The following is a 370,749-nucleotide window of genomic DNA, read 5'->3' on the forward strand; positions in this document are numbered from 1 at the left end:
TTCACCACCGCCGCCGGGCTCACGAGCGACGTGGGTGACTACGATGTCGCCGCCACCGGTCTGACCTCTGGCAACTACGAGATCGCCTACGAGGCCGGCACGCTCACCATCGACCCGGCGCTTCTCACCGTCACCACCGACGACGCCTCCCGCACCTACGGCGCCGCGAACCCCGAGTTCACCGCGAGCTATTCGGGCTTCGTGCTCGGCCAGGACGCGGGTGATCTCGACGGCACGCTGGGCTTCACCACCGCCGCCGGGCTCACGAGCGACGTCGGGAATTACGATGTCGCCGCCACCGGTCTGACCTCTGGCAATTACGAGATCGCCTACGAGGCGGGCACGCTCACCATCGACCCGGCGCAGCTGACCGTCACCACGGATGACGCCTCGCGGACCTATGGCGCCGCGAACCCCGAGTTCACCGCCAGCTACAGCGGCTTCGTCCTCGGCCAGGACGCGTCCGATCTCGATGGCACCCTCGGTTTCACCACCGCCGCCGGGATCGCAAGCGACGTCGGGAACTACGATGTCGCGGCCACCGGCCTCACTTCCGGCAACTACGAGATCGCCTATGAGGCCGGCACGCTGACCATCGACCCGGCGCAGCTGACCGTGACGGCCGACGACGCCACCCGCACCTATGGTGCCGCGAACCCGGACTTCACCGCGAGCTATTCGGGCTTCGTGCTCGGCCAGGACGCGTCTGATCTCGACGGCACGCTGGGCTTCACCACCGCCGCCGGTCTGACCAGCGATGTCGGGAATTACGATGTCGCCGCCACCGGCCTCACCTCGGGCAATTACGAGATCGCCTATGAAGCCGGCACGCTGACCATCGATCCGGCCCAGCTGACCGTGACGGCCGATGACGCGACCCGCACCTATGGCGCGGCAAACCCGGACTTCACCGTCAGCTACAGCGGCTTCGTACTCGGCCAGGACGAGAGCGATCTCGACGGCACGCTCGGCTTCACCACCGCCGCCGGGATCGCCAGCGACGTGGGCGACTACGATGTCGCCGCCACCGGTCTGACCTCTGGCAATTACGAGATCGCCTATGAGGCGGGCACGCTCACCATCGACCCGGCGCAGCTGACCGTCACCGCCGACGACACCACGCGAACCGTCGGCTCATCCAGCCCCGGGTTCACGGCAACCCTGGAAGGCTTCGTTCTCGACCAGGATGAAAGCGTCCTCGACGGCAGCCTCGTATTCCTGACCAACGCGAGCCTCACGAGCCCCACGGGAACCTACACGATCACGCCGGGCGGGCTGAGCTCCACGAACTACACCCTGACCTTCACGCCGGGCACGCTCTCGATCGTCCCGGGCACCCCGAACGGGGGCGGAGGAACCGGCGGCAACATCGAGGGCGACGCGCTCCTCGCAACCGCCGGCACACGGGAAGAGTTCGAGCGCGGCCTGCCGCCCTTCACGCCGGGCGACGCGACCTACCGCACCACGGAGTTCGACGCGCCACCAGCCATCGCGGCGCCGTTCGAGCTGACCTATTCCCTGGGCGAGTTCGTGCAGCTGACCCCCGCGGGCGGCGCACCCGCCGCACCCGCCGCAGCGACGGCGGCGACCCAGGGCTTCACGCCCGCCACGGGCCGTCTGGTCGCCGAGGCCGAAGGCTTCGTCCCGGCCGCGGGCGGGGCGGAGGCACAGAACGGCTTCGTGGCCGCCGCCGGCACGGCCGCGGAGGCCGATTGCGCGGGCTTCATCAATCGCGGTCCCACCTCCCAGACGGGATGCGGGCGAGAGAACACAACGGAATCCTATTGGGCGACAACCGGGCGGGGCGAATGACTTTCAGCCGACTACTCACTGCGGCCTGCTGTGCAGGACTGACCTTGCTGCCCCAAGGGGCGGCGGCGCAATCGGCAGCCGATCTCCTGCCACGGGGCACGGACCTGCAGACCGACCCTTCGCGCGAGGTCACGCCTCCCCGGGAACCGTCCCTGCCCGAGTCGGTGATCCCCGGCCTCACCGGCGCGGACGGCCCGCTCGTGCTCGAGGGCATCCGCCTCACCGGCGCGGAAATGCTTTCCGCCGAGGAGCTGCAACCGATCTGGGCGGAACTGATCGGGGAGCCGGTGGGTCTGGCCGAGCTCGAGGCGGTCGCCGAGGAGATCGGGGCGGCCTACCGCGCGGAAGGCTACATCCTCTCGCAGGCGGTTCTCCCGGCACAATCCGTGGCCGATGGCATCGTCGAGATCGTCGTGGTCGAGGGCTTCGTCGACCGGGTGGAGATCGCCGCCGAGAAGCCCCGGGTGCAGGAGACAACCGACCGGCTGTTCCGGCCCGTGCCGGAGGACCGCCCGCTGCGCCTGGAAACGCTCGAGCGCTCGGTGCTCCTTGCGCGCGACACCTATGGCGCGGATGTGGAGACCGTGCTCGAGCCCTCGCCCGAAACCTTCGGGGCGGCGGATCTCGGCGTCGCAGTGACCCCGGAACCGACTTCCTGGTTCGCGACCGTGGACAACCGCGGCTCGCGGCTCTACGGCGCCTGGACGCTGGGGGGCGGGAGCCGGAGCTACGACCTCCTCGGCCTCAGCGAGCGGATCGACACTCTCGTGGCCGCCGCGCCCGCCGATGGCTCGCTGCTCTTCGGCTCTGCAACCATCGACATTCCCGTTCCGCAGCTCTCCGGCACCTGGTTCGACGGCGGGCGCTTCGAACTGGCCGGCGACATCTCCCGCGCGGACCCCGACCTGCAGGAAAGCGGCTCCCCGGAAGAGCTTTCGCTCCTGCAGGACGAAACGGAAGTGCGGGCCAGCCTGATCGTGCCCTTCATCCGCACCCGCTCCCAGAACCTCTTCGGCCGGGCCGGGCTCGTCTGGCGCGAAAGCGAAAGCCTGACCGACTTTTCGGGCGACGAGACCACGTCCGAAGACCGCCTCATCATTTTCGATGCGCGGCTGACATGGGATCTCGCCGACCGCTACGGCGGCGTCAATCTCGTGGAAGCGAACCTGCGAAAGGGGCTTGATATCGCAGGCGCCAGCGTCGGTGCGGAAGGGCCCTCCGCGGGCGTGCCGGACTTCCTGCTCGGCGCCCTCACGCTCTCCCGCCTCCAGCGGATCGGGCAGAGCGACTGGTCCGTCTACGGTGAGGTGATGGGGCAGATGGCGGCCGACGTCCTGCCCAGCAGCGAGCGCTTCTCCCTGGGCGACAGCACCATCGGGCGCGGGTTCGCGCCGGGCAACACGTCGGGGGATTCGGGCTTTGGCGCACGGATCGAGGTCCGACACAGCGTGGCGCCCCAGTATCTCGGTACGGCGGTGGATCGCGTCGAGATCTATGGCTACGGCGACTATGGCCGGGCCTATGACCGCAGTGCGGATCGCGATGGCGACAAGGGCGAGACCCTGGCGTCCGCAGGGATCGGCGCGCGCATCGACGTGCGGCCCTGGCTCACGATCACGCCCGAGATCTCACAACAACTCGAAGGCATCCCGACGGACACCACCGATCCCGATCACGAAACCCGCTTCTACATCGGTGCAGTCGCGCGGTTCTGACCGCCGCTGCACCTCGGGCGCCGTGTCATTCACGTCATTCCACGCGCGTCCACGTGCCGCCACTGCGGCAGATCCCGAGCTTGCAGCCATAGACCGAAAGCGTGTCGCCCGAAAGCTCGAGCCGCGAGACGAAGGTCTGATCGGCCCCCGGGGCGTAGATCTTGCCCTCGTAGGTGCCGCCACCCGAGGCCGTGGTCTCGGTGATGATCTGACGACCGATATTCTTCGACGCGAAGGACTGGCCGCTCGGTTTGAAGGTCTCCACCAGCGTGCCACAGATCTTCGATCCGCAAGGCTCGATGTTGATCAGCCCGGAATCGCCGTTCTCATACTGGTTGGTGCGCCAGAGGCCCACGATTGGGTCTGACGCGAATGCCGGGGCGGCAAAGGCGATGGCCACCGCCGCGGCAAATGCGTGTCGCAGAATCATTTCAACTCCTTCATGCCCTCATCGGCAAGATCTAGATCCCGGAGAGGGCAATCAAGCGGGGGCATGGGGGGCTATCACCCGATTGTGTTCAGGACATCCGCCAATGTTTCTCCAATGCGATCAATATGCGCCTTCTCGATGATCAGAGGCGGTGAAAGCGCAATGATGTCGCCCGTGGTCCGGATCAGCACGCCCGCCTCGTAGGCCTTGAGGAAGGCCTCGAACGCCCGTTTCGTCGGCGCGCCGGGGATCGGCTCCAGTTCGACCGCCCCGATCAGGCCAAGATTGCGAATGTCGATCACATGGCGCGCGCCCTTCAGCCCGTGCAGCATGTCCGCCCAGTAGTCCGCAAGGCCGTCTGCGCGTGCGAAGAGATCCTCCTCGCGGTAGGTGTCGAGGGTCGCGAGCCCCGCGGCCGCGGCGAGCGGATTGCCGGAATAGGTGTAGCCGTGGAAAAGTTCGATCGCCTCTTCGGGGCCGGTCATGAAGGCATCGTGGATCTCGCCCGTGCACAGCACCGCGCCCATGGGGATCACGCCGTTGGTAAGGCCCTTCGCGCAGGTGATCATGTCGGGCTGCACGCCGAAATACTCCGATCCGAAGGCCGCGCCCAGCCGCCCGAACCCGGTGATGACCTCATCGAAGATTAGGAGAATGCCGTGCTTGCGTGTGATCTCGCGCAGCCGCTCGAGATAGCCTTTGGGCGGCAGCAGCACGCCGGTGGAGCCCGCCATCGGCTCCACGATCACGGCCGCGATCGTCTCGGCACCATGCAGGGTCACGATCCGCTCGAGTTCGTCGGCCAGTTCCGCGCCATGTTCCGGCTGGCCGCGCGACCAGGCATTCTTCTCGGGCAGATGCGTGTGGGGCAGGTGATCGACGCCCGCGAGCAGGCTGCCGAAGAAGCGGCGGTTGTTGACGATCCCGCCCACGGAAATGCCGCCGAAATTGACGCCGTGGTAGCCGCGCTCGCGCCCGATCAGCCGGGTCCGCGAACCCTGTCCGATGGCGCGCTGGTAGGCGAGCGCGATCTTGAGCGCCGTCTCCACCGATTCCGAGCCCGAGTTGGTATAGAACACGTGGCGCATCCCCTCGGGCGCGATCCCGATCAGCCGGTTGGCCAGTTCGAACGCCTTCGGATGGCCCATCTGGAAGGCCGGGGCATAGTCGAGTTCGGCCACCTGGGCCTGGATCGCCTCGACGATCCTCGGTCGCTTGTGACCGGCGTTGCAGCACCAGAGCCCCGCGGTTCCGTCCAGAACCTCGCGGCCATCGGCGGTTGTGTAATGCATGCCTTCGGCCGCCACGAACATGCGCGGCGCCTTCTTGAATTGCCGGTTCGCCGTAAAGGGCATCCAGAAGGAGTGAAGGTCATTGGGCTGGGGCATGTTCATGATCGGCTCTCCGACAGGCGCGCTCGCTCCGCAAAGCGGGATCGTCAACCACGACCCGAAACCGCCTCCCCGGTCAAGCCCGTATTGGGTATTGGCCGATGCGGGGAAGCGGCCCATTCCGCCATCGGTGCTGTGAGCCAATGGCACGGAACAAGCCGAAGGCGCCGTGCCTGCGACGGCCCGCCCGGACGGGCTGGCGCATCGTCGATGCAGGCGCGACGTGTAGAGCTAGGCAGTGGCGTCGCCATAAACTGCGCCGAACAATCGTCGCGGCGCCACCCCCTGGTCCGCCGCCGGCCCGGCCCCGAAAACGGCGGCGAAAGCCCGCTTCCTGCCGCATCCCCGATGAGCCCAAACCCGGAAAATCGTCTGCATGGAATATGCATGAAATATGCATGAAAGCTGCATGCCCTCCGAAGCCCGTTTCAGCCCCGTTCCGGTTGCTTCCCGTAGTCCGCGAAAAGCGCCAGCACCCTGTCCATCTCCGCGTCCGGCAGGATCACCGGTGGGCCGAATCCCTCCGCCACCGAGAGCTGTCGGGCCAGCGTTTCAACCTCCCCCGCGAGCCAGAGCGCCTTCTCGAGCGACGGCCCAAAAGCGATCTGCCCATGGTTCGCCAGCAGGCAGGCTATCCGCCCGTCGAGTGCCGCGACCATCGCTTCGCTCAGTTCCGCGGTGCCGAACGTCGCATAGTCGGCGCAACGAATATCTGGGCCACCGGCAACTGCGACCATGTAATGAAAGGCCGGAATCCCGCGCCGAAGGCAGGAAAGCCCGGTCGCATAGGTCGAGTGGACATGCACCACTGCACCCGCCTCTTCACGCGTGCCATAGATGTCGAGATGCATCCGCCATTCCGAGGAGGGCTTGATCCCGCCTTCCCAGGTTCCGTCATTGCGGACGAAAACGATCTCCTCGGGCGAGAGCCGCTCATAGGGAATGCCCGAGGGCGTGATCAGCATGCCACCCTCGGCGCGGCTCGAGACATTGCCCGAGGTGCCCTGGTTGAGCCCTTCGGCGTTCATCCTCAGGCATGTGTCGATGATCGCCTGTCTCGGGTCCGGCATGGTCTTGCCGCGCATCCGGTTCAGGCCGCCGCCGCCGCGCGCTCGGGGAAAAGCGCTGCAATCGCGCCATGTTCGGCCGGCACGATCCCCTTCTCGGTAATGAGCCCCGACACCAGCCGTGCGGGCGTGACATCAAAGGCGTAGTTCGCGGCCGGCGTCGCCTCGGGGCTGATGCGCACCTTCGTCACCCGCCCCTCCGGGTCCTTGCCGTGCACCCAGCTTACCTCGTCGCTCGAGCGCTCCTCGATCGGGATCTCCGCGCCACTCTCAAGCCGGAAATCGATCGTGGGGGAGGGGAGCGCGACGTAAAACGGCACGTTGTTGTCCTGCGCCGCGAGCGCCTTGAGATAGGTGCCGATCTTGTTGCAGACATCGCCATTGGCCGTGGTGCGGTCCGTGCCGGTGATGACAAGATCGACCAGGCCCTGCTGCATCAGGTGCCCGCCGGTATTGTCCGTGATGAGGTGATGCGGCACGCCGTGATTGGCCAGCTCCCAGGATGTCAGAGCCGCGCCCTGGTTACGCGGCCGTGTCTCGTCCACCCAGACATGCACCGCGATCCCCGCGTCATGGGCCTGGTAGATCGGCGAGGTCGCCGTGCCCCAGTCCACGGTGGCGAGCCAGCCGGCGTTGCAATGGGTGAGGATATTGACCGGTCCCGGCCTGCGCGCCGCGATCTCGCGGATCAGGTCCAGCCCATGCATCCCGATCATCCGGTTGATCTCGGCATCCTCGTCACAGATCTCGGCCGCGCGGACCCAGGCCGCGGCCTCGCGCTCGGCCTCGGGCAGGGGGCGCAGCGTCGCCATCATCTGGTCCAGCGCCCAGCGGAGGTTGATCGCAGTGGGCCGGGTCGCATGAAGCCTGTCGTAAAGAGCGGCAAGCCGCGCATCCGAGGCGTTCTCATGGATGCCGAGAGCCAGGCCATATGCCGCCGTCGCCCCGATCAGTGGCGCGCCCCGCACCAGCATGTCCGATATTGCGTGCGCGGCTGCCTCGGGCGTGGTCAGCGAGACAGTCTCGAATGCGTGCGGCAACCGGGTCTGGTCGATGATGCCGACGCGACCGGGCCGGTCAGCAGACGCCGCCTCCTCGACCCAGATCGTGCGGGTTGGTGTGCCGTTGACCTTCATATCATCCTCCCAGTCGCTTAAGCAGGGAGGCAACTGCGCACACCCCCGCCGACCCGCCCGCTTGCCGGGACAGATCGTTTCCGCAATCTGCTAGCGCGACCGAACCGCTCAGGCCAGTTCCTTCGCCGGGATGAACGGCCAGAAGACGCCCCCCGACCACAGCCCGAACTGCGAGGTGCCGTCGATCTCTTCCTCGCAGCAGATCTCCACCAGGCGGTAGAAGCTCTTGCGGTCGATCAGCGCTTCGAGCCCGGAGCGAATCATCACGTAGGGTGAAGGCTCGCCGGTTTCCGCGTCGCGTACTACCCGGATCGGATGGTCGCGGCCCGCCACGGCCTCCTCGTCTACATTGGTAAGGAAGGTGATCTCCTGATCGCGTCCCTCGCCGTGCACCTGGAAATCCACCGCCACAAATGGGGCATCCTCGACCCGGATTCCGACCTTCTCCACCGGTGTCACCAGGAAATACTTGCCGTCTTCCTTCTTCAGGACCGAGGAAAAAAGCTTCACCAGCGGCATCCGGCCGATGGGCGTCCCGAGATAGAACCACGTCCCGTCGCGGGCGATCCGCATGTCGAGATCGCCGCAGAACGGCGGATTCCAGAGGTGAACGGGCGCGGGGCCCCGCCCTTTCGCGGCCTTCTGAATATGCGTCGCGATACTGTCGGCTGTTGAAACTGTACCAACTCCGACGTTGGTATCCGTTTCGTGATCGCCTTTGTGCATTGTGGTCACGCCTCTCCGGGGTATGCTCCGATTGATCGGAAACAGTGTGTAAGAGCTGCCGGGCCCGTCAAGGCCTGCGGCGACGAAAGGAAGTCGGGCATGGCGGACACGGACGATCTGATGCACGAGATCGAGGCGACGGGCGCGCGACTGATGCAGGCGCGGGAGATGATCGCGCGGCGGATCGTCGGCCAGCAGGCCGTCGTCGAACAGACGCTCATCGCCATCCTCTGCGGAGGCCACGGGCTGCTCGTCGGCGCGCCGGGGCTGGCCAAGACCCGGCTGGTCGAGACGCTGGGCACGGTGCTCGGCCTCTCGGCGCACCGCATCCAGTTCACCCCCGACCTGATGCCCGCCGACATCCTCGGCGCGGAGGTGCTTGAAACCGGCGCGGACGGGACTCGCGCGTTCCGGTTCATCGATGGGCCGATCTTCTGCCAGCTGCTTATGGGCGACGAGATCAACCGCGCCAGCCCGCGCACCCAGTCCGCGCTCCTTCAGGCCATGCAGGAACACGAGGTCTCCGTGGCCGGCCAGCGACGCACCCTCCCGGCGCCCTTCCATGTTCTCGCGACTCAGAACCCGATCGAACAGGAAGGCACGTATCCGCTACCCGAGGCCCAGCTCGACCGGTTCCTCCTGCAGATCGACGTGGAATATCCCGAACGCGACGACGAGCGCGAAATCATCCTTTCCACCACCGGCGCGACCGATGTTCAGGTCGAGCCGATCTTCGACCCCGACAGCCTGATTGCGGCGCAACAGCTTGTCCGCCGTCTGCCGGTCGGTGAAAGCGTGGTCGAGAAGATCCTCGACCTCGTGCGCGCTGCCCGTCCGGGCGAACCCGATGCCCATCCGGCAGTGACCCAGGCGGTCAGCTGGGGGCCGGGACCGCGCGCGGCCCAGGCCCTGATGCTCGCGATCCGGGCCCGCGCCCTGATCCAGGGCCGCCTCGTGCCGGATCTTGATGATGTCGCGGCCCTCGCGCGCCCGGTCCTGATCCACCGGATGGCCCTCGGATTTGCCGCCCGCGCGGAGGGGCAGACGCTCGACGGCATGATCGCCCGGCTCGTCACCGATATCATGCAGGTGGAGGCGGCTGCGTGAGCACATCGCCCCGTCTGCGGGGGCGCAACAAGCCCCAGGGTCCGGTCGGGCTCAGGCGCGATGCCGAGAAGATCGGCGGCGCGCTGCCGCCCCTGCTGGCCGAGGCCGAAATCCTCGCCGGTACGGTCGCGCAGGGGGCACACGGGCGCAGGCGGGCCGGCCATGGCGAAAGCTTCTGGCAATACCGGCAGGCCGTGCCGGGCGACGCGCGCTCCATGGTGGACTGGCGTCGCTCGGGGCGGTCGGATCTTCAGTATATCCGCGAAATGGAGTGGGAGAGCTCCCAGACCGTCAGCATCTGGGTCGATGATGCGCTGTCCATGGATTACCGCGCCGAAGGCAGCGAACGTTCCAAGCGTGAACGTGCCTCGCTCCTCGCGCTGGCGGTCTCGGTCCTGCTGATGAAAGGCGGCGAGCGGGTCTCGCTCATGGGGACGAACGCTGCCCTGCCACGCACGGGCCGGGCGCAGCTCAATCGCATGGCGATGGAACTTGGCGGAGAGCCGCGCGAAGATCGGGGCGACTATGGCGACCCGCCGCAGGACACCATGCCGCGCGGCGGGCGGGCCGCGTTCTTCTCCGACTTTCTCGGGGACCTCAACACGCTCACGCCGGTTCTCTCCCATGCTGCGGACCAGGGCGTGAAGGGCTGTTTCGTTCAGGTGCTCGACGAAAGCGAGGAGGTCTTTCCCTTCGACGGCAGGGTGATCTTCGAAAGCATGGGTGGCGACACCGAGTTCGAGGCGCAGCGGGCCCGCAGCCTGCGGGAGGCCTACAAGGCGAAACTGAAGAGCCACCGGGCAAGGCTCGACGAGATCGCGCATCATCTCGGATGGCGCGTTTTGCATCACAGGACAAGCGAAAGCCCAAGAAAGGCCCTGCTCTGGCTCTATATGGCAATCGGAGATCGGGCTTGATGCTCGACTTCTGCGAATTTTTGCGCAAGGATTCATCTCCAATATGAGTATTGGTTCCCTCGCGTTTCTGTCCCCCTGGCTGCTGGCCGCGATTCTGCTGCTGCCCGCGCTCTGGTTCCTGCTCCGCGCAGTGCCGCCCTCGGCCCTCCGGCGCGTGTTCCCGGGTGTTCGCCTCCTGCTCGAACTGGACGAGACGGAGCGCACGCCCGCCCGCACCCCCTGGTGGCTGCTTGCGCTCCGGATGCTCGCGATTGCCGCAGTCATCATCGCCTTCGCCGAACCGGTGCTCAATCCGCGCGGCGAAAGAGGTGAGGGGCCGCTCCTGGTGCTCCTCGATGGCGGATGGGGCGATGCACCGGACTGGTCCGATCGGATCGGCCGGGCAGCAGGCCTTCTGACCGAGGCCGAGAGGGATGCCCGCCCGGTGGCGGTTCTCCTGCTGGCCGATGGCCCGCCCCAGGGTGCTTTGCCGCTTCGGGCCGCGGCCCAGGGAGCGGACCGGCTGCCTGGTCTCGCTCCGCGCGCCTGGTCTCCCGACCTTACGGACTGGCCCGCCTGGATCAATGCGCTGGACGAGGATTTCGAAACGGTTTGGCTCACCGACGGGGTCGGTCAGGAGGGGGAACGCGCGGTCGCGGAGGCCCTCCTGGATCATGGCCCGGTAACTGTTGTGGTGCCCGAGGGCCGGGTTCGGGCGCTTTCGCCGCCCTGGCTCGAGCAGGGAACCCTCCATGTCGGTGCGCTGCGGATCGTTAGCGAGGCCGAGGAGCCGGTTTCCGTCTCGGCCTTCGGCCCCGATCCCAACGGTGTCGAGCGGCTTCTGGGCAAGGGCGAGGGGCTGTTCGCCGCCGGAGAGGGGCAGGCCGATGTCGAGATCGAGATGCAGTCGGAGCTGCGCAACCGGGTGGAGCGCATTCAACTGGATGCAGGGCGGTCCGCTGCCGGTGTCGTGCTCGCGGGCGATTCCGTTCGCCGCCGCGAGGTGGGCCTCATGTCCGGGCAGGCCGGAAGCGAGGCGCAAGACCTCATCGACCCGCTCAATTACCTGCGCAAGGCGCTCGAACCCTTTGCAGAGACCATCGAGGCGCCGCTTCCGCAGATGCTGCAGAGCACACCTGATCTTCTGATCCTGGCGGATGTCGGCAGCCTGGCCGAAACCGAGCGTGCGGATCTGATCGCCTGGGTCGAGGACGGCGGAATGCTCGTCCGCTTTGCCGGACCCCGTCTCGCGCGTTCCGGCGCGGGCCAGCTCGAGGCCGATCCGCTCCTGCCCGTGCGGCTTCGCGCCGGCGGTCGTTCTTTGGGTGGTGCGATGTCCTGGGGCGCGCCGCGCCGGCTCAGGCCCTTCGCCGACGACAGCCCGTTTGCCGGGCTCGCCCTGCCTGCGGATGTCGAGATCTCGGCCCAGGTCATGGCCCAGCCGGACCCGGACCTGCCGCAGCGCGTGATCGCAAGCCTCGAGGATGGCACCCCGCTTGTCACCTCCGCTCCTCTCGGGGATGGCCAGGTGGTCCTCTTCCACGTGACGGCCAGCGCGGACTGGTCGAACCTGCCGCTCTCGGGGCTTTTCGTCCAGATGCTGGAACGGCTCGCACAGAGCGCGGGCGGTGTCGGGGAAACCGGGTCCGAGGATCTGGCGGGATCCGTCTGGACGCCCGTCAGGGTGCTTGATGGCTTCGGGGACCTCCAGACGCCGGACCTGCTCGCCGGGGTGCCGGGCGAACGGCTGGCGCAGGGCGAGCCGTCGCGCGACGTGCCGCCGGGCTTCTATTCCAGCGGCACGCGGCGCACCACGCTGAACGTGATGGGCCCCGATGTGCGCCTGTCCCCCATGTCGCCGATGCCCCAATCCGTCACTGTCGAAGGAATGGAGCGCGAACAGGAAGTGTTCTTTGGCCCCTGGCTTCTCGGACTTGCCCTCATGCTTCTCACCATCGACCTGCTCGTTACCCTCTGGATCTCCGGGCGGCTGTCGCACCTCGGGCGGCATCCCTCCCATGTCGCGGGGGTGCTTGGGGTGATCGTGCTGTCCGGTGTGGCGGCGATGATGCCCGCTCCGGTGGCCGCACAGGAGACCACCGACGAGGCTGCGGCCCTCTATGCCGCGAACGAGACGGTGCTGGCCTACGTGATCACGGGCAATGCGCGCATCGACCGCACGAGCGAGGCTGGGCTCAAGGGCCTCGGTCAGGAGCTCTTCGACCGGACGGCCGTGGTGCCCGCCGATCCCGTGGGCGTGGACCTGGAAACCGATGACCTCTCGCTACTGCCGCTGCTCTACTGGCCGGTGACGGAGGCGCAGACCCCGCCTTCGGACGAAGCCTACGGCAGGCTCAACGAATATCTCCGCCACGGCGGCATGATCCTCTTCGACACGCTCGACAGCGACCTGGCCCCGAATTTCAGCGGGGCGACGCCGAACAACCGGGCCCTGCAGCGCATCGCGCTCAAGCTCGACGTGCCCCCGCTGATGGAGGTGCCGAGCGACCATGTGCTGACCCGGACTTTCTACCTGCTGCAGGATTTTCCGGGCCGGTTCCACAGCGCTCCGGTCTGGGTCGAGGCCGCCCCCGAAACACAGGCAGTCGAGGGGCTTCCCTTCCGCAACCTAAATGATGGCGTGACCCCGGTGGTGATCGGCGGAAACGACTGGGCATCGGCCTGGGCGATCCAGGACAACGGCGCGCCGATGTATCCCGTCGGGCGCGGGCTCAGTGGCGAGCGCCAGCGGGAGATGGCCTTTCGGTTCGGAGTGAACCTCGTGATGCACGTGATGACCGGAAACTACAAGTCGGACCAGGTGCATGTGCCGGCCCTTCTCGACAGGCTGGGACAATAGCAATGCGCAGTTTCGTCTTCGATCCGCTGTTGCCCGGCCCGGTCCTCATCACGCTTGGCGTGATCGTCGCCGTCTTCATCGCGCTCGCCGTCTGGCGCGGTCTGGCGGGCTGGTGGCTGCGCGCACTGGCGGCCGCCGTCATCCTCTTCGCGCTCCTCGGTCCCTCGATCCGCGAGGAGGATCGTGCTCCTGTCTCCAACATCGCTCTGGTGGTCTATGATGCCAGCGCCAGCAACAGGATCCAGCAGCGCCCCGACCAGCTTGCGCAGATGGAGGCGAATCTCGAAGCCGAGCTCGGAGCCCTGGGCGAGAACCTCGAGGTGCGCGAAACCCGCGTCGCGGATGGGGGTGATGACGGCACCCGGCTGATCGCCGCGCTGAGCGAGATGGCCGCGGAACTGCCCCAGGAACGCATCGCGGGCGCAATCCTCGTCACGGATGGGCGCGTGCACGACGCGGATGCCATCGACGGGTTTCCCGCCCCGGTCCATGTCCTGCTCACCGGAAGCGCCCAAGATTGGGACAGGCGGATCGTCATGGAGACCGCGCCGGCCTTCTCGATCGTCGATGAGCCGGTCAGCCTCTCGCTTCGGGTCGAGGATCTCGGCGCGGCCCCACCGCAGGGGGCCAGCGCGCCTCTGCTCATCTCGCTCGATGGGGAGCCGCCGCTGCGCTTCGACGTTCCGATCGGGCAAACCGTCTCGCTTCCGGTCACGCTGACCCGCGGCGGCATCAACGTGTTGCAGATCTCGACGCCCGAGGCCGAGGGCGAACTCACGGCGCGCAACAACGAGGCGGTCGTGTCGATCAACGGCGTGCGCGACCGACTGCGGGTGCTGCTGATTTCCGGCGAGCCCTATCCCGGCGAGCGCACCTGGCGGAACCTGCTCAAGTCCGACAGCTCGGTCGACCTCGTGCATTTCACCATTCTCCGCCCGCCGGAGAAACAGGACTTCGTCCCGGTCTTCGAACTGTCCCTGATCGCCTTCCCGACCCAGGAACTCTTCATGGAGAAGGTGGACGAGTTCGATCTCATCATTTTCGACCGATACCGGCGGCGCGGCATCCTGCCAGCGGGCTATTTCGCCAACATCGCCCGCTATGTCCGGGACGGCGGCGCGCTCCTGCTTGCGACGGGCACGGATTTCGCCGGTGCCGAAAGCCTCTCGCGCTCGCCCCTGCGCGAGGTTCTCCCTGTGGAACCGACGGCGCAGGTGATCGAGCGCGGGTACCACCCGATGATCTCCGAGCTCGGCTCGCGCCACCCGGTCACCGCCGGTCTCGAAGCCCACGGGCCGCGGGACCCGGAGGCGGATGGAACACCCGGCTGGGGACGCTGGTTCCGCCTGATCGAGACCACCGCCCAACAGGGCCAGGTGGTGATGACCGGCCCCGAAGAGGCGCCGCTTCTGGTCCTCGACCGACAGGGGGAGGGCCGCATCGCGGTGCTGGCCTCCGACCATGCCTGGCTCTGGAGCCGGGGCTTCGAGGGCGGTGGGCCGCAGATGGAACTGTTGCGCCGGCTGGCACACTGGCTCATGAAGGAACCCGAACTGGAGGAGGAAGTGCTCCGCGGCCGGGGCGACGAGGGCGATCTCGTCATCACGCGGCGCACGATAGAACCCGAGGTGCCGCCCGTAACGGCCACCAGCCCGGGCGGGGAGGCCCAGGAGGTCGAACTCACCGAGGTATCCCCGGGGCTGTGGGAAGCCCGGATCGAAGCCGGTGAAAATGGTGTCTGGCAACTCGAAAACGGGGAGCGCGCGGCCGTTGCCGTGATCGGGCCGTCCCAGCCCAAGGAGTTCGCCAATCCGGTTTCCACGGGGGCGGAGCTGCAACCGCTTGCGAATGCGACCGGCGGCGGCATTCTCCGGGCGGAAGACGGCGAAGTGGATCTGCGCCTGGTGCGCGAGAACCGCATCGCCGAAGGGCGGGGCTGGCTCGGACTGGTGGACCGGGAGGCCTACCAGCTTCGCGACGTAACCCAGGTCGCGATTGCCCCGGGCTGGCTCATGCTCCTGATCGCGTCCTCCCTGCTTGTCATGGCCTGGCGTCTGGAAGGGCGGTAGGGGAGGGGCCCGATCTGCGCCGGGCCATACTCCTCCCCGGGGCCATGTGTTGCGCCTCATCATTGGTGCTGGAAGGCAATAGCACAGACCTAGCCGTCGGCGCGGTGCCTGCAACGGCCCGCCGGGACGCGTCGTCTATGCCGTGGCATACCACCGGTTCAGGCTATGGCGTCACCATGAACCGTGTCGAACAGGCGGTTTCGCGCGGCTCTCCGGTTCGCCGCCGGCCGCGCCGCGAAAACGCCAGCGGCCTGCCCGATTGCAGTCATATAGGGGGCTCGCACCAATACCGCCTTGGCCTCCGAACTGGCCTGCGAGGGCGAACTTGAACTCCCACAGCATCGACGGCCGGGCGGATACCGCTCCACAAAAGAAAAGACCCGCCACAAGGGACGGGTCCATTCGATGTTCAGTTCGTTGGTCGATATCAGTGCAGCTTCGCACCAACCTCGGAAATCGAGGCATCGATCGTCTTCTTGATATCGGCGGCCTTCATGGACCCGCTGATCACATCCGCGGCGGCTGCCACGGCTACGGCGACGGCCCGATCCTTGACCTGCTTCAGGGCTGCCTGTTCGGCGGCCTCAATCTGCTCGGTCGCGGTTGCGAGACGGCGCTCGACAGATGCCTGAAGGTCTTCCTTGGCCTTTGCGGCGGCCTGTTCGGCTTCCTTCCGCGCGGCAGTGACGATCTCTTCCGCCTGAACGGTCACTTCGCGCTGGCGGCGCTCGTAACTTGCCAGGAGAGTCTGAGCTTCCTCGCGAAGCGCGCGGGCTTCATCGAGTTCGGCCTTGATCGTCGTTGCACGTGCATCGAGCTTGGAGCCGATCAGCTTCGGAGCACCAGCATAGATCACCACGCCGACGAAGATCAGGAAACCGATGGTGACGACGATATCCGTGTTGTTCAGAAAATCCATCGCCTTACCCCTTCAGCCGGTTCGAAACCGCTGCATCGATCGCCGAAGCGTCCGCTGCAACCGGACCGATGGCGGCCACGATTTCGGCTGCCGTCTGGCGTGCGACTTCCTCGACACTCACCGCCGCCTGATCACGGATCTCCGCAATGCGCTTCTCGGATTCCGCAGCGCGAGCCGCGATCTCCGCATCGGCCTTCGCCATGAGCGCGTCGACTTCCTTGCCGACCTCGGCCTTCTTCTCGGCCGCGATCTTCTGGGCATCGTCGCGGGCCTTGGCCAGGGCCGCATTGTAGGCGGCTTCGGCTTCTTCCGCGCGGCGCTTGTAGAGCTGTGCGGTTTCTAGATCGCCCGAGATCGCATCGCTGCGCTCGGCAAGAACGCTGGTGATCCGCGGGATCGCAACCTTGCTCAGGATCATGTAGAGCAGGACGATCGAGACGATCAGCCAGAAGATCAGGTTGGGGAAGTATTCCGGATTGAGCTGAGGCATGCCAACTTCAGCCTGGTGAAGCACTTCGGCTCCAAGGCTTTCAGCGCCATGGCCCCCAGCCGCAGCTTCGGTCTCATTCGCCATGTATCACTCCATCCGTGAGCCCATGCGGGCAAGCCCGCACGGGTCAGAAAACCCGGGTCCGCCTTAGACGGCGAACATCAGGAGGAGCGCAACGAGGAACGAGAAGATGCCGAGCGCTTCAGCGAATGCGATGCCGATGAAGAGCGTCGCGGTCTGTTCGCCAGCGGCCGACGGGTTGCGGAGTGCACCGGCGAGGAAGTTGCCAGCCACGTGGCCGATACCGATGCCGGCGCCGCCCATGCCCGTGCAAGCGAGGCCCGCGCCGATGAACTGACCCATTTCAGCGATATTGCCTTCCATCTTGTAGCTCCTTTGGATTGGAATGGCGAAAACTTGAGTAACGCGGCTGGTCCGGACCTCAGTGGCCCGGATGCAGCGCATCGTTGAGATAGACGCAGGTGAGGATCGCGAACACGTAGGCCTGGATGAAGGCCACCAGAAGTTCGAGACCGTAGATTGCCGCGATCGCAGCGAAGGGCAGGATCGCCCCCACGCCGAGCGCGCCTGCAAAGCCCGCGAACACTTTCAGAACCGCGTGACCAGCCATCATGTTGCCGCCAAGACGGATGGAGTGGCTGACCGGGCGCACGAAGTAGGAAATGACCTCGATCACCGCGAGGACGATCCGCAGCGCCAGGGTGGGTGCGGAGGAAACCCAGAAGAGCTTCAGGAAATGCGCGCCATGCTTCATGAAGCCGATCGCCGTGACCGTCACGAAGACCGCGATCGCGAGAACCGCCGTCACGGCGATATGCGAGGTGGGCGCGAAGCTCGTCGGGATGAGCGCGAGCACGTTGGCGAAGAGGATGAAGAGGAAGAGCGTCAGGATATAGGGGAAGTATTTAGCCCCTTCCTTGCCGGCCACGTCCTCGACCATCTTGCGCACGAAACCGAAAAGCACTTCCGCTGTCGACTGACCGCGGGAAGGGACCAGCGCGCGGCCCCGGGTCGCGGTCACCATCAGCAGCGTGATTGCGCCGACCGAAAGCAACATCCAGAGCGTCGCATTGGTCGGCGTGTACCAGTGAACGGCACCATCGCCGAACAGCGGCTCGACCATGAACTGATCCATCGGGTGGATGTTAAAGGGGCTATCGCCGTGTCCTGCGTCGCCTGCCATGTGTCCTCTCTCAGCCCTCTCTCAGCCCTCTTTCGGCCCTTGCGGGTCGGTCCCGTCCCCCGGTTCCGGAGGATTTTCCATGTCGCGTGCGTCGCCACCCAGCCGGGCCGCTTCGCCGCGTTTTCTCCGGACTTCCTCGGCCGTTCGAACCATCGTCCGAACCCCGGCCGCGAAGCCCAGTATGGCGAACAGCATGAGGAACACCGGGAGCGTTCCGAACAGGCTGTCCAGCCCGTAACCGATTGCCAGTCCCAGCAGCATTCCCGCGACGAGTTCGGTCACCATGCGCCAGGCGAGCGATCCCTGCGTGAACTTGTCCTGCGCACCTTTCTTCGGCTTCGGTGCGGAGGATGCCTTGGCTGCGCTGATCCGGTCTTCGAGTGCCTGCATGCGTCGGGAAAAGTCGTCCTTCTCCATCGCGCGTGCCCCCGAAATCCGTTTGGTGCCCCCAAGCCCCAGTTCTGACGTTTCGAGGTGGTCTTAATGCAATCGTGAAAGGTCTGTCAAGAAAACGCGACCGTGTATGAATCCGATTATGTGTCTGACAAATATAGATAAAACATAATTCTGCGATTCCCCGGCACATTCATTTCGCATTGCGGCAGTCTTTCGCGACCATGATTCACACGATCAACCAAATGGTTGATTTTGCTGGACCCCATACTCAACCGAGCGGTTGACTCTTGCTCGACCCATGGCAAAGGCTTTCGGGATGGACAGTCTCACCGAGCCCGATCTGGATCTGATCTTCGCCGCGCTGGCCGACCCGACGCGCCGCGCGATCCTGCGGGAGCTTCTGGACGGCGAGCAAATGGTCAGCGCCATTGCCGAGCCGCTGCCCATGTCGCTTGCAGCCGTCTCGAAGCACCTTCAGATCCTCGCCCGCGCCGGGCTGGTGAGCCAGAGACGTGACGGGCGGGTGCGCAGCTGCCGGTTGGAGCCGGACGGGTTGGCCGCGGCCTTCCTCTGGATGCAGGGCTTCGGCGCCTTCGCCATGGACGACTACGATGCGCTCGAGCGGATGATCGAGAACGTCTTGAGCGAGAAATACGACGCGGAGTCCCCAGGGTTGTCAGACTCCGGGGTTTCGTCGGAGGGCGAGCATTCCTAGATATAAGGTATTCAGCCGCCTCATTCTGGGGGCTGCGGCAAGCGGCGAGCAACGCCGCGCAAGAATATTGTTCGGGAGATTGGAAATGCTCGAGTTCAAGGTCAGTGGAATGAGATCGGATGCCTGCAAGCAGCGCGTTGCGCGGGCCGTTCAGATATCCGACCCGACAGCGCAGGTGGCGGTCGACCTTTCGACCGGGCGCATGACAATCAAGACAGATGCCGAGCCCGAACTCGTCCGGAACGCGATCGAGATGGAAGGCTACCTCGTGGAGTCGGGCGCCCGAAGCGGCTGATCACGGGCGGATCACCCCGAAATCGTGTATCCCGACGGTTTGCTGCGGTCCGGGGAGCGCGTCAATTCGTCCCGGAACCGCTCGATATCCGCCTTCCGGCAAAGCTCCGTGCCCGGCGTGATGACCGCGGCCGTCCCGGCGGCCGTTCCAAGCGTGAACGCATCGCTCGGCGACTGGCCCTGTGAGAGGGCATAGAGCATTCCACCCAGAAAGCTGTCCCCGGCGCCGACCGCGCTCGTCACCTCCACCTCCGGCGGGCGAAGCCAGATCGCCTCGCCATTCCCGGCCAACATCGCGCCATCACTGCCCATCGTCACGGCGGCAAGCTCGATGTTTCCCTGGTTCGTCAGTTCGATTGCGGCGGCTTCGATCTCGACGGCGGTGTGAAGCGGCTTTCCGAGGAGCTTGCGCAACTCGCCAAGCGACGGTTTTGCGAGGTGAATGCCGCCATGGGCCACGGTGGCCTCGAAGATCTCGCCCGACGTATCGAGAACGAACTTCGCGCCCCGCTCGCGCGCCAGATCGGAAACCTCGCAATAGCAGGTGACGGGAAGGCCCTTCGGGCAGGAACCGCTCGCAACGAGGTAGTCGAAGTCCATTTCCCGGATCTCGGAAAGACACCGGGTCCATTCATCCGGGGTCACGGTCGGACCTTCGGGCGTGAACCGATACTCCAGATGCGTCGCGGTCTCGATCACGGCCTGGCTCATGCGAGTCATGGCTGAAATCGGGATTTCCTTCGTCTCGAAGGTCATCTCCGCCAGCAGGTCGTCGAGGAGCCGCCCGATGGCGCCGCCGCTGAGATAGACGGCCGTGGTCCCGCCGCCGAGTTCGGAAACCACGCGCGAGACGTTGATGCCGCCCCCGCCGGGATCATACCGCTGGTTATGAGTACGGATCTTGTGGGTCGGGTGGACGGTTTCGGTCTCGCATGATCCATCCACGCAAGGGTTGAGCGTGAGCGTGACAATCTGCTTCATCGGTCTCGTGATCCCTTTCGTGAGGCAGTCTTTGTGCTCAGGTTAGGGCGAGCAGTGCGCGGTGGCAAACGCTCTCGCACCTATATGAGCAGAAGGATTCACCGGTGGGTCACCTGCGCCGTGGTCGCCGCGCGAGGAGCGATTTTGCCGGCAACCGGCAGCGAGAAGCGACATTTCATGCGCCGGTCGCGTCGTTATCCACATCCATGATGTCTAATTTGTGATCAATGCTGTGCGATTTGTGTTCATACCGGCCCTTCCGTCAGTTTCTGCACAATGCTTGTGCGCCTGTTTCCTTGACCCGCGAGGGGGTGCTTTGCAGCTTCACGCGACTGCGCTGAAGGGGGCGGCGATCCGGAATGTTCGTCACGGACCCACCTGCGCGACCCGGTTTGCAGACAAGAGGGATGGGACGAATCCATGCAATACAAACTCAAGAATCTTTGGGCAGCGACGGCTCTGGCCGGCTGCCTCGCTTCTGCTCCGGCGTATGCGCAGGACGACACGATCAAGGTCGGCATCCTGCACTCGCTATCCGGCACGATGGCCATTTCCGAGACGACGCTGAAAGACGTCATGCTGATGCTCATCGAGGAGCAGAACGCCAAGGGCGGTGTCCTCGGCAAGCAGCTCGAGCCGGTGGTCGTGGACCCCGCCTCCGACTGGCCGCGTTTCGCCGAACTGTCGCGTGAGCTGATCGCGGGCCAGGGCGTCGATGTGGTGTTCGGCTGCTGGACCTCGGTGAGCCGCAAGTCGGTTCTGCCGGTTTTCGAGGAACTGAACTCGATCCTGTTCTACCCGGTCCAGTATGAGGGCCAGGAAAGCCAGCGCAACGTGTTCTACACCGGCGCCGCCCCGAACCAGCAGGCCATCCCAGCGGTAGATTACCTGTCCGATGTTGAAGGCGTCGAGCGCTGGGTGCTCGCAGGCACCGACTATGTCTATCCGCGCACGACAAACCTGATCCTCGAGCAGTACCTCAAGGATGCCGGCGTCGCCGAAGAAGACATCATGATCAACTACACGCCGTTCGGTCATTCCGACTGGCAGACGATCGTTTCCGAGATCAAGGAATTCGGCTCACAGGGCAAGAAGACCGCCGTGGTCTCCACGATCAACGGCGATGCCAACGTGCCGTTCTACAAGGAACTCGGCAACCAGGGCATCACCGCGACCGACATTCCGGTCGTTGCCTTCTCCGTGGGTGAGGAAGAGCTTGCCGGTCTCGACACCGCGCCGCTCGAAGGCCACCTGGCCGCGTGGAATTACTTCATGTCGGTCGATACGGAAGAGAACGACGCGTTCGTCGAGAAGTGGCTCGAGTTCACCGGTGACGAGAACGAGGTCACCAACGACCCAATGGAAGCCCACTACATCGGCTTCAACATGTGGGTGAAGGCGGTCGAGGAAGCTGGCACCACCGACCCCGACACGGTCATCGACACCCTGCCGGGCACCGAAGCGCCGAACCTCACGGGCGGCATGTCGGTCATGCTTCCCAACCATCACATCACCAAGCCGGTGCTGATCGGTGAGATCCTCGATGACGGCCAGTTCGAGGTCGTGGAAGAAACCGACGATCTCATTCCGGGCGATGCTTGGTCCGACTTCCTGCCCGAAAGCGCGACCCTCGTCGCCGATTGGGTCGAGCTCGACTGCGGCAACTTCAATACCGAAACCGAGACCTGCGGCGGTTCCGCCGAGTAAGCCATTGGCTCTTCCGCGCGGGCAGGGACGTCCGCGCGGCTTCTGATTATCCTGCGGGGGCACATGCGTTTTCTAGTAACTCTATTTGTCTGGTTGGTGGTCAGCGTCACCACGCCAGCTTTTTCCCAAACGCTGGAGGACCTGCTGCCGCAGCTTCCCGAAGGGGATTACGACGACCGCGCGGAGGTGATCCGCGCGATTGCCGTTACAGGCGATGAGCGCGCGCTTGCCGTTTTGCGTGCCCTGGGCGACCGCGACCTGCATGTGCGCGAGAGCGACGGCGCGATTCTTATCGTCACGGGTTCGCGCTCCAACCAGGTGGGAACCGATCCGCTTACCGGCGCGGATCTCGGCCCTGTCGAACGGCGCACAACGGATGCCATTCGCATCAACAACTCGCTTCGGCGGGTGATCGCCGCGGCCATCGGCACGCTCAACCTCACCAACCCGAACCCCGCACGACGGCTGAGCGCGGCCAATGCCGCTTTTGATGCCCCCGACCCGGATCAGATCGAGGCACTTGAGACCGCGCTCGAGGTCGAGGAGGACAGCGAGATCCGCCGCGCGCTGGAACAGGCCCGCGCCCGCACGCTGCTTGAAACCGACGCCCCCACGGACATCAAGGTCGAGGCGATCGACATGGTGGCCTCCAAGGGCGGGAATGCGGCCCTCGCGGCGCTGGGTGCCTATCGCAACTCCGACGATCCCGCGATTGCCGAAGCCGCGGAAGAGGCCATCGCCGGCATCGAACGCAAGCGCGCCATGTGGGCGCAGGCCCAGAACATCTGGTTCGGCCTCTCGCTCGGCTCGGTGCTGCTGCTTGCCGCCGTCGGGCTCGCCATCACCTTTGGAGTGATGGGGGTCATCAACATGGCCCATGGCGAGCTGATCATGCTCGGCGCCTACACCACCTTCATGGTGCAGGAGGTGATCCGAACCTCCGCCCCCTGGCTCTTCGATTACTCGCTCCTGATCGCCACACCCGCAGCCTTCCTCGTGGCCGGTGCCGTGGGCGTGGGCATCGAGCGCGGCATCGTGCGCCACCTCTATGGCCGCCCACTGGAGACGCTGCTTGCCACCTGGGGTGTGAGCCTGATCCTCCAGCAGTCGGTCCGCACGATCTTCGGCCCCACCAACCAGGAGGTCGGCAACCCCTCCTGGATGTCGGGCGCCTTCCAGTTCGGCGAGATGACCGTAACCTGGAACCGTTTCTACATCATCATCTTCGCCATCGTGGTCTTCGTGGCCCTGCTCACGCTCCTGCGCCGCACGGCACTTGGCCTCCAGATGCGCGCGGTGACGCAGAACCGCGCCATGGCCTCGGAGATGGGCATCCCCACGGGCCGGGTGGACGCGCTGACCTTCGGGCTCGGCGCGGGCATCGCCGGGCTCGCCGGCGTGGCGCTTTCCCAGATCGACAACGTCTCGCCCAATCTCGGCCAGACCTACATCATCGACAGCTTCCTCGTCGTGGTGTTCGGCGGCGCGGGCAACCTCTGGGGCACCTTTGCCGCGGCCTTCTCGCTCGGGATCGCCAACAAGTTCCTCGAACCCTACGCCGGCGCGGTCCTGGGCAAGATCCTGATCCTCGTCTTCATCATCCTGTTCATCCAGAAGCGACCCCGCGGGCTCTTCCCGCAGCGTGGCCGCGCCGTGGAGGGCTGAGACATGCAAGAACCCCTCATCTCTCCGCGCATCGGCATCTTTCTCGCCGTCCTCTTCGCGGCGATCGTGCTCGTGCCCATCGGCAACCTGATGGTGCAGCCCGGCGGTCTTGGCTACGTGCCGAGCCATATCGTGGCACTGCTCGGCAAATACCTCTGCTACGCGCTGCTTGCGGTCGCCCTCGACCTCGTATGGGGCTATTGCGGCATCCTCTCGCTCGGCCATGCCGCCTTCTTCGGGCTCGGCGGCTACGCCATGGGCATGCACCTGATGCGCGAGATCGGCGACCGCGGCGTTTACGCCAACCCGATCCTGCCCGACTTCATGGTGTTTCTCGGCTACGAGGAGCTGCCCTGGTTCTGGCACGGCTTCGACATGTTCTGGTTCGCCGCCCTCATGGTGTTCCTGGTTCCGGGCGCGCTCGCCTTCATCTTCGGCTGGTTCGCCTTCCGCTCCCGCGTCACGGGCGTCTACCTCTCGATCATCACCCAGGCGATGACCTATGCACTCCTGCTCGCCTTCTTCCGCAACGAGATGGGCTTCGGCGGCAACAACGGGCTCACGGACTTCCGCGACGTGCTGGGCTTCTCGCTCTCGGCGGACACCACACGGGTCGGTCTCTACGTGCTCTCGGGGCTGGCGCTCGGCTTCGGCGTGCTCCTTGGCCGCAAGATCACCATCTCGAAATACGGCAAGATCCTGATCGCCATCCGCGATGCCGAGAGCCGCACGCGGTTCATGGGCTACCGGGTCGAGCACTACAAGCTCTTCATCTTCGTGGTCTCCGCCATGCTCGCGGGCCTCGCCGGTGCGCTCTACGTGCCGCAGGTGGGCATCATCAATCCCGGCGAGTTCAGCCCGGCGAAATCCATCGGCATCGTGATCTGGGTGGCACTCGGCGGACGCGGCACGCTGGTCGGCGCGGCCATGGGCGCGCTGATCGTGGCTGCCGCCGAGAGCTGGCTCACGGCGACGATCCCCGATGCCTGGCTCTTCGTTCTGGGCGCCACCTTCGTTCTGGTCACCATCTACCTGCCGCAAGGCGTGCTGGGCCTCATCGAAGGCGCCTTCCGCAAGCGGGAAAAGGCCGAGCCTGTCGGCAAGGAGGCTGAGGCATGACAACGTCAACCAAGCCGGGGGACCGCGGCCCCCACGCAACGCAGCTCTATCTCAACGGCGTCAATCGCAGCTTCGACGGCTACAAGGCCATCAACGACCTCTCGATCTATATCGAAAAGGGCGAATTGCGGGCCGTGGTCGGACCCAATGGCGCGGGCAAGACGACGATGCTCGACATCATCACCGGCAAGACACGGCCCGACTCGGGCGAGGTGGTCTGGGACAATGCGGTGGACCTCACCCGGCTCGACGAGGCCGGCAGCGCCCGGCTCGGCATCGGGCGCAAGTTCCAGAAACCCACGGTTTTCGAGACGCTGACCGTCTACGACAACTTCCTGCTGGCGCTGGCGGGCGACCGCGGTGTTCCCGCCGCGCTCCTCTACAAGAAGGACAAGTCGGACGCCGACCGCATCGACGAACTGATGGAAACGGTGCGCATGACCGATCACCGCTTCCGCCTTGCGGGCTCGCTCAGCCACGGCCAGAAGCAGTGGCTCGAGATCGGCATGCTGCTCGCGCAGGACCCGGCCCTTCTCCTGGTGGACGAGCCGGCTGCCGGCATGACGGATGCGGAGACGATGCGCACGGCGGAGCTTCTGCGCACGCTTGCGGGCAAGCATTCGATCCTCGTCATCGAGCACGACATGGAGTTTGTCCGCGCGCTCGATTGCAAGGTCACGGTCCTGCACCGGGGTCACGTTCTGGCGGAGGGCTCGCTCGATCACGTGTCGGCGAACCCGGAAGTCATCGAAGTCTATCTGGGGCGCTGAGATGCTGTCGGTTGAAAACATGAACCTGCACTATGGTGCGGCACAGGCCCTCAAAGGCGTCTCGGTCATGGCCGAACCCGGAAAGGTCACATGCGTTCTCGGGCGCAATGGCGTGGGCAAGACATCTCTGATGCGGGCGGTGTCCGGGCGCTGCCCGATCTCGGGCGGCAAGATCATGTTCGATGGCAAGGACATCAGCAGGATGCGCTCCGATCACCGCGCGCGGGCCGGTGTCGCCACCGTGCCGCAGGGCCGCGAGATCTTTCCGCTCCTCACGGTGAAGGAGAATCTCGAAACCGGGTTCTCGCTCCTGCCGCGCGGCGAGAAGAAGGTGCCCGAGATCGTGTTCGAGCTTTTCCCCGTGCTTAAGGAAATGCTTGGCCGCCGGGGCGGGGACCTTTCCGGTGGGCAGCAGCAGCAGCTTGCCATCGGACGCGCGCTGGTTACGCGACCGAAACTCCTCCTGATGGACGAGCCGACCGAGGGCATTCAGCCCAACGTCATCCAGGACATCGGCCGGGCGATTTCCTTTCTGCGCAAGCAGGGCACCATGGCGATTGTTCTGGTGGAGCAGTATTTCGAATTCGCCACCGAACTCGCGGACCACTATGCCGTCATGGATCGCGGCGCCATCGTGCTCTCGGGCCGGAAGGGCGAAGTGGACGAGGCCGAGGTCCAGCGCTGGATGACGGTCTAGGCTCGGCCGGGCCGGCGGCGGACTGGGGGTTGGCGCAACAACGGCTGTTCGACGCGGTTTATGGTGAAGTTTCTGCGTAGATCTGCCGGGTGCCCCTGCATCGACGATGCGCCAGCCCGTCCGGTCGGGCCGTCTAGGCTCGGCGCCTTCGGCTTGTCCCGTGCCATTGCATCCAGCACCGATGACGCGTCTCGGGAATTGGCAGGAATGTCCCCACTGTCGGCTACTGCCTAAGTGAACGTCCGCAAAAGAAAAGCGCGCGATGGTCCAATCGTCGCGCGCCTTCAAGATCTCCCGCGAGGGCTGGCGGTTTCAGGGCCATTGCCGAGGTGCGCAACAGGGCGCGTTTACTTGGGATAGACCCTGGAGCGTGTGTGGGTCGGAATGGCCGTGTCGGTTTCTCCGCCGATGCGTTCACCTGTCAGGCGATCGAATTCGCCAGTGGCCTGGCCCACGACGCCGCCCGCGGGCGTTTGCGGTTCATCGGCATGCAACCCCTCTGGCGTTCCTATCCTTTGTCCCGTGAGGCGGTCGAACTCACCCGTGGCACTGCCCGCGCCACCAAACTGACCGACCGTATCGTAGACGGGCTTTGCGCCTTGTGGCTCGGCGTCGATATCGATCGCCTCATGGTCGAGAATGCCGATGATGCTGGTTTCCGTTCCCGTTGCGATGTCCGCGACCAGCAGCAGTGTGCAACCGCGCTCGATGCCCGCGGCGTATCGACTACGGTCCTCTTCGGGCAGGGGAAGATCGGCAATATCCGCCTCCCGTGCCTCGCTTCGCAAGGTGATCGCGGTGGCCGGAATTCCGACGGATTCGAGCCGGGCAGCGGTTCGCTCCGCGGCGTATTCGTCGCGGTAAAGCGCCGCGATGGTCGATGTTCTGGACGTTGTGACAGTCTGCACTTCGAAGCTCCAATGGTGTGACATTGAATGCGGCGCTATCAGCGGTGCCTCGATGGCATCCGAAGGCGCCTGCATTCGGATGAGCGTTAAAGTCGCGAACGGCTGGGGAGGTTCCATGCCTGCGGACCTCGCTCAATCACTCTGGCGTGTGATGTCTCCTCGAGAAAATCGCGGAGCGTTGGAGGGGCGTCTGTGTGTTAATCTCCGGGCAACGGGTGCGGAAATTATCTGCATGGAATATGCATGAAATATGCATAAAAGCTGCATGGCAAATCGGGGGCAGGGCATGGCGCGTCTGGCAGTCGTGACAGGGGGCAATACCGGCATCGGGCGCGACCTGGTCAAGGCATTCGCCGCGGATGGCTACGAGGTCGCATTCACCTATGTCGCCGATCCCGACGCCGCCCATTCCCTCGAACACGAGGTCACCGCCACCGGCTTCCCCTGCGATGCCGGCGATGAGGAAGCGGTTCCAGCGCTCTATGAGACGCTGCGTGAGCGTTTCGGGTGCGCCCCGGATGTGCTTGTAAACAATGCAGGAATCCAGACATGGGCGCCGCTTCTCGAGCTTTCGGTCGAGCGTTGGGATGCGGTGATGCGCACAAATCTGCGCGGCTGTTTTCTCAACACGCAGGCCGCAGCGCGCGAGATGATCGCCGATGGCAAGGGCGGCGCCATCATCAATATCGGCTCGGGCTGCAACAAGGTGGCCTTTCCGAATCTTGTCGACTACACCGCTTCCAAAGGCGGGATCGAGCAGTTCACAAAGATTTCCGCGGTTGAACTCGGGTCCCATGGAATAAGGGTCAATTGCGTGGCCCCCGGCGCAATCCTGAACGCCCGCACCGCCGAAGAATCGCCCGATTATGCGGCGCGCTGGTCGCGGATCACGCCGCTCGCGCGCGTTGGCACCGGAGAGGATATTGCAGGGCCGGTACTGTTTCTCGCCGGTCCGGCGGCCTCCTTCGTCACCGGTCAGACACTTTGGGTGGACGGTGGGTTGTTCACCCGCGCGCCTTGGGCAGACGAGGTCTAGAAAGACACTTCTTTTCAAATGGATCCGTGCGCAGCCTCCGGATGCTCCGACATGAAGTGGTGCAGCGTCTCGTAAAGCTCACGCGCCCGTTTCAGGTCATTGGCGTGCAATGCGCCGCGAATCTCGTCACAGATCATCCGTTGCACGGCCTGCGGCCCCTTGTGCTGATGCATGAGATAATCTGCCATTGCAGCCGCGGCGACCATACATCCGAGATATTCATGCTTCTCGATAAGCTCGACCTCGTCGGGACTCAGATCCGTCATGTCCACGATTTCCTCCGGTGTTATCATGATTCAGCCTCCCCATTGCTGAATTAGTATCCTCCCAAAACCTGAGTCGTGCCATGACTGGCATCAAGGAATTAACTCTTTGGTAACCTCACGTTTGACGCAAGCGGGCCTCCGAGTGCATTTTCAAAGCGGGGAATGGATGGGGTTTGGTGATGATTTCCGGGATTCGGATGGCTTTCTTGATGTCTGCGCTGTTTTTTGTCGCGGCATGCTCTGGTGGCGATCGCGTGATCAAGCCGGACCAAAGCGGCGGGAGCAAGGCGGACGGTGTCGTCTCGATGTCATCGACGGTTTCGCTGTTCCACCCTTTCGAACCGGACTGGAACGTGGCGCATGAGGGCGCTGCAACACGCTGCCGGTCCTGGGGCTACAAATCGCAGCCAACCTTCACCGGCACACGCGAATTCTGTCAGGCCTGGGACAAGCACGGGCGCTGCATGGAAACGCAACTCACCCGCTACTATGAGTGTCACGGCTGAAAGTCGCTCTACGGGAGCGCGACATAGCTTGCGCCAATCTCGCGTAGCAACTTTCGACGCATGGCATCTGCATAGTCTTCGTAGCCATCGGCAACTTCGACAAAGGCTCCCGGGCCGAAAATGACTTCCTCGCGGTAGTATGGCACCGGCGGGGGGAGATCACCGGCAATCACCAGCGCGTTCACGGTGATTCCCGTCATATCCATCGCCCTGTAGGCGCTTGCCGGGGGGAATCCGTCATTGTTCACGCCATCGCCGGCAATATCGATCACCTGACGAACACAGGTTGCTGGCGTATCTTGCAGTCTTAGCCGGGCATGAGTGAGGGCATAGCCCAACGCCGTCGGAAATTCCGCGACGGTTCTTTCCCTGGTCCGGATACGGTTTGCTGCCGCGTCTATTAATTGACGGCTGTCGATGAATTGCCACTCAAGCCAGTCATACTGCTGGCGCGTTCCACTCCATTCGAAGGCCGTCAGCCAGATGCCATTCTGCGCCTGGATTGCACTCTTGACGCTCTCATCCGTGAGCGCCCGTGCCAGTCCTTCCCGCTGAAGTTCATATTCCCGAGCATCCACAGACGCGGAAACATCAAGGGCGAGTACAAGTGAAAGAGCACATGCCTCCACGAGCGAAGGGCCCGCAAGGCAGCAGGGTACCAGAAATGGAAGGAATCCGCAGGCAATCTTTCGAACATACCTCATGCGAAACGAGTTTGACGCCTTGCCTCGCGTCAGGTCAATCACGGGCTGGAGCAGCGTCCTCCACGAAAAGCTTTGCCTTCGATCGTCCGCCCCAATCATCGCGCTCCAGCCGGCCCGCAAAATGGATCGGTCGATCTCTGAGCCCGTTCAGGGTTTCGCCGAAATCCGACTCGAATGCGCCGAAGGAAATAGCTTCGAGCCTTCCACCCAAGGAGTCGCTCAAGGTCAGTGAGAGATGGCTCTCACCGACCGGACGGAACCGGGAGATGCGCGCATCCGCAATCGCAACCCTCGGCGCCGGTGCCGACATTCCGAATGGTCCGGCCTGAGCGATGGCCTCGGCCGCATCCAGTGTCGCGCCCCCAACCCCAAGGACCCCCGAGATCTCCATCTCGTCCTGAACCTCGGGCGCCGCGCCGGCTTCGGCAATCAGCTCCTCAAGCCTAGACATGGCCGGCCCAAGTTGCGCTTGGGTGAGGCTGAGCCCGACCGCAGCTTTATGACCGCCGCCCTTTTCGATGAGCCCCTCGTCGCGCAGGCGCGCAATGCACGCTCCCATGTCCAGGCCTCCCGCGGAGCGCCCAGAGCCCTTTCCGGCCTCTCCGTCAAAGCCGATCACAATGGCTGGTCGGCCAAACGCTTCCTTGAGGCGCGACGCAACGATCCCCACGACCCCGGGGTGCCACCCCTCGCTGGCGGCCCAGATGAGGGGGCCGGGTTCGCCGCGCGCCTCAACCTGATCGAGCGCCTGGTTCGCAACGGCAGCTTCGAGCGAGCGGCGCTCGGTGTTAAGCCGGTCGAGACGCTCCGCGAGTGCTGCCGCTTCATGATGATCGGCGGTCGACAGCAGCCGCGCCCCGATATCGGGTGCTCCGATCCGCCCTCCCGCATTCACCCGAGGCCCAAAGACAAAGCCGAGCGTATGGCAGGTGGGGGCCGTCTTCAGCTTCGCAACAGATGCAAGCGCCGCGATCCCGGGTCGGCCGTGCTCGGACATGACCGCAAGGCCCTGTCGGACAAAGGCCCGGTTCAGCCCTTTCAGCGGCGCTACGTCGGCAACTGTTGCGAGGGCTACAAGATCGAGGAGCCCGAGAAGGTTCGGACCATTCTGACTCTCGGCGCGCATCAGTCGATTGACACCAACGAGCATGAGAAAGACGACCGCCGCAGCGCAGATATGCCCGAGACCACTGTCATCGTCATGACGGTTCGGGTTCACCACCGCGATGCAATCCGGCATGGTTTCGCCTGCCAGATGGTGATCCAGTACGATTACGTCACATTGAGCCGCAGCAATTGGATCGTGGCTCAGTGTCCCGCAGTCCACACAAACGATCAGGTCGTGCTCGCAGCCAAGACGTTCCATGGCGGGCGTGTTCGGACCGTAGCCCTCCTTGAGGCGGTCAGGAATATAGAGCGTCGGGCGGATCCCGAGATGCCTTAGCCAGCAGACCAGAAGGGCGGCCGACGCACCACCATCCACATCGTAGTCGGCGAAGATCGCGATCCGTTCGCGCTTCTTCACCGCCTCGTGGAAGCGTGAGGCGGCCTTGTCCATGTCCCGCAGGCTGGACGGGTCCGGCAACAAATCCCGAAGGGTTGGAGCCAGAAACCCAGTGGCCTCGCCAGGGGCGATCCCGCGACGTGCAAGGATGGTGGCAAGTATTTCCGGGATGCCGCAAGTTTGCGCAAGTGCGAGGGCATGACGTTCTTCATCCGTCGTGGCTCCAAGCCAGCGTCGACGCATGAGAGAATTTTCAACATTGAGACACAGCGGGCGTTCGGTCATGCAGAGGTCTTTGCCCGGAAAGCTGCCCGCTTTCCAGTGCAGATCCGCGCACGAGCGCGCAACATCTCCGCAAGGTGTTCAGATCCCCAGAAGTGGCTGAATGAGGCGGGGCAACATGCCCGTGAAACGTAGGGGCGAGTCAGTCGCAGCGAGGCAGATGCACGGGTCCCCCGGACCCGCCTGCGGTTTGTGGTCGCAGCCGTCGTCGTCTTCGACCTCAACGTCGCCCACCTGGTAGCAATTGCGACCATCGTGGAAACTGCCCTGCAGAACCAGCGTCATTTCCAGTCCGGAATGTCCATGTTCGGGCACAGCCATTCCGGGCGGGATATAGAGAAGACGCAAGGATCCCTCCGGGGACTTGTCCAGAACCTGCTGACGTATGCCACCCCCGAGCGGTCGCCAACGCGGCGCGTTTCCACCCAGTGCCGCCATAACCGGGCCGGGATATATCCCATCGGGGCGACTGCGTGATGGCGACTCGGGCATCGGTTCGAAATCATCGAGTTGGCTCAGCACACGCTCCCTAAGGCCCTGGCTGACTGTCGCCGGTTCAAGCCGGTCGACCACCGCTCCACCAAGAACCTCGAGAGCCTCCATGTAGGCTCGGCATTCGTCGCACAGTGAAACATGTGCTGCGACCACGACCGAGAACGGGTGCGGCAGCGTGCCGCAGACATAGGCTTGGAGCAGATGCTCCGGAATATGATGCGATGCGACCTTCATTCCCTATCGCAAGTCCTTCAGTTCATGCCGCAGCCGTTCGAGCCCGAGCCGGATGCGTGATTTGATCGTTCCAAGAGGCAAGCCCGTTTCCGTGGATATCTCCCGATGTGTCAGCTCGCCCAGATAGGCCTTCTCTATTATGGCCGATTGCTCCGGCGCGAGATTGCCGAGCGCTTCGCGGAGCCGCCGGGCCTCCTGATCCAGCGCCAGAATCATGCCTGCATCCGACTGGGCTTCCGGTTCGTTGGCGATTTCGTCTGGAACCGGTCGTCCCTCGCGGCGCGCCAAGTCGATCCGCCTGTTCCGGGCGATCCGGTAGATCCATGCCGAAGCCTCCGCGCGGTGCGGATCGAACTGCGATGCCTTTCGCCAGACCGAAAGCATGACATCCTGCAGGACGTCTTCCGCGGCACCACTGTTGAGACCGGTCTTCATAAGCATCGCCTTCAGTCGCGGCGAGAAGTGGTCGAACAGTTTTGCGAAAGCTGTTCGATCCCGTTCGTCGCGCACGGCGAGTAGCCAGATTGTCGCATCCGATAGCTGATCGGGGCGTGACGTTTCACAGTCCATACTCCTTAATTGCATGCCCTGCTCGGGCATGGCTACAGCCATTTAAGCCTACTCGTGACCATCTGGGTTTCTGCCAGACCATGTTTCGTTTCGGTGACTCTACGGTTGCCCCTTCGAATTGGATCAATCGACGTACATGTAATGTGAAACGATTGATGCCGCGGCCAGACAGGGTGAGGCCCAGCCAATCCGGAGATTCCGGGTGATGTGCTTCTCGAAATAAAGCTGGAACGGATCAGGCGTCGGAGAAGAAGCCCGGACCGGCGCGTTCCCGCAAGATGGCGGCTGCTTCCGCGCCCATAGCAGCACCGTCTTCGACGCTTCCTGCGATGGAATGAGAGAGGCATTCGGATCCGCTCGGCCGGAGAATTTCGCCCCGAAGCGTCAGCCTGTCACCATCAAGTATTGCAAGCCCGCCGATTGGTGTCTGGCATGACCCGTCGAGTCCCGCGAGAAATGACCGCTCCGCCGCGAGGCGCCTGCCGGTCGGGCCGTCGTGGATCGGTGCGAGGAGATCTGACACGCGATCATCGTCGAGCCTTTGCTCGATACCGATTGCACCCTGCGCCACAGCGGGGAGCATGTCGTCCTCGGAAATTGGCGTGGTGGCGATTTCGGTCATTCCGAGTCGCCTGAGCCCCGCCATGGCCAGGAAAGTGGCTTGAGCCACGCCTTCCCGGAGCTTTCGCAGCCGGGTCTGGACGTTTCCCCGAAACTCCACGACCTCCAGATCGGGCCTGCGGAACTTGAGCTGTGCCTTGCGCCGCAGGCTCGACGTCCCGACCACGGCACCTTCCGGCAGATCGGCAAGCGTCAGGCCGTCGAGACTAATAAAGGCGTCGCGAGGGTCTTCGCGGGGGAGATAGCAGGAAAGACCCAACCCATTGGGCTGCTCCACCGGCATATCTTTCATGGAATGAACGGCAATGTCGATTGCGCCCGAAAGAAGGGCTTCCTCGATTTCCTTGGTGAAGAGACCCTTGCCACCGATTTCCGACAGGGGCCGGTTCTGCACCCGATCGCCGGTCGTCTTGATGGCCACGATCTCAAAGGATTCCTCAGGCAAGCCGTGCTCCGCCATGAGACGGTCCCGGGTTTCATACGCTTGTGCGAGAGCAAGCGGGCTGCCGCGGGTTCCGATCAGAAGGGGGCGCTCGGGCATAGGAAGGTCGGGGGTCATCTCGGGCGGGTTTCGCTTTTCATTCCGGCACGCATGGGTAAGGTCGCGCGACTTCATGCGCAAGGCGGAAAGCTACGATGGCCGGACCAGAGAAAAAACTGTTGAGAGCACTCCGCGGAGAAAGCTTCCCCGTACCGCCCGTGTGGATGATGCGTCAGGCCGGACGTTATCTGCCCGAGTATCGCGCGACGCGGGAAAAGGCGGGCAGCTTTCTCGACCTCTGCTACAATCCAGACCTTGCGACCGAAGTGACCTTACAACCGATCCGGCGATACGGTTTCGACGCGGCGATCCTCTTCGCGGATATCCTGCTGGTGCCGCAGGCGCTGGGTGCGGATCTTACCTTTGTTCAAGGCGAAGGTCCCCGGTTGTCGACCGTCACTTCGGCTCGGGACCTTGAGCAACTCAGACCTGCGGACGAGATCCACGAGACTCTTTCACCCATTTACGAGACGGTTGCACAATTGCGGGGCGAATTGCCGCCGGACACCCCACTGATCGGATTTGCGGGCGCGCCGTGGACCGTGGCGACCTACATGATTGCCGGTAGGGGAACACCGGATCAGGCTCCCGCGCGGCGCCTTCTCTATTCCGATACTCAGACTTTCGATGCTCTAATCGACCGGATTGCCGAAGCGACGACCCTTTATCTTCTCGAACAGATCAAGGCTGGTGCGGAGGTTATCAAGATCTTCGACAGTTGGGCCGGCGCGCTTCCCGGCCCGTGGTTCCGGCGCTACGCGATCGAACCCGTTGCTCGTATCATCGGCGATCTCCGCAAGGCCTATCCGGACGTTCCGATCATTGGCTTTCCGCGCGGGGCGGGGGCAGGCTACCTCGCTTTCGCCGAGGAAGCGGGTGCGCAGGCGATTGCGCTCGATACGTCGGTCGATCCCGACTGGGCGGCGAAAGCCCTGCAGACGCAGATGTGTGTTCAGGGCAATCTCGATCCCCTTCTTCTGGTTGAAGGGGGAGAACCACTTCGTAAGGAAACGGCGCGTATCAAGCGCGGTTTTGCGGGCGGACCGCATATTTTCAACCTCGGCCACGGCATCACGCCCCAAGCGGATCCCTCTCATGTTGATCAGATGCTCGAGGTCATCCGCAACGATGCTTGACCTTGCTCCAAGAGAAGCAGTCAGCCTAGGTGTGCCAGTAGTTGAATAGAGCCAAACCGATCGGTCCGAAGTATTGCGCGACCGTCGGCTTGAAAATTGATCCAGAATTTACCGTTGTTGATTTCAGTCGGGTTGTCGCGAGGCGATTAACGCTGAAATCCATGGATTTACATTGCTTTCTTCGCAGAAATGACTGTGACATTTATCATATGTCGCACCCGTGCGTTTGTGGGAACTTGCGGGTGAACCGGCATGGGTCGTCGCCATCGGGGCGCGAGGGCCGGAAGGGGTTTTGAAATGTTTGGAATGCACGATCCGGACCTTGAGGCAACACGCGAAACAGGCGCCAGCCGGACAGTTTCTGCGGAAGACGCAGTGCTGCAGCTAGCCATTGCCTACAAGGGCTCGCGCGCGCTTCATGTTGCAACCCGGCTCGGAATTCCCGATCTGCTCGTCGGCGAGCCCAAATCCGCCGAGGATCTTGCTCCGCTGGTCAAGACGCCGGTTGAAACGCTCCAGCGCCTGCTTCGCGCACTTGCGGCGTATGATGTCGTCAACGAAACATCGGATGGTCGGTTCACCATCGGGCGGCTGGGGGCCTGTGTCCGGTCCGGCGGTTCGAATGCCGTTCGCGACCTGGTGCTGATGTTCGGTCACGACGATTACTGGCAGACGTGGGGAGAACTCGGCAATTGCGTATCCACGGGCGATCACGCTGCGAAGCTGCTTTTCGGTGTCGACAATCCCTTTGCTCGCTACTCTGCGGATCCCGAAGTCGGCCCGGTTTTCAATCGCGGCATGGTCGCAATGTCGGCCTATATTTCGCCAGCGGTGATAGAGGCTTATGATTTTTCCAAGGTTTCATGCGTCGTGGATGTTGCCGGGGGGCGCGGGCGCCTGATCGCGGACGTTCTGGATGCGGTGCCGCACCTCGAAGGGAAACTGCTCGATCTTCCTGCAACGCGAGGCGGGGCTGAGGAACTTCTGACTGCGACGGGTGTCCGGGAGCGGTGTGAGATCATTTCGGGAGACATGTTCGCGGATATTCCCGAGGGCGGTGATCTCTACATGATGAAGACGGTGCTGCATGATTGGGATGACGAGAAATCCATTGCCATCCTTTCGAAATGCCGCGAGGCCATGTCCGCTCGCCCTAATGCCAGGCTGCTGATTGTCGAGCAGATCCTGCCAGAGCGGGTTACACCGGGATTTGATGCGCAAATGCATGTACTTGCGGATCTCAACATGATGGTGCGGACAGGTGGTTTCGAGCGCACCGAAGCGGCCTTTTCCGAGCTTCTGGAGAAAGCCGGGATGGAACTGGTGCAGGTCATTCCCACCCGATCCTTCTTCAGCCTGCTTGAAGCTCGCCCCGTTTGAGGGGCACGAGGATCTGCCTGGCGGGACACTAAAAGGCTGGTCCGTATAGCCCCGTTCGCTCGCCCGTAAGGTGGCCTTGGTGCCCTTCGGTAACCCGCGAAACGGGACTGAATCCGCGTATGGATTCGATATGGAAACGGTATGGTAAACGTATGGCTCCGCGGGAGGAAACTTGCGCATCGAGGGCCTGTCGGGTGACCCTAACGGGATCAGACCTGACGCGAAAATCACGCCCGAGCGGCTGGTGCCGGGGCATGTGACGCATCGCGTCCTGTAAATTTCGCGCAATGGGGTCGCAAGAATGGATCGTCCGTTAACTCGGAATTGGGGAAGTTCGTCGTGGCCCCAGGGCTGATACGCTTGAGGCAAGGCTTGGCTTGAACCGGGCGCCTTCGGTTCGAGGCAGGATGCCGGATGTGTGCGGCAGGCCAGTGCCGCATCGGGCGGAAGTCATATCAGATGCCGATTGTGCCAAAGACCCCTTCAGTCGGACATACCATCCGGAAAGGATCTGATCGTACCGACAATCGGAAGCGAGATTTTGGGCTCAAACTCTTTCAGCTCGAACGCTCTCGCTCCTGACCCGCAGGCGTATGGGCGGTTTCCGGTTGTGAACCCGCCAAACGGCGTTCAGGCGGGGACGGAACCGCCACGCACGAGCCGGGTCACGCGGACCGCTACGGCTTCGCAGTAGGCGCGCTCGGATCGTGTGAGGTTCGGCATCCTCGCGGCTTCCCAGGCCTTGCCATCCGCAAGTTTGCCAAATTTGGAAATCAGCGCCTCAGCGGTCTTGGCGACCGCGCTCTGGTACTGCTCCGGCTCATCAAAGATTGGTTTCATGGCTCGTCTCCTATCGAAACACCGGGAATCCTGCCTGTGCCCGGATAACAAAACAATAATACCTTGCAATGTAAGTTAACAAAGTTACCCAAAGGTGGCGGTTCTGCCAATTTATGGCAAACCGCCTCGCGCCACGCGCGAAAAATACGCCTTTAGTGGTAGAGCCTATTCCGCCGGCGTGCGGAGCATGGAAACGACCTTGACGGCCACGGCCTCGCAATAAGCCTTTTCCGCTTCGGTCATGGAGGGATGGCGCGCCGCTTTCCAGGCTTCGTTTCCGGCCTCTTTTCCAAACCTCGAGATGAACGATTCGGCTGTCTTCGTTACTGCCGCATCAAAGTGTTCGGGATCTTCGTAAATCGGTTTCACGGCCTGTCTCCATGTGGTCGCAATTCAGATAGTGTGTAGCGAAGAGAAACGGAAGGTTAACACGGACGCGCCGGTCTGCTGCTTTACCTCATGAGCGCAATCTGGCGCTTATTTGCCACATCATCGCAATAGGGCGCTTTGGGGCGGCCTGCCTCGGGAGCGCGGCGTTCGTTGCATGGCGCGGCGAAACATATTTTTGAAGCTGACTGGAAAATACCCCGGTCCCGTGACGGCGGAATGACGCTGCTGTCACGCAGGTTCTGGTTAATGGGTTCTGTCAGCACATGGGGTGCGCGCATCGGCGGTACTGGCGAGAGGGGAAGAGCATGACGAGTATGGTGAAGACGATTGCATTTGCGTTGCTGCTCATCGCGGCGTCCGGGCTGGTTGCGGAAGCGTGCGACGAGAAAGCGGAGAAGGCCGACCGTGAGGAGCCGGAAGCCCGGCATATTCCCGTCAAGTCGGCGGGTGGCAGTTCCGCAGTGCGACTGGGTGTGGCCGAGGGAGAAAGCGGGGCGATTCGCCCGCGAGCCCGCGATCATTGTGAAGACGTGGAAGAGCGAGGTGTTTGCGTTCGCGACGGGATCTGAAACCGGCCCGTCCCGGGGTGGGGACGGGGCATGGCCCGTGCGAGACGAGTGACTGGTGTGGTTGTGACGAATGTGAGGGGTGAGGCGGAGGCCGTCCGAATGGGCGGCCTCCGTTTGTTTCCGAATGGTGCATCCGGTGTTGGGCGGTTGAGCCTTGTCCTTTGCCGCGGTGGCGTGGGGGCCCAGCCAGTTTGCCGTCCGAGCCGCCCTTGCTCTAGACCAGCCCCTCCGTTTCGATATGGATGGGTTCTCCGCAATGCTTGCAATGTATCGCATCGGCATCGTGCAGTTTGAGCCCGCAAGTGCTGCATTCCTCGATGACCTTGAGCGGACGGAACAGCACCTGGGCGAGACGCAGGAAAAGCGTGACGCCGATGATCATGACCGCGACCGAAAGCAACCGGCCCGCTGTGCCTGTGAGGATCACGTCACCATAGCCAGTGGTCGTGAGGGTCGTGACGGTGAAGTAGAGCGCGTCGGCGTAGTTCCCGATGTCGGGATTCACGTCATGCTGTAGCGCATAAATCAGCCCGGTCATCACGAAGAGGAAGACGGCGAGATTGATCGTCGCGCGGGTGACGATCTCATGCATGCGGAAGAACGGGAAATCCTTCCGCAGCCGTGCGGCCAACTGATAGGTGCGCAGGAGCCGCAATGTCCGCAGCACCCGCAGGAAACCCAGCGCCTCGCCGGTCACGGGGGCCAGGAATGAAACCATCGAGACGACATCCGCGATGCTCGCCGGCTGGAGGAAGAAGCGGACCTTGCGATAGGAGATCAGCCACCGTGCGGTAATGTCGGTGAAGATCACGAGTCCGAAAATCAGATCAATCGTCTCGACGATGTGATTTGGCCGGACGAAGGACGTGGCGACGACGAAAACGATCGTGATCAGGTCAAAGGCAATCAGCCCATACCGGAACTTGTGCGCTCTGGGCGTCGCGCCGTCGTAGAGCTCGCGCAGGAGATCCAGCCGCTTTCGCGGCCGGTCCCTCTGTTCTGTGGTGTCAGCGTTTGTCGAAGCGCACCTTTACGTAGGACCCCGGTGCGGGCTCGACCACGCCGAGCTTCTTGCCCGGCTCGCGGGCCGCGATCTCGCGCCCTGAACGTTCCTTGAGCCAATTGTCCCAGTCCGGCCACCAGCTTCCCGGTGTTTCCTCGGCGCCCTCGATCCAGCTGTCGAGCGACTCCTGGGACATGTCGGGGTTGGTCCAGAACTGGTATTTGTTCTTGTCGGGCGGGTTGACGACACCCGCAATATGGCCGGATCCGGCGAGCACGAAACGCACATCGGCCTTGGTCATCTCCTTGGCGCCCCGGTAAACGGAATGGGCCGGCGCGATGTGGTCCTCCTTTGTGGCCACATGGTAGACGGGCACCTTGATGTCGGAAAGCTTCACGTTCTCTCCGGCCACGACCAGTTCATCCTTCGCGAATGCGTTCTTGATGTAGAACTGGTCGAGATAGAAGCCATGCACCCTGGCCGGCATGGCGGTGGAGTCCGCATTCCAGAACAGCAGGTCGAAGGGGAAGGGTTCCTTGCCCAGCATGTAGTTGTTGACCATGTAGCCCCAGATGAGGTCGTTCGCCCTGAGCATGTTGAAGGCTTCGGCCATCTTGTTGGCGGGCATGTAGCCCTGGTCCATCTCCTCGTCGATCACGTTGAGTGTCTGGTCGTCGACCAGAATCTGCAACTCGCCCGCGTCCTCGAAATCGAGCTGGGCGGTGAAGAAGGTGGCCGAGGCCACGCGGCGATCGTTCTTCTTGCCCATATAGGCCAGAAGGTTGCCGGCGAGCGTGCCGCCGATGCAGTAGGAGGCCACGTGGATCGAGCGCTGGCCGGTTTCCTCGCGCACCTTGTCGATGGCGGCCGAGGCGCCATCGAACATGTAGTTTTCCCAGGTCTTGTCCCTGTGGCGTGCATCCGGGTTGACCCAGGAGATCATGAAGACCGTGTGGCCCTGCTCGACGAGCCATTTGACAAGGCTCTTTTTCGGGTTGAGGTCGAGCACGTAGTATTTGTTGATCCAGGGCGGGATGATCAGCAGCGGCTTGGCGTGGACCTTCTCGGTCGTGGGCGAATACTGGATCAGCTGCAGGATGTCGTTCTGCCAGATGACAGCGCCTTCCGAGACGGCGGTGTTCTTGCCGACCTCGAAGGCGTCCATATCGGTCTGGCGGATCAGCAGCTTGCCCTTGCCGCGTTCGAGGTCCTCCAGCATCATCTTGAGACCGCGGACGAGGTTGTCGCCCTTCTCGTTGAGCGTGGTCTCCAGCACTTCGGGGTTGAGCGCGAAGAAGTTCGCCGGATTCATCGCCTCGACGAACTGCCGGGTATAGAAGGCGGCCTTCTTGCGTTCCTTCGGGGGCAGGTCGCCGACGGAGTTCACCGTGTCCTGGATCCAGCCCGAGGCCAGCAGGTAGGATTGCTTGAGGTAGTCGAAGACCGCGTTCTCGCTCCACTCCTTGTGGGCGAAGCGCTTGTCGGCCTTCATCATGTGCGGCAGTTCGATATGGTCGGGCACGTCCTTCGCGCCGAGGAATCGGAGCATGGAGTGTTGCCAGAGCGCCGATTGTTCGGCCCAGAACTGGATCGTCTTGTCGGCCACATCCTTCGGGTTGTCCCACATCGTCCGGTATAGCTCGGCGAATGTCGGGAAGGTGTTGAGCGGATCAGCGTGTTTCGGGGTCCCCTTCTGGATCTGGGCGGCCATGAAGGTCTGCCAGATCTGGCTCGAGATATCGAAGACCTCGGCCAGGTTGTGCGCGACATGCTGGCCTTGCTCCGCGAGCGTGTCGAGTTCCTGGTTGTCACTCATGCTGCGTTTCCCCCTCCTAATTTTCTCGCGCCGAAAAACGAGCTCCCGCACAGATCATACAGTTGCGCGGGTTGATTGCCACGATCAATGCGCGGCCTGTCAGCCCGTTTTCGCGGCTGGGTTGCGACCAACCTGGATATTCAGCACGAGCAGTGCAACCGTGGTACATGCCCCAATGGCGTTGACGGTCAAGGAAAACGGCCAGATGCAGGCGAGCCCGGCGGCCAGGGCAAGCGCGCGCAGCAGCCAGCCCATGGGTGTCTCCATGCAGCCTTGGAGGGCCGCGGCAATCGCATAAGTCCCTATGACGGCAAAGGCAAAGACCTGAAGCGCCGCCATCCAGTCTCCGCTCAGAAGTGGCGTGTAGGCAAAAAGCACGGGTGCGATGTAGAGGCCCTTGGCAAGTTTCCAACTCGCTATGCCGGTTGCCATCGGCTTCGATTCCGCAATCGCTGCGGCGGTGAAGGCGGCAAGGCAGACCGGCGGCGTGACGTTCGAATCCTGGCTCAGATAGAAGACGATGAAATGCGCGGAGAGAAGTGCTGCGAGCGCGGCCTCCGGGCTCACCGCCAGTTCGCGCAGCGGTGCCGCGATCTCCAGTGGCAGGCTCGTCACAAGGGCAATGGCTTCCGAGCGCGGCATGGGGGCGACGAGGCTTGCGGCGGCTTCCGGATTGGCCAACATGATGATGGGCTGTGCCGCCTGGGGCAGGGTGCCGCTGGCGATCGCGTCGATGACCGCGAGATCGCTGATCATGCCGGCGAGGGCAGGCGCGGAAAGCGTTGCAAGCACGATATAGGCGGCGGTCACGGGCAGACCCATGCCGAGGACGAGCGAGGCGATCGCGACAAGAACGATGGCTATCAGGAGGCTTCCGCCGGCCCAGTTCGCGATCATGAGGCTGAAGGTGTTGCCGATGCCCGCGGTCGCGATCACGTTGACCACCAACCCGACGGAGCAGAGCAGGATCGCAGAGGTCACCATGTTGCGCGCCCCAAGCTCGAGCGCCTTCAGGACACCCTTGGGGCCCATCGGCCGCTTTGTCAGCCAGCTGGAAACGATGACGGCGATCACCCCGAATACGGCGGCATAGGTAGGGGTGAAGCCGCTGACCAGAAGCCAGATCAGCAGTCCGACGGGAAAGATGAAGCTTGCGCCGCCATCTCGGAGCGCCATTCGCAGCGTGCGGCCTTCGGTCGGGATGGGTTTGAGATCAAGTCTCTTGGCTTCAATCCGCACGAAAAAGGCCACGGAGAGGAAGTAGAGCAGGGCAGGAAGAGCGGCCACCACCACGATATGCTCGTAGGAGATCTGGGTGAAGCTCGCCATCACGAACGCGCCCGCGCCCATGATCGGTGGCATGAGCTGTCCGCCGGTGGAGGAGGCCGCTTCGACGCCGGCCGCGAATTTCGGCTGGTATCCGGCGCGTTTCATCAGCGGGATCGTGATGACGCCCGTGGAGGCGGTGTTGGCGATGGCGGAGCCGGAGATGGTTCCCGTCAGGCCGGAAGCGATCACGGCGATGAGGCCCGGCCCGCCCGTCAGCTTGCCCGCGACGACACGTGCCAGGTCGATCACGAAATCGCCTGCACCGGACTGGATCAGGAAGGCACCGAAAATGATGAAGAGAAACACATAGGTGGAGGAAATGCGGGCAATCGAGCCGAAGAGCGCATCGTCACCATAGACCGAGCGAAAGAAGAGTGTTTCCCAGGAGAGTCCCGCGAAGTGAAACACGCCGCCGACCCATTGGCCCCAGAGCACGACGTAACTCAGCGACAGGAAGATCAGGATCGGAATGACGATGCCAGCGGCACGGCGCGACAGTTCCATCGCCCCCAGAAGCACGACGGCGCAGGCGGTCCAGTCCAGCGGTGAGAGGCGCACGCCGCGTTCGTAGATCGCATCCTCGGCGAGCGCGAGATGAATCGCAGCCGCGGCCACCGCGATGCCGATGAAACCATCGATGATCAATGGCCAGTTGCCCCGCGCCCGTCGGCCAAAGCCGGGGTAGAGCAGAGCACAGAGCAGGGCAAAACCCGCGAAATGCGCCGCGTTGCGCTCCAGTTCGGATACTTCCGGGAAGATCGCGAGAAAGAGGTGCGCAATGGAAAGGAGTATGGCCAGGCCGGAAACGGCCAGCCCAAGCCAATGCGGCAAGGGGCGGGTGAGGGAACTCCCCGCCTCGTTGATTGCGTCATCTACGGATTTGCCCACGCGCGCGCTTCCCGACAGGTTACGACCGGGCAAAAATCAGGGCTTCAGCCTGTCGGGAATCTCGACACCAGCTTCTTCATAGTAGCGCACCGCACCGGGATGCAGCGGAAGTGGAAGCCCCGCAATCGACTTCTCGAGTGCCATCGCCTTCGTGGCCGGGTGGATCGCCTGCAGGAAGGGCAAGTTCTCGTAGATTGTCTTGGTGATGAGGTAGACGTTTTCCTCGGATACGTCATCGCGCACAGCCAGGAAATTCGGCTGGGCAATGGTATCAATGTCCTCTTCCTGGCCGGGATAGGTTCCGGCCGGAATGACGAAGCGGGTCCAGAGATCCTTGCCGCCATCCGCCTTAGACATTTCCTCGTCGGTGATCTCGAGGATCGAGACACTGTCGCCCGCGCTTGCCATGAGTTGGCTGATGGCGCCAGCGGGAACGCCTGCGGGAATGCTGAGCCCTTCGATCTGCCCGTTCTGCAGCGCTTCGGCCGTCGGGCCGTAGCCGCCCTCGAACAGGTCGAAATCATTGAATGCATCGAGGTCGAACCCGGAGAGGATGGTCGCGTTCGATCCCATCGTGCCGGAACTGCGTGCGCCAAGGCCCACGGCCTCACCCTTGAGGCTCGCGAAATCGCTCAGCGTGCCGTTCTCGACGTGATCGTTGGAGACGACGAAATGCTCGACATTCTGCCACAGCATGCTGACGGAGCGGAGATTTTCCTGCGGGCCGTCGGCTTCGAGCGGTCCGGTGCCGCTGGCGGCATAGAATCCATACAGGCCCTGGAGAATGGCGAATTGCGCCTCGTTCTCACGCAGGAGGCGGATGTTCTCGCCGGAGCCGGCAGAGTTGATCGCCGACATTCCGATGCTTTCGCTGGGTTCGAGCTTGACCTTGATGAGGGTCGAGAGCGCGACGCCCACCGGGTAGTAGGTGCCGCCCGTGGTCGCGGTGGCAAGGATGTAGCTGGCCTCTTCGGCCTCTGCAGGCGTGGAAATGGCAGTCGATGCCGCAATTGCCGCGGCTGCGGCGACGGAAAACAGGTGCTTCATGTAACTCCCCCCAGGGACGGCTTCGGAGAACCGTGTTTGTTTGAACGGCATTAGTTCAAAGCAGATGGCGCAAGTCAACGGCGCTCAACTTCAGGGGGGTATGAGTTTTGCGGGGGTAGCGTTGGTCGCTGATTTCCGGACAGCGTCCGTACTCTCATCGAGGTGGTCCGTCACTGACGGGCGGGCTTTCTACCCGCCTGTCAGTGTGCTCTTGTGTGGCCTTCTCCTGTCCGCGTATCGCGCGCGGATGCTGGCGCACGCATGGCTCAGGAGCCGTAGACGGCGGCGCGAGCGATCGAGCGTGCTTCGGAGACGTTGATGCCGAGATCGTTGGCTTCAGCCGGCGAGAGGCTGCGAAGTTCGCGGACGGTGCGGTTGTAGTGTGCGCGCTTGTTCAGGAAGCGGCGGAAGGAGCTGAGAGACGTCATGTGTCTTTCCTCGAGTTGGGTTTTCTGTCACCGGAAGTTCGTTTCCGATGACCCCTATATCGGGCTTGGATGCCGGATGAACAATTGCCGGTTTCTCAAGGTCGTCATGCACGTGCTGCAATGCAAAAGGTGCGGCTCGGACACATGGGAGGAAGGCTCAGCTGAATTCAAGATGCTGATATAAATTGGAAATGCACGCAACGTGACATTACGGTAACGATTGCGTGCATGATTGCTTCAATTTGAGGGGAGCTCCGGAATTGCGCCCGGTGAGCGCCGATCTTGCGCCAGGCGCATGCCTTCCGGCCGGGCGAATGTCGACGCCTGCCGAGCAACGCTGGTTCGACAACAGGGACTTCGGGCCTGTGCCCAGACCGGCAAGCGCCGGCCCTATCCGAAGACGCTCTTGAAGTTGCGCATCAGCGCGACGTCCAGATCTTCCATAGTCACGGGCAGGCCGAGGTCGACGAGGCTCGTCACCCCGTAGCCCTGGATTCCGCAGGGCACGATGCCACCGAAATGGCCGAGATCCGGCTCGACGTTGATCGCGATACCGTGGAAGCTGACCCAGCGGCGGATCTTGACCCCGATCGCGGCGATCTTGTCCTCGGCCGGGCTGCCATCGGGGAGGGGGGGCTTGTCGGGGCGCGTGACCCAGACCCCGACACGGCCTTCCCGCCGCTCCCCGGTGACGTTGAATTCCGCGAGGGTGCGGATGATCCATTCCTCAAGCCGGTTGACGTAGGCACGCACGTCCCGGCCCCGGCGGTTGAGGTCCAGCATGGCATAGGCCACCCGCTGACCCGGTCCGTGATAGGTGAATTCGCCGCCCCGCCGGGCCTCGTAGACCGGGAACCGGTCGGGCCAGAGCAGGTCCGCCTGATTCGCGGAGGTTCCCGCCGTGTAGAGAGGCGGATGTTCCAGCAACCAGACGAGTTCGGGTTCCCTGCCTTCGATTATTGCGGCGACACGGGCTTCCATCTCCGAAATGGCCTCCGGATAAGGAATAAGACTCTGACTTGTGCGCCAATCGATGTATCCTGCAGCTTCAGGGGTGCCGATCTCAGGGGCAGTAGACGGATAGTTCATCAATTAGTCTTCCCGAAACTGACGCGATGGCGGGTTTCTGGTAGGTCGTAACAGAGACATGGCCCGCGCGCTCCTTGAAGGAGAGGATTTAGATGATGATCGCCAGAAACTCTACAGCATTTGTTCTGTCTACCGCTCTTGCATTGGCCACGATCCCTGGAGGCGCCCAGGCTGATGGCGGCAGCGCCTTTGTCGGCGGCCTCATCGGAAGCGCCCTTGGCACTGCCATCGTCAACAACCAGCAGCAGCGTCAGCAACGGACGGTGGTGCGCCGCGCCGCGCCGGCTCCGACGGTGAACACCTACCAGCGACAGCAGAATCGCGAGGTGCAGACGGCCCTCAACCATTTCAACTTCCCTGCCGGGGTGGCGGATGGGGTCATGGGCCGCAACTCGCGAACGGCGGTCTCCATGTATCAGAACTACATGTCGCTGAATGGTGCGCCCTACTATGTCTCTTACGGAACGCCAGGTGTTCTGGCCGAGCATGACCGCGTGCTTCTGGTGTCCTGCTATCAGCGCGCTGTCTCCGGGGGGTATGCGGTGGTTCAGGCGACGGCCGCCGAGGGCAAGGGCCATCAGGGCTACCTCATACACTGTCTGAAGGAACGCAACGGGATTGTGGACGCGCTGGGCAATCCGCTCGGTGTGCCTCAGCAGCACGCGGCGGTTCAGGCGCCGCAGGCGCAGGCGCTTCCGGTGACCCCGGCGGCCCCTGCGCCCGAGATCGAGGTCCGGGAGGTGCCGAAGGCGGCCGAGACGATCGAGGCCTCCGTTGCCGCGCCGGAGGTGGGCCCGGCGGGCCTTCCAAGCTTTCTCAGCGGGCCCTCGACCAATTCGATGTCGAGCTTCTGCAACCGTGTAAGCATGTCCACCGGCTCGAACGGCGGATACATGACCGCAGCTTCGATGTCCGACCCGAAACAGGCGCTTGGCGAGCAGTTCTGCCTCGCGCGCAGTTATGCTGTCGAGCAGGGCGACAGCCTTGCCGGTGCGGTTCAGGGCTTCTCGATGGCTGAGATCCGCGAGCAGTGCGAGGCCTTTGCTCCGTCCATGTTCGAATACCAGGCCCGGCTTGTCACGCAATCGCCAGCCGAAGCCGGTGCGGCATTGCAGAATTTCGTGGTGTCGACCGGCGCGCCGCCGGCACAGCTTTCCGCCAATTCGCGGATCTGCCTCGGCATCGGGTACAACACCGACAATCCCGAACTCGCGCTCGCTGCGGCCATGGTGCTGGTCGGGCTGGGCGAGGAAGCCTATTCGGAACTGCTGGGCCATCACCTGATGAACGGCTTCGCAACTCCGAAACGCCCGGATCGCGCGAAGGAATGGTATGAGATCTCCATTGAGGCCCTAGATTCGGGCGCCAGCCCGCTCGTCGTCTCCGCAGGAAATGCGCGGACGGAACTGCTGCGGATCGCCGTGGCCGGGGGGACAGGGGCGACGCCCCAGCCCGTGATAAAGGACGCATCGGTGCCATCGGGTGAGGCAGGCTCGTTTCTCATGCCGATGCCCACCCAGGGCAGCTCGAACTGAGTTCGAACGGGGTCGGAAAATAAATCGTCGGTTCAGCGATTTTATGGCCTTGTGGACCTCGGGGGGCTTTGCTAGAAGCCGCGCCAGTGCGGCTGTGGCGGAACTGGTAGACGCGCAGCGTTGAGGTCGCTGTGGGGTAACTCCCGTGGAAGTTCGAGTCTTCTCAGCCGCACCAAATCCCCTCGGGACCTCAAAATCCGAATATTGGTGCATTCGCGGCCTTGGGCCGCGAACCTGCCCATTCCGAGGTGTGATTGGCTGAGGTGATCTGCCAGAGCGAGTGACGCTCGCTAAATTCGACCAGTAAACTCGATGCGACCCGGGCTGTGAGGAGCCGGGCGGCTCGTGTGGATCGGAGTGGCTGTGCCCCAGCCGAATCGGTCGGGGCGTTGTCGGATCGCTTGCGCCAGTCAGACGTCATCCCAATGGGCAAGGCCGGGGATCCGGATTTCGCCGATCCGGTGGAAGACTGTCCTGGCGCCGAGCGTTGCGACCGCCAGCACAGCGATGGGCAGGAAGGCGAAAAAGCAGCCGATTACAAAGAGAGCGCAGAGGATGGTGTTCCGAGGCAGAATGTGTTCCTCGTCTGCGCCATAACGATCTTCGAAGGCGATGCGCTCGATATCGCTCGCATTGACGTAGACAGGCTGGCGGGAAAATTCGTCGAAATCGCGGCTTCCAGTATGCATCATGTCAAATTCCTCCGTTGTGCGGACGATCGGCGTTCCCGCCCGCTATGGGTTCTCCATGGGGCCATTTGCATCGTGACATCAGCGTAACGTATTGCCTGCCGAGATCCGTCGCATCTGACCCTTGAGGTCTTGTGTCCTTTCTGACCCAAGAGCCGATTCTGCGATGTGCGATAGATCACAAGGATCGCGCTCCACCCAAGAAAATTGGACTTTCCAGCCAGGTTAATCGTTACGCGCTCAAGTTGCCAAACATACCAAGTAAATATTGCAATAGAACCACAATATATCCGGAACACACCAATTTGCAATTGGCGAGTTTGGTCGAAATCGAAATTGCTTTGATGTTGTCGGGCGGTTCGAGTGGATCGCACAAGAACAGGGGTGAGTCTCAGCCCTGCTCGGCTTGGGCTGTCTCCTGAGCGCCGAGGCTGCTCAATTTGACAGTTTCGGCCACCGCTGCGCGGTCCTGCTCCGGCCAGTGCTGGCAATTCAGCACGGAGCCGCGCTGTCGCACCTCGCGGATCTGGTCGAGTGACACATCGGCATAGACCCAGCCGGGATCTCCCAGCTTTCCCGCCGCGATGACACCGGTGTCCGGAAAGGGGCCATCGGGCGGTCCATAGATCCCCGCCGCGCCCACATTCACATCCGCCGCGGCCAGCCATTTCGCATTGCCGATCGTTGGTGCCTGGACCACGACGCATTGGCTCTCCAGCGCGCGCGCCATTGCTCCGATGCGGACGCGCCAGTAGCCTTGCGCGGTATCGGTGCAACTTGGGACAAGCAGGATCTCCACACCGGCTTCGACCATGCGGCGCGCGAGCAGCGGGAACTCCACATCATAGCAGATCAGGATTCCGATCCTGCCGAGCGCGGTATCGAATACCTTCAGCGTGTCGCCCGGTCCGATATGCCAGTCCTCCCGCTCGAAGCGGGTCATGATGAGCTTGTCCTGAAAATCGCTTGAGCCATCCGGGGCGAAGAGCCTTGCCCGGTTTGTCGGGAGGCCATCTCTGTGCTTGACCGGCGAAGAGGCGGCGCAGATATGGACCTCGAATTCTCGCGCGAGGGAGGCGTGAAGTGCATCCACATCGCCGAGCCGCGCCGCGACCGCTTCGATCGAAAGCGCGAGATCGCCAGCATACTTTTCTTCCGCGAGGCTCGCGAGTTCCATCGCGCCGTATTCCGGGAAAACGAGCAGTTCCGCGCCCTTGTCCCGTGCGGTGCGGACCCAGACGCGCAGCTTGCCGACATAATCGTTCCAGCGGTTGTGCCAATCGACCGGATAGGCGGCGGCGGCGATCTTCATGATGACCTCTCCTTCAGGCTCCTGATCCAGAATTGCAGCGGTTTCCGGGTCTCATTGGTATTGCCAATGTCCTTCCAGCTGAAATGGGCGATCGCTCCGGGAAGTTTCGCATAGCCCCGCTTCGTCCAGAAACCGTCATGGGGCGAGTAGATCGCGGGCCGGGCGGGGTGATCCTCCGGGCGGATCACGGCGCAGAATGCGGACCACTCCCGCCCAAGTGCGCGGGCGTGGGCTTCACGATGGTCGAAGAACTTTGCGCCGATACCGCGGCCACGATATTCGGGCAGCAGGACCGACTCCGCGCAGTAGAAGATCCGGGAAATATCGAGGTTCTGATCCGCAAAGGCGTGCGCGAAATCATCGGCATGATCTTCCATCGGGGTTCCGGTAGAGGCGCCGACGAGCGTGTCCCCGTCCCAGGCCCCGACAATGACGGCCCGGGCGCTTTCCCGGTAGGTCGCGAGATACTCCCGCTCGTAGTCCATGTCGCCGTCATAAAGATAGGGAAACTCGGCGAACACCCGGATACGGAGCTCGGCCACGGCATCGAGCCAGAATTCGATCTCTGCACGGCTCATGGGCGCGACACGCAGGTTCACGGCTTTCCTCCCCTTCGGGCAGGAGCGTTGATCCTCCCGTCCCGGCGGCGAATGTCGGACGATCCGCGCCGGTACGCAAGCCCAGTAATGTCGGAGAAGCTGCGAGGCCCGGCCGGGAGGAGATGGCCGGGCCTCGCCCCGCGCTAGGGGTGCGTCGCCTCGAGCGCGAAGAAGGTGACCTGGTCGAAGTCGCGCTCCGGCCAGGTCGTCGTGTTGTTCTGGGAGTAGGCACCGGCCTTGAAATACATGAAGTCCTTCTCGTGCGAGAAGCCGCTCTCGCTCATGTCGTAGGGCTCGGCCGCGATCACGGTTCCATCATCGCGGGTGATGGTCACATGAAGCATCGGGTGCAGAGTGCCGTCGCGTTCCTCGGACGTGACCTTGATCTCGTAGGAAAAGACCTCGTCGAGCGCGATACCGTCTTCCGGGTTTTCGGCGTAGTCCATCCGGTCGCCGATCACGTCGATGTAGATGTCGTCCTCACCGACCGGCTCATGCGCGTAGTAGATCGAGCCGTATTTGTTCGTCGGCAGCTTGCGGTAGTAGAGCCGGATCGGCTCGTCATCCTTGGCGTGGATCTGGCCGATGATCACCCGGCCGACCTTGCCCGCCTCACCCATCCGCGTCACCTGGTTCACCGCGAGAGTGGCGCGCAACGTGCCATCGACACCGCCTGCCAGCTCCTGCGCTGATTCCGGGGCGGAGGAGAACACCCAATTGTTCTTGTTGGGTGTGCCATCGTCGATGCGGGTGGAGATGCTCTCGTCCCCGCCACGCATCATTTCGCGCAACTCGCTGCGAATGTAGCTCGAGTTCGGCGTCGTCGCGCCGCCGGGGACCGCGCGGAACACCATGCCGCCGGTGACCGGATCGGTGTAGAAGAACTCGGGGTCGGACCAGCCCTGGAGCTGGTTCTCCTCGATCTCGTCGACCTTGCCATTGCCGTCGCGGTCCACCGGCAGCGTGATCTTCCAGCGGGTGAGGTCGAAATTCTCGCTTGGCGGCAGGTCGGTGCGCAGGCCGTAGGTGCTGATCTTGTCCTCGAGCGCGACCTCGGAGCCGTCGCCGGTCGAGGCGATCTCGCCACTGCCGCAACCGAAAGCCTGGACTTCGAGAAGGCTGTTCCATTCGCTGGCCTCATTGCCGAGGCCCACAAGGCGCAGATAGCGGGCTTCGACCGGATCGACGGCGAACTGTTCGATTGCCGTAGTCTCGCCGCCGGTCTGGCTCTCTTCAAGGATCTCAGTGAAGGTATTGCCATCGGTCGAGCTCTCGAGCCTGAAGCCGCTGCGACGCTCGTTGCCCTTGTAGTAGGCCACGCCGATGCCCGTGAGCGTTTGCGGTGCGCCCATATCGAGCAACAGCGCCTTGTCGCTTCCTTCGCTGGACCAACGCGATTCCGGGTTGAAGCTGCCGTCGATGGCACGCTCCGGTCCGTATTCGGCGTCGAAATCGCCATCATCGCTCGCTGCGAGCAGTCCGAGCTGCGAGATCTTGTCGCAGTCTTGCGCAAGCGCGCCTGAACAGATTGTGGAAAGTGCGGCCGCGCAAACGCCAGCCTTTGCCATGGCCCTTAATGAGGACGGCATCGTTTTCTCCCTGGTTTAGTCGATTTTCCGATTCTTCGGATTACTAGTATTCCAGAGATTGTAGCTAGGATACCACGCAGATCAAGCCTCTTGCGCGCATAAGTCGCAAGCAGGTGATAGCGATGCTCGTATTGGTGTGGAAAGCCCGATGCCAGGACGAGGCCCGTTGGCCTACTTTTCCTTTGCGGCTTCGCGCAGCGCCTCGAGTTCGAGCCACTCTTCCTCGGCTTCGGCCAAGGCGCTCTGACGTTGCGTGAGAGCCGCCGTGGCCTTTTCGAACTTGATGGGCTCGCGCGCATATAGCTCCGGATCCGCCAGAAGCCCCTCGAGCTTGCCGATTTCAGCCGTAAGCCGGTCCATCACCTCGGGCAGTTCCTCAAGCCGGTGGGCCTGGGTGAAACTGAGACCACCCTGTTTCTGTGCCGGCGGCTTCGGTTTGGGCGCAGAAGGCGCGGATTTCTTTGGTGCGGATGGACGGGACGGCGCCTCGCGCTCCCCGCGCTGGGCGATGTAGTCCGTCCAGCCGCCCGCATAGAGCGTTGCGCGACTGTCGCCCTCCATCGCGATCGTCATGGTGGCGATCCGGTCGATAAAGTCGCGATCGTGGCTCACGAGCAGCACAGTGCCCTCATAGTCGGCGATCAATTCTTCCAGCAGATCCAGCGTCTCGACATCGAGATCGTTTGTCGGCTCGTCGAGCACAAGCAGGTTCGTTTCACGCGCCATCAGCCGGGCAAGCAGGAGGCGGGCCTTCTCGCCGCCCGACAGTGCAGAAACCGGGCCACGGGCCTGGGTCTCGTCGAACAGGAAATCCTTGAGATAGCCCACTACATGGCGCGGCCGCCCTCGCACCATAACCTGGTCGGACCGACCCGAGACGCCGATCTCGCTGTCACCGTTGAGCGTGTCCCAAAGGCTGGCCTCCGGATCGAGCGCGGCGCGGTTCTGGTCAAATACGGCCATTTCGAGATTGGTCCCGAGGCGGACGCTCCCCTCATCGGGCGTGATCTCGCCCGTCAGCATCTTGAGTAGCGTGGTCTTGCCCGCGCCATTCGGACCTACGAGGGCCAGCCGGTCGCCGCGCTGCACCTTGATCGAGAAATCCTTGACGATCCGGCGCTCGCCGAAACTCTTTGCAATGCCTTTCGCCTCGACCACCAGCTTTCCGGATGTCGGGCCCCCATCGAATTCCATCTTCGCGGTGCCACTGCGCTGGATCTGCGAGTGGCGCTCCTCACGCAGGGCGGCGAGGCGGCGCACGCGGCCCTGGTTGCGCTTGCGCCGGGCTGAAATGCCCTCGACAGCCCAGCGGGCCTCAGCCTTGATCAGCCGGTTGAGCTTGTGGCGGGCAATATCCTCTTCCTCGAAGGTCTTGTCGCGCCATTCCTCGAACGCCGCGAAGCCGCGCTCCAACCGGCGGACCTCGCCACGATCCACCCAGAGGATGCGATTGGTCAGGTTGCGCAGGAAAGCACGGTCATGGCTGACGCAGACGAAAGCGGCGCGGCTTTCGCGCAGGTGGGCTTCGAGCCAGGCAATCGCTTCGATGTCGAGATGGTTTGTCGGCTCGTCGAGCAGCATCAGGTCCGGCGCTTCGGCAAGGATCCGAGCCAGCGCCGCACGGCGTCGTTCGCCCCCGGATGCGCGCGCGGGATCGAGCGTCGGGTCGAGTTTCAGTCCTTCGAGCGCGATCTCGGCGCGCCACTGCTCGGCGGCATCGAGTGTTGCGCCGGCGAAGTCCCCTAGGGTCTTGAAACCGCCGAAGTCCGGGTCCTGGGCCATGTAGCCCACGGCACGACCCGGTTGCAGGAACCTCTCGCCGCTGTCAGGCTGAGCGAGGCCCGCCATCATCTTCATCAAGGTGGATTTGCCCGAGCCGTTGCGCCCGACAAGCGCGATACGGTCCTGGGGGTGGACAACGAGCGAGGCACCCTCGAGAAGCGGGTTGCCTCCGAAGGTCAGGCTCACGTCGGACAGTGTCAGGAAAGGGGGCTCCGCCATGTCGCGCGGGGTAATGCTCGCACGCTGCGGCGTCAACCATGAGCAGAAATCGATTGTTGTTTCCCTCGCGAAGAAGATCGCAATATGACTATCGAGAACACGGTTTCAGTTTTTGGTTGAAAACAAGTCTTTGTAGAGCCGCCGCGACGGGGAGGTTGAATGTTTCAAACCCTTGAGAATCATCGGACGAAGGAGGCCAACCGGTCTTTGAAGCGATGGCTTATCCTGATTGCCTTCCTTCTCGTCCTCGGGTTTGGCGCTTTCTGGACGATGTTCCTGGACCTGCGACGTGAAGAATCGCTGCTGTTTACCGAGAATGCCGCGCTCTACGAGGACATGATCGCGTTCGAGCGAACCACGGGCTATGGCGGTTTCATCCACAATTTCAAGAACGCTGTTCTGCGCCCGGACGAGCCGGTCTACCTCGCGTCCGCGCAGGATCATCTGACCGAGGCCCTGGTGGTCCTTGATCGGATCGAAGGCAGGATGGCCGCGGCCGGAGCCGAGATCGACCTCGGACCGGTCCGCTCGGCGCTCGAGCAATACAGGGAGATGGTCGCGGTTCTCGAACGGACCGCGCCTCTCAGCCTCCCGGCGCGGGAACTCGACGACCTGGTGCGTACGCCCGACGATCTGGCGGTTGTGGCGCTTGTCTCGCTCGTGGCGCAGGCGCGGGAGGACATCACTGTGCGCATCGCGGCCGTCGAGCTTCGGCTGTTCCGGCTGAGTATCGTGACCGCGGCGTTCAACGCTCTGCTGCTTGGGGCTGGAATCGCCACATTCATGGTTCTGCGCCGCAGGGAGCAGGCCAGTCTGGACTCGGTCGAACTCGTCAACGCACGGCTCCAGATGGTGCTTGAGACCTCGACAAACGGCGTCGTGGCGGTGGACGTGCGTGAGCAGGTCGTCCTTGCGAATGACGTGGCGCGCCAAATGCTCGGGTTGCCGGCGGGCATTCCCCCGTTTCCGTGGAAGAGCGATGGGGTGTTTCTCAATGCGGAGGATCTCAATCCGCTCGACGACAAGGCGCATCCGGTTCTGCGGGCGCTGGCGGGCGAGGCGTTTCGCGGCGAGATCGTGGCGATCAAGGTGCCGCTTCAGGCCGGCACACGCTACCTGAGGGTTTCGGCGCGCCATGTGGAGCCAGGATCGCAGGCGCTCTACCCGGATGTCGAGATCCGGCTGGTGCTGATCTTCGAGGACGTGACCGAGCAGGAGGTCAACCGCCAGAAGTTCGAACGCGCAGGGCGGCTCGACGCGCTGGGGCAGCTCACGGGCGGTATTGCTCACGATTTCAATAACATACTCGCCTCGATCATGTATGCGATCGAGCTTTCGCTCTCCGACCCGCTGCCGGACAAGGCGCGCGATTGGCTGACGCGCGCGCGACGCTCCGTCGGGCGCGGCTCGGACTTGGCACGGCGGCTTCTGGCGTTTGCACGTCAACAACCGGGCATCGCGCAATCAAGGCCGGTTCGCGAGGTTCTGTCCGAGATCGAAAGCCTCGCGCGGCCGGCCATAGAGGCGACCATAGAGATCGAGATCGAATGCCCGGAAGAGGAGCTCATGATCTTCTGCGATCCGGGTCAACTTGAAAATTCCCTTCTAAACCTGATACTTAACAGCCGGGATGCGATCCGACAGTCCGGGATGGGGAACCGGATCAAGGTCGCCGCGCGTGCCATCGACAGGCCGCTGATCGCGGACCCGGGGATCACGCCGGGACCGGATGGGGCGATCGAGCCGAGCACGACGCCGATGCGGACCCAGTTCCAGAAGAGCCAGCGCTTCATCGAGATCTCGGTCACGGACAACGGTCCGGGCATGTCGAGCGAAGTGAAGCGCCGGGCCATCGATCCGTTCTTCACCACCAAGGGACAGAACATGGGGTCGGGCCTGGGGCTCTCCATCGTCTACGGCTTCGTGCAGCAGTCGGGCGGAGAAATGCGTGTCTATTCAGAGCCCAAGCTCGGGACGACCGTGCGGATGCTCATTCCGCGGGGTGCGGATCTCGGTGCGGCGGGGGAGGTGCAGACGCGGCTTCCGACACCCCTGGGGCAGGCCGAGAGATTGCTGCTGGTGGAGGACGACGAAGGGCTTCTGCGGATGCTGGAGGACGTGGTCACATCCCTGGGTTATCGTTACATATCAGCGAGTTCCGGGGCGGAGGCGCTTCGGGTCATCGATGACGGGGCGGAGTTCGATCTGCTGCTCACCGACATCGTGATGCCGGGAAGCCTCGATGGCTACGAGCTGGCCCGCGAACTGCGTGATCGCCAGCCGGACGTGCCTGTCGTCTACATGTCGGGGTATGCTGGCCTCGAGGGCAATAATGTAGGGTCCGTGGCGGGGCCGTGGATCCAGAAACCCTGCACCGCGGGGGATCTGGCGCGGGTTCTGCGCTCGTCGCTCAACAGCAGCTGATTCGGGCCCGGAACCTGCCGAAATCCGCGTATGGAATCGGTATGGAAACCGTATGGCTTCGATATGGCTGAAAGTATGGCTCGGGGGTGCGCGGCCCTTCGACCCGGCGAAAGGCAAACCGGACATCATGGGGCATCCGACCTGGCCGTTGCGCGGACGGGCGGCGGAGCGGGCCATGCCCGAGATGGCGCCTTGCAACGGCCCGGAGGGCGATGCCGGAACGGTGCGTGACCCGCCCTTGTCTCCCGCATGGTCAGAGCATAGAAGCCAATGAACGGTTTCCGCGGAGGAATGGCCCCTCGATGCTCAATATTTTCCGATCCAAACGCTCCAGCGTCTTCGTCTGGATCATCGTGGGGCTGCTGATCATCGGTCTGGCCGGGTTCGGGATCGGCACGAGTGGCGGCCTGTCGAGCCAGGACGTCGCGCGGGTCGGGGAAGAGCGGGTTCCGGCAGAGGAATACGCCCAGGCGCTTGACCAGGATATGCGGAACCTGACGGCGCAGACCGGCCAGAGCTTCACCATGGAGCAGGCGCGGGCCTTCGGGATCGACCGGGTGACGCTTCTGCGGCTGGTGAACAATGCAGCCCTCGACGGCGAGGCCAAGCGGCTCGGCATCTCGGTCGGAGACGCGGCCATACGCGAGCAGCTTCAGCAGATCAGCGCCTTTCGGACCGCGGACGGTTTCAGCCGGGAGGCCTATCTCAACGCGCTGAACCGGATCGGAACCAACACCGCGGATTTCGAGACCTCGATCCGGGAGGACGTGGCACGCTCGATCTTCCTCAACAGCGTGATCTCGAGCGCCGCGATGCCCGGAGCGGCCGCGGATGCCCTGACGGCCTATGTGGGCGAGGAGCGCAGCTTCGACTGGGTGATGCTGAGCGAGGTCGATCTCATCGAGCCGCTGGCCGAGGCCGATGAGGCCGAGCTCGAAGCCTTCCACGAAGAAAACCAGGACCGCTACATGAAGCCCGAAACCCAGCGGGTGTCCTATGCCATCGCGTCGCCCGAGGCGCTGGCGCAGGCGCTGGAGTTGCCGGAGGACGAGCTGCGCGCGGTCTACGAGGCCGAGCGCTCCCGCTTCGAGGTGCCCGAGCGGCGGCTTCTGGAGCGGATCGGGTTCGGCACCGAGGCCGAAGCCGAGGACGCCATGGCGCGCATCGAGGCGGGCGAGGCGACCTTCGACGATATCGCCGGGCAGCGCGGGCTCGTGGCGGCCGATATGGACATGGGCCTCGTGCCCGCGGACCGGCTGCTGGCGGAGGCGCGCGAGATCGTCTTCGGCATCACGGAACCGGGGGTGGTCGGACCTGCGCCTTCGCCGCTGGGGCCCTCGCTCTACCGGGTGAACGCGATCTTCGAAGCGCAGGTGACGCCCTTCGAGGAGGCCCGCGAGGACATCCGGCAGGAGCGTGCGCTTGACGAGGCGGAGATCAGCATCCGCGACGATCTGCCGCATATCGAGGATCTGATCGCGGGTGGGGCGACGCTCGAGGAGATCGCCGATGAAACGATCATGGAACTCGGCGAAACAGAGGTGAGCAGCGAAAGCACCGGACCCATCGCCACCGACCCGAATTTCCGCGAGGCGCTCGCCGATGCGCGGGAAGCCGAGGAGACCGATCTGGTGGAACTCGAGGACGGGTCCTTCGTGACGCTGCGTCTTGAGGGCACCGACCCTGCCTCGCCGCTGTCGCTCGACGAGGTGCGCACGCGTGTCGCGGACGATCTCCGGGCGGAGCGGCTGCGCGCGGCGCTCGGTGCCGAAGCGGAGGCCCTGGTGGCGGAACTGGAAGCCGGAACGCCGCTGGCCGAGGTTGCGGAGGGACGGGAACTCGACGTGTTCACGGCCGGACCGATGGCCCGCTCGGACGAGGTGCCGGCAGGCGCACCGGCGGGGCTCGTGGAGGCGGTCTTCGAGGCGGAAGAGGGCGGTGTCGCCTCGTCCGAGGGCGATGGAACCGTGGCGGTCGCGCATGTGACGGAGATCCTGCCTTATGACGGCGGGGAGGGCGAACTTCTGGCCTTCCGCGACGAGGTGGCCGCACAGCTCGACGCTCAGGTTCAGGAGGACCTGCGCATGGCGCTGGTCGGGGCGATCCGCGACGATGTGGGTGTGCGGCTGAACCAGGAGGTGATCGACGCGACCCTCGAGCAGTTCCAGTGAGCATGGTGCCAAGGGTTTCGTGATGAAGCTGTTTCCCGAGTTTGCCGATTTCGAGGCCGGATACGATGCCGGGCGCAACCAGGTGGTCTGGGCCCGGCTGATCGCCGATCTGGACACGCCGGTTTCGCTGATGCTCAAGCTCACCGAGGCGCGGGCCAACAGCTTCCTTCTGGAATCGGTCACCGGCGGCGAAGTGCGCGGGCGCTATTCGATCATGGGCATGAAGCCGGACCTGATCTGGCAGTGCAATGGCGAGACCGCGCGGATCAACCGGCAGGCGCGTTTCGACGACCGCGCCTGGGTCGAGGAGGAGGGGCATCCGCTCGACAGCCTGCGCGCGCTGATCGCGGAATCCCGCATCGATCTGCCCGATGATCTGCCCCCGATGGCCGCGGGGCTGTTCGGTTATCTCGGCTACGACATGATCCGGCTGGTGGAGCATCTGCCGGACGTGAACCCGGACCCGCTGGGGCTGGCGGACGCGGTGATGATGCGCCCCTCGGTGGTGCTGATCGTCGATGGCGTGAAGGGCGAGGTGACGGTGATCTCGCCGGCCTGGGCGAATTCGGGTCTCACGGCGCGGGCGGCCTATGCGCAGGCGGCGGAACGGGTGATGGATGCGGTGCGCGAGCTTGACCGCACACCGCTGGCCGCAGCCGGTGCGCCGGAGACGGCGGGGCTTGGCGAGCGGGTTTCGAACACGAGTTTCGAGCGCTATCGCGAGATCGTCGAGACGGCGAAGGAGTATATCGTCGCGGGCGATATCTTCCAGGTGGTGCCCTCCCAGCGCTGGGCGGCGCCATTCAACCTGCCGCCCTTCTCGCTCTATCGGGCGCTGCGCCGGACCAACCCGTCGCCCTACATGTTCTACTTCAATTTCGGCGGCTTCCAGGTGATCGGGGCGAGCCCGGAGATCCTGGTGCAGGTGCAGGGCCCGCGCGTGACGATCCGCCCCATTGCGGGAACGCGGCCGCGCGGTGCGACGCCGGAGGAGGATCTGGCGCTCGAGAAGGATCTGCTGGGCGATGCGAAGGAATGCGCCGAGCATCTGATGCTGCTCGACCTGGGGCGCAACGATGTGGGGCGTGTGGCCAAGATCGGCACGGTGGACCCGAACGAGAAGTTCGTCATCGAGCGCTACAGCCACGTGATGCACATCGTCTCGAACGTGAACGGGGAACTGGCCGAGGGCGAGGATGCGCTTTCGGCGCTGCTCGCGGGTCTGCCGGCGGGAACGGTCTCGGGCGCGCCGAAGGTGCGCGCAATGGAGATCATCGACGAGCTCGAGAGCGAGAAGCGCGGCGTCTATGGCGGCGGTGTGGGCTATTTCTCCGCGAGCGGCGACATGGATATCTGCATCGCGCTCCGCACGGCGGTGGTGAAGGACGGCACGCTCTATGTGCAGGCGGGCGGCGGTGTGGTCTACGACAGCACGCCGGAGGCCGAGTATCAGGAGACGGTCAACAAGTCCAAGGCGCTCTTTCAGGCCGCCGAGGAGGCCATCCAGTTCGTCGGGCCCCGCGGGGGCGGAAACTAGGCCGGGGTCGCGCGGCACTGCATCTTAGGGAAACTGATTATGGCCAGCCTCGACATTCTCGTGCCGCATTACCGCGATCCGGAAGGGTTGCGGATCTCGCTGGCCTCGATCGACGAGCAGACCTGGACCGGCGACATGCGCGTCGTGATCGTGGATGACGGCTCGGAGCCCGAATATTTCCGGGAGGTCGAGGCGCAGGCGGAGGCGTTTCCGCATGAGGTGACGGTCGAGCGCAACCCGATCAACCGGGGCCGGCCCTACACCCGCAACCGGCTTCTGGATGCGGTCGACAGCCCGTTCGTGTCCTGGCTCGATGCGGGCGATGTCTGGTATCCCGACAAGCTCCGGAAGCAGTTCGAGCACATCAACCGGATGCGCTACAACGGGGTCGATGTGGATCGCCTTTGGGTCACCTGCCACTACGACTGGCAGTGGGAGGGGCGGCGCGCACGGCTGGTCGAGCAGCAGACCGATGGCGGACGGCAGTTGCGCGAGCTGATGCTGGGCCAGAAGCTCAGGGCCTATCTCTGGACGCTGCTCGGCACGCGGGAGGCCTTCCGCATTGCCGGGCGGTTCGACGAGCGGCTGCCGCGCTTGCAGGATCTCGACTATTTCATCCGCTTCGTCCTGGCGGGTGGCGAGATGGTCGTGCCGCGGCGCGCCGGGGCGCTGTGCCGCTACCACAAGTCCGACGTGGGGCGGAATGCGGGCGAGATCCGGGCCTGCAATGCGCTCATCTTCCGCAAATACTGGCCGCATCTGCAGAATTACGGCCCCTCATTCCTCAAGACGATCCGTTTCAATGCGGACATGCTCTCGGCGCGCTTCTCGCGCAACAACGGCGCGCCGCTCGGCAATCTCTACTATATCGGGCGGGCGACCATGGTTCATCCGAAGCGGGCAATCGGCGCGGCGCGGTTCCATCTGCGCAAAAGCGAGTAGTTTTCGACGCGACGCCGGTAGCGCAAGCGTGTTGTCATCGGCGTCTTCGTTAAGAACGCAGGGCTTGAATTCCGAGCCGTTTTCGGTCAGAGCCACAAATTCTTCGTTCATTTCTTTTGGGTTTCTTGATCTGGGTTCAGGAAACTCTCGCATATCTCGGTGCGTATAAGTCGTGGAACGGTTGTCCGGCGGGGCATGGAGGGTTTGTGTCGAATGAGTAGGGTAGTCCAGTGCCAGCGCGCGTGCACCCGCAGGATCGCGCGATCCGCAATGAGGGAGGTGTGCTGATGGCGCACGGTACCCAATCCGCATCCGGGCCCGACGCGGCTGCGACGGTCCCCCGTCCGCGTGATCCGAGGCTCGACTTCTTCCGCGGACTGGCGATGTATATCATCCTGATCTCGCATGTTCCCTCGAACAAGTGGGCGGGCTGGATACCGGGACGCTTCGGCTTTTCGGACGCGACGGAGATCTTCGTTTTCTGTTCGGGCATGGCCTCGGCCATTGCCTTCGGCGCCACCTTCCGCCGGGCGGGCTGGTTCATGGGCACGGCACGCACGCTCTTCCGCATCTGGCAGGTCTACTGGGCGCATATCGGGCTGTTCTTCTTCATCGCCATGTCGATGGCGCTGTTCGACTCGATCGGCGAACACGAGATTTCCTACATCAAGCGTCTCAACCTCACGAGATTCTTCGACGATACGGCGCAGCAGCTCGTGGGGATGTTCACCCTGACCTATGTGCCGAACTATTTCGACATCCTGCCGATGTATCTGGTGATCCTCGCCATGATGCCGTTCGTCATGATCCTGGCGCGGTTCGATGTGCGGCTGGTCTTCGCGGTGAGCATCGGGCTCTGGCTGGTGGCGAATTTCGGGTATCTGAAGCTTCCGGCGGAGCCCTGGTCGGACCGGGAGTGGTTCTTCAACCCGTTTGGGTGGCAGCTGATCTTCTTCACCGGCTTTGCCTTCATGAGCGGCTGGCTGCCGCGACCACCTGTGAGCAAGCTGCTGATCGGCATCGCCATCGCCTATCTCGTGCTCACGACCCCCTTTTCCTCGGCGAAGGTGGTGAACTGGCTTTCGCTGGTTTCGCCCGCTGCCGCCGAGTGGAGCAAGGAGGTCTATCCCGGCATGTATCCCTTCCGGGCCAAGACGACGTTCGGCATCCTGCGGTTCCTGCATTTTCTGGCGCTGGCCTATGTGGTCTGGGTGGCCGCAGGCGAGGGCGGAAAGCGGCTCGTGGCCGCCCGCGAGGGGGTGCTGGGCCGGATCTGGATGCGGCTTCTGCGGATCATCACCACCGTGGGCCAGCAATCCCTGGCGGTCTTCATCTTTTCGATGCTGCTTGCCCAGTACATGGGCGCGGCGCTCGACGTGCTGGGGCGGTATTCGCCGATGATCGCGCTGGTGAACATCGTGGGCATCCTGCTGCTCACCGGCGAGGCCTATCTCGTGGCTTGGGTGAAGGGGCATCCCTGGCGCCAGAAGCGGGTGGTGCATGCTCATGCCCATGAACCGCCGCGCGAGGCGGCGCAACCGGCCACCATCTGAGCTCCGAAGACCTGTCATCTGCAGCCGCCCGTGCACCGCGAGTGCGCGGGCGGTTCGGCTTTTTCCGGGCGGATTCTCGTTGCGAGCCTGCCAGGGCTCGGCTAGTGGGTGTTACGTTATAACATTATGTGCGCTTGGCAGGTTGCCGGTGCGCGAAGGCTGAAGAGGGGCAGAGAATGCAGGTATCCTGGACGAGATGCGCGGGTGCGGTGGCGCTGGGGGCAATGGTATGCCTTGGCGGACTGGTGCAGGCGCAGGAGACCAAGGCCGAATCCGCGCATGCTCATGCGCATGGCCATGGGCATGACCACGAGCATGACCACACTGCTGCGGATGGGGAAACCCGCGATCCCGCAGCGATCTATCGTGGCGAGTTCGAGGACGACTGGATCGAGCCGCGCGAGCTGAGCGACTGGGAAGGCGACTGGCAGTCGGTCTATCCCCTGCTGGTAGACGGAACGCTCGATCCGGTGATGGCCCACAAGGCCGCGCATGGCGAGAAGACGGCCGCAGAATATCGCGCCTACTATGAGACCGGCTACGAGACGGATGTGGACCGGATCGAGATTACGGGCGATGTGGTCCGCTTCTATGCCGACGACGGGTTCGTGGAGGGGCATTATGCCTCGGACGGCTACGAGATCCTGACCTACGAATCGGGCAATCGCGGCGTGCGCTACATCTTCGCCAAGGCCGAGGGGGATGCGGACGCACCGGCCTTCATCCAGTTCAGCGACCACATCATCGCGCCGCAGAAGGCCGGTCATTATCACCTCTACTGGGGCGATGATCGGGCGGCGCTCCTCGAGGAAGTGACGAACTGGCCGACCTATTACCCGGCCTCGTTTGATGGTGAGCAGATCGTGGAAGAGATGACGGCCCACTGAGGCAAGAGACCCCCTCATGCGGTATCGGGACATGCCCGGTACTGCGCCCTGCTGGAGGGGGTGGTTTGGGAGAAATTCTGGCAATTTTGGCAACAGTTTCAGTAGTTAACCATTAACTCCATGCAATATTGCCTTTAGAGCAAAATCTAATCAAATTCGCGCCCAATAGTTCAAGCTGGGGTGCTTACAATGAGTGACAATGTAGATCTTTCCCGCCGTGGTTTTCTTCGCAAGGCCGGTGTTTTTGCAGCCGCTATTCCGGTTGCCGCCGCAGTGACGATGATCCCGGAAGAAGCCGAGGCCGGAAGCTGCAAGAAGCGCGGGAAGCCCGGAAAGGGCCTGGGTCGGAAGAAGAACCTGCTGCCGAAGAAATCGCGCCGGTCCTCGAAGTCGAAGAACTCCTTCTGGAGCTTCCTTCGCCGATAAGACCACCGAAGGGGGCAATATCTTCGCCAGTCTTGCACCCTTGATCGTGGAGTGAGCGACTGACAGCAGGCGAGCCGGCGGCGTCCTTCAGGCCGCCGGATCGCTTTCCAGCGCCGCAACCATCATAGCCAGGTCAGACCCGGTCCATCAGCCGCCCTCCCGGCTGGACCGGGTCTCTTCGTGTGTAAAGCGCGGATCAAGACGAGGGGGCAAGGGTTTCTGCCGCCCCCCTACATTCGCACGACCCGATGCGAGGAGCCGGCGCGCTCCCGGTTCCACACTACCGCGCCCCTGATCGGGTGCGATCAGGGCAGGGGCGGGCGTATCGGTTCAAGCGGAGCCGCGGGGCCCGGTCTTCAGTCGCGCTTGATCGCCTCGAACTCGAGGATGATATCGACATCGTCGCCGACGAAGACCGGCAGGGCATAGGTGCTTCCGAAGTCGCTGCGCTTGATCATGGTGCTTGCGGAAATACCCACCGTTTCCTTCTCGTGGCAGCAGGGGTAGTCCGCGACCTGATTGAGCGTCACTGAAAGCTCGACGGGCTGGGTGACCCCCCGAATCGTCAGCTCCCCGGCAAGGGTACCGGATGTCTCCGAAAGCGCGGTCGCATCGGTTGCGGTGAAGGTGATGTCGGGATTGGCCTCGGCATCGAGGAAATCGGCGGAGCGCACGTGTTCGTCCCGAGCCGCCTGGCCGGTATCGACGCTTGCCGCGCCGATGCGGGCGGAGACATTGCTCACCTCGCGGGTTTCCGGGTCGAAGGTAAACTCCCCCTCGATGTCCGAGAACCGCCCCAGGACCTTGGCATAGCCCGCGTGCATCACCGTGAAGGCCGCGACCGCATGCTCGGGGTCGAGATCATAGGTGGCCGGTTCGGCGGCCAGCGCGGTCGGCAGGGCCAGCGCCGCCACGAGGCCGGCTGTCTGGATCGGGTGAAGAAATCGGGTTTCAAGCATGGGGCTCTCCGCGTCAGGCCGGATCTGGTGCCGTGATTGGAACGGGTCCGAAGGCCGGGGGATGGCGGTCTTCGGGGATGTCAAAGAGGCCGATGGCGCTGGACCAGCGGCCACCCGCCGGATGCGTCGACATGACCGCCACCGGAATTGCAAGCACGAAGGATAGCAGGATGGGGGCGCCGAACGCCAGCGCCCAGGGTGCCACGTATGCCAGCCAGCCCGCGAGTACGAGGCCGGTGAGGGTCTGGGGCCAGAGCGCGCGGGCCGCTTCGCTCCAGAGCAGGCGCTCGCGGCTGCGCTGCTGCGCGTCCCAGCCGATCCGGCGCCCCAGAAGCAGGCCGACGACGAAGAGGGTGAGGGCGAAGGCGACGACCGGGGCGATCAGGATGCCGAAGAGGATCTCGGCGATGCCGCCCAGGATCACCCGGTCGCGGCCGCCATAGCGCGCCGATCGACGGTCTGAGGCGAGGATCTGGGCCAGTCCCATGAGTTTGGGAGCGAGGTTCATCGCCATCAGGACCGCGAAGAAGGTGAGGCCGGCCTGCACCGTCACGCCCTCGAACTGTCCGGGCTGACCGGCGAGAGCCGCGCTCATCAGCACGAACACCATCCAGGCGGGTGCGCTCACATACATCAGGATCGCAAGGAGGAGCTGGATGCGGGTGGCGGGCGGGAGACCGGGGAGGCCGAGCAGGCGGAGATACTGCATGTTGCCGTTGCACCAGCGCAGCTCGCGGCGGATGAAATCGACGATGCTCGGCGGGTTGATCTCGTGGCTGTCGCTTTCCTCAGGAATGACGCGGACCTCGAAGCCCGCGCGGCGCATGAGGGCGGCCTCGACCTGGTCGTGGCTGAGGATATGGCCCGAGAGCGGCCCGTTGCCCGGCAGTTCCGGCAGCATGCAGTGTTCCCGGAAAGGCTCCATGCGGATCAGCACGTTGTGGCCCCAGTTCGGGCCGCAATCGGCCTGCCACCAGGCGGACCCGAGGGTGAAGGAGCGCATGCCGTGGCGCATGCCGAACTGGAAGGCGCGGGTAAAGAACGTCTCCGAGGGCAGGCCGGTGACGAGGCTCTGGAGCATGCCGATCCGGGGCGAGGCCTGCATCACGCGGACCATGCGCAGGATGATCTTCGGACCCATGACGCTGTCGGCATCGAGGGGGAGGAAGAAATCATAGCGGCCGCGGCAGCGGTGGACGAACTCGGCGATGTTGCCCGACTTGAAGCCGGTGTTGTCGGTGCGTCGGCGGTAGAAGATCCGGGCGCTGGTGGTTTCGGCCTGCCATGTGGCCACGAGGGCTTCCTCGGCGGCAGCAACGGCGGGATCGCTCGTATCGCTCAGCACGTGGAAGTCGAAGAGGGCGGCGTGAGGCGTGTGGGCGAGGCCGCGCTGGACGGCCCGGAACCGGGCGATGGACTCCTCGGGGTTCTCGTTGCGCAGCGGCATCACGATCGCGGTGTGCTTGACGATGGGCTCGCGAAAACTCACGCGCAGAAGGGCGGGCGTGACATGGCCCGGCGCATCTCGACCGTGTCGGAGATCGAGGATGAGCCCGATGATCGCGTTCCAGAAGCCGATGGAGAGCCAGGGCAGCGTCAGGGTGAAGGCGGCAAGCATGGCCCATTCGACGGCGATGATGCCGCCATGGGAGAGCATCCAGACCATGCCGGAGAGCAGGGTCGCCATCGTCGCGGCGTTCAGCGCAAGAAAAACCAGCCGGCGGCGGGTAATCGTGGCGGCAATCTTGTCGGTGTCCGGCACATCGCCCAAGCTGGCCTGTTCGCGTTCTGTCGGCGCGAGCCCTGTACTGGCCATGAAAACACCTCCCCGTATTGCAATCCCGGGGGCATCATTTGGTGTTATTGTTTCCCAGGTCCAATGAAATTCTTGGCATAACGCTGCGAACGGCCACAAATAATGGATACTTCATGCGCCCGGACCGGCCTGATCGGCCCGACCGGGCAGGGCCTGCGGTCAGGGGAGGTGGGCGCCCGCGATCATCTTTGCCGAAATCTCGTCATAGGCATTGAGCCAGGCCCTGCGGATCTCGGGGGTGAAATCCGGACCGAGCGTTTCTGCGAGCGTGATGTCGAGCGCCTTGCGCATGGGGGCGAAATGCGCCGCCTTCACGCCCAGGGACGAATGCGCCTCCGCGAGTTCGGTGGCTTCGGCCTGGGACGCGTCCGGGTCGCTGAGCATGTCGAAGATCGCGTTCAGGGTGGAGAAGAACTTCATTCCCTGACCCGCGAGATCCTCGCGGAACATGGGGCGCAGTTCGGGTGCGATCTTGAAGAGGTTCTCGTAGAAGTTCAGCGAAGCGGGTTTCAGGTGATTCCGGATCGCGGGAAGGCTCTCCTGAACGATGCGAATGTCGTCTTGGGTCAGAGGCATTGTCGGTCTCCCTCGGTTCACGAGGTTTCAGCAATCATGTTTGACGCATCGCGGCCTTGATCTGGGGCAAGCGCCGCTGCCTGCTGGGAAATTTTCAGGCGGGAACAGACCGGCTCGGCCGCTCCTCGATCGGCAGGTGGACGATCGCAGAGAACGCACCGACACCGACGCCGATCCACCACACGAGCGTGTAGGTTCCGGTGATGTCGTAGAGCGCGCCGCCGAGCCACACGCCGGCGAAGGCGCCGATCTGGTGGCTCAGGAAGACGATGCCGTAGAGCGTTCCCATGTAGCGCAGCCCGTAGATCTGCGCGATCAGGCCGCTTGTGAGCGGGACGGTCGCAAGCCAGAGCGCGCCCATCACCAGCGAGAACAGCATGACACTGGCAGGGGTCATGGGGGCGAGAATGAAGGCCGCGCTCACCACGGTGCGCGCGAGATAGATCTGCGCGAGGAGGTATTTCTTGCGGTAGATGTTGCCCAGAAGGCCTGCGACGATGGTGCCGCCGATATTGGCGATGCCGATCAGCGCGATGGCCAGGGCGCCGAGGGCGGAGGTGGTGCGGATGCCGAGGCCCGCCAGCAAGCCGCCCGGATCGATCGGCCCGCAGACCTCGGTGATGAAGGCGGGAAAATGCGCCGTCACGAAACCGAGCTGATAGCCGCAGGAGAAAAAGCCCAGGAAGATGAGCAGGAAGCTCGGGTCGCGGATCGCGGCGCCGACGACCTTTCCCATCGGGGCATCTTCCACGGTCCGTTCAATGGGTTGCGGCGAGCGCAGGAAGGGAAGGAGCGCGAGGATCGCGATCATCGTGCCGGCGAAGACCAGGAAGACCTGGGCCCAGCTCAGGAAACTCAACAGGAATTCGGCGGCAAGCGGCCCGATGACCTGGCCGCCTGATCCCGCCGCTGTGGCGATGCCCAGGGCCAGCGAGCGGTGCTCCGGGCTGCTTGCGCGCCCGACGATGGCAAGGATCACGCCGAACCCGGTCCCGGCGATGCCGAACCCGATGAGAATGTTGAGGAGCTGGTGGCCTTCCGGCGTGACGGCATTGGCCGAGAGCACAAGGCCGAGCGCATAGACGAGCGCGCCGATGCCGATTGCCCGGCGATCCCCGAACCGCTCCGCGAAAGCGCTGAAGATCGGCTGGCCGAACCCCCATGCGAGGTTCTGGATCGCGATGGCGAGCGAGAAATCGGCTCGGGGCCAGCCGAATTCGTCCGCCACGGGGATCTGGAACACGCCGAAGCTCGCGCGGATGCCGAAGCCGATGACGAGGACAAGGCAGGAGGCGATGAGGATCGGTGTGACCAGCGGGGTGCGTTCGGCAGTCATGCGGGGGCTTTCGAGTGGCCGGAATCAGGGCAAGAACAGTTTTGTATCGTCTAGACCAGAATTGAGCGCTTGTGAAATGCAGACCAATGGCGGAGAGGCGGAATTTCCACTGTCGGGACGCCCTGTCGGCTTTCGCGTCGATGCTTGCAATGCCCGTTGGCTTGCGCCACACCCGGCACATGACGAACGGTCCCATGCCCCTCTACCGCGAGCGTGTCGCCTCCGGCTCGCTCTCCGCCGATCCCGCCCAGAGGCTGGCGGTCGAGAAGCTGCAACTGCTTTTCATGCGGCTGAAGGACTACAATCCGACGGCGCCCAAGCGGGTGGGCCTCGGGATATTCGGCTGGGGGCGCGAGCGGATCGTCGAGAAGTCGGTGCCGGGGCTCTACCTCTACGGCGATGTGGGCCGCGGCAAGTCGATGCTCATGGATCTTTTCTATGACGTGGCGCCGGTCGAGCGGAAGCGCCGGGTGCATTTCCATGCCTTCATGCAGGAGGCCCATGCCGGGATCCACGCCGCCCGGCAGAGGGGCGAGCCGGATCCGGTGAAGCCGGTGGCGGATGCGATTGCGGATGCGGCGACGTTGCTCTGTTTCGACGAGATGCAGGTGACGGACATCACCGATGCGATGTTGGTGGGGCGGCTCTTCGAGCGGCTCTTCGAGCGCGGCGTCGTCGTCGTGGCGACCTCGAACCGCCACCCGGACGAACTCTACAAGGACGGACTGAACCGGCATCTCTTCCTGCCCTTCATCGGCATGATCAAGGAACGCCTGGAGATCCATCAGCTCGAAAGCTCCACCGATCACCGAATGGACCGGGAGATGGGCGAGCAGACCTATTTCTCGCCCCTGGGGGACGCGGCGCGGGCGGCACTCGATGAGGCCTGGGCGCGCCATGCGGGTGGGGGTGGGGCGCCGCTCAGCATCCCGGTGCAGGGCCGCGTGGTGCGACTGCCGCGCCATGCCCATGGCGTGGGACGGGCGAGTTTCGAGGATCTCTGCGCCCGTCCGCTCGGGGCGGCGGACTACCTGGCGCTGGCGAAGGAACTGCGCGTCCTGATCCTGGACGATATTCCGAAGCTCTCGCGCGAGCGCAACAACGAGGCCAAGCGGTTCGTGACGCTGATCGACGCGCTCTACGAGGCGCGTATCCTCTTCATCTGTTCGGCGGCCGAGGAGCCGGCCGAACTCTATACCGAAGGCGCGGGGGCTTTCGAGTTCCACCGCACGGTTTCACGGCTGGAAGAGATGCGCTCGGCCAGCTGGCCCTGAGGCGCCGTTCGCCGGGTCTCAGCCGATCGCGCGCCTGTTTCCGGCACGGGCGGAGATTTCCTCCCAGGCCTGGTTGATGGCGGCGATGCGCGAATTTGCCAGCGCTACGGTTTCCTCCGGCAGGCCGCGGGCGATCATCATATCGGGGTGATTCGCGCGAATCAGTTCGCGCCAGCGCGCGCGAATCGCAGGCATCTCCGCATCCCGCGGGACGCCCAGGATCTGCCAGGGATCGCGGGGTCGCCCGCTCACATGGCGCTCCTCGATGCAGCCGAAACTGGCCTGGCCGATGCCGAAGATCTCTGCGACCTTGCGCAGGAAGCCCTCCTCGCCCTCGTGGTAGTGGCCATCCGCCATTGCGATGGTGAAGAGCCCTTCGAGGATATCCTCCAGCACCTCGGGCTGATCGGCGAACATGCGCGCGATTCGCCGCGCATAGACGTCGAAACCGGCGATATCCTGTCGCGCAAGGTTGAAAACGCGGGCGGCTGCGGCCTCGTCTTCGGGCGCGATCCGGAAGACATCGCGAAAGGCCGCCACCTCTGCCGGGCGGACGAGGCCATCGGCTTTCGCCATCTTGGCGCCCAGACCCACCACGGCAATGGTGAAGGCGACCGATTTTTCGGGCGGGGTGCGGCGGCGCTCGAAGAACGAGGACAGCGCCTCGCCCTTCGCGACGAGCGCCGAAATCGCCTCACCTATGCGTTTCCATATCGACATGGGGCCAACTTAAAGCATGTCGCGGGAAAGTGGGAACCGGTTTCGTGCAGGGGGCGATTTGGGGCCTAGTGGCTGACGGTCTTGGAAAACACGTTGATCACGATGACCCCGCAGATGATCAGGCCGAGCCCGAGGATCGCGGGGAGATCGAGTGCCTGTTTGGACCAGAACCAGGACACGAGCGCGATCAGGACGATGCCGAGACCCGACCAGATCGCATAGACGACGCCCGTGGGCATGACGCGCAGGGCAAAGGTCAGGAAGACGAAGGCGGTCGAATAGCCGATGACGGTGACGAGAGACGGCCAGAGGCGGGTGAAGCTCTGGGACTGGGCGAGGGCCGTGGTCGCGATGACTTCCGCAATGATGGCGATAAACAGCGAGGGATACGCGGGCATCTGGGAACGTCTCCGTTGCGGGCATTCATTGCATGACCGGACCCTCTTAGGGATGCCCGTCTTGCGGTGCAACGGATGGGGCGTCTCCGGGCTGTCACGCTTGGGAGATGAACGGCAGAAAAATGCCGAACTGTTTCGAATGGGGGATCAATAGGTTTCTATGAAACGACTTGGTTTCGCTTTCGGCGTGGCTAGATTGAGGGAAACAGATCAACTCAACGAGGTTCAGCCTGCAATGAACGAGATTTCCCCGATCGACGAACGGAGCGCCGAATACGCGGTTTCTCCCATCTTTCTCGAGCGCTGGTCCCCGCGGGCTTATGATGGCCAGCCGATGCCCGAAGACAAGCTGCTGACGGTTCTCGAGGCAGCGCATTGGGCGCCCTCGGCCTACAACGTTCAGCCCTGGCGGTTCATCTACGCGATCAAGGGAACGCCCGAGTTCGACCGGATGCTCGACCTGCTTGTTGAGTTCAACCAGGGATGGGCGAAGAACGCCGGCGCGCTGGTCTTCATCGTGTCGAAGACCCACAGCGCTCCTCCGGGTGCGGCGGAAGAAACCCCGAACTACAGCCATTCCTTCGATGCGGGCTCGGCCTGGGGGTTGATGTCGATCCAAGCCCAGATCCTTGGGTATCACGCGCATGGCATGACGGGCCTGAAGTTCGACAAGATCCCGGAAACCTTGAACATTCCGGAAGGCTACCGCGTGGAGGCCGCATCCGCCATCGGCACGCAGGCCGCACCGGACGTGCTGCCCGAGGCGCTTCGGAAGAACGAGGTGCCGAGCAAGCGCCGTCCGCTTGACGAAGTGGTCTTCAAGGGTGTCTTCGCGGCTGAATAGTCCCGAGGGCTTGCGGGGCGCTTGAGGGCTGGGCAGGATGTGCCCATGACCCAACCACGCCCTGCCGTCACGATCACCTATTGCAGCCTCTGCAACTGGCTCCTGCGCTCCGGATGGATGGCGCAGGAGCTGCTCTCGACCTTTTCGGAGGAACTCGGCTCGGTGACACTGGTGCCCGGCACCGGGGGGATCTTCGAGATCCGTCTCGATGACGAGTTGATCTGGGAGCGGAAACGCGACGGCGGGTTCCCCGACGTCAAGACGCTCAAACAGATGGTTCGGGACCGGATCTCACCGGATCGCAACCTGGGCCACGTGGATCGGCCGAGCGGACCGGCGGCTTGAACTGAAGATTGGTTGATAGCGGCCCGGACGGGAATGTCCGGGCCGTTTCCGTTCTACGAGGAGGCGAGCAGGTTGGCGTTGCCGCCTGCCGCGGTGGTGTCGATGCAGAGGTGGCGCTCGGCCACGTAGCGATCGGGTGCGAAGATTTCCGTCACCAGGGGCAGGATCGGACCGTCGCGCTCGGCAAGCTGTGTCCGCAACGCGCGGTTCCAGTCCGATGCGCCGGCGGCGGATACAACCGCAATCCCGTGAAGGCTGGCCAGGGCTTTCGCATCGAGCGTGCCGTCGAAGGCCGCGACCGGTGCTCCGGCCTGGGCAAGCGGGGCTGCTGCCTCTTCGGCACCGGGCGCCACGATGACCGCACCGCAGCCTGCACCGAGAGCCTGCACGGCCTGTGCGAGCGCGATTTCCGCCGTGGGGCCCAGGCAGAGCACGGTGCCGCGGGCGAACATGCGGTAGCGGTTGCTCTCCCCGGTCGGTCCGGGGAGCGTTTGCGGCGACATGTCGAAGGCGGCGGCCTCCGTCAGTGCCTTGCGCACCTTGCCTCGCGCGCCGGAAAGGGCGGTGCGCAGGGCATGAACCTTGTCGGTCCGGGCCTCCCAGTTGCGCGCGTCGATCCCGTCGATGGCCTTCTGGACCTTCTCGGCGGCAACCTCCGCGCCGGTGGGGGGCTCAACGCTCGCGGCGGCTTCGGTCCGGCGGAACCGGGCAAGATAGAGCGGGCCGCCGGCCTTGGGTCCGGTTCCCGAAAGCCCCTCGCCGCCGAAGGGCTGGGAGCCGACGATGGCGCCGATCTGGTTGCGGTTCACGTAGATATTGCCCACGTGCACGCGCTCGACGATCTGCTGGACGCGGTCGTCGATCCGGGTGTGAAGCCCGAAGGTGAGGCCATAACCGCGGGCGTTGATCGCATCCACCACCTTGTCGATGTCACGGGCCTTGAAGGTCGCGACATGCAGGACGGGGCCGAAGATCTCGCGCTCCATCTGCTCAATGCCGGTCACGGCGACCACGGCCGGGGTGACGAAATTGCCGCCCGAGGGAGCGGGCAGGCGCTTGAGCAGGCGCCCTTCCTTCTCGCAGGTTTCCACATAGGCGGAGATGTCCTCCATCGCCTCCGTGTCGATCACCGGGGAGACATCCGTTTCCGGGTTCCAGGGGTCCCCGATCGAGAGTGCATCCATCGCCCCTTCGAGCATTTCGAGAAGCCGGTGGCGGGCCTCCTCCTGCACGTAGAGCACCCGGAGCGCCGAGCAGCGTTGACCGGCGGACTGGAAGGACGAGATCAGGATGTCGCGCACCGCCTGCTCGGCCAGTGCGGTCGAGTCGACAATCATCGCGTTCAGCCCGCCGGTTTCGGCGATAAGCACGGCGTCCGGCCCGGCGTTCTGTGCGAGTGTCTTGTGGATGATCTGCGCGACCTGCGTCGAGCCGGTGAAGCAGACGCCCGCAATGCGCGGATCGGAGGTGAGCGGCCCGCCGACATTGGGGCCATCTCCGGGCAGAAGCTGGAGGGCTGCCGGTGGCAGGCCCGCCTCGCGCATGAGTTCCACCGCACGGGTGGCGATGAGCGGGGTCTGCTCCGCAGGTTTGGCGAGGACGGCATTTCCCGCACCGAGAGCCGCGGCGATCTGCCCGGTGAAGATCGCGAGCGGGAAGTTCCAGGGGCTGATGCAGACGAAGACGCCGCGTCCGCCGCCCGGTTCCTCGGCCTCGAGCCGCTCGGCCTCGTTGGCGTAGTAGCGGAGGAAGTCCACCGCCTCGCGCACCTCCGAGATGCCGTCGAGCAGCATCTTGCCGGCCTCGCGGGTGGTAATGGCGGTAAGCTCGGCGGTATTTTCCTCGTAGAGATCGGCTGTGCGGCGCAGGATGGCGGCGCGCTCGGATGCCGGGCGCGTGGCCCAGTCGTCAAAGCCCGCGACGGCGGCATCGATGGCGGCCGAAACGTCCTCGGGGGTTGCCTCCTGCACCTGGCCCACGATGCGTGTGCTGTCCGCGGGGGAGGTCATTTCGCGCACCGGGCCCTGGGGTTCCGCGCCGCTTGCCAGCATCGGGGCGGCTTTCCAGGTCTTGTCGGCGAAGGCTTCGCGCTCGGCATGGAGCGGGAGGATGGAGGCGGGTTCGTTCACCCGGTAGCCGCGCGAGTTCTCCCGCTCGGGCGCGAAGAGCTCCAGCGGCTTGCGGATCTTCGGATTGGCGATTGCCTCGCCGAGGCTCTCCACCTGGGCGACCGGGTCCTGGGCGATGCGTTCGGCCGGGATCGAGCTGTCGACGATCTGGTTGACGAAGGAGGAGTTCGCGCCGTTCTCCAGGAGGCGGCGGACGAGATAAGCCAGAAGGTCGCGATGCGCGCCAACAGGGGCATAGATCCGGCAGCGGGTGTTGTTGCTCTCCTTCACGATGCCATGGAGGCTTTCGCCCATGCCGTGCAGGCGCTGGAACTCGTAGCTGCTCGTGTCGCTGCCGGCCATCGAGACGATCGCGGCGCAGGTATGGGCGTTGTGCGTGGCGAACTGGGGGTAGATCCGGTCGCGGTAGCCGAGCAGTTTGGCGGCGCAGGCCATGTAGCTCACGTCCGTGTTCACCTTCCGGGTGTAGACCGGGAAGCCGTTGGTGCCCATTTCCTGCGCAAGCTTGATCTCGGTGTCCCAGTAGGCGCCCTTCACGAGGCGGACCATGATCTTGCGATCGAGCCGGGTTGCGAGATCATGGAGCCAGTCGATCACCGGGCCGGCGCGGCGGCCATAGGCCTGCACCACGACGCCGAACCCGTCCCAGCCCTCGAGCGCGGGATCGGACAGCATGGCCTCGATGACGTCGAGCGAGAGGTCGAGCCGGTCCTGTTCCTCGGCGTCGATGTTGAAGCCGATCCCGGCCTTGGCGGCCTGGCGGGCCAGCGCGGTCGCGCGCGGGACGAGTTCGGTCATCACCGCTTCGCGGTGGGTGTATTCGTAGCGCGGGTGCAGGGCGGAAAGCTTGACCGAGATGCCGGGGCTCGTGCTCACGCTGCCCTTTGCCTGCTTGGCGATGGCCGCGATGGCGTCCGCATAGGCCTTCTGGTAGCGCAGCGCGTCATCGTCGGTGCGCGCGGCCTCGCCCAGCATGTCGTAGCTGTAGGTGTAGCCCCGCTTTTCCCATTCGCGGGCGTTCCTGAGCCCTTCCTCGATGGTCTGGCCGAGGACGAACTGGCGGCCCAGCACCTTCATGGACTGGCTGACGGCGGTGCGCACGACCGGCTCGCCCATGCGTTTCACGAGGCTGCGGAGCGCGCGGGCCGGACCCTTGGGGCTTTCATCGAGCACCTTGCCGGTGAGCATGAGCGCCCAGGTGGAGGCATTGACGAGGGACGAGGAGGAGTGGCCGAGGTGTGTGCCCCAGTCGGAGGGCGCGATCTTGTCCTCGATCAGGTCGTCGATGGTTTCGGCATCGGGCACGCGCAGGAGCGCCTCGGCAAGGCACATCAGGCCGACGCCCTCCGAGGTGGAGAGCCCGTATTCCGCGAGGAAAGCCTCCATCATGGTGGGTGAGGTTTCCTTGCGGACCCGCTCGACGTAGCTCGCCCCCAAGGATGCGACCTTCTCGCGCTCGGTCTGGCTCAGCGGAATGCTGGCCGCGAGGTCATGGACGATCTTTGCCTCGTCCGCGATGTAATTCTCCCGCACGCGGGCGCGTAGTTTCTGTCCGTCTTGCACAATCTGGTCCATGATCGCTCCCATTTCGTCCCCCTTTGTCTCGCAACCGGTGCACGAGCCTTGCGACATTTCTGCACGCTAACTGAGTCGTTGCTGCATGAACACGCCCCAGGCCTGCTAATTTTTCAGATGATGCCCGTCATGCGGGCGGCAAGTGTTGCGGCACTCAGATCTTCCGAGGCCATGCCCACCGCCTTGAAGATCGTGATCTCGTCATCCGACCCGCGCCCGTCCTTCGTGCCGCGGCAGAGGTCGAAGAGAGTGGCCTCGATGTCGTCCTCCGCGATCGCACCGCTTTCGAGCGGCAAGAGCAGCTCACCACTCTCGGTGCGGGCGTGGTCGGTGTCGATGAAGATCCGGCCCCGTTGCATCGCCGCGTCGTCCGTTTCGCGCATGTCGGGTGTGAAGCTGCCGATCAGGTCCAGGTGCGCTCCCGGCTTGAGCCAAGCCCCGCGCACGACGGGTTCGCGCGCGAGCGTGGCGCAGGTGACGATGTCGGCCTCGCGGACCGCCGCCTCGAGATTGTGCGCGACGCGGGCATCCAGTCCGGCCGCACGCAGTTCCGCCACAAGGGTTTCGGCGTTCGCCGCGCGGCGGGACCAGACCTCGGTGATGCCGATGTCGAGCACGGCGCCGTAGGCGTGGGGAATGTTCGCGCCTACGCGGCCCGCGCCGACGACGAGGTGCCGGGTGGCGTCCTTCCGCGCGAGTTTCGCCGCGCCAAGCGCCGAGGCGGCAGCGGTGCGGCGCGCGGTCAGCTCACCGCCGTCGAGGATCAGCCGGTGCTGTCCGGTCTCGCGGTCGAACAGCAGGTAGGTCGAGGAAATCGCGGGCAGGCCCCGCTCCGAATTGCCCGGATGAACATTGACCAGCTTGACCCCGCCCCAGCCGCTATCGAGCCAGGCGGGCATGAGTAGCAGGACGTCATCCGGTCCGGCGGTGTTTGCCATGTGGTGGTGGTGACGCAGGGGCGAGGTGACATCGGTGCGAAAGCCCGCCTCCAGAGCCTCGATGAGCTCCTTCCAGGGCAGGGCGGCGCGTGTTTCTTCGGCGGAGAGGATTTTCATGCCGGGTCCAGCCCATCACAGATCCACAGGACGACTGCGGGCTCCTCGCTGAGCGAGATCACCGCGTGACCGAGCGCACTGTCGAAGGCGAGGCTGTCGCCTTTCTCGAGCCGTGCCGGGGCGTAATGCTCGAGATGCACCTCGACGGTTCCGCTTTCGACGACCAGTTGCTCGTGTCCGGCATGGGCCAGCAGCGGGCCGAAATCCTCGAGGCTGCTCCGAAGGATCTCGGTGCGCAGGACCATGAAGGGATTCTGCGCGGTGTCGTCGCAGAGGAAGGTGTAGCGGTAATGTGGGGTTTCGAGCGTGCGGCCGGTTCCGGCGCGGGTGACGGACCGCCAGCCGCTGAACCGGCTGCGGGTGCCATAGCCGAGCAACTCGCGAATGCCGATGCCGAAACCCGCGCAGATGTTCGAGATCACGTCGTAGGTGGGCGAGAGCGAGCCATTCTCGATACGCGAGAGCGTCGCGGCCGAAACCGAGCATTCCGCCGCCGCCGCGCGCAGGGTGAGCCCCCTGTCCTTGCGCAGAAGCGCGAGGCTCTGGCCGATATTCACCGGCGGAAGCGGCGGGCCGTCGAGATCGGCGCGCAGGGCATCGACCTTTCGGACCGCCCCTGACGAGCCTTCGTCCGGGGCACGGGTTTCGGCGCTCCCGGACTGATGCGACGCTTCCATGGGGCGTTTCTCCTGAGAATCGGCATGATGGTTCGGATGCAAGGACTATGACTGCAGTCTGTTGCTGATGCAATGGTTTTGTTGCGTATACGCAAAATAGTTGCAGCATGACGGTGGGTGAGAGCGTACTTGGCACGCACCGTTTGACGGCCTACCCTTAGGAAAAGGCCATCCTGGAGGAAGCCCCCGATGCAGATGCCGGAGCCCGATGCGGCCATTCTGGCGCGCAAGGCAGATATTGTCCGCCAGCTCGAGACCCTTGTGCAGAGAGGTGCAGTGGTGTCCGATCCGATCGAGACCCGCGCCTATGAATGCGACGCGCTGACCGCCTATCGCTGTCCGCCGCTCGCCGTTGTGTTGCCATCGTCGACCGAGGAGGTTTCGAAGGTCCTGGCCTTCTGCCATGGGGAGGGCATTCCGGTGGTGCCGCGCGGGGCGGGGACGAGCCTTGCGGGCGGATCGCTGCCCACGGCCGATTGCGTGGTGCTCGGCGTGGCGCGGCTGACGGATGTGCTGGAAACCGACTACGACAACCGTTTCATCCGGGTGCAGTCGGGCCGAACCAATCTGAGCGTGACCGGGGCGGTGGAGGCGGAGGGATATTTCTACGCGCCTGATCCGTCGAGCCAGCTTGCCTGCGCCATCGCGGGAAATATCGCGATGAATTCGGGCGGCGCGCATTGTCTCAAATACGGCGTCACGACTAACAACCTGCTCGGGGTCACGATGGTGCTGATGGACGGCACGGTGGTCGAACTTGGCGGGGCGCATCTCGATGCGCCGGGATATGACCTGCTGGGGCTCGTCTGCGGCTCGGAGGGCCAGCTTGGCGTCGTCACCGAGGCAACGTTGCGTATCCTGAAGAAGCCCGAAGGGGCGCGGCCCGTGCTCATGGGGTTCGGGTCGAGCGAGGTGGCGGGCGCCTGTGTCTCGGACATCATCAAGGCCGGTATCCTGCCGGTGGCGATCGAGTTCATGGACGGGCCGTGCATCCGCGCCTGCGAGGATTTCGCCAAGGCCGGCTATCCTGACGTGCCCGCGCTTCTGATCGTTGAGGTGGAGGGCTCCGAGCCCGAGATCGCCGAACAGCTCGAGCGCATCATCGAGATCGCGCGCCGTCATGATCCGCTGGAACTGCGCGAAAGCGGCTCGGCGGAGGAATCCGCGCTGATCTGGAAGGGACGCAAGGCGGCCTTCGGGGCGATGGGCCAGATTGCCGATTACATCTGCCTCGACGGCACGATTCCGGTGAGCGAGCTTCCTTACGTTCTGCGCCGGATCGGTGAGTTGACCGAGAGCTACGGGCTCGGTGTCGCCAATGTCTTCCATGCGGGTGATGGCAACATGCATCCGCTCCTGCTCTACAATGCGAACACACCGGGCGAACTGGAAAAGGCCGAGGCGCTGGGCGCGGACATCCTCCGGCTCTGTGTCGAGGTGGGGGGGTGTCTCACCGGCGAGCATGGCGTGGGTGTGGAGAAGCGCGACCTGATGAACCACCAGTATGCGCCTGCGGATCTCGAGGCGCAGCTTCGGGTGAAGGACGTGTTCGATCCGGGCTGGCTGCTCAATCCCGCCAAGGTCTTTCCGCTGGAGGCGAGCGAAGGCCGGCGGTCGCATCCGCATTCAGACGCCGCCTGATCCATGGAAACAATACTTCCCCAGAGCGAGGCCGAACTCGCTGACGAAATCCGACAGGCGGCGTCTTCGGGTCAGACTTTCGCGGTCCGTGGCGGTGGAACCCGAAACTCCCGTGAGCTTCCCGTCGATGCCGTGCTTTCCACCCGCGCGCTTTCCGGTGTCTCGCTCTACGAGCCAGGCGCGCTGACGCTCGTGGTCAAGGCGGGTACGCCCGTGCGTGACGTGGAGGCGTTGCTCGCGGCGGAGAAACAGCATCTCGCCTTCGAGCCCTGGGACCCGCTGGGGCTTTCGGGGCGAAACGGCACGCCGACGGTCGGCGGCATGGCGGCGGTCAACGCCTCCGGTCCGCGGCGGATCAAGGCGGGCGCCTGCCGCGATGCGATGCTTGGTGTGCGCTTCGTCGATGGTTCCGGCACCGTGATCAAGAATGGCGGTCGGGTGATGAAGAACGTCACGGGGCTCGATCTCGTCAAGCTGCTGGCGGGCAGCCATGGCACGCTCGGAGTGATGACCGAGGTCGCCTTCCGGGTTCAACCGCGCCCGGAGGTGACGGCGAGCGTGGTGCTCGACGGGCTGGATCTGGCCACGGCCTCGGCGGCGATGATCGCGGCCCTTGGAACACCTTATGACGTGTCCGGCGCGGCGCATCTGCCCGATGGTCCCGAGGGTGCGCCGATGACGGTCCTGCGACTTGAAGGGCTGGAGGGGTCTGTCAGGCATCGGGTGCGTGAACTCGCGGCCGTGCTGCGTCGTTTCGGTCCGACACGCACCCTGGAGGGTGGGAGCATCTGGGAGTCGATCCGCGATGCGTCCGGCATGGGCGCGCGCACCGGGGCGCTCTGGCGCATCTCTGTCCGACCGGGCGACGGTGCGCGGCTGGCAAGCATTCTCGACAAGGCGGAGGTGCTGCTTGACTGGGCCGGGGGGCTCCTCTGGGTGCTTGCGTCCGAGGACCATGACATCCGGGCGGCCATGGCCGGGATACCAGGCCATGCCACGCTGGTGCGGGGCGATGCGGAAACGCGGGCGCGCTGGGGCGTGTTTCATCCCGAGCCCGAGCCAGTTGCCGCGCTTTCTACAGGCTTGCGTGCGCGCTTCGACCCCGCGGGCGTCTTCAATCCCGGACTGATGGGGGACGCGCGGCAGATGCGTGTCAGCGAGGGAGCCTGAGGCCGGATGCAGACGAATTTCACGCCCCAACAGCTTGCCGATCCGGCCGTGGCGCGCTCCAACAAGATCCTGCGTACCTGCGTTCATTGCGGCTTCTGCACCGCGACCTGCCCGACCTATCAGGTGCTGGGGGACGAACTCGACAGTCCCAGGGGGCGGATCTACCTCATCAAGGACATGCTGGAGAGCGGACGGCCCGCGGATGAACGCACCGTGAGGCATATCGACCGCTGCCTTTCCTGCCTCTCCTGCATGACGACCTGTCCCTCGGGGGTGCACTACATGCATCTGGTGGATCATGCGCGCGCCCATATCGAGAAGACCTATCGCCGGCCGCTGCCCGACAGGGCGCTGCGCTGGATCCTCGCCCATGTGCTGCCCTATCCGCGTCGGTTCCGGCTCGTGATGCTGGGCGCCTGGATCTCGCGGCCCTTCGCGGGGCTCTTGCCGGGGCGTCTGAAGGCGCTCGTGCGCTTTGCGCCGCCGTCTCTGCCGCCTGTGAGCCGGGACGACGATCCGCAGGTCTTTCCGGCCGAGGGCGCGCGTCGGATGCGCGTGGCGATCCTCACCGGCTGTGCGCAGCGCGCGCTTAATACCGACATCAATTCGGCCACGATCCGGTTGCTGCGGCGACATGGCTGCGAGGTGGTGGTCGTGCGCGGCGTGGGCTGCTGCGGGTCCCTGACCCACCACATGGGGCGCGAAGCCCAGAGCCATGCCCTCGCGGCGGCCAATATCCGGGCCTTCCAGCGCGAGATCGAGGGCGAAGGGCTCGATGCGATCGTGGTCAACTCCTCGGGCTGCGGGACCACGATGAAGGACTATGGCACCATGTTCGAGGGCGATGCGCTGGCGGACAGTGCGGCAGAGGTCGCGGGTCGGACGCGTGACATCACCGAGGTGATGACTGATCTGGGGATCGAAGCGCGTGACACCACCAGGCCGCTCCGGGTGGCCTATCACGCTGCCTGCTCGCTGCAGCATGGCCAGAAGATCCGCGATCTGCCCAAGGCGCTTCTGTGCAAGGCCGGCTTCGAGGTGGTGGAGCCGCGCGACCCGCACCTCTGCTGCGGCTCGGCCGGGACATACAACCTCCTTCAGCCGGAGATCGCCACCGAGCTGCGCGACCGCAAGGTCGCCACCTTGTCCGAAGTCGCGCCCCAGGTGATCGCGGCCGGGAACATCGGCTGCATGATGCAGATCGGTTCGGGCATCTCTGCACCGGTGGTTCACACGGCGGAGTTGCTCGACTGGGCCACGGGCGGGCCGCGCCCGGCGGCACTGGAGGGGCTGGCGCAGTGACGCCCCGCTCCATCATGCGATCCATGGCGGGTGCTCTGCTCGCCAGCCTTCTGCTGGCGGTCCCGGCTCCGGCTCAGGAGGCGGCATCGGAGGCCGACGGCCGGATGCTCTCCCCGACCGAGGCCGCGCCCTTTCGGGGGATCGGGAGGCTCAACGTGGCGGGGCGGCGGTTCTGCACGGCGACGCTCATATCGGCACGGGAAGCGCTGACGGCCGCGCACTGCCTGTTCCACCCCACGACCGGGCGGCGTGTGCCAACCTCGGAGATGAAGTTCGTCGCCGGGCTCGACAGGGGCAGCTATGCCGCCCTGCGCGGGGTCGAGGCGACGGCCATCCCGCCGGATTTCGAATTCGAGACACGGCGCCCCCTGCGCTCGCTGCGTCGGGACCTGGCGCTCGTGCGGCTTGATGCGCCGGTTGCTGCGAAGGATGCCGCGCCCCTGTCGGTGGGCGTTGCCGGGGAGCCGGAAGGGCTGGCGATCGTCTCCTACAGTCGAGAGCGGTCGCAGGCGCTTTCGATCGTCCGTCCCTGCACGAGGCTGCGGGAGCGGGGGAATCTCGTGACGCTGTCCTGCCGCATCACCTTCGGCGCCTCCGGGGCGCCGGTGCTTGAACTGAACGGCGGCGAGGCGCGGATCTATGCCGTTTCATCGGCCATCGCGCAGGTCTTCGGCCAGCGTCACGCAGCGACCTACGTCGTCCGCGTCGATGCGGGAGAGGTCGAGCGTCTGCGCGCCGGACTGGCGCGGTGAGGCGTGCGCCTCCGCTTGCCCGGATTGCGCTCCGACAGGCCGTTCTGTCCCGAAACACAGTTCAGTGGGTGATCCCGGCAAGTGGAATTCCGGCTAGCCGCTGCACAATATGGGCACAACCGCCCGCTGTATTCGCTCGGCAATACCCGCCCCTTCGGGCGAGGTCTCTCCGGGCTGACGCGGCAGGCTGACCGCATGAGTGTCTAGGAAATCGAGCAGGGCCGCGCCGGTCACGGCATAGTTGATGTTTTCGGGCAGGGAACCGGTTTGCTCGATCATGTATTCCTTTCCGAGCCGGGCGACCACTACGCCCATCACCGAGCCGTCCTGGGCCAGAAGCGGTCCGCCGGAATTGCCCGTCAGCGGTCCGGGCGTTGCGACATCACGGAAATCCCGACCTTCACCGATCTGCGTTGCATTTCCAGTGCCTGGCGCTGGAGATCGAACGTCCGGCGCTGCATGTTGAGGTAGGGTTGCATGAAGGGCGAGAGGGCGTGGAGAAGGGCGCGCAATTCGCCCGCATTGGTGGGAGAAGGTTGGGGCAAAGCGTCTGTTGCGGAGACTTCGGTTGCGACCGGGGTGACCGCGCCGCTTGCCGCGAACGTTGGTCTTTGCGCGACCGCCGGTTGGGCGATGACCCGCGCAAGCTCCGTGCAATGGGCCCGGAGCGCACGAATGGCCCTCGGCACGTCGAGCCAGCAGGTGACCTCGCCATCGTCTAGCTCGATGGCGCCCCCGGCCACCTCGACGAGGCGGCGCATGGCGGCATTCTCTTCGACGCAGATCACCAGAAGCTGTTCGACACCCATCTCGTGTGCGGCCGCGATGCCTGCGGCGAAGAGCCTCCGTCCTAGGCCCTGACCCTGCAGCCTGTCCTCGACGGAGAGGCCGATCTCGGCACGGGTCGCACTGATCGGGTAAAGCTCGACCGCGCCCCGCACCGTGCCGTGGTGGCGCATCAGGTAGAGCCGGCTCGGTGCAGCGGAGCGCACGATCTTCTCGACCGCCTCCACGTTGACCGCGTGACCGAACCTGAGCGCGCGCGATCTGTCGGAAAGGCGCTTGAGATGCGCGGCAAGTGCGGCGCGCTCGTGTGGGTCGGATTCGCGCAGAGATATTTCCGCCTGCAGGCTGCGCGAAAAACGTTCGGGAGACAGCAGGGCCCGGATCTGTTCGGCGGCCTTCGCTCCCAGCACGTAGTGTTCGGTGGCCGTCAGATGGATGCCGTCCTGACCGCGCGCTGCGCCGATGAGGTCCTGAAGGTCGATCAGGGGCAGATCGGGCAGGGCGCGGGCGATTTCCGCGCCAAGGCCCACGGAGCGGGTTTCCGCACCGGCAAAGACCCGACCCATGCGGGGCGCGGGCACGGCATCGATCCGGGGAGGTGCGACGACAAGAACTCGCGGGGCGGGGTAGCGCGTGTTCACGCCGCCCGCTGCGGCTTCGGCCACGGCCACGAGGCGCGCGATGCCCGCCGCGATGTCCGGGGCCTCGCGGCCGAACTGGCGTTGCAGGTCGTTGGTGCCGAGGGCGATCACCACCGCATCCAGCGGCATGGTGCGGGCGATGGCCACCTCCAGGCTTCTCATGCCGTTGAAGCCTTCGCCCGAGACAGATCCCCAGCCGCGCGGCATGTCGAGATCCGTCGTCCGGTTGACGAGACCGTCGACGATCACCTCGCAATCGCTGCCGAGCAGCCGGCTGGCCACGCATGTCCAGCGCGCCCCGTCGGGCAGGCGCTCGCAGGGCTGGTCGAGCCCGGTGGAGGCCCATCCCCAGGTGTTGCTGTCACCGAAGACGAGGACGCGCTTGCGACCGGGGCGTGCGGGCCGTTCGCAGATCGAGCGGATGGCGAAGGCGCCGTCGGGCATCTCTTCTCCCTTGACGGCGATGTCTTTCGCACCGGTGCCTGACAGCATGATCAGCCGGTCGGCCAGATCCCCGGTTGCACGTATCCTGCGCCGGATGCCGTCGATTTCGGCCTCCGCGTCGATCCGGTGCGGGCGCGCACGGAGATCGATGTGAAAGCCGGTGCCCGCCTCCGGGAGCGTCAGCCGGGCCGAAACACCGGGAGGTGCGGTTGCGGGAGAAGGCGGCGAGGGTGTGGTTCCGGAAGCCCGGTTCGGGAACGGGCCATTCCTGTCGAACATCTGCGTCACGTGCGGGTCCTGTCGGTCATCTGTGGATCGGGAGGCATCGGCCGGGCCCAATGCGGGCGGGTGCCGTCTTGAGATCCATCAGGCCGGAGCCATGGTTATCAAATTCCTAACGGGTGGCAGGTGGGAGCAGCACCGCCCGTCAATCTGTTGAAATTTGGGGCATCTGGTCAGAATGCAGCTGAATTTCCGCTCCGCGGGATGCAGATGGCTATGGCATCTTGGCCTTTCGCAGCAGTTGCAACGCGGCGCGGCAGGGTTTATCCGTTTCGGCTCTTTCCCTCTTGGAAAAAGTGTCCAGCCATGGCCGAGGAATTCTACCGCATCAAGCGTCTGCCGCCTTACGTGTTCGCCGAGGTGAACCGTCTGAAGGCCGAGTTCCGAGCGGGCGGGATGGACATCATCGATTTCGGCATGGGCAATCCGGATATGGATACGCCGCCGCATATCGTCGAGAAGCTGGTCGAGACGGTGCGCAAGCCGCGCACCCACCGCTATTCTGCCTCCAAGGGCATTCCGGGGCTGCGCCGGGCCCAAGCCGGCTACTACGAGCGGCGTTTCGGGGTGAAGCTCAATGCCGAGACCGAGATCATCGCGACGCTGGGCTCGAAGGAGGGTCTTGCGAACCTCGCCATGGCGATCACGGCACCGGGCGACGTGATGCTGGTGCCCAACCCGTCCTACCCGATCCACCCCTACGGTTTCATGATCGCGGGGGGCACGCTCCGCCATGTCCCGACGCTTCATGAGGGGCGCTTCGACCCGGAGGAATATCTCCGGTCGCTCGAGCGCGCGGTGATCCACTCGGTGCCGGCGCCGGTGGCCCTCGTGGTCTCCTTCCCGTCGAACCCGACGGCGCAGGTCTGTGATCTGGATTTCTACAAGGATCTGATCGCCTTCGCGAAGAAGCATCATCTCTGGGTGCTGTCGGATCTCGCCTATGCGGAAATCTACTATGACGGCAACCCGCCGCCCTCGATCCTGCAGGTCGAGGGTGCAAAGGAGGTGGCGGTGGAGTTCACCTCGCTGTCCAAGACCTTCTCGATGCCGGGCTGGCGCATGGGCTTCGCCGTCGGCAATCCGCGGCTGATCGACGCGCTGACCCGCATCAAGTCCTATCTCGACTACGGGGCCTTCACGCCGGTGCAGGTCGCGGCGGCTTCTGCACTCAACGGGCCGCAGGACTGCATCGCGGAGATCCGCGCCACCTACAAGTCGCGCCGGGACGTGCTGGTCGAAAGCATGGGCCGCGCGGGCTGGGACATTCCGCCGCCGCCCGCGACGATGTTCGCCTGGGCGCCGCTGCCCGAACCGTTCCGCGAGATCGGCTCGATGGGGTTCTCGAAGATCCTGCTCCGTGAGGCCGAGGTTGCCGTCGCGCCGGGCATCGGTTTCGGGGAATATGGCGAGGGCTATGTGCGGATCGGGCTGGTCGAGAACGAGCACCGCATACGCCAAGCCGCGCGCGGGGTGCGCAAGGTGATGCAGAACGCCGAGGCGCTTCTCGACAAGTATCGCGCCGAAGCGGCCTGATAGTCCGAGCGCATCTCGCGGGTGTCAGTGCCTGCTGGCGTGAGGGCGAGGCATCTGCCATCCTCTCCCGAAACAAGCGGGAGGATGGCATGTCTGATGATGGAGCCCTGATCGGGTCGTGGTGCATGGATGCCTGGACCCGGACATCCGTGGCCACAGGCGAGACGACGGATGTGCTGGGGCCTGAGCCCATCGGCTATATCGCATATCACGCGGACGGGCGCATGATGGCGACTGTCTTCCGGCGCGACCGGCTGGTCCCGGGCGGAGACACATTGGAAGAAGCCGAGAAGGCGCAACTTTTCGATGACATGCTCGCATATGTCGCGGCCTACTCGCTCGAGGAGGGGCGTGTTGTGCATCACGTCGATGGCTCGTGGAACCCGTTCTGGCAGGGAAGCCTCTCTAGGCCTTTCACCCTGGAGGGTGACAGGCTGACCATCAGCGGCGCTCCGGGGATCGACCCAAAGACGGGCGAGGAGGTCATTTTCCGGATGGAGTTCCGCAAGGTCTGAAGACCAGGTTTTCGCCGATTGAAAGAGATCGGATCGTTGGAGTAGGTTTTCGCCCGGCCCATCAGAAGCGCGAGGCAGGAAAGTGCCGGAACTGAACCAGGACATGGCGCGACGCCTCCTCCGGCGCACGGTCATCACGACCTACTGGCTCCAGGTTCCCTTGCTCCTCGGACTGGTTCTGGCACTTGTTCTTTTCGGCCTGACCTTCTTCCATGGCATCATAGCGGCGGTGAGTTCCGGCACGTTCTTCGACCGTCACCAGTCAATCCTGCTGGTGCTGGACCTGCTAGACATGATCTTCATCGCCAATCTCATCAGCATGGTGATGGTCAGCGGCTACAACACGCTGTTTTCCGCTCTCGACGAGGAAGACGGCTCAGGCGGAATCACCGAGCGCGACGGGTTCGGCGCGATGAAGCCGCGGATTGCAGCCACAATCGTCATCATTTCCGCGATCCACCTTCTCCACGAGGTGATGGAGGATACGCTGGGGGACTGGCGGAACATCTTGATGCTGACGGTCGTGCACCTCGCGCTGCTCGGCACGGCGGCTGTTCTCATGCTCCTGCGCCGGAACTAGATCGCCCGCACGTTCCCGAGGCTGCCATGCTGATCACGCGGTGGTCGGACCACGTGATCCGACAAAATAGCCCCTCGCGGGTGCTGGACATGCTGCGGCGCAAGCGATAGGCCCCTTGGCGATCATTTTCAGGGGAACAGAGAGCCGACATGACCCAGCCACTACGCATTGGTCTCGCAGGTTTGGGAACCGTCGGTGTCGGCGTGATCAGGATTGTCCAGGACCACGCGGAGATGCTCCGCGCGCGTGCCGGTCGACCGATCGAGATTACGGCGGTATCCGCGCGCTCCCGCCACCGGGACCGCGGCGTCGCGCTTGCCGCCTATGCCTGGGAAGATGATCCCGTCGCCCTCGCGCGCCGCGACGACGTGGATCTCGTGATCGAGGTGATGGGCGGAGAGAACGGTCCCGCCAAGGCCACCACCAAGACGGCGCTGGAGAACGGCAAGCACGTCGTGACCGCGAACAAGGCAATGATGGCGCGCCACGGTCACGAATTGGCGGAGCTTGCCGAGAAGAACGGCGTCGCGCTGCGCTTCGAGGCTGCCGTGGCTGGCGGCATTCCTGTCGTTAAGGCGCTCAGTGAAGGCCTTGCGGCGAATGCCATCACGCGGGTTCTCGGCGTGCTCAACGGCACCTGCAACTATATCCTGACCGAGATGGAGCGCACGGGCGCGGCCTATGGCAAGGTGCTCGAGGACGCCCAGCGTCTGGGCTATGCCGAGGCCGATCCGACCTTTGATGTCGGTGGTTTCGATGCCGCGCAGAAACTCGCCCTGCTGACCTCCCTCGCGTTCAATACGCGGGTCGATTACGACAACCTCACCATCGAGGGCATCGAGCGCGTGAGCCTTGCGGATATCGAGCATGCGGCCGAACTCGGCTACCGGATCAAGCTGCTCGGTGTGACGCAGGTCGAGAACGGCGCGGTGGAGAGCCGGATGCAGCCTTGCCTCGTCCCGGCAGAATCCCTGCTCGGCGAGATCGAGGGTGTCACAAACATGGTGGTGATCGAGGGTGACTCGGTCGGGCGAATCATTCTCGCCGGCCCCGGTGCCGGCGAAGGGCCGACCGCCTCGGCAATCATGGGCGACGTGATCGATGTGGCCTGGGGGCTCATCCTGCCGGTCTTCGGACATCCCGCCGCCGCGCTGGCGCCTTCCAACCCCTCGAAGACCTCGAGCCGCGCGGCCTACTACCTGCGTTTCCTGCTCACGGATGCTCCGGGTACGCTCGCGAAGGTCGCGACGGCGTTGGGAGAGGCCGGAATATCCATCAACCGGATGCGGCAGGTCCAGCATTCCGAGGGCGGGGCGCCGGTGCTTATCCTGACCCACGAGACCGACCGTTCCGCTCTCGATGGCGCGCTGGCGCGGATTGCCGGGTTCGAGGCCTGCCTCGAGACGCCGGTCGCGATCCGGATCGAGGACGTCTGATTGTCGGGCGGCGGCTGCGCGGAAGGCGTTGTGCTGAGGCCCTGCCTCGAGGCGGATCTGGACGAGGTCTGCCGGATCTATGGTCATCATGTGCGGACGGGAACGGGCTCCTTTGAAGAGGTCCCACCCGAACTGGCGGAGATGCGGGCGCGCTGGCAGCGGGTGGTCGGGCTGGATCTGCCCTACCTCGTGGCCGTGGAAGGCGGCCGTGTGCTGGGATTTTCCTATGCGGCACCGTTTCACCATCGTTCCGCCTTTCGCCACACGCTTGAAGATACCGTCTATCTCGCTCCGGATGCCGTTGGCCGCGGCATCGGAAAGGCGCTGGTTTCGGAGGTGCTTCGGCTTGCGGGGCGTGCCGGCTACAAGCGGATGGTTGCGGTGATCGGCGACAGTTCGAACCAGGGCTCGATCGGCCTGCACCGTGCGCTCGGTTTCGAGCATGCCGGTATTCTGCGCGCCGTCGGGCAGAAATTCGGACGCTGGCTCGACGTGGTCTACATGCAGCGCGACCTCGAACCGGGCGACACCTCGCCGAACCCTTGAGGGCGCAGGCGGAGTGCCTGGTGCAAAGCGGGTTGCTCCGGACCGGTGGCGGGCCTAGAAGCAAGGCGTTGGTGTATCATAGGGGCCCCACATGTCTGAATCGAACATCTTTGCCGACCGTATGCTTTCGCTGGGTCTTGCCCGCGTTTCCGAGCAGGCCGCAATTGCAGCAGCGCGACTGATTGGTGGAGGTGACGAAAAGGCCGCCGACCAGGCCGCCGTGGATGCCATGCGCACCCAGCTCAACGCACTCGACATCGAAGGTGTCGTCGTGATCGGCGAAGGGGAGCGTGACGAAGCTCCGATGCTCTACATCGGGGAGGAAGTCGGCACCGGCAACGGCCCCGCGGTCGACATCGCGCTTGATCCGCTGGAAGGCACGACGCTCTGCGCCAAGGACATGCCGAACTCCCTGGCCGTTGTTGCGATGGGTCCGCGCGGCTCGATGCTTCACGCCCCGGACGTCTACATGGACAAGCTCGCGATCGGACCGGGCTATCCCACCGACTGCGTGACGCTCGACATGACCCCGACGGAGCGTGTGATGAACTTCGCCAAGGCGAAGGGCGTGACCGCGAAGGAGGTGAAGGTTTGCGTGCTTGAGCGTCCCCGGCACCAGGAAATGATTGCCGAGATCCGCGAAACGGGCGCCCATATCCGTCTGATTACCGATGGGGATGTTGCTGGTATCATGCATTGCGCCGATGCCAACCGCACCAATATCGACATGTACATGGGTTCGGGCGGGGCACCCGAGGGTGTTCTCGCGGCTGCGGCGCTGAAGTGCATGGGTGGCCAGATGTACGGCCGGCTCCTGTTCCGGAATGACGACGAACGTGGGCGGGCCACGAAGGCCGGGATCACCGATTTCGATAAGATCTACAGCCGCGACGAGCTTGTGACGCGCGACGTCATCTTCGCCGCGACCGGTGTAACCGACGGGTCGATCGTTTCCGGCGCGCGTTGGGATGGCGGTTATCTCGAGACCGAAACAGTGCTCATGCGCTCCAAGACCGGCTCGGTGCGTCACATCACCTATCGTCAGAACAATAACATCTGAGGTCAGCCGCGTGGAAAAAACACGCAGCGGCAAAGAGAAGTTCGCGATCGGCTTCATGGTCGTCTGGATCGTTTTCTGGGCGGCTGGAATGCTGATCGTGATCTATGGCCTCGTGAGATCCCTGCTGTCGGGCAACCTGACGGCAGCGGGTTTCATGGGGATTTGGCTCGTTGCAGCGGGCTTCGGGCTTGCGATGGGGATGCGCAAGCTTGTGGAGCTTCTGCGCAATGGTCGCACTGCACCAAAAGGGGCACGCAACCACGATTGGAACGACGGCACCGACGTCTGAAGGCCGACAGCCTCAGGTCGTGGTTTCTTCGGGTAGGCCTTCGACAATCGCGATATCTTCCGCATCCAGTGGCGCGTTCAGGGCCCAGGGCCGGAAGCGGAGCCGCAGTGCCTCCAGCACGGCCTCCCAACCCTGCTCGGGTTCGCGATACCCTGCGCGGTGAGCGGCCCGCTTGAATTCGGACCATTCGGACGCCCCTGTTTCGACCGGTGCAGGCCAGATCGCGTGGCCGGAGCGCGCCAGTCTCCTCCAGTCGAACTTGGGGCCGGGGTCGAACTTGCGCCCCGGAGCCGTATCCGAATGGCCCAGCACGCGCTCGGGCGGTATCTCCCAGCGCATGCGCGTATCAGCTATCAACGCCTCCAGCGCTGCCATCTGCGGTTCGGGGAAGGGGGGGAACCCTCCGAGGGACGCAGGGTTCGCCAGTTCGATGCCGATCGAATGGGAATTGATGTCTGTCACGGCCCCCCACTGGCCCACGCCAGCGTGCCAGGCCCGTCGCTCCTCCGCGACCAGCCGCGTGACCTGACCGTTCTCGCTGATGACGTAATGCGCGGATACCTCGGTTTCCGGATCGCAGAGCCGCTCGATTGCCGCGGCAGCGGTTTCCATGGCCGTATGGTGAATCAGGATCATGTCCGGCCGGTCGCAACCGCGACGCGCGCCATGGTTCGGGCTGGGTCGGTCCAAAATCTTCATGGGCGCGTGCCCGCCCGGTCGCTCAGCGCAGGGCGCGGTAGGGCGCAGGGTCCCATCTGCAGGCGAACCCGTCGCCATCGGGATCAAGCCCGAGCCTGTCGGAGGTCGGCCCGCCTGCATCGAGAAAAGCGCGTTGGGCGTCGTCGGGGTTGGAGTAGCGCCCGCAATTCGACGTGACGCGGAGGCCGCGTGACCGCTGGTAGACCTTTTCCCCGACGGCATTGCTGGTCTGCTGGGCGAAGAGAGCGATATTTGCCCCGCTGGACGATTGCGGCACGCCTGTCGGCTGAACGACGACGAGTTGCGAGCGGGCCGCCGCGAGTTCGGCTTCCGCCGCCGCCGCATCGATCTGCTGCTGTTCCAGCGAGAATTCTGCGAGATTGAGCCGGTCATCGCCGATCTGCGAGACGGATTGCCCGGTCGGAGTGGTCGTGGGCACCGAGGTCAGCCCGACCGGAACGCCCGTGCCGGCGGCTGCCGCTGCCGCGCTACCGCCGTTGCTTGAGGCCGTGCCTGTGGAGGGCGTCGTGACATATTCCGGAGGCGGCGCGTCGAAGCCCGGCGGTGGAACCTCGTAGATCACCACATCGCTCGGGACGGAGTTCGAACAAGCCGTCAGCGCGCAGATCGCCAGAATTGATAGTGCACGCATCGATTGCTCGCCTCTCGGGATAGTTCTTGCCGCTGTTTCCTACTTACCACCATTTTTCCGGTTTTGAAGCGAAACCGCTCGCGCTTTCCACCGCGAAGGCAATGTTGAGCATGTCCGCCTCTTCCCAGGGGCGCCCGATCAACTGCAATCCGAGAGGAAGTCCCTTCTCGTCAAGGCCCGCGGGCACGGAAACGCCGGGAAGGCCTGCGAGGTTCACTGTGACCGTGAAGACATCATTGAGATACATCTGCACCGGGTCCGCGTCGGCCATCTCGCCGAGCGCAAAGGCCGCAGAGGGGGTGGCGGGGGTCAGGATTGCGTCGATACCCTGGTCGAAGACCGCCTCGAAATCGCGCTTGATCAGGGTGCGGACCTTCTGCGCGCGCAGGTAGTAGGCGTCGTAGTAGCCCGCCGAGAGAACGTATGTCCCGATCATGATGCGACGTTTGACCTCTGCGCCGAAACCCTCTGCGCGGGTGCGCTCGTAAAGATCGGTGATGCCGTCGCCGGCCGCGAGCTTGGCACGACGCCCGTATCGCACGCCGTCGTAGCGCGCGAGGTTGGAGGAGGCCTCGGCCGGTGCGATCACGTAATAGGCGGGCAGGGCGTATTTCGTGTGGGGCAGCGAGATATCCACCACCTCCGCGCCGGCGTCCCGCAGCATCTCGGCACCTCGGGCCCAGATCGCCTCGATCTCGGCCGGCATCCCCTCGACGCGGTATTCCTTCGGAAGGCCGATCTTCTTTCCACGGATATCTCCAGTGAGAGCGGCTTCGAAGTCGGGGACCGGAAGATCGGCGGAGGTCGAATCCTTCGGGTCGTGGCCAGCCATTGCGCGGAGCATGATGGCGCTGTCGCGCACCGTTCGGGTCATGGGACCGGCCTGGTCGAGAGAGGAGGCAAAGGCGACGATACCCCAGCGGGAGCAGCGGCCATAGGTCGGTTTCACACCCACGATGCCTGTGAATGCGGCGGGCTGGCGAATCGATCCGCCGGTATCCGTCCCGGTTGCGCCGAGGCAGAGGTCGGCGGCCACGGCCGCCGCGGACCCGCCGGAAGACCCGCCAGGTGTCAGCGGACGGTTGTCGCCCGCGCGCTGCCAGGGGCTTTTCACCGGGCCGTAGCAGGAGGTCTCGTTCGAGCTGCCCATGGCGAACTCGTCCATGTTGAGCTTGCCGATGCAGACCGCCCCCTGGTCCCAGAGCTGCGCGGTGACCGTGCTCTCGTATTGCGGCAAGAAGCTTTCCAGAATGTTCGACGCCGCCTGGCTCTGAACACCTTCGACGCAGAACAGATCCTTGATCCCGAGCGGAATGCCGCAGAGATCCGGGGCGCCACCATCACGGATCCGCGCATCGGCACGCGCGGCCTGGTCGCGGGCCATCTCGGCGGTCAGGACCGAAAAGGCATTGAGTTCGCTTGCCGCTTCCGCCGCATCGAGGCAGGCCTCGGTCAGATCTGCCGAGGAGAAGTCACCCGCGCGGAGCTTGTCGCGGGCATCGGCGATTGTCATCCGGGTGAGTTCACTCATTATTCGACCACCTTCGGAACGGTGAAAAAACCGGCGCGCGCGTCCGGCGCATTGGTCAGGACCTTGTCGCGCTTCGAGCCGTCGGTGACGGCGTCTTCGCGCCACTTGAGCTTCATGGGGGTCACGGAGGTCATCGGCTCGATGCCCGTGACATCCACTTCCGCGAGTTGTTCCATGAAACCGAGGATCGCGGAGAGTTCTCCGGCGAGCGGGGCAAGATCGGCCTCCGCCACCTCGATACGGGCAAGATGCGCGACCCGGCGCGCGGTATCCTTGTCGATGGCCATGACTGCTCGAATGCTGGGATGTCCGTTGGGGGCCGGGAGTATCGCGCCGCGCCCCGGGGTGCAAGTGTCAGACGCAGACCGAGGGCTGGCGGCGCGGATCGCAGGCACGGACGGGTGGCCGGATCGCCGGATGAAAGGGCCTACGAAGCCACATGAAAAAGTCTCGCATTCGACGTGATTCGCGGGTTGATCTTTCTGAGGGCCTTGCGTATGAAGCCGGCCTCTGCTGTTGGGGAATAGGTTAACGGTAGACCCACGGACTCTGACTCCGTTAGTCCTGGTTCGAATCCAGGTTCCCCAGCCAGACCTTCCATTAGTTTTGTTTCTTCGGGGTTTGTCCCAGGGTTTGCGCGGTGCGCCGAGGCCGGAGTGCCGGGATCATGCCCCGGGGGCGTTCCGCTGCGAGGGCGACTGATTGAATGCCTTCGTCGGCAGGCCCTTCCTCCGCTGCTCCAATGCCGCCGCGCTCCACCAGGAAAGTTGCGAGATTGTGCGGCTGAAATACCCGTTCCACCTCTCTTCGTCGGAATCGGGGTGGAATGTGCCGTCCTCAGACAGAACCTCCTGCGCCTTCGGAACGTGGATCATCGCGGAAACGGGCAGGCAGCCAAGTTCGCTCAGAAAGCTTCGCATGGTCACCGCGGCCCGGGTGCCGCCCCACTGACCGGCGGAATAGGTCACGATGGCGCTCGGCTTGTAGGAAAAGATCGAGCTTCCGAAATGGTTGAGCAGGTCGGCAAGTGCAGGACTCATGGAGTGATTGTATTCCGGGCTCACCATCAAGTAGCAGTCCGCGTCCCTGATCCGCCCGGCGAGATCGTCCAGCGACTTTGGCGCCCTGCCGGACGCATAGGCGAAATGCGGCTTGAACGGTGCTTCCAGTTGGAAGTCCAGCGGGTCGACAATTTCGGTTTCCATGCCTTCACGGCGCGCCAGACGTGCGACGGCCTCAGCCACCCTGGCCCCCAGCCGTGCCGGTTTCGGCGGCGTGCTTTCGCGAACCGAGCCGAGAAACAGCAGTGACTTCACCTAAAACACCCCCTAAGGAATTGTCTTCGCTCGCATGATGCAACGCATCTCCGGTCGTTCCCAGCGGGAAAGCGAGGTGTCAAGAAACTGTCGCTTGCGCTGCTTGTCGAGCTTCGACGAAATTACGGCTTCAGTTCGGAAGTGAGTGTTGGAGCCGACCGCCGATGATCGTGATTCACCACAACCCCGATTGCGGAACATCGCGCAACGTCCTCTCCCTGATCCGCGCGGCCGGCTATGAGCCCGAAGTCATTCCCTATCTCGAGACCGGCTGGTCCCGCCCTCAACTTCTTGCACTTTTCGCGGCGGCAGATCTGACCCCGCGCGCGGCCCTGCGCATCACCAAGAGCCCGGCGAAGGAACTAGGCCTGCTGGACCCATCCGTCTCCGATGCGGCGCTACTCGATGCCATGCTCGAGCATCCTGTTCTGGTGAACCGGCCGATCGTCTGCACGCCGAAGGGTGTGCGGCTCTGCCGTCCCTCGGAATTCGTGCTCGACCTTCTTGATCGCTGGCCTGAAGGCCCGGTCTACAAGGAAGACGGGCAGATGATCCTCGACGACATGGGCCACAGGGTCGTCTAGGGCCTGACTGACGGACTTCGCAGTCCGCGACCGCTTCCACACTGGCATGCATGGGGGCTATGGAGCGTCTCTCGCTGGAATGGCCATCCTCGGAGTGCCCCCGTCTAGCGGTAGAGCCCGACGCCATGTATCCAGTGAATATCATGGTAGACGAAAGTTCCCGTCATGCTGCTTCGGTAGGCTTGAAGCCTTCGGACCTGAAACGCGCGTTCGGGAATGCGCAGAGAAGGGCGGCGAATGTTCAGGGGAATCGCGGCCTCGAAGCCTCTGGAGCCGTAGTATCCGGGATTGCCTTCGAGCAGGACCATGGGCACGCCAAACCCGTCTGCCTGGCTCATTGCCGCCTCGATGAGCGCGGTACCGATCCCGGCGCGCTGCACGTCGGGGCGAACCCCCAGCGGCGACAGTACCATCACATCGATCATGCGGTCCCAGCCGTCGAGCCACGCATGGCTCACCATCACATGACCGAGCGGAACGTCTGCCCCATCCGTTGCAACCAGTGAGATCGTGGGGAAAGCCGCGTCCAGTTCCCGCAGGTCCTGAACAAGGGCGGGGACGCTGCTTTCCGCGCCGAAAGCTGCGCCGTGCAATTGCGCGATGTGTGTCCGATCGGCGGCCCTCTCGTTCCGGATGGTGCAGTCGTGCCGCATTCATGTTCCCCTTGTGTCGCCTCGCAGGGCGGAATGCTCCCGCCTGTCAGTCTTGAGCGCGCTCGGCACCTGGAACCTTTCCGCCCAGATTGTCGCGAAGGCGCCGAGCCGTGAGGAGAAACGCCTCCGCGTCCTTGCCAAGAACCTCGTGTATCCGGCGATCCACTTCGGACCATGCTTCGCAGATGCCATCCAGCATGGTCTTGCCCCTCGGCGTGAGTTCAACAACATTCTGGCGACGTGAATTGGGGTCGACGGCCCGCGTGATCAGCCCGGCATGGAGCAGCCGGCCGGTCATCGTACTCATGCTGGCTGACGTGACACCGAAGGCCGAGGCGAGGCCCGTCTGGGAAACCGGGCCCATCCTGCCGATAGCTTCCAGAACGCGGGCCTGTCGTGGAAGGATGCCAAGGGGTTTCAACTGCCGACGCTGCTCCTGTTCGATGAGCGCGGCGCTGTGGAGGAGGCCGTGGAAGGCATGCTGATCTGGTCGCATGTTGATAGTTAGTATTCTAGCAATCGGACCCGCGCAACGGATGTGTTGCCGAACCCAATGCGCAAGGGCCATCCCATGGCCGTGGCGTGCGTCCGTTCCCGTTTGCCGATCGGGGCCGCAAGAGCCATGCTTCGGGCGCTGAGCCGGCGCTTGCTCATGCGAAAGCACCGGTTGTGGAGGTGCTCTCGAATGTTCCCGGACCCTCGGGTTCATCGCTTCTCATGTTCCTTGTGGTTTCCATGCTCAATTCATACGGTTTCGGCGCCGGCGCGCCGCAGATGCTCACCGGCGAGATCACGACCGGCATCTTCATTGCCGCCAGCGCCCGGAGGGCTTTCCGATGATCCTGCCCCGTCACCTGCAAGCCGATGATCCGCGGTTTCTGGCGCTTGTTCATCCGCTCTCCGACCTGGAGCGGATTGCGACAGGGTTTACCTGGACCGAAGGGCCGGTGTGGTTCGGCGATCACCAGTGCCTTCTTTTCTCCGAGATCCCCTCGCAGCGCGTCTTGTGCTGGCGGGAAGGCGAAGGTGTCTCGGTTTTTCGTTCGCCGAGCCAGTTTACCAATGGCAACACACGCGACCGTGCGGGGCGCCTGGTCTACTGCCGGCACGGCCCGCGCGATGTGGTCAGAACGGAGTATGACGGCTCGCTTACCGTTCTGGCTGACAGCTTCGAGGGCAGGCGGTTGAATTCGCCCAATGACGTTGTCGTCACCTCGGACGGGGCTGTCTGGTTCACCGACCCCACCTACGGCATTATCTCGAATTTCGAAGGGTGTCGCGCGGAGCCGGAACAGTCTTCGCGCAATGTCTATCGTCTCGGGCCCGATGGCCGTCTGACAGCCGTCATTACCGATTTCACCCAGCCCAATGGCCTTGTCTTCTCACCGGACGAGACGCGGCTTTACGTGGCGGAAAGCGGCCAGAGCCATGACAGCAGCGTACCGGCCGTGATCCGCCTGTTCGACCTTGCCGGCGGGCAGGTGATGGATGCCGGAATATTCGCGACCCTCGATCAAGGTTTCCCGGATGGAATGCGCGTCGACGAAGCGGGCAACCTCTGGACCTCGGCCTTCGACGGCGTCCACTGCTTTGCCCCGGACGGGACCCGGCTCGGAAAGATCCTCGTGCCCGAACGCGTTGCCAACCTCGCGTTCGGCGGTCCGACCGGCCACACGCTGTTCATCACGGCGACTTCCAGTGTCTATCGGGTCTTCGTCGATACTCGGGGAGCAGAGCCCTGGACGCATGGCTCGTGAGGGGGTTGCGCGCGGCGGTGTCCGTTTTCTTGCCGCTCGATGATCCGCGGCGGTTCAGTTCGAAGTGGATTGGTCCTATGCTTTCGGAGAACGGCATTTCCCGCCAGGAGCGAGACCAATGGCACAGCTGACCGACCGCCCCGCCTACTCCTATCGCGACGATCCGGCCGTTCCCGAGTTCGATGACAGCGGACCGGTCGTCGTGATGGACGGAAACTGCATGCTTTGCTCGCAGGGGGCGCGGATCATCAGCCGGCTCGACCGCAAGCAGGCCTTCCGCATCTGCCCGATCCAGACCCCGCTCGGCGGCGCTCTTCTCGCGCACTACGGGCTGGAACCGGACGACCCTGAAAGCTGGCTCTTTCTCGACGAAGGCAAGGCGAAGGGATCTCTGCAAGCCATCATCGGCATAGGCCGCAAGCTCGGCGGGATCGGCTGGGCTCTTGCGCCACTCGGGATCCTGCCGCGGGCCGTGCAGGACTGGCTCTACCGCCGCATCGCCTACAATCGCTACCGGCTTTTCGGACATTCGGACATGTGCGCCATGCCCGATCCTGCGCTCAAGGCTCGCTTGATCGGCTGACAAACCTTCCCGATCGTGCCCCGCAGCGGACATCAAGCCGGAAATGCGGCGACCCGCTTCGAGGTGAAGCACGCGCCGTGCGCGCAAGGCCCGCCAGACCCATGTGCTTCAGTAGGTGCGGATCAAGCCTACGAGCTTGCCCTGAACCTTAACCTGGTGGTCCTGGTAGAGCCGTGTCTCATAAGCCGGGTTGGCGGCCTCGAGCGCAATTGTCGTGCCCCGCCGCCGGAAAGTCTTCAGCGTCGCTTCCTGTTCTTCGACGAGCGCCACGACGATGTCGCCGTTATCGGCATGCGACTGCTCCTGGATCACCACGACGTCGCCGTTGTTGATCCCGGCATCGATCATCGAATCGCCCTTGACCGAAAGTGCGTAGTGCCGCCCGTCCGTGCGCAGCATCGAGGCTGGCACCGCAACATTGTGGGAACACTCCTGGATTGCCGCAATCGGCACCCCGGCGGCAATCCGGCCCATGACGGGGAGTTCGATGGCCGCAATCCTGACCGGCGATGCCTGCTGCGGGGCGGGAGGCGCAGGACGCTTGCCCTCGATCACCTTTGGCTGGAACCCGGCGCTCTCTTCCATGTTTTCCGGAAGCTTGAGAATTTCGATGGCACGGGCGCGATGTGCAAGGCGCCGGACAAAGCCGCGCTCCTCCAGTGCCGTGATCAGACGGTGGATGCCGGACTTGGATCGCAGATCGAGCGCATCCTTCATCTCGTCGAACGACGGGGGGACCCCATCGCGCTGCATGCGTTTGTGAATGAACTGCAGCAAATCATATTGCTTGCGCGTCAGCATGTCCCGATCCTTTGCCCAATACACAGTCGTTCTACTAACGTTCTCGTTTTGTGTCAAGTTTCGACACGAACGCACAATTATAAGTTTATCACAACCACATGAATTCCACTAATGCGCCTGTTTCCTGTGTAGAATCTCCAGCAGGTCGCACCAAGAGGGCATTGGCTTCGGCAAGCACCGAGAGCAGGGAACTGTCCTGCCGATCAAACGGTGTGCAGACCCAGCCATCCCCTCCCGCGACGACACGTGCCCTCATGTAATGTTGCCGCGGTCCGTTGGTTCCAAGGGGCTTGTCGAGCCGCGCGGGCAGGGTCGGAGGGAGTTCGCCGGGCAGCCCCAGCATGCGCTCGATGGCGGGCAGAAGGAACAACTTTCCGCAGACGATGGCCGAAACCGGGTTCCCGGGCAGACCCACAAGGGGCGTGCCGCCAAGCCGCCCGGCCATCAGCGGCTTGCCTGGGCGGATCGCGACCTTGTAGAATTCGAGCTCCAGCCCCTTCGAGACCGCCGTGCTCTGCACCAGATCGTGATCGCCCACAGAGGCACCGCCGATCGTCACGATCAGATCCGCGCCTGCCGCAAGTGCGAAACAGGCCGCGAGGCTTTCGGGCGTGTCATGCGCGATGGGCAGCACTCGCACCTCCGCCCCGTGGGTCTCGAACATCGCCTTCAGGGCGAAATGGTTGGAGGCCACGATCTGGTCCGGGCCGGGTTCCTCGCCCGGCAGGACCAGTTCATCGCCGGTGGCAATGATGGCGATGATCGGCTTGCGCGCCACCGGCAGCTCGGCGATGTTCATCGCTGCAAGAAGCGCAAGATCCGCTGGACCCAGCCGCCTCAGTGCCGAAACGCGCGCCCCTTCCGCGAAATCCACCCCGGCCGGGCGGATGTTCTGGCCCGGATCAGCCGCTTGCCGCAGAATGACTGTATCGCCCTCGCGCTCGGTCTCCTCCTGGATGACCACGCGGTCCGCACCATCAGGCACCGGCGCGCCGGTGAAGATTCGGGCCGCCTCTCCAGGGGCCAGGGGCTTGTCGTAGCGTTGCCCTGCCGCGGATTCGCCCACAACGCGAAGGCGCGCGCCCACCTGGGCATCCTCGGCGCGCACCGCATATCCATCCATTGCGGAGGAGGGGAAGGGCGGCTGCGTGCGCCGCGCGAACTGGTCCTCTGCCAGAACGCGCCCGGATGCTCTTGCTATCGGGATCATCTCCGGCCCGAGCGGCGCGAACAGCTCCATCAGCCGCGCATGGGCCTCCTCGACGCTGATCATCCCGGGATCACTCCGCTTCGAAACGGCCGGACTTGCCGCCATCCTTGAAGGCCAGGCGGATCTCGCCGATCACCATGCCCTTGTCCACGGCCTTGAGCATGTCGTAGATCGTTAGGCACGCGACCGAAACGGCCGTCAGCGCCTCCATCTCCACACCCGTCGGTCCGGTGGTGCGAACCTGCGCTTCGACCCGAACGAGATCGGCCTCCGGGTCCGGCTCGAAATCCACAGTCACCTTCGAAAGCGCCAGCGGATGGCAGAGGGGCACCAGATCGGCGGTGCGCTTGGCGGCCATGATGCCCGCGATCCGTGCGACACCGAGCACGTCACCCTTCTTCGCCGTGCCCAATTGCACCAGCGCCAGCGCCGCGGCGGACATGGAAACCGTGCCGCGCGCGATGGCCACCCGCGCGGTTGCCGATTTTTCCGACACATCCACCATCTGCGCCGCGCCTTTGGCGTCGAAATGGGTAAGCGACCCGCTCATGGCGCGCCTATTCCGCCTGCGGCCGCCAGGGGCTCCGCAGCAGGTCCCGCGTTGCCGCCTCGACATCGTCCTGCCGCATCAGCGTCTCGCCGATGAGGAAGCATCGCACGCCGAACCGGGCGATCTGAGCCAGATCGGCGCGCGTGGCGAGCCCGGATTCCGAGACGACCAGCCGATCCTGGGGCACCCCGCGTGTGAGCGTCTTGGTCGTTTCGAGATCCGTGACGAAAGTGTTCAGATCGCGGTTGTTGATGCCCACCAGCGGCGAGCGCAGCTTGGCGGCGCGCTCAACTTCCTCGCTCGTATGCACCTCGATCAGAGCGTCCATGCCCCATTCGAAAGCGGCCGTCTCGATCTCCTCGGCCTGTGCGTCCGAAACACTGGCGAGAATGATCAGGATGCAATCCGCTCCGATCGCGCGGCTCTCCACCACCTGCCATGGGTCGTAGATGAAATCCTTGCGCAGCACGGGAAGCGACACTGCATCGCGTGCCTCTGCCAGATAGCTGTCGCGCCCCTGGAAGCTCGGCGCGTCGGTGAGTACCGAAAGGCAGGTCGCACCCCCGGCCTCGTAGGCGGCGGCGATGCTTGCGGGATCGAAATCCTCGCGGATCAGCCCCTTCGAGGGGCTTGCCTTCTTCACCTCCGCGATGAGGCCGTAGTCTCCCCTCGCCGAGGCCTCGCGGAGGGCGCGGGCAAAGCCGCGGGTCGGGCCCTGCGCACGGGCAGCCCCCTCGATCTCGCTCAGGGGGCGCGCCGCCTTGCGTTCAGCCACATCCGCCAGCTTGTATGTCTTAATATCGTCGAGGATGCTCACGTCTCTAGCTCTCCGCTCCCGCCCGCGCCGTGAAGGCTGCAAGCGCCTGTGCCTTCTTCCGCGCCGCACCGCTGTCGATGCTTTCGCGCGCCAGTTCCACACCCGAGGAGAGTGCCGGTGCACGTTCGGCAATCACCAGCGCCGCGGCGGCATTCAGCAGCACCGCATCGCGATAGGCCGAAGGTGCGCCGTCGAGCAGCGCCCGCAGGGCTGCACCGTTCTCTTCCGGGGTTCCGCCCAGGATCTCGGAGAAATCGCGCGCAGGCAGTCCCGCCTCTTCCGGGTGAATGGCAAATTCCGTGACCTTGCCGTCCTTCAGCTCCGCCACATAGGATTCGCCCGAGATCGAGATCTCGTCGGTTCCGTCCGATCCATGCACCAACCAGGCGCGTTCCGATCCCAGCACCCCGAGCGTTTCGGCCATGGGCCGGATCATCGCGCGGGAATAGGCGCCGGTCAGTTGCCGCTTCACGCCTGCCGGATTGGTCAGCGGACCGAGGACGTTGAAGATGGTCCGCGTGCCCAGTTCGATCCGCGCGGGCATCACGTGCTTCATCGCCGGATGGTGCATGGGGGCCATCATGAAGCAGATGCCGACCTCCGCCAGCGCCTTCTCCACCGCCTCCGCCCCAAGCATCACGTCGATCCCGAGCTGTGACAGCGCATCCGCGGAACCGGACTTCGACGAAAGATTCCGGTTGCCGTGCTTCGCGATCGCGACGCCGGCACCTGCCACCACGAAGGCGGTGGCGGTCGAGATGTTGAGAGTGCCCTTGCCGTCGCCGCCGGTGCCGACAATGTCCATCGCACCTTCGGGGGCCGCCACCTTGAGGCACTTCTGCCGCATCACCTGCGCCGCGGCCGCGATTTCCCCGACGCTCTCGCCGCGCGCGCGCAGCGCCATGAGAAAGCCGCCAACCTGCGCTGGCGTCGCCTGGCCTTCCATGATCGCGGTGAAGGCCGCTTCCGCCTCGTCGCGCGAGAGCGGGGCCTCGGCGGCCCGACCGATCAGCGGCTTGAGGCCGTCACTCATGCAGGGACCTCTTCGGTCTCCGCGATCTCGAGGAAATTTTTCAGGAGCGCATGTCCGTGCTCGGAGGCGATCGACTCGGGGTGGAACTGCACCCCGTGGATCGGCAGGTTCTTGTGCTTCAGCCCCATGATCGTGCCGTCTTCCAGTTCCGCGGTAACTTCCAGTTCCTCGGGAAGCGAGGCGCGCTCGACCACCAGCGAGTGATACCGCGTTGCCTGGAAAGGCGAGGGCAGGCCGGCAAAGACGCCCGCGCCCGCATGCTCGATCGTGCCCATCTTGCCATGCATGATCTGGTCCGCGCGCACCACCTGTCCGCCGAAGGCCTGGCCGATGGCCTGATGCCCGAGACAGACGCCGACCAGGGGGGTGCGCGTCTCCGCGGCGGCGGCGATCAGCGCGAGGCAAATGCCCGCCTGATCCGGCGCGCAAGGGCCAGGTGAGAGCAGGATCGAGGACGGTTTCAACGCCATCGCCTCCTGCACGTCGAGCGCATCATTGCGTTTCACGAGAACATCGGCACCCAATTCGCCGAGATAATGGTAGAGATTGTAGGTGAAGCTGTCGTAGTTGTCGATGAGCAGCATCATCTCTGCAGTCCTCCCCAAGACCGAATTGGTGCGCGTACGGATTGGCGCCGGTTGGCGCGGGCGCTATACATGGACTTTGAGAACGGATGCGGTCAAGGAAAAGCTGAGTGTCAAGCGGCGTAGCAAACAAGTATCTCACATACCAGGATGCAGGGCATACCGGGTTCTGGCGCGGGGTCGCGGCAGGGATCGCGGCGTCGGTCGTCGTGCTTCTGGTCCTGGCGATTATCTTCCCCCCGACGGTCTACGAGCCGCCGAGCCTTGCGCCGGAAGCCGACCAGCCGCCCGATGCGATCACGAGCCCGGACGCGGCCGCCGCGACCCCTGCGGAGCCTGGCCGGGTCGGCCCCCTCGTGGTCGAGGCGCCCGCGCCCCTTCTTTCGGAGGTTCCGCCGGGCGACACGCCTCCGGGCCTCGAAATCCTCGACCTGCCGGCGGCGCCCGATGTCTTTGACGGTGGCGAGGCGGGCTCGCCTTCGCTATTCCGCCCGGCCGAGGGCGCTGAAAGCGCTCAGCCCACGCGCTGAACGCGAGCCTCTGGCTTAACCTCCCCTTCGGAGATTCGACTTCAAGTTGCTGCGCATGCGTGGCATTGCACAGCAAACCAGAGATCAGCAGAGACCGAAGGTCGTTTTCGGCTGTGTTTGCTACAAGACCTACTGGCTCCTCACGCCTCCGGGCCTCGTCTTTATTCCTTTGTGGTTGGCCTATCCAGCGGCCGGTTCGGCAACCGAACCTCAGTCCAGTGGAATGTTCGTATTCCTGATAGTCGGTTGGGTGCTCGCGGTTACAAGCGCCCTATGTCTAATCGGGTTGCTCACCGGTGCGCCGCGGCTCGAGATCTGGCCCGACCGCATTAGGTTGCGCAATCACATCGGCATTGTTCGCAACGTCAACTTGGACCACATGGGAAGACCGCATCTCGTTGCCGCGCCGAGCGACTCGCTCGCCCTGGCCTTCATTGACCGAATTCGCGAGCAGGTCCTGATCGGTGCGGATTCGAGTTTTTCCCTCACCTGGATGATGGCCGACAAGACACTTCTTCTGGATGGTCTCATCGGCCGGAGCCGATCCCCTTCCGAGATAGTGGAAACGATTGAGCGTCTTCGGACGCCGCGTGATGCCGAGCCAATTCCCGAAGAGGCGGCCTATGTGGTCCTGAATGACCACAATTTGCGCCACAACCGAAGATTCGCTTTCTTGCTAGTCTTCTGGATCATCGGTGTGGCCGCGATATTCGTGCCTCTGTTCTTGTTTGAAGGCTGAGAAAATCTCAGCCCATCCACATGCGGATCGGCATCCAGAGCCCCATGAGGATCATCATCAGGTTTTCGGTCAACGAGACGAACCCGAGCGGGACATTGCTCCCGCCGCCGACGCAGGCACATTTCAGTTCCCGCTTGTCGATATAGACCGCCTTGAAGACCGAGATTGCGCCGATCGTCCCGATGAAAAGCGCCACGGGTGCCGCGATCCATATCAGTGCGCCCGCCACCATCAGCACACCGGCCAGCGTCTCGCCATAGGGATAGATGTAGGCATAGCGCACCTCGCGCCGGGCAAGCAGGTCATAGTTCAGGAACATGGTCGAGAAACTCTCCACATCCTGTAGCTTCTGTATGCCAAGGATCGTCATCGATATGGCAATGAACCATTCGAAGGCGCGCAAGGTGAACACGTTCCCGAAGAAGGACCAGCTCAGCCCGAGCGCCATCAGCGCCGCGACGGCAAAGATCGTGATCACCGGCCGATAGGTTGTCTCGTCCTCCTTCGGCAGCGGCCTGTCGAAAAAGGCGCGGGTCTCTTCGTAGCCGCCGATCCGCTCCCCCTCGATGAACACCTGCGGTGTCGTGCTCACGCCGTGTTCCTTCTGGAAGGCGTCGGTTTCCTCGCGTGTGCGCAGCGGGTGGTCTTCGACCTCGTAGCCCTCGCGTTCCAGAAGCGATTTCGTCTTGAGCCCGAATGGGCACAGGTGATCCGGCATCACCATCCGGAATAGCGCGGCGGTCTTGCGGTCGCTTGCAGCAGTGAGCGGGTTGCGGGCCATCTCGGTGTCGGATGCAGTCGTGTCAGCGGGCATCTGCCTCTCCCTGATCTGGTTTTCCGGTTCAGGTCGTCCCTCCTTTAGCTAGGGCCATTCCCTTGCGTTTGTAGGCTGCGACCTTATCAGGGGTTGATTTCGACCCGATGCGCCTCACAAATGCCCCCAAATCGGAGGAGCCCAATGCCAGACCTGCCAGCCTCGATCGACGCCGCCCAGGACATGCTCGGGAAAGCCGGCTATGTTTCGGGGCGCGGCCTCTCGACGGTCGTGTTTCTCAGCCTCAGGCTCGGTCGTCCGCTCTTCCTCGAAGGCGAGGCGGGCGTCGGCAAGACCGAGATCGCCAAGGCATTGTCGGCGGCGCTCGGTCGTCGGCTCATTCGTCTGCAATGCTACGAGGGGCTCGATGCCACATCGGCCGTCTACGAGTGGAACTTCCCTGCCCAGATGGTCGCGATCCGCACGGCGGAAGCCGAGGGCGGCGCCGACCGCCAGAGTCTCACGAACGAGCTCTTTTCCGATCGCTTTCTCATCCGCCGGCCGCTCCTCGAGGCCATGCAACCGCAGGAGGGCGGTCCGCCGGTTCTGCTCATCGACGAACTCGACCGCACCGATGAACCCTTCGAGGCCTTCCTCCTGGAGGCCCTTTCCGATTTTCAGGTGACGATCCCCGAGCTCGGCACCGTCTCGGCCGGCGAGCCGCCCATCGTGATCCTTACCTCGAACCGAACCCGCGAGGTCCATGACGCGCTCAAGCGCCGCTGTCTCTACCACTGGGTCGACTACCCCGATTTCGACCGGGAATACGCGATCCTCCGCGCCAAGGCCCCCGAGGCGACCGAGGCTCTTACCCGCGAGGTCGTGACCTTCGTCCAGCGCCTGCGGGGCGAGGATCTCTTCAAGAAGCCCGGCGTGGCCGAGGCCATCGACTGGGCCAAGTGCCTTGTGGCGCTGGACGCGGTGCAACTCTCGCCACAGGTCATTGCCGACACGCTGGGTGCGCTACTGAAATACCAGGACGACATTGCCCGAATGCAGGGTTCCGAGGTGAAGCGCATCCTCGATGAAGCCTCCGCAGCGCTTGCTCCTGTCTGACGCCGCTCAGGCCAGTTTCAGAAGTCCCATCCCCGCCAGCAGCAGCGCGATCCCGCTGAAGATCGTGCGGATCTGGTTCCAGACCTGCCATGGACCGGAATAGGCCTCCCAGATCTGCCTGAGCGCCTCCGTGTTCTCAGGCAGGGCAACCAGGGCAAGCGCCTCGTTCATCGGCACATTGACCGCCATGGTCAGTACCAGCCCTCCGAGCAGATAGACGATCCCTGCCGCGGCAAACCGGCGCGCGGCATTTGCCCGACCCGATCGCCAGGCCCATGCCGCTACGGCAAGGGAAACGAAAGGCGTCGCAAAGAAGGCGGGCGCAAAGACCGCGTTGCGCACCGAGCCGTTCATCGCCCGCATTGCCTCGATGGCCGTGAGCGGGGGCAGCGTGTCGAGTCCCCACATGGTCGAACAGACCCAGGCATAGAAAAACCCGAAGATGGCCCCATGGAGGATAAGCGCAGTGAGCGCTGTGGCCGCAAGCGGGGAAGGCAGATGTCTTGCCATGACGAAAATCCGTAATTCTGTTTACGCTTGCGTCTATCCGTAATGAGGATTACGGATTCGGTCAATCGGCTTTCGGAGGCACAGTGCGGGAAGACAGGCGCAGCAATCGCCGGGCAGAGATCGAAGCGGCTGCATACGAGGTGCTGGCCGAAAGCGGCTTTGCGGCCGCCTCGATGCTCAGCATCGCCAGACGCGCCAGGGCGTCCAACGAAACGCTCTACCGGTGGTATGGCGACAAGACCGGCCTCTTCCGCGCGCTTGTGGCCGGAAATGCCGAAAGTCTGAGAGCCCAGCTCGAAGGCGACCTTGCAAGTGGCTGTCCGCCCGAGGTCGCGATGGAGCGTCTGGGTCCCGCGCTTCTCGCCACGCTCCTGTCCGACCGGGCTATCGCGCTCAATCGCGCCGCCGCCGCCGATCCCACCGATACGCTGGGCCACGAACTTGCTGCGGCCGGACGCGACGTGATCGCACCCCTGATCGCCGATGTACTCGCGCGTGCCGCCACCGCCGGCCTCTTCCGCTTCGACGACCCGACAGTGGCCGCCGCGCGCTATATCGACCTGCTGGTGGGCGATCTGCAGATCCGCCGTGCAACCGGTGCGCTCCCATCCCCGACAGACGCCGAGATCGAGGCCCGCGCCGCGCGCGCGCTTGCAGATCTTGCGCGGCTCTATCCCCCGACGCGTCCGGACGTTAAGGTCAAGGCATGAACGCGGCATCCGACATCACCGGCGAAGGCAAGCTCGCCGCCAACATTACCCATTTCGCTCGAGCGCTCCGCCGGGCGGGCATTCCCGTCGGCACGGGCCGGGTGGTGGATGCCATCCGCGCCGTCGAGGCCGTGGGCTTTACCGACAAGGCCGATTTCTACCACACGCTCCAGGCCTGTTTCGTCAGCCGCCCCGAACACCGCCTCGTCTTCGCGCAGATCTTCCGGCTCTACTGGCGGGATCCGCAGTTCATGGAACACATGATGTCGATCCTGATGCCGACGCTGCGCAACATGAACGACGCGCCCGACCCGTCGGCGGCGGAACGTCGCGCGGCCGAAGCGCTTCTCGATGGCGCGGAGGCCCCCGAGTCGCCCGAACGTCCCGAGACCGGGGAGGAGGTCGAGATCGACCTTTCGCTGACTGCTTCCATCGACGAGACCCTGAAGACCGCCGATTTCGAGCAGATGTCCACCGCCGAGATTGCCGCCGCAAAGCGCGCCATCGCCCGGTTCGATCTCGATGTCCGCCCCATCGCCAGCCGACGAACCAGGGCGGATAGCCGTGGCCATATTCCCGACTGGCAGGCGACGATGCGCGCAAGCCTGCGGGCCGGTGGCGACATCAAGGCGCTGGAATGGCGCAAGCGGCGTATCCGCTGGCCGAACCTCGTGGCACTTTGCGACATTTCCGGCTCGATGTCGGCCTATTCCCGCATGTTGTTGCATTTCCTGCATGCGGTCTCCAACACGCGTGGTCCCGGCTGGGCGCAGGTCCATGCCTTCACCTTCGGCACGCGGCTCACCAACATCACCCGCCACCTGAGGCAACGCGACGTCGACGCTGCCCTCGACGCCGCAGGGCAAGAGGCCCAGGACTGGGAGGGTGGAACCCGGATCGGCGCGACCCTCCACGAATTCAACCGGGACTGGTCGCGCCGCGTGCTGGGGCAGGGGGCGGTGGTCCTGCTGATCACCGACGGGCTTGACCGCGATGATCCCGAACTTCTCGCCCGCGAAATGGAACGGCTCCATCTGTCGGCGCGCCGCCTTGTCTGGCTCAACCCGCTCCTCCGCTGGGACGGATTCGCGCCGAAAGCTCGCGGTATCCGGGCGATTCTCCCGCATGTGGACAGTTTTCGCGCCTGCCACAATCTCGCGAGCCTAGAAGACCTCGCATCGGTGCTGACCGGGCCTGAAAAGCCGGGCGACAGGGCGCGGTTGCAGGCCATGCTGGCCGCCTGAGGCCCCAGCAAGCGCGTATTCGCCTATCTTCGCGCCGAGACTCCGCAGAAGTTGTTTCAATTTATTGGCGAACCGTGTTTCTCTTGAAGGAGATATCCGGGGGCTCTGGCAATTTACTCCGCCGATGCATTGTTGAACCGCCCCGCATTGCGATTGATCGAAGGAGGGAAGCATGTTCACGGAAGCCGTGCGCGTCGAACATCCCAGGGAATTGCTGGCGCGCGAAACGGCATTGCGGTCGGAATCGGGCCGGATGCGGATGCGCGACGCGGCCAAGGCGCTCGGACTGCCAGAAGCGGCCCTCGTGGAAGCCCGCCGCGCGACCGGCGCCGCGACCCGCCTGCGTCGCCCCGACATTTCGGAAGGTTTCGGAGCGCTGATCGCGAGGTTGCCCGAGGCAGGACCGCTCATGGCGCTGACCCGCAACGATGCTTGCGTGCACGAGAAGCAGGGCACCTATTCTCGCCCGGAGTTCCACGGTGCGATGGGGCAGGTTCTCGGTGCGATCGACCTCCGGCTTTTCCTCAAGTACTGGACCCACGGCTATCAGCTTGTGGAGGAAACGCCCCGTGGCCTGCGCGCCTCTCTCCAGTTCTTCGACCAAAGCGGCACCGCGATCCACAAGATTTATCCCACCGAGGCCACCGATGATGCGGCCTTCTGCGCCATCGTGACGGATTTCGCCGATCACGAGGCTCCGCTTGCTTCCTTCGATCCGCCTGCGGCCCCACCTGAGGAGACGCCTGACGACCAGATCGACATTCCGGGCCTGCGCGCCGCCTGGGACAATCTCGAGCACAGTCACGCGTTCCACGGCCTCGTCCGCGATTTCGGGGTCTCCCGGCTGCAGGCCCTGCGTCTCGGCGGAGGGGATCGGGCGCGACCCGTTCCCGCGGCAATGGCTCGCCGGGTGTTGGAGGGTGTCGCTGCGCGCGCCCTGCCGATCATGGTTTTCGTGAGCAATCCGGGCTGCGTCCAGATCCATTCCGGCCCTGTAGAGCATGTCGAGACCGTCGGGCCATGGCTCAATGTCCTGGATCCGAACTTCAACCTGCATCTGCGCGAGGACCTCATCGCCAGCGCCTGGATCGTGCGCAAGCCTTCGACCCGCGGCGACATCCATTCGCTCGAGCTCTTCGACCGATCGGGCGACTGCATCTGCCAGGTTTTTGGTGAGCGTCTGCCCGGCCAAAGCGAGCGAATGGACTGGCGCGAACTGATCGCGGGATTGGCTGCTGAGAAGCCACCCGCCTGACGAGAGCCAGCGCCACGGGGCGCGATCTATCAGGCGCCTCCAGCCAGGCTCGGAAAGACGGCCGCATCATCCAGCCCGTTCCCGTCCCCCAAGTTCTTGCTGCGGTGCAAATGAACCTTTATGCCGATCGCTCGCGGCGCTAGTTTCAGATTGTTTTCATGACCTTTTTACGTAGCGTGCCTCAGACCATGCCCCATTCCGCATTTCCAGTACCTCCGAGCCAGAAGCTGCTGCATTGCTACATTCTGATCCTGATTGTGGTTCAATACCTTGCGTTCGGCTCGATCGGGTTCTTTTTCGATAACCTCCTGCGCGCGGGCACCCGTTCCTATCCCCCGGTCGTGATCGGCCATTTCGCCGCTGGTGGGGTGATCTGCCTGCTCGTGGTCTGGCGTGCCGTATCCGACTTCATCGGGGTCCGAGACATGCCTCCGCTTTCTCCGCGGCCCACGGCCTGGGTGGCGCGGGCGTCCATGGCTCTACTTTATGCCGTCCTGGTCGCGCTGGCTCTCCTTGGCCTTTTGGCATGGTGCTTTGCCTCGGAAGTTCTGGCGCGCGGGCATGACCTGCTTGCGCGCGCGCTTCCGATTCTGATTGTTGCCCGGATTGCCGTAATGACGGCGGATGGTTTCGTCGTGGGACGCGCGGCCCGGAAACGCCGCCAATCCGGATCGAACTAGGCAATGTGACTAGCCCGTCTGGGTTCCACTTCAGCCTGTGCCGCCCGACAGAAGCAGTGCGATGATCGCGGCAAGCCCCAGCGAGACGAACTGCCAGAACCGCACCGGATCGCGCTCGGCAAGTGGCGCGGTGCGCCGCGAAGCCCGGCGGGGATCGGGGCGCGACAGGTCGGTCACGAACTCCGAGAGCGCGGGATACCTGCGGCCCGGTTCAACGGCAAGCGCGCGGGAGAGCGTCTCGTCCATCCAGCCGGGTACATGGCGCGTGTCGTTGCGGGCCGGCGTGTAGCGAAGCTTGCGTTGCGCGATGATGCTGCGCGCACTCGAAACCGCGATACCGTAGGGCAGCCGGCCTGTCAGCATCTCGTAGGCAATCACCGCCAAGGAGAACTGGTCCGAGGCCGGCGTTCCGATCTCGCCGAGGAAATACTCCGGCGCGGTATACTGCACGGTGCCCAGAATGTCCTCGCTGCGGCCCAGATCCGACAGCTCCATCACTCCGGCCACCCGGACCGCACCGAAATCGATGAGCCGCACCGTTCCGTCGCCGTCGAGCATCACGTTCTCTGGGCGCAGGTCCTGATGCACCATATCCCGGCGATGGAAGGCCCGCAGCCCGGCGGCGATCTGCCCGACGATGTCGCGCACCTGCGCGAGACTTGGCACCGGATTGTCATGCATCCACTGGCGAAGGCTCTGCCCTTCCACATACTCCATCACGGAATAGATCGCAGTTCGGGCCTGGTCGGGCGGGCGTGCCCGTAGGACATGCGGGTTCGAGATCCGCTGCGCGACCCATTCCTCCATCATCATCTGCTGCAGATGCGCCCGGTTTTCCCCCATGTCGGCGGCCGGCACCTTGAGCGCGACCCGCGCGCCCGATCCGGGCGCCACCGCAAGATAGATCCGGCTGCGTGCACTTGAATGCAGGATGCGCAGCAGCCTGTATCCATCGATCTCTGCTGGTGGCTCCAGAAGCGGCGCGGGTGGAAGCAGATCCACCTCGCGCGCGAGGGCATCGGCGCCTGCGTCCTCGGGCAGCGCATCCACCGTCACAACCACCGCCGTGAGGTTGTCGGGACTGCCGGCCGCGAGCGCCAACTCCACAAGCCGGGCCGCCGCCGCCTCCGGGTCGGGAAGTGCCGCAGCCTCCGCCATCTTCCGGGCGGGCAGGTGGTCATGCACGCCGTCAGTGCTGAGCAGGAAACGCGCGCCTTCCTCGACCGGCACCTCCCGGTGATCGATCTCGACATTGTGGCTCAGGCCGAGTGCGCGGGCGAGAACGCTTCCCTCGGCCGAGATCTGGACCCGGTGATCCTCGGTAAGCCGCTCCAGTGCGCCTCCGGTGATGCGGTGAATGCGCACATCGCCCGTGTGGAAGAGGTAGCCCCGGCGTCCCTTCAGGACGAGGGCGGCAAAACTGCACAGATGACCGCGATCGGGGTCCTGCCAGTCCTGCCCGCGCCGGGTCTCCGCATGGAGCCAGGCATTCGCGGCATCGATGACGAGACAGGCCGAGCTTCGCACCGATAGTGCTTCGGACGTGGCGTAGTAGTCGTCGAGAAACGAGCGCACCGCGGTCTCGGCCGCCGCGCGTCCGAACCGGCTCGTCGAGATCCCGTCTGCCACCGCGACCGCAACGCCCTTGAGCGCGCGCGCAGGCCCTTCCGGGATCACTGCCCCATGGAAGTCCTGGTTCTCGGCCTTCCGGCCCGCATCCGTGCACTGGCCGACACGAACCTCAAGTCTCTCGCTCACCGGCACCTCCGCACGCGAAAGCCCCGCCGGTTGGGGCGGGGCTGCTTGGTCATTGCTCCGGGGCAGGGCTTACTCCGCCGGGACCTGCGCGAGCTTTGCCTCGGCATTGCGCTTCGGCGATTCCCTGTAGTGGGTGGAGTAGATCATGCCGCCGACGAAGGTCAGGCCGCCGACAAGATTGCCGAGGATCACCGGGATCTCGTTATAGGCCAGGTAGTCGAACCAGGTGAACTGACCGCCCAGCATGATGCCGCTCGGGAAGAGGAACATGTTCACGATGGAATGCTCGAAACCGAGGTAGAAGAAGACGAGGATCGGCATCCACATCGCCATGATCTTGCCGGAAACGGAGGTCGACATCATTGCGGCCACGACGCCGGTGGAAACCATCCAGTTGCACATCACGGCACGGATGAAGACCGTCAGCATGCCCGAGGCGCCCGCTGCCGCATAGCCCACCGTCCGGCTTTCGCCGATCACGCCGATCCGCTGTCCGATCGCGTTCGGCTCCTGGCTGAAGCCCATGGTGAAGATGATCGCCATGAACACCGCGGTGGTCATCGCGCCGGCGAAATTGCCGCAGAACACGAGACCCCAGTTGCGGAACACGCCGTTCCAGGTGCAGCCCGGCCGCTTCGCGATGACCGCAAGAGGGCAGAGGGTGAAGACGCCGGTCAGCAGGTCGAAGCCCAGCAGGTAGAGCATGCAGAAGCCCACCGGGAAAAGCAGCGAGGCCACGAGGAAGTCGCCGGTGTTGACCGCGATGGTCACGGCGAAAGCGGCGGCAAGCGCCAGGATCGCACCGGCCATGTAGGCGCGGATGAGCGTATCCTTGGTGGACATGAAGATCTTGGATTCGCCCGCGTCGATCATCTTCGTCGCGAAATCCTTGGGCATCACGTAGGACATGAAAGGGTTCCTTGCAGGGTGTCGGTTCCGGGGTTTCGGGGAGGCGCGCTGGAGGGGCTCGTCCTCCGGCAAAGACATCGGCGCGGTCAGGCCGGAAATGGGGCCTGCGCTGTTTCCTGGTCGGAATGCGGGATGGAGGGGGATGCTTGTGCCGCATTCCGCGACCCATCCCCACATGGGGCGGGCCGGTGTCACACAGCGCCTTTGCTGGTCGCCAGATCTGGCGGTGTCAGGAAGGGCCGCGCCGTTGCGGCAGAAGCCTGGAGCGCGGAAACGAAATTCCGTTCGCGACCCCAGGTCACAAAGTAGTTTTGCTTCTAGACCAGTGATCTCGCAGGTGCAAGAAAAATTGTCTTCCAGCGAATTTGGCCGCTATTGCGCGCAATTCGTGCACAATAACTGATCAGAAGTCGCTCCTTCAGGCTGTTTCGGCCCGGCGCCCGTCCTCTACCAGCACGCGAATCATCCATCCAAGCATCACCGCGTTGAGCAGATGCCAGAGGAAATGCGTGCCAAGCGGCAAGCTCGCGCAAATCTCCCGGTCGATGGTGCGGAAAAAGAGCGAGACGAGCAGGATTGATGCGCCCACGGCGAGCCCGCGCGCGGTCTCCGGCCGCCTCCGGCGCAAGAGCAGGGCATAGCCCAGGATCAGCACAGGCACCGGCATGTAGCTCATCGAGCCGTTGAGCCCGCCCACAAGCGGCTCGAAAACCGCCCCGAACGCCGCCGAGTAGGGAATGTATGCCACCACCGCGATTGCACCGGCCCAGAGGGGAAGGGCAAGGAACCGCACCGTCGCGAGAAAGACGTAGGCCAGAATGAAAATGAGGATCGGGATCACGTCCGCCATCATCGCCCAGATCTGCGCATGGGTGTGAAAGAGCCATGAGCCGACCCCGATCAGCACGAGGATCACCGAGAGCGCTTGTCCGCCCCGATCGCCCGCGCGTGCCGAAAGCCGCAGGGCCCAAAGGCCTGCGAGGACGAAGGCGAGATTTGTCAGCGCGTTAACCGGCTCGGACCAGTAGGTGAAATCGGTGCGTTCGCAGTAGCTGTTGACCTGACGAAACCAGTCCATTGAAACTCCGCGAGGGCGTGGATCGTTGAACATGCATCCGACCAGAAACGAGGAGGGAATTGAAATGAAGATTACGTGGCTGGGCCATTCCGGATTTCGCATCGAGATCGCGGGCGAAGTGCTGCTGATCGACCCCTGGTTCGACGGCAACCCGAGTTTCGAGGGTCAGGACCGGAAGGCCGCCATCGAGGGCGCCACCCACATCCTACTGAGCCATGGCCATTTCGACCACGCCACCGATGTGGTCGGCATCGCGAAGGAACTCGACATCCCCATGGTCGGCATCTTCGACCTGATGGGCTACTGGGAAGGCAAGCACGGGATCAAGACCGTGGGCTTCAACAAGGGCGGCACCGTGAAGCTCGGCGATGTCTCCGTCACCATGGTCAACGCGGTCCACTCCTCCTCCTATGGGGGTGAGGAAGGGCCGGTCTATGCCGGCGCGGAAGCGGGCTACATGATCTCCGGCGAAGGACACACGATCTACTTCTCCGGCGATACTGATGTGATGGCGGACATGGAGATCTTCGAGGATCTGCACCACCCCGATATTGGCATTCTCTGCGCGGGCGGGCATTTCACCATGGACATGAAGCGTGCGGCCTACGCCGCAAAGCGGTTCTTCAACTTCCAGACCCTGATCCCCTGCCACTACAAGACCTTCCCGCTGCTCGAGCAGAGCGCCGATGCGCTCAAATCCGGCCTTCCGGGCGTGAACGTCATCGAGCCCGAAATCATGGTGCCTTTCGAGATCTGATCACGGGGCCGATTGGCCATGAGGAGCTTGATTTATGGGGTAGGTGCGGCCTTGCGGGCCGCGCCGGGGGGCCTTTGAAAGGCCCAGGCCCACCGTCGCACGCCGTCGCCCCAGTTACCCGCGCTTCGTCTCGCAGGCCCTGATCACCCCGTTGGTCGTGTCTGTCAGCGCATCTGCGGACACGGGCGGTGCGCCGGTGTGGGGCGGTGAGAGTTGAAGGCTCAGACCGGGTTCTGCGCGCCGACGAAATACATCAACTCGCCTTCGTCATCGAAGAGCGGCCGGATCCGAAGCCGGTTCATGAACGGTTCCCCGGACTTGTGATAGTTCAGAATGTCGATGGTGAAGGTCGTCTGTGCCTTCAGGGCCGCGCGGATCGCCTCCACCGCCTTCGGATCGGTCTCGGGCCCCTGCAGGAACCGGCAGTTGCGCCCGAGCGATTCCTCGGGGGTGTATCCGGTCTGCGCCTCGAACTCCTCGCTGATATAGATCATCGGGTTGTCCGGCAGGGACGGCTTGGTGATCACCACGCTCATCGACCGCTCGTCGGACTCCAGCATGCTGATCAGATCGTCTTCGCTGGGAACCGATTCCCGAACTGTCTCCGTCATGGTTTGCCTCGCAGATCACCCATTCGTCTTGGCCCCATCCTAGACCAAAACCGATCACGACGGAAACACCCGTCTCGACAGGGATTTGTCTGCTGTTGGGCGGGTGTCAGTGCGTGTCGGTGCCGCGCTCCGGTTTCGCGCCCATGCGCCGCGCGAGGCGGGACAGTGCGGGCCGAACCGGAAGGAAGGCGCGATAGGCCAGCTCGAGGATCGAGGCAACAGGCCGGGACCCGGCCATGCGACCCGCGACACGCCACCCCGGCAGGGCCTCCCAGACAGCGGCGAAGGCCGCAGCACCGGAGAGCAGCGAGCCATCGGCCCGGCGCACATGAAAGCGCCGCATGGCCGCATCCCGGTCGAGATCTGCGCCCGGTGCCGCATCCGGCGCGGATACATCCACCAGTCGCAACGCCTCGCTGCCCTTGCGCGAGCGGTAGTAGCGCATCTCCGCGGCACAGAGCGGGCAGGAGCCATCGTAGTAGACGGTCAGATCGCAGGTGCCCGCGTCGCCATCGGCTGTCTTCTCCGTCATTGTCTCGCCCGCTCTTTCCATGCTTCACCGCAAGATAGCGCAGCCTGCGTCGATGTCATGCTCCGGGCTGCGGCGGCTCCCCGCAATCAGTCCTCCAGGCGGATGAACTTGCCGAACTTCGTGACGGCGATATCGCGAACGATCTCGGAGAAAGTGGTGTAGGCCGTGGCGTCACCGGCGGTCTTGCGCCAGACGATGCCGATCGAGCGCGTGAACCGGTCCCCCCGGAACGGCACCACGGCAACATCCGCATCGGGCTGGGAAATCTCCGACTGAACGTAGAGAGCGGGAAGGAAGGTCAGCCCCATGTCCATGGCAGCCATCTGGCGCAGCGCGTCGAGGCTCGTGCCCTCGTACTCCTGGTGGATGTTGGCCCCGACCTCCTGCGCCAGCGCCGCAATCTGCACATGCAGCGTGAACGCGCTGGAGAGCGTCAGCAGGTTCTGTCCGGCGAGGTCGGCATCGTCGACAGAGGCGCGCTCCGCCAGCGGGTGATCGCGTGCCATGACGAGCCGGAGCGGCTCCCGGAACAGCCGCCGGACGGTGACATCGCTCGAGGCCACCGGAAGCTGCGTCAGGATCAGGTCGTGCCGGCCATCGAGCAATTCCTGCAACAGGTCTCGCGGCGCACCGTCCCGAACAAGCAGCCGCAGCGACGGATAGGCGTCATGCAACCGCCGCACGACCGAGGGCAGGATATAGGGGCCGAGCGCCGGAGAGGAGCCAAGGCGGATCATCCCAGAGAGCCCGGATTTCAAGCGCCCAGACAGGTCCACCAGCGCAGAAACGTCGTCGAGAATGCGCTTGGCCCGTCCGAGAACCTCGCGCCCGGCCGGTGTGAGAACCGCACCCGCACGTCCGCGTTCCACCAGTTGCAGGCGCAGTACCTCTTCGAGATTGGCAATCTGCAGACTGAGCGAGGGCTGGCTGATGCCGACGCGCTCGGCGGCCTTGCGGTAATGCCCGGTCTCCGCGAGCGCGGCGAAATACTGCAGTTGCCTCAAGGTCGGTTGCGGGTTCATCGATAGGTTTTTCCGATGGAAATTTCTAGAAGCATAGTCTCGAACAATCGCCTCCGCAACATCATCTGTCTGGAACAGCGGCAGGAAGCGAAACAAGGGAGGGTGCGTTGGACGGCCCGTCAGATCCGAAGACGACAGACAGGCCATCGACAGCGGTCAGTGCATCCCCAGGCATCGCCGCGCGCGCTCCCAACACAGCGTTCGTGCCCTCTTCGAACGCGCGCTTCCCGCCCTGTACCACCACAATCCGCAACCCACAGGAGGTAGACCCGAATGACCCTGAAGCCCGCGAGAAACACGGCATCGCTCTTGTCGCGTATCGACACGCTCCGTCGGCGGCACCGCCGGCTCGATCTGCGCGTCGAGACCGAACAGCGCCGCCCGCGCCCTGATGCCGGGATGTTGCAGTGGCTCAAGCGAGAGCGCCTTCGCCTGAAGGACCAGCTGAGGGCCCATGAGGGTCGGTTGCGGAAATGGTCGCGCGACCGGGCCGCCACCTGATTGCCAGTGCGACACCGCCCGCCTCCCGCCGGGGGCGGGCATCCCTCCAGACCCTTGGCCCGACCGCAAAGGACATCCGACCGCATGACCTTCCCGATCACGAACGACGTCGTCATGGCCACCCGCCTCTTTCACAGCGCCGACATTTCCGAGCTTCTCGAAGAGGCAGAGTTCGAGGCCGAGGAAAAACGCCGCAAGTCCCGAAAGCAGCAGCCTGCACCGCGGCGAGAGATCGCACGGCTCGGCGTGGCTGGCTGAGCGCCCCGTGTCCGGGGCCGTGATCCTGCAAGGGGCAGGGGCGTCAGGCCCCCCGCGCTGCCGCGATCTGCCGGCGGATCACCACGAAGGCCCGCCAGTAGTTGAAGACCCCGCCGAGGAAGAACAGGACGCTCCCCGCCACGTATTGCCAAGCAAGAAACCCGTCGATTAACCGGCGATCCCCGGCCGTGCCCACATGCCAGAGGTAGGGGATCGATGCGACGGTGAAGAGCACCGACCCGGTCACGAAGGTGAGCGCCGTGAGGTTCATCAGTTGCAGCGTCACCTTCTCCGGGGCCTGCACGACCTGAAGCACGTTCACCACCGCGCCGAGCACGAAGAGCAGGCTGCCGATGACGAAACACCACGCCCCGGCATGGAAGAGCCCGACCCAGGAGAGAAAGAAGACGCTGCCCATAACGAAGAGTATCGTGCCGATCAGGTAGGAGACCGCCGCCAGCGCCTCGAGCCGGTCCCAGATCGTCGGCCTTCCCTTGCGCGTGCGGGCGAAGCGCACGACCTCCGCGAGGTCATGCCCTGTGACCACGAGATAGAACAGCGACCCGAGAATGAAGAGCCACGCACCGAGATTGGCATAGGCCTCGAGCGACGGGAAGAACAGCACGCTGCCCAGAATGAAGATCGCCCCGCCGATCTTGTAGGCGATGGCGTTGAAGGTCTCCCACCGAAAATGATCCTTGAGATCGGGGTTTTCGCTGACAAGGTCATGAACGCGCGGTCTGTTGACGAAGAGATGCGGCATCATGGCCTCGCAGGTCATTGAAAATGGATTTCGGCAACCATGCGACGCCGCCCGTCCCCCAGGCAACATTGATTGACGCCATCTGGCGATTTCACTCCAGTCTGCGATGTGGAACTCGAATGAGAGAACTGCACGGACCGTCGCCTACTTGTAAGCCGGGCCGGCGGCGGACCGGGGGATGGCGCAAAGCCGTCTGTTCGGCGCAGTTGATGGTGACGACACTGCCTAGACCAGCGGTATGCCCCAGCTTAAACGATGCGCCAGCCCGTCCGGGCGGGCCGCCGCAGGCACGGCGCCTTCGGCTTGTTCCGTGCCATTGTTTCCCAGCACCAATGGCGTGAAGGGCCGAGAGCAGCAATTAATGAGATCCGACGACCAGCAGCTTTGATCCGCACCACCAACTCCGGAGCGACAAGCGGCGAATGGCGACTCCCAGCCCTTCCTTCATGCGACCTTGCACCCGCTGCAAAATTCGAGCACCCGCAGCGAAAAGCCGGAATTTCCGCGCGGCGGCCACCCGCGCACGGAAACGCCCAGCCTCACCGCCTGATGGCAAAGAAATCGCGCAGGAGGCCCGCGCATTCCGTCTCGCGCACACCGCCCACAACCTCCGGCCTGTGATGGGATTGTGCCTGCTCGAAGACGCGCGCGCCCTGCTCGACACCGCCGGATTTCGGGTCCGCCGCCCCATAGACGACACGCGCGATCCGGGCCGCGGCAATTGCGCCCGCGCACATCGCGCAAGGTTCCAGCGTCACGAAAAGAACCGATCCCGGCAGCCGCTCCGAGCCTGCTGCCTCACAGGCTGCGCGGATCGCCAGTATTTCCGCATGTGCGGTCGGATCGCTCAGCTCCCGCGTCCGGTTTCCCGCCTGCGCCAACACCTCGCCCCCCGCCGAAACGACGACGGCACCCACAGGTGTTTCGCCGCGCGCGAATGCCGCACGCGCTTCAGTCAGCGCCACATCCATCTCGGGCGCAAACCGTGTTTCCGAGCCCATTGCCGGGCAAGCTCCGGCCGGTTGGCTCAGGCGCTCACGGCCGGTCGGCCCGCTGCCGAAAGCTGCTGCGCGCCGGGCAATTCGATGTTGATCTCGAGGCTCGAGAGTTCATCCCCACGCTCGAGCTTGATGTCCACCGTCTTGCTGTCCACCTTCATGTGGCGCTTGATCACCTCGATGATCTCGCGCTGGAGCACAGGCAGGAGCTCGGCGTTCGAGCGGTCCGTCCGCTCGTGCGCCAGCAGGATCTGCAGGCGCTCCTTGGCCATGTCGGCGGTCTTTTCTTCACGGGGGCGGAAAGAGAAACCGAAGAGCTTCATGCCGTGCGCCCCATCAGCCGCTTGAACAGGCTCGGACGTTCGGCCGGTTGAAGCTGGATCTCGATCTGCTCGCCGATCAGCCGCGACACCGCATCCCCGTAGGCTTTGGAGGCAGGCGACTTCTCGTCAAAGACAACCGGCATGCCGACGTTGGAAGCCTTCAGCACGGTCGTGCTTTCCGGGATGATGCCCAGAAGCGGGATCGCCAGGATCTCGAGAATGTCCTCGACCTTCATCATCTCGCCCTTGTTGACGCGCGCCATGTCGTAGCGGGTCAGCAGGAGATGCGCTTTCACCGGCTCGGTGCCGGATTTTTCCGCGCGATCGGTCTTGGAGTTCAGCAGGCCCAGAACCCGGTCGCTGTCGCGCACCGAGGAAACCTCCGGGTTGGTGACGACGATCGCCTCGTCGGCATAGTACATCGCCAGATGCGCACCGCGCTCGATCCCGGCCGGGCTGTCGCAGACGATGTAGTCGAAATCCTCGCGCAGCTCGTCGAGCACCTGCTTGACGCCGTCGCGGGTCAGCGCGTCCTTGTCGCGGGTCTGCGAGGTCGGCAGCACCCAGAGGTTCTCGTTGCGGCGGTCCTTGATGAGCGCCTGCTTGAGCTTGGCGTCACCCTGGATGACGTTGATGAAATCGAAGACCACGCGCCGCTCGCAGCCCATTATCATGTCCAGGTTGCGCAGGCCCACGTCGAAATCGATGACGACGGTCTTGTGGCCGCGCAGGGCCAGACCCGCTCCGATGGCTGCCGACGACGTGGTCTTTCCGACGCCGCCCTTGCCCGATGTGACAACGATGATCTTGGCCAAGTATTGCTCCTCTTCCGTAGCCTTCGCCTATTTGAGCGCCTCAACGCACAGGGTTTCGTCCTTCAGGAAGGCCTGTACGCGCCTCCCGCTGGTCTCGGGACCGAGATCATCGCTGGTGCGGTAGAGCCCAGCGATGGCGATCAGTTCCGCCTTCAGGTCCTGACAGAAGATCCGGGCATTGCGGTTGCCGTTGACGCCGGCAAGCGCGCGGCCCCGCATCGTCCCGTAGATATGCACGTTGCCATGGGCGATCAGTTCCGCACCAGAGCTGACCGAGGCCACCACCACGAGGTCGCCGCGGTCGGCGAAGATGCGTTGGCCCGAGCGCACCGGCTCGGTGATCAGGATCGTCTCGGGCTCGAATTCGGGTTCCGGCTCGACCGCTTCCGGGGCAGGGGCCGCATCGGGCTTGGCGGCTGCCTTGGCGTCGCGCCGGTCCCGCGAGTGAGGCACCTCGCGCCCGCCCGTCAGCGTGATCAGGCCCGCATCGAGTGCTGCGGCCGACTGCTCCGGCGAGCCGTTCTGAATGCCGAAGACCGAGAGCTTCCGGCGGCGCAGCTCGGAGGACAGGAACGCGAAGTCATCGGTGCCGTCGGGGCCGTCCGCGCGCTCCAGATCGATGAGCACCGGCGCGTTCGAGAAGAAATGGGGCGCCTGGGCAAGCTGACGATCCAGCGCATCGAAGAACTCGTCCCCCGGCGCACCGGAAAGTCGCAGAACCACCGCGGTAAAGGACCGGCTCCGGATCTGGAAAGGCATGACCGCGGCGACAGCCTCGGTGACCCTGTCCTTTACACTCAATGATTGCACAGCAGGTCTGCTCCCCTGTCTCTATTTCGTGCCTCGACGTTTCTTAACACCATTATATGCCTTTTCGGGGGTTGAGCAATGCGTATCATTCTATCTTGACGCGACTACCCCCGCCCGGCCTCGGTCCTTGATTGTTTGGCAAGGGGTTGCGTCACGTTTGTGCAGCATTCCGACCCCGGATTTCCACCGATTTCCATCGCTCCAAGGGCTTTTTTGCTGATTCTCTCCCGTTTGCGCGGCCCTCGGGGATTCGAAAACGGATCGCGGATTGCCCGCCGCACGCCGGTCGGCGGCTCCCGCCGGCACTCGTCCTCCGACAGTGCTTCCTGCGCCCCGGATCAGGGTGCCCGCACGCGGCCTTCAGGGGTGGGTTGAGGCACGGGAAATCGGCTCGCGCCACGCGTTTGTGCGACGACCCGCGAAGGCCGCCAGGACGCCGCTCACGAAGCCTCGCGATCCCGTCGGGGGGTCAGCCCGCCTTGCGGTGCCCGGCGCGCGTGTTGCTGCCGTCTTTCTGGAAATAGGCCACGTCCGCGCGCATTCCCTGGATGCTGTCCATCAGAGATTGGGTGGCGGAGTTGGTCTCTTCCGCCATTTCCGCGTTCTGCTGGGTGGACTGGTCGAGCGCGTTGATCGCCCGGCTCACATCCGTCAGGGCGCCGGCTTGCCGCTGGGCGGACGCAGCAATATCCTTCACCCGGTCGTGGATTTCGTTGATCGTCGTGTCGATCTCCTCGATCGACGACCCGGCCTGGCCAACCATCTCGACGCCGCGTCCCACCTGCTCGGTCGATTCCGCGATCAGTTTGGCAATGTCCTGCGCCGCGTCCGATGAGCGCTGCGCCAGGGCCCGCACTTCGGAGGCCACGACGGAGAAGCCCCGCCCCGCCTCTCCGGCCCGCGCGGCTTCGACACCCGCGTTGAGCGCAAGCAGATTGGTCTGGAAGGCGATCTCCTCGATCAGGCCGGTGATGGTGGAGATCTTGTCCGAACTTGCCGAGATCTCGTCCATGGCGCTCACGGCCTTGTTCACGACCTCGCTCGACCGGGCGGCACTCGTGCGCGCGCCGCCTACCATGTCGCGGGCACCCGCGGCCATCTGTGCCGCGCTCTGAACGGAGGTGTTGAGTTCCTCGACCGCCGCGGCGGCATTGGCGAGCGTGCTCGCCTGGGCGTCGGTGCGCCGGGCCAGGTCCTCCGTGGCGCGGGTGATGTCCAGTGTTTCATCCTGCAATGCCTGGGACCGCGCGACCACTCCCTCGATCACCTTGCGCATTTTCGCGATGGCATTGTTGAAACTCTGGCGGACGCCATCGAGCTCGCCCAGGTCCTGCGTGAGACGAACCGTCAGGTCTCCGTCCGCGGCCTGCTGCAATCCCTGCTGCATGGTGTCGGCGGTGATCTGGAAAACCGACATGTCGTGAGAGAACATCAGGATGCGGCTCACGTGGCCTTCCGCGTCCCGGATCGGATTGCAGCTCACCTGCAACCAGACCCTGCCGCCATCCTTGGAGCGACGGACAAAATTGCCCCTGAAGGGCCGGCCACGGCTGATCTGGTCCCAGATATCCTTGTACTCGCCCGACTGGGTGTAGCCCGGGTGGTGCAGGATGCTGTGATGCTGGCCGACCAGTTCATGCCGCTCATAGCCCATGATCTTGCAGAACTGCTCGTTCACTTCGACAAAGTTGCCGTCGGGAGAAACCTCGGAAATCGCCTGCGTGCGCTGGATTGCGGCAATCTCGTCATCCGCCTCTGCCGCCCTGTTCTTCGCATCCGTGATGTCGAAGGCGTATTTCACGATCTTGAATGGCTGATGCTCGGGGTCGATCACCGTCGTGTATGTCGCCTGGAGCCAGCGGGTCTCGCCCGCGCTGTCCATGCGCTTCATCTCGCCGGACTTGACCGTGCCCCGCGCAAGCTCGTCCCAGAGGTTCCGATATTCTTCTGTATCGACCAACTCGTCCGGGACGAACATCTGGTGGTGCTTGCCTACGATCTCGTCCAGCCGGTAGCCCATCGTCTGAAGGAAGAGCTCGTTCGCCCAGAGGATCGTGCCGTTGAGATCGAACTCGATCACCGGGATCGAGCGCCGCAAGGCGTCCACCTGGCTGCGGTTGTCGCGCCGGCGCAAATGATAATCGGTGATGTGTCGCGCTGTCACGAGCGTATAGAGAACCGCGCCCGACGCGTCGCTCACCGGGGAGTAGGTCGCGTCGAGCCAGACCTCCTCGCCGGTCTTCGACTGCCGTGGAAAGATTCCGGTTGCATCCTCTCCCTGCGCGACCTTGCGCCAGAGCTCGAGGTTGTCCCGGCTTCCCTTGTCCTTGGGGCGAAGCAGCATGTCGTGCGGCTGGCCCTGCAACTCTTCCGATGCGTAGCCCATCGTCGCGGCGAAGGCCGCGTTTGCGTCGATGATCTGCTCCTCGCGGTTGACGCGGAAGATCAGCATGGAGCGTTCGATTGCCTGAAACTCGTCGCGCGCGCGGAGCGCATCCGCCACCTCAGCACCTTGCGCCCGGGGATCCGGTTTCCCGGTCAGGAAATTGAACACGACGCTGAACTCCGTCTCTTGCTTGACTTGGCGCGAGCGGGAGAGTGGGCCGGTTTCGATTAAGAACGGCTTAATTCGCGGAAATGCTCGGGTTTTCGGTGGGGGTGCTCAAACCTTAACGGTTCGGTAACAACCATACATACGTTTTCCATATCGATTCCATATCGTTTCCATACGGCTTTCGGGGTTCGAATACGGCCCTGCGCGGGCCGCCTCCCGAAAGCTCTTTGATTTCACGCCCCGATCCGGCATAAGCCCCGCGACACCAGAAGCGGGACCTGAAAAATGCACGATATCCGCGCCATCCGAGAAGCGCCCGAAGCCTTCGATGCCGGCCTCAAGCGGCTCGGGGCCGAGCCCCGTTCGGCCGAGATTCTGGCCATCGACGAATCCCGCCGCGCGAAGATCGCCGCTTCCGAATCCGCCCTCGCCGAGCGCAATGCCGCCAGCAAGCAGGTCGGCGCCGCCAAGGCGAAGGGGGACGAGGCGGAGTTCCAGCGGCTTCGTGGTCTAGTCACTGAAAAGAAAGCAGAAATCTCTCGTCTGGAAGAAGAGGCCAAGGCCGAGGATGCCCGGCTGAATGACCTTCTGATGACGCTGCCGAACCTGCCGTTCGACGATGTGCCCGATGGCGAGAGCGAGGAAGACAACGTCGAGATTCATCGTTGGGGAACCCCTCGCGCGTTTTCCTTCAAGCCGCTTGAACACTTCGAGATTCCGGGTGCGAAGCCGGGCTTCGATTTTGAAGCCGCGGGCCGTTTGTCGGGCTCCCGTTTCGTCGTTCTCAAGGGCGCGATGATCCGGATTCACCGCGCGCTCGCCCAGTTCATGATCGATCTCCACGTCGAGGAACACGGGCTTGTGGAGCACTGGACCCCGGTGCTTGTCCGCGACGACGCCATGCTCGGCACCGGCCAGCTCCCCAAGTTCGCCGAGGATAGCTACCGCACCACCAACGGCTGGTGGCTCATCCCCACCTCCGAAGTGACGATGACCAACCTCGTAGCGGGCCAGATCCTGGATGCATCCCAGCTTCCCATGCGCATGACCGCACACACCCAGTGCTTCCGTTCCGAGGCCGGGTCGGCGGGCAAGGATGTTTCGGGCATCCTGCGCCAGCACCAGTTCGAGAAAGTCGAGATGGTCTCGGTCACGAAGCCGGACGAGAGCCGCGCCGAGCAGGAGCGGATGACGTCCTGCGCCCAGAATGTGCTCGAAAAACTGGAGCTTCCCTATCGCACCATCGTGCTCTGCACTGGCGACATGGGGTTTGGCGCACGTCGCACTCATGACATCGAGGTCTGGCTGCCGGGGCAGGATACCTATCGCGAGATCAGCTCGGTCTCGGTTTGCGGCGACTTCCAGGCGCGCCGGATGAACGCCCGTTTCCGCCCCGAGGAGGGAGCGAAGCCGGAGTTCGTCCATACGCTCAATGGTTCCGGTGTGGCGGTCGGACGCTGTCTGATCGCGGTGCTGGAGAATGGCCAGCAGGAAGACGGGTCGATTTCGCTGCCCGAAGCCCTCCATCCTTACCTGCGAGGCAAGACGCGCGTCACACCTGAGGGCGAACTGGTTTAGCGTTAAACGACCTGCGACCTTCCTAAATGGTTCAGGTCTGGTCGGCAAGCTTCACGAGGTGGTTGTCCCAGGCCACCTCGGCCCGCACAGGCGCCGGGTTTTCTTCCCGGTTTCCGATAATCTGGCAACCGCCCAGCCCGTCGGTGGCGAGGAAGCCATCCGGATGTGCAGCGATCCCGCAGACATCGCGTTGAGCTAAAGCCTGTTCGAGTTGTCCGCTGGAAACGCCGTAAATATGGGACGTCCCGCCGCGTGGTGAGGTGATGCCGACCTGCGTGCCGTCGCCCGAGAACGCGACCGAGCCGGCATAGCCGCGCATCCGAGCCTGAACGGGCCCGGCATCGAGGACGCGCGCCTTTTCCCCTTGTCGGTGAAGGCCCAGCAGCGGCGGCGCGACCGCCAGATCACCCTCCCACTGCATGGCAAAGGCCACGAGCCCCTCTTCCAGAACCGCGAGATGCCGGATCGAGTTCCGGTGCAGTTCCTCATCGATCTCGATCTGTTCCAGAACGTGTCCGTCGCTGTCCACGTAGGAAAGGTTGGGTCGCATCGTATCGAGATTGAGCTTTGCGCGACCCGTGTCGGGGTGAGTCCGGATCCCGCCATTGGCGATCGCCATGACATCGGTCCCCGGTAGCCTGACGATATCATGGGGACCGACACCACCTGAGGCGAAATCCCCGATCCGCCGGTACCCTGCGGAGGCATCCCAGACTCCGATGCGCCCGAACCCTTCGTCGTAGAGGTTCTCCGCCGTGAAGAGCCGCGACCCATCTGCGGAGAAACAGCCATGACCGTAGAAATGTCGCCCCTCCGGTGCATCGAGCCTCTGGTGAACCGCACCGGAAATGCAATCGAGCACGATGGCGAAGGTGCCGGGCCGCCTGGCGAAGGCCACTGCCTCCGGCCGGACAGGGTGGGCTGCGGCGGCATGTCCGCGGGTCGGCAACGGCAGGGAGAAGATCTCCGTGCCGGATACCGTGAGGCCATAGAGCCTGAACTCTCCGTCAGGCCGCTTCGCTGCGGCGAGATAGGCCGGGCTTCCGGCATCCGCCCATCCAAGTGCGGGCAGGGCTGTGGCCGCCATGAGGGATTTGAGAAAGCCGCGCCGCGTCGCCAAGATCAGTCTCCATCCATCGAGTTGAAACCTTCGCTCACCCCCAGAGCCGGGCCGATCACAGTCCGGACGGTGTCGCGCAGGCTCTGAACCGATTGTTGCAGAACCTCCACGCGGAGGCGGCCGGTCGGGTCCGTGACATTGGCGAAGACCGGATCGTCGAGTTCATCTGCCTCTTCAAGCGCGCTCGCAATGGCGGCGCCGATCTGCATGCGATCCTCTTCCGGTAGATTGCTGGCCAGGGTGCGTGCAAGCGTTCCTGTGGCTTCGATGGAAAGAGTGACATTGCGCAGCGACCGCCCGGAGCGCCAAGCCTCGGCGCGTTTGGGGCGAGGACGCTCGATGGAGCCGATGGGGCGCCCAAGCCGCTGGTCCGACGTGAATTCCAGTCCCGACAATACCGCGCTGTAGAGTTCCTGAACCGCTTCCATCTCGTTGAAGTAGATCGGATTCTCCGGACCCGGCGTCGTGATGATCTCTGCGTAGGCCGGGTCCCAGGCCTTGGAAAGATCGGCGGCAGTCAGGGCGAGGTCGTGTGCAATGGCACGGGTAAGTTTGCAGGCATAGTCCGGGTTCCGGGCTGAGAAACTCTCCTCATAGAGCATCATCTCGAGCGCGAAGAATCCCCGTGCCGCGACCGAGACCGCCTTGTAGCCGTTCTTGTCATCAACGATCGCATCTTCATCAGCGATCATGCCCGCGAGGGTTTTGACCGTCGCGCCTCTGCTGTCAGGCCAGAAGGCGAGTGCAAAGGCGCGATTGTCCTCTTCGCTCGGTCCGAACCGCAGATGCGCAACCCCCATCCACGCGTCGAATGCCTTGTTGTAGGCCTTACGCAAGTTGGCAGAGGTCGGCGTGCAATCCCTAGCTGCGACCGCGTCGAGCGCGGCCGCTTCGCCCGCGAGTGTCCGGTAGCCGGGCAGGATTTGAACCTCCACGGCCTCCCTGACGATTGCCGCTTCCTGCTGTGCGGCGAGCGGAAGGGGCCAGAGCAGGGAGAGGGCGAAGAGGAGGCGTTTCATTCAGAGACTTTCCAGAAAGGCGATCAACGCGTGACGGTCAGCTGCGGGCATTTTCACCACTGTTTGCCGCGCGGCCTCCGCTTCACCACCATGCCACAGAACCGCTTCGAGAAGCGAGCGTGCCCGTCCGTCATGGAGGAAGTAGGTGTGACCGCTAACCTCTCGGGTAAGGCCGATCCCCCAAAGCGGCGGCGTGCGCCATTCACGTCCATTTGCGCGGGCTTCGGGGCGATTGTCCGCCAGACCCTCGCCCATGTCGTGGAGCAGCATGTCGGTATAGGGCCAGATCAGCTGGAAGCTCTGTTCGGGTTGATCCGAGAGCCGGTGGGTGACGAATTTCGGATTGTGACAGGCTGTGCAGCCGGTTTCATAGAACACCTGCTTGCCCCGGAGCACGATCGGGTCGTCAAAGTCTCGGCGGCGCGGCACGGCAAGATTGCGGGAGTAGAACGTGACGAGATCTAGCCCTTCGCTGTCGATCTCAAGATCCTCGTAGGCTTCGGAGGCACCATCCGGGGCCTTGCGGCATTCGTCCTGAAGCGCCGAGCATTCCCCCCAGCCTGATGGGTTCACGGGGTTGGAAATGCCGATATCCCCGGCAAAGGCATCGGCCGATTGCTGGCGAATTGTCGGGGTGCCTGCCTTAAGGCCGAACCGGCCCAGCATCGGGCGATCGAACTCCTTTGACCAGACGATGTTGGCGCGGCCGGAAATGCCGTCGCCATCCGCATCGTCCGGGTCGGCCAGCGCAAGAATGTCCTCGGACGGAATGGCTTCAAGGTGGCCGAGGCCGATCATCTGCGGAGCGATGCGCGGCGAGAGCATGGCATCGGGGTGGGGTGGGCCATATCCCAGATCGCCAAGCGCATAGCTGGGCCGGCGCAGGTGCGCGACCTCGCCGCCCGATAGCGGCACCTCGAACTCCTCGTAGGTGATTTTCATCTGCGCCTCGGCAGCTATGCCGGGAAGGGCGGAATCCTGAATCTGCGTGCCATAGGCCGGATCGGGGACGGCCGAGATGTAGTCCTCGATCTCCTCGATCACGTCTTCCGGCCCGCCCGGCACCGAAATGCGCAGGAACATGGAAATGGGGTTGTCCTCGGGGCCTTCCGGCGGATGACCGCGGCCATCCTTGAGATGGCAGCGTTGACAGGACCGGGCATTGTAGAGCGGTCCAAGTCCGTCCGAGGCCTGCGTGGAAGAGGGGGCCGAGACCCAGAGCTTCTTGAAGAGCCCGTTCCCGACCTTGAAGTCCAGTTCCTTTTCGAAGCTCATGTTTGCGGAGGACTGGGAAAATGCATCGCCGTTCACCATTGCATTCGAGGTCGCCGCTCCGCCGGGCAGGGCCTCGTAGGCTTCGGGTGCGGTGAAGTCGATGGTGGGGGCGGTGACTGCCTTGATCCTTGCCTGTTCCTCCGGCGTGCGGGGGATGAACTCGAGCGGCGAACTTGGCAGATCCTGCGATGCCGGCCAGGCGGCCGGGGCAATAAGAGCAAGGCCCGCAAGGGCGGAGAGGCAGATCTGACGCATGGCGAATGCTTCTATGTCCGGTGGGGGCAGCCTGCAATGCAACAGAATGCGATCCGGCTGCACCCGTTCCGGATCAGGACATCAGCGGATCCCGAGACATCTGCGAGCGGCAAGAGTGAGCGGCTCAGTCAGACCGGTCGCCCCGATGCACCCGCAGTTTCGGAAGTTTCTGCGGATAGCGGAGATCGGGCGAATCGCCGGGAACGGCCAGGTTGTCGTTCGATTTCATGGTTGAAACGAACAGCTTCACGCAGCCGCCGCATTCAGCGCTCTTTCCCAGGGCGTGGTAGATCTTGCCTGGTGTGATGACCACATGGGGGTCTGATGCTCGCATCCAGTCGATGGCGGCATCGATGTCGCGGTCGGTGATATTGGCACAGTGACAGATCTTCATCGGTGTCTCGGATCCCCTATCCTAGGGCCAGTCTTCCGGGCGGGTCTCGTGTCAGAGTCGTGAGCCGGGCCGTCGGGCCCGGCTCGGGCAGGGCGGTCCTACTGGAAAACCGCCTCGGGGTTGTCGAGGCTGTCGGAGCCCTCGAACTCGATCGCGTCGAGTTGAAGGGCGGTCACGGCTCGCTCGATGGATTGGGTCTGCTGGACAAGGGCTTCGATGCCCCCCATCACCACGGCTTCCCCGGCGGCATTGTCGCGGGCCAGCATCTGGTCGTAGGACATGCCCGATTCGGCGACCGACTTGATACGGCCAAGCGCAATGACGGTCGCGTCCAGGTCAGCCTTAAGGGCAGTGTCCGCTTCCGGATCGGTTTCGGTCACCAGATCCGAAACAGAGGGGCCGGAAACCAGGCTGCCATCAATGCGGGTATATTCCCCGAGATAGACGTTCCGGATGCCGAGGCCATCGTAGTAGTGGCTGTTGTGTGTGTTGTCCGAGAAGCAGTCATGCTCTTCCTCGGGATCGTTCAGCATAAGTCCGAGACGCATCCGCTCACCGGCTTGCTCGCCGTAGGAAAGCGAGCCCATTCCAGTGAGAATGGCCGAGATCCCGGCGTTCTCGTCTTCCATCAAGCTCGTGCGTGCTTCGCCTTCGGCACTCCACTGGGCCGTCATCCACTCTAAGTCCGAAATCAGGAGGTCAATCGCGGCCTTGAGGTATTCCGCGCGCCGCTCGCAGTTGTCGTTGGTGCAATCCTCGCCCTGAGCGTAGTCGGTCCAGGGCCGTTCACCGGCACCCGGGCCAGTTCCGTTCAGATCCTGACCCCAGAGCAGGAACTCGATGGCATGATAGCCGGTGGCAACGTTTGCCTCGACCTCGTCGGCCTCATGCAGTGTCTCGGACAGAAGCTCCGGGGTGATGGACGAAGCATCGATCTCTTCGCCGGAGAGCGTGAAGGTCGGGTTCGCGACAACATTGATTGCCGCAAGCGCGTTCTCGTCGGTCGGTCCGCCATAGGAGGCGTCGACATAGTCGATCAGGCCCTCGTCAAGCGGCCAGGCGTTCACCTTGCCTTCCCAGTCGTCGACGATGGCATTCCCGAACCGGAAGACTTCCGTCTGCTGATAGGGGACCCGCGCCGCGAGCCACGCGTCCTTTGCCGCCTGAAGCGCTTCCGCCGAAGGCGACGTGATCAGCACATCCACCGCCTCACCGAGCCGTTCTGCCGTCGCCAGACTGTCGGCATAGCCCGCTTCGGCGATATCGGCATAGGTCGAAAGCACCTCTGCCTTCTCGGCCGCATGAACCGGGCCAAAACCGGCGGCGCTGATTGCGGCGCTGGCAAGGAGAAGTTTCTTCATGGATCGTCCTTTCGTCGGTGATGTTCCGAAGGCCCGCCACCGGGGCTACTTCGTGAGGATCAGTTTTCCTGTCCGGGTGATGCGCAATACGTAGCTCTGACCGTCGAGTACGATCGTCGCGGTGTTGCCGCCATCAGTGAGCCTGCGTGCATCATGCTTGGGGCCATCCCCGGCTCTGTCGTCTTCGATCCGCCCGGATGTGGTATCGATCATGCCGACGTCAGGGTTCGACTGGTCGCTCGAACTGGCATACATTACTCGCTCCGAAAACAGGACCCGCGCCACCTTCTCGCGGAGTGTTTCAAGAGTTTCTGACTCATTTGGTTTGGAATTGCAATTCCGACTTTTTTTCTTGGATATGAGTTTTCACCCGTCGAGGGGCGGATTCCGGGTCGAAATGTCGACAGTTTACGAACATTTAAAGAACATCATAGTATGTCCATGCAATATACGGTACACGCAACTTTGCACGGGAGGGGGCAGATGGGACTGAGGCCGAGGGTCGATCCGTATCACTTGCTGCAGCAGGCCGAGCCGAAACCCGATGCGGGTTCTACAGGTCGGCTTGAGGCCAAGGCCCGACTGCGGTTCACCGTGGCTCAGGCGCTTGCTCAGGATCGGCTGATCTTCCGGTTTCAGCCGGTTGCCAGCACCGCCAACCTGACGTTCGCGGCATTCCACGAAATGGTGGCTCTTGTCCGACTTGCGGACGGTCAGGTGGTGCCGGTCGATACCTTCAAGTCGGCCATCGAAGGCACGGAGATTGGCCGGACGGTCGATCGCTTCGCCCTGCGCCGCGCATTGCGGATTCTCGAGGAAACGCCAGACCTCCGGCTCGCCGTCGACGTTTCACCCCTCTCCATGGGGGATGCGGAATGGATGGACATGCTGGCGGACTTTCATGCGCGATGCCCGAATGCCTGCGGTCGGCTGATTCTGGAGATCGGTGAGGATGCAGCGGTACGCGACGCGGACCTCGTCAACGATTTCGCGCGCCATGTCCGCGAGATGGGGCCCGCCTTCGCGCTAGACAATTTCGGCTCCGGCGCGACGGGATTCGCACATTTTCGCGCCTTCCGCTTCGACATGGTCAAGATCGGCGCGGCCTTTTGTCGCGATGTTCACAAGTGCGCGGACACGCGGGTGCTGCTTGAATGCCTCCAGCGACTGGCGCTTCAATTCGAGATGTTCAGCGTGGCGCAGGGTGTCGAATGCGAAGCGGATGCCGCCTGGCTTTGCGATGCAGGAATCGACTGCATCCAGGGGCCGTATTTCGGGAAACCTTCCGCACGACCGAAGAAACCGGCCTGCCCGCTGTCGTCAGGCGGTGAACGGCAGGACCGCAGCGCCTGATGATCCCGCAGGGCACGTCCGGCGCCCTGCCTGGTTTCTGAGCGCTCGTCCCGGCGCTACTTGTCTTTCACGATCTGGCTGAGCTGCTGTTGCATCTCCGCCAACTGTCGCTTGAGCTCGTCGAGTTCGACTTCCTTGCGTGAATCGGAGGGTGCGCCATCCTCCGGCTTGCCGCTCATGCCGCTGGCGAAGGGCGCGAACATCCGCAGGGCGTTCTCGAACCATTCCATGTTGGAACGCGCCAGCGTCTCGAAATTGGCAAGCGCGGGATTGGCCTCGAATGCCTTCTGAACCTGGTCGCGCATCTTCTCCTGGTTGCGGGAAAAGGTCTCCATCGATGCTTCGAGATAGCCGGGCACGAACCCCTGAAGCGTATCGCCGTAGAGCCGGATCAACTGACGCAGGAAGTTTGCGGGAAGCATGGTCTGCCCCTTTGCCTCTTCCTCAAAAATGATCTGAGCAAGCACGGAACGCGTGATGTCCTGGCCCGACTTTGCATCGTTGACGACGAAATCCTGGCCGTCGCGGACCATCTGCGCCAGGTGGTCGAGCGTGACGTAGCTTGATTTCGCGGTATTGTAGAGCCTACGATTCGCGTATTTCTTGATGATGATTGGCGCTTTCGCGTCTTCTTTCTTCTCGGCCACGCGCATCTCCCAGTGAACTTTTCTCCCGCTCCAGCTATGTTTATCTCCCGAGGCTGAATGCGGAAAGCGCTTTTTGCGTTTGCGAATGACCTAGGTTAAGAGCGGGGTCGAAAGCCGAGGATGGCACTACGACAAGAACAACGGAAATCCGGGGAGAGCAGCGTGGACCTGCGCCAGAAGGAGCGTCGCAGGGCGGCGGACTATCTCGATCTGTGGGAACGCCATGTTACTCTCATGGCGATCCAGGGGAAGCTTGCGATACCGCCGGGCCCGGACCCGGATCGGGACGTCTGATGCCGGAGCCCGCGCCGAGGCGGGTCGGGCACCCCAGTCCCCTGATCTTTCATCTCGGGGCTGCGCTTTCGGCCTACACCCACGCCCTTTTGGCAGCCCCCCGCGCCGATACCGCCATGTTTCCCTGGGCCGACGGGTTGGGCGAGCGTGCGGCGCGCCTTGGCCCCGATCTCGATCAGATGGAGGTTGCCTGCGAAATGGCCGCGCGGCTGCGCGCCTCGATCGAGGGGCTCGAAATCTGGCAGAAACACCCCTACCAGCGCACGCTCGAGGATCCGCCCGTGATCTGGTCCGACGGATGCTCCCGCCTGCTCGACTACGGGCAGATTCCGCGTGCCGTCAATTGCAACGGCCTGCCGATCCTGGTGGTGCCGAGCCTGATCAATCGTGCCTATATTCTCGATCTTCTGCCCGGGCGGTCCCTGATGCGCTGGCTGGCCGGACAGGGCTATCGGCCTCTGCTGCTCGACTGGGGCGCGCCCGGTCGGGGCGAGGTCGACTTCAGTCTCGACGAATACGGGGCCCAGCGGCTTGCCCCGGCGTTTCGCCATGCGGTCGAGACGAATGGCCGGCCAGTGGCGCTTCTGGGCTACTGCATGGGCGGCACGCTTGCGGCGGGATTTGCCGCGCGCAGGCCGGAAGGGCTCGCCCGGCTTGCAACCATTGGAGCGCCTTGGGATTTCTGCTCTACCGACGGGATCGCGGGATCAATTCGCGCGCTTGTGCGGGCCGACGAGGGCAGGCAGACCCGTGAAATTCTCGAGACGCTCGGCATGGCCTTCGGCTTTGTGCCCGTGTCGCTTTTCCAGATGCTCTTCGCGGTGATCAACCCGATGCAGGCGGTGCTCAAATTCCAACGGCTCTCGCGTCTCGACCCGGACGGCCCAGCTGCTTCCTTCTTCGTTGCGCTCGAGGACTGGCTGGCCGATGGCGTGCCGATGCCGATGAAGGCCGCCAGCGACCTGCTTCTGGGGTGGCAGATCGAAAACCGCACCGCGCGCGGACTATGGGAGTTCCTGGGCGGCCCGGTCTGTCCCGGCGAGATCGACGTTCCCACGTTGTGTTTCTGTGGCCGGTCGGACAGCATCGCCACGCCGGCACTCTCGGAGGCGCTGCCGGAACGCATACCGGGGGCCCACATGATGCGGCCCAATACCGGGCATGTCGGGATGGTTGTAGGCAGTGGCGCACGAACCGGGGTCTGGCGCGGGCTGGGCGAGTTCCTTGCCGCGTAAGTTTTCGTTGCGCCCAAGACTGTTGAGCCTCCGCGGGCTTTGTGCCACGACGAATAGCGTGTGGGGCGTGCGACGATTCGTTGCTCTCTTACCGCGCAACGCATTCACCGGTCCGGGGGGAGTTAGGGACCGTTTTGGAGGATCAGTATGACGGATATCGTTATCGCATCGGCTGCTCGCACGGCCGTGGGCAGTTTCAACGGCAGCTTCGCAAACACGCCGGCGCATGAACTGGGCGCGACGGCCATCAAAGCCGCGCTCGAGCGCGCTGGTGTTGAGCCGGGCGAGGTGTCGGAAACGATCCTCGGGCAGGTTCTGACCGCGGGCCAGGGGCAGAACCCTGCACGACAGGCACATATCAATGCGGGTCTGCCGCAGGAAAGCGCCGCCTGGGGAATCAATCAGGTCTGTGGTTCGGGACTTCGCACCGTGGCACTGGGCGCGCAGCACATCATGCTCGGTGATGCCGAGATCGTCGTCGCTGGCGGCCAGGAAAGCATGTCGCTCTCGCCCCACGTTGCACATCTGCGCGCCGGTCAGAAGATGGGCGACATGAAGTTCATCGACTCGATGATCAAGGACGGTCTGTGGGATGCCTTCAACGGCTACCACATGGGCACCACGGCCGAGAATGTCGCCGAAAAGTGGCAGATCTCGCGTGAGGCACAGGATGAGTTCGCAGCCGCATCGCAGAATAAGGCCGAAGCCGCGCAGGCTGCTGGCAAGTTCGACGATGAGGTCACGCCGTTCGTCGTTAAGACCCGCAAGGGCGACATTGTCGTGGACAAGGACGAGTACATCCGCAAGGGCGCTACGGTCGAGGGCATGCAGAAGCTTCGTCCGGCCTTCTCGAAGGACGGCACCGTGACCGCCGGTAACGCGTCGGGCATCAACGACGGTGCGGCCATCGCGGTTCTGATGAGCGCGGAGAACGCATCCAAGCGGGGCATCGAGCCCATGGCCCGGATCGCTTCCTACGCGACGGCGGGTCTTGACCCGGCGATCATGGGTGTCGGACCGATCTACGCCTCGCGCAAGGCGCTCGCCAAGGCCGGCTGGAAGCCTGAGGATCTCGACCTCGTGGAAGCCAACGAAGCTTTCGCAGCACAGGCGCTTGCCGTGAACAAGGACATGGGCTGGGACCCGGAGATCGTGAACGTGAACGGCGGCGCGATCGCCATCGGTCACCCGATCGGGGCTTCGGGCGCCCGCGTCCTCAACACACTGCTCTTCGAAATGAAGCGGCGCGATGCAAAGAAGGGACTCGCAACCCTCTGCATTGGTGGCGGAATGGGCGTTGCCCTCTGCGTCGAGCGTGATTGATTAAGATCAGGGCGGGGTTTCCCCGCCCTTTTTACATGACTATCCAGAAGACTTTCAGAAGGAGGGGGAATAATGGGACGTGTTGCTCTGGTCACCGGCGGTTCGCGCGGCATCGGTGAGTCGATTTCCAAGGCGCTTCAGGCCGAAGGCTACAAGGTGGCGGCGACCTATGCCGGCAACGACGAGAAGGCGAAGGCCTTCACCGAAGAAACCGGCATCAAGACCTACAAGTGGAACGTGGCCGACTACGAATCCTCCAAGGCGGGGATCGCGCAGGTCGAGGCCGATCTCGGACCGATCGAAGTGGTCGTGGCGAATGCGGGCATCACCCGTGACGCACCGTTCCACAAGATGTCCCCCGACCACTGGAAGGAAGTGATCGACACCAACCTCACCGGTGTGTTCAACACGATCCATCCGGTCTGGCCCGGTATGCGCGAACGCAAGTTCGGGCGCGTGATCGTCATTTCCTCCGTGAACGGTCAGAAGGGCCAGTTTGCCCAGGTAAACTACGCAGCCACCAAGGCCGGCGATATCGGCATCGTCCGCTCGCTGGCACAGGAAGGTGCGCGGGCCGGCATTACTGCGAATGCCGTCTGCCCGGGTTACATCGCGACCGAAATGGTCATGGCCGTGCCCGAAAAGGTTCGTGAATCGATCATCGCGCAGATCCCTGCCGGTCGTCTCGGCAACCCGGAAGAGATCGCGCGCTGCGTGACCTTCCTCGCTTCGGACGAGGCGGGCTTCATCAACGGCTCGACGATCTCCGCGAACGGCGCGCAGTTCTTCGACTGATCCGTCCGGACAATCAGAAGTTTCAGCCCCCGGCGCGAAAGCGGCGGGGGTTTCTTTTCTCAGCGATAGACCATGTCGATGCTGTCGAACGCGCCATCCCTGTAGTCTTCCCGGAAGAGCTTGTGATCGGCCTTGAGCCTGTCTGCCGCCTCTGCGGTGAATCGTAGAATGTCATCTATGAAGAGCGCTTGCGGGTTTGCCGCCTCGACGATGGACGGTTCGACATCGTAGTCGATCTGCCCGAGATCGTCCGAAAGGGCATGGGCCTGCGCGAGGGCGGCACCGCAGACCTTCGCATAATCCTTCCATGTCGCGTAGCTCAGCTCGTCCAGGTCGATATCGTCCCTGAATGGAGCCCGCTCCCGGGTCATGAAGCTTTCGCCGTCGATTTCGGCGGCACCATAAAAGACATCACCGTGGGCGAGCTGAACCGCCTGCGCGTGTGCGATCCTGTCGGCCTTGTCGCCGGCCATGAAGTCCGATGGCGGGGTCAGGCCCTCGAGAGCCGAGCGCCGGGCGCGTTTGAACTCTATGATGAAGTCGTCGGTCGCATCCTTCGACGGCCCCTCGATCAGCACGTAATAGCGCGGCAGACCGAGCGAGGCGGTTCCCTGGCCGTGGCGGACGCAGACATCCTTGACTCTCAGTTCTCCGATCCGCTTCTGGCCCTCGATTCCGTTGGCCTTCGCAAGGTCGTTGATCGCCTTCTGGAATTTCTCCCGCTCGCTCGAGACCGGCTGAAGCTCGTCGGTCGGCTTGAACCCGAGTCCGGACGGCTCGAGATAATCGTCCCAGAGCCACGACTTGCGCTCTTCCCAGGCCTCCTTGAAGAGCGTCCGGATGACCTTGGGCGAGTTGTCCATCCGGTAGTCGTCGTTCTTCTCGGTGGCCCGTTTGGCGTAGCGCCCCATCGCTTCGAGATATCCTTTGACGAACTTCTCGACGATCTTGCGCCTTTTCTTCCGTTTCATGCCCGCGACTTTGCGCGCCGCAATCCAGAAGCCCACGGCACCGCGCTTGATGTCCCAGGTGAACGGCGCATAGATCGCCTCGTCGAAATCGTTCAGGCCGAATATGGGCACACCGTTCTTGTCGGGCATGATGCCGAAGTTCTCGGGGTGCACGTCCCCGAGTGCCATGACGCTTGGCATGTGCGCGTCTTGGCCGGCCATGTCGCGGTAGAACAGGAGCGCAGTGCCCCGAAAGAACTTGAAGAAGTCATCGGCAAGCTTGCCGAACTTCTCCTCGGCGCCATGAGAGCGCTGCTGGATCCGGGTGGCGTGGTCCTCCCTTAGCGTGGATCGCACATGCTCCCTGCGCGACTGGCCTGTCAGGAGCATCGGGTGAATGACCTGCTCTCCGTTGGCCACGCGGTGGGCGAGCTGGCGGAAGCCCTCGACACGTCCTTCCGCCTTTCGGCTTGCTTCGACCTCGGGCTTGCCCTGCCTCTTGGCAGAGTCGCCGCTGGATGTCTTGCGGCTTGACGCCGGTTTCTTCTTCGTCATCGATTGCCTCCCCCTGGACTGATATTGCCTTCATCACCGCCGCACGTCCATCACGCGCAACTGCCGCCAAGCCCGCTTGATTTCTAGCCGCTGGCGGGCGGGGCAGGTGGTTCGATCGGCGGATACTCCGGGTCGGGCGGTGGATCGACCGGAGGCGGCGAAGGTGGGGCGATGGGAGGCGTTTCCGGGGGTGTTCCGCCCGGAATGTCGGGGCCAGGCGGTAACGGGGTGGGGTCAGAGGGCGGAACGTCGGTTGCCCGGCTTGCTGCTGATCTGCTGGCTATCTGTATCATGACAAACCAACGTTGAACGCGGCCGGGAGTTCCAAAAGCGGCTCTCAGCAAGCGGGATGTCGGTTGTCCCGCCCCTTGTTTTGGGGCGGGCCTTCTGTCCCGTGGGTGGTTCGCCCGAGTTTGTCTTATTCTAGAATTCGACGCCTTCCTGCGCGACCACGCCATCCTTGAATGGGTGCTTGACCAGTTTCATTTCGGACACGAGATCGGCAGCCTCGAAGAGCTCGGGCTTCGCGTTGCGGCCCGTAAGCACCACGTGGGTCATCTCCGGCTTCCGGGTCTGGAGGAAGTCGACCACCTCGTCGATATCAAGATAGTCGTAGCGCAATGCGATATTGATCTCGTCGAGCAGAACGAAGCGGATCTCCGGGTCGAGGATCAGCGCCTTGGCCTGTTCCCAGCCTGCCTGCGCCGCGGCGACGTCGCGCTCGCGGTCCTGCGTCTCCCAGGTGAACCCCTCGCCCGAGATCACGAAACGACATTCATTCGCGAATTTTTCTTTCAGGACCCGGCGCTCACCGGTTTCCCAGGTGCCCTTGATGAACTGCACGACAGCGCAGGGGATGCCATGTCCGATGCAGCGAAGGATCATACCGAAGCCCGAGGAGGACTTTCCCTTGCCATTTCCGGTATGGACGATGATGAGGCCCCGCTTTTCGGTCTTGCTTTTCATCAGCCTGTCGCGGGCGGCTTTTATCTTCTTCATCTTTTCATTGTGCCGCAGCGTCGTTTCATCCATTGTTTGGTCCCCTCGGTTGCCTGTTCTGCCTGTTTGATGCGGGTGGACGCGGTATGCAACTGCGCAACGCCATCCCTCCGGCGCGTCGCAGAAATTCCGGTTCGTACCGTGTCTTAACCAAGCCTGAGTTGACCTCTGCCACACGCCTCTATATTCCACGATTAAGCAAGGTGCGAAGCGGCACCCAGCGTGTGACAAAGCGTCGGAGGCGAGACATGGACCAGCTCTTACGCGAGTATCTGCCGATCCTGATATTTCTCGGATTGGCCATAGCACTCGGATTGGTCCTGCTGCTCTCGGCTGTCATCGTCGCCATCAGCAATCCGGACCCGGAAAAGGTTTCCGCCTACGAGTGCGGCTTCAATGCCTTTGATGATGCCCGAATGAAGTTCGATGTGCGGTTCTATCTCGTGTCGATCCTCTTCATCATCTTCGATCTCGAGGTGGCGTTCCTCTTCCCGTGGGCGGTGAGTTTCCAGCACCTCGGTGATGTCGGGTTCTGGTCGATGATGGTCTTTCTGGCCGTGCTGACAGTGGGCTTCGCGTATGAGTGGAAAAAGGGAGCCCTCGAATGGGAGTGACATCCACGGGCCAGGCGACCGAGGCAAAGACGGACGGAGCCTCCGGTGATTTCATCCCGGCAGCGACCACGGGTCAGCTTCCAGCAGGTCTGAACGCGGCCGGCCCCGACAAGGAGGCCGCTGCACGCGCGCTGTCCGATGAACTGGCGGACAAGGGCTTCCTGGTCACGTCGACAGCCGGGGCGATCAACTGGGCCCGCACGGGCAGCCTTCACTGGATGACCTTCGGTCTCGCCTGCTGCGCGGTCGAGATGATGCAGACATCCATGCCGCGCTACGACCTTGAGCGCTTCGGGACCGCACCGCGTGCATCTCCGCGCCAGTCGGACCTGATGATCGTCGCAGGCACGCTTACCAACAAGATGGCCCCCGCGCTGCGCAAGGTCTACGACCAGATGCCCGAGCCGCGCTACGTGATCTCCATGGGTTCCTGCGCCAATGGCGGTGGCTACTACCACTACAGCTACTCGGTGGTGCGCGGATGCGACCGCGTCGTGCCGGTGGATGTCTATGTTCCCGGCTGTCCGCCGACCGCCGAAGCGCTGCTCTACGGGATCCTCCAGCTTCAGCGGAAGATCCGGCGCACTGGCACGATCGTGCGTTGAGGAGGACGCTGGCATGAGTATGGAAATCGCGGCCTTCGAGGATCTGCAGGAAACCATCACGATGCGCAAGGAGGGCGCGGTCCTGCAGTCCGAAATCGCCCATGGCGAGCTGACGATGACGGTCCGGCCGGCGGCCCTCGTGGATTTCATCGGCTTCCTGAAGGCGGATGGGGCCTGCCGCTTCACCACCCTGATCGATATCACGGCCATCGATTGGCCGGAGCGGGAGCGCCGCTTCGACATCGTCTATCACTTCCTCTCCATGCACCTGAACCAGCGCATCCGGGTGAAGGCGGAGGTGCGCGAGGACGAGATCGTGCCGTCCATCGTCGAAATCCATCCCGGCGCGAACTGGTACGAGCGCGAAGTCTTCGACATGTATGGCCTGCTGTTCTCCGGTCACCCGGATCTGCGCCGAATTCTCACCGACTATGGCTTCCGGGGGTATCCGCTCCGCAAGGACTTCCCGACAACGGGCTATGTCGAGGTGCGGTATGACGAGGAGCAGAAGCGAGTCGTCTATGAGCCGGTCAAGCTGACCCAGGAATACCGCCAGTTCGACTTCATGAGCCCCTGGGAAGGTGCGGAATATATTCTTCCAGGCGACGAAAAGGGGGAGGGTGCGTGAAGCCGGGCCTCGATATCGGTCATCGCGCCGAGTTCGCACGCAAGGTGCCGTCTCACGAGACGGTGCCGCGGCTGTTCGAGGACAGCGAACTCCTGCACAAGATGCCTGATGTCTATGCCACGGCCTATATGGTCGGCTTCATGGAGTGGGCGTGCTGCGAGCACCTCGCGCCCTTCTACGACCAGGGCGAATGCTCTCTGGGCATTCAGGTCGACATGTCCCATACCGCGCCGACGGTGCCGGGCATGACCGTGACGGTCACCAGCGAAATCACCGCGATCGAGGGGCGCTTCGTCAGCTTCAAGGTCGTGGCGCGCGATGATGCCGGCCAGATCGGCGAAGGCATGCACCGCCGGGCGCTGGTTGATACGGACACGTTTGCGGCGAAAGCCGCGGGTCGTTCCGCCGGGAGCATCCCGGCGTGAGGGCAGGAATTTCACCCAGACCGGCATTCGGGCCGGGCAGGTAGAGAGGGTCATGGGATGGACGGCAACGCGACCGATGTCCTGACGGGCGAACAGAGCATCCGGAATTTCAACATCAATTTCGGGCCGCAGCACCCTGCGGCCCACGGGGTTCTGCGGCTCGTGCTCGAACTCGACGGCGAAGTGGTGGAGCGGTGCGACCCGCATATCGGACTCCTGCACCGGGGTACCGAAAAGCTGATGGAGAGCCGTACCTATCTCCAGAATCTGCCGTATCTCGACCGCCTTGATTACGTCGCGCCGATGAACCAGGAACACGCCTGGTGCCTGGCCATCGAGAAGCTCACTCAGACCGAGATCTCGCGTCGGGCATCGCTCATTCGCGTGCTCTATTCCGAGATCGGCCGCATCCTGAACCACCTGCTGAACGTCACCACGCAGGCGATGGATGTTGGTGCGCTCACCCCGCCGCTCTGGGGCTTCGAGGAGCGCGAGAAGCTTATGGTCTTCTATGAGCGGGCCTGCGGCGCACGGTTGCACTCGGCCTATTTCCGGCCCGGTGGTGTGCATCAGGACCTGCCGCAGGATCTGATCGACGATATCGCGACCTGGGCGAAGGAATTCCCGCAGGTGCTCGACGATATCGAGGGGCTGATCACCGAGAACCGCATCTTCAAGCAGCGCAATGTCGATATTGCCATCCTCAGCCAGCAGGAATGCCAGGACTGGGGCATGTCGGGCGTGATGGTACGTGGTTCGGGGCTCGCCTGGGATCTGCGTCGCTCGCAGCCCTACGAGTGCTACGACGAGTTCGACTTCAAGATCCCCGTCGGCAAGAACGGCGACTGCTACGACCGCTACCTCTGCCGGATGTGGGAAATGCGCGAAAGCGTCCGCATCATCGAGCAGGCCATCGAGAAGCTCGACGGCTGCAAGGGCGAGGACGTGATGTCACGGGGCAAGATCACGCCGCCCTCGCGCGCGGACATGAAGACGTCGATGGAAGCGCTCATCCATCACTTCAAGCTCTACACCGAAGGATTCCACGTGCCCGAGGGCGAGGCTTACGCCGCGGTCGAGGCCCCGAAGGGCGAGTTCGGCGTCTATCTCGTGTCGGATGGCACGAACAAACCCTACAAGGTCAAGTTGCGGGCGCCGGGCTATGCGCATCTCCAGGCGATGGACCACATCTGCCGGGGCCACATGCTCGCGGACGTTTCCGCGGCGCTCGGCTCGCTCGATATCGTGTTTGGAGAGGTTGACCGGTAATGCTGCGCAGACTTCACAGCGAACAGCCCGAAAGCTTCGCTTTCACGCCCGCCAATCAGGAATGGGCAAAGGGGCAGATCGCCAAATATCCGGAAGGCCGTCAGGCCAGCGCGGTGATCCCGCTTCTGTGGCGCGCCCAGGAACAGGAAGGCTGGGTGACCGAGAAGGCGATCGAGGTCATCGCGGACATGCTGGGCATGGCCAAGATCCGGGTGCTCGAGGTCGCGACCTTCTATTTCATGTTCCAGCTCCGTCCCGTGGGCTCGGTGGCGCATGTACAGGTTTGCGGCACCACGTCGTGCATGATCTGCGGGGCCGAGGATCTGATGTCCGTGTGCAAGGACAAGATCGCGGCTCAGCCGCACGAGCTGTCGGCGGACGGAAAGTTCTCCTGGGAAGAGGTCGAGTGCCTCGGTGCCTGCGCCAATGCGCCGATGGCCCAGATCGGCAAGGACTATTACGAGGATCTGAGCGCCGAAAGCCTGAGCGAGCTTCTTGACGCGCTTTCCCGAGGCGAGGTGCCTGCGCCCGGATCGCGCAAGGGGCGCTTCGCCTCCGAGCCCGAGACCGGACTGACCTCGCTCGAGGAGGGCACCCGAGGTTTCGACACCAACGCCTCTGTGACGCTGGCGCTGCAGATGCAGGACACGATCAAGCGGATCACCGGCGACGAGAAGCCTGTCGAGATGCCCGAGAAGGCACCGGAAGGCTCGCTCGGTCCAAAGCCCGCGCTTGATGCCGCCGGCGATACCGATGTGATGGAGCCGCAGGAGGCGCCGACCGATCGTCCCACGCCCGACTCGGCGGCCGATCCGAAGCCCGATGGCGATGGCGAGCCGAAACCTGTTGACGGGCCCGAACCGCAATCGGAAGCCAAGCCGAAGGACGCGGATGAATCGCTCTCGAAAGCCGAGGTTTTGGGCGCTTCCGAACCGGTGCCCGGCGCTGCTGAAGAGGGCGTGAAGCCCGCCGCACTCGATGCGCCACGTGATGGTGCTGCGGATGATCTGAAGAAGATCAAGGGGGTCGGGCCGAAACTCGAGGCGCTTCTTCACTCGATGGGTTTCTACCATTTCGACCAGATCGCCTCCTGGACCGTCGACGAAATTGCCTGGGTGGACAGCCATCTCGAGGGGTTCAAGGGCCGCGTGACCCGCGACAACTGGGTCGAACAGGCTCGGAAGCTCGCCGGTGGCGGCGAGACTGACTTCTCGAAGCGTGTTGACGACGGCGACGTTTACTGATCGCGCCTTTCTGCGGCCCTTGGCCGCGGCGCATTTGACCAAGGTATCCCGGCCACCAGTGCCGGGCATGTAGGGAGAGAGAGATGCTGGAAGATAAGGACCGGATCTTCACCAATCTCTACGGAATGTATGACCGCACCCTGAAGGGCGCGCAGTCCCGTGGTTGCTGGGACGGCACAGGCGCCATTCTCGCAAAGGGACGTGACGGCATCATCGAAGAGGTGAAGGCCAGCGGCTTGCGCGGGCGCGGCGGTGCAGGCTTCCCCACTGGCCTCAAGTGGTCGTTCATGCCGAAGGGCGACGACGGTCGTCCGCATTACCTGGTGGTGAATGCCGATGAATCCGAGCCGGCGACCTGCAAGGACCGGGAGATCATGCGCCACGATCCGCACACGCTGATCGAGGGCTGCCTGATTGCTTCCTTCGCCATGGGGGCACATGCCTGCTACATCTACATCCGTGGGGAGTACATCCGCGAACGCGAGGCATTGCAGATCGCCATAGATGAAGCGTACGACGCTGGCCTGATCGGCAAGAACGCCTGCGGCTCCGGTTGGGATTTCGACCTCTACGTTCACCACGGTGCGGGTGCCTACATCTGTGGTGAGGAAACGGCGCTGCTGGAAAGCCTCGAAGGCCGCAAGGGGATGCCGCGGCTCAAACCGCCTTTCCCTGCGAATACGGGCCTCTATGGGGCGCCAACCACGGTGAACAACGTCGAGTCCATCGCGGTCGTGCCTGAAATCATGCGGCGCGGCGCGGGGTGGTATGCGAGCTTCGGTCGGCCGAACAACGCCGGCGTTAAGCTCTTCGGTCTGACGGGGCACATCAACACGCCCTGCGTGATCGAGGAATCCATGTCAATCTCGCTCAAGGAACTGATCGAGAAGCATGGCGGCGGCGTGCGCGGAGGGTGGAAGAACCTTAAGGCCGTGATCCCGGGCGGTGCATCCTGTCCGATCATTCCTGCTTCGCAATGCGAAAGTGCTATCATGGACTACGATGGCATGAAGGAGCTCAAGTCTTCCTTCGGCACGGCCTGCGCCATCGTGATCGACCAGCAGACCGATGTGATCAAGGCGGTCTGGCGACTGTCAAAGTTCTTCAAGCACGAGAGTTGCGGCCAGTGCACGCCCTGCCGGGAAGGCACCGGCTGGATGATGCGGGTCATGGATCGCCTGGTCTCCGGAGATGCAGAGGTCGAGGAAATCGACATGCTCTTCGAAGTCACGAAACAGGTCGAAGGCCACACGATCTGTGCGCTCGGCGACGCGGCGGCCTGGCCGATCCAGGGCCTCATCCGGCACTTCCGCGAAGAGATCGAGGATCGTATCAAGGCCAAGAAAACCGGCCGCATGAGCGCCGTGGCAGCGGAGTAACGGGAAGCATGGAGCAGGCTCATGACACGAAAGGAGACACTGGTCTTTGTCCTGTCGATCTGGGCATGCGTGTTTCCCGGCGTGCTGGTCTTCAGCTACCTGTTCCAGTGGCTCGCACCGAATCTGCCGCTCTGGATCGAGATCGGAGTTTCGACCTTGGTGACCGTTCCGTTCATTTCTTTGGTCTGCTCGCCGCAGATCGAGAAGCTTCTGGCGAAGGCGCGGGACGAGAGTCTGGCGGAGTTCAAGCGCAAGCAGGCCGAGGCGGTCGAATGAGAGAAGCGGCGCAATTTCAATCGGTTGCGGCGAAATCGGGAATGCACGGTGCATGCACAATCCATGCACAATCTGTATGCCAACGATTTGACTCGGGATTTAGAGGCTGATGGACGGAATGCACCTCGCGCAGCTCAATGTCGGACGGCTCGTGGCCGATCCGCAAGATGCGCGCGTGGCGGAGTTCATGGGCGCGCTCGACCGGGTGAACGGGCTGGGCAAGCGGATGCCCGGCTTTAACTGGATGATGGAGGGCTCGGGTGAACCGGGCACGGGCAACACCGAGACGAAGATCGACGGCGACCCGCGGTTCGTCGCGAACCTGACGGTCTGGGAAAGCGTCGAGGCGCTTGAGACTTTCGTCTGGAACACAGTCCACCGGCAGTTCTACGAGCGCCGGGCGGAATGGTTCGAGGTGCTGGGCGCGATGCATTTCGTCATGTGGTGGGTGCCCGCGGGGCACCGACCTAGCCTCGACGAAGCTCTGGATCGGCTGGAGCATCTCAAGGCCAACGGCGACAGCGACCATGCCTTCGGCTGGTCGCATCTGAAGGAAGCGCGGCTGTGGCGTGTGCGCAATTGCACCGACATGGCGGCGGAGTAGGGAAGGAACGGGCGATGGAAGCGGAAGCGCAACTGGCAACCGAAGGCAATCCGCTGGTGAGCCTCATCATGCTCGTGCTTTTCGCGGCGCTTGCGGTCATTCCGTTCTGGAAGATCTGGTCGCGGACCGGGCATTCGGGGTTCTGGGGGTTGCTGGCAGTCGTGCCCATCGCGAACCTCATCGCGCTCTGGGTGCTGGCTTTCAAGAAATGGCCGAGAGACGAGGGGTCCTGACCACATGAGCGACGCAACCGGGCACATGACCCTTCGGCACGTAGCAGCAGGAATTTTTGGAGCGCTGGCATGAGTGATCTGCGCAAAGTTATCATCGACGGCAGCGAGATCGAGGTCGATCCCCGCTTGACCCTGTTGCAGGCCTGCGAGGAGGCCGGGGTCGAGATCCCGCGCTTCTGCTATCACGAGCGGCTGTCGATCGCCGGCAACTGCCGCATGTGCCTCGTCGAGGTCGTGGGCGGTCCGCCGAAACCCGCGGCATCCTGCGCCATGCAGATCAAGGATCTGCGCCCCGGCAAGGACGGCGCTCCGCCCGAGATCAGGACGACATCGCCGATGGTGAAGAAGGCGCGGGAAGGGGTGATGGAGTTCCTGCTCATCAACCACCCGCTCGACTGCCCGATCTGCGACCAGGGCGGCGAATGCGACCTTCAGGACCAGGCGATGGCCTATGGTGTCGATTTCTCGCGCTACCGCGAACCGAAACGCGCTGCGGTGGACATGGATCTCGGGCCGCTGGTCGGCACTTGCATGACGCGCTGCATTTCGTGCACCCGCTGCGTGCGCTTCATCACCGAGGTGGCCGGCATCCCCGAACTGGGACAGACCGGGCGCGGCGAGGACAGCGAGATCACCTCCTACCTGGGCGCGATGCTCACCTCCGAGATGCAGGGCAACGTGATCGACCTCTGCCCGGTCGGCGCGCTGACCTCCAAGCCCTATGCCTTCACCGCCCGCCCCTGGGAGTTGAAGAAGACGGAATCCATCGACGTGATGGATGCCCTCGGCTCGAACATCCGGGTTGACACCAAGGGCCGCGAAGTCATGCGCATCCTGCCGCGCAACCATGACGGCGTGAACGAGGAATGGCTTGCGGATCGCTCGCGCTTCATCTGGGACGGGTTGCGGCGCCAGCGACTGGACCGGCCCTACATCCGCGTCGATGGCAAGCTCAAGCCCGCGACCTGGGGAGAGACCTTCAAGGCTGTGGCAGAAGGAACCAAGGGCAAGAAGGTCGCCGCGATTGCGGGAGATCTCGCCCCGACCGAAGCGATCTACGCCCTGCGGCAACTCGCGCGCAGCCTAGACTGGACCACGGAGGCCCGCGTCGATGGCGCGAAGCTTCCGGCAGACAACCGGGCGGCCTACGCCGGAACCGCAACCATCGAGGATCTCGAATTCGCGGAGATGATCCAGCTCGTGGGCGTGAATCCGCGTCTGGAAGCGCCTGTGCTCAACGCGCGCATCCGCAAGGCCTGGCTGCGCGGTGCGACGGTGGGCCATATCGGTGAACCGGTCGATCTGACGTATGATGTCGTGCACACCGGAACCGGACGCGCGGCGCTCGAGGAACTGGCCTCCAAGGATCTCGGCGGGGTCAAGGACAAGGACACCGTCGTCGTGATCGGGCAGGGCGCGCTCACCGGTGCAGATGGCGAAGCCTGCCTCGCGGCGGCCATGCGGCTCGTCGAGAATTCCAACAGCAAGTTCCTGGTGCTCCACACGGCGGCGAGCCGCGTCGGCGCGCTTGACCTTGGCTTTGTCACGGAGGGCGGCGTCGAGGCCGCGCTCGACGGGGCCGAAGCGGTCTACAACCTCGGTGCCGACGAGATCGACATCGCGCCGGGGCCCTTCGTGATCTACCAGGGCAGCCATGGCGACCGTGGTGCGCACCGGGCGGACGTGATCCTGCCGGGGGCAGCCTACACCGAGGAATCCGGGATCTTCGTCAACACCGAGGGTCGGCCGCAGATGGCCAACCGCGCCGGCTTCCCTCCGGGCGAGGCGAAGGAAAACTGGGCGATCCTCCGGGCCCTGTCGGCCGAGCTCGGCGCGACACTGCCGTTCAATTCGCTGGCCGCTCTCCGGGCCGAAATGGTGGCCGAACTGCCGCATCTCGGTGCGATCGACATCGTGCCGGAAAATGCGTGGACGTCGTTCGATGCGGGCGGTAAGACCCTCGACAAGGATCTGGGCGATTTCACCTCGCCGACTTCTGCGCATTACCTCGCGAACCCGATCATGCGCGCAAGCTCGGTCATGGCGGAACTGGCCAGACTGGCAAGCGACCGGGCCCGGCCCATGGCAGCGGAGTAAATGATGGACGGCTTCTTCGACACCGGTCTGGGCATCTTCATCATCATTCTCGCGCAATGCCTTCTGGTCACGGTGCTTGTGCTCGTGAGCCTCGCATTCCTGATGTATGCCGACCGCAAGATCTGGGCCGCGGTTCAGATCCGCCGCGGTCCGAACGTCGTCGGCCCCTGGGGGCTGATGCAGAGCTTCGCCGACTTCCTGAAGTATATCGTCAAGGAAGTGGTTGTGCCCTCGGGCGCGGACAAGTTCGTCTTCTTCCTCGCTCCGATGATCAGTTTCATCACCTCGCTCATCGTCTGGGCGGTGATGCCCTTCGGGGACGGCTGGGTGGTTTCGAACCTCAACGTCGGCATCCTGTTCATCTTCGCCATCTCCTCGCTCGAGGTCTATGGCGTGATCATGGGCGGCTGGGCCTCGAACTCGAAGTATCCCTTCCTGGGCAGCCTGCGCTCCGCGGCCCAGATGATTTCCTACGAGGTCTCGATCGGCCTCATCATCATCGGTGTCCTGATCTCGACCGGCTCGCTGAACCTGACCAGGATCGTCATGGCCCAGGATGGCGACCTCGGCATGTTCAACTGGTACTGGTTGCCGCACCTGCCGATGGTGTTCCTCTTCTTCATCTCGGCGCTGGCCGAGACCAACCGCCCGCCCTTCGACCTACCTGAGGCGGAATCGGAGCTCGTTGCGGGCTACCAGGTGGAATATTCCTCGACGCCGTTCCTGCTTTTCATGATCGGCGAGCTGATGGCGGTGTTCTTCCTCTGCGCGCTGATGTCGGTGCTGTTCTTCGGTGGCTGGCTCTCGCCAATTCCGGGGCTGCCCGACGGCTTCATCTGGATGGCGCTGAAGATGCTGATGTTCTTCTTCATGTTCGCCATGGTGAAGGCCATCGTGCCCCGCTACCGCTATGACCAGCTGATGCGGATCGGCTGGAAGATGTTCCTGCCGCTCTCGCTCGGCTGGGTCGCACTTGTCGGGCTGGCCGCGCACTACGGCTGGTTCTGGGGCGCCTACCAGCGCTGGGCAATCGGAGGCTGATGACATGGCATTCACCTATGCAAAGGCCGCGCGCTACTTCCTGCTGGCCGACTTCTTCGCGGGCTTCAAGCTCGGGCTGCGCTACTTCGTCAAACCGAAGCCTACGCTGAACTATCCGCACGAGAAGGGCCCGCTTTCGCCCCGGTTCCGCGGCGAGCACGCGCTCAGGCGGTATCCGAATGGCGAGGAGCGCTGCATTGCCTGCAAGCTCTGCGAGGCGATCTGCCCGGCGCAGGCGATCACGATCGATGCGGAGCCGCGCGAGGATGGGTCGCGGCGCACGACGCGCTACGACATCGACATGACGAAATGCATCTACTGCGGTTTCTGCCAGGAAGCCTGCCCGGTGGATGCGATCGTCGAGGGGCCGAATTTCGAGTTCGCGACCGAGAGCCGCGAGGAGCTGTTCTACGACAAGCACAAGCTTCTGGCGAACGGTGACCGCTGGGAGGCGGAAATCGCCCGCAATCTCGAACTGGACGCGCCCTACAGATGACTGAAATCCAGCCCAGAGCGCATCAATCCCGTCGCAAGTGCGGGACGCCGGAAGGGGGACACACATGAGTTTTGCCGTTTTTGCCTTCTATCTGTTCTCGATCATCGCGGTCGTGGCGGGGGTTCTGGTGGTGTTCGCGCGAAACCCGGTGCATTCGGTGCTCTGGCTGATCCTGGCGTTTCTCTCCTCCGCCGGGCTCTTCGTGCTCCTGGGGGCGGAATTCGTCGCGATGCTGATGCTGATCGTCTATGTCGGCGCAGTCGCGGTGCTCTTCCTCTTCGTGGTCATGATGCTTGACGTGGACTTCGCGGAGCTGCGTGGCGGCATGGCGAAGTTCCTGCCTGCCGGGCTTCTGATCGCGGTGGTGCTGCTGGTGCAGCTGGGCTTCGCCTTCGGTGGCTGGGAGGCGAGCGAGGAAGCCCTGGCGCTGCGGCCCGCGGTCACGCCCGATCCGGCGGTCACGGAGAACACCGCCGCGCTCGGGAACGTGCTCTACACGCAGTATGTGTTCCTGTTCGAACTGGCGGGGCTCGTGCTCTTGGTCGCCATGATCGGGGCCATTGTCCTCACCCATCGCAAGCGGGCCGGTGTGAAGAAGCAGGACGTGGTCTCGCAGATGTATCGCGACCCCAAGACCGCCGTCGACCTGGTCGATATCAAACCGGGGCAGGGCGCATGAAAACGAAATACCTGACACGCGGAGGCGTTGCTGCATGATCGGACTGGGCCATTACCTCACTGTTGCCGCGATCCTCTTCGTCACCGGCATCTTCGGCATCTTCATCAACCGCAAGAATGTCATCATCATCCTGATGTCGGTCGAGCTGATGCTGCTCGCGGTCAACATCAACATGGTCGCCTTCTCCGCCTATCTCGGGGATCTCGCGGGACAGGTCTTCACGCTCTTCATCCTGACCGTGGCAGCGGCGGAAGCCGCCATCGGCCTCGCAATTCTCGTCTGCTTCTTCCGCAACCGCGGCACGATCGCGGTGGAAGACATAAATATGATGAAGGGGTAACGCGGCTATGACGACCCTCATTCTTCTCCTGCCGCTCTTCGGCGCGCTGATCTGCGGCTTCGGCTACAAGCTGATGGGCGAGAAGGCCGCCACCTACACCGCGACCGCCATCCTCTTCTTCTGCTGCTTCCTCTCCTGGATCGTCTTTTTCAGCTTCGACGGCGAGACAGTGAGCCGCCCGCTCTTCCGCTGGGTCGCCTCGGGGTCCATGAGCGCCGAATGGGGCGTGCGCGTTGACCGGCTCACCTGCATCATGCTGGTGGTGGTCACGACCGTTTCCTCGCTCGTTCACCTGTACTCGATCGGCTACATGGGCCACGACGAGAACTGGAAAGAGGGCGAGAGCTACCTGCCGCGCTTCTTCGCCTATCTCTCCTTCTTCACCTTTGCGATGCTTTCGCTGGTGACCGCCGACAACCTCCTGCAGATGTTCTTCGGCTGGGAAGGCGTGGGTGTCGCCTCCTACCTGCTGATCGGGTTCTACTACCGCAAGGCCAGCGCCAACAACGCAGCCATGAAGGCGTTCATCGTCAACCGTGTCGGTGACTTCGGCTTCCTGATGGGGATCTTCGCGCTCTACTACCTCGTCGATTCCATCGCCTTTGACGACATCTTCGCGGCAGCACCCGAGATTGCCGAGACGCAGCTCACCTTCCTGTGGCGCGAGTGGAACGCGGCCGAGGTTGCCTCCTTCCTGCTCTTTGTCGGCGCGATGGGCAAATCGGCGCAGCTTCTGCTGCACACCTGGCTGCCGGACGCCATGGAAGGCCCGACCCCGGTTTCGGCGCTGATCCACGCCGCAACCATGGTGACCGCGGGCGTCTTCCTCGTATGCCGCATGTCGCCGGTCCTGGAGTTCGCGCCCGGTGCGCTGACCTTCATCACCTTCATGGGCGCGATGACGGCCTTCTTCGCCGCGACCGTGGGTCTGGTGCAGAACGACATCAAGCGCGTGATTGCCTATTCGACCTGTTCGCAGCTCGGCTACATGTTCGTGGCCGCCGGTGTGGGCGCATATCCGGTCGCGATGTTCCATCTCTTCACCCACGCCTTCTTCAAGGCGCTGCTGTTCCTCGGTGCCGGTTCGGTCATCACCGCGATGCACCACGAACAGGACATGCGGAACTATGGCGGGCTGAAGGACAAGGTGCCGTTCACCTACTGGATGATGATGGCCGGAACGCTGGCGATCACCGGTGTCGGCATTCCGCTCACCACCATCGGTTTCGCGGGCTTCCTCTCGAAAGACGCGATCATTGAAAGCGCGTTCGCGGGCCAGAACGGCGCGGCAGGGTTCGCCTTCGCCTGCCTCGTGGTCGCGGCGGCCTTCACCAGCTTCTATTCCTGGCGGCTCGTGTTCCTCACCTTCCACGGCAAGCCGCGCGGCGACCACCACGCCCACGACCATGCGCATGAGAGCCCTCGGGTCATGCTCATTCCGCTCGGCGTGCTGGCATTCGGCGCGGTTTTCGCGGGCATGATTTGGTATGGCGTCTTCTTCGGCGACCATCACAAGATGAACGCCTGGTTCGGCATCCCGGCCCACCATGAGGAAGTTGCCCATGGCGACGATCACGGTGCCGAAACGGCTGACCACGGTGAGGAAGCTTCGGCCGATCACGCGGTGGCAAGCGAGAGCGCCGAGGCCGAAGGCCATGGCGAGGCAGCGGAACACGCCGATGCAGCCACAGGCGATCATGGTGCGGAAGAGGCACATCATGACGCGGCGCAGATCGGCGCGGTCTTCTTCGGACCTGAAAACACCGTCATCGACGATGCGCACCATTCGCCGGTCTGGGTGAAGGTCTCGCCCTTCTTCGCCATGCTCGCGGGTCTGGCGGTGGCCTACTGGTTCTACATCCTCGATCCGACGCGGCCCAAGGCACTCGCGGATGCGCAGCCGATCCTCTACCGCTTCCTGCTCAACAAGTGGTATTTCGACGAGATCTACGACGTGATCTTCGTGCGGCCGACCCGCTGGCTCAGCTCCTTCTTCTGGAAGAAGGGGGATGGCGCGACCATCGACGGCGCGATCAACGGCCTGGCCATGGGCTTCGTTCCCTTCGTCACGCGTCTCGCCGGGCGGGCACAGTCCGGATACCTCTTCCACTATGCCCTGGCGATGGTGGTCGGTCTGATCGTCCTTGTCCTGTGGCTCAGCATCCGGGGAGCAGCGTAAGATGAACAGCCTGCTTTCGCTCATCACCTTCCTGCCACTGATCGGGGCGGCGGTGCTTCTGATCTTCCTCAAGGGCGAGGATGAGCTGGCCCAGAAGAACGCGAAACTCCTCGCGCTCTTCACGACTGGGGCCACCTTCATCCTGTCGCTCTTCGTGCTGATCGGGTTCGATCCGTCCGATACCGGCTTCCAGTTCGTCGAAGAGGCCGAATGGCTGGGCGGGCTTACCTACAAGATGGGTGTGGACGGCATTTCCGTCCTCTTCGTGATGCTCACCACCTTCCTGATGCCGCTGGTGATCGGCGCGAGCTGGCACGTGACGGACCGGGTGAAGGAATACATGGTCGCCTTTCTCGTGCTGGAGACGCTGATGATCGGCGTGTTCTGCGCACTCGATCTGATCCTCTTCTACGTCTTCTTCGAGGCGGGCCTGATCCCGATGTTCCTGATCATCGGCATCTGGGGCGGAAAGGATCGCATCTACGCGGCGTTCAAGTTTTTCCTCTACACCTTCCTCGGCTCGGTGCTGATGCTGGTCGCGATGATCGCGATGTATTACCAGGCCGGCACCACCGACATCCCGACGCTGCTCACCTACGAGTTCCCGTCTGAGACGATGAGCGTTCTGGGCTTCTCGGTCATCGGTGGAGCGCAGACGCTGATGTTCCTCGCCTTCTTCGCGAGCTTTGCGGTGAAGATGCCCATGTGGCCGGTTCATACCTGGCTGCCGGATGCCCACGTTCAAGCGCCCACCGCGGGCTCCGTCGTGCTGGCGGCGATCCTTCTGAAGATGGGGGGCTACGGCTTCCTGCGCTTCTCCCTGCCGATGTTCCCCGTGGGTTCGATGGTGATGCAGGATTTCGTCTTCACCCTCTCGGTGATCGCCATTGTCTATACCAGCCTCGTGGCGATCATGCAGGAAGACGTGAAGAAGCTCATCGCCTATTCCTCCGTGGCACATATGGGGTTCGTGACCATGGGGATCTTCGCCTTCAACCAGCAGGGGCTGGATGGCGCGATCTTCCAGATGCTGAGCCATGGCTTTATCTCCGGCGCGCTCTTCCTCATCGTCGGCGTGATCTATGACCGGATGCACACCCGTGACATCGCGGCCTATGGCGGTCTCGTTGTCCGAATGCCGGTCTATGCGTTGATCTTCATGCTCTTCACCATGGGCAACGTGGGCCTGCCCGGCACCTCCGGGTTCGTCGGCGAGTTCCTCACGCTCTCGGCGGTGTTCCAGGTTTCCACCTGGGTGGCGTTCTTCGCTGCCTTCGGGGTGATCCTCTCGGCCTGCTACGCACTCTGGCTCTACCGCCGGGTGGTCTTTGGTGACCTGATCAAGGAGAGCCTCAAGACCATCGAGGACATGACCGGTCGCGAGAAGCTCATTTTCGCGCCGCTTGTGGTCGCGACGCTCCTGCTCGGGGTCTATCCCGCGCTCATCCTCGACGTGATCGGGCCTTCGGTGGATGCGCTGGTGCAGCACACCGAAACGGCCATGGCCGCGACCACCACCACACTCGCAATGCACTGACGGATACGGGGACAGTAGACAGATGCTCGGCCAAGACCTTTCCGTTATCGCCCCGGAACTGATCCTCGCGCTCTATGCGATGGGGGCGCTCCTCTGGGGCGCCTTCGCCAAGAGGGACATGAGCCGCCTGATCCTGCGCGTCACGGTGTCGGTGCTCGTGATCGTCGGCCTCTGGGTCGGGTTCGGCTCCGGCACCAGCATGGCGTTCGAGGGAAGCTTCATCAATGACGGCTTCGCGCGGTTCTCCAAGGTGCTGATCCTCTTCGGCGCCGCGGCGACGCTTGCGATGAGCCTCGAGTTCCTGGCGCGTACCGATCTCCTGAAATACGAGTTCCCGGTGCTGGTGACGCTGGCTGTCATCGGGATGATGGTGATGGTGTCCGCCTCCGACCTGATCGTGCTTTATCTCGGGCTCGAACTGCAGTCGCTCGCGCTTTATGTCATCGCCTCCTTCCGCCGCGACAGCCTGCGCTCCACGGAAGCAGGGCTGAAGTATTTCGTCCTTGGCGCGCTCTCCTCGGGGCTGCTGCTCTATGGTGCGAGCCTCACCTACGGCTTCTCCGGCACCACGAATTTCGCGGGCATCGGCTCGATCGTGGGAAGCGGCGAGCACATGGCGACGGGTCTCGTGTTCGGCCTCGTCTTCATCATCTCGGGGCTGGCCTTCAAGGTCTCCGCGGTGCCGTTCCACATGTGGACGCCGGACGTCTATGAGGGCGCACCGACGCCGGTGACGGCCTTCTTCTCCACTGCGCCCAAGGTCGCCGCCGCGGCGCTGATGGCGCGCGTGCTGTTCGATGCCTTCGGCGATGCCGTTTCGGACTGGCAGCAGGTGCTCGCGCTCATCTCGCTCTTCTCGATGTTCCTCGGCTCATTCGCCGCCATCGGCCAGACCAACATCAAGCGCCTGATGGCCTATTCCTCCATCGGGCACATGGGCTACGCACTCATGGGGCTGGCGGCCGGAACCCAGGCGGGCGCGGAGGCGCTTCTCGTCTACCTCGCCATCTACGTGACCATGAACGTGGGGGTCTTTGCCTTCATCCTGAACATGACGCGCGACGGCAAGCAGGTGAGCGACATCGCCTCGCTCGGTCTCTACAGCCGGGTCGAACCGGCCCGGGCTGCCGCGCTCGCGGTCCTGATGTTCAGCCTCGCGGGCGTTCCGCCGCTGATCGGTTTCTTCGGGAAGTTCTACGTCGTCTCGGCGGCGGTCGATGCCGGACTGGTCTGGCTCGCGGTCGCGGGTGTGGTCGCCAGCGTGATCGGTGCCTACTACTACCTGCGCATCGTCTACCTGATGTATTTCGGCGAAGCGGCAGAGCCGATGGACGGCCGGATGCCTCCGATCCACTGGGGTCTTCTGGGCGCCTCGTCGCTCGCGATGATCTTCGGGATCGTCAATCTCTTCGGAGTTGACAGCCTCGCTGCCGCGGCCGCCGCATCGCTTGTCCAGTAGACCGAATGACTGACTGGCCGCGGGGCGTCGGCTTCCGCCGCCTGAATGACGTTGACAGCACGAACGCGGAGGCCCAGCGACTGGCCTCTGTCGGGCAGACCGGGCCGCTCTGGATTCTGGCGCATCGCCAGACCAGCGGCCGGGGGCGGCGCGGTCGCCCCTGGACCGATCATCCGGGCAACTTCTACGGCACCTTTCTCTTCACGCCTTCGGGTGAACCCCGGGATGCCGCCCTGCGCTCGTTCACCGCGGCGCTCGCCCTGCGCGACGCGCTGACCGAGGTTACGGGCCGGGCGGAACTCTTCTCGCTGAAATGGCCAAATGACGTGCTGCTGTCGGGGCGAAAGCTGGCCGGCATTCTCCTCGAGATGTGCCCTGCACCACGAAGGGAAAAACAGGCGCTTGCCGTCGGGATCGGCGTGAACCTTGCCCATGCTCCAGAACCCGGACTGCTTGAAGCCGGTGCCCTGGAGCCGGTGAGCCTCGCGGATGCGACCGGATTTGCGATCGCACCGGAGGATTTTGCCATCTTCCTTGCGAATGCATTCGCGCGGTGGGAAGCGACTTACGAACGAGGGGGCTTTACGCCGCTGCGCAAGGCCTGGCTGGGGGCGGCCACAGGGCTCGGCAGGCAGATCGTTGCGCGGCTGCCGGGGCGGGAGATCCACGGCACCTTCGGTGGCATCGACACGAGCGGAGCGATCCAGCTTGATACCGCGGAGGGGCGGGTCACGCTGCCTGCGGCGGAGATTCATTTCCGCAGGCAGGTATCGGGAGGGACGGGGGAATTGAATGCTTCTGGCAATTGACGTCGGCAATACAAATACGGTTTTTGCACTTCACGACGGGACCGAGCTTGTCGCGCAGTGGCGCTGCGCGACTGAGCAGGAACGCACGGCGGACGAGTATTTCGTCTGGCTCCAACAGCTCATGGATTTCCACGAGAAGCAGGCCGAGATCAACTCCGTGGTCATTTCCTCCGTGGTTCCGCGCGTGGTCTACAACCTGCGCGTGCTGTCCGACCGCTACTTCAGTTGCCGACCCCATGTCGTCGGCAAACCGGATGTGAAGATCGGCGTCCCGGTTCGCGTGGACCCGACCACCAGCGTTGGGGCGGACCGGCTTGTGAATACGGTCGGCGCACACGACAAATACGGCGGAAACCTGATTGTCGTGGATTTCGGCACCGCAACGACCTTCGACGTCGTCGGTGAGGATGGGGCCTATGAAGGCGGGGTGATTTCGCCCGGCGTGAACCTGTCTCTCAAGGCACTGCATGACGCGGCCGCGGCGCTTCCGCATATCGATGTCAGCAAGCCCAATTCCGTTATCGGTACGAATACGGTGGCCTGCATGCAGTCAGGCGTTTATTGGGGTTACATTGGACTTATCGAAGGCATATGTGCGCGTATTCGGGAAGAGCGCGGAGTTCCGATGAAAGTTATCGGAACCGGTGGTCTTTCCACCCTGTTTGCCCAGGGAACCAACGTGCTTGAAATCGTCGATACCGAGTTGACCATTCATGGCCTCGTCTTGATCGACCGACTGAACAGAGAGTGAGGCCGCGTCTTTATGACTGGTGAAGCGAACCGGCTGATCTACCTCCCCCTCGGTGGGGCGGGCGAGATCGGCATGAACATGTATGTCTACGGCTACGGCCCGGCGGGCCGCGAACGGTTCATCCTTGTCGATGTCGGGGTCACCTTCGGCGATATGGAAAGCTCGCCCGGCATTGATCTCATCATGGCGGACCCGGCCTGGATACAGGCGCGTGCCGATCGGATCGACGGCATCTTCATTACCCACGGCCACGAGGACCACGTCGGTGCGCTCGGCCTGCTCTGGCCGCGGCTGAAGGCGAAGGTCTATGCCCGGCGCTTCACCGCGGCACTCGCCCAGGAGAAGATGGAGCGGGCAGGGCATGACGTCATGGAGGTCCGGCAGGCAGACCCGTGGCCCCATGCCGTCGAAGCGGGGCCGTTCCGGGTCAGCTTCGTTCCGGTGTCGCACTCGATTCCCGAAAGCTCCTCTCTTCTCATCGAGACGCCTGCCGGTCGCGTTCTGCACACGGGCGACTTCAAGGTCGATCCGGACCCGATCGTGGGCGAGGCCTTTGATCCGGAAACCTTTCGCGCCATCGGCGACGGTGGTATCCGCGCGCTCATCTGCGACTCGACCAATGTGTTCAACGATTACCCCGGACGCTCCGAATCCTCGCTTCCTGAGGCCATTCGCAGCCTGATCCAGTCTGCCGAGGGCATGGTCGTCGCGACGACCTTCGCCTCGAATGTCGCGCGCCTGCGCACGCTCGCCGAAGCGGGGCGTGCGGCTGGTCGCAAGATCGTCGTGGTCGGGCGCGCCATGAACACCATGCTGCGCATCGCCAAGGCGACGGAGGTTCTCGACAGCTTCCCGCCGACCATCGATCCTTCGGATGCCCTCGATCTGCCGCGAAGTCAGTTGCTTGTACTCGCGACCGGCAGCCAGGGTGAGCGGCGGGCGGCTTCGGCGCAGCTCGCGTCCGGCAAATACATGGGCATGGAACTGAAGGAGGGCGATCTCTTCCTCTTCTCGTCCAAGACCATTCCCGGCAATGAGGTTGCGGTTGCGCGGATCCTAAACCAGCTCAGCCGCAAGGGCGTGGAGGTCGTCGACGACAGTTCGAGCCGCTACCATGTCTCGGGCCATCCCAACCGCCCCGATCTCATCGCCATGCACGACCTCGTGCGCCCGGATATCGTGGTGCCCATGCATGGGGAGCATCGCCACCTGAGCGCACATGCGGCCTTGGCGAACGAACGGGGCCGGCAGGCGACCATTGCGCCGAACGGCTCCCTCGTCGAACTCTCGCAGGATGGCGCGCCTGTCGTCGACACGATCGAAACCGGGCGGCTCTACCTCGACGGGTCCGAGATCATCGGCGCCCTCGATGGTGTGGTACGCGAGCGCATCCGCATGGCGCTGCGGGGCGTTCTAGTGGTGAGCATCATCATCGACGAGAAGGGCCGGCCGCTTGGCGGGGCCTGGGCCGAGGGACTGGGTCTGCCGGAAGATTCCCGGCTTCGGGACGGGCTTGAAGGCGCGCTCGAGAGCGAGCTTGAGGCGGTTCTGGGCCGGACCAAGCGCAATGTTCTCGACGATGATGACGCGCTCGAGGAACTCGTTCAACGAACCTGTTCGCGGGTCTGCAACCAGGCCATCGGCAAGAAGCCCGTCTGCAAGGTGATGATCAGCCGCCTTGAGGAGTGAGCGCGGCTACCTCCGCGGTGACGGTGTGGCTCCTGCGCGCATATGGCGCCGGGGTCACGTGCCGAGCGCCTGCGGTTCGGGGATCTTGATCACCTGGTAGTCGGCGGTGAAATTGTCGAAGCTCTTGTTCCAGACATGCTCCGGCCAGCGGATCTGCACCCGCCCTTCGCTCGGCATGTAAGCGGCGGTGTAGAGGGTGCCGAACCCGATCGAGAAGGCCGTCGAGTAGAGCGGCGGACGCAGGAACGCGCCGATGAACTTCTCGGGCGTTTCGGGATGCAGGGTCAGGCGGTTCAGCAGAAAGCGTTCGCGCTCCACGGTGGCGGTTAGCCGCGCATGGCTGTGCCACTCCACGCGCTCCTGGTGGTTCGTGGCCACCGGTGTCTGTGAGATGATCGTTGGCCGGTCGGGCGTGAGATAGGCCGTGACGAAATGCCGTGTCCGGTCGAGCACCGTGACGTTGTAACTCATGTGGCAGGGGACGCGGGTGAGGATTTTCACGGCATCCTCGACCGTATCGCAGACCTGCAGGATGTAACGCAGGATCAGCGGCACGCCGAAGCCCTCGCCGACCTCCCGCCGCCCGCCGAACGTGAGCGAGACCGCCAGCCCCCGGTCGTTCATGCCATCGACGATGCCGAACAGCCCGTCACTCATGCCGATGACCTGCCGCCCCTGCCAGTTCGTCCGCATAAGCACCGCGTCGAAGGCCTTGGGGTGGTAGTCGTAGTTACGCACCAGCAGGGGCATGTCCCCCTGCCAGATGGCCTGGCTGCAGCCCGCCAGATAGCGCGGCGGGCAATAGAAGCTCAGAAACCTGGCCTGGCTGTCTTTCCCCCCCGCCAACTCGCAGAGCTCGCGGTAGAGCGGCAGCAGTTCGGGCATGTATTCTTCGAGCGCATTCACGCTCTCCAGGTAGGTCGGGCGCCCTGAGACGCCCTCCCGTAACCACCAGGCGTGATAGGCTGGCCAGAATTCCCTGAAGAGGCCAGCCCAGATCGGCCCCGGGCTGTTCTCGCTGACAGCTCGGAAGTGGATCGACATCCGGGCCTACATGATCTTGAAGGCAGGTTCCTCGAGAACCTTCGCGGCCGGCAGCGGTCGCGCCGAGAACGCCGTCTTGATCCCGTCGATCCACGCCTTCGCGCGCTGGTCGAGCTGGAACGACTTCGTCATCGACCGGCCACGCGTCACGAGGATCCCGAGATCCGCGCCTTCGTAGCGGTAGTCACCCGGCTTGAGGATGCGCAGGAAGAAGGCCTCGTTCTCGGTTTCCACCGCACGACGGTGATAGTCGAACCGGTCGAAGACCACGCGGCCATCGTCCAGCATCTTGTAGATGCCCGACTGCGGCGCCTCGGTGATGATGTCCACCGTGTCGTCGGTATGCTTGATGACCATCTGAGACCAGCTGTCGATCATCTCCGGGTCGGCCCAGCGCGCATTCAGCTCCTCGACGTCGAGGGTGAAGGGCTTGCCCGAGAATTCCAGCAGGTGGAACAGGAAGAGCGGCGCATCCGCATGGGCAAAGGCCGCATGGTTGGTCATGGAGCTGGCACCGGTAATGCGCGGGTTCAGCTCGCCGAGCCAGATCTCGCCCGTCTTCTTGTCGATGAGGAAGTCGAGCTCGAAATAGCCGCGATAGCCGTTCTTGCGCAGCTGTTCACCGAACTTGTAGGTCAGTTCCCGCGCCTGCTGGCGGGCCTTCGGAGGGAAGGAGGTCGCGAAGATCTCGTTGCCGCACCAGCCGCCGCGATAGGGCGTTAGTTCCTTGAAACCGACGAGCTCGGTCATCAGCGGGCCGACGATCGTGCCCTGGCTGGTCGCGCAGGCCTCGATGGCCGAGCCCCGGCAGTCGATGCGCTTCATGATCTTGATCTCGCCTTCCCCGACGATCTCATGCTCATGCTTGCGGAAATCGGCTTCCGACTTGATGAAGAAGGTGGTGTGGCCGCTGTCTCCGAACGCCGACTGCAACACCAGATCGGTGCCGAGGCCGGACTTCTCGCAGATCTTCATCAGGTGATCGTAGTCCTTCACCTCGGAGAGCGTGTTCGGGACCGAGGGAACGCCGGCCTTGTCGCCGATCCGCACAGTCTCGATCTTGTTGTCGCACCGCTCGCGCAGGCTGGCCTTCGGGAACCAGATCTCGCCGCCAAGTTCCTTGACGAGCTGCTCCGTCTTCTCGTTGAACATCAGGAAGACGAACTTCGGCTTGCCGCCGCGGCTCTTGATGTAATCGACCACTTCCTTGTGCTGAAGGAGGTAGTTGTTGATGTCCTCAATGGACTGGAACTCGTCATGGGGCAGTTCGGACGGTACGAGCACGTTCGGGTGCCGGCCGTCGAAACAGTCCATGTAGCAGATGTATTTGAAGTTCTTCACCCACTCGTCGATGCCGAGCACGTTGAAGTTCGTCGCGGAGACGAAATAGATCGGGTCGTTGTTCGTGTGAAAGTAACGCCGGATCTCTGAAATGTTCTTCAGGGTCTTTTTGGGCATGGCGTTCTCCTCTGCTCCCCCTTCGGATTCTACTTGGCGACGCTGGCAAGGGCTTCGGACGTAAAGACCCGCAAGCCCAGGTCCGGCCGGTAGCCATGTATCTCGCTCACGTCGAGTGCTCGCATGAATGTCAGGATCTCGCGGCTGATCACCTGGCCCGGCACAAGGATCGGGAAGCCGGGCGGATAAGGTATGATGAACGATGCCGAAACCAGTTCCTCGCCGCTTTCCAGTTTCTCCATCAGGCTGTCGTCCAGGTTCAGGTAGTCGCAATTCTCCTCATCATAGGCAAGGAAGAATGCGGTGCGGATATCGCCGCCAGGCGTGTCCGCATCACAGAACGAAGGATGGAACCGGCTGAAGTCGGGCAGGGGCGGGACCTGCTCCACGAGACTCTTCACGCGGTTCTCGAAGGAGCGCTTCTCCATCTTCGAGGCATCGTCCAGGAGATCGTCCAGATCGCGCGCGATGCCCACCAGCACCTCGATCAAATAGGCAACCGAGGATCGCGTCGTGCCGATATTGGTCATGAACAGGACCGTGTTACGGGAGGTCTTGTTCACCTGGATGCCGTGCTGATCCATCAGGATCTTGGTCTTGAAGGTGTCTCCGTCCCAGCCGGTGCCGCCGACCGCGAGCGTGACCTTTGTCGGGTCGAGCACGAACTCGTCGATGCTCCAGTTGTCCCAGGCATCGGTCCAGCCGGATTTCGCATCGTAATAGGATTCGACGCCACTTTCGCGATAGTTGGACGGGATCATGTCCGCGACGGTCAGCACCCGGAAGAACTTGTTCAGTAGCGGATGAGTGGTGATCGCGCGCCGCAGCGACATGGCGCTTTCGATCTGGCGCTGGACGAATTCGTATCCCTCCAGCTCTCCCTGCCGTCGGCCCACGTCGAGTGACGCGATGATCTGGTAGTTCGGAGAGGTGGAGGTATGCGTCATGTAGGCTTCGTGGAAGGCCTGTTCGGTCTCGCCCTTGAAGTCCTGATCGTAGACATGGATCATCGATCCCTGCCGCAGCGAGGTCAGCGTCTTGTGGGTCGACTGGGTCGCATAGACCCGAACCCGCGCATCTGGCGGCGCGATCAGCCGGGTGTTGAGAATGGTCTCGTCATCCCCTTCCGCGAGCAGGGCCTGCTGCTGTTCATAGGCCTCGGCCCGGCTCGTGGTGCGCAGCGATGCACGGATCGTGCTCGCGGCCTGCATCGCGGTCCGCTGGCGATAGATCGGGTTGAACCGGGCGAAGGCGAACCAGGCCTCGTCCCACAGGAAGATCAGGTCCTTCTTGATCGCGAGACACTCTTCCATGACCCGCTCGACGTTATAGATCAGGCCATCGAAGGTGCAGTTCGTCAGCAGGACCATCCGAACCTTGTCGAGCTTTCCGGCCTTCTTCAGTTCGAGCAGCTTGTGCTTGATCTCGCTCACCGGCACGGCGCCGTACATCGAATGTTCATGGAGCGGATAGCTGTCCATGTAGACGACCTGCGCGCCCGCCAGCACCATTCCGTAGTGGTGCGACTTGTGACAATCGCGGTCCACCAAGACGATGTCGCCCGGCCGCACCAGGGCCTGCACCACGATCTTGTTGCAGGTCGATGTGCCGTTGGTGGCGAAGAAGGTCTGTTTCGAGCCGAACGCGCGCGAGGCGGATTCCTGCGCCTTCTTGATCGGACCCCTGGGTTCCAGCAGGCTGTCGAGGCCGCCGCTTGTGGCCGATGTTTCCGCCAGGAAGATGTTCGGCCCGTAGAAGGCGCCCATGTCCTGGATCCAGTGGCTCCGGGCGATCGATTTGCCCCGGCTGATCGGCATGGCGTGGAAAACGCCGGTCGGCTGCTTGGAATATTCCTTCAGCGCGGTGAAGAAGGGCGTCTTGAAGCGGCTGTTGACCCCGCGGAGGATGTTGAGGTGAAGCTCCAGGAAATCTTCCTGGTTGTAAAAGACCCTGCGGCAGCCGCCGAGATCCATCGCGGCGATGGTTTCCGCAGAGCGGTCGGTGACGAGGAAGACATCGAGCTCAGGGCGGATCTTGTGGATGAGCCGGCAGGTTTCGGGGCCGAACTCATCGGGCTTGAGATCGTCGACCTCCTCGTTCTCGCTGACGCGCTGGACGTATTTGTTCAGGAGCGAAAGGTTGTTCTTCGACTTGAGCGTCAGGCCTGGCCGCACGACCACTGCCTGCACATTGTAGTTGAAGAGGATGCCGATCAGCGCGTCTTCGAGGCTCGGAACGATGACCGGCTCGTAGATATAGGAATCCTCCGGGCGGCGCAGCCGCTGCAGGCTCGATTTCAGCCAGCGCTGCTGCTGCTCGCCCAGATTGTCGACGATCAGCACCTCGAAATAGGGCCGACCGAGCGCGCGTGCATCCGGGGCGAGGGAAACCTCGTCCTCGATGTCGTCCGAATCCGAATCCTCGGTCAGGAGCGGGACGGTCCGCCGGCGGTAGGCGCCCGAGGTCAGAGCCCGGGCGACACGTTTCACGGCATGGGAGAAATCGTCGATATTGCGGTTGTCGAGCAGCCTGTGAAGGTATTCGAAGGCTGCGCGGCCAGGGAAGGCCCAGTAGAACTCGATGGGGGCGAGGGCGGTGAAGAGCGCCTCGGCATCCTTCACCAGGCGTTCGCCCCGCCGCCCCTTGGTCCCGTGAAGCGCGAGGCTCTCCGCAACCTCGCGCAAGGCGCTCCATCGGTCCGCGCGAAGCTGTGTCGCGCTGTAGTAGTCTCCGATGGAAGGGAGATTGTGCCGCGCCTCAGCGGCCGTCGCCCCCTCCAGCGGGTTGTCCGATGGCTTGTTCATTGTCTTCGCTCCCCCCTGGCCTTGCCCCTGTCCTAACCGGTTCTGGACTGGTGAAACGGCCAGGCGACGTCTGCACCACTTTCCGGTAGCTTCGCTTGACGCTCGAGCTCCGCCCGAGCCTCGTAATCTTCCAGCATGGTCCGCGGATCGGCCGTCTGAAGTCCCGCGACGGACCCCTGTGACGGTGCCACGAGCGGACCGAGGGTCTTGAGATACTTGTCCGCACCGCTTTCGCGGTCATAGACCGAGAAATCCGCGTCACGATCGCGGAAGCTCTTCAGCACTTGGCCGAGACCCTTCATGCCGGTTTCGCGCTGGCGCCGGACCTGGTCCAGATCGATCTCGATCGGGAACATGTCGTCCTGTCCTGCGGACTGGTGCAGGACCGTTGCCGTGGGATCGACCACCAGCGACCGCCCGACCCCCCCGGATGCCAGACCGTTCACGTCGAAGACATAGCACTGGAACTGAGCGGCCGTGGCCCGTGCAATCGCAATTTCCGCCTCTCGGTCCGTCGTTCCTGTCAGAACAGGATGCAGCAGCACTTCGACACCCTGACTCGTCAACTGACGCGTGGTTTCAGGGAACCAGATGTCATAGCAGATTGACAAGCCAAATCTTCCGACGTTCGGAACATCGAAGACGCAGAACTCGGTTCCCGCCGTGATCCCGGCCTCGTAGGGCCGGAACGGGAACATCTTCGAGTATCGCGTCACGATGTTGCCGTCGGGGTCGATGACCACCGAGGTGTTCAGGATTCGGCCGTCCTCGGTCTTCTCGAACATCGAGCCAGGGATGAGCCAGAGCTTGTGCTGGCGGGCCTTCGCCTGGAATTTCTCGATGGCTTCGTTGGGGAAGGGCTGCGCGAACCGATCGAGCGGACCATAGGGCGCAAGCTCGCTGAAGAGCGCCATCTGCGTCCATGGAAAACGCGCCATCAGGATGTCGACGCGGTGCAGCATGGCTTCCACGTTGGAATGCAATGCATTCACCTGCATCTGGATGCCTGCAACTGCGAAGGGTGTCATTCTTTTTCTTGCTCCGTTCTCTTGCCTCAAGGGGCTTCGTAATCATCCGGGTTCCGGCTTCAGGGCCTCGACCCGTCATTCGTTAAACTTCTCGCGTGGCCGGAAGTTGCATGACCATCCGCCGCAGACCGCCCCGGCGGCCGTTTCCCGCCGCAAGGACACCCGGCTTCCGGGCTACCCCAAGTCTTCCATCCGCGCGCTTTCTTTCCCCGCTCCCAAGGCGCACCCGCCGTGAGACGAATGCAGATCACATGGTTGCATTGTTGACCAGCGGTCACAAGCACCCGCGAGGCAATGGCGCAATGAAACACGGGATTGCATGTGCTCCACCCTCAGAAGCTGGGGGGCGTGTTGATCCAGAGAAGGACAGTCTCGCCATCGTGACTGTTCTTCCAGGAGTGCGCGCGCCGGCTGTTGAAGTAGAGAGAGTCGCCCGGTTCCAGGTTGTGGAACACGTCGCGATCGAGGACGACCTCGATGCTGCCGCTCAGGACATGCAGGAACTCCTCTCCATCGTGACGATAGGCGCCGTCGCTGGTGGCGCCCGGCGCCAAGACAAAGCGATGGCAATCCATGCTGCGCTCACCCTCGGCAAGCTGCTGGACCGTGACGCCGGGCGCGGGTTCGGGCCAGTTCTCCCATTCCCCGGCCGGCACCATGTCCCGCGATCCGCCCGTCTGGCCGGAGAGGCGCGAAACCGTGGTGCCGAAATGTTCGGCCAGCTCGTGCAGAAGCCGGAAGCTCGCGCCCTGCGAGGTGCGCTCGAGTGTCGACAGCACCGAGGGTGAAACGCCCAGCGCGTCCGCCACGTGATCGAGCGTCTGGCCCGCTGCCCGCCGGAGCGCGCGAAGCCGCCCCCCGATGTCGGACTGCCCGTCATCGGCGCAGTGAAAGCCCGTGTCGTCGCTCGCGTCTCCCTCGGACTCGAGCGCGTGACGGATGGCGGCGGGATTGAGGCCGCGCTCCGTCCGGTACCAGGCGATCCGTTTGGCGAGAATCGCATCCTCTGTCGAATAGAGGCGCTGCCCCGATGGAGACCGGGCCGGATCGATCAATCCCTGCTGCTCCCAGAGCCGCAGGGTCGAGGCCGAAACGCCCGCGAGCCGCGCGACCTCCGCGATCCGAAAGCAGGTTTCGGCAGCGGTATCAGTCGGTTCGGCATCGTCGCAAGGCGTGTCAACTTGTTCCATAGGGGGTCGCAAAACTTTCATGTTGCATTCCTACAGAAGAACTGCAAGAAATCCTAGGGTCAATACCCTACAGAAGAAATGCAGGGCATTTACGATCGATAGAAGGGCTTCCATGACTTCAGCATCGCTTTCCGAACGCAAAACCAGTGCAATCGCCCGCGGCGTAGGCATGTCGACGCAAATTTATGCAGAGCGCGCCGAGAATGCGGAAGTCTGGGACAAGGACGGCAACCGCTACATCGATTTCGCCAGCGGAATTGCGGTTCTCAACACCGGCCATCGCCACCCGAAGGTCATGGCCGCGGTGCAGGAGCAGCTCGAGCGCTTCACGCACACATGTCACCAGGTTCTGCCCTACGAGAACTACGTGCATCTCGCCGAGCGTCTCAACGACCTGACGCCGGGCGACCACGCCAAGAAGACGCTCTTTGTCACCACCGGTGCCGAGGCGGTCGAGAACTCGATCAAGATCGCGCGCGCCGCGACCGGCCGTCAGGCTGTCATTGCCTTCGGTGGCGGCTTCCATGGCCGCACCTTCATGGGCATGGCGCTGACCGGCAAGGTCGCGCCCTACAAGCTCGGCTTCGGCCCGATGCCCGGCGATGTCTATCACGTGCCTTACCCGAACGAGCTTCACGGCGTGAGCATTGACGATGTGCTGGACTCGCTCTCGCGTCTCTTCGCGGCGGATGTGGACCCCTCGCGCGTGGCCGCGATGATCCTCGAGCCGGTGCAGGGCGAGGGCGGCTTCTACCCCGCGCCTCCGGGCTTCCTCGCGGCGCTGCGCAAGATCTGCGATCAGCACGGCATCCTGCTCATCGCCGACGAGATCCAGACGGGTTTTGCCCGCACGGGGCGGCTGTTTGCCATGGATCACCACGACGTCGCACCCGACCTGATGACGATGGCAAAGAGCCTCGCGGGCGGCCTGCCGCTATCGGCTGTCACCGGCCGCGCGGAGATCATGGACGCGCCCGCGCCCGGCGGTCTGGGTGGCACCTATGGCGGCAACCCGCTCGGCATTGCGGCGGCCCATGCGGTGCTCGACGTGATTCAGGAAGAGGATCTCTGCAACCGGGCCAACCTGCTCGGCTCGCGCCTCAAGCAGCGTCTTGAGGGCCTTCGGGACCGGGTGCCGGAAATCATCGACATTCGCGGCCCCGGCTTCATGAACGCGGTCGAATTCAACGATCCCTCCACCGGCAAGCCCAGCCCGGACTTCACCCAGGCCGTGCGGCTCAAGGCCGAGGGCAAGGGGCTCATCCTGCTGAGCTGCGGCGTCTACGGCAACGTCATCCGCTTCCTCGCGCCGATGACGATCCAGGACGAGGTGTTCAATGAGGCACTCGATAAGCTGGAAGACTCCATCATCGAGGCCCGCGCAGCCTGACGCCGGAGCCCATTGTCAAAGAATATCGCGCCCTCGCAGGAAACTGCGGGGGCGTTTTCATGTTTTGGCGCTATCTTCTTGCGAGCGGGCAGGGCGCCCATGGTGATCCGTCACACCGCGAGGTCATCACCCTCCAGCGAAGCCCGGAAATCTTCCTTGGGCAGAAGCCGGAAATGCATGCCTGTCTTGGAGGCCTCGAGCATTCGGTCGCAGCGAAAGGTCCGCGGTCCTTCCGTAAGGTGGTCGAAGGCGATCACATACCAGACGGGATATTTCAGTAGCAGATAGTGTGGTGCGATCTGGCGTTCCGAGGCTTCGCCATCCTCCCGCCTGTATCGGATCTTCAGGATCTCCTGATCGACAAAGGCCTGATGCAGCGCCTGAACAACCCGCTCGGGCGGCGCGCTGGCGCTCGTCTGCACAAACGTCGATGCGGTGACACCAATCAGGATGCGGGATTTCAGCCGGTCCACCTTGTCGCGTTTCTCCCGCGAGAAGGAGGCCACGATCTGCCGTCGGACCGATCCGAGGTTCGCGAGGAACATCGGCGAGTTCATCCGCTCCGCGACCGCGATGCTGATGAGAAGATCGACCGCCTCGGAATAGGAGAGGTTCAGCCGGCCCACGCCCCAGTTCCGGTCGAGCCGGACTCCGCCGCCACGCCCGCGGTCGGCGTCGATCTGCATCCCCTGTTCTCGCATCAGGGCCAGATCCCGCGCGATGGTTCGCACGCTCACGCCGTGTTCGTGCGCAAGCTCCCCGATCGTGCAATGGGCATCCTGCTTCAGCCGCACGGCGAGCAGTTCCATCCGTCTCAATCTCTCGTTCGCATTTGCGCGCACCATGCAAGAAATAGGACACATAATGGCACATTCATCAATACGAGGAGGCGGAAAGGAGATCGGATCATGAAAATGAACTATTTCGTCGTCGGAACGAACGACCTCGATGCCGCAACGCGCTTCTACGACGCGCTCCTTGCAGGGGTGGGCCTGCATCGCATCTCGCCCTCGGACAGGATGACCTACTGGCTCGGCGAGGGTTTTGCCTTTGCGGCCGCGAAACCCTTCGACGGGCAGCCCGCAACCAAGGGGAACGGCTCGATGGTCGGCTTCTCCGTCGGCGGGCGTGAAGAGGTCGCGAGGCTGCATGCCCTGGCCCTCGAACTCGGCGGCGCCTGCGAGGGCGCGCCGGGTGCGCGGGGCCCACGCTTCTCTGCGTACGTGCGGGATCTCGACGGGAACAAGCTCTGCATCTCGGACTAGGATTCCCCGCCCGCATGGCGCGCGTATGGCAAACAGCCATACTGAAACCATACGATTTCCATACCGAATCCATATCGTGTTTCGGACCCGCGAATCTGGGTGTGACGGCGAGCGGGCTGGCTCGGGCCCGCTATCGCAATGCAACAAATTCCATTGCAGGAATGCACCTCGTCACGAGTTTCGCACCGAGTTTTCATCAAGGATCATGAATTCTGGGGCCAGAACGCTCAAGAAATGCACCTTTCTCCAGCAACATGCCTTATAAGTGGGCGCAATCCGGCCTCCCGCCGCATTTCGGATCACGTGCCCTTGACTTCAGCGATGCCGATCGGCTCGTCTTGGATCTGCAGGGTGCTTAGGGTTCCGTTGCGGCATTTTCCGCAAGCCTGGTCCGAGAAGTGCCACCCGAACGGCAAATTCCGGTCGGGCACACGGCGGGCCAAAATCCCGGGAGAGTACTGCGCTGGTCTTGCCCGCGCCCTACTCCATGTTCCGCCAGCGCGGCGAACGCCAGTTTCTTATGCAAGGCGGGACGCTTGAACGGGGAATGTCATGACCAAATCGTCCCTTCTATCCGCTTCGGCGCTCTCGCTCGGAGTTCTGGCCGCTGCACTCTCGCCGGCCGCCGCGCAATCCCAGACCGAGTTCAAGGTCGCCTGGTCGATCTATGTCGGCTGGATGCCCTGGGGCTATCTCGCCGATAGCGGCATCATGGACAAATGGGCCGAGAAGAAGGGCATCTCGGTCGAGATCGTGCAGATCAACGATTACGTGGAATCGATCAACCAGTTCACCGCAGGTGCCTTCGATGGTGTTTCCGCCACCAACATGGACACGCTCTCGATCCCCGCGGGCGGCGGCGTCGACACCACCGCACTCATCATCGGGGACTATTCCAACGGCAACGATGCGGTCATCCTGAAGGGCGAGGGTAGCATCGCGGATCTGGCCGACAAGCCGGTGAACCTCGTGGAACTGTCTGTTTCGCATTATCTCCTGGCGCGTGGCCTCGACACGGTCGGGCTTTCCGAGATGGATCTCGACGGTGTGGTGAACACGTCGGATGCCGACATGATCGCCGCCTTCGCCACCCCGGACGTGGAAGCGGTCGTGACCTGGAACCCCCTCGTTTCCGAGATCATGGACACAAGCCCGGATGCCAACACGGTCTTCGACAGCTCGCAAATCCCGGGTGAAATCCTCGATCTGATGGTCGTCAACACAGAGACGCTGGCAGATAACCCGGCTTTCGGCGAGGCGCTGGTCGGTGCCTGGTATGAGGTCATGTCCCTGATGGCGGAAGGTGACGAGGAAGTGCTGACCGCGATGGCGGAAGCCGCGGGCACGGATCTCGAGGGCTACAAGGCCCAACTTGAAGCCACCGAAATGTTCTACGATCCGGCCGATGCCGTGGCGCAGGCCCAGTCGGAGAAACTGCCCGAAACCATGACTTCGGTTGCGGAGTTCTTGTTCGACAAGGGGATCCTCGGTGTGGGTGCGCCCAGCGCGGATTTCGTCGGCATCGAGTATCCGGGTGGCGCGACAACCGGCGACCCTGCGAACATCAAGTTCCGCTTCGATGCGAGCTTCATGCAGATGGCTGCCGACGGCGCGCTCTGAGCAGCATGGTGAGAGTGACACGTTACATGCCGGTGACCTCATCGAGAAAGGGGGTCCCATGCGGCTGATCAATCGGAAGCCAGACCGACCCTTGGGGATCTTGCTGTCAGTGCTGCCATTTGCGCTGCTGCTGATCGCCTATGCCATAGCGTCCGACATTCGTCTCAGCGCGAACCCGGCCGACAAGCTGCTTCCTGCGCCCACAACGATCTGGAACACGGCGGTCGCGCTCTTCACCGAACCGGACCGCCGGTCGGGTGAGATTCTTCTCTGGAAGGATACCTTCGCTTCGCTCACCCGGCTTCTGGGCGGTGTGGCCATCGCGGCTGCGATCTCGCTCGCGCTCGGCCTTCTGATCGGGCTTATCCCATATGCGCGGCGCATGCTGTCAGATTTCGTATCCGTGCTCTCCATGGTGCCGCCGCTGGCGCTGCTGCCGATCCTCTTCATCGTTTTCGGGCTTGGAGAGGTTTCGAAGATCGTGCTGATCGTGATCGGCATCACGCCTTTCATGACGCGGGATCTTTCGCAGCGGGTGCTCGACATTCCGCACGAGCAGATGGTCAAGGCGCAGACGCTTGGGGCGTCGACCGCCGTTATCGCGCTGCGGGTGGCGTTGCCGCAGGTGATGCCCCGGCTGATCTCCAATGTGCGGCTTTCGCTCGGTTCAGCCTGGCTCTTCCTGATTGCGGCGGAGGCGGTCGCGTCCGATGTGGGGCTCGGCTATCGGATCTTTCTCGTGCGCCGCTATCTCGCGATGGATGTGATCCTGACATACGTCATCTGGATCACCCTGCTCGCCTTTGTCATCGACTGGGCGCTCAAGGCCATCAGCCGCAAGGCGTTCCCCTGGATGGAGGCGGGCCTATGAGTTTCGTGACCGTGGAGAACGTTTGGCAGGCCTATTCCGGGCGTTCGATCCTGGAGCGGGTCAATGTCGAGGTCGAGAAGGGGCAGTTCATTTCCATCGTCGGCGCATCTGGCTGCGGCAAGTCCACCTTCCTGCGGATGTTGCTGGCCGAGGAGGTGCCGACGCGCGGTGCGATCCGGATCGATGGCGGCGAACCGGCGCGGGAGCCGAACCCGGAGCGGGGGGTGGTCTTCCAGCGCTACTCGGTGTTCCCGCACATGACCGTTCGCGACAACATCATCGCGGGCGAGGAAATGGCAACGCGGGGGGGCTGGCTCTTCGGCGGTGCGCGCCGGGCTGCGGCCGAAAGAGCGGACGAGATGCTGGCGCGGATCGGGCTCAATCACGTGGCGCATCAATACCCGGCCAGCCTTTCGGGCGGGATGCAGCAACGGCTTGCCATTGGTCAGGCGCTGACCGCGAAGCCGCGCGTGCTGCTTCTCGACGAGCCTTTCGGGGCGCTCGATCCCGGCACTCGGGTCAAGATGCACGACTTCCTAATGGATCTGCGTGCCGAGACCGGCATGACGGTCTTCATGGTGACGCACGACCTTGAGGAAGGTTTCAAGCTCGGCGATCGGGTGCTGGTCTTCGACAAACCGCGCTGGGACCCGCAGGATCCAGGTGCCTTCGGGGCGACCATCACCTACGACTTCGATGCCCGCAACGGGGGCATTCCCTTTCAGACTATCGAGGAGAAGAAATATGATCCCGCACTTGCGTGATCGGACCCGGTCCCATCACCCGGCCGATCTTAAGCGCGACGAGCGCCGGTTCCATCACCCGGATCTTACGAAGCTCCAGGGCTGGAAGTCGATGCAGGCCGAGGCGGATATCCCCGAAGGCGAGTGGGAGAAGGAACGTGCCTGGGCGCTCAAAATGGGTCTCACGGGCGCCGACTCCATCGAGGACAAGTCGATCCCGACCTTCGCCCGGGGCGAGTTGCCGCACTATGCCGGCATCAACACCTTCCTGAAGGCGCCCTATGCCGAGGACGTGTCCGAAGTGGGCGACTATGACGCAACAGTGCTCGGGGCGCCCTTCGATGGCGGCGCCACATACCGGCCCGGCACCCGGTTCGGACCGCAGGGGTTGCGCAAGATCTCCGCGCTCTACACCCCCTACAACTACGAGATGGCGATCGACCTGAGGGAGCAGATGACGCTTTGCGACGCTGGCGACATCTTCACCATTCCGGCGAATATCGAGAAGACCTTCGACCAGATCAGCCGGGCCTGCGCGCATGTGTTCTCGTCCGGATCAATGCCGATCATCATCGGCGGCGACCACTCCATCGGCTATCCGACCGTGCGCGGGATCGCGGAATGCACCTCCAAGAAGATCGGCATCGTGCATTTCGACCGCCACGCCGACATCCAGGAGAAGGATCTCGACGAGCGGATGCATACCACGCCGTGGTTCCATGCCACGAACCTGCCCAATGTGTCCCCCAAGAACCTGGTTCAGGTCGGAATCGGTGGCTGGCAGGTTCCGCGCGAGGCGGTGAAGGTGGCGCGGGAGCGCGAAACGAACATCATCACCATGTCCGACATGGAGCGGATGGGCATCGACAAGACCGCCGAGATGGCCCTCGAGATCGCTTGGGACGGAGTCGACATGGTCTACATGTCCTTCGACATCGATAGCATCGATTGCGGTTTCGTGCCCGGCACAGGCTGGCCCGAACCGGGCGGTTTCCTGCCGCGCGAAGCCCTTGCGCTGGCCTCCAAAGTCGCGGCGGAAGGGCTATGCGGCATGGAGCTTGTCGAGGTTTCGCCGCCCTATGACACGTCCGACATCACGGCGTTGATGGGCACCCGAGTGATCGTGGACGTGCTCGGCGCAATGGTCTCGAACGGCACGATGGGCAAGCACAAGGTCCATATCGACAAGCCGATCTCGGTTCCTGCGGGCGAGTTCCACGGCAAGAGGTGGCATCGTGGCACATGACGGTTTCCACGACCATGGCCCTCATGGTCACTCGCATGCGCATGGCCATACCCATGCGCACGGGCCGGGGCACAACCACGCTCATGCCGATCACCTGCAAAGCCACATGGCACCCGAGGACGAAGCCGCGGATCTCCAGGTTCTGGCGACGCAGTTCATCGACGGCTTCGTGCAGGCGGCCGACAAGGCATCCTACCTCCGTCTCGCGGGCGTTCCTTTCGAACGGCCGGGAAAGGGGGGCGCAAAGGCTCTCAAGCTGGTTGACGTGGAACTGACGACCGATTGGCAGGTCGGCACGGCATCGCCAAGTTTCGGATCGCGGGAGTTGAGCTACCTGCCATTTCCGGGCGAAATGGTGCAGGAGCGGACCAACATGTCGCTGGTCTATGTTTCCATGGACGAGAAGTCCGTGGTCGATCTGAGAGATTTCCTCTCGCAACGCAAGAAGGACATTGAAGCATGAAGCTCTTCGCACTGGCCGCTGTTTCGGGCCTCGCAGCCGCCCCGGCATTCGCCCATGAGGGGGAGCATATGCATGTGCACCCCCACGGAGGTGAAAACCTGATCGTGTTTCTTGCCATCGGCGCCGCGATTGCCGGCGTGGCGGCCTACAAGCTCTTCCGCTGATCCGCGCGCCCGGCTTCTCTATTGGTGAGGAGCCGGGTGATCGCTTCGATGGCGTGGCGGATCGGTGGGTCGTGCCGCGCATCATGGTGGCACACCAGCCATTCCTCATGGGTCAGGGCCTCGATCGCCGCTCCCAAGCGCATCAGGCCCGTTTCCTGGTCTCCCGCAAAGCAGGGCATCACAATCCGACCGAGTCCCGCGCGGGCTAGGTCGAGCGCGATCAGGCCTGTGCTGGCGGTGGTCACGATCTCCGCGGCATGGGTCTCGCGCAGCCACCGCTCCGACGGTGTGTCCGCCATTCCTTCGCCCAACGAGACGAACCCCTGAATATCGGCGGAACGGGCGTAGACCCCGTAGGTCAGCGTGCGTGTGCGCCGTCCGGCGAGCCAGGGGTGGTTTGGGCGGCGGTTCCGGATCCCGATATCCGCTTCGCGACGCGCAAGATCGAGTACGGTGTTGGTCGCGAGAAACTCCGGCAGCCAGTCGTCTTCCGGCGTCCAGACCCCGCATATTTCGCGCGCCAGGTGGCGGGTTGTCCATGAGCCGGCGGTGATCCGGACCCGTGGTTTGGCCCTGTTGCCACTGAACCAGCGCTTCAGGCGCTCCGATGCTGCGCGCAAGCCTTCAGCCTCCTGCACCAGTGCCCGGCCCTCGGCGGTGAGCCGGTAGCCCTCCGCACCGCGCAGAAAGAGCCTTCGATTTGCCTGTCGCTCGAGCTTTGCCATGCGGCGGCTCAGCGTCGGCAGTGGCACACCGGTCTCACGGGAAGCAGCACTGAGGCTTTCGCAATCGGCGACGGCCAGAAACAGCGCAAGGTCGTCGAGATCGGGCATGTCTTCCAATTTTGAAACCCCTGTTGCGGCGCTGGCGAATGGAGTGGCCGGTTTTCTGGGGATATCGTGGCGTAAATCACATCAATTTTCCATAACTGAAAGGATGGCGGATGTTTGTCCTTCCTCCAGCCGGACCTCGTGTGTCCTGCCAGACCGCCCATATGACCGAACGCGCGATTATCGAGACGCGGATCGCCGACGCCCACCGGTGGAAGCGCAAACGATCCCGTCTGCTCTGGGCGCTGCGGCTGGGCCTGCGACGGGGCACGCGTGTGCGCGAGTGTCTGGACGGCGGCTCACCCTCGTATTACCCAAGCCATGGTTTTGGAGCGAGGATGTGGCAATGGCTCGGACGCAGCGTGCGGTTGAAGACCTGACACCGGCACGGGCAAAGGCGGAACTCGAAATGCTGGCGCGCGAGATTGCGGCAGCCGATCTGGCCTATCATCAGGGTGATGCCCCGGTGATGGACGACGCGAGCTACGATGCGCTCAAGCGTCGCAATGCCGAAATCGAGGCGCGCTTTCCGGAGCTGAAACGCGCAGACAGTCCGTCCGACCGGGTCGGCGCCGCGCCGTCGGAAGCCTTCTCGAAAATCAAGCACAAGGTCCGGATGCTGAGCCTTGCGAACGGCTTCGAGCATGAGGACATCGCCGATTTCGTCTCCGGTGTGCGGCGGTTTCTCAATCTCGGGTCCCAGGATCCGCTTGCCTTCACGGCCGAGCCGAAGATCGACGGGCTTTCGCTCTCGCTGCGCTACGAGAACGGCAGGCTGGTTCAAGCGGCCACGCGGGGCGACGGAGAGACCGGTGAGAACGTGACCGCGAATGCGCGCACCATCGACGACATTCCGGTAGAGATCGAGAGTGCCCCCGAAGTGCTCGAGGTCCGTGGCGAGGTCTACATGAGCCACGCGGATTTTGCCGCGATCAATGCGCGCCAGCAAGAGGTGGGCGGGAAGACCTTTGCCAATCCGCGCAATGCGGCCGCGGGGTCGCTGCGCCAGCTCGACGCAAAGGTCACTGCCTCGCGTCCGCTGAAGTTCTTCGCTTATGCCTGGGGCGAGACGAGCGCGCCACTTTCCGATACGCAGTCAGGGGCCATCGAGCGGCTCTCGGAGTTGGGTTTCGTGACCAACGCGTTGATGAAGCGCTGCGATGGCGTCGACGATATGCTGGCCCATTATGGCGCAATCGAGGCGCAGCGGGCGGATCTCGGCTATGACATCGACGGCGTGGTCTACAAGGTCGACCGGCTGGACCTGCAAGGGCGGCTCGGGTTCCGCTCCTCCACTCCGCGCTGGGCGATTGCGCACAAGTTTTCCGCCGAGCGCGCAACCACCCGGCTCGAGGCCATCGAGATCCAGGTCGGCCGGACGGGTGCGCTTTCTCCCGTCGCGCGGCTGACTCCGGTAACTGTCGGGGGCGTGGTGGTTTCCAATGCGACACTGCACAACGCGGACTACATCGCCGGGCGCGATTCGAAGGGCAATCCGATCCGCGAGGGGCGCGATATCCGCGAAGGCGATTGGGTGACGGTCTACCGGGCAGGTGACGTCATCCCGAAAATCGAGGATGTCGATCTCTCGCGGCGGTCCGAAGACAGCAAGCCCTACATTTTCCCGGAAAAATGTCCGTATTGCGGTTCCGACGTGGTCCGCGAACCGGGCGAGGCGGTGCATTACTGCACGGGCGACCTGATCTGTCCGGCACAGGCGGTGGAGAAGTTGCGGCATTTCGTCTCGCGCAACGCCTTCGATATCGAAGGGCTCGGCTCCAAGCAGGTGGAGGCCTTCTTCTCCGAAGGCTGGATAATGGAACCCGCGGACATCTTCACGCTCGAGACGCGCCACGGCGACGAATTGCGCAAGCGCGAGGGCTGGGGCGCGAAATCGGCCGGCAACCTCTTCCGCGGGATCGAGGAGCGGCGGACCATCCCGCTCAACCGGCTCATCTTCGGGTTGGGCATCCGGCACGTGGGCGAGACAGCCGCGCGACTGATCGCTCGAAGCTACGGGTCCTGGGCGGCTTTCGCCGAAGCGATGGAAGCGGCACGGGAGCACGAGGGTGATGCCTGGCAGGCGTTGAACGATATCGACGGCGTGGGGCCTGTCATGGCGGGAAGCCTGGTGGATTTCTTCCACGAGCAGGCCAACCGCGCGGCAATCGAACGCCTAGTCGCCGAACTCGACGTCGAGGATGTGGAAGCGCCTGCGACCGCTGACAGCCCCGTTGCAGGGAAGACGGTGGTTTTCACCGGCACTCTAGAGAAGATGACGAGGGCCGAGGCAAAGGCACGGGCGGAAAGCCTCGGTGCGAAGGTTTCGGGATCGGTTTCGGCCAAGACGGATTACGTGGTGGCCGGTCCGGGAGCGGGCTCGAAGGAGAAAAAGGCGCGCGAGCTTGGCGTGACGCTCCTCAACGAGGATGAATGGCTGGAGTTGATCGGTTAGGGCTCAAGCCTGCGCGTGAAGGTCGATAGCGCCGCGTTCTGCATCCGAGTGATGTAATCCGTTTTTGACCAGCCACAGGTTTCGTGGAGCTTGAACCAGGTCTCCACCGACAGCATCGACCAGAGCATGTCGGTGGCGGAGTCGACCGTCCAGACTTCGGCCAGATCGGAGTCGGACGCAAGCGCCCGGACCGCCGCCTCGCAACCTTCGCGCACGTCCTGCATCCGTTGCTGCCAGGCGCGTTCCGCCTCCGCATCGCTTTCCTGCATCGCGATGAGTGCGCGAGCCACCGGAGCGATATGCGGCAGGTATTCTCCCCAGAAGGTGATGAACGCGCGAAGCCTCTCGCGGCCCGTGGAAGCCTCGCGGCTGGGCACAAGCCGGGCTTCGACATCGAAGGCGCGATCCATGTCGCGAGTGACCTCCGCCAGCAGATCCGCGCGGTTCTTGAAGTGAAGGTAGACCGCCTGCCGCGAGACGCCGGCGCGGCGGGCAATATCGGACATGCGCGTTCCCTTGGGTTTGCCCGCTTCGAGAAGCTCACGAGCGGTAACCAGGATCCGTGCACGAGTGGGAATCGAATCATTTGACATCTTGTCAAGTTAGCGGTTATTTACACAGTGTCAATTTACACAATGTAAAGTCAGGAGAACATCATGAAACTCGCCGTCTTTGGTTCCACCGGCAGCGTGGGCCGCCATATCGTTGCTCAAGCGCGTGCAGAGGGGCATGTCGTCACCGGTTTTTCACGCGGGCAGGCGACTGAGCCTGAATTTTCTCCGGATGCGCTCGTGCAGGGTGATGTGCTTGATCCGGAAGCGGTGGCCAAAGCCGTTGCCGGGCAGGATGCGGTGCTCGTGGCCCTTGGAGCGGGGCGCAAGGGCGGGGTGCGCGCGTCCGGAACCGCAAATGTGATTGCCGCGATGAAGCGTCATGGCGTGCGACGTCTCGTATGCCAGTCTACCCTCGGCGCGGGAGAAAGCGTCGGAAACCTCAATTTCTTCTGGAAACACGTCATGTTCGGCATGCTTCTACGTCCTGCATACGCTGACCATCAGGCGCAGGAGTGTCTGGTCCGGGACTCCGGCCTTGATTGGACGATTGTGCGCCCGGCGGCCTTCACCGATGGCCCCGTTGGCGGAGAGTATATCCACGGGTTTGCCAATGACGCCCGCAACCTCTCACTTGATGTCTCAAGGGCGGATGTTGCACGCTTCATGCTCGAGCAGCTTGAGAGCACGACCTATATCCATGACGCACCAGGGCTTTCCTACGCTTTGGCCGCTTGATGGCCGATTGCACTGCGCCCGCCCTCCTGATAGATATCCGGTTGGCGGGTGCGTGGGAATATGACCGCTTTTCAATGGGATAGGGTGGTCTCCCGCGTGGCCTTCCTTCGGCGAGAGCGGGGGCGCATGAGCCGACCGAATATCCTGTTTCCGCTCTTTTCCGATATCACCGGGCTTGACGGTATCGGACCCAAGACTGCGAAGCTTCTGGAGAAGCTTGCGATTTTCAAGCCTGCGGACATGATCCTGACGCTTCCATCCTCGGGTGTGGATCGGCGGATCAGGCCAAGTGTTCAGGGGGCCAGCCTCCCCGCCACACTCACAGTCGAGGTGGTGATCGGGCTGCACCAGCCGCCGCGAGTGAAAGGGCGCCCCTATCGCATTTTCGTGCAAGATACGGCGACGGAGTTTCAACTCGTGTTCTTTCATCCGCGAGAGGATTGGCTGCGGCGCAATTTCCCCTCAGGACAGAAACGGGTGGTTTCCGGCCGGGTCGAGCTTTTCGATGGCATGGCACAGATGGTGCACCCCGATCATGTTCTACGGCCGGGGGAGGAAGGGGAACTGCCAGATTTCGAGCCAGTCTATCCGCTGACGCAGGCGCTTACGCTCCGGACCATGACCCGGGGCATTCGGTCTGCAGTCGAGCGCGCGCCCGATTTGCCCGAATGGATCGAGCCCGGATTGAAAGCCAAGCGCGGCTGGCCCGACTGGCAGGCTGCGGTGCGCGCAGCGCACACGCCGGGACAGGCTGCCGACCTTCTGCCCATCCATCCTGCACGGGAAAGGCTCGCATATGACGAACTGGTTTCGCATCAGGTCACGCTTGCGCTTGCGCGGCTGAAGACCAAGCGGGCGAAGGGTTACGAAACCCGTGGTGATGGGCGGCTGACGCGGGTGGTTCTCGATGCACTTCCCTACACGCCGACCGGGGCACAGTTGCGGGCATTCTCCGAAATCAGTGCCGACATGGCGGACAGCCACCGGATGAACCGGCTGCTCCAGGGGGATGTCGGGGCGGGGAAGACACTGGTCGCGCTGCTTGCCATGCTGGCTTGCGCCGAGGCTGGAGGGCAGGCCGCGTTGATGGCGCCCACAGAGATCCTCGCGCGGCAGCATCTTGCTTCCATCTCGCCGCTACTTGAGCCGGTTGGGATCAGGGCCGAAGTGCTCACGGGTCGTGACAGGGGGCCGGAACGGGCAGAAAAGTTGCGCGCTTTGGTGGCCGGTGAAATCACTTTCCTCGTTGGAACGCATGCGCTTTTCCAGGCGGATGTAGCGTTTGCCGATCTGCGACTGGTGGTCATCGACGAGCAGCACCGTTTTGGGGTGCGCCAGCGGATGGAGTTGAGTGCGAAGGGGCGGGTGCCCGATGTTCTGGTTATGACGGCCACGCCGATCCCGCGCAGTCTTGCGCTCGCAAGCTATGGCGACATGGACCTTTCCGTTCTCGACGAGAAACCGCCAGGGCGGACACCAGTGGAAACAGCCTTGGTGTCTTCCGGGCGCATCCCGGAGGTGGTGGAGCATCTTCGCAAGGCGCTGGAGGAGGGGCGGCAGGCCTATTGGGTCTGTCCATTCGTGGTCGAATCCGAGACCGCAGACCTGACGGCGGCCGTAGAGCGATACGAAAGCCTGCACGCCGCACTGGGCGAAAAGGTGAGCCTGATCCATGGCCAGCTTCCGCCGGCACAGAAGGATGCGGCCATGGCGGATTTTGCCGAAGGGCGCACTCGGCTACTGGTCGCGACAACGGTGATCGAGGTTGGCGTGAACGTGCCCAATGCATCGATCATGGTGATCGAGGGTGCGCAAGCCTTTGGTCTGGCACAGCTTCACCAGCTCCGGGGACGTGTCGGGCGCGGTGCGGAGAAATCGACCTGCCTGCTTCTCTACGACCCGCCGCTTGGTCAGACGGCGCAAACGCGGCTCGAGACTTTGAGGGAGACGGAGGATGGTTTCGCGATTGCCGAGGCTGATCTGAAAATACGCGGTGCGGGGGATCTTCTGGGGGTGCAGCAGTCGGGACTGCCGCATTTTCGGATTGCCGACCTCGAAACCCAGGCCGACCTTCTGGCCGTCGCGCAGGACGATGCCAGGTTGCTTTTGACGCAAGACCCCGATCTCATCTCCGAGCGCGGCAAGGCGATGCGCGTGCTGCTTCACTTGATGGAGCGCGACAAGGCGATCCGTATGCTTGCGGTGGGCTGACCCCATTTTGTTCCGCTAATGTTCCAATCCTGTTGACCGAATCGGAATAGAATGAGAACATTTATCGAACAAAGCGATTCGACTTGGGGATAAGTAAGGAAGGAATATGCAAGTGAAAGATACCGTTCGCCGTCTCCTGGCCGCCGATCGTGACGGTCTTGCACAGGAGGTCATGAGCCTTTCCGTTCTTTGCGCGGTTATTGTCGCGATTTTTTCTGTCCCGCTCGGTCACTAGATTGCCGGTTTTTCGACTGCCTGCGGCGCCCGTTCCGATCTTCACTGTCCGATTGTTTGGAACCTGCCTGTCACGGCGCCGCCACTTCGGGCCGCACTCCCTAGGGAGCTGCGGCCCTTTTTTCCGGCACAGGGAGGACGCACGAGGGCCCTTTCAACCGGTATGGTCTCGGTATGGAAACGGTATGGAAATCGTATGGCTAAAGTATGGCTGATGCACGTTCAGCCCGCCTTGCGGTGCTTGCTGCAGGGGCGAGAAACAGGGTCCTTTTATCACCCGCGCGTAGATCGGAGAGGCAGCGAAGGTCGCGCACGACCGTTTTGCCGGGTAGCCCGGAAGGCGGACTGAGGATTGCTCACCGGCATGGGGTCAACATGGACGGAAAGCCTGGTTCTCGTGCTTCCGAACCTTGGTGCGGAATCAGGTCGAGAGGTAAACAGGTGATTGGCGCGTTCGACGGATTGGCTGATGGTTTTGCGCGCCTTGGTGGAAGAAATGGAAATGCAGCCCCGTGCTATTGCTCGGTGCCGTGGATCGACAGGGTTGTGGCCGGAGTTGTTCCTGATGGGGAAAGACCCTGCCTGGCGACAGGAGCCTGCGGGCGGCCCTGCGGGGTATGGTCGGGGCGTGTTTGAGCCCCGGCACATGCGCGGGTTAGCTAATGGTCTCGCGCGATCAGATACAGTCGATACGGCACGCGGTGCCGTTGTGTCCGGCAGATCGACTGGTTTGACGCTGGTGCTGTTCCCGATTTGGGCTGGCTGATCCGGCGTATTAAGTGACGTCCAGGCCGGCCGTCAGGCAGTGGCAGAAGCCTCGTCGAAGGCGGCGAGGGTGGCTTCGAGCGCCAGCATGATCGAGGCATGGCGGTTCTTGTAGTCTCGCGCGGGAATGAGGACTTCATATTCCTCGAAGGGCGCGGTGGGGACGGGGCCGTCGGATTTCAGCATGTCGCGCAGCTGATCTCGCGCTGTCTCGATCTCATCCCTTGTCCGACCGATGGCCTTCTTGCCGAGGATCGAGGCGGATGCCTGGCCCAGCGCGCAGGCCTTCACGTCCTGGCCGAACCGGGAAATGCGGCCATTCTCGAGGCTGAGGTCCACGGTCACGGTCGAGCCGCAAAGGGGAGAGCGTTTCTTGGCCGAAACCTGGGGCTGGTCGAGGCGTTCGGCGTGGGGAATGGAAGCGGCCAGCGCAAGGATACGCCCGGAGTAGAGCTTGACCATGTCTTCGTTGTTGCTCATGCGGACGACCCTTTGAAAATCTTTCAGCTTCCCCTAGATAGGCGCGATCCAATGTCCCGAAAAGGGGAAGTATTCATGTCTGGTTTCGACATCGCGAGTCTGCGCTTCGACGACAGGGGGCTGATTCCGGCCATAGCACAGGATCGCTCGGGCGAAATCCTGATGCTGGCCTGGATGAACGCGGAAAGCCTGCGGGTAACCCTAGAGACCGGCCATGTCACCTACTGGTCGCGCAGCCGTGGAGAGCTTTGGGCCAAGGGCGCGACCTCCGGCCATCTTCAGCATCTCGTCGAGCTGCGAGTCGATTGCGACCGGGACTGCCTGCTGCTCATCGTGGATCAGACCGGCCCGGCCTGTCATACCAACCGGCGGAGCTGTTTTTATACGGCAGTGCGCGACGGCGAGGAAGTGATCCTCAGCGAGCCGATGGCCTGAGCCCCGCGCGGCCCCGAAAGGGCCGTTCTGAAGCGGCTTTGTCGTGTCAGGATGGTGGCGCGTATTCCACGCATCGGTTCCGGCCGGCATCCTTGGCGGCGTAAAGCGCCTGATCGGCCTGCGTGGCCAGGGTTGCCGGATCGGAATCCTCGGTGCGCCGGGCAAGGCCGACGGAGACCGTGATCTTGCCGATATCCACGCCGTCGGACATTCGTTTCCAGTTGAGGCCTTCGAACCGGGTGCGAATTTCCTCGGCCAGCTTCAGGCCGGTTCCGGGGAACTTGCAGGAATGGATCACGCAGAATTCTTCGCCTCCCCAGCGACCGGGATAGGCATCGACCTTCTGGCACTCGTTCTTGAGAATGCTCGAGAATTCCCGCAGGACGTTGTCGCCGACTTCATGACCGTGCGAATCGTTGACGGTCTTGAACCAGTCGATGTCGATCATCAGCAGCGTGTCGTGCATGCCGGGCCGGTAGGGCTTGGAAAAGAGGTTCGAGAGCTTCGCGTCGAGCGCGCGCCTGTTGGGCAGGCTGGTCAGAAAATCGGTATTGGCCTGACGGACATAGGTTTCAAGTTCGCGCTCGATCTTGCTGAGGCGACCGCGGGCGTCGTCGAGCCCTTCCTTCATGTCGCTCACATTGCGGGACTGTTGCAGGACAATGTCGCGCATCCGCTGTGCGAGGCTAGACATGTCGCTCGTCGACGGGTGGCTGTGGAGGCCGGACACCAGGCGGGTGAGCTCACCGCGCGAGCGGATGGCGTCCTCCTGGCCCGTGCTGGTGATCTGTTCGAGCGAGCCGAGCTCATTGCCGAGATTCGTGCCGATTGTCCCGAAGGCGATCGCGAGATCGTCATTGCCGAGATACCTGTCGTGCAGCTCGAGCAACTGGAAGCTCTGCACCGGGCCGCGCTCGAGGGCTTCGCCAAGACCCGCAACGATATCTTCGCGCTTGCCCTCGAAATACTTGAAGACAAGCTCGTAGATTGGCGGAACGGGAGAGAGTCCCTTTTCGGCGCAGAAATCGAGCGTCTTGCGGCAGAGATCTTCCGTCTCGGTCCAGCTTCGTCCGCCCGATGCCTGCTCTTGCGATGTGTCTTCGGCCTGGTTCGCCGTGTTCTGTCTCATCATTTGCGTGCCGGTTTGACGCCTCTTTTCGAGCCAACATGGCGTGGGCCCACTGCCAGTTCCGGCCATACAGACCCGCACGGGCTTGCTATATCATTAACACGTGGAATAATTGTAGAATAAGGGTTGCGCGGAACCCGGCGGCTCAGACCAGTGCATCAAGCGCGTGGCGCAGGTCTTCCGGTGGGAGCGGGGAGATGGACTTGTCGATCGCGTCGTGGGTCTTGCGCCAGATCGGGAGTGCCTCCCTGAGAATCTGCCGGCCCGAGTCGGTCAGCGCCGGTCGGCGATTTCGCGCGTCCTTCCTGTCGCGAGATATCGTGACGAGGCCACGGCGTTCGAGCGGCTTAAGCGCGGCCGTGATGGTTGTGCGATCCATCGCAAGGAACTCCGCCAGTTCTCCGATGCGTGGCGTCTCCGGGCGATTGAGGGACATGAGAAGCGAGAACTGTCCGTTCGTCAGCCCGTGCGGCTTGAGCGCCTCGTCGAAGCGGCGTGCAAGGGTGCGGGCGGCTCTCTGCGCGCGAACGCACAGGCAGCGATCCCGCACTTCAATCGTGTATTCGATCGGGAGCGAGGCGTCGGTCATCCATATAAGTTGATATCAACGTAATTCGGTGTCAAGCTGTCCGGGCGATTCTGGTGAATTGATCTGAGGAGTTCATGGAATGTCTTACGTAAACGGGTTTCTCGCGCCGGTTCCGGCCGCCAATAAGGACGCCTACATCGAGTCCGCGCGGGCGGCCTCCGTCCTGTTCAAGGCGTTCGGGGCAACGCGCATGAAGGAGTGCTGGGGGGTCGATGTGCCGGACGGGGAGGTGACGTCCTTTCCGATGGCGGTGAAGAAGGCCGAGGACGAGGTGGTTGTCTTTTCCTGGATCGAGTGGCCGGACAAGGCGACGAGCGATGCCTGCATGGCGGCGATGGAGACCGATCCGCGCTGGCAGGAGGTGTTCAAGGACGGGATGCCCTTCGACGGCAAGCGTATGATCTACGGCGGGTTCGAATCCGTCTTCGAGGCCTGAGGCCGGGGCCCCGAGGTCACTTCCGGGGCGGGTCGTCCTCGAAGGATTCCGTCCCGCGTGCCGACAGGAAATGCCCGAAGCCCTGAAGGGCTGGAATGTGTTCGCAGAAGGTGCGCACCACGACCAGAAGCGGGGTCGCGACGAGCATTCCCACCGCGGACCAGAGCCATGCCCAAAGGGTGACGGAGAGGAACACCACGACCGTATTGAGCCGGAGGCTGCGGCCGACGAAGATCGGTGTCACGATCTGACCCTCGACACTTGTAAGCGCAAGGTAGGCGAGGCCGACCCAAATGGCGGAAAAGGGGTCTGGCAGGCTTATGAGTGCCACGCCGGTGGACAACAGCACGCCGACGGCCGCGCCGATGTAGGGAATGTAGTTGAGAAGGAAGGCCGCAAGTCCGAACAGCACCGGGCTGGGCATGGAAAACGCCCACATCACGAGGCAGACACTGACGCCGAGGCCGGCATTGATGACGGTGATCGTGAACAGGTAGCGAGACAGTTTGCGCTCGATGTCGCGAGCGATGACCACGGCGCGCCGCTTGTCCCGGAAGCTTGGCAGCACGTAGACGATCTTCTCGTAGAACATGTCGCCCGAAGCCAGCAGGAAATAGAGCAGGATCAGGGTGAAGCCGGATTGGGCCAGCACCTCTGGCGCCAGGAGCACCACCTTGGCAGTGATGCCGGGCTCGCGCACGGCAACCACGGGCACGTTCGGTCCGTTTCCGCCGCTGGCAAGTTCGTCGACCTGCTCGACCGCTTCGCGGACCTGTTCGGCCGCGCCCATCATGGAACTGATCTTGAGGTTGATCTCCCGGCTGATTTCTGGCGCCCGGTCGACCCATTCGCTGATCGGAACCGCCAGCCCGAGTGCGCCGACAACGAGGCTGCACAGCAAAATGCCGACGATGAGCGCCGCGGATGCGCTGCACGGAATGCCCCGCTTTTCCAGAAAGCGCCGGACCGGGCTGAACACCATTGTAAGCATGAAGGCGAGCACGACCGGCATCAGGAAGTCTCGCGCATAGGCCAGTGCGAAGATCGAAAGCAACAGACAGATGCTCAGGGTGGACCATCGCACGACCGGATCCACGGGCCGTGGGGGCAGTGTATGCGGTTTTGTGGCAGGCAAATCGGTGCCGGGCGCGTCTGGCGCTTCCTTCACGATCGTTTCCCCCCTCTCGCCGCAACCACGATCGTAGTAGTGCGGCGTATCATGCAAACGCCCGAGCAGAGGCGGTGGTTCCCCCGCACGAGGCCGGTCTCCGGCGTATCCGGCGCGGGTGTCGGGGCACTCGGGCCTCCGCGGTTTCAGACCAATATTTCGCCACTGGGCAGATGCGTGGTGCGGATGCCCTGTTTTGGGTTTGACACCCGGTGTGAGGGGCATTGTTATCCTGCATGTGAGCGGGGCGCTCGGCGTTTGATGAAGTATGGTTAAGGGATTTGCATGACGCTCATTCAGTTGTTGACCGCTTCGACGCCGGTTCTCGCCGTTTTCCTTTTGCTGGTGATGTTGCGGATGCCCGCGACCCGCGCCATGCCCCTGAGCCTTCTTGTCACGGCAGGAATGGCGCTTGCCATCTGGAAGGTGCCGCTGCCGCGGGTGTTCGCCTCGGTGCTGGAGGGGTGGGTGATCGCGCTCACCATCGTCTGGATCGTCTTCGGGGCCATCCTGCTCCTCAACACGCTGACCTTTTCCGGTGCGATTTCGGTCATCCGCAAGGGGTTCACCGGGATCACGCCGGACCGGCGGTTGCAGGTCGTGATCGTGGGCTGGCTGTTTGTCGCCTTTCTCGAGGGGGCATCTGGGTTCGGCACGCCTGCGGCGATCGTCGCGCCGCTCCTGGTCGTCCTCGGGTTTCCGCCGCTCGCAGCCGTGGTTCTTGCGCTGATCGCCGACAGTGCGCCGGTTTCCTTTGGTGCGGTGGGGACGCCGGTTCTGGTCGGGATCGGGCAGGGGGTGGACGGGATCACGGCCGAGCAGATGCAGGCGGTCGCGATCCAGGCGGTGACGCTCGATCTGGTGGTGGCGAGTTTCATACCGCTGTTGATGGTGGCGATGCTCACGCGCTTCTTCGGGCCGGACAAGTCCTGGGTGCCGGGCCTGCAGGCCTGGAAATTCGCGCTCTTCGGCGGTGTGGCCTATACCGTGCCAGCCTGGGGCGTTGCCTGGTTGCTGGGGCCGGAATTCCCCTCGATCTTCGGTGCGCTCGTGGGGCTGGTGCTGACCACGCTTGCAGCGCGCACCGGGTTTCTCGTTCCGCGCGAGGTCTGGCGTTTCCGGACGGAGGAAGCCGTGGAGGATCAGGGGCCGGATCTCGGGGAAATGCCCCTCTGGCTCGCCTGGGTGCCCTATCTGCTCGTTGTGGCCTTCCTCGTAATAACGCGGCTTGAGTTTCTTCCGTTCAAGGACTGGCTCACGTCCACGGCCGTGAGTTGGAATGACATTCTCGGAACGAATGTGTCGGTGAGCGCGCATACGCTCTACCTGCCCGGCACGATCTTCGTTCTGGTGGCGCTGATCACGATCATTCTGCACCGGAAGCCCGCCGACAAGGTGGCCCAAGCCTGGGGCAATTCGGTGAAAGCGCTCGGGCCGACGGTGATCGCGCTGGGCGCCTCGGTGCCCATGGTTCGGATCTTCCTCAATTCCGGGGTGAACCTGGCGGACCTCAACAGCATGCCGATCGAGCTTGCCCAGCTTGCGGCGCGCACCTTCTCGGAAAGCTGGCCGCTGGTTGCGCCGCTGGTGGGCGCGCTGGGAAGTTTCATTGCCGGAAGTGCGACCTTTTCGAACATGATGTTCGCGGGCCTCCAGCAATCGACGGCCCAGGAGCTGGCTCTGAACGAGACGGTGATCCTCGCCCTGCAGCTCATCGGTGCGAATGCGGGCAACATGATCTGCGTCGTGAACGTGGTCGCGGCCGCTTCGGTCGTCAATCTTGTCGGCAAGGAGGGGCAGATCATCCGCTTCACGCTGGTGCCAATGCTCTACTACTGCTTTACTTCCGCGCTGCTGGCCTGGTGGCTGTTTCTCTGATCCCTCTTTGGGGGCGTGGCATCGCGCGTCTTGACAGGTTGACGTGAGCGGCTAAACCGGGCGCTCAACCTGAGATCCGGGCGTGCCGTAGGCGCCAAACCCAAAGGAGCGTGACGATGAGCCAGCCAGCCCCCTCTTACCGGGAGGTGTCGATCACGCTTCCCGATGGCGCAAGCCGCCAGTATCCCGCCGGTGTGACCGGCGCTGAAATCGCTCAGAGCATTTCCAAGAGCCTCGGCAAGGCAGCGCTTGCCGTACGCATCGATGACAGGCTGTCCGACCTGAGCCAGCCGATCGAGGCCGATGCCGCTGTCGCAATCGTCACCGCGAAGGACGAGAAGGATGCGCTCGAGCTCTTCCGCCACGACTGCGCCCATATCATGGCCCGTGCGGTGCAGGAGCTCTGGCCCGATGTGAAGGTCACGATCGGTCCGGTGATCGACAACGGCTGGTATTACGATTTCGACCGGCCCGAGCCTTTCACGCCTGACGATCTGGGAAAGATCGAGGCCCGGATGCGCCAGATCATCGCCGCGCGCGACGCAGTGCGCACGGAGGTCTGGCCGCGCGAGAAGGCGGTCGCCCATTACGAGGCCAATGGCGAGCCCTACAAGGTCGAGCTCGTGGGCATGATCCCCGAGGGCGAGCCCATCCGGATGTATTGGCACGGGGAGTGGCAGGATCTCTGCCGGGGGCCGCATCTCGCGCATACCGGCCAGGTGCCCTCTGATGCCTTCAAGCTGATGTCGATTGCCGGGGCCTATTGGCGCGGCGATTCGCGCCGTCCGATGTTGCAGCGGATCTACGGCGTCGGTTTCCGCACCAAGGACGAGCTGAAAGCCTATCTGCACAGGCTCGAGGAGGCCGAGAAGCGGGACCACCGCAAGCTTGCCCGCGAGATGGACTTGTTTCACCTCCAGCAGGAGGCGCAGGGATCCGTCTTCTGGCATGCCAACGGTTTCCGGATCTGGCGCACGCTGGAGGCCTATATCCGGCGCCAGCTCGACGCGGATGGTTATGTCGAGGTGAAGACGCCGCAGCTGCTCGATGCCGACCTGTGGAAGCAGTCCGGCCATTGGGGCAAGTTCCGCGAGAACATGTTCGTGGTGCCCGACGAGATTCCGTCCACCGAGGATGATGGGCCGGTTCTGACAGGCGAGGGCAATCTGATGGCGCTCAAGCCGATGAACTGCCCCGCGCACGTGCAGATCTTCAAGCAGGGCACGAAATCCTATCGCGACCTGCCGATCCGCATGGCGGAGTTCGGCTGCTGCCACCGCAACGAGGCGCATGGCGCACTCCACGGGTTGATGCGCGTGAGGCAGATGACCCAGGACGACGCGCACATCTTCTGCCGGGAAGATCAGATCGAGTCGGAAACCAGCCGGTTCCTTTCGCTGTTCAGCCGCGTCTACGGCCACATGGAGATGACGGATATCTCCTACAAGCTGGCGACACGGCCGGAGCAGCGGGCGGGCGACGACGCGACATGGGATCGCGCAGAGGCCGCGCTCGCGGCCGCGCTGACCAATGCCGGGCTGGAATTCGAATATGCCGAGGGTGAAGGCGCATTCTATGGCCCGAAGCTCGAGTTCCACCTGACGGACGCGATCGGGCGGACGTGGCAGTGCGGCACGTTCCAGCTCGATTATGTTCTGCCGGAGCGGCTGGATGCCAACTATATCGGCGAGGACGGCGGCAAGCATCGCCCGGTGATGCTGCATCGTGCGGTCTTTGGCACGTTCGAGCGGTTCATCGGCCTCGCGATCGAGCATTACGCGGGCAAGTTCCCGCTTTGGCTCGCGCCGAGACAGGTTGTGGTGGCCCCGATCGTTTCGGATGCGAACGGTTACGCGGAAGAGGTCGTTGCGGCGCTCGCCGCGGCTGGACTGCGCGCCGAGGGCGATTACCGCAACGAGAAGATCAACTTCAAGGTCCGCGAGCATTCGCTCTCCAAGGTGCCGGTGATCCTCGCCGTGGGCGGCCGCGAGGTCGAGGAGCGGACGGTTTCGGTGCGTCGGCTTGGCGAGAAGGGCAGCAAGGTCATCTCGCTCGAGGAGGCAATTTCAGGCCTGAAGGCCGAAGCGACGCCACCCGATCTGCGCTGAGCCTTTGGTGTCTCCGGGCGGGAGGCCGTCTAGCGGCTTTTCGCCCGCGGGCGCGGCGCCGCGCTTCACCGAAGCTTGACCCGCATCCCGATAAATCTGGGAACATCCGGCTGCCGAAGAAGGTTTGTCTGATACAAACCGAATGGAGGCACCATGTTTCGACTGAGACACGTGATCATCCTGATGACGAATGCCGTCATCACCGGAGGTCTGCTGATTTTCGTGCTCGCCATGGGATGGTACGGCTGGGTTCCGGTCAGTGCTGCCGTCGTGGTGGGATTTGCACTCTCCTGGCCTGCCGCCGCGATGGTGGCGCGACGCATCAAGCGCGAGGATCCGGGCTGGAACGAGGGGCGCGACCGGCCCTCCAAGGTGGAACTCGAGCGCCGAACCGATGCCAATGAGGCGCCTGCGAAATAGCAGACCCGAGAGGGAAGCTCGGATCGGCCGCGTTTCCTTCATCTCCCGTTAAGGATTTCGGCCGAAATCTCAAATTCGAGATGGATTGACGTTGCAATGTTCTCATTTTGTCCCCATGTTCATCCCCAGAACATTTCTGGAACATGCGAGCGATTGCCGCTGTCGGACAAACGTGGAATAAGAGGCCGAAATGAGTTCGAACATATTGGATCTTTCCGAGAGGCGGGGAATGGACAAGCAGAAGGCACTGGAATCCGCACTCGCACAGATTGAGCGGAATTTCGGCAAAGGCTCAATCATGCGATTGGGCCAGACACCCGCGCTCGATGTGGAAGCGATTTCCACCGGGTCGATCGGGCTTGACGTGGCGCTGGGGATCGGTGGGTTGCCACGGGGGCGCGTGGTCGAGATCTACGGCCCGGAAAGCTCGGGCAAGACGACGCTCGCGCTTCACACCATCGCCGAAGAGCAGAAACTGGGCGGGACCTGTGCCTTTGTCGATGCCGAGCATGCGCTCGACCCGGTCTATGCCAAGAAGCTGGGCGTGAACATCGACGAGATGCTGATCTCGCAGCCCGACACCGGCGAGCAGGCTCTGGAGATCACCGAGACCCTCGTGCGTTCCGGTGCGGTCTCCGTCGTGGTCGTTGATTCGGTCGCGGCGCTGACGCCGAAGAACGAACTTGAGGGCGAGATGGGCGACAGTCAGGTCGGTGCGCAGGCGCGGCTGATGAGCCAGGCCATGCGCAAGCTGACCTCGGCGATCTCGCGGTCCCACTGCATGGTGATCTTCATCAACCAGATACGGATGAAGATCGGCGTGATGTTCGGCAGCCCGGAGACGACTTCGGGGGGTAATGCGCTCAAGTTCTACGCCTCCGTCCGTCTCGACATCCGGCGCATCGGCTCGATCAAGGACCGTGACGAGGTCGTGGGCAATTCCACCCGCGTGAAGGTGGTGAAAAACAAGGTTGCCCCGCCGTTCAAGCAGGTCGAGTTCGACATCATGTATGGCGAAGGGATCTCCAAGCGCGGTGAGCTGATCGATCTCGGCGTGAAGGCCGGGGTCGTGGACAAGTCCGGCGCCTGGTATTCCTTCCAGGATCAGCGGATTGGCCAGGGGCGCGAGAACGCAAAGAACTTCCTGAAGGAGAACCCGGATATCGCCCATCAGATCGAGGACAAGATCCGCGCGGCACACGGACTCGATTTCGCGATGAAGGAGGCCGACAAGGACGAGGTGATGGACGGGTGATCCGGGGTCTTTTCGGCCCGCCGATACCATCCTGATGCTGCGGGCCGTGGACACGCGGCCCCAGCGACGCTAACACCGCGGAACGAAATGGAATGGGTCTCGGCATTCTGGCCGGCACCGAGTGACGCGGAACAACAGCCATGGCAAGCCTCAACGATATTCGATCGACCTTCCTCGAATTCTTCGAGCGGAATGATCACCGGGTCGTGGCCAGTTCGCCGCTGGTTCCGCGCAATGACCCGACGCTCATGTTCGCCAACTCCGGCATGGTGCAGTTCAAGAACCTGTTCACCGGACTTGAGACGCGAGACTACAGCCGCGCCACGACCAGCCAGAAATGTGTGCGTGCGGGCGGCAAGCACAATGACCTCGACAATGTGGGCTACACCGCGCGGCATCACACCTTCTTCGAGATGCTGGGGAACTTTTCCTTCGGCGATTATTTCAAAGAAGCCGCCATTCCATTCGCTTGGGAGTTGCTGACCAAGGAATTCGGACTGCCGGCGGAGAAATTGCTGGTCACAGTCTATCACGATGACGATGCCGCGGCAGATCTATGGAAGAAGGTTGCCGGTCTCACCGACGATCGGATTATCCGTATCGCGACCTCCGACAATTTCTGGATGATGGGTCCGACCGGCCCCTGTGGTCCGTGCTCGGAGATCTTCTACGATCATGGCCCGTCGATTCCGGGGGGACCCCCGGGCAGCCCGGACGAGGACGGCGACAGGTTCATCGAGATCTGGAACCTCGTGTTCATGCAGTTCGAGCAATATGACGACGGTTCGCGGACCGATCTTCCCAAGCCCTCCATCGACACGGGCATGGGGCTCGAGCGGATCGGTGCTGTGCTCCAGGGCAGGCACGACAATTACGATACCGACCTGATGCGGAGCCTGATCGAGGCTTCGGCCAATGCGACGGACGGTGCGCCGGACGGCCCCGGAAACGTGCATCACCGGGTGATCGCGGATCATCTGCGCTCGACTTCCTTCCTCATTGCTGATGGCGTGATGCCGTCGAACGAGGGGCGCGGCTATGTTCTGCGCCGGATCATGCGGCGGGCCATGCGGCATGCGCATCTTCTGGGTGCCCAGGATCCGGTGATGTACAAGCTTGTGCCGGCACTGGTGACGCAGATGGGCCGGGCCTTCCCCGAGCTGACCCGCGCCCAGCCCCTGGTCGAGGAGACCCTGCTTGCGGAGGAGACCCGCTTCAAGGCGACACTGGACCGCGGATTGAAGCTGCTCGATGACGAGCTTGCAGCCCTGCCGGAAGGGGGCGCGCTGCCCGGTGAGGCCGCATTCAAGCTTTATGACACCTATGGATTTCCGCTCGACCTGACGCAGGACGCCCTTCGCGAGCGCGGCCATGCTGTCGACGTGGACGGTTTCGACGCGGCCATGGCGGAGCAGAAGCGCAAAGCCCGTGCAGCCTGGGCCGGTTCGGGCGAGGCGGCGGACGAGGCGGTCTGGTTCGATCTCGCCGACGAGCACGGCACCACGGAATTCCTCGGTTACGATAGCGAGAGCGCCGAAGGGCAGGTCGTTGCGATCGTGCGCGACAATGCGGTCGTCGAAAGTGCAGACACGGGCGAAGAGGTCGCGCTCATCTTCAACCAGACGCCGTTCTATGCGGAATCGGGCGGACAGGTCGGAGATACGGGCACGATCCGCTTCGAGAACGCGGTGGTGCGCATTTTGGATGTGCGAAAGAAGGCCGGCCTTTTCGTCCATAGCGGGCAGGTGGAAACCGGAAGCATAGGTTCCGGCGACAATGCGCAGCTCGAAGTCGATCACCAGCGGCGCGCGGCGATCAGGGCCAACCATTCCGCGACGCATCTTCTGCATGAGGCATTGCGGCGGGCGCTCGGCGACCATGTGGCCCAGCGGGGCTCGCTTGTGGCGGGAGACCGGCTGCGCTTCGATTTCGCGCATTCCAAGGCCATGAGTGCCGAGGAGCAGGCAACCGTCGAGACGGAAGTGAACGAATTCATCCGTCAGGACAGCGCGGTGGAAACGCGGATCATGACACCCGACGATGCCCAGGCGCTTGGCGCGCGCGCGCTCTTCGGCGAGAAGTATGGTGACGAAGTCCGGGTCGTTTCCATGGGCCGAAGCGCGGACAGCGGTGTCGGGCCCAATGGGGACACCTACTCGCTCGAGCTTTGCGGGGGGACGCATGTGGGGCGAACGGGGGAGATCGGGCTCTTCAAACTGATTTCCGAGGGTGCGTCTTCCGGGGGAATTCGACGTGTCGAAGCGCTGACAGGTGCCGCGGCTCTTGCGCATGTCGCGGTGCAGGAAGCTGCGCTGACCGAGGCGGCGTCACTGCTGAAGGCGCGACCGGCTGAGTTGCCGGAGAGATTGCGGGCGCTTCTCGAAGAGCGCAAGGCGCAGGCACAGGAACTGGCGGATCTACGGCGGAAAGTGGCGCTCGCCGGTAATGGTGCGTCGGCTCCGGCGGAAGCCGAGAATATCGGCGGCGTCGCATATTTTGCGCAGGCGCTTTCAGGCGTTTCCGGCAAGGAGTTGCGCGGTCTGATCGATGAGCACAAGTCACGGCTCGGCTCTGGTGTCATCCTGCTCGTGGCCGATACCGGAGGCCGGGCAGCGGTCGCGGCCGGAGTGACGGATGATCTGACCGACAGGATTTCGGCGGTCGACGTCGTGCGTGCGGCGGCGGAAGCGCTTGGCGGCAAGGGCGGTGGTGGAAGGCCCGACATGGCCCAGGCTGGCGGCAGCGATCCGACGAAGGCTCCCGATGCCATTGCGGCGGCACGGTCTCTGCTTCAGGCCTGACACGGCTCGAACGCGAGAGGCGACGCTGTCTCACTTTGATGTAGAGATCATTCCCCGCGCTCTCACCGACGTGGGGTAGGCTGCCAGCGTAAACAGCACAATGTCTGAGCCCGGAGAAGCGGATGTTCGGCTCACTCTACCGCGCGCAGGTGCGGGTCTGGCCTGGAGGAGGCCATGCCGGACGTGCGCGCATTACATGGCGATGTAGCGATCACGGCGGTGATTGATGGCGATGATCAGGTTCAGGGCCACGGCCCCGATTAGCGAGAGCAGAACCGCGCGCAGATCAAGAGTGAAGAGCGCCAGAACAAAAATCACGGCATCCACGATCATCTGGGTCCAACCGGCGCGAAATCCAGCCCGATCCTGCAAATAGACGGCGAGAATGCCGATGCCGCCGAGGCTGGCGCGGTGGCGGAAGATCGCGAGCAGGCCTGCGCCGGAGACAATGCCCGCTACCACGGCACCCGCGAGCGGGTTCACCTCGCCAAACTGGAGCAATTGCGGCTGCACCATGGTGAGGATCGAGATCAGGCAAATGGCAAGGAAGGTCTTGACCGTGAAGGCGCGCCCCATGCGACGGATCGCAAGCCAGTAGAAGGGAAGATTGATCACGAAGAAGACCGGGCCGAAGCCGATGCCGGTCCACTTCGAGATCAGCAGTGCCAGCCCCGCGGCCTGGCCGGTGACGAGGCCGAGGTGCTGGAGAAGGCCCAGTCCGAGTGCGACCATCACCGCACCCGCGAACAGCCCCTGTGCATCTTCGAGCGGGGTGTGGCGCGGGGCGGCTTCCGGCTTCTCGGCCATTTTCGGGTTCAGCCCGAGAGCGCCTTGTTGAGGTTCTCGTCAACCTTTTCGAGGAAGCCCATCGTCGTGAGCCAGCCCTGTTCGGGGCCGACGAGCAGCGCGAGATCCTTGGTCATGAAGCCGCTCTCGACGGTATCGACCAACACGCGTTCGAGCGTGGTGGCGAAGGACATGAGCGCGATGTTCTCGTCCAGCTTCGCGCGGTGCTTCAGACCACCGGTCCAGGCGTAGATCGACGCGATGGAGTTGGTGGAGGTCTGTTTGCCCTCCTGGTGCTGGCGATAGTGGCGTGTGACCGTGCCGTGGGCCGCTTCGGCCTCGACCGTCTTGCCATCCGGGGTCATCAGCACGGAGGTCATGAGACCAAGGGAGCCGAAGCCCTGTGCTACGGTGTCGGACTGCACATCGCCATCGTAGTTCTTGCAGGCCCAGACATAGCCGCCGTTCCACTTCATGGCGCAGGCGACCATGTCGTCGATGAGCCGGTGCTCGTACCAGATGCCCTTGTCCTTGAACCTCTCGGCGAACTCGGCCTCGTAGACCTCCTGGAACAGGTCCTTGAAACGACCGTCGTAGGCTTTGAGAATGGTATTTTTCGTGGAAAGGTAGACAGGCCAGCCGAGCGAGAGGCCGTAGTTCATCGAGGCGCGTGCGAAGTCGCGAATCGAATCGTCGAGGTTGTACATCGCCATGGTGACGCCTGCGGAGGGCGCGTCGAACACTTCGCGCTCGATGGTCTCACCGTCTTCGCCGACGAACTTGATCGTCACCTTGCCCTTGCCGGGAAAGCGGAAGTCGGTGGCGCGGTACTGATCGCCAAAGGCGTGGCGGCCGACAACGACAGGTTTGGTCCAACCGGGGACCAGTCGGGGCACGTTGCGGCAGATGATCGGTTGGCGGAAGATCACGCCGCCAAGAATGTTGCGGATGGTGCCGTTGGGCGAGCGATACATCCGCTTGAGGCCGAATTCCTCGACACGGGCTTCATCGGGCGTGATCGTGGCGCATTTCACGCCCACGCCGTATTCCTTAATCGCATTGGCCGCGTCGATCGTGATCTGGTCTTCGGTGCGGTCGCGTTCCTCGATGCCGAGATCGTAGTATTTCAGGTCGATGTCGAGGTAAGGCAGGATCAGTTTCTGCTTGATGAAATCCCAGATGATCCGGGTCATTTCGTCGCCATCGAGTTCGACAACGGGATTGTCGACTTTGATCTTCGTCATGCGCTGCCCTTCCAGGTGAAACGGATGTGCCGATATGACGTCTCTAGACGAAGAGGATCGAGAAGAAAAGGCTGGCATACAAATGTATACGTTGAATTTTGATACTTTTGGCATTCGATGCTGAAGATCGCGGCAGCCTTTGACGTCTTTGCGCGCCGAATTGTGCGGGAAACCCGGCGGCTGGCCTTGTTCTGCGGTCTGCGAGGCCATATGACCCCACGGCCCGAATTAAGAGAGGTTGAGGCTTGGCCGGGACAAACGCGAAGATGACCCAAGGTGCAGGTGCGGCCCAGCCCGCCATGATCCTCGTTGGCCCGCAGATGGGCGAGAATATCGGCGCGGCTGCGCGGGCGATGTGGAATTTCGGCCTTGATCAGATGCGGATCGTGGCACCGCGCGACGGCTGGCCGAACCCGAAGGCCGAAGCGATGGCAAGTGGTGCGGGGCGACTTCTCGACGAGGCGATGCTGACGCAGACGACCGCCGAGGCCTGTGCCGACCTCACTCATGTCTTTGCGACCACCGCGCGGGACCGGGCGCTGACCAAGCGGGTGCTGACCCCGGAAAGGGCGATGGAAGAGGCCCGAGAAATGGTCGCGGCAGGCGAGCGCGTGGGAATCCTGTTCGGTCCGGAGCGCGCTGGTCTCTCCCGCGATGACGTGGTGCGCGCGAACGATGTGATCTCTGTTCCGGTTAATCCTGCCTTCGGGTCGCTGAACCTTGCGCAATGCGTGCTCCTGCTGTCCTACGAGTGGGGCCGGGGGGCGTTGCCAGCGGAGCCTGCGGACTATCGGCTTGGGGGCGCGCGACTCGCAAAGGGCGGAGAGGTCGATGCCTTCGTCGAGCGGCTTGTGACCCAGCTTGATTCGAAGGATTTCTTCTACCCGGAAGAAAAGCGCCGCAGCATGATCGCCAATCTCGACAACCTGTTCCGGCGCGCGCCGCTGACAGATGCCGATGTGCGCACATTGCACGGTATTGTCCGGGCGTTGTCAGAGGGAAGCCGGCGAAATTGACCGGCGGGATGGGCCTGCCTGCCCACCAATGAGGCTGCATTCGCTCAGGAGACCTTGCGCTCGGCCTTCTGTTTCGCGCGCCGCGCCAGTGTCATGACATCGTCGCCCGCGACCTTCGGGACCACGCGGTAGGCGGCATTGACGAAGCAGAAGATCGCAAAGCCGAGCAATCCCACACATACGATGGCAACGAGGACCTGGCCGTAGATCTGGCCGTTGAGCCAGGAGAAGGCCTCGCCGACCCCGCCCGCTTCATCGGGATTGGCGGTCCAGGCGGCATAGACGATAAAACACCCGATGATCGTCACGATCACGCCTTGGGCCAGAACCCCGGCCTTGAGTACCCAGTTCCAGCGTGTGGTGAAACTATTGGCCCGAAGGTGCTCGCGGTATTTCTCCTTCACTGCCTTGATGCCGTAGTAGATGCCCGCACCAAGCGTGGCGAGGCCCGCGATGCCCACGAGCCAGCGGCCCGCGGGCCAGCCCATCACCGTGTCTACCGCCTTGACAATGCTCGAACTCCCACCGCCGCCTTCTCCGCTCCCGCTGGTGAACAGCAGAAGAAACGCGGCAATGCCGAGCGCGAGATGGTTGATGCCTGTCACGATCATGCCCGCGCGCGCCACCATGCCCTTGCCGTCTGTACCGTACTCCTCCAGGTCATACGTCGCATCTAGGGAGCGCCAGATGGCATAGGCCACCATTCCCACGAAGATCAGGAACAGGACGAGCCCACCCCAAGTGCTCCTTTCCAGTTGCGCCAGGGCCGAGGACGTGCCCTTCGCTTGCCCGCCATGCCACAGCGCGAAGAGCGAAAATCCTGCAACCACCAGATAGACCACACCGCGGCCGGCATAGCCCGCGCGCATAACCGGCACGGCCCAGGACAGATCTTGGTTCGACATTGAACGCACCCCCCGATAAGTGTTGTTTCTACAAACCACCCACCCGAAGATATTGTTCCATACGCGTTACTGCGCTCGCAGCGCGCATCTTTCCACCGTATTTGGTTTGCGTTAGATCGATGTCGGAGGTGGGCATGAGCAAGACACGCAGTATCTTCGAAGACGTCAGTGAAAAGGCAGCGGCTCCGGCTGCGGCACCGAAAGCCCGTCGACCGCAATATGCGCGCCGCGGCATCGCGATCTGGCTCGCAATCCTCTTTGCCTTGGTTACGGCGATGATCGTGGTTGGCGGTATGACGCGGCTCACGGATTCGGGACTGTCGATCACCGAATGGAAACCCGTCACCGGGGCCGTGCCGCCCATGGATGCGGCGAGCTGGGATGCGGAGTTCGAGCGCTACAAGCAGATTCCGCAATACGAGCTCCTCAATCCCGAGATGACGCTCGCCGAGTTCAAGGTGATCTACTGGTGGGAGTGGGGCCATCGGCAGCTCGGGCGGATCATCGGCCTGGTGTGGGCCGTGGGGTTTGTGGGCTTCCTTGTGCTCAGGCGCATCCCGCCCGGTTGGACCCCGCGTTTGCTGGGATTGGGCGTTCTGGGCGGTTTGCAGGGCGCGATTGGCTGGTGGATGGTCTCCTCCGGGCTGTCGGGCCAGATGATCGCGGTCGCCTCCTATCGGCTGGCCGTGCATCTTGGCCTTGCCTTCGCAATCCTCGGTCTTATCGCGTGGTATTTCCTGCGCCTCGTGCGGAGCGAGGCCGATCTCCTGCAGTCCCATCGGCAGCGCAACCCGCTGCTCATGCGCTGGGGGCTCCTGCTCACCATCGTGGCTTTCCTGCAGATCCTGCTCGGGGCGCTTGTCGCGGGGATCGACGCGGGGCGCGGCTACATCGACTGGCCGCTCATGGGCGGTGAGGTGTTTCCGTCTGACGCCTTCAATATCGTCCCAGCCTGGCGGAACTTTCTCGAGAACCCGGCGTTGGTCCAGTTCAATCATCGTCTGCTGGGCTATGTGCTGGCCACACTCGGCGCACTGGCATGGTGGCGGAGCCGGAAGTCCTCGATGCTGCACATCCGGCGGGCTTTCGATGCGATGGGGATCGCGCTTGCGGTGCAGGTCGTGCTGGGTGTGGTGACGGTGCTTCATGCTTCGCCATGGCAGATCGCGATCGTGCATCAACTGGGGGCCATCGTGCTCTTCGTGCTGATCTTGCGAGCGAAGTTCACCGCGCAGTTTCCGCTGGCGCAGAAAATCGCACGCGGCGGCGGTAAGTAGATCTGAAGGAGTAGGTCGGAATGGAAGGCTTTCTGGAGGCGCTCGGCTGGGCCGGTATCATCATTCTCACCCTGATCGGGCTGGTTTCGGGGTGGCTTGCTTCCGTGGTGGCCGGTGGACGAAATCGCCCGAAATACCTGATCATCGGCGTGCTGGCCGCGCTCGCCACCCCTTTCGTGCTGGCCGCGCTGGGGTTGGGCGTTCTGGCTGCCGGCGGGCTTCTGGCGATCCTGTTCGCGGGTATCTTCGGTGCGGTCGTGGTGCTGGTCCTCGCGAAGATGATCTTCGACTAGGCCGCCGGGGGCTGGCTGGTAGGGGTCTTCCATGGCGCAGATCGCCAGGGTTTCCACGGATTCCGCCGCAGTCGAGACGTTCCGGTTCGAAGCGGCAGGCGGCATTCCCAACAATTCTGCACTGCCGGCGGTTTGCCTTCGCGGCGTGATTTCTCCCGTGGCAGGGCCGGGCGAGATTCGGGGGCTGATGGAATCCAACGGTTGGACCGGCACATGGACCTGGACCGTCTTCGACTATCATCACTATCACCCGAATGCCCATGAGGCGCTGATCGTGGCATCGGGATCGGCATCGCTCGTGATCGGAGGCACGAGGGGGCAAGGGCTGGAAGTGGAAGCTGGCGATGCGTTGATCCTGCCAGCCGGAACCGGACATTGCAGAGGCAAGGCCTCCTCGGATTTCAGGGTCTGCGGCGGATATCCGCGCGGGCAAGAGGCCTACGAGACCCTGCGTGACGGGGACCCCGTGACGCCAGAGATCAGGGCGCGCATTTCTGCCGTGCCGCTGCCGGTTTCGGACCCGGTCTACGGATCAGAGGGGCCTCTATTCGATGCCTGGGGGCTATCGGACTAGGGGGGCGTACAAGAAATCGGCCGGCGCCCTGAGGACACCGGCCGGGTATGCCTGACGCGTGACGGCTTTTATTCCGCTGCGACGAACTTGCGGATCTCACCCGACTTGAGGCGGCTGAAATACGAGTTCACCTCGCGGCCTGCGATCGGGATCAGCACGTAGAGCGCGATGATGTTGACCACGGCCATGGCGAAGATCATGGCGTCGGAGAAGTCGATGACCGCACCGAGCTGAGCGGCTGCTCCGACGATGACGAAGAAGCAGAACAGGAGCTTGAAGACCAGTTCCTTGGTCTTTCCTTCCCCGAACAGGTAGGTCCAGGCCTTCAGGCCGTAGTAGGACCAGGAGATCATGGTCGAGAAGGCGAAGAGCACCACCGCGATTGCCAGGATGTAGGGGAACCACGAGAGCCCCTGCTCGAAGGCATAGGAGGTGAGCGCCACGCCGGACACGCCGCCATCGGTCATGATGACGCCCTCTTCGACCATATACCGGCCTGTTTCGGGATCGATGAGCAGGGCTCCGGAAATGGTGATGACAAGCGCAGTCATCGTGCAGATCACCACGGTGTCGATGAAGGGCTCGAGAAGCGCCACGGTGCCTTCTGTGACCGGTTCCTTGGTGCGGACGGCGGAGTGCGCGATGGCCGCGGAGCCGACGCCTGCCTCGTTGGAGAAGGCTGCACGCTTGAAGCCCTGGATCAGGGCGCCGACAAAGCCACCCGCTACACCGAGGCCGGTAAAGGCGCCCTCGAAGATCTGGCCGAATGCCCAGCCGATCATGTTTGCGTTCATCAGAAGGACGATGAGAGCCGCGCCGACATAAAGTATGCCCATGAATGGCACGACCTTTTCGGTCACCTGTGCGATCGACTTGATGCCGCCGACGATCACCGCGAAGACGATGCCCGCGAGGATAATGCCGGTGATCCAGCCCTTGCCGTCGAGGAAGCTGCCCTCACCGCCGAAGACGTTGACGATCTGGGCGTGGGCCTGGTTGGCCTGGAACATGTTGCCGCCACCGAACGAGCCGCCGATGCAGAAGATGGCGAAGAGAATGGCCATGAATTTGCCGCCCTTGGCGCCACGCTCCTTGAACCCCTTCACCATGTAGTACATCGGACCGCCCGAGACGGTGCCGTCGGGGTATTCGTTGCGATATTTCACGCCAAGTGTGCATTCGGTGAATTTCGTCGCCATGCCCATGAGGCCCGCGAGAATCATCCAGAAGGTCGCACCCGGACCGCCAATGCCTACGGCCACGGCCACGCCGGCGATGTTGCCGAGGCCGACCGTGCCGGAAAGAGCCGTGGCGAGTGCCTGGAAGTGGCTGACCTCACCGGCATCATTGGGGTCCGAATAGTCGCCCTTTACCAGCGATATGGCGTGGCCGAAGGCGCGGAACTGGATGAAGCGGAAGTAGATCGTGAAGACGGTTGCGCCAACCACCAGCCAGAGCACGATCCAGGGAAAGCTCGTGCCGGGAAGGGGCGCGAAGATCAGGGAGACGAACCAGCCGGTGGAACTGGCAAATATGTCGTTCACCATGGCGTCGATGGAAGCGGCCTCCTGCGCCATCGCGGCAGGTGCCGTGGCGATCAGTGCCAGAAGTCCCATGAGGGGGTTGAGGTATCGCATGTATCTGGCCTCGTTCAAGGAATGATTGTGACGGGAACAGTGGCAGACGCGACAAGCTTGCCCGAGACGCTACCGAAGAGGCGCTCCTTCAGGCCACGGTCGCCCGTTCGCCCGATGATGATTTGTTCCGCCTTTGTGGATTTTGCGATCTTCTCGATCAGCTCGACCGGATCGCCATGCTGTACGTGGGTCGTGACCTTGAAGCCATCGGCTTCGAGTGCCTTGGCCGCGGGATCAAGCACGTGGCTGCGCGCCTGCTCCAGTTCCGCTTCTCGTCGTTTGTGTCGCTCGGCGAGTTCTTCCTGGGTGTGGAAGGAATAGGGTGTCCAGTCGATGATGAAGGCGAGCGAGAGCTCACAGTCTCCGATCAGCTTGGCGAGCCGCTTCGCATGCGCGAGTGCACGCTCACTCGCTGCCGAACCATCCAGTCCGACGAGTATGCAGGTCATTCAAGGTCCCCCGGTTGTTGATGACAAAAGTGTGTCGATACAACGGGGATAGGGCAAGAAATGAATTGGGATTAACCAAGACGCCGGTCAAAACATATGCGCGGAAACTCGCAAACTGTACGCATGTTAACCACGCGAAGGGGGAATGACGCGTTTTTCCCCTTGAACTGCGCAGGATTGTCCTTAGACGTGGCTATACATTCTCTTGTGTGGAATGTGGACGGTGCGCCACGCCGACCGGTGGAGTTCGAGTGATGCGTATGGGAACGAGTCTTGGTGCGACTGTTCGGTTCCTGAACGCTGCAGCCGTAAGCAGCGGAACTGCGCCCGCCAGGACAAACTCAAGAAACCAGGCTGACATCCCGTTCTCCTCCCGTCGACGTGACGCGAGGCCAACCTGCGGGGGAAAGCTTAAGGTGGCGTTACCTCGAACCGTGGCTTGCGACTTTCATTCCTGGCCCCGGTCCCGGTCTTTCGCGGCAACAGCGGCCCCTTCAGCGGCAGGGATCCAGGGTCAATAAATTAAAGCCTTGAATTAAAGATCATTTGTGCCGGGAGGCGCGCCCGACCGGCTCTCGCCCATTGCAACATGCGTAAAATTTTCGGTGTTGATCCGGCTCGAAGCGCCGAAACTTTTAGCTATTCGGTCGCAAAATTTTCCGAAATCCGCTTTAGCCCTCGCGCTTTTTTACCGCGTTCCAGAGTTCATCCATTTCCTCGAGCGTGCTGTCGGTCGGGGTGCGGCCTTGCGCCGCGAGCATGGCCTCGATGCCCTGGAAGCGGCGAGTGAATTTTGCGTTCGCCGCGCGGAGGGCTGCTTCCGGATCGATCTTCAGGTGGCGCGCTAGGTTGGCCATGACGAACATCAGGTCGCCATATTCCTCGAACGCCTTCTCCGTATCGCCCCGCCGGTGCTCCTCGACGAGTTCGGCGGTTTCCTCCGCGATCTTGTCCAGAACCGATCCCGCATCGGGCCAGTCGAAGCCCACCCGTGCGGCCCGGTTCTGCAGTTTCACCGACCGGGTGAGGGCCGGGAGACCGGCGGCAACCCCATCAAGGGCACTTATGGGGCCTTGCTGCGCACCGCGTTCGCCCGCCTTGATGGTTTCCCAGTCGCGGGTCTGCTCTTCGGGTGTCTTGTCCCGGCTGTCATCTCCGAACACGTGAGGGTGCCGGCGCACCATCTTGTCGGATATGGCGCGCACGACATCGTCGAAGGCGAAGTGATCGTCCTCCTGTGCGAGGCGCGCATGGTAGACGACCTGGAGAAGCAGATCGCCCAGTTCATCGCGCAGGTCCCCGTGATCGCGGCGTTCGATCGCGTCTGCCACCTCATAGGCTTCCTCGATCGTGAAGGGAGCGATGGTCTCGAAGGTCTGCACCAGGTCCCAGGGGCATCCGCCCTCCGGGTCTCGCAGGCGCGCCATGATCTCGATGAGCCTTGGCATGCCGCCTTCGGCATCGTGGACGAGGGCATCCGAGTCGGATCTGGGAGAATTGTCCTTCATGCGCGCAAGGTATCCGCGCGCGGGCTGGTGGCCAAGGGCGAAGAACAAGGGGACGCACGGGCGGCAGGGAGCCGCCCGCACAGAAGATAGGCTCAATCGCTGTCGAGCAGGGTGTTCCAGATGAATGCACCGAGGCCGCCACCGATCAGCGGGGCAATCCAGAACAGCCAGAGCTGGCTGATTGCATTCGTTTCGGCGAAAAAGACGACTGCGGTGGAGCGTGCCGGGTTCACCGAGGTGTTGGTGACCGGTATCGAGATCAGGTGGATCAGCGTGAGGCAGAGACCGATGGCGATGGGGGCAAAGCCCACCGGAGCGCCGCGCTGGGTTGCGCCGAGGATCACGACAACGAAGAAGGCGGTGAGGACGACTTCGATGGCGAAGGCCGACATCAAGCCATAGCCTCCCGGCGAGAGATCGTCGTAGCCATTGGAGGCAAAGCTGCCGGGGGACCACTCAGGACCGAAGGAAGCGTCATAGGGCGCGCCGGAGGCAATGACGTAGAGCAGCGCGCCGGCCAGGAGGCCACCGATCACCTGTGCAATCCAATAGGGAATCACTTCGCTCCATTCGAAACGATCCGCGACGGCCAGACCGAACGTCACGGCCGGGTTGAAATGCCCGCCGGAGATCGGGCCGACGGCATAGGCCATCGTCAGCACGGTCAGGCCGAAGGCAAAGGCGACACCGACGAAACCGATGCCCAGTTCGGGATAGCCGGCGGAAATGACTGCGGCGCCGCAGCCTCCGAAAACCAGCCAGAAGGTGCCGAAAAGTTCGGCGGTTAGCTTTTGCGTCACGGATCACCTCGTGAGGAATGCAGGATGAGAATGAAAGCCCGCGCTGGCGAAATGGCTGTGCAGGGCAGCTCCTGATCGTCAACTCTCGAGGTTGGGTCAAGTCCTTGTGAACGGGATCGGAGGGGGAATTCCTCCCGCGTGTTCAGGCCGAGGCGCGGCACCTGGCGTTTTCCAGGCCCTCCATCGGATTTTCCTGTGGCAGGCCGATCAGGTAGCCTTGCGCATGGGTAAAGCCCAGGCGGCGCACCTGTTCCAGCCTTGCCTCGGTTTCGATGCCTTCGGCTGTGACGGCGATCCCTTGTGTGCGGGCGGAGGAGACAATTGCCCGGATGACTTTATTGGTGGTCGGGTTGTCGAGATCGTCCACGAAGGTCTTGTCGAGCTTGATCCTGTGATGCGGCAGGCGGGCGAGATAGGAGAGCGCGCTGTAGCCGGAGCCGAAATCGTCCAGCGCAATCCGGATGCCGCGGGCAATGAGGGTTCGGAGCTGGCCGAGCGTTTCGGGGTCGTCACGCATCAGCACGGTCTCGGTGATCTCGATCTCCAGCCGGTCGGCCGGGAAGCCGCTCAGGGACAGGGCGCTGTCGATCTGGCTGATGAAATCCGGCTGCTGGAACTGCAGGGCCGAGACGTTGACCGAAAGGCCGATTTCGCCGGGCCATTCCGCGGCACGGCAGAGGGCCTCGCGCAGCACCCAGCTTCCGATTGGCAGGATCTGGCCCGAGGCTTCAGCGAGCGTCATGAAGCTCGAAGGGGTAAGTTCGCCGCGGCCTGGGTGCTGCCAGCGCAGGAGTGCCTCGACGCCGGCGACAGATCCGTCCGCGAGATTGACGTAGGGCTGGTAGACGAGCCGGAGCTGGTCGGTGCGGATCGCGGCACCGAGGTCGAGCTCGAGCCGGCTTTGATCGTGCATCGTCGCGTCGTGTTCGGGGTCGTGGATGCTGACCCTGTTGCCCCCATCGGCCTTTCCGCGCCGCAGTGCCTTGTCGGCCTGCATGAAAAGGGTCGCGGCGGGCGTGCTTTCGCCTGGTTCCTCGACCACGAGGCCGATCGTTGCCTGCATCTCCAGCGGCTCACCCGCGACCGGAAGCGGGGCCGCGACGCGTTCGAGAAGGTGCGCCGCGAACTGCGTCAGGCTCTCCCCGGTGCGGCGGGTGAGGATGAGGAAGCGATCGCCGCCCAGGCGGGCCATGACCTCGCCCGGCCCGGTCGCACCTTCGAGGCGCTCATAGAGGCAGTAGAGGATGAAATCGCCTGCAGCGGAACCGAGGGCCTCGTTGAGCGAACGGAAGCGATCAATATCCAGCATCAACAGGGCCTTGCCGCCTTCGCCCGTGCGCATGTCGCGGATCAGCCAGAGCGCATCGGAATGGGAGAGGGTCGACGGAGACTTGGGTGCGGGTGTTTCCATCGCTGGTGGGGCAGGCAGGGCAGGTGGGAGAAGTGGAGCAGTGGGGTGGCCGAGCAACTCGGCAAGGATGTCTGCGGCGTCCTGAAGCGGGGAGGCGGCCCCGGAGCCGAGCCAGCGGTGTCTTGCACTGAGAATCAGCAGGAAGGCCCGCGCCGAACCGCCGGCGTGAACCGGCATGACCGCAGCATAGGGACATTCCAGCCCGAATGCCGCAGGATCCATGCGTGCGGCTTTCCGACTTTGCAGGGCGTGGGTGAGCAAAGCGGGCAGATGTGTGATGTCGTCGGAGGACGTATCGTTGCGGCGGGCCCACTGGTGCCGGAAGGCATCCGTGCCGTCCCAGAATGTGGCCTTGCCATCCTCGACCAGGAATGTTCCGATTGCCGTTACATCGAGCCGCGACGCCGCGAAGCGCAGAAGTGCAGAGACTGTCTGGCTGCTTCGACTGACCATTATCATCGCCCTCTCAACATAAATACAATCATAGGTTGTTTTTGTTAAAAGTAAAGCAGGAGACTTGCAACCTGCCAGTGAATTGGATGCGCCCCTTGCTGGCCGGTCAGACGGGAAGATGTGTGGCGTTTGACTGCCGTGATCGCCGGGCATTCAGCCTGAAATCGCGAGCTGCATGGACGTGCGGCGAGGGGGCAAAAAAACATGCAGAGAAACGTGGTTTATGGTGTTTTTCGCTCTTGTGTCCCCTCTCGGCTTTTGGTTATACACCGCTCCACGGAACGCGGGTGTAGCTCAGGGGTAGAGCACAACCTTGCCAAGGTTGGGGTCGTGGGTTCGAATCCCATCGCCCGCTCCAATAAACATAGGCGGTAAATTCTGGCAGATTTACCGCGCCGCTTCGGAAAGAGAAGCGTTCTTTTCCAGAACAATCAATCACTATGCATCTGCAGCGTTTCATTGCGCGGATTGATGCGTCGTGTTCAGAGGCCGACAAGCTTCAGGCAGCCCAGCCGTTTTGCCCAGCAATAGCAGATTAGCGGCGCGATAATCCCGGCCAGCGCGACGATGGTTATCTGAAGGGTCAAACCGTAGCCCCGAGCGCAGCAAGGCCGTCTCTGGCAATTTCGGAGAAGATCGGGTGGCTCACGTAAAACGCCAATGAGGCCGTGCCGATCAGCGCCATCGCACGCCAGATGCGCGCGTGACACAGCTCCAGCCCCACCAGTGCGACGGCTGACTGCGGAAACTGCACGCATGATCTCCCGGACGGCGTCGGACTGCGGCCATTGCAAGATTGTCGTGATCGAGACGCAAAGAACGGCGCGCGCAAGGAGAGCCAGATGGCGGGCTGATTCGGATCGCAACCTGTTGCGATAGAGAAGCGCTCCGGATGCCACGAAGTGAGGATAGGTGAGTGCGCAAATGCTGAAAGGTCAGGCGTTTGGCCTAGCGGAAGATCCAGACAATGCCGGTTCCGAATGCAATGGCGGCCAGCGCGATGGTCCGGCGCTGGCCGATGGAAAGACTGTCGAGCATTTCGAGCATGTCGCGGACCCGGGCCGGTGCCAAAGCGAGGGCAAGACCCTCGAAGATGGCGACCAGCCCGAAGGCCATGAGCACGTCGCGGATCATTCCGCGGCGCTGGTGTCCGACCGGGATTGCGGCGAGTCCAGATAGTCGAAGAACCGACTGTCTGGTTCGATCATCAGCGTGGTGTTCTCGCTGGTAAGTGCCGACCCATAGGCTTCCATCGAGCGGATGAAGGAGAAGAACTCCTCATCAGCCGAGAAAGCCTCCGCCAGGATCCGGTTGCGCTCGGCGTCGGCCTCACCGCGGATCACGTTCGCGTCGCGCTCGGCTTCGGAGACGATCTCGATCGCGGTCCTGTCGGCCTGTGCACGCACACGCTGGGCCGCCTCGTTACCGCGAGCGCGCTCATCTGCCGCTTCGCGTTCACGCTCGGCCTGCATCCTCTGGAACGTAGCTTCGAGGTTCTGCTCGGGCAGGTCGGCGCGCTTCAGCCGCACGTCGATGATGTTGATGCCCAGTGCCCGCGCCTCGACGATGGAGGCATCGCGGATCCGGTTCATCAGCCCGACACGATCCGGCGACAGCACCGCCTCGGAGCGGACGGCACCCAGTGCTTCACGGATGTTGGCGCGAAGGATCGAGCTCAACCGCTGCTCGGCGGAGGAGACGCCACCGGCACCGATGGCCCGGCGGAACTGTTCGACATCCTGGATGCGCCAACGTGCGAAGGCGTCCACGATCAGGCGGCGGTCGTCGAGAGGCGTGACTTCGAGTGCCTGCGTCTCGAGGCCCTGGATACGCGCGTCATAGAAGACGACGTTCTGGATGAACGGAACCTTGAAGGCGAGGCCGGGCTCTTCCTTGACCGAGCGGACCTGGCCGAACTGGAGCACCATGGCCTTCTGACGTTCGTCGACGATGAAGAGCGAATTGGCCAGAAGGAAGACGATGACCGCGAGGGCAATTGCGATGATTGGGAGCTTGCGCATCAGTTGGTCTCCCCGGTGTTGGAGCTGACGGTTGCGCCGCGTTGCAACTCGTTCAGCGGAAGATAGGGAACGACACCCTGCGAATTGCCGGAAGGCGTATCCACGAGGAACATCTGCACGCCGCCAAGCACCCCTTCCATGGTTTCGAGATAGAGCCGCTGCCGGGTGACATCAGGCGCTTTCACGTATTCCTCGAGCACGGCGCTGAAGCGGCTCGCCTCACCCTGTGCCGAGTTGACTTCCCGCGCCCGGTAGCCTTCGGATTCCTGCAGGATCTGCGCGGCCTGACCACGCGCACCGGCGAGGCGCTCGTTGGCATATGCATCGGCGCGGTTCTGGAGGGTCGAACGTTCCTGGCGGGCTGCCTGCACTTCGCGGAAGGCGTCGATGACCTGCTCGGGCGGGTCGGCCTTGTCGAAGTTGAGGCGGACGATATTCACGCCGGAGCCGTATTCGTCGAGCGTTGCCTGTATAAGTTCCTGGACTTCCTGGCTGATGATCCCGCGGTCGCGGTTGAGGATCGGAGCCAGTTCGGACCGGGCGACAACCTCACGCATGGCCGATTCCGCCACCGCCTCGATGGTCGAGACCGGGTTCGAGAGATTGAAGATGAACTGTGCCGGGTCGCGCACGTTCCAGACCACCTCGAAGTTGATGTCGACGATGTTCTCGTCGCCTGTCAGCATCAGGCCGGCGCTGGCGCCGCGAACGGTTCCGGAGCCGATCTCGACGGTCTGCTCGCGGAAGGCCGGGATGATTTCGTAGGTCACGATCGGCCAGGGCGCAAAGTTGAGACCGGGGCCGCCGACGCAGTCACCGCGGCATTCGCCCAGTGTCAGTTCGACCGAGCGTTCGAAGTCCTGGACCCGGTAGAAAGATTTCACCAGCCAGAGGCCGAAGATCACGACAAGGATCAGAACGATGGCGCGTTTCGGGATGCCGGCACTCGGGCCGCCCCCTCCGCCGGGGCCCCGGCCACCGCCTCCGCCCGAGCGTCCGCCCATCAGAACCTTGAGCTGTTCCTGACCCTTGCGAACGATCTCGTCGATATCCGGGACAGGTGGCTGGCCGCCGCCCTGTCCACCGCCACCGCCGCCGCTTCCGCCACCGCGATTGCCGCCGCCGCTTCCGCCGCCCCACGGCCCCTTGCCGCCTCCGCCCTGGGATCCGCCGCCCTTCTTGCCGCTTCCCCAAGGTCCGCCGTTGTTGCTGTAAGGCATGCGCCGCTCGGCTCCTCTCCGTTGATCGTCGTTTTGCGCTTCACCCGCGCCCGTGTGAGCGGCAATTTGCCACCCGAACGGGCAAAATCAATCCGTTATTCGACAGGTGTTCGCATTGTTACCAGTTCTTCCGCAGCCGTGGGGTGCACGGCCATGGTATTGTCGAAGTCTTCCTTGGTTGCCCCCATCCGCATCGGGATGGCGACAAGCTGGGCCATTTCGCCCGCACCGTGACCGACGATATGACAGCCAAGAACCTTCCTGCTGTCCTTCGCCACGATCAGCTTCAGGAGCATCTTCTCATCGCGCCCACCAAGCGTGTTGAGCATCGGGCGGAAAGTCGAGCGATAGATCTCGATCTCGCCGGTTTCGCGGGCCTCCGCCTCGCTCATGCCAACCGTCCCGATTTCGGGCTGGGTAAAGACCGCCGTCGGAATCAGCTCATGATCGGCCTTGCGTGGTGTTCCACCGAACACCGTGTCGGCAAAGGCGTGTCCTTCCCGGATTGCAACCGGGGTCAGCGCCACACGGTCGGTCACGTCGCCCACGGCATAGATCGATGGCACGCTGGTCTGCGACCATTCGTCCACCGCGATCGCGCCGTTCGGCTTGAGCTTCACGCCCGCCTCCTCGAGACCGAGACCCCGTGTATTTGCGTGACGGCCCGTGGCGAAAAGCACCTGATCCACGATCGACAGATCGTTGTTCTTCAGGGTGACATGCAGCCCGTCGGCTTCCTTGGTGATGGAGGCCGGTTCATGCGCCAGCATGATTTCCACGCCGCGCTCGCGCATGGCGTCGGCCACATGGTCACGCACGTCGTCATCGAAACCGCGCAGGATCTGGGTGCCGCGGTAGGCTTGGGTCACATGGCTGCCGAGACCGTTCATGATGCAGGCGAATTCGCAGGCGATATACCCGCCACCCACAATCATGATCCGGCGCGGCTGTTCCTTTAGGTCGAAGATTTCGTTGGAGGTGATCCCGAGCTCCGCTCCGGGGATGTCCGGGACGAATGGCGTGCCCCCGGTGGCAATCAGGATGTGCTTCGCGCGGAAGCTCTTCCCATTCACAAGCTCCACGGTGTGCGCGTCCGTCAGCCTGGCGCGCGACGTGAAGACATGCACGCCTGCCTTGCGGAGATTGGTCAGATAGATGTTCTCGAGCCGGGAAATCTCGGTATCCTTGGCCGCGATCAGCTTCCACCAATCGAAACTCGTTGCCCCAACGCTCCATCCGAAGCCTTCGGCGTCGTCGAATGCATCGGAAAAGCTCGACGCGTAGACCATCAGTTTCTTGGGGACGCACCCCCGGATCACGCAGGTGCCACCGAAACGATATTCCTCGGCAAGACCCACCTTTGCACCGGTCTGAGCGGCAATCCTCGCCGCGCGAACGCCGCCCGACCCGCCGCCGATCACGAACAGGTCGAGATCGAATTCGCTCATCAATTCAGCCTCGTCATGCTGGGTTAGGCGTCCTCATTTCGCATTTGTTCCGCCAGATCTAATATCTTGGACCGCTCGATCAACTCGCACTCCCCGCTTTCCTCGCCGACGATCACGGCATCTGCGATGCCAATGAACAAACCGTGATCGACCACACCCGGAATATGCGACAGCCTGTTGGCCAGATCGGCCGGATCGCCGATGCGCTTCAGGTGCAGATCGAGGATGTAGTGACCGCCGTCGGTGACCAGGGCATGGTCCGAGGTCTCGCGCAGGATGACCTCGCGCCCATCCACGTCCGCGCCCTCGAGCGCCTCCTCGATAGCCGTTTTCGTGCGTCCATTGCCGAACTTCACCACTTCGACCGGAAGGGGGAAGGCGCCGAGGTGCTGGACCTGCTTGCCGCGGTCGGCGATCACCACCATCCGCTCGCTTGAGGTGGCGACGATCTTTTCCTGCAGAAGCGCAGCGCCGCCGCCCTTGATGAGGTTGAGGCCAACGTCGAACTCGTCGGCGCCATCCACCGTGAGGTCGATCGTGCCGCAGGCGTCGATCTCCCGAAGCGGAACGCCAAGTTCCCGGGCGAGCCACATGGTGGTGTTCGATGTCGCGACACCCGTGACGGCCAGATCCGTATCCCGGATGCGCTCGGAGAGCAGCCGGACGAACCAGGCGGCCGTGGAGCCGGTGCCGAGGCCGAGTGTCATCCCGGATTCGACGAAATCCAGCGCCTTCTCCGCGGCGGCCCGCTTGGCCTTGTCCGCAGGCGAGAGCGAGGACGAATCGGCTGGTTGAACTCTTTTCGTCATTGAACCTCCTCACTTCCCAAAGTCCGGGCGTCTGGCCCGTCCCAGCGGAACCGCTTTCCCGTCTCCTGCGCCATGCTGTTTGCGGCGGAAATGGGGCGAATTTCGCTGGCTACCCGGGTTATAGGGGCATTGGGCGGCAACCGGAAGGCGCATTCGGGCGCGCGCCGCGCCAGCTATGGCGGGTGTCGTTATCAGCCATGCACATGGCGCAGGGGCGCGGCTAGGCTGGGGCAGGGATCAGTTTCGCGAGCCAGCTCATGTTTCTCAGTGTGTTCGAGATCTTCAAGGTCGGGATCGGTCCGTCATCGAGCCACACCATGGGCCCGATGGTGGCCGGTGCGCGGTTTCTTGAGGGGCTTCGGGGCGGAATGGATCCGATCCCCGGCGCGGGGCCTGCCGCGCGGTTGGGATGCCGGTTGCACGGCTCGCTCGCCTTCACGGGTAAGGGCCATGCGACCGACCGGGCCGTCATCCTCGGTCTCGCCGGGTTCACGCCGGAGACATACGAGCCGGAGCGCGCGGAGGCGGTTCTGGCGCAGATCGAGAAGACCGGCCGGATCGCGCCCCCGGACCTGCCGGAAATGGCGTTCGAGCCCAACCGCGATCTGGTGTTCGACTACGACAAGCCATTGCCGGGTCACGCGAATGGCATGACGCTGCTGGCCTGGGATGCGGATGACAACCTGGCGCTGAGCGAGACCTATTACTCGGTGGGTGGCGGCTTCGTGCTGACCGAGGGGGAACTGGCGCATCCGCCCGTCGGCGAGGATGCAAGCCCGGTGCCGTATCCGTTTCACACCGCGGCCGAGATGCTCGCCATGGCGGAGAAGAGCGGCAAGAGCATTGCCGGGATGAAGCGCGCGAACGAGCTGGCGCGGATCTCCCCCGGCGCGCTTGACGAAGGGCTGAAGCGCATCTGGTCGGTGATGACGGAATGCATCGACGCGGGCCTTGCCCGCGACGGCAAGCTGCCGGGTGGGTTGAACTTGCCGAGGCGGGCGCGGGGTATCCACAATCACCTGCTTTCGGAGCGGGGCGTGAACCTCGCGCCGCCGCACAGCATCAACGACTGGATTTCGGTCTATGCCATTGCAGTGAATGAGGAAAATGCCGCCGGGGGGCGGGTGGTGACGGCACCCACGAACGGGGCGGCGGGCGTGGTGCCAGCGACCATCCGATACTGGCTCGATCATGTGCCGGGGGCCACCGCATCGCGGGTGCCCGAATTCCTTCTGACCGCGGCGGCGGTGGGCGGGATCATCAAGCATAACGCGTCGATCTCGGGGGCGGAAGTGGGCTGCCAGGGCGAGGTGGGCTCGGCGGCGGCGATGGCGGCGGCGGGGCTGGCCGCGGTGCTGGGCGGGACGCCGGCGCAGATCGAGAATGCGGCCGAGATTGCGCTCGAGCATCACCTCGGCATGACCTGCGATCCGATCAAGGGGCTGGTGCAGGCGCCCTGCATCGAGCGAAATGGCCTGGGGGCGATCAAGGCGGTTTCGGCGGCTTCGCTCGCGCTTCGGGGCGATGGCTGGCACCTGGTGAGCCTGGATGCCTGCATCGAGACGATGCGCCAGACCGGGCACGACATGGACGAGCGCTACAAGGAAACCTCGCTCGGCGGGTTGGCAGTGAATGTGCCGAACTGCTGAGGTTAAGGCCGGGTTAACGGCCTTGGCGCTTGCCGGGGCGGGAAGTGGCTTCGGCCTTGCAGGAAAGGGGCGAGAGCGATTCGGTGCCGCTCGGGCCGAATGCACATTTCATGCATATTTCATGCAGATTGCATCGTGATAAATTCCCGCATGCGTAACCGTCCGGTTAATTTGCCGGGCTTTCCGTGGATTCGGCAAAACCGGACAGGATAGGCGGGTGACGTGCCTGTTGCGCGAGATCGCCCCGGACTGGACGTTGCGCCGTGTGCTGCTGCCTGCTCAGCGGTAGAACGTATGCGCGCCCACGATCCCGGTCGTCTCGAATGCGGCGGCCCAGTAGGGGGTCATGTGCGAGCCATGATAGAACAGCGCACCGCCGGTCGGGTCCTCGGTCGATCCGTCGAGGACATTCTCGGCCAATTCGAAGGCGGCCTCGCGGCTTTCCCGGTGTGTCAGCGTTTCGGGAAGGCCATCGCAGTTGTAGGAGAACTGGCAGCCCTGGTTGACGACACCGCAGATCGTATCCGGAAAATCCTCGCTTTCGGCACGATTGACGATCACATGCGCAACGGCTTCCCGGCTGGTTCTGCTCTCACCGCGGGCCTCGAAATAGATGGCTTCCGCAAGACAGGATTCTGCGGTTTCGCTATCGGCTGCCGCGCGAGAGGCAGGCAGGACGGTTGAGGCTGCGAGGGCGGAGGCAATCAGGAGAAGTCGTTTCTGCATTTCGGTCCCATCGGTTGTTGAACGAAGGGATCGAGATGGGTCGAATTTTATATAGTCCAAGTATTGACAGCATGAAGTGAGCAGGAGCTTGCCCATGCGCCTTGGAATAAAACGGGTTTTTCTGGTTCGCCTGTCCGCACGTCGCGCAGCATACACGGCTTTGCCGTGACAATGCTGCTGTTTTCGAGGCCGGGCCGGCGGCGGACCGGGGGGTGGCGCAGCACGGCCTGTTTGGCGCGGTTTACGGCGACGATACTGCCTAGACCGGCGGTATGCCCCTTCATCGAGGACGCGCCAGCCCGTCCGGGCGGGCCGACGCAGGCACGGCGCCTCCGGCTTGTCCCGTGCCATTGTTTCCCAGCACCGATGGCCAGATCGGCTCGTAACTGCCATTCGCCTCGGGATCAGGACCCCGCCAGTTCCTGGATCGCCATGACCTCGAGATCGCCTTCGAGCCGGTTCTGCATCGCGAGTGCAGCAGCGCGGGAGCCGGCGGCGGTGGTGTAGTAGGGGATCTTGCCCGAGAGCGCGAGCGCACGGATCTCGCGGCTGTCGGAAACCGACTGCGCGCCTTCGGTGGTGTTGAACACCACCTGAACGCCGCCATCCTTGATCCGGTCGACGATGTGCGGACGGCCTTCATAGACCTTGTTGATCTTCTTCGCCGGGATGCCGTTTTCGGTGAGGAATGCCGCCGTGCCGCCGGTGGCCACGATCTCGAAACCGAGGCGGGACATGATCTGCGCGGCCTCGATGATGAGACCGTTCTTGTCGCTGTCCTTCACGGAGATAAAGACGGTGCCTTCGGTGGGCAGGGTGGTGCCGGCGCCGATCTGGGCCTTGAGGAAGGCGCGCGAGAAGGTCTTGTCGAGACCCATGACCTCGCCGGTCGAGCGCATTTCGGGGCCGAGGATCGTGTCGACGCCCGGAAAGCGGCTGAAGGGCAGGACGGCTTCCTTGACGGCGATATGCTTGGTCTCGGGGGCCTTGAGGGTGAAGGCGTCGAGCTTCTCGCCCGCCATGACGCGCGCGGCGATGCCCGCGATGGGCGAGCCCACGGCCTTGGCGACGAAGGGCACGGTGCGCGAGGCGCGCGGGTTCACTTCGAGCACGAAGATCTCGCCGTCCTTGATCGCGAACTGCACGTTCATCAGGCCGACCACGTTAAGGCCGAGCGCGAGCTTGCGGGTCTGGACCTTCAGCTCCGCGACCATTTCGGGCGAGAGCGAATAGGGCGGAAGGGCGCAGGCGCTGTCGCCGGAATGCACGCCCGCTTCCTCGATATGCTCCATCACGCCTGCGACATGAACGTTCGTGCCGTCCGAGATCGCATCCACATCGACCTCGACCGCGCCGGTGAGATAGCTGTCGAGCAGCACCGGATCGTTGCCCGAGACCTTCACCGCCTCGTTGATGTAGCGCTGAAGGTGGGCGTCGTCGCGCACAATTTCCATGGCGCGACCGCCGAGCACGTAGGACGGCCGGATCACCAGCGGGTAGCCGATCTGGGCGGCGACCGCCTCGGCTTCCTTCTTGGAGGTGGCAAGGCCGTTGGCGGGCTGCTTCAGCTCGAGCTTGTTGAGAAGCTGCTGGAACCGCTCGCGATCTTCGGCAAGGTCGATCGCGTCGGGGTCGGTGCCGAGGATCGGGATGCCAGCATCATGGAGGGCATTGGCGAGCTTCAGCGGCGTCTGGCCGCCGAACTGCACGATCACGCCCTTGAGCGTGCCCGCATCCTGCTCGACGCGGAGCACTTCGAGCACGTGCTCGAGGGTGAGCGGTTCGAAGTAGAGCCGGTCGGAGGTGTCGTAGTCGGTCGAGACCGTCTCCGGGTTGCAGTTGATCATGATGGTCTCGTAGCCCGCATCGGCGAGCGAGAAACAGGCATGACAGCAGCAGTAGTCGAACTCGATGCCCTGGCCGATCCGGTTCGGGCCGCCGCCGAGGATCACGACCTTCTTGCGATCCGACGGGCGGGCCTCGCATTCGGTCATCCCCATCGCATCGGCCTCGTAGGTCGAATACATGTAAGGCGTCTGGGCCTCGAACTCGGCGGCGCAGGTGTCGATCCGCTTGAAGACCGAGCGGACGTTGAACCGCTGGCGCTCGGCGCGCACCGATGTCTCGGTGCGGGCGGTGAGCGTGGCGAGGCGGGCATCCGAGAAGCCCATCATCTTCAGCCGGCGCAGCTCGGGGGCGGAGCGGGGCAGGCCGTCGCGCCGCAGGCGGGCCTCTTCCTCGACGATTTCGCGAATGCGGGCGAGGAACCACGGATCGAAGCCGGTGACGCCGTTGATCTCGTCGTCGGTGAGGCCGTGGCGCATGGCCTGGGCCGCGACGCGCAGCCGGTCGGGGGTGCGCACGGAGAGCGCCTTTGTGACCGCGGCCTTGAGTTCCGCGGTCGGCACGCCGTCGCCCGCGCCTTCGATCTCTATCTCGTCGAAGCCGGTGAGGCCTGTTTCGAGGGAGCAGAGGGTCTTCTGGACGCTTTCGTGGAAGGTGCGGCCGATGGCCATAGCCTCGCCCACGGATTTCATCGCCGTGGTGAGCACGGGCTCGGAGCCGGGGAATTTCTCGAAGGCGAAGCGCGGGATCTTGGTGACCACGTAGTCGATTGTCGGCTCGAAGCTCGCGGGCGTGACCTGCGTGATGTCGTTGTCCAGTTCGTCGAGCGTGTAGCCCACGGCGAGCTTGGCCGCGACCTTGGCGATCGGGAAGCCGGTGGCCTTGGAGGCGAGCGCGGAGGAACGGGAGACGCGCGGGTTCATCTCGATGACGACGAGCCGGCCCGTCTCGGGCTGGACCGCGAACTGCACGTTGGAGCCGCCGGTTTCCACCCCGATCTCGCGCAGCACCGCGATCGAGGCGTTGCGCATCATCTGGTATTCCTTGTCCGTGAGCGTGAGCGCCGGCGCCACGGTGATCGAATCGCCGGTATGCACGCCCATCGGATCGACGTTCTCGATGGAGCAGATGATGATGCAGTTGTCCGCCTTGTCGCGGACGACTTCCATCTCGAATTCCTTCCATCCCAGCAGGCTCTCGTCGATGAGGATCTGGGAGACGGGGGAGGCGTCGAGGCCGGTCTTGCAGATGTGCTCGTAGTCTTCGCGGTTGTAGGCCACGCCGCCCCCCGTTCCGCCGAGGGTGAAGGCGGGGCGGATGATGGCCGGAAGACCCACGTGTTCGATCGCGTCCATCGCTTCCTCGATGGTCTTGGCGATGGTGGCCTTGGGGTTCTCGAGCCCGATCCGGTCCATGGCCTCGCGGAAGAGGGCGCGGTCCTCGGCCATCTCGATGGCTTCGCGCTTGGCGCCGATCAGCTCGACGTCGAATTTCTCGAGCACGCCCATGTCGGCGAGCTTCAGCGCGGTGTTGAGGCCGGTCTGGCCGCCCATGGTGGGCAGGAGCGCGTCGGGGCGTTCCTTCTCGATGATCTTCGCGACGACCTCGGGCGTGATCGGCTCGATGTAGGTCGCGTCCGCCATTTCAGGGTCGGTCATGATCGTGGCGGGGTTCGAGTTGACCAGGATGACCCGGTAGCCTTCCTCGCGCAGCGCCTTGCAGGCCTGGGCGCCGGAATAGTCAAACTCGCAGGCCTGACCGATGACGATGGGCCCCGCCCCGATGATGAGGATGGAGCGGATGTCTTCTCTCTTCGGCATTGCGGCCCCGTCACGGCTGCCCGTCGCGCATGACAACGGGGGGACAGATTCGTCCCAGACTTCGGAAATCGACGTGGTTATAGAGAGCGGGCCGGGGGGTGCAAGATAATATCCCCGCGAGGAGGCAGAGAAGCTGCGTGGTTTTTGACGCGGTGCGCAATAAATGCCCTGTGCGATGGCCGGAGAGGGCCGGTGTGGAGGCATTCGGAATGGTTAACCGCAAGGCGCGGCTTCTGGTCGAATTCACGGCCCTGTTCGTAGCAGTCCCGCTCTGGGTGGCAATTGCGCTGCCCGCGGACCGGATGCCGCTGGCGTTCTTCGCGGTCTTTGCCGTGGGGCTGGTGTTTCTCGCGATCACGCCGGGGGTCCGCCGGTCGGAGATCTGGAGCGGCTGGCGCGATCTCGATGCGCGCTTCCTCTGGCTGTCGCTCGGGGGTGGCGCAGTGGCGCTGCTGCTCATTGCCTGGTGGTTCGTGCCCGGAATGATCTTCTTCCTGCCGCAACAGATGACGGGGCTGTGGCTCCTTATCATGCTGCTTTACCCGATCGTGTCGGCGCTGCCGCAGGAGATCTTCTTCCGGCAGCTCTTCTTCCGCCGCTATGGCGGGCTCTTCGGGCGCGAATGGCTGGCGGTTGCGGTGAACGCGGGCGTGTTCGGGTTGGCCCACCTCGCCTACTGGAACTGGATGGCGCTTGGGCTTTCGACTGCGGGCGGGATCATCTTCGCGCGGGCCTATCTGCATCACGGCGGAATGGTGGCGGCGATCCTGCTCCATGCTTTGCTCGGCATGGTCGTCTTTACTGTGGGTCTTGGGTTCTTCTTCTATCACGGCGCGATTTCGGGGCCGTGATAGGGGGTGCCTGCCCCGCGACGCGGTGGCCGCGGGGCAGGCTGCCAGGAAAGGATCAGCCGCGGTCGATGATCCGCTGCACATTGCGGGCCGTGTCGTTCTTCGAGGAATCGGGCGAGGAGAAGGCCGCGTGGATGCGGGCGAGCTGGTTGGTGGTCAGGTCGCCTGCCTCGACGGTGTCGAAGCCGTTGCGGGTGAGCTGGTTCTGGACGCTGGTTTCGAACTGGCTGGCGGAGGCTGCGAGCGGTGCGGCGAGGAAAGCGGCGGCGAGGGCTGCGAATGCGACGGTTTTCATGAGAGATGTCCTTTCGATCGGGTGTTGTCTGGCCGAGAGAAGCCGGCGTCATGCGCTGCTGCACATGGCGGGTCTCACGGTCGGTGCCGTGTCTGTTTCAGGGAGTGGGAAGGGGTGGCCGGTGCCCCGCGACACGGTGGCAGCGGGGCTGGCCGGCCGGGGAGGGTCAGCCGCGGTCGATGATCCGCTGCACGTTGCGGGCCGTGTCGTTCTTCGAGGAATCGGGCGAGGAGAAGGCCGCGTGGATGCGGGCGAGCTGGTTGGTGGTCAGGTCGCCTGCCTCGACGGTGTCGAAGCCGTTGCGGGTGAGCTGGTTCTGGACGCTGGTTTCGAACTGGCTGGCGGAGGCTGCGAGCGGTGCGGCGAGGAAAGCGGCGGCGAGGGCTGCGAATGCGACGGTTTTCATGGGATGTTCCTTTTCGTTTAAGTTCGTATGATTTCGTATGTGCAGAGATCAGCCGCGCTCGACGATGCGGTTGACCTGGCGGATCTGGTCGGAGAGCTTCACGCTCTCGGAGCTGAGTGCGGAGTGGATGTGGGCGAGCTGGTTTGTGGTCAGGTCGCTTGCATCAACGTGATGAAAACCATGACGGATCAGCTGGTTCTGGACGCTCGTGGCGAACTGGGTGGGACCGTGGGCGGTGGTGTCGGCAGATGCGATGGCCGGTGCGGTGATGAAGGCTGCGGCGAAAGCGGCGATTGAGGTACGTTTCATTGCTAAAGTTCCTTTCCGTTTGTCATGTGGACCGCAACTCTCTGGTTCCTTGGCGTTTTTTCTTGCGCCGCAGCACCTTGTTGCTGTCACTCGGGAAAGAGTTCGCCGTCTCGGGCCAATTCATTTCAGCACTCAAGCAACCGTGAGTTCAGGTGATTGATCGGTGATAAAACGAAATGAAACGAAAGATCCGTCGTCATGTCGGGGAATGACGCGCGCGGGCGGCAGTGAAGGATCGAGGGCGGGCCTGTGCCTAGGCGCGGGCGGCACCGGCGGAGGGCCGGTCGTGGAGCGCCGCATAGTCCGGGATGGCGCGCTCCGCCTCGATCAGCCGATCCATCGCCGGGCGGATATAGTCGCGGGTGAGCGGCACGCAGGCCTGGTTGTGCGCGAGTTGGAGGTGGAAGACGTGCATCGCGTCCTGCCGGAAGGAGGCCTCGGCGCCCGCGAGGTAGAAGTCCCACATGCGGAAGAACGCCTCGTCGTAGAGCTCCAGCACCTCCGCGCGCCGGTCGTGGAACCGCCGGCGCCAGTGTCTGGTCGTCTCCGCGTAGTGCAGCGCGAGGATCTCGGTGTCGCGGATCATGAGGCCGGAGGCTTCGACCGAGGGCAGCACTTCGGACATCGCCGGGATATAGCCGTCGGGGAAGATGTATTTCTCGACGAAGGGATGGTTGTAGGGCCAGGCGAATTTCTGACCCATGGAATGCAGCAGCATCACGCCATGGGGGCGCAGGAGACGCGCGGCCGTCTCGAAGAAGGTCGGATACTGCCGGGCGCCCACATGCTCGAACATGCCGACGGAGACGATATTGTCGAAGGTTTCCTCGATCTGGCGGTAGTCCTGGAGGCGGAACTCGACGCGGTCCCCGAGGCCAGCCTCCTCGGCCCGCTGTTGCGCCACGCGAAGCTGTTCCTCGCTCAGAGTCACACCTGTCACCTTCACGTCGCAGACACGGGCGAGATAGAGCGCCATGCCGCCCCAGCCGCAGCCGATGTCGAGCACTTCCGCGCCCGGTCGCAGGCAGAGCTTCGCGGCGATCAGGCGCTTCTTGGCCAGTTGCGCGGCTTCGAGTGACTGGCCGGGACGCTCGAACCAGGCGCAGGAATACTGCATGTCCGGATCGAGAAAGAGCCGGTAGAGCTTTTCGTCGAGATCGTAGTGATGTGCCACATTGGCGCGGGCCCGCACCGGGTTCACCGCCTTGAAGTAGGGGTTTTCGCGGACCGTGCGCCAGCCGTGACGCAGCATGTCGAGCGGAGAGAACCGCAGTGTCCCGCCATTGCGTTTCGCCATCAGGATCAGATCGTAGACGTCGCCCGACAGGAGATCGAGGCGGCCTTCCATGTACATTTCCGGCACGCCGAGGCCCGGATCGAGCGCGATGGTGCGCAGGGCGCCCCGGTCCTTCACATGGAGGTGGACGCGCGGGTCGGTGTCATCACCGAAGGTTTCGCGGCGCCCGGACGGAAAGGTCACCATCAGGGTGCCGATCTCGAAGGTTCGGTTCAGGATTCTGACAAGGACGTTTTCCAGCATGGTTTACATCACTCGGCTCCTCTCTCGGAATTTAGGGAACGAACCGGTCTCGTCCAAGGGATCGGCCCGAAACACGCGATTTTTGACCCTATTTGCCCGTGAAATCGGCAGATCCCGGTGCAAACGGCGAAAAACCCGTGCAGGAGCAATGGGTCGGATCCGCGGGCCCGGGCCGGGTTCGGGGTGGTCGCGGGGGCCGGCTCCGGCCTTGCGCCCTGCAATGTCTTGCGTATAAGGGCGCACGCCCGCGGGATGCCCGCGCCCCGGAAGCTCGAGGTTCTTCATGCACGCCTATCGCAGCCACACCTGTGCCGCGCTTACATCCGCCAATGTTGGCGAAACGGTCCGCCTTTCGGGCTGGGTTCATCGGGTGCGAGATCATGGCGGCGTGCTGTTCATCGACCTGCGCGACCACTACGGCATGACCCAGGTGCTGGCCGACAGCGACAGCCCGGCATTCAAGGACGTGGAGAAGGTGCGCTCCGAGTGGGTGATCCGGATCGATGGCGTCGTGAAGGCGCGCGCGCCGGAACTGGTGAACCCGAAGCTGCCGACCGGCGAGATCGAGGTCTTCGTGCAGGACCTCGAGGTTCTCGGTGCGGCCGAGGAGCTTCCGCTGCCGGTTTTCGGCGATGTGGAATACCCCGAGGAAACCCGGCTCAAGTATCGCTTCCTCGACCTGCGCCGCGAAAGCCTGCACGAAAACATCATGCTGCGCTCGAAGGTGATCACCAAACTGCGCACGAGCATGATCGACGCCGGGTTCACCGAGTTCCAGACGCCGATCCTGACGGCCTCCAGCCCCGAGGGCGCGCGAGACTTCCTGGTGCCGTCGCGGCTGCATCCGGGCAAGTTCTACGCGCTGCCCCAGGCGCCGCAGCAGTTCAAGCAGCTGATCATGGTGGCGGGGTTCGACCGCTATTTCCAGATTGCGCCCTGTTTCCGCGACGAGGACCCGCGCGCCGACCGCTCGCCCGGTGAGTTCTACCAGCTCGACATGGAGATGAGCTTCGCGACCCAGGAGGATGTCTTCGGGGTGATCGAGCCGGTGATGCGCGGCGTGTTCGAGGAGCTTGGCGGTGGCTGGCCGGTGGACCAGGAGTTCCCGAAGATCGCCTATCGCGATTCGATGCTCTGGTATGGCTGCGACAAGCCGGACCTTCGCAACCCGCTGAAGATGCAGGTGGTTTCCGAGCATTTCGCCGGGTCGGGCTTCAAGATCTTCGCCTCGCTGCTGGAGAAGGATGGCACGGAAGTGCGCGCGATCCCGGCACCGAAGGGCGGCAGCCGGAAGTTCTGCGACCGGATGAACGCCTTCGCGCAGGGCGAGGGACTGCCGGGGATGGGGTATATCGCATGGCAGGCTGAAGGTTGGCCAACGACAATGGTTGGTGATGATCCTCGTATCAAGACCGCGAACGACGAGGCAGCCCGATATCATACCGCAAGGAGACAAGGCAAAGCTCCTACGCCTCCCTCACCAATCGAAGGCTACGAATTCTCTACCAAAGTCGTAGGGGTAGGTCCCGTTGCGAAGAACATCGGGCCGGAGCGGACGGAAGCGATCCGCCAGCAGATGGGTCTCGGCGAGGGCGACGCGGTGTTCTTCCTCGCGGGCCGGCCGGCGCAGTTCGAGCCGGTGGCGGCGAAGGCGCGCGTGCAGATCGGCACGGAACTGGGGCTGACGGACGAGAACCGCTACGCCTTCTGCTGGATCGTCGATTTCCCGATGTACGAGAAGGACGAGGAGACCGGCGCGCTCGATTTCAGCCACAACCCGTTCTCGATGCCGCAGGGCGGGCTCGAGGCGCTGGAGACGAAGGACCCGCTGGATATCCTTGGATATCAGTATGATATCGTCTGCAACGGCGTGGAATTGAGCTCGGGTGCGGTGCGAAACCACAAGCCGGAGATCATGTACAAGGCGTTCGAGATCGTCGGCCATGACCGCGAGTTCGTGGACGGGCATTTCGGCGGAATGCTGAGCGCATTCAAGTATGGCGCGCCGCCGCACGCGGGCATCGCGCCGGGCGTGGACCGGATCGTGATGCTGCTTGCCGGGGCCGAAAACATCCGTGAAGTCATCATGTTCCCGATGAACCAGCGGGCCGAGGACCTGATGATGGGGGCTCCGAGCGAGCCGGCGAACGAGCAGCTTCGCGAGCTCGGGCTGCGGCTGATTCCGCGGGATTAACCTCCGGACACCCGGAAAAACCCCATGCAGGTTTCATGCATATTCCATGCATATTGAATATGCATAGGGTTTCGGTCGGGTATTGGGTGTTAACCTATCAGTATCACTGGCCCTCGGCCATCTGAGGCCGCGGGCCTATGGCCACCGGGTGATGGGGGTTGAGCCTCGGATCGAGGCATTCCTCGCGGGTGAGATCGAGCGCGCAGGGCGTGCCGGTGCGCTGCGGCGCTTCGCCCGCGGGGCAGAGAAATTCGGCGCGCATGTCTTCTTCGGAAATTCCGCCAATCTGGACTTCGAAAATTCGCGGGATCATAGCTTCGACGGAGGCGGGCAGTTCGGGCCAGCAGGAGGGGATGCTATGGGGCGGAACGGAGATCGGCAGGAGCGTGCCTGCATTGCCGATCATTTGATCGAGTTGCTCTTGGGCGATACCTCGACCGCCGCGAAAATCGGCATCCTGGGCGGGTGAGCGCACATGGGCACCCGCCCAGGATGCGAATTTCAGATTGGCCCGTCTGAGGTCCGCCCCGTCCATCTGCGCCTCTCTGAGGTTCGCCCCTTCCATCTGCGCCCCCCTGAGGATCGCCCCTTCCATCTGCGCTATCCAGAGGATCGCCCCTTCCATCTGCGCCTCTCTGAGATTCGCCCCGTCCATCTGCGCCCAGCTGAAGTCCGCCCCTTCCATCTGCGCCCCCCTGAGGTTCGCCCCCTCCATCTGCGCCCACGAAAGGTCCGCCCCCTCCATCTGCGCCCACGAGAGGTTCGCCCCCTCCATCTGCGCCCCGCTGAAGTCCGCCCCTTCCATCTGCGCTATCCAGAGGATCGCCCCTTCCATCTGCGCCTCCCTGAGGTTCGCCCCTTCCAATTGCGCCGACGAGAGGTCCGCCCCGTCCATCTGCGCCCCTTCAAGGTCCGCCCCTTCCAACTGCGCCCCACCGAGGTCCGCCCCGTCCATCTGCGCCCCTTCAAGGTCCGCCCCTTCCATCTGCGCCCCTTCAAGGTCCGCCCCGTCCATCTGCGCCCCGCTGAGGACCGCCCCTTCCATCTGCGCCCAGGAGAGGTCCGCCCCTTCCAATTGCGCCGACGAGAGGTCTGCCCCCTCCATCTGCGCCCAAGAGAGGTTCGCCCCGACAAGCGTTGCGCCAGATGCGTTCATGCCGCGCAGGTCGCGGCCCGCGAGGTCGAGGGATGGAAGCGCTGCGTTGAGGCTCTTGCGTTCAATTTCCCATGTGGCGTCAAAGCGGCGATCTAGGGCAGCGAAACTCTCATCGCAAGGCGCGCCCGGATCGATGCCGTGTGCCTTGCAGTAGTCCGTGCGGGCGGTGGCGACATGGGGCGGGGCTTCGCGGCCATTGCCCTTGCGGTGGTCGCAGACGGACATGCTCAGCCCCTCGCGGCGACACCATGTCTCGCGGAAGGCCATGCGGGCGGACTGGTAGTCGCGCCAGTCGGGCGGGAGGGGCACCAGCTCGACATTCACGAGATTGGTTTGTGCGAGTGGGAAGTCCCAATCCTCATCCAGCCACCAGCGCAGAATGGGCGTATCCTGCGGCACGGTGATCGAAACGTCCGCAAGGGTCCACCAGCCGGAGACGTAGTTGTCCATCCCACCTTCGGTGTGGATCCAGCTTCTCGACAGGAGAAAGATTAGCGCTGCCAAGGCGGTGATAACGCGCAGCACGCGGCGCCAAGCGCGGATTCGCTGCCTACGCAGGCGTTCACGGGTGCGGAACCAACTCGTGGCGCCTGCGATGAGGGAGACAAAGAGGCAGAGCGCAATGAGGAGCGTGAGCCATTCGTCATGGGCGGGCATGGAGCGCGCCCATGCATAGCCGATGACGAAGGGGCCGGAGACCCAGACGAGCACCCAGGTGACGAAGGCGGAGAGGCGGTGGAGCGGACGGCTGGGATGTGCCTCCGGGCCTTTCAGTTTGCAGGCGTAGTCATTGGCGAGCCAGGGGTGGATGACTTCGGATAGCGGTTTCCATTCCGGGCGGTCCCAATCGGTGCGGACCTGCGATGGCATCTCCGCGATCGCGTCCCAGAGCTTCAGCAGGAAGAGGTGGAGGTAGACGTAGAGGGCGGCGGCGAGGACTGGGCCGAAGATGAAGAAGCTCGCGGTGGGGATGGAGACATTGACGAGCGGAAGCTGGGTCTGGCGGGCGGGGACGAAGAAATCCGCGTCCTCGACGCCCAGAAGCGTGACGAAGACGAAGGCGAGATAGGCGAGAAGGCCGATCCAGGAGGTGCGGGCGAGCGCGGAGATCTCGTTGATGCGGGCGATCTGGGCCTGGGTGCGTTCGTCCATGGGGCTCGCGAATGGCTTGGGTGCAATCTCGTTCTTGGTCGCAGAACCCTGCTTCCGATGGGGAGGCCATCGGAAAGGGGGCTTTGCTTCAATCCCGAAAGGTTAACACGGGAAGGGAGTATCGCGAAGCGTGACGCAGGCGCGGGGCGCGGGATTGCGTGTGGTCCGCCCCCCGGTCCGGTGTGCGGTGGTGCCAGTTCAGGCGGCGATGATCCGGGTGGTGCCCGAGACGCGGATGCCTTCGCCCGGTGTTTCGCCGATTTCGGCGCGGAGCAGGGATTTCGCGCCCATGTCCTCGCCCTGGATGATGTCGATCGCGCCGCCATGGGGCCAGCCGATGTCGCGCAGGTAGCCGCCCAATGCGGCCGCGGCGGCGCCGGTGGCCGGATCTTCGAGGACGCCGCCGATCGCGAAGGCGTTGCGGCTGTGGAACCGGCGCGGTGTCTCGGCCCAGAGGAGGTCGATGGTGGTGAGCCCGTGGGCCTGCATCAGCCGCGCGCCTTCGGCGAGGTCGTAGGTCATGCGCGCGAGGGTCGCCCTGCTGTCGAGGGCGAGGACGAGGTGGTCGTTTCCGGCGTGGGCCAATGCCGGCGGCAGGGCGGGGTCGAGATCGGCGGGTGTGAGGGCGAAAAGCGCGAGGGCGGCGCGCAGGAGGTCGGGGTCCGCGGCGGCACTTCGGGTCGGGGGCGATGTGAGGGTGGCGCGGGTGATGCCGCCGGCGCGGGTTGCCTCGACGGTAATCCGGCCCGCGGCGAGGTCGAGGGGGAAGGTGCCCTCGCCCTGCCGTTCGGCCAGGACGCTGCCAAGTGCGATGGTCGCATGGCCGCAGAAGGCGACCTCGGCTTCGGGCGAGTGGTAGCGCACGCGCCAGCCCTCTCCCTCGGGGGCGGCGAAGACGGTTTCGGAATAGCCGACCTCTGCCGCGATGCGCTGCATCTCGTCGCGCGGGGGCAGGGCATCCGCCACCACGACGCCTGCGGGATTGCCGCCATCGGGTCCGTCGGAGAAGGCGGCAAGGCGGAGGATTTCGGGGGGTGAGGGGGCGGTCATGCGGGCTCCTTTCGATGGGTTTCGCGAAGGCTGTGCGGGCAGGATAGCGTGTGCGTGTGCGGGCGATCTCGGCCCTGCCTGCCAGCTTCTTGGCCGCGTCTGCCACGAGAGAGGGGCGGGTGTGGGCCTTTGCGTCTCTCAGCCGGTGCGGATCTGCTGGCGGAACCTTGCGGGGGCCACTCCGGTCCAGCGCTTGAAGGCGCGGCTGAAGGTGCTCTGTTCGGAGAAGCCGGTGAGAAAGGCGATTTCGGCGATGGAGCTGTCGCTGTCCCGCAGGAGGTCCTGCGCGAGCGAGGACTGCGCCTCCACGACGACATCGCGGAAGGTGCGGCCTTCTTCGGCGAGGCGGCGATAGAGCGTGCGCTCGCTCATTCCCATGTCGGCCGCGATCCCGGCGGCCTGGGGCACGCCGTTGCTGAGCGCGGGGGTGAGGCGGCGGAGGAGTTCGGCCCGGAGCGAGGGGTCGCCTTCGAGCGAGCCGATTTCCGTTTCGAGGTGGGCGGTGAGGAAGTCCGAGACGGCGGCGTCGCCGAGCCGGTTGGGCCGGTCGAGCATGGCGGGGGCGAGCGCGATGGCGTCGCGGGCGGCGTTGAAGCGGACGGGGCAGTCGAACATCGCGGCGTAGCGGTGGGGATCGCAGCGGCAGGCGTGGCGGAAGGAGACGTGGTCGAGGGTGAGGTCGCCTTCGACGAAGAGGCGCATGTTGCGGGCGAAGGCGGCGAGTGCGCCTTCGGTGCGAAACTCGAGCACGGGGTGGCGGCCGGTGCGGGCCTCGAGGGTGAGGAAGGCCGGGTCGCCCGTGGCGTCGAGGCGGTAGACGGCCGTGTCGGTGACCACGCGCCAGTAGCGTGCAACTCGCTCGAGCGAGGCGCGCAGGGTCGGGGCGGTCTTCATGGCGAGGCCGAGCACGCCGATGTCGTCGGCCCGGATGAGCCGGGCATAGGCATCGACCAGCGCGACCTCGTCCGGGTGCTGGCGGCGGATCCAGTCGAGGAGGTCGAAATAGTCGCTGTCGGCGATGCGGCCGTTCGTGGGCCCGGACAGGCGGCGCAGGATGTTGCCGCCGGAGACCAGCGCTCCGTCGTCTCTCAGCGTCATCCCGGCCGCCTGGGCCATGGCGCGCGCGAATGCGTCGGTCACGCTCGGCATGGCCAAGCTTAGGCCGGATGGGGCTCCGGGGCCAGACATGGCGGGCGTTCGAGGTGTTCGGGCTAGAGGCCGAGGTCCGACAGGCCGGGGTGTGTCTTGGGGCGGGGGCCGAGATCCCAGTGGAACAGGCGGTCTGCGGCGGGGATGGGCAGGTCGTTGATCGAGGCGATGCGGCGGCGCATCAGGCCCTCGTCGTCGAATTCCCAGTTCTCGTTGCCATAGGCGCGGAACCAGGCGCCGCTCTCGTCGTGGTATTCGTAGGCGAAGCGCACGGCGATGCGATTGCCGCGGAAGGCCCAGAGTTCCTTGATGAGCCGGTAGTCCTGCTCGCGGGCCCATTTGCGGGTGAGGAACTCGACGATCCGGGCGCGGCCCTCGAAGATCTCCGCCCGGTTCCGCCACTGGCTGTCGGGGGTGTAGGCGAGCGAGACGCGTTCGGGCTGGCGGCTGTTCCAGGCGTCTTCCGCCAGTCGGACCTTGGTGGTGGCGGAGGCTTCGTCGAAAGGCGGCAGCGGGGGGCGTGGCATGGGGCGGGACCTCGTGGGGATCGGAGGGGCATGGTCCGGTCGCGCTGGGCCGGGAGGCTGGTGACGCGCGACCGGGGAGGGCAGGAAAGATCAGGCCGCGCGGGCGCTGACGACGGGGAAGTCGATCGGCGTGTCGAACGCCTCGTTGAGGTAGTTCGTCAGCGTGTTGAGCGCGACATGGGCCACGATCTCCACGATCTCGCCCTCGCTGTAGCCGGCCATCTTCACCGCAGATACATCGGCGTCGGACACCTGGCCGCGTTCGCGCACCAGCTTCGCGGCGAAACGCACCGCGGCATCGGCCTTGGGATCGGAGGAGCCGCCATTGCGGTTCGCGGCAATCTCGGCGTCATCGAGCTTTGCGAGGTTCTTCGCGAGATAGCTGTGGGCCGAGAGGCAGTAGTCGCAGCCGTTGATCTCGGCCACCGCAAGGGCGATCCGTTCACGGGTGGGCGCGCTCAGGCTGCCTTTCGCCAGCGCGCCATTGAGGCCGAGATAGCCTTCGAGGGCGGCGGTGCTGTTGGCGGTCAGGCGGAACATGTTGGGGACGGCGCCGAGGCTCTTTTTCACGGCTTCGAGGAGCGGGCGGGCGGCCTCGGGTGCGGCGTCGATGGACGCAGGAAGGTCGATGCGGGACATTTCGGGTATCTCCTTGAGTTGCGATACCCGGACTCTAATGGCAGATCCCGCCATCCGTATTGGCAGGACCTGCCAAGGCTTTGGCCCGCTCTGCCATACCGAAGAGCGGGCGGTTGCCTCAGTCGTCGGCTTTCCCTTTCTGCACCTGCTCGGTCGGTTTCTTCGGCTTGAACTCTTCCGGGCTGTGCGGCTTGCCGTGGTGTTTCGACTGGGCGTTGCGGCGGTCCGCTTCTTCGGCTGCGCCGTTCTTGTCCTGCACTTTCATGTCACGCTCCTTTCTTCGCTGGCGCCGATCCGGGCGCGCTTGGCTTCAACCCTTCAAACGCGCCGCGCGGGTGGCTGTTCCATGCGGGCGCTCAGGCGGCTGTCGTGCACGCGGCAAGCGATGCCGCGGGCGGCAGGGCGCGGGCGGGAAAATCGACCCCGGGCCAGCGGGTGTCGCGGCCCTCGCGCACGACCTCGTAGAGGGTCTCGTAGGCGTCGAGCATTCGGCTCAACGTGAAGTTCCGTTCGACGCGCGTGCGGGCGGTCCTTCGGGGCAGGGTGATCGCGCTTCGCATGGCGCGGGCCAGCGCATCCACGGTCGGCGGGGCAAAGACGCCGGCCTCCCCGATGACCTCGCGCACCGCGCCGGCGTCAACGGCCGCGACCGGCAGGCCGCAAGCCATGGCCTCGATCGCTGCGAGCCCGAAGGGTTCATCCCACATGGGCGTGAAAACGAGGAGCGAAGCCGCCCCGATGGTGCTCGCAAGATCCGGTCCCTGAAGGTGGCCGCCGTAGCGGATGTCTCCGCCCAAGTGCGGTTTGACCTCCGCGTCGAAATAGTCCTGCCGCTCGATGGTCCCGAAGAGCGTGAGTGGAATGCCGGCCTCGCGCGCGGCCTGCACGGCGAGATGCGGTCCCTTCGTGGCGGTGATCCGGCCCATCCAGACGGCCTCGCCATTGCCGGTGGGCTGGAACGGCCAGTCGGCCACGTCGATCCCGTTCGGGACCACGGTGGCGAATTGCGCGGCCCGGTTCGGCCACCAGGCGCGTTTCTGCGGGCTGGAACAGACTGTGAAATGCGACCAGGGTGCCGCGGAGTCCGCTACCGCGCGTTGCAGCACATCGAAGGGCGGCACATGCAGCGAGGTGAGCATCGGCAGGCGCTCGCGGCGGGCGAAGCGCGGGGGGAAGCGGTGGAGCGCATTGTTGTGGATCACGTCGAAGCCGCCGTCCTGCAATCGGGGCAGCATGTCTGCGAAAGCCCCGTCGAGATGGGCGTTCAACTCCGGCGTGCCGTTCCACCGGTGCCAGGGAAAGCTCCGGTCGTAGTGCTCCGCCATGATCGGCGCGACCCGGCCCCCCCAGTCGCTGTCGCCCGCGGCGAAGAGGGTGACGTCATGGCCGCGCGCCCGCAGGCCGCGGCAGAGGTGCCAGCAATGGGCCTCCATGCCGCCCATGAACGGGCGGGCGATGGGGAAGCGCACATGTCCGATGACCGCGATCCGCATCGGATTATTCCGCTGCCACGGACGACATCCAGGCCTCGCCGCGTTCTGCGGCGGCGCGGCGCTCGGCTTCGCTGTCGAGGGAGGGTTCGAGCTTGTCGAGGACGCGGCGGCTGTTGGCGTAGGGCATGTCCCCGGTCTGGCGGCAGAGGGCGAAATCGGCCTCATTCGGTTCGCGCAGGATGCGCAGGCCGTCGGGGGCGTTGTCGATCAGGCCCATCATGTGGAAGGCATGGAGCCAGTGGCCCATGGTGCGTTCGCCCCAGCGGGAGGCGAAATGCTCGGCATTGCGCAGGACCGACTCGATATGGTGGATCGGGGGCATGCAATGCTCGTGATACTGGTGGTAGACCTTCGCGCCCTTCAGCCACCAGATCGGGATGCCGCGGTATTCCAGCGTACGGCCGAAATCGGTGTCCTCGCCGCCATAGCCGTAATACCCCTCATCGAATCCGCCCGAGCGTGCCCAGTCCTCCCGGTGCATGGCAAAGTTCAGCGACCAGAAGCAGCGGTAGTCGTCGCATTGGCGCAGCCATTCGGGCGGCGGGGCCTGACGGTCGGAGTGGCGCACGCCGAGGCGCTCGAAGCGGGCGAAATCGAGACCCGCTTCCGTGGCGCCCTTGGGCAGGTAGGCGACCTCGCCCATCACGAGACCGCGGCCCGGTGCGCAGGCATTCCAGACATCGGCGGTGAACTCGGGGTGCGGGATGCAATCGACATCGACGAAGGCCAGAACCTCGCCCTCCGCCGCGCGCGCCGTGGCATTGCGGGCCGAGGCAAGCGGCAGTTCGCCATCGGGGCGGGTGATGTGGATCTGGCGGATCGGGAAGCTTGTCTCGGGCAGGTCGGTGTAGGGCTCGGATTGCATCGCCCCGATGACGAGCTCGCGTGGACGGACCGTCTGGGCCTCCAGGCCGCGGATGACGTTCCTCAGGTGGGCGTCGCGGCCGCGGGCGATGGTGAGGATGGAGACGTCACGCATGGAGTGTATTCCTTTCGGGGTGGATGAATGTTGGGGTGTCCCAGAGGCGGGCGGAGAGCTCTTCGAGCCAGAGTGCCGTGGCGCGGGCCGCGTTCTCGTTCCCGGCAAGGGCGCGTTGGCGTTCGGGATCGAACCGCGCCTTTGCCGTCTCGACCGCCCGGCGCCAGCCATGGGCCGACCCGGGGAGATGGGGCAGGTGCAGGGCCACGCCGGCGCGATCGAGCGCGCGGGCCTTCTCGACCTGCTCCTCGAAGTAGCGCCATTCGGGCACGACGATCCAGGGTCGGGTCGCGGTGAGCACCTGGGCGCAGGTGGTGTTGCCGGCCGAGGAGACGACGAGGTCGGCGGCGGCGATGTAGTCCGGCGCATTCTCGACCCAGCCGTGGTGGGTGAGGTTCGGGGGCAGGGTGGCGTGCCAGTCGCGCTGGATCTCCCCGATGGTGATCCATTTCATGTCCGGGAAGCTGCGCGCGGCAACCCCCAGCGGGGCTTCGGCCAGCCCGTTGCCGCCCTTGCCGCTGATGACCACGGCCACCGGGGCCTCGCCCAGTCCCAGCCGGGCGCGGGCGCTGCGCCGGGAGGGAATGCGGGCGTTCACGCCGAGGCCGGGGGCGTGGAAGATGCGATCCGCGAACGCCGCCCAGTCGGGCTGGTCGAGATCGGTGTGAAACGGGGCAAGAAGCCCGGCGGCCCCGGTATAGGCCGCGAGATGGCCGGGATCGGTGCGGTCGCCGTGCTGGAGCACCTTCACGTGCGGGACGGAGCAGAGGCGGGCGAGCTGGGCCACCTCCGCCGAGACATCCACGATCATGAGTTCCGGGGCTTCCTCGACGAAGAAGAGCGTCATCTCGCCCATGGCCTGGCGGATGTTCGGCCAGCCCACGGGGGCGCAATGCACGGTATCCGGCGTCTCGAGCAGGGCGGCGCCCGAGGGCTCCTCCCCGGAGGATTCGAAGAGCGAGGGGATCTTCGTGATCGTCACGTTCTCGCGCAGGGGCGGGAAGATGTCGTCGCGGGCGCAGAAGATGCGCACCGGGCGTTCGGCGGGCAGGGCGTTGACCACCGCGGCGCAGCGTTCGGCGTGGCCGCGGCCCTGGTGGTGGACGAAATAGCCATAGGGGCGGAGCGCTCGGGGGGCGAAATCGCGCATGGGTCTACTCTCCTGCGAGGCGCAGCGCGGGGGCATCCACGCCGAAATGCGCCAGGCCATCGAGCACGCCGCGGGCGTGGCGGAAGGGCGAACGGTAGCCGTTGGTCAGCCCGTCGAGTTCGGGCAGGGCGTTGGCGGGCAGGATGGCGCGGGGAAACGCGCCGAGCATGCAGAGGTCGTTGCCACTGTCGCCGGCGACGATCACCGCATCGTCCGGGAGGCCGCGACGGCGGGCTTCGAAGCGGATGGCCGCGGCCTTGCCGGCACGGGCCGGAACGATGTCGATGAAACGGCCATGGGAGGGGATGACCTGGGCCGCGAGATCCGCCTCCCGCAGAGTGACCGCGATGCGCCGGGCCTCGTCCGCCGGGCCGAAGAGGCTGATCTTCCAGCGGCGCTGGTCGTAGCAGGGTTGGGGACGGACCCGGAGCCGGCGCAGCAACGCCTCGATCTCGGCCCGCGGCCAGTCATCCGAGAGGGTGGCGGAGAACTCGGGGCAGAGCGCGTAGCCATGGGGTGTGCGGCGCCAGATTTCCGTGCCGGTCGAGCTGATGATCGTGTCGGGTTCGGGCAGGGACCAGTTCGAGAGGATGCGGCGCGCCTCGCTCACCGAACGGCCGGTCGCCACCGCGAAATTCGCCATGCGCGGGCCTTCATCGAGCCAGGCCGCGAATTGTCGTGCGCCCGCCGGGCAGCCGGTCAGGGTGTTGTCGATGTCGCAGGCCAGCAGGAAGCGCTCGTCATCGGACGCGGGGCGCGATGCCGTCGGTTGCGCGCGGGCCCTAGCGCTGGTTGTGGCAGGTGAGGCGATCAGATCGCGGGCGATGGTGTTCGCCTGGCTCGCCCAGGCGGCCCAGTCGAAGGCGCGCAGGGCGGCTTCCCGGGTCTTGCGCGCGCGCTCCTCCCGGAACGTCAGGCCGAGAGAGCGGTTGAGGCCCTCGGCGATGGAGGCCGTGTCGAGGGGATCGACCAGTTCGCCCAGGCCCAGCACCGGGAGGATGTCGGACGGCCCGCCGTTGCGGGTGGCGACGATCGGCACGCCGGATTGTGCCGCCTCGATCAGGGTGAGGCCGAAGGGCTCGTGCAGCGCGGGGTTGCAGAAGACGCCGCCACGGGCCGCGAGCGCGTAGAGATCCGCGACATCGCGGGCTTCGTGCCGGCGCGGCAGGGCGACCTTGCCCCAGAGATCGGCGCGATCGACCTTGTCGAAGAGGTCCTGGATGACGGCATCCTGCTCGCGCCCGGCATCTGCGAGGCCATCGCGCAGACCGGCGACGATCACGAGGTTGGCCTTCTCCTGAAGGGCGGGGTCCGAAGCGTAGGCCTCCAGCAGTCGGCCGAGGTTCTTCTTGCGGATGGGGCGTGCGATGGCGAGGATGACCGGCTTGTCGAGGTCGCGGAGGAAGGGGGCGAGGAAGCTGCGGGCCCGCTCGGGGCAGCCGTCCTGCCGGATGGTCACGCCCGGCGGAACCCGGAACGTGCGGCCTTCCGCGCCGGGCACGAGGCGGGGGATCTGACGCTCCACCTCGTCACGGGAGGAGGCGATGATCGCCCGAGCCGACTGAAGCGCACGGGTTTCGCGTCCGATGCGCTCGGCGAGGGCCGGGGAGGGCGTTTCACCGGGTGTGAGCTTCTCGGCCGCCAGCGAATGCGCGGTGTAGATCCAGGGGATCGAGAACTCCGCCGAGGCCTTCGCGGCAAGCTCCGCGGCATCGGAGAAATGGGCGTGCAGGATGTCGGGTCGGTCGGGGCCCATGCGGCGCAACAAGGCGCAGAACGCATGTTGCAGCGCAACAATCTCACCCGTGAGCGCGTCCTTCTCGAGGTAGCGCGCGTTGTCGGTGCGAAGGCGCAGGATGCGACATTTCGGCCCGAGGCTCTCTTGCGGCCGGGCGAATTGCGGTCCGAGTTCGGGGGCGTCGAAGGCCCGCGTGACAATCGTGACATCCGTCGTCTCGGGGCGCTCCGCCTGCGCGGTCGCGGCCCCCAGAACATAGGCAATATGGCCGCCTGTGTCTTCCGTCAGGCCATATTTTATGGGCGGGGCGGTCAGGCAACCGCCCAGCGCGATATGCATGATGCGCATACTGACCTCGCAATCTGATCTGTGATGTGGCGACCCAAGGCCACTTTGCGAACATAACGGCTGCCATCGGAATTAGTTCCCGCCCGCTTCGGGGCAACGTTTCTCGACCTCGACTTGCCGCAGTGGCAGAAACGCGCCGCCGTGCATGTTGCCTCTGCGAAATGCCGCCCTAATTCACCTGCTGTTCTTGCGGAGGATGAAGCATGCTGGATCACAGATACGTCTTCGTCGGCGGCCTGCACCGCTCCGGTACCAGCCTCGTGGCGCAGCTGATCGGGGATCTGCCCGATGTGGCCGCGATCTCGGATGCGCCCGTTCCCGAGAACGAGGGCGTCTACCTGCAGGGGGCCATTCCCCATACCGCCCGCCATGGCATCCCGATGCATTTTGCCACCGATCCCGACCAGCACCATATCGAGGGCAGCCGCCATGACAGGCTGGAGGTGCGCGAACGGATCGAGGCCGACTGGGCGCCGCATTTCGGCGCGGGGCACTGGCGGGTGGAGAAATCGCCGGTGAACCTGACGCGGATGCGGCTCTACCAGCAATTGTTCCCGCTCAGCCAGTTCGTCGTCGTGATGCGCCACCCGGAGGCGGTTGCGGCGGCGGTGTCGAAATGGGTGGATGCACCGCCCGCCGCCCTCCTGGATCATTGGCTGGAGGCCCATGATATCGTGGCGAAGGATCTGCCCTTCCTGCATTCCGTGCTGGTCGTGCGCTACGAGGATCTGGTGGCCGACCCCGAAGCGACGGTGGCACGGCTGGCGGCATTCCTGCAGGTTCCCGCGACAGGTCCCGCCCGAGAGATCCGCGACGGGAATGCGGCTTATGCGGGTCGAATGCGGCTCGATGATGTCCAGGCGACCCGTGCCGCGCGCTGGGGTTACGGGCCCGGCATGGCAGTGGCCCCGGCCGAGCCCTGCGCGCGCCATGCCCTGCGTGCGGTGGTCGATGCGGTGGAGGCCGCCGGCAGGCAGGAGGCGGCTGCGATCGCGGCGCAATAGGGCGGGAATCCAGCGTGCGATATCGCCGGTGATTTGGCCAATGTGAGCCGGGGAGCCGTGAAAAAGAAAAGAGCCGCCAGTGGCGGCTCTTTCCCGGGGTTGAGGACCAGATCAGACCGGGGAGGTCAGACCAGTCCGGGGTCGTTGTATTCGATGACCAGGATCGGGGCGTCGCCACCTTCGAGGGATTCGAACCGACGGATGCCCGTTCCGTTCTCGATGACGAAGGCGATGTCGTTGTCCGTCTCGAGGCTGCCGTCCCATTCTGCGACGAAGGCCTCCAGCATGCCCGCGAAATTCACGCTGCGGAACTCCTCGCCCGCGCCCGGCACGTCGGTGTCGGTCCACTGGACGAAGTCGAACTGGTCTCGATCCAGCGGCGAATTCGCGTTGCTGAAGGTGGCTGCGGAGACCGAGTCCTCGATCGCGATCGTCGCACTCAGCGCCCCGACATTGCCGCCGTTGGCCCGGGTGGTGAACTGGAGATAGGCATCCGTGATGTCCACACCCTGAAGGCTCGCGAGATCGACATCCTGGAACCGGAGGCCGACATCCCGCCCGCCGTCGCCAAGCTCGATATCGCTCTTGCCGAGATTGACGTTGCCGTTGGCGTTCTGGTCGGTGTCGTCGGAGCCGATGGCGATCGAGGCCGTCAGTGTGCCGCTGACACCCGTGCTGCCGCCGGTCACCGAGAAGTCGATCTCCTGCACGCCGAGCACCGCGCCATTGCCGCCGGTGGCTGCATGGCTGGTGGCCCGGAGCGTGAAGTCGCCTTCCCCGAGACCGAGGTTCCAGGTCACGTCATAGGGCGTCACGTTCTCGATGCCCTGGTCGATCACCGTTGTGCCCGAGAGCACCTCGAGGACGACCGACGCGGCCGGACCGCCGGAGGTGATCGTGCCGGAGAAGGTCACCGCGCTGCCGATCTGGGCGAGCGTGTAGCTGTCGTTCTCCTCCAGCAGGTCGTCGATCTGGCCACCGGCCCCGATCACGGCGAAGTCGATCACCGGACCGGTATCGACCGGCTCTTCGGACACGCTCAGCGTGAAGGTGTCGCTGACCGCATTGGCGTCATCGTCGGAGGCGGTGACGGTCAGATCGTAGGTGCCGGCAGCGATGCCGTCCCCGATGCTGATGACCCCGGTCTCCTGGTCGATCGACACCTCGCCCGAGATCGCGGCCGGCGCCGTGAGGACGAAGTCCAGATCGTCGCCGTCGAGATCCTGGAAGGCGCTCGCCGTCGCGATGGTCGCCGTGTCGCCGGTCTGGAGGGCCAGATCGTCGATCGGATCGACCACGGTCGGGGCGGTGTCACCGGCGGGGATGAACGCGGAGTTCGATACGTTCACACCCGGCGCGCCACCCTTGTAGAGCTCCCAGAAGTCGATGTGGAAGCCGTCGCTGCGGCCTGCCAGCGTGATGGTATGGAAGCCCGACGAGAGGTTGAAGGAGGCGCCGAAGTTCGGCTCGTCTTCCGACACGCTGTCGATCTGCGATGCGAAGCCCCAGCCCGTGGAGGCGCCGAAGAGCTTCACGAAGCCGTTGTTCGACACGCTGTTGGTCGGGTTGGTCTGCAGCGCCTCCGCATTCTCGTCGATCCGGAGCCACACGTCGTTGCGCTGATCGCCGGGGCTGTTGGTGTCTCGCGACGACCGGACCCGGAAGCTGTAGACGCCTTCCTCGCCTTCGGGGATGAAGATCTCGTAGTTGAGGAACGAGTTCGACTGCGGCGGATTGAGGCCGGTGCTGCTCTCCTCCGGTCCCCAGTAGTAGTGGCCCGTGCCCTGGGTGTTGTCCTGGGTGCCGGGGTCGTCGCCCTCGACATAGGTCCAGTCCCCACCCGGGTTGGTTCCACCGTTGGCGTTCGGATCCTCGATCTGCACCTTGAAGCGCGCGGAGTTGCCGGAACCGATCAGCTGGTAGTAGCCATCGGCCCCCGTGCCGCCGCCGCCGCCCTCGACCGGGGTGCCGGTCGGGTTGGTGAGGTAGACACGATCGACAGGGCCAAGCGGGGTGTCGTCACCGCCCACGACCGAGGCCGCAATGACCAGGGGCGCGGTGGTGAAGCCCGGTGTGTAGGCCGAGCCCGAGAAGCTCTGCCCGCCATCGGGTCCGCTGTAGTCGAAGGCTCCGGAGGGAACCGTCGCCGTGCCGCCGGCGCCGATGACCACTTCGACCGTCTGGAAATCCGCGGCATTGCTGACGGGGAATTCCGGCTGGGTCGCGTCCAGGCGGTCATCGACCAGTTCGGCGATGCCGTTCGACGTATTGGTCACCGGGTTGAGGCCCCGGCTGAGCGTCACCAGCACCGTCGCGCCGGGCGTGCCGGAGACGACGATGGTGGGTTCCGTGCCGCCGTAGGTTCCCGCCTCCGAGGAGGTGAAGCCGTTGACGGTCAGATCGACGCTCTGCTCGGCGCGGTTCTGTTCCGCCGAACCGATGCTGCCCGCCTGGCTGCCGTCGCTGCCGAGATAGCCGGTCGCGAAGGTGCCGTCGTCGAACATCACCGTGAAGGCGGAGCCGATCAGTTCGGCGCCGGAGATGCCGCCGACATCCCAGGAGTTGATGGCCCCCGTGTCGACGCCGCTTCCCCCGCTCTTGTCGAGGCCGGCGATGGAGTTCGGGTCCATGTCGCCGGAGAAGCCGACCGTTTCACCGTTGGTGAAGCCGGTGCCGTCGAACTTCAGCAGCAGGCCGCGCCAGCCGCCCGAGGAGGCAATTCCGGTGCCGGTGTCGTTTGGCAGCGGATCGTCGCCCGGGAAGAAGTAGGTCTCGGCATCGTTGCCCTCGAAGAAGGCCCCGGTTGCACCCGCTCCGCTGTCGACGCCGAATTCCTTTGCAGCGTTGTCGCCGCCGGAGCCGTCGAAGTCGACGATGGAGTCGGGGTAGATCGCGTTGCGGAAGTCGATGAAGACCGCCGCGATCTGCTTGCCGCCGGTGTTCTCCAGTTCGAAGGAATTCGAACCGAAGTTGGAGGACTGGACCGAGTTGTTGCCTTCCATCACCCGCAACTCGGCGCTACCGACGACGTTGGTGCCGTAGGTCGCACCGCTGTCGACATCCTCGAGCGCGTTCAGGATTTCGAGCGCGTCCGTGGGATCGGAGGGCGGATCGACCGGATCACCGGTGCCGTCCTTCAGCGAGAGGCTTTCGACGCTCACCGTGAAGGTTCCCCCGCTTCCGAAGTCGGTCGAGGAGATCCCGAAGGCCGGAACCGCGGCGCCGGCTGCCCCGGCGAGGGCGAGTGCCATTGCCGAACCGGCAGTCGGTGTCACCGTGCCGACGGTTCCCGTGCCGAGCGTGCCGCCGTTCTCGTCGAGCAGCTCGTAGGTTCCCGTCAGGGATCCGCCGGTCGCCAGGATGGTGAGTTTCACCTGGGCGAAGTCGGTGGCGCCGACCCCGGCCGGATAGGCGACCTTGGTGTCCGTCCCGGTGAAGCTGCCGCGTCCCGAGAATTCGAACCCGTTGCCCGGATTGCCGGTGACCAGTTTCAGGAAGTCTCCGTCGGCCCCGGTCGAGGCGCCCGCCGCGCCGGTCAGGGAGATGAGCAGGCCGTATTGCGAGAACGTGGCCAGTTCGGTTCCCTGGAAGACCGGGTTGTCGAAGACGGCCTCGTAGGTGAAGTCGCCATCGGGCTGCGCGAGGAAGCTGAACGCCTGCTGGGCATCGTTGGTGTCCGGATCGGTCGTCTGGAACTGCAGACGTCCGCCCGAAACCGCCGCGCCGTTGTTGGTGGCGTAGTTCAGCTCTGCCGTGCCGTCCGCGGTCTGGGCGACCCCGGTGAAGCCGGCCGCGAAGGGCGATGTGCCATCCGCAAGCTGGGTGAAGTCGATGGAAACCTCGCCCACCGTGCCCAGATCGACACCGAGATTGGTGGCGTCATAGGCCGCGCGGTCGTCGGCATTGGTGATCCCGTCGCCGTCGATGTCCGCGTCGGCGCTGTTGATCAGGGCGTCGCCGTCGAGGTTGCCGGACAGCTCCCTGTCGCCGGTATCCCCCGGATCGACGCTTCCGCCACCCACTTCGACCTGCAGGGACTGGGTGAGGGCCACGTTGGTGTTCGGCGTCGCCGCGAGGTCGGCGATCTCGCCGGCCTGCAGCGTCACCGATACCGCGGTGCCTTCGACCCAGCCGCCGCTCGGGGCCGCGACCTCGTAGCTCGCCACCCCGCCGGCGAAACCGGTGAAGGTGATGCTGCCGCTGACCGCGAAGCCGTTGACCGAGAGGGCGAGGTCCTCGTCGCCGAGCGTGGTGCTGTCGATGCCGCTTGCATCCGTCAGCGCCAGTTCGACGGTGAGCGGCGCGCTTGCCGCCGTCGGGTTGGTCAGCGTCATGACCGCGTCGGGTGCGTCCTCGTCCGTGGTGCTGCCCGAGCCGCCGCCGATGATCTCGATGGCGTTCACGATCGGGTTGTCCGACAGGCCCTGGATGAAGCTGAGGTCGAGCACGCCATCGGTCACCGTGACGGTATACTCCCGCACTTCGACCGTGAAGGCGTCACCGTCCGCGGCAGCATCGACGCCGCTGAACACCGCCGGCACGCTGCCTTCGACCGAGACGTCGAACACGCGCTCCCCTGCGGTTCCGTTGGGCGTGTAGAGTTCCGCCACGTAGAGCCGCACGGTGTATTCGCCGTTGCCGGCAAGGTCTTCCACCGGGATCGAGTAGGTGAAGGGCGCGTTGCTCGAACGTGCGCTGTCGAGCACCGCTTCCGGCACACCCGCCGGCACCGAGCCTCCCTGGTAGCCGGCGAGCGTGTCGCCACGATCGTCGGTCGTGATCAGATACGGGCTGTTCGCCGTGCCGTTGCCGTCGCCGAGCCAGTTCGGCCCGCCATCGGTCGCCGCGACCTCCGGTCCCCAGGCGTTGATGCGCATCAGGACCTGCGGATCGGTGACGGTGCCGCCGATGTCGAGGGTCAGCGTCTCGCTCACCTCGGCATTGGTGTTGGGCACGGCCGCGAGATCCGCGACTTCACCCGCCTTGAGAGCGACGCCGATCTGTGCGCCGTCGGTCCAGCCGCCGGTGGGCGCCGCGATGGCGTAGCTTGCCACTCCGTCCTGGAAGCCGGTGAAGCTGATGCTCGCGGCCACGACGAACCCGCCGACGGTGAGTTCGAGATCCTCGCTGCCGAGGCTGTTCGCATCGATCCCGCTCTCATCGCTGAGGACCACATCGACCAGGAGCGGTGCGTCGGCATCCGCCGGGTTGGTGAGCGCCAGCGTCGCCTGCGGACCCTCCGCATCGACTGTCGGCACGCTCAGGATCTCGATCGCGTTGATGATCGGATTGTCCGCAAGCCCGTGGACGAAGCTCAGGTCGAGCACGCCGTCTTCGACCGTCACGGTGTATTCGCGCACCTCGACGGAGAAGGCATCGCCATCGGCCGCGGCGTCCACGCCGGTGAGTTCCGCCGGGGCACTGCCCTCGACCTCCACGTTGAAGACGCGGTCGCCCGCATCACCGTTGCCGGTGAAGAGCTCTGCCAGGTAGAGCCGGACAAGATAGTCGCCGTTGCCCGCGAAGTCGCTCACCGGGATGGAGTAGGTGAACGGATCATCGCTCGAGCGTGCGGTGTCGAGCACCGCCTGCGGCAGGCCGGCCGGGAGCGCGCCCCCGCTGTAGCCCTGGGTATCGCCGCGATCGTTTGTCGTCGAGAGATACGGGCTGTTCGGTGCACCATTGCCGTCGCCGAGCCAGTTCGGCCCGCCGTCGGTCGCAGCGACCTCCGGCCCGAAGGCGTTGATGCGCAAGAGAACCTGCGGCTCCGTGCTGCCCTCGTCCACGTCGCTCACGGTGATCGCGAGATCCGACGTGGTTTCCTGGGCCCCGTCGCTCGCCGAAACGGTGACGTCGTAGACATTGTCGCCGTTGGCATCGCCCGGTGTCTCGAAATCGGGCGCCGCCTTGAACGTCAGTGCGCCGGTGGTGGCGTCGATGTCGAAGAGTGCCGCATCGTCGCCGCCTGCGATGGCATAGGTGACGTCCCCGTTCTCCGGGTCGGTCGCAGCGATGGTGCCGACCGCGGTGGTGTTCTCGCTGACCGTGAAGGCGGTCGGGCTCGAGATCACCGGCGGAAGATCCGGCGTTCCCTTGACCAGCTGCACGTTGGCGAAGGTGCCGTCTGCGCCCGTGCCCGCATCATCGTCGTTGATGAAGACAAGGTGCGAGAAGGACTGTCCGGCCCAGTCCGCGAGCGGGATTTCGAAGGTCACGACCCCGTCGCCGGAGGTGTAGGTCCGGAAATCCTGGTTCGCGATGGTCGACCAGTTCTGGGTGCCGCCGAGCTGGAACAGCGCTTCGTTGCCATTGGTGAAGCTGTTGTTGGTCTCGAGGCCGATGGCGATGATCTCGCCGATGTCGGTCGCGGAGAACTCGAAGCGCAGAACGGTTTCCTCGTCCACCTCGTAGCCTTCCGGCAGGGTCACCCGCTTCCAGGTGTTGCCGGACAGGGTCAGCGCGGTCTCGCTTGCCGTGTAGGCGGTGCTGTCGATGTCCTGGCCGGTGTAGGAGAGGATCGGGAGCTGGGTGAAGTCGATGTCGGTGATGCCACCGCCCGTCCCGGTATCCGCCGCCACGTCGACCGTTACCGTTGCCACGGCGGAGCCGCCGCGCGGATCCGTCACGGTGTAGTCGAAGCTGGCCGCACCGGTGAAGCCCGCCTCGGGGGTGAAGGTGATCTGGCCGTCTTCCAGCGAGACCGTGCCGCCCGTGGCGTTGCCGACGCTTTCAACGGTCAGCTCGTCGCCATCGGCGTCACTGTCGTTGGCGAGCAGCTGTTCCGGCGTGAGGAAGAGCACCTCGCCTTCGCCGGTCGCGAAGCTGTCGGCCACCGGCTCGGGTGCGATGTTGACGTTGAAGGTGACGGTTGCGCTGGCGGTGCCGCCGAACGTGTCCTTGACGGTGTAGTCGAAGCTCGCCTCGCCCGCGAAGCCCGTGGTCGGGGTGAAGTAGATCAGCCCGTCCTCGAAGCTCGCGACACCGTTGACCGCATTGCTCACACCGATGACCGAGAGCTCGTCGCCCTCCGGATCGCTGTCGTTGGCCAGAAGCGTCGCGGGGTTGATGGCGATGGTCTCGCCGCCCTCCGCCTCGAAGCCGGTGTCGTCCACCGGGATCGGTGCGGCATTCGTGACGGATTTCTGCACGATCTGGACGTTCGAGAAGATGCCCGTTCCGGTGGCGTTGGCGTCATCGTCGTTGATGAAGACCAGATGCGTGAAGCTCTGACCGGCCCAATTCGCGAGCGGGATCTCGAGCGTCACCTGGCCATCGCCGAGCTGGTAGCCGTTGAAGCCCTGCTGGGAGAAGGAGGACCAGTTCTGCGTGCCGGCAAGCTGGAAGAGCGCCTGGTTGCCCTGCGTGCGGAAGTTGTCGTCGTTCTCCAGGCCGATCGCCATGATCTCGCCGATCGTGGTGGCCTCGAAGGTGACGCGCAGCACCGTGTCGGCATCGACCGTGAGCGCTTCGTCCAGCAGCAGCTTCTTCCAGGTGTTTCCGGAGAGCGTCAGCGTTTCGCCTTCATCGGTGATCGTCGCGCCTTGCGGCGTGATGTCCTGGTTGTCGTAGGACGTCAGGTTGCCGGCGTCGAAGATCACGTCCGTCACGCCGTCACCGGGCTCGATGCCGGAGGTGACATCGACCGAAACCGTGACGGTCGTCTCGGCGCCGAGCGTGTCGGCGATGGTGTAGTCGAAGCTGGCCGCACCGATATAGCCGTCAGCCGGCGTGAAGGTGATCTGGCCGTCCTCGAAGCTGACCGTGCCGCCCGTCGGGTTGGAGACGCCGATGAAGGTCAGGCTCTGGCCATCCGCATCGCTGTCGTTCGCGGTGAGGTTTTCCGGCACGAGGACCAGGTTTTCTCCAGTGACCACCTCGAAGCTCTCCGCCACACCCTCGGGTGCGGTGTTCACCAGGACGGAGACCGTGGCCGTGGCCGTGCCGCCATTGCCGTCCGAGATCGTGTAGTCGAAGCTCGCGGTGCCGGTGAAGCCGGCCGCCGGCGTGAAGGTGACCACGCCGCCTTCGAGCGTCGCCGTGCCGCCCGCCGGGTTGGAGACCGCGGTGACCAAGAGCGTGTCCGCATCGGCGTCGCTGTCATTGAGCAGCAGATCCGCGACCGGGATGGCAAGCGGTGTGGCGCCATCCGTGGAGAAGGCATCGGCCACCGGCACCGGGTCGGCGTTTTCCTCGACCTGGTTGACCAGCTCCACGTTGGAGAAGGTGGAGTTCGCACCGGCCAGGGCGGGGTTATCGTTGTCGTTGATCAGGACGAGATACTCGAAGCTCTGCCCGGCGAAGTCCGCCAGCGGAATTTCGTAGATCCGGGTTCCGTCCCCGACATCGTAGTTGTTGTAGTCCTGGTTCGCATAGGCCGACCAGGTCTGCGCGCCGGCGAACTGGAACAGGGCCTGGTTTCCGCCGCCGCTGAAGCTGCTGTCCACATCGAGGCCGATGCCGATCACTTCGCCGATCGCCGTCGAGGTCAGCGCAAAGCGCAGGACCGTGTTCTCGGTCACCTCGAAAATCGAGGGCAGCGGGATCTTCTTCCAGGTGTTGCCCGTGAGCGCGAGGGTCGCGCCGTCGTCGAGGATCTCGTAGGCCGACGGCTCCAGATCCTGCGTCGCGTAGGACGAGATCGCTTCGGTGAAGACAATCGGGACCACATCCGGGTCGCCCGCCTCCTCGACCGTGACCGTGACGGTTGCGGTGCTGATCCCGCCGTCCGCATCGGAGACATCGTAGGTGAAGCTCGTCTCGCCGGTGAAGCCGGCCGCGGGGGTGAAGACCACGTCCCCGTTCACGAGTTCCGCGGTGCCTTCGGCCGCATCCGGACCGGTGACGGCGACGATGGTGAGCGCGGTGCTCTCCGGATCGCTGTCATTGGCCAGGAGATCTGCTGCCGGGATCGTCAGCGCGGTGTCGGCTTCCGCCGTGACCGCGTCATCGCCGGCGATGGGCGCGAGGTTGTCCGCCGCCTCGACGGTCACGGTGACCGTCGCGGTGCTCGTCTCGCCATCGGCATCCGAGACATCGTAGGTGAAGCTCGTCTGGCCGGTGAAGCCGGCTGCGGGGGTGAAGACCACGTCCCCGTTCACGAGTTCCGCGGTGCCTTCGGCCGCATCCGGACCGGTGACGGCGACGATGGTGAGCGCGGTGCTCTCCGGGTCGCTGTCATTCGCCAGAAGGTCGGCTGCCGGGATCGTCAGCGCGGTGTCGGCTTCCGCCGTGACCGCATCGTCGCCGGCGATGGGCGCGAGGTTGCCCGTGTCGCCGCCCGGCAGGACGATCTGGACATCGGAGAAGGTCACCTCTGCATTCGCGTCGGCATCGTCGTCGGCGAGGAAGACCAGGTGCGTGAAGGTCTGACCTGCCCAAGCGTCGAGCGGCAGCTCGAAGGCGACCGTGCCGTCGCCCGCCGTGTAGGTGTTGAAGGTCTGCACGGCCTGGGCCAGCGGGTCCGCACCGCCGAGCTGGAAGAGCGGCTGACCGGTTTCGCCGAGGACGAAGTCGTTGTCATCCTCGAAGCCGATCCCGAGAACCTCACCGACATTCGCGGACGAAAGGTTGAATACGAGCTTCGTTCCGGCCTCGATGGTCAGCGGCTCGGAGAGTTCCAGCCGCTTCCAGCTGTTGCCCTGCAGTTCGAGTGCCGATCCATCGGGGCTGATCGTGGCGCCCGCCGGGGTCAGATCCTGGTTGTCGTAGGAGGTCAGCGCCCCTTCCGTGAAGGCAATGTCGATCACGGTGTCGGTCTGGCCATCATCAAGTCCGTCCACGACGAGGCTGGCGGTGTTTGGTGTCACCCCACCCTGGCCGTCGACGATCTCGTAAGTGACGGAGACGGTCGCGCTCTCGCCGTCGGCGAGGCTGGCCGCGAACTGGGCCGGGTCGATCGTCAGGACGGAGTCCACCTGTGTGAAGGTGACATCGTTGCCGGCTGCGTCCTGCACGATCACATTCTGCACCGCGAGCGTTCCGCCGTCGCTGTCGGCCGCGCCCTGGAGCAGGTCGATCGTCACCGGCGCCGCGTCCTCATCGACGCTTCCTGCATCGATCGGCGCGGTTGTCGGGGCGTCATTGACCTCCGCGACCGTCAGGGTGAACTGGGTGGCGACGGGGGTGTTCACCCCGTCATCCGCCGTGACCTCTACGATGATCTCCGCCACGTCGCCCTGCTCCGGGGTGCCGGAGAAGGTGCCGGAAACCGCATCGAAGGTGAGCCAGGCGGGCAGGGCCGAGCCATCCGCGAGCGTGGCCGAGAGGGCCAGGTTCTCGGCACCGCCATCATCGGCGAAGGCATTGGCCGGGACCGTGAAGCTGAAGGCCACATCCTCGTCGGCGGTCTGGTCCGAAATGCCCGCATCCACGGTCGGTGCGGTATCGGTCGGCACGTCGAGCGAGCGGATGGTGAGGTATTCGTAGCTGGCGGTGAACTCGTTGTCGCCGCCGGTGCCGTCGGTGATGGAGACACCGTAGGCGATACCGCCCGTGCCGCCGGTCAACGGGTTCTGGTTGTTCATCGCCGCGGCGAGGGCGCTGCCCGGAGCAATATAGGCAGTGACGGTCTCCACGGTGCCGAGAAGCTGGCCGGTGCCATCGAAGATGTCCACCTTGCCCGAGACCGCGCCTGCGGTGGCGGACTGGTCGGCGGGGTTCTCGGTCACGCTGCGGTCGATGGTCAGCGTGATCTCGAAGGCCGAGTCGGCCGTGATCGCGTTGAAGAGCGCCTCCGGGATCACCGGGTTGTTCTCGCCGATGTTCAGCGTCTGGTTATGGGCGATCTGAACGGCCGCCGCGGCGTTGCCACGGTCACTCACCACGAGCTTGATGAAGTCGTCCATCCCGCCGGCGCTGACCTGGATGCCGAACTGGGCATAGCCGTTGGCGCCGAGGACAGTGAGCCAGTCGGCGCTGGTGACCCGGGTCGTCACTTCGAAGACCGCCGTGCCGGAGACGTCGATTCCCGACTGGTAGCTGTCGCGCAGCAGGTTGGAGGTGCTCGTGTTGTTGAGCACGTGGCTGTCTTCGAGCGAGGAGGTGATCGTCAATGCGCCGTTGGCAATGCTGACCTTTTCCTCGACCGTGCGATCGCCGTAGGGATCCGTTGCGCTCGTGCCTGGCGGGATGAAGGCCTGGTTGACGAGGATGCCGGAGAAGCCGCCATCGGCATCGAACGGGTCTTCCGTCGCGGTTTCGAAGTCCTGGGTGAACTCCGCACCTGCCGTCAGGACGCGGTCGAGGCCGTTGCTGGCATCATAGGCGAAGGGATCGGCTTCGTTGAGGAAGCCGTCTCCGTCGATGTCCGCCGGATCGATCCCGTCGTCTTCCGTGACGGTGCCCGTGGCCGCGGCCGTGCCGATGACGACCGGGGTCGGCTCGGTGGAGAGGTCCGTGGCGCCTGTCAGGGTCAGGGAGACGGGATCATCCCCGTCATCGATCTCGTCGTTAATGACGGCGATCTCCAGGACGCCTGCGCCATCCGTGAAGCTCACGGTCTGGGTGAGGGCGGTCTCGGTCGCGGTGTCATAGGTGACCTCGATGTCGCCGGTGAAGGCCGTATCGAGGCTGAGCTCAAATTCGAGCACCGCCCCGTCTGCCTCGAGAACCGGATCGGCATCGGCGATGGAGAGCGTGAACTCGGTGGCCGGAGCCGCCTCGATCACGGCGCGGAGCGTGACTTCCGTCGCCTGGCCACCCTGGTTCAGCCAGAGGGTGTAGGTGCCTGCCGGAAGATAGTCGGTCGGGAGGCCCGGGAAGCCGACGCCGTCCTGCACGTCGGCATTTCCGGCCAGCATCGGGGCCAGGAGATCGTTGTTGAGTTCACCGTCGCCGTAGATGATGCCGGCGAAGGGACCCTCGGGGTTGACCGGATCGTCGGGCGCGCCGGTCACCGGATCGACGGTGATCGCGGTGCCTTCCTGCAGCCCCATGAAGGCCTGGCGGGTGGCTTCGGTGGTCACGTAGCCATCGAGGAAGAGCGCGGTCATCACCATGCCCTCGGCCACCGTGAAGGTGATGAAGTCGCGATCGCGCAGTCCGGGCTCGTTGTCTCCCTGCTGGCTTGCGAAGAGGATGTTCTCGCCAAGCTGCATCGCGCCGATGTCGGTGGGTGCGAGGCGGTCGTCGGAGAAGTCTCCGACCACGACCGGATCGGCACCGCCGGCGCCGTCGAGATCATGGCTGTCGGCAGCGTCATCCTCTGTCACGGTCGCAGCACCCTGTGTTGCGCCAGCGGCGACGGTGAAACCGGCGGTCTCGACCGAGGCCAGTTCGAGCGAGACGGATTCCGCCCCGTTCCAGCGCGTATCCGTCGCGACATTCACCGCGTAGCTGCCCGCGCCGTCGGTGAAGGAGATCGTCGCCGGAGTGGAGACGCCATCGACGAGCAGCGTGACGTCCAGGTCGCCGGTGAAGGCCGGATCGGACGTGGTGAGGGAGAAGATGACCGGCTGGTCGTCGCCCTGGGCCGTGCCGTCGGCGTTCTCGACCACTTCGCCGGGGCCGGTGAGCGAAACCTCGATGTCCGCTGCGACCAGAACCGCCTCGCGGATCTCGATGCCGTTGACCTTGGGGTTCTCGATCGCCGGGTCTTCGTGGAGGAACGCGAGATCGAGCGCCGTGTCGCCGGCCTCCTGGGTGACGAGAATGGTGCGCTGGCGGGCAACTCCGAGGCTATTGCCGCCTTCCGCATGCGGGTTGATGTCGGAGAACTCGGTCGGAACCTCGCCGTTGACGGACACGTCGAACTGGCGGCCGCCCGCCACGTTGACGATGCCCGGCCAGTTCTCGGTGTAGTAGATGGTGACGTAGTAGGACTGCCCGCCCGCGACCGGGAAGGTGTATTCCAGAAGGGTGGCATCTACGTTGTTGTCGCCGCGCTCGTTGAAGAAGATCGCCTCGGGCACGATGGTGCCGTCCACGTTCGAGTTGGCGTCCTCACCGATGACCTTGATGCCCGCAGAGGTGTTGGTCTGGTTGTTCGAATAGACGTTGCCGGGGTTCTGGGTCAGATACTGGTTCGGTGCCGCACCGGTATCCGCGGCCCAGTTGATGCCGCCGTCGATGGCGGCCACTTCCGCGCCGCCAGCGTTGACGCGGAAGAGAACCGCGCCGGGTTCGAATTCGTCCATGGGGTCTGCCTCGATGTCCAGGGTGCCCGTAGTGGTTTCCCCACCGGCATTGACATTGGGGATGGCCGCGAGGTCGGAGACCTCGGCTGCGGCCACGGTTGCGGTGTAGTCACCATTCGCCCAGCCGCCGACAGGCGCCGCGAAGGTGTAGGTCGCGATGTTGGTTACCTCGTCGAACGCGACGCTCGGCGTGCCGGCCGCGCTCGGGCCGGAGAGAACGATATCGCTCGCGTCGATGCTGGCCGGGTCGATGTCGGAGGCGTCGCTGTAGGTGACGGTCGCGACGATGTCGCCCTCGGCCTCAGTCGGCAGCTCGAGGCTGACCACGGCACTCGGGCCGGTTTCGTCCCCGGTTTCGACAAACTGCGGCGAGGTCACCGTAAGGAAGTCCCAGGTGGCTTCGAAGCTGCTGAGGCTGCCGAAGTCAGATGAGGTGACGCCGACGACGCTGGTGCCGTCATTGATTGCGGCCAGAACATCCGCGGGGATCGCGAGGGGGGCCGCGGTAACAAAACCGGCCGTGGCCTCCGGACGGACTCCGCCCAGGATGGCCCCCTGGTCATCAAAAAGGGTCACCAGCTGTGCTGCGGTGCCTTCGGACTTGTCGATCCGAAGCGAGATCTCGACCTTGGCGATGTCATCGAGCGCGATGGTCGTGCCGGCCGCGGTCGAGATCGCGGCAAGCGAGACCTTCTGGTCAAGGGCGCTTGCCGACCACATCTGGAAGCCATTTCCGCCATTGCCGCCGAAGACGATCTTGAGATGCTTGCCATTGTCCTGCCCGAGCCCGTCGCCGGTGGCGATCAGGATGCCGAGCTGAGCGTAGTTCGAGACGACACCCGACGTGATGCCCTGGGCGGCCAGCACGGCCGGGAAGGGATTGTCGAACTGGGTGGTGATGTAGATCTCGTCGAGGGCAGCGTCGGAAAGATCGAGTTCCTTGACGAAGTCGTTCTTGCTCGCATCCGATGGGCCTTGCGACAGGTCGCCGTCAGACGTGTTGACCACGAGCTTGCCGCCCGAGACCTCGGTCGCTGCCGATGCATCGAGTGCCGTTGCGCCGCCGAGCGCGCGGTCGAACCCGCCCTCGACAAGGGGTGCGCCCGCCGTTTCGAAATCAAGCTCGAGCAGCGTGCCGCCGGCAGGAACCTGCACGTTCGCGTCGCTGGCCGCGATCGTCACCTGCGCCGTTCCATCGCCGATCTCGGCGTCGCCGGAGACGCCGGTGATGGTAACGGTGAAGCTTTCGGCGCCTTCCTCGGTTTCGTCGTCGACGATCGGAACGCTCACGGTGGCGGAGGAAACACCGGCCGGGATGACCACCTGGCCATTCGGAACGGGCGCGCCATAGTCGGAGGCGTCCGCGCTGTCCGGGGTCAGGGTGAAGTCGACCGTGACCGGATCGGTCAGATCGCCGATGCGGCTGAAGGTCAGCGTGGCGGTGTCGCCCTCGCTGACGGACACATCCGCCACCGAAACCGTCGCCGGAAGATCGGAGGGCACGGCTTCGTAGATGACGATCGCGTTGAAGCCGGGCTGGCCGGAGTCTGCGTTCACGTCGATGACGATCTGGCCATCGGTGACGGTGACCGCCTTCTGGACGCTCACCGGCGTGTCCGGGCCCCCGGCTTCGGTGAAGGCATCGAAGTTCTCGAAGGCCAGTTCGCCGTTGATCGTGTAGTCGCCCTGGCGGTTGCCCCCGGTGGTCCAGAAGAGTTCGGCAAACCACAGCTCGACCACGTAGACGCCGTTCGCGATCGGGTAGGTTGCCGTGAAGGAGGCGTTGGCGCTGTCGCGATAGGTGTGCAGGGCCGATCCGTCGAGCGCGGTGTTCGAGCCGGTGGTTCCGACCTTGCCGTCGATGTTGCTCGCCGTCTTGGAACTCGGGCTGTAATAGCTCGGATCATCGGCCTGCAGGTCGATCCCGATGATCGGGTCGTTTGTGATCGCCCCGCCATAGGTGTTGTCATCGTCACCGTCGAGATTGTCGATGGTGTTCGTGACCGGCCCGACGTTGATCGCGAGCGCCACGTTGCCCGCCACGAGATTGGCGAGGTTCGGCTCGAGGATGAAGGCGCCGGTGCCGGCTTCGGTCGTGTTGCCGGCCGCATCCTGGTAGGTGCCGGCCGCGATCGAGATCGCGCCTTCGCCTGCGGGCCAGGCGTTGCCGGTGGCCGAAAGGGTGTAGGTCAGCGTCGCCGTCGTGCCGCCGTTGCTGAGCACGACCTCCGGCGCGGAGACGGTTTCCGGTTCGATGCCGCTGAAGACGAGCTCGGTGCCGTCCAGAGTTGCAAAATCGGCCGCGTCGAAGCCGGTTTCATCGCTGAGCACGACCGTGGCGTAGCGCACGCCGTCCTGGATGCTCTGCGGATTGTCGACATCGATGGAGATGATCTCGGGCGCCGTGGTGTCTGCGGGGGGCGTGTAGGAGCCGCCCACCTTCCAGACCACCAGGCCGGAGAGCTTGTTGTTGTCGACGACGGTGGTGAAGTCGATGTCGAGCACGCCGTCCGTGACCGTGACCTCGTGGGTCTTGATCAGCAGCTCGCCCGCGCCGCCGGCTTCTTCGAAAATGTCGACATTGGTGTAGACCTGCTGGCCTTCGACATCGACGTTGAAGAGGCGGTCGCCGACGCCGTTCGCCGTCTGGACCAGGCCGTGATAGATTTCGGCGAAAATGAAATCGATCAGATAGGTGCCGTCCTCGAGATCGATGTCGTAGCCGAAGCCGGCCGTGCCGGAGCGCTCGCTCTCGAGCACGTCATCGAGATCGGTGTTGGGGAAGTCGAGCGCCTGGGCAGCGGCATTGGTATAGGCCTTGGTGCCGCCCGGCGTGGTGAAGCCCGGCCCGTCGATGGCGCCGCCCTCATCCCCGATGAAGGTCAGTTCCACGCCGCGCACGGTGCCGGTGACGGTGCCGCTGCCGCCCGCGTTGATCGCGAGGACCGGGCTCAGTGCCGGTTCGAGCGTCACGCGCACGCCGTCTGCGACCTGGGAGAAACTGATCGTGGCGCTGCCGTCGGCCGGGTCGTAGTCGTCGAGACCGGGGCCGCTGAGCGTGAAGGTCGTGGCGCCGATGGTGATCGTCGCCGCGCCCGCAGTGCCGCCGAAGACGGGCGTGCCGATCGAGTTGAGCGTCTCGCCGGTGATGATCAGTTCGTCATCCTCGGAGAAGTCGGTGATCTCGTCGCCGTCGAGGTCCGAGAGTGTTCCGAGCACGCTGTCCGTGCCCTCGCCAGTGGAGACCTCGTTGGGGCCCGCGCCGAGGATGATCTCGTTGTCGAGGGCATTGGCGTCGATATCGACCGCGCCGGTCGCGCCGGAGACGTCGATATTCTCGACATTGGCCGCGAGCTGGATGTCCGCTGCGCCGCCGATATAGGTCACGTCGTCCTCACCGGCGGTGCCGTTCGCCTCGGCCTCGGCTTCGGTCGTGGCGATGATCTCGTTGCCGAAGGCCTCGATGTCGAGGCCGTAGAAATCCACTGCCTCGAGCGTCGTGCCGCCCGGTGCATCCTCGGCGATGACACCGAAGGCCGCGCCCGAAGGCAGGGTCGTGCCGCCATCCGAAATGGTGTGGGTGCCGTTGAGCACGTTCTGCAGCACGCCGGAGGGCAGGCTGAAACCGGCGCCGTTATTGAGCGGCACGGTGACGAAACCACCGACCGGGCCGTTGACATCATTGAGGCGGTAGGACGCCACGACCTCGTAGCCGTTCTCGATATCGATCGACAGGCGCAGGTCGACCTTCTGGATCGACACGAGGTCGAGTTCCGGCACGGCGATCTGCGCGAGCTCGGTGTAGTTCGCATCGGCAAGCTCGTAGCCCACCTCAATGCCCGCCGATCCGTTCACCTCGCCGATGACGAAGCGCAGGAAGTTGGCCTGGGTGCCGTCCCCGAAGATCAGGCCGCTGATCTGGCCGGTGGCTGCGCCGCCGGTCTGGGCCGAGATCCAGTTCTCCGCGACCAGCGTGGCCTGCAGGCGCTCGACGTCCGGGCCGGGCCGCACGCCGGTGTGCATGGCATCGCGCGCGGTGTTGCCCGTGCCGATCATCGTGCCTTCGGTGACATTCTTGATTTGCAGGATGGGAGCATTGGCGCCGAGGATCAGGTTGCCCCCGTCGTCGAAGAGACCGTCGCGCTGCTGATCGACGGGGAAGTTCTCCGATGCCGTCTGGGCGTCCTGGTTCGGGGTCGAGCCGTCGAGCGCGGCACCGAGCAGACCGATGTCGTTGAGGCTGTTGTTGTCGGTGAAGCGCGGATCGACCTCGGTCTTGTTGAAGGTGAGGTTCAGATCCTCGCCCGCATTCAGCGCAAAGCCGTTCTCGGCATTGAATTCGAACGGATCGTAGAGCTTGCCGATGCCGTCGAGATCGTTGTCGTTCTCATCGACCACCTCGCTGCCTGCGAGCGGCACGGCGCCGTTGTTGGGCTGGAAGATCTCGATGAGCGGGCCGTTGCCCTGGTAGACGGCCGTCCAGATCGATCCCTGGAAGGCCTGGGTCAGGTTCTGTTCGAGATAGTCGTCGCCGATGGTATCGATGCCGAGCGGGCCGCCTGAGGCCGCGATCACCGTGCGGTCCGCCGCGACGGCGAAACCGCCCGAGGTCGTGCTCGACATGGTGCCGTCCTCGTTGCGGCCCATGACGATGATGTTGCCGCCGCCAAGCTGCGTTGCGAGGATCGCGCCCGACATGTCAACGGTGCCGTCGTCGAGAATGGTCGAGGTGTATTCCGCAAGGCCGTTGATCGAGCCGTTGCCGGAGTCGAGTGCGCCGTCGGTGACGCCCGCGAGCTTGTAGTCGCCCTCGACCGGGTTGAGGAAGGAGACGATGCTGTCGATGTCCGACGGCAGGCCGGCCTGGCCCAGAAGCGTGCCGTTCGTGGGGGCCGTGCCGCCCGCAACGACAGCGACCCCGCCGCCGGTGGACAGGGAATAGATGTCATAGAGGATGCCGGGCTCGACCGCGAGCACGCGGGAGGTCAACTCGCCCGGATCGGCACCGTAGATGCCGCTATTGGGATAGTCGGTGTCGTTGTTCTCGACGGTGGTGAACCAGTCGATCACCGCCTGGTAGTCGGTGCGGCCATCCGCATCGGTCGGATAGCTGTCCTGGTTGGAGACGAGCAGGAAGGCGTCGTCAGCACCCGGCTTCGGCGAATAGAGCAGGCCTGCACGCGCACCTTCGGCGCGGGTCGGGTTGGCATGACCGCCATAGACATAGGTCTGTCCGTCCGGACCGACATAGGTCGTGACCTCGCCATTGCCGCCGACGGAAAGCGTGCCGCCGTTCAGGTCGTCCGACCGGGTGACCTCGTGGAAGTTGTCCTTGTTGGTGGAATCCCAGTTGACTAGGCTGATCGGGTCGTTGTTGCTGCCTTCGCCATTGTTGAGGTTGGTTGCGATGTAGCCGGGGTCCTGCGGATCGTCGATCGTGTCGCCATCATTGTCGGACTCGCCGATCGGGCGACCGCCCCAGTTGTTGTTCGCACCGTTGTCATAGGTCCAGACGCGCCCGTCTTCGGTGACCTCGACATCGTAGGAGTTGCGGAAGCCCGGCGAATAGATGCTGATGTAGGGATCGCTGTAGTCGAGCGTGGCGCTGTTGCGCCCGTCATTGCCGCCGAAGGGATCGGTGGCGTCGGTTCCGACCTGCTCGGGGTCGTCGAGGGTCGGCAGGTCGTAGACATATTTGCGGTTGTTCTGATCCGCATCTTCCAGCACCGGTGCCGCCTTCAGCGCGGTGACGTTCACCTCGAGAATCGCGGCGGAGAGGGGCTGTTCCTGCTGGCCGGCGAAGTTGTTGGACGGCGCGCCCGCATTGGCGTTGCCGCCCGAGGCGAAGATGAGCCGCTCGGAGGCAAGCGTGCCATCGGGATTGAGTTCCTGGATGACTTCAAGGCCGTTCGAGGCGTGGTTTTCCTCCGACCGGGGCAGGCCGCGGATGAGGTCGATCGCTTCCCAGCTGTTCTCGCCGGTTTGCACCAGCATGGTGATCACGCCGGAATTGGTGTCGAGGCCGGTATCGCCGCCGCCACCGCCAGCGCCGATGCGGCTGTCGGAGGAGGTGACGTACATGGTGACGGCCACCGTGTCGGTGACCGTGGTGCCGATCGAGCCGTCGGCCTGGACATAGAGGGGGTTGCCGTTCTCGTCGAACTGGGCGGTCACGTCGATGCCGGTGGACTGTCGGACGCTGGAGCCGCCCTCTTCGCCGGTGTCGTTGTGGTTCTGGATCTGCTTGACGTCGAGGTTCGTTGTCGCGTCCGTCACGTAGAACTGGGCCGTGTTGTCCCCGTCGTTCGGATCCTTGTCACCGAAGGCGATGGTGAGAACTTTTACGTCGCCGTCTTTCTCGGTGACGTAGAGCCGCCCGTCGGGTCCCCAGACCAAAGCCGTTGGCTGCGAAAGGCTGACGACGCCATTGAGATCAAGGGAGCTCGACGAGAAATTGCTAGTAACGGCCACGATTAAGTCCTCCAACACCGAAAATGGCGTGATGGCATCGCGAGTGTTCAGTATTTGCGCGGATGTTTTTCTGCGTAAGCCCGAAAAATTTGCTGGGCTTAACTAATAACGATTAAAATCACCCAATCGCATTACTGGTATCCCCCGAAATGCACCACCCCACAGCTGATATTACTGTCGAGTAGGTCGATAGCAATTAAATACAATTCGAACAATACAGTGCCTTTACCAGTGGTTAACGGTTTCGAGAGATTTATAGTTAACGAGACTGGGAAATACTTTCCGGTGTGCTAGAGGAAGCGCATGTTGCGGCGCGGCGTTTGTCAGTTCGACTTGTTGCAGAGTCCAAGTTTTACTGTGTTTGCATGTGCGAGGGGGCCTGGCGCGCGGGTGCGCTGCGTACCCTCGTTTGGACCAGGGTCGGGAAACGCCGTAAAGGCGGGACTGACAGGGTAAATGCCCGTCGGCTTCACGGCTCGGACGCCGGGCACTGGCACTGCCGACCGCGAAATGACGGCGGGGCAGGCCCCGCTTACTCCACGAAGGAGAACTCTCGTGAAACGCGTTTGCTGGCATGAAGCAGGGCGTCTTCGAGCCGTTTTCTCACCTGTTGGAAGCGGAAAGTCGGGGCCGGGACGGAGATGGCGTAGATATTTCCGCTGAGGTCGCGGAACGCGAAGCCTGCGGCGGAAATGCCCGGTGTATGCTCGTCATTGTCGTAGGCCAGCCCGGATTTCCTGATTTCTGCCAGCTTTGCGTGCAGGGCCTTCAGATCTTCTCCGGACATGGTTTCGCCTGCCTCCTGCTCGATCAGCTGGGCGGCGCGATCCTCGGCCATCAGCGCGAGCGAGGCGCGTCCGTTGGCCGTGGTCGTGAGCGGAAATACCTCGCCCACGGAGGACACCGTGCGAAGGCGGTGAATGCCCGGCACCTGATCCAGAAACACCATGTTGCCATTCCGCAGGGCGGCGAGGTCACTGGTTTCGCCGGTGGCCTGGGTGATCTCCGTGAGGATCGTCCGGCAGCGCTCGACCACGTCGAAATTGGCCGCTTCCGCGAAGGCGCCAAGCTCGGGGCCGAGCCGTATGCCGCCCCCCTTCGGGTCCTGGAGCAGGAATCGCTCGGCGATGAGCGCGCCCACGATTCGCTGTACCGTGGAGCGGGGCAGTTCGACCCGTGTTGCGATCTGTCCGAGGCTGAGGCCGCTGCGCTCCTCCTTCAACGCCCTCAGGATGTCCGCTGCGCGGGCAATGACCTGAATGCCGGAGCGTTCGTTTTTGCCATTTTCCTCAACCATCTAACTCTTCTGCCTCTTGTTTCGTTCTTTCGGCTAAATCGGCGAGACCATGTATAATGCCCACAATGCGATACAGCAAGGTCGTATTGTAAGACAGTTGTTGACCGCATTGTGGTTCAAGTGTATCGTTAGATGAACAAATACACAGGGAGGGGGCCACAACCGGAAAACCGGACCGGCCCGAGAAAATGGATGAACAAGACGCAACGCGACCGCGCTGGCGGCACGAGAGTTCACCGAAGTCCTTACAGACCGGATTGCCCGAGAGCCGCGGGAACGGATGCTTCCAGGCACGCCGCGACGCTGCCATCGGACCAGCGGCCGTAAAGGCCTGATCCCGGCCCTCCATCACTGAAAATCCGAATGAACCGTCTCCGCCGCGGCGGAGAGAGGTTTGTCCCGAACTGACTGCAAACTAGAGGAGCTTCTCCATCATGGTCACCATCCGTGGGATCGATTTCCAGGGCAACACCGACAACGACATGGGGATTGAATTCTACAATCTCAGCCATCGTTTCGGCTTCCAGAACCCCAACTGGCCCTATTTCCAGGACACCAAGATCGAGCGCATCCATTACATGGCGAAGTCGGGTGTTCTGAGCCAGCGCATCACCACCACGATGCACGCGACCACCCATATCGATGCGCCGGCCCATGTGGTTCAGGGCACGCCCTTCATCGACGAGGTTCCGCTGCCGCATTTCTTTGGCTCCGGTCTCGTTGTCTCCATCCCGAAGAAGAAGTGGGAGCCGATCACCGGCGAAGACCTGGAGAAGGCCTGCGGCCATGCGATCCGCAAGGGCGACGTTCTGATCGTCAATACCGGCTGGCACCACGACTACGAGGACGGCGACTATTTCGCCTATTGCCCCGGTTTCGTCGCCTCCGCCGGCGAGTGGATGGTGGAGAAGGGCATCAAGGTGGTGGGCCACGACACCCAGGCCAACGACCACCCGCTCGCCACCGCGATCGGACCCCAGCGCAACGGTCCGCTGCTTCCGCACCTGGCCGACGAATACAAGGAATGGTCCGGCGGTCGTGACTGGAAGGATGACTTCCCCGATTGGGAGCCCGTGCACAACATCCTGTTCAAGAACGGCATTCTGGGCATCGAGAACGTGGGAGGCGATCTCGACGCGGTAACAGGAAAGCGCTGCACCTTCGCGTTCTTCCCCTGGAACTGGGACCGCGGTGACGGTTGCATCATCCGCCTGGTGGCAATGATCGACAAGACCCAGTCCTATCGGATCGAGGCCGGCGAAAGCTTCTGATCCGGCGGCGCCGTCATTTCTCCCCCCCTGACGGCGCCGGTTTTTTTCTTCCCGCTGTCGCGGAGGCCCATCGGTCTCCGCGGCGCGACCAGACATAAATGGACCGGTCCGCAGAAGGCCCGGCCTCAACAGGGAGTGATTTTGTGTTCGCCAAGCAATTTGAGGACGCACGGCCCTATGACGCCCCGAACCATTGCGGTTGCGTGGGGCTGCGGCTCCAGGGCTTCGAGGAGGGCGGTCCGACGAACCAGTGGATCGGGCTCAGCCAGTTTCTGCCGGGCGGTGGCGCCGGGCCGGACGCCACTCCGGTGGAGAAGGTCTATGTGGTGCTCGAGGGCGAGATGACCGTCGAAGTCGATGGCGCCGAGACCGTCCTGCGCAAATACGACAGCTGCACGATCCCGCCCCACGAGGTGCGCCGGATCGAGAACAAGTCCAACCACGTCTGCACCATGCTCGTGGTCATTCCCTATCCCCCGGAGGCAAAGTGATGGCGATAACCGATCCCAAAGAGATGTTCGACGTGGCAGGAAAGGTCGCGCTGATCACCGGGGCCTCCGGCGCCTTCGGCATGGTTGCCGCCCGTATCCTTGCGGGTGCCGGGTGCAGGCTGGTGCTTTCCGCCGGGTCCGCCGATGCGCTGGGCGAGATCGCGTCGGAGTGTCGAGACGCCGGCGCAGAGGTGGTTGAAGTGAATGCCCGCCCCTCGGATGAAGCGGCCTGCGAGGCGATGGTCGAGAAGGCCGTGGCGGCCTTCGGGTCGCTCGATATCCTGGTCGTGGCCTCCGGCATGAACAAGGTCGCCAAGATCGACGAGATGCCGGTGGAGAGCTTCACCGGGGTGATGGACGCAAACGTGACGCAGAGCTGGATGCTGGCGCGCGCCGCGACGCGGGTGATGAAGGCGCAAGGCGCAGGCGGCAAGATCGTGCTCGTCTCCTCGGCGCGCGGGCTTCTCGGCCATCCGGCTGGCTACACCGCCTATTGCGCGTCGAAAGCCGCGGTGGACGGGATCACCAAGGCGCTGGGCTGCGAGCTCGGCGCACAGGGCATCACGGTAAACGCCATTGCGCCCACGGTCTTCCGCTCGCCGCTCACGGCCTGGATGTTCGAGGACACCGAAGAGGCGCAAAAGGTTCGTGACGGGTTCCTGACCCGTGTCCCGAAGGGGCGTCTTGGCGAGCCGGAGGACCTGGCGGGGCCCTTGCTCTTCCTCGCTTCAAAAGCGTCGGATTTCTACACCGGGCATATCCTCTATGCCGACGGCGGCTACACGGCGGGCTGAGCGATGAGCGCAACCGACCGCAGGATTGCCGTTCTGGGCGCTGGCCTCATGGGACACGGCATTGCGCTGGTCCTGGCCCGGGCCGGGGCGAGCGTCACGATCACCGATCCCTTCCCGGAGGCGCGGGCCTCGGTGAAGGACCGCATCCATGCCTCGCTGCTGGCCATGGGGGGTTCCGAGCCGGAGACCGGGCCGATCCTCGCCCGCGTCGGCGTGGCGGACAGCACGCAGGCGGCGGTGGCCGAGGCGGAAGTGGTCTTCGAGGCCGCACCCGAGAAGCTGGCGCTCAAGCAGGCGATCTTCGCCGAGGTCGAGGCCCATGCGCCCGAGACCTGCATTCTCGCATCCAACACGTCCGTGATGCCGATCACCGACATCATGCGTGATCTCAAGCTGAGGGGCAGGGCGCTGGGCACCCACTGGTGGAACCCGCCGCACATGATCCCGCTGGTGGAGGTCATTCGCACGGAATGGACGGATGACGCGGCTGCGAATGACATGATGGAGCTGCTCGCCGGAGCGGGCAAGACGCCTGTCATGGTCGAGAAGGATGTGCCGGGCTTCATTGGCAACCGGCTCCAGCATGCGCTGTGGCGCGAGGCGATCAGCCTCGTGGAGCGGGGGATCTGCGATGCGGTCTCTGTCGATACGGTCATCAAGTCCTGTTTCGGGCGGCGGTTGTCGGTGCTGGGACCGCTGGAGAATGCCGATCTCGTCGGAACCGATCTGACCCTCGACATTCACCGCACCGTGCTGGCCGATCTCGAGGACCGCAAGGGTCCGTCGCCCTATCTCGAAGCGCTCGTCGCGCAGGGAAAGCTCGGCATGAAATCAGGCGAAGGTTTTCGGAAGTGGACCAATGCGGAGGCGGACGAGGTTCGCAACCGCGTCGCAACCCACCTGCGCAAGCTCGAAGGCATCCTCGAGGGCTGACCTCGCAAAAGACTGCTCACTCCCGGTCAACGGGAGGGGCCTGATCCAACGCAACATCGGGAGGAATGACCTGTGAACTGGGGAATACTCGTTGCCGTGCTGGCCTATGAGATCGTGCTGATCCTGGGCCTTGGCCTCTACTTCGCCCGCAAGGAGAAGTGCAATCAGGAAGAGGGCGGGTTCCTGCTCTCGAACCGCGACCTGCCGGTTGCCGTGGTTGCCGTCACGCTGGCGCTGACCGTTCTCGGAACGCCGCATATCTTCGGCATCTTCGAGATGACATGGTTCATTGGAGCCAACGCCATCTGGTTCGGCATCGCCCATGCCGTGCTTCTGGTCGTCACCATCACCACCACCGCGATCTGGGCGCGCCGGGCACAGGTGACGTCCATGCCCGAGTTCATCTCGCTGATCTTCGGCGAGGTGCCGCGGCTCATGGTCGGCTGTGTGATGGCCGGGCTGATCTGGGGCATCCTGACGCTGGAAAGCCAGGGGATCGGGATCGTCTTCGCGACCGTGACCGGCCTCTCGATCCAGCAGGGCGCGATCATCGGAGGGGTTCTCGGCATCCTCTACGTGATCCTCGCGGGGATGAAGGAGATCGGCTGGGTCAATCTCGTCAATTGCGCCATCATGTATGTGGGTCTGATCCTGACCATGGTCTACATCACCGGCGCGCTGCCGGACGGCGGCTGGGAGCGGGTCTCCAACTTCTATATCGACCAGGAGCAGGCGGAGATGCTGTCGCTCTTCGGCACGCCGGAGATGCTCTTCACCTTCGCGCTCGGCATCGTGCTCTCGACGACCTTCTGCCAGTCGATCAGCCAGCAGCTGTTGCAACCGGCGCTCGCGGCGAAGAGCGAGAACACGATCCGCAAGACGCTTTGGATCGCCGTGCCGCTCAACGGGCTCTTCGCGGTTTTCGTCTGCGCCATCGGCCTTGCGGCGAAGGCGGACCCGGCGTTCAACGAACTCGGTCCGAAACTCGCGGCCCCGACCATGCTGCTCAACAGTCTGCCGGGGTGGCTCGTGGCCTGGCTCATGGCGTCGCTGCTGGCGGCCGTGCTCTCGAGCTTCGCCATGGCCGTGATGGCGCCCGCGACCATCTTCACGATCGACATCTACAAGAACTTCTTCAATCCGAACGCGGGCGAGGTGGAAGAGCGGTTCGTGACGCGGATCATGATCGTGATCCTCGGGGTCGGCGCCTTTCTGGTGGCCTCCTACCTGCCGCCGATCGTCTCGGCCATCAACTGGCTGTTTGCCTGGATGACGCCGGTCTTCTGGCTGATCATCTTCGGTCTGTTCTGGAAGCGCTCCTCCTCGGCGGCGGTCATCACAATGGCCGTGACCTGGGCCGTGAACTCCGCTTGGAGCTTCACCACGCTGCCCGCATCGCTTGGCTTCGAGGGATTGCCGAATGTCTATCCCTGCCTCGCTGTCGCACTCGCGCTCGGTTCGGTGCTGACCGCAATTCTGCCGGGAAAGCCGGGCCTCTTTCGCAAGCCCGCCGCACCTGTCGCGGCCTATGCCGCAACCGTCTGATCGAAAGGACGAAACCCATGCTTTTCTGGACCCTTTTCATCCAGACCGCCCTCATCGTCTACCTGGTGATGATCATCGGCGCGGTTCTGTCCTGGCGGGCCCGTCGTGGTGAGCCAACCGCAGTCGAAGGAGGCACCAATGGGGCTTGAGGCAAGCTGGATGTACATGGTGATGGGCGTGATGTGTGCCTATGCCGTGGTCACGCTGATCGGGGTTACAGTGCGTCACCGGCGCAGGCGGGACGACTGAACCCGGCCGCAAGCTTCTCCTCCCCCACGCCTCTCAGGGGAGGAGGCCCCAGGCCGCAAGGGGCGGCCATCCAACGAGATTTCACTTGCCGCCGCCCGATCAGGCGATCCGCCGGGGCGTGCTTGAAGGGAGCCATACCATGGCACGTCAGAAAACCGTCATCACCTGTGCGATCACGGGAGCCATTCATACGCCGACCATGTCCGATGCGTTGCCCTATACGGCCGACGACATCGCTGCCCAGGCCGTCGCGGCGGCGGAGGCGGGCGCGTCGGTCCTGCATCTGCACGCACGCAACCCGGAGAACGGCGCGGTCTCCATCGATCCCGAGAAGTTCGCGGCCTTCCTGCCCCGGATCAAGCAGTCCACGGATGCGGTGATCAACATCTCGACCGGCGGGAGCCTGAAGAACACCATCGATGAGCGGATTGCGCCCGCGCTGCGGTTCTCGCCCGAGATGTGCTCCATGAACATGGGGTCGATGAATTTCTCCTTCCATCCGCTGGCCAAGCGCTATGGTGAGTTCAAGTTCGATTGGGAGAAGGACTATATCGAGAATTCCGATACCTATATCTTCCGCAACACCTTCGCCGATATCGAGAACGCGGCCAACCAACTCGCGCCCCACGACATCAAGTTCGAGCACGAGTGCTACGATGTTGGGCACCTCTACAACCTGAAGTTCTGTATGGATATCGGGCTCTTCAAGGCGCCGATCTTCATCCAGTTCATCTTTGGCATTCTGGGCGGAATCGGGCCGGAGATCGACAACCTGATCTTCATGAAGCGCACGGCGGACCGTCTGTTCGGCAAGGACTATCACTGGTCGGTGCTGGGGGCGGGCGGCTCCCAGATGACACTTGCGACCACGGCGAGCCAGATGGGCGGCAACGTGCGCGTGGGGCTCGAGGACAGCCTCTTCATCAGCCGGGGCAAGCTGGCGGAGAGCAACGCCCAGCAGGTCGCCAAGATCCGCCGCATCGTCGAGGATCTCGGCTGTGAGGTGGCGACCCCCGACGAGGCGCGGGAGATGCTTGCGCTCAAGGGCGGCGACCGCGTCGGGTTCTGAAGGTTCGGGGCGGGACAGGGCGAGGAGGCATCGAAATAGCTGCTACGTTTCTCGCCGGGACCGTGCAAGAGGAGGCTGGCAGAGGGAGATCTGTGCGCCTGACGAATGGACCGGGCGCGGAGCCGCGCCTGGACACAAGAAAACAAGGGTCGCCATAAAAATCGGCCGTTCAGTGGAGGAAAAGATCATGACGAAACGAATGGTGCTTGCATCGCTTGCCTTCGCGGTATCCGCGACGGGGGCCCAGGCCAAGACCCGGCTTCTGGTCAACTGCTTCTGGCCGTCGAGCCATTTCGCCTGCGCGGAAGTGCTGCCCAACTGGATCGAGGAGATCGAACGGGTGACCGAAGGCCGTGTCACCGGGATCATCCCGCCGAAATCCGTCTCCCCGCCGCCGGAACAGCTTGCCGCGATCGAGCGCGGGATTGCGGATGTGGCCGTGATGTTCAACGGACTCTTCGGCGATGCGGTCGTGGGACCGCATGTAGCCATGCTGCCCTTCGTGGGCAATCACGATGCCGAGGCGATGTCGAAGGCGCTCTGGGCCACGAACCGGGAGTATTTCGCCGAGGAGTTCGACACGGTTCAGCTGCTTTCGCAATTCGTCATCTCGCCGGGTGAACTCTACAGCCAGACCGACGAGCCGATCAATTCCATGGACGAGCTTTCCGGGCGCAAGATGTGGGTGCTGCCCGGACCGCTTGCCGAGATCGCGAAGACGCTGGGGTCGGGCGTTGTCTCGGGGCCGGCGGTGCAGGCCAACGAGATCATCTCCCGCGGGGTTGTCGACGGGCATCTGGGGCTCGATCCGCAGGCTGTCCAGAGCTTTCAGCTCATGCCCTATACCGACTCGACCACGCGGTTCAGCGGAGCGCTTTACGCCGCATCCTTTTCGGTCTTTGCCAACCGCGACAAGTGGGACGAGATCTCGCCAGAGGATCAGGAAGCGATCATGGGCGTTTCCGGGGACGTGCTCGGCGCGGCGTTCGGGGCAGCCTGGAACGCGGCTGCGGAGGCTGCCGAGGCGGCCTATGGCGATGCCGGTATCGAGGTGGTCGAAGCGGATCCGGCCTTCGAGGCCGCGCTGACAGAGGCGTCCGGTTTCGTGACCGAAGGCTGGCTCGAGCGGGCCGAAGCCGCAGGTATAGACGGAGCGGCTGCGCTGGACTTCTACAGGTCCCAGCTCGGCACCTCCGGCAACTGAGCCGAACAGGGGGACCCGACATGGCCCGCAGCATCCTCGATCGCATTATTCAGGTGCTTGAAATCCTCTCCGGTATCGTCCTCGCGGCGATGATGCTGCTGACATTCGTCGATGTGGTTGGCCGCTACATTCTGGGGGCACCCATCTTCGGGGCCTCCGAGATGATCAGCACAATGCTGGCCCTGGTGATCTTCATGGGACTGGGGATCGCCAATGCGCGTGACAAGCATATCGTTGTCGAGCTCTTCGACACGAGCGTGCGCGCACGGGCGCCGCGGCTCTACGATGCCCTGGTGCAGGGCTTCTCGATCCTTGCCATGTGCCTGATCGTCTACGTTCTTTTCGAACAATCGCTCGAGGCGGCCCATTCGGGGGCAAGGACCATCGTTCTGGAATGGCCCATGGCCTGGATCACCGGAACGGTTGCCGTGCTTGCCGCGCTCAGTGTCGTCAGCCAGGTGCTCGGGCTGGTGACGGGTGCAGGCCGGCCCGACGCGCATCATCTGGAGGACGTGTGATGTTTATCGCTCTCACCGGTTTCGCGGTGCTTCTGCTTCTCTGTTTCCTCGGGTTTCGCGTCGGGTTTGCCACTCTCATCGTCGGCTTCGTGGGCTTTGCCCTGCTGCGGGGTCTCGACGCGTCGCTGGCGATGGTCGGGCAGCAGGTCATGCACGACAGCATGAACTACAACCTCAGCGTCATCCCGCTCTTCATTCTCATGGGTGTCTTCATCGTACACGCCCGGATAAGCCAGGATCTCTACGATGCGGCCTATTCCGCGCTTGGCAAGATGCGGGGCGGCCTGGCGCTGGCGACGGTTCTGGCGGCCGGTGGCTTCTCCGCGGTCTGCGGCTCGACCCTGGCCACCGCCGCGACCATGGCGAAGGTCGCCATGCCCCCGATGCAGGACTACAAGTATTCTGACAGGCTCGCGTCCGGGACGATTGCGGCCGGGGGAACGCTCGGCATCATGATCCCGCCCTCTGTGCCGCTGGTGATCTACGGGCTCATTGCCGAACAGGATATCGGCCTGCTCTTCATCGCCGGCATCCTGCCCGGATTGCTGCTGGTCACGCTCTTCATGATCGCGGTCGGCATCACGGTCAGGCGCAATCCGCTGGCAGCACCTGAGGCCCCTCCGCTCGACCCTGCGCGGCGCAAGGAGGCAATCCGGGGCACCATGCCGGTCCTGATCCTGTTTCTCCTCGTGCTGGGCGGCATCTACACCGGTGCCTTCACCGCGACGGAAGCGGCGGGCATCGGCTCCTTCGGCGCAGCGGTGATCGCGGTTCTGCGAGGGCATCTGCGCACGTTTTCCGAATGGCGGGCGTGTCTCGTGGATGCGACCACCACAACCGCGACGATCTTCATTGTGCTGCTCGGTGCGATCGTGTTCTCGCAGTTCATCAACCTGTCGGGTCTGCCTTACGACCTATTGGATATGGTGGATTCCTGGGGGCTGTCGCCCTTTCAGCTTGTTCTGTTCGTCTGCGCCATCGCGATCCTGATGGGAATGGTCTTCGAGGCGATCGGCATTCTCGTGCTGCTGGTGCCCGTCTTTCTGCCCGCCCTCACGATAAACGGTGTCGACATGATCTGGTTCGGCATTCTCGTGGTGCTGGTTTCGGAAATCGGCCTGATCACCCCGCCCATCGGGATGAATGTCTTCGTGGTGAAATCCGTCCTGCCGAATGTGAAGCTCGGTGCGATCTTCCGCGGTGTGGTTCCCTATATCATTGCCCTTCTGACCGGGCTCATCCTCGTGCTGATCCTGCCGCAGATCGCGACCTTTCTCCCCGGCCTCATGAGGTAGACATCATGAAAAAGATCAAGAACATCCTCTTCATCATGGCCGATCAGCTGCGCTGGGACTACCTGAGCTGCTATGGGCATCCGCACCTGCACACCCCCAATATCGACAAGCTGGCAAAGCGGGGAGTGCGCTTCGACCGGGCCTATGTGCAGTCGCCCGTCTGCGGGCCCTCGCGAGCCTCGTGCTATACCGGCCGCACGGTCTTCAGCCACGGTGCCACCTGGAACCGGGTGCCGCTGCCGGTGGGCGAACTGACGCTGGGGGATTACCTGCGGCCCTTGGGGGTGCGCACGGCTGTCGTGGGCAAGACCCACATGATCCCGGATCGCGACGGCATGGCGCGTCTGGGCCTCAACCCCACGACCGAGCTTGGCATGATGATCAGCCAGCCCGGTTTCGACCCCTACGAGCGCGACGACGGGCTGCATCCGACGCCGCTCCTGCGCAACAAGGGCGGGATGCTGCGCTACAACGACTGGCTTCGGGAGAAGGGCTACGCGGGTGAAAACCCCTGGAACGACTACGCCAATGCGGCCGAGGGTCCGGACGGCGAGATCCTTTCGGGCTGGCACCTGAAGAATTCGAACCTGCCCGCGCGCGTCCGCGAGGAGCATTCCGAAACCGCCTACATGACCATGCGGGCGAAGGAATTCATCGCCGATAGCGGCGATACGCCCTGGCTCTGCCACCTGAGCTACATCAAGCCGCACTGGCCCTACATGGCGCCCGCGCCCTATCACGACATGTATGGTCCGGAGACATTCCTGCCGGTCGTGCGCAGCGAGGCCGAGCGGCGGGATCCGAACCCGGTCTTCGAGGCCTTCATGAAGATGGAGGTGAGCGAGGTCTTCTCGGCGCAGGGCACGCGCGAGACGGTGCTGCCCGCCTACATGGGGCTGATCAAGCAGATCGACGACCATCTCGGGCGGCTCTTCGACTGGCTTGCGGAAACCGGCAAGGACCGCGAAACGATGATCGTGCTGACCTCCGATCACGGCGACTATCTCGGGGATCACTGGCTGGGAGAGAAGGAGCTCTTTCACGAGCAATCGGTGCGCGTGCCGCTCATCATCTTCGATCCGCGTGCGGAAGCCGACGCGACCCGCGGGACGGTTTGCGATGCGCTGGTCGAGGCGATCGACCTGGTGCCGACCTTCCTCGAAGCCACGGGCGCGCCATCCGCCGAGCATCGGCTGGAGGGCCGCTCGCTGATGCCGCTTCTGCATGGCGAAATGCCTGGTGACTGGCGCGATGCGGTCTTTTCCGAGATCGACTATGCCTTTTATGCGGCCCGCGAGACCGTGGGTGTGGGCGAGTCCGAGGCGCGCGGCTACATGCTGCGCACGGAACGGTGGAAATACGTCCATTTCCGGCATTTCCCGCCGCAGCTTTTCGACCTGGAAAACGATCCCGACGAGTTCGAGGACCTGGGCCGTGCGCCGGGCTTCGAAGGGGTACGGCAGGAGATGCATGCCCGTCTCCTTGACCGGCTGACATCCCGCAAGAACCGGGTGACGATGACCGATGAAGGTGTGCGCGCACTCCGGCGCGACGAGGACACCTCAGGCATCATGATCGGGAAATGGGGGTGAGATGCCGGGATCTCAGGAACCAAGGAGATGAGCAGTCTTGCCGCCCTCACCAAGCCGGACTGGCTCGGCACGGCCACGCCGAATAGCATTCGATCGGATATTCTTGCCGGGCTGACAGGGGCGGCGATCGTGCTGCCGCAGGCCGTTGCCTTTGCCGCCATCGCCGGTCTGCCCCCGGAATACGGGATCTACACCGCCATGGTGCCGCCGGTTGTCGCGGCTCTCTTCGGCTCGTCGCTGGTCATGGTATCGGGGCCGACGACGGCGATTTCCGCCGTGGTGTTCAGCGCGCTCGCCGGTCAGATGGAGCCGGGCTCGCCGGAGTTCGTCCAGGGCGCGATCCTGCTGGCTTTCCTCGTGGGCGTCATCCAGCTTTTTTTCGCGCTGGCGCGCGCGGGGCGCCTTGCGGGGTTCGTGTCCCATTCCGTGATGATCGGTTTCACCGCCGCTGCCGCAATCCTTATCGGCGTAAGCCAGCTTGCCCCGGCGCTTGGCCTGCCGAAAGCCCATGCGCATGGCATTCTGGATCGACTGGCTGTCGTTCTTGGCGGATTGTCCGAGACGAGCGGTGCTGCGGTCACGGCCGCTGCCGTGACGCTGGTCACCGTGGTGCTGTTTCGCCGCTACCTGCCGCGCTGGCCGGGCTTTCTGATCGCCATTGCCGCGGGCACGTGTGTTGCGCAACTCATGGGCGATCGTGCCAGCGATCTGGCCTATGTCGGCTCGCTCCCCTCGGCCTATCCGACTTTCGCCTTCCCGTCCTTAGGACAGGGCGACTGGGCGGAAATGCTGGAAAGCGCCTTTGCCATCTCGCTCATCGGGCTTCTTGAAGCCATCGCGATCGGCCGTAGCATGGCCCACAAGACGCGCGAGGACTTTTCGGCCAACAAGGAAGTTGTGGGGCAGGGGCTGTCGAACCTCGTGGGCTCCATGTTTCAGTGCTATCCCGCCTCCGGCTCGTTCACACGCAGCGGGGTGAACCTCGAATCCGGTGCCACGACCCCGCTTGCGGCAATCTCGGCCGCCCTGTTCCTCGTGGCGCTGGTGGCCCTCTTTCGGCCCTTCGTGAGCCTCGTTCCCATCGCGGCGATTGCCGGGCTCATTCTATATGTTGCCTACAAGCTCATCGACATGGCGGAGATCCGGCATCTTCTCCGGACCAGCCGGACGGAGAGCGTGATTGCGGGGCTGACCTTTCTCGTCGGTCTTGTGGTCAACCTGGAGCTTGCAATCTATGTCGGGGTCATTGCGTCGCTCGCGGTCTTTCTCAACAAGAGCGCCAACCCGGTTCTGGCCGTGGGTGCGCCGGACATCTCTGGAAATCACCGCACGATCCGCAACGCAGAGATCTTCGGCCTACCGGAATGCCCGGCCACGCTGATCCTGCGGCTCGACGGGCCGCTCTTCTTCGGGTCCGTCGATACGGTCAATGCCCGGTTCCGGGCGCTGGCGCGGGACCGTGCCGATCAGGTCAATCTTGTCCTCATCCTGCACGGTGTCGGGGACGTGGACCTTTCGGGTGTCGAACTTCTGGAGATCGAGGCGAAGAGGCGGCGGGCTGCGGGAGGGGATCTCTTCGTCGTCTGCCACTACCCGCCCCTGGCCAAGCGTTTGCGGAAACTGGGTCTGGCGGCTTTCCTCGGTGAGGACCGGTTCTTCATGAACAAGGGATCGGCCATTTCCAGTGCCGTCGAGAGTATCGACCCCGATACATGTGCCTTCTGCGACAAACGCGTGTTCGCGGAATGCGCAAGCCGGCCGGACAGGCGAGGTTTGCCGGGAACCGGAGGCCGCGCTCGGCTGTAGGGGTATAACGGCCGCTGCTTGCCGCCCCGGCCGGCGTCTTTTCGCGCCAAGGGGCCAAGGGCATGATAGGCTGAACGGCATCGGCGGACGGAGAGCGGCCGGTGGTCTGAAGGAGGGAGGATTTGATGGGTAACAAGATCGTTTCTGCGGCGGATGCGGCGGCCCTGGTGAAGGATGGCGATACGATCACGACCTCGGGTTTTGTCGGCATCGGCGTGCCCGACGAGCTCTTGGCGGCCATCGAGGCACGCTTTCTCGAGATCGGACATCCCCGCGGCCTGTCGCTCGTCTTTGCCGCCGGGCAGGGCGATGGCAAGGAGCGGGGCCTGAACCGCCTGGGGCACGAGGGGCTGCTCAAGCGTGTGATCGGCGGGCACTGGGGGTTGATCCCGAAGGTGGCGGCCCTGGCCGTGGCGGGAAAGATCGAGGGCTGGAACCTGCCACAGGGCTGCATCAGCCAGCTTTACCGCGACATCGCGGCGGGCAAGCCGGGGATGCTTTCGAAGGTGGGCCTCGAGACCTTCGTCGATCCGCGCCTTGGTGGCGGGGCAATCAACGACATCTCGACCGAACCTCAGGTCGAAGTGATGACGATCGGCGGCGAGGAGGTTCTGTTCTATCCGGCCCGGCCGCTCAGTGTGGCATTGCTGCGGGGCACCACCGCCGACGAGGCGGGCAACATCACGATGGAACGCGAGGCGCTGACCATCGACAACCTCGCGCAGGCGATGGCGGTCAAGAACGCGGGCGGTGTCGTTCTGGTGCAGGTCGAGCGGATCGCCAAATCCCGCACGCTGCCGGCGCGCGACGTGCATATTCCGGCGGTTCTGGTGGATGCGGTGGTGGTGGCGAAGCCCGAGAACCATCTGCAGACCTATGGCACTGCATTCAGCCAGGGCTTCACCAACCGGATCCGCACGCCCTCGGGTGAGATCCCTCCGATGCCGCTTGATGCGCGCAAGGTGATCGCCCGGCGCTGCGCGTTCGAATTGCCGGTCAACGGCGTGGTCAATCTCGGGATCGGGATGCCGGAAGGCGTGGCCGCGGTGGCCGCGGAGGAGGGGTTGCTTGAGCATCTGACCCTGACCGCGGAGCCGGGCGTGATCGGTGGACAGCCGGCTTCGGGTCTCGATTTTGGAGCCGCGGTCAATACGGATGCGGTCATCCCGCAGAACAACCAGTTCGATTTCTACGATGGCGGCGGGCTAGACATGGCCTGCCTCGGGCTTGCTCAGGCCGATGGGGTCGGCAACGTGAATGTCTCGCGGTTCGGGCCGCGGCTCGCCGGTGCAGGGGGCTTCATCAACATTTCGCAGAACGCCCGCGCGCTTGTCTTCGCCGGGACGTTCACTGCGCGAGGGATCGAGGTGGCGGTTTCGAACGGTGCGGTCGAGATCCGGCGGGAGGGCCGCGCGCCAAAGTTTCTCGAGCAGGTCGAGCAGATCACCTTCTCCGGCGCTCGTGCTGCCCGGCTCGGACGGCCGGTGCTCTATGTCACGGAGCGATGCGTGTTCCAGTTGACCGAAAAGGGGCTGAAGCTGACCGAGATTGCGCCGGGGATCGATCTGGACCGCGATATTCTCTCATTGATGGCTGTGCGGCCGATCATCGACGAGGTGGTCACGATGGATGCCCGCATCTTCCGCGAAACGGAAATGGACCTGCGTACCGAGCTTCTGCATCTGGACCTGCCCGACCGGATCGCGCTTGACCGGGAAACCGGTCAGCTCTTCATCAATTTCGAGAAGATGCGGATACGTTCGCACGAGGATGTCCTGCGCGTGCAGGAGCTTGTCACCGAAATCTGCGCGCCGCTCGGCCGGCGGGTCGATGTGATTGTCAACTATGACGGCTTCAAGATCGACGAGACGCTCGAAGCGGATTGGGCTCGTATGGTCGAGGATCTGACCGGGCGCTACTACCGGATCGTTTCACGCTATTCCGGTTCGGCTTTCATGCGGATGAAGCTCGGCCGCGTCTTTCCCGACGCGCGCACGCACATCTTCGAGTCCGCGACCCAGGCCCGCAGTTTCCTCGAGGCAGAGTGCTCCTGAGCGGTCCGGCCGAACGGTGCAGCTGAGCCGGACCTGCCGGCCAATTGCGGGCGGGTCTGAGCGTGACGTGCGGATGCATCTCAAGCGACATAAGGTCGCGGCCGATCCCGCATCCCGGCCGGCTGGCAACCCGATCGCTGTGTCGCTGCTCGCCTGTTGCAAGGAGCAGGGCTCGTCGATGCCGCTTCGGGAAGCGGGCTTGTGCTCGGCGGATTTTTGTATTTCCTCGTGGGTTGGCAACTAGAAAAGTACCTGCCTTCTGGCTGCTTGAAGTTGGTCGTGCAGGCGAGAGAGGGCAGGGAGTGAGAGGTCGATGAAGGTTCATATCCTCGACGATTGGTTCGATACGTTGCGGGGGCTGCCCTGTTTCTCGCGGCTCGACGGTCATGATGTGACGGTCTGGACCGATCACGTCGAGGACGAGGCGGTTCTGTCCGAGCGGCTGTGGGAGGCCGAGGCGGTGGTGCTCTTCCGGGAGCGCACCCGGATCACGCGCGGGTTGCTCCAGCGGCTCCCGAACCTGCGTCTCATTTCGCAGCGTAGCGTTTATCCCCATGTGGACGTGGCCGCCTGCACCGATCATGGCGTGCTGCTGTGTTCCAACATGCATTCCGGCACGCCGTCCTTTGCGGCGGCGGAGCTGACCTTCGGGCTCATTCTCTCGGCGATGCGGCAGATCCCGCAGCAGATGGCCTCCACCAAGGCGGGTAATTGGCAGATGGGGGTCGGCAAGTCGCTGCGCGGACGCACGCTCGGACTCTACGGCTACGGTCGGATCGGGGGCGCGGTGGCGGATTATGCCCGCGCGTTCGGGATGAAGGTCGTCTGGTGGAGTTCGGAGACGGGGAGGGCCCGCGCAGAGGCCGATGGCCAGATCGTGGCATCGAGCCGGGAGGCGTTCTTTGCCGAAAGCGACGTGGTCTCGATCCATGTCCGGCTCAAGCCCGAGACGCGGGGGATCGTCACGGCTGAGGATTTTGCGGCGATGCAGCCGGGGGCGGTTTTCGTGAATACCTCCAGGGCCGGGCTGATTGCACCCGGTGCGCTACTGGCGGCGCTCGAAGCAGGACGGCCCGGAATGGCGGCCATCGACGTCTTCGACACCGAACCGATGACCGATCCGACCGATCCATTCCTGTCGCATCCGCGGCTCATCGCAACGCCGCATATCGGGTTCGTCACCGAGGACGAGTTCGATCTGCAGTTCAGCGACATCTTCGAGCAGGTTGCGGCCTATGCCGAAGGCGCGCCGCTCCACATGATCAACCCCGAAGTCTGGCGCGACGGATAGCTCCGGCCACAAGGGGCGCGCCGATGATCACCAGCACGATGCGGGTGAGGTGGTGGGTGATGACGTAGCCGAGATCCGCGCCCGTGACGATGGCGAGCACGGTCATCTCCGCCTGACCGCCCGGGGCGAAGGCGAGAAAGGCCCCGACCGGATTGCCGAGGTCGAGCCCGGTGACGAGCGCCGTAAAGCCCGCGGCGAGCGCCGCCAGCAGAATGACATAGGCGACGCCCGCGGCAACGATCCGGCGCAACTCGGCCCAGGTGACGCCAAGGAAGTTCACCCCGATCCCGCAGCCGAGGAAGAACTGTGCCGCAAGGATCGCTTCTGCAGGCGGGCGGCTGTGAACGAGACCAGAGAGCGAAAGCGCAGCCGTCACGATCATCGGTCCGAGTATGGAAGCGCCGAAGAGGCCGATCCGCTCGCCGCACTTCCAACCCACCAGAGCGGCGATGGCCATCAGCACAAGTTCGTGCATCGGGATCTCGGTGGCGGGGGCGCCGATCGGGTTGGTGAGTGCCGCACCATAGGCGTGGGTGAGGATGAGCGGGGCGAGCGTGACAATGATCAGCACTCGTGTCGCATGGATCAGTGACAGTGCGCGGGGGTTGCCGCCGGCCTCGGTGCCGAAGATCACCATGTCCTGCAGTCCGCCCGGCATGGCCGCGTAGTAGGAGGTGATCGGGTCGAACCCCCAGATGCGGCGGAAGAACGGGACGCCGACCAGTCCGATCAAAGCGATGAACAGCGGGATGAGCGCAACCGAGGCTGCCATGCGGGGCAGTTGGGCGAAGAGTTCGGGTGTGACCGTGGCGCCGACCGCGACGCCGAGAATCGTCCGAGCCCCCACCGAAACCGGTCCGAACCCGACGATGGGCGCCCGCGCAAGCGCCGCGAAGAGACAGAAGGCCATTGGCCCAAAGAGGAACGGCAGCGGAAGATTCAGGAGCCAGAACAGAAAGGTGCCGGCGGCCGCGAGAAGCAGAGTGAGTGCACGGCGCGCCGGGAGCGATAGGCGGCTGAAAATGGCGGACAAGTCGGGCTCCCAATCGGTATTGACCAGTATTGCGTGCACAAGTATCCATTTGGATGCAATATGCAAGGATTATGAGGGCGCGCATGGATGACGAGGGCCAGACGTCAGCAGCTCCGCAGGGGAATGTCGCCTACCAGCGCCTTCTGGAGGAGGTGCGCGCGGGTAGGCTCAACCCCGGCGACAGGTTGCGTGAAACGGAGCTTGCCGAACGTCTGGGCGTGAGCCGTACGCCGATCCGGGAGGCGATCCGCCAGCTTGAGGCTGACGGCATCGTCACCCATGTGCCGCGCCAGGGCGCGACGGTACGCAGCCTCGACTATGCCGAGGTGATGGAGCTCTATGAAATGCGGGCGGTGCTCGAGGGCACGGCGGCCCGGCTCGCGGCGCGCGCGGCCTCGGATATCGAGATCGAGGAACTTTTCGCAATGAACATCGAGCTCGAGCGGCGAGGCAACACGCCGGAAGCCTTCGTACTCAATCGCCAGTTCCACGGTGCGCTGCTCGATGCCGCGAAGAACCGGTTCCTCGCGCGCTCCATGGCCAGCTTGCACAAGGCGCTGATGATCCTCGGCCCGACGACGCTGACCGAAGCCGAGCGCGCCGAGAAGGCGGTGGAAGAGCATTACGGCGTTCTGGAGGCGATCCGGGCCCGAGACGGGGGATTGGCGGAAGCTGCCATGCGCGCGCATATCGAAATGGCCCAGCGGGTGCGGGTGCGGGCGTTGCGCGAACGAGATCGCACTCTGGACGAGATCTGAAAAGGGGAGAGCCAGCGAAGGGGGCGGCACGTCGCCGTGATCGGCGGCGGGAATGCCGCGCCTTGCGCTGCGATGAGGGTGGCGAGAGAGCGAGTGATCACTCTCCAAACCACCCCGAAGGCCCGTTGAATGCCGCGGTCAATATGAACTGGTAGAAGTCCGATGGACCGATCATCCAAGTCGTATGGTCGGAGGATTCCTCCGGGCCTAACTGCGGAAGGGCCAATCCTCACCGCGTATTCGCAGTGAGGACGTTGCTGCATGACGGCAGCAATCCATGTCGCGACTAGGACGAGCAAAATGCGCGGTATGGGGTGGCATGCAAACTTGGACAGTGGACAAGACCTGCGCCGATCGTCCATGTTGAAAACCAATCTGTGGGAGGACACTCATGTTTCGTAACATTCTTACTCTTGGCTTCGGGGCTGCCGCTTTTGCCGCCGGAACCGGACTGTTCGCCGATGCTGCCCGGGCAGAATACCCCGAGCGGCCGATCACCTGGATTGTGCCCTGGGGCGCGGGCGGCGGCACCGATGCCACCAGCCGCATGCTGGCTGGCTTGATGAAGCAGGAACTGGGTGTTCCGCTGAATGTGGTCAACCGCGACGGCGGGTCCGGCGTCGTCGGCCACTCGGCCATCGCCACGGCAAGTCCCGATGGATACACGATCGGCACCGTGACCGTCGAGATCGCCATGATGCATCACGCGGGCCTGACTGACCTGGACCATACGGCTTACACGCCGATCGGGCTCTTCAATGCCGACCCCGCGGCGTTCCACGTGAGTGCGGATTCCGAGTTCGATAGCATCTCGGGCTTTCTTGAGGCAGCCGAAGCCAATCCGGGCGAGATGACCTCCTCCGGTACAGGCCAGGGTGGAATCTGGCATCTCGCCATGGCCGGCCTGCTGGCAGAATCCGGTCTCGGTGCCGATGCCGTGCCGTGGGTTCCTTCGGATGGGTCAGCCGCCGGGCTGCAGGATTTGGTCTCGGGCGGGGTCGACATCGTGTCCTGTTCGTATCCCGAAGCGGCATCGCTGATTTCCGCCGGCAGAGTGAAGACCCTTGCCGTGATGAGCGAAGAGCCGTTGCCCGGCGCGCCGGAGGTGCCCACCGTGGCATCGGAGACCGACGTCGACCTGACGGTCTCGACTTGGCGTGGTGTGGCCGGACCGGCGGGTCTGCCCGATGACGTGGTCGCCAAGCTGTCGGCCGCCCTCGAGGCTGCCTACAACTCCGAAGAGTTCACGGCCTTCATGGAGGAGCGCGGCTTTACCAAGGTCTGGCTCGACGGACCGGCATATGGTGAATTCATGGCCGAGGCGGACGCTGCGAACGGTAGCGTGATGGAAGCCGCAGGCCTCACGAATTAAGCAGTGCGGCGCACCGGTCCCTGGTGACGGTGCGCCAAACAACGCGTCAGCCCGCAGACGACGGGGGTCGGAACGGTTCTGTCGGAGACCGCGTCTGTCCCCCGGTGGGTCGTCGACGCGCGCGAGAGTTTCCGCTGGAGGGATCATGAAGATCAGTGACCGCCTCATGGGCTGCTTCCTGTTGGTTTTCGCTACGGCCATCCTAATTCAGGCGAGCAGCTTTCCAACGATCCCCGGACAATCCATCGGCTCCGGCCTACTGCCGACGATCGTCGGCATTGGCCTCGCAGGCTGCGCGATCATCCTGATCGTGAAGGATCTCGTCGCGGCCCAGCGGTCCAAACTGGCCGAACCGGGCGAATGGATCACCGACCCGCGCCGGTTGATCCGGGTCGCTACCGTGCTGGTGGGAACGGCGATCTTCTTGCCGTTTCTTGACGTGGTCGGATTCCCGGTGCTCAGCATTGTGGTGCTGCTGGCATTCCTGCTGTCCTTGCGGGTGGATCTGCTCACCGCCGGTCTGGTGGCGGTGACGGCCTCGCTGGCGATCCACACGCTTTTCAGCAAGGTCTTTCTCGTGCCCCTTCCCTGGGGCGTCCTGCAACCCGTCGCCTGGTAGGCCCGCGAGGAGAGCGCATTGGAAAACCTCATCAACGCTGTACCAATGGTCCTTGACCCGTCGGTCTTTGGGGTCATCCTCGCCGCATCAGTCTTCGGCCTGTTTGTGGGCGCTATTCCGGGGCTTTCCGCCACCATGGCCACGGCCCTGCTCGTGCCTCTCACCTTCTTCATGGACCCGCTGCCGGCGATCGCTTCCATCGTCAGCGTTGTCACCATGGCGATCTTCGCCGGCGACATTCCCGGCGCGATGCTGCGCATCCCCGGAACGCCTGCCTCGGCTGCCTATGTGGACGACGCCTATCAGATGACCCTGCGCGGACAGGGTGAACGCGCGCTTGGCATCGGTCTTGTGAGCTCGGTATTCGGCGGGTTGGTGGGCGCGATCATCCTGACCACCGGCGCCCCGTTCCTGGCCGAGTTCGCATTCCAGTTCAGCACTGTCGAGTATTTCTGGCTGGCCTGCCTCGGGCTCAGTTGCGCCGTCGTCGTCTCACGCGGCTCGCCGGTCAAGGGGCTGATATCCCTGCTGATCGGCCTCTTCATTGCCACCATTGGCCTCGACGTGACCAGCGGCTACCCGCGCTTCACCTACGGATCGGTCGACCTGATGAGCGGGATCAGTTTCATCCCGGCGATGATAGGCATGTTTGCCATGACCGAGATCCTGCGCTTCGCCATGGCCAAGCAGGACGATACCAGGACCATCCCGAAATCCGAATCCTCGGTCTATGGCGGCCAGGGCAAGATGATGCTCGATAACAAGGGCAACCTGACGCGCGGAAGCCTGATAGGAACCGTCATCGGTATCCTGCCCGGCGCGGGCTCGGACATTGCTGCCTGGGTTTCCTATGCCATCGCCAAGAGCTTCTCGCGCACTCCCGAGAAGTTCGGCACGGGACATGACGAGGGTCTCGCCGCGGCGGGTGCGTCGAACAATGCCGCACTCGGCGGCACCTGGATTCCGGCTCTGGTGTTCGGAATTCCCGGAGATTCGGTGACGGCCATCGCCATCGGGGTGCTGTTCATGAAGGGGATCACCCCCGGACCGATGGTTTTCATCGAACAGGCCAACTTGACCTACGCCATTTTCCTGACCTTCTTCGTGGCCAACCTGCTGCTCTTGGTGCTCGGCTATCTCGCGATCCGTGGCGCCCGATACGTGGTGCTGACCCCGCCAAGTTTGCTCATGCCGGTAATCCTGCTGTTCTGCATAGTCGGCTCTTTCGCCATAACAAACAGCGTCTTCGGCATTGCCATCATGCTGGTGCTTGGGATCGTTGCGTTCTTGATGGAGGAAAATGGCGTGCCGATCGCTCCGGCGATTCTGGGCATCGTCATCGGACCGATGCTGGAGGACAATTTCATGGCGACGATGATCAAGTCTGGTGGAAGCGTCGTCGGATTTTTTGACCGTCCGGCCTCCGCGATGCTGGGCGGCCTCACGATCCTGGTCTGGACCGTGCCGCTGATTGCCATGATCCTGCGCCGGCTCTGGAAGCGCTCAGAAGCCCGGACTTAGCTCAGTCGACCGGCCAGGGGAGGGAAAGGAACTGGGAGCCACCCTTCTCCGCCTGTAAACCATCGACATCTTGATCCGGAAAAACGCGGCGTTTCGCGAGCCTCTTTTCAGCATCAGAATTCTGTCGAGGCTTGGCTCGTGCAGGCAATCGCGGCGTCCGCCAAGTCGTTGGCTTGCCCGCCAGTGCCGGCGGTTCATACATTGCTCTGCCGCGGCGGCAGCTCGGTTATTGGGAGGGTGGTTGTTACCTTGATCCTTTCAAGTGCAAACACCGAGTTTACACGTCGGAATCGAACGTTGGCAGTGAGTTCCTCGTAGAGCCTATCGAACGCCGCCATGTCCGCCACGACTACCCGGAACATGAAGTCGAAATTGCCTGCGAGGCGATAGACGTCCCTGATGGGCTCGAGCTTTTCAGCAGCCGCAAGAAGATTTGCGCGCCATTCTGTAGTGTGCTCGAGAGCTTCAACCATCACGAAGGCGGTCAGCGAAAGCCCAAGCGCATACGGTTCCAGCAGCGCCACACGTGCGCTGATCACGCCGGCCTCCTCATGCTTCTGGATCCTTTTCCAGCATGGAGTCTGGGAAAGCCCAACCCGGTCAGCAATCTGCGCCAATGGGATTGTCGCATCATGCTGCAGCAGATTCAGGATCTTGAGATCGATCTGATCGAGCTTCATGTAATCCGCCATCGTTGCTTAACGTTTCACAAGCATGGCATATTTCATGATAATGTCTATAGATTTGATCGTGATTATAGCCGGGTGACAAAGGTGCGGCGCAAACTCGAATTTCCTGATTAATTCGATATTGTTAGTCGTCTATTTGAGCGGTACCCTCACACTATGATTACCCAAAAGACAAAGTACGCGCTCAAAGCCCTGATGACCCTCGCGGACGCTCGCGGCGAATCGGAGACGGCGCTCCGGATCGAACAGATTGCGAAGCGTTCCGGGGCACCGAAGCGGTTTCTCGAACACATCCTGCTTGATCTGAAGCGCGCGGGTCTTATCGGGAGCCGGCGGGGGCGCAATGGCGGCTACGAACTCATCAAGGAAGCGAAAACCATCTCGCTTGCAGAAGTCTTGCGTTTGATAGACGGCCCGCTCGCACCTCTTCCCTGCCTCTCGCGGCGCGCCTACCAGCGATGTGAGGACTGCACGGACGAGGAAACATGCCGTGTGAGGGCCGTCTTCGAGGATTTTTACTCCACCTACAACCTGATGATCGAATCGCTGACCTTGGCCGATTTGCAACACGTTGCGGACCCGATAGCTGCAATCGACATGCCGCGCCCCTCGCCGGGAGAATAATTTTCTATAATCACGATCGACTTTGACGTGATTTAACTGTTGCTAAACACGACCTCCTCTGTCGTCATAAGGGAGCCGGAAGCCCGCAGGCCCGGCGCACACACGAGAGGAGACATTCGATGCACGGACTGTATGGAAACGGTAAGAAACGTTCCGCCGCAATGACCAGCCGCGTGCGTGGTCAGAATGCCAACCTAAGTGAGAACAGACGACTTTGGGCCATTAAGCTCGAGAACCAGGAAACCGGCAAGTGCCTCGACATCGACGGCATTGTGCTGACGTGGTTCACCCGTAACCCGGAAGAGGCGATCCGGGATCTGATGGAGGGCCGCAACCCTGAACTTTGGGAACCGCGGCTTGAGCGCGTGCGGCTGCCCGACGAGGACATGGTCCAATTCCCCACGGTAAGGGAACGCGTCGGGCGGCGTGCCCGCAGGCTTCGCCTCGGGGCGGGGATCGTCCGCGATGAAGCCCCAGCGGGCAAGCGAACCCATCTGCGCGACGAAGCACGGGCACTGACCAACGTGCTTGCCTCCGGGATCATTCCCCGCGGGTAGTACCCATCTCGGCCTGATCGCTCGGGCGGTCAGGCCCCATCCAAGTTTCATGAAATCCGGCGCAGCCGGTCCACCCCGGCTGCGGGCCCAAAAGAGGCCGCAGCCGCTGGGAGGACATGCGCCCGCGCAACCGGCATCAAGGAGCCGAACGATGCAGCTTTCTCACGCTTTCAGGTCTGCCGGCGCATCACTTGCCCCGACAGTCTTTCTGGCAACAACGCTCGGCGCGGCACCCGCCGCTCTTGCCGAGGCCGAGATCCTCAACGTGTCCTACGATCCGACACGTGAATTCTACCGCGAATACAACGAACTCTTCGCCGATCACTGGCGTGCCCAGGGCAACGATCCCGTGAGCATTCAGCAATCCCATGGGGGATCGGGGGCTCAGGCACGTGCCACCATCGACGGTCTCGAAGCGACGGTCGTCACCCTCGCGCTTGCAGCCGATATCGATGCAATCGCCGAACGTTCCGGCAAGATCGCCTCAGACTGGCAGTCTACCCTGCCGCATAATTCCTCGCCTTACACCTCAACGATCGTGTTCCTGGTGCGCGAAGGCAACGAGAAGGACATCCGGGACTGGGATGACCTCGTGCGCGAGGATGTGGAGGTCATCACGCCCAATCCGAAGACCTCCGGTGGCGCGCGCTGGAACTTCCTCGCGGCCTATGGCTATGCGCTCAACGCATCGGACGGCAACGAGGAAGATGCGCTCGACTTCATGTCGCGGCTCTTCGGGAACGTGCCCGTGCTCGACACTGGCGCGCGCGGCGCGACGACCACATTCGTGCAGCGCGGTATCGGCGACGTGCTGATTGCCTGGGAGAATGAAGCCTTTCTGGCGCTGGAAGAATTTGGCGAGGATGCGTTCGAGGTTGTGGTGCCCTCGCTTTCAATCCTGGCCGAACCTCCCGTCACCCTGGTTGACGGAAACATCACCTCCGACGAACAGCGTGCCGCCGCCGAAGAATATCTCGCCTATCTCTACAGCCCCAAAGCGCAGGCACTGGCCCTCAAGCATTTCTATCGTGCCTGGGACACCTCGGCAGGAGAGACCGAAGATATTGCCCGCTTCCCGGACCTCGACCTGATCAGCATAGACGATTTCGGGGGCTGGGCCGAAGTGCAGGCGACCTTCTTCGGTGATGGCGGCGTCTTCGACCAGATCTACGAGGAATGATCCCGTGATCACCCGAACCTTGCGCAACCCGTCGCCGCTGCCGGGCTTCGGCCTCGCCTTCGGCGTGACGATGACGGTGCTCTCCATCGTCGTCCTGCTCCCGATTGCGGCGCTTCTGGGCCGCGGTCTGATGATCGGCCCTGTCGGCCTCTGGGACATGCTCAACAGCCCCCGAGTCTGGTCCGCGCTGGTACTTTCCTTCCGATCCGCGCTGCTGGCCTCGCTCTTCAACCTCGCCTTCGGACTGCTGCTTGCCTGGGTGCTGGTGCGCTACCGTTTCTGGGGCCGCAAGCTCATAGACGCAGCGGTTGACCTTCCCTTCGCTCTGCCGACGGCAGTGGCCGGGATCGCTCTCACGGCGCTCTACGCCCCAAACGGCCCGTTCGGTCAGATCCTCGACGTGGTCGGGCTGCGCATCGCCTATTCGCAAGCCGGCATCTGGATCGCGCTGGTCTTCGTCGGACTGCCCTTCGTGGTCCGCACGGTCCAGCCGGTGATCGAAGAGATCGACCGCGAACACGAAGAGGCAAGCGCTACCCTGGGCGCGAGCCGGCTCATGACCCTGCGCCGGGTCGTCCTGCCCACGTTGACGCCCGCGCTCCTGACCGGCTTCGCCCTCGCCCTTGCCCGATCCGTCGGGGAATACGGCTCGGTCATCTTCATCGCGGGCAACCTGCCCAACCAGACGGAAATCGCGCCGCTTCTCATCGTGATCCGTCTCGAGGAATACAATTACGACGCCGCCGCCGCCATCGGCATTGCGATGCTGCTGATCTCCTTCGCGATGCTCCTTGCCATCAACATCATCCAGATCTGGAGCAGACGGAGGATTGGCCTTGCATAGTCATCCAGTATCCCCCCGAACCCTCGAGCGCGCACCGGACCGCATCTATCCCCACGGCAGCGGAGTGGTCTTCGCCCTTCTGGGCAGCCTCACCGCACTCCTCGTGACAATGGGTGCTCTCGCGACAGGGCTCGGCACGCCGGAAGCGCTTGCGCTCTATCTCCTCGGAAGCCCGCTCGCGACAGCCTTCTGGGTATTTACCCTGCTCCAGCTTGCCGAACGGAAACAGGTCCGAAGGCCCGCACCTCCCCGCGGCTGGTCGGCCCGCTCCGACCTCACACGGAGGGTCCGTCGTGTCTGACCTCACCCTTGATCTTGGACGCAGCGCGACGCTTCCACGCCCGGTCCGCCCCCCGGAGCCCGTGACAACCGAGCCGCGCGGCATCCGCAATGCCCTCATCGGCATCACCTTTGCCCTGATGGCGGTGCTGCTCTTCGCACCACTCGCCGCTGTCTTTGCCGAAGCCCTCCGCGAAGGCTGGATCACGGCACTTCAGGCGCTCGGATCCGAGGACGCGCGCTCCGCCATAGGCCTCACCCTCACGGTCGCGGCCATCGCCGTACCGCTCAATGCCATCTTCGGCATCGCAGCCGCCTGGGCCATCGCGAAATTCGACTTCCGCGGCAAGGCGTTCCTGATCACACTCATCGACCTGCCCTTTTCCGTCTCTCCGGTGGTGGCCGGTCTCTCCATCGTCCTCCTGTTCGGCGCCAGTTCGTCGCTCGGCATCTGGCTCGCGGACAGCGGCTTCAAGATCGTCTTTGCCTTCCCGGGCATCGTGCTCGCCACGATGTTCGTGACCTTCCCGTTTGTCGCCCGCGAACTCATCCCCGTGATGATCGAGCAGGGCCGCACGGAGGAGGAAGCAGCCCTTACATTGGGTGCGAGCGGCTGGCGCAGCTTCTTCACCGTCACCCTGCCCAATATCCGCTGGGCCCTGCTTTACGGTGTGCTGCTCTGCAATGCCCGCGCGATGGGGGAGTTCGGCGCCGTGGCCGTCATCTCGGGCAAGATCCGTGGCGAAACCACCACCATGCCGATCATGATCGAAATGCTCTACAACGAGTATCTCTCGGTCGCGGCCTTCGCGATGGCGGCCCTTCTGGCGCTCCTCGCCCTCGTCACACTGACGCTCAAATCCCTGATGGAATGGCAGCACGCGGACCTTCTGGCCGCCACCCGCCGCCATTGACCCTTCAACAAGGACAACTCACCCATGCATATCGAGATCGACGAACTTGCCAAGGAATTCGGCACCTCCCGCGCGCTTCACCCGGTCAGCCTCGCCATTCCGTCCGGCGCGCTTGTCGCATTGCTCGGGCCGTCAGGGTCGGGCAAGACGACGCTCCTGCGTATCCTGGGCGGGCTCGAATTTCCCACATCGGGCCGTGTGTTCTTCGACGGCGCCGACGCCACGGGCCTGAGCGTGCAGGAGCGGCGCGCAGGTTTCGTTTTCCAGCACTACGCACTCTTTCGGCACATGACCGTCTTCGAGAATATCGCCTACGGCCTCAGGGCGCGCAAACGCCGCGAGCGGCCGGTGGAGGCGGAGATCGCGCGGCGCGTCAACCGGCTCCTCGACCTGATCCAACTGCCAGAGATCGGCAGCCGCTACCCGAACCAGCTCTCGGGTGGTCAGCGGCAACGCGTGGCGCTCGCGCGGGCTCTGGCGATCGAACCCCGCATGCTGCTGCTCGACGAACCCTTTGGCGCGCTTGATGCGAAAGTCCGCAAGGAACTCCGACAGGGCCTCCGGCGTATCCATGACGAAACCGGGCTCACGACGATCTTCGTGACCCACGATCAGGAAGAAGCAATGGAACTGGCCGACCGCGTAGTGGTGATGTCCATGGGTCGGATCGAGCAGATGGGCCGGCCGGCGGACATCCGCGCGAGACCCGCCACCGACTTCGTGCGGATGTTTACTGCCGCTTAAGTGGTCTCAACTCTACAAGTCGAGTTCCTGCAATAGCCAAGCGGACAAAATAAATGGCGTTGCCGGACATGGAGCGCAACTTGGATCCCAGTCGCGCTGGCGGAGCGGACGGGACCCCGGTCTAACCTTCTCCGGCCGTTAAGATATCGTTCTTCAAAGATTCAAACCAGCAACCGCAAGCCAGTCCCACCGAAACGCCATCAGACAAGCGCGATGTCCGCCCCGCCTCTTTTGGCCGAGAGCGAGTTGTCTTGTGCCGAAGCACTCTCCACTCTTACTACTACCTCCATCGAGATCAAATCGACGTTCGTTCCGAGGAAAGTGCCTGCGACCGGCGCGGACTGCGTTATGTTCCGGACCACGGCAAGTGGTATCAAGTTTCCGGATCCGACGCTCCGGTTGGTAGGATCGAACGCGATCCAGCCCGCGCCGGGGACGAATATCTCGACCCAGGCATGGGTGGACCCTGAGCCCGCAGACCCCAGGAGGTTCATTTCAGGGTTGGACAAATACCCCGAGACGATGCGGGCGCCGAGGCCGAGACAGCGGGCCGCCTCTGCAAGCAGGACCGCGAAATCGCGGCACGAGCCCCATCCGCGGTCGATCGTCTCGATGGGCGACTGGGTGCCTTCGGTGTCACGGCTCTGGTAGGAGATCTGGGTGAATATGCCGTTGCTGATGTCCTTCAGCAGAGACAGCGTATCTGTAGGCCGGGCCATGACGAACCCCTCGACCCATCTCGCGAGGCGGCCGTCGACATCGCGGAATTGCGGCACCGTCAACGCCCCCAGGTCTGTCCAGTCGTCGGCGTCGTAGAAGAAGGGATACTGGGCGGCCGAGGCGGATATGGCAAAGACCGGCCAGGCTTGCGCGGTCAGTTCCACGCTGGCGCGGCTCTCGATCACTAGATGATCCGTCTTGCCCTCGAAGACGGCGGTCGCGATGGAATTGCCGGCCACGTCATGCGCCCATGTTACGGTCGATGTCGGCGTGGTGGACAGGGTGTGCGAGAGAAGCCGCAATTCCCGCGTTTCGCGAGGTCGCAGCATCATCCTGTGCGGCCCGAGGGGAACCTCATTCCGGTATCGGTAGGTCGTAGTGTGAATGATGTTGAGAAAAGCCAAGATGGGGGTCCATTACGGTTCGAGGAAGGTGGCAGGCACGCCAGGGCGGGTCAGCGGCGGCGGGATGCGCCCGGACTGACGGGCACGGCGTTTCGCCAGGCGTTCGATCCCTTGCAGCGCCGACAGATCCGCTCTCCGAAACCTTCGCTCCAGAACACGGTCTCGCATCGCAGGCATTGGCGTTCCTGCGGAACGTCGCCCGAGGCCCTCGGTTTCGCCATGCTTGGTGTTGCACCTGCGGCGGTGGGTTTGGTCGCCTTCACGTCCGCTCTGCTCTTGGACGGGTGCGCAAGGGCCGAAGTGATTGAGGTCGTGACGGCATGCCTTCGTTTTCGGCTGCCAGGACTGGTTCGTCCTCAGGTGTCTCTTGGGTGTTCGGCTGCGAAGCCGGTGCAATCGAGCCCGGTTCGGGCGTTCCAATCCCGGAGTAAACGTGTCGCAAATGCGCCTCTGAGACACCATCGGCCTTCATCACGAGACGGACCATCGGATCGGCCAACATTTCGTCCAGGAAGAAATTGGACAATGCTCTGCCCGTCAGCTTGTCTCTGGCGCGCGCATGATCGAGATCCACAAGTGAAACGGTCAGTGTCCTTGTCAGGCCGGGATGGGATGCCCTGGGGAGAAGCTTCACCATGACCGAGGCCTTCCAGGCCGCGGGGTCCCGTTGATCAGGGGGGCAAACCAGCTCCGTTTCGATCTCGTATTCACCCGCCGGGAGCGTCTCGGCGAAGCCTGGAACGGTGAACGGCCGACAAAAGACCGCAACGGTCTTGCTCGTCAGGTCTTCCATTGAAGTGATCCTCTCCCGTGTCGTTGCGGGTGGTCCGCGCCCCTCTCGTGATCGGGGCGCGTGACCTCCGCCCGTTTCAAGATGGCCGGAATTTTCCCGGGGGTTCCTTGCGGGTGGCCCCGGATTGTTTTTCCTGGGCAGGGGGCTTGGCAGGTTTCGGCTTCAACGCGGCCGCAACTCTGGCGATCAGGTCCTTGAAGGACATGGTGTCGATCCTTTGATTGGCCGGTGTCCCTTCCTCGTCCATGTCGGACCGGGACAGCTGACACCGGTATTACCTACATGGGGACTGGTGATCCGGTTTGCGATGGCGCAGCACGCGGTAAACCGGGGGACAGCCACACCGTTTCGTCAGACCAGACCTTGAATTCCGTCAGCGTGTTCGGATCGAATGTCTGGGTCAAAGGCACGTCGACGGCATCGCGGCCGTGCGCGATCATGATCCTTGCAAACCGCGGTGTGTTGTTCCGCGGATCGAACATGTTCCATTCACCGCCAAGAAAAACCTCCATCCACGCGGCAAAATCGCCGGGCGGGTGGGGGAGCGGCTCGCCGATGTCGCTCAGGTATCCGGTGCAGTAGCGTGCCGGAATGTTCATGCAGCGACACAAGGTCATGGCGAGATGGGCGAAGTCGCGGCAGACCCCCTGTCGTTCGGCCAGGGTCTGCGATGCGGTGCGCGTCGCCTTTGCCTGCGTGTAGTCGAAACGAACATGGTTGTGCACGAAATCGCAGATCGCCTCGACCCGTGTCCATCCGGGTTCGATGGTCTCGAAGGTTTCCCACGCCATCTCCGACAGGAGGTCGGTATCGCAATACCGGCTGCCCTGGAGAAACGCGAGCGTATCGGACGGCAGGTCCTGAACCGCGTGTTGTCGGGCGCCCTGAGATCTGGGATCGGGCTCGCCCGTGTCGCGGAAGATGCCGTCCGTCGAGAGGCAGAAGTCGCCCTCCGGAGCCAGGAGGCGGGTGCACCAGTTGCCGAAGCCATCGCGGTAGCTTTCGAGCGGTACGCTGGGAGTTGTCACGAGATGGTCGGCGCGCTCGAGATCGCTGAAGCGGGAGTAGTGGACGCTGAGCAACGCGATCAGCGGCGTCGGCTGGGGAAAGCTGTATCGCAGACGACACTTGATGTTGACGCGGATGCCGGACACGCTGCTGCGCATGGTCTTGTGGCTGTCATCGTCCAAGGATACACGCTCCTTCCGAGAGCCGGTAGCCCCGATTGCAGTTCCACCGATTGCCTGATCGGTCGAGATAGGCGTTCTCCGGCAGGTCAATTTCGATGCAGGCGCCGCTCACCGGCTTGTATCCGCGTTCGCAGCTCCAGCCCGGTCCATAGGAGTCCGGGTCGAGAAACGCATTTTCCGGCAGATCGATGGCCTCGCAACTGTCGCCTGTCTTCATGAAACCCCGCTCGCAAGCCCAGGTGGCCCCGTAATCCGCGTTCGTGAGGTAGCCGTTGTCCGGCACCGCGATCGGCAGGCAGGTTCCGTCGGCGGCTGCGTAGCCGCGGTTGCATTCCCACCCAGACCCGGACGTGTTCTGGGACAGATAGGCATTCTCGGGCAGAACGATGGGCACGCAGGCGTCGCGATCCTGCCGGTATCCGCGGTCGCATTGCCAATCGTTACCGGATGACCGGAGGAAGGCATTGGCGGGCACCGGGATGGGATCGCAGGATATCCCGTTCGCCTCCTCATACCCGCGGCTGCACTCCCAGCCCGTCCCGTAGGACCGCCCGGTTGGATAGGCATTTTCGGGGATCTCGATCACCAGGCATTCCCCGGCTTCCTGCCGGTAGCCAAGATCGCAGACCCATCCGCCACCATAGCTGCGCGATTGGGCATTCTGAGGTATCGGGCCGGCACCCTCCTGCGCGAAGGCCGGGAAGGCCATGGACGCGACCACGCCAGCGGCGAGCGCGAGCCTCAAGATCAGTCGGGCCAGCGAGCGTCTTGCCGGTTTGCCTTCGCGTGGCCGGTCTGCGAGGCGGGTTGTTTCCGAAGGTGCCGCCGAACGGATTTTCGGGTACATCATCGCCCGTTCCGCTTCGATTGACCGGGTCTAAGCCATTCGGGAGGGGTCATTTCAAGTCCTCCTGCGGGGAGCGCGCGGCCGCGCTGCGGTATCTCGCTTCGGTTTGGGCCGCATCCCGGCTCAGCGCCCCTTTCAGGCAGCTGTCGGTCGTTACCCGCATCTCGCTTCGGCCCACGGCCTTGCCGTGCACCATCAGGTAGGTGGCCGTCCGCCGGTACGCCTCGAAGCTCAGCCCCTGGATCAGCTCTTCTTCGACGAGAACCTCATAGTCGCCCGCGGGCAGGTCGTCGGGGTATCCGGGCAAGGTGAACGGGTTCGAAAACGTCACCGTCGATCTGGTGGACCGCATGTTCATCTCTGGTCTCCGCGATTCTAGCATGTACGTCGTTCACCACCGGTCACGGCCCGTCGTATCCGAGACCCGACCGGTCGAACGATTTATTCCCTTGTACGTCGCGAACGATCGACCTTTGCTGACGCATGTTAGTCCCAGGCTCCAACCCGGGCATGAAATCTTTCGGGAGCCGGTCTCGGTACGGACCGGTACAGGAGCGCCGGGTTCGTTTGCCAGGCGGAGGTGGGGCGGCCCTCTCAGGTCAGGAGCGGTCCGGTCTGGTCGAGATATGCCGGATCGAACTCGGCCAGTTCCACAAGCCCGCCATAATCGTGAAACGTCACGCGGCCATCCCGGAAGGTCACCAAGCCGTGTTCGCGAAGCTGCCGAAGGACGCGGTTCACGTGGACCGCGCTCAACCCCAGCGTATCGGCGAGGTGGTATTGCGTCAGCGGGCAGTCGAACCCCTGCTTGCTGCCGATGCCCACGAGCGCCAGCCTCGACCCCAGCTCCAGCAGGAAATGCGCCATGCGGGCATCCGCATCACGCCGACCGATCCCGACCAGATGTTCCACCACCATCGCCTCGTCCCTCGATGCCGCCCAGAGTATGGCAGTTGCGAGGCGAGGAGTGTGCGCGAATGCATCGAGCAGGTCGCTCGTCAGCACTTCGGCGGCCTCGATGTCGACGATGGGTTCGAAGCTGTGATCCGACGTGCGCAGGAGTACGCTCCGTAACCCCAAAAAATCCCCCGGAACCTGAAAATCCACGATCTGCCGGGTTCCCTCGGCTTGCAGCTTGTAGGAGCAGACCCAACCCGCGGACAGTATATAGGCGGCCTGAGCTGACTGGCCCTGGTGAACCATGTCGCGCCCCGCGACGAAGGTGCGGCGACGCTGGTGCAGTCGGTCAAGCACGGCCAGCTCGACCTCCGACAGAGTGACGAAGGCCGAAAGCTTGCGGGTCAGGGGGCTATGTTCGGCGGATGACATGGGGCCTCCTGGCAGATCGCGATGCAAGAGCGAAATTCTCACCGGATACTGCTCTGGATCAGTCCAGCATAGAGCACTTCCTGCGAGAAGTATGGATACATTTGAGCCACACCTGCTCTTGGGTTCACGATGTCAAGAAAGGAAATCCAGATGTCCACCGCAAGCGAACATGCGGGCGAGGCCGCCCTGTCAATCTGCGAGGCACTTCTGCTTGCCCTAAACGATCACGGGTTGCTGCCAGAGCATGAGATTGTGGGGGTTCTTCGCGACGCCGCGGCGACCCACGAGATGGCTGTTGGGGCCGAACGCGACATGGATAATCACCGAGCCGTCGCTGAATTGATCAACGCGATCATCCTTGGCGGAAACTCGGTTCGACGCTCGTGAGTCGCTCGGGCGGCGGTGTCGGTCTGACCCCTCGGAGTGGAGACCGCGGACTTGCACGCAATGCAGTCGGGCAAGCGACCCGGTCGGTTCCGCCAACGAAACCTCGACAAGGAGCACTTCGATGCCATTCACTCCTCTTCACGGCCGGTGGCTCGTTCGCCGGATCGAAGGCGACGAGACGACGAAGGGCGGCCTCATCATTCAAGATGCCGCCAAGGAGACGCCTCACGAAGGCGAAGTCGTCTCCGTTGGCGCCGGCGGAAGACGCGAGAACGGCGAGCGCATCTTGATGGACGTGAAATCTGACGACCGGATCCTATTTGGAAAATCGTCCGGATCAGAGATCGAACTCGATGGGGAAACCCTTCTGATCATGAAGGAGAGCGACATTCTCGGCGTGATCGCCTGAGCCCGAAACCTTTCCCATCAACCTCAGTCTCAGGAACTCACACCATGTCCGCCAAGGAAGTTCGATTCAGTACCGATGCCCGCGACCGAATGCTGAAAGGCATCAACACGCTGGCGAATGCCGTCAAGATTACTCTCGGCCCCAAAGGCCGAAACGTCATTCTCGACAAATCCTGGGGCGCGCCGCGCATCACCAAGGACGGTGTGACGGTCGCAAAGGAGATCGAGCTATCGGACCATTTTGAGAATATGGGTGCCCAGATGGTTAAGGAGGTCTCGCAGCGCACGAACGACGAGGCTGGGGACGGCACCACAACTGCGACCATTCTAGCCCATGCGATTGTCCGGGAAGGCATGAAATCGGTCGCGGCCGGCATGAACCCGATGGATCTCAAACGCGGTATCGACAAGGCCGTAGCCGCAGTCGTGGCCGAAATCAAGAACATGTCCAGACCGGTCGGTGATAGCGACGAGATCGCCAAGGTCGGGTCCATCTCGGCCAACGGAGAAGTCAAGATCGGTCGGCAAATTGCCGACGCGATGGCCAAGGTCGGCAAGGAAGGAGTGATCGCCGTCGAGGAAAACAAAGGGTTGGAGACCGAGACCGAAGTGGTCGAAGGCATGCAGTTCGACCGCGGCTATCTAAGCCCCTATTTCATCACGAATGCTCAGAAGATGGTCGTCGAGCTGGATGACTGCGTTGTCCTGCTTCACGAGAAGAAACTGACTTCTCTCATGTCCATGGTGCCGTTGCTTGAGGCTGTGATTCAGGCCGAAAAGCAACTGCTGATCGTGGCCGAGGATATCGAGGGCGAGGCGCTGGCGACGCTGGTCGTCAACATGCTGCGCGGCGGGCTAAAGGTTGCGGCCGTCAAGGCGCCTGGTTTTGGAGACCGCCGCAAGGCAATCATGGAAGACATCGCCGTATTGACGGGCGGTCAGGTGATTTCCGTAGAAATGGGCACCAAGCTGGAGAATGTCACCATGGACATGCTCGGGTCCGCCAGAAAGGTCACGATCACCAAGGATGACACGACGATCATCGAGGGTGCCGGCGACAACGACACAATCGCGGCGCGCGTCACCCAGATCCGGGCGCAGATCGAGGAGACCACTTCGGACTACGACAAGGAGAAACTGCAGGAACGGCTCGCGAAGCTTGCCGGCGGAATTGCCGTTATCCGGGTCGGCGGGGCAACCGAGATCGAGGTGAAGGAGCGCAAGGACCGCGTCGACGATGCGCTCAATGCCACCCGTGCCGCAGTTCAGGAAGGTGTCGTGCCCGGCGGTGGCGTGGCCTTGGTTCATGCCGGCAAGGTTCTGGCATCGCTGAAGGGCGAGAACAGCGATCAGGATGCCGGGATCAAGATCGTCGGCCGCGCGATCCAGGCGCCGCTGCGCCAGATTGCTGGAAATGCCGGGGTCGATGGTTCTGTCGTTGTCGGGAAGGTGATCGAGAACGACAGCCCGAGCTTCGGTTTCGACGCGCAGGCCGAGGAATACGGCGACATGCTGAAGGCAGGTGTCATCGATCCGACGAAAGTCGTCCGGATCGCACTGGAAAATGCCGCGTCCATTGCCGGTCTGCTGATCACGACCGAAGCGATGGTCGCGCAAAAGCTTGGGAAGGCCGGTGCAAGCACCGAAATGTCCGACTTGGGTGGAATGGGCGGAATGATGTGAAGGCCGGCGTCCCATGGTCAGGAGCCTTGGGACGCGAAACCAATTTCTTGTGCTGTCAGACAGACTCGACGTAGTCTCTACAAGGACAGGACGACCGTCCATTATGCCGCACCGAGTTGACGCCACTCGGCGAGAGCAGCGGCGCGGTTGAGCTTGAAATGGGCGCGCGAGATGAGGCTGCGCTCCAGATTAGAATGGTTGTGGACCGAAGCATGGACTGAGGCAAATTTTTGCAGACTTCCCATTCGCCGAATGCGGAGCATGGCGCGCTCGCGTCGTTGAAACGGTAGTCCGAACTCTCGGCGCGGTTATTCATCCAACGACCGGTTTACTGCCGGTCGGCCGCACCAATCTCTTTCAGGGCGGCGCCATTTGAGCGGAGCCGGTCGGTCACGAATACATCTGCCCGACCATGCCTCCTCATTGCTTTCTCGAGGAACTTCAGTGCCGCATTCCGATCCCGTGCCTTTGTCACGAAGCTCTCCAGCACCTCGCCCTCGTGGTCGACGGCTCGCCAAAGGTAATGGCGCTCGCCGTTGACTTTCATAAACACCTCGTCCAGATGCCACTTTCAGTGGCTGGACCGCATGACCTCAATCCGACGATTTCGGATTTCGGCCGCGAACAACGGGCCAAATCGATGCGCCCAGAACCTGACCGTCTCGTGGCTGATGTCGACGCCGCGTTCATGCAGCAAATTTTCGACATTTCGGAGTGACGGTGCGAAGTGGATGTACATCATGACCGCCAAGCGGATAATCTCCCGGCTAGTCCTGAAATATTTGAACGGATCGCGGCTCTTCATCCGGGCACGCTATCCGAGCCTGCTTCCCGGCGGCAAGCCAAGTTCTTCTGACAGTGCCAATTCGTGGCCAATTCGTGGCCTATTCGTCAAGAGCTGCGCGTGCTTTGGTGATGCCCGTGAAGACGGCGTCCACGACGACTGGTGCAAGGCTATGCCCTTCGAGCCAGGCCCTTGGATCCTCAGCGAGCGGTGGATCGAGTTGCGCCATTCTCGTCAATGCCTCGCGAGCGGCTCGTGCATTGGACAGTTCCGTGTGCGCGATTGCGAGGAGCGCCTGACCTAGTGACCAGCCATCTGCAGAGGCTTGTTCTGCAGCCAGTCGCATCTCTGACCACTCTTTCTTCATGAGGTGATCAATGGCCAGCAAGTGAAAGTAGAATGGCGGCGGCGCAACGGAACGATCTATTGCACGACGCATGATGGGAACGCCCTCATCAAAACGCCCGGCAATCCCATAACGAATGGCGAGATTGGCAAGAGCGGCCGGGTCGTTCGGGTTCACCTCCACTGCCAGGCGTGCAAATTCGATGGAGCGATCCATGCTGCCCGCATACTGCTCGACATGGCTCATAGCCTGCAACGCGTCCGTATCTCGAGGCTCAAGATCAAGTGCACGGATTGCAGCTTGTCGGGCTAGATCGAACGCCGCCGCTTTTGAGAGGTTCTGCTCATGGCCGAAACGCGCCGCGTCGTTACGCAGATATGCGAGCATCGCCCAAGCGCGGCCGTAATCGGGGTCTTCCCGGACAGTCGCTTCGAGGCAGTCCCGCACCGCCTGGTATTCATCGCTGTGATATGTTCGTCGGTAGATCTGCGCACTTGCGACACATGCGAAGCCCCGCAGGCTCGGATCATTTCTATTATGGAGCCTTGTGGCTCGCGCATCCCGGAGCGCATATCCATATTGCTGACCAATCACGGAGGCGACCTCGGACGAGATCGAATCCAGTATGTCCGTGATGCTCTGGTTTTGCGCACCCTCAATGTAGCGTTCGCTCCACAGCACCTCGGAGTCGTTCCGGCGGATAAGCTCAGCTCGTATGAAGAGCATTCCGGTTTCTCGCCAAACACCACCGGCAACCTTGAACTCCGACCTGGGATTTCGATCATTCTGTGCGAAGGCATCAGAGGCGCCTGCGACCTGATCATTCACCAGATGTACGGCAAGGTCGGGAAACCGGATCAGGGCCGCCGCGATTTCATTTGAAAGCCCGGATGCGACAAGCGCTTCGACTTCATCCCCCGTTCTGGCACCGAACTCTTCGACAAGGATGGCGACGCTCTGCTCTGGAACGCCAGTGGTTTCCGGTGCGCCGCCTTCGGGCCGTATAGTCCAGAGAAGCAGGGCTGCTACAAGAGCCACGCTTGCGATCGCGGCAACCCCTTCGGAAAAGCTGAAGCGTTTGAACAAGCCCAATTCGCGATGGTCGGTGGCGTTGGGCTGGACCATCGCAACCTCTGGCCCGGGCCCTGCGACCTTTTGAAGATCGAACCTGGGATAGTAGTGGCCTTTGGGAATACTGATGCGGATGGGATCGGCTCTCCCGCTCTCCGCATAGTAGTTGTCGAGGTCGCGTCGGAGCTTGCGCGCCTCCAAACGGACGATCGGATCCGATTGCTGGTCGAAATCGGACCCGCGCCCAAAGACCGCCATCGCGATGGTCGTCGCCTTCAACTCGCCCTCACGGCCGGCCAGACTCTTCTCGACAACGTAGCGAAGCATGTCGCGCCGTCGATCGCTGGCCTGCAACTCGGGGAACGCGAGGATTCGGTCCAGCTGGCCGCGGATGCTCGCGGGGGAGATTGGCGCAGAATCAATGGGTTCGGGCATGCGGCAATGGAGCTGACCTTGGGGTTCGAAGGCAAGATAACACGGAAATTTAAATAGTTAACAACGTGACCAAGCGGCACGCCCCTACGTTGCAACATGTTTGAACGTTCTCCGCGTCGGGTAAATGCGCGCAAGCTACCCCGCGAGAGGGCACATGTCGGACACTCACCTTGAAGCGTTGATCTCGCGGTTTCCCGCCTTCGCGGATGTCATCGCAGGGCTTCATCGCGACGACCCGAGCTTCCGGTCGGTCTGCGAAGAGATGCAGATGGCCGCGATAGCGCGGTCGCATTGGAGAGACATGCCGGATCACGCCGAGGAGTTTGCGCGGATCGTGGAGCGCTTGGAGCAAGAGTTCCTCGACGCTGTAAGAAACGAAAATGGCTCAGGCCTGCCGCGATCAGCGCCTGGTATGCTGCGTAGCGTGAAGAAGTGAAGATGCGCAGAGGACCCCCAAGAATGACAGAAAGACTGTGCTGCTGGAAACCGACCCAGCGCCGTGTTGCGCAAACCTTTTCGATGCCTTCGCATGGCTTGCCGGTTCTTCTTCTGGTCCTTGCACTCAATGGCTTGCCCGCACATTTGTATGCCCAAGACGGGTCGAATCTTCCCGAACTCCAGCGCGATCTCGAAGAGATCAACAACGGCACCAACCCGACGCTTCTGACGACGCAGGCGGGGATCCAGTATCAGTTCAATCAGATCAACCCCGATCTGGACACGGGCTTGCTCGAGCTCTTTTACACGCAGCCGTTCGGAGATGGGAGCCGTGCATTCAGGCTGACGGTCCCCTTCTCCGACAGTGAGTTCAACTCGCATCCGAGGCTGGGCGACGCGGCTCTAGCGTTTGCCGAAAACCCCGACATCGGCGCCGAACTTGCGCTGGGTGACATCAGCCTCACCTACATCGACGTTTTCTATCTTACAGAGCGGAACGGATCTGCCTTCACGTTCGAACTCTTCCTCGACATGGCCGCGACCGATTTTGCCGGTTACGGCCAGTTGGCCGGGGAAACGTCGCTCTTTTACGCATGGTTTCTCGATAACGGGTCGATCTTCGCCCCGGCGTGGGTTCAGACGTTCGGCCTCGAGGGAGGCAATGATGACGGCCAGAACGTCAATGTCACGACGATCGATTTCTACTATGTGCCGAAGCTGGCCAACCCAAAGTACTACCTCACGTTCGACCCGGCCGTGATCCGCGACTGGGAAACCGACGACACGTTCGGCAGCCTTCAGGTGACAGCTGGCATGCTGACTGGGCGGGCGTTCGGCGGCGACAGCCAGGTCTTCATCAAGCCAGGCATTTTGTTCGGCGGCGATGGGCCCGCCGACTGGTCAGTACAAGTCGGCTTCAAGGTGCTAAACTTCTGATCGATCAAACCGGCCATGTAATCAACCTGCTGCCTGCTCCGACAAACCCCCATCTTCTTTCAATGGAAGTCGAACATGAAGAACCGCCCCCTGACCTTGCTTCTGTGCACCACCATCGCAGCCTCACCTGTTGTAGCGATTGCTCATGACGCCAACCATGCCGTCGCTCCCGCGGGGGTCGTGGGAGAAATCGAGACGACGAACGTCAAGATGCGGTTCGACAACGTCGTTATCCGCAATGCACAAGTATTCAACGGCTGCGACGAAGAACTTGCTGACGTGGACGTGCTTGTTTCGGGGCAACTGGTCTCGCAGATCGGCACAGATATCGAGACGCCAGACGGCGCGTTCGAGATCGATGCGGAAGGCCATACGCTCATCCCTGGCCTGATCGACGCGCACTGGCATGGCGTGTTCGCGGAAGCGACGATCGCCCAACTGGCGCTGACCGGCGAAGGCTACTGGAACCTGCTGGCAGCCAAGGCGCAGAACAACGCCCTGTCGCGCGGATTCACGACGGTGCGCGATGTGGCTGGTCCGATGTTCGATATCGCCCGTGCAACCGATGAGGGCCTGATTGACGGTCCGCGTGTCTTCGCATCGGGCCCTGCACTCTCGATCACGGCAGGCCACCAGGATTTCCGCATCACGCGGGAGGTGCCTCAGCCCATCGGCCAACTGCATTCGTTCGAGACGAACAACATGTTTTACATAACCGACGGCGTACCCGACGTGTTGAAGCGCGTGCGCGAGAACCTCATGCAGGGGGCCACGCATATCAAGCTGATGGCGGGCGGCGGCGTGACCTCGGCCTATGACCCGATCCACACCATCCAGTTCACGGACGAAGAATTCCAGGCCGCCGTCGAGGCGACCGAAGCCTGGGGCACCTATGTCACCACCCACGCCATCAACGACGAGGCCGTGCGGCACTCGGTCGAGAACGGCGCGCGCAGCGTTGAGCACGGCCACATGGCCACACGCGAGACGCTTCAGATGATGAAGGACGAGGACGTCTGGCTCAGCATGCAACCCTTCCTCGACGACGAGGATGCGCCCGCGCTCAACGATTTCCAGAAGGAGAAGTACCAGTCCGTGGTTGTCGGGACCGATTTCGTCTATCGCACGGCAAAAGAACTGGGCCTCAAGATCGCCTTCGGCACTGACACGCTCTTCAGCGCGGACCTTGCCGAACGGCAGGGCGCGGTGCTCGCCAAGATGGAGCGCTGGTTTACGCCCTACGAGACGCTGAAGATGGCAACGTGCGACAATGCCGAACTGCTGAAGATGTCGGGCGAGCTGACGCCCTATCCGCTCGGCCCGCTCGGCGTGATCGAGGAAGGCGCCTATGCCGATCTCATCCTCGTCAACGGCAATCCGCTTGAGGACCTGCAGCTGATCAGCGACCCGAAAGCGAAATTTGGCGTGATCATGAAGGACGGCGTGATCTACAAGTACGACATGGAATGACAGGTCGCGGACCGCAAACGCCCTGCGGAACGGGAGGTCACCCGTGCCGGGCGCCATGTGCCGCCAGTCCACGCACGGGCGCCGCAGGGGCCGGCGCTGTGAGGCCCGAGCCCTCTGCAACCCCAAGGCCGGGCTTGGCAAACCGGACCGCGTCCCGGGCTCGGCACGGTCGCGCGCCCAGCGGCCGCTATGTTGGTACACCGGAACGGCCCGTCGCGCGGTGGGCGGCTCTGGCCTTTCTCTGGGTCGTGCTTGCTGAACCGGTCCTGGCCGAACCGGAGGCGCCGGATCTAGCACAGTGGGATGCGTTGACCCCCGCCGTCGCACCCTACGACGATCCGTTTCTGGAAATGACCTACAAGCAGAAGGACGATCTCCGCACGATCCTCGACGCTGCGCACCGCAGCGAGGACGCGGCACTGGCCGAACGCGTGCAAGAGGCCCGCGCGCGGCTCCGCACCGAAGGCTACGATGCCGACGCACTGCTGGCCCAGCGGCTTATGGTCATGGAGAAGCGCCGGGAAAAGGCGACTGGGGTGACCGAACGCTACCTGGGGCGCGAGGTGCTGGTGGATGGCTACGTCCTGCCCCTGCGCGCGGGCGAAGGCCGTGTGCACAGCTTCCTGCTGGTGCCCTGGGTCGGTGCGTGCATCCACACACCGCCCCCACCGCCCAACCAGATAATCCGTATCGACGTCCCCGACGGGATCGAAATCGACAAGACGTTTCACGCAATCCGGTTTCGCGGCGTGCTCGCGCATGAACCGACCGTCAGCAATCTCTTTCTCGTTGATGGCACACGGCTGGTCGAATCCTCCTACACGCTGCAGAACGCGCAAGCTTGGGGCGAACCGGGCGAGATTTCGGCAAAGGCTGCCACGCCGGTTCAGGGCAACCTGCTCGCCTGGGCTCGGGTTTGGATCGACACCCTCTTCACCTCGGCCATGCGCTCCATCGATGAAGGACGGTCGCTCGGGGCCGCGGCTTTCGCCCTGATGGTCGCATTCCTCTACGGAGCTTTGCACACGTTGGGGCCGGGACACGGCAAGGCGGTCGTGATCTCCTACTTCGTCGGCCAGGGCGGCGGCCTTCGCCGTGGCGTCTTGATGGGAAGCCGCATCGCCGTCACCCACGTGGCCTCGGCCGTGGCCGTCGTTTTCCTGCTCGATCTCGCTGTTCGGCAGGCGACGGGCGCAGCGCCGTCCGACTACCGGCTCATCCGTCTGGCGAGCTACGGGCTGATCGTCCTGATCGGCGCGTCGATGCTCTGGCAGGCGCTGCGGGCGCTTGTTCACGACCGCCAGCACCCGGTCCATGACCACAGCCACACGGGATGCGCCGCCTGCGCGGGAGCCGACAGCTCTGCAGGCGCGTCCGGCGGCTGGATTGCACTTGCCGTTGGCATCGTTCCCTGCACCGGCGCCCTGATCGTCATGCTCTTCGGTCTCGCGAACGATCTTGTTGTTCCGGCAATCCTGATGGTGTGCGCAATCTCCGCAGGCATGGCCCTTGCCATGTCTGCGATCGGGGTCGCCGCGATCATGGGCAGGGCGGCGCTCGAATGCAGGACGCGGGCCAACCTCGGCGGAAAGATACGTTTTGAAACCGGCGCACGTCTTGCAGGGGCAAGCTGTGTCTTGCTGCTCGGTCTGGCACTTTTTCTGGCCACGCTGTCCCAGACGGCAGCTTTTGGTACGGCGGTGACCGCGGTCGCATTGGCCGAAACGCCTATGTCGGGAGACTGATGACTGCATGAAATCGCGCCAGCTGGATCTGGCTTACGCGCAGACCCGAGCCTGCTCCCGCATCATAGCGTAGTCCACGAGCATCTCTGCGATCGCCGACTCCTCCGGCAGCAAGGCCAGTTCCTCAGCCGCCCGCGCTTGGAACTCCGGGCTATACTCGACGACAGGCGGACAGGCTCCGAGGCTTCCGACGTCAGAAGCTCCCACCGCGCAGCCGCTCAGCAAGATCGTCGCGAGAACGCGGACGGCGCGCCGCCGCCTCGAGCATCCGTCGTTGAGCTTCATAGGTGTTCTCCATGGTCTCGAGCCGCTCAGCCAGCCATCCCGCTCGCTCGCCGGAGCGACGCAGCGCCAACAGGAACGACAAGATCGCCAGGGCGATGACGCCGTAGCGGAGCGCAGCGCGCGCCCATGCTGATCCGGTGAGCGTGGCGACGCCCCCGGCGCCAGTCATCGAGGCGGGCGTAGATCGTGACGGCGATGCCCCCAAGCGCGACGGCGATGAACACCCAGCGGAGCGTATGGAGATACGGGACGAGTGGCAGGATTGAGGTCTGCGTCTCGGAAAGTACCTTCTGCGCAACCTTGACGCCGGCAGCCCCGATAGTCGAGACTCCCGCCGCGCCGCCGCCTTTCCTGGTGCGGCCGATCTTCGTCCAAGCCCCGACGCCGAAGTAGGCGTCGGAGTTGGTCTAGGCCTTGAAGCGCGGCAGCCGGGGCTGATCGACGATACCGGTGGCGTTGTCGATGCTCAGCCCGTCGAAGACGGTGCTGCCGTCAGCGGAAACGGCGAGGCGGAACCGGTCAGAGCCGAACAGCCGAGCAGCGCCTTTGACTCCAGACCATTTTTGCCACTCATACATCCTGATCGTGGATCGGGCTTTGCTCAGCGAGCCAAGGGCCGTAGAATGTCATATGATCAAGAAGCAGGTTTTCCAGATCGCCTCCATTTACGTTCCGGTCAAGCGCATGAAGTCGCTCGAGGCGGAGAAGGTCGTCGGCATTGCCGAGAGCATCCTGGAAGAGGGCCAGAACAACCCGGTTCTGGTTCGCGCAGATGGCAATCGATACGTTCTCGTCGAGGGACTGCACCGTCTGGAGGCCCTGAAGTCGCTTGGCGAGACAACCGTGGACGGATATCTCGTGCAGGCCCGCAAGCACTGACGCACCTGAGACCTCACTGAGAAACTTGACCTTCAGGTTCCTGATTGCCCGGGCCACCAGTCCTGTTCTTTGCCCTCTCGATCACGGCCTGCGCCCGCGCCTCTGCGAGCTCCCGGTTCATCCCGTCCAACTGCCATCGCGCCACGGCATCCGGCGCCGCTTGCTTTACATACTCCATGACCTCCCGCGCTGTCGGCGCTCGCCCTTCGCGGATCAGCCAGTCGGCACCATTGCGCATGGCGCTGTCGAGGACCTCGCGCGCCGCCGTATCGAGCCGGATCTTGAGATACCGCTCCAGCGCATAGACCAGGTAGGGGACGAGGAGGCTGATTGCGGTGCTGACGACCAGGTTGGTCAGCTCGTTGGCCCAGATCTCCATCAGGTCCTCCCGAGAACGCGGCTTGCAGTGCGCCAGACACGTGCGAGCCAGGCCGCAGGGGTGGGTTGGTCTGCCCCGGCAAGAGCTTCAGCTTGGGCTCGCTCGATCTCCGCCCACCACGGGATCACGTCGAAGCCCGGGCATTGGGTCGGCGCGAGATCCCGATGCCCGACGACTTTCGCGCCCGGATACCGCTCCCGCAGGTCCCGAATCAGCCGGATCAGGCTTTCCTCCTGCGTGGGGGCCATGTTGTTGACGCCAACATGGGCGCCGCTGTCGCGCTCGAGGCCGCCAGCCCAGCAGATGCCGATCTTGCCGGCGTTCTGGCCGATGACGTGCGCGCCCTGTTCGGTCTCCGTCCGGCCAGTCTCAACGGAGCCATCACGTCGGATGAACAAATGATAGCCGATGCAGCGGAATGGCGGCGTGCGAGCGCGATGCATGCGATCGATGTCCGCGGCCGTCAGGTTCTGGTCTGGGTATGTCGCGGAATAGTGGATCACCACATGCGTGATGGGTCCGATGGGGCTCATCGGGGTGCTCCTTGATTGGATTGGGAAGGAAAAGGGGAGGGGAAGGGAAGGGAAGGGAATGCCTGCCGGGTTCAGTCTCAGTTTGCGACCAATCGACGGGCGCGTCCGAAGGCTTTCCTCAGTTCGCCGGCAATCACCGGCTCCTCGACATAGGAGCGCGAGCGCTGGGTGCGAATGACGCGGTCCTCACCGGACAGGTTGCGAAGGCTTTTCTTCAAGGCTGCGACATCGCTGCCGCGCACGAGGCCGGTCGAGTTCGAGGAGCGTGCGCAGGCGCGCCAGCCGCGGATCGGTGGAAGACAACAGCCCTCCCCATCGAGCTCAAAACATTTAAGTCCACTGCCTGGAGCAAACTGTGTCCGGTCAGTGTAGAATGTCGGGATCTTTGCGCCGCTGAAGCGTATTCGCGTTCAACAACCACCCGCATGGAGGACCGAAAATGAAACTTCCAGCCACCATCATGGTCGCGATCCTGAGTGCTGGCAGTGGACTACATGCGGATGAGCCTTTCCGCGTTGGACTTCCCGTCTATTGCGCTTTCGGAACTGTCTGCAGCGTACAGAACTATTTCGACCTTGATCCGGGTCCCGGACGTCTCGACCCGGGCTGCGGCCGCCTGAGTTACGATGGGCACGACGGAACCGACTTCAGGGTTCGTGACCTTGTGGCGATGCGGGAGGGCGTCACAGTGGTGGCCGCGGCAGAAGGCGTGGTGAAGGCCATCCGGGACGGGATGGCGGACGTCAGCATCCGGGAGACCGGGCGCGAGGCAGTCGACGGGCGGGAGGCCGGCAATGGAGTGCTGATCGAACATGACGGGGGGTGGGAAACGCAGTACTCGCATCTTCGCTCGGGAACCGTGGCCGTTGAACCCGGCGACCGAGTGGAGGCAGGAACCGCTCTCGGAATGATCGGTCTCTCCGGGGCAACCGAGTTCCCGCATCTGCATTTCACACTGCGAAAGGATGGGGTCGAAATTGATCCCTATACTGGCGCAGATCGGGCATGGACGTGTGGCTCGCCCAAATCGTCGTTCTGGACCGAGGAAGCCGCGGAAGTGCTGACCTACGTCCCGACAGGGTTGCTGATCGCAGGCTTCTCGTCCGTGGCCCCCGACGCAGATGCGGTGCGTCGAGGCGAGCAGCGGTTGGGACAATCGGCCTGGGACCCGGAAGCCCTGGTGATCTGGGCAGATGTTTTTGGCGCCCAAGCTGGGGACGTTCAGTCCTTCCGCATCGTCGATCAACATGGACGTGCCCTACTGGACAACCAAAGTGTGCTCGAGGCCGATAACGTAAGCTGGTTTTCCTTTGCAGGACGACGTCGGCCGCCCGAAGGATGGATACCAGGTACATATACCGGAACATTCGAGATCTCGCGCGCCGGGAAGACGATTATCTCCAAGACGGTTCCCATTCTGATCGAGCGGTAGTCGTCTTTGCGAAACTGGAGAACTGGCTGCGGTGTGACTTTGAGAAAAAACAGGTGTTGACGACAAACAATCATGCCGCTCGGGGCAATCGTGCTGGGGAACGCACTCGGAGCGAACTTCACAGCCGCTGGATCAGCATGGGCGAGCTTACCCTTCACACGGTTATGACCTCCGACGCCTGTCCGCCGGAGAAGGGCGTCGTGGTTCTGGTGCACGGTCTGGGAATGTCGAGCCGGTACATGATCCCGCTGGCCAGACACCTGGCATCGAACTTCTGGGTCTGTGCGCCCGACCTTCCGGGTTTCGGGTTAAGCTCGAAGCCGCGCCACGTTCTCACTGTAAGGGAGCTGGCGGATGCGCTTGCGGCGCTCCTGAGCGTGATGGGGATCCAGAGGGCCGCCTTCATCGGCAACTCCCTGGGCTGCGAAATTCTCGCGGAGCTTGCGCTCAGACATCCTGAGCGCGTCGAGAGATTGATTCTGCAGGGGCCGACGCCCGACCCGAAAGATCGGTCGGCTCTCCAGAAAGTGACATATTTTGCGATCACCTGCCTGTTCGAGCGCTGGTCGCTGGGTTGGATCGCGCTGAGCGACTATTTCCGGTGCGGGATCTGCCGGTATTTCATCACGTTCCACCACATGATGGAGCAGCTTCTGGAGCCCAAGCTGCCACTTATCGCGGCGCCGACACTGATTGTTTGGGGCGCGCGCGATTACATTGTGCCGCTTAGTGCCGTTGAACGCTATGCGAGACTGCTGCCGAATGGTCATCTGGCTGTGGTTCCGGGGGCAGCGCACGGAATGAACTACTCCCATCCGGAGCTTCTCGTGCGGACTGTGCATTCCTTCCTCAATGAATGCGAAGGACACGGGCATCAGAGACTTGATCCCGTGATACCGCTTCTGACGACCGGCCCGTCAGGCGAGGTCGCGGAATAGTGGATCACCACATGGGTGATCTTGCCGATAGGGCTCATCGAGGTCTCCTCGTGTCTGATTGGGAGGGTGGTGCGCGCAGATAGGACCGCATGGTCGGAGCTGCTGACGCGCCTCTTTTCAGGGCGCCGGCCGCAGCCGAAACGCCACTGGCTCGGTCTCGTTGAAGACCGGCTGATCTCCGCAGCGGAACTTCAGGATCAGCGAGATCAGGATCCGTCCCGGCTGCAGATCCTCCGGGGCGGTGAAGGTCATACGAAGGCGCTGGGCGCCGGTCGGGAGCAGGCGGATCTGGCGGAGCGGCGGCCCGCCACTGCGGATGCCGCTTCGATCCTCGAAGACGGCATTGCCGGCGAGAAAGTCGCAGCTGGCGCCCACTTCCGTGCGCTCGACGAAGAGCACCAGCACCACCGGATCCCCCAGCGTGACCGGCTCCTCGACATAGGAGCGCGCGCGCCTTGTTCGGATCACCCGGTCCTCGCCGGAGAGGCTGCGGACGTCAGCCGCCAGAGCGGCCACATCGCTGGCGCGTGCCAGATCCTCGAGTTCCAGAAGAATGCGCAGGCGTGCGATCAGCGGATCGGCGAAGGCCAGCCAGAGCACCATGGCGAGCGTGCCGAAGATGAGCGAGATCGCTGCACCGATTGCCATGGCGTCGCGGATGAGCCGGGCGAACCGGTTCAGTGTCGGGAAGAGAGACATGGGAAATCTCCTGCTCGGAGGTCAGTGGAGCTTCAGGGCTGAGACGTGACAGACGAGGGACTGTGGGACCCGGCCGGGCGGTCTGGACCCCAGCGTCATGCCGAACCGGTCTGCCCCGCCTCGAGCGCCGAAACGCGCGCCCGCAGCAGTTGCACCTCTCGCACCAGCAGCGGCACGAGGGCCGAGGGGTCGATCGACCAGGGCACGAAGTGCGGCTCATCAGGCGCACCCTCGCCGGGTGTGACCGCCTCGGGGAAGACGGTGTGCATCGCCTGCGCGGACGAGAAGCCGCGGCGGCGCCGGCCGAACATCGCGAAGTCATGCACCGGGATGGCGTCCAGGATCGGGCCGGGGTCGAAGTCCTGCCGGTCGGATTTGAGCCGTTCGTCGGAGGTGGTGTTGAACGTGGTGGAACCGGCGCCATCGGTGCGGATCGTGCCGGCAATGCCGCCCGAGGCATCGTAGAAGATATGATGGAAGGCGTTGCCCGCCTCCGAGCGGGAGGAGCGCATGGTGTAGTTTTGACCCGGGCGGATGTCCTTGCCGCTTGTCTCTCCCGTCAGCGAGAGGTTGCCCCAGTCGCAGGAGAGGCTCGAGATCGACAGGAGACCGGCCGCGACCCCGAGACTGGAGAAGGCCGCGGCAGCGGGTTCCGAGCCCCCGATCGCCACGCCATCGATCGTGCCGCCGGTGAGCGTGACATTGGCCGGATCCGGCAGTGCGCCGGGCACCCACTTGCCCGATCCGACATCCCAGATGAGCGCATCGCCCCCCGCGGGCGCTGTGGTCTGGAGATCGGTATCGCCGAGTTCCCGCAGCGTGGTGGTGAGCCCGGTGGCCTCGACGACCTCGATCGCGAGGAAGGTCGCCTCCGGGCCGGTGGCAAAGCTCTCGCCGACCCAGGCGGCCAGATCGAAGACATCGCCCTCGGCCACCTCGAGCACCGGTGTGGAGATGGTGGTGCCGGGCGTGTCGAGGCCTTCCGTCCGGATCGTGCCTTCGGCCACACTCTCGCCATTTCTGCGGATCGCCAGCGCGTTGCTTGCCGGCATCGTGTCCGACCCGTCCACCTTCAGACCGGCTTTCAGCCGGACCCGGGTGACGCCGGCCGGCACTGTGAGCCGCGAGGGCTCTGCGGCGGACCAGAAGCCGAGGGAATCGTAGCTGACCGCGTCCCAGGCGAGCGGCGTCCAGGAACCGGTAGTCGCATGCACATGAGTTGCGGTCATCACTGCCAGCGCGCCCCTGAAGGGAATGCCGACACCGGAGGCCTCGAGGTCGCGGGCGGTGATCCTTGCCCCGGCAGACCAGCCCTCGCCATACATCGGGCCCACCGAGATTGCGGTGAGGGCCTCGTTGCCGGCGTTTATCCAGACCCCGCTGGTGAGGCACATGGTGTCCGACCCGGCAGTGGTCAGCATCTCGACGAAGACCGGACCATTCGCGATCGGCTGGCTGGCGCGGATCCGGCTGATCTGCGGATGGCCTGCGGATGCGTCCGAGGATCCGCGCAACGCGATCAGGAAATCACTGTCGAGGTTCTGGCTCGTGTTGTTGCTGCTGGCGCCGTTCCCGTAGTGCCGGCGAAAGAAATACCCGCCCGCGGCATTGGCACCGTTGACGAACACCCGGGCATTGGTGACGAGCCCGGCAGGCAGGCTTACAAGAACCTCGATGTCGCGCACGTTCTCGGGGATGGGGATGGTCGCGACCTCTTCGAGCGCCAAAGCCGACAGGATCGCGTCATGAAACACCGCGGATCCCTCCGCGGTAGCGCCGGCGATCCCAGAGACCTGCGCCCATTCCACGCCGCTCTCATCAGAGCGGACCGACAGCACCCGCCCGGCGTTGCCGATGACGTCCGGATGGCTGCCGGTTTCAACCCAACCCGTGCCATTGAACCGGAGGCGAACGCCCTCATCGAGCACCAGCACCTCCCAGCCGGTCTGCGGCGCAAGAAACACCCAGGCTTCCGATCCCGATGCTCCGTCCCACAGCGCCAGATTGCTGGCGTTCTCGTCCGCGTCCTCGGGGACGAGAAAGATGTCACCCGTGGCACCTGAGGCGGGCAGGGGGGTGCTCTGCGACAGCGCGCGCGCCTGGACCAGCGCCGAGAGCCGGCGCAGATCCTCGCTCAGGGGCGTGCCCCAGTCCGTCTGTCCGGGATCGTAGAAAGCCCGCAGGCCCAGCCCCGGCAGGATCCGTTCCGGCATGGTGGTACCTCATCGATCGTCTGTGTTGAGATTGGGGGCCGCCTCAGCTGCCCCAGCTTGCGCCCCAGGCCACGCCCCAGCCGGCGCCGGCAATCAGGAACCGCAGCGCGCGGTCTTCGCGGGCGTAAGCCCAAGTCCCGCCCTCAATGCGCCGGGCGCGGACCACAACATCGATGGCGGTGACGCCCTCAGGGGCGTCCTCCACCGGCACATCCGCGAGGCTCAGGACCCGGGAGGTGCCGGTCCCGGCATCGATCTCCGTAGCCGCCGGCACGATGGCGTCGCCCGTCTCCGGGTCGACCCAGCGGATCTCGACAGCATAGGACACGCCCGGTTCCGGCCCGATCGAAGTGGCGGTATAGTCGGCAATCACCGGGCTGGTCTGCGACAGCCGGTCGCGATGCGCCCAGGTCAGCGTCACGCCATCCTTGAGCAGCGCACCCGCGGGCGGGGCGTAGGTGCCATTGGCCTGCAGCCGACCAACGGGAAGGGGCCTGAATGCGCGCTGGTCAAAGGTGACCAGGTCCTCGGGCGCGGAGCCCCAGCCGAGCACGCCCTTGCCGGTGACCGACAGGAGGCGGGCGGTGACCGTTTCGCCAGCGGTGTAGTCCGTGGTGCCGATCCCGGCGACGGCATCGAAGAAGATCACCGGTGTTCCAGCTGCGTGGGCCCGCGGGACCGTATCGAGACAGCCGCGCCCGACCCAGATCCGGCTTTCCGAGACCCCATCCACGCGCACCAGTTCGCCGCCGATACCCGCTAGAGAGCCGATCGCGACCTCGTCGATATCGACCCAGTCACTGACGAGCAGCTCGCGCGCCTCCGGATCATCGGACAGGGTCTCCGCCAGCAGGCAGGATGGTGCAAGCGACCCGACGCCGTCCTGCTCCGGTCCGGTGCCGGGATCGACCCAGAGCTGCGGGCTCTCGGCATCCGGGGCAGGGCGCCCGGCCACCGCGACCAACACGCCTGCGGTGGAATCCTCGGCGAGCGCCGCATCGGCTTGCGCGTGGCCCAGTTCGCGCACCAGCAGCCAGTAGGGTGCTTCTTCGACCAGGCGACGCGCAAGCGGCCGGGGCCGGCTGGTGAGATCGGTCCGGGGCGGTTCGCGGCCACCCGCGATCGGCGTGGATCCCAGCGCAAAGACATCTTCGGCGAGTGCAATGCGGATGCCATTCGCGCGCCCGTCGCCATGACCGACTTCGGAGATGCGGGCCAGGACGTCCGTTCCGCCCAGCCGGGCTTCGGACCGCAAACGGATGACATCGCCCGGGTTGAGGCTGCTGCCTTCCCGATTGACCACGATCTCGCCCGAAAGCAGCGGGGCCGAGAGCGCGTGCAACTCGCGCTCGGCGACCCGGACCGCCAGGCTCTGGACCCTGAGCCCTGGAAAATCTCTTGTCGCGGCTATCACCTCGCCCAGCTGCTGAACGGCGGCCGGATCGGTGACGCTGACGGCGGCGGTCTCCTCGGTCTGGGCCTCAGTGTAGCGCACGGTCACCGAGTTGCAGAGTTCGGCTGCGGTGCGCCGCCCCAATCGGCCCCAGTCGACGACATTGGTCTCATCGAAGAGAGGCAGACTGTTGGGATCGTAATCATCGCGGATCAGCTTCAGCTCCCAGAGCCCGGTGCGGCGATCGATGAAGAGCGACGCATCGATATGGGTAAGCACGTCGTGGACGAAGTCCTCGATGGAGCTGTCCTGCTGCCAGATCAGCGACAGGCCGAAGCCTTCGGCGTAGAGCGTGTCGGCGGCGTCTTCAAAGCTTGCCCCGATCTCGGTCTCGCCGAAGCCGAGCCCCCAGATCGCATTCGTCAGACACTCGCGAATGATATGGGCCGGGTTCATGTCCGGTCCGGTGCCGAAGGCGGCGCGCATCGAGGCGACGAGCGCGGTGGAACTACCGGATTGCACGACCGGCACGCCATCGATCGGCGTGTTGTCGATTGCGGCAATGGCGGACGTATCCGCGCTGGCGATGCCGATCGCGAAGATATCCGCCGCAGGCATGGCGGCGATCGCTTCGAGGGCGTCCTCGAGCGAACTGGCCGGTTCCGGTTCGCCATCGGTCACGAAGAGCACGATGCGACGCTTCTCGCCCGCGTCCGAGAAGAAGCCGGCCGCGGAGTCGAAGGCGAGGCCGAAGTCGGTGCCGCCATCCGTGACAGTCGAGAGTCCGCTTACCCAGGCTTCCATCTCGGCATAGTCCGCGGCACCCATGTTGCGGCGCTCGATCGACCCCACCACTTCATCGGCCCAGAGCACGATGCGGATGTCGTTGGGGCGATCCGCATCGGCATTGCGGCCGATCTCTTCGATCAGCGTCGCCACAGCGCCTTTCTGGGCGGCCATCCGAGATCCCGACATCGAGCCCGAGACATCGAGCGCGATATGGATCGCGGCATCGGAGATCCGCGCCTCGGTGACGATGGCCGCCTTCTCGGGATACCATTGCGAGGCGCCACCTTCGGCTGTGAGCACGCGGGTGAGGCGCACCGCCCAGGGCTTCAGATAGGGATTGATGCCGAGATAGACCCGTCGCAGCACCAGGCTCACGATGCCGCGGTAGCCCGGAGCCTCGCCGCCCAGCCGGGCTGCGAGATAATCATTCGCACCCTGACCCGGCCCGCCCATCAGGATGTCGATGTCACCGCGGATGCCACCCTCGCGCGACTTGCCGCCGAACAGATTGGGCTTGTCGATCCGGATCCGGCCACCACCGGCGCCGCCATTCGCCGCCCCACTTGCGGCCTCGAAGACCTCGACATCCTGGGACGGGAAGGTGAGGTCACCCGGCTCGACACTCCAGGTGGTTTCGTCCGTCTCTGCATCCCAGGCGATGGAAAGCAGCGTCACCTCGCGCGACCCGCCACCCGAAAGCGCGAGCCGGTAACTCTGTCCCCGGCGCACGCCAGCCAAGGTGCCCGGGAAGGTGATCGAGGCACCAGCATCGCCCGTCTGCGCCGATGTCGCGGCCATGTCCGCGACGGTCCCGATGCGCGCCGGGGCGTCCGGGGATCCGCCTGCGGGCGCAGAGCCAGTGGTGGCGGACCAGGCGGGTTTGTCATCGACCAGGATCTCGCGGATGACATCGACTGGCCCATGGCAGAGCGCGAGATGCGCCCCAAGCGCATAGCGATAGCCGACGGTCTGGGTCTTGCTACCGCCCATGGTCGCGCTCCTGCCTCTCCCGCGCCTCCGCGGCCCGCACAGCCGCATTCACCAGGGCATCCCCCGTAGCCTGCAGCCGTTCGGCCGCAATGCCATCCCGAACCAGCTCGGCCCACTCGAACCCGTTGCGCGCGAACCAGGCCCGGGCGCCCTTCAGGCAATAGCGGGCGGTGCGCAGGTCCTGCACCGTGACACGGGTCATTTCTTGCCGCCTTTCTTGCGGATCGGATCCACCTTGAGATCCCCGGCCCAGACCACGTTCGGTCCCCGGATCAGCACCGTGCCGAAAACCACCGGGATCGCCCGGCCTTCCTCGGCGGTGGGGATCGAGAAATCATCGAGCGCGGCCGCCGTCGGCTTGTCGGGGCGCTGCCGCGGCGTGAGCGCATAGGAGAGCGCCGAAAGCAGCAGCCCGACCACGAGCTGCGCGATGAAGTTCCAGGCCATGGGACCTCTCGAGGCGAAGGCGTCTCAGATGATGCTGCTGCCGCCGAAGGGATTGCGGCCGGGGATGGCCGGGAAGCCGCCGAAGTTCGGCAGGTTCGCGAACTTCGCCTGGCAGGTCGCCATGCGCAGGTCACAGCCGGGCGCGATTGCGGCCGCGGCCGGCAATTCGGCTTCGACCAGTTCCGGCATTGGCGCCGAAAGCCGCAGGGTGGCGCCGGCATGCTCCACGATGAAGCCGTGGCTGGCCCCGAACCGCAGCACCCCAGCCCGATACCAGCCGTCCGGCTGGCCGGCCGCTTCGGGCACGGTGAGATCTCGCCCGGCCAACGCAGTGACACTCGCCGTCGTGAGATGCGCTTCGATGTCAAGCCCGCAACCGGACCCGTAGAGCGCGTGGCGGCAGATCCGCTGATACTTGGCCCGGACACCGGTGCGACGCAGGGTCGAGAACACGCTCTCGCAAGTGAGCGTGATCCGCGCGCCCTCGACCTCTGCTCCGATAACACGGCCTTTCCAATGCGCCACCACCTCATCCGGCAGCTGTTCATGGCCGCGGAAGATGGTGAGCGTGGTGATCGCAAGCCCGGGCAAGCCGAGATAGCGCCGGGCGAAGGCATCCGAGAGCGGGAAGCTCACCTCCAACTGCGCCCGCTCGATCTCGGCGCTTTGCACCACGTCGCCATGGCCAATCGCCGAGGCAGTCCAGGGGATCGCGTTGCCTGCGTCGTCCTGCGACACCCAGTCCGCGGCCCGCGACGTGAAGCGCCAGACCTGTGCGCCCTGGCTGAACTGATAGAGGAAGAAGGGGCGACTGTCGGCCACGGAGGCTTCGATCGTATCGAACGTCATGAAGTTCCCTCAGTCTCATCGGTGATCACGCGGGCACCTCGATCACCGGGAAGGTGACCTCGCTCGCCCCCACGCCATGGACGATCTCGAAGCGGTCGGCATCCGAGCGCGACAGAGTCAGGAAATGCACGAGCGTTGTGACCGGAACCGCGGTTCCGAGGCTCGCCGACAGGGTGAGTACATGTTCGAGCCCGTCTTCCGCAGCAGAGACGATGCTGCGGCAGGCGAGGCCGGAGGGCGTCTCGAACATAATCGCCCGACTGGCATAGGCCGCGATGCCTGCCGCCGGTCGGATCCGCATCGCGATGCCACCAGACGTCAGAGGCTCGGTCAGCTGTAGCTCGCGGCCCCAGCTCGGCAGCCAGAAGCTCTGCTGCCGGCCATTGAGGCCGACGAGGAAGTCCCGCAGGTCCCGGCGCGCGGCCGCGTCTTGCGATTTCAGCGTCACCGCCTCGCCGCGGGTGAAGACATCGCGGACGGGCTCGACCACCACCGGGCCGAAGCTGTTGTCGATATACTCGACCGCGCGGGCGAGCGTCGCTGCCAGCGGCTGGCGCAGGATCGACGGCGTGGTCAGCACCGGCCGGCCGAGGAAGGTCTCGCTGGCAAGCGCCGCCACGACCGGCGGATCGTCGGATTGGGTGCCCGCCTGCGGCGCGGCGAGCAGGAAGGTCGCCGTCACTGTCCCGTCGCCCTGCCGGCGGCGCGAGATCTCGACAGGCGTCGTCAGGATGCCGGTGCGCACCGGGGCCACCAGCGCCCGGCTGGGTGCCACGACCGGCTCCGGCAGTTGCAGCACCATCGGTTCCGCGAGCGTGAGCGCGTCGTCCGAAACGGAGGTGATACTCACCAGCGCCGCCGGGCCGCCATCCACGGCGATCGCAGCTTGGCCGCCCGCTCGGAAATCGGAGTGAGTGGTGTTGAAGGCGACAACATCACTTCCCTGCGCGAGCGCCACCGTCGGCTGCGCAGCCAGGTGCCAGAGCGGCACCAGCCAGTCATTGGCAAAGCCCGCGCGGGCCAGTTCTGCCGCCTGGGCCATTTCGAACGCATGGAGCCGGTGCGTGAGCGTGACGATCTCGCGCGGGGCCGTCCGGAGCGCGATGCGCTGCTCGCTGGCCCGGGTCTGTAGCACATCGGTGCGCGCCTCCAGCACCTCGGTGATCCGGCCCGAGGCGGCGAAGGGCCAGAGTTCAGGCATTGAGAACCCCCCGGTTGCGGCGGATCACGTTGACGATTGCCCGTTCGCCGGCCGGGGTGGCGACGTAATCGGCGAAGAGGCTCGGGTCGATCACATTGATGATCCGGGTCGACATTTGCGGCACTGCAGCCCCGTCACCGGCAACCTCGACGCCCAGCCGTCCGCCACGCCCGCGCCGGAGCGGCAGGATCGCCTCGGGGCCAGCTTCGCCGGCGAGACCAATGCCCTTTGCGAAAGGGAAGACCACAGGCCGATCGATCACGCCGCCGCGCGCGAAGGCCGCCAGCTCCCGACCCTGATCGAAGACGCCGCCCTTCGCAAAGCCGAAGAAGCTGGCGAGAAGGCCTGTGAGCCCGTTGCCGCCACCGCCGGTGAAGGCATTGAGGATTGCGGTCTCGATCGGCCTGAAGGCAGCGTCGATCAGCCGGCCGGCGAGGTTCTGGGCGATGCCTGCCACCACGCTGGCGAAGCTCTTCCAGTTGAGCTCGCCCTGCTTCAGCGCCGCCTTCATCGGCCCGAGCGTGTCCTCCGCCAGGCTCTTGCCGGCCTCCTCAAGCCGTTGGCCCGCGGCCTCGGCGGCGTCCTCCGTCTTCCGCAGGGCGTCGGCGGCCATATCAGCGCCGGTCCCGATCGCCTTGCCGGCTGAGCCACCAGCCTTGCCCGCCTTGCTGAGCGCAGTGGAGACGTCATTTGCCACTGCCGTCATCTGTCCGAGGTCGAGCGCCGGTGCACTGACCTGCGCTTCTTCGGAGCCCTTCAGCACTGCGCCCAGTGCCGCGACAGCCTCCCGTGTGCGCGTGGCGCCCTCCAATACCTCACCGGCCACGGCGTGCATTGCATCGGCCTGCGCGCCCAGCCAGTCGGAGAGCGCACCAGTCACGCCTTCGATCGGACTGATTGCCTGCAGCCGGAAGTCGCGCCCCAGTGCTTCCATGACCGTATTGAAGGGCGTCAGCATCCAGTTGCAGAACTCGGCCCATTTCCGGCCGATCCACGCGAAGCCGTCGACAAAGGCCTTCGCGATCGACGCCGCGGCTCCTCCGAGGCTGGCAACGAGCGCCTTGCCGAGCGTGCCGATCTCCGAGAAAGCCGCGCGGCCAACGTTGGCCAGAAGCCCTAGGGCATTGCCGAACCCGCCGGCGCCCTGCACCAGGCGCGTGAACTGATGCACGAGTTCACCGGCCCCAACAATGAGCGCCCCGATCCCGGTTCGCACCAGCGCGCCGCGCAACACGACCAGCGCAGTGGCGAGCCCGCGAACTGACAGTGCCGCGGCGGCCATGCCGGCGACCCAGCGGCCGGCGAGGAAGGTGGCGAAAGTGGCTGCATAGCTGGTCAGGCGTCCGATATTGTCGAAGAGGCCGCGGATCGCTTGCCCAAGTGGTCCTGTGCGGCTCGCGACTGCCGCCATGGCGTCCGCGACGGCTTCCAGCGCGGGCGCCGCGGCGACCGCGAGCTGGTTCGACAGCCCGCGCCAGATCAGCCCGAGCCGGGAGATCGCATCGTTCGTGCGCTCAATCTGGTCGGCGTCCTGCTCCGAGACGACCACGCCGAAGGCGAGCACATCCTCGGTCGCCTGGCGCAGCGTCGCGGTGTCGATCCGGCTCATGGCAATCGAGCCTTCCTCGCCGAAGAGCTGGCCGGCGACGGCCGCGCGCTCGGCCACAGGCACGAAGTCCTCGATGGCGGCGTTGATCGCGCCGACACGTTTATCAAGAGGCAGCGCGAGCAGGTCGGAGGCCGTAAGCCCCAGTCGCTCCAGCGCATCTGCGGCCGGACCACCACCTGCTGCCGCCTGGCTGAGACGGCGCGTCAGATCCTTGGTGGCCTGCTCGATGCCGGACATCGCGACACCGGCCAGTTCGCCGGCGCGCTCCAGCGTCTGGATCGACTCGACCGTGGTGCCAAGCGACTGCGCCAGCTTGGCCTGGGCGTCGACGCTCTGGAGACCAGACCGCACCATCGCCACGCCAGCCGCGGTGGCCGCAGCGACGGCCGCTGCAGAGGCGACTTTCACCCGGCGCGCGAAACCGGCGAGCCGGGCGTTGGCCGCCTCCATCTCTCGGCTGAGCCGACCGAAGCCACGCGATCCGGCTTCGCCCACGCCTTCCAGTTCGGCACGCACCTGTCGCCCGCCGACCGCGGCGAGGCGGACGGACACACGCTTTTCTACCATCGGGAGGTTCCATCCGTTCGTTGAGCTTGGCCCCCGTCACTGCCTCGGTGACGGCCATGCCTCTTGGGGAGAACGCCGATTATGGGTTCAAGCGAATGAGCGACGCAGAGCGCCGCAGCCGGCGAAGGATGCGAGGCCTGAGCCCGAGGCCCGACGTCAGGCGTTTAGCGCAATCCCGGAGATATCCAGGTGGTCCGCCAGAATGGCGGTCGACAGTTCATGGTCCTGCAAGGAGGGCAGACCCGAGATACTGATGGCGGCCACGACGCCGACGTGGCGCACATTGATTGGAAAACCGCCGCCGTGGGTGACGAATTCACTGGGATGCAGGCCACCCTCGGGCCATTGCGTACGGCCTTCGCTCTTCTGCTGGAGCCCGACCCGCATCGAGGACATGTGACAGCGGAGTACGGTGTTGCCCTTCCGTCGCGCCCAGTCCTCGTTCTCGGGTGTCGATCCCGGCAGGGCCGTGAAGAAATACCGCCGCGCAGCAGACCGGATGTCGATGACGACCGGTGCCTCCTGCGCCAGGGCGCGGGTCCGCAGGGCAGATCCGATGGCGAAGGCCGTGTCCTCATCGAACCGATCGAGGATCAGCAGGCTTTCCTGTCGGGCGATGGCGGCGATCAGTTCGGCGTCGGTCATGTCAGCGGCCTCAAGTGAGGAAAGCGGATCCCCCGCCAAGCAGTGGCGCCGAGGCGGAAACCCGTCAAGGCAGATTACAGCTATCGCCGACCTGCATCTGTTCGTTGAGCTTGGCCACCATCACCGCTTCGATCACGGGCAGCAGTTCGGCCGCGGCGGCTGGCGGCACGCCAAGGGCATCTCCGAGTGACAGCGCCGCAGTCAGGTCCCAACCGACGACGGCACCGGGAATGACGCGCAGCTGCCCCCCAAGGCGGCCGACAAGGTCCCAGACCTGCCAGCCTTCATGGGTGAGCGGCCGGTTCAACCGCGCGGGGCAGTCCGGGCAGGCTGGCGCGCTGGCTCCGCAGGGTTCGCAACCCTCGCAGTATCGGTCGCCCCCGCCGAAGGACCAGTCGGCGAGAGCGCGGAGGCGTTTTTTTCCTGTTCCAGAAGCAGGCCCTTCGAGACGTAGGACAGCTGGAAGGCCTCGAAGATCGGCCAGACGTCGAGCAGCGCGTCGATGGCCTGCTCGCTCGGATCGATGGGGTTGCCGTCGGCGTCGCCGATGCCCTCCCATGCGAGCACCGCCCGCCGCGCCAGCGCCTTTGCGAAGGCCACGGCGCGCTCCTCGTCGGAGGCCTCCTCGGGCATGGCCTCGACGGCGGGATCGCTGCGCGTTGCCACCATTAGCGCCGTGGTCAGCGGGCGCAGTTGCACCTGGACGCCGGGAGCCAGGTCATGCGAGCGCGGGGCGTTGGTCAGGTCGAGCGTGAGCATGGTCAATACACCTCGATATCGTTGATCAGGGTTGCGGTGCACATGTGTCCCAGCGCGCTGTCGCGCGCGGCCTGCCAGTCGAACGTCGCCTGAACGCCCTGCGGCCCGGAGATCTCGACCCGTGGGCGCGGCAGGTAGACGGCGTGCACGGTGAAGGTGAAGCTCTCGCCGGACGGCAGGACGTAGGCGAATTCCATCTCACACGCCTCGCCGTTGATCGCCTGGCTGACCAGCGTATCGTCGGCAAAGCGCACCTCGATGGATCCGGTCAGCGCCGCGATGGAGGGGTCCGCGCCGTCGATGCGGCCGTCCGAACGGATGGTTTCGATCCGGTCGAGATTGTTGGCATAGGTGATGACGGCCGAAACCACGTTGCCGAGCGGGGTGCCATTCCGCGAGATCGCGCCATTGAAGTGGCCAAAGCGTTTGAGCTCCAGGTCAGCTGGCGTGCCTGCCAAAGTCGCCGTCCCCACTGTCTCGCCCTGCGCCACCAGCCGCGCGGTGGCAGTCAGAAGACCGGATCGCTGCATCTGCCAGGTCAGCTGGTCGAGCACGCAGCCGGAATACATGGCGTAGCGCGGCACTTCGGGCATGCCGGTCTCGATGGAGAGGCTGGGCAGCGTCCAGGATCCCGACTGGAACGCGTGCGTCCAGGGGCCGGTGCCGGTGGTGACAGGTTGGCCGAACGCCGCCTTCAGCCAGAAGCCGAAGGCCTCCGCGTCGAGTGGCACGACGACATCGCCATCGGCCGTCACCGCGTCCTTGATCGGCGCCAGCGGATCGCGGCCGTAGCCCAGCAATTCGGAGTTCAAGAGTGGCTGCTCGGCGCCGAGCGTCGTGCTGGCGAAGGGCATGCGGATGAAGCCGCCTGCGGGCGGCGTTCCATAGGTCGTCTCGAACGCAAGCGCCATCTGCGCCCGCGCCCCCTGGGCTCGTGCCATGTCGATTTCCTATTCTGAAAGGATGAAGCGGAAGCGTGTGGCGGTGTGGAAGTCATTGATCCGTAGGCAGGCGCTTCTTACCTCCCCTCGGACGTGTCCTTTTGGAACCATGATGGCAGATCAACACTTGCGGCTGCATCGCCAGCTCAGGGCAATCGCGCGCGACATTCCTGCATCGCGCCGGATTATCAATCCACTTATCCACGGGCGCCTGCGGAAGGCACGTCTGCCGATAGCCTGCGTGCTGATCTTCGGTGGCCTGCTTGCCGTCCTGCCTGTCTTCGGTCTCTGGATGTTGCCGATTGGCCTGCTGCTTCTCGCCCTTGATGTCCCGCGCTTGAGGCCGATCGTTTCAGCTACTCTCATTCGAACGAGAAGGCGGATCACCGTTTGGCGACATCGCGGCACGCGAAACTGAACCTCCGACCGCGTCAGGCTAGTGGATCGGTCGTCGTGTAGTGCAGGACAACGGCAATCACCGCCGCCTTCAGGCTCGCCCCGCCCTCGACGGGCAGATCGACCGGGCGCGGGGCTTCGGCCTCGACCCAGTCGCAGAGTCTGCCGAGCGTGCGGTCGCCAGCAAGTGCCGTGCCGATGCTCGCGGTCAGCGTGTCGAAGGAGGCCTCACGATCGGCGCCCTGCGCGACTGCCTCGATCTCGGCCCGGTGCTGGTAGTGATAGGCGAGCGGCGACAGCGTCACCTCCGGCTCCCCCGGCTCACCGTCGCGCAGGATCAACAGGCCATCGGCCGGCACGCGCTCGGGCAGCACTTCGCCGCGGAGCGCGGTGGCGGCAAGCGCCGAAAGCCGCGCATGCAGTGCGGCGAGGATGGTTTCGCGAAGGGTGGGCATTGTCTTTATTGAGAAGAGGCAGAAAATACACAATCCATTCGAAGCTACTTAACCGCGCTCTCACTTTTCATGTCTGAAGCCCTTCAATGATCTCGATAAGCTCGGGTATATTACTAGGCTTTTTACGAATAATTTCTTCAAACAAGCTTTCTTTTTTAGAAACTATCGATGAGTCGGCCTCCTGAAGCGATGAGTATGCGAGACGTTTCATTTCTTGGTTGCTATCTGGATCTTTCGAAGCGCCAACTAGCGATGCGCGCATGGCGGAGTTTCCAACTAGAATGGCGCAATGCTTCTCGATGTCCGTGGAGGAATAGAAATTAAGGATCTTGCTCATCAAGGCCTGAAAACCAACGATGTTCTCAGGCAGATCTAACGAGTCATGATGAGTGATCTCTCGAATGTCCCGAAGTATTTCTGGAGCAGCTTGTCTCGCTTCTTCGAATATTGAGTCAGCCGCAAATTCATACCTTCCAAGTTGCCATCCGAGAGAAAGACCGGACCGCAGCTTCTCTCTCGAAATCGATGAAAGAGACCGTGATTTCTCGTTAACATCACTCTTTGGCCAGAACGGAATGTAACACAAGACGCATGCTAGAAAGAATACTGGCCCAATCACGTACAAATTTAATCCAAGGTGAGACAGGTTTGGAAACTTGAAAGCACCAAAATCTGCTCCTGCCAGATATGGTGAGGCCAGAGCAAATAATGAAATTACGAACAGAACGTGACGCGATGGCTCCGGCAGTCCCAGTTTATCGAAAATACTGTTCTTCTGGGACATCATTGCAATCTCGACATAGCTTTGCCAAGCGTAAGTGTAAGCCGGCACCGAAGCCATGTCATCCCAAAAGACCAAGCCGAGTGGTGTCACATCAATGCCCACCAAAGCGCCCCTCCACCCACTTCGCCACGATCAACGCCGGCACACTGCCGAGCGCCTGCTCGGCATCCCGGTCCAGATCCAGCCGCTTCGGCAGCTCGACCTGCGGGACCAGCAGGAAGATCGGCACCGTGGATCGGCCGCGACCGGTCTTCGACCGTGATGCTACCCCAAGGCCACGAGCGTTCAGCCGACCCTCGGCCACCAGCAGGCTCGGACCCCGGCGGCGGTAGACGAAGCGCAGGCACAGGCCGCGGCGGCGCTCCCATTCGCCCGGCGTGATCCTGCCGCCGCGGAGGCCGCGGCCGGCGGCCTCGGTCGGGATTGCGAGCCAGAACCCGTCCTTCGAACGTATCAGCGGCCCGGTGTCGTGGGCGCCGACGATGACCGGCGCTTTCGACCAGACCAGCGCGGCGGCGCTCAGGCTCTCGCCGGCCTTCGGATAGGTCTGACTGCGGATCGAGTTCGCGAGTCGTCGCCCGAGCCCGGCGCCTGTAATCTGGCCGCGCCAGGCGGTCTTCAGCCCGGTCCCGGCTTCGCGCATGGCTGCCGTGACGGCCCTCTCGCCTGCCTTCACCTCGGCAGCCATGGCAGCGACGAGGTCCGGGGTGATGTCGAGCTTTAGTTTCATCGCGGGTCAGGCCGGCCTCAGGTCCACGGTCCAGACGAGCCGCTCGCGGTCGCGGATGGGCTCGCCCTGGATGAGGAAGGCCTCGCCGTCGATCTCGATGCTGTCGCCGGGACGCGGGTTGGGGACATCGGTCACGCGCAGGTCGATCCGCGTGGTCTCCGACCAGAGCCGTGCGTCGCCGAACTCGGTGATCGCATCGGCTCTGCGGGGGATGATGCTGACAGGGAACGGGTCCCCATTCGCCGGCGCGTAGGTCGCTTCACGGCCAAGGTTCGGATCCGCGAAGAGCGCATCGACCGCGGCTGCGAAGGCGGTCATCACGTCCGCCTTGCACTCCGGAGCACCTGCGGCCTTGTGCAGATCGGCAGCGGGTTGCTCTCGATCTCGAGCCGCACCCATTCATCACGATCCCGGTCCGGGATGGTGCGGGCATAGAGCGGCAGACCGAGGGTGTTGACCGTCTCGAACGTGTCGGCCGGGGCATGGTAGATCTCGAACAGCCCCTCGATGCCTTCGGGGTAGAAGAACGCCTTGTCGGTCGGCACACCGAAGCCTGCGCCGCCCCTGTAGCGGCGGAAGGTGATGCCACCGAAGCTGACCTCATCGGCGATCCGGCCCCGGAGATCCGCCGCCGCGGCGGTGTTGAGATAGGTCTCGCGCACCTCCTTGTGGGCGACAAGATCAGCGAAGAAGCCCGAGCCGCATTCGCCGCGGACCTGTATGGCCCCGGCCGCCAGCCCGCCCATGGATCCCTCGACGTCCTCGATCAGCGCCTGGCAGCGCTTGCGGAGTGCGCCGGATGCGGGGCTCGCATTGTCGAGGTCGAAGTCGATCTCGGCGGCGGGCGTGATGCCGAATTCGGTGAAGTAGTCGATGATCGTGGCATCGTCCTTCGGGTCCAACACGCGCCCCTGGATGCCGTTCAGGAGGTGATACTCGAAGGTCGCCTCGGCATCCTGCCGCAGACGCCCCAGCTTCCTCGCCACCTCCGCCTGCACCTGTTGCGTGGCGCTTTCCTGGCCGAAGTCGCGGATACCCTGGATTTCGGAAGCCCAGAGCACGTCCTGCTTCTTGAACTGGCGGCAGACGAAGGCGCGCATCTCCCGGCGCTCGGGCGTCTGCTGCTCATAGGCAGAACCACGCTCGGAGAACGGGATCAGCGACAGGGTGCCGTTTCGGCTCTCGATCACCACGGTGCGGGACCGTACCCCGCGGGGACTGAACAGGCTGGAGCCCGAGAGCAGCGCAGGCTTGTAGGGGATGTTCTCGAGCGCGCGGGTGAGCTCGATGATGCTGAAGGCATCGCCTTCGAAGATGTCCATGGTCGTCATGGGATGCCTCCGGTTCAGGGAGCGAATGGTTGAGTTGGGAGCGCGTCCAGCAAAAGTGGATGCCGGTTTTGCGTCCGGACGCGCGACAAGAAGAAAAACTCTTCAGCGCACGCGGATGCCGACGTCGAGGAGGGCGGCATGGGCCGCGGTGATCTCGGCCTCGCTGGGCGTGCCGCCAAAGACCAGATCGTGGCGGTTGACGATGGCGGGCCCGCGGACCAGCGCGACGGCGGGAACCTCGCCAGCGCTCGCATCCGCCTTGCCCCAGAGCACGGCGACGGCGGTCTCTGTGCCGTCGGTGGCGTCCGGATCGTGGGCGGCGTAGTTGCCGGAGGCGGTGATCTTGCCCAGCACCGTGCCGGGCTCCAGCGTGCCGCTCGCAATGGTGATGGTCTCACGGGTGTAGTCGCGGAAGGCCTCCCAGACGAGGAAGCCGCCGGGATGCGGGCCTTCGACCAGCGTGGTCATGGGTTTATCCTTTCAGGCGGAAGGTACGGGCGACGATCTCGCCCCAGGGGCGCGCGGCCGAGGACCGGCCGGGCTGCGGGTGATGGGCGGCGATCTCCGGCTCGGCCTCGGCCTTGGCAGCCAGAAGGGCTGTCCGCACCTCGTCTAGGCTCGCCTCCTGTTCGAGAAACCGGCCCGCCATCTGCGGTTGGCCGGCAAGCCTGCAGAGATCGACAACGGCGCGGGCATGTCCGATGGCTTCCGCGCGGATCGCGAGAGGATCGGGTGGCGGACGGCCGGAATCTGCGAGGCGCGCGCCGGGTCCGGTGTCAGGCAGCGGATGGCCGGCGTCCGCTTCCCCCGCGTCGGCCACCTCGGAGGGCATGTTGACAGCCGCGACATGCCCCTCGAGCGTAGCGGCGTCGGTGTCCGCCGCGACGGCGGTGCTGCCACGGTCAACACTGTTGTCCGCGGCTTCTTCGCCCGCACCAGCCACCTCTGCATCGATGTCGTGGGCCCTGCTGTCGTCGGCATTTTCGGTCGGCCCGACCTCCGTCTCGTTCGGTGGACTCGCACCGTCCCACGGTGGCGACGGTTCCGACGCACCATCCATAAGTTCCGTCGGCGCATTGCGGAAGCGGTGGATGTCGAAGTGGGCGGCGATGCGCACCGGTTCGACCAGACGGTCGGCGAAGCCCTGCGCCAGCGCGTCCCCAGCATCGAACCAGGTCTCCTTCGCCATCAGCGCGGCGATCTCTTCTGCGGGGCGTCCCGATTTCGCGGCATAGCCCTGCACCAGGCTGCCCTTCACCTTGTCGAGCGCCTCGGCCATCGATCGCATGTCGTCCGCCGTTCCCATCACCAGTCCCGAAGGATCATGGATCATCAGGAAGGCGTTCTCGGGCATGACGATCTCGTCGCCCGCCATGGCGATGTAGGAGGCGGCAGAAGCGGCGATGCCGTCGATCCAGACGGTGATCGTGCCTTCGTGGCGGATCAGCGCGTTATGGATCGCCACCGCATCGAACACCGAGCCGCCGGGACTGTTGAGCCGCAGATCGATCGGGGTGCCGTCAGGCAGGGCACCGAGCTCCGACAGGAACCCCTTCGCCGAGACCCCATAGGCGCCGATCTCGTCATAGATCGCCACTTCCGCACCAGTGCTCTTGGCGCGGACCCTATACCAGCTGTTCATGTCCTTACTCCTGATCGGCGGCGGGATCGGTCGCCGCGGCAGCCTCGCCGCCATCCTTGCCGTTGCCGGGGTCCGGCCGTCCTGCCGGTGTCGCCCGCGCCCCCTGCGTTTCCCCGGCGCTGGTGCGGTAGCGCAGGCCAAGGTCTGCGGCGCGTTTGGCATCTGCGGCGTTCTCGCGGTCCACTTCCTCGATGTCGTAGCCGGTGGCCTCGACCACCTTGCGCCGCGAAGTGATGCCGGCTTCCATCGCCAGCACCTGCGCCTGGATGTCCTTCAGCGGGTCGACCCAGTCCCAGCGCGGCGGGATCCATTGCACCGGACGTGCGAGTGCCGGATCTTCGAGATCGAGTGCGCCCGAGAGCACCGCCGTCTCCAGCCAGCGGGCCCAGACCGCGCGGCAGAGCTGGGGAACGATCACGCCATGCTGCAGCTGGCCGATGCGCCGGCGGAACTCGACCAACTCGGCGCGCAAGCTCGAGTAGTTCGCCTGTCGGACATCGCCGGTCACGAGATGATAAGGCAGCCCGAGCGACGCCGAGACCGCCAGAAGCGTGCGATACTGGAACGCCTCGTAGCCACCGCCGACATCCGCCGGCGAGGAGAACCGCACGTCCTCACCCGGCAACAGCACCTGCAGCGTGCCGGGCTCGAGGCTCGCGATGGCGGTGCCGTCCTCACCTGCCTCGATGTCGCCCATCAGCGGCTCTTCGGGGGCGGTCTTGGTGATGAAGCCCGCAAACATCGCCGCGGTCTTCTTCCGGTCAAGCTCGGCATCATCATACTGGTCGAGCAGGAACAACCGCACCATGGCGGGCGCGATATGCGGCAACCCGCGGATCTGGCCGGCATCAATAGGGCGGTAGATGTGCAACACGTCCGCCGCAGGCACACGCACCGTCTCCGGGATGACCTCGCCGATGACCCGGCCGCCCTGATCGGTGCTGTCACCCGGATGGCGGCGGCGGAAGTGGTAGGCCACTCGCCGACCTATGCGGTCGAACTCGATCCCGCAGCGGATGCGGTTGCCGTTGGCAGCCGTTTCGGTCTTCTCGAAGGGCAGCATCTCCGACTGGAGAAGCTGCAGCTGCATCGGCACCAGCAGCCCGTCCTCGGGCCGCCGGGGCCGCAGCCGGACGAAGCACTCACCCGCGACGAACATCTCGCGCGCCACCATGGCCTGCAGACCGTAGAAGTCGGTCAGGCCGTCGGCATCCGCCTCGTCGGTCCAGGCGAGCCAGAGCCGCTGCACCCGGTCGCGTGAGACCGCATCCCCGATCAGCGACGAGGGCTTGATCCCATCGCCCACCAGATTGGCGGCGAAGGCCTCGCAGGCATTGGCGGCATAGCCGTTCGTCACCACGAGCTCGCGCGAGCGCGCCAGCAGCCGGGGTCCTCCCGAGGCGACCAGCGCATTGATGTTCTCGAGCGGCGGGTTCCAGCCCCTGAGCCGGCGTTTCGCCATAGCCCCTTCGAGCCGGGCGCTCATAGTGGCAGGACCGCCGGTGGGGCGGCGGCGAAAGCTGTCGAACAGACCCATCGATCAGAGGCCCTTGGTGGTGGTCACACGCAGGTGGCGAACGATCCTTCGCCCCTCGGCCGCGGCAATCTCGCGGTCTAGCGCCTCGATGGCGCGGTCGATCTCGGCGACACTGCGATAGTCCACGGTCTTGCCGTCGTAGCTCACGCGGGCGACTCCGGTGGACCGGGCGGCAGTGAGCGCCTCGCGGCGCGCCTTTAGCTCCGTGATCGCCGTCATCATCACCCCATGTAATTCGAGCGCACGGTCCGCCGCCGCGGGGCAGGACGCGCGACTGGTGTTGGCGTCGTCAACATCATACCGCTCTCGTCCACCGGCATGGCCAACTGCCGCTCCAGCTCCTGCCATTGCGCGTCGGGCCAGCGATCCGCGCCGCAGATCCAGGCGGCGGCGCGTGCATAGACCCTTGCGTCCAGCGCCTCGTTGCGTTCCCGGAGCTTCTGCCATTCGAGCTTCGAGAAGCCGCGCTTCGTCTTGACTGTCACCAGCTGCTCGGCGGTGAGCTGCTTCAGCCATTCGCCATCGGCCCAGTTCGGCAGATGCACCGTTCCGGGCGGAGCCGACGCACCGGCAGCGATCTCAGCCTCGGTGGGGCGCTCCTGCCGCAGGAAGCGATAGGTCTCGGCCTTGAAAGTCGAGGTGGCCACCGTCCAGAGCCGCGCGCCGCGCCGGAGCCGCTTGCCGCCGACTGTCGCATCGACATAGGTCGGCCCGGTGACTGGGCTGGTGCGGTTGAAGCCCTCCACACCCTTCACCGGGGCCACCTGCGCGAAGCCTGCCGTCCGCGCCCAGCCATAGACGGCCGAGGTCTCGTAGCCGGTGTCGATGGCAAGACGGGCCAACGTCATCGGCTGGCCGGAGGCATGCACCCAGGTCCGGCCGAGCAGATCAGAGAGCGCCCGCCAGCACGCGGGATCGCTCGGCCCGCCCTCGAGCACAAGGTGGTCGACGAGCCAGCTTTCCAGACCGCGGCCCCAGGCCCAGACATCAACCTCGATCCGGTCCTTCTGCACATCCGCCCCTGCGGTCAGGAACAACCCGCGCTCGGGCACCTTGCCGGCAGGCCAGTCTTCCCTGAGACCCGCCAGCCGCTGCCAGTCCGGTGCCTCGCCGCTCTCCATCCAGCTCTCGCCGAGAATGGTGTTGCGGAAGGCCCGCATCGCCTCGTCGCTGCCTCGTGCTGCTTCATGTGCCCGAGCGATCCGAGCCCAGCTGAGCCAGCCCACCGGGGAGTAGAGCGCCGAGAGGTGGTAACCGACCGTCGTGGGATCGGTAGCCGTTGCCGTCGCCCGCCATTCGCCTCGCTCGAGCATCGCCGTCTTGTGGTGCTCGGCGATGGACGCCTCACAACTCTTGCAGGCATACGCTGCTGTCTCCGGCCTGCCCTTCTCCCAGCGCAGCCGCTCGAACTTCAGCCATTGCATCGCCTCGCAATGCGGGCAGGGCACGAAGTAGCGCCGCTGGTCACTCGCCTCGAACTCACGCTCGACGCGGGAGAGGCCGCGGATCGTCGGCGTCGAGACCAGGAACACTTTGCGCCGGTGGGCGAAGGTGAGCGACCGGGCCTCGGCCAGCGTCACCGGATCGCCTTCCTCATCGGCGGAGGCCGGATAGGCATCGACCTCGTCGAGGAAGATGTAGCGCGCCGGGGTCGAGCGCAGGCCCACGGCCGAATTCGCGCCCGTCAAGATTAGGATACCGCCGGCGAATTCCTTCGACAGCATCGTGTTGCCGGCATCGCGCGACCGGGCGGGCTTCACCCGTTCTCGGAGCTCGGGGCTTTCCTCGATCAGCGGATCGATCCGCTGGCGCGAGTTGCGTTTCGCCAGTTCGACCGTCGGCTGGACCGCCAGCATCGGCCCGGGCGCCTGGTGCATGACGAAACCGATGAAGCAATTGCCTGCTTCCGTCGCACCCACCTGAGCCGCCTTCATGAACACCACCCGCTGCACCGGGCTCGCCGGCGACAGCGCGTCCATGATCTCGCGCATGTAGGGCGTGCGCGCCGTGCGGTACCGCCCCGGCTCGGCGGAGGCGCGCGAGGACAGCCAGCGATGCCGGTCCGCCCATTGCGAGACGGTGAGGTCCGGATCGGGGCGGATCCCGCGCGACCAGGCTCGGAGCAGAGCTGTGGCGCCGTCGAACGCGAAACCATCATCAGGCAAGCCCGGTCCGGATCTCCGCGAGGCTGTCGAGTTGGGCGCGGACATGGGCCTCCAGAACCTTCTGCATCAGCGCCGCCTCTACCTCGCTTCCGTCCCCCAGTGCTGCCGTCAACTCCGAGGCCATCAGCGCCGCGACCCGCGCCGGCCAGGTCACCCAAGCGTCGCGCTCGTCGCGCGCCAGGCGGAACATCAGCGTCTCGGCGCGGGCCCGATCAACCAGTTCGCCCTTCAGCTTCTGGAGCCGGATGCGCCGTTCCTGCGCCTTCAAGACCTCGTTGGCGGTCTTGGCCTGCAGAAAGGTCGTGCCGCCACCGACGGAAGGTGCGGTCAATCCCTGCTCACGGAGTGTATCGCCCACGGCGGTCACGGCCGCCTCGGGCACTGGCTTCAGTTTCGTCTTCGGGCTGTGCGCTTTCGCTCGGCTCTTCGATGGATCGGTCGTCTCGCCACGGCGCGCATCGCTCGCATCCGCATCGATCGAGCCATCCGCGTGCAGCACCAGCCGGCCAGCAGCCTTCGCCTTCTGGATCGCGCCGCGCGAGAGACCGATGCGCTCGGCATACTGGCGCTCGCTCATGCCATGCATCGATGGCTCCGATTATCATTAAGAAACAGCATCTTATTGAGTTGGTAAGCTCGCGAACTGGAGCGAACGTCCATCCCAGAGGAACGATGCAACTCACCATGGAGCCACCATGACGACCACCCGCCTGAACCCGATCACCACCCCGCGCCACGAGCTCCGCGCCGAGAAAGCCCGGCGCAACCGCGAGGCCGCGCTGAACTCCTTCATCGGCAAGAAGGCGGAGATTGACGAGATGCTGGCCCGCTTGCAGGCACTCAGCGACGACCACTTCAACGCCCACCCCGACGAGGTGAACTGGAGCCACGTCGGCATCCTCGAACACTATGCCGGCCTCCTGAAGCGCATCACCGACAGCGCTTTCGGCGAGGGCGAACACGCCCGCTGATCTCCGGCACTGCCGGAACTCCCGCTGCGCGCCCTGCGTGGCTCGGGGTCGTAGAAGGCGCCGCATGACGCGGGCCCGCAAAGGAGACGACCCTATGACCAAGCTTTCCGACACCCAGCTCGTGATCCTCAGCGCCGCCGCGCAGCGCGAGGACCGAAACGTCCTGCCACTTCCCGGCTCGCTCCGCGGCGCCGCCGCCGCCAAGGTGGTCGGCGCGCTCCTCTCCCGCGGGCTGATCGCGGAGACCGCGGCGAACAGTCAGACCAATGCGGACGCCGCGCTCACCCGGATCTGGCGCAACGATGAGGGCGGCCGCGCCATCCTGCTGCACATCACGGACGCTGGCCACGCCGCCATCGGTGTCGAGCCGGACGGCGGCGACAGCGCGCGGACGGGCGCCGACGAGGCGCCGAAGGAGGCTCCGGTCGAGGCCGACCCCGCGCCCAAGGCACGCACACCGCGCACGGGCACGAAACTGGCGGAGCTGATCGAGATGCTCCGCGCTGACGGCGGCGCGACCATCGACGAGATCGTCGCCAAAACGGGCTGGCAAGCTCACACCGTAAGAGGCGCCATGTCCGGTGCACTCAAGAAGAAGCTGGGCCTGACGATCACCTCCGAGAAGGTCGAAGGGCGCGGAAGGGTGTACTCGCTGAACAGATAAGCGGCTGCATTCCCTAAATGCTTTGACTATGCTGCTTTGTGGAGGGCCAGATGCATTTCGTGAACCCGCAAAGCAGCACGGTCATTTTCGGTTTCGACTCGGCGTGGACCGATGCCCCGAAGGCGCCGGGTGCGATCTGCGCCGTGGCGTTTGATAACCAAGGCCAAGTCCAATTCCACGAACCAAAGCTGGTCTCGTTCGCGCAGGCTCGCACTTTGATCGGTGAGGTTCGCAAGGCTTTCGCCGTCAGCCTCGTTGCGCTCGATCAACCAACTGTCGTGCCCAATGCCGCGGGCAGCCGCCCGGTGGACAAAGTCGCCGCGTCCCTCGTTTCTTTTGTCGGCGGTGGCGTTCAGCCGGCCAACCGCAGCAAGATCGGCATGTTCTGCGACGCCTCGCCAATTTGGTCTTTCATTTCCGGTCTTGGTGCGACGGAGGATCCCATTCAGGCGCGCACAGCGTCTGCTGGCCACTTCCTTATCGAAGTATTCCCCGCGCTGGCTCTGCCCGCACTAGACGACGGCTTTGCTCAGCGGCTCCGCGCTCCGAAGTATAATCCGCAGAACCGGAAGAAATTCCGTTTGGAGGACTGGCAGGCGGTGGCGCGCGTGGTCGAGCAGTCGGCCGAGCTGTTCGGTGTGCAAGGGCTGGCCGAATGGGCGCGTCATATGCGGGAGACTGCTAACCCTCGGAAGTCCGATCAGGACAAGCTTGATTCTACCCTTTGCGCGCTGGTTGGGCTCTGCTGGCGAGCTGGCCCAGCTACCGGTTCGGTGATGCTGGGCGATGTTGATTGCGGCTACATGGTTACGCCAATCTCAGAAGCGACATGGCCTCGGCTCGAGAAGGCAGCTATCCGACGCGGTGTGCCGACTTGGCAGGCTCTTGGTTCCTAGTGTCTCATTCGGATCGCTTCGAACAGCCGCCGTAGAGCAAAAGCCCGTACGATGCTGACCACAGTGAACATTGCCCCCATTTTGAGGTTCTGCGCCAGCGTCGTGTGCAGCCCGAAGATCGGAAAGATCAGAATCTGCGTGAAGACGGCGACGCCGTAGCCGACGGTCACGTTGGCGACGGACTCGACCAACGACATGAGGCGCGATTGCTTCATGCGGCCCCATCCTCGTCCTTCGCTGCCGGGGTCTCGTCTAGCCGTTCGGCCCTCGCCTCGGCGAAGCTCCGGCCGTCGCCGTCGAGGATCGCGTCGCGGCCGGTTTCGGCCTGCCAGCGCTCCAACGCGACATCGACGTAAGCCGGGCTGATTTCCATTGCGAAGACGCGCCGACCGTTGGCCTCGCCTGCCATGATCTGCGAACCCGACCCCGAGAACGGCTCGTAGCAGAGCCCGCCGCGGGTGACGTGCTGACGCATGGGGATGCCAAAGGCGTCGAGCGGCTTCGGCGTCGGGTGGTCGGGCCGTTCGTCCTTGGCGAAAGACGGCATCTCCCAGGTCGATGGCAGCGTTTGCTCGGCGACCTTCGGAGGACGGTTCGGACGGCGCCATCCCATGAAACAGGGCTCGTGCTTCCAGAGGTAGTGCGAGCGGGTCAGGACACCCCGGTCCTTCACCCAGATGATCTGCTGATGGACGAAGGCACCGGCCTTCTCCCAGCATGCCTCCAGCATCGCCTGCCGGCGCGAGGCGTGCCAGCAGTACCAGGCCGCGTCCTCGGTGATCGCCTCGGCGACCGCGGCAGCGATGAAGCCGTCGTAGAGGTCGGCGCCCTGCGAACTGTCGTCCCACGTGACACCGTAAGACTGCGACCAGTCCTTGTTCCGCGTCGGGTGGTTCGAGCCATCGTAATCGACGAGGTATGGCGGGTCGGTGGCGAACAAGATCGCGCGCTCGCCGTTCATCAGGCGTCGCACGTCGTCATGCGAGGTCGAATCCCCGCAGAGCAGCCGGTGATCGCGAAGGATCCACAGGTCGCCCGTCCGCGAGGCCGGATTGCGCGGCGGCTCGGGGATGGTCACCGGAGGCACGGAGCCATCAGCGCCGCCTTCACCTTCACCGCTCCCGTCCGGATCGAACGTCAGAAGCGTGTCGAGTTCGCCATCGGAAAACCCGACCAGCGACAGGTCGTAGTCGTCGGCGAGCAGGTCCTGCAGCTCGGCCGATAGAGCAACCTCGTCCCAGCTCCCGAGTTCCGTCAGCTTGTTGTCCGCGATGCGATAGGCCCGGCGTTGCGCCTCGGTCAGATGGCAGAGCACGATCACCGGCGCCTCGGTCAGCCCCAGCTGCGTCGCGGCCAGCACCCGGCCGTGGCCCGCGATCAACTCGCCGTCCTCGCCGACGAGACACGGCACGGTCCATCCGAACTCGGCCATGCTGGCGGCGAGCTTGGCAACTTGGTCCGGCCCGTGCACCTTGGCATTCTTCGCGTAAGGCTGGAGGCGCGCAAGCGGCCAGGTCTCGATCCGCTCGGGAGCGAAGCTCAAGGTCATTCAGATCATCCTGCTGGGGACGGTGGATTCTCGGAGGTGGACTCTCACGCTGGAGTCGACTGGGTCGCGATGGACTCCTTCAGGGTCCAGCGGAAGCCACCTCCGAAGGCGGTGAAGTCTTTGCTCTATCGATGATATTCTGATCGGGCGGGCGGCTGCTGGATTCGGGTGGCTTCCCAAAAATCCGGCCCTGTCGCTAGGGAACTTGCGCGCCTTGCCCGCCAGCATACGTTTCTGGCCGGAAAGGAACCGGAAAACAATCACTTAGCTGATCTCAGCCCCGTCTGTCATCCTCGCGCTGTTTTCCAGCGTCAAGACTTGTCTCACAGAAAAATGCCTATGTGAATCCCCTTCAGTGTCTCAACTCATGATGTCTCACGAAGTCGATTTTTCTTGACAGCCGCCGTCGAACCTCAGGTCACGGACAACACCAGCATCAAGAGCAGCGTGATGATGCGGGCAAGCTCAGCGTGGCCGGTGTCGCCGTCGTAGCGGGCAGCCGAGCGCCAGACGCCGACGGTCGCTAGAACGTTGTATGGCACTGACGGCGCATAGCCCACGACCAGTGCTGCCCACGGCCTGTCTGCGGCAATGAGGGCGAGAAACAGCACGCTGGATGTCACGTTGACCAGGAGGCCGACGGTGATCGCCCAGGTCCAGAACGCCTCGCCCAGAGACAATTCCCCCAGCCAGAGGGAGCGCAGCTTTTTCATGACACATGCTTGCCACATCAGCTGACCCTTGCAAATCGCCAGGGATAGTACGGCCGGAGAACCACGACCCCGTCACCCGTCCTCCGGCCATCTCCTCACCCCGCCCGCGCGATCACGAACCGCTTGCCGCGCCGGTGATGGACCTCCCGCCCGTTGAGCCGCCAGGCGATAACGCTGAGCGCGTAGGCGTAGCGCCGGTGGGCCGTGGGGCGGCTGATGCCATAGCGGTGGCAGAGTTCCTTCCAGCTCACCCCATCGGCCCGCTCCCACATCAGGTGCGCGTCATCGCGCTCGAGGAAGCGGTTCCAGGTGATGGTCTCCTCCATGCGGCTGATGGCCTGCGGCGAGGGGAGCACCTTCATGGGTTTCGGATCCCCGAAGGCAATCTCGCGAGGGCTGCGGAGGATATCCGGCCAGCTGCTGAAGGTGCCCTGGGATCTGAGACCGGGCAGCTTCCGAAGCACCCTGGCGGCTTCCTCGACCCGTTCCTCGACCATGTCACGCGTCCACTCGCTCATCACCGCACCTCCTGCTTGCTTGCCTTCGGCCCATAGAGCTTGTCGCCCAGTTGTCGGACCAGTTCCTGCTCGGGCCAGGTGAGCCGGTCGTCATCGACCGAGACCGCTAGCACACCCTGTTCGCGCCAGCCGTCGCGCTTGACCTGCTCGGGATCCCGGCGGTGACCGCCATAACCGCGGGGCGCGAACCGCATGCCGGTCATGCCAGTCCTCCGCGGGTCTCGATAGCCCAGTGCAGGATGGCGAGCGCATCGGCCTCGTTGTCGTCAGCGGGATGGAAGCCGCGGGACCGGACCGCATCGATAACGGCGGCCTTGTTGGCATTGCCGCGGCCAGTGACACTGCGCTTCCACGTGCCAACCGGCACGCCCTGGTAAGGCAAGCCTGCCGTCTCGGCCCAGGCGGTCAGCGTCGCGAGCAGGCCGCCGAAGACATGGGCCGCGTCGGTCCCGACATGCCGACGCACTTCCTCGAAGTGGATGGCGTCGATGGGCCCGGCATCCGCTGCCAGTTGCTCCAGCCAGCCGCGGAAACGGACATAGCGCATGCCGCCACCGGCGAAGCGGCTGGGCTTGAAGCTGACCGTGCCGCTGGTGATCAGACCGTCTGCCCCGCGCAGCGCCCAGCCGGTGGTGGTGCCGAGGTCGAGGGCGAGGATGCTTCCGGTTGCGCGCCGTGTCTGAGCCTCGGACACAGGTTTAATTGGCCTTGTCGGCATCGTCATCTCCATTGCTGCTCGATAGTGATCCGGTGTGCTGCGAATAGGCGCGCGCGAACACCTGACTACGTATGGGATGGGGGCCAAACCTTCTGGTTGGCCCCCCATACGTAGTATGGGGGCTTTCCACACTAACTCCTCTTTTCCGGGTAACACGCTGAAAAGAAACGAGAAATTAGGAGTTGGCAGGAGTTGGGGAGGAGTTAGGCCACTAACTCCTCGAACTTGGTAAGCGATTGTTTTCATTGAGACAGGAGTTGGGGAGGACATAGGAGTTAGGCCTCACTCCCAGGAGTTAGTCCCGCATCATCGGGGTCATTTTCCCCCGCCGGACGGACCCAGACGGATGAGTTTTCGACCTGCAGGCAGACACCGGATTGCGGGCATTTGTAGTGGCTGGGATAGACCGGCTTGGAAGATACCAGCACTTCGCCCGTCTCGGGATCGACCGTCTCCACAGGACGAAACAGCATGTCCTCGACACAGAGATATCCGAAGCGCGATCGCACTACCGGATAGCCGAAGGGCGTTCCGTCCCGCAGAAACTTCACCAGCCCCTTGGTCGCCAGAACGCTCAGACGTTCACGCAAGGTGAACTTGCTGCCCAGCCCGCCCCTGTTCTCGAAAGCCTCGGCGAACTGCATCGTCGTGTAGAGCCTGCCCTGGGCGGCTTCCTCGAACAGGATCCCGAGGATCACATCCCGCTTGCGATCGCGTTCCGCGTCATGCTTCGCACCCACCCCCTGGCGCACCAGCCGCTCGTTCATCGGGTTGAGCTCCACCCAGCTTCCCTTGACCTTGTCGATGAGCTTCGAGGGCAAGGCCGGGCCGTTGCGGAGCTCGATCTCGAGCCTGCGTTCCGGCGCCTCCTCATCGGGGCGATGCAGGATCAGGCCGGTGGTGTAGAAGCCGCGGAGCGCGCTGGCGCCCGAGAGCGCGAGAAACGGATCCTCCTTCACCTGGTGCTTCGAGAGCTTTTTGGTGTGGTGGACCAAGATGACGCCGCAGTCGGGATCGATGTGATCGCGGAGAACCTCGACCCGGTCCTTGAGGAAGAACATCATCGCGGAATTGTCGTTCTCGCCGGCACCATCAGGCCCGCCGTCGAACAGGTTGCGGATCGGGTCGATGCAGAGGATGTCGACGGGCTCATCGGGGAAGGCGCGCCGGATCGCCCGCGCGACCCGAACGCTGCCCTCGGCATCAAGCAGCATCTGCAGCTTCGGTGTGGCGGCAAGGTTGTCCCGCGCGCCGTCGATGAGGTCCGGCGGCAGGCCGATCCGTTTCATGCGTTCGCGCAGATAGTGATACTGGATCTCGGCCTGCAGGTAGAAGATCCGCAGCGGCCGTGGCGGGGTGAACCCGAGAAAGGCCACACCCGCCGTCATATGCACGAGCCAGGAGATCAGCAGATCGCTCTTGCCGACCTTCGGCGCACCGCCCAATACCAGCAGCCCGCCCGGCGTGAGCACCCGCGGGGCGATGATATCCTCGGGCATCGGGGTGTCGTCGTCGAGCAGCGCGCCCAGCGAGAAGACGGGCAGTTCGTCGGGAACGGGCGCGGCACTGTCCAGCCGGACGAGCGGGGGCCCGTGCTTCTCGACATGGCGTTCCCAGAGCCGCTCGGATTCGCGCCGAAGCCGCTCCATGGGCCACTGGGGCCGCAGCATGGCGGCATTGTAGCCGCAGATGCCTTCCCAGCCCGCATCCTTGGACAGCCGGCCCTCGTGGACCATGCGGATGAAGTGGCCGATGGCGGCCGAGGCGCCCTCGAAGCGCGACCAGTCGTCCTGCGCGCCTTCCCGCACCGGGGTGACCAGCACGTCGTCCACCTGCGGCTTGTCCGGCGTCGCGAAATCCGGCTGCAGCGAGACGCCCGGGGCAGGGGGCATGTCGGTGACGGCCTCGGCGAACTCGTCGAGATCGAACTCGCGGGTCTGGTTCAGGGCGACGATCCGGACGAGCGTCTTGAGGGCGTTCTTGTAATAGACCGAGCCCGCAACGCGGATCGGCTGGTGAGCCGAGCGGAAGTGCAGGTCGCCGCCGACCTTGGCCGCGATATCGCCGCGCAGGCGGCAGACCCGGGCAAGATCGCTGCCCTCGGCGGGTTCGGTCAGGCGCCACCAGACATGCGCCTTGCGCTGCCCGTCCTGCGTCACCCCACCGCTCTCGACCACCATACTGGGCGGACCGAGGTGGCGCTCGAGATGGGTGCGCTTCGCGGCAATGTCGCCGGTGTCGAGGTCGACGACGATGGTTTGCATCTGCCCGACGTCCGCGGCCCGGGCCTGGCCGCTTTCGGCGACGGTGCCGGGGATCACATAGACCGCGGCCCCCTCGCGGGCCGCCCAGTTGGCAAAGGTCGCCATCTTCTCCGGAGCCGCGGCATCGGCATCGATCCAGATGTTGTGCGGCCGTCCATCGATGCCCTGACCCTTGTCGATGAAGCTGCGGACCGGGATCAGCCCGTCGCAATAGCCGAAGACCACCTCCATGAACTGTGCGATCTGCGTCGGGTCCGGTTCGTCGCCGAAGACGTCGATCTGCGGCGCGGCATCGTTGAAGTCGCGCCACGGGTTGAAGTGGACAATGTTCTCATTTGGAGGCGTCTCCTTGCGCTCCCGCGTGTCGGTCCCGGTCGCATCATCGGGCGTGTCGGTCGGGTCGTCGGTCATGCGGAAAGCCTCCAGCAGCGGGCACTCCAGGGGCAGAAGCGGCATTCGTGGAAATCGGCATTGCGGGCGATGCGTGGCAGCAGATCACCGGCATCTGTGGCGCGCAGGATCCGCACGGCCCGATCGGACATGCGCTGCGCGAGACCTGCATCGAACGGCACCAGCTCATGGTGCAGCTCGGCACTGTCCTTGTTGATCGCGGTGAAGAGCGCGGGGGCGGCCGAAATGCCCGGGACGTTCGCCTCCATATAGGCCTGGTAGAGCGCGATCTGCGCGGCATAGACCGGCTTCGATGTTGTCACGCCGTCCCGGACGCAGGCCCGCCAGGACTTCGCGTTCATCGTCTTGCATTCCCAGAGCGCCGGGGTGCGCAGCCCCAATGCCGCTGGCGCCTCGGCGACGATCCCGTCGACATGGCCGCGGATGCGGCCACCGGCGACCGAGAAGCCGAATTGCTCACCGCCCTCTCTATTGCCCTTGCGTGTGTAGAGGTCGAGCCCCGCCGCCCGCAGCCAGCGGATCGCGAGCTCCTCGAGCGCGTGGCCGATGGCGAAGATGCGAAGCGTGCGGCCGGTGAAGTCGGTGCCGTCGTCCTTCGGCGCGCGCGCGAACTCGAACTGGAGCGCCCGCTCGCAGGCATGGCCCAGCCGTGAGGCACCGAGATAATCCCGCGGTGATGTAGCCGCGCGGTCCGCTTCGAGCGCAGCGTCGACGGCCGCATTGATCCGCTCGGCCATGGCGGGACGGGAGTTGAAGTCCAGCATCAGAAGGGGATCTCATCTTCGAGCGCAATCTCCGCCATCTTGGCGCGGAAGGCCTCGATGATGGTCACGATCAGCCGGTGCATGTCGTTCTGGGTCAGTTGGGCCAGCAGGCGGTCCCAGCCGATCCGTTCCATCTCCGGTGCGAGCGCGCGCATCACGGCGGGCAGCGCCCGGGTTTCCTCTTCGGTAAAATCGACCATGGTCAGTCCTCTCTGAGCTTTGCGGGTGAAGGCTTCCTGGCAGACCGTGGAGCAGAACCAGCGGCGGGTTCGGTTAAGCCGCGGTCGGTGGGGATCGAACCAGCCGAAGCCACGCGTGCGGGAGGTGCAGACGGCGCAGAGCGTGAGGCGCGGATGCCAGAGCCTGTCATCGGTTCGCCCTGGCCGTGGCCTGTCCAGGCCGGTCGCGGTGAAGCGCAGTTGCGCTTCACACTTGCCGTCTGGCTGCGGCGTCTGCCTGGGGACCTGAGGCATCGGAGTGGCTCCCGCGTTGCGACGCTTGTCAGTCCGCCCAGGAGGGCCGGCCATGCGGCGCTGGCGACTGGGCATCAAAGGCTGCCTGGTGCGTGGAGGACGCGAAGGCTGGCGCACGAGCCTGATCCGGGTGCGGCGCGGTCCCCATGATCTGCGCATAGTCCCGGTGATCCGGGGTGATGGCCGCGCGGATCTCGTTCTTGTCCTCGCCGTTGGTGTCCTGGCCGATGTCGATTCGGGCGACGAACTCAAGCCCGTCGAGATCGGCAAAACCATTGATCCGCCGCGCGGCCTGCGCCTCGGGCGAATTGTCCTTGTCGGAGATGCCGCGCGCCGAGTTCAGCATGCCGCGCAGGAGACTGCGGCCCATGTTGGCCCATTCCGGGCCCTTCGGACTGTAGAGCCCGATCAGCGACCAGATCTTGCGTTTGGCGTAGGACCCTTCCAGCACGGTGTATTCGGCATCGAGATAGACCGCGCCGGTGGCTGCGCGGCGGGCATAGCCGCCGGTCCAGCCCTGCGCGGGATCGTCGAAGCCTCCGGGCCGAAGGGTCAGCCGCACCTTGGCCAGTGTGCCCTTGGGGATGACATTGGTGGTCGATTGCGCGTCGTTGAAGTCGGTCCAGAGTCCGGACATGTCGGGGGGCCTTTCAGGTCGAGGGATCGGATGAGGTGTGGGGGGTGGCTGCCGGCTGCCGCGGGGGCGCGATCAGCAGCGGGCGCGCGTCGATCGGCAGCGGCTGTCGGACCTTGTCGATGAGCTGGCCCAGATGCGGCGACTCGAGCAGTGCCAGCCGGCCGGAGCGGTCCTTGGCCGGATAGCCCCAGCTGTTCTGCGTCTGGCAGACGAAAACCCGCTGCGGCACGCCATCCTTGTCCGGTAGCGAGGCGAGGGTGATGACCTGATCGACGATCCCCGGCAGTTCGAGCCCGGTCTTCGATCCATCGATCTGCGGCACGAAGACCTTGCGATTGAAATCGTCGCGCTTCTCGTCGAGGATGCCGACGAAGATGACGTTCTTCGCCCGCGTGTGCTGCAGATGGGTGAGCCAGGCGATCATCTCGCGGCCGTGCAGTCCATAGGCGCCGCGGATGTCGGGCTTGCCGGTCTTCTCCGAATTCGCCTCCGGCCGGCCCTTGCACCACTGGAAGCAGAGCCGCCCGGCCACGGTGATCGAGTCGATGAAGATCGTGTTGTATTCTTCCAGGGCAGACGGATCACCGTATTTGGCGCAGACATCTGCGTAGTGTCCCGCGCTGTAGGGCTGGTCCTGCTTCAGTGCCGGGTTCGGCCCGCCAATGAAGACGGCGAAGTCGCGGCATTCCCTCCAGGTCCGCGGACGGATCGTGTCGATGGCCAGCCCCTCGATGGCGAGATCTCCCGCCTCGAGGTCGAAGAACAACGTCGTGCCGGCCTTGAGCGTGCGCAGAAGGGTGGTCTTGCCAGCGCCACTTGCACCGAAGATCGCCGCCTTGACGCCGCGCACTTCCGCCAGCCGCTGGTCGGCGGTGATGATGGGGAGCGCGCCGGTCATGCCGGCACCTCCGGGCAAGCCGCCGGCTGACGGGTCGCCGCCGAAATCGCATTGAGGCAGTCGCCGAAGCTCCAGTCGGGATGATCCGCCCAGATCCGGTCGGCCTGGCGCAGTGCGTTGCGCCATTCGCGCAGCGCAGCGCTGTCATGGGCGATCTGCTGGCGGCGGATCTCGATGGCCCGGGCGAATTCGGCGCGCGACAACTTCCGTGTGGCAATGAGCGTCGTGCCGTCGAGATCCATGGCGACCGCCGCCGGCAGCTGGAACGGCAGCTCGGGCTGGGCCTGGCCCGCGCTCTGGTCCGCCTTGACGCGGAGTGCCCGTGCCCGGGCATCGATTCGGGCAACAACGCCGTCGATCCCGGCGAGAAAGCGGCCATCGGCATCGATATCGTCCCAGCGTTCGACCGCGGCCTGACGCTTGTTGATCGCCTGCCCGGCGACCACATCGCCGACGATCTCGGCGACGACGTCATTCAGGCACATCTGTTTCATTGCGGGGTCTCCTGTTCGAAAAGGGTGCTGAAGTCGGTGAGCCAGGCGGCTGCGCGCTGCAGCGGTGCGATCTCGACGGCATGACGCGCGGCAGGCGGGATGCGGCGGACCGCCTCGGCGGGAATGGGCTGTTCGTCGATGCGTTCGACGATCTCAACCAGACGCTCGTGGATGGCGCGATCCTGCGGGGTGCCGAACACCGCGATCTGCCGGGCACGCTGTTCCGCGCTCAGCGGCGGGGCCTTGTCGGCCTCGAGACGGCGGACGCTGTCCTGTGTGCGTTGCAGCCGATCCAGCGAGCGCTGCAGGCGCGCCTCCGCGGCGCGGCGCACGGCGGAACGTGTCGGCTCTTCGCCTTGAGCCAGGCGCTCGTCGAGGGTGCGGCGCACGAGCCCCGGGTCTGCCACCTCCGCATCGCGGATCAGGCGGGCATCATGGATCTGATCGCGGCGCAGGCCGAGTTCAGTCGCAGTGACCGGAGGCATGTTGTCGCTGCCAACATGCCCCACCGAACCCGGGTTGCACTGACGGGTGGCCACTTCGCCCCGCGCCTGCGCGGCGTCGTATTCGTCGGCCAGCCGACGCTTGGCGAGGGACTCGATCTCCAGTGCGTCCGCCTGCGCCCGGTGCGCGGCAGCGATCAGGTCATCATGTGCAGACTTGGCCCGCTGCATCCGGGCCGAGCGCTTGGCGACGTCGTAGGCAAAACCAGCTGCTTCGCGCGCCTCGAGCACTTCGGCGGCGGTCTTCGCGCCCGAAAGCATCGTGGCCGCCCGATCGATCAGGCTCGGCAGATCCTGTGGGGATGCGGGAAGGGGGGCTATCGCGGTCATTGCGCACCTTCCTCGTGGAGAAGCGTGACCTTGAGCGTGCCGGTTTTTACTGTGCGGGCGCTTGCAAAACCGTGCCGGATGGCCGCAGGCCAGCTGGTGTAATTCCGCTCCCGTACCTTGAAGCTCACCTCGACATAGTCGGCCGGGTCGTCTTTGGACTGGCGGATCCGCTCGACCATCGCGGCGAGCTTTGCCTGGTCCCACTCGACCCGCTTCGGCAGATCGGTCACCACGGTGATGTCGCCATCGTCAAAGCGGACGGTACCGGTGTCTTTGCCGTGCGCGCGTCGCGCCTCCGCAGCATGGTCGCCGTAGCGAAGGACCAGGGATGCATCGAGCTTCGTCTTCGCGGCCTTCGCATGCGCCAGCCGCGCGTCTATCTCGTGCTGCAGGATGGCGAGCAGCTCGACCGGCATGTCCGCGATCTCCTGCGCTGTGATTTGCGTCAGGTCCTCGGCAGTGGGGGCATTCTGGGGGAAGGGCATATGCGGGTCTCCGTGGTAAGGGAAAAAGGGGCAGGGCTGCCGGCGCCATCAGGCTACGTCCTCGAGCAGGTGCATCGAGAGCGGTGCCGCCACCTGCGATGACTTCGGTCGGGCGATGGCGATGTAGGCGAAGTGACCGGGACCAAGGCGCTCCTGGACGAGGTGAACGAGGTCCCGCTCGAAGAGAGCCAGCGCGCGGTGCCGGAGGTGTTTCAGCGCAAGACTGTCCCGTTCACTGAGCCGCTTGTTCTTCTCCTCGATGTCGACCGCGAGAAAGCCGCGGTGATATTCCAGCCGGTCGCCGGGCGTCGCGGTGCCGAGCCAGACGCAGAGGTCGATCTCGCTGACCGAGGAAGGCTTTGGAATCCGGTGAGGGGGCGGGTGCGCCATGACAGATTGATCTCGGATTGAAGGGTTGCCTGATGCCCCGTTCGGGTCTGATCCCGTTCTAGGCCATCTCGAAAAAGGTCGCATTACGAACAACTTCGCAGAACTACGCAGCACTACGCATGTCGGTTTCTGCGGGGGGAAGCGGGCTCGCGCGTAGCACTTTTTTCGGGAGAGGCTGGATCGCGAAGCTGTGCGGACCTGCTCCCGGTCGTTTGGCCCGTAGGCTTCGCCCCGGTCATGCGGAGTTCCCTCGCTTCGAAGGCCTCGATGTCCTCGATCCGGTAAAGGATCCGGCCGCCGATCTTGAGATAGGGCGGTCCTTTCTCCTCACTTCGCCAGCGTTCGAGGGTGCGGGAACTCAGGCGCCAGCGGCGCGAAAGCTCGATCTGATTGAGATGTTGAAGCGTCATCACCTGCTCGTCCTGTAGTTGACAGGCTCAGGGTCGCAGAGACCGCTGGGGGATGTCGTCAGGATCGCAGGGGGATCGGTGAGAATGACGCCTCAGAAAAATCAGCATGTTACCGATCTGCCCGGTGGGATCGGTGATGGATGGGTGAGAAGTGGTGCCAGAAGTCAGCCTCGTGAGCCCGACGAATTCAGTCCAGGGTGAGGCGGAGCCGATAGCGTCCGCGGCCGTCCGACTGGATCAGGTCGCGCCACCGCGCCTGCGATTTGAAGACGTCTGACATCCTGAACGATGCAGCGCCGGCTTTGGAAAGGAGCGTCTTGCCGTCGCACCAGGGCTGGTCGGTCAAGGCCGCCTTGTGCAACAGCCGCACGACGTCCGCCTGGACAGGGCCCAGGGACAGCTCGGTCGCCCCAAGCCGGACGGTGCGGTAGTCGGGGGCGTGCTGGAAACGGATACTGTCCCCGACGATCTGGCAGGCGTTGTCATGAGCGGCTTCAAGGCGATCACGCTCGTCACGCCGAACAACCAGGTGATCGATCCGGACCTTGACCGACGGCGTCGGATCGATGGCGACGGTGTATTCGGTGTCCCGGGCTTCGAACTGCCCGACGTCGGCGGCACCATATCGGAAGATGCGGAACGCGTCCCGCCGTTTCAGGTCGATGATACCGGTGTACCAGGAACGTTCGTGCGGGATCCGGACATCCTGATCGTTGTCGACTTCCAGGGACCCATGTTCCAGATGCGCGTCTTCGAGGCGGGTCGAGACCTTCAGTTCGTCGTTTTCCGCGAGGTAGCCGAGGTCCCGGATCCTCACGCCCCAGCGTTCCGAAACCTCCTCGAGGTCGAAGTATTTCTTGTTGACCCGCACTGTCCACACTCTGTCACTGGTTGTGTTCTTGTTTCGTTCTACGATTGGTTCTGCTCAGCTTCAACCGCCCCCGACCAGCGTACGCACGGGTTCGCTGACCCGCTTTCTTCTACGCAAGGCTACGACAACTGACTGATTTGGCTGTGAACTTTCCTCTGCTTCGCGCATTCTGGCGGTCATGGAGAGAATGAAATGAATCCTCTGAACCCCGACCGCCTCACTCCCGCCGAGCGCCGCGCCGAACTCTGCCGCATACTCGCGTTGGGCCTAATTCGCCTGCGGATGCGGGCCCGACAGTCAAGCGAACTATCCGACCGGATGGGAGAGAGTTCGCTACACTTTCCGCCCGACCGGAGCGGTCATGCGAAACCGAAACCACGGAGAACCGCATGACTGACTCTATCCCCGCGCGCCTTGCCGCGCTGAAGACCACACCGACGCCCGAACTGAAGCAGCAATGGCGCGACCTGTTCGACAGTGAGCCGCCACCATTCAACCGCCGCTACCTCGAGTCTCGCCTGGCCTACCGCATCCAGGAGTTGGCCTATGGCGGGCTGAAGCCCGAGACCATCCGGCGGCTGGAGCGCCTCGGCGAAGAGGTCGAGGCGAACGCTGCGCCGGGCCGCAAGCGCCGACAGGAGGGCTTGCCCATAGTGGGCACGCGGCTGATCCGCGAATGGCGGGGTGTCGAGCAGATCGTCACCGTTACGGCCGACGGCTTCGAGTGGCAGGGCCGCCCGTACAAATCGCTGTCGGCCATCGCGCGCGCCATCACCGGTACGCGCTGGAACGGCTGGGTGTTCTTTGGGTTAAGGCGCGGTGGCCGCAGGCCAGCGGAGGCTCCAGTGGAGCCTTCGCAGCGCCGTACGCACGATGCGCGAGCATCGGGCCGGGAGAAGAACCATCGGAGGCGGGTATGACGAAGCAGCCTGACAAACCGAAGGTCGTCCGCAAGCTGCGCTGCGCCGTCTACACCCGAAAATCTTCAGAGGAAGGGCTGGAGCAGGAGTTCAACTCGCTCCACGCGCAGCGCGAGGCCTGCGAGGCGTACATCGCCAGCCAACGCTCCGAGGGCTGGGCGCTGGTCCGCGATCAGTATGACGACGGCGGTGTTTCCGGCGGCACGCTGGAGCGGCCCGGCCTGAAGCGGTTGCTAGAGGACATCGAGGACGGGTTGGTCGACGTGGTGGTGGTCTACAAGATCGACCGGCTCAGCCGCTCTCTGGCGGACTTCGCCAGGCTGGTCGAGGTGTTCGACCGCAACGGCGTGACCTTCGTCTCGGTCACCCAGTCGTTCAACACTACCACCTCGATGGGGCGGCTGACGCTGAACATCCTGCTCTCCTTCGCCCAGTTCGAGCGCGAGGTCACCGCTGAACGCATTCGCGACAAGTTCGCCGCAAGTCGCAAGAAGGGTATCTGGATGGGAGGCAACCCACCCTACGGCTACCGCGTCGAAAGCCGGAAGCTGGTGGTCGACGAGGAGAGCGCCGCGCATGTGCGCTGGATCTTCGCGCGGTTCCTTGAGATAGGATCGGGCACGGAACTGGCGCGCGAGGTCTCGAAGCGCGGCATCCGCACGCCCCGCGGCAACCGGATCGACAAGAAGTATATATACCGGATGCTCAGCAACCGCGCCTATATCGGCGAGGCGGTGCACAAGGGCGAGAGCTACCCCGGCGAGCACCACGCCGTGATCGACCGCGTGACATGGGACAGAGTCCATACCATCTTGGCCGAAAGCCCGCGCAAGCGCGCCGCGCGCACCCGTGCCGACACGCCCGCGCTCCTGAAGGGGCTGCTGTTTGGTCCGGACGGTGCCGCCTTCTCTCCGACGCACACCCGCAAGGGCGACAAGCTCTACAGCTACTACGTCAGCCAGACGGTCCTGAAGCATGGTGCCGGGTCATGTCCAGTCAGCCGCGTACCAGCGGGCGAGATCGAGGCCGCCGTGATCGACCAACTGCGTGCCGTGTTCCGCCAGCCCGAGATCATCGCAGGGACCTGGAAAGCGGCGCGCGCCCATGCCGACGACATCACTGAGGCCGACGCACGGGCAGCGCTTCAGCAGCTCGACCAGCTGTGGGACGAACTGTTCCCTGCCGAGCAGGCGCGCATCGCCACGCTGCTGGTCGAGCGTGTCGATATCAGCATCGACGGGCTCAACGTCCGGCTGCGCGTCGATGGCCTCGGCGGCCTGGCCCGCGAGATGCTAACCGGTGGAATCGGAGAAGCCGCATGACCCGCGGGGCTCCCATCCCCGACACGGTAACGCTCCACGTCCCGTTCCGCATCGTTAAGCGCGGCGGACGGAAGGAGATGCAGTTGCCGGATGGCGCCGCGCGGCCGAGGCCGCGAGTGGACAATGCCATGGTCAAGGCGCTGGCGCGGGCGTTCCGCTGGCGCAAGCAGCTGTACGAAGGCCTGTATGGAACGCTGGAGGAACTGGCACGCGCGAAGGGAGTCGCGCCGTCCTATGTCAGCCGCGTCCTGCGGCTGACCCTGCTGGCGCCGGAGATCGTGGAAGCGATCCTCGATGGCCGGCAGCCGGCGGAGCTGAAACTGGATAGTCTGCTGAATGGTTTCCCGTTGGAGTGGGAAGGGCAGCCACGACCCGAGTTGGGCCGAGGCGCCCATGGCGACCGCGCGATCGATCCAGCCGCACCTATTGGCCAAGTGCCCGCGAGCGAGCCTCAGACCTCGCTCTGCTGCGACGGTCTGCGACAAACAGCGTGACCATTGCGAACAGCATCAGCGAGCACCCACAAATTTCTGACTGCGTAAGACGCTCCCGCAGGAGCAGCGCCGCGAGCAGCGCTGCGACGCCGGGTTCGATGAGTGTCGCCGCCAGACCAGCGGCCGCGCTTCGGCTGAGTTGCATCCCGAGCACGAAGGCGAGATAGCCACCGCCAGTCGCGGCGACGCCCGTGTAAGCTAGAATTGCCAGGTCACCTCCGGTCATGCGCGTTAATCCGAGCACCGCCGAATTGCCCTCGGCACTTACCACAGCCGAAAGCACCAACGCGGTCGCAGTGAGCCCCAGGCCCGCTGCCCACAGCGGATGAAGATCGTGGGTTAAGTTGCGTGACGTCGCGGCCACTGCTGAGAATGCAAACGAGGCGCCAGCCAGCAAGCTCATACCCGGCAGATCGATCGAGGCAACGCCTCCACCGGGGGCTGCCGCCTCCGGGCGCGCAAGGAACACCCCGGCCGATGCAATGGCGATTGAAAGCGCGACACCAAGGTCGGGCGCCCTTCGTGACCACAGCGCCTCGCCAGCGGCAGCCAAAACGACGGGGGCACAGACTGTTACCGCCACGGTGGTGGTGACGCCAACCTGTCGGAATGCCGCGAAGAGGCAGAACTGGAATGTAGCGCCCGCTAGTCCGAAGATAACTAGTCCCCTAACAGGCAGCCGCCGCCAGGACGGGATTGGCAGCCGCAGGACCGATGCAGCAACGAGTAGACTCAGCGCGCCAAGCGTCGTCCGCACCAGACCAATGAAAGCGGGATCGGCAGCATAGCGTTCCGACATCAGACTATTCGCGACCCCGACAGTCCCCCACAAGAAGGCCGCAACGCAAACGAATAACGTCCCTGGCATATTTCCTCCGAAATCATACTCGGACGCTTAAGGCCTCTGGACTTCCGTTAGAAATCACCGATGCGAGTCGAAATTTGCAAAGAATGGTATGCGTATACCGGATGCTCTCATTACGATTAAACAGAGTCAAGTTCATCATCTGCGCCACGTGATCTATTCGCCGCACGCATCGGCCGCGCCAATGACCGAAGCATATCGAACCTCGTGGGCAAGGTGTCGCAGGATCGGACGACACAAGCTGCTCGGACAAGGTTGGGCGGACGGCGTGGGGAGCTCGCTTCTGATGGGGCAACGCAGACGTCACGCCGCCTCGTTTATGCGGAAACGTCCTACACGACCGGGGGCGCGAGCGGCGGCGAGCGCCCGATACTTCTCCACGGCGTACTATCACCTCGCGGGGTCGCGTACGTATTCACGCTCACGCCCGGGAAGCGCGGCGGGCGGAAGCGGATTGTAACACTGGATGGATCCGAGTGGGCCACGCGGCCACAGGTCTATACCGCCATGGTCAAGGCGCTGGCCCGCGCGTTCCGCTGGAAGCGGATGCTGGAATCAGGCGAGTTCGCCACCATCGCCGAACTGGCAGAACGGTAGGGCATCGCGCCGTCCTACATGACGCGCGTTCTGCGGTTGACGCTGCTTGCGCCCAACGTCGTTGTGGCGATCCTGCACGGGAAGCAGGGGCCGGAGGTGACGCTGTCGAAAGGGCTCAAGCCGTTTCCGCATAGCTGGAACGAACAGAAGAGCACCTTCGGTCACACCTGACTATCTGATTTCCTCCATCCCGCGCAGCAACTCCTATTGCTTAATTGGGCCAAAATGGCCAATAATATGAAAGGCCAAGGACGGGGAGTGAGATGCAGACCTTGAGCGCGAAAGACGCGAAGTACGGCTTCGGCCGACTGATTGATCTTGCCCGGGCTGGGCCTGTCGCAGTTGCAAAGCACGGACGACCGGTCGTTGTAGTGATGGCGGTCGAAGAGTACGATCGCCTGAAAGGTATTGAAGAGGGCCAACAAAACAGCTCCGATAAATCCGATGGGGCGGACGATTGATTAAGAAAAATGTTGGCACGAAGACTATCGAGGGCCCCTGCGGTGCAGGGCATCTGTTGGATAAAGGTTTCGACCCGATTTCAGACAACTTGATCTGTTCGATGGGACTGTTCACGCGATGAATGCTGCAACGACAATGAGCAAAGCTGAACGCGATCTTGAAGAGGATCTGGTCGCCAAGCTAAGAAATCTCAAATATGAATATCGCCCTGATATCCGTGATCGGGCCACACTGGAAGAGAATTTCAGGCAGAAGTTCGAACAGCTCAATCGTGTCACGCTCACCGATGGCGAGTTTCAACGGCTGCTCGATGAAATCGTTACCCCAGACGTTTTCACAGCAGCTCGAATCTTACGCGAGCGGAACAATTTCACCCGCGATGACGGCACGCCGCTGAACTACACGCTCGTTAATATCAAGGACTGGTGCAAGAATTCCTTTGAGGTGGTCAATCAGCTCCGTATCAATACGGACAACAGTCACCATCGCTATGACGTCATTCTCCTGATCAATGGCGTGCCAGTCGTTCAGATCGAACTCAAGACACTCGGCATAAGCCCGCGTCGTGCCATGGAGCAGATAGTCGAATACAAGAATGACCCGGGAAACGGCTATACGAGGACAATTCTGTGCTTTCTGCAGCTGTTCATTGTGAGCAATCGCGATCGAACGTTCTATTTCGCGAACAACAATACGCGCCATTTTGCCTTCAATGCCGACGAGCGTTTTCTGCCGGTCTATGAGTTCGCGGATGTCGACAACGCGAAGGTTGTACACCTCGACAGATTCGCCGAGACGTTTCTTGCGAAGTGCACCCTCGGCCAGACGATCAGCCGCTACATGGTTCTTGTCGCAAGCGAGCAAAAGCTCCTGATGATGCGGCCGTATCAAGTTTATGCGGTGAAGGCGATTGTCGACTCCATCGCCCAAGACTGCGGCAATGGCTACATCTGGCACACAACTGGCAGCGGCAAGACGCTTACGTCTTTCAAAGCGTCAACGCTTTTGAAGGACAATCCCGACATCGAGAAGTGCCTCTTCGTTGTGGACCGCAAGGACCTCGATCGACAGACGCGCGAGGAGTTCAACAAGTTTCAGGAAGGCTGCGTCGAGGAAAACACCAACACCGCTTCTCTTGTTCGCCGGCTTGTTTCGGATGATTACGCCGACAAGGTCATCGTCTGCACGATCCAGAAGCTGGGGCTCGCGTTGGACGAAAACAGCAAGCGCAACAAGCAGCAGAAGAAGGACGGCAAGAAGAGCTTCAAAGAACAGCTGGAGCCCCTGCGCGACAAGCGTGTCGCCTTCATCTTTGACGAATGCCACCGTTCCCAGTTCGGCGAGAACCATAAGGCCATCAAGGAGTTCTTCCCGCGTGCCCAACTCTTCGGCTTTACGGGAACGCCCATCTTCGACCAAAACGCCGCCCAGCAGAAGATCGAAGACACCCAAGCCAGCATGAAGACGACGGAAGACCTCTTCCAACAGCGCCTTCACACCTACACGATCACCCACGCCATCGAGGACGGCAACGTCCTTCGGTTCCATGTGGACTACTTCAAGCCACAGGGCAAAACCCTGCCCAAGCCTGGAGAACCGCTGGCGAAAAGGGCGGTGATCGAGGCGATCCTCGCCAAGCATGACCAAGCCACCGGTCAGCGTCGTTTCAACGCCCTGCTCGCCACATCGTCAATCAATGACGCCATCGAGTATCACGCACTCTTCAAGACCATGCAGGCTGAAGGGTTGGCAGCCGATCCAACCTTCCAACCGTTAAACATCGCCTGCGTCTTCTCCCCGCCTGCCGAGGGCAATGCCGACGTCAAGCAGATCCAGGAAGACCTGCCGCAGGAGAAGGAAGACAACGCTGTCGAGCCGGAGGAGAAGAAGGAGGCGCTGAAGGCCATCCTCGCCGACTACAACGCCCACTACGGTACCAACCACAAGATCGGGGAATTCGACCTGTATTATCAGGACGTGCAGAAACGCATTAAAGACCAGCAATGGCCGGATGCCGATCTGAAGAAGGCTTACCCCAATCAGCCACACCACAAGATCGACATCACGATTGTCGTCGACATGCTGCTGACTGGCTTTGACTCCAAGTTCCTGAACACCCTCTACGTCGACAAGAACCTGAGGCATCACGGACTGATCCAAGCCTTTTCGCGCACGAACCGCGTGCTAAACGCCACCAAGCCCTATGGCAACATCCTCGATTTCCGCCAGCAACAGGGCGCGGTCGATGCCGCCATCGCGCTGTTTTCAGGCGAGGCCGCCGCCGAGAAAGCCCGTGAAATCTGGCTGGTCGACAGGGCTCCCGTGGTCATCCAGAAACTGGAAAGCGCGGTGCACAAGCTCGACGCTTTCATGAAATCGCAGGGCCTCGACTGCGCCCCGGATGCGGTGCCGAACCTCAAGGGCGACGCGGCCCGTGCGGCGTTCATTGAACACTTCAAAGAGGTCCAGCGCCTCAAGACCCAGCTTGACCAGTACACCGATCTGACCGACGAGAACCGCAGTGACATCGAGGAGGTTCTGCCGCGTGACAACCTGCTTGGCTTCCGGGGTGCCTATCTCGAAACGGCCCAACGCCTACGAGCTCAGCAGGGCAAGGGCCATGATCAGGGCGATGGCACGCCGAGCCAGGACGCCGACCAGCTGGACTTCGAATTCGTCCTCTTCGCCTCGGCCGTCATCGATTATGATTACATCATGGGTCTGATCGCCCGCTATTCCGAGGCGACACCGGGCAAGCAGAAGATGAGCCGTGAGGAACTGATCGGCCTGATCCAGTCCGATGCCAAGTTCATGGACGAGCGTGAGGATATCGCTGCCTATATCAACACGCTTAAGGCGGGTGAGGGCCTGAGCGAGAAGGCCATCCGCGACGGCTATAGCCACTTCAAGACGGAAAAGAACGCGGTGGAACTGGCGGGCATTGCTGGCAAGCACGGGTTGGCGACCGAGGCGCTGCAAGGCTTTGTCGACACCATCTTGCAGCGCATGATATTTGATGGTGAGGCGCTGACCGACCTGATGGAACCCCTTGGCCTGAACTGGAAAGCGCGGCGGGTGAAGGAACTGGACCTGATGGCCGACCTGCTGCCGCTTTTGCTGAAGCGCGCCGGTGGCCGCGATATTTCGGGGTTGAGCGCATATGAGCAGTAAATCAAAGCCCCTGACACCTGAAGATGGCGGCGCTGTGACGGTAACACCTGTGCTTCGCTTTCCCGAGTTTCTCAACGCTGAAGGATGGAAAGAAACCCTCCTTCAGAAGATTGCTCGGCCCGTAAAAGAACGGGCGACGACTGAAGACGCCGAGAACGTTCTGAGCCTGTCGGGGGAGCATGGCCTCGTACTGCAAAGTGACTACTTTGGCAAGAAGATCGCTGGCGACAGCACTGATCGTTATCTGAAGATTCGCAAAGATGACTTTGTCTACAACGACCGGATAACCAAGGCGTCAAGCTTTGGAACGATCAAGCGGCTGTCCAACTATGCTGGTGGGATTGTCTCGCCCATCTACAAATGCTTCCGCTTCCAGCCAAGTGAGAACCCGGTTTTCTGGGAATGTTATTTCGCGTCGGGAAGCCATGATCCAGCGCTGGGCAGGTTAGTAAACGAGGGCGCCCGAGCAGGCCGGTTCAATATCTCGGTAACTCAGTTCTTGTCGACAAACGCGTGGCGCGCAGACGGACCTGAACAACAAAAGATTGCCGACTGTCTGGCCTCGGTGGACGCGCTGATTGCCGCGCAGGGGCGTAAGGTGGAGTCGCTGAGGGCCCACAAGAATGGCCTGATGCAGCAGCTTTTCCCCCAGGAAGGCGAAACCCAACCCCGCCTCCGCTTTCCTGAGTTCGAAGGAGCGGGCGAGTGGGAGGAGAAATCGGTTGGTGACTTTGGTCAGGTAGTTACAGGAAGTACACCTAGCACGTCCGATCCAACCCTCTACGGCGGTGCCATTCCTTTCGTGTCGCCCGCCGACATTTCTGAGCTGCGGTATATTGATGCGACCAAGAAAACGCTGACTGAGGCAGGGTTTCAGAAATCTCGCCCAGTCAGGGCAGGTAGTGTTCTGTTCGTGTGTATCGGTTCCACGATTGGCAAGATCGCCCAGAACGTTCGAGACTGCGTTACGAACCAGCAAATCAATGCGGTCATACCTGACGCAATGCATTCGGATGAGTTTGTCTATTTCGCCTTGTCAAATGCCTCAGACCGCATCGCACTACTTGCCGGAAAGCAGGCTGTCCCGATTATTAACAAGTCTCTGTTCTCTGCAGTGCGGCTGCTAGTTCCAGATCTTGCAGAACAGCAGCGTATCGCGGAGTGCCTTTCCTCCCTCGACGACCTCATCGCCGCCGAAACACGCAAGCTCGACATGCTCGGGACCCACAAGAAAGGCCTGATGCAGCAGCTTTTCCCATCCATTGACGAGTCTCAATCGTGAATCATTCTGAGATTGCCACCGCCCTCCGTGACGCAAGGGAAAAGATCGTCCTGGTCTATGCCTTCAACGCAACCGGCAAGACGCGGCTCTCTGTTGCCTACAAGGATGAGACCAAGGACAATGAAGGCGCGCATTCAGGGGTGTACTACAACGCCTATAGCGAGGATCTGTTCGTCTGGCAGAACGACCCCGAGAACGATGGAACGCCCATTCAGCTGGATGTCCGCAAGTGCAGCCTGAACAAGTTCCACAGCGCGCTGACCGAAGACAACGTGCGCGACAAGCTGAACCGCTTCAAGCCGGGCTATCGCTTTGAGTTTCTTTACTACGACGACCCACAGGATGGCATTAAAGCGGTGTCGTTCTTTCAGGAAGTGCCTGACCCCGGTGACGCCAACATCGTCACAAAAGTCCCCTTCAAGATTTCTCGCGGGGAAGAGCGGATTTTCGTCTGGTGCTTCTTTCTCGCGCTTTTCGAGGTGGATGGATGGGCAGACCAGCAGGCATCCCACTTCTTTATCGATGATCCGGTTTCCAGCCTGGATGATAATAACATCTTCATCACGGCTTCGACTCTGTTCGATCTGATCGAAGACCACTTCCAGAAGCGCAAGATCATCATCACGACGCATCACCTAGGGTTTTTTGCGATACTGGCGGACTGGCTGAAGAAAGGAGAGAAGGCTGACAAGTTCAAGAAGCATGCGAAAATCGGCATTCTAAGCGCGAAAAATGGTGAGCTAGCGTTGGAGAGCCCGAACAACGACGTGTTGCTTTATCACTTGCGCCTTCTGCAACTGCTCGAACAAGCGTGGGCGGCAAATGAGGTAAGGGCATTTCACTTCGCGCTGCTTCGGCAGGTGCTGGAGAACGTGGCGTCCTTCCTGGGGGTTGGCCAGTTTGGTTATGTCCTGACAGAAATAGGCATCAGCGACCCCGAAGACACTGCGCGAGTAATCAACACGCTTTCCCATAAGAAGGTGTATTACTTCGAAAGTGAAATCCTAGAGAAGGACTCACGAGATATATTCGACAAGGTTTTCCTAGGCCTTAAGGGCAAGTACAACTTTGTCCTTCATGCGCCAGCGCCCGCTCTAGCGCCTGTGGACGCCCCAGAGGAGGCACCCGCTCAATGAATGACCAGATCCAAAAGCAGCTGGGCAAGACGCTCTGGAACATTGCAGACACGCTGCGTGGGGCAATGAACGCGGACGACTTCCGTGATTACATGCTGTCCTTCCTGTTTTTGCGCTACCTCTCGGACAACTACGAGGCGGCTGCGAAGCGCGAACTGGGTGGTGATTACCCAAGCGATACCGACGTTGCCGCTTACCGAGCGCGGGTTTCGGCCCTGAGGGCCGAAGCAGCTGAGAAGGCTGCGAAAGCTCAGCAGAGCGCGCTAAGCATCGAAGAAATACCACTGGATGTTGCAGATCCGAGGCAGTCGGACATCGCAACTCCATTGCAGCTCTGGTATCGGTGTAATCCAGACGATGTCGCTGAATTTGAAAAGCAGATGCGCCGCAAGGTGCACTATGTAATCCAGCCACCCTATCTGTGGAACAACATTGCCGACCTTGCTCGTAGACAAAGCGATGAGCTACTGCTGACGCTAGACAGAGGTTTCAAGTATATTGAAACCGAGTCCTTCCAGAGCACGTTCGGTGGTCTGTTTTCCGAGATCAACCTCTACTCGGAAAAGCTGGGCAAGACGCAGGCGGACAAAAACAAGAAGCTGTGTTCGATCATCGCCGAGATCGCCCGCGGGTTGGCCGAGTTCTCGTCCGAGGTGGATTATCTTGGCGATGCCTATGAGTACTTGATCGGACAGTTCGCCGCCGGTTCGGGCAAGAAGGCGGGCGAGTTCTACACCCCGCAGCAGATTTCTGACATCCTGTCGGCGATCGTGACCCTAGACAGCCAGGAACCCGCGACAGGCCAGAAAGATCGTTTGGCGAGCGTTTTGGACTTTGCTTGCGGATCGGGCTCGCTCTTGCTGAACGTTCGCAAGCGGATGGGCGCGCACGGTATTGGCAAAATATTCGGTCAGGAAAGCAACATCACAACCTACAACCTCGCCCGCATGAACATGCTGCTGCATGGGGTGAAGGACACCGAATTTGAAATCTACCACGGCGATACTCTGGCCAATGATTGGGATATCCTGCGCGAGCTGAACCCCGCCAAGAAGCCCTCCTTCGATGCCGTGGTGGCAAACCCGCCGTTCAGTTTCCGCTGGGAGCCGATCGAAGCGATGGGCGACGATGTGCGGTTCAAGAACTACGGTCTTGCGCCCAAGTCGGCCGCTGACTTCGCCTTCCTCTTGCACGGGTTTCACTATCTGAAAGATGAGGGCGTAATGGCCATCATACTCCCTCACGGCGTGCTCTTCCGGGGTGGGGCAGAGGAGCGCATCCGGACGAAGCTGTTGAAGGACGGTCACATCGACACGGTAATCGGCCTGCCAGCGAACCTATTCTACTCGACCGGCATCCCGGTCTGCATTCTCGTCCTGAAGAAGTGCAAAAAGCCGGATGACGTCCTGTTCATCAACGCGGCGGAGCACTTTGCAAAGGGCAAGCGTCAGAACCAGCTGACGGACGAGCACATCGGCAAGATCATTGAAACGTACCAGTTCCGCAAGGAAGAGGAACGCTACTCAAAACGCGTGAGCATGGAGCGCATCGCTGAAGAGGGCTACAACCTCAACATCTCCCGATACATCAGCAACGTCGTTGACGAGGTAGAGATCGATTTGGGCTCTACGCAGAAGGACTTGGTCGACATCGGAAAACAGATCCGAGAGGCAACATCGAGACACAACTCGTTCCTGAAAGAACTCGGCCTATCCCTTTTGCCAGGGTCCGACTGATACTTCGACTATGCATAGCTTCGATATATGTTCCATTTCGCAAATGCGACTGGCATCGAAGTGTTCAAGGCGACCACGGAAAAACATCGCAATGCCAGATGCTTACAACCTATTCACCAAACCGCCGCAGTCATGAGGTCCGGAGAGTATTGGCCCCGAGAGACCGCATCCGTGCCACCATGTGGCCGAGGCGGTGCTCAGCCCCGCTCGCATAACCCGCGAAAACAACAAGAAAATCCGAGTGCGGCCGGATCGGGAGAACGCTTTCGCGAGGGCAAGTGGCGGAGCGGGTGGGATTCGAACCCACGGTACGCTTTCACGCACGGTGGTTTTCAAGACCACTGCCTTCAACCGCTCGGCCACCGCTCCGTCGGGCGGGTAAAGCACGAAACGAGGGGCGAGTTCAATTTCAAATATTCACCTCACGCACCGAACATATGGTGAACGAAGGCTTTCCTTTCCCTCGCCACCCGGCTAGTTTCTCTCCATGAGCATCTGGCAGGAAGACGAGGCGGAGGCATTCGAAGCGGCGGCGAGGCCGCTCTCGCAGCGTGCCATGGCGGCGCGGCCGGCACCCTATCTCGATGCGCTCAATCCCGACCAGCGCGCGGCAGTGGAGGCGCTCGACGGTCCTGTGCTCGTCCTTGCGGGGGCAGGCACGGGCAAGACACGGGCGCTCACGGCGCGAATCGCGCATCTTCTGAACACGGGGCGGGCGCGTCCCAACGAGATTCTTGCGGTGACCTTCACCAACAAGGCTGCGCGCGAGATGAAGGTGCGCATCGGTCAGCTTGTGGGCGGCGTGATCGAGGGAATGCCCTGGCTTGGCACCTTCCATGCGCTGTCGGTCAAGTTGCTCCGTCGGCATGCGGAACTCGCCGGGCTGAAGTCGAATTTCACCATTCTCGATACGGACGATCAGATCCGTCTCCTGAAACAGCTCATCGAGGCGGAGAATATCGACGCCAAGCGTTGGCCGCCGCGTCTTCTGGCGAGCCTCATCGACGGCTGGAAGAACCGCGCCCTTCGGCCCGACAAGGTTCCGGCGTCCGAGGCGAGTGCGTTCAACCACCGTGGCGCCGAGCTTTACGCGATGTATCAGGAACGGCTGAAGACACTGAACGCCTGCGATTTCGGCGACCTTCTCCTGCATGTGGTGGGCATATTCCAGGCGCACCCGGACATCCTGGAGAAGTATCAGCGATGGTTCCGATACGTTCTGGTCGACGAGTATCAGGACACCAATGTCGCGCAGTATCTCTGGCTTCGGTTACTGGCTGGGGGCCACAAGAACATTTGCTGCGTAGGCGACGATGACCAGTCGATCTATGGCTGGCGCGGTGCCGAGGTGGGCAATATCCTGCGTTTCGAGAAGGATTTCCCGGGCGCGAAGGTCGTGCGACTCGAACAGAATTACCGCTCGACGCCGCATATTCTCGGGGCGGCATCTGGAGTGATCTCCACGAACGAGGGCCGGCTAGGCAAGACGCTCTGGACCGAGCTCGACCAGGGCGAGCGGGTGCGGCTCATCGGGCACTGGGACGGGGAGGAAGAAGCGCGCTGGATCGGCGAGGAAATCGAGGCGCTCGAGAAGGGCCCGCGTGGGAAAGATCCATTCTCGCCCGACCAGATCGCCATTCTCGTGCGCGCGTCCTACCAGATGCGCGCGTTCGAAGATCGCTTCCTGACGATCGGGCTGCCCTACAGCGTGATCGGTGGTCCGCGCTTCTACGAACGTGCCGAGATTCGCGATGCAATGGCCTATTTCCGCGTCGCCGTGAGCCCGGATGACGGGTTGGCGCTCGAACGGGTCATCAACAAGCCGAAACGCGGACTGGGTGACAAGGCTGTGCAGGAGGTGACGCGTGTCTCGCGGGAAGGGGGCATGTCCCTGCTCGACGCGGCGCGGAAGCTGGTGGGCGAAGGCGGCCTCACCGCACGCGCGCGCAACTCCCTGGGCAAGGTCGTCGCGGATTTCGATCGCTGGCATGAACTGGTGCTTGCGGGTGAGATTGGCCATGTGGAGATTGCCGAGCAGATCCTCGACGAAAGCGGTTATACCGACATGTGGCGAGCCGACAAATCGCCGGATGCGGCTGGGCGGCTGGAGAACCTCAAGGAGCTGGTGAAGGCGCTTGGCGAATTCGAGAACCTGCAGGGCTTCCTCGAGCATGTGAGCCTCGTGATGGACAACGAGCAGGATGATGGCTCGGAGAAGGTCTCGATCATGACGCTTCACGCGGCAAAGGGGCTCGAATTTCCGTGTGTTTTCCTGCCCGGTTGGGAGGATGGGCTGTTTCCGTCCCAACGCTCCATGGATGAAAGCGGGCTGAAAGGGCTCGAGGAGGAGCGGCGGCTTGCGTATGTGGGCATCACGCGGGCCGAACGGCTTTGCACGATTTCCTTTGCGGCAAACCGAAGGGTTTATAACCAGTGGCAGTCGCAGCTGCCCTCGCGTTTCGTGGACGAACTGCCGAGCGAACACGTGGAAGTTCTGACGCCACCGGGGCTCTATGGCGGCGGGATTGGATCGGGCTCGGCGATCCGGGAGGATGTGCGCGAAGAACTCGGGCTCAAGGCCTCCAGGGCGGATGTCTACAACTCGCCGGGCTGGAAGCGGATGCAGAACCGGTCGGGCAATCGCCCGGTTTCACAGCCGAAGGAAGCGCGCAACATGGTCATCGACGCCGAGGCGGTGTCGGGGTTCGAGGTTGGGGTGCGGGTTTTTCACCAGAAATTCGGCTATGGCGTCGTGGAGGCGATCGAGGGGGACAAGCTCGCGATAGCGTTCGAGAAGGCGGGCAAAAAGAATGTCGTTGCCCGCTTCGTGACAGCGGCAGACGATATCCCGTTCTGATTGCAGGGAAAATTCCGCGCTTTCGAAACTCGGGGGTGGCTTGGCCGAGCTCCGGATGGATGTCGGTTGGGACGACCTCTCAGCAGAATTTCCGGGTCCTCGCGCGATATGGAAACGATATGGAATCCGTATGGTTTCGATATGGCAAGAAGTATGGATTTGGGGCTGCGCCGAGGGTTCGGGCGGTTTGCCGGGGGCAAAGGTTAACGACGAGGGGGCGGGAGGGTCCGCTTCAAACCGATCCGATTGAGAAGGCCCTGAAGGGGAAATTTGGGGCCTGTCCGCGATATGGAAATGGGTTGGTTCTTGGTATGGTTCTAGAGCTTCGCCTTGGTCGAGAAGTTCACCGAGAATACGGTAGCTGGCTGATCAGTCGAAAGGTTTAGCGCATCTTCCTTCTTACATCTTCTGAGAGCAATCGAAGTTTCAAATCTTTACCTTCCATGTGATGCAAAAATATTCTTGTGCCATCATACTTGATTGCAAAAAAATATCTATATGAGGGAGAGTCTTTGAGGTATATATCTACAACTATAATGTTGTCTTCGTTTGTATATGACTTTCCCGAAATCGCGCCTAGGAAACTTCTATTTTTCACCATAAATACATGATGGTCCATAGCAAGATTAGTGACTGCGTATTTGATGTAGTCATCTGATACCATATGCTCCTCGAAACCGGCTGGAGTTCCTAAAATCTCCTTTGAACAATACGAGCCGATATAGCAGTTGAGGGAGTCTGCGTGATGCAGGCTCTTGTCATCTCCCAAGCCAAATACCTCTGGTTCATACTCTTTAAAAAAAGAATGTATCTTAATCTTTATTTCGTACAGCGTCTTCTTTTTGTTTGAGCAGTTTCTGAATACAGCGTAGTATTGGTTCTCGTATATATTTTCATCTTGATTTCTGCACGGTTTGCTTATTATTCTTATACCAGAAAACTCAACATCTTGGGGAGATATAAAGCGTTCGACGAATGGTTTGATCTCTTTCCATGCGAACCATGCTAACAACAGGACGATGATGATCCATGCAAGTTCAGGCTGGTGAAGCATGGCAAGACCCTTCTGCCATGGCCCGGTTGCGTCCTGCCAATTTGAAATATCGTCTGGCGCATAAAAGATGCCAAGCCCAACCAAAAATAGCGAAATGATCGCCCAAAATTTTCTCAAAACCCACATGCCACTATGATGGCTTTAGTCGGAAAAATTGTGAAGTCGATTTCCATTTTTTGTAGAGTTTGCCTCGCGCCATATTGCCTGTTCTGCATAAGGTTGTGGTCACGTATACCTGTGGGCTTTGTGTCGCATAAGTATGACTACGGGGCCTAGCCGAGGCTTCGGACGTCTTGGTTGGGGAAAGGGCTGACGGCAAAGGGCAGGAGCCGGACACTTCGGCCTGATGCACAGGTTGCGATCGCCCTCTCGTGAACCTCGGGGCTTTTCAATTCCGCCGGTGCGTGCGACGAGGGGGCGGACAGGGCCGCGCATTCATTGGCCGCGGCGGACGGATAGCGATGTTGCCTGATTGCCAGCCGGCGTTCCCGGCCCCCGTGACACGATCATGACCCAGGACCGCATGACACTTGCCAGTGCCGGCGGGCTGATGATGATTGCCGCGCTCGGCGCGTCGATCCTGCACGAGTTCTCCGGGCAGGAGGTGCTGGCGCTTTTCGCGGGCGCCTTCGCGGCCATCGGGATCGCGGCCTACTGGCCCGGCATTGCCTGGTCGCGGCGGGCCTTCGTGCTGATCGGCCTTGGGCTGCTTGCCCTCTCTGCGGTGACGCAGGACGATTGGCGCGAAACCGCGGCGCTCGGGCTTCAGAAGGCTGGGTTCATCGCGGGGTTCTTCACCGCCATGACGGCCATGCGCGCGGCCGCGATTGGTTCGCCCGGCATTCTGGAATGCGGGCGGTTCCTTTCGGGCCAGCCGCCGGGGCGGCGCTACCTCGCGCTCACGCTTGGCGGGCATCTCTTCGGACTGGTGCTGATGTATGGCTCGATCGCGCTGCTCGGGGCGCTGGCGACGGAAGCCGCGGAAAAGGAGCCGAACGAGGAAATCCGGCGCCATCGCAAGCGCCGGATGCTGGTGGCGATCCAGCGCGGGTTCATCTCGACCCTGCCGTGGTCGCCGCTGGCTTTTGCCTCCGCGATCACGCTCTCGCTCGTTCCGGGGGCGGATTGGGCGCGGGCGGTGCCCTATTGCCTCGTCAGCGCGCTGCTGCTCGCGGGGATCGGCTGGGCGCTCGACACGCTCTTCAAGCCGAAGCTTTCCGTGCCGATGCCGCGTCAGGCGGCAGAGGGGCAATGGCTGAAGCGGCTGCGTCCGCTTCTGAACCTTCTCGTGGTTCTCGTGCTTCTGGTGGGCGCGGTGCATTACCTCACCGGCGTGCGGATCGTGGGGGTTGTGATGATCGTCGTTCCGGTGGTCGCGCTGATCTGGGTCGCGTTCCAGGCCGGTGCGGGGCCGAGCGCGCTTCATGCCGGGCAGCGGGCGGCGGATTTCGCGCTGCGCGATCTGCCCCGGCAGCGGTCCGAGGTGGTGCTCCTGGTGATGGCGGCCTTCATCGGGACGGTGGGCGGTCATCTGGCCGCGCCCGCGGTCGCCGCGATGGGGCTCGATCTGGGCCGCGTGCCGACGCCGCTCTTGCTTTTGGGTCTGTTCTGGCTCATTCCGCTGACCGGGCAGATCGGCATGAACCCGATCCTTGCGGTTGCGCTCATCGCGCCGCTTCTGCCCGCACCGAGCGAAATGGGGGTGAGCGCCTCGGTGGTTGTGGTGACCATCACCAGCGGCTGGGCGCTGAGCGGGGCGACCTCGCCCTTCACCGCTTCGACGCTGCTGATCGGCTCCTACGGCAAGGTCGATGCGCGGCTCGTGGGGCTGGTCTGGAACGGTGCCTATGCCCTGGTGTGCGGGTCGGTTCTGTCGCTCTGGATCTTGGCGCTGGCGATGTTCACGGGCTGAAGGCTACTCCCGCCCGCGCAGCACATGGGCGGGTTTGGCCGCGAGCGGCCGGAGCGCGAAGAGGAGCCCGGCGAGGAGGCTCGCGAGCGCGCCGCCGATGACGATGCCGAGCGCGGAGGTCCAGGAGAAGGTGAACTCGGCCTCCATGACCTGGGTGGTGACCCACCAGCCGCCGATGGCGCCGGCCGCGATGGCGATGGTTCCGGCTGCCGCGCCCACGAGGGCCGAGCGCAGCGCGAAGCTCGCGAGGATGCGGTTGCGCGTGGCGCCCAGCGTCTTGAGGATCGCGGCCTCGTAGATCCGGCGTCTTTCGCCTGCGGCGGCCGCGCCCACCAGCACGATGACCCCTGTCAGCAGGGTGATGGAGGCCCCCCAGCGGGTGGCGACGCCGATGCCGGAGAGGATCTCGGCGGCGCGCTCGATGGCGTCGCGGGTGCGCACGGCGGTGACGTTGGGATAGGTGCTGCTCAGGTCGCGCAGGTAAGGGCCTTCGGCCTCGCGGTCGGACATGTAGACGGTTGCGATATGGGTGTGCGGTGCGCCGGCGAGGGCGGCCGGGTCCACGATCATCACGAAGTTGATGCCCATGGTGTCGAACTCGACCTCGCGGAAGCTGGCGATTTCGAAGCTGAGGTCGCGGCCCAGCACGTTGACGGTGATCTCGTCGCCGAGGTTCAGGCCCAGTTCGGCGGCCTCCTCGGCGGAGAAGCTCATCTGGGGCGGGCCGTCGTAATCCGCGGGCCACCAGGCGCCTTCGGTGATGCGTGTGCCTGGTGGCGGGGCGCTGGCGTAGGTGAGACCGCGGTCGCCGCGCAGGACCCAGTGGGGCCCTGCGACTTCGGATGCGGGTTGGCCGTTGATCCGGGTGATGACGCCGCGGAGCATGGGGGCGGTCTCGATGTCCTCGACGCCCGCGCGGGCGAGGCTTTCCTCGCGGACGGCATTGAGTTGCGCGGACTGGATGTCGACGAGGAAATAGGCCGGGGCGCGGTCGGGAAGTTCGCTGAGCACGAGGTTGCGCAGGTTGAAGTCGATCTGGCCGATGGAGGCGAGGACCGAGAGGCCGAGGCCCAGCGAGAGGCAGACGGCGACGGTTTCGCTGCCCGGTCCGCCGAGGGCCGCGATGGCCCAGCGCAGCGGCGGGCGGCGGTCGGTCAGTGTCGTGCGTGCGGCGCGGCGTGCGGCAAGGCGGAGGCCGAGGGCCGCGACGGCGAGGATGGCGAGGGCGGCGAGTATGCCGGCGGTGATGGTGAGCGTGAGCTCGGCGTTGCCCGAGAAGGCGGTCGCGATGGACACGAGGATGGCCAGCAGGATCGCGATCACGCCGATGTCGCGGCCGCCGGGCAGGTGGCCCCCGGCGGTGGCGTCCCGGAAGAGGGCGGCGGCGCGCACCTTGCGGGCACGGGCGAGCGGCCAGAGGGTGAAGATGCAGGCGGTCAGCGTGCCGTAGATCGCGGCCTCAACGATGGGGCGGGCATAGATGCGGAACTCGGCCGGAACCGGCAGGCGGGCTTCCACGAGCGGGGCTGCGAGCAGCGGGAGCGCCGTGCCTGCGATGATGCCGATGGCGATGCCCAGGAGGGCGAGGAGGCCGATCTGGAGGAAGTAGACCGCGTAGATCGTGCGCGCCTCGGCGCCCAGTGTCTTGAAGATCGCGATGGTTTCCGTCTTGGCGTCGAGGTGGCTCTTCACGGCCGCCGCGACACCGACCCCGCCCACGGCAAGGCCCGCGAGGCCAAGGAGCACGAGGAAATCCGCCAGGCGGTCCACGAAGCGGGACACGCCGGGCACGCCGCCGCGCCGATCGCGCCATTGCAGGCCGTCATCGGCAAAGAGCTCGCGGGCTTCGTCGCGCAGGGCGGGGAGGTTGGCGTCGGGCGCCAGGCGGAGGCGGTAGGAGCTTTCGAAGAGCGAGCCTTCGGAGAGGAGGCCGGAGGCGGCGAGGTCGCGGCGCAATACGATGACGCGCGGCCCGAGGCTGATGCCCTGGGTGACGCTGTCGGGTTCCTGCAACAGGCGGGCGCTGATGCGGAAGCTCTGCTCGCCGAGGGAGACCGTGTCGCCGATGGCGAGGCCGAGCTGGTCGATGAGGGTGGTGTCCGCGATAAGGCCGGGTGTTCCGTCTTGGGGAGCGAGGGCGGAGGTGATGTCGGGGGCTATGTCGGTGGCGCCTTCGAGGGTGAGGCTGCCGTAGAGCGGGTGGGCGTCATCGACCGCCTTGACCTGGACCAGCGTGCGGGTGGGATCCTCCGTGGGGCCGGAGCCGAGCATGGAGCGGAAATCGACGAGCTCGGAGATGGCTTCGGAATTGACCTCCATCCAGGCGCGTTCCTCGGCGTTGGCGAAGCGGTAGCTGAACTCGATCTCGGCGTCGCCCCCGAGGAGGACTGCGGCGTTGCGGTCGAGGCCCGTCTCGATGGCCATGCGCACGTTGCCCACCGCGGCGATGGCGGCCACCCCGAGGGCGAGGCAGGTGATGAGCACGCGGAAACCGTGGATGCCGCCGCGCAGTTCCCGAAGCGCGAAGCGGGCTGCGAGGCCAGGCGAGGCGCTCATTCGGCGGCCTCGGTTCGGGTTTCGGGGGCGCCTGTCTCGATGCTGCCGTCACGGAGCCGGATGATGCGGTCGCAGCGGGCGGCGAGGTCGTCGGCATGTGTGACGAGGACAAGGGTGGAGCCGTGCTTGTCGCGCAGATCAAAAAGCAACCGGACGATGGCCTCGCCGGTCGTGCCGTCGAGATTGCCGGTGGGCTCGTCCGCAAGCAGGATTTCGGGCTTTCCGACGGTCGCGCGGGCCAGCGCAACGCGCTGTTGTTCGCCGCCCGAGAGCTGGGCCGGGTAGTGCCCGGTGCGATGGGCGAGGCCGACGTCCGCCAGCGCCTCCTCGGCCTTCTTCATGGCGTCCGGCACGCCCGCGAGTTCCAGCGGGGTGGCGACATTCTCCAGCGCGGTCATCATCGGGATGAGATGAAACGACTGGAAGACGACGCCGACGTGATCCCGGCGGAAGCGGGCGAGGGCGTCTTCCCCCAGCCCGGTGAAATCCTGGCCCAGGACGCTGATCGTGCCGCTTGTGGCAGTGTCGAGCCCGCCCAGCAGGAGCAGGAGCGAGGACTTGCCCGAGCCCGATGGTCCGACGAGGCCGACCGACTGGCCCTTTTCAATATCCAGCGAGATCTCGCGCAAGATGTTGACCGGGCCTGCGTTGCCCTGAAGGGTGAGCGACACATCTTTCAGCGAAATCACTGGAGAACTCATATGGGGCGGACCTCTTCTACACGCTCACTCGAGAGATATGGGGCAGGGGCATGGGTGCGCAAGCGCGCTGTCTGGCTCGTGATCATGCTTCTCTGGGCCGCACCGGGCCTGGCGGAGACCCGCATTCTCGCCTTCGGCGATTCGCTGGTCCAGGGCTACGGGCTGCCACAGGAGGAGGGCTTCGCGCCGCAACTGGAGGACTGGCTGGCGGAGAACGGCAAGCCGGATGTGGAGGTCATCAACGCGGGCGTGTCGGGGGATACGTCGGCCGGGGGTCTTGCGCGCATCGACTGGGCGCTGTCGGACGATCCTGACGCGGCAATCGTGCTGATCGGGGCCAATGACATGCTGCGGGGGCTGCCGCTCGGCGAGTTGCGCCGCAATCTCGACGGCATTCTCGAAGCGCTCGAAGCGAACGGATTGCCCGTGCTGCTATCGACGGTGCCCGCGGCCTCTAACTACGGGGCGGATTACCAAACCGAGTTCGCGGAGATCTATGCGGAGCTTGCAGAGGAACGGGAAGCGATCCTACATCCGAACTATTTCGCCGGGATCATGGGAGTGGAAAACCGGGATGAAGCCGTGAAGATGCTGCAAAGCGACGGCATTCATCCGAACGCCGCTGGCGTGCGCGCCAATATCGAGCAAATGGGGCCGTCTGTCCTCGAATTGCTCGACCGGGTCGAAGGCTAGGCGCGCACGGTTCTCGGTTCACTCGATGAACTTCTTCAGGCGCCGGGCCTCGGCATCGGCCCGGCCACGGGTGATCCCGATGTCGCGGAGCAGCCGATCTTCAAGCCGCGCGAGGGACCGGGCTTCGCGATAGCGGCTGTCGAGGGCGAGCAGCCCGGTCATGGTGCGGTCGGCCAGCGCCATCACCGGTTGCAGGCGAAGGGGCGCACGCAAGAGAGATGTAGTTGTCATCTGGTTTCCCATCGTGTTTCGTGGTCTGCGCGTGAAAATCATCACGCCATTTGATGCTACCCCCTTGCTTGGGATCGCTAAAACGAATATTTGTGCGGTATCTCATCAGAGGAATTGATATGCCGAGAAATCTCGACATAACCGCCCTCCGGTCCTTCGTGGCGGTGGCCGATGCGAAGGGCGTGACCAAGGCGGCATCGCAGCTGAACCTGACGCAATCGGCGGTCTCGATGCAACTCAAGCGGCTCGAAGAAAGCTTCGGGCAGGATCTGCTCGACCGGTCGGGGCGGCAGATCGCGTTGACCGTGGCAGGCGATCAGCTTCTCGGTTATGCGCGCAAGATGGTCAGCATGAATGACGAGACCTGGGGGCGGATGACCAATCAGGCCTTTGAGGGCGAAATCAATTTCGGCGTGCCCCATGACGTGATCTATCCCCATGTCCCGCGCATTCTCCAGCGGTTCAATGCGGAGTATCCCAGGATCCGGGTGCAGCTCCATTCGCTTTATACCAGCCGATTGAGGGTGCAGATCGGACGCGGCGAGATGGACCTCATTCTTGCCACCGAGGAGGCGCTCGATCCGGGTGGGGAGACGCTTGCCACGTCACCGCTTGTCTGGTCCGGCGCCCAGGGCGGGCAGGCCTGGCGCCATAGGCCGGTCCGGTTCGCGAGTGTCAGTCACTGTCTGTTCCGCCGTCCGGCGATCGAGGCGCTGGAGCGCGAGGGCATTCCCTGGGAGAACGGCATCGATTCGATTTCCGATATCGCGGTCGAGGCGAGCGTTTCGGCGGATCTGGCGATCTCCGTGCAACTCGAGGCATCGGTGCCGCGCAGCTGCGAGATCATCCGGCATGGCGGCGCGCTGCCGGTGCTGCCGGAGTATCAGGTCAACATGTACGTCTGCGAGGGGCCGCGCGCGGTGATGGCGGAGCGGCTCGCGGCTTTCGTGCGGCAGGCCTACGGCGCTTCGGAGGTCCTGGCGGCGGAGTGATCCTCGCTGGTTTCCGTTCGCTCCTCGTTGTCCTCCACCTTCTTGTTTTTCTCCGCGCTGCGGTTCAGGGGCAGGAGGGGGACCAGTTCGTGGATGCGGTCCGCCGTGGCGGAGCGGGTCTGGCGCCAGATCAGGAAGGCCGTGGCGCCGAGCGCCCCTGCAGCCAGTGGCAGGGGGCCGAGCAGCCAGAGGGCGGCGGCGCAGGCGAAGTAGTAGTTGCGCACGCCCTGGCTGAAGCTGCTCAGCGACCGGTTCAGCAGGGCCGCCAGCGCGGGTGACCAGGTGTCGAACTGCTCTTCCTCGTCGGGCAGGGGGCTCGCGGCCATCGCGGCCAGGAAATAGTTGAGCTGGCGCACGGACCAGATGAAATCGAAGAGCCCACGCAGGAGCGGTGCCAGCAGCAGGAAGGCCCGCCAGCCATGCAGTTCGAGCGCGCCGCCATGCAGCGCGATGCCGCCGCCGGGCATGTCGGAGGCTGAGACGACTGCGCCGCCGATGCCTACGATGACCAGCAGGTTCGCGGAGCCGAAGAAGGTGGCGGAGTGGATCGTCTGGCCGATGATCTGCGCGTCGATCAGCAGGAAGTTGCGGCGCAGGAGCTGGCGCATCCAGGCGGCCCGCACGATCATCATGTCACCCGTCACCGAGGGCCATTTGCTCGCGATGACGCGCAGCGCCGGTTCGAGGCTGAGCCAGCAGGCGAGGAAGACGGCAAGCGCGAGGTAATCGGGTATCGTCAAGAGGTTCGGTCCTTCTCCGGATCGCTCGCGTCAGGCTTGCGCCATGGGCGGGGCCTGATCAAGGGAGAATGCGGGAAGGCCGCTTTCCGCGGGGAATTGACGCGGGCCGCATGGCCGGGGCAGAGGGGCACGTGGAAGGGCGGTCCGGTTCCGGGCCGAAGGGGGACGGGATGCAGGCGGAGAGCGCGATCAGGCTGGGGAGCGGGGCGAACCTCGCTGGTGCCATGTGGATGGTTCTGGCGATGGCCGCCTTCGCGGTCGAGGATGCCTTCATCAAGGGGGCCTCGCGAGCGTTGCCGGTGGGCCAGATCCTCATGCTCTTCGGTCTGGGTGGAGCGGCGGTCTTTGCCCTTGCCGCGCGGCTGGGTGGCGCACCGCTCTTCGTGCGTGCGGTCCTTTCCCGCCCGATGCTCTTGCGGATGCTCTTCGAGGTCACGGGGCGGCTCTTCTATACCCTAGCGATTGCGCTCACGCCCCTTTCGATGACGAGCATCATCCTGCAGGCGACGCCGATTGCCGTGGTCGGCGGGGCGGCTCTGTTGCTCGGCGAGCAAGTGGGCTGGCGGCGCTGGACGGCGATTCTCGTCGGGCTGGCCGGGGTCATGATCATCATTCAACCGGGGACGGGCAGTTTCTCACCGCTTTCGATGCTTGCGGTGATCGGGATGCTGGGCTTTGCCGGGCGAGATCTGGCGAGCCGCGTGGCGCCTGCCTCCCTCGGCACCGCCCTTCTGGGGTTCTACGGGTTTCTCGCCGTCTTCGTGGCCGGGGCGATCTACGCGCTCTGGTCTGGGGAGTCGCTTGTCGTTCCGGATAAAAGTGCTGCGCTCTGCCTGCTCGGGGCGATCCTGGTCGGAGCGGGCGCCTATGCGGGGCTGATGAAGGCGATGCGCACCGGCGAGGTGTCGGCCGTCACGCCCTTCCGCTACACGCGGCTGATCTTCGGCATCGCACTGGGCGTGCTCTTCTTCGGGGAGGGGCTGACGCTTGCGATGTTCCTCGGATCGGGGCTGATCGTGGTCTCGGGGCTCTTCATCCTGCAACGGAGCAAGCAGGCGTCTTCCGCGACCTGAGAGCCGACGCAAAACGCCTCCCGAGGGCCGGGAGGCGTTTGGGTCAACAACGGAGGCCCGTTGTCAGCTCACGTTCGGGCCGCGAAGGATCCGGATCTTCTCGCGGACCTTGCGCCATTGTTCGGCCTCATCGGCGTGACCTGCTTCCTCGCAGCTCTTCGCCTTCTGGGCCGCTTCATATTCTGCACGGTCGCCATGCGCGCTGTAGAGGCGGTTGGCGTAATCGTCGACAGAAGTCATGTTCATCGTTTCTTCCTCCTCTGGGTCGTTATGCGCCTTCGGAAGGGCACGCTACCACATTGGAATGTGTGCTGGCATCCCCCTATGCTGCTAAACCTGTGGTCGGTCGCGTCGGTTTCAACGGGGGGTGTGGCTCGACACTTGCGGAAATTTCGGGGTAGATCATCGCAACGGGAGCATGCGACATGACGGAACAACCGCCAATTCTCTTTCTTCACGGGGCTTTCTCGGGGCCGGAGGTCTGGAACACCTTCGTTGCGCCCTGGTTCGCGCAGCGTGGTCACAAGGTCTCTGTGCCGCGCCTGCCCGGGCCGACCAAGGGGCCGGCGACGCTTCGGGACTATGTCGATGCCGCGATGGCGGCGGCGGAAGATCTGGGCGGACGCCCCGTGGTGGTGGGGCATTCCTTCGGTGGGCTCATCGCGCAGCACTTGGCCGCCCGGCGTCGCGTCTCGGGGGCGGTTCTCGTCTCCTCGCCGGGACCCTGTGGCCTTGCACCCTCGTTCTGGCAGCTTTCGGCCCGCTACCCGGATGTGCTGGCGGCGACGCTGGTGGTCCAGGCGGGGGCGGGCGATCTCCTGGGGATCGACATGATCCGCCGGGCCCTCTTCACGCCCGAGACACCGGATGACTGGATCATGGAATTTATCGGGACGCCTTTGACGCCCGAGAGCCCACGCGCGCTGTTCGACGGTCTGACCTGGGATCTGCCGGCCTGGCCCCTTGCGCGGCTCACGCCGATGTTGGCAGTACTGGGCGATCAGGATGCCTTCGTTCCGGTGACGGATCTCTGGGCACTGGGGCTCACCTATGGCGCGGAAACCGAGCTGATCCGCGGCGTGGCGCACGGGCTGCCGCTCGATCCTTCCTGGAAGAGCCTAGTGTGGCGGATCAATGCCTGGCTCGACGAACGCGCCATCGGCCAGAGACGGGAGCGGGCACTTGCAGGGGTGGCCTGAGGCGGACACTCGCCGGTGCCGGTGCGCAATCTGACGCAATATTTGCCTTGGCAATCGACTTGTGGCACAAGTCGGTCCTCAAAGTGGTATCCTCTTGTTCCTTTTCCGGTTTTTCTTGACGGAATTTGCAGGAGAGCCGATGTGCCGGCCATCAGATGCAGATCGTATCGGATTCGAGAATGGTGCCCTTGGAAGTGTCTATGGAGCACCTGATTGAATCTGATTGAAGATACCGCCTCGCTCGCCGAATTCTGCCAGACCTGTGCCGATGTGCCCTATGTGACGGTGGATACGGAATTTCTCAGGGAGCGGACCTATTACGCCCAGCTCTGCCTCGTTCAGCTTGCCCGTCCCGGCAAGGGGAATGACGGCGCGGTGCTGATAGACACCCTGGCGGATGGCCTTTCGCTGGAGCCGCTCTACGAGCTCTTCCGCAACCGCAACGTCGTCAAGGTCTTTCACGCCGCGCGGCAGGATCTGGAGATCTTTCAGGTCAATGCCGGCGTGATCCCGCAGCCCTTCTTCGATACCCAGGTCGCCGCGATGGTCTGCGGCTACGGCGATCAGGTCGGCTACGAGACCCTGGTGCGTCAGATCGCGGCGGCGAAGATCGACAAGTCGTCCCGGTTCACGGACTGGAGCCGCCGCCCCCTGACGGACGCGCAGAAAACATATGCGCTGGCGGATGTGACCCACCTGCGCAGGATCTACGAGGTGCTTGCGGCGGGACTGAAGAAGAGCGGGCGCGCGGCATGGGTGGAAGAGGAACTGGCGGTTCTGCTCGATCCCGAGACCTATCGCACCGAGCCCGCGGATGCCTGGATGCGGGTGAAGACGCGCTCGAACTCGCCGAAATTCCTTGCGGCCATGAAGGAACTGGCGCGGTTTCGCGAAACCATGGCGCAGGTGCGCAATGTCCCGCGCAACCGGATCTTCAAGGACGATGCGCTGCTCGAACTGGCCGCAGCGCGCCCGGCGACGCTGGAGGATCTGGGAAAATCCCGTCTGCTCCTGCGCGATGCCCGCAAGGGCGACATTGCCGAGGGAATTCTGGCCGCAATCTCTGCGGCAAAGGACCTGACGCCTTCGGAAATTCCGGAACCGCGCGAGGGGAACGGCCGCAAGTCCGGCAGCGAGGCACTGGGGGATCTGCTTCGGGTGCTGCTCAAGGCGCGCTCGGACTCGGAAGGGGTGGCGCAGCGGCTGGTGGCCTCCGCTGCGGATCTCGACCTGATCGCGAATGAGGATCTTCCCGATGTGCCCGCGCTCCATGGCTGGCGCAACGAGGTCTTCGGGCGCGATGCCATGCGGCTGAAGCGCGGCGAGATTGCGCTTTCCGCGAACGGCTCCGAAGTTCGGGTCGTGCCGCTCGCATGAGGTGACGCGGGCAATCGCGCCCGCGCCCCGGAAGTCTCAGGCCGCCTTGCGCGCAAGCACGCGAATGCGGCTGTCCCATTCGCCCCGATCGACGTAGCACCCATGCAGGTGCCGGTAGCCGGTTGCGGGGTTGAACGCCTCGCGGCCGTGAAGCACGCGCCGATTGTCGAAGACCACCATCTCCCCTGAACCGAGCTTGAGGGAAACGGCATAGGCCGGATCCCGCAGCATCCCCATGAAGCCCCGATAGGCGCGGTAGAAGGGCATCATCAGGTCGGGGTCGAGATCGACGATGTCGGCGAGGTGGGCGTTGAAGCAGATCTCCGAGACATTCCCGCGCACATCGAGCGCAATCACGGTCTTGCGCGCCCGGATGTCGGTTTCGGCATCATGGAAGCGGAACGGCACCGAGACGGTCGTAAGCAGATCGAAAGCCTGGGGATCTCGCGCCCGGAGATCCTCGGCCACGGCGACACCGTCGCAGAAGACCGATCCACCGCCTTCGGCCTCGTTGGCGAGACAATGCAGGAACTGGTAGCCGGGTGGCAGCTCCTGGTTCGTCAGGTCCGTATGCAGCGGAAGGGCATCCGACGTGTAGGCGAGGTTGTTCGGGTCGGGTTTGTTCACCACCTCGAAGGTCAGTCCGAAATTCGTCTCGCGCAGGTGGCCGACGCGCCGGGCGACATCCATGCCTGCCTCGGTGCTGTCCGCGAGGCCTTCGACGATGGAAAGCCCGTAGGCCCGGGTCTGGCCCAGCCAGTGGGCAAGGGCGGCGTCCGAGCGCATGACCTCATCGGCCGGTGCGCGCGGAATGCCCTCCGCGCCAAGATCGGCCTTCCAGGCGATGGCAGCGATATCGGCGGGATCGAGACGCGGTTGGCCGGGGCGGTTCGCCTTGATCCAGTCGAGATCGAACCGGCTCGGATGCCCCGCGCCGGGCCAGGTGATCAGCAGCGCGCCCGGATCAAGCTCGGCCCGCTCCGGCGTGATGTCGAGCGGCACGCTCGTGAGATCAAAGGCGCGCTCGCCGGTCTGCGGGTGAAACCCGGAGGGATCGGTGTCGCGCAACCAGATATAGGGAAATTTCCCGACGGTGCTGTCGGGCCAACGGATTTCGAGGCCATCGGCCCCAATGTTCAGAACAGGGTCCATGTTCGTGCTTTCTGGCTGGATTGAGATGTCGGATGCGTCGGGTCAGGCCGACCGAGGCGGTGGCCACCACGCATGGGCCTTCGCATGAGGATGACCCGGACATCTTCCCAGAACGGTGCACATGGCTGCGTCGAACTCTTTCGTGTGGGACGAGGCTAGTGGACCGACGATTGCGCGTCCAATGATTTCATACTGACAAGCTTACCTGGAGAGCAGTCGGCGCATGCCAACAGGCATGCGCCAGATAAAAGCTCCCGTGCGCGCACCTGCGCGCGCAATTCGGGCGGCAAAGGCCGCCCCGCGCTG

Annotated in this window: 346 protein-coding genes, 4 tRNA genes, 3 pseudogenes and 1 riboswitch; of the genes and pseudogenes, 166 read left to right on the forward strand and 187 right to left on the reverse strand. The window is 63.9% G+C overall.

Translation table 11 applies throughout. The annotated features are described in order from the left end of the window. A partial coding sequence (locus ACP15W_RS04250; protein WP_424931614.1) for an MBG domain-containing protein occupies positions 1-1,812 on the forward strand: 1,812 nt, incomplete at its 5' end. Beyond that, complete coding sequence (locus tag ACP15W_RS04255) at positions 1,809-3,527, forward strand: ShlB/FhaC/HecB family hemolysin secretion/activation protein (RefSeq protein ID WP_424931615.1); 1,719 nt, start codon at positions 1,809-1,811, stop codon at positions 3,525-3,527. The genes ACP15W_RS04250 and ACP15W_RS04255, both read left to right, overlap by 4 nt. 34 nt (positions 3,528-3,561) lie before the next feature. Here the strand turns inward: ACP15W_RS04255 and ACP15W_RS04260 are convergent, their stop codons facing one another. The 5 genes from ACP15W_RS04260 to ACP15W_RS04280 form a co-directional block, all read right to left on the reverse strand. After that, positions 3,562-3,957 carry a DUF2147 domain-containing protein gene (locus ACP15W_RS04260; protein WP_424931616.1) on the reverse strand — a complete coding sequence of 132 codons (396 nt, stop codon included), beginning with the start codon at positions 3,955-3,957 and terminating at the stop codon, positions 3,562-3,564. Between the two features lie 74 nt (positions 3,958-4,031). Beyond that, a complete protein-coding gene (locus ACP15W_RS04265) occupies positions 4,032-5,351 on the reverse strand; it encodes an aspartate aminotransferase family protein (protein WP_424931617.1) in 1,320 nt (439 codons plus the stop codon). 425 nt (positions 5,352-5,776) lie between these two features. Further along, on the reverse strand, positions 5,777-6,433 hold the full coding sequence (locus ACP15W_RS04270) for a class II aldolase/adducin family protein (protein WP_424931618.1): 657 nt from the start codon (positions 6,431-6,433) through the stop codon (positions 5,777-5,779). A 5-nt stretch (positions 6,434-6,438) separates the two neighbouring features. Then, positions 6,439-7,551, reverse strand: a complete 1,113-nt coding sequence (gene mtnA / locus ACP15W_RS04275) for an S-methyl-5-thioribose-1-phosphate isomerase (RefSeq protein WP_424931619.1) — start codon at positions 7,549-7,551, stop codon at positions 6,439-6,441. A 108-nt stretch (positions 7,552-7,659) separates the two neighbouring features. Beyond that, positions 7,660-8,277 (reverse strand): DUF1285 domain-containing protein, encoded by a 618-nt coding sequence (locus tag ACP15W_RS04280; RefSeq protein ID WP_424932274.1) that lies wholly within the window; start codon positions 8,275-8,277, stop codon positions 7,660-7,662. Between the two features lie 99 nt (positions 8,278-8,376). On the opposite strand from ACP15W_RS04280, the gene ACP15W_RS04285 reads away from it, so the two are divergent. From ACP15W_RS04285 to ACP15W_RS04300, 4 genes are read left to right on the forward strand one after another with little or no spacing between them, the layout of a single operon-like run. Then, on the forward strand, positions 8,377-9,384 hold the full coding sequence (locus ACP15W_RS04285) for an AAA family ATPase (RefSeq protein ID WP_424931620.1): 1,008 nt from the start codon (positions 8,377-8,379) through the stop codon (positions 9,382-9,384). Further along, entirely contained in the window at positions 9,381-10,301 is a 921-nt protein-coding gene (locus ACP15W_RS04290) for a DUF58 domain-containing protein (protein ID WP_424931621.1), read from the forward strand. The genes ACP15W_RS04285 and ACP15W_RS04290 overlap by 4 nt, the downstream gene beginning before the upstream one ends. Positions 10,302-10,344: 43 nt before the next feature. Then, positions 10,345-13,140 carry a DUF4159 domain-containing protein gene (locus tag ACP15W_RS04295; RefSeq protein ID WP_424931622.1) on the forward strand — a complete coding sequence of 932 codons (2,796 nt, stop codon included), beginning with the start codon at positions 10,345-10,347 and terminating at the stop codon, positions 13,138-13,140. A gap of 2 nt (positions 13,141-13,142) precedes the next feature. Further along, a complete protein-coding gene (locus ACP15W_RS04300) occupies positions 13,143-15,209 on the forward strand; it encodes a hypothetical protein (RefSeq protein WP_424931623.1) in 2,067 nt (688 codons plus the stop codon). A 427-nt stretch (positions 15,210-15,636) separates the two neighbouring features. Here the strand turns inward: ACP15W_RS04300 and ACP15W_RS04305 are convergent, their stop codons facing one another. The 5 genes from ACP15W_RS04305 to ACP15W_RS04325 form a co-directional block, all read right to left on the reverse strand. Further along, the gene (locus ACP15W_RS04305) at positions 15,637-16,128 is read right to left on the reverse strand and encodes a F0F1 ATP synthase subunit B (RefSeq protein WP_424931624.1); all 492 of its coding nucleotides are present in this window, start codon (positions 16,126-16,128) and stop codon (positions 15,637-15,639) included. 4 nt (positions 16,129-16,132) lie between these two features. Then, entirely contained in the window at positions 16,133-16,702 is a 570-nt protein-coding gene (locus ACP15W_RS04310) for a F0F1 ATP synthase subunit B' (RefSeq protein WP_424931625.1), read from the reverse strand. 63 nt (positions 16,703-16,765) lie between these two features. After that, positions 16,766-17,002 carry a F0F1 ATP synthase subunit C gene (locus ACP15W_RS04315; protein ID WP_424931626.1) on the reverse strand — a complete coding sequence of 79 codons (237 nt, stop codon included), beginning with the start codon at positions 17,000-17,002 and terminating at the stop codon, positions 16,766-16,768. 58 nt (positions 17,003-17,060) lie between these two features. Next, positions 17,061-17,822 carry a F0F1 ATP synthase subunit A gene (locus ACP15W_RS04320; protein ID WP_424931627.1) on the reverse strand — a complete coding sequence of 254 codons (762 nt, stop codon included), beginning with the start codon at positions 17,820-17,822 and terminating at the stop codon, positions 17,061-17,063. Positions 17,823-17,843: 21 nt separating this feature from the next. Next, on the reverse strand, positions 17,844-18,239 hold the full coding sequence (locus tag ACP15W_RS04325; protein WP_424931628.1) for an AtpZ/AtpI family protein: 396 nt from the start codon (positions 18,237-18,239) through the stop codon (positions 17,844-17,846). Between the two features lie 295 nt (positions 18,240-18,534). On the opposite strand from ACP15W_RS04325, the gene ACP15W_RS04330 reads away from it, so the two are divergent. Both ACP15W_RS04330 and ACP15W_RS04335 read left to right on the forward strand, forming a co-directional pair. Next, the gene (locus ACP15W_RS04330; RefSeq protein ID WP_424931629.1) at positions 18,535-18,933 is read left to right on the forward strand and encodes an ArsR/SmtB family transcription factor; all 399 of its coding nucleotides are present in this window, start codon (positions 18,535-18,537) and stop codon (positions 18,931-18,933) included. A gap of 85 nt (positions 18,934-19,018) precedes the next feature. Continuing rightward, positions 19,019-19,228, forward strand: a complete 210-nt coding sequence (locus tag ACP15W_RS04335; protein ID WP_424931630.1) for a heavy-metal-associated domain-containing protein — start codon at positions 19,019-19,021, stop codon at positions 19,226-19,228. A gap of 11 nt (positions 19,229-19,239) precedes the next feature. Here ACP15W_RS04335 and ACP15W_RS04340 read toward each other — a convergent pair whose 3' ends face one another. Then, complete coding sequence (locus ACP15W_RS04340) at positions 19,240-20,208, reverse strand: 1-phosphofructokinase family hexose kinase (protein WP_424931631.1); 969 nt, start codon at positions 20,206-20,208, stop codon at positions 19,240-19,242. A 420-nt stretch (positions 20,209-20,628) separates the two neighbouring features. Here ACP15W_RS04340 and urtA point away from each other — a divergent pair, with 420 nt between their 5' ends. The 5 genes from urtA to urtE all read left to right on the forward strand — a co-directional run bounded on the left by urtA (position 20,629) and on the right by urtE (position 26,166). Further along, complete coding sequence (gene urtA, locus ACP15W_RS04345; RefSeq protein WP_424931632.1) at positions 20,629-21,915, forward strand: urea ABC transporter substrate-binding protein; 1,287 nt, start codon at positions 20,629-20,631, stop codon at positions 21,913-21,915. Positions 21,916-21,978: 63 nt separating this feature from the next. Next, the gene (urtB, locus tag ACP15W_RS04350) at positions 21,979-23,580 is read left to right on the forward strand and encodes an urea ABC transporter permease subunit UrtB (protein WP_424931633.1); all 1,602 of its coding nucleotides are present in this window, start codon (positions 21,979-21,981) and stop codon (positions 23,578-23,580) included. A gap of 3 nt (positions 23,581-23,583) precedes the next feature. Beyond that, complete coding sequence (urtC, locus tag ACP15W_RS04355; RefSeq protein ID WP_424931634.1) at positions 23,584-24,699, forward strand: urea ABC transporter permease subunit UrtC; 1,116 nt, start codon at positions 23,584-23,586, stop codon at positions 24,697-24,699. Continuing rightward, positions 24,696-25,469 carry an urea ABC transporter ATP-binding protein UrtD gene (gene urtD / locus ACP15W_RS04360; protein WP_424931635.1) on the forward strand — a complete coding sequence of 258 codons (774 nt, stop codon included), beginning with the start codon at positions 24,696-24,698 and terminating at the stop codon, positions 25,467-25,469. Before urtC ends, urtD begins: the two co-directional genes overlap by 4 nt. Before the next feature lies 1 nt (position 25,470). After that, positions 25,471-26,166 (forward strand): urea ABC transporter ATP-binding subunit UrtE, encoded by a 696-nt coding sequence (gene urtE, locus ACP15W_RS04365; protein ID WP_424931636.1) that lies wholly within the window; start codon positions 25,471-25,473, stop codon positions 26,164-26,166. 347 nt (positions 26,167-26,513) lie between these two features. Here the strand turns inward: urtE and ACP15W_RS04370 are convergent, their stop codons facing one another. Next, positions 26,514-27,074 (reverse strand): hypothetical protein, encoded by a 561-nt coding sequence (locus ACP15W_RS04370; RefSeq protein ID WP_424931637.1) that lies wholly within the window; start codon positions 27,072-27,074, stop codon positions 26,514-26,516. Positions 27,075-27,360: 286 nt separating this feature from the next. Here ACP15W_RS04370 and ACP15W_RS04375 point away from each other — a divergent pair, with 286 nt between their 5' ends. Beyond that, the gene (locus ACP15W_RS04375; protein ID WP_424931638.1) at positions 27,361-28,110 is read left to right on the forward strand and encodes an SDR family NAD(P)-dependent oxidoreductase; all 750 of its coding nucleotides are present in this window, start codon (positions 27,361-27,363) and stop codon (positions 28,108-28,110) included. Between the two features lie 14 nt (positions 28,111-28,124). Here the strand turns inward: ACP15W_RS04375 and ACP15W_RS04380 are convergent, their stop codons facing one another. Then, the gene (locus ACP15W_RS04380) at positions 28,125-28,403 is read right to left on the reverse strand and encodes a hypothetical protein (RefSeq protein ID WP_424931639.1); all 279 of its coding nucleotides are present in this window, start codon (positions 28,401-28,403) and stop codon (positions 28,125-28,127) included. A gap of 182 nt (positions 28,404-28,585) precedes the next feature. Here ACP15W_RS04380 and yecR point away from each other — a divergent pair, with 182 nt between their 5' ends. Continuing rightward, the gene (yecR, locus tag ACP15W_RS04385; RefSeq protein ID WP_424931640.1) at positions 28,586-28,882 is read left to right on the forward strand and encodes a YecR family lipoprotein; all 297 of its coding nucleotides are present in this window, start codon (positions 28,586-28,588) and stop codon (positions 28,880-28,882) included. An 8-nt stretch (positions 28,883-28,890) separates the two neighbouring features. Here yecR and ACP15W_RS04390 read toward each other — a convergent pair whose 3' ends face one another. The 5 genes from ACP15W_RS04390 to hemC form a co-directional block, all read right to left on the reverse strand. Beyond that, positions 28,891-29,628 carry a DUF1194 domain-containing protein gene (locus ACP15W_RS04390; protein ID WP_424931641.1) on the reverse strand — a complete coding sequence of 246 codons (738 nt, stop codon included), beginning with the start codon at positions 29,626-29,628 and terminating at the stop codon, positions 28,891-28,893. After that, positions 29,621-31,333 (reverse strand): single-stranded-DNA-specific exonuclease RecJ, encoded by a 1,713-nt coding sequence (gene recJ / locus ACP15W_RS04395; protein WP_424931642.1) that lies wholly within the window; start codon positions 31,331-31,333, stop codon positions 29,621-29,623. The genes ACP15W_RS04390 and recJ overlap by 8 nt, the downstream gene beginning before the upstream one ends. Positions 31,334-31,453: 120 nt before the next feature. Then, positions 31,454-32,101, reverse strand: coding sequence for a ChrR family anti-sigma-E factor (locus tag ACP15W_RS04400; RefSeq protein ID WP_424931643.1), 648 nt, complete (start codon positions 32,099-32,101; stop codon positions 31,454-31,456). Between the two features lie 3 nt (positions 32,102-32,104). Next, positions 32,105-32,671, reverse strand: a complete 567-nt coding sequence (locus ACP15W_RS04405; RefSeq protein ID WP_424931644.1) for a sigma-70 family RNA polymerase sigma factor — start codon at positions 32,669-32,671, stop codon at positions 32,105-32,107. Between the two features lie 235 nt (positions 32,672-32,906). After that, complete coding sequence (hemC, locus tag ACP15W_RS04410; protein WP_424931645.1) at positions 32,907-33,851, reverse strand: hydroxymethylbilane synthase; 945 nt, start codon at positions 33,849-33,851, stop codon at positions 32,907-32,909. A 77-nt stretch (positions 33,852-33,928) separates the two neighbouring features. Here hemC and hemE point away from each other — a divergent pair, with 77 nt between their 5' ends. After that, positions 33,929-34,969, forward strand: coding sequence for a uroporphyrinogen decarboxylase (hemE, locus tag ACP15W_RS04415; RefSeq protein ID WP_424931646.1), 1,041 nt, complete (start codon positions 33,929-33,931; stop codon positions 34,967-34,969). Positions 34,970-35,344: 375 nt separating this feature from the next. After that, positions 35,345-36,349 (forward strand): methyltransferase, encoded by a 1,005-nt coding sequence (locus tag ACP15W_RS04420; RefSeq protein WP_424931647.1) that lies wholly within the window; start codon positions 35,345-35,347, stop codon positions 36,347-36,349. Between the two features lie 630 nt (positions 36,350-36,979). On the opposite strand, the gene ACP15W_RS04425 is transcribed toward ACP15W_RS04420, so the two are convergent. Further along, positions 36,980-37,189 carry a hypothetical protein gene (locus ACP15W_RS04425; protein ID WP_424931648.1) on the reverse strand — a complete coding sequence of 70 codons (210 nt, stop codon included), beginning with the start codon at positions 37,187-37,189 and terminating at the stop codon, positions 36,980-36,982. A 165-nt stretch (positions 37,190-37,354) separates the two neighbouring features. Further along, positions 37,355-37,558: a hypothetical protein gene (locus ACP15W_RS04430; protein ID WP_424931649.1), complete on the reverse strand. Its 204-nt coding sequence runs from the start codon at positions 37,556-37,558 to the stop codon at positions 37,355-37,357. Positions 37,559-37,884: 326 nt separating this feature from the next. Here ACP15W_RS04430 and ACP15W_RS04435 point away from each other — a divergent pair, with 326 nt between their 5' ends. Beyond that, entirely contained in the window at positions 37,885-38,148 is a 264-nt protein-coding gene (locus tag ACP15W_RS04435) for a hypothetical protein (RefSeq protein WP_424931650.1), read from the forward strand. A 214-nt stretch (positions 38,149-38,362) separates the two neighbouring features. On the opposite strand, the gene ACP15W_RS04440 is transcribed toward ACP15W_RS04435, so the two are convergent. The 6 genes from ACP15W_RS04440 to lipB all read right to left on the reverse strand — a co-directional run bounded on the left by ACP15W_RS04440 (position 38,363) and on the right by lipB (position 45,748). Then, positions 38,363-39,121 (reverse strand): ion transporter, encoded by a 759-nt coding sequence (locus ACP15W_RS04440; protein WP_424932275.1) that lies wholly within the window; start codon positions 39,119-39,121, stop codon positions 38,363-38,365. 34 nt (positions 39,122-39,155) lie between these two features. Beyond that, positions 39,156-40,967, reverse strand: coding sequence for a PHA/PHB synthase family protein (locus ACP15W_RS04445; protein WP_424931651.1), 1,812 nt, complete (start codon positions 40,965-40,967; stop codon positions 39,156-39,158). 99 nt (positions 40,968-41,066) lie between these two features. After that, positions 41,067-43,184, reverse strand: coding sequence for a TRAP transporter permease (locus ACP15W_RS04450; protein ID WP_424931652.1), 2,118 nt, complete (start codon positions 43,182-43,184; stop codon positions 41,067-41,069). Positions 43,185-43,220: 36 nt separating this feature from the next. After that, on the reverse strand, positions 43,221-44,231 hold the full coding sequence (locus ACP15W_RS04455; protein WP_424931653.1) for a TAXI family TRAP transporter solute-binding subunit: 1,011 nt from the start codon (positions 44,229-44,231) through the stop codon (positions 43,221-43,223). 266 nt (positions 44,232-44,497) lie between these two features. Next, positions 44,498-44,659, reverse strand: a complete 162-nt coding sequence (locus ACP15W_RS04460) for a DUF1127 domain-containing protein (protein WP_424931654.1) — start codon at positions 44,657-44,659, stop codon at positions 44,498-44,500. Positions 44,660-45,049: 390 nt separating this feature from the next. After that, positions 45,050-45,748: a lipoyl(octanoyl) transferase LipB gene (gene lipB / locus ACP15W_RS04465; RefSeq protein ID WP_424931655.1), complete on the reverse strand. Its 699-nt coding sequence runs from the start codon at positions 45,746-45,748 to the stop codon at positions 45,050-45,052. 92 nt (positions 45,749-45,840) lie between these two features. On the opposite strand from lipB, the gene ACP15W_RS04470 reads away from it, so the two are divergent. Then, positions 45,841-47,283: a peptidoglycan-binding domain-containing protein gene (locus ACP15W_RS04470; protein ID WP_424931656.1), complete on the forward strand. Its 1,443-nt coding sequence runs from the start codon at positions 45,841-45,843 to the stop codon at positions 47,281-47,283. An 88-nt stretch (positions 47,284-47,371) separates the two neighbouring features. Further along, positions 47,372-47,458, forward strand: a tRNA-Leu gene (locus tag ACP15W_RS04475). Positions 47,459-47,693: 235 nt separating this feature from the next. Here the strand turns inward: ACP15W_RS04475 and ACP15W_RS04480 are convergent. The 5 genes from ACP15W_RS04480 to ACP15W_RS04500 form a co-directional block, all read right to left on the reverse strand. Further along, a complete protein-coding gene (locus ACP15W_RS04480) occupies positions 47,694-47,975 on the reverse strand; it encodes a hypothetical protein (RefSeq protein ID WP_424931657.1) in 282 nt (93 codons plus the stop codon). 388 nt (positions 47,976-48,363) lie between these two features. Beyond that, positions 48,364-49,284, reverse strand: a complete 921-nt coding sequence (locus ACP15W_RS04485; protein ID WP_424931658.1) for a carbon-nitrogen hydrolase family protein — start codon at positions 49,282-49,284, stop codon at positions 48,364-48,366. Continuing rightward, the gene (locus tag ACP15W_RS04490) at positions 49,281-49,883 is read right to left on the reverse strand and encodes a GNAT family N-acetyltransferase (RefSeq protein WP_424931659.1); all 603 of its coding nucleotides are present in this window, start codon (positions 49,881-49,883) and stop codon (positions 49,281-49,283) included. The genes ACP15W_RS04485 and ACP15W_RS04490 overlap by 4 nt, the downstream gene beginning before the upstream one ends. A gap of 143 nt (positions 49,884-50,026) precedes the next feature. Continuing rightward, the gene (locus tag ACP15W_RS04495) at positions 50,027-51,472 is read right to left on the reverse strand and encodes a polysaccharide lyase family 7 protein (RefSeq protein ID WP_424931660.1); all 1,446 of its coding nucleotides are present in this window, start codon (positions 51,470-51,472) and stop codon (positions 50,027-50,029) included. Between the two features lie 171 nt (positions 51,473-51,643). After that, positions 51,644-53,473: an ABC-F family ATP-binding cassette domain-containing protein gene (locus tag ACP15W_RS04500; protein ID WP_424931661.1), complete on the reverse strand. Its 1,830-nt coding sequence runs from the start codon at positions 53,471-53,473 to the stop codon at positions 51,644-51,646. Positions 53,474-53,680: 207 nt separating this feature from the next. On the opposite strand from ACP15W_RS04500, the gene ACP15W_RS04505 reads away from it, so the two are divergent. The 7 genes from ACP15W_RS04505 to ACP15W_RS04535 all read left to right on the forward strand — a co-directional run bounded on the left by ACP15W_RS04505 (position 53,681) and on the right by ACP15W_RS04535 (position 63,413). Beyond that, positions 53,681-55,897, forward strand: coding sequence for a response regulator (locus tag ACP15W_RS04505; protein ID WP_424931662.1), 2,217 nt, complete (start codon positions 53,681-53,683; stop codon positions 55,895-55,897). A 302-nt stretch (positions 55,898-56,199) separates the two neighbouring features. Beyond that, positions 56,200-58,068 carry a SurA N-terminal domain-containing protein gene (locus ACP15W_RS04510; protein WP_424931663.1) on the forward strand — a complete coding sequence of 623 codons (1,869 nt, stop codon included), beginning with the start codon at positions 56,200-56,202 and terminating at the stop codon, positions 58,066-58,068. Between the two features lie 22 nt (positions 58,069-58,090). Continuing rightward, complete coding sequence (gene trpE, locus ACP15W_RS04515) at positions 58,091-59,605, forward strand: anthranilate synthase component I (protein WP_424931664.1); 1,515 nt, start codon at positions 58,091-58,093, stop codon at positions 59,603-59,605. 39 nt (positions 59,606-59,644) lie between these two features. After that, a complete protein-coding gene (locus ACP15W_RS04520) occupies positions 59,645-60,547 on the forward strand; it encodes a glycosyltransferase family A protein (RefSeq protein WP_424931665.1) in 903 nt (300 codons plus the stop codon). Positions 60,548-60,834: 287 nt separating this feature from the next. Further along, positions 60,835-62,100, forward strand: coding sequence for an OpgC family protein (locus ACP15W_RS04525; RefSeq protein ID WP_424931666.1), 1,266 nt, complete (start codon positions 60,835-60,837; stop codon positions 62,098-62,100). 176 nt (positions 62,101-62,276) lie between these two features. Continuing rightward, the gene (locus ACP15W_RS04530) at positions 62,277-62,987 is read left to right on the forward strand and encodes a ZinT family metal-binding protein (RefSeq protein ID WP_424931667.1); all 711 of its coding nucleotides are present in this window, start codon (positions 62,277-62,279) and stop codon (positions 62,985-62,987) included. Between the two features lie 189 nt (positions 62,988-63,176). Continuing rightward, positions 63,177-63,413 (forward strand): twin-arginine translocation signal domain-containing protein, encoded by a 237-nt coding sequence (locus ACP15W_RS04535; RefSeq protein ID WP_424931668.1) that lies wholly within the window; start codon positions 63,177-63,179, stop codon positions 63,411-63,413. 356 nt (positions 63,414-63,769) lie between these two features. Here the strand turns inward: ACP15W_RS04535 and ACP15W_RS04540 are convergent, their stop codons facing one another. The 4 genes from ACP15W_RS04540 to ACP15W_RS04555 all read right to left on the reverse strand — a co-directional run bounded on the left by ACP15W_RS04540 (position 63,770) and on the right by ACP15W_RS04555 (position 68,100). Beyond that, entirely contained in the window at positions 63,770-64,372 is a 603-nt protein-coding gene (locus ACP15W_RS04540; protein WP_424931669.1) for a YceI family protein, read from the reverse strand. A gap of 13 nt (positions 64,373-64,385) precedes the next feature. Then, a complete protein-coding gene (mdoH, locus tag ACP15W_RS04545; RefSeq protein ID WP_424931670.1) occupies positions 64,386-66,188 on the reverse strand; it encodes a glucans biosynthesis glucosyltransferase MdoH in 1,803 nt (600 codons plus the stop codon). A 159-nt stretch (positions 66,189-66,347) separates the two neighbouring features. Further along, positions 66,348-66,764, reverse strand: a complete 417-nt coding sequence (locus ACP15W_RS04550) for a globin domain-containing protein (RefSeq protein WP_424931671.1) — start codon at positions 66,762-66,764, stop codon at positions 66,348-66,350. A 94-nt stretch (positions 66,765-66,858) separates the two neighbouring features. Beyond that, a complete protein-coding gene (locus tag ACP15W_RS04555; protein ID WP_424931672.1) occupies positions 66,859-68,100 on the reverse strand; it encodes an MFS transporter in 1,242 nt (413 codons plus the stop codon). A 194-nt stretch (positions 68,101-68,294) separates the two neighbouring features. Between ACP15W_RS04555 and zapE the strand changes: the two genes are divergently transcribed. Then, positions 68,295-69,374: a cell division protein ZapE gene (gene zapE / locus ACP15W_RS04560; protein ID WP_424931673.1), complete on the forward strand. Its 1,080-nt coding sequence runs from the start codon at positions 68,295-68,297 to the stop codon at positions 69,372-69,374. An 18-nt stretch (positions 69,375-69,392) separates the two neighbouring features. On the opposite strand, the gene ACP15W_RS04565 is transcribed toward zapE, so the two are convergent. Next, complete coding sequence (locus ACP15W_RS04565) at positions 69,393-70,094, reverse strand: TerB family tellurite resistance protein (protein ID WP_424931674.1); 702 nt, start codon at positions 70,092-70,094, stop codon at positions 69,393-69,395. 65 nt (positions 70,095-70,159) lie between these two features. After that, positions 70,160-70,492, reverse strand: coding sequence for a DMT family transporter (locus ACP15W_RS04570; RefSeq protein ID WP_424931675.1), 333 nt, complete (start codon positions 70,490-70,492; stop codon positions 70,160-70,162). A 235-nt stretch (positions 70,493-70,727) separates the two neighbouring features. On the opposite strand from ACP15W_RS04570, the gene ACP15W_RS04575 reads away from it, so the two are divergent. Both ACP15W_RS04575 and ACP15W_RS04580 read left to right on the forward strand, forming a co-directional pair. Continuing rightward, positions 70,728-71,336, forward strand: coding sequence for a nitroreductase family protein (locus ACP15W_RS04575; protein ID WP_424931676.1), 609 nt, complete (start codon positions 70,728-70,730; stop codon positions 71,334-71,336). 45 nt (positions 71,337-71,381) lie between these two features. Then, a complete protein-coding gene (locus ACP15W_RS04580) occupies positions 71,382-71,681 on the forward strand; it encodes a SelT/SelW/SelH family protein (protein ID WP_424931677.1) in 300 nt (99 codons plus the stop codon). A 53-nt stretch (positions 71,682-71,734) separates the two neighbouring features. On the opposite strand, the gene putA is transcribed toward ACP15W_RS04580, so the two are convergent. The 3 genes from putA to ACP15W_RS04595 all read right to left on the reverse strand — a co-directional run bounded on the left by putA (position 71,735) and on the right by ACP15W_RS04595 (position 77,117). Beyond that, complete coding sequence (gene putA / locus ACP15W_RS04585; protein ID WP_424931678.1) at positions 71,735-75,385, reverse strand: bifunctional proline dehydrogenase/L-glutamate gamma-semialdehyde dehydrogenase PutA; 3,651 nt, start codon at positions 75,383-75,385, stop codon at positions 71,735-71,737. Between the two features lie 113 nt (positions 75,386-75,498). After that, positions 75,499-76,440: an ornithine cyclodeaminase family protein gene (locus ACP15W_RS04590; RefSeq protein ID WP_424931679.1), complete on the reverse strand. Its 942-nt coding sequence runs from the start codon at positions 76,438-76,440 to the stop codon at positions 75,499-75,501. After that, the gene (locus ACP15W_RS04595) at positions 76,437-77,117 is read right to left on the reverse strand and encodes a helix-turn-helix domain-containing protein (RefSeq protein ID WP_424931680.1); all 681 of its coding nucleotides are present in this window, start codon (positions 77,115-77,117) and stop codon (positions 76,437-76,439) included. The genes ACP15W_RS04590 and ACP15W_RS04595 overlap by 4 nt, the downstream gene beginning before the upstream one ends. Before the next feature lie 189 nt (positions 77,118-77,306). Here ACP15W_RS04595 and ACP15W_RS04600 point away from each other — a divergent pair, with 189 nt between their 5' ends. The 4 genes from ACP15W_RS04600 to ACP15W_RS04615 are packed head-to-tail and all read left to right on the forward strand — an operon-like array spanning position 77,307 to position 81,982. Next, a complete protein-coding gene (locus ACP15W_RS04600) occupies positions 77,307-78,758 on the forward strand; it encodes an FAD-linked oxidase C-terminal domain-containing protein (RefSeq protein WP_424931681.1) in 1,452 nt (483 codons plus the stop codon). A 3-nt stretch (positions 78,759-78,761) separates the two neighbouring features. After that, positions 78,762-79,928 (forward strand): FAD-binding protein, encoded by a 1,167-nt coding sequence (locus ACP15W_RS04605; protein ID WP_424931682.1) that lies wholly within the window; start codon positions 78,762-78,764, stop codon positions 79,926-79,928. 6 nt (positions 79,929-79,934) lie between these two features. Then, positions 79,935-81,230, forward strand: a complete 1,296-nt coding sequence (glcF, locus tag ACP15W_RS04610) for a glycolate oxidase subunit GlcF (protein ID WP_424931683.1) — start codon at positions 79,935-79,937, stop codon at positions 81,228-81,230. Beyond that, positions 81,227-81,982 carry a trypsin-like serine peptidase gene (locus tag ACP15W_RS04615; RefSeq protein WP_424931684.1) on the forward strand — a complete coding sequence of 252 codons (756 nt, stop codon included), beginning with the start codon at positions 81,227-81,229 and terminating at the stop codon, positions 81,980-81,982. Before glcF ends, ACP15W_RS04615 begins: the two co-directional genes overlap by 4 nt. A 93-nt stretch (positions 81,983-82,075) precedes the next feature. On the opposite strand, the gene ACP15W_RS04620 is transcribed toward ACP15W_RS04615, so the two are convergent. Next, positions 82,076-82,297: a hypothetical protein gene (locus ACP15W_RS04620; RefSeq protein WP_424931685.1), complete on the reverse strand. Its 222-nt coding sequence runs from the start codon at positions 82,295-82,297 to the stop codon at positions 82,076-82,078. Between the two features lie 44 nt (positions 82,298-82,341). Then, positions 82,342-84,132, reverse strand: a complete 1,791-nt coding sequence (locus ACP15W_RS04625) for a GNAT family N-acetyltransferase (RefSeq protein ID WP_424932276.1) — start codon at positions 84,130-84,132, stop codon at positions 82,342-82,344. A gap of 309 nt (positions 84,133-84,441) precedes the next feature. On the opposite strand from ACP15W_RS04625, the gene ACP15W_RS04630 reads away from it, so the two are divergent. The 7 genes from ACP15W_RS04630 to ACP15W_RS04660 all read left to right on the forward strand — a co-directional run bounded on the left by ACP15W_RS04630 (position 84,442) and on the right by ACP15W_RS04660 (position 90,097). After that, positions 84,442-85,671 carry an LL-diaminopimelate aminotransferase gene (locus ACP15W_RS04630; RefSeq protein WP_424931686.1) on the forward strand — a complete coding sequence of 410 codons (1,230 nt, stop codon included), beginning with the start codon at positions 84,442-84,444 and terminating at the stop codon, positions 85,669-85,671. Between the two features lie 89 nt (positions 85,672-85,760). Beyond that, complete coding sequence (locus tag ACP15W_RS04635; protein ID WP_424931687.1) at positions 85,761-86,186, forward strand: lipocalin-like domain-containing protein; 426 nt, start codon at positions 85,761-85,763, stop codon at positions 86,184-86,186. Between the two features lie 82 nt (positions 86,187-86,268). Further along, positions 86,269-86,766 (forward strand): YqhA family protein, encoded by a 498-nt coding sequence (locus tag ACP15W_RS04640; protein ID WP_424931688.1) that lies wholly within the window; start codon positions 86,269-86,271, stop codon positions 86,764-86,766. A 149-nt stretch (positions 86,767-86,915) separates the two neighbouring features. After that, positions 86,916-88,202, forward strand: a complete 1,287-nt coding sequence (locus ACP15W_RS04645) for a homoserine dehydrogenase (RefSeq protein WP_424931689.1) — start codon at positions 86,916-86,918, stop codon at positions 88,200-88,202. A gap of 30 nt (positions 88,203-88,232) precedes the next feature. After that, a complete protein-coding gene (locus ACP15W_RS04650) occupies positions 88,233-88,748 on the forward strand; it encodes an N-acetyltransferase family protein (protein WP_424931690.1) in 516 nt (171 codons plus the stop codon). 91 nt (positions 88,749-88,839) lie between these two features. After that, positions 88,840-89,808, forward strand: coding sequence for a class II fructose-bisphosphatase (gene glpX, locus ACP15W_RS04655; protein ID WP_424931691.1), 969 nt, complete (start codon positions 88,840-88,842; stop codon positions 89,806-89,808). 10 nt (positions 89,809-89,818) lie between these two features. Continuing rightward, entirely contained in the window at positions 89,819-90,097 is a 279-nt protein-coding gene (locus ACP15W_RS04660) for a hypothetical protein (RefSeq protein WP_424931692.1), read from the forward strand. Between the two features lie 12 nt (positions 90,098-90,109). Here the strand turns inward: ACP15W_RS04660 and ACP15W_RS04665 are convergent, their stop codons facing one another. The 4 genes from ACP15W_RS04665 to gatC are packed head-to-tail and all read right to left on the reverse strand — an operon-like array spanning position 90,110 to position 93,266. Next, positions 90,110-90,796, reverse strand: a complete 687-nt coding sequence (locus ACP15W_RS04665) for an N-acetylmuramoyl-L-alanine amidase (protein WP_424931693.1) — start codon at positions 90,794-90,796, stop codon at positions 90,110-90,112. Positions 90,797-90,818: 22 nt separating this feature from the next. Continuing rightward, on the reverse strand, positions 90,819-91,448 hold the full coding sequence (locus ACP15W_RS04670) for a hypothetical protein (RefSeq protein ID WP_424931694.1): 630 nt from the start codon (positions 91,446-91,448) through the stop codon (positions 90,819-90,821). Between the two features lie 43 nt (positions 91,449-91,491). Further along, on the reverse strand, positions 91,492-92,979 hold the full coding sequence (gene gatA / locus ACP15W_RS04675) for an Asp-tRNA(Asn)/Glu-tRNA(Gln) amidotransferase subunit GatA (protein ID WP_424931695.1): 1,488 nt from the start codon (positions 92,977-92,979) through the stop codon (positions 91,492-91,494). After that, positions 92,979-93,266, reverse strand: coding sequence for an Asp-tRNA(Asn)/Glu-tRNA(Gln) amidotransferase subunit GatC (gatC, locus tag ACP15W_RS04680; RefSeq protein WP_424931696.1), 288 nt, complete (start codon positions 93,264-93,266; stop codon positions 92,979-92,981). The genes gatA and gatC overlap by 1 nt, the downstream gene beginning before the upstream one ends. Positions 93,267-93,496: 230 nt before the next feature. Between gatC and ACP15W_RS04685 the strand changes: the two genes are divergently transcribed. Then, a tRNA-Gln gene (locus ACP15W_RS04685) sits at positions 93,497-93,570 on the forward strand. Between the two features lie 74 nt (positions 93,571-93,644). Here the strand turns inward: ACP15W_RS04685 and ACP15W_RS04690 are convergent. Then, positions 93,645-94,295 (reverse strand): NADPH-dependent FMN reductase, encoded by a 651-nt coding sequence (locus tag ACP15W_RS04690; protein ID WP_424931697.1) that lies wholly within the window; start codon positions 94,293-94,295, stop codon positions 93,645-93,647. A gap of 164 nt (positions 94,296-94,459) precedes the next feature. On the opposite strand from ACP15W_RS04690, the gene arsC reads away from it, so the two are divergent. Beyond that, positions 94,460-94,879, forward strand: coding sequence for an arsenate reductase (glutaredoxin) (arsC, locus tag ACP15W_RS04695; RefSeq protein ID WP_424931698.1), 420 nt, complete (start codon positions 94,460-94,462; stop codon positions 94,877-94,879). 104 nt (positions 94,880-94,983) lie between these two features. On the opposite strand, the gene ACP15W_RS04700 is transcribed toward arsC, so the two are convergent. Both ACP15W_RS04700 and ACP15W_RS04705 read right to left on the reverse strand, forming a co-directional pair. Continuing rightward, entirely contained in the window at positions 94,984-95,532 is a 549-nt protein-coding gene (locus ACP15W_RS04700; RefSeq protein ID WP_424931699.1) for a GNAT family N-acetyltransferase, read from the reverse strand. Positions 95,533-95,578: 46 nt separating this feature from the next. Beyond that, entirely contained in the window at positions 95,579-96,028 is a 450-nt protein-coding gene (locus tag ACP15W_RS04705; protein WP_424931700.1) for a MarR family winged helix-turn-helix transcriptional regulator, read from the reverse strand. 86 nt (positions 96,029-96,114) lie between these two features. On the opposite strand from ACP15W_RS04705, the gene ACP15W_RS04710 reads away from it, so the two are divergent. From ACP15W_RS04710 to ACP15W_RS04720, 3 genes are all read left to right on the forward strand, one after another. Beyond that, on the forward strand, positions 96,115-96,372 hold the full coding sequence (locus tag ACP15W_RS04710; RefSeq protein ID WP_424931701.1) for a hypothetical protein: 258 nt from the start codon (positions 96,115-96,117) through the stop codon (positions 96,370-96,372). Beyond that, complete coding sequence (locus tag ACP15W_RS04715) at positions 96,369-97,289, forward strand: SMP-30/gluconolactonase/LRE family protein (RefSeq protein ID WP_424931702.1); 921 nt, start codon at positions 96,369-96,371, stop codon at positions 97,287-97,289. The genes ACP15W_RS04710 and ACP15W_RS04715 overlap by 4 nt, the downstream gene beginning before the upstream one ends. Before the next feature lie 118 nt (positions 97,290-97,407). Beyond that, complete coding sequence (locus tag ACP15W_RS04720) at positions 97,408-97,872, forward strand: thiol-disulfide oxidoreductase DCC family protein (RefSeq protein WP_424931703.1); 465 nt, start codon at positions 97,408-97,410, stop codon at positions 97,870-97,872. 108 nt (positions 97,873-97,980) lie between these two features. Here ACP15W_RS04720 and lexA read toward each other — a convergent pair whose 3' ends face one another. The 6 genes from lexA to ACP15W_RS04750 all read right to left on the reverse strand — a co-directional run bounded on the left by lexA (position 97,981) and on the right by ACP15W_RS04750 (position 102,870). Then, positions 97,981-98,673, reverse strand: a complete 693-nt coding sequence (gene lexA / locus ACP15W_RS04725) for a transcriptional repressor LexA (protein WP_424931704.1) — start codon at positions 98,671-98,673, stop codon at positions 97,981-97,983. A gap of 88 nt (positions 98,674-98,761) precedes the next feature. After that, positions 98,762-99,946 (reverse strand): gephyrin-like molybdotransferase Glp, encoded by a 1,185-nt coding sequence (gene glp, locus ACP15W_RS04730; protein ID WP_424931705.1) that lies wholly within the window; start codon positions 99,944-99,946, stop codon positions 98,762-98,764. A gap of 7 nt (positions 99,947-99,953) precedes the next feature. After that, positions 99,954-100,433, reverse strand: coding sequence for a cyclic pyranopterin monophosphate synthase MoaC (moaC, locus tag ACP15W_RS04735; protein WP_424931706.1), 480 nt, complete (start codon positions 100,431-100,433; stop codon positions 99,954-99,956). A gap of 7 nt (positions 100,434-100,440) precedes the next feature. Beyond that, entirely contained in the window at positions 100,441-101,250 is an 810-nt protein-coding gene (gene trpC, locus ACP15W_RS04740; protein WP_424931707.1) for an indole-3-glycerol phosphate synthase TrpC, read from the reverse strand. Positions 101,251-101,254: 4 nt separating this feature from the next. Beyond that, positions 101,255-102,283 (reverse strand): anthranilate phosphoribosyltransferase, encoded by a 1,029-nt coding sequence (gene trpD / locus ACP15W_RS04745; protein WP_424931708.1) that lies wholly within the window; start codon positions 102,281-102,283, stop codon positions 101,255-101,257. After that, complete coding sequence (locus ACP15W_RS04750; RefSeq protein ID WP_424931709.1) at positions 102,280-102,870, reverse strand: anthranilate synthase component II; 591 nt, start codon at positions 102,868-102,870, stop codon at positions 102,280-102,282. Before ACP15W_RS04750 ends, trpD begins: the two co-directional genes overlap by 4 nt. Positions 102,871-102,977: 107 nt before the next feature. Between ACP15W_RS04750 and ACP15W_RS04755 the strand changes: the two genes are divergently transcribed. Both ACP15W_RS04755 and ACP15W_RS04760 read left to right on the forward strand, forming a co-directional pair. Further along, on the forward strand, positions 102,978-103,397 hold the full coding sequence (locus tag ACP15W_RS04755) for a hypothetical protein (RefSeq protein ID WP_424931710.1): 420 nt from the start codon (positions 102,978-102,980) through the stop codon (positions 103,395-103,397). A 55-nt stretch (positions 103,398-103,452) separates the two neighbouring features. Next, a complete protein-coding gene (locus ACP15W_RS04760; protein WP_424931711.1) occupies positions 103,453-104,136 on the forward strand; it encodes a hypothetical protein in 684 nt (227 codons plus the stop codon). A 7-nt stretch (positions 104,137-104,143) separates the two neighbouring features. Here ACP15W_RS04760 and ACP15W_RS04765 read toward each other — a convergent pair whose 3' ends face one another. Beyond that, positions 104,144-104,860 carry a MauE/DoxX family redox-associated membrane protein gene (locus ACP15W_RS04765; protein WP_424932277.1) on the reverse strand — a complete coding sequence of 239 codons (717 nt, stop codon included), beginning with the start codon at positions 104,858-104,860 and terminating at the stop codon, positions 104,144-104,146. A 234-nt stretch (positions 104,861-105,094) separates the two neighbouring features. Between ACP15W_RS04765 and ACP15W_RS04770 the strand changes: the two genes are divergently transcribed. Beyond that, the gene (locus tag ACP15W_RS04770) at positions 105,095-106,006 is read left to right on the forward strand and encodes an AAA family ATPase (RefSeq protein WP_424931712.1); all 912 of its coding nucleotides are present in this window, start codon (positions 105,095-105,097) and stop codon (positions 106,004-106,006) included. A gap of 6 nt (positions 106,007-106,012) precedes the next feature. Here the strand turns inward: ACP15W_RS04770 and ACP15W_RS04775 are convergent, their stop codons facing one another. Beyond that, a complete protein-coding gene (locus ACP15W_RS04775) occupies positions 106,013-106,516 on the reverse strand; it encodes a DUF1772 domain-containing protein (RefSeq protein ID WP_424931713.1) in 504 nt (167 codons plus the stop codon). Positions 106,517-106,599: 83 nt separating this feature from the next. On the opposite strand from ACP15W_RS04775, the gene ACP15W_RS04780 reads away from it, so the two are divergent. From ACP15W_RS04780 to ACP15W_RS04795, 4 genes are all read left to right on the forward strand, one after another. Beyond that, on the forward strand, positions 106,600-107,226 hold the full coding sequence (locus tag ACP15W_RS04780) for a TetR/AcrR family transcriptional regulator (protein WP_424931714.1): 627 nt from the start codon (positions 106,600-106,602) through the stop codon (positions 107,224-107,226). Next, a complete protein-coding gene (locus ACP15W_RS04785; protein ID WP_424931715.1) occupies positions 107,223-108,470 on the forward strand; it encodes a vWA domain-containing protein in 1,248 nt (415 codons plus the stop codon). The genes ACP15W_RS04780 and ACP15W_RS04785 overlap by 4 nt, the downstream gene beginning before the upstream one ends. A gap of 172 nt (positions 108,471-108,642) precedes the next feature. Further along, complete coding sequence (locus ACP15W_RS04790; protein WP_424931716.1) at positions 108,643-109,725, forward strand: hemin-degrading factor; 1,083 nt, start codon at positions 108,643-108,645, stop codon at positions 109,723-109,725. Positions 109,726-109,883: 158 nt separating this feature from the next. After that, complete coding sequence (locus ACP15W_RS04795) at positions 109,884-110,405, forward strand: hypothetical protein (RefSeq protein WP_424931717.1); 522 nt, start codon at positions 109,884-109,886, stop codon at positions 110,403-110,405. Between the two features lie 30 nt (positions 110,406-110,435). Here the strand turns inward: ACP15W_RS04795 and ACP15W_RS04800 are convergent, their stop codons facing one another. The 3 genes from ACP15W_RS04800 to ACP15W_RS04810 form a co-directional block, all read right to left on the reverse strand. Continuing rightward, positions 110,436-112,163, reverse strand: a complete 1,728-nt coding sequence (locus ACP15W_RS04800; protein ID WP_424931718.1) for a protein kinase domain-containing protein — start codon at positions 112,161-112,163, stop codon at positions 110,436-110,438. A gap of 69 nt (positions 112,164-112,232) precedes the next feature. Next, positions 112,233-113,072 (reverse strand): formate/nitrite transporter family protein, encoded by an 840-nt coding sequence (locus ACP15W_RS04805; RefSeq protein ID WP_424931719.1) that lies wholly within the window; start codon positions 113,070-113,072, stop codon positions 112,233-112,235. A 418-nt stretch (positions 113,073-113,490) separates the two neighbouring features. Then, complete coding sequence (locus ACP15W_RS04810) at positions 113,491-114,150, reverse strand: ceramidase domain-containing protein (protein WP_424931720.1); 660 nt, start codon at positions 114,148-114,150, stop codon at positions 113,491-113,493. A 64-nt stretch (positions 114,151-114,214) separates the two neighbouring features. On the opposite strand from ACP15W_RS04810, the gene ACP15W_RS04815 reads away from it, so the two are divergent. Continuing rightward, complete coding sequence (locus ACP15W_RS04815; protein WP_424931721.1) at positions 114,215-114,907, forward strand: metal-dependent hydrolase; 693 nt, start codon at positions 114,215-114,217, stop codon at positions 114,905-114,907. Positions 114,908-115,128: 221 nt separating this feature from the next. Here the strand turns inward: ACP15W_RS04815 and ACP15W_RS04820 are convergent, their stop codons facing one another. From ACP15W_RS04820 to ACP15W_RS04830, 3 genes are all read right to left on the reverse strand, one after another. Next, a complete protein-coding gene (locus ACP15W_RS04820) occupies positions 115,129-115,518 on the reverse strand; it encodes a PAS domain-containing protein (RefSeq protein WP_424931722.1) in 390 nt (129 codons plus the stop codon). A gap of 106 nt (positions 115,519-115,624) precedes the next feature. Beyond that, entirely contained in the window at positions 115,625-116,050 is a 426-nt protein-coding gene (locus ACP15W_RS04825; RefSeq protein WP_424931723.1) for a thiol-disulfide oxidoreductase DCC family protein, read from the reverse strand. Positions 116,051-116,136: 86 nt separating this feature from the next. Continuing rightward, a complete protein-coding gene (locus tag ACP15W_RS04830; RefSeq protein ID WP_424931724.1) occupies positions 116,137-117,072 on the reverse strand; it encodes a hydrogen peroxide-inducible genes activator in 936 nt (311 codons plus the stop codon). A gap of 273 nt (positions 117,073-117,345) precedes the next feature. Between ACP15W_RS04830 and ACP15W_RS04835 the strand changes: the two genes are divergently transcribed. After that, positions 117,346-117,573: a DUF465 domain-containing protein gene (locus ACP15W_RS04835; protein WP_424931725.1), complete on the forward strand. Its 228-nt coding sequence runs from the start codon at positions 117,346-117,348 to the stop codon at positions 117,571-117,573. 84 nt (positions 117,574-117,657) lie between these two features. Further along, a complete protein-coding gene (locus ACP15W_RS04840) occupies positions 117,658-117,831 on the forward strand; it encodes a hypothetical protein (RefSeq protein ID WP_424931726.1) in 174 nt (57 codons plus the stop codon). A gap of 43 nt (positions 117,832-117,874) precedes the next feature. Here ACP15W_RS04840 and ACP15W_RS04845 read toward each other — a convergent pair whose 3' ends face one another. From ACP15W_RS04845 to ACP15W_RS04870, 6 genes are all read right to left on the reverse strand, one after another. Continuing rightward, entirely contained in the window at positions 117,875-118,612 is a 738-nt protein-coding gene (locus tag ACP15W_RS04845) for a YrhK family protein (RefSeq protein ID WP_424931727.1), read from the reverse strand. 521 nt (positions 118,613-119,133) lie between these two features. Then, positions 119,134-119,595, reverse strand: a complete 462-nt coding sequence (locus tag ACP15W_RS04850) for a nucleoside deaminase (RefSeq protein ID WP_424931728.1) — start codon at positions 119,593-119,595, stop codon at positions 119,134-119,136. Positions 119,596-119,621: 26 nt separating this feature from the next. Next, positions 119,622-119,915: a cell division topological specificity factor MinE gene (gene minE, locus ACP15W_RS04855; RefSeq protein ID WP_424931729.1), complete on the reverse strand. Its 294-nt coding sequence runs from the start codon at positions 119,913-119,915 to the stop codon at positions 119,622-119,624. After that, the gene (gene minD, locus ACP15W_RS04860; RefSeq protein WP_424931730.1) at positions 119,912-120,730 is read right to left on the reverse strand and encodes a septum site-determining protein MinD; all 819 of its coding nucleotides are present in this window, start codon (positions 120,728-120,730) and stop codon (positions 119,912-119,914) included. The genes minE and minD overlap by 4 nt, the downstream gene beginning before the upstream one ends. Positions 120,731-120,757: 27 nt before the next feature. Further along, positions 120,758-121,540, reverse strand: coding sequence for a septum site-determining protein MinC (minC, locus tag ACP15W_RS04865; protein WP_424931731.1), 783 nt, complete (start codon positions 121,538-121,540; stop codon positions 120,758-120,760). A 469-nt stretch (positions 121,541-122,009) separates the two neighbouring features. Further along, complete coding sequence (locus ACP15W_RS04870) at positions 122,010-124,094, reverse strand: methyl-accepting chemotaxis protein (RefSeq protein WP_424931732.1); 2,085 nt, start codon at positions 124,092-124,094, stop codon at positions 122,010-122,012. 285 nt (positions 124,095-124,379) lie between these two features. On the opposite strand from ACP15W_RS04870, the gene serS reads away from it, so the two are divergent. Beyond that, entirely contained in the window at positions 124,380-125,672 is a 1,293-nt protein-coding gene (gene serS, locus ACP15W_RS04875; RefSeq protein WP_424931733.1) for a serine--tRNA ligase, read from the forward strand. A gap of 31 nt (positions 125,673-125,703) precedes the next feature. Here serS and ACP15W_RS04880 read toward each other — a convergent pair whose 3' ends face one another. The 6 genes from ACP15W_RS04880 to hemP all read right to left on the reverse strand — a co-directional run bounded on the left by ACP15W_RS04880 (position 125,704) and on the right by hemP (position 131,309). Next, positions 125,704-126,792 carry a DUF1513 domain-containing protein gene (locus tag ACP15W_RS04880; protein ID WP_424931734.1) on the reverse strand — a complete coding sequence of 363 codons (1,089 nt, stop codon included), beginning with the start codon at positions 126,790-126,792 and terminating at the stop codon, positions 125,704-125,706. Positions 126,793-126,794: 2 nt separating this feature from the next. Then, complete coding sequence (locus ACP15W_RS04885; RefSeq protein WP_424931735.1) at positions 126,795-127,811, reverse strand: imelysin family protein; 1,017 nt, start codon at positions 127,809-127,811, stop codon at positions 126,795-126,797. Then, positions 127,812-129,341, reverse strand: a complete 1,530-nt coding sequence (locus tag ACP15W_RS04890; protein WP_424931736.1) for a di-heme oxidoredictase family protein — start codon at positions 129,339-129,341, stop codon at positions 127,812-127,814. Between the two features lie 124 nt (positions 129,342-129,465). After that, positions 129,466-129,735, reverse strand: coding sequence for a (2Fe-2S)-binding protein (locus ACP15W_RS04895; protein ID WP_424931737.1), 270 nt, complete (start codon positions 129,733-129,735; stop codon positions 129,466-129,468). A 98-nt stretch (positions 129,736-129,833) separates the two neighbouring features. Next, complete coding sequence (locus ACP15W_RS04900; protein ID WP_424931738.1) at positions 129,834-131,096, reverse strand: imelysin family protein; 1,263 nt, start codon at positions 131,094-131,096, stop codon at positions 129,834-129,836. Between the two features lie 45 nt (positions 131,097-131,141). Beyond that, positions 131,142-131,309, reverse strand: coding sequence for a hemin uptake protein HemP (hemP, locus tag ACP15W_RS04905; RefSeq protein WP_424932278.1), 168 nt, complete (start codon positions 131,307-131,309; stop codon positions 131,142-131,144). A gap of 270 nt (positions 131,310-131,579) precedes the next feature. Here hemP and ACP15W_RS04910 point away from each other — a divergent pair, with 270 nt between their 5' ends. After that, positions 131,580-132,449, forward strand: coding sequence for an EAL domain-containing protein (locus ACP15W_RS04910; RefSeq protein WP_424931739.1), 870 nt, complete (start codon positions 131,580-131,582; stop codon positions 132,447-132,449). A 56-nt stretch (positions 132,450-132,505) separates the two neighbouring features. On the opposite strand, the gene phaR is transcribed toward ACP15W_RS04910, so the two are convergent. Continuing rightward, a complete protein-coding gene (gene phaR, locus ACP15W_RS04915; RefSeq protein ID WP_424931740.1) occupies positions 132,506-133,096 on the reverse strand; it encodes a polyhydroxyalkanoate synthesis repressor PhaR in 591 nt (196 codons plus the stop codon). A 162-nt stretch (positions 133,097-133,258) separates the two neighbouring features. On the opposite strand from phaR, the gene ACP15W_RS04920 reads away from it, so the two are divergent. The 4 genes from ACP15W_RS04920 to phbB all read left to right on the forward strand — a co-directional run bounded on the left by ACP15W_RS04920 (position 133,259) and on the right by phbB (position 136,743). Next, a complete protein-coding gene (locus ACP15W_RS04920) occupies positions 133,259-133,390 on the forward strand; it encodes a hypothetical protein (RefSeq protein ID WP_424931741.1) in 132 nt (43 codons plus the stop codon). Next, complete coding sequence (locus ACP15W_RS04925; RefSeq protein WP_424931742.1) at positions 133,390-134,625, forward strand: alpha/beta fold hydrolase; 1,236 nt, start codon at positions 133,390-133,392, stop codon at positions 134,623-134,625. The genes ACP15W_RS04920 and ACP15W_RS04925 overlap by 1 nt, the downstream gene beginning before the upstream one ends. A 147-nt stretch (positions 134,626-134,772) precedes the next feature. Further along, positions 134,773-135,948, forward strand: coding sequence for an acetyl-CoA C-acetyltransferase (locus tag ACP15W_RS04930; RefSeq protein ID WP_424931743.1), 1,176 nt, complete (start codon positions 134,773-134,775; stop codon positions 135,946-135,948). Positions 135,949-136,020: 72 nt separating this feature from the next. Continuing rightward, complete coding sequence (gene phbB / locus ACP15W_RS04935) at positions 136,021-136,743, forward strand: acetoacetyl-CoA reductase (RefSeq protein ID WP_424931744.1); 723 nt, start codon at positions 136,021-136,023, stop codon at positions 136,741-136,743. A gap of 59 nt (positions 136,744-136,802) precedes the next feature. Here the strand turns inward: phbB and ACP15W_RS04940 are convergent, their stop codons facing one another. Beyond that, positions 136,803-138,248 carry a DUF2252 domain-containing protein gene (locus ACP15W_RS04940; protein WP_424931745.1) on the reverse strand — a complete coding sequence of 482 codons (1,446 nt, stop codon included), beginning with the start codon at positions 138,246-138,248 and terminating at the stop codon, positions 136,803-136,805. Positions 138,249-138,671: 423 nt separating this feature from the next. Further along, positions 138,672-139,280: a cob(I)yrinic acid a,c-diamide adenosyltransferase gene (cobO, locus tag ACP15W_RS04945; RefSeq protein ID WP_424931746.1), complete on the reverse strand. Its 609-nt coding sequence runs from the start codon at positions 139,278-139,280 to the stop codon at positions 138,672-138,674. 215 nt (positions 139,281-139,495) lie between these two features. Here cobO and ACP15W_RS04950 point away from each other — a divergent pair, with 215 nt between their 5' ends. The 21 genes from ACP15W_RS04950 to ACP15W_RS05050 all read left to right on the forward strand — a co-directional run bounded on the left by ACP15W_RS04950 (position 139,496) and on the right by ACP15W_RS05050 (position 159,601). Further along, positions 139,496-139,861: an NADH-quinone oxidoreductase subunit A gene (locus tag ACP15W_RS04950; RefSeq protein ID WP_424931747.1), complete on the forward strand. Its 366-nt coding sequence runs from the start codon at positions 139,496-139,498 to the stop codon at positions 139,859-139,861. Beyond that, entirely contained in the window at positions 139,852-140,466 is a 615-nt protein-coding gene (locus ACP15W_RS04955; RefSeq protein ID WP_424931748.1) for a NuoB/complex I 20 kDa subunit family protein, read from the forward strand. Before ACP15W_RS04950 ends, ACP15W_RS04955 begins: the two co-directional genes overlap by 10 nt. A 13-nt stretch (positions 140,467-140,479) precedes the next feature. Beyond that, a complete protein-coding gene (locus ACP15W_RS04960) occupies positions 140,480-141,094 on the forward strand; it encodes an NADH-quinone oxidoreductase subunit C (protein WP_424931749.1) in 615 nt (204 codons plus the stop codon). Next, positions 141,091-141,519: a thioesterase family protein gene (locus ACP15W_RS04965; RefSeq protein WP_424931750.1), complete on the forward strand. Its 429-nt coding sequence runs from the start codon at positions 141,091-141,093 to the stop codon at positions 141,517-141,519. Before ACP15W_RS04960 ends, ACP15W_RS04965 begins: the two co-directional genes overlap by 4 nt. Positions 141,520-141,576: 57 nt before the next feature. After that, positions 141,577-142,788 carry an NADH-quinone oxidoreductase subunit D gene (locus tag ACP15W_RS04970; protein WP_424931751.1) on the forward strand — a complete coding sequence of 404 codons (1,212 nt, stop codon included), beginning with the start codon at positions 141,577-141,579 and terminating at the stop codon, positions 142,786-142,788. Continuing rightward, a complete protein-coding gene (locus ACP15W_RS04975) occupies positions 142,788-144,032 on the forward strand; it encodes an NADH-quinone oxidoreductase subunit E (RefSeq protein WP_424931752.1) in 1,245 nt (414 codons plus the stop codon). The genes ACP15W_RS04970 and ACP15W_RS04975 overlap by 1 nt, the downstream gene beginning before the upstream one ends. Positions 144,033-144,115: 83 nt before the next feature. Continuing rightward, entirely contained in the window at positions 144,116-145,411 is a 1,296-nt protein-coding gene (gene nuoF / locus ACP15W_RS04980; protein WP_424931753.1) for an NADH-quinone oxidoreductase subunit NuoF, read from the forward strand. A gap of 21 nt (positions 145,412-145,432) precedes the next feature. Continuing rightward, complete coding sequence (locus ACP15W_RS04985; RefSeq protein WP_424931754.1) at positions 145,433-145,687, forward strand: hypothetical protein; 255 nt, start codon at positions 145,433-145,435, stop codon at positions 145,685-145,687. A gap of 109 nt (positions 145,688-145,796) precedes the next feature. Next, on the forward strand, positions 145,797-146,291 hold the full coding sequence (locus ACP15W_RS04990; protein WP_424931755.1) for a DUF3291 domain-containing protein: 495 nt from the start codon (positions 145,797-145,799) through the stop codon (positions 146,289-146,291). Positions 146,292-146,305: 14 nt separating this feature from the next. After that, complete coding sequence (locus tag ACP15W_RS04995) at positions 146,306-146,524, forward strand: hypothetical protein (RefSeq protein WP_424931756.1); 219 nt, start codon at positions 146,306-146,308, stop codon at positions 146,522-146,524. Between the two features lie 69 nt (positions 146,525-146,593). Then, complete coding sequence (gene nuoG / locus ACP15W_RS05000) at positions 146,594-148,621, forward strand: NADH-quinone oxidoreductase subunit NuoG (RefSeq protein ID WP_424931757.1); 2,028 nt, start codon at positions 146,594-146,596, stop codon at positions 148,619-148,621. A gap of 3 nt (positions 148,622-148,624) precedes the next feature. Continuing rightward, positions 148,625-149,662 carry an NADH-quinone oxidoreductase subunit NuoH gene (gene nuoH / locus ACP15W_RS05005; RefSeq protein WP_424932279.1) on the forward strand — a complete coding sequence of 346 codons (1,038 nt, stop codon included), beginning with the start codon at positions 148,625-148,627 and terminating at the stop codon, positions 149,660-149,662. A gap of 4 nt (positions 149,663-149,666) precedes the next feature. Continuing rightward, positions 149,667-150,158: an NADH-quinone oxidoreductase subunit NuoI gene (gene nuoI / locus ACP15W_RS05010; protein ID WP_424931758.1), complete on the forward strand. Its 492-nt coding sequence runs from the start codon at positions 149,667-149,669 to the stop codon at positions 150,156-150,158. A 64-nt stretch (positions 150,159-150,222) separates the two neighbouring features. After that, a complete protein-coding gene (locus ACP15W_RS05015) occupies positions 150,223-150,837 on the forward strand; it encodes an NADH-quinone oxidoreductase subunit J (RefSeq protein ID WP_424931759.1) in 615 nt (204 codons plus the stop codon). Positions 150,838-150,871: 34 nt separating this feature from the next. After that, positions 150,872-151,177, forward strand: a complete 306-nt coding sequence (nuoK, locus tag ACP15W_RS05020; protein WP_424931760.1) for an NADH-quinone oxidoreductase subunit NuoK — start codon at positions 150,872-150,874, stop codon at positions 151,175-151,177. 7 nt (positions 151,178-151,184) lie between these two features. Further along, positions 151,185-153,356, forward strand: a complete 2,172-nt coding sequence (gene nuoL / locus ACP15W_RS05025; protein ID WP_424931761.1) for an NADH-quinone oxidoreductase subunit L — start codon at positions 151,185-151,187, stop codon at positions 153,354-153,356. Position 153,357: 1 nt separating this feature from the next. Next, entirely contained in the window at positions 153,358-154,893 is a 1,536-nt protein-coding gene (locus tag ACP15W_RS05030; RefSeq protein WP_424931762.1) for an NADH-quinone oxidoreductase subunit M, read from the forward strand. Positions 154,894-154,915: 22 nt separating this feature from the next. Next, positions 154,916-156,352, forward strand: coding sequence for an NADH-quinone oxidoreductase subunit NuoN (gene nuoN, locus ACP15W_RS05035; protein WP_424931763.1), 1,437 nt, complete (start codon positions 154,916-154,918; stop codon positions 156,350-156,352). A 5-nt stretch (positions 156,353-156,357) separates the two neighbouring features. Beyond that, positions 156,358-157,161: a biotin--[acetyl-CoA-carboxylase] ligase gene (locus tag ACP15W_RS05040; protein WP_424931764.1), complete on the forward strand. Its 804-nt coding sequence runs from the start codon at positions 156,358-156,360 to the stop codon at positions 157,159-157,161. Then, on the forward strand, positions 157,145-157,912 hold the full coding sequence (locus ACP15W_RS05045) for a type III pantothenate kinase (protein ID WP_424931765.1): 768 nt from the start codon (positions 157,145-157,147) through the stop codon (positions 157,910-157,912). Before ACP15W_RS05040 ends, ACP15W_RS05045 begins: the two co-directional genes overlap by 17 nt. 12 nt (positions 157,913-157,924) lie before the next feature. After that, positions 157,925-159,601, forward strand: a complete 1,677-nt coding sequence (locus ACP15W_RS05050) for a ribonuclease J (RefSeq protein WP_424931766.1) — start codon at positions 157,925-157,927, stop codon at positions 159,599-159,601. Positions 159,602-159,655: 54 nt separating this feature from the next. Here the strand turns inward: ACP15W_RS05050 and ACP15W_RS05055 are convergent, their stop codons facing one another. The 5 genes from ACP15W_RS05055 to ACP15W_RS05075 form a co-directional block, all read right to left on the reverse strand. Beyond that, a complete protein-coding gene (locus ACP15W_RS05055; protein ID WP_424931767.1) occupies positions 159,656-160,645 on the reverse strand; it encodes a C45 family autoproteolytic acyltransferase/hydolase in 990 nt (329 codons plus the stop codon). A 6-nt stretch (positions 160,646-160,651) separates the two neighbouring features. Continuing rightward, complete coding sequence (locus ACP15W_RS05060) at positions 160,652-162,103, reverse strand: biotin carboxylase (protein WP_424931768.1); 1,452 nt, start codon at positions 162,101-162,103, stop codon at positions 160,652-160,654. Between the two features lie 29 nt (positions 162,104-162,132). Next, complete coding sequence (locus ACP15W_RS05065) at positions 162,133-164,907, reverse strand: aminotransferase class I/II-fold pyridoxal phosphate-dependent enzyme (protein WP_424931769.1); 2,775 nt, start codon at positions 164,905-164,907, stop codon at positions 162,133-162,135. 32 nt (positions 164,908-164,939) lie between these two features. After that, positions 164,940-165,935: a carbon-nitrogen hydrolase family protein gene (locus ACP15W_RS05070; protein ID WP_424931770.1), complete on the reverse strand. Its 996-nt coding sequence runs from the start codon at positions 165,933-165,935 to the stop codon at positions 164,940-164,942. A 332-nt stretch (positions 165,936-166,267) separates the two neighbouring features. Further along, positions 166,268-167,125: a MerR family transcriptional regulator gene (locus ACP15W_RS05075; RefSeq protein WP_424931771.1), complete on the reverse strand. Its 858-nt coding sequence runs from the start codon at positions 167,123-167,125 to the stop codon at positions 166,268-166,270. 112 nt (positions 167,126-167,237) lie between these two features. Between ACP15W_RS05075 and ACP15W_RS05080 the strand changes: the two genes are divergently transcribed. Further along, positions 167,238-168,515, forward strand: coding sequence for a 4-aminobutyrate--2-oxoglutarate transaminase (locus ACP15W_RS05080; RefSeq protein ID WP_424931772.1), 1,278 nt, complete (start codon positions 167,238-167,240; stop codon positions 168,513-168,515). 110 nt (positions 168,516-168,625) lie between these two features. Here ACP15W_RS05080 and ACP15W_RS05085 read toward each other — a convergent pair whose 3' ends face one another. Beyond that, on the reverse strand, positions 168,626-169,324 hold the full coding sequence (locus tag ACP15W_RS05085; RefSeq protein ID WP_424931773.1) for a helix-turn-helix transcriptional regulator: 699 nt from the start codon (positions 169,322-169,324) through the stop codon (positions 168,626-168,628). Positions 169,325-169,423: 99 nt separating this feature from the next. Between ACP15W_RS05085 and ACP15W_RS05090 the strand changes: the two genes are divergently transcribed. The 7 genes from ACP15W_RS05090 to ACP15W_RS05120 all read left to right on the forward strand — a co-directional run bounded on the left by ACP15W_RS05090 (position 169,424) and on the right by ACP15W_RS05120 (position 174,887). Then, positions 169,424-169,780, forward strand: a complete 357-nt coding sequence (locus tag ACP15W_RS05090; protein WP_424931774.1) for a VOC family protein — start codon at positions 169,424-169,426, stop codon at positions 169,778-169,780. Positions 169,781-170,124: 344 nt separating this feature from the next. Next, positions 170,125-170,236, forward strand: a riboswitch (guanidine-I (ykkC/yxkD leader). Positions 170,237-170,332: 96 nt separating this feature from the next. Continuing rightward, a complete protein-coding gene (locus ACP15W_RS05095; protein WP_424931775.1) occupies positions 170,333-171,400 on the forward strand; it encodes a putative urea ABC transporter substrate-binding protein in 1,068 nt (355 codons plus the stop codon). A 109-nt stretch (positions 171,401-171,509) separates the two neighbouring features. After that, positions 171,510-172,271: an ABC transporter permease gene (locus ACP15W_RS05100; RefSeq protein ID WP_424931776.1), complete on the forward strand. Its 762-nt coding sequence runs from the start codon at positions 171,510-171,512 to the stop codon at positions 172,269-172,271. Continuing rightward, positions 172,268-173,035 carry an ATP-binding cassette domain-containing protein gene (locus ACP15W_RS05105; RefSeq protein WP_424931777.1) on the forward strand — a complete coding sequence of 256 codons (768 nt, stop codon included), beginning with the start codon at positions 172,268-172,270 and terminating at the stop codon, positions 173,033-173,035. The genes ACP15W_RS05100 and ACP15W_RS05105 overlap by 4 nt, the downstream gene beginning before the upstream one ends. After that, positions 173,016-174,260 carry an agmatinase family protein gene (locus ACP15W_RS05110; RefSeq protein WP_424931778.1) on the forward strand — a complete coding sequence of 415 codons (1,245 nt, stop codon included), beginning with the start codon at positions 173,016-173,018 and terminating at the stop codon, positions 174,258-174,260. Before ACP15W_RS05105 ends, ACP15W_RS05110 begins: the two co-directional genes overlap by 20 nt. Beyond that, the gene (locus ACP15W_RS05115; RefSeq protein ID WP_424931779.1) at positions 174,250-174,723 is read left to right on the forward strand and encodes a hypothetical protein; all 474 of its coding nucleotides are present in this window, start codon (positions 174,250-174,252) and stop codon (positions 174,721-174,723) included. The genes ACP15W_RS05110 and ACP15W_RS05115 overlap by 11 nt, the downstream gene beginning before the upstream one ends. After that, positions 174,720-174,887: a hypothetical protein gene (locus ACP15W_RS05120; RefSeq protein ID WP_424931780.1), complete on the forward strand. Its 168-nt coding sequence runs from the start codon at positions 174,720-174,722 to the stop codon at positions 174,885-174,887. The genes ACP15W_RS05115 and ACP15W_RS05120 overlap by 4 nt, the downstream gene beginning before the upstream one ends. On the opposite strand, the gene ACP15W_RS05125 is transcribed toward ACP15W_RS05120, so the two are convergent. Next, the gene (locus tag ACP15W_RS05125) at positions 174,869-175,720 is read right to left on the reverse strand and encodes a LysR family transcriptional regulator (RefSeq protein WP_424932280.1); all 852 of its coding nucleotides are present in this window, start codon (positions 175,718-175,720) and stop codon (positions 174,869-174,871) included. The genes ACP15W_RS05120 and ACP15W_RS05125 overlap by 19 nt on opposite strands. Positions 175,721-176,063: 343 nt before the next feature. On the opposite strand from ACP15W_RS05125, the gene ligA reads away from it, so the two are divergent. Further along, complete coding sequence (ligA, locus tag ACP15W_RS05130) at positions 176,064-178,172, forward strand: NAD-dependent DNA ligase LigA (protein WP_424931781.1); 2,109 nt, start codon at positions 176,064-176,066, stop codon at positions 178,170-178,172. Here ligA and ACP15W_RS05135 read toward each other — a convergent pair. After that, positions 178,169-178,765, reverse strand: a complete 597-nt coding sequence (locus ACP15W_RS05135) for a TetR/AcrR family transcriptional regulator (RefSeq protein ID WP_424931782.1) — start codon at positions 178,763-178,765, stop codon at positions 178,169-178,171. The genes ligA and ACP15W_RS05135 overlap by 4 nt on opposite strands. A 63-nt stretch (positions 178,766-178,828) precedes the next feature. Between ACP15W_RS05135 and ACP15W_RS05140 the strand changes: the two genes are divergently transcribed. Together ACP15W_RS05140 and recG are read left to right on the forward strand one after the other, a co-directional pair. Then, positions 178,829-179,461 carry an NAD(P)-dependent oxidoreductase gene (locus tag ACP15W_RS05140; RefSeq protein WP_424931783.1) on the forward strand — a complete coding sequence of 211 codons (633 nt, stop codon included), beginning with the start codon at positions 178,829-178,831 and terminating at the stop codon, positions 179,459-179,461. Between the two features lie 126 nt (positions 179,462-179,587). Continuing rightward, positions 179,588-181,672 carry an ATP-dependent DNA helicase RecG gene (gene recG / locus ACP15W_RS05145; RefSeq protein WP_424931784.1) on the forward strand — a complete coding sequence of 695 codons (2,085 nt, stop codon included), beginning with the start codon at positions 179,588-179,590 and terminating at the stop codon, positions 181,670-181,672. A gap of 1,032 nt (positions 181,673-182,704) precedes the next feature. Here the strand turns inward: recG and ACP15W_RS05150 are convergent. Then, positions 182,705-183,151, reverse strand: coding sequence for an iron-sulfur cluster assembly scaffold protein (locus ACP15W_RS05150; protein WP_424931785.1), 447 nt, complete (start codon positions 183,149-183,151; stop codon positions 182,705-182,707). A 75-nt stretch (positions 183,152-183,226) separates the two neighbouring features. Between ACP15W_RS05150 and hisI the strand changes: the two genes are divergently transcribed. Continuing rightward, positions 183,227-183,586, forward strand: coding sequence for a phosphoribosyl-AMP cyclohydrolase (gene hisI / locus ACP15W_RS05155; protein WP_424931786.1), 360 nt, complete (start codon positions 183,227-183,229; stop codon positions 183,584-183,586). 46 nt (positions 183,587-183,632) lie between these two features. Here the strand turns inward: hisI and ACP15W_RS05160 are convergent, their stop codons facing one another. After that, complete coding sequence (locus tag ACP15W_RS05160) at positions 183,633-184,718, reverse strand: GGDEF domain-containing protein (RefSeq protein WP_424931787.1); 1,086 nt, start codon at positions 184,716-184,718, stop codon at positions 183,633-183,635. 142 nt (positions 184,719-184,860) lie between these two features. After that, positions 184,861-185,304: a MarR family winged helix-turn-helix transcriptional regulator gene (locus tag ACP15W_RS05165; RefSeq protein WP_424931788.1), complete on the reverse strand. Its 444-nt coding sequence runs from the start codon at positions 185,302-185,304 to the stop codon at positions 184,861-184,863. Positions 185,305-185,383: 79 nt separating this feature from the next. Between ACP15W_RS05165 and ACP15W_RS05170 the strand changes: the two genes are divergently transcribed. Further along, the gene (locus ACP15W_RS05170) at positions 185,384-185,740 is read left to right on the forward strand and encodes a DUF1428 domain-containing protein (RefSeq protein WP_424931789.1); all 357 of its coding nucleotides are present in this window, start codon (positions 185,384-185,386) and stop codon (positions 185,738-185,740) included. A gap of 16 nt (positions 185,741-185,756) precedes the next feature. On the opposite strand, the gene ACP15W_RS05175 is transcribed toward ACP15W_RS05170, so the two are convergent. Next, positions 185,757-186,908 (reverse strand): AI-2E family transporter, encoded by a 1,152-nt coding sequence (locus ACP15W_RS05175; protein ID WP_424931790.1) that lies wholly within the window; start codon positions 186,906-186,908, stop codon positions 185,757-185,759. A gap of 285 nt (positions 186,909-187,193) precedes the next feature. Between ACP15W_RS05175 and ACP15W_RS05180 the strand changes: the two genes are divergently transcribed. The 5 genes from ACP15W_RS05180 (at position 187,194) to alaS (ending at position 195,370) form a co-directional block, all read left to right on the forward strand. Continuing rightward, positions 187,194-188,786, forward strand: a complete 1,593-nt coding sequence (locus tag ACP15W_RS05180; RefSeq protein WP_424931791.1) for an L-lactate permease — start codon at positions 187,194-187,196, stop codon at positions 188,784-188,786. Positions 188,787-188,902: 116 nt separating this feature from the next. Beyond that, a complete protein-coding gene (thrS, locus tag ACP15W_RS05185) occupies positions 188,903-190,894 on the forward strand; it encodes a threonine--tRNA ligase (RefSeq protein WP_424931792.1) in 1,992 nt (663 codons plus the stop codon). Positions 190,895-191,047: 153 nt separating this feature from the next. After that, positions 191,048-191,314 (forward strand): hypothetical protein, encoded by a 267-nt coding sequence (locus ACP15W_RS05190; protein ID WP_424931793.1) that lies wholly within the window; start codon positions 191,048-191,050, stop codon positions 191,312-191,314. Positions 191,315-191,504: 190 nt separating this feature from the next. Then, positions 191,505-192,569 (forward strand): recombinase RecA, encoded by a 1,065-nt coding sequence (gene recA, locus ACP15W_RS05195; protein WP_424931794.1) that lies wholly within the window; start codon positions 191,505-191,507, stop codon positions 192,567-192,569. 140 nt (positions 192,570-192,709) lie between these two features. Next, positions 192,710-195,370, forward strand: coding sequence for an alanine--tRNA ligase (gene alaS, locus ACP15W_RS05200; RefSeq protein ID WP_424931795.1), 2,661 nt, complete (start codon positions 192,710-192,712; stop codon positions 195,368-195,370). A gap of 192 nt (positions 195,371-195,562) precedes the next feature. Here the strand turns inward: alaS and ACP15W_RS05205 are convergent, their stop codons facing one another. Together ACP15W_RS05205 and ACP15W_RS05210 are read right to left on the reverse strand one after the other, a co-directional pair. Then, positions 195,563-196,177 (reverse strand): YitT family protein, encoded by a 615-nt coding sequence (locus ACP15W_RS05205; protein WP_424931796.1) that lies wholly within the window; start codon positions 196,175-196,177, stop codon positions 195,563-195,565. A gap of 8 nt (positions 196,178-196,185) precedes the next feature. Continuing rightward, positions 196,186-197,400, reverse strand: coding sequence for an NADP-dependent isocitrate dehydrogenase (locus ACP15W_RS05210; RefSeq protein ID WP_424931797.1), 1,215 nt, complete (start codon positions 197,398-197,400; stop codon positions 196,186-196,188). A 266-nt stretch (positions 197,401-197,666) separates the two neighbouring features. On the opposite strand from ACP15W_RS05210, the gene ACP15W_RS05215 reads away from it, so the two are divergent. Beyond that, positions 197,667-198,416: an RNA methyltransferase gene (locus ACP15W_RS05215; protein ID WP_424931798.1), complete on the forward strand. Its 750-nt coding sequence runs from the start codon at positions 197,667-197,669 to the stop codon at positions 198,414-198,416. A gap of 44 nt (positions 198,417-198,460) precedes the next feature. Here the strand turns inward: ACP15W_RS05215 and ACP15W_RS05220 are convergent, their stop codons facing one another. Further along, positions 198,461-199,321 carry a DUF1206 domain-containing protein gene (locus ACP15W_RS05220; RefSeq protein WP_424931799.1) on the reverse strand — a complete coding sequence of 287 codons (861 nt, stop codon included), beginning with the start codon at positions 199,319-199,321 and terminating at the stop codon, positions 198,461-198,463. A 134-nt stretch (positions 199,322-199,455) separates the two neighbouring features. Between ACP15W_RS05220 and ctaA the strand changes: the two genes are divergently transcribed. From ctaA to ACP15W_RS05235, 3 genes are read left to right on the forward strand one after another with little or no spacing between them, the layout of a single operon-like run. Continuing rightward, positions 199,456-200,598: a heme A synthase gene (gene ctaA, locus ACP15W_RS05225; RefSeq protein WP_424931800.1), complete on the forward strand. Its 1,143-nt coding sequence runs from the start codon at positions 199,456-199,458 to the stop codon at positions 200,596-200,598. A 20-nt stretch (positions 200,599-200,618) separates the two neighbouring features. Next, entirely contained in the window at positions 200,619-200,891 is a 273-nt protein-coding gene (locus tag ACP15W_RS05230) for a GlsB/YeaQ/YmgE family stress response membrane protein (protein WP_424931801.1), read from the forward strand. A 31-nt stretch (positions 200,892-200,922) separates the two neighbouring features. After that, the gene (locus tag ACP15W_RS05235) at positions 200,923-201,465 is read left to right on the forward strand and encodes a cupin domain-containing protein (RefSeq protein WP_424931802.1); all 543 of its coding nucleotides are present in this window, start codon (positions 200,923-200,925) and stop codon (positions 201,463-201,465) included. Between the two features lie 68 nt (positions 201,466-201,533). Here the strand turns inward: ACP15W_RS05235 and ACP15W_RS05240 are convergent, their stop codons facing one another. The 5 genes from ACP15W_RS05240 to ACP15W_RS05260 form a co-directional block, all read right to left on the reverse strand. Then, positions 201,534-203,081, reverse strand: coding sequence for an alanine/glycine:cation symporter family protein (locus ACP15W_RS05240; protein WP_424932281.1), 1,548 nt, complete (start codon positions 203,079-203,081; stop codon positions 201,534-201,536). Between the two features lie 35 nt (positions 203,082-203,116). After that, a complete protein-coding gene (locus ACP15W_RS05245; protein WP_424931803.1) occupies positions 203,117-203,551 on the reverse strand; it encodes a universal stress protein in 435 nt (144 codons plus the stop codon). A gap of 671 nt (positions 203,552-204,222) precedes the next feature. Further along, the gene (gene mazG / locus ACP15W_RS05250) at positions 204,223-205,059 is read right to left on the reverse strand and encodes a nucleoside triphosphate pyrophosphohydrolase (RefSeq protein WP_424931804.1); all 837 of its coding nucleotides are present in this window, start codon (positions 205,057-205,059) and stop codon (positions 204,223-204,225) included. A gap of 92 nt (positions 205,060-205,151) precedes the next feature. Next, entirely contained in the window at positions 205,152-205,859 is a 708-nt protein-coding gene (gene aqpZ, locus ACP15W_RS05255) for an aquaporin Z (protein ID WP_424931805.1), read from the reverse strand. 142 nt (positions 205,860-206,001) lie between these two features. Next, on the reverse strand, positions 206,002-207,723 hold the full coding sequence (locus tag ACP15W_RS05260) for a putative bifunctional diguanylate cyclase/phosphodiesterase (RefSeq protein ID WP_424931806.1): 1,722 nt from the start codon (positions 207,721-207,723) through the stop codon (positions 206,002-206,004). A 283-nt stretch (positions 207,724-208,006) separates the two neighbouring features. On the opposite strand from ACP15W_RS05260, the gene ACP15W_RS05265 reads away from it, so the two are divergent. Beyond that, positions 208,007-208,081, forward strand: a tRNA-Gly gene (locus ACP15W_RS05265). 225 nt (positions 208,082-208,306) lie between these two features. On the opposite strand, the gene ACP15W_RS05270 is transcribed toward ACP15W_RS05265, so the two are convergent. The 6 genes from ACP15W_RS05270 to rpiA form a co-directional block, all read right to left on the reverse strand. After that, positions 208,307-208,477, reverse strand: coding sequence for a hypothetical protein (locus ACP15W_RS05270; RefSeq protein WP_424931807.1), 171 nt, complete (start codon positions 208,475-208,477; stop codon positions 208,307-208,309). 194 nt (positions 208,478-208,671) lie between these two features. After that, a complete protein-coding gene (locus ACP15W_RS05275; protein WP_424931808.1) occupies positions 208,672-208,857 on the reverse strand; it encodes a DUF2065 domain-containing protein in 186 nt (61 codons plus the stop codon). Further along, a complete protein-coding gene (hflC, locus tag ACP15W_RS05280; protein ID WP_424931809.1) occupies positions 208,854-209,744 on the reverse strand; it encodes a protease modulator HflC in 891 nt (296 codons plus the stop codon). The genes ACP15W_RS05275 and hflC overlap by 4 nt, the downstream gene beginning before the upstream one ends. Then, a complete protein-coding gene (gene hflK / locus ACP15W_RS05285) occupies positions 209,744-210,964 on the reverse strand; it encodes an FtsH protease activity modulator HflK (RefSeq protein ID WP_424931810.1) in 1,221 nt (406 codons plus the stop codon). Before hflK ends, hflC begins: the two co-directional genes overlap by 1 nt. Positions 210,965-211,059: 95 nt before the next feature. Next, positions 211,060-212,412: a glutathione-disulfide reductase gene (gene gor, locus ACP15W_RS05290; RefSeq protein ID WP_424931811.1), complete on the reverse strand. Its 1,353-nt coding sequence runs from the start codon at positions 212,410-212,412 to the stop codon at positions 211,060-211,062. 23 nt (positions 212,413-212,435) lie between these two features. After that, a complete protein-coding gene (gene rpiA / locus ACP15W_RS05295) occupies positions 212,436-213,221 on the reverse strand; it encodes a ribose-5-phosphate isomerase RpiA (RefSeq protein ID WP_424931812.1) in 786 nt (261 codons plus the stop codon). A gap of 257 nt (positions 213,222-213,478) precedes the next feature. Between rpiA and ACP15W_RS05300 the strand changes: the two genes are divergently transcribed. Continuing rightward, positions 213,479-214,870, forward strand: coding sequence for an L-serine ammonia-lyase (locus tag ACP15W_RS05300; RefSeq protein ID WP_424931813.1), 1,392 nt, complete (start codon positions 213,479-213,481; stop codon positions 214,868-214,870). Between the two features lie 279 nt (positions 214,871-215,149). Here ACP15W_RS05300 and ACP15W_RS05305 read toward each other — a convergent pair whose 3' ends face one another. Together ACP15W_RS05305 and carB are read right to left on the reverse strand one after the other, a co-directional pair. Then, entirely contained in the window at positions 215,150-215,596 is a 447-nt protein-coding gene (locus ACP15W_RS05305) for a cell wall hydrolase (RefSeq protein WP_424931814.1), read from the reverse strand. 404 nt (positions 215,597-216,000) lie between these two features. After that, positions 216,001-219,261, reverse strand: a complete 3,261-nt coding sequence (gene carB / locus ACP15W_RS05310) for a carbamoyl-phosphate synthase large subunit (protein ID WP_424931815.1) — start codon at positions 219,259-219,261, stop codon at positions 216,001-216,003. A 209-nt stretch (positions 219,262-219,470) separates the two neighbouring features. On the opposite strand from carB, the gene ACP15W_RS05315 reads away from it, so the two are divergent. Beyond that, entirely contained in the window at positions 219,471-220,112 is a 642-nt protein-coding gene (locus ACP15W_RS05315) for a type II CAAX prenyl endopeptidase Rce1 family protein (protein ID WP_424931816.1), read from the forward strand. 55 nt (positions 220,113-220,167) lie between these two features. Here the strand turns inward: ACP15W_RS05315 and ACP15W_RS05320 are convergent, their stop codons facing one another. The 4 genes from ACP15W_RS05320 to ACP15W_RS05335 form a co-directional block, all read right to left on the reverse strand. Next, a complete protein-coding gene (locus tag ACP15W_RS05320) occupies positions 220,168-220,407 on the reverse strand; it encodes a hypothetical protein (protein ID WP_424931817.1) in 240 nt (79 codons plus the stop codon). Between the two features lie 166 nt (positions 220,408-220,573). Then, positions 220,574-220,813 (reverse strand): hypothetical protein, encoded by a 240-nt coding sequence (locus ACP15W_RS05325; protein ID WP_424931817.1) that lies wholly within the window; start codon positions 220,811-220,813, stop codon positions 220,574-220,576. A gap of 48 nt (positions 220,814-220,861) precedes the next feature. After that, the gene (locus tag ACP15W_RS05330) at positions 220,862-221,122 is read right to left on the reverse strand and encodes a hypothetical protein (RefSeq protein ID WP_424931818.1); all 261 of its coding nucleotides are present in this window, start codon (positions 221,120-221,122) and stop codon (positions 220,862-220,864) included. A gap of 253 nt (positions 221,123-221,375) precedes the next feature. After that, positions 221,376-222,662 carry a class I SAM-dependent methyltransferase gene (locus ACP15W_RS05335; RefSeq protein WP_424931819.1) on the reverse strand — a complete coding sequence of 429 codons (1,287 nt, stop codon included), beginning with the start codon at positions 222,660-222,662 and terminating at the stop codon, positions 221,376-221,378. Positions 222,663-222,945: 283 nt separating this feature from the next. Between ACP15W_RS05335 and aspS the strand changes: the two genes are divergently transcribed. Then, positions 222,946-224,856: an aspartate--tRNA ligase gene (gene aspS, locus ACP15W_RS05340; protein ID WP_424931820.1), complete on the forward strand. Its 1,911-nt coding sequence runs from the start codon at positions 222,946-222,948 to the stop codon at positions 224,854-224,856. 103 nt (positions 224,857-224,959) lie between these two features. On the opposite strand, the gene ACP15W_RS05345 is transcribed toward aspS, so the two are convergent. The 10 genes from ACP15W_RS05345 to ACP15W_RS05390 form a co-directional block, all read right to left on the reverse strand. Then, positions 224,960-227,164 (reverse strand): pentapeptide repeat-containing protein, encoded by a 2,205-nt coding sequence (locus ACP15W_RS05345; RefSeq protein WP_424931821.1) that lies wholly within the window; start codon positions 227,162-227,164, stop codon positions 224,960-224,962. Between the two features lie 198 nt (positions 227,165-227,362). Continuing rightward, on the reverse strand, positions 227,363-228,214 hold the full coding sequence (locus tag ACP15W_RS05350; protein ID WP_424931822.1) for a PhzF family phenazine biosynthesis protein: 852 nt from the start codon (positions 228,212-228,214) through the stop codon (positions 227,363-227,365). Positions 228,215-228,352: 138 nt separating this feature from the next. After that, positions 228,353-229,363 (reverse strand): helix-turn-helix domain-containing protein, encoded by a 1,011-nt coding sequence (locus tag ACP15W_RS05355; protein WP_424931823.1) that lies wholly within the window; start codon positions 229,361-229,363, stop codon positions 228,353-228,355. A 62-nt stretch (positions 229,364-229,425) separates the two neighbouring features. Then, complete coding sequence (locus ACP15W_RS05360; protein WP_424931824.1) at positions 229,426-229,890, reverse strand: DUF1348 family protein; 465 nt, start codon at positions 229,888-229,890, stop codon at positions 229,426-229,428. Positions 229,891-229,980: 90 nt separating this feature from the next. Continuing rightward, positions 229,981-230,529 carry a carboxymuconolactone decarboxylase family protein gene (locus tag ACP15W_RS05365; protein WP_424931825.1) on the reverse strand — a complete coding sequence of 183 codons (549 nt, stop codon included), beginning with the start codon at positions 230,527-230,529 and terminating at the stop codon, positions 229,981-229,983. A 118-nt stretch (positions 230,530-230,647) separates the two neighbouring features. Next, entirely contained in the window at positions 230,648-230,794 is a 147-nt protein-coding gene (locus tag ACP15W_RS05370; protein WP_424931826.1) for a hypothetical protein, read from the reverse strand. Positions 230,795-230,885: 91 nt separating this feature from the next. Further along, positions 230,886-232,022: a glycosyltransferase family 4 protein gene (locus ACP15W_RS05375; protein ID WP_424931827.1), complete on the reverse strand. Its 1,137-nt coding sequence runs from the start codon at positions 232,020-232,022 to the stop codon at positions 230,886-230,888. A gap of 4 nt (positions 232,023-232,026) precedes the next feature. Next, on the reverse strand, positions 232,027-233,001 hold the full coding sequence (locus tag ACP15W_RS05380) for a glycosyltransferase family 2 protein (protein ID WP_424931828.1): 975 nt from the start codon (positions 232,999-233,001) through the stop codon (positions 232,027-232,029). Continuing rightward, complete coding sequence (locus ACP15W_RS05385) at positions 232,994-234,151, reverse strand: glycosyltransferase (protein WP_424931829.1); 1,158 nt, start codon at positions 234,149-234,151, stop codon at positions 232,994-232,996. Before ACP15W_RS05385 ends, ACP15W_RS05380 begins: the two co-directional genes overlap by 8 nt. Before the next feature lie 4 nt (positions 234,152-234,155). Beyond that, positions 234,156-236,237, reverse strand: a complete 2,082-nt coding sequence (locus ACP15W_RS05390; protein WP_424931830.1) for an HAD-IIB family hydrolase — start codon at positions 236,235-236,237, stop codon at positions 234,156-234,158. 203 nt (positions 236,238-236,440) lie between these two features. Here ACP15W_RS05390 and ACP15W_RS05395 point away from each other — a divergent pair, with 203 nt between their 5' ends. Next, the gene (locus ACP15W_RS05395; RefSeq protein WP_424931831.1) at positions 236,441-237,241 is read left to right on the forward strand and encodes a sulfotransferase family protein; all 801 of its coding nucleotides are present in this window, start codon (positions 236,441-236,443) and stop codon (positions 237,239-237,241) included. Positions 237,242-237,366: 125 nt separating this feature from the next. Here the strand turns inward: ACP15W_RS05395 and ACP15W_RS05400 are convergent, their stop codons facing one another. Both ACP15W_RS05400 and ACP15W_RS05405 read right to left on the reverse strand, forming a co-directional pair. Next, positions 237,367-256,845 (reverse strand): cadherin-like domain-containing protein, encoded by a 19,479-nt coding sequence (locus ACP15W_RS05400; protein ID WP_424931832.1) that lies wholly within the window; start codon positions 256,843-256,845, stop codon positions 237,367-237,369. A 532-nt stretch (positions 256,846-257,377) separates the two neighbouring features. Continuing rightward, positions 257,378-258,142 (reverse strand): IclR family transcriptional regulator, encoded by a 765-nt coding sequence (locus tag ACP15W_RS05405; protein WP_424931833.1) that lies wholly within the window; start codon positions 258,140-258,142, stop codon positions 257,378-257,380. Between the two features lie 434 nt (positions 258,143-258,576). On the opposite strand from ACP15W_RS05405, the gene ACP15W_RS05410 reads away from it, so the two are divergent. The 14 genes from ACP15W_RS05410 to ACP15W_RS05475 all read left to right on the forward strand — a co-directional run bounded on the left by ACP15W_RS05410 (position 258,577) and on the right by ACP15W_RS05475 (position 274,254). Then, positions 258,577-259,413 carry a cyclase family protein gene (locus ACP15W_RS05410; protein ID WP_424931834.1) on the forward strand — a complete coding sequence of 279 codons (837 nt, stop codon included), beginning with the start codon at positions 258,577-258,579 and terminating at the stop codon, positions 259,411-259,413. Between the two features lie 143 nt (positions 259,414-259,556). After that, on the forward strand, positions 259,557-259,904 hold the full coding sequence (locus tag ACP15W_RS05415; RefSeq protein WP_424931835.1) for a cupin domain-containing protein: 348 nt from the start codon (positions 259,557-259,559) through the stop codon (positions 259,902-259,904). Beyond that, entirely contained in the window at positions 259,904-260,698 is a 795-nt protein-coding gene (locus ACP15W_RS05420; RefSeq protein ID WP_424931836.1) for an SDR family NAD(P)-dependent oxidoreductase, read from the forward strand. The genes ACP15W_RS05415 and ACP15W_RS05420 overlap by 1 nt, the downstream gene beginning before the upstream one ends. Before the next feature lie 3 nt (positions 260,699-260,701). Further along, complete coding sequence (locus tag ACP15W_RS05425; protein WP_424931837.1) at positions 260,702-261,631, forward strand: 3-hydroxyacyl-CoA dehydrogenase family protein; 930 nt, start codon at positions 260,702-260,704, stop codon at positions 261,629-261,631. Between the two features lie 72 nt (positions 261,632-261,703). Next, on the forward strand, positions 261,704-263,176 hold the full coding sequence (locus tag ACP15W_RS05430; RefSeq protein ID WP_424931838.1) for a sodium:solute symporter family protein: 1,473 nt from the start codon (positions 261,704-261,706) through the stop codon (positions 263,174-263,176). 17 nt (positions 263,177-263,193) lie between these two features. Further along, positions 263,194-263,325 carry a hypothetical protein gene (locus tag ACP15W_RS05435; protein ID WP_424931839.1) on the forward strand — a complete coding sequence of 44 codons (132 nt, stop codon included), beginning with the start codon at positions 263,194-263,196 and terminating at the stop codon, positions 263,323-263,325. A gap of 239 nt (positions 263,326-263,564) precedes the next feature. Beyond that, a complete protein-coding gene (locus ACP15W_RS05440; RefSeq protein WP_424931840.1) occupies positions 263,565-264,494 on the forward strand; it encodes a 3-keto-5-aminohexanoate cleavage protein in 930 nt (309 codons plus the stop codon). A gap of 187 nt (positions 264,495-264,681) precedes the next feature. Then, positions 264,682-265,698: a hypothetical protein gene (locus ACP15W_RS05445; RefSeq protein WP_424931841.1), complete on the forward strand. Its 1,017-nt coding sequence runs from the start codon at positions 264,682-264,684 to the stop codon at positions 265,696-265,698. A 20-nt stretch (positions 265,699-265,718) separates the two neighbouring features. Then, positions 265,719-266,216 (forward strand): TRAP transporter small permease, encoded by a 498-nt coding sequence (locus ACP15W_RS05450; RefSeq protein ID WP_424931842.1) that lies wholly within the window; start codon positions 265,719-265,721, stop codon positions 266,214-266,216. Beyond that, complete coding sequence (locus tag ACP15W_RS05455) at positions 266,216-267,511, forward strand: TRAP transporter large permease (protein WP_424931843.1); 1,296 nt, start codon at positions 266,216-266,218, stop codon at positions 267,509-267,511. The genes ACP15W_RS05450 and ACP15W_RS05455 overlap by 1 nt, the downstream gene beginning before the upstream one ends. A 5-nt stretch (positions 267,512-267,516) precedes the next feature. Continuing rightward, positions 267,517-269,103, forward strand: a complete 1,587-nt coding sequence (locus tag ACP15W_RS05460; RefSeq protein ID WP_424931844.1) for an alkaline phosphatase family protein — start codon at positions 267,517-267,519, stop codon at positions 269,101-269,103. Positions 269,104-269,130: 27 nt separating this feature from the next. Next, a complete protein-coding gene (locus ACP15W_RS05465; RefSeq protein ID WP_424931845.1) occupies positions 269,131-270,909 on the forward strand; it encodes a SulP family inorganic anion transporter in 1,779 nt (592 codons plus the stop codon). Between the two features lie 125 nt (positions 270,910-271,034). Beyond that, positions 271,035-272,963, forward strand: a complete 1,929-nt coding sequence (locus tag ACP15W_RS05470) for an acyl CoA:acetate/3-ketoacid CoA transferase (RefSeq protein WP_424931846.1) — start codon at positions 271,035-271,037, stop codon at positions 272,961-272,963. A gap of 313 nt (positions 272,964-273,276) precedes the next feature. Beyond that, positions 273,277-274,254 carry a D-2-hydroxyacid dehydrogenase family protein gene (locus tag ACP15W_RS05475; protein WP_424931847.1) on the forward strand — a complete coding sequence of 326 codons (978 nt, stop codon included), beginning with the start codon at positions 273,277-273,279 and terminating at the stop codon, positions 274,252-274,254. Here the strand turns inward: ACP15W_RS05475 and ACP15W_RS05480 are convergent. After that, positions 274,226-275,278 (reverse strand): AbrB family transcriptional regulator, encoded by a 1,053-nt coding sequence (locus ACP15W_RS05480; protein ID WP_424932282.1) that lies wholly within the window; start codon positions 275,276-275,278, stop codon positions 274,226-274,228. The genes ACP15W_RS05475 and ACP15W_RS05480 overlap by 29 nt on opposite strands. A gap of 92 nt (positions 275,279-275,370) precedes the next feature. Here ACP15W_RS05480 and ACP15W_RS05485 point away from each other — a divergent pair, with 92 nt between their 5' ends. From ACP15W_RS05485 to ACP15W_RS05500, 4 genes are all read left to right on the forward strand, one after another. Further along, positions 275,371-276,045, forward strand: a complete 675-nt coding sequence (locus tag ACP15W_RS05485) for a GntR family transcriptional regulator (RefSeq protein ID WP_424931848.1) — start codon at positions 275,371-275,373, stop codon at positions 276,043-276,045. 391 nt (positions 276,046-276,436) lie between these two features. After that, positions 276,437-277,417 (forward strand): tripartite tricarboxylate transporter substrate binding protein, encoded by a 981-nt coding sequence (locus tag ACP15W_RS05490; RefSeq protein ID WP_424931849.1) that lies wholly within the window; start codon positions 276,437-276,439, stop codon positions 277,415-277,417. 145 nt (positions 277,418-277,562) lie between these two features. Continuing rightward, positions 277,563-278,036, forward strand: a complete 474-nt coding sequence (locus ACP15W_RS05495; RefSeq protein ID WP_424931850.1) for a tripartite tricarboxylate transporter TctB family protein — start codon at positions 277,563-277,565, stop codon at positions 278,034-278,036. Between the two features lie 18 nt (positions 278,037-278,054). Continuing rightward, on the forward strand, positions 278,055-279,557 hold the full coding sequence (locus ACP15W_RS05500; protein ID WP_424931851.1) for a tripartite tricarboxylate transporter permease: 1,503 nt from the start codon (positions 278,055-278,057) through the stop codon (positions 279,555-279,557). Between the two features lie 194 nt (positions 279,558-279,751). On the opposite strand, the gene ACP15W_RS05505 is transcribed toward ACP15W_RS05500, so the two are convergent. Continuing rightward, positions 279,752-280,237, reverse strand: coding sequence for an Lrp/AsnC family transcriptional regulator (locus tag ACP15W_RS05505; RefSeq protein ID WP_424931852.1), 486 nt, complete (start codon positions 280,235-280,237; stop codon positions 279,752-279,754). A 165-nt stretch (positions 280,238-280,402) separates the two neighbouring features. Here ACP15W_RS05505 and ACP15W_RS05510 point away from each other — a divergent pair, with 165 nt between their 5' ends. The 7 genes from ACP15W_RS05510 to ACP15W_RS05540 all read left to right on the forward strand — a co-directional run bounded on the left by ACP15W_RS05510 (position 280,403) and on the right by ACP15W_RS05540 (position 285,388). Beyond that, positions 280,403-280,870, forward strand: a complete 468-nt coding sequence (locus ACP15W_RS05510; protein WP_424931853.1) for an RrF2 family transcriptional regulator — start codon at positions 280,403-280,405, stop codon at positions 280,868-280,870. Between the two features lie 119 nt (positions 280,871-280,989). After that, the gene (locus ACP15W_RS05515) at positions 280,990-281,427 is read left to right on the forward strand and encodes a hypothetical protein (RefSeq protein ID WP_424931854.1); all 438 of its coding nucleotides are present in this window, start codon (positions 280,990-280,992) and stop codon (positions 281,425-281,427) included. Positions 281,428-281,578: 151 nt separating this feature from the next. Next, complete coding sequence (locus ACP15W_RS05520; RefSeq protein WP_424931855.1) at positions 281,579-282,607, forward strand: sulfate ABC transporter substrate-binding protein; 1,029 nt, start codon at positions 281,579-281,581, stop codon at positions 282,605-282,607. Next, a complete protein-coding gene (cysT, locus tag ACP15W_RS05525; protein WP_424931856.1) occupies positions 282,573-283,451 on the forward strand; it encodes a sulfate ABC transporter permease subunit CysT in 879 nt (292 codons plus the stop codon). The genes ACP15W_RS05520 and cysT overlap by 35 nt, the downstream gene beginning before the upstream one ends. Continuing rightward, positions 283,444-283,752: a hypothetical protein gene (locus ACP15W_RS05530; protein WP_424931857.1), complete on the forward strand. Its 309-nt coding sequence runs from the start codon at positions 283,444-283,446 to the stop codon at positions 283,750-283,752. The genes cysT and ACP15W_RS05530 overlap by 8 nt, the downstream gene beginning before the upstream one ends. A 61-nt stretch (positions 283,753-283,813) precedes the next feature. After that, a complete protein-coding gene (cysW, locus tag ACP15W_RS05535) occupies positions 283,814-284,644 on the forward strand; it encodes a sulfate ABC transporter permease subunit CysW (protein WP_424932283.1) in 831 nt (276 codons plus the stop codon). A 24-nt stretch (positions 284,645-284,668) separates the two neighbouring features. After that, on the forward strand, positions 284,669-285,388 hold the full coding sequence (locus tag ACP15W_RS05540; RefSeq protein WP_424931858.1) for a sulfate/molybdate ABC transporter ATP-binding protein: 720 nt from the start codon (positions 284,669-284,671) through the stop codon (positions 285,386-285,388). A gap of 200 nt (positions 285,389-285,588) precedes the next feature. Here ACP15W_RS05540 and ACP15W_RS05545 read toward each other — a convergent pair whose 3' ends face one another. The 6 genes from ACP15W_RS05545 to ACP15W_RS05570 form a co-directional block, all read right to left on the reverse strand. Next, the gene (locus ACP15W_RS05545; protein WP_424931859.1) at positions 285,589-286,512 is read right to left on the reverse strand and encodes a transglutaminase family protein; all 924 of its coding nucleotides are present in this window, start codon (positions 286,510-286,512) and stop codon (positions 285,589-285,591) included. A 259-nt stretch (positions 286,513-286,771) separates the two neighbouring features. Next, the gene (locus ACP15W_RS05550; RefSeq protein ID WP_424931860.1) at positions 286,772-287,305 is read right to left on the reverse strand and encodes a hypothetical protein; all 534 of its coding nucleotides are present in this window, start codon (positions 287,303-287,305) and stop codon (positions 286,772-286,774) included. Positions 287,306-287,583: 278 nt separating this feature from the next. Further along, positions 287,584-288,495: a transglutaminase-like domain-containing protein gene (locus tag ACP15W_RS05555; RefSeq protein WP_424931861.1), complete on the reverse strand. Its 912-nt coding sequence runs from the start codon at positions 288,493-288,495 to the stop codon at positions 287,584-287,586. Beyond that, positions 288,485-289,345, reverse strand: coding sequence for a hypothetical protein (locus tag ACP15W_RS05560; protein WP_424931862.1), 861 nt, complete (start codon positions 289,343-289,345; stop codon positions 288,485-288,487). Before ACP15W_RS05560 ends, ACP15W_RS05555 begins: the two co-directional genes overlap by 11 nt. Before the next feature lie 46 nt (positions 289,346-289,391). Beyond that, on the reverse strand, positions 289,392-289,694 hold the full coding sequence (locus tag ACP15W_RS05565; RefSeq protein WP_424931863.1) for a hypothetical protein: 303 nt from the start codon (positions 289,692-289,694) through the stop codon (positions 289,392-289,394). Positions 289,695-289,936: 242 nt separating this feature from the next. After that, positions 289,937-290,671 (reverse strand): Crp/Fnr family transcriptional regulator, encoded by a 735-nt coding sequence (locus ACP15W_RS05570; protein ID WP_424931864.1) that lies wholly within the window; start codon positions 290,669-290,671, stop codon positions 289,937-289,939. A 150-nt stretch (positions 290,672-290,821) separates the two neighbouring features. Here ACP15W_RS05570 and ACP15W_RS05575 point away from each other — a divergent pair, with 150 nt between their 5' ends. The 3 genes from ACP15W_RS05575 to groL all read left to right on the forward strand — a co-directional run bounded on the left by ACP15W_RS05575 (position 290,822) and on the right by groL (position 293,149). After that, positions 290,822-291,058: a hypothetical protein gene (locus tag ACP15W_RS05575; RefSeq protein WP_424931865.1), complete on the forward strand. Its 237-nt coding sequence runs from the start codon at positions 290,822-290,824 to the stop codon at positions 291,056-291,058. A 121-nt stretch (positions 291,059-291,179) separates the two neighbouring features. Continuing rightward, complete coding sequence (locus ACP15W_RS05580; RefSeq protein ID WP_424931866.1) at positions 291,180-291,467, forward strand: co-chaperone GroES; 288 nt, start codon at positions 291,180-291,182, stop codon at positions 291,465-291,467. Between the two features lie 44 nt (positions 291,468-291,511). Continuing rightward, positions 291,512-293,149 carry a chaperonin GroEL gene (gene groL, locus ACP15W_RS05585; protein WP_424931867.1) on the forward strand — a complete coding sequence of 546 codons (1,638 nt, stop codon included), beginning with the start codon at positions 291,512-291,514 and terminating at the stop codon, positions 293,147-293,149. A gap of 101 nt (positions 293,150-293,250) precedes the next feature. Here the strand turns inward: groL and ACP15W_RS05590 are convergent. Beyond that, positions 293,251-293,954, reverse strand: a pseudogene (locus ACP15W_RS05590) (IS6 family transposase). A gap of 79 nt (positions 293,955-294,033) precedes the next feature. Beyond that, positions 294,034-295,404, reverse strand: coding sequence for a hypothetical protein (locus ACP15W_RS05595; protein ID WP_424931868.1), 1,371 nt, complete (start codon positions 295,402-295,404; stop codon positions 294,034-294,036). A 165-nt stretch (positions 295,405-295,569) separates the two neighbouring features. On the opposite strand from ACP15W_RS05595, the gene ACP15W_RS05600 reads away from it, so the two are divergent. From ACP15W_RS05600 to ACP15W_RS05620, 5 genes are all read left to right on the forward strand, one after another. Then, entirely contained in the window at positions 295,570-295,842 is a 273-nt protein-coding gene (locus ACP15W_RS05600) for a hypothetical protein (protein ID WP_424931869.1), read from the forward strand. Between the two features lie 97 nt (positions 295,843-295,939). After that, a complete protein-coding gene (locus tag ACP15W_RS05605; RefSeq protein WP_424931870.1) occupies positions 295,940-296,221 on the forward strand; it encodes a hypothetical protein in 282 nt (93 codons plus the stop codon). Next, positions 296,218-297,159, forward strand: a complete 942-nt coding sequence (locus tag ACP15W_RS05610) for a hypothetical protein (RefSeq protein ID WP_424931871.1) — start codon at positions 296,218-296,220, stop codon at positions 297,157-297,159. The genes ACP15W_RS05605 and ACP15W_RS05610 overlap by 4 nt, the downstream gene beginning before the upstream one ends. Positions 297,160-297,234: 75 nt before the next feature. Beyond that, positions 297,235-298,629 carry an amidohydrolase family protein gene (locus ACP15W_RS05615; RefSeq protein WP_424931872.1) on the forward strand — a complete coding sequence of 465 codons (1,395 nt, stop codon included), beginning with the start codon at positions 297,235-297,237 and terminating at the stop codon, positions 298,627-298,629. A gap of 134 nt (positions 298,630-298,763) precedes the next feature. Further along, complete coding sequence (locus ACP15W_RS05620; RefSeq protein ID WP_424931873.1) at positions 298,764-300,374, forward strand: DUF3299 domain-containing protein; 1,611 nt, start codon at positions 298,764-298,766, stop codon at positions 300,372-300,374. A gap of 193 nt (positions 300,375-300,567) precedes the next feature. On the opposite strand, the gene ACP15W_RS05625 is transcribed toward ACP15W_RS05620, so the two are convergent. From ACP15W_RS05625 to ACP15W_RS05635, 3 genes and pseudogenes are all read right to left on the reverse strand, one after another. Beyond that, positions 300,568-300,828 carry a hypothetical protein gene (locus tag ACP15W_RS05625; protein WP_424931874.1) on the reverse strand — a complete coding sequence of 87 codons (261 nt, stop codon included), beginning with the start codon at positions 300,826-300,828 and terminating at the stop codon, positions 300,568-300,570. Next, a pseudogene (locus tag ACP15W_RS05630) lies at positions 300,806-301,018 on the reverse strand (YcbK family protein); the annotation flags it as partial. The gene ACP15W_RS05625 and the pseudogene ACP15W_RS05630, both read right to left, overlap by 23 nt. Before the next feature lie 48 nt (positions 301,019-301,066). Further along, positions 301,067-301,237 carry a hypothetical protein gene (locus ACP15W_RS05635; protein WP_424931875.1) on the reverse strand — a complete coding sequence of 57 codons (171 nt, stop codon included), beginning with the start codon at positions 301,235-301,237 and terminating at the stop codon, positions 301,067-301,069. Positions 301,238-301,289: 52 nt separating this feature from the next. Between ACP15W_RS05635 and ACP15W_RS05640 the strand changes: the two genes are divergently transcribed. Beyond that, on the forward strand, positions 301,290-301,538 hold the full coding sequence (locus tag ACP15W_RS05640) for a ParB N-terminal domain-containing protein (RefSeq protein ID WP_424931876.1): 249 nt from the start codon (positions 301,290-301,292) through the stop codon (positions 301,536-301,538). A gap of 13 nt (positions 301,539-301,551) precedes the next feature. Here ACP15W_RS05640 and ACP15W_RS05645 read toward each other — a convergent pair whose 3' ends face one another. From ACP15W_RS05645 to ACP15W_RS05655, 3 genes are all read right to left on the reverse strand, one after another. Beyond that, the gene (locus tag ACP15W_RS05645; protein ID WP_424931877.1) at positions 301,552-301,917 is read right to left on the reverse strand and encodes a hypothetical protein; all 366 of its coding nucleotides are present in this window, start codon (positions 301,915-301,917) and stop codon (positions 301,552-301,554) included. After that, the gene (locus ACP15W_RS05650) at positions 301,917-302,450 is read right to left on the reverse strand and encodes an N-acetylmuramoyl-L-alanine amidase (RefSeq protein WP_424931878.1); all 534 of its coding nucleotides are present in this window, start codon (positions 302,448-302,450) and stop codon (positions 301,917-301,919) included. Before ACP15W_RS05650 ends, ACP15W_RS05645 begins: the two co-directional genes overlap by 1 nt. A 77-nt stretch (positions 302,451-302,527) precedes the next feature. Further along, a complete protein-coding gene (locus ACP15W_RS05655) occupies positions 302,528-302,668 on the reverse strand; it encodes a hypothetical protein (RefSeq protein ID WP_424931879.1) in 141 nt (46 codons plus the stop codon). Positions 302,669-302,889: 221 nt separating this feature from the next. On the opposite strand from ACP15W_RS05655, the gene ACP15W_RS05660 reads away from it, so the two are divergent. Then, positions 302,890-303,882 (forward strand): M23 family metallopeptidase, encoded by a 993-nt coding sequence (locus ACP15W_RS05660; protein WP_424931880.1) that lies wholly within the window; start codon positions 302,890-302,892, stop codon positions 303,880-303,882. A 137-nt stretch (positions 303,883-304,019) separates the two neighbouring features. Next, on the forward strand, positions 304,020-304,820 hold the full coding sequence (locus ACP15W_RS05665) for an alpha/beta fold hydrolase (protein WP_424931881.1): 801 nt from the start codon (positions 304,020-304,022) through the stop codon (positions 304,818-304,820). A gap of 117 nt (positions 304,821-304,937) precedes the next feature. Here the strand turns inward: ACP15W_RS05665 and ACP15W_RS05670 are convergent, their stop codons facing one another. The 12 genes from ACP15W_RS05670 to ACP15W_RS05725 all read right to left on the reverse strand — a co-directional run bounded on the left by ACP15W_RS05670 (position 304,938) and on the right by ACP15W_RS05725 (position 317,922). Beyond that, positions 304,938-305,519 (reverse strand): hypothetical protein, encoded by a 582-nt coding sequence (locus ACP15W_RS05670; protein ID WP_424931882.1) that lies wholly within the window; start codon positions 305,517-305,519, stop codon positions 304,938-304,940. A 95-nt stretch (positions 305,520-305,614) separates the two neighbouring features. Beyond that, positions 305,615-307,732, reverse strand: coding sequence for a DUF2793 domain-containing protein (locus ACP15W_RS05675; protein WP_424931883.1), 2,118 nt, complete (start codon positions 307,730-307,732; stop codon positions 305,615-305,617). 43 nt (positions 307,733-307,775) lie between these two features. Then, complete coding sequence (locus ACP15W_RS05680) at positions 307,776-310,904, reverse strand: VWA domain-containing protein (protein WP_424931884.1); 3,129 nt, start codon at positions 310,902-310,904, stop codon at positions 307,776-307,778. Next, the gene (locus tag ACP15W_RS05685) at positions 310,894-311,106 is read right to left on the reverse strand and encodes a hypothetical protein (protein ID WP_424931885.1); all 213 of its coding nucleotides are present in this window, start codon (positions 311,104-311,106) and stop codon (positions 310,894-310,896) included. The genes ACP15W_RS05680 and ACP15W_RS05685 overlap by 11 nt, the downstream gene beginning before the upstream one ends. Further along, positions 311,103-311,351 (reverse strand): hypothetical protein, encoded by a 249-nt coding sequence (locus ACP15W_RS05690; protein WP_424931886.1) that lies wholly within the window; start codon positions 311,349-311,351, stop codon positions 311,103-311,105. The genes ACP15W_RS05685 and ACP15W_RS05690 overlap by 4 nt, the downstream gene beginning before the upstream one ends. 24 nt (positions 311,352-311,375) lie before the next feature. Further along, positions 311,376-312,200, reverse strand: coding sequence for a phage BR0599 family protein (locus tag ACP15W_RS05695; protein ID WP_424931887.1), 825 nt, complete (start codon positions 312,198-312,200; stop codon positions 311,376-311,378). Positions 312,201-312,225: 25 nt separating this feature from the next. Next, entirely contained in the window at positions 312,226-313,401 is a 1,176-nt protein-coding gene (locus ACP15W_RS05700) for a hypothetical protein (protein WP_424931888.1), read from the reverse strand. Then, a complete protein-coding gene (locus ACP15W_RS05705; protein WP_424931889.1) occupies positions 313,394-315,577 on the reverse strand; it encodes a phage tail tape measure protein in 2,184 nt (727 codons plus the stop codon). The genes ACP15W_RS05700 and ACP15W_RS05705 overlap by 8 nt, the downstream gene beginning before the upstream one ends. A 156-nt stretch (positions 315,578-315,733) precedes the next feature. Further along, entirely contained in the window at positions 315,734-316,222 is a 489-nt protein-coding gene (locus ACP15W_RS05710) for a heme-degrading domain-containing protein (protein ID WP_424931890.1), read from the reverse strand. Positions 316,223-316,286: 64 nt separating this feature from the next. Then, positions 316,287-316,529 (reverse strand): DUF7697 family protein, encoded by a 243-nt coding sequence (locus ACP15W_RS05715; protein WP_424931891.1) that lies wholly within the window; start codon positions 316,527-316,529, stop codon positions 316,287-316,289. Continuing rightward, positions 316,526-316,981, reverse strand: a complete 456-nt coding sequence (locus tag ACP15W_RS05720) for a hypothetical protein (protein WP_424931892.1) — start codon at positions 316,979-316,981, stop codon at positions 316,526-316,528. The genes ACP15W_RS05715 and ACP15W_RS05720 overlap by 4 nt, the downstream gene beginning before the upstream one ends. A gap of 2 nt (positions 316,982-316,983) precedes the next feature. Beyond that, complete coding sequence (locus tag ACP15W_RS05725; RefSeq protein WP_424931893.1) at positions 316,984-317,922, reverse strand: phage tail tube protein; 939 nt, start codon at positions 317,920-317,922, stop codon at positions 316,984-316,986. On the opposite strand from ACP15W_RS05725, the gene ACP15W_RS05730 reads away from it, so the two are divergent. Then, positions 317,921-318,340: a hypothetical protein gene (locus tag ACP15W_RS05730; RefSeq protein WP_424931894.1), complete on the forward strand. Its 420-nt coding sequence runs from the start codon at positions 317,921-317,923 to the stop codon at positions 318,338-318,340. The two genes, ACP15W_RS05725 and ACP15W_RS05730, sit on opposite strands and share 2 nt — an antisense overlap. Positions 318,341-318,353: 13 nt before the next feature. Here ACP15W_RS05730 and ACP15W_RS05735 read toward each other — a convergent pair whose 3' ends face one another. From ACP15W_RS05735 to ACP15W_RS05785, 11 genes are all read right to left on the reverse strand, one after another. Continuing rightward, a complete protein-coding gene (locus ACP15W_RS05735) occupies positions 318,354-318,773 on the reverse strand; it encodes an acyl-CoA transferase (protein ID WP_424931895.1) in 420 nt (139 codons plus the stop codon). Between the two features lie 67 nt (positions 318,774-318,840). After that, complete coding sequence (locus ACP15W_RS05740) at positions 318,841-319,659, reverse strand: hypothetical protein (RefSeq protein WP_424931896.1); 819 nt, start codon at positions 319,657-319,659, stop codon at positions 318,841-318,843. Further along, positions 319,649-320,287, reverse strand: coding sequence for a DUF6441 family protein (locus ACP15W_RS05745; RefSeq protein WP_424931897.1), 639 nt, complete (start codon positions 320,285-320,287; stop codon positions 319,649-319,651). The genes ACP15W_RS05740 and ACP15W_RS05745 overlap by 11 nt, the downstream gene beginning before the upstream one ends. A gap of 6 nt (positions 320,288-320,293) precedes the next feature. After that, positions 320,294-320,605, reverse strand: a complete 312-nt coding sequence (locus ACP15W_RS05750) for a head-tail joining protein (protein ID WP_424931898.1) — start codon at positions 320,603-320,605, stop codon at positions 320,294-320,296. Next, entirely contained in the window at positions 320,605-321,618 is a 1,014-nt protein-coding gene (locus ACP15W_RS05755) for a major capsid protein (RefSeq protein WP_424931899.1), read from the reverse strand. The genes ACP15W_RS05750 and ACP15W_RS05755 overlap by 1 nt, the downstream gene beginning before the upstream one ends. A 102-nt stretch (positions 321,619-321,720) precedes the next feature. Beyond that, positions 321,721-322,086: a head decoration protein gene (locus ACP15W_RS05760; RefSeq protein ID WP_424931900.1), complete on the reverse strand. Its 366-nt coding sequence runs from the start codon at positions 322,084-322,086 to the stop codon at positions 321,721-321,723. Positions 322,087-322,090: 4 nt separating this feature from the next. Beyond that, positions 322,091-323,260 (reverse strand): head maturation protease, ClpP-related, encoded by a 1,170-nt coding sequence (locus tag ACP15W_RS05765; protein WP_424931901.1) that lies wholly within the window; start codon positions 323,258-323,260, stop codon positions 322,091-322,093. A 4-nt stretch (positions 323,261-323,264) separates the two neighbouring features. Beyond that, positions 323,265-324,797, reverse strand: a complete 1,533-nt coding sequence (locus ACP15W_RS05770) for a phage portal protein (RefSeq protein WP_424931902.1) — start codon at positions 324,795-324,797, stop codon at positions 323,265-323,267. Positions 324,798-324,800: 3 nt separating this feature from the next. Next, positions 324,801-325,019: a phage head-tail joining protein gene (locus tag ACP15W_RS05775; protein ID WP_424931903.1), complete on the reverse strand. Its 219-nt coding sequence runs from the start codon at positions 325,017-325,019 to the stop codon at positions 324,801-324,803. Continuing rightward, positions 325,019-327,007: a phage terminase large subunit family protein gene (locus ACP15W_RS05780; RefSeq protein WP_424931904.1), complete on the reverse strand. Its 1,989-nt coding sequence runs from the start codon at positions 327,005-327,007 to the stop codon at positions 325,019-325,021. Before ACP15W_RS05780 ends, ACP15W_RS05775 begins: the two co-directional genes overlap by 1 nt. Continuing rightward, positions 326,955-327,548, reverse strand: a complete 594-nt coding sequence (locus tag ACP15W_RS05785) for a hypothetical protein (protein ID WP_424931905.1) — start codon at positions 327,546-327,548, stop codon at positions 326,955-326,957. Before ACP15W_RS05785 ends, ACP15W_RS05780 begins: the two co-directional genes overlap by 53 nt. Before the next feature lie 109 nt (positions 327,549-327,657). On the opposite strand from ACP15W_RS05785, the gene ACP15W_RS05790 reads away from it, so the two are divergent. The 3 genes from ACP15W_RS05790 to ACP15W_RS05800 all read left to right on the forward strand — a co-directional run bounded on the left by ACP15W_RS05790 (position 327,658) and on the right by ACP15W_RS05800 (position 329,493). Then, positions 327,658-327,933 carry a hypothetical protein gene (locus ACP15W_RS05790; protein ID WP_424931906.1) on the forward strand — a complete coding sequence of 92 codons (276 nt, stop codon included), beginning with the start codon at positions 327,658-327,660 and terminating at the stop codon, positions 327,931-327,933. 94 nt (positions 327,934-328,027) lie between these two features. Further along, positions 328,028-328,597 (forward strand): DUF3489 domain-containing protein, encoded by a 570-nt coding sequence (locus ACP15W_RS05795; RefSeq protein ID WP_424931907.1) that lies wholly within the window; start codon positions 328,028-328,030, stop codon positions 328,595-328,597. 50 nt (positions 328,598-328,647) lie between these two features. Then, complete coding sequence (locus tag ACP15W_RS05800) at positions 328,648-329,493, forward strand: DUF429 domain-containing protein (protein ID WP_424931908.1); 846 nt, start codon at positions 328,648-328,650, stop codon at positions 329,491-329,493. Here ACP15W_RS05800 and ACP15W_RS05805 read toward each other — a convergent pair. The 17 genes from ACP15W_RS05805 to ACP15W_RS05885 form a co-directional block, all read right to left on the reverse strand. Beyond that, positions 329,490-329,708, reverse strand: a complete 219-nt coding sequence (locus ACP15W_RS05805) for a DUF7220 family protein (RefSeq protein WP_424931909.1) — start codon at positions 329,706-329,708, stop codon at positions 329,490-329,492. The two genes, ACP15W_RS05800 and ACP15W_RS05805, sit on opposite strands and share 4 nt — an antisense overlap. Next, a complete protein-coding gene (locus ACP15W_RS05810; protein WP_424931910.1) occupies positions 329,705-331,042 on the reverse strand; it encodes a site-specific DNA-methyltransferase in 1,338 nt (445 codons plus the stop codon). Before ACP15W_RS05810 ends, ACP15W_RS05805 begins: the two co-directional genes overlap by 4 nt. Positions 331,043-331,455: 413 nt before the next feature. Then, positions 331,456-331,773 (reverse strand): hypothetical protein, encoded by a 318-nt coding sequence (locus ACP15W_RS05815; protein ID WP_424931911.1) that lies wholly within the window; start codon positions 331,771-331,773, stop codon positions 331,456-331,458. Positions 331,774-331,850: 77 nt separating this feature from the next. After that, complete coding sequence (locus ACP15W_RS05820; RefSeq protein WP_424931912.1) at positions 331,851-332,273, reverse strand: DUF6362 family protein; 423 nt, start codon at positions 332,271-332,273, stop codon at positions 331,851-331,853. After that, entirely contained in the window at positions 332,273-332,476 is a 204-nt protein-coding gene (locus ACP15W_RS05825; RefSeq protein ID WP_424931913.1) for a hypothetical protein, read from the reverse strand. Before ACP15W_RS05825 ends, ACP15W_RS05820 begins: the two co-directional genes overlap by 1 nt. Then, positions 332,473-332,991: a crossover junction endodeoxyribonuclease RuvC gene (locus ACP15W_RS05830; protein WP_424931914.1), complete on the reverse strand. Its 519-nt coding sequence runs from the start codon at positions 332,989-332,991 to the stop codon at positions 332,473-332,475. The genes ACP15W_RS05825 and ACP15W_RS05830 overlap by 4 nt, the downstream gene beginning before the upstream one ends. A gap of 275 nt (positions 332,992-333,266) precedes the next feature. Next, a complete protein-coding gene (locus tag ACP15W_RS05835) occupies positions 333,267-335,666 on the reverse strand; it encodes an AAA family ATPase (RefSeq protein WP_424931915.1) in 2,400 nt (799 codons plus the stop codon). Then, entirely contained in the window at positions 335,663-336,430 is a 768-nt protein-coding gene (locus ACP15W_RS05840; protein WP_424931916.1) for a PD-(D/E)XK nuclease family protein, read from the reverse strand. Before ACP15W_RS05840 ends, ACP15W_RS05835 begins: the two co-directional genes overlap by 4 nt. Next, positions 336,430-336,903, reverse strand: a complete 474-nt coding sequence (locus tag ACP15W_RS05845; protein WP_424931917.1) for a DUF6511 domain-containing protein — start codon at positions 336,901-336,903, stop codon at positions 336,430-336,432. The genes ACP15W_RS05840 and ACP15W_RS05845 overlap by 1 nt, the downstream gene beginning before the upstream one ends. A 28-nt stretch (positions 336,904-336,931) precedes the next feature. Beyond that, positions 336,932-337,540: a hypothetical protein gene (locus ACP15W_RS05850; protein WP_424931918.1), complete on the reverse strand. Its 609-nt coding sequence runs from the start codon at positions 337,538-337,540 to the stop codon at positions 336,932-336,934. A 13-nt stretch (positions 337,541-337,553) separates the two neighbouring features. Beyond that, positions 337,554-338,438, reverse strand: a complete 885-nt coding sequence (locus ACP15W_RS05855) for an ATP-binding protein (protein WP_424931919.1) — start codon at positions 338,436-338,438, stop codon at positions 337,554-337,556. Beyond that, on the reverse strand, positions 338,435-338,932 hold the full coding sequence (locus tag ACP15W_RS05860; RefSeq protein ID WP_424931920.1) for a hypothetical protein: 498 nt from the start codon (positions 338,930-338,932) through the stop codon (positions 338,435-338,437). Before ACP15W_RS05860 ends, ACP15W_RS05855 begins: the two co-directional genes overlap by 4 nt. Continuing rightward, positions 338,929-339,765, reverse strand: a complete 837-nt coding sequence (locus ACP15W_RS05865) for a hypothetical protein (RefSeq protein ID WP_424931921.1) — start codon at positions 339,763-339,765, stop codon at positions 338,929-338,931. The genes ACP15W_RS05860 and ACP15W_RS05865 overlap by 4 nt, the downstream gene beginning before the upstream one ends. Further along, complete coding sequence (locus tag ACP15W_RS05870; protein WP_424931922.1) at positions 339,762-340,250, reverse strand: hypothetical protein; 489 nt, start codon at positions 340,248-340,250, stop codon at positions 339,762-339,764. Before ACP15W_RS05870 ends, ACP15W_RS05865 begins: the two co-directional genes overlap by 4 nt. Before the next feature lie 48 nt (positions 340,251-340,298). Further along, a complete protein-coding gene (locus tag ACP15W_RS05875; protein ID WP_424931923.1) occupies positions 340,299-340,640 on the reverse strand; it encodes a hypothetical protein in 342 nt (113 codons plus the stop codon). Positions 340,641-340,753: 113 nt separating this feature from the next. Beyond that, complete coding sequence (locus ACP15W_RS05880; protein ID WP_424931924.1) at positions 340,754-341,050, reverse strand: helix-turn-helix transcriptional regulator; 297 nt, start codon at positions 341,048-341,050, stop codon at positions 340,754-340,756. A 187-nt stretch (positions 341,051-341,237) separates the two neighbouring features. Beyond that, a complete protein-coding gene (locus ACP15W_RS05885) occupies positions 341,238-341,921 on the reverse strand; it encodes a hypothetical protein (RefSeq protein ID WP_424931925.1) in 684 nt (227 codons plus the stop codon). Positions 341,922-342,310: 389 nt separating this feature from the next. Between ACP15W_RS05885 and ACP15W_RS05890 the strand changes: the two are divergent. The 3 genes and pseudogenes from ACP15W_RS05890 to ACP15W_RS05900 all read left to right on the forward strand — a co-directional run. Beyond that, positions 342,311-342,736, forward strand: a pseudogene (locus tag ACP15W_RS05890) (DUF2924 domain-containing protein); the annotation flags it as partial. A gap of 101 nt (positions 342,737-342,837) precedes the next feature. Further along, on the forward strand, positions 342,838-344,163 hold the full coding sequence (locus tag ACP15W_RS05895; RefSeq protein WP_424931926.1) for a recombinase family protein: 1,326 nt from the start codon (positions 342,838-342,840) through the stop codon (positions 344,161-344,163). Further along, on the forward strand, positions 344,160-344,657 hold the full coding sequence (locus ACP15W_RS05900; protein ID WP_424931927.1) for a hypothetical protein: 498 nt from the start codon (positions 344,160-344,162) through the stop codon (positions 344,655-344,657). Before ACP15W_RS05895 ends, ACP15W_RS05900 begins: the two co-directional genes overlap by 4 nt. On the opposite strand, the gene ACP15W_RS05905 is transcribed toward ACP15W_RS05900, so the two are convergent. Further along, entirely contained in the window at positions 344,587-345,525 is a 939-nt protein-coding gene (locus ACP15W_RS05905; RefSeq protein WP_424931928.1) for an EamA family transporter, read from the reverse strand. The genes ACP15W_RS05900 and ACP15W_RS05905 overlap by 71 nt on opposite strands. Positions 345,526-346,137: 612 nt before the next feature. Here ACP15W_RS05905 and ACP15W_RS05910 point away from each other — a divergent pair. The 6 genes from ACP15W_RS05910 to ACP15W_RS05935 all read left to right on the forward strand — a co-directional run bounded on the left by ACP15W_RS05910 (position 346,138) and on the right by ACP15W_RS05935 (position 353,906). Beyond that, complete coding sequence (locus tag ACP15W_RS05910) at positions 346,138-346,290, forward strand: hypothetical protein (protein WP_424931929.1); 153 nt, start codon at positions 346,138-346,140, stop codon at positions 346,288-346,290. A 92-nt stretch (positions 346,291-346,382) separates the two neighbouring features. Continuing rightward, positions 346,383-346,580 (forward strand): type II toxin-antitoxin system Phd/YefM family antitoxin, encoded by a 198-nt coding sequence (locus ACP15W_RS05915; RefSeq protein WP_424931930.1) that lies wholly within the window; start codon positions 346,383-346,385, stop codon positions 346,578-346,580. Positions 346,581-346,716: 136 nt separating this feature from the next. After that, the gene (locus ACP15W_RS05920; protein WP_424931931.1) at positions 346,717-349,752 is read left to right on the forward strand and encodes a type I restriction endonuclease subunit R; all 3,036 of its coding nucleotides are present in this window, start codon (positions 346,717-346,719) and stop codon (positions 349,750-349,752) included. Beyond that, positions 349,742-351,034, forward strand: a complete 1,293-nt coding sequence (locus ACP15W_RS05925; RefSeq protein WP_424931932.1) for a restriction endonuclease subunit S — start codon at positions 349,742-349,744, stop codon at positions 351,032-351,034. Before ACP15W_RS05920 ends, ACP15W_RS05925 begins: the two co-directional genes overlap by 11 nt. After that, positions 351,031-352,170, forward strand: a complete 1,140-nt coding sequence (locus ACP15W_RS05930) for an AAA family ATPase (RefSeq protein WP_424931933.1) — start codon at positions 351,031-351,033, stop codon at positions 352,168-352,170. Before ACP15W_RS05925 ends, ACP15W_RS05930 begins: the two co-directional genes overlap by 4 nt. After that, positions 352,167-353,906 (forward strand): type I restriction-modification system subunit M, encoded by a 1,740-nt coding sequence (locus tag ACP15W_RS05935; RefSeq protein ID WP_424931934.1) that lies wholly within the window; start codon positions 352,167-352,169, stop codon positions 353,904-353,906. The genes ACP15W_RS05930 and ACP15W_RS05935 overlap by 4 nt, the downstream gene beginning before the upstream one ends. A gap of 279 nt (positions 353,907-354,185) precedes the next feature. On the opposite strand, the gene ACP15W_RS05940 is transcribed toward ACP15W_RS05935, so the two are convergent. After that, positions 354,186-354,275 (reverse strand) — tRNA-Ser (locus tag ACP15W_RS05940). 118 nt (positions 354,276-354,393) lie between these two features. Between ACP15W_RS05940 and ACP15W_RS05945 the strand changes: the two genes are divergently transcribed. Continuing rightward, the gene (locus ACP15W_RS05945; RefSeq protein WP_424931935.1) at positions 354,394-356,763 is read left to right on the forward strand and encodes an ATP-dependent helicase; all 2,370 of its coding nucleotides are present in this window, start codon (positions 354,394-354,396) and stop codon (positions 356,761-356,763) included. Positions 356,764-357,145: 382 nt separating this feature from the next. Here ACP15W_RS05945 and ACP15W_RS05950 read toward each other — a convergent pair whose 3' ends face one another. Next, positions 357,146-357,943 (reverse strand): hypothetical protein, encoded by a 798-nt coding sequence (locus tag ACP15W_RS05950; RefSeq protein ID WP_424931936.1) that lies wholly within the window; start codon positions 357,941-357,943, stop codon positions 357,146-357,148. Between the two features lie 382 nt (positions 357,944-358,325). Here ACP15W_RS05950 and ACP15W_RS05955 point away from each other — a divergent pair, with 382 nt between their 5' ends. Then, entirely contained in the window at positions 358,326-359,729 is a 1,404-nt protein-coding gene (locus ACP15W_RS05955) for a hypothetical protein (RefSeq protein ID WP_424931937.1), read from the forward strand. Positions 359,730-359,732: 3 nt separating this feature from the next. Here the strand turns inward: ACP15W_RS05955 and ACP15W_RS05960 are convergent, their stop codons facing one another. Both ACP15W_RS05960 and ACP15W_RS05965 read right to left on the reverse strand, forming a co-directional pair. Then, entirely contained in the window at positions 359,733-362,285 is a 2,553-nt protein-coding gene (locus ACP15W_RS05960) for an ABC transporter permease (protein ID WP_424931938.1), read from the reverse strand. Then, positions 362,282-362,986, reverse strand: a complete 705-nt coding sequence (locus tag ACP15W_RS05965; RefSeq protein ID WP_424931939.1) for an ABC transporter ATP-binding protein — start codon at positions 362,984-362,986, stop codon at positions 362,282-362,284. Before ACP15W_RS05965 ends, ACP15W_RS05960 begins: the two co-directional genes overlap by 4 nt. A 54-nt stretch (positions 362,987-363,040) precedes the next feature. Here ACP15W_RS05965 and ACP15W_RS05970 point away from each other — a divergent pair, with 54 nt between their 5' ends. After that, a complete protein-coding gene (locus ACP15W_RS05970) occupies positions 363,041-363,679 on the forward strand; it encodes an arylesterase (protein WP_424931940.1) in 639 nt (212 codons plus the stop codon). An 18-nt stretch (positions 363,680-363,697) separates the two neighbouring features. Here ACP15W_RS05970 and ACP15W_RS05975 read toward each other — a convergent pair whose 3' ends face one another. After that, on the reverse strand, positions 363,698-363,910 hold the full coding sequence (locus ACP15W_RS05975; RefSeq protein ID WP_424931941.1) for a DUF1127 domain-containing protein: 213 nt from the start codon (positions 363,908-363,910) through the stop codon (positions 363,698-363,700). Between the two features lie 119 nt (positions 363,911-364,029). Between ACP15W_RS05975 and ACP15W_RS05980 the strand changes: the two genes are divergently transcribed. Then, positions 364,030-364,902 carry a LysR family transcriptional regulator gene (locus ACP15W_RS05980; protein WP_424931942.1) on the forward strand — a complete coding sequence of 291 codons (873 nt, stop codon included), beginning with the start codon at positions 364,030-364,032 and terminating at the stop codon, positions 364,900-364,902. Here ACP15W_RS05980 and ACP15W_RS05985 read toward each other — a convergent pair. Continuing rightward, positions 364,869-365,642 carry a DUF599 family protein gene (locus ACP15W_RS05985; protein ID WP_424931943.1) on the reverse strand — a complete coding sequence of 258 codons (774 nt, stop codon included), beginning with the start codon at positions 365,640-365,642 and terminating at the stop codon, positions 364,869-364,871. The genes ACP15W_RS05980 and ACP15W_RS05985 overlap by 34 nt on opposite strands. A 170-nt stretch (positions 365,643-365,812) precedes the next feature. Here ACP15W_RS05985 and ACP15W_RS05990 point away from each other — a divergent pair, with 170 nt between their 5' ends. Next, positions 365,813-366,715: a DMT family transporter gene (locus ACP15W_RS05990; RefSeq protein WP_424932284.1), complete on the forward strand. Its 903-nt coding sequence runs from the start codon at positions 365,813-365,815 to the stop codon at positions 366,713-366,715. Positions 366,716-366,778: 63 nt separating this feature from the next. Here ACP15W_RS05990 and ACP15W_RS05995 read toward each other — a convergent pair whose 3' ends face one another. Then, the gene (locus ACP15W_RS05995; RefSeq protein ID WP_424931944.1) at positions 366,779-366,961 is read right to left on the reverse strand and encodes a hypothetical protein; all 183 of its coding nucleotides are present in this window, start codon (positions 366,959-366,961) and stop codon (positions 366,779-366,781) included. 179 nt (positions 366,962-367,140) lie between these two features. On the opposite strand from ACP15W_RS05995, the gene ACP15W_RS06000 reads away from it, so the two are divergent. Beyond that, a complete protein-coding gene (locus ACP15W_RS06000; RefSeq protein ID WP_424931945.1) occupies positions 367,141-367,914 on the forward strand; it encodes an alpha/beta fold hydrolase in 774 nt (257 codons plus the stop codon). Positions 367,915-368,127: 213 nt separating this feature from the next. Beyond that, on the forward strand, positions 368,128-369,291 hold the full coding sequence (gene rnd / locus ACP15W_RS06005) for a ribonuclease D (RefSeq protein ID WP_424931946.1): 1,164 nt from the start codon (positions 368,128-368,130) through the stop codon (positions 369,289-369,291). Between the two features lie 36 nt (positions 369,292-369,327). Here rnd and ACP15W_RS06010 read toward each other — a convergent pair whose 3' ends face one another. Then, the gene (locus tag ACP15W_RS06010; protein ID WP_424931947.1) at positions 369,328-370,443 is read right to left on the reverse strand and encodes a TauD/TfdA family dioxygenase; all 1,116 of its coding nucleotides are present in this window, start codon (positions 370,441-370,443) and stop codon (positions 369,328-369,330) included. Positions 370,444-370,749: the final 306 nt, after the last annotated feature.

It is taken from the genome of Amaricoccus macauensis, assembly GCF_049800915.1.
In the GTDB taxonomy this organism is placed as follows: domain Bacteria; phylum Pseudomonadota; class Alphaproteobacteria; order Rhodobacterales; family Rhodobacteraceae; genus Amaricoccus; species Amaricoccus macauensis_A.

Excerpts from the sequence above, each read along its gene's own strand:
- ACP15W_RS04255 (WP_424931615.1), top strand. The coding sequence starts at position 1,809 with ATGACTTTCAGCCGACTACTCACTGCGGCCTGCTGTGCAGGACTGACC.
- ACP15W_RS04260 (WP_424931616.1), bottom strand. The coding sequence starts at position 3,957 with ATGATTCTGCGACACGCATTTGCCGCGGCGGTGGCCATCGCCTTTGCC.
- ACP15W_RS04265 (WP_424931617.1), bottom strand. The coding sequence starts at position 5,351 with ATGAACATGCCCCAGCCCAATGACCTTCACTCCTTCTGGATGCCCTTT.
- ACP15W_RS04270 (WP_424931618.1), bottom strand. The coding sequence starts at position 6,433 with ATGCGCGGCAAGACCATGCCGGACCCGAGACAGGCGATCATCGACACA.
- mtnA (WP_424931619.1), bottom strand. The coding sequence starts at position 7,551 with ATGAAGGTCAACGGCACACCAACCCGCACGATCTGGGTCGAGGAGGCG.
- ACP15W_RS04280 (WP_424932274.1), bottom strand. The coding sequence starts at position 8,277 with ATGCACAAAGGCGATCACGAAACGGATACCAACGTCGGAGTTGGTACA.
- ACP15W_RS04285 (WP_424931620.1), top strand. The coding sequence starts at position 8,377 with ATGGCGGACACGGACGATCTGATGCACGAGATCGAGGCGACGGGCGCG.
- ACP15W_RS04295 (WP_424931622.1), top strand. The coding sequence starts at position 10,345 with ATGAGTATTGGTTCCCTCGCGTTTCTGTCCCCCTGGCTGCTGGCCGCG.
- ACP15W_RS04300 (WP_424931623.1), top strand. The coding sequence starts at position 13,143 with ATGCGCAGTTTCGTCTTCGATCCGCTGTTGCCCGGCCCGGTCCTCATC.
- ACP15W_RS04305 (WP_424931624.1), bottom strand. The coding sequence starts at position 16,128 with ATGGATTTTCTGAACAACACGGATATCGTCGTCACCATCGGTTTCCTG.
- ACP15W_RS04310 (WP_424931625.1), bottom strand. The coding sequence starts at position 16,702 with ATGGCGAATGAGACCGAAGCTGCGGCTGGGGGCCATGGCGCTGAAAGC.
- ACP15W_RS04315 (WP_424931626.1), bottom strand. The coding sequence starts at position 17,002 with ATGGAAGGCAATATCGCTGAAATGGGTCAGTTCATCGGCGCGGGCCTC.
- ACP15W_RS04320 (WP_424931627.1), bottom strand. The coding sequence starts at position 17,822 with ATGGCAGGCGACGCAGGACACGGCGATAGCCCCTTTAACATCCACCCG.
- ACP15W_RS04325 (WP_424931628.1), bottom strand. The coding sequence starts at position 18,239 with ATGGAGAAGGACGACTTTTCCCGACGCATGCAGGCACTCGAAGACCGG.
- ACP15W_RS04330 (WP_424931629.1), top strand. The coding sequence starts at position 18,535 with ATGGACAGTCTCACCGAGCCCGATCTGGATCTGATCTTCGCCGCGCTG.
- ACP15W_RS04335 (WP_424931630.1), top strand. The coding sequence starts at position 19,019 with ATGCTCGAGTTCAAGGTCAGTGGAATGAGATCGGATGCCTGCAAGCAG.
- ACP15W_RS04340 (WP_424931631.1), bottom strand. The coding sequence starts at position 20,208 with ATGAAGCAGATTGTCACGCTCACGCTCAACCCTTGCGTGGATGGATCA.
- urtA (WP_424931632.1), top strand. The coding sequence starts at position 20,629 with ATGCAATACAAACTCAAGAATCTTTGGGCAGCGACGGCTCTGGCCGGC.
- urtB (WP_424931633.1), top strand. The coding sequence starts at position 21,979 with ATGCGTTTTCTAGTAACTCTATTTGTCTGGTTGGTGGTCAGCGTCACC.
- urtC (WP_424931634.1), top strand. The coding sequence starts at position 23,584 with ATGCAAGAACCCCTCATCTCTCCGCGCATCGGCATCTTTCTCGCCGTC.
- urtD (WP_424931635.1), top strand. The coding sequence starts at position 24,696 with ATGACAACGTCAACCAAGCCGGGGGACCGCGGCCCCCACGCAACGCAG.
- urtE (WP_424931636.1), top strand. The coding sequence starts at position 25,471 with ATGCTGTCGGTTGAAAACATGAACCTGCACTATGGTGCGGCACAGGCC.
- ACP15W_RS04375 (WP_424931638.1), top strand. The coding sequence starts at position 27,361 with ATGGCGCGTCTGGCAGTCGTGACAGGGGGCAATACCGGCATCGGGCGC.
- ACP15W_RS04380 (WP_424931639.1), bottom strand. The coding sequence starts at position 28,403 with ATGATAACACCGGAGGAAATCGTGGACATGACGGATCTGAGTCCCGAC.
- yecR (WP_424931640.1), top strand. The coding sequence starts at position 28,586 with ATGTCTGCGCTGTTTTTTGTCGCGGCATGCTCTGGTGGCGATCGCGTG.
- recJ (WP_424931642.1), bottom strand. The coding sequence starts at position 31,333 with ATGCGTCGACGCTGGCTTGGAGCCACGACGGATGAAGAACGTCATGCC.
- ACP15W_RS04400 (WP_424931643.1), bottom strand. The coding sequence starts at position 32,101 with ATGAAGGTCGCATCGCATCATATTCCGGAGCATCTGCTCCAAGCCTAT.
- ACP15W_RS04405 (WP_424931644.1), bottom strand. The coding sequence starts at position 32,671 with ATGGACTGTGAAACGTCACGCCCCGATCAGCTATCGGATGCGACAATC.
- hemC (WP_424931645.1), bottom strand. The coding sequence starts at position 33,851 with ATGACCCCCGACCTTCCTATGCCCGAGCGCCCCCTTCTGATCGGAACC.
- hemE (WP_424931646.1), top strand. The coding sequence starts at position 33,929 with ATGGCCGGACCAGAGAAAAAACTGTTGAGAGCACTCCGCGGAGAAAGC.
- ACP15W_RS04425 (WP_424931648.1), bottom strand. The coding sequence starts at position 37,189 with ATGAAACCAATCTTTGATGAGCCGGAGCAGTACCAGAGCGCGGTCGCC.
- ACP15W_RS04435 (WP_424931650.1), top strand. The coding sequence starts at position 37,885 with ATGACGAGTATGGTGAAGACGATTGCATTTGCGTTGCTGCTCATCGCG.
- ACP15W_RS04445 (WP_424931651.1), bottom strand. The coding sequence starts at position 40,967 with ATGAGTGACAACCAGGAACTCGACACGCTCGCGGAGCAAGGCCAGCAT.
- ACP15W_RS04455 (WP_424931653.1), bottom strand. The coding sequence starts at position 44,231 with ATGAAGCACCTGTTTTCCGTCGCCGCAGCCGCGGCAATTGCGGCATCG.
- ACP15W_RS04460 (WP_424931654.1), bottom strand. The coding sequence starts at position 44,659 with ATGACGTCTCTCAGCTCCTTCCGCCGCTTCCTGAACAAGCGCGCACAC.
- lipB (WP_424931655.1), bottom strand. The coding sequence starts at position 45,748 with ATGAACTATCCGTCTACTGCCCCTGAGATCGGCACCCCTGAAGCTGCA.
- ACP15W_RS04470 (WP_424931656.1), top strand. The coding sequence starts at position 45,841 with ATGATGATCGCCAGAAACTCTACAGCATTTGTTCTGTCTACCGCTCTT.
- ACP15W_RS04480 (WP_424931657.1), bottom strand. The coding sequence starts at position 47,975 with ATGATGCATACTGGAAGCCGCGATTTCGACGAATTTTCCCGCCAGCCT.
- ACP15W_RS04485 (WP_424931658.1), bottom strand. The coding sequence starts at position 49,284 with ATGAAGATCGCCGCCGCCGCCTATCCGGTCGATTGGCACAACCGCTGG.
- ACP15W_RS04495 (WP_424931660.1), bottom strand. The coding sequence starts at position 51,472 with ATGCCGTCCTCATTAAGGGCCATGGCAAAGGCTGGCGTTTGCGCGGCC.
- ACP15W_RS04500 (WP_424931661.1), bottom strand. The coding sequence starts at position 53,473 with ATGGCGGAGCCCCCTTTCCTGACACTGTCCGACGTGAGCCTGACCTTC.
- ACP15W_RS04510 (WP_424931663.1), top strand. The coding sequence starts at position 56,200 with ATGCTCAATATTTTCCGATCCAAACGCTCCAGCGTCTTCGTCTGGATC.
- trpE (WP_424931664.1), top strand. The coding sequence starts at position 58,091 with ATGAAGCTGTTTCCCGAGTTTGCCGATTTCGAGGCCGGATACGATGCC.
- ACP15W_RS04520 (WP_424931665.1), top strand. The coding sequence starts at position 59,645 with ATGGCCAGCCTCGACATTCTCGTGCCGCATTACCGCGATCCGGAAGGG.
- ACP15W_RS04525 (WP_424931666.1), top strand. The coding sequence starts at position 60,835 with ATGGCGCACGGTACCCAATCCGCATCCGGGCCCGACGCGGCTGCGACG.
- ACP15W_RS04530 (WP_424931667.1), top strand. The coding sequence starts at position 62,277 with ATGCAGGTATCCTGGACGAGATGCGCGGGTGCGGTGGCGCTGGGGGCA.
- ACP15W_RS04535 (WP_424931668.1), top strand. The coding sequence starts at position 63,177 with ATGAGTGACAATGTAGATCTTTCCCGCCGTGGTTTTCTTCGCAAGGCC.
- ACP15W_RS04540 (WP_424931669.1), bottom strand. The coding sequence starts at position 64,372 with ATGCTTGAAACCCGATTTCTTCACCCGATCCAGACAGCCGGCCTCGTG.
- mdoH (WP_424931670.1), bottom strand. The coding sequence starts at position 66,188 with ATGGCCAGTACAGGGCTCGCGCCGACAGAACGCGAACAGGCCAGCTTG.
- ACP15W_RS04550 (WP_424931671.1), bottom strand. The coding sequence starts at position 66,764 with ATGCCTCTGACCCAAGACGACATTCGCATCGTTCAGGAGAGCCTTCCC.
- ACP15W_RS04555 (WP_424931672.1), bottom strand. The coding sequence starts at position 68,100 with ATGACTGCCGAACGCACCCCGCTGGTCACACCGATCCTCATCGCCTCC.
- zapE (WP_424931673.1), top strand. The coding sequence starts at position 68,295 with ATGCCCCTCTACCGCGAGCGTGTCGCCTCCGGCTCGCTCTCCGCCGAT.
- ACP15W_RS04565 (WP_424931674.1), bottom strand. The coding sequence starts at position 70,094 with ATGTCGATATGGAAACGCATAGGTGAGGCGATTTCGGCGCTCGTCGCG.
- ACP15W_RS04570 (WP_424931675.1), bottom strand. The coding sequence starts at position 70,492 with ATGCCCGCGTATCCCTCGCTGTTTATCGCCATCATTGCGGAAGTCATC.
- ACP15W_RS04575 (WP_424931676.1), top strand. The coding sequence starts at position 70,728 with ATGAACGAGATTTCCCCGATCGACGAACGGAGCGCCGAATACGCGGTT.
- ACP15W_RS04580 (WP_424931677.1), top strand. The coding sequence starts at position 71,382 with ATGACCCAACCACGCCCTGCCGTCACGATCACCTATTGCAGCCTCTGC.
- putA (WP_424931678.1), bottom strand. The coding sequence starts at position 75,385 with ATGGACCAGATTGTGCAAGACGGACAGAAACTACGCGCCCGCGTGCGG.
- ACP15W_RS04590 (WP_424931679.1), bottom strand. The coding sequence starts at position 76,440 with ATGAAAATCCTCTCCGCCGAAGAAACACGCGCCGCCCTGCCCTGGAAG.
- ACP15W_RS04595 (WP_424931680.1), bottom strand. The coding sequence starts at position 77,117 with ATGGAAGCGTCGCATCAGTCCGGGAGCGCCGAAACCCGTGCCCCGGAC.
- ACP15W_RS04600 (WP_424931681.1), top strand. The coding sequence starts at position 77,307 with ATGCAGATGCCGGAGCCCGATGCGGCCATTCTGGCGCGCAAGGCAGAT.
- ACP15W_RS04605 (WP_424931682.1), top strand. The coding sequence starts at position 78,762 with ATGGAAACAATACTTCCCCAGAGCGAGGCCGAACTCGCTGACGAAATC.
- glcF (WP_424931683.1), top strand. The coding sequence starts at position 79,935 with ATGCAGACGAATTTCACGCCCCAACAGCTTGCCGATCCGGCCGTGGCG.
- ACP15W_RS04620 (WP_424931685.1), bottom strand. The coding sequence starts at position 82,297 with ATGGGCGTAGTGGTCGCCCGGCTCGGAAAGGAATACATGATCGAGCAA.
- ACP15W_RS04625 (WP_424932276.1), bottom strand. The coding sequence starts at position 84,132 with ATGTTCGACAGGAATGGCCCGTTCCCGAACCGGGCTTCCGGAACCACA.
- ACP15W_RS04630 (WP_424931686.1), top strand. The coding sequence starts at position 84,442 with ATGGCCGAGGAATTCTACCGCATCAAGCGTCTGCCGCCTTACGTGTTC.
- ACP15W_RS04635 (WP_424931687.1), top strand. The coding sequence starts at position 85,761 with ATGTCTGATGATGGAGCCCTGATCGGGTCGTGGTGCATGGATGCCTGG.
- ACP15W_RS04645 (WP_424931689.1), top strand. The coding sequence starts at position 86,916 with ATGACCCAGCCACTACGCATTGGTCTCGCAGGTTTGGGAACCGTCGGT.
- glpX (WP_424931691.1), top strand. The coding sequence starts at position 88,840 with ATGTCTGAATCGAACATCTTTGCCGACCGTATGCTTTCGCTGGGTCTT.
- ACP15W_RS04665 (WP_424931693.1), bottom strand. The coding sequence starts at position 90,796 with ATGAAGATTTTGGACCGACCCAGCCCGAACCATGGCGCGCGTCGCGGT.
- ACP15W_RS04670 (WP_424931694.1), bottom strand. The coding sequence starts at position 91,448 with ATGCGTGCACTATCAATTCTGGCGATCTGCGCGCTGACGGCTTGTTCG.
- gatA (WP_424931695.1), bottom strand. The coding sequence starts at position 92,979 with ATGAGTGAACTCACCCGGATGACAATCGCCGATGCCCGCGACAAGCTC.
- gatC (WP_424931696.1), bottom strand. The coding sequence starts at position 93,266 with ATGGCCATCGACAAGGATACCGCGCGCCGGGTCGCGCATCTTGCCCGT.
- arsC (WP_424931698.1), top strand. The coding sequence starts at position 94,460 with ATGATCGTGATTCACCACAACCCCGATTGCGGAACATCGCGCAACGTC.
- ACP15W_RS04700 (WP_424931699.1), bottom strand. The coding sequence starts at position 95,532 with ATGCGGCACGACTGCACCATCCGGAACGAGAGGGCCGCCGATCGGACA.
- ACP15W_RS04705 (WP_424931700.1), bottom strand. The coding sequence starts at position 96,028 with ATGCGACCAGATCAGCATGCCTTCCACGGCCTCCTCCACAGCGCCGCG.
- ACP15W_RS04715 (WP_424931702.1), top strand. The coding sequence starts at position 96,369 with ATGATCCTGCCCCGTCACCTGCAAGCCGATGATCCGCGGTTTCTGGCG.
- ACP15W_RS04720 (WP_424931703.1), top strand. The coding sequence starts at position 97,408 with ATGGCACAGCTGACCGACCGCCCCGCCTACTCCTATCGCGACGATCCG.
- lexA (WP_424931704.1), bottom strand. The coding sequence starts at position 98,673 with ATGCTGACGCGCAAGCAATATGATTTGCTGCAGTTCATTCACAAACGC.
- glp (WP_424931705.1), bottom strand. The coding sequence starts at position 99,946 with ATGATCAGCGTCGAGGAGGCCCATGCGCGGCTGATGGAGCTGTTCGCG.
- moaC (WP_424931706.1), bottom strand. The coding sequence starts at position 100,433 with ATGAGCGGGTCGCTTACCCATTTCGACGCCAAAGGCGCGGCGCAGATG.
- trpD (WP_424931708.1), bottom strand. The coding sequence starts at position 102,283 with ATGAGTGACGGCCTCAAGCCGCTGATCGGTCGGGCCGCCGAGGCCCCG.
- ACP15W_RS04750 (WP_424931709.1), bottom strand. The coding sequence starts at position 102,870 with ATGATGCTGCTCATCGACAACTACGACAGCTTCACCTACAATCTCTAC.
- ACP15W_RS04760 (WP_424931711.1), top strand. The coding sequence starts at position 103,453 with ATGCGTGGCATTGCACAGCAAACCAGAGATCAGCAGAGACCGAAGGTC.
- ACP15W_RS04765 (WP_424932277.1), bottom strand. The coding sequence starts at position 104,860 with ATGGTGATGCCGGATCACCTGTGCCCATTCGGGCTCAAGACGAAATCG.
- ACP15W_RS04770 (WP_424931712.1), top strand. The coding sequence starts at position 105,095 with ATGCCAGACCTGCCAGCCTCGATCGACGCCGCCCAGGACATGCTCGGG.
- ACP15W_RS04775 (WP_424931713.1), bottom strand. The coding sequence starts at position 106,516 with ATGGCAAGACATCTGCCTTCCCCGCTTGCGGCCACAGCGCTCACTGCG.
- ACP15W_RS04785 (WP_424931715.1), top strand. The coding sequence starts at position 107,223 with ATGAACGCGGCATCCGACATCACCGGCGAAGGCAAGCTCGCCGCCAAC.
- ACP15W_RS04790 (WP_424931716.1), top strand. The coding sequence starts at position 108,643 with ATGTTCACGGAAGCCGTGCGCGTCGAACATCCCAGGGAATTGCTGGCG.
- ACP15W_RS04795 (WP_424931717.1), top strand. The coding sequence starts at position 109,884 with ATGACCTTTTTACGTAGCGTGCCTCAGACCATGCCCCATTCCGCATTT.
- ACP15W_RS04805 (WP_424931719.1), bottom strand. The coding sequence starts at position 113,072 with ATGTCCTACGTGATGCCCAAGGATTTCGCGACGAAGATGATCGACGCG.
- ACP15W_RS04810 (WP_424931720.1), bottom strand. The coding sequence starts at position 114,150 with ATGGACTGGTTTCGTCAGGTCAACAGCTACTGCGAACGCACCGATTTC.
- ACP15W_RS04815 (WP_424931721.1), top strand. The coding sequence starts at position 114,215 with ATGAAGATTACGTGGCTGGGCCATTCCGGATTTCGCATCGAGATCGCG.
- ACP15W_RS04820 (WP_424931722.1), bottom strand. The coding sequence starts at position 115,518 with ATGACGGAGACAGTTCGGGAATCGGTTCCCAGCGAAGACGATCTGATC.
- ACP15W_RS04825 (WP_424931723.1), bottom strand. The coding sequence starts at position 116,050 with ATGACGGAGAAGACAGCCGATGGCGACGCGGGCACCTGCGATCTGACC.
- ACP15W_RS04830 (WP_424931724.1), bottom strand. The coding sequence starts at position 117,072 with ATGAACCCGCAACCGACCTTGAGGCAACTGCAGTATTTCGCCGCGCTC.
- ACP15W_RS04835 (WP_424931725.1), top strand. The coding sequence starts at position 117,346 with ATGACCCTGAAGCCCGCGAGAAACACGGCATCGCTCTTGTCGCGTATC.
- ACP15W_RS04840 (WP_424931726.1), top strand. The coding sequence starts at position 117,658 with ATGACCTTCCCGATCACGAACGACGTCGTCATGGCCACCCGCCTCTTT.
- ACP15W_RS04845 (WP_424931727.1), bottom strand. The coding sequence starts at position 118,612 with ATGACCTGCGAGGCCATGATGCCGCATCTCTTCGTCAACAGACCGCGC.
- ACP15W_RS04850 (WP_424931728.1), bottom strand. The coding sequence starts at position 119,595 with ATGGGCTCGGAAACACGGTTTGCGCCCGAGATGGATGTGGCGCTGACT.
- minE (WP_424931729.1), bottom strand. The coding sequence starts at position 119,915 with ATGAAGCTCTTCGGTTTCTCTTTCCGCCCCCGTGAAGAAAAGACCGCC.
- serS (WP_424931733.1), top strand. The coding sequence starts at position 124,380 with ATGCACGATATCCGCGCCATCCGAGAAGCGCCCGAAGCCTTCGATGCC.
- ACP15W_RS04885 (WP_424931735.1), bottom strand. The coding sequence starts at position 127,811 with ATGAAACGCCTCCTCTTCGCCCTCTCCCTGCTCTGGCCCCTTCCGCTC.
- ACP15W_RS04890 (WP_424931736.1), bottom strand. The coding sequence starts at position 129,341 with ATGCGTCAGATCTGCCTCTCCGCCCTTGCGGGCCTTGCTCTTATTGCC.
- ACP15W_RS04895 (WP_424931737.1), bottom strand. The coding sequence starts at position 129,735 with ATGAAGATCTGTCACTGTGCCAATATCACCGACCGCGACATCGATGCC.
- ACP15W_RS04900 (WP_424931738.1), bottom strand. The coding sequence starts at position 131,096 with ATGAAGAAACTTCTCCTTGCCAGCGCCGCAATCAGCGCCGCCGGTTTT.
- hemP (WP_424932278.1), bottom strand. The coding sequence starts at position 131,309 with ATGATCGATACCACATCCGGGCGGATCGAAGACGACAGAGCCGGGGAT.
- ACP15W_RS04910 (WP_424931739.1), top strand. The coding sequence starts at position 131,580 with ATGGGACTGAGGCCGAGGGTCGATCCGTATCACTTGCTGCAGCAGGCC.
- ACP15W_RS04925 (WP_424931742.1), top strand. The coding sequence starts at position 133,390 with ATGCCGGAGCCCGCGCCGAGGCGGGTCGGGCACCCCAGTCCCCTGATC.
- ACP15W_RS04930 (WP_424931743.1), top strand. The coding sequence starts at position 134,773 with ATGACGGATATCGTTATCGCATCGGCTGCTCGCACGGCCGTGGGCAGT.
- phbB (WP_424931744.1), top strand. The coding sequence starts at position 136,021 with ATGGGACGTGTTGCTCTGGTCACCGGCGGTTCGCGCGGCATCGGTGAG.
- ACP15W_RS04940 (WP_424931745.1), bottom strand. The coding sequence starts at position 138,248 with ATGACGAAGAAGAAACCGGCGTCAAGCCGCAAGACATCCAGCGGCGAC.
- cobO (WP_424931746.1), bottom strand. The coding sequence starts at position 139,280 with ATGGATGAAACGACGCTGCGGCACAATGAAAAGATGAAGAAGATAAAA.
- ACP15W_RS04950 (WP_424931747.1), top strand. The coding sequence starts at position 139,496 with ATGGACCAGCTCTTACGCGAGTATCTGCCGATCCTGATATTTCTCGGA.
- ACP15W_RS04955 (WP_424931748.1), top strand. The coding sequence starts at position 139,852 with ATGGGAGTGACATCCACGGGCCAGGCGACCGAGGCAAAGACGGACGGA.
- ACP15W_RS04960 (WP_424931749.1), top strand. The coding sequence starts at position 140,480 with ATGAGTATGGAAATCGCGGCCTTCGAGGATCTGCAGGAAACCATCACG.
- ACP15W_RS04970 (WP_424931751.1), top strand. The coding sequence starts at position 141,577 with ATGGACGGCAACGCGACCGATGTCCTGACGGGCGAACAGAGCATCCGG.
- ACP15W_RS04975 (WP_424931752.1), top strand. The coding sequence starts at position 142,788 with ATGCTGCGCAGACTTCACAGCGAACAGCCCGAAAGCTTCGCTTTCACG.
- nuoF (WP_424931753.1), top strand. The coding sequence starts at position 144,116 with ATGCTGGAAGATAAGGACCGGATCTTCACCAATCTCTACGGAATGTAT.
- ACP15W_RS04985 (WP_424931754.1), top strand. The coding sequence starts at position 145,433 with ATGACACGAAAGGAGACACTGGTCTTTGTCCTGTCGATCTGGGCATGC.
- ACP15W_RS04990 (WP_424931755.1), top strand. The coding sequence starts at position 145,797 with ATGGACGGAATGCACCTCGCGCAGCTCAATGTCGGACGGCTCGTGGCC.
- ACP15W_RS04995 (WP_424931756.1), top strand. The coding sequence starts at position 146,306 with ATGGAAGCGGAAGCGCAACTGGCAACCGAAGGCAATCCGCTGGTGAGC.
- nuoG (WP_424931757.1), top strand. The coding sequence starts at position 146,594 with ATGAGTGATCTGCGCAAAGTTATCATCGACGGCAGCGAGATCGAGGTC.
- nuoH (WP_424932279.1), top strand. The coding sequence starts at position 148,625 with ATGGACGGCTTCTTCGACACCGGTCTGGGCATCTTCATCATCATTCTC.
- nuoI (WP_424931758.1), top strand. The coding sequence starts at position 149,667 with ATGGCATTCACCTATGCAAAGGCCGCGCGCTACTTCCTGCTGGCCGAC.
- ACP15W_RS05015 (WP_424931759.1), top strand. The coding sequence starts at position 150,223 with ATGAGTTTTGCCGTTTTTGCCTTCTATCTGTTCTCGATCATCGCGGTC.
- nuoK (WP_424931760.1), top strand. The coding sequence starts at position 150,872 with ATGATCGGACTGGGCCATTACCTCACTGTTGCCGCGATCCTCTTCGTC.
- nuoL (WP_424931761.1), top strand. The coding sequence starts at position 151,185 with ATGACGACCCTCATTCTTCTCCTGCCGCTCTTCGGCGCGCTGATCTGC.
- ACP15W_RS05030 (WP_424931762.1), top strand. The coding sequence starts at position 153,358 with ATGAACAGCCTGCTTTCGCTCATCACCTTCCTGCCACTGATCGGGGCG.
- nuoN (WP_424931763.1), top strand. The coding sequence starts at position 154,916 with ATGCTCGGCCAAGACCTTTCCGTTATCGCCCCGGAACTGATCCTCGCG.
- ACP15W_RS05040 (WP_424931764.1), top strand. The coding sequence starts at position 156,358 with ATGACTGACTGGCCGCGGGGCGTCGGCTTCCGCCGCCTGAATGACGTT.
- ACP15W_RS05045 (WP_424931765.1), top strand. The coding sequence starts at position 157,145 with ATGCTTCTGGCAATTGACGTCGGCAATACAAATACGGTTTTTGCACTT.
- ACP15W_RS05050 (WP_424931766.1), top strand. The coding sequence starts at position 157,925 with ATGACTGGTGAAGCGAACCGGCTGATCTACCTCCCCCTCGGTGGGGCG.
- ACP15W_RS05055 (WP_424931767.1), bottom strand. The coding sequence starts at position 160,645 with ATGTCGATCCACTTCCGAGCTGTCAGCGAGAACAGCCCGGGGCCGATC.
- ACP15W_RS05060 (WP_424931768.1), bottom strand. The coding sequence starts at position 162,103 with ATGCCCAAAAAGACCCTGAAGAACATTTCAGAGATCCGGCGTTACTTT.
- ACP15W_RS05065 (WP_424931769.1), bottom strand. The coding sequence starts at position 164,907 with ATGAACAAGCCATCGGACAACCCGCTGGAGGGGGCGACGGCCGCTGAG.
- ACP15W_RS05070 (WP_424931770.1), bottom strand. The coding sequence starts at position 165,935 with ATGACACCCTTCGCAGTTGCAGGCATCCAGATGCAGGTGAATGCATTG.
- ACP15W_RS05075 (WP_424931771.1), bottom strand. The coding sequence starts at position 167,125 with ATGGAACAAGTTGACACGCCTTGCGACGATGCCGAACCGACTGATACC.
- ACP15W_RS05080 (WP_424931772.1), top strand. The coding sequence starts at position 167,238 with ATGACTTCAGCATCGCTTTCCGAACGCAAAACCAGTGCAATCGCCCGC.
- ACP15W_RS05085 (WP_424931773.1), bottom strand. The coding sequence starts at position 169,324 with ATGGAACTGCTCGCCGTGCGGCTGAAGCAGGATGCCCATTGCACGATC.
- ACP15W_RS05090 (WP_424931774.1), top strand. The coding sequence starts at position 169,424 with ATGAAAATGAACTATTTCGTCGTCGGAACGAACGACCTCGATGCCGCA.
- ACP15W_RS05095 (WP_424931775.1), top strand. The coding sequence starts at position 170,333 with ATGACCAAATCGTCCCTTCTATCCGCTTCGGCGCTCTCGCTCGGAGTT.
- ACP15W_RS05105 (WP_424931777.1), top strand. The coding sequence starts at position 172,268 with ATGAGTTTCGTGACCGTGGAGAACGTTTGGCAGGCCTATTCCGGGCGT.
- ACP15W_RS05110 (WP_424931778.1), top strand. The coding sequence starts at position 173,016 with ATGATCCCGCACTTGCGTGATCGGACCCGGTCCCATCACCCGGCCGAT.
- ACP15W_RS05120 (WP_424931780.1), top strand. The coding sequence starts at position 174,720 with ATGAAGCTCTTCGCACTGGCCGCTGTTTCGGGCCTCGCAGCCGCCCCG.
- ACP15W_RS05125 (WP_424932280.1), bottom strand. The coding sequence starts at position 175,720 with ATGCCCGATCTCGACGACCTTGCGCTGTTTCTGGCCGTCGCCGATTGC.
- ligA (WP_424931781.1), top strand. The coding sequence starts at position 176,064 with ATGGCTCGGACGCAGCGTGCGGTTGAAGACCTGACACCGGCACGGGCA.
- ACP15W_RS05135 (WP_424931782.1), bottom strand. The coding sequence starts at position 178,765 with ATGTCAAATGATTCGATTCCCACTCGTGCACGGATCCTGGTTACCGCT.
- ACP15W_RS05140 (WP_424931783.1), top strand. The coding sequence starts at position 178,829 with ATGAAACTCGCCGTCTTTGGTTCCACCGGCAGCGTGGGCCGCCATATC.
- recG (WP_424931784.1), top strand. The coding sequence starts at position 179,588 with ATGAGCCGACCGAATATCCTGTTTCCGCTCTTTTCCGATATCACCGGG.
- ACP15W_RS05150 (WP_424931785.1), bottom strand. The coding sequence starts at position 183,151 with ATGAGCAACAACGAAGACATGGTCAAGCTCTACTCCGGGCGTATCCTT.
- hisI (WP_424931786.1), top strand. The coding sequence starts at position 183,227 with ATGTCTGGTTTCGACATCGCGAGTCTGCGCTTCGACGACAGGGGGCTG.
- ACP15W_RS05160 (WP_424931787.1), bottom strand. The coding sequence starts at position 184,718 with ATGATGAGACAGAACACGGCGAACCAGGCCGAAGACACATCGCAAGAG.
- ACP15W_RS05165 (WP_424931788.1), bottom strand. The coding sequence starts at position 185,304 with ATGACCGACGCCTCGCTCCCGATCGAATACACGATTGAAGTGCGGGAT.
- ACP15W_RS05170 (WP_424931789.1), top strand. The coding sequence starts at position 185,384 with ATGTCTTACGTAAACGGGTTTCTCGCGCCGGTTCCGGCCGCCAATAAG.
- ACP15W_RS05180 (WP_424931791.1), top strand. The coding sequence starts at position 187,194 with ATGACGCTCATTCAGTTGTTGACCGCTTCGACGCCGGTTCTCGCCGTT.
- thrS (WP_424931792.1), top strand. The coding sequence starts at position 188,903 with ATGAGCCAGCCAGCCCCCTCTTACCGGGAGGTGTCGATCACGCTTCCC.
- ACP15W_RS05190 (WP_424931793.1), top strand. The coding sequence starts at position 191,048 with ATGTTTCGACTGAGACACGTGATCATCCTGATGACGAATGCCGTCATC.
- recA (WP_424931794.1), top strand. The coding sequence starts at position 191,505 with ATGAGTTCGAACATATTGGATCTTTCCGAGAGGCGGGGAATGGACAAG.
- alaS (WP_424931795.1), top strand. The coding sequence starts at position 192,710 with ATGGCAAGCCTCAACGATATTCGATCGACCTTCCTCGAATTCTTCGAG.
- ACP15W_RS05205 (WP_424931796.1), bottom strand. The coding sequence starts at position 196,177 with ATGGCCGAGAAGCCGGAAGCCGCCCCGCGCCACACCCCGCTCGAAGAT.
- ACP15W_RS05210 (WP_424931797.1), bottom strand. The coding sequence starts at position 197,400 with ATGACGAAGATCAAAGTCGACAATCCCGTTGTCGAACTCGATGGCGAC.
- ACP15W_RS05215 (WP_424931798.1), top strand. The coding sequence starts at position 197,667 with ATGACCCAAGGTGCAGGTGCGGCCCAGCCCGCCATGATCCTCGTTGGC.
- ACP15W_RS05220 (WP_424931799.1), bottom strand. The coding sequence starts at position 199,321 with ATGTCGAACCAAGATCTGTCCTGGGCCGTGCCGGTTATGCGCGCGGGC.
- ctaA (WP_424931800.1), top strand. The coding sequence starts at position 199,456 with ATGAGCAAGACACGCAGTATCTTCGAAGACGTCAGTGAAAAGGCAGCG.
- ACP15W_RS05230 (WP_424931801.1), top strand. The coding sequence starts at position 200,619 with ATGGAAGGCTTTCTGGAGGCGCTCGGCTGGGCCGGTATCATCATTCTC.
- ACP15W_RS05235 (WP_424931802.1), top strand. The coding sequence starts at position 200,923 with ATGGCGCAGATCGCCAGGGTTTCCACGGATTCCGCCGCAGTCGAGACG.
- ACP15W_RS05240 (WP_424932281.1), bottom strand. The coding sequence starts at position 203,081 with ATGGGACTTCTGGCACTGATCGCCACGGCACCTGCCGCGATGGCGCAG.
- ACP15W_RS05245 (WP_424931803.1), bottom strand. The coding sequence starts at position 203,551 with ATGACCTGCATACTCGTCGGACTGGATGGTTCGGCAGCGAGTGAGCGT.
- mazG (WP_424931804.1), bottom strand. The coding sequence starts at position 205,059 with ATGAAGGACAATTCTCCCAGATCCGACTCGGATGCCCTCGTCCACGAT.
- ACP15W_RS05260 (WP_424931806.1), bottom strand. The coding sequence starts at position 207,723 with ATGGTCAGTCGAAGCAGCCAGACAGTCTCTGCACTTCTGCGCTTCGCG.
- ACP15W_RS05275 (WP_424931808.1), bottom strand. The coding sequence starts at position 208,857 with ATGATCCGCGACGTGCTCATGGCCTTCGGGCTGGTCGCCATCTTCGAG.
- hflC (WP_424931809.1), bottom strand. The coding sequence starts at position 209,744 with ATGCGCAAGCTCCCAATCATCGCAATTGCCCTCGCGGTCATCGTCTTC.
- hflK (WP_424931810.1), bottom strand. The coding sequence starts at position 210,964 with ATGCCTTACAGCAACAACGGCGGACCTTGGGGAAGCGGCAAGAAGGGC.
- gor (WP_424931811.1), bottom strand. The coding sequence starts at position 212,412 with ATGAGCGAATTCGATCTCGACCTGTTCGTGATCGGCGGCGGGTCGGGC.
- rpiA (WP_424931812.1), bottom strand. The coding sequence starts at position 213,221 with ATGACGAAAAGAGTTCAACCAGCCGATTCGTCCTCGCTCTCGCCTGCG.
- ACP15W_RS05300 (WP_424931813.1), top strand. The coding sequence starts at position 213,479 with ATGTTTCTCAGTGTGTTCGAGATCTTCAAGGTCGGGATCGGTCCGTCA.
- ACP15W_RS05305 (WP_424931814.1), bottom strand. The coding sequence starts at position 215,596 with ATGCAGAAACGACTTCTCCTGATTGCCTCCGCCCTCGCAGCCTCAACC.
- carB (WP_424931815.1), bottom strand. The coding sequence starts at position 219,261 with ATGCCGAAGAGAGAAGACATCCGCTCCATCCTCATCATCGGGGCGGGG.
- ACP15W_RS05315 (WP_424931816.1), top strand. The coding sequence starts at position 219,471 with ATGGTTAACCGCAAGGCGCGGCTTCTGGTCGAATTCACGGCCCTGTTC.
- ACP15W_RS05320 (WP_424931817.1), bottom strand. The coding sequence starts at position 220,407 with ATGAAAACCGTCGCATTCGCAGCCCTCGCCGCCGCTTTCCTCGCCGCA.
- ACP15W_RS05325 (WP_424931817.1), bottom strand. The coding sequence starts at position 220,813 with ATGAAAACCGTCGCATTCGCAGCCCTCGCCGCCGCTTTCCTCGCCGCA.
- ACP15W_RS05330 (WP_424931818.1), bottom strand. The coding sequence starts at position 221,122 with ATGAAACGTACCTCAATCGCCGCTTTCGCCGCAGCCTTCATCACCGCA.
- ACP15W_RS05335 (WP_424931819.1), bottom strand. The coding sequence starts at position 222,662 with ATGCTGGAAAACGTCCTTGTCAGAATCCTGAACCGAACCTTCGAGATC.
- aspS (WP_424931820.1), top strand. The coding sequence starts at position 222,946 with ATGCACGCCTATCGCAGCCACACCTGTGCCGCGCTTACATCCGCCAAT.
- ACP15W_RS05345 (WP_424931821.1), bottom strand. The coding sequence starts at position 227,164 with ATGGACGAACGCACCCAGGCCCAGATCGCCCGCATCAACGAGATCTCC.
- ACP15W_RS05350 (WP_424931822.1), bottom strand. The coding sequence starts at position 228,214 with ATGACCGCCCCCTCACCCCCCGAAATCCTCCGCCTTGCCGCCTTCTCC.
- ACP15W_RS05355 (WP_424931823.1), bottom strand. The coding sequence starts at position 229,363 with ATGCCGAGCGTGACCGACGCATTCGCGCGCGCCATGGCCCAGGCGGCC.
- ACP15W_RS05360 (WP_424931824.1), bottom strand. The coding sequence starts at position 229,890 with ATGCCACGCCCCCCGCTGCCGCCTTTCGACGAAGCCTCCGCCACCACC.
- ACP15W_RS05365 (WP_424931825.1), bottom strand. The coding sequence starts at position 230,529 with ATGTCCCGCATCGACCTTCCTGCGTCCATCGACGCCGCACCCGAGGCC.
- ACP15W_RS05370 (WP_424931826.1), bottom strand. The coding sequence starts at position 230,794 with ATGAAAGTGCAGGACAAGAACGGCGCAGCCGAAGAAGCGGACCGCCGC.
- ACP15W_RS05375 (WP_424931827.1), bottom strand. The coding sequence starts at position 232,022 with ATGCGGATCGCGGTCATCGGACATGTGCGCTTCCCCATCGCCCGCCCG.
- ACP15W_RS05380 (WP_424931828.1), bottom strand. The coding sequence starts at position 233,001 with ATGCGTGACGTCTCCATCCTCACCATCGCCCGCGGCCGCGACGCCCAC.
- ACP15W_RS05385 (WP_424931829.1), bottom strand. The coding sequence starts at position 234,151 with ATGCGCGATTTCGCCCCCCGAGCGCTCCGCCCCTATGGCTATTTCGTC.
- ACP15W_RS05390 (WP_424931830.1), bottom strand. The coding sequence starts at position 236,237 with ATGCGCATCATGCATATCGCGCTGGGCGGTTGCCTGACCGCCCCGCCC.
- ACP15W_RS05395 (WP_424931831.1), top strand. The coding sequence starts at position 236,441 with ATGCTGGATCACAGATACGTCTTCGTCGGCGGCCTGCACCGCTCCGGT.
- ACP15W_RS05405 (WP_424931833.1), bottom strand. The coding sequence starts at position 258,142 with ATGGTTGAGGAAAATGGCAAAAACGAACGCTCCGGCATTCAGGTCATT.
- ACP15W_RS05410 (WP_424931834.1), top strand. The coding sequence starts at position 258,577 with ATGGTCACCATCCGTGGGATCGATTTCCAGGGCAACACCGACAACGAC.
- ACP15W_RS05420 (WP_424931836.1), top strand. The coding sequence starts at position 259,904 with ATGGCGATAACCGATCCCAAAGAGATGTTCGACGTGGCAGGAAAGGTC.
- ACP15W_RS05425 (WP_424931837.1), top strand. The coding sequence starts at position 260,702 with ATGAGCGCAACCGACCGCAGGATTGCCGTTCTGGGCGCTGGCCTCATG.
- ACP15W_RS05435 (WP_424931839.1), top strand. The coding sequence starts at position 263,194 with ATGCTTTTCTGGACCCTTTTCATCCAGACCGCCCTCATCGTCTACCTG.
- ACP15W_RS05440 (WP_424931840.1), top strand. The coding sequence starts at position 263,565 with ATGGCACGTCAGAAAACCGTCATCACCTGTGCGATCACGGGAGCCATT.
- ACP15W_RS05445 (WP_424931841.1), top strand. The coding sequence starts at position 264,682 with ATGACGAAACGAATGGTGCTTGCATCGCTTGCCTTCGCGGTATCCGCG.
- ACP15W_RS05450 (WP_424931842.1), top strand. The coding sequence starts at position 265,719 with ATGGCCCGCAGCATCCTCGATCGCATTATTCAGGTGCTTGAAATCCTC.
- ACP15W_RS05455 (WP_424931843.1), top strand. The coding sequence starts at position 266,216 with ATGTTTATCGCTCTCACCGGTTTCGCGGTGCTTCTGCTTCTCTGTTTC.
- ACP15W_RS05460 (WP_424931844.1), top strand. The coding sequence starts at position 267,517 with ATGAAAAAGATCAAGAACATCCTCTTCATCATGGCCGATCAGCTGCGC.
- ACP15W_RS05465 (WP_424931845.1), top strand. The coding sequence starts at position 269,131 with ATGAGCAGTCTTGCCGCCCTCACCAAGCCGGACTGGCTCGGCACGGCC.
- ACP15W_RS05470 (WP_424931846.1), top strand. The coding sequence starts at position 271,035 with ATGGGTAACAAGATCGTTTCTGCGGCGGATGCGGCGGCCCTGGTGAAG.
- ACP15W_RS05475 (WP_424931847.1), top strand. The coding sequence starts at position 273,277 with ATGAAGGTTCATATCCTCGACGATTGGTTCGATACGTTGCGGGGGCTG.
- ACP15W_RS05485 (WP_424931848.1), top strand. The coding sequence starts at position 275,371 with ATGGATGACGAGGGCCAGACGTCAGCAGCTCCGCAGGGGAATGTCGCC.
- ACP15W_RS05490 (WP_424931849.1), top strand. The coding sequence starts at position 276,437 with ATGTTTCGTAACATTCTTACTCTTGGCTTCGGGGCTGCCGCTTTTGCC.
- ACP15W_RS05495 (WP_424931850.1), top strand. The coding sequence starts at position 277,563 with ATGAAGATCAGTGACCGCCTCATGGGCTGCTTCCTGTTGGTTTTCGCT.
- ACP15W_RS05505 (WP_424931852.1), bottom strand. The coding sequence starts at position 280,237 with ATGAAGCTCGATCAGATCGATCTCAAGATCCTGAATCTGCTGCAGCAT.
- ACP15W_RS05510 (WP_424931853.1), top strand. The coding sequence starts at position 280,403 with ATGATTACCCAAAAGACAAAGTACGCGCTCAAAGCCCTGATGACCCTC.
- ACP15W_RS05515 (WP_424931854.1), top strand. The coding sequence starts at position 280,990 with ATGCACGGACTGTATGGAAACGGTAAGAAACGTTCCGCCGCAATGACC.
- ACP15W_RS05520 (WP_424931855.1), top strand. The coding sequence starts at position 281,579 with ATGCAGCTTTCTCACGCTTTCAGGTCTGCCGGCGCATCACTTGCCCCG.
- cysT (WP_424931856.1), top strand. The coding sequence starts at position 282,573 with ATGGCGGCGTCTTCGACCAGATCTACGAGGAATGATCCCGTGATCACC.
- ACP15W_RS05540 (WP_424931858.1), top strand. The coding sequence starts at position 284,669 with ATGCATATCGAGATCGACGAACTTGCCAAGGAATTCGGCACCTCCCGC.
- ACP15W_RS05550 (WP_424931860.1), bottom strand. The coding sequence starts at position 287,305 with ATGGAAGACCTGACGAGCAAGACCGTTGCGGTCTTTTGTCGGCCGTTC.
- ACP15W_RS05560 (WP_424931862.1), bottom strand. The coding sequence starts at position 289,345 with ATGATGTACCCGAAAATCCGTTCGGCGGCACCTTCGGAAACAACCCGC.
- ACP15W_RS05565 (WP_424931863.1), bottom strand. The coding sequence starts at position 289,694 with ATGCGGTCCACCAGATCGACGGTGACGTTTTCGAACCCGTTCACCTTG.
- ACP15W_RS05570 (WP_424931864.1), bottom strand. The coding sequence starts at position 290,671 with ATGTCATCCGCCGAACATAGCCCCCTGACCCGCAAGCTTTCGGCCTTC.
- ACP15W_RS05575 (WP_424931865.1), top strand. The coding sequence starts at position 290,822 with ATGTCCACCGCAAGCGAACATGCGGGCGAGGCCGCCCTGTCAATCTGC.
- ACP15W_RS05580 (WP_424931866.1), top strand. The coding sequence starts at position 291,180 with ATGCCATTCACTCCTCTTCACGGCCGGTGGCTCGTTCGCCGGATCGAA.
- groL (WP_424931867.1), top strand. The coding sequence starts at position 291,512 with ATGTCCGCCAAGGAAGTTCGATTCAGTACCGATGCCCGCGACCGAATG.
- ACP15W_RS05595 (WP_424931868.1), bottom strand. The coding sequence starts at position 295,404 with ATGGTCCAGCCCAACGCCACCGACCATCGCGAATTGGGCTTGTTCAAA.
- ACP15W_RS05605 (WP_424931870.1), top strand. The coding sequence starts at position 295,940 with ATGTCGGACACTCACCTTGAAGCGTTGATCTCGCGGTTTCCCGCCTTC.
- ACP15W_RS05615 (WP_424931872.1), top strand. The coding sequence starts at position 297,235 with ATGAAGAACCGCCCCCTGACCTTGCTTCTGTGCACCACCATCGCAGCC.
- ACP15W_RS05625 (WP_424931874.1), bottom strand. The coding sequence starts at position 300,828 with ATGACTGGCGCCGGGGGCGTCGCCACGCTCACCGGATCAGCATGGGCG.
- ACP15W_RS05635 (WP_424931875.1), bottom strand. The coding sequence starts at position 301,237 with ATGTATGAGTGGCAAAAATGGTCTGGAGTCAAAGGCGCTGCTCGGCTG.
- ACP15W_RS05640 (WP_424931876.1), top strand. The coding sequence starts at position 301,290 with ATGATCAAGAAGCAGGTTTTCCAGATCGCCTCCATTTACGTTCCGGTC.
- ACP15W_RS05645 (WP_424931877.1), bottom strand. The coding sequence starts at position 301,917 with ATGGAGATCTGGGCCAACGAGCTGACCAACCTGGTCGTCAGCACCGCA.
- ACP15W_RS05650 (WP_424931878.1), bottom strand. The coding sequence starts at position 302,450 with ATGAGCCCCATCGGACCCATCACGCATGTGGTGATCCACTATTCCGCG.
- ACP15W_RS05660 (WP_424931880.1), top strand. The coding sequence starts at position 302,890 with ATGAAACTTCCAGCCACCATCATGGTCGCGATCCTGAGTGCTGGCAGT.
- ACP15W_RS05665 (WP_424931881.1), top strand. The coding sequence starts at position 304,020 with ATGGGCGAGCTTACCCTTCACACGGTTATGACCTCCGACGCCTGTCCG.
- ACP15W_RS05670 (WP_424931882.1), bottom strand. The coding sequence starts at position 305,519 with ATGTCTCTCTTCCCGACACTGAACCGGTTCGCCCGGCTCATCCGCGAC.
- ACP15W_RS05675 (WP_424931883.1), bottom strand. The coding sequence starts at position 307,732 with ATGCCGGAACGGATCCTGCCGGGGCTGGGCCTGCGGGCTTTCTACGAT.
- ACP15W_RS05680 (WP_424931884.1), bottom strand. The coding sequence starts at position 310,904 with ATGGGCGGTAGCAAGACCCAGACCGTCGGCTATCGCTATGCGCTTGGG.
- ACP15W_RS05685 (WP_424931885.1), bottom strand. The coding sequence starts at position 311,106 with ATGACCCGTGTCACGGTGCAGGACCTGCGCACCGCCCGCTATTGCCTG.
- ACP15W_RS05690 (WP_424931886.1), bottom strand. The coding sequence starts at position 311,351 with ATGGCCTGGAACTTCATCGCGCAGCTCGTGGTCGGGCTGCTGCTTTCG.
- ACP15W_RS05695 (WP_424931887.1), bottom strand. The coding sequence starts at position 312,200 with ATGACGTTCGATACGATCGAAGCCTCCGTGGCCGACAGTCGCCCCTTC.
- ACP15W_RS05700 (WP_424931888.1), bottom strand. The coding sequence starts at position 313,401 with ATGCCTGAACTCTGGCCCTTCGCCGCCTCGGGCCGGATCACCGAGGTG.
- ACP15W_RS05705 (WP_424931889.1), bottom strand. The coding sequence starts at position 315,577 with ATGGTAGAAAAGCGTGTGTCCGTCCGCCTCGCCGCGGTCGGCGGGCGA.
- ACP15W_RS05710 (WP_424931890.1), bottom strand. The coding sequence starts at position 316,222 with ATGACCGACGCCGAACTGATCGCCGCCATCGCCCGACAGGAAAGCCTG.
- ACP15W_RS05720 (WP_424931892.1), bottom strand. The coding sequence starts at position 316,981 with ATGCTCACGCTCGACCTGACCAACGCCCCGCGCTCGCATGACCTGGCT.
- ACP15W_RS05730 (WP_424931894.1), top strand. The coding sequence starts at position 317,921 with ATGTCGATTTCCTATTCTGAAAGGATGAAGCGGAAGCGTGTGGCGGTG.
- ACP15W_RS05725 (WP_424931893.1), bottom strand. The coding sequence starts at position 317,922 with ATGGCACGAGCCCAGGGGGCGCGGGCGCAGATGGCGCTTGCGTTCGAG.
- ACP15W_RS05735 (WP_424931895.1), bottom strand. The coding sequence starts at position 318,773 with ATGCCCACCCTTCGCGAAACCATCCTCGCCGCACTGCATGCGCGGCTT.
- ACP15W_RS05745 (WP_424931897.1), bottom strand. The coding sequence starts at position 320,287 with ATGAAACTAAAGCTCGACATCACCCCGGACCTCGTCGCTGCCATGGCT.
- ACP15W_RS05750 (WP_424931898.1), bottom strand. The coding sequence starts at position 320,605 with ATGACCGCCTTCGCAGCCGCGGTCGATGCGCTCTTCGCGGATCCGAAC.
- ACP15W_RS05755 (WP_424931899.1), bottom strand. The coding sequence starts at position 321,618 with ATGACGACCATGGACATCTTCGAAGGCGATGCCTTCAGCATCATCGAG.
- ACP15W_RS05760 (WP_424931900.1), bottom strand. The coding sequence starts at position 322,086 with ATGACCACGCTGGTCGAAGGCCCGCATCCCGGCGGCTTCCTCGTCTGG.
- ACP15W_RS05765 (WP_424931901.1), bottom strand. The coding sequence starts at position 323,260 with ATGAACAGCTGGTATAGGGTCCGCGCCAAGAGCACTGGTGCGGAAGTG.
- ACP15W_RS05770 (WP_424931902.1), bottom strand. The coding sequence starts at position 324,797 with ATGGGTCTGTTCGACAGCTTTCGCCGCCGCCCCACCGGCGGTCCTGCC.
- ACP15W_RS05775 (WP_424931903.1), bottom strand. The coding sequence starts at position 325,019 with ATGATGACGGCGATCACGGAGCTAAAGGCGCGCCGCGAGGCGCTCACT.
- ACP15W_RS05780 (WP_424931904.1), bottom strand. The coding sequence starts at position 327,007 with ATGTCCGCGCCCAACTCGACAGCCTCGCGGAGATCCGGACCGGGCTTG.
- ACP15W_RS05785 (WP_424931905.1), bottom strand. The coding sequence starts at position 327,548 with ATGCATGGCATGAGCGAGCGCCAGTATGCCGAGCGCATCGGTCTCTCG.
- ACP15W_RS05790 (WP_424931906.1), top strand. The coding sequence starts at position 327,658 with ATGACGACCACCCGCCTGAACCCGATCACCACCCCGCGCCACGAGCTC.
- ACP15W_RS05795 (WP_424931907.1), top strand. The coding sequence starts at position 328,028 with ATGACCAAGCTTTCCGACACCCAGCTCGTGATCCTCAGCGCCGCCGCG.
- ACP15W_RS05800 (WP_424931908.1), top strand. The coding sequence starts at position 328,648 with ATGCATTTCGTGAACCCGCAAAGCAGCACGGTCATTTTCGGTTTCGAC.
- ACP15W_RS05805 (WP_424931909.1), bottom strand. The coding sequence starts at position 329,708 with ATGAAGCAATCGCGCCTCATGTCGTTGGTCGAGTCCGTCGCCAACGTG.
- ACP15W_RS05810 (WP_424931910.1), bottom strand. The coding sequence starts at position 331,042 with ATGACCTTGAGCTTCGCTCCCGAGCGGATCGAGACCTGGCCGCTTGCG.
- ACP15W_RS05815 (WP_424931911.1), bottom strand. The coding sequence starts at position 331,773 with ATGTGGCAAGCATGTGTCATGAAAAAGCTGCGCTCCCTCTGGCTGGGG.
- ACP15W_RS05820 (WP_424931912.1), bottom strand. The coding sequence starts at position 332,273 with ATGAGCGAGTGGACGCGTGACATGGTCGAGGAACGGGTCGAGGAAGCC.
- ACP15W_RS05825 (WP_424931913.1), bottom strand. The coding sequence starts at position 332,476 with ATGACCGGCATGCGGTTCGCGCCCCGCGGTTATGGCGGTCACCGCCGG.
- ACP15W_RS05830 (WP_424931914.1), bottom strand. The coding sequence starts at position 332,991 with ATGCCGACAAGGCCAATTAAACCTGTGTCCGAGGCTCAGACACGGCGC.
- ACP15W_RS05835 (WP_424931915.1), bottom strand. The coding sequence starts at position 335,666 with ATGACCGACGACCCGACCGACACGCCCGATGATGCGACCGGGACCGAC.
- ACP15W_RS05840 (WP_424931916.1), bottom strand. The coding sequence starts at position 336,430 with ATGCTGGACTTCAACTCCCGTCCCGCCATGGCCGAGCGGATCAATGCG.
- ACP15W_RS05845 (WP_424931917.1), bottom strand. The coding sequence starts at position 336,903 with ATGCCTCAGGTCCCCAGGCAGACGCCGCAGCCAGACGGCAAGTGTGAA.
- ACP15W_RS05850 (WP_424931918.1), bottom strand. The coding sequence starts at position 337,540 with ATGTCCGGACTCTGGACCGACTTCAACGACGCGCAATCGACCACCAAT.
- ACP15W_RS05855 (WP_424931919.1), bottom strand. The coding sequence starts at position 338,438 with ATGACCGGCGCGCTCCCCATCATCACCGCCGACCAGCGGCTGGCGGAA.
- ACP15W_RS05860 (WP_424931920.1), bottom strand. The coding sequence starts at position 338,932 with ATGAAACAGATGTGCCTGAATGACGTCGTCGCCGAGATCGTCGGCGAT.
- ACP15W_RS05865 (WP_424931921.1), bottom strand. The coding sequence starts at position 339,765 with ATGACCGCGATAGCCCCCCTTCCCGCATCCCCACAGGATCTGCCGAGC.
- ACP15W_RS05870 (WP_424931922.1), bottom strand. The coding sequence starts at position 340,250 with ATGCCCTTCCCCCAGAATGCCCCCACTGCCGAGGACCTGACGCAAATC.
- ACP15W_RS05875 (WP_424931923.1), bottom strand. The coding sequence starts at position 340,640 with ATGGCGCACCCGCCCCCTCACCGGATTCCAAAGCCTTCCTCGGTCAGC.
- ACP15W_RS05880 (WP_424931924.1), bottom strand. The coding sequence starts at position 341,050 with ATGACGCTTCAACATCTCAATCAGATCGAGCTTTCGCGCCGCTGGCGC.
- ACP15W_RS05895 (WP_424931926.1), top strand. The coding sequence starts at position 342,838 with ATGACGAAGCAGCCTGACAAACCGAAGGTCGTCCGCAAGCTGCGCTGC.
- ACP15W_RS05900 (WP_424931927.1), top strand. The coding sequence starts at position 344,160 with ATGACCCGCGGGGCTCCCATCCCCGACACGGTAACGCTCCACGTCCCG.
- ACP15W_RS05905 (WP_424931928.1), bottom strand. The coding sequence starts at position 345,525 with ATGCCAGGGACGTTATTCGTTTGCGTTGCGGCCTTCTTGTGGGGGACT.
- ACP15W_RS05910 (WP_424931929.1), top strand. The coding sequence starts at position 346,138 with ATGACGCGCGTTCTGCGGTTGACGCTGCTTGCGCCCAACGTCGTTGTG.
- ACP15W_RS05915 (WP_424931930.1), top strand. The coding sequence starts at position 346,383 with ATGCAGACCTTGAGCGCGAAAGACGCGAAGTACGGCTTCGGCCGACTG.
- ACP15W_RS05920 (WP_424931931.1), top strand. The coding sequence starts at position 346,717 with ATGAGCAAAGCTGAACGCGATCTTGAAGAGGATCTGGTCGCCAAGCTA.
- ACP15W_RS05925 (WP_424931932.1), top strand. The coding sequence starts at position 349,742 with ATGAGCAGTAAATCAAAGCCCCTGACACCTGAAGATGGCGGCGCTGTG.
- ACP15W_RS05935 (WP_424931934.1), top strand. The coding sequence starts at position 352,167 with ATGAATGACCAGATCCAAAAGCAGCTGGGCAAGACGCTCTGGAACATT.
- ACP15W_RS05945 (WP_424931935.1), top strand. The coding sequence starts at position 354,394 with ATGAGCATCTGGCAGGAAGACGAGGCGGAGGCATTCGAAGCGGCGGCG.
- ACP15W_RS05950 (WP_424931936.1), bottom strand. The coding sequence starts at position 357,943 with ATGTGGGTTTTGAGAAAATTTTGGGCGATCATTTCGCTATTTTTGGTT.
- ACP15W_RS05955 (WP_424931937.1), top strand. The coding sequence starts at position 358,326 with ATGACCCAGGACCGCATGACACTTGCCAGTGCCGGCGGGCTGATGATG.
- ACP15W_RS05960 (WP_424931938.1), bottom strand. The coding sequence starts at position 362,285 with ATGAGCGCCTCGCCTGGCCTCGCAGCCCGCTTCGCGCTTCGGGAACTG.
- ACP15W_RS05965 (WP_424931939.1), bottom strand. The coding sequence starts at position 362,986 with ATGAGTTCTCCAGTGATTTCGCTGAAAGATGTGTCGCTCACCCTTCAG.
- ACP15W_RS05975 (WP_424931941.1), bottom strand. The coding sequence starts at position 363,910 with ATGACAACTACATCTCTCTTGCGTGCGCCCCTTCGCCTGCAACCGGTG.
- ACP15W_RS05980 (WP_424931942.1), top strand. The coding sequence starts at position 364,030 with ATGCCGAGAAATCTCGACATAACCGCCCTCCGGTCCTTCGTGGCGGTG.
- ACP15W_RS05990 (WP_424932284.1), top strand. The coding sequence starts at position 365,813 with ATGCAGGCGGAGAGCGCGATCAGGCTGGGGAGCGGGGCGAACCTCGCT.
- ACP15W_RS05995 (WP_424931944.1), bottom strand. The coding sequence starts at position 366,961 with ATGAACATGACTTCTGTCGACGATTACGCCAACCGCCTCTACAGCGCG.
- ACP15W_RS06000 (WP_424931945.1), top strand. The coding sequence starts at position 367,141 with ATGACGGAACAACCGCCAATTCTCTTTCTTCACGGGGCTTTCTCGGGG.
- ACP15W_RS06010 (WP_424931947.1), bottom strand. The coding sequence starts at position 370,443 with ATGGACCCTGTTCTGAACATTGGGGCCGATGGCCTCGAAATCCGTTGG.